This is a genomic window from Pseudomonas sp. Tun-23181, from assembly GCF_057415455.1.
The window spans coordinates 5,010,223-5,458,854 of the sequence record NZ_CM171630.1 but is presented as its reverse complement, the minus strand read 5'-3'; the positions used below and the strand labels follow the sequence as shown (position 1 = coordinate 5,458,854).

Here is a 448,632-nt window from a genome sequence, read left to right as displayed (position 1 = left end):
CGATCAAAGGCGTCGACGACATCCGTCAACTGGTCGAGGCCGGGGTGAACATCTTCCGCCTCAACTTCAGCCACGGCGAACACGCCGACCATGCCCTGCGCTACCAGTGGATCCGCGAGGTGGAGCAGCAGCTGAACTACCCGTTGGGCATCCTCATGGACCTGCAAGGGCCGAAACTGCGCGTGGGCCGTTTCGCCGACGGCAAGGTCCAGCTGCAGCGTGGCCAGGCCCTGCGCCTGGACCTGGACACCACCCCGGGCGACAGCCGTCGGGTCAACCTGCCCCACCCGGAGATCATCGCGGCCCTGGAGCCGGGCATGGACCTGCTGCTCGACGACGGCAAGCTGCGCCTGCGGGTGACCGCCAAGCACCCTGATGCCATCGACACCGAGGTGCTGGCCGGCGGCGAGCTGTCCGATCGCAAGGGCGTCAACGTGCCCCAGGCGGTGCTCGACCTCTCCCCGCTGACCGAGAAGGACCGCCGCGACCTGGCCTTCGGCCTGGAGCTGGGTGTGGATTGGGTGGCGCTGTCGTTCGTGCAGCGCCCCGAGGACATCTCCGAGGCGCGCCAGTTGATCGGCGACCGTGCCTATCTGATGGCCAAGATCGAGAAGCCTTCGGCGGTGGCCCAATTGCAAGCGATCGCCGAGCGCTCCGACGCGATCATGGTGGCCCGTGGCGACCTGGGCGTGGAAGTGCCGGCCGAAAGCGTGCCGCAGATCCAGAAGCAGATCATCGGCACCTGCCGCCAGCTCGGCCGGCCGGTGGTGGTGGCCACGCAGATGCTCGAGTCCATGCGTTTCTCGCCGGCGCCGACCCGCGCCGAGGTCACCGACGTGGCCAACGCCGTGGCCGAGGGTGCCGACGCGGTGATGCTGTCGGCCGAGACCGCCTCGGGTGACTACCCGCTGGAAGCCGTGCAGATGATGAGCAAGATCATCCGCCAGGTGGAGAACGGCCCGGACTACCAGGCCCAGCTCGACGTCGGCCGTCCCAAGGCCGAGGCCACGGTGTCGGATGCCATCAGCTGCGCGATCCGCCGTATCAGCAGCATCCTGCCAGTGGCGGTGCTGGTCAACTACAGCGAGTCGGGCGCCTCGACCCTGCGCGCCGCCCGCGAGCGACCACGGGCGCCGATCCTCAACCTGACACCGAACCTGACCACCGCCCGCCGCCTGAGCGTGACCTGGGGCGTGCACTCGGTGGTCAACGATCGCCTGCGCCAGGTCGACGAGATCTGCTCGACCGCGCTGGAGATCGCCCAGGCGCAAGGCATGGCCAGCCGTGGCGACACGCTGCTGATCACCGCCGGTGTGCCGTTCGGCAAGCCGGGGACGACCAATACCCTGCGGATCGAAACCTTGGTCTGAGCCGGTCAGTACGTTCATCTGGGGCCGCTTCGCGCCCCATCGCCGGCAAGCCCGCTCCCACACGGCCCTGCAAGCCACATCATGTGTGATCGACTCGGACCCTGGGAGCCGGCTTGCCGGCGATGGGCTGCCAAGCAGCCCCAATGCGAGGACCTGGCAGCAACCACGAACAATGCGCAAAACCCGAGGCCCGACAGAGGCCCACCGCTTCCCATCCACCTCATCGACTGCCCATGTACACCAAGAATTTCGTCAACCCGTGCCCCGACTGGGCCACGGCCCTGCTCAATGGCTTCAGCCAGGTGCTGTTGCTACGTAACCCGCTGTGCGGCCTGTGCTGCCTGTTGGCGCTGCTGCTGACCGCCCCCGCGCTGGTCGGCGGTGCCCTGCTCGGCGCCCTGGCCGGCCTGCTCACCGCCCAACGCCGCGGCTACGACCGCACCGACCGTCAGGCTGGCCTGTACTGCTACAACGGCGTGCTGATCGGCATCCTGATCAGCGCGGTGCTGCCCTGGTCGGCTATCCTGCCGCCACTGATCATCGCCGCCGGTGGCCTGTCCAGTATCCTCACCCACCAGTGGCGCAAGCGCGGAGGCAAGCTGCTGATCGCCTATACCGCCCCCTTCGTGCTGCTGGGCTGGGGCACCCTGCTGCTGGCCAGCCCCTTGCTCAGTACCTACGTCGAGGCCAATCCGCTGTATGCCCTGCTCCGTGGCCTGGGCCAGATCTTCCTGCTGGACAACCCACTGGCCGGCCTGCTGATCGCCATCGGCCTGTTCATCGCCAACCCCTATGCGGCCGTCTGGGCCCTGCTCGGCTCGGCCATCGGCGGTGGCGCGGCATTGCTGGCCGGCGAAGCGCAATCCGCCTGGCAGGGGTTGTTCGGCTTCAATGCCGCGCTGGCTGCGCTGGCCTTCGGACGGGAGCGCACACCTCCCTGGCGACCACTGATGGCAATCATGCTGGCGATTGCGCTGCAGTACATCATGGTGATGTGCTCCATCCCTGGCCTCACCGCACCGTTCGTACTCGCCTGCTGGTGTTTGCATGGCGCGCGACTGGATGCCCGTGCCAACGAAACCTTGCCCGATGGCGGATCCTGATCGCCTGTACTTCCACAAGGTACATGCGCTGCCCTTGTGAGTATGCTCCCTGCACGACAGCATGGCGCCAGGGCGGGCGTGGGTGTCATACGAACGACCGAAGATGCCTGACCTCGGGAGGGCATCATTCGTCATGACTGACGTATGTTGGAAACAAGAGAATGTGCGCTTTCAATGATTGCGTTCTTACCCATGCCAGCAACGTCCCACCAACCTAGCGTCACTTCTGCTCCGGTGAAACTGAGCTTCGTCGTTCTCGCCCTTATGTGCTCATAGGAAAGGTCAAACTTCAATCCACTGGACGACCTGCCAGTGGCTGAATCAACTCCCACGTTCATGGCGTCCCTGAGAGTGTGTCTCCAGACGACTCCATCTTTATTGATCGTCATCGTAGAGCTCTGGATATTCTCAAACCCCACGTTCAGCGGAATGCTCACCCCCTCGCTCGATCGTTCAGCATTGACCACCATTCTTCCAACATCTCTAGCCTTCAGTTTTACCTGGATGCCAGTGCGCGTCATGCGAATCGTTGATTGAGGCCTGCTGACGGCGATCGGGTTTGGAGCCACGGATACCCGATTGCCCACTCTGTCCCTGAACATTAACCAAAAGGCGCTTCTACCCGTTGGATCCGTTCGATTCAAAGGATCTCCCTGACAGTAGGCATAGGCATTTCTTCCCCCACTACCGAAGGGGCTCAGGCTGTCCGGGCTGACGAAACGCATCAAGGCAGGCTTGTACAGGCGATGACCATTGCCCAGCAGGTAACCTGCCGTCGGGCAGTCGAGCCACTGTCCGTTGAACCCCATATGGCTCGCCTCGAACCTGCCGCGATGGCCGTAAGGGGTGTAGCGGGTCCAGAGAAGTTGCGAGGATCGCCAAAGGCCCAGTAACGACCGAGATGCATCGATGGCCAGCAATACTCGGTCCGAGTCTTTCGACTCCAGCGCCAACAACGCCTCGCCTGCCCATACCACCCGTACTGTGCCCTGCTCCCCCCACTCAACGGCCCTACCGTCTTTTTCGTAGAAGTATCGTGTTGACTCAGGAAATGATCGATCAGGCTGCTGGCTCCGAAGATGCATGACTTCTCTCCCTATCGTCGCTTCCAGGATTCTCCTGCCCCTTTTCAACACCTACAACTGGCATTTTTATCAGCCGTGCCGGTCCTTCACCCTTGCATACGGCCAGGCCTGGCTTCTAGTCTTGTACCGTTCCCATCAGCCCCCATCGACCTCATGTCTACCCCGCAAGCCTCGCAACCCTTACGAGAACGCCTCTGCATCATCGTCTTCCAGACCGACACCGTCGCCGGCCGACGTTTCGACAAGATCCTTCTGTTGATCATCCTCGCCAGCCTGGTGACGGTGATCCTCGACAGTATCGACGAAGTCCACCGTGACTACGCAGGCCTGCTGGCCGGTATCGAATGGGCCTTCACCGGGATTTTCCTGATCGAGTACCTAACGCGCTTGCACTGCTCGCCCAAGCCCTTACGTTACGCCTTCAGCTTCTACGGCCTGGTCGATTTGCTGGCGATCGTCCCAGGGGTCATCGCACTTTATTACAGCGATGCCCAGTATCTGCTGATCGTTCGAGTCATCCGCATGCTGCGGATCTTCCGTGTGCTCAAGCTCAGCCCCTACCTGAAACAAGCTCACTATCTGCTGGCCGCGTTGCAGGGCAGCAAGCAGAAGATCATCGTGTTCTTGGTCAGCGTGTCGACCCTAGTGACTGTGTTCGGCACCCTGATGTATGTGATTGAAGGCCCTGAACACGGCTTCACCAGCATTCCCACGGGTATCTACTGGGCTATTGTCACCCTCACCACGGTAGGCTTCGGCGACATCGTGCCGAAGACACCATTGGGCCAGGTGCTGTCATCGCTGGTAATGATCACCGGTTACTCGATCATCGCCGTGCCGACTGGGATCTTCACTGCCGAGCTGGCCAACGCCCTGCGTGGCGAACATCTGCAGCACGACTGCCCTACTTGCACCAAGACGCACCATGAACATGGCGCCGCGTTCTGCTCGCGGTGCGGCAATGCGCTGTTCCCCAAACAATGACGGGCGAGGTGAACAGATCTAGGCCAGGAATGTATAAGCAAAGACCTTTTTAGTCTTTAAGCGCCAATCAACCACCCGCTATAGTCGCGGGCATATCGCCAACTCGTTGAACTAGAACAAGGAATGCCCTGTGAAAAAACTCTTCAGTGCCTCACTGCTCGCCGCAGGCCTGGCCCTCGGTAACCTGGCCCATGCCGCACCGACACTGCTCAACGTGTCCTATGACGTGATGCGCGACTTCTACAAGGACTACAACCCGGCGTTCCAGAAGCACTGGGAGGCCGAGCACAACGAGAAGGTCAACGTGCAGATGTCCTTCGGCGGCTCGAGCAAGCAGGCACGGGCGGTGATCGATGGCCTGCCAGCCGATGTCATCACCATGAACATGGCCACCGACATCAACGCCCTGGCCGACAACGGCAAACTGGTACCGGACGACTGGGTGACCCGCCTGCCGAACAACAGCGCGCCGTTCACCTCGGCCACCGTGTTCATCGTGCGCAAGGGCAACCCCAAGGCGCTGAAGGACTGGCCCGACCTGCTCAAGGACGGCGTGCAGGTGATCGTGCCCAACCCCAAGACCTCGGGCAATGGCCGCTACACCTACCTCTCGGCCTGGGGCTATGTGCTCAAGCAAGGCGGTGACGAGAACAAGGCCCGCGAGTTCGTCGGCAAGCTGTTCAAGCAGGCGCCGGTACTCGACACCGGCGGCCGCGCCGCCACCACCACCTTCATGACCAACCAGATCGGCGACGTGCTGGTGACCTTCGAGAACGAGGCCGAGATGATCGCCCGTGAGTTCGGCCGCGAACAGTTCGAGGTGGTCTACCCGAGCGTATCGGCCGAGGCCGAGCCGCCGGTGAGCGTGGTCGACAAGGTGGTGGAGCGCAAGAAGTCCCGCGCCGTGGCCGAGGAATACCTCAAGTACCTGTGGTCGCCGGCGGCCCAGGAAATCGCCGCGCAGAACTACCTGCGCCCACGCGATGCCACCGTGCTGGCCAAGTACACCGACCGTTTCCCGAAAGTCGACTTCCTGTCGGTGGAGAAGACCTTCGGCGACTGGCGCACCGTGCAGAAGACCCACTTCAATGATGGTGGGGTGTTCGACCAGATCTATACCAGCAACTAAGGCCTGGCAGGGGCGCTGTGCGCCCCGCTTCAGCCTTGCTGGCGGAACACCAGCGCCTTCAACCCGCCCGCTGGATCCGCATCTGGAAACTCCGGCGGATTCTCCAACCGTTCCACGAACACCAGCGCCGGTGCATGCTCGGCCATGCCCTGGATGAGAAACGCCGGCCCGATGCCAGGGTCGTTCACGCAGGCCAGTACCGTACCACCCTCCGTCAGCAGCTCTGGCAAGCGCCGCAGGATCTTCGCGTAGTCCTGGGTCAGCACGAAGCTGCCTTTCTGGAAGGTCGGTGGGTCGATGATGATCAGGTCGTACGGCCCGTACTTGCGTACCTTGCCCCAGGACTTGAACAGCTCATGGCCCAAGTAGGCGACCCGGGAAGCGTCATGGCCGTTGAGCCGATGGTTTTCACGCCCTCGAGCCAACGCCGCCTTGGCCATGTCCAGGTTGACCACCTGCTCGGCCCCACCGGCAATCGCCGCCACCGAAAAGCCACAGGTGTAGGCGAACAGGTTGAGTACCCGCTTGCCTGCTGCCTGCTCACGCACCCAGCGCCGGCCGTAGCGCATGTCGAGGAACAGGCCGTTGTTCTGCCGCACGCCCAGGTCGAGCAGGTACTTCAGGCCATCTTCGGCCACTTCGTGCTGCTGGCAAGGCTCGCCCAGCAGCCACTGGCCGGGGCTGTCTGGCAGGTAGCGGTGCTGGATGAGGATCGCCTGACCGCTCCACTGCGGGCGCTCGGCGAGGGCGCGCAGCATGTGCTCCAGTTCCGCCAGCTGGCCCTCGGCCGGCTCACGGAACAACGCCACCGACAGCACACCCTGCAGCCAGTCGACGGTGATCTGCTCCAGGCCAGGCCAGCAGCGCCCGCGGCCATGGAACAGACGGCGGGTTTCCTGTGGCGCGGGGTCGAGGGCGGCGAGCAGGTGTTGCTCGAGGGTGTGGATCGGCGAGGTCATGGCAGGGTCGCAAGCAAAGAAAAGCCGGCATTCTAACCGGTTTCACAGGTGCTGACCCTGGAGGGCGCTACGCAGCCTCACTGGCCCTTCACTGCAGCCACCCTTGGCCTGAACCACCACCCCTGCTGCATCCCCGCCGCCGCCAGCAGGATTGCCGCCACACCCAGCCACTGCAACGGCGTCAGACGGTGCCCGAAGGCGAACCAGTCCACCAGGATCGCCGCGACCGGGTAGATGAACGACAGCGCGCCGGTCAACGCCGTGGGCAGGCGCTGGATGGCGCTGTACAACAGCACGTACATCAGACCCGTGTGGACGATACCCAGTGTCACCAGGCTGGCCTGCGCCGGCAACTCGCCCGGCAAACCGCCCAGCCCGACCCAGGGCGCCAGCAGCAACACGCCGGTGATGACCTGGACCAAAGCGATGAGGTGCGGCGGCGTATCGCTCAAGCGCTTGACGATCAGCGCCGCCACGGCATAGAGGAACGCCGCGCCCAAGGCCAGGGCGATGCCCAGCAGGTAGCTGCCGGCCCCGGCCTGGCCACTGCCATGGGCACTGACGATGGCCAGCATGCCGAGAAAGGCCAGGCTCAACCAGGTGACCTTGGGCACGGTGATCTTCTCGCCGAGAAAGATCGCCGCCAGCCCCACCAACATGAATGGCTGGACGTTGTACACCGCCGTGCCGATGGCGATCGACGCCCTCGAATAGGAGGCGAACAGCAATACCCAGTTGCCGACGATCGCCACGCCGCTGGCCAGCGCCATCAGGAAAGTCGCACGGGTCAGGATGCCGGGTTTGAGAAAGCCCATGGCAGCGCAGATCAGCAGCAAGGTGCCGGCACCGAACAGGCAGCGCCAGAACACCACCTCCAGCACCGGTTGCCCCGATACCAGCACGAACCAGCCAATGGTCCCGGAGATCAGCATGGCGACGATCATTTCCAGCGAGCCGCGACGCAATGAATTGTCCATCTCACACCTCCCGTCGAAGATGGCCTTAGTATGCGCAAGGCAAAAGGCGACCTTCCAGCGGATAACGAAGGTGTTAGCGCTGCCTCACCTTTACTATCAAGGTACATTCAACGAATCACCTGACGAGGCACTCATGACCGACGCCATCGACCAACTGTTGATCCATGCCCTGATGGAAGACTCCCGACGTTCGCTCAAGGCGCTGGCACAGATCAGCGGCCTGTCCGCGCCCAGCGTCAGCGAACGCCTGCGCCGCCTGGAAGAACGCGGCGTGCTGCGCGGCTACACCGTGGACGTGGACCCACGCAGCTTCGGCTACCAGCTCCAGGCCATCGTGCGCATCCACCCGCTGCCCGGCCAGTTGCAGGAGGTCGAACGGCAGATCATCGCGATCCCGGAGTTCACCGAATGCGACAAGGTGACTGGCGAAGATTGCTTCATCGCGCGTATGCATGTGCGCTCCATGGAGCAACTCGACACCCTGCTCGACCGCCTCAACCTGCTGGCCGAGACCAATACCGCGATCGTCAAGAAGACACCGGTGAAACGGCGGCTGCCGCCGATGGATTGAGCACGGCGATAGCCTCAGCAGCCCCATTCAAAGGATGAAACGGTCGGCGATTTTTTGTACACAACATTGTCACCATAAGTGCCATTTTTGTGTGCACTTTCTACGGTAACGCCCTATTAAGTTACACACTTCCCGCCTAAAAATTTGACCAAATGATCAAGTAATCATCTACATCAAAAATAAAACCTGTTCATTTGGTCAATTTATATTCCCCTTAATTCATCTACTTATCTTTCAACAAGATAGATTCAAAATAATGGCCACCGGACTGTTTGTTGTTCGCCTGGCATGGAACTCGCTTTTGTGTGTTCATGTTTTGTATACAACTTAAACAAAACATAAATACACAAGAACCCGCAGCGCCTGCCCTCACACAGGCCGTTGCGCCCAGAACCCAGTGATGCCAACGCTGCACCGACGAGATGGCGAGCCCGTGCGCATGCCCGCTCATCGCAGTCCACGCGCATCAGGAGCCTGCCGGAATGAGTACCAGCCTCGACCTTGCCCCTGAACTATCCGTTGCCAGCACCCACCCCACCCCACTCGCCGAGCGACTGCCAGAAGTTGAACTAAGCCCTCGCCTGCACAACCACGACCTCGCCCCGACCCGCCTCGAAGGCCGGCGCTGGGGGCGCTACAGCATCTTCGCCCTGTGGACCAACGATGTGCACAACATCGCCAACTATTCCTTCGCCATGGGGTTGTTCGCCCTCGGCCTGGGGGGCTGGCAGATCCTCCTGTCGCTGGCGATCGGCGCGGCGCTGGTGTACTTCTTCATGAACCTGTCCGGCTACATGGGGCAGAAGACCGGCGTGCCCTTCCCGGTCATCAGCCGTATCGCCTTCGGCATCCACGGCGCGCAGATCCCGGCGCTGATCCGTGCAGTGATCGCCATCGCCTGGTTCGGCATCCAGACCTACCTGGCCTCGGTGGTGCTGCGGGTCCTGCTCACTGCGGTCTGGCCACAGGTGGCCGCCTATGACCAGGACAGCCTGCTGGGGCTGTCGACCCTGGGCTGGGTGTGCTTCGTGGCGATCTGGATGGTCCAGCTGGTGATCCTCGCCTACGGCATGGAAATGGTGCGCCGCTACGAAGCCTTCGCCGGCCCGGTGATCCTGCTGACCGTGGCCAGCCTGGCGGTGTGGATGTACTTCCAGGCCGACGCGCGCATCGCCTGGTCGGTGGCCGACCCCCTGACCGGCTACGAGATGTGGCGCAACATCTTCGCCGGTGGCGCCCTGTGGCTGGCGATCTACGGCACCCTGGTGCTGAACTTCTGCGACTTCGCCCGCTCCTCGCCATGCCGCAAGACCATCCGCGTCGGCAACTTCTGGGGCCTGCCGGTGAACATCCTGGTCTTCGCCACCATCACCGTGGTGCTGTGCGGTGCGCAGTTCCAGATCAACGGCCAGGTGATCGACAGCCCGACCCAGATCGTCGCCACCATTCCCAACACGCCGTTCCTGGTGCTCGGCTGCCTGGCCTTCCTGATCGTCACCGTGGCGGTGAACATCATGGCCAACTTCGTCGCCCCGGCCTTCGTGCTCAGCAACCTGGCGCCACGCCATCTCAACTTCCGCCGCGCCGGGCTCATCAGCGCGACCCTGGCGGTGCTGATCCTGCCGTGGAACCTGTACAACAGCCCGCTGGTGATCGTGTACTTCCTCTCCGGCCTGGGCGCCCTGCTCGGCCCGCTGTACGGGGTGATCATGGCCGACTACTGGCTGCTGCGCAAAGGCCGCATCAACGTGCCGGAGCTGTACAGCGAGAACCCGGCCGGGGCCTATTTCTACAGCCGTGGCATCAACCTGCGGGCAGTGGCCGCCTTCATTCCCACCGCGCTGCTGGCCATCGTCCTGGCCCTGGTGCCCAACTTCCAGAGCGTCGCGCCGTTCTCCTGGCTGATCGGCGCCGGCACCGCCGCCGCCCTCTACCTGCTGCTCGCCCCACGCAACCGCCAATACCACGACGTCAGCGGCGAATGCATCGCCGTCGACTCCAGCAGCCACTGATCAAGGAGGACTGTCCATGCGTATTCTGATCGCCAACGTCAACACCACCGAAGCCATCACCGCAGCCATCGCCGAGCAGGCACGCAGCGTCGCGGCGCCCGGCACCGAGATCGTCGGCCTGACCCCCTGGTTCGGCGCCGAGTCGGTGGAGGGCAATTTCGAGAGCTACCTGGCAGCCATCGCCGTGATGGACCGGGTGCTGGCCTACGAGGAACCGTTCGATGCGGTGATCCAGGCCGGCTATGGCGAGCATGGCCGCGAAGGCCTGCAGGAGCTGCTCGACGTACCAGTGGTGGACATCACCGACGCCGCCGCCAGCACGGCCATGTACCTGGGCCACGCCTACTCGGTGGTGACCACCCTGGACCGCACGGTGCCGCTGATCGAGGACCGCCTCAAGCTCTCCGGCCTGTACGAGCGCTGCGCCTCGGTGCGCGCCAGCGGCCTGGCCGTGCTCGAGCTGGAGGCCGACCCGCGGCGTGCGGTGGAGGCCATCGTCGACCAGGCCGAACGGGCGGTGCGTGACGACAAGGCCGAGGTGATCTGCCTCGGCTGCGGCGGCATGGCCGGGCTCGACGAACAGATCCGCCAGCGCACCGGGGTACCGGTGGTGGATGGGGTGAGCGCGGCGGTGACCATCGCCGAGTCGCTGGTGCGGATGGGCTTGAGCACTTCCAAGGTGCGTACCTATGCCACGCCACGGGCGAAGAAGGTGGTGGGCTGGCCGATGCGCTTCGGGCGGTAGATCACACTGGGAGCCACGCCCACAGGCACGACGCTGAACGTCGGCATTGCGCGGTGTCTGTGGGAGCGGCCTTGCCAGGGCGCCGGACCGGTCGGAAAGGGCTGCAAAGCAGCCCCAATCGGCTCGATCACCCCAACATCCTGGCCAACCGCTCCCCACTGCCACAGGCCAGGGTGAAGCCCAGGGCCCCATGCCCCAGGTTCAGCCACACATTGCGATACGGCGTACCACCGATGATCGGCACCCCCGTAGGCGTCGCCGGTCGCATCCCCGCCCACTCCACCGCCCGCTCATAGTCCGCCGCCCTCGGCAAGGTCTCGCCTGCCAGCCGGTGCATGCTGCGCAACCGCCGCGCGTCTACCGACTCGTCGAAACCGATGATGTCCACCATCGCCGCCACCCGCAGTTGCTGGTCCAGGCGCGCATAGACGATCTTGCGTTCGTAGTCGGTGATGCTCACCTGCGGCGCCAGATGCTCCGCCGTGATCGGCGCGGTCAGGCTGTAGCCCTTCAGCGGATAGATCGGCAGCTTCATCCCCGGCAACGCCAGGCCTGGGCTGCGATAGCCGGCACACAGCACCACCCGCTCCACGTCCAGTTGCTCGCTACCCAGCTCCAGCGCGAGCACTTCGTCATCACGCCGTACCCAGCCCGTCACCGGCCGCCCCAGAAGCAACCGGCACAGCCCCGAGGCCTGCAACCGCTCGGCCAATCGCTGGCAGAAGCGGTGGCAGTCGGCGACCTCCTCATCCGGCGTGAACACGCCTCCAATGAAAGGCGCATCGGCCAATGCCGGTTCCAGCGCCTGCAACTCGGCCGCACCGAGCACCTGCTGGCTGTCCGGTTCGAGCAGATGCTCCCGCCCATGGGCAAAGGCCCGCGCCGTGCGAAAGGCGACCAGCTTGCCGTTACGCCGCCAGGCGAAGCCCTGCAGGCCATCGTCCTCGCGCCAGCGCGCCAGGGTGGCCTGGCTGTGCAAGGCCAGCTCCAACAGCCAAGCGGCATTGCGGCGGTTGACCGTGTGCCGGCACGCCATCACGAAGGCCGCCAGCCAGCGCCACTGGGCTGGGTCCAGGCGCATGCGCAAGCGCAGGGGCGACTCGCCCTGGAGCAACCAGCCAAGCGCCTGCCATGGCACGCCGGCATCGGCCAACGGCGCCACGTAGCGATACGAAAGCTGCCCGCCATTGGCGAAGCTGGTGGCGCTGGCCAAACTGCCGCGCGCCTCGACCAGGTCGACCGCCAGCCCCTCGCGCACCAGCGCGTAGGCCGTCGCCAGCCCGATCACCCCGCCACCGATCACCGTCACCCGCCGATTCATGCGCGCCTCCTGCGTCAGGCCTTGCAGCCTAGCAGGAAACCGTACGGATCAGCTCGGGCAGGTATGCACCCCATCGTCCAGCCCCTGGCGTACGTTACGGCTGAGCAGGCTCGCCTTGCCGTCGCGCCAGGTCAGGGTCAGCACGTACAGGGTGTCGAAATCATCACCGCTCCAGTCTTCGGTGATCACCCGCTCCTCGCCCAAGGCCTTGCCAGCCACGGCGTTGATCAGGTCGGGCAGGTAGCCATGCGACCAGGCGGTATAGACGGTGGCGTTGCGGTACTTGTCACGCATCAGCTCCTCGGCCAGGTCATCGGTGTCATTGGCACCGAAGTCGATGTTCACCGGCAGGCCCAGGCGGATGGCGCTGGGCGAGATGGTCATCAGCGGGCGAATGTAGCTGTAGCTGCGGTCTTGGCTGCCTTCCTCGACATGCCGCGAGGGGTTGGCGGCAAACACGTAGTCGGCCTCGCCGAAACGCTCAGGCAGCAGCGTGGCCAGGTCCAAAGCACGGTTCAGGCCCTGGCAGTTCAGTTGCCCCAGGCCTTCGCCGGGCTTTTCGGCATGGCGCAGGAACACCAGCGTCTGGGTACCGTCGACCGGTTCGGCCCGGCCTTCGATCGCTTCCAGCGCCAGCGGCACTCCAATGGCGGTGAGCATCACGCCCAGCAACAGGTGACGGCGGCGTCGTAGAAAGAGGGGCAACTTCATCAAAAAGGCAGGCTCTCGTGGCAGAAAGAATGGGGGTTTACCCGCCACGTCGCCCTGCGGCCGAAGCCGCAGGGCATCCCTGTCATGACATCCTTCCGTGGATAGCGGGTGAGGGTCAGAGCGCCCTCGGCCCGTTTGGTTCCTCCCTGGATGCACGTGCCGTTCCGTCGACAAGGCCCAGGTTAAAGGCTGCATGTTGCCGAATCATGTCCACGGACGGCGAATCTCAGTCGTCGCGGGTCAGCACTTCCAGCAACTCGATCTCGAACGTCAGGTCCGAGTTGGGCGGGATCGAACCCATGCTGCGCTCGCCGTACCCCAAGTGCGCCGGCACCTGCAGCCGACGCTTGCCGCCGACACGCATGCCCGTCAGGCCCTGGTCCCACCCCTTGATGACCCGCCCGGTACCGATCACGCACTGGAATGGCTTGCCACGCGACCAGGACGAGTCGAACTCGCTGCCGTCGGCCAGCCAGCCGGTGTACTGGGTGGTGATCAGGGCGCCCTTGACCACGGCCTTGCCGTCGCCTTCCTGGATATCGATGACCTGCAGTTCGCTGCTCATGCCTGTTTCCTCGAAGCGGTTTGCGTGGCCGCCCTTTTCTCAGGAATGCACGGGTTTGGCAAGTTCGCGCGGCGCTTCGTGCTGGCGCATCGACCAGAGCACGCCACCGATCACCAGGACGATCGCCGCGGCCTCCAGCACGCTCGGCCCGGTCTGCCGCCAGAGGAAGGCGTAGAGCAGCGCGAACAAGGTCTCGAAGACGATCAACTGCCCACTCAGGGTCAGCGGCAGGCGCTTGGACGCCGCATTCCACAAGGCCATGGCCAACCACGAACCGAGCACCGCGCAGCCCAGGCTGCACGCCCAGAACAACCACCAGCGCGACATCGGCGCCTCTACCTGCAATGACTGCGGCTGCCACAACGCCAGCGCCGCGACCATCACCAGGCTGGCCAGCCCTGTCACCACCCCGCACAGCACCGACCACTGGTGGCTGTCGAAATGCCCGCACTGCTTGAGATAGCGGCTGTTCTGCGCGGCGTACCAGGTCCAGCAGGCCAGCGCGGCCAGGGCGTAGAACAGGCCCATGAGCTTGTCGCCCACGTCGCCCGGGGCGAAGGCGAATGTCTCCAGGTTGATGCACAGCATGCCGGCAAGGATCAGCGCCAGTGGGCCGACCAGCCGTGCCAGCGGCACCGCGCCGCTGTCGTTGCGCCCGTACAGGGTGATGGTCAGGGGCAGCACGCCGACGATCAGCGAGGCCGGTGCCACGCCCAGGCGCTGGATCGCCGCCACCAGGCAGATGAAGTACACCAGGTTGCCGATCACCGCCAGGCGCAACAGCATCCATGCATCGCCCAGGGTCAGCTGGCGCAGTTGCCGGGCCATGGGCAGCGCCAGCAACAGCGAGATCACGCCCACCATCAGGTAGCGCACACTGCTCAGCAGCATCGGGTTGAACTCCGGCAACAGCTCCGGAACCATCAGCACCATGCCCCACAACGCGCCGGCCATGCCGGCATACATCACACCGCGTCTCACCTGTCTGCTCCTGTTCGAAGATGCGCGCAGGCTACCTGCCAGGCCGGCACCGGGCAAAAGATCATTCCTCATGCAGCCATTCCCTGGAGGAATGGCTCGCGGCGCCCTATGCTGAGCGCACCCTTTCGCCACGCGACTCCGACATGAGCCGATACAGCCGTCACCTGCCCCCGCTGGATACCTTGATCGCCTTCGAGGCCGTGGCCCGCACCGGCAGCTTCACCCGTGCCGCCGGCGAGCTGTACCTGACCCAGAGCGCGGTGAGCAAGCAGATCCGCCTGCTGGAGGATCACCTCGCCACCCAGCTGTTCGAACGGCGTGCCCGCGGTATCAGCCTGACCAGCGCCGGCGAGCATTTCCATGGCTTCGTCGAGCCCATGCTCGACAAGCTGCTGGCCAACGTGCAGCGCCTCAAGAGCGGCCATGGCGACCGCCATGTCAGTGTCATCTGCACCCATGCCGTGGCGCAGTACTGGTTGTTTCCACGGCTGCTGCGCTTCAACGAGCAGCATCCGGGGCTGACGGTGAACATCCATGCCAGCAACGACATCAACGAGAGCCTGATCGCCGACTACGACTTCGGCATTCTCTATGGGCATGGCCGCTGGCGCTCGTTGCAGGCGAGCAAGCTGTTCGACGAGGTGATCTTCCCCATCGCCAGCACCCGCCAGGACCTGGGCAGCATCGACAGCCTCGCCGACCTGCAGGCGCTGCCACTGATCCAGCTCGACGCCTCGGCCTGGAACTGCCTGGACTGGCACGACTGGTTCGGCCATTTCGGCGTGCGCTACCAGGCACCGGCCGATGCCCTGACCTTCAACCAGGTCAACCTGGTGTTCGATGCGGTGATGCAGGGCATGGGCGTGGGGCTGGGCTGGGAGTCGATGGCTCGCGAGCGCATCAACGCCGGCCTGATCCGGCCGGTGTCGGACTTCGTGGTGCGCACGGGCCAGGCCGACTACCTGGTGCACGACCGCCAGACACTGCCCTCGCCCGCCGCCCAGGTGTTCGCCGAATGGCTGCTGCAGGCCTGAAGCAGAACGCCTAGCCGAGCTGGTCGAAGGCTTGCTGCCCGGTCAGCTCCTGGGTCTGGTTGGCGAAGCAGTACCAGGCGGGTTTCTCCTCGACGAAGATCTGCAGGTCGAAGTCCCAGGCTTGCTCGCCGTCCAGCAAGCCGACCGGGACGGCATAGAAGTCGTTGGCCTTGAGGCGGTAGTACAGGTGCGTGCCGCACTGGCCGCAGAAGCCGCGCTGGGCCCAGTCGGAGGAGTCGTAGACGCTCGGGGCACGGCCTTGGATCGTCGGCGGCTGGCTGCAGTGCACCACCAGCAGGGGGCCGCCGGTCCACTTGCGGCACATGCTACAGTGGCAGGCGCTGATGTGGGTGTTGTCCACGGTGACGCTCAGTTGGGTGGCGCCGCAAAGGCAGGTGCCTTGTTTTTCCAGAGGCATGGCGTGGGCTCCTGTGCGAGGGGTCAGGGATTGGCAAGTATAGCGGTGGCGGTGCCGCCCCCTTCGCGGCGGTCAGAGAAACACGGTCCCCCGCAGGTACAGCGCCCCACGCCCGCTGATGATCACCCGCCCATTGCCCGGCACCTCGCACTGCAACTGCCCCTTGCGTGCCCCGCCCTGCTCGCAGCTCAGGCTGCGCTTGCCCAGACGCTCGGCCCAGTAGGGCGCCAGCGAGGTGTGCGCCGATCCCGTCACTGGGTCTTCGTTCACGCCCACGCGCGGCCCGAACCAGCGGGTGACGAAGTCGAAGCCACGGCCCGGCGCGGTCACGGCGATGCCACGCACATCGAAGGCCGCCAGCGCGGCGAAGTCCGGCGCCAGGGTTTCGATCAACGCGGCGTCGTCGATCACCAGCACATAGTCGTCCGTACGGTACAGCGCGCGCGCCTCGCTCAGGCCCAGCGCCTCCAGCAGCTGGGCGGGGATGTCCACCGCCTGCGGTTGCTTGGCCGGGAAATCCATGGCCAGCAGGCCATCGGCACCACGGCTCACGCGCAGCTCGCCACTGCGGGTATTGAAGCGCAGCACCTGGGCCTGCTCGCCCAGTTGCTCGAACAGTACCCAGGCCGCAGCCAGGGTGGCGTGGCCGCACAGGTCCACCTCCACCGCCGGCGTGAACCAGCGCAGGTCGAAGGTTTCACCATTGCGCACGATGTAGGCGGTTTCGGAAAGGTTGTTCTCTTCGGCGATGCGCTGCAGGAGCGCGTCCGGCAGCCAGCTTTGCAGCGGGATCACAGCGGCCGGGTTGCCGCCGAAGGGATTGGCCGAGAAGGCATCGACCTGGAACATCTCGAGTTGCATGCAAAAGCTCCTGATGCTGAAAGAGGGCTCAGTGACGCACGGGGGTCAAAACCGACTCGCCGGCGAAGAACGCCTGCAGGTTGCGCAGAACCAAGGTCACGGTGTCGCGTGCCGCTTCTGGCGACTGGCCGGCCACATGCGGCGTGAGCACGGTGTTGCCGAGGGATTTCAACGCGTCGGGAACCGCAGGCTCGTCATCGAACACATCCAGCGCCGCCCCGGCGATCACCCCCTGGCGCAGCGCCTCGACCAAGGCCTGGGTATCGACCACGCTGGCCCGCGCGATATTGACCAGGTAGCCCTCGGCGCCCAGGGCCTCGAGCACCTGCCCATCGACCAGGTGGTGGGTGCCGGCACCGCCTGGCGTGGCCACCACCAGGATGTCCACGGCCTCGGCCAGGTGCAGCGCGGTGTCGTACCAGGTGTACGGGACATCCTGGCGCGGGGTGCGGCTGTGGTAGCTGACGTTCATGTCGAAGCCTTGGGCCGCCCGCTTGGCGATGGCCAGGCCGACCGCACCGAGACCGAGGATGCCCAGGCGCTTGCCGCTCACCGAGGGGCTGATGACCCGGTTCCACTCGCCCCGGCGGGTACTGGCATCGGCCCGCGGGATGTCGCGCAGCAGCGCCAGCAGGATGGCCATGGCGTGGTCGGCCACCGCCGGCGCGTTGGCACCGGCGCCGTTGGTCACCGTGATGCCACGGGCAGCGGCGGCAGCCAGGTCGACCTGCTCGTAGCCAGCACCGATCACGCAGATGATCTGCAACTTCGGCAAGGCCTCGATCTCGGCAGCGGTCAGGCCCAGCGGCCCACGGGTGAGCACGGCGTCGATCTCGCCGGCGTGGCGGACGATGGCGTCGGCGCGCAGTTGCGGTGAGGGTGCGCGGATCAGGCGATAACCGGCCTGCTCCAGCAGCGGTAGGTAGTCGTCGACGGTTTCCACCAGCACCAGGACGGTCTTGCTCATGCCACCTCCGGATCAATACGAAGGGGCATTATGCGCGGGCGCTGTGTTGGGGGCTAGTTGATCTGGGGCCGCTTCGCGGCCCCTGCGAAAGTGAAGCTGACGAGCCCTATTGCGCAAACGCTCGCCCAAGGCCGCCCGGCACGCCACTGCTGTCGGTCTCCTGCCAGGGCCCGTCCGGGCTCAGCGACCAGCTCCAGCCGTCGTTCCAGCGGTAGTAGGTACGCTGGCGGTAGAAGGTGTTGGGCTTCTTCTCCAGCACATAGACCCCCAGCCTTGGATCCCAGTGGCTGGCACCGCCCGGTGGCGGGGCGAAGCTGGCGGAGGTGCGCGGCATGGGCTTGGGAATGGCCGCCGGCTTGTCCGGCTGGGGCGCCGGTTGCCCGCCCGGCAGCGGCTTGACCACCGGCCCCTGGCGCGGCGGCACGGTCTCGATCGGGGGCGCCGGTCGCTCGACAGGCTCGCGCACCGTACACGCGGACAGCCCCAGGGCCAGGGTGATCAGGGTCAGGCGGACGGTGCTGTTCATGGATCGCTCTCTTACGAATCAGGGCTGTCGATGGTCAGGTGCTGGGCGGCCTGGGTACGGGTAGACAACGGCGCGCTCTGGCCGATCCACTCGCCCCGGGTCGGTTGGCCGGCGCGCGAGACGCGCGCCACCAGTTGGACTTCGGCGAAGTCCGACAGTTTCATCTGCGGCATCATCGCATCGGCATCGGAGAGTTCCACCTCGATCGGCAACTGGGCCACGGTCACCCGCTTGGCCGCCACCGGCATGGGCGGGCCGTTGCTGGCCCGCGCGAAGATGAACACCGTGTCGTCAGGCTTGACCTTGTCCTTGAGGGCCGCCGCCAGTTCCACCCGCACCTTCAGGCGTGCGACCACTGGCGCGGCGGAGGGCTTGCCAGCGGCGGCCTCGAGCCTCTCGGCGGCGCGGTCGATGCCCCCCTGCAGGGCGGCGCGCGAGGCATCGCCCTCGGGCAACTGGGCCAGCAGGCGCTGCCAGAAGTCGATCGCTTCCTGGTAGCGCTCCCCCTCGAAGGCAGCGATGCCGCGCAGGCCGAGGCTGGTGACCTCCTTGGGGTCGGCTGCGAGGGCTTCGTCGGTCAGCGCCTGCAACTGCGGGCTCCACTGCTTGCCGGCGGCGAAATACAGGGCCTGGGCCCACTGCCCGAGCAACTCGGGCTGGCGCCCGGCCAGGGCCACCGCACGCTCGAAGGCCTTGGCCGCGTCCGCCGGGCGCTGCTCGGACATATAGGCACGGCCTAGGAAGTACAGCCCCTCGGCCGAGTCCGGTTGGGCCTGGACGGCGCGCTCCAGGCGCGTGGTCATTTCTTCCATCGACTGCGGCGCCTGGGCGAACTCGCGGGTGAGCTCGACCTTGTCGGCGGCACCGAAGTGCAGGTACAGCCCCAGGGCCATGACTGGCACCAGCACCGCCGCCAGCAGCGGCAGGGTCTTGCCCAGGTGCCCCTGGCGCGGCGCCTCGGCACCCTCGGTATCGGCCAGCAGTTCGCGCGCCGCCTCGTCGCGGCCCTTGGCCAATTGCTCGGCATCCAGCACACCCGCTTCCTGCTGGGCGGTGAGCTCGGCGATGCGCTCCTGGTACAGAGCGACGTTGAGGGCGGTGCGGTCTTCTTCCTCCTGCTGGCGACGACGCCCGCGCAGGATAGGGATCAGCAAGAAACCGAGGGCAGCGAGCAGCAGCAGGCCCGCGCTAAGCCAGAAATCAATCATGGGTATTTTCTTTATCCAGCAATTTGGCGAGACGCTCGCGTTCTTCGGCAGACAGCTCCTCGGTGCCGCCCCCCCCCTGGGCGCGACGACGGCGCACGATCAGCGCCAGCACCACGAAACCACCGGCCAGCAGGATGCCCGGTCCGAACCACAGCAACCAGGTGCGCCCGCTGAGCGCCGGCTTGTAGCGCACGAAGTCACCGTAGCGGTCGACCATGAAATCGACGATCTGCTGGTTGCTCTTGCCTTCGCCGAGCATGCGGAAGATCTCCCGGCGCAGGTCGGCGGCGATCGGCGCGTTGGAGTCGGCGATGTCCTGGTTCTGGCACTTCGGGCAGCGCAGCTCCTTGGTCAGTTGCTGGTAGCGCTCGCGCTCGGCGTCGTCGCGGAACTGGTAGGTGTCGATGGCCGCCTGGGCCATGCCGGCCAGGCTCACGCCCAGCACGGCGGCTGCCAGCCAGCGCCTCATGGCCTGGCCTCGTCGACCAGCCCCTGGTACAGCGGCGCCAGTTGCTCGCGCCACACCGTGGCGTCGACGATACCCACGTGCTTGTAGCGGATGATGCCCTTGGCATCGATCAAGAAGGTCTCCGGCGCGCCGTACACGCCCAGGTCCACGCCCAGGGTGCCCTGCTCGTCGCGGATGTCCAACTGGTAGGGGTTGTGGAACTCGGCCAGCCATTTCAGCGCGGCGGCGTTGTCGTCCTTGTAGTTGACCCCATGGATCACCACGCCCTGCTCGGCCAACTGGTTCAGGTACGGGTGCTCGACCTTGCACGAAGGGCACCAGGTGCCCCAGACGTTGACCAGCGCCGGGCGGCCCAGCAGGTCGGCCTGGGTCAGGGTGCGGTCGCCCTGCACCGAAGCCAGGGAGAACGCCGGGAACGGCTTGCCGATCATCGCCGAGGGCAGCTCGTCGGGTTTGAGGAACAAGCCCTTGTAGAGAAACACCGCCACCAGCAGGAACAGCGCCAGCGGCAACACCATGATCCAACGCTTCATGCAGTCGCTCCAGACATGCCCAGGACATCACGTACCCGGGCCTTGACCTTGACGCGATAGCGCCGGTCGAAGGCCGCCAGGAAGCCGCCCAGCGCGGTCAGCAGACCGCCCAGCCAGATCCAGCGGACATAAGGCTTGATATGCACCCGTACCGCCCAGGCGCCGTTCTCCAGGGGCTCGCCCAGGGCGACGTAGAGGTCGCGGGTGAAACCGGCATCGATGCCGGCCTCGGTCATCATCGATTGCTGCACGGTGTACAGGCGCTTCTCCGGGTGCAACGTGGTCACCTCGCGCCCCTCGCGGGAGACGACGATGGTGCCTTTGTCGGAGATGAAGTTGGGGCCCTCGAAGTGCTTGGCGCCTTCGAACAGGAAGTGGTACCCGCCCAGCTCCACGCTCTCGCCCGGGGCCATGCGCAGGTCGCGCTCGGCACTGTTGTTGCTCGACAGCACCACGCCCAGGGCGCATACCGCCAGGCCCAGGTGCGCCAGGTGCATGCCCCAGTAGCTGCGCGACAGGCCACGCAAGCCCTTGGCCAGGCCCTTGTGGCGGGTCTTGTCGAGGATGTCGCGCAAGCCGCCGAACACCACCCAGGCGGCCAGGGCGAAGACCGTCAGGGCCGGCCAGTCGAAGTCGTCGACGATCAGCCCGGCGACTGGCGCCAGGATCGCGCTGCCGATCAGTACCGGGGTCAGCATGCCCAGCAGCCACTTGCCAGGGGTGTCCTTCCAGCGCACCAGCACGCCGATGCCCAGCACCACCATCAGCAGTGCCATCAGCGGCAGGAACAGGGCATCGAAGTAAGGCGGGCCGACCGACAGCTTGGCGCCGGTCAGGGCATCGAGCACCAGCGGGTAGAGGGTGCCCAGCAGGATCATCGAGGCGGCCACCACCAGCACCAGGTTGTTGGCCAGCAGCAGCGTCTCCCGCGACCACAGGGCGAAGCCCACCTGGCTCTTGACCACCGGTGCGCGCAGGGCGAACAGGGTCAGCGAACCGCCGACCACGAACAGCAGGAAGATCAGGATGAACACCCCGCGCGAGGGGTCGGAGGCAAAGGCATGCACCGAGGTCAGCACCCCGGAACGGACCAGGAAGGTGCCCAGCAGGCTCAGGGAGAACGCGGCGATGGCCAGCAGCACCGTCCAGCTCTTGAACACCCCACGCTTCTCGGTGACCGCCAGCGAGTGGATCAGCGCCGTGCCCACCAGCCAGGGCATGAACGAGGCGTTCTCCACCGGGTCCCAGAACCACCAGCCCCCCCAGCCCAGCTCGTAGTAGGCCCACCAGGAGCCCAGGGTGATGCCCACGCCGAGGAAGGCCCAGGCGACGATGGTCCAGGGCCGCGACCAGCGTGCCCAGGCCGCGTCCAAACGCCCGCCCAGCAGCGCGGCGATGGCGAAGGCGAAGGCCACCGAGAAGCCCACGTAGCCCATGTACAGCATGGGCGGGTGGACGATCAGGCCGAAGTCCTGCAGCAATGGGTTGAGGTCGCGCCCATCGGTGGGCACCTGGGGCAGCAAGCGCGCGAAGGGGTTGGAGGTGATGATCAGGAACGACAGGAAGCCCACGCTGATCATGCCCATCACCGCCAGCACGCGGGCCAGCATCACCTGCGGCAACTGGCGCGAGAACACCGAGACGGCCAGGGTCCAGCCGCCGAGGATCAATGCCCAGAGCAGCAACGAGCCCTCGTGGGCGCCCCATACGGCGCTGAACTTGTAGTACCAGGGCAAGGCACTGTTGGAGTTGCTGGCGACGTAGTCGACCGAGAAGTTGTCGGTCAGGAAGGCGTGGGTCAGGCAGGCGAAGGCAAAGGCGAGGAAGGTGAACTGCCCCCACGCCGCCGGCCGCGCCAGGCCCATCCACAGGCGGTCGCCGCGCCAGGCGCCGAGCAGCGGCACGGACGCCTGGACCACGGCGAAGCAGATCGCCAGGATCAGCGCCAGCTGACCCAGTTCGGGAATCACCAGGGCCGCGTTCATGGCTTGGCCTCCCCACCGGCAGCGGCCTGGCCGCTTTCCTTCAGCGCCTTGGTGACCTCCGGCGGCATGTACTTCTCATCGTGCTTGGCCAGGACCTCATCGGCCACCACCACGCCGTCGGCGTTGAGCTTGCCCAGGGCGACGATGCCCTGCCCTTCGCGGAACAGGTCCGGCAGGATGCCACGGTAGGTGATCGGCACCGACTTGTTGAAGTCGGTGACCACGAAACGCACGTCCAGCGAGTCGGCCGAGCGCTGCACCGAGCCCTGCTCGACCATGCCGCCGGCGCGGATGCGGGTGTCCAGCGGCGCCTCGCCGTTGGCGATCTGGGTCGGGGTGTAGAACAGGTTGATGTTCTGCTGCAGGGCGCTCAGGGCGAAACCGACGGCGACGGCGACACCGACCATCAGGCCGAGGATGAGCAACAGGCGTTTCTTGCGCTGCGGATTCACTGGTTGTTCTCCCGGCGCAGACGGCGCGCCTCTTCTTGCAGGTAGCGACGGCGGGCCAGCAGGGGCGCGGCGACATTGAGCGCCAGCACCGCCAGGCAGATGCCATAGGCCGACCAGACGTACAGGCCATGGTGGCCCATGGCGAGAAAATCCCCGAAGGACGCGAAACTCATTGCGCGGCCCTCCGCCCCAGGCTGTTCAACACTTCCTCCCTGACCCAACTGGCGCGCGCCTCGCGCTTGAGCACCTCGAGGCGCATGCGCAGCAGCAGCACGGCACCGAAGAAGCAGTAGAAACCCAAGACCGTCAGCAACAGCGGCAGCCACATCTCGGCGGGCATGGCCGGCTTCTCGGTGAGGGTGAAGGTGGCACCCTGGTGCAGGGTGTTCCACCACTCCACCGAGTACTTGATGATCGGGATGTTCACCACGCCGACGATCGCCAGCACCGCACAGGCCTTGGCCGCGCTGTCGCGGTTGCTGATCGCCTGGCCCAGGGCGATGATGCCGAAGTACAGGAACAACAGGATGAGCATGGAGGTCAGGCGGGCATCCCAGACCCACCAGCTGCCCCAGGTCGGCTTGCCCCAGATCGCCCCGGTGACCAGCGCCACCGCGGTCATCCAGGCGCCGATGGGCGCCGCGCATTGCAGGGCGACGTCGGCCAGTTTCATCTTCCACACCAGGCCGACGATGCCGGCCACCGCCAGCAGCACATAGCAGGATTGCGCCAGCATGGCCGCCGGCACATGGATGTAGATGATGCGGAAGCTGTTGCCCTGCTGGTAGTCCTGGGGCGCGAAGGCCAGCCCCCAGGCGATGCCGACCAGCAGCAGGACAATGGCGGAGACGGTCAGCCATGGCAGCATGCGGCCGCTGATGGCATAGAACCATTTGGGGGAACCCAGCTTGTGGAACCACGTCCAGCTTATTTTCATCAGGGTACATCCAGGGTATTTGCCGGGCTTGGAAGCCCGGGACTCGTTATTCGCCGACGCTGATCTTCAGGCCGGCCGCTATCGCAAAAGGTGCCAATGTCACCGCCAGGGCAGCCAGGCTGGCGAGCCAGAGCAGGTGGCCGGTGGCCGGCATATTCTGCAACGCCGCTTGCAAGGCGCCACTGCCCAGGATCAATACCGGGATATACAGCGGCAGGATCAGCAACGCCAGCAACAGGCCACCGCGCTTGAGGCCGACCGTCAGTGCCGCCCCTACCGCGCCCAACAGGCTCAGCACCGGCGTACCCAGCAGCAGCGAGCCCAGCAGCACGGGCAGGCAGTGGGCCGGCAGGCCGAGCATCAGCGCCAGCAGTGGTGCCAACAATACCAGCGCCAGCCCGGAAAAGATCCAGTGCGCCAGCACCTTGGCCAGCACCAGCAACGCCAGCGGGTGCGGCGACAGTACCCACTGCTCCAGCGAGCCGTCCTCGAAATCGCTGCGAAACAGGCCGTCCAGCGAGAGCAGCACGGCCAAGAGCGCCGCGACCCAGACCAGCCCCGGCGACAAGGTTTGCAACAATTGTGTCTCAGGACCGACCGCCAGTGGAAACAAGGCGACGACGATCGCGAAGAACACCAAGGGATTGGCCAGCTCCGCCGGCCGGCGACACAGCAGGCGCGCCTCGCGCCGCACCAACAAGACGAATACGCTCATGCCGCCCACTGCCCCAGGTTCAGTTCACGGTAACCCGATGGCTTGCACTCGAGGTGGTGATGGGTGGTCAGTACCACCGTCCCGCCCTGCTCGCAGTGAGCGGCCAGGTGCGCCTCGAGCTGGGCCACGCCTTGCTTGTCGAGGGCGGTGAAGGGTTCGTCGAGTATCCACAGCGGCGGGCTGTCCAGGTACAACCGGGCCAATGCCACGCGGCGCTGCTGCCCGGCGGACAGGGTATGGCACGGCACATCCTCGAAACCGCGCAAGCCCACGGCGGCGAGTGCCTGCCAGATGGCCTCGGCAGTCGCCGGCCGGTGCAAGGCGCACAGCCAGGCGAGGTTTTCCTCGGCGGTGAGCAAATCCTTGATGCCGGCGGCGTGGCCGATCCACAGGAGGATGCTGGCCAGGGCATGGCGCTGTTCGGCCAGGGGCTGGCCACCGAGCAGGATCTGCCCGGCGGTGGGCTGCATCAGACCGGCCAACAGACGCAGCAGGCTGGTCTTGCCGCTGCCGTTGGGGCCGCTGACCTGCAGCATGTCGCCGGGGCCCAGCTCGAAGTGCAGGTGCTCGAAGAGCAGGCGCCAGTCGCGCTCGCAGGCCAGGCCCGCGGCTTGGAGGTGAAGGGGCACGGTTTCGCCTTATTCAGTGTGGGGGCCATGATCGGTGTCGTCTGGCTTCGCGGACAAGCCCGCTCCCACAGGGTCTGCACTGTATCCTGTAGGAACGGGCTTGCCCGCCAAGCAGGCGGCACCGGCCGAAGCCTTTGTCTCAAGTCGCTTCTGGCCCTGCCGTTATAGTGGCAATGGCAGGCAGCGTGGCTGGCATTATTACATGCGATGTCCCGCTGCCAAGAGGGCCAGGCCCACAGGTTGTATACAATCATGACTGAAATCAATAGTCTCGGCGCACAAACAGCGGTAGGTCTGCAAGCAGGCAAAGCCGCCATGACCGGCGAACTGCTGCGCCTGCTGCAACCGCAGCCAGGCCTGCTGGCGCCAGGCGAGACCGCCAGGGCCGAGGTGATGGCCCTGCGCCAGGTGGGCCAGGACTTCCAACTGTTGCTGCGCCTGATCCAGGCCAATGGCAGCCAGGTGCAACTGCAAGCCACTGCCAGCCAGCCGCTGCCCCAGGGCAGCCTGGTGACCGTCAGCCAGACCGAGAGCAACCGCCTCGCCGTCATGGTGCAACAGGTCAATGCCAACAACGTCGCCACCCTCACCCGCCTGGATAACACCCAGGTCCCCGTCGGTACCCTGCTGCAAGGCAAGGTCCTGACCAGCCAGGCACTTGCGCAGCTCCCGGGCGAGGCCGCCAGCTTTCGCTCCCTGGTCACGTTGCTCAACAGCAGCCAGGCCGGCGCCACCCTGACCATCGACAGCCCACGCGCGTTGCCGGTGGGCAGCCTGCTTAGCGCCGTGGTACAGGGCGACCAGTCGCTGCGCTTCGTGCCTTTGAGCGGCCGCCAGGAGCAACTGAGCATCGCGCAGCAACTGATCAGCCAACAAGGCCGGCAAGCGTCGTTGCCGGGGCTGCTCAATGCCCTGCAACAGGTCGCCCTCGACCCAGGCGGCGTTGGAACGCTGCGCGCCACTGCCGAACAGCTGCTGGCCAGCCTGCCCGATGCGCGCCAACTCGGTGAAGCCAAGGCCGTTGCCCAGGCACTGAACAACAGTGGCGCCTTTCTCGAGGCCAAGCTGCTCGGCGGCCTCTCCACCGAACTGGCCACGGACCTGAAGGCGCAATTGCTCCGCTTGATGGCTCAAGCATCGGGGAATGGGCCCTTCCTCGCCTCGACGAGTGCCTCGACATTGACCCAAGTCATGCCCGCCATGGCCCGAGGCGCCCTGGGCATGCTCGAACGGGTCGGCCCAAGGCAGCAACCTGGGACGTTTCCGCTCCCTTCCCGGCTGTTGCAGGCCATGGAAAACGAAGGCGACCTGCAGCAGTTGCTGCGCCTGGCCGCCGCCGCTATCGCGCGCCTGCAGAGCCATGCCTTGAGCAGCCTGCAGCAAAGCGCAACCTTGGAAAACGGCAACCTGCAAACCACCTGGCAAACCGAAATCCCCATCCGCCATGGCCAGGAGTTCATCCCCTTGCAGGCCAAGTTGCAGCGCGAGGAAACGCCGCAACAACACGCCGACCGCCAGCGGGAGCCGCAGGATCCGCTGCAAGCGTTGTGGCGTATCGAACTGGCCTTCGACCTTGCCCTCTTGGGGCCCTTGCAGGTCCAGGCGCAACTGAGCCAAGGCCGGCTGTCTGGCCAGTTGTGGGCAGAACGCGAGCAGACCGCGAAGTTGATCGACAGCCAGCTCGGCGGACTGCGCGAACGCCTGCTGGCCCGCGGGCTGGATGTCGGCGACCTGGAATGCCACCCCGGCATCCCACCACAGGGGCCCCGTACACGGGTGGAACAACGCTGGGTGGACGAGACCGCATGAGCAGCACACAACCCCGTCAGGCCATCGCCCTGAGCTACGACGGCCAAGAAGCCCCGACCCTGAGCGCCAAGGGCGAGGACGAACTGGCCGAAGCCATCCTCGCCATCGCCCGCGAGCACGAAGTCCCCATCTACGAAAATGCCGAACTGGTACGCCTGCTGGCACGCCTGGAACTGGGCGAGCAGATCCCCGAGGCGCTGTACCTGACCATCGCCGAGATCATCGCCTTCGCCTGGCAGTTGCGGGGCAAGGTGCCGGACGGTTTCAGCGACCAGGCGCCCTCGCCCCGTGACGTGACGCCGCCAACGCTGACACTGCCAGTTGATTGAAGCTGCATCCGCAAGAACAACCTCGATCACAGGCACTGCCCGTCATCGATCGAACCGGGCGACATAGGTAATTACCGCCCCACCCTCCTGCTACCGGGACATGCTCGCGCCTCCTTGACCCACACAGGTGCTCCCCATGTCCCTACCTTACGTAAATGCCAGCGGCGTCCAGTTCGTGCGCAACCACCTGCAACACATCCCAAGGCCCGATCGGCACGCGGCCGAGGCGATCCGTGACTGGGCATCCCAACAGGGCTTCCCACTCGATCCGGACCAGACAGAGGTGGTAACCCTGCACTACCGTGGCCAGCAGGCCGTGATCATCGACCGTCAGCCCCTCACCCACGCGGTGCTCTCGAACTGGCAGGGCGAAACCAGCAAGGACCTGGTCGGGCAACTGTTGCCAGGGCACTGGGCAGGTACCTTGCCCCAAGGCCCATTGCAACTGGTCGATGAGTTACCCAAGCCTGGCCCGCTGGACAACAGTGCGCCCTACAGCGTGTTCAACGGCTTGTTTCGCGTGACCTCCCCCGCTCGCTATGACGCCACCACCCACCTGCCAGTCGACGTAGAGGCCATGCAGAAGTTCATCTGGTCGTTGGACTTCCATGCTCGCTACAAATCGATGCTGGACGATTACTGGACGCATGCCCTGAAGAGCCACCAGGTCGCGGCACGCATCAACTTCATCGCGGCCTGCAACAAACAGGTGCTGCAGGGCTCCTTGAGCGAAGCCGGGCGCAAGCTGGCCTGGCAGGCGGCCGACCTGATGCCACGCACGCCTGGGTTACGCGTCCGACCGCTGAATGTGTATGGCTACACCGCCACCGACATACTCTGCATCACCGACAGGGCCAGCCCTGAAGCCCTGCTGTACCTGCCAGGCAACGCCTTCCCGCTGCATGAATTCAGCACCCGGGCCGCCCTGCAAGACTGGTTCGGCCGACAATGCCAGAGCGACGAGAAACGCCAGATACTGCGCCAGCACTTCGCCCTGGCCGATACACCAGACGGGTTGGACTTCAGCGGCCTGGACACCGCATTGGCGGGCCTGGGAGCGTACCCCGCGCTTCATTGGCGCTCACCCAATCGTCCAGGCTTCACCACCGATGGCCCCTGGTCGCCTGGTGACTTCGTCAATTACCGAGCGACCAAATACAGCCCTCCGATCAAGGGCGACCTGTTCGAAGCGCTCACTGAACGCCAGCGCCAGCGCAGCTATGCCGATGCCGACTTCATCATCACCAGCGACAGCGAGGTGACCAAGGCCAAGTGGCGAGGCTACCTGACCACCTCGATCAATCTGCTGGCGCCCTTGGCGCTGGTGGTACCGGAACTGGCCCCCCTGTTCGCCTTGGGTGGGGTTGCCCAGTTCGGCCTGGGGCTCGACCAGGCCATCCATGGCAAATCGCTCGCGGACAAGGCCGATGGCGTGCAGAACATCGAGTTTGGCCTGATGAACGCAGCGCCGCTGGTTCTCACTGGCCTTTCCAAGGCCCAGCAGCTCTACCCACCCAAGGGCGACGGTTTTGTATTCCCCACGCGGGTCAACGGGCAACTGGGCTACCCCTTGAGCCCCATGATGCCGCCACACCTGCCCGAACCGTCCCTGCAATTCTTCGAACCGACGGTGGAGCCGCTGCCTGATGGCGATCCGGTCACTGCACGCTGGGTGGTCAGGCTCCCCTTGGCCGAGGACAGCCCGGCACAATTGCAAAGCATGCTCGGCAACTACAACACGAATGTGCTCTACAGCGCCGAGTACGATGCGTTCATTTCCGACATGGATGTCAATGAGGTGGACCCCACCTATTACCAGGTGTCCGATAGCCATCGCGGGTTGGTGCGGATCGACATCGGAGAACGGCCGGTAACCGACCAGATGCGCATGCGCAGCCTGCGGGCCATGGGCGTGGATCTGCAGTTACCGATCGCGCTGCCCCGAGTCGAGGCGCAGATGCTGCAGCCGATCCCGAAACAGATCCTCAGTATCTGGGTGGGCGACAAGGTGATCCCTTCCGATCTGCTCGCTACGCTGGCCAGCAACAGCCGCCGCCTGACATCCAGCCAGTACCAGTTGAAGCTGTTCCTGTCGAACGCAAGCCCGGCCGCCTTCGAGAAGAATCTGCAACTGCTGGGCGCACAGGCACCGAACATCCGTGTCCTGCCCCTGGAGGAGCAGCCGTTCTACCGCGCTTTCAGCGAAGGCCCGAATTTCGCTCAATACCAACACGCGCTCAACGGCAACGGCGCCAACTTCGCCTCGGCCTCGGATGTGTTGCGCTATCCGCTGCTCGAGCATGAAGGCGGCCTGTACCTGGACGTCGACGACCTTCTACTACCAGCACCTGATGCCCCTGAACAAGCCGCCCTCGACAACCTGACATTGGCCACGTCCCCCGACGGCGTGCTGCTCGGCGCACCGGTGAGCAACGAGGCACTGGGTATGCACTGCCAGTACAACACCAACATGCTCGGCAGCCATCCCAACAACCCGACACTGCGCGCCATTTCGCAGGAGATGCACGCACGCTACCAGGCCGATCGAACCTTCTACGACAGCAAGCCCCAGGCAGGCGACGCCGCCTTCGACCGCTATGCCCTGCGCCTGAGCAACCTGACCGGGCCTGGCCTGGTCAACCGCGTGCTCGACCAGCACCTGCCCCGGCTGCGCATGATCCGCCAGATCGCTAACTTGCGTACCCTGCCCCAGAGCGACCCGAACTACCTGCTGCTGAATGTCGATGCCGACCTTCGCCAGGCGATGATCAGCGACCTGCCACTGACCGGTGTCGCGCAGATCGGCAACTATCATTCCTGGAGCCGCCCCTGATACGCCGAGGGCGACTTTCGTCGCCCTCGATCCTCTCATTCGCCGCGATGCAACTTGCTCATCAGCTCCGCCTCGGCCTGGGTCAGGCCGCAGCTCTGGGTCAGCTCCTCGACGCTGGCCCCCATCCCCACCAGCTTGGCCGCCTGGGTGAAGGTCACGCTGCTGGGGTCGCGCTGCTCCAGTTGCTGGAGCCTGTCGGGCAAGGGCGCGACCACCGCGCGCAGCTCATGGATGGCCTCGCCCATGCGCACGCTGCCGTTCTGGTAGTCGTCCAGGCGCTTGGCCAGGTCCTTGATGCGCTGGTCGCGCAGCGCATCGCCCTGGGCCTGCTGGGCGGCCAGCTCGCGCTGGCGCTTGCTGTAGTTGAGGAAGAACCACAGGCTCAGCGCCCAGAGCAGCGCCAGGAAGATGACAGCAACCTCGAAGATCAACTCAGATGTTCTCCAGCTCGGACCACTCTTCCTCGGTCATCATCTTGTCGAGCTCGACCAGGATCAGCAGTTCGCCGTTCTTGTTGCACACGCCCTGGATGAACTTGGCCGATTCCTCGTTGCCAACGTTGGGCGCGGTCTCGATCTCCGACTGACGCAGGTAGACCACCTCGGCCACGCTGTCGACCAGGATGCCGACCACCTGCTTGTCTGCCTCGATGATCACGATGCGGGTGTTGTCGGTGACCTCGGTCGGCATCAGGCCGAAACGCTGGCGGGTGTCGATCACCGTGACCACGTTGCCACGCAGGTTGATGATGCCCAGCACGTAGCTCGGCGCGCCCGGCACCGGGGCGATCTCGGTGTAGCGCAGGACTTCCTGCACCTGCATGACGTTGATGCCATAGGACTCGTTGTCCAGGCGGAAGGTTACCCACTGCAGGATCGGATCTTCGGAACCTTGTGCAGACGACTTTTTCATTCCCCTACCCCTCAAAATCCGCCATCGGCGGTGTGCTCGGTATCGCCGCGGCAGTGGCGGCGTTCATTCATTGCGGTTTGGCATGCAACTGCTTGACGGCGCCGCTGGCGATCAGCTCGGCCAGTTCGGCGACGTCGAGCAAGGCGCACATGTGTTCGATCACCGTGCCGGCCAGCCACGGGCGCTGGCCACGCTGGCTGCGCCACTTGATCTCGGCCGGGTCCAGGCGCAGGGAGCGGCTGACCTGGTGCACGGCCAACCCCCATTCATAGCCCTGGACGGAAATCACGTACTGCAAGCCCTGACGGAAGTCTTCGCGATAGCGCTCGGGCATGACCCAGCGTGCGGTGTCCAGGACCTTGAGGTTGCCCGCCTGGCAACTGAGGATGCCGAGGAACCAGTCCGGCTGGCCGAACAACGGTGTCAGCTCCTGGCCGGCCAGGCTGTAGATCGAGCCCAGGCACACCAGCGGCACCGCCAGGGTCAGGCCGGCGACATCGAACAGCAGGCATTCGAACGGCTCCGCCGCCCAGGCTGGGCGGCCATCCACGGTGGCCGGCGGGCGTGGCGCGCCCGGCGCAGGCAGGTGCACATCGACCAGTGGCGCTACCGGCTCGGCAGCCGGGGCCTGGGGCACTATCGGAGGGCTGGCCGGGGCCATCGCCTCGGACATGACAACGCTGAGTACCGGCTGCGGGGCGGGCGCCGCCTGTTGTCGCTGGGCGTCACGGGCCTGTTCCTCGCGCACCGCCGCGGCGAACCCGTCGTCGGTGGCGGCCGGCTCGTCGACCGGTGCTGGTGCGGCCTCGACGGCCTCGAACGTTTCGGTGGCCTCCTGCAACAGGCCATCGAGATAGGACTGCAGGGCCAGTTGCGGCTTGCTGGTAATCGGCCGGGCTGGGTTCATCAGGCCACCTGCAACGCGGATGTGGAGGTCAGCAGGTGCTTGAGCAGCGCCCGGTAAGCAGTCACCCCACGGCTCTTGCCGTCGAACTGCGAGGGCGTGACGCCGGCCCGGCTGGCATCGCGCAGGCGCGTGTCGACTGGGATGTAACCCTGCCAGACCTGTTCGCCATAGCTGTCGCGCAGCACCTTGAGGGTGCCCAGGGAGGCCTGGGTGCGGCGGTCGAACAGGGTCGGCACGATCACGTACGGCAGCGCCTGGCGCCGCGAGCGGTTGACCATCGCCAGGGTCCCGACCATGCGCTCCAGGCCCTTGACCGCGAGGAACTCAGTCTGCACAGGGATCACCAGTTGCTGGCTGGCGGCCAGGGCATTGACCATCAGCACACCGAGCAGCGGTGGGCTGTCGATCAGGGCGAAGTCGAAATCCTGCCACAGCTGCGCCAGACTCTTGGCGATCACCAGGCCCAGCCCGCTCTGCCCTGGCGACTGGCGCTCCAGCACCGCCAAGGCAGTGCTCGAAGGCAGCAGGGAGATGCGTTGGTCGCTGGTGGGCAGCAGCAATTGCCCGGGCAGCCCCTCGGGTACCACGCCCTTGTGCAGGAACAGGTCGTAGCAGCTGTGCTCCAGGGCATCGGGATCGTGCCCGAAGTAGCTGGTCATCGAGCCGTGCGGGTCGAGGTCGACCACGACCACGCGCTTGCCCGCCTGGGCCAGCAGGCCGGCCAGGGCGATGGTGGTGGTGGTCTTGCCGACACCACCTTTTTGATTGGCTACTGCCCAGACTCTCATCGTGCGTCGCTTCCTCCCGGTGTGGCCGCCTGCCCTGCCGGGAACGGTGTGAAAAATCGGTGACGGGGAATTGACGGGATCATCCCCCCGCCGTCGCTGCAGGCGTTGTCGGTGCACTTTGTGTGCCAGCCCGCCGCAAGGCCGCGTCCGGCGTGGCATTGGCGCTGCCGGAGCCGGTCAGGCTGCGGCGTACTTCGAGGTTGCGGGAAATCACCAGCACCACCCGGCGGTTGCGCGCCCGGCCCTCGGCGCTGTCGTTGCTCGCCACCGGCTGGTACTCGCCATAGCCCACCGAGGCCATGCGCGCCGGGTCGACCCCGTTCATCGCCAGCAGGCGCACGATGCTCGCCGCCCGCGCCGACGACAGCTCCCAGTTGGTCGGGTACTGGGCGGTGCGGATCGGCAGGTTGTCGGTGAAGCCCTCCACGTGCACCGGGTTGGCGAACGGCTTGAGGATCTTCGCCACCTTCTCGACGATCTCGAAGGCGACATCGCTGGGCATGGCATCGCCGCTGCCGAACAGCAGCGCCGAGTTGAGCTCGATCTCCACCCACAGCTCGTTACCGCGCACGGTCATCTGGTCGGACTTGATCAGATCGCCAAAGGCATCGCGGACATCCTCGGAGATACTCTGCAACGGATCGACGCTGCTCTGCGCCAGGCCCGCGTCGGTTTGCTCGCTGTCCTTGACCAGCGGCTCGGCCGGCCTGACGCTAAGCGGGCGCTCCTCGCCGATAGGGATCGGCTTCATGCTCCGCTCGGGGTCGTTGAACACCCCGAGCAGGGCCTGGGAGATCACCTTGTACTTGCCCTCGTTGATCGAGGAGATCGAATACATGACCACGAAGAAGGCGAACAGCAGGGTGATGAAGTCGGCGTACGACACCAACCAACGTTCGTGGTTCTCGTGTTCCTCGGTATGGCGACGGCGCGGCATGGCTTACTCCATGAAGCCTTGCAGCTTCAGCTCGATCGAGCGTGGGTTCTCCCCTTCGGCGATCGACAGCAGGCCTTCCAGGAGCATCTCCCGGTAGCGCGACTGGCGCAGGACGATGGCCTTGAGCTTGTTGGCGACCGGCAGCAGGATCAGGTTGGCGCTGGCCACGCCGTAGATGGTGGCGACGAACGCCACGGCGATGCCGTTGCCCAGTTGCGAAGGGTCGGCCAGGTTGCCCATCACGTGGATCAGGCCCATCACCGCACCGATGATACCGATGGTCGGCGCATAGCCGCCCATGCTCTCGAACACCTTGGCGGCCTGGATGTCGCGGCTCTCCTGGGTCAGGAAGTCGACCTCGAGGATGCTGCGGATGGACTCGGGCTCAGCGCCGTCGACCAGCAGTTGCAGGCCCTTGCGCGCATACGGGTCCGGCTCGGCATCGGCCACCCCCTCCAGGCCCAGCAGGCCTTCCTTGCGCGCGGTCAGGCTCCAGTTGACCACCCGGTCGATACCGCTGGCCAGGTCCACCCGCGGCGGAAAGAAGATCCAGCGAATGATCTGCAGGGAGCGCTTGAACGCCGACAGCGGCGACTGCAACAGCGCTGCCGCCAGGGTGCCGCCCAGCACGATCAGGGCCGCCGGGCCATTGACCAGCGCCCCGACGTGGCCGCCCTCGAGCAGGTTGCCGCCGACGATGGCGACGAAGGCGAGGATCAGACCGATCAGGCTCAGGACATCCATCAGACGCAGGCCTCGACCAGGTGCTTGCCGATCTCGTCCAGGCTGTACACCGCATCGGCCAGGTTGGCCTTGACGATGGCCATGGGCATGCCATAGATCACGCAACTGGCTTCATCCTGGGCCCACACGGTGCTGCCGCCCTGCTTGAGCAGGCGCGCGCCCTCGCGCCCATCGGCGCCCATGCCGGTGAGCACCACCGAGAGCACCTTGTCGCCATAGGACTTGGCGGCCGAACCGAAGGTGATGTCCACGCACGGCTTGTAGTTCAGGCGCTCGTCCCCCGGCAGGATCTTCACCGTGCCACGGCCATCGATCATCATCTGCTTGCCACCAGGGGCCAGCAGGGCCAGGCCGGGGCGCAGCACGTCGCCATCCTCGGCTTCCTTGACGCTGATCCTGCACAGCTTGTCCAGGCGTTCGGCGAACGCCTTGGTGAAGGCTGCAGGCATGTGCTGGACCAGCACGATCGGCGCCGGGAAGCTGGCGGGCAGTTGGGTCAGCACCCGTTGCAGCGCCACCGGGCCGCCGGTGGAGGTGCCGATGGCCACCAGCTTGTAGGGCTTGCGCTTGGGCGCTGGCGCATGGGAAGCGGCTGCGGCGGCAGGACGGCTGGCCGGCGTCGGGGCAGCCGCGCGGGCCGGCGCAGGGCTTGCCGGGCTGCCGAGCGGCACATGGCTGGTCGGTGCCACGGCGGCTGCCGGCGTGGCAAAGCCGCCGAAACGACGGTTGCTGCGCGACAGGGTGTGGACCTTCTCGCACAGCAGTTGCTTGACCTTCTCCGGATTGCGCGAGATGTCCTCGAAGTTCTTCGGCAGGTAGTCCACCGCACCGGCATCCAGGGCGTCGAGGGTGACGCGGGCGCCTTCGTGGGTCAGCGAGGAGAACATCAGTACCGGCGTCGGGCAGCGCTGCATGATGTGCCGCACGGCGGTGATGCCATCCATCATGGGCATCTCGTAGTCCATGGTGATGACATCGGGCTTGAGCGCCAGCGCCTGGTCGATCGCTTCCTTGCCGTTGGTCGCGGTACCCACGACCTGGATCGTCGAGTCTGCCGAGAGAATTTCCGAGACACGGCGGCGGAAGAAACCGGAATCATCCACCACCAGGACCTTGACTGCCATAAACACTCCATTAGGCGGCGCAACCGCCAGGGCGCGCCGCCGAAATCAAATACGCCGGGCGGCGTAACGCTTGAGCATGCTCGGTACGTCGAGGATCAGCGCGATGCGACCGTCGCCGGTGATGGTGGCGCCGGACATGCCCGGGGTGCCCTGGAGCATCTTGCCCAGCGGCTTGATCACCACCTCCTCCTGGCCCACCAGCTGGTCGACCACGAAGCCGATGCGCTGGGTGCCGACCGAAAGAATCACCACATGCCCCTCGCGCTGCTCCTCGTGCACCTGGCCCTGGACCAGCCAGCGCTTGAGGTAGAACAGCGGCAGCGCCTTGTCGCGGACGATCACCACCTCCTGGCCGTCGACCACGTTGGTGCGCGACAGGTCCAGGTGGAAGATCTCGTTGACGTTGACCAGCGGGAAGGCGAACGCCTGGTTGCCCAGCATCACCATCAAAGTCGGCATGATCGCCAGGGTCAGCGGCACCTTGATGACGATCTTCGAGCCCTGGCCCTTGGCCGAGAAGATGTTGATCGAGCCGTTGAGCTGGGAAATCTTGGTCTTCACCACGTCCATGCCCACACCACGGCCGGAGACGTCGGAAATCTCGGTCTTGGTCGAGAAGCCCGGGGCGAAGATCAGGTTGTAGCAGTCCGACTCGCTCAGGCGCTCGGCGGCGTCCCTGTCCATCAAGCCCTTCTCCACGGCCTTGGCACGCAGGACGTTGGGGTCCATGCCCTTGCCGTCGTCGGAGATCGACAACAGGATGTGGTCGCCCTCCTGCTCGGCCGACAGCACCACCCGGCCGGTGCGCGCCTTGCCGGCGGCCTCGCGTTCGTCGGGCATCTCCACGCCATGGTCGACGGCGTTGCGCACCAGGTGCACCAGCGGGTCGGCCAGGGCTTCGACGAGGTTCTTGTCCAGGTCGGTCTCTTCGCCGACCAGCTCCAGGTTGATCTCCTTCTTGAGCTGGCGGGCCAGGTCGCGAACCAGGCGCGGGAAGCGGCCGAAGACCTTCTTGATCGGCTGCATGCGGGTCTTCATGACCGCGGTCTGCAGGTCGGCGGTGACCACGTCGAGGTTGGACACGGCCTTGGACATGGCCTCGTCACCGCTGTTCAGGCCCAAGCGGACCAGGCGGTTACGCACCAGCACCAGCTCGCCGACCATGTTCATGATCTCGTCCAGGCGGGCGGTATCGACCCGCACGGTGGTTTCCGCCTCGCTGACCGCGTGCTTGTCGGCAGCCGGCGCCGGGGCACGGGCCGGGGCCGCAGGCTTGTTGGCAGCAGGCGCGGCGGCGGCAGGCTTGACGGCCGGTGCCGACTTGGCAGCGGGCTTGCTTTCGGCCTTGGGCGCACTGGTCGCCGGCGCAGCCGCCACGGCGGCAGGTGCCTCGCCAGCCACTGCGTCGCTGGAGAACTTGCCCTTGCCATGCAACTGGTCGAGCAACGCTTCGAATTCGTGCTCGGAAATGTGCTCGCCGTCGCCCGCCGCCGGGGCAGCGCTGGCCACGGGCGCAGCGGCGCCAGGCAGCGCATCGGCGGCGAAGGTGCCCTTGCCGTGCAACTGGTCGAGCAGCGCCTCGAACTCGGCGTCGGTGATCTCGTCGCCCGCCGGTGCCGCGGCAGAGTCCTGCGGCGCAGTGGCGACGGCTTCCGGGGAGAACTGCCCCTTGCCGTGCAACTGGTCCAGCAGCGACTCGAACTCGGCATCGGTGATCTCGTCGCCTTCGCCGCCGACCGCCTCGCCCTGCCTCTGCTCGGCAGCCTCGGCCTGGGCCTTGACCGCGTCGAGGGAGTCGAGCAGTTGTTCGAATTCGCTATCGGTGATGTCCGCCTCGGCAGCCGGCGCTTCGGCGACCGCTGCCGGCGCCTGCTCAGGGGCCGGCGCCTCGGCCTCGGCTGCGGCAGGCTCTGCCAGGCGCGACAGGGCCGCCAGCAGCTCGGGCGTGGCCGGGGTGACGTCGCTGCGCTCACGCACCTGGCCGAACATGCCATTGACCGTGTCCAGCGCCTCGAGGACCACGTCCATCAGCTCTGCGTCGACCCGGCGCTCCCCTTTGCGCAAGACGTCGAACACGTTCTCGGCGATATGGCAGCACTCCACCAGCTCGTTGAGCTGGAGGAAGCCGGCGCCCCCTTTAACAGTGTGAAAACCGCGAAAGATCGCATTGAGCAGGTCCGCGTCGTCGGGCCGGCTTTCCAGCTCGACCAGTTGCTCGGACAGTTGCTCGAGAATTTCGCCGGCTTCTACCAGGAAATCCTGGAGGATTTCTTCATCGGCGCCGAAGCTCATTGAACGTGCTCCCTAAAAACCCAGGCTGGACAGCAGATCGTCGACATCGTCCTGACCGGACACGACGTCTTCACGCTTATCGGCATGAATCTGCGGACCTTCACCCCGGGCCGGATGTTTTTCTTGATCTTTTTCAGCGCGCAGCTGCTGGTGGTCATGTTCGATACCGGCAAAACGGTCGACCTGGCTTGCCATCAGCACGAGCTTGAGCAGATTGCTTTCGACTTCGGTGACCAACGCGGTCACGCGCTTGATCACCTGGCCGGTCAGGTCTTGATAGTCCTGGGCCAGGAGAATGTCGTTGAGATGGCCTGCGACCTTGCGGTTGCCCTCGACGCTGTGCGTCAGGAAACTGTCGACGCGCTTGACCAGCTCGCGAAACTCCGGCGCGGCGACCTCGCGGCGCATGAAGCGCTGCCAGTCGGCACTCAGGTTCTGGGCTTCGGCGGCCAGGTCGTTGAGCACCGGGGTGCCCGCTTCCACCAGGTCCATGGTGCGGTTGGCGGCGCCCTCGGTGAGCTTGACCACATAGGCCAGGCGCTCGGTGGCGTCGGTGATCTGCGACATTTCCTCGGCCTGCGGCATGCGCGGGTCGATCTGGAAACTGACGATCGCGCTGTGCAACTCGCGGGTGAGCTTGCCGACTTCCTGGTACAGGCCGCGGTCGCGGGTCTGGTTCAGTTGGTGGATCAACTGCACCGCCTCGCCGAACCGGCCGTGCTCGAGGCTCTCGACCAGTTCCTGGGCATGTTTCTTCAGGGTCGATTCGAACTCACCCAGCGACGTGTTTTTCTGCTCCATGGCGCCCCCTGACGTGACTCAACCGTTGACGCGTTCGAAGATCTTCTCGATCTTCTCCTTGAGCACCTGGGCGGTAAAAGGCTTGACCACATAGCCGTTGACCCCGGCCTGGGCCGCTTCGATGATCTGGTCGCGCTTGGCCTCGGCAGTCACCATCAGCACCGGCATGTGTTTGAGGCGGTCATGGGCGCGGACCTTGCGCAGCAGGTCGATGCCGGACATGCCGGGCATGTTCCAGTCGGTCACCAGGAAATCGTAATGGCCGTTTTCCAGCATCGGCAGCGCCGTGGTGCCGTCGTCGGCCTCGTCGGTGTTGGTGAAGCCCAGGTCACGCAACAGGTTCTTGATGATCCGCCGCATCGTCGAAAAGTCGTCAACGATGAGGATTTTCATGTCTTTGTTCAATTAGACCTCCAAGCAGTCCTAGACGCGCTCGGCCCCGAGCACGCATTCAATCAATTGGGCATCATTTACAACGACTGCGGCGAACCTGGCTTCAGCGTGCCCGCCATTCCCCCAGGCGGCTGCGCAGGCGCGCCGCGCACTGGCTGTGCAACTGGCTGACACGCGACTCGCTGACCCCCAGTACCTCACCGATCTCCTTGAGGTTCAGCTCTTCGTCGTAGTACAGCGCCAGCACCAGGCGCTCACGCTCCGGCAGGTTGGCGATCGCATCGGCCAGCGCGGCCTGGAAGCGCTCGTCCTCCAGGTCGCGCGAGGGCTCCAGCTGGCCACTGGCGCCATCCTCGTGGAGCCCTTCGTGCTCGCCGTCCTGCAACAGGTCGTCGAAGCTGAACAGGCGGCTGCCCAAGGTATCGTTCAGGATCCCGTAGTAATCATCGAGACTCAATTGGAGTTCGGCAGCAACTTCATGATCTTTAGCGTCACGGCCGGTACGCGCCTCGACGGCACGTATCGCGTCACTGACCATACGGGTGTTGCGGTGCACCGAGCGCGGCGCCCAGTCGCCCTTGCGGACCTCGTCGAGCATGGCGCCACGGATGCGGATACCAGCGTAGGTCTCGAAGCTGGCGCCCTTGCTGGCATCGTACTTGTTGGCCACTTCCAGCAGGCCGATCATGCCGGACTGGATCAGATCCTCGACCTGCACGCTGGCCGGCAGGCGCGCCAGCAGGTGATAGGCGATGCGCTTGACCAGCGGGGCGTAGCGTTCGACCAGTTCGTACTGGGCATCGCGCGACGCCTTGCTGTACATCTTGAAACCGCTCGCGTTCATAGCACCGGCCCTGCGCTGGTGGGCTGCACCAGGCGCTCGACGAAAAACTCCAGGTGCCCGCGCGGGTTGGCCGGCAACGGCCAGCTGTCGACCTTCTGTGCGATGGCCTTGAACGCCAGCGCACACTTGGACCGCGGGAAAGCCTCGTAGACCGCCCGCTGCTTCTGCACCGCCTTGCGCACGCATTCGTCGTAGGGCACGGCGCCGACATACTGCAGCGCGACATCGAGGAAACGATCGGTGACCTTGGTCAACTTGGCGAACAGGTTGCGGCCCTCCTGCGGGCTCTGCGCCATGTTGGCCAGCACGCGAAAACGGTTCATGCCGTAGTCGCGGTTGAGCAGCTTGATCAGGGCGTAGGCGTCGGTGATTGAGGTCGGCTCGTCGCACACCACCAGCAGCACTTCCTGGGCCGCGCGGACGAAGCTGACCACCGAGTCGCCGATGCCGGCGGCGGTGTCGATCACCAGCACGTCGAGGTTGTCGCCGATCTCGCTGAACGCCTGGATCAGGCCGGCATGCTGGGCAGGCGCCAGGTGCACCATGCTCTGGGTGCCAGAGGCGGCCGGGACGATGCGCACGCCACCGGGCCCCTGCAACAGCACGTCGCGCAGTTCGCAGCGGCCTTCGATGACATCGGCCAGGGTGTGCTTGGGCGTGAGGCCCAGCAGGACGTCGACGTTCGCCAGGCCTAGGTCGGCGTCCAGCAGCATGACCCGCCGGCCCAGTTCGGCCAGTGCCAGGGACAGGTTCACTGAAACGTTAGTCTTGCCGACGCCACCTTTGCCACCGGTTACGGCGATCACCTGTACGGGATGCATGCTACCCATGTTCGTTCTTTACCTTGTCTCGCTTGGACCCAGGCCACATGAGGGGCTGAACTCGACCCCCTGATGTAGGTACTTTGCGCTGCACATTCATCAACCCGCGCGCTTGCCAGGGTTGTGATAGAGATCAGCGAACATGTCGGCCATCGCCTCTTCGCTGGGCTCGTCCTGCATTTGCACACTGACCGCGCGGCTGACCAACTGGTGCTTGCGCGGCAGGTGCAGGTCGTCGGGAATGCGCGGCCCATCGGTAAGATAGGCCACCGGCAATTCATGACTGATGGCCAGGCTCAGCACTTCACCGAGGCTGGCCGTTTCATCGAGCTTGGTCAGGATACATCCGGCCAGGCCACAGCGCTTGTAGCTGTGGTAGGCGGCGGTCAGCACCTGCTTCTGGCTGGTGGTTGCCAGCACCAGGTAATTCTTGGCGGCAATGCCGCGCCCGGCAAGGGTTTCCAGTTGCATGCGCAGGGCCGGGTCGCTGGCTTGCAGGCCAGCGGTATCGATCAGCACCACGCGCTTGCGCAGCAACGGCTCCAGCGCCTGGGCCAAGGACTGGCCCGGATCGACGTAGGTCACCGGTACGTTGAGGATGCGCCCCAGTGTCTTGAGCTGCTCCTGGGCACCGATACGGAAGCTGTCCATGCTCACCAGCGCCAGGTTATGCGCGCCGTACTTGAGCACGTAGCGCGCCGCCAGCTTGGCCAGGGTGGTGGTCTTGCCCATGCCGGCCGGGCCGACCATGGCGATCACCCCGCCCTCCTCGATCGGCTCCACCTCTGGAACCTCGATCATCCGCGCCAGGTGCGCCAGGACCATGCGCCAGGCATGCCGTGGTTCGCCGATCTCGGCGGTCAGGTCGAGCAGTTCACGGGCGATCGGGCCGGACAGGCCGATGCGCTGCAGGCGGCGCCAGAGGTTGGCCTGCTGCGGCTTGCTGCCCTGCAACTGGCTCCAGGCCAGGGAGCCGAGCTGCACTTCGAGCAGCTCGCGCAGCCCCGACAGCTCCGAGCGCATGGCATCGAACAGGCGCGGGTCGACAGCAGCCGGAGCCTGCGCGGCGGCAGGCGGCGGCAGGTCGACATGGGGCTCGACCAACGGCTCCGAGGCGGTCAGCGGCAGGCCGGCGAACAATTGGCGGTTACCTTCGTCGGTGTCGTTGCGGCTGCCCAGCTCGGCCTGGGCGGTGGCGATGCGCGACTGGGTCTTGCGCAGTTCGTCCTCGAGCTCGGCATTGGGCACACGTGGGGCCAGGGCGGACAGCTTGTAGTCCAGCGCGGCCGTCAACTCGACACCGCCGGCGATGCGCCGGTTGCCGATGATGGCGGCATCGGCGCCCAGCTCATCGCGGACCAGCTTCATGGCCTGGCGCATATCGGCGGCGAAAAAACGCTTAACTTGCATAACCCACTACCTCAGCCATTGGGGCCCACGGTGGCAACGATGGTGACTTGCTTGTTGTCAGGTATTTCCTGATACGCCAGAACATGCAAATTCGGTACAGCCAGGCGGCCGAATCGCGACAGCATCGCGCGGATCGGGCCCGCAACCAGCAGGATAGCCGGATGGCCCTGCATTTCCTGGCGCTGGGCCGCCTCGATCAACGAACGCTGCAGCTTCTCGGCCATGCTCGGCTCCAGGAGAACACCGTCTTCCTGGCCTTGCCCGGCCCTTTGCAGACTATTGAGCAAAATCTGTTCCAACCTGGGCTCCAGGGTGATCACAGGCAGCTCGGACTCAGTGCCGACAATGCTTTGCACGATAGCGCGACACAATCCGACGCGCACCGCCGCTACCAGCGCGGCGGTATCTTGACTCTTGCCCGCATTGTTGGCGATCGCCTCGGCAATGCTGCGGATATCGCGCACCGGAACCTGCTCGGCGAGCAGGGCCTGCAAGACCTTGAGCAGCCCCGACAAGGAAATGACGCCCGGCACCAGCTCCTCGGCCAGTTTGGGCGATGCCTTGGACAGGACCTGCAGCAACTGCTGGACCTCTTCGTGGCCGATCAGTTCGTGGCAGTGCTTCTGCAGGATCTGGTTGAGGTGGGTGGCGACCACGGTGCTGGCGTCCACCACGGTGTAGCCCAGCGACTGGGCCTGGGCGCGCTGGCCGACATCGATCCACACCGCCTCCAGGCCAAAGGCCGGGTCGCGCGCGGCGATGCCGTTGAGCGTACCGAAGACCTGGCCGGGGTTGATCGCCAGCTCCCGGTCTGGGTAGATCTCCGCCTCGGCCAGGATCACCCCCATCAGGGTCAGGCGGTAGGCGCTGGGCTGCAGGTCGAGGTTGTCGCGGATGTGCACGGTAGGCATGAGAAAGCCCAGGTCCTGGGACAGCTTCTTGCGCACCCCCTTGATCCGCGCCAGCAACTGGCCACCCTGGTTGCGGTCGACCAGCGGGATCAGGCGGTAGCCGACCTCCAGGCCGATCATGTCGATCGGTGTCACGTCGTCCCAGCCCAGCTCCTTGGTTTCCAGGGCACGCTGGGGCGATGGCAGCAGGTCCTGCTGGCGCTGCGCCTCTTCCTGGGCCTTGACCTTGGCCTGTTGCTGCTTGCGCCAGACCAGGTAGGCTGCGCCCGCAGCCAGCCCGCCCAGGCCGAGGAAGGCAACGTGGGGCATGCCCGGGACCAGGCCGATGACGATCATCAGCGCAGCGGACACCGCCAGGGCCTTGGGCGAATCGAACATCTGCCGGTTGATCAGCTTGCCCATGTCCTCGGAGCTGGAGGCCCGGGTGACCATGATCGCCGCAGCGGTGGAGAGCAGCAGCGACGGCAACTGCGCCACCAATCCGTCACCGATGGTCAGCAGCGCGTAGACCTTGCCCGCCTCGCCGAACGGCATGCCGTGCTGCAGCATGCCGATCAGCATGCCGCCGATCAGGTTGATGAACAGGATCAGCAGGCCAGCGATGGCATCGCCCCGCACGAACTTGCTGGCACCGTCCATCGAGCCGTAGAACTCGGCCTCCTGGGCCACCTCGGCACGGCGCGCCTTGGCCTGGGCCTGGTCGATCAATCCCGCGTTGAGGTCGGCGTCGATGGCCATCTGCTTGCCGGGCATGGCGTCCAGGGTGAAACGCGCGCTCACCTCGGAGATACGCCCGGCCCCCTTGGTCACCACCACGAAGTTGATGATCATGAGGATGGCGAAGACCACCGCGCCGACCACGTAGTTGCCGCCGATCACCACTTCGCCGAAGGCCTGGATCACCTTGCCCGCGGCCTCGTGCCCCTCATGGCCGTGGAGCATCACCACACGGGTCGAGGCGACGTTCAGCGCCAGGCGCAGCAGCGTGGCCACCAGCAGGATGGTGGGAAAGGCGGCGAAGTCCAGCGGGCGCAAGGCATACACGCAGACCAGCAGGACCACGATCGACAGGGCGATGTTGAAGGTGAAGAACACATCGAGCAGGAACGGCGGGATCGGCAACATCATCATTGCCATCATCACCAGCAACAGCAGCGGCACGCCGAGGTTGCCCCGACCGAGGCCGGCCAGGTTGTGTCGGGCGCTGTTGATTAACTGAGTGCGATCCACCGCGAGTCCTCTTCAAGCAAAAACTTTGACGCCTGGAGGGCGCCTGGCGCTGCCTCTGCAAGAAGCTTTCCAACTTTGATAAGTCCCAGGAACGACTACATCAAAGCAGGCCAGATCGCGTAAAGACATAGCCCCGTAGCCAAGCGACAACGCTAAGGCGGGCAACGCCCCAAGACACCTTCAGAGACCAGAGACCAGAGACCAGAGACCAGAGACCAGATTTTACCTCTGCATCAAATGCTCAAAGCGTTCACACGCGAATTGCTAGCAGATAAGGAGTATTGCTCGCAAATATTTGGTGCTACGCGCTACAGATTCCGCGATTTACCCTCTCCGCGCATAGCAGCACACTCAAGACCAGCGAAAGCAGCAGAGTTTCGATTCTGGTAGCTCCCTAGACTCTGTGATACCTTCGCCACCGCTACGCCAGCCTCGCTTAATTCGGAGAACATTTTGGCCACCTCTCTCGATAGCTTTATAGTCCCTAACAAGCATCGCCATAAGACCGCAATGGCTTTTGTTCTGGAATCACTGCGCGAAGGCATACTTTCTGGCGCGATAGCTGAAGGCACGCCTCTGCGTCAAGACGAGCTTGCGTCAAAATTCGGCTTGAGCCGAATGCCTATACGAGATGCCATACGACAATTGGAAGCTGAAGGTCTAGTAATATATGAGCCACATAAAGGCGCATCTGTTGCTATCATGACCATTGACGATATTGTCGAAATCTATGACATGCGAATCATGGCAGAATGCACGGCTCTAGACTTTGGTTTCGACAACATAGCTGACAGCGACTTGATACAGATGCGCGGAATTCTATCCGCAATGGAAGATACCGAAGACCCACATCTACTCAGCGAGCTCAATGAGAGTTTCCACCGCCACCTCTACTCAAAAGCGAATCGTCCCCGCTTGCTTGCACTGATCAAGTCGCTACACGACTCAGTGGATCGCCACCTTCGATTTTTGCTGACCAATTTGGATTATCATAAAAAATCTCAACAAGATCATAAAAATATTCTGCATGCCTGCACTCAAGGCAATCGAGAGGCCGCTAAAGAATTTTTAGCCAACCATTTAGCGGACGGGCGAGACTCCATCGTTTCATTCCTGAACAGCCGACGCTAGGGAAATTCACAAGCAACTTCTCATTTCCGAAGTCATTGCAAAGTTAACAAGTTCAGAAACGAGCCTTGCCAGCGGATACCCAGAATACTCAAACATCTTAGGATACATGCTAGAATCCGTGAAACCTGGAAGGGTATTGACCTCATTGAGGATGATCGAACTGTCGTTCGCCAAGAAAAAATCTATCCTAGCATAGCCTTTTAAATCTAGACATCTAAAGACTTGCTTAGATAGAGACTGAATGCGCACGATTAATTCCAATGACAAAGAGCTTGGTATGCAAAGGCTTGCCCCGCCAATGCCATCATACTTTGCTTGATAGTCGTAATAATCATAGCCATCTCCAGGAATAACCTCTCCCAACTCAGAGACAACCAATCCCTCTTTAAGCTCCAACACACCACACTCTATCTCTCTTCCACACACTTCAGCCTCTACCAAGATTTTATGATCCATCTGCGCCGCTACTGCGAAGGCTTGCGCATATGCCTCAGCACTGCTGACTCTGGACACGCCGATGGAGGAACCTGACGATGCAGGCTTTACAAAAAGAGTGGTACTGCCTAGACGCTCGACCAGTTCTTCCCATGATTGCATGGTATTTAAAGTCACCCATGGCGCAACGATGATTCCAGATGACTGAATCAACCGTTTGGCTACATCCTTGTCCATAGAAACCGCCGAACCTAATACCCCCGCCCCCACACAAGGCAGATTGCACATCGCAGCCAACCCTTGAATCGTTCCATCCTCTCCCCAGCGACCGTGCAGTGCCGGAAATAGCAAGTCGAGCTTAACTTCGACCACAGAGTGATCGTCCGCCACAAACATGATCGTACGCTGGCCAGGTCGAATCGATACAACCGGTGCGTTAAGGTCCACCGCCGCCGGGAAATCCTTTGAGTCCCCGTGATATCGCCAATTACCTTCTTGGTCTATTCCCACGCAGTGCACATGATGGCCCAACGACATCAGCGCCGCATGAATCACAGAGGCAGAACGCACTGATACGGCGTGCTCTGCACTCCTCCCCCCGAAAACCAACGCAATCACAATTTGTTTCATTTCAGTCAGCCTCCAATTCAGGATGTCGGCTACTGTATCCAATATCCAACAAAAAAGACAACGGCAATGCTGCCGTCGGTGAAAAAGAGAAAGCCATGCCCTTGCGCCCTTCGGAAAATGCTCGCCTAGACAATGAAGTCACCCAGCGGATCCGCGCAATCGCTGTATCCGCACCGGACTGTATCAGCGGCTCAAAGGCTGATAGAGCCTTGAACAGCTGTGATCCCGTCAGCCTTTTCAACGCATGTAGGTGTGCTGCGAGCCTCGCTCAAAAAGGCACAGGAGCTTGGGCAAAAAGTAATTGGGGAGAGTCAGGTAGAAAGACGAGAGAGTACTTTCTGCTTATGTACTCACTGGATGACATGGATCGTTTCAAAGATTTGCTTATATCAGAGCAACCCAATGTCCTGCTCATTGGCGCAATGACACTGTGCATGCCTGGCGCCATCGAATGCGCGAAGGTCGCCAAAAAAATGCTAGGAAACAAGCTACTTGTTGTACTGGGAGGACGACATATCAATGAAACCATTTATCTTTCAAATGAAAAACACAGAGCAGCCTCACTAGTAAAACACCATCGAGCCTCTCCAGGGAGACTTATAAGGGAAAATAAAATTCCGCCTGTTTTCGATATCATCGTTTCTGGAGAAGCCGAAAAACTCATCGTCGAAATTGGTGAGATATTTGTACGCTCAACACATCTCGCTACGGCGTTTATCGCACGCCACTTGGCCACGAGCACTGCCGGACTTTGGATCGCAGATTTTCCTTGCATTCAAAAAACAGTTGTAAGCGATGGTATTCGATTAAAACACGATGATTTACCATCCGCAGTAGGAGTATTTGGAGTCACAGCCTCTTTCGGCGTCTTTGGCGGGCGAATGACTTCCCATGTATTCAGCTATACGGGGCCGGGATGCATTTATGATTGCTCATTCTGCAGCGAGCGTCGAAGTGTGACGGGGAGCATTCAGGAAATCAAAGGTGCCCCCCGGCGTATTTATAAACAATTCGAAGAAACCCTTTCCACAATAAGCCAAGCCTACCCCAATAGAGGCGCCAGCGCATTCGTAGAAGACTCAACATTTCTTAGTGGGAGCCCACTGGCAATCAGTCAGCTATGTCAATTAATGGAGGATCGGCCTCTAGATATCGTATTTGGCGGCCAATTCACCATAGATCAGATCCTGTCTAGGAAAGACATCATAAGACGACTCGCAAAAAATGGGCTTCGATATGTGTTTGTAGGACTTGAAACACTAAATCCGCAAGAAATCGGCGGAATGAGCAAAGACATTGATAGTAAAAAACAAAAATGGCAGGAGCGATTCTCCGAAGCTTTAAACTTCCTAATCGAAAACAAAATCTCCTGTGGCTGTGCACTTCTATTCGGGCTAGGTGAACAACACAGCAGCCGCCTAGATTTATTGAGACATTTAATAAATTTACGAGACCACGTAGGCCAACCCATAACTATAAGTACAAACTGGGCCGTTCAGCACCCTTTAAGGGGATACCCTGGAAGTGCTTCCGAAGACTACTTACGCTGGGGCACCCCAGAAGGGAAATTACTTGAGCAATTTCATAACTTTGGTGAAGCCTCTCTCGAATATCCCCTATGCGGTATAGCTCGCCCCTCACTCGCTGAGGTACAAGAAATCATTGATCTTCTAAACCAGTTCGAGACAATTAATGGATAAGCCAGAATTTACCCATCTCGCTCAAATAGGTCTTTTTTCTTTGGGAGATATTCAATCCGCACAAACGCCGCCAATGGAGAGCACGACCTACGTGGTTGAGAATTTTGACAACCTGCCCTCGATCAACAACAACAGTCTTACCCGACCAAGCAGCCGGATATTCGAGGGACTTTACTATGGGGGTGTCGACACTCCAACTACCCGGCAGCTCGCAGCACGCATGGCAGCGATTGAAAAAGGTAATTTTTCAGTATTGACGGCCTCTGGCCAAAATGCGTTTCACTTGCTCCTATCAGCCACAGCAAAACCTGGAGATCACATACTAGTTGGCGACACAATAATCTATACAACACAGTGGCTGCTAAGTCACTTTCAGAGCTATGGACTCGACATTGAGTATTTCACCCCAAAAGATGCTCTCTCGATAAGAAAAAAGCTAAAACCAAAAACAAAGGTTATTATCTGGGAAAACCCCGGCGCTTTCACATATGAAATAATCGACAGCAGAGCAATTATCGAATCATGCAAAAATCATCCGGCAATTACTGCTGTAGACAATACTTGGGCCGCCTCGACATTTTACCACCCACTTGAATTGGGAGCAGATGTCAGCCTAGTATCAATGAGCAAATCACACGCGGCCACTGAAGGCGTGTCACTGGGCGCCCTTATCACGAAACGCGACGACGTATTTTCAATACTTAAAACAACCTCTGCATTGATTGGCAATCATGTAAGTTCATATGCATGTGCTGCAGCGCTTCGCTCTATAAGCACGCTAGGCGCCCGCCTAACACTCCAAATGCATACGACACGACTAGTGATTGACCACTTTAAAGCGCTACCTCTTGCCAGAAGGGTACTACACCCTATCGTCCAAAACTCCAAATCCGATTTATACGAAAAAAACTATAGTGGTTTTAATAGCATCATAACTGTTCAATTTTCTTGCTCGCGAGACGAGTTGATAGCCCGTCTAAACCAATTAAAAATAATTAAAATTGGCTATGGATGGGGTGGAACGATAAGTCTTGCCAACCTCGTGGACACGACCGACATGCCCTCAGCAAATCGGCTCTCCCTGAATGGCAGCTGCGTAAGGTTCTATTTAGGGCTGGAAGACCCATACGATCTAATCAAAGACATTAAAAATTCATTTTCAATATAAACAAGCAATACCAATTCACATTCAGCACTACCACATAAGAGAAAAATAGATGCCCAATATTACATCAAATGAAATCTTCGTATTTAGCGAAGCAGAACTACTCACAAAAATCCACGACTTTGTAGAAAATGAAAAATTTCACGACCTCCATATTATGGCTGGCCATTTCATGCTCTTCTATGACAACCAGAAAAACAAGCTTGTCCCTGGTATATTTGAAGACATTAACAGCACACCCTTGAAAGAAAAAATTCGAAGTCGGATAGGGATATTTCCGTCTTATTCTTGGCATCTAGGCGTGCAGCTCGCAGAACACCATATCAGCAAAAATCAGAAATCTGCAAATCTACTTTTATTAATTAATGATTGGCAATACGTTCCAGACAAGGAATCGAATTACGATTACCGGGCCGAATTCTACTCCTCCTTCACGGAACTACCACCGACATATATATCCAGACTGCAATCCTCCAACATAGTCTCAACGAAAAACATCATAGCTAGCCGACGACATCCTATCTCTTTCCCTGAAACATGGCTAAAAAATCGCTTTCAAAATGAAGCAGTACGATTGGTAAAAAAAGGAAAGCTCCAGAAGAAATACATCTCAAGCCACCCAACAATGTCTGAAATTTCTTTCACCGACGCTTCCGGCGCCACTCTTCCATTGGTTAGCTGTGGCATGACTGGGTGCGCTGGAGAAATAACAGAAATGATCTCCGAAGCATATAAGTCAGGCGCCCGCCTCTTGGTCCTCCTCGCCCCCAATGAATGCCACGAGCCTATCCGAAAGGGTGTAGAAATTGCGTTGTCACTCTATAATTTTGAAGCGGTCAGTATTTTAGTCGCAGATTTGGGAGGAAGCGGCGAGCTGAATATTGAAGAAATATATAGCAAGGGCATTCATGTCGTCACATATGAAACATGAGGATTCCGTCATGCAACCCCACCCGCTAATCTATTTAGATGCCGCTGCCACTACACCATGTGCTGCAGATGTAGCAACAGCGATGCATGAGTTCAGTACTACGTTATTTGGAAACCCATCATCTACGCACATCATGGGGCGACTCGCAAAAAATGCTATTTTAGGAAGTACTGCTCAAATATCTAGCATGCTAGGTTGCGCGCCGAATGAAATAACGTTCACGTCAGGAGCAACCGAAAGCAACAACATTGTGATTCTTGGTGCTAACGCCGCCAAAAAAAACATTGTAATTTGCCCAATTGATCACAAATCAAGCATTTTAGCCGCAGAAGAGCTTGAAAGAAAAAATATCGAAGTTCGCAGAATGAAAATTGATAGATGCGGACGAATTGATCTTGAACACTTATCTACTCTTGTAGACCAAAATACCGCACTGCTTTCTCTATCATATGTAAATTCTGAAATAGGCACCTATCAAGATTTGTCGGAAATTCGAAAAATATTGAATAAGTCATCCGCCTTATTTCATATCGATGCCGCACAGGCAGTAGGGAAACTACCGATTAATGTCAAGAATCTTGGAGTAGACTGTGTCTCTATCTCAGCGCATAAGATTCAAGGCCCTAAAGGAATAGGTGCCCTTTACGCTTCACCCTCCACTGTTTCGCGCTTGCGTCCTCTTACATTCGGTGGTGAACAATCTAAACTCCGCAGCGGAACACTTCCAACTCAACTTATTGTCGGCTTTGGCATTGCCGCCCAACGTATTAACACCAATAGTCTCCATGCTTCGTGGAAATCAGCAACTCAACGACGAATCGCTATCCTCGAAACGTTAAACTCTCATAAAATATCATTCCAACTAAATTCTCCCGAAAAAAATTCCATACCTCATATTTTGAATATCTCGATTCCTGGCATAGGCGCAGAAACTATCATTAGCTGTCTAGATGGCGTATGTGTCTCATCAGGTTCGGCCTGCAACTCGAACAACCTGAAACCCTCTCACGTCATTACGGGCATCGGATATAGCCCCGATAGAGCAAACAGTGCAATTCGCCTCTCCTTCACTAGCGACATGGATATCAACGACATTAAAACTGGCGTGGAAATATTTGCAAAAACTGTACTAAAGCTAACTACACTAAATCAGTGAAAAATATGACAGAAAATATTGCAATAATAACTGGTGGAGACTCCTCGGAACGTGACGTTTCTCTCCAGACCGCTGAGGCTGTTTCACAATCATTACGCAGATCTCAGGTACGTCATGAAGTCTTTACTATACCCGAATACAAGAATCTGTTTGAACTAAAGCTAGAGGGCTTCACAAGGGTTTTTCTGGCTTTTCACGGTGGATTCGGTGAAAACGGAATGGCACAGGCGTATCTGGAAGGCCTGAACATGCCTTATAACGGACCTTCTCCTCAGGCAAGCGCAATATGCATGGACAAATTGCTAACAAAGCATATTGCCAGAGGGCTGGGCATCAACGTAGCGAATTATCTATATTTAAGAGATATCCGCAGCGCCTCCTTCGATGAGGCAAAACAACAACTTGGCGACACCTGTATTATCAAACCTAACAGTGAAGGCTGCAGTTTTGGTGTATCGCTAGTACACGACAACCCCAAAGATTTTTACGCAGCTATTGAAAGAGCGCTTCATTATAAGAGCGGCATACTTATTGAAGAGTTCATCGCCGGCCCAGAACTATCAGTCTGTTATTTATTCGGGCACGTACTACCAATTTTTGCCCTCGGATTCACAAGCGACTTCTTCTCATATGAGGCAAAATTTTTATCCACCAAGACAACTGCCAAACTAATTACTTTGCCCAGACACATCAACCAGAAACTAAAAAAAGACTGCAAATCCATTGCCGAAGCAATTGACCTTGATTATTTTAGAGCAGACATTATCATTCACGATGAAAAACCCTATCTTATAGAGCTCAATACCCTGCCCGGCTTAACAAGCCATAGCCTTTTCCCCAAAGCATGCCACGAGTGTGGAATTGAATTTGATGAACTAGTCCTTTTATTAAATAATTTACATCCAGTTTGCGATAGTTAAACAATAGCACAGGCCGTGTTTAATATCTATCTTTATAGGTGCGCAATGCGTTGTGCTCAACAATCAGTTTCCTTGATTGATTCAGGTACGGGATCAAGCGCCACCCGTAATGTGCAGCACTGGTAGCGCTTGAGTTCTCCCCTTACACAGAAAAAGCAAATACTTTCGGCATTCAATCAGCTATCCCGACGCAAATCCGGCGGAATCGGCAGGTCCGGCTTGAGCGGTTCTGGCGCCTTGCCCTTGCCCGCCCGGTACTGGCGGATCTGGAAGACGTAGGCCAGTACCTGGGCCACCGCCAGGTACAGCCCCGCCGGGATTTCCTGCTCGAGCTCCGTGGAGTAGTAGATCGCTCGCGCCAAGGCCGGCGATTCGAGGATCAGCACCTTGTGCTCCATGCCGATCTCGCGGATCTTCAGGGCGATGAAGTCAGTACCCTTGGCCAGCAGCAACGGCGCCGTACCGCCCTTCTCCGGGTCGTACTTGAGCGCCACAGCGTAATGGGTCGGGTTGGTGATGATCACGTCAGCCTCCGGCACCGCGGCCATCATGCGCCGCTGCGACACTTCGCGCTGCAACTGGCGGATGCGCTGCTTGACCTCCGGCTTGCCCTCGGTGTCCTTGTACTCGTCGCGCACTTCCTGCTTGGTCATCTTCAGCTTCTTGTGCGCCTGCCAGAGCTGGAACGGCACGTCCACCGCCGCGATCAACAGCAGCCCCGCAGCCATCCACAAGGCGCTCCAGCCCACCACCTGGACACTGTGGATGATCGCCTGCTCCAGCGGCTCGTTGGCGATCGCCAGCAGCGCCTGGCGGTCGTTGGCCAGCACCACCAGCGCCACCACGAGGATCACGAAGAACTTGGCGATGGCCTTGAGCAGCTCGGTCAAGGCGTTCAAGGAGAACATGCGCTTGATCCCCGACAACGGGTTCATGCGGCTGAACTTCGGTTGCAGCAGGCTCCCGGAGAACAGGAAACCACCCAGGGCGATGGGGGCGATGAAGGCGATCACGAACAGCAGGATCAGCACCGGCTGCACCGCCCACAACGCCATCTTGCCCGAGGCGAGCAAAAAGGCGCCCATGGCCCGCTCGTCCACCAGCACCTCACGCGGCAGGTTGAAGTTCAGGCGCATCAGTTCCATCAAGGTCTCGCCCAGGTAGCCACCGAACGCCAGCAGGCCGCCAGCGCCGGCCAGGGTCACCGCTACCGTGTTGAGCTCCTTGGAGCGGGCGATCTCGCCTTTCTCGCGCGCGTCGCGCTTGCGCTTGTCGGTGGGCTCTTCTGTCTTGTCCTGACCGCTTTCGCTCTCTGCCATGCTCAGCGCGCCCGTGCCAGTTCACGCAGCCATTGCAGCGCTTCGCTGGCCAATGCCTGGTAGTGGGAAAGGATGTCGGCCAGCCCGACCCAGAAGATGCCCATGCCCAGCACCAGGGTCAGCGGGAAGCCGATGGAGAAGATATTCAACTGCGGCGCGGCACGGGTCATCACGCCAAAGGCGATGTTGACCACCAGCAATGCGGCGATCGCCGGCAGGATCAACAGCAGCCCGGCGCCGAGCACCCAGCTCAGGCGCCCGGCCATTTCCCAGAAGTGGCCGACCACCAGGGCGTTGCCCACCGGCAAGGTGGTGAAACTTTCGGTCAGCACCTCGAACACCACCAGGTGGCCGTTCATCACCAGGAACAGGATGCTCACCAGCATGGTCATGAACTGGCTGACCACCGCCACGTTGACGCCGTTGGCCGGGTCGACCATGGAGGCGAAGGCCATGCCCATCTGCACGGCGATGATCTGCCCAGCCACCACGAAGGCCTGGAACAGCATCTGCAACGACAGGCCGAACAGCACGCCGACGATGATCTGCTCACCGCACAGCAGCACGCCGCGCAGGCTCAACGGGTCGATCTCAGGCAACGGTGGCAGGCCCGGCACGATCACCACGGTGATGGCCAGGGCGGCGTACAGCCGGATGCGCGCCGGCAGCATGCGCGTACCGAAGATCGGCATGGTCATCAGCAGCGCGGTCACCCTGAACAGCGGCAGGATGAAGGTGGCGACCCAGGTGCCGATCTGCGTGTCGGTCAGCTCCAGCATGGCCGTTTCAACCGATCAACTGGGGAATGCTGGTGTACAGGCCGATGAAATACTCCATGAACTTCTGCACCAGCCAGGGCCCGGCGAGGATCAGGGTCACCAGCATCACCAGCAGGCGCGGCAGGAAGCTCAGGGTCTGTTCGTTGATCTGCGTGGCGGCCTGGAACATGGCCACCACCAGCCCCACCAGCAGGCTCGGCACCACCAGGGTGGCGACCATCAGGGTGGTCAGCCACAAGGCATCGCGGAACAGGTCTACGGCGACTTCAGGTGTCATGCAAGGCTCTCCTTGATGGCGTCAGACGCCACCGAAACTGCCGGCCAGGGTACCCATGATCAGCGCCCAGCCATCGACCAGGACGAACAGCATGATCTTGAACGGCAGCGAGATGATCAGCGGCGACAGCATCATCATGCCCATGGCCATCAGCACGCTGGCGACCACCATGTCGATGATCAGGAACGGGATGAAGATCATGAAGCCGATCTGGAACGCGGTCTTGAGCTCCGAGGTGACGAAGGCCGGGACCAGGATGGTCAGCGGCGTCTGCTCGGCGCTGGCGATGTCGGTGCGCTTGGACAGGCGCACGAACAGGTCCAGGTCGTTCTGCCGGGTCTGCGCCAGCATGAAGTCTTTCAACGGCCCCTGGGCCTTGTCGATGGCCTGCTGGGCGGTCAGTTGCTCGTTCAGGTAGGGCTGGATGGCATCCTGGTTCACCCGGTCGAACACCGGCGCCATGATGAACAGGGTCAGGAACAGCGCCATGCCGGTGAGCACCTGGTTCGACGGCGTCTGCTGCAGGCCCAGGGCCTGGCGCAGGATGGAGAAGACAATGATGATGCGGGTGAAGCTGGTCATCAGGATGACGAACGCCGGGATGAAGCTCAGCGCCGTCATGATCAGCAGGATCTGCAGGCTGACCGAGTATTCCTGCTGCCCGTCCGGACCGCTGGACAGGGTGATGGCCGGCACCGACAACGGGTCGGCGGCCAGGACCGACGGCGCGGCCAGTAGCAGCGCGATTGGCAGCAAGGTGCTCAACAGGGTGCGCAGGGCGCCACTCATCACTTCTTGTCCTTCTGATCCTTGCCCATCAGCTCCAACAGCCGCTGGGCGAATTCCGGCGTGGCCGGGCGGGCGCCAGCCGGCACCTCCACGGGCTCGGCCAGCACGTGCAACGCCTCGATGCTGCCAGGGGTATGGCCGATGAGGATCTGCTCCTTGCCCACCTGCACCAGCAACAACCTGTCGCGCGGGCCGATGGCCCGGCTGCCGACGATCTCGATCACTTGCGCGCCACGCGGCGCGGCGCCCTGCAAGCGGCGCAGCAGCCAGGCCAGGAAGAAGATCAGGCCGACCACCAGCAGCAGGCCCAGGACCATCTGCGCCAGTTGCCCGCCCAGGCTGCCCGGGGTGGCAGGCGCCGGCGCTACCGGCTGGGCGGCGGCGATCACCGCCTCGCTGGCCAACAGCGCGCCAAGGGCCATCGCGGCCCGAATCCGGCCTTTCACTCAGCGCAGCTTCTTGATGCGTTCGCTGGGGCTGATCACGTCAGTCAGGCGGATGCCGAACTTCTCGTTGACCACCACCACCTCGCCATGGGCGATCAGGGTGCCGTTGACCAGTACGTCCAGTGGCTCGCCGGCCAGGCGGTCGAGCTCGATCACCGAGCCCTGGTTGAGCTGCAGCAGGTTGCGGATGCTGATCTCGGTGCTGCCCACTTCCATGGAGATGTTCACCGGGATGTCCAGGATCACGTCCAGGTTCGGGCCTTCGAGGCTGACGTTTTCGTTCGGCTTGGGCGAGCTGGGGAACTCTTCCATCGGCAGGCGGCCGGTGCCGGCGGACGGCTTGCCAGCATCGGCGGCCAGCAGCGCGTCGATATCGGCCTGGCCGGCATCGCCGGTTTCTTGCAGGGCTGCGGCCCACTCGTCGGCCAGGGCCTGATCCTCCGGGGAGGTGATTTCGTTTTCGTTAGCCATAGTGTCCTCGACTGGCATTCGATTCGGGATTGCGACCGGCACGCCGTCAGCGGCGTTCGATCGGGTCGATGATCTGCAGCGACAGGGTGCCCTTGTGCGAGCCCAGCCGCGCCTTGAACGACGGTACGCCGTTGGCGCGCAGCACCAGGTGCTCGGGCAGCTCCACCGGGATCACGTCGCCCGGCTGCATGTGCAGGATGTCGCGCAGCTTCAGCTGGCGGCGAGCCACGGTGGCCGAGAGCGGCACGCTGACATCCAGCACGTCCTCGCGCAGGGCCTTGACCCAGCGCTCGTCTTGGTCGTCCAGGTCGGACTGGAAACCGGCGTCGAGCATTTCCCGCACCGGCTCGATCATCGAGTACGGCATGGTCACGTGCAGATCGCCTCCACCACCGTCGAGTTCGATGTGGAAGGTCGACACCACCACCGCCTCGCTCGGCCCGACGATGTTGGCCATGGCCGGGTTGACCTCGGAATTGATGTACTCGAAGTTGACCGGCATGATCGCCTGCCAGGCTTCCTTGAGGTCGACGAAGGCCTGGTCCAGCACCATGCGCACCACGCGCAGCTCGGTGGGGGTGAACTCGCGGCCCTCGATCTTGGCGTGGCGGCCATCGCCGCCGAAGAAGTTGTCCACCAGCTTGAACACCAGCTTGGCGTCGAGGATGAACAACGAGGTACCGCGCAACGGCTTGATCTTGACCAGGTTCAGGCTGGTGGGCACGTACAACGAGTGCACGTACTCGCCGAACTTCATCACCTGCACGCCCCCGACCGCCACGTCGGCGGAGCGGCGCAACAGGTTGAACATGCTGATGCGGGTGTAGCGGGCGAAGCGCTCGTTGATCATCTCCAGGGTCGGCATGCGACCGCGCACGATCCGATCCTGGCTGGTCAGGTCGTAGCTCTTGACGCTGCCGGGCTCGACAACGCTTTCGGTCTGTACCAGCCCATCGTCGACCCCGTGCAACAGGGCATCGATCTCATCCTGGGACAGCAGGTCCTGCACGGCCATTTCGGGCTCCTACTGCAATACGAAATTGGTGAACAGCAGCTGGTCGACGACCGGCCTGCCGACTTCCTTCTGCGCTACTTCCTGGACCACCGCGGTGGCCTTCTGGCGCAGCATCTCCTGCCCCACCGCGCTGCTGGCCAGGGTGTCGAAGCCCTGGCCTGAGAACATCATGACCAGGTTGTTGCGGATGACCGGCATGTGCACCTTGAGCGCGTCCAGGTCGGCCTGGTTGCGCCCTTGCAGGGTGATGCTCACCTGCATGTAGCGCTGCCGGCCGTTCTGGTTGAAGTTGACCACGAAAGCGGGAGCCAGGGGCTCGTAGATCGCCGCTGGCTTGGCATTGGTCTGGGCCGGGTCGGCGGCGGGTGCCGACTCGCTTTTGTGCATGACGAACCAGGTGGCACCCACCGACAGGCCGACCGCCAGCAACAGGGCCAGCACCAGCAGCAGGATCAGTTTGAGTTTGCCTTTGGTGGCGGGGTCTTTGACTGCTTCGCTCTTGGCCATGCCAATAATCCGTCGTCCATTGGGGTTTCACAGGAGAATGACGTGGCTTGAGCAAGTGTTATGCCAGATTTATCGCAGGGGGTGTCGACCAACCGGGAGCTTGCCCGCAGACGGATCGCCGCAATCGATTCAAGCGTAGTAATCGACCGCACTGTCACCGACGACCACCTGCCGCTCCACCGGCCGCGTGGCATCGGCCAGCTCGCCGCCCTCCCCACCGGCCTCGGCGGCCCGGCGCGCGGCGACGCCGGACAGGCTCGAGCTCTCCTGCTGCCCCTGCTGTTGCTGCTGGCCACGGGACTGGTCGGCGACGTTGACGTCAGGCTGGGCCAGGCCCTGCTGGGCGAACAGCTCGCGCAGGCGGTGCACCTGGCTGTCGAGGGCATCGCGCACGCCGGCATGACCGCTGATGAAGGTCACCTGGGTGGACTGGTCCGTCGCCACGTTGACGCGGATATCGAGGCGCCCGAGTTCGGCGGGCTCGAGCTGGATGTCGGCCGACTTGAGGTTCTGGCTGGACAGGTACATGACCCGGTTGACCAACCCCTCGGCCCAGGCGTTCTGGTTCATCGGCAGCGGCTGGTGCAGGGGGTTGGCCGGCATGGCGTTGGTGGTCTTCGGCGTGGCGGCCTGGGTCAGGCTGGCCAGGCGGTTGGCGAAATCGTCGACGCGGGTGTCGCTGCTGGCGCTCTTGAGGTCCTTGAGGCCATCGTCGAGCAGGTTGTCGAATGCCTTGCCGCCCGGCTCCGACTCTCCAGCTTCATCGACCAGGTTCGCCAAGGTATTGACGGCTCCCCGGCCATCGTCGGCCTGGGCCTGGCGCTCGTCAGCCCGGCTGGCATGGGCGCAGGTGGTGCCCTTGGCCTGGGCATTCTGCTCCAGGGCCAGGCGCAGGGCTGGCAGGTCGGCCAAGGGGTCAGCCTGCGGGTCGAAATCTTCGGACGCCTGCTCGGTAGCCGTCGATGCGTCTGCTGGCTGGGCCGCCTGCAGGGCAGGCGCCACGGCCTCGGCCTGGGCCTGAATCAGCTGCGCGCCGGGTTGCGCATCGGTGACCTGGCCCGCCACCAGGCGAGCATCGAGCGAGCCCGGGCCATCGGCTTCAGCGGTTTCGCCAGCCTGGTCGGTGGCCGGCAAGTTCTTGCCGCCTTTGGCAACGGCTGCCCCCTTGCCATCATCCTGCTTGCCGCCCGACGCCGCCTCGGGCCTGTCCTTCGGCTTGGCCTGGACGGGCTTGTCGTCACGCCCCTGGCGGGCCATGACCTGGTCGAAGCCAGTGCCCTGCCCGCCCGCGCCCTGCTGCGGCTTGTCCACCACGCTGGCAGCCGAGCGCGACGGCTTGTCCATGACACTGGCTTGCAACAAAGGATTGGGTGCGACAGGCATTGAAAGGTCTCCGCGCCGGAAATCGTGAAATCGTCCGGGCAAAGACAGGCAAGACTCGCGCCAGGTTTCCCTCAGCTGGCGGAAATCCGTTCTCGCTCGTCGCGGTAGAAGCGCTGGACCTCCTGATATTCCTGGTCGATGCGGTTGACCAGGTCCTCGATGCCATACAGCGGCCGCTGCCGCGCCCGCTCCTCGAGCTGGCGGCACAGTTCGGCCAGGCCAACGGCGCCCATGTTGCTGCTGCTGCCCTTGAAGCTGTGCGCGGCAAGGCCCAGCTCATCGGCGTTCCTGGCTTCGTGCAACTGGCTCAGGCGCCGCTCGGAATCCTCGAGGAAGGTTTCCAGCAATTGCAGGTAGCCGTCTTCCATGACCTCCTGCAGGTCGGTGAGCACCTTGTGATCGATATGCATGTCCACGTACTTGTTCACTCCTTGATCAAGCTTGATTATGCCCCAGCCTGCGTGGCAGTTCGCCACCCATTCACCAGAAAAACATCACCCGTGCGCAACGGCCACCGTCGAGCCACTCGGCCCCCTGGCTAAGGCGCCGGACCATGTTCAGGCCGCGGCCGCTGAGCCTGTGCGCCGTCATCGAGCGCGCCAGTTCCCGCGCCACGTCGAAGCCGGCACCACTGTCGCCGACCTCGATCGTCAGACGCCCGCCACAGGGCTGTGGTTCCACCTTCATGACGATCTGCACGAACCCCTCGGCCAGTTGCGCCAGGCGCCGGTCGCGCTCGCGATAGTAATCGGCAAAACCCTGGGCGTCGCACTTGAGCCGCGAGTCCAGGCCCAGCACCCCGTGCTCCAAGGCATTGGCGTACAGTTCGCTGAGCACGCTGTGCAGCGCCCCACCATGCGATCGCAACCCCTGGACTTCCTGCAGCAGTTGCACAAGGTAGGGCACCGGGTTGAACCGTTTCAAGCTGTCGGCACGCAATTCGAAGCGCATCGACCACGCCAGCGGGCCGGAGTGCCCACCACCGCCAGGGGCCACGGCCAGCGGGGTCGGCGGTACTGGCTCGCTCATGCGGATATCGCACAGGCTGATATCGTCCCGGGGGCGCCCGCCGAACCGCTCCAGGGCCAGCATCACCTCGTCGAACAGCCGGGCCGGATCCCGGTTGTCGGCCAGCACCTGGCGCAGGCGCTGCACGCCGAACAGCCGCTCCTGCGCGTCAGCGGTATCGACGACACCGTCGGACAACAGGAACAAGCGTTCGCCCACCGCCAGCGGCAGCACTTCGGTACTGTCGTCGAAGCGCTCGGGGGCCAGGATCCCCAGCGGCAGATGGCGGGACACCAACGTCGAAAGCACCTCGCCAGCCGCGGACAAGCGGTAGCCGTCAGGCATGCCGCCGTTCCACACCTGCACCGTGCCGCGCTGGAAACTCAGTTCGAGCAACAGCGCGCAGCAGAACATGTCCACCGGCAGCGTGCGCTTGAGCCGGGCGTTCATCTCCCGCAGCATCTCGCCCAGGCCATAGCCTTTGGCTGTCATGCCATGGAACACCTCGGCCAGGGGCATGGCCCCGACCGCGGCAGGCAGGCCATGGCCGGTGAAATCGCCGAGCAGCACGTGCATGTCGCCACAAGGGGTGTAGGCCGCCAGCAGCAGGTCGCCGTTGAACAGGGCGTAGGGCGATTGCAGGTAGCGGATGTTCGGCGCCTGCAGGCAGCCGGAATGGGCCACCTTGTCGAACACGGCCTTGGCCACGCGCTGCTCGTTGAGCAGGTGGTGATGGTGGCGGGCGATCTGGTCCCGTTGCTCCAGCACCGTGGCCTGCAGCCGGCGCAAGCGGTCCATGGCACGGATCTTGGCGCCGAGGATCACCGCACTGTAGGGCTTGGCCATGAAATCGTCGCCGCCAGCCTCCAGGCAGCGCACCAGAGCCTGTTCTTCGTTCAGCGACGTAAGGAAGATGATCGGCACCAGCGCTTCGCCGGCCAGCGCCTTGATCTGCCGCGCAGCCTCGAAGCCGTCCATCACCGGCATCAGCGCGTCGAGCAGCACCAGTTGCGGGCGCCGCTCGGCGAACAGCGCCACGGCCTGCTCGCCGTTTTCCGCGGTGAACACCTCATGGCCCTGGCGCCGGACGATCTGCGCGAGCAGCATGCGGTCTGCCGCCCCGTCCTCGGCAACCAGCACGCTCAGCGCCCGTTCGGCCGGCATGTCGATACTCAACTGATGTCGAACAGCTTTTCGAAATTGGAAATGGCCAGGATCTTGCGCACGTCGGGGCTGGTGTTGATCACGCTGATGCAGGAGTCATCACCGCCTTCGTGGTCGCGCAGCAGCAGCAACATGCCCAGCGCCGAGCTGTCCAGGTAGGTGGCGTCCTTGAGGTCGACCACGACCGAGTTGGGCCGTACCGGTTGCCTTTCGTAGGCATTGCGAAATTCCTGGTGCCTACCGAAATCGAAGCGGCCCTTGACCTTGATCGTCAGCTTTTTATCGTCCTGGGAGAAATCGGATTCGACAGCCATGCCAGCGATTCCTTCGATGATGGCGAATACGACTTTTGAAGGTTTAGCAGGCATGGAGCGGGGTCGCAAGGCAGGGGCAGGACCGTTCGTGAGGTTCGTTGCCGGGCGGGTTTCAGAGAGGTCTCAGGGGCTTGCCGGCGATGGGGCGCGAAGCGGCCCCAGATGCTCACGGCTACAGATGCCCCTGGCGCGGCAGGCGCTGGGACAGCTCGTCGAGCAGCTTCTGCTCGCGCTTGTCCTCGGCACGCCGGGCCTCGTCCCTATAGCGCTGCACCAGCTTGCGCAGGCCTTCGACCCGGGCATAGGCCTGCTGCCAGGTGTCGCGGGCACCGTTGAGGTTGTTCTGGTGCCAGGTCAGGCTCTGCCGCTGCTGGGTCATGGCCGCCTCCAGTTGCCCCAGGAAGCGCTGGTAGTTGACCAGCCAGCTGCCGTTGACCCCCTGCCCGCCACGGTTGATCCATTGCTGCTGGTAGTCCTCGCGAAAACGCTCAAGCTCGGCCAGCTTGGCCTGGGCCTGCACCACCTGCTGCTGGAAATGCCCCAGGCGCTGGGCAGCCTTGCGCTCGGCCTCCTCGGCCATTTCCACCACCGGCGCCAGGCGCGCCGCTCTGCTGGGCAAGGCCATGGGCTATCAACCGCCCGCCGGCGCGGCGAAGATACCGCCCAGCTGTTCGCGGCTCTGGGCCATGCCGACATTCTCGTCCAGCCCCTGGCGCAAGAAGCCCACCAGCTTGGACTGCAAGGCGATGGCCTGGTCCGTCTCTGGATCGCCGCCAGCCACGTAGGCGCCGACGCTGATCAGGTCGCGGCTCTGCGACAGGCGCGACCACAGCTGCTTGAACTTCTGCGCCTGGCGCAGGTGATCGGCATCGACCACCTGGGGCATGACCCGGCTGATCGAAGCCTCGATATCGATGGCCGGATAGTGCCCTTCCTCGGCCAGGCGCCGGGACAGCACGAAGTGGCCATCCAGCACGCCGCGCGCCGAGTCGGCGATCGGGTCCTGCTGGTCGTCGCCTTCCGAGAGCACGGTATAGAACGCCGTGATCGAACCGCCTCCCGGCTCGCCATTGCCCGCCCGCTCCACCAGCTTGGGCAGCTTGGCGAAGACCGAGGGCGGATAGCCCCGGGTCGCCGGCGGTTCGCCGATGGCCAGGGCGATCTCGCGCTGGGCCTGGGCGAAACGGGTCAGCGAGTCCATCAGCAACAAGACGTTCTTGCCCTTGTCGCGGAAGTACTCGGCGATGCGCGTGCAATACATGGCCGCGCGCAAGCGCATCAGCGGCGCGTCGTCGGCTGGCGAGGCCACCACCACCGAGCGCTTTAGCCCCTCCTCGCCGAGGATGTGCTCGATGAACTCCTTGACCTCCCGGCCCCGTTCGCCGATCAGCCCGACCACGATGATCTCGGCCTCGGTGAAGCGGGTCATCATGCCCAGCAGCACCGACTTGCCCACGCCGGTACCGGCGAACAGGCCCAGGCGCTGGCCCCGGCCGACGGTGAGCAACCCATTGATGCTGCGGATGCCCACGTCGAGCGGCTGGCTGATGGGGTCGCGGTTGAGCGGGTTGATGACCGGCCCGTCCATCGGTACCCAGTCCTCGGCCTTCATCCCGCCCTTGCCGTCCAGCGCACGGCCGGCACCGTCGAGCACCCGGCCAAGCATGCTCATGCCCATGGGCAGGCGGCCGCTGTCGTCCAGCGGTACCACCCGCGCGCCCGGGGCGATGCCGGCGATGCTGCCGACCGGCATGAGGAACACCTTGCTACCGGAAAAGCCCATCACCTCGGCCTCCACCTGCACCGGGTGGTAGCTGTCGTCGTTGATCACCAGGCAGCGGCTGCCCACCGCCGCCCGTAGCCCCTCGGCTTCCAGGGTCAGGCCGACCATGCGCAGCAGGCGGCCCTCGACCAGCGGTTGCGCAGGCAACTTCACCGCCCCGGCATAGCTGCCCAGGCGCTTGCCGAAGCTGGTGCGGTCAAGGCGCATCGGGATTATCCAGTTCGATCGACAGGTCCGGCGCAGCCGGGTGCAGGGCCTGGTCGTGGAGCTGGTCGAACAGTTGCGCCACGGCCTTCTCGATTCGCGTTTCCATGGTCGCGTCGATGCGGCTGTGGGCGGTCTCGATACGGCAGCCCCCCGGCAGCAGCGATTCGTCTTCGAGCAGCTTCCAGCGTTCCTCGTGGCGTTCGCGCAGGGCCTTGGCCAGCTCGAAGTCCTGGGGATTGAGGTGGATACGGATATTGTCGGCGCCCATCGGCAGCAGCTTGAGCGCCTCGCGCAGCACGTGGGTGATCTGGCTGGAGTCGCTGCGCAGCTCGCGGCCGATCACCTGCCGGGTCACGTGGGCGACCAGGTGCACCAAGGACTTCTCGATCTGCGTGTCCTGTTCGGCGATGGGCTCGAGCAGGTGGCCCATCAACCGCTCCAGGCTGTCCAGCTTGGCCGCCAGGGCGACCTCGGCCTCCTGGCGCACCTTCAACTGGGTGCTGTGGAAACCTTCGCGCTCACCGGTGGCGAAGCCTTCGTTATAGGCCTCCTGGCGGATGGCCTCGAGCTCCTCGAGGGTCAGCGGCTGGACCTCGTCCAGCGGCACCTCCTCGACTTCGTCCTCGACGACCTCAGGCACAGGTTCCGGCTCAGGTTCGGGCTCCGGCTCCGGATCGAAGCTGGGCAGCGGCCAGACATCGACGCCTTCGAGGTCACGAGCGCGGATCAGGTCGCTGGGGTGTTCTTTGGTGGACATGCAAATGCCTGCTGGTGGAATCGGTTTTAGCGGCGCGCGTCAAGCTGCAAGCAAGAGCGGCAGCATGCGATCTGCTTTTTCTTGCCGCTTGAAGCGCGCTGCTTGGCTTAGATCATCTCCTCGGCACCCTTGCCGCCGAGCACGATCTCTCCGGCCTCGGCCATGCGCCGGGCGATGGTGAGGATTTCCTTCTGCGCCGCTTCCACGTCGCTGACCCGCACCGGGCCCTTGGCCTCCAGGTCGTCGCGCAGCAGCTCCGAGGCACGCTTGGACATGTTCTTGAAGATCTTGTCCTTGACCTTTTCGTCGGCGCCCTTGAGCGACACCACCAGCACGTCCGAGGACACCTCGCGCAGCAGCGCCTGGATGCCGCGGTCGTCGACGTCGGCCAGGTTGTTGAAGACGAACATCAGGTCTTCGATCTGCTCCGACAGGTCGTTGTCGATCTCGCGGATCGAGTCCATCAGTTGGCCTTCGACCGAGCTGTCGAGGAAGTTCATGATGTCGGCAGCACGCTTGATACCGCCCAGGGTGGTGCGCGCGGCATTGGAGTTGCCGGAGAACTGCTTCTCGAGGATCTGGTTCAGCTCCTTGAGCGCCGCAGGCTGTACGGTATTGAGCGACGACACGCGCAGGATGATGTCCAGGCGCACCTTGTGGTCGAAGTTGCTCAGCACCTCGCCGGCCTGGTCCGGATCGAGGTAGGCGACCACGATGGCCTGAATCTGCGGGTGCTCGTAGCGGATCACATCGGCCACGGCGCGTGGCTCCATCCACTTGAGGCTGTCCAGGCCGCTGGTGTTGCCACCGAGCAGGATGCGGTCGATCAGGCCGTTGGCCTTGTCCTCGCCGAGGGCCTGGTTGAGCATCTTGCGGATGTAGCCGTCGGAGCCCACGCCCAGGCTGGTCTGGTCGCCGACGATCTCGACGAACTCGCTCATCACCTGCTCGACCTGCTCGCGGTGGACGTTGCCCATCTGCGCCATGGCCACGCCGACCCGCTGCACTTCCTTGGGGCCCATGTGCCGCAACACCTGGGCGGCATCGGTCTCGCCCAGGGAGAGCAGCAGGATCGCCGCCTTGTCGACACGGCTCAGCTTGGCGGTAACGGCTCGGTTGTCACTCATCGGCGTTGATCCACTCTTTCACGACCTGGGCCACGCGGCCCGGATCCTCGGCCACCAGGCCCTTGATTGCGTTCAGCTGCGCCTCGTAGCCCTCGTTCGGGCTCGGCAACAGGATGCTTGTCGGGCCACCCAGGGTGACGCGGTCGTTGGCCAGCTCGCCATCCAGACCCATCATCCCGCCCAGTTCCATGTCGCTGTCGGCAGCGGCCTGCTTGCCACCGCCGGTGATGTTGTTGAGCACCGGCCGCAGCACGCCGAACACCAGCACCAGGATGAACAGCACGCCGAGCACCTGCTTGACGATGTCCCAGAACCACGGCTGCGAGTAGAACGGAATGTCGGCCAGCACCTCGCCCCGGTCGGCGGCGAACGGCACGTTGATCACGGTCACGCTGTCGCCACGGCTGGCGTCGAAGCCCACCGCATCCTGCACCAGGCGGGTGAAGCGTGCCAGGTCCTCGGCGCCCCAGGGCGCGCGGACGGCCTCGCCGGTGGCGGCGTCGAGCTTGACCTGGTCGTCCACCACCACCGCCACCGACAGGCGGGTCAGGCGCCCCTGCTGCTGGCGGGTGTGGCTGATGGAGCGGTCCAGCTCGAAGTTGCGAGTGGTCTGCAGGCGCTTGTCGGCCGGATACGGCGCGAGCATCGGCTGGCCGGTGGCCGGGTCCATGATCTGCTGGCCGTTGGCGTCCACCAGCGGCTGGCCAGGCTGCACGGCACCGGCTGCCGGCGCGGCAGCGGTAGCATTTTCCGGCGCGGCGGCGCCGGCCGGCGGCTGGTTGCTCAGGGCGCCTGGCACGCCTTGCGGCGGCTGGCTGCTGGCGCGCTGCTCATTGACCGACTGCTCGCTGCGCAGGGCCGGCTGGTCGGGATTGAACTGCTCGGAGGTGGACTCCACTGCGCTGAAATCGATGTCGGCGGACACCTCGGCCTTGTAGCGGTCATTGCCCAGCACCGGCTCGAGGATGTTGTGCACGCGCTGGGTGAGCATGCCTTCCATGCGGCGGCTGTAGTCGAACTGCTTGCCGGCCATGGTCAGGGCGGTGTCTTGCAACTGGTCGGAGAGCAGGTTGCCCTTCTGGTCGACCACGGTGACCTGGGACTTGTCCAGCTCCGGTACGCTGGTGGCCACCAGATTGACGATCGCCATCACCTGGCCGGCTTCCAGGGCGCGGCCGGGATACAGCTCGACCAGCACCGACGCGCTGGGCTTGCGCTCGTCACGCACGAATACCGAGCTCTTGGGGATCGCCAGGTGCACACGTGCGGCCTTGACGTTGTTCAGGCTGGCGACGGTGCGGGCCAGTTCACCCTCCAGGCCACGACGATAGCGGGTGGCTTCCATGAACTGGCTGGTGCCCAAGCCCTGGTCCTTGTCGAGGATCTCGAAACCGACATTGCCATCGCTCGGCGCCACGCCGGCGGCGGCCAGTTTCAGGCGCGCACGGGAAAGATCGTCGGCCTTGACCAGCAGCGCGCCGGAGTTGGGTTCGACGCGGTAGCCGATGTCAGCGGCCGACAAGGTCTCCATGACCTGCTTGGTGTCCATGCCCGCCAGGCTGCCGTACAGCGGCCGGTAGTCCGGCTGCTGCGACCAGAGCACCACGGCGAAGCCGATCGCCACGCTCGCCGCCAGGCCGACCAACAGGCCGACCTGCCGCAGCATGGGCATCTGCGAGATGTTTTCCAGGAACGCCATGCCGAACAGCGGCGGCTTGGCCGCTGGCGGGCCGCTCTTGGCGGGGGCGTTATCGACGACTGCTTCGGCCATGGTTCACTCTGCCCTCAAACCGGCATCTGCATGATGTCCTGGTACGCCTGGACCAGCTTGTTGCGCACCTGGGTCAGGGCCTGGAACGACACGGAAGCCTTCTGCGAAGCGATCATCACATCAGTCAGGTCGACACCGCTCTTGCCGATCTCGAAGGCGTTGGCCAGTTGGTTGGAGGCCTGCTGGGTGTCATGCACCTTGTTGATGGCCTGGCCGAGCATGTCGGCGAAGCTGCTCTGCCCTGGCGCCAGCTCGGGGGCGGCAGAGGCCTTGGGCAGGGACATGGCATCGGCCTGCATGGCGCGCATGTCCAACATCAGACGATTGAATTCAACACCTTGGTTCATGAACTTCTCTCTCCGGCGGCCGCATTTTTTTGACGCTCATGCGGCGAATGCCTGGGTAAAGCAACAAGAGTGCCAGCCTGGGCTGGATTCGAACGGCGAGCGGCAAGCAAGAGCGGGCGTGCGTCGGACTGCTGTTGCTTGTAGTTGATAGCTCGTTGCCGCTTCAGCCGAACAGGCTGGCGTCGACGTCCAAGCCAGCATCGCGCATCTGGGCCAGCTTGTAGCGCAGGGTGCGCGGGCTGATGCCCAGGCGTTCGGCGGCTTCCTTGCGGCGGCCGCGCTCGGCGCGCAGGGTGTCGATGATCATCTGGAATTCGTGGCGGCGCATGTCGTCGCCCAGGGCGCCGACTTGCTGCGCCTCGACCGCCTGTGGCGTGACGGCCATTGGCGCGGGGGCCGACAAGGCAACAGCACCGCCCAGACAGAAATCCGCCGCTTCGATCACCCCGCCCTGCTGCAGGATCAGCGCCCGTTGCAGGGCGTTGTCGAGCTCGCGCACGTTGCCCGGCCAGGCATGGCTTACCAGGCATGCGCGGGCGTCGGCAGACAGGCGCACTGGCGCGTGCTTCATCTTCGCCACATGGCGCGCCAGCAGGCGCTCGGCCAGCGGCAGGATATCGGCGCTGCGTTCGCGCAGCGGGCGCCAGGCCAGGGGGAAGACCGACAGGCGATAGTACAGGTCTTCGCGGAAACGCCCGGCCGCCACTTCGCCCGCCAGGTCGCGGTTGGTAGTGGCCAGCACGCGAATGTCCAGGGCGATCGGCTTGCGCCCGCCGACCCGCTCCACTTCCCGCTCCTGCAGCACGCGCAGGAGCTTGGCCTGCAGGCCAAGGGGCATCTCGGAGATCTCGTCGAGCAGCAGGGTGCCACCGTCGGCCTGCTCGAACTTGCCTTCCTGGGCGGCGATGGCGCCAGTGAAGGCGCCCTTCTCGTGGCCGAACAGCGTGGCTTCGAGCATGTTGTCGGGGATCGCCGCGCAGTTGATCGCCACGAAAGGCTGCGCTGCCCGTGGCGACTGCTGGTGGATGTAGCGCGCCAGGACTTCCTTGCCGGTGCCGGACTCACCGGAGATGAGCACGGTCGAGTCGCTGCGTGCCACCCGCGCCGCCAGCTCGAGCAATTGCCGGCTGGCCGGCTCGCAAGCCACCGGCCCTTCCTCATCGGCACCGCCCATGCGCCCAGCGGCATGCCGCTCCACCAGGCTGAGCAGGGCCTTGGGCTCGAACGGCTTGACCAAATAATCGACGGCGCCCTGGCGCATGGCCTCCACGGCACGTTCCACCGCCGCATGGGCGGTCATCAGCAGCACCGGCAACTGCGGGTGATGGCGGCGCAATTGGGCCAGCAACTGGTGGCCGTCCATCCCCGGCATGTTCACATCGCTGACCACCAGGCTGAAGGACTCGCCAGCCACCGCTTCGAGCGCCGCCTCGGCGCTGCCCACGGCGTGGTAGGAGAAACCACCGATCTCCAGGGTATCGGCCAGGGCCTGACGCAGGACGCGATCGTCTTCGACCAGCAACACCTTGATGGCCATCACACGCCCCCCGCCCGATCAGCGCCGATCAACGGCAGCTCCACCCGCACGCAGGTGCCACGACCCACCTTCGAGCGCACCTGCAGACTGCCCTGGTGCGCGCGCACCACAGCCTTGACCACCGCCAGCCCCAGGCCGGTGCCGGTGGCCTTGGTGGTCAGGAACGGCTCGCCCAGGCGCGCCAGCAATTCGGCGTCGATGCCGCAGCCGGCATCGCTGACGCACAGGTGCAGCGACTGCTCCCGGCGGTACAGGTGCACCTTGAGCCGCGCCGCCCCCTGGCTGGCCTGCAGGGCATTCTCGATCAGGTTGAGCAAGGCACCCACCAGGGTGTCGCGGTTGCACAGCAACTCGCCCAGGTGACTGTCGCACTGCCAACGCACCGCATGCCCCTGGACATGGGCCTGGGCCGCTTGCTGCAGGGCCTGGAACAATGCCTTCGGGCTCACCCGGTCGCCCAGCGGCAGCTCGCCACGGGCGAACACCAGCATGTCGCGGACCTGGTGCTCCAGCTCGTGCAGGCGCTCCTTGAGGTTGCCGGCGAACCGTTGGCGGGTTTCCTTCGGCAGGTCGTTTTCGCTATCGGCCAGGTGGCTGGCGTAGAGCATGGCCGCCGACAAGGGGGTACGGATCTGGTGGGCCAGGGAGGCGACCATGCGCCCCAGGGACGACAGGCGCTCGTGGCGCGCCAGCTGGTCTTGCAGGCGGCGGGTTTCGGTCAGGTCGTTGAGCAGCACCAGTTGCCCGGGCTCGGCGTCCAGCGAGCGCGTGGCGATGGACAGGCGTCGACCGTCGCGCAGGGACACTTCGTGGCCATCGTCCTTGCGCGGGGCGAAGCTGCGGGCGATCACCTGGCGCCACAGTTCGCCGACCAAGGGTTCGCCAAGCAGCTCGCACGCGGCGGGGTTGGCTTCGCGCACATAGCCTTGGCCATCGATCACGATCACGCCGCCTGGAAGCAGGTCCAGCAGGTTCTGCAGGCGGTTGGCCAGGCGTTCCTTCTCGCCCAGCTCGGCCATGCGCTGGGCGCTGACCACCGCCAGCTCGCCCTTGAGCTCGCTGACCCGCGCCTCGAGCATGCTGTAGGACGCGTTGAGCTGGCTGGACACCTGGTTGAACAGGGCGAACGCCTGCTCGAGGCCCTGTCGGCTTTCCTGCTCGACCAGGGTTCGGCCCTGCGGATCGGGGATTCGGGAAATGTGGGCGGCCTGGGGCATCGTGCTTTCTCGCGTGGCTGACCGTCATAAAACCGGTATGGTGCCAGCGGTGTAGCAATAGCCGTGCCGGGTGGGGGAGCGGGGGAACTTTCGGCTGACGGAGGAGCATGGATGTGCGGGCTGCTTTACCAATTACGCCCCTGACTGTCTCGGGGCAACACCGAACCCTGAGCGGGCTTGTCCGCGAATAGGCCACCTCATTTCACTGGCAGAGCTGTGCACTCCCTGGCACTACATTATTGGGATGGTGTGAATATCCATTCGCGGCGGCGATGCCACTGGCGCTTTTCGCCTTTACGGCGACCTACTTTTGCTCGCGGGACAGGTCCAGCAAAAACCGCCTGCTCCATCATACGGCCCCTACGCTGCGCTCCGGGGTTCCCTCGCGCCGGCATTGCTCCCGTGAGGACCGCGCTGACGGGCCGTCCTGGCCCGCAGCGCTTGACGGCCATCCATGGCCGTCACCTCACTACGCAATGCCTCTGCTCGGCCTCCTGAAGTCGCGATTGGCGGCGCCTGAGCTGGCGTGCGACAAGATCAAGAGCCGGGCAGGTCGCTGCGCGCCTGCTGGGGCAAGGCGGGGCAAGGCAATGGCCTTTTGGTTGGCTGTTCCGGCCTATTCGCGGGCAAGCCCGCTCCCACAAGGGGTCGAGTCGATCACAGATGATGGGGCTTGCAGAGCCCCTGTGGGAGCCGGTTTACCGGCGATGGGCTGCAAGGCAGCCCCAGGCCTCGAAGGCTCTCACTGCTTCTCGGGACAATACCGAACCTGTGCAGACATTGCTCTAATGTCAGTCAAGCCTTCGATAACCGTCTTTGGGGCCGCTTCGCAGCCCTTGCAAACCCGATGGTGCAGTCAGGCGGTGTAACGCAGCGATCTGCGTCAACCTTCCGCCTGCTCTTCCCCATCCCGCCGGCTCATGCCGTACTTGCGCATCTTCTCCACCAAGGTGGTGCGGCGAATGCGCAAACGCTCCGCGGCTCGCGCGACGATGCCATTGGCGTCGTCCAGGGCCTGCTGGATCAGCCCTTGCTCCAGGCTGCCCAGGTAGTCCTTCAGGTCCAGTCCTTCAGGCGGCAACATGGCGTGGCCTGCAAAGTTCGGGGTATTGCCGTTGATCGCCACGCGCTCTTCCAGGTCGCTGCGCAGGCTGTCGACCAATTGCTCGTCTTCATCGTCGATGTAGCGGAATTTCTTCGGCAGCTCGGAAACGCCGATCACCCCGTACGGATGCATGATCGCCATGCGCTCGACCAGGTTGGCCAACTCACGCACGTTACCCGGCCAGCCATGGCGGCACAGCGACATGATCGCGGCCGAATTGAAGCGGATCGAGCCCCGCTTCTCGTGCTCCATGCGCGAGATCAGCTCGTTCATCAACAGCGGGATATCCTCGACCCGCTCGCGCAATGGCGCCATCTCGATGGGGAAGACGTTCAGGCGGTAGTACAGGTCCTCGCGGAAAGCCCCCTCCTCGATCATCGTCTCGAGGTTCTTGTGGGTCGCGGCGATGATGCGTACGTCGATGCTCTGGGTCTTGTTGCTGCCGACCCGCTCGAAGGTACGCTCCTGCAGCACGCGCAGCAGCTTGACCTGCATCGGCAACGGCATGTCGCCGATCTCGTCGAGGAACAGGGTGCCGCCATTGGCCAACTCGAAACGCCCGGCCCGGCTGGTGATCGCCCCGGTGAAGGCACCCTTCTCGTGGCCGAACAGCTCGCTCTCGAGCAACTCGGCCGGGATCGCCCCGCAGTTGACCGGCACGAACGGCGCCTCGCGGCGTTTGGAATGGTAGTGCAGGTTGCGCGCCACCACTTCCTTGCCGGTCCCGGACTCACCCAGGATCAGCACGCTGGCGTCGGTGTCGGCCACCTGTTGCATCATCTGCCGCACATGCTGGATCGCCCGACTGGTACCGACCAGGCTGCGGAACAGGTTCGTCTCGCGCTGGCGGCCGCGCTCGCGAGCCTGGTCGTACATCTCGCGATAGACCTGGGCACGGTGCAGGGAGTCGAGCAACTGGCTGTAGCTCGGCGGCATCTCGAGGTTCGACAGCACCCGGCGTCGCAGGTCCTCGGGGAACTCCGCAGAAGAAATTTCACCTAAAAGCAGAACCGGAAGGAACTCATCCCACCCAGCCACTGTCTTAAGCAGCCCCAGGAGACTTGCCGGAGCATTCACAGTCCCGATCAGCACGCACAGCACTTCACGACTGGAAGACAACGACTCGACCACCTGCTGCCAATCCAGGCTGGAGCAGGAGAGGTTTTCCTCGCCGAGGAAATTCAGGACCACCGCCAGATCGCGGCGGCGTTCGCTGTCGTCATCGATCAAGAGGATCTTGGTTTCACGCCACATGCGTTAGGAACTTCCCTAGTCATTTCGACGCCCGAGGGCGTGCTCGACATCATTCCGACTGAATGATCCAGTGCTCGGACGTCTGAATTTGCGAAAACAGTCACTAGTTAAGTTAAAAAAACGCACACTGTCAAATTAATGGCGCGTTTTTCTATACCGTCCAGCGTCAGCTGAACAAATGGTATACCTTTGCGGCATTTTTCGCCTGACGAATCTGCGTCATCTCGTCGACTATCGATTGACGTTCACCACTTGCAATTTCAATGAGTTGCCGATAAACGCCGAGCAGCTGCTCTAGACTGCCCCTTACCGCTTCCTCATTGAGCGAGGCTTCGACCAGCACCTCATCGACACACAGCCGGCACTCGAGATCGAGCTCGCCAATCGTATCCCAATCCCGACTATCCAGTGCCGCCAGCAGCGCCTCACGGGTCTGCTCTATACGCTCGATCACCTCGCTCATGGCAATCTCCCAATCAGATGGATGGCGACGGGTCGCCAATCGCGTCCCAGCCTTCCTTGACCGTGATCAGCAGGCGCGCCACTTCATCGATGATCGCCGGATCGTTTTGCACGTTGGCCTCGACCAGGCGCCGGCTCATGTAGGTATATAGGCTGTCCAGGTCGGCCAGGCTGTCGGCATGGTTTTCCAGATCCAACCCTTCGCGCAGGCCGCCGATGATGTCGATGGCCTTGCCGATCAGGATGCCGCGCTGGGCGATATCGTTGCGCGCCATGGCGCCCTTGGCCTGGGCCAGGCGATCGAGGCCGCCTTGCATGAGCATCTGCACCAGACGGTGCGGGCTGGCCTCGGAGGTCTGCGCCACACCATTGACTTTCTGGTACTGCCGAAGGGCCAACATCGGGTTCATGGATCTACCTCGTTGCAGCGAAAAGGTTGCGTATACCTGTGTATCGTCGGCACGTCAAAAAACTTTAGCGGGGAAGCAAAAAGCCCGGCGCGTCGAACGTGACGCTGCCGGGCTTTTGGCACCAGGCGTCGATCAGGACTTCTTGGCTTGGGCGTTGATCGCTTCGAAGATCGAGGTGATCTGGTCGGCCTGGGCTTTCATCTTGCCCAGGGCGGCGTCCAGGGCCACGTATTTCCTGGTCAGCGACTCGGTTAGGGACTCGGTGCGACGATCCAAGGCTTCCTGCTGATCCAACAGGTTCTTGGCGGTCTTGTCCAGGTTGGACTTGCGCGTCGCCAGACTACCATCGGTCTTATTGTACGGATCAATGGCCTTATTCATCCGCTCGAAGACACCATTCGTGCCAGTAAAAAGCTCTTGGATCTCGGGACCGAGCTTCTTGTCATCCAGCGCAGCAGTAAACTTGACACTATTGAATTCGAGCGTGCCATCTTTCTGGGTATTGATACCCAACTGACTCAGAGAGGTGAGCTTGTCACCGGCGCCCACCTCGCTCAATACCTTGCGAATGTCGCCCAGCAAGGAGCGAGTGGTAGGATCGTTGGTAAGCGGACCAAGCAGTAGATTGTCATCATCGTCGCGAGTGCTGGTGGTCAGCGAGATAATCGCCTTTTGCAACGTGTTGTAGGCATCGACGAAACTCTGGACAGACTTTTTCAACCCCTCATTGTCCGCTGCGATGGTAAGCGCCGTCGGCGAACGGGTACCGTCAGCGGCCTTGGCGCTGACGCCCGTGAGTTCGAGTGTCATGCCACTGATAGCGTCGCTGACGGTATTGCTCGCGCTCTTGACCTTCAGACCATCGATCGTCAGCTCGGCATCTTGAGCCATGGCTGTGATATAGCCAGCCCCCGTACCACTCATCTGCGCGGTGCCATCGATTTCCAGCTCAAGGATCCCGCTCACGGAGATATCGCTACCAGCACCGGTGGTGGCAGAACTGAGCACGAGCCGCGCACCACCCTCCTCGTTGATGATGTTGGCAGAGATACCGCTGGCCCCCAGCTCCTTGTTGATCTGGTCCCGCACGCTCTGCAACGTCGCGCCGCTGGCTACGTCGACCTTGTAGGTCTTGCCACCTTGGCTGATGGTCATCTCACCCGCAGTGATCGCGGAAGTAGCGCCTCCCTCGAACTGCTGACTGGCGACCTTGGAACCGGTGGCCAACTGATTAACGACGATGTCGTAATTTCCAGCTACTGCGCTATTGCTGGACTTGACCTTGATCACAGCCTCGTTGGCCGACTTAGCCGCGTAGGCATTGAAGGACGGCGCATTCTTGTCGTTTAGCTTCTTCATGGCGTCCTGGAACGCCGTGAGGGCACTGCGCAGCGCACCGATACCCGAGATCATCGCACTGTTGTTGCTGGTCTGGCGCTTGATCTGCGCCTGTTTCGCCGCAGTGTCGGACTCGACCAAGGCCTTGACGATGCCCGAGATATCGAGACCGGAACCCAGGCCAGTGGAAGAAGTAATCGGGCTTGCCATGCTGTTGTCCCTCTCGTTAACGCGTCAGCCTCGCTGCTGCAAGACTGACATGAATCACGTCATTTCGCTCGCCGCCGGTCAGACCTTGGCGTCGAACAGAACACTCTTGACATCGCTCAGGCTGTGGGCGATCCGCAGGGCCTCCTCCGAGGGAATCTGGCGAATCAGCTCACCCGTGTCGCTGGCGATGACCTTGACCACGATCTTGCCGGAATCCTCGTCGGTGGAGAATTCCAGGTTGCGCCGGGTCTCTTTCAGGAACTTCTCGATCTCCGAGACGGCATCCTTGACCTTATCGGTATCCTGCACTTCGACAGGGCTTTTCTTTTCGCCATCGCCGGAAGCATCAACGACCAACCGGGCGGCCGGATTTTCGGCAACCTGCTCAGTTGAACGCGCAGCCGGGTAAGACAGGTTCAGCGTGACGCTCATGTCCATCTCCAGCACCTCACAATGAAAAAGCGGGGAAGCGCCGCGCGTGCACTTCCCCGCCGATAACCATCAGCGATTACTGAAGCAGCTTCAGAACAGCGGATGGCAGCTGGTTGGCCTGAGCCAGAACCGAGGTCGAAGCTTGCTGCAGGGTCTGCTGTTTGGTCAACTGAGCAGTTTCAGCGGCGAAGTCGGTGTCCTGTACACGGCCACGGGCAGCTTCGGCGTTCTCGTTAATGTTCTGCAGGTTGTTGATGGTGCTGGTCAGGCGGTTCTGAGAGGCACCCAGGTCAGCACGAGTAGTGTTGATTTCTTGCAGAGCCGTATCAATTGCCGCGATAGCAGCTTGGAAGTTGGTTTCAGCGGTAGCACTATCGGCACCCGTAATAATGGTGCCAGCCAAATCACTGAGCGCGCCACCACTACTCATATCTTTGGACAGGTCGATTGTGATCTGATCGTTAGCGGTCGCACCAGAACCAACTTGGAATGTCATCGAACCAGCAGTGCTATCCAGCAGGAACTTTCCATTCAACTGAGTACTGGCTGCAATCCGGTCAATCTCTTCGAGCATAGATTGGTATTCAGCATCCAGAGCTGCGCGATCGTCTTCACTGTTGGAGTCGTTTCGCGACTGAACAGCCAGTTCACGCATACGCTGCAGGATGTTGGTTTGCTCTTGCATCGCACCTTCAGCGGTCTGGGCGATGGAGATACCGTCGTTGGCGTTCTTGATCGCCATGGTCTGACCACGGATCTGCGAAGTCATGCGGGTAGCGATCTGCAGGCCAGCGGCGTCATCCTTGGCACTGTTGATTTTCAGGCCAGAGGACAGACGAGTCATCGAGGTGCTCAGTGCGTCGGAAGCACGGTTCAGGTTCTTCTGAACGCCCAGAGAGGTGGTATTGGTGTTTACAGTCAAAGCCATGACGAATTCCTCGTTGGATGGGTACTACGGCTTCCGGCCTTGGCAATTCGCCGGGGGTGGCACAGAGAACCTTCGTAATTGTTATCGTCGCCAGGGCGGGTTGCTTTAGGGATTTTTCAAAAAAAATTGCTGGCATCCTGCCAGCCCAGTGAAATCAAGGACTTGACGCCAAGATACCGACAACCACTGGCATGCTCATTCTCTTGATCGAACGGGCAGGAACAAAAACGCCGCCTGGAAAGCGGCGGCGTTCAGGCTGGCGAGCAGCAGATCAATCACGACGCTCGATGATCGCCGAACCCCAGGACAGGCCCACACCGAAGCCACTGAGGGCAACGCGCTTGAGCTGCGAGCCGAGCACATGCTTCTCCAGCAACAGCGGAATACTAGACGACACAGTGTTGCCGGTCTCGACCATATCCTTGACGAACCTTGCCCGCTGTGCGCCCTCATTGAAGCGCAGGGAAACAGCATCGACGATAGCCGCGCTACCCTGATGCAGGCAGTACAGATCGATGTCATCGGCCTTCAGCTCGCTGGCTTCGAGCAATTGCTGCAGGTGGGCGGGCACTTTCACCAGAGCGAAGTTATAGACCTGGCGGCCGTTCATGAAGAACGTGCCTTCGGTCGTACGCAGGTGCTCGGCGCCTGCGCCATCGCTGCCGAACAGCGACTGGCCCAATTGCCAGGTAGCATCGTCGGCCATCCAAGTCGCGGTAGCGGCGTCACCGAACAGCATGGTGGTATTGCGATCCTCGGGATCGACGATCTTCGAATAGGGGTCGGCGGTGATCAGCAGGCCGTTCTTCAGGCCCGCGGCTTCCATGAAGCCTTTCATGGCATACAGGCCATAAACGTAACCGGAGCACCCCAGGGAGATGTCGAAGGCGGCGACATGGGTCGACAGCCCCAGCTTGTGCTGGACGATGGCTGCGGTATGGGGCAGGCCTTCGGCGTCACCGTTCTGGGTGACGACGATCACGACATCTATGGATGCCGGGTCCAGCGATGGATTGGCAGCGAACAGGGTCCTGACGGCCTCGACGCAGAGGTCGGAGGTTTCCTGGCCGGCATCCTTGCGCGGCAAGAAGGTCGCACCAATCTTGCCGAAGATGAAATCCTGATCCTTGCCGAATTTCGCACCCTGGGCGTAGTTGTCCACCCCCTCGACAGGCACGTAACTGGCGATGCTTTTAATGCCAATCATATGGCTTCCCAATTCAGTAACAGCGAAATACCCGCTGCGTCTTCAAGGGCAAAACGCCAGACGGTACGGACGGGTTCCGGCCCCTGACGGCTTGTCCGGGCACGACGCAGCGGTTCCCGGTTTCGACAATATACAGTGAAGATGCGCGTTCTGACTCCCAGGTCACGCTCTTTTTGTCGATTTCAGCAAGGGAGGGTAAAGGCTTCCCAGCCATAGTAGAGGTAAGCCATACACGCCATCAAACGGCCATGCCTCCAGGCGCCGGAACAGGGAGAATCGACCAAATGATCAGCGACCGTCGAAACAGTGCCTGAGCAGGTTGCTGCAGCGGTCATTGTCGGTATGCAGCACGACGCCACATGATCGACGCTCGTACACCGAGACCGCAAACTGGATAGAACCCCATGCACCACAACCTGGAGTTGGACGCACGGGAGATAACACAGGAAGGACAGCAGATTTTAAAGATAATTAACCAACGACAACCCAGCAATCTTCGCAAACGACTGCATCGAAGCCTGCAGCATGTTCTTCTGCATCTCCAAGCGCAGCATCACTTCCGCCGGATCACTGTCACGAATCGAGCTCTGGGTCTTCAGGTTCTCGGTACTCAACGCCTCGTTGGTCTCGGCCTGCACATCCAGGGCCTGCCCTCGCCCACCAATGGAGGAGACCGACGAAGACACCTGGTCGATCGCACTGGCGACATTCCCGATCGCCGAATCCAGCGAAGCCAGGAAATTCTGCCGGGCCACTGGGTCGTTGTCCTGGGGCGTCATCAGCGCCGCGCGCAACTGTGCAATGGTGTCGAGCGGATTCTGCGTCTGGTGGGTATCGACCTTGACCCCAAACGAATCCCCGGCATTCGGCGCCCCCGACAGCTCGAAGCTGACCCCCGCCGCCGTGGCGGTGGTGCCGCTCAGGGTACCGGTGGAAACTGGCCGGCTGTCGGCAGTCACTGGCGATGCATAGAGCTCGAACTCCGTGGCACTGGTGAACTTGAGCACCGCGCCGCCACCGGGGAACGCTGCCTTGTAGAGCGCCGGGTCGGTGATGTTGGCGCCAGTGATCTGGGTCGACGAACTATTGCCCGGGCTACGGGTACCGGCGATCGAATCGGCCTTGGAGCTCAGGCTGAAGGTGTGGCCGGCAATGGCCGCGTCCGGATTGGCCTCGTCGCCAGCCTTGAACGAGATATTCAGGCGCAGGTCGACGCCACGGAAGCTGATGGTGGTGTTGTCGCCGTTCGGATCGAACTTGCCGCCCTGGCTGGCTTCGAGGGTCACATCGTTGCCATTGGCATCGAGGATCTTGTACTCGGTGCTACTGGTGAACTCGATGCTGTACGGCTCGCCGCTGCGGAAGCGATCGTTGTAGGTCGCGCTGCCGGAAACCTGACCATTGGACAGGCTGACACGGCCGTCATCGGTAGCCGGAGCAGTCAAGCGTGTCTCGCTGCGGCTGGTGTTCAGGGCCTGCTCGAAGGCGCTGTAGCCGGTCTCGTTGGCGGCCAGGCTGAGCATGTCGCCGACCTGCAGCATCAGGCTGCTCTGGTCGCCCTGGTAGGTGTAGGTGCCGTCGGCGTTGCGCACGTAAGGGGGAGTGTCGCCCTTGGAGCCAGAGAACAGGTACTTGCCGTTCTCATCCTTGCTGTTCATCAAGGTGAACAGTTGGTCCTCCAGGGAAGCCAGTTCGTCGGCATTGGCTTTGCGGTCGGAATCGGTAAAGGCGCCGTTACCCGAGCTGAGCGCCAGTTCGTTGACGCGCTGCAGAAGGGTGCCGATGGCATTGAGCGTACTCTCGGCAGTCCCCAGCGCGTTGCGCACGTTGACGATGTTGCCGCTGTACTGCTTGAGCATGTCCTGCTGCTGCTCGAGCTGCAGCAGGCGCGCGGCGCCCACCGGGTCGTCGGCGGCGGTGCGTACGCGCAGGAAGTCGCTGGCCTCCTGGGTCGTCTTGTTGACGTTGGAGAAGGTGCGCTGGTAGTTGGCGCTGCTGGTGTTGTAGAACTGCGAAGTGGAGATGCGCACGGTCTACGGCTCCTTAAAGACTGTTGATCAAGGTGGCGAAGGTTTCCTGGGCCGCCTTGATGATCTGCGACGACGCGGTGTAGTACTGCTGGAACTTGACCAGGTTGCCGACCTCTTCGTCGATCGATACGCCCGACACCGAGTTGCGGCTGTCGAGCGCCGAGCTGTGCAGTGCCTCGGTGGCGCTGCTGTCCATCTGCGCCTGGCCGGTCTTGCCACCGACATTGGAAACCAGCTTGGCGTAGGCGTCGGTGAAGCTGATGCCTTTGCCGTCGGCCCCTACGTCGACGGTGGACTTGGTCTGCAGGTCAATCACCGACTGGGCGTTGCGGTTGTCGGCCGAGCCTGCGCCGGTCAGCGACACGGTGAAGTTGTCGCCGTTCTTCGGCGCACCGGAGACGTTCATCTCGAAGGTGAAAGCCTTCTGCGTGCCGCTACCGTCAAGGATCGGGTTGCCGCTACCGTCGACCATCGGTACCGAGATCTGCAGCTTGTTTTCCTGGCCGGGAACGATGGTGCCGCTGCCGATGGCATTGCCCTTGGCGTCGTACACGGTGTAGGCCTGGGGCGAGCTGCTGTCGTCGCCGAACACCAGCTTGACCGGCGTGGAGTACTTGAGGCCCGTCTGCAGGTCGGCACGCTGCAGGGCATCGTAGATATCCAGCTCGGAAGTCAGGTTCGGCTGGGTAATCAGCCCGGTACCCTGGTTGCCCGAACCGCTGGTACCCGTCAGCGGCGAGGCCAGCGCCAGTCGCTTGGGATCGGTGAGCACCGACTCGATGTTGGCCGCGGCATTGCGGGTTGGGGTGATCTTGAAGCTGTCACCGGCGCTCAAGCCACCGCCATTGAGCGACAGGGTGAAGCCGTCGATCACCGGGGGTGGGTCGTCGTTGAGGTCGAAGCTACCCATTTCGGTGTTGTCGGGCAGCCGGCGCACGGTGTACTCGGTGGTGCTGGTGAAAGTCACCTGGTAGTCGTTGGTGGTCAGCTTGCCGGTGTCCTTGATGGTCACGTCGAGGTTGCCGGAACCTGCGCTGTTGCCCAGCTTGGGCACGCTGCGCTCGCTGATGGCCTTGGCGCTGTTGATGTCGCCGAACAGGATGGCGCCGAACTCGCCATTCTTGTCGATGCCTTGGGCCAACTGACTGTTGATCGCATCGGCCACCACCAGCGCCACGCGGCCCAGCTCGTTGAGCGCCGGGTCCAGGGTTTCCTTGCGGTAGCGAATCAGGCCACCGAGTTCGCCGCCGGTGACGCTGTTGGTGATGTCCATCTTGGTGGTGCCGCGGTTGAGCACCAGGCTCATGCGGGTCGGGTCGGTCGCGTTCGGCTCCACACCCAGGGTCTGGGTGGTCTTGCCCAGCACCAGGGCCTGGCCGTTCTTCAGGTAGATGTCATAGTTGCCGTCGCGCTCCACCACGTCGGCGCCGATCAGCGCGGTCAGCTCGCGCACAGCACCGTCACGCTGGTCGAGCAGGTCGTTGGGGCTGCCCTGCACCGCCGAGATCCGCGCGATCTGCTCGTTGTACTGGGCGATCGTCGCGGTGAGCTTGTTCACCTGGTCAGCGATCGAGGCCATGTTGGCGTTGATGTTGCTGTTCTGCTGGTTGAGCTGCGCCGACAAGGTATTGAAACGCTTGGCCAGGGTCTGGGCGCTGGTCAGCAAAAGCTGGCGCGAGGCGTCCTCGGTGGGCTTGGCCGAGGCATCCTGCATGGCACTGAAGAAGCTCTGCAGCGCGGCGGTGATGCCGGTGTCGCTGCTCGACAAGGCGGTATCCAGCGGCGAGATCTGGTTCAGGTAGGACGCGGCGTCGCTGGACAGCGACGTAGTGGTGCGCAGCTGGTTTTCCAGGAAGGCGTTGTACACCCGGCGCACGTCGGCCAGGGTCGTGCCGCTGCCGATGAACACCTGCCCGTACTGCTGCGAGCCCTTGGTCTTCTGGATGTTCTGCTGGCGAGAGTAACTGTCCACATCGGCGTTGGCGATGTTGTTACCCAGGGTGTACATCCCCGACTGCGCGGCGCCAAGCCCCGACATGCCAATATTGATCAAACTCGCCATGGTTTCCTGCCCTTAAAGTTTCGTGGTGGTACCGAGCATCGCGTAGCTCTCGTACGACTTCATCTGTCTTGCGATCTGCGAGATCTTGCTGGCGTAGTTCGGGTCGGTGGCGTACCCGGCCTTCTGCAGTTCCCGCACGAACTGTTCCGGTTTATCGGCGGCCTTCAGCGCATCTTGATAGCGCGAATTGTTCTGCAGCAGGCTCACCAGGTCGTGGAAGCTGTCCTGGTAGGAATCGTACGAACGGAACGCCGCCGTCTCCTTGACGAACTGCCCGCCACGGAACTCGCTGGTGATCGCCCTCGCCTGCCCGCCCTGCCAGTTGCCGCTGGCCTTGATGCCGAACAGGTTGTGGCTGCTGGTGCCGTCGGCATTGCGCATGACCGACTTGCCCCAGCCGGTTTCCAGGGCGGCCTGGGCCACCAGGTAGCGTGGGTCGATACCGATGCGCTTGGCGGCCTGCTCGGCCATCGGCAGCATGGTGGCGACGAACGCATCGCTGTCGGCGAAGGCTTTCTTCGGTGCCAGCGGCGGTTGGGCCACGGCGCGGCCGAGGATGCGCAGGCCGCTATCGGGTGCGGCGAAAGCCTGGGCGACGCCCGAGACCGGCTGGCCTTCACCGGCCGGTACAGCGGCGGTAGGGGCGCTCGCCGACGGCACGATCCCGGCCAGCAGGCGATCAGTGAGCTTGCCCGGCAACGCCAAGCGCCGGGAGTTGAGCGCGGCGACGTCGTTGCGGGTGGCGGTCGACTCAATGGCATGCACCGGCGCGGCCACCTTGCTGCCCCACAACGCCGGGGCATGGCCCTCGATACGCGGGAACGGGCTGGTGTTGACCGATGCGCTCTTGTTCTTCGAGAGCTGGCGCACCAGCACGTCCTGCAGGCCGATGCCGCCGCCCTCGCGGGACATGCTCACAGCCAGCTGCTGGTCGTACATGTCGCGGTACTGCTTGACCGTCTCGGTGTTCATCGGGTTGTCGGCGGCCAGCACGTCGCTGGCCTTGCGCGAGGCCTTGAGCATCTCGCTGATGAACAGCGACTCGAACTCCTGGGCCACCTTGCGTATGTTGGCGTCGCTGTCGCGATCGCCATGCTTGAGCGAGCTCAAGCGGTTGAGGTCGGTGTAGGCGCCGCTGTCGACGGGGCTGGAAACCAGGCTCTTGGGGTTCATGCGTGGCGTCCTCAGATCACGATCAGGTCGGCCTGCAAGGCGCCGGCCTGCTTCAGGGCTTCGAGGATCGCCATCAGGTCGCTGGGCGCCGCGCCCACCTGGTTCACCGCGCGGACGATCTCATCCAGCGTGGTGCCCGGGCCGAACTTGAACATCGGCTTGGCTTCCTGCTCGGCATTGACCCGCGAACGCGGCACCACGGCGGTCTGGCCATTGGAGAACGGCCCCGGCTGGCTGACGATCGGGTCTTCGGTGATGGTCACGGTCAGGCTGCCGTGGGTCACCGCCGCCGGCGAGACCTTGACGTTCTGGCCGATGACGATGGTGCCGGTACGCGAGTTGATGATGACCTTGGCCACGGCCTGGCCTGGGTCGATCTCCAGGTTCTCGAGGATCGACAGGTAGTCCACCCGCTGGCTCGGGTCCATGGGTGCGGTGACCCGCACCGAGCCGCCGTCCACGGCCTGGGCCACGCCCGGGCCGAGCAGCTCGTTGACCTTGTCGACGATACGCTTGGCGGTGGTGAAGTCCGGGCGGTTGAGGTTCAGGGTCAGGCTGTTGCCCTGATTGAAGCCGCTCGGCACCGCGCGCTCGACCGTGGCGCCGCCAGGGATGCGCCCGGCCGACGGGACATTGACCGTGATCCGCGAGCCGTCGCGCCCCTCGGCGTCGAAGCCGCCGACCACCAGGTTGCCCTGGGCGATGGCATAGACGTTGCCGTCGATCCCCTTGAGCGGGGTCATCAGCAGGCTGCCGCCGCGCAGGCTCTTGGAGTTGCCGATCGACGACACGGTGATGTCCACCACCTGGCCCGGCTTGGCGAAGGCCGGCAGATCGGCATGCACCGACACCGCGGCGACGTTCTTCAGCTGCACGTTGCCGGAGCCGGCCGGCACCTTGATGCCGAACTGCGAGAGCATGTTGTTGAAGGTCTGCAGGGTGAAGGGGGTCTGGGTGGTCTGGTCACCCGTGCCGTTCAACCCCACCACCAGGCCATAGCCGATCAGCTGGTTGGTGCGCACGCCAGAAATGCTGGCGATGTCCTTCAGGCGCTCGGCGTGGGCGCCGAACGCACAGGACAAGAGAAGGGTTGCGGCAATCAGCTGCCTTACGTTGAACATGGTCATCCGGACTCAGAAAGGCCAAAGCGGGCTGAGGAAGAAGCGGTCCAGCCAACCGGGCTGGCTGGCATCGGCGAACGAGCCGGTGCCCGAGTAGGTGATGCGCGCATCGGCCACGCGGGTCGAGGGCACGGTGTTGTCGGTGGCGATGTCGTCGGCACGGACCAGCCCGGCGATGCGCACCAGCTCCTCGCCGGTGTTCAGGGTCATCCATTTTTCCCCGCGCACGGCGATGATGCCGTTGGGCAGCACCTCGGCCACGGTGACGGTGATCGAGCCGGTCAGGGTGTTGCCCTGGGTGGCCTTGCTGTCGCCCTTGGTGGCGCGCTCGCCGCTGTAGCCGGCGTTGAGCGACAGGTCGCCACCGCCGAACGGGTTGTTGGTGTTCGGCGTGGCGCCGAACAGCGAGGTCAGGCCGATGTTGGCGTTGCTGTCCTTCTGGATCTGCGAGCCGGCGTTCTTGCTCGCCGAGGTGCGCTCGTTGAGAGTGATGGTGATGATGTCACCCACCCGGAACGCCTTGCGATCGGAGTACAGGTTCTGCTCGAAACCGGCCTGGTAGATCGAACCGTTGTTGGCCGCCGCCGGCAACGGGGTACGCGGCAGGACCGGCGCATAGTACGGGTCGTTGGGCTTGGGCGTCGGTGCGACGCAACCGGCCAGCAACACCGCGCCCCCCAGGGCGAAGACGGACAACAGACGATTCATGACGCTTACCTCACGGGTGTAACAGGCTTAGGGCTTACAGCTGCTGGGTGACGAACGAGAGCATCTGGTCGGCGGTGGAGATGACCTTGGAGTTCATCTCGTAGGCGCGCTGGGTGGTGATCATGTTCACCAGCTCTTCCACGGTGCTGACGTTGGAGTTCTCCAGGGTCTGCTGCTGGGTGGTGCCGAAGCCGTTCAGGCCCGGGGTGCCGATCTGCGGCGCGCCGCTGGCGGCGGTCTCGAGGAACAGGTTGTTGCCGATCGCCTGCAGGCCAGCCGGGTTGATGAAGTCAGCGGTCTGGATGTTGCCGATGATCTGCGCGGCCGGGTTGCCGGCGGTGGTGATCGACACGGTGCCGTCCTGGCCGACGGTGAAGGTCTGGGCATCCGGCGGCACGACGATCGCAGGCTCCAGGGCGAAACCGTTGGCGGTGACGATCTGGCCGTCGGAGTTCAGGTGGAAGGTGCCGTCACGGGTGTACGACACGGTGCCGTCCGGTTGCAGCACCTGGAAGAAGCCACGGCCGTTGACCGCCATGTCCAGCGGGTTCTCGGTGGTCTGCAGGCTGCCGGTCTGGAAGTTCTTCTGGGTGCCGACGATGCGCACGCCGGTACCGACCTGCAGGCCCGACGGCAGTTCGCTGTCCTGGGTGGACTGCGCGCCCGGCTGGCGCTTGACTTGGTACAACAGGTCCTGGAACTCGGCGCGATCGCGCTTGAAGCCGGTGGTCGAGACGTTGGCCAGGTTGTTGGAAATGACCGTCAGGTTGGTGTCCTGGGCGGACAGGCCGGTTTTAGCGACCCAAAGAGCCGGAAGCATTCAGTGTTCTCCTCGTGCGCCTGTTTTACGGCACCCGTTCAAATGTGATTAGCCGATTTGCAAAACCCGAGCCATGGCTTCGTCGCCTTCCTTGGCTGTGTTCATCATCTTGACGTGCAGCTCGAACTGGCGGGACAGCGCCAGCACCGAGGTCATTTCCTCGACGGCATTGACATTGCTCCCCTCGAGGAAGCCCGACACCACCTTGACGTTCACATCGGCGTCGGCCGGCTGGCCGCTCTTGGTGTGGATGAGCCCGTCCGGGCCTTTGACCAGGCCGCGGGTGTCGGGGTTGACCAGCTTGATCCGGTCGACCTCGGCCATCACCCGCGGGTCCTCGCCCATGGCGCGGATGCTGATGGTGCCGTCTTCGCCGACCTCCACCTTCTGCTCCGGCGCAATGGCGATGGGGCCGCCGTTGCCGATCACCGGCATGCCGTTGCCGGCACGCAGCACGCCCAGGGCGTCGATGTTCAGGCTGCCGGTGCGCACGTAGGCTTCGCTGCCGTCCGGTGCCTGCACGGCGATGAAACCGTCGCCGCTGACGGCCACGTCCAGCTCACGCCCGGTCTCGACCATGGGGCCGGCGCTGAAGTCGGTGGCCGGACGCTCGGTCATGGCGAAGGCCCGCGCCGGAAAGCTGTCGCCGAACACCGGCATCGAGCGCGCCTGCTCCAGGTCACGCTGGAAACCGTTGGTGGAAATGTTCGCCAGGTTGTTGGCGTGGGCCTTCTGCGCCAGCGCGTTCTGGCTGGCGCCGGTCATGGCCACGTAAAGCATCTTGTCCACAGTCATCCTCCGCTGCACTGGCGACCGGTTGCCGCTCGCCGCTGCTGTGCAGGCACTAAAGCAAGTTCCGAACCAACTTTACTGAAACGCGAAAAAGCCCGTGGATACGGGCTTTTTTCGAGTGCTTGGCAAGGGCTGCCGCCGGATATCCGGCGCCTCATTGCCGCAGGTGGCAACGAGGCGGCAGACCAGGGTATTGCCTTTGCGCAGGCTGTGCCGGCCTATTCGCGGGCAAGCCCGCTCCCACAGGGTCCGCGGCGCTCACAAATCCTGCGCCATGCAAAGCAGCCCCAGACACAGCATCAGCATCAGCGCTCACGGCAACCGGCGTTGTTGTAAGGCCCGGCAAAACGCTTCCAGCCCTCCCCCGGCGACCACTGGGAGCACACCAGGCGACCATCGGCCTGGCTTTCCCAGCGCCACCAGGGCGCCATGGCAGCCTGGGCCTGAAGCAGGCAGAACAGCGCGGCGAGCGCAACGATCAGTCTTTTCATGACACCCTCGAAAACGACGAACCCCTTCTCGGGAAAGGGGTTCGTGCAGGTTCGACCAACCAGCGACCGTCAGGTCATCTGGATAATGGTCTGCATGACGGTACTTTCAGTGGAAATGGTCTTGGCGTTGGCCTGGTAGTAGCTCTGTGCCTTGATCAGCTCGACCAGTTCCTGGGTCAGGTTGACGTTGGACGCCTCCAGCGAGTTGGACTCGACGCTCCCCAGGGTACCGGTCTTCGGCGCGTCGATGCCCGGGATGCCCGAAGCGAAGGTTTCCGTCCAACGGGTACCGCCGATCTGCTGCAAGCCCTGTTCGTTGGCGAAGCTGGCGACGGCAACCTGGCCGATGGCACGGGACTGCTGGTTGCTGAAGCTGGCGAACAGCACACCGGTGGAGTCGATCGACAAGCTCGACAAGATACCAGTGGCATAGCCGTCCTGGGACTGCGACATGCGTGCGGTCTCGGTGTTGTACGAGGTGGTGCTGTTCATCGACAGACGCATGCCGTCGGCATTGCCCTCGGCACCGTTGGAGATCCAGTTACCGGACGCATCCTGTACCGCCGGGATCCAGCCACTCATGGTGAAGGTGTTGTTGGCCACGGTGAAGGAGGAGCCTGGCGGCAGGCCGGTGCTGTCAGCCGTCATGCTCTTGACCGAACCGTCGCTGTTGAAGCTGATGGTGCCGGTCAGCGGTGCGGTGCTCGCAGGGTCGAAGGGGTTGCGCCCATCGACCAGGGTGTACATGGTCCACTCGTTGGTGCCGGTCTTGCGATAGAACTGCTCCATCGTGTGCTCGTTGCCCTGGCTGTCGTACACCTTGGTCGGGAACGACTTGGTGTAGGTGGTCTCGTCAGCCGGGTCGAACGGTTTGTTCGGGATCATGGTGCCGGTGCCGTCATCCACTTCCAGCGGGATGTCGGTGGCCGAGGAGTTCAGGTTGATCCCCTGGTCGATCAGGGTGGTGGCCTTGGGTGCCAGTGCCGAGGTATCGATCTTCAGGTCGGTCAGCACGCCCTTCTGGATCTTGCCGGTCGAGTCGGCGGCGTAGCCCTGCAGGCGCAGGCCGTCCGAGGTGACCACGTAGTTGTCCTTGCTGGTCTGGAAGGCACCGGCACGGGTGTAGACCAGCGAGCCGTTGTCGGACAGGACGAAGAAGCCCTGGCCCTGGATGCCCATGTCCAGCACGTTGCCGGTGTTGTTGATGTCACCCTGGCCGAACTGCTGGGAGACAGCCCCCAGGCGCACACCGTTGCCGACCTGGTTCTTGCCCACGCCCAGGCGGTTGGCGCCGGCGTAGACATCGGCGAACTCGGCACGGGACGACTTGAAACCAATGGTGTTGACGTTGGCGATGTTGTTGCCGGTGACGTCCAACTGCTTGTTGGCTGCGTACAGACCGCTAAGGCCGATATTGAAAGACATGAATTCGCTCCTTGTGCCGCGTTAAACCGGCCTTAGATACCGATGGTTTGCACACTGGACAGGGGAACCTTCCCGAGCCCTGCAAGGTTGAGCATCATCTCGCCGCTCGGGTTGATGCTGACGCTGGTGACCTTGGCCGGCAGCAGCGTGTACATCTCCACCGCCTTGCCATCCACGGTGGTGGTGGCGGAGAAGCTGTAGGTGCCCGGATCGACCTTTTCGCCCTTCTCGTTGGTGCCATCCCAGATGAAGTCGGCGTAGCCAGCCTTCTGCTCGCCCAGCTCGATGGTCTTGACCACGTTGCCGTCCTTGTCCTTGATGGTGATCTTCGCTTCGCCGATCGCTTGCGGAACGACGATCTGGCCGTTGAAGCTCTCGGCGGTATCGACCACCGCCTTGTCGTTCTGCACCACCACCGAACGCCCGACCAGCGATGACGCCTGCAGAGCCTGGGACGAGCCCAGGGCACCGGCGATCGAGTTGACCGTGTCGTTGAGCGTGGTGATGCCTTCCAGGCTGCTGAACTGCGCCAGCTGGGCGATGAACTCGCCGTTGTCCTGCGGGTCCAGCGGGTTCTGGTGCTGCATCTGGGTCACGAGCAACTGCAGGAACGCATCCTTGCCCAGCGCATTCTTGTCGGTGTTCTCGGGCGTGGTCTTCTTGGTGCCGGTGCTCACGCCCGACGCCGAGAGAACATCGTTGAGGTTCACACCTGTGCTATCGACTGCCATGGTCGGGATTCCTTATCACTGACCCAGGGTCAGCACTTTCTGCATCATGGTCTTGGCGGTGTTCATCAGCTCGGCGTTGGTCTGGAACGCGCGGCTGGCGGAGATCATGTCGGCCATCTCCTCGACCACGTTGACGTTCGGGTAGTAGACGTAGCCGTCCTTGTTCGCCGCCGGGTGATTGGGCTCGTAGCGTGCCTCGAGGTTGCTCTGGTCCTCGACGATACCCATCACCTGCACGCCCTGGCCGGCCTCGCCCTGGTCCTGGAACAGCGACTGGCCAGCGCCGTTCTGCGCTTGCTGGAAGGTGGTGGCGAACACCGGGTGGCGTGCGCGGTAGGTCTGGTCGATGCTCGAGGACACGGTCTCGGCGTTGGCGATGTTCGAGGCGACGGTGTTCAGGCGCGTGTTCTGCGCGCTCATGCCGCTACCGGCAATGTTGAAGACACTGGCAAGGGACATGGTCACTCTCCACGCAGGGCCGAAACCAGCCCTTTGAATTTACTGTTGAGCAGGGTGAAGCTGGCCTGGAAGCCGATGGCGTTTTCCGCGTAGTTCGACTGCTCGATCTGCGCGTCCACGGTGTTCTGGTCGATCGAAGGCTGCATCGGCGTGCGGTACTTGAGGGTATCGTCGCCCATGGCCAGGCCTTGGGCCTCGATGTGCCGGGTGTTGGTACGGTCCAGGGCGATGCGGCCGCCCTGCTGCTTCTCGGCCTCGGCGGCGAGCACCGAGGAGAAGTCCATGTCGCGCGCCTTGTAGTTGGGCGTGTCGGCGTTGGCGATGTTGTTGGCCAGGACTTCGGCGCGCTGGGCGCGAAAGCCCAGGGCCTTTTCATGGATGCCGAGCGCCTTGTCGAAACTGATGCTCATGTCGGGGAAACCTTCGAAGGTGACCGGAAGAATCGTGAGCAAGCTTGAGCAAGGTCTGTGCCAACATGCACGACCCAATGAATCCGGCACTCCGGGCCGTTTGCCGGGGGCGGCAATGCCAGAAAAGCGGCAATGCCTTACCGCTTGGCGTCAGCAAAGCGGCAATGGGGGATGAAATGAAGCCGGGGCCGCACAGCGACCCCGCCCTTTACTTGGCCTGGTAGATGATCCCCGGGCTGCACTGGACCATCTGGTAATGGTCCGGCAACCCGTTGAGCGCCTCGGACGCCCCCAGGAACAGGTAGCCCCCCGGCTTGAGCGTGCCGTGAATACGCATGAGGATGTCCTTCTTGACCTGGGCCGAGAAGTAGATCAGCACGTTGCGGCAGAACACGACGTCGAACTTGCCCAGGCTGGCATAGCTGTCGAGCAGGTTGAAGGAGCGGAACTCGACCCGGCTGCGGATCGCCGGCTTGACCGCCCAGCGCCCAGCCCCCCTGGGGTCGAAATAGCGCTGCAGGCGCTCCTGGGACAGGCCGCGGGCGATGGCCAGGCTGTCGTACTCGCCGGTCTTGCAGTTGTTCAGCATGGCCCCGGACAAGTCGGTGGCGACGATCTGCGCGCCCATCTTCAGTTGGCCGAGGTTGCTGCGCTCGAACTCGTCGATGGCCATCGACAGCGAGTACGGCTCCTGCCCCGACGAGCACGCCGCCGACCAGATACGCAGGCGCTGGCCCGGGTTGCCGCGCACGAACTCCGGGATGACCTTGCTCTTGAGCACCTCGAACGGGTAGGTATCGCGGAACCAGAGGGTCTCGTTGGTCGTCATGGCATCGACCACCTGCTCGCGCAGGCCGCCGCGCGGCTGGGTCTGGATGCGCTGCACCAGCTCGCCGAGCGTCTTGATGCCCTGCTGCTCCATCAGCTTGTTGAGACGGCTGGAGACCAGGTACTGCTTATTCTCGCCCAGCAGGATGCCACAGGCTTTCTCCAGGAAGACCCGGAACTGTTCGAAATCCAAATTACCCGTAGACACGGCTACCGCCTCTTTTCAATCGCTGAGGCCGGGGCACGCCCCGGCCGTTTCAATGCGTCGCCTTGATCCGGTCGACCACTCGCTGGGCCAGGTCGTCCGGCTTGAACTTGGCCAGGAAGTCATCGGCGCCGACCTTCTTGACCATGGCCTGGTTGAATACCCCCGACAGGGAAGTATGCAGGAGGATGTGCAGGTTTTGCATGCGCGGATCGCTGCGAATCTCCGCAGTGAGGGTATAGCCATCCATCTCGGGCATTTCGATGTCGGAGATCATCATCAGGAACTCTTCCTCCGGACGCTTGCCCTCGTCCACCAGCTTGCGCAGGTAGTCCAGCGCCTGGCGCCCGTCGTTGAGCGCCACCACCTCGACACCGACGGTCTGCAGGCAGCGGCTGACCTGCTTGCGCGCCACGGACGAGTCATCGACCGTGAGCACCCGCAGCAGCACCGCCTTGTCCTGCACCTCGGCGTCGATCACCCCGGCCGACACCGCCTCGGAGGAAGGCGCGACCTCGGCGAGGATCTTCTCCACGTCGATGATCTCCACCATACGCTCGTCCACCCGGGTGACGGCGGTCAGGTAGTGGTCGCGGCCAGTGCCCTTGGGTGGCGGGTGGATCTCCTCCCAGTTCATGTTGACGATGCGCTCCACCGAATGCACCAGAAAGCCCTGGGTCTTGGTGTTGTACTCGGTGATGATCACGAAGCTGTTGCGCGCCTCCTCCTGCAGGGCCGGCAGGCCGGTCGCCATCGACAAGTCGAGGATCGGGATGGTCGCCCCGCGAATGTTGGCCACGCCGCGCACCACCGGGTGGGACTTGGGCAGCAGCGTCAGCTCCGGGCACTGCAGCACCTCCCGGACCTTGAACACATTGATGCCGTAGAGCTGATCGCCATTGAGGCGGAACAGCAACAGCTCCAGGCGGTTCTGCCCCACCAGTTGCGTGCGCTGGTTGACCGAATCCATAACACCAGCCATGCCAGACTCCTTCATACGTATCAGCCTATGTACCAGATCGGCACGGGCTTTGCTTTTTTGAGCGTCATGTACACGAAAACGACATTTTCCCGACGATTGACGCACCTGCTGACCGGCTCGCTGGCCGCGCTGTGCCTGCTGGCACCCGGCGCCCGCACGCTGGCGGATGCGTTTACCTTGCCTGAACAACTTATCGGCGTCACCCAAGGGTTTCTTGAATTCGCCGTGGAGGACTACCTGGCCACCAGCCAGACACCAGGCCGCTACGAGATCCAGGTCAACTCGCTCGACCCGCGCCTGCGCATGCCGCTGTGCAGCCAGCAACTTGACGCTTCGCTGGAGAGCCCGGCGCAGCCGCTGGGCCGGGTCACGGTGCGGCTGCGCTGCAACGGCAGCGGGCCGTGGACGGTGTTCGTGCCGGCTCAGGTGCGGCTGTTTCGCGACGTGGTGGTGATGACCCGTCCGCTCAAGCGCGAAAGCGTCATCGGCGAGGGCGACGTGGCCCTGCGCGAACGCGACGTGGGTACGCTCAACCAGGGTTTCCTCAGCGACCTGGAGCAGGCCGTGGGCATGAAGCTGCTGCGCCCGGCCGTGCTCGACCAGGTGCTCACGCCGCAGCACCTGGAGCAGGCCGAGGTGGTGCGCAAGGGCGACCATGTCGTGATCGTCGCCCGCAGCGGCAGCCTGAGCGTGCGCATGCCGGGCGAAGCATTGGCCAAGGGCGGCCTGTCCGAACAGATCCGGGTGCGCAACCTGAACTCCAAGCGCGTGGTGAAGGCACGGGTGACCGGGCCGGGGCAGGTCGAGGTGGCCATGTAGCGGTTTCAACTGTCATTGGGGGGCGATGGGCTGCAAGGCAGCCCCGACCGCCGGGGATATAAGGCTGGCGGCGCGGAACCGCTTTTCCTAAACTGTGTCAGAAAACGGGTCGTGCGAGCTTGCCGACGGGCAGCGATGCATTCGCGGCTAAAGTTTCTTTCGGGTTGGCCGAAAACATGGCAAGCGTCCAAATCCCCAGAGGTTTCTGATCATGGTCATCGACTTCAGTCGTTTGAATAACTCTCCGTCCGTCACGGGCGGCGTTCGCGGCAACACCGCGGCCGGCAACGCCGAGAAAGCCGGCGAAACCAGCGAAGCGCCCAAGCGCTCCAGCGTCAGCGGAGAAGCGGTACACCTCAGCCAAGAGGCCCAGCAGTTGCAGAAGATCAGCGACAAGCTGCGCGACCAGCCCGAGGTCAACAGTGCCCGCGTGGCCCAGTTGAAACAGGCGATCGCAGACGGCAGCTACCAGGTCGATGCCGGCCGGGTCGCCAGCAAACTGCTTGAATTCGAAGCCCAGCGCTGACCTTCCGGCGCGCTGACTTCAAGGACGCCACACGCCAAGAGCCAGCCATGCACGACATCACCCTGCTGCAACTGATCGAAAACGACATCGCGCCAACCCAGCAACTGCTCGAACTGCTCCAGAACGAAGCGGTCGCCCTGCACGGCCGGGACATGGCGATGCTGGAGCACATCCTGGCACGCAAGCAGTCGTTGATCGCCTTGCTCGAACAGCAAGGGCAGCGGCGCAACCACCTGCTCACCAGCCTCGGCCTGAGCGCCGATCGTGCCGGCGTGCAGGCACTGGCCGCGCAATCGCCCAACGGCGCGGTGTTGCTGCAGCAGCTCGACGTGCTCAGCCAGTTGATGGATGCCTGCCAGAAGGTCAACGAGACCAACGGGCGGATCATCCAGGTGCAGCAGCACGCCACGGCCAACCAGATCAGGATCCTCATGGGCGGCGATTCTCCGTCGCTCTACGACAGCCGTGGCGCCACCTCGCCACTGGCCAAGCCCCGGGCGCTCAGCCAAGTGTGATTATTTCTATCAAGGCACGGAACATACTGGCAAAATGCCGTTACTTGCGTGTGTCGTTTTTGCCTGGAGATTGATAACCCGTGTTCAATGAGTCCGATGCTCCCCAGCCGCCAAAGGTGCTCACCACTCCTTTGGAGATCGCAGCCAACCTGCGCCAGCTGCTGGATAGCCACGATCCGCTGATCATCACCTTCCATGAACGTAGCCAACGCTTCCAGAGCTACGTGGTTCAGGTGGACCGTGACGGCAATACCCTGGCGCTGGACGAAATGATCCCGCGTGATGGCGAGAAATACATAGAGAACGGCGAACCGTTCCGCGTCGAAGGCTTCCATGAGGGTGTACGCATCGCCTGGGAATGCGACACCCCGCTGCGCATCGGCGAAATCGATGGCCACCGCTGCTACCGTGGCCCCCTGCCCACCGAGGTGACCTACCACCAGCGGCGCAACGCCTTCCGGGCCGCGCTCAAGCTGTCGCAATTGGTCGACGTGGTGCTCGACGGTGACAAGCTCAAGGGCAACGGCGCCCTGCGCGGCAAGCTGCTGGACATCTCCGCCACCGGCTGCAAGTTGCGTTTCGACGGTAACGTTGGCGAACGCCTGCAGTTGGGCCAGGTCTATGAGCGCTTCGGCGCCAGTGGCCCACTGGGCATGTCGCAGGTCATGGTGGAGCTGCGCCACCTGCATTTCGAGGAGCGTTTCAACACCACCTTCGCCGGGGTGCGCTTCCACAACCTCAACGGGCAGATGCAGCGCAAGGTCGAGAGCTTCGTGTACCAGTTGCAGCGCGAAGCGCGGCGGTTCGACAAGGACGATTATTGAGGCTTGTACGCTGAGCAAAACGCCACCTGCCCGGGTTAATGCTGTTCACTTAAGCAATTGGGGCCGCCTTGCGGCCCTTCGCGGGCAAGCCCGCTCCCACAAGTACGCTGCAAATGCACGATCCTGTGGGAGCGGGCTTGCCCGCGAAGGGCTGCAAAGCAGCCCCAATCGATGTCACATCAGACTTAAGTGAACAGCATTAACCTGCCCGGGTGGCGTTTTTGTTTGGGTGCGCTGTAGCTAAGGCCGCATCACGCCCCACCTCAAACCGTCCTGTTGACCTCCGTCTGCGCCATATCCTCCCCAGGCTCCTCCTCTTCCTCGGTGTCCTCCGCCGCCACCGGCGCCTGCATCACCTCCTGCACCGTCTGCTCATCGACCCGCGGGTCGAGCGCCGCCGACAATGGCGAACCCGCCGCCGGCATGGCCACGTGACCCAGCGGCGCATCCTGCACCTGGTGCAACCCGGTGACCGCCTTCGGCCGGATACGCCAGACCAGCACCAGGGCGAAGAACAGAAAAAAGGCATAGAGCATCTGCGCCCCCAGCAGCTTCATCAACACCCCCGCCGCCAGAGGGCCGATACAGGCGCCCACGCCATAGGTGACCAGCAGCATCGCCGTCAGGGAAACCCGCCGCTCGCCCTCGACGTGGTCGTTGGAAAACGCCACCGCCAGCGGATAAAGGCAGAACTGCAGCAACGAGATCAGGAAGCCCACGGCGAACAGCAGCTCCAGCGGCACACTGGGCAGCACCGCCAGCGGCAACGCGGCCAGCGCCAGGCCCACTGCCACGCTGCGGATCAGCACCGCGCGGTCGTAGCGGTCCGACAGCCAGCCCAGCGGCCACTGCACCACCAGACCAGCGAAGATGCAGCTACCCATGAACAGGCCGACCTGCTCGGTGGAGAGCCCCTGGTTGGCCGCGTACAGCGGCGCCAGGCCATAGAACGAGCCGACGATCAGGCCCGCGCCGAGCACCGTGGAAAGCGACTGGGGCACGCGCTTGATGAAAAACTTCGGTTCCATCGGCGCCGGGCGCAGCGGCGCCGGGTGGATCCGCCGGGTCATGGCCACCGGCACCAGGCACAGGGCGAAGCACATGGCGACCAGCATCAACAGCTCGGGGCCGAGCTGCGGGTGTACCACCAATATCAGTTGCCCGAGCACCAGCCCCAGGTAGGACGCGATCATGTAGCCGCCGAACACCGCGCCACGCTGCTTGGCATCGGCCTGCTCGTTGAGCCAGCTCTCGATGACCATGTACTGGCACATCATCCCCAGGCCGACGACCATCCGCAGGCCCACCCAGGCCGGCAGCCAGCTCGTCAGGCCATGGCCCAGCACGGCGGCGCCGACGATGCCGGCACAGGTGGCGTAGGCCCGGATATGCCCGACCCGGCCAATCAGGCGGTGGCCGATCTTGCCCCCCACCGCCAGACCGAAATAGTTGGCCGCCATCAAGGCACCGACCCAGAGGCTGTCCACGTTGTCGGCAGCCAGGCGCAAGGCCAGGTAGGTACTGAGCAGGCCCGAACCGATCAGCATCATCAGGGCGGCGAAATACAGCGAACGAAAAGACTTCCAGATCTGGCGCATGCGTCCCGGTGGGCTCCCTGGTCAGGTGGAGAAGACGGGTGGCCTGCATGGCCACTGCAGGGCAAGCATAAGGGGAAATCCAGGGTGGTGCAGGCCCCCGGCGCGGAAAAAAATCGCCGGGGGCGCGTCCAGTGCCGGTTGTGTCGCGATCAGGCCTGTGCCGCCAGCACGCGTCGCTCCCAGGGCGTGATCTCATCGAGGAAGTCGGTCAGCTCCAGGGACTTGGTGGCGACGTAGCCATCGATGAATTCCTCGCCGAACAGCTCCCGGGCCAGGGCGCTGCGCTTGAGGCGCTCCAGGGCCGCATGCAAGGTGCAGGGCAGGCTGAGGTGGTCAGGCACTGCGAACTCGCCCTGGATGGCCGGTTCCGGCTGCAAGCGCTGTTCGATGCCGTGCAGGCCGGCGGCAAGGCTGGCGGCAATGGCCAAGTAAGGATTGGCGTCGGCGCCTGGCAGGCGGTTCTCGACCCGTCGCGCCGCCGCCGAACTGGCCGGGATGCGCAAGCCCGCGGCACGGTTGTCGTGCGACCAGCAGGCATTGTTCGGCGAGGCGTACGGGTGGCACAGGCGCTGGTAGGCGTTGACGTTGGGCGCGAACAGCGCGGTGAAGTCGGCCATGCAGGCCTGCAGGCCGCCGATGAAGTGATGGAACGTCTCGGTCGGCTGGCCCTGCGCGTCGCTGAACACATTGCGCCCCGTGTCGAGCTGCACCAGGCTCTGGTGCAGGTGCATCGAACTGCCCGGCGTGTGGGCCAGCGGCTTGGCCATGCATACCACGGTCAGGCCATGCTTGAGCGCCACCTCCTTGAGCAGGTGCTTGAACAGGAACGTCTGGTCGGCCAGCAACAGCGGGTCGCCGTGCAGCAGGTTGATCTCGAACTGGCTGACGCCCATCTCGTGCATGAAGGTATCGCGCGGCAAACCAAGGGCCGCCATGCACCGGTACACCTCGTTGAAGAAGGGGCGCAGGCCGTTGTTGGAGCTGACGCTGAAGGCCGAGTGCCCCAGTTCGCGGCGGCCGTCCAGGCCCTGCGGCGGCAGGAAGGGCTGGGTGGGGTCCGGGTTGGGCGCGAAGACGAAGAACTCAAGCTCGGTGGCGACCACCGGCGCCAGCCCCTTGGCCGCGTAGCGGGCGATCACCGCCTTGAGCTGACCACGGCTGGACAGCCGCGATGGCGCGCCGTCCAACTCGACCGCGTCGCAGATGGCCAGCGCCCGCGGCTCGTCGCTCCAGGGTAGGCGGTGGACCTGCGCAGGATCGGCCACCAGGGCCAGGTCGCCGTCGTCGCTGCCATAGAACCTGGCCGGCGGGTAGCCGCCCATGATGCACTGCAGCAATACCCCTCGCGCCATCTGCAGGCGCCGGCCCTCGAGGAAACCCTCGGCGGTCATTACCTTGCCGCGAGGGATGCCATTGAGGTCGGGGGTTATGCACTCGATCTCGTCAATGCCCGTCAAGCGCTCGGCGAACGAGCGCTGGTCATTGGTCGTCATGACACTGTCCTTATTGTTTTCGTATGCCGTGAACGGCGACAGGCACAACCATAGGCGCTGGGCGTTGAAAATATCAAGCAGCCCGGAAGGTTTCCGTAGCAATTTATGAACAGCGGGGGATTGATCTCGCGAGAAACTTGTAGGAAGGGGCTGACACTGCCCCCGCTCACTCGCGCAAGGTCATGCCATTGGCCGGCAACGGCAAGGCGGTCTTGTAACGCACCTGCTTGAGGGCAAAGCTGGAGCGGATGTTGGCCACCCCAGGCAGGCGCGTCAGGTAGTCGAGAAAACGCTCCAGCGCCTGGATGCTGGGCAGCAACACGCGCAACAGGTAGTCCGGGTCACCGGTCATCAGGTAACACTCCATCACCTCCGGCCGCTCGGCAATCTCTTCCTCGAAGCGATGCAGCGACTGCTCCACCTGCTTCTCCAGGCTCACGTGGATGAACACGTTGACGTCCAGCCCCAGCACCTCGGGCGACAGCAGGGTCACCTGCTGGCGGATCACCCCCAGCTCCTCCATGGCCTTGACCCGGTTGAAACAGGGCGTGGGCGACAGGTTCACCGAACGGGCCAGCTCGGCGTTGGTGATCCGGGCGTTTTCCTGAAGGCTGTTGAGAATGCCGATATCCGTGCGATCCAGTTTGCGCATGAGACAAATTCACCTGTTTCTTGTGTTTGTACAGAATATTTATCTGCGTCTGGCGGCGAAGGCAATCAACTTGAGAGAAAAATTCTCCTGCCATGCCCCTATGATTGTATTTAACGCTGACCTACCGGTCACAAGCCGGTATCCAGCGGCGGCCGCTTCAAAGCTCACAAAAACAACATCCGAGCGAGCGTAAAAAGCATGAACGAGTACGCCCCCCTGCGTTTGCATGTGCCCGAGCCTACCGGCCGGCCAGGCTGCCAGACCGACTTCTCCTACCTGCGCCTGAACGACGCAGGGCAAGTCCGTAAACCGCCCATCGATGTCGAACCCGCCGACACCGCAGACCTCTCCTCCAGCCTGGTCCGCGTGCTCGACGAGCAGGGCAATGCCCTGGGCCCATGGGCCGAAGGCATCGACCCGCAAATCCTGCGCCAAGGCATGCGTGCCATGCTCAAGACGCGGATCTTCGACAACCGCATGGTCGTCGCCCAGCGCCAGAAGAAGATGTCCTTCTACATGCAGAGCCTGGGCGAGGAAGCCATCGGCAGCGCCCAGGCCCTGGCGTTGAACCGCACCGACATGTGCTTCCCCACCTACCGCCAGCAGAGCATCCTGATGGCCCGCGACGTGTCGCTGGTGGAGATGATCTGCCAGTTGCTGTCCAACGAGCGCGATCCGCTCAAGGGCCGCCAGCTGCCGATCATGTATTCGGTGCGCGAAGCCGGCTTCTTCACCATCAGCGGCAACCTGGCGACCCAGTTCGTCCAGGCGGTCGGCTGGGCCATGGCCTCGGCGATCAAGGGCGATACCAAGATCGCCTCGGCCTGGATCGGCGATGGCGCCACCGCCGAGTCCGACTTCCACACCGCCCTGACCTTCGCCCACGTCTACCGCGCCCCGGTGATCCTCAACGTGGTCAACAACCAGTGGGCCATCTCCACCTTCCAGGCCATCGCCGGTGGCGAAGCGACCACCTTCGCCGGCCGTGGCGTCGGCTGCGGCATCGCCTCGCTGCGGGTCGATGGCAACGACTTCCTCGCGGTGTACGCCGCCTCGCGCTGGGCTGCCGAGCGCGCCCGCCGCGGCCTGGGCCCGAGCCTGATCGAATGGGTGACCTACCGCGCCGGCCCGCACTCGACGTCGGACGACCCGTCCAAGTACCGCCCGGCCGACGACTGGAGCCACTTCCCGCTGGGCGACCCGATCGCTCGCCTGAAACAGCACCTGATCGCCATCGGCCACTGGTCCGAGCAAGAGCACCAGGCGGTCACCGCCGAGCTCGAGGCCGAGGTCCTCAAGGCCCAGAAGGAAGCCGAGCAGTACGGCACCCTGAGCAATGGCCATATCCCCAGTGCCGCCTCGATGTTCGAGGACGTGTACAAGGAGATGCCCGAACACCTGCGCCGCCAGCGCCAGGAACTGGGGGTCTGAGATGAACGACCACAACAACAGCATCCATCTGGAAACCGCCATGTCCACCACCACCATGACCATGATCCAGGCCCTGCGCTCGGCCATGGATGTCATGCTCGAGCGCGACGACAATGTGGTGATCTACGGCCAGGACGTCGGTTACTTCGGCGGCGTGTTCCGTTGCACCGAAGGCCTGCAAAACAAGTACGGCAAGTCGCGGGTGTTCGACGCGCCGATCTCCGAGAGCGGCATCGTCGGGACCGCCGTGGGCATGGGCGCCTACGGCCTGCGCCCGGTGGTGGAGATCCAGTTCGCCGACTACTTCTACCCGGCCTCCGACCAGATCGTCTCGGAGCTGGCGCGCCTGCGCTACCGGTCGGCCGGCGAGTTCATCGCCCCGCTGACCCTGCGCATGCCCTGCGGCGGCGGCATCTACGGCGGCCAGACCCACAGCCAGAGCCCGGAGGCGATGTTCACCCAGGTCTGCGGCCTGCGCACGGTGATGCCGTCCAACCCCTATGACGCCAAGGGCCTGCTGATCGCCTCGATCGAATGCGACGACCCGGTGATCTTCCTCGAGCCCAAGCGCCTGTACAACGGCCCCTTCGACGGCCACCACGAGCGCCCGGTGACGCCTTGGGCCAAGCACCCGCACAGCGCCGTGCCGGATGGCTACTACAGCGTGCCCCTGGACAAGGCAGCGATCGCCCGCCCGGGCAACGACGTCACCGTGCTGACCTACGGCACCACGGTCTACGTGGCCCAGGCGGCTGCCGAGGAGACCGGCGTCGACGCCGAGGTCATCGACCTGCGCAGCCTCTGGCCGCTGGACCTGGAGACCATCGTCGAGTCGGTGAAGAAGACCGGCCGCTGCGTGGTGGTCCACGAGGCCACCCGTACCTGCGGCTTCGGCGCCGAACTGGTGGCGCTGGTCCAGGAGCATTGCTTCCATCACCTCGAGGCGCCGATCGAGCGCGTCACCGGCTGGGACACCCCCTACCCCCACGCACAGGAATGGGCCTACTTCCCCGGCCCTTCGCGGGTAGGCGCGGCATTGAAACGGGTCATGGAGGTCTGAATGGGCACGCACGTCATCAAGATGCCGGACATTGGCGAAGGCATCGCGCAGGTCGAGTTGGTGGAGTGGTTCGTCAAGGTCGGCGACATGATCGCCGAGGACCAGGTGGTGGCCGATGTCATGACCGACAAGGCCACCGTGGAAATCCCCTCGCCAGTCAGCGGCAAGGTGCTGTCCCTGGGCGGCCAGCCGGGTGAAGTCATGGCGGTGGGCAGCGAGCTGATCCGCATCGAGGTCGAAGGCAGCGGCAACCATGTCGACGAGCCTCAGGCCAGGCCGCTGGCAGCCGAGGCCGCGCCGCCCCCGGCCGAGCCCGCGCCGCATGTCGAGGCCCAGGCGCCCGTCGCACACGCCAGCGCGCCCGCCGCGCCCATCGTGCCACGCCAGGCCCACGAGAAACCGCTGGCCTCCCCTGCCGTGCGCAAGCGCGCGCTGGATGCCGGTATCGAGCTGCGCTACGTGCATGGCAGCGGCCCCGCCGGGCGCATCCTGCACGAAGACCTCGATGCCTTCATGCGCAAGCCGCAGACCAGCGCCGGCCAGGCGCCGGGCGGCTACGCCAAGCGCAGCGACAGTGAACAGGTGCCGGTGATCGGCCTGCGCCGCAAGATCGCCCAGCGCATGCAGGATGCCAAGCGCCGTGTCGCTCATTTCAGCTATGTCGAGGAAATCGACGTCACCGCCCTCGAGGCCCTGCGCCAGCAGCTCAACCAGAAGCATGGCGACAGCCGTGGCAAGCTGACCCTGCTGCCGTTCCTGGTGCGTGCGATGGTCGTGGCACTGCGTGACTTCCCGCAGATCAACGCCACCTACGACGACGAGGCCCAGGTCATCACCCGCCATGGCGCGGTGCACGTGGGGATCGCCACCCAGGGCGACAACGGCCTGATGGTGCCGGTACTGCGCCATGCCGAGGCGGGCAGCCTGTGGAGCAATGCCAGCGAGATCGCCCGCCTGGCCCATGCCGCCCGTAGCAACAAGGCCAGCCGCGAGGAACTGTCCGGCTCGACCATCACCCTGACCAGCCTCGGGGCCCTTGGCGGTATCGCCAGCACGCCGGTGGTCAACACCCCGGAAGTGGCCATCGTCGGCGTCAACCGCATCGTCGAGCGGCCCATGGTGATCGACGGCCAGATCGTCGTGCGCAAGATGATGAACCTGTCCAGTTCCTTCGACCACCGCGTGGTCGATGGCATGGATGCAGCCCTGTTCATTCAGGCCGTGCGCGGCCTGCTGGAACAGCCCGCCTGCCTGTTCGTGGAGTGAGCATGCAACAGATCCTCGATACCACCCTGCTGATCATCGGCGGCGGCCCCGGCGGCTACGTGGCCGCCATCCGCGCCGGACAACTGGGCATCCCCACCGTGCTGGTCGAAGGCCAGGCCCTGGGCGGCACCTGCCTGAACATCGGCTGTATCCCGTCCAAGGCATTGATCCATGTCGCCGAGCAGTTCCACCAGGCCTGCCAGCACAATGAGCAGTCCGCCCTGGGCATCAGCGTGTCTTCGCCACGCCTGGACATCAGCCGCAGCGTCGAATGGAAGGACGGCATCGTCGACCGCCTGACCAGTGGCGTCGCCGCCCTGCTGAAGAAGCATGGGGTCAAGGTGATCCATGGTTGGGCGAAGATCATCGATGGCAAGCGCGTGGAAGTCGATGGCCAGCACATCCAGTGCGAGCACCTGCTGCTGGCCACAGGCTCCAATAGCGTGGAGCTGCCCATGCTGCCCCTGGGCGGCCCGGTGATCTCCTCGACCGAGGCGCTGGCGCCGAAGGCCCTGCCCCGGCACCTGGTGGTGGTCGGTGGCGGCTACATCGGCCTGGAGCTGGGCATCGCCTACCGCAAGCTGGGGGCCCAGGTCAGCGTGGTGGAGGCGCGCGAGCGCATCCTGCCGACCTATGACGCCGAACTCACCCAACCGGTGGCCGAGTCGCTGAAGAAGCTAGGCATCGCCCTGCACCTGGGGCACAGCGTCGAAGGCTACGAAGAGGGTTGCCTGCTGGCCAGCGATGGCCAGGGCGGGCAACTGCGCCTGGAGGCCGACCAGGTGCTGGTGGCGGTCGGCCGCCGGCCGCGTACCCAGGGCTTCAACCTGGAGTGCCTGGACCTGAAGATGAACGGCCCGGCCGTGGCCGTGGATGCGCGCTGCCAGACCAGCATGCGCAATGTCTGGGCCATCGGCGACCTGACCGGCGAACCGATGCTGGCCCACCGGGCCATGGCCCAGGGCGAGATGGTCGCCGAGCTGATCGCCGGCAAGGCGCGGCGCTTCGAACCCACCGCGATCGCTGCGGTGTGCTTCACCGACCCGGAGCTGGTAGTGGTCGGCAAGAGCCCGGAACAGGCGGGCCAGGAGGGGCTGGACTGCATCGTCGCGCAGTTCCCCTTCGCCGCCAACGGGCGGGCCATGACGCTGGAGTCCAAGAGTGGCTTCGTGCGGGTGGTGGCGCGCCGTGACAACCATTTGATCCTCGGCTGGCAGGCTGTGGGAGTGGGTGTCTCGGAGCTGGCCAGCGCCTTCGCCCAGTCCCTGGAGATGGGTGCGCGCCTGGAAGACGTCGCCGGCACCATCCATGCCCATCCCACCCTCGGTGAGACCGTCCAGGAAGCGGCCTTGCGCGCCCTGGGCCACGCCCTGCACATCTGATACTGAAGCGGCGACAGCCGACTTGACCCGCTGCGCCACAGGCGCCGCGGGTCTTTTTTCATGTGCGGGTGGCCGCCTCGGCTCCCCTACTCACCCACGGTATCCTTGCCAGCCGCCTTGGCCCGGTACAGGGCCTTGTCGGCACGGGCCAGCAGGCAGTACTGGTCTTCGTCCTCCCGCCACTGCACCACCCCGTAGCTCATGGTCAGGCGGTAATCCCCCACCGGCTCGACCGCCTCCATGGCCTGGCGAATCGCCCTCGCCACCTGCAGCGCCTCCTCCAGACCTGTCTGCGGCAGCACCACGACGAACTCATCCCCACCCCAGCGCGCCAGCAGGTCCTGGTCGCGCAGGCACTGGCGGATGCGCTCCACCACCTCGAGCAGCGCCGCATCGCCACGGGCATGGCCGTAGTGGTCGTTGATCGGCTTGAAGTCGTCCACGTCCATGACGATCAACGCCAGCGACTGGCGGAAGCGCCGGGCCCTTTCGCATTCCTGCTGCAGGGTCTTTTCCAGGCGATAGCGATTGGCCGTCCGGGTCAGCGCATCGCGCTCGGCCAGTTCGCGGTTCTCGTCCAGTTGCCGTTGCAACTGCTGGTTCACCCAGGACAGTTCGCGCGTCCGTTCGGCCACCTGGCTCTCCAGGGACTGGTTCTTCTGCTGGAGCTCGATCACCAGGCGCTTGCCCGCGTCGATGTTGCGGTGGGCGCCGAGCATGCGCGCCACCGAACCATCCTCGTTGCGAGCGATGATGTGGCCGCTGTCCTCGATCCAGATATAGCTGCCATCCTGGCAACGGCAGCGGTATTCGATACGGTAGCGTTCGTTGCGCTGGTTGATGTACGCCTCGAAGTGGGCCATCACCCGTGGATAGTCCTCCGGGTGGATCACGCTCTCCCAGGTGAGCACGTTGTTGGCCATGGAATGGCTCTCATAGCCGAGCATGGCGTACCAGCCGGGGTTGCGGTAGACATAACCGGTATTGGCGTTCCAGTCCCAGATGCCGTCGCTGATCAGGTCGAACAAGGTGTGCAGTTGCTGCTCGCTGAAGCCGGCGGGTACCGGCCTGGACTCCTCGCTCATGGACGCTCTCCCTCGTGTCCAGCAACGGCACCCTGTTCAAGGTGCTGCCGGCAGTTGTCGTATTTGCCGCAGGTGGCAAGCTCGTTCCTCTCGCTGGCAAGCATAGTCCGGGCTGCTGGCTTGTCAGAATAGCCTGCACGGCCTGTTTCGTGGCTTTGCGAACACAGCTACAGGCCTTGCCCCTGGTGACAGGCCGGGAGGGCGATGAGCAGAACGATGGGAGTGCAGGCGTATCGGCGTGGTGTTTCGCGGTGCTTGAGCGGGGGCTGCCTTGCAGCCCCCTGGCAGGTCAGGGCTCCTTCACCCCTGTCGTATCGCCGATCAGCGAGTCGACCGTCAGCGCAGGCCGTGGCCCTTTGCGCAAACCGGCCACCTGGCGCGCCGTCACGGTCGCGCCCTGGTTGCCCCAGCTGCCGCGGATGAAGTTGACCACATCGGCCACCTCCTGGTCCGTCATCCGCCAGGCGAAGCCCGGCATCGTGAAGGTAGAAGGCGCTGTCGCCGTAGCCGGCAGGGTCCCGCCTTCGAGCACGATATGGATCAGCGAGGTGGCATCCTCGCCCTGCAAGACCGGGTTGCCGGCCAGGGCCGGGAACACCCGCGCGTACCCCTTGCCATCCGTACGGTGGCAGGCGGCGCAGTTGTCCACGTAGAGCGCCGCGCCAGTCTTGCCGTCATCGCCCTTCCACAAGGCTTCGGCGACCTGGCGGTCCTCCTGGAACGGCGTGTCGTTCGGGTTCACCGGCGGCAACGACTTCAGGTAGCGGGCAATGGCGGTGAGGTCGGCATCGCTCATGTACTGCATGCTGTGCTCGACCACGTCGCTCATACCGCCGAACACCGCGGTGCGCTCGTTGCGCCCAGTCTTGAGGAAGTCGACGATCTGCGCCTCGCTCCAACTGCCCAGGCCGTCCTTGTGGTCTCCACGCAGGTTCTTGGCGATCCAGCCTTCCAGCGGAGCACTGCCAGACAGGTAAGCATCGCCCTCAGAGGCGTCCAGGGCTTTTTCCTGCATGGTCAGCGCCCGGGGCGTGTGGCAGGCACCACAATGCCCCAGGCCCTCGACCAGGTATGCGCCACGGGCCAGCACCGGGTCGCGGCCAGCGGCCTCGAACGGCTTGACCTCGGGGGCGAACAACCCGCGCCAGAACGCCAGCGGCCAGCGCATGCTCAACGGCCAGGGGATGTCGCTGTCCTGGTTGGCCTGTTCCACCGGCGGCACGCCGTGCATGAAGTAGGCGTAGAGGGCACGCATGTCGTCGTCGCTGACCCGGGCGTAGGAGGGATACGGCATGGCCGGGTACAGGGTACTGCCGTTCTTGCCGATGCCCTGGCGCACGGCGCGCTCGAAGTCCTCGTAGCGGTAGTCGCCGATGCCGGTCGGGTGGGGGGTGATGTTGGTCGAATACAGCGTACCGATGGGCGTCTCCATGGGCAGGCCACCGGCGAACGGCTTGCCGCCCTTGGCCGTGTGGCAGGCCACGCAGTCGCCGGCGCGAGCCAGGTACTCGCCCTGCTTCACCAGCGCTGGGTCGACGGCGTCTACCGCGTACGACAGGGTACTGACGCCCAGGCTCAGGGCGGCGATCAGAAATCGTTTCATGCTCGGCCTCCTATGCCTGCACCAGTGGACCTGGGTTCTTCAGGTACACCTGGCGAATGGCCCGTGCCGACCAGTAGGTCAGCGCCGCCACCAGCCCGGTGGGGTTGTAGCCCAGCCCTTGGGGGAAGGCCGAGGCGCCCGGTACGAACACGTTGTGCACGTCCCAGCTCTGCAAGTAGCGATTGATGGCGCTGGTCTTGGGATCGGTGCCCATGATCGCGCCGCCGTTGAGGTGGGTGGTCTGGTAGGTGGTGGCATCGAAATGCTCGCCGAAGTCCTTCATCGATGCGGTGAGCGCCTTGGGCCCCATGGCCTCGGCGATCTTGCGCATCTTCTCGACCATGAAGCGGTTCATCTTCACGTCGTTGTCCTTCCAGTCGAAGGTCATGCGCAGCAGCGGCAAGCCGTAGGCGTCCTTGTACACCGGGTCCAGGTCCAGGTAGTTGTCGCGGTAGGACTGGTGCGCACCGTGGGCGTCCATCGACAGCATGTGCCTGTAGCTGTCGGCCACCGCGGCCTTCCAGGCACTGCCCCACTTGGGCGTACCCGGCGGGGTCTTGGTACCGGCGATAGGCTTGGTGCCGGCCTGGTTGACCCAGAATGGCGAGCCGCCGACGAAGCCGTGAGGACCGTGGTCGAAGTTGTCGGCATTGAAGTCGTCCACCGCCACGCCATTGCCGCCGGCACCGATGAAGGGGTTGGTGTGGTGGCTGTCCTTATCGAAGAATGCCGTCACCGTGGAGAGGTTCTGGAAGGCGAAGTTGCGCCCCACCACCCCTTCGTTGCGGACCGGGTCGTAGGGTTTGCCGATACCCGAGAGCAGCATCAGGCGCACGTTGTTGAACTGGAACGCGCCGAGGATCACCAGGTCCGCCGGCTGCTCCACTTCGCGCCCCTGGGCATCGACGTAGGTCACGCCGGTGGCCAGGTTCTTCTCGACGTTGAGGTTCACCCGCAGCACATGGGCGTTGTTGCGCAGCTCGAAGTTCTCCGCCTGGCGCAGGGCCGGCAGGATATTCACGTTGGGCGAGGCCTTGGAATACATGTAGCAGGCATAGCCACTGCAGTAGCCACAGAAGTTGCACGGCCCCATCTGGGCCCCGTAGGGGTTGGTGTAAGGGCCGGAGGTGTTGGCCGAGGGCAGGTTGTAGGGGTGGTAGCCGACCTCGCGGGCGGCCTTTTCGAACAACTGGGCCGAAACGGTGTTCTTCTGCGCCGGCAGCGGGAAGTCATCGGAGCGGTCCGGGGAGAACGGGTTGCCGCCTGTGTCGCGACCGACCACCTGGCCCTTGATCGACCAGGCGGTGCCGGAGGTACCGAAGACCTTCTCGGCGAAATCGAAGTACGGCTCCAGTTCTTCATAGCTGACGCCAAAGTCCTGGATGGTCATGCCTTCGGGGATGAAGGCCTTGCCGTAGCGTTCCTCGTAATGGCTGCGCATGCGCAGCTCCATCGGGTCGACCCGAAAGTGCACGCCGGACCAGTGCAGCCCTGCCCCGCCGGTCCCCGTGCCGGGGAGGAAGGCGCCGAACTGGCGATAGGGTACGGCGATATCGTTCAGGCTGTGGCGCAAGGTCACGGTCTCGCGGGAGATGTCCATGAACAGCTTCTTGCGCGAGTTGTAGGTCAGCTCGTCCATGGTCTGCGGATAGACCCCGTCCGGGTAGGTGTCACGGGCAGGCCCGCGCTCCAGGGCCACCACCTGCAGGCCAGCCTCGGTCAGCTCCTTGGCCATGATGGCGCCGGTCCAGCCGAACCCGACGATGACCGCATCGACTTTTTTCATCACCTGGGCCATTGCTCAGCCTCGCTCGCCACTGATGGATACCGGCGGGAAGGGATAGCGCTCGTCGCGCTCCACCCAATCCATGAAATCGGCGCGGGCACCGGGGAACCCCACCAGTTGCCAGCCGGCCAGGCCTTGGTTGCCGCCGTGCAGAGGGTCGCTGAAGAAGCCTTCGCGGGTGTTGAGCCAGAGCATGGCGAAGAAGGTCGCGGCGGGCACCGACTGGAACTGCGCCTTGCCACTGTCCAGGGCTTCCAGGGCCTGCTCCTGTTGCGCAAGGGGCATCTCGGCGAAGGGCTTTTGCCACTGCGCCTTGCACCAGGCATCGGTCTCCTGGATACCCAGGCGATAGATTTCCTGGGGGCTGAGCTTGAGCTGGTAGCCCAGTTCGGCCGGGGCATCCGGGTGGAACGGCCCCTGCATGTACCACAGGCCACCGCTGCCATAGCGGGTATTGAGCTGGCGGTCGATGAACTCCGGCACACCGGCCTGCGCAGCACCAGGGCCCAGTGCATCGGCCGGAATCAGCACCGACACGGCAGCGACGATGAACGCCCATTCTTCAGCGCTGAAGAAAGTCGGCTGGTAGGCGCGGGCCTGAACCTGGGCTTTTTCTCGGGCCGCAGGGGATGCGGGTTTGGCAGTTTCGGCAAGCACGACCCCGCCCATGCCGGTACTGGCGAGGGTCGCCACCGGAATGAGGGTCAGTGATTTGCGCAGGAACTCGCGTCGCGCCGGTTGCGCGAAGGCAGGTTCGTCGTTAGGCATGGCTTGAGCCTCTCCTTTAACAAGTCAATCAGGTCATACAAGGCATACGCTCCGTTCGTGCGGGGCTGTTGTTGTTTTCGGGGGTAGCCTCGGCAAGCCTGCAACGAGCCACGCTGGGGCCTGTGCAGGCTCCGTCCGGTCAGCCTGCCCGGCGCTCCCAGGCCTGGGGGTTCACCAGGTTCGCCGGCCGCTCGCCGGCCAGCGCGGCGAGCAGGTTGTCCACCGCGCAACGGGCCATGGCTTCGCGGGTTTCCTGGGTGGCCGAGCCGATGTGCGGGGTCACCACCAAGTTGTCCAGTTGCAGCAGCGGCGAGTCCGCAGGCAACGGCTCGCGAACGAAGACGTCCAGGCCGGCGCCACGGATGCGCCGCTCGCGCAGGGCCTGCAGCAGCGCCGGCTCGTCCAGCACCCGGCCACGGGAGATGTTCACCAGGATCGCCGAGGGCTTCATCAGCGCCAGTTCCCGCTCGCCGATGAGGTTTTCCGTCTCTGGGCCAAGGGGCACGCACAGGCAGACGAAATCGGACCCTGCCAGCAAGGCGTCGAGGCTGCGGTGACGAGCCCCATGCCGCGCCTGCACCTCGGGGCGCGGCCGCCGGGTGTGATACAGCACCTGCATACCAAAGCCGGCCTGGGCCCGGCGCGCCAGGGCTTCGCCGATGCGCCCCATGCCGACGATGCCGAGGGTCTTGCCGTGCACGTCGCAGCCGAACTGCGCCGGGCCGATGCCAGCACGCCAGTGGCCATCGCGGATCCAGCCGTCCAGCTCGACCACCCGCCGGGCGCAGGCCAGCAGCAGGGCGAAGCCGGTGTCGGCGGTGGTCTCGGTGAGCACGTCAGGGGTGTTGGTCAGCAGCACGCCGCGGCGGTCCAGTTCGTCGATGTCGTAGTTGTCCACCCCCACCGACACACTGGAGACCACTTCAAGCTGCGGCGCCAGGCCCAGCAGCGCGCTGTCCAGGCGCAGGCTCGCGCCGAGCAGCCCATGGGCCCCAGGCAGTGCCGCACGCAGGCGGGCCAGGCCATCGGCAGACGGGGCCTCGACCAAGGTCACCTCGGCGTGAGCCTGCAGACGCTGCATGAGCTCATCGGACAGGCGTTTGTAGAGGACGATGCGTTTTTTCATGATCGGTACCTATTGGCTGGGCGCCAGGCGGGAGCGACGCGCCTGGTGCGACGGATTGAGGATGGCAGTCAGGGCCACGGCCAGCAGCAGCGAGCCGCACATGAACAGGTAGGAAGCCCCGGGGCCACCGGTGACACCGTTGAGGTAGCCGACCAGCCAGGAGCCGGAGAACGAGCCCAGCGCGCCCATGCTGTTGATCAGCGCCATGGCGCCGCCGGCGACGTTGCTCGGCAACACCTCGGGCACGATGGCGAAGAACGGGCCATAGGGGGCGTACATGCAGGCGCCGGCGATCACCAGCAGCGCGTAGGACCACCAGAAATGCTCGGTGCCCAGGCTGTAGGAGCCGTAAAAGGCCAAGGCGGCGATCAGCAGCGGTGGCCAGACGAAGCGCTTGCGCTTCTGCATCCGGTCGGACGCCCAGGACACGCCGAGCATCGCCAGCACCGCCACCAGGTACGGCACCGCCGACAGCCAGCCGGCGGTGACAATGTCCACGGAGGCCGCGTGCTTGAGGATCGACGGCAGCCAGAGGACGAAACCGTAGACCCCGATGCTCCAGCAGAAGTACTGCAGCGACAGCACGATCACCTTGGGCGAGCGGAAGGCCTCGCGGTAGTTCTTCACCGGCGCGATACCTTGTTGCTCGGCGTCCAGAGCCTCCTGCAGCGCTGTCTTCTCGCCTTCGCTGAGCCACTTGGCCTGGGCCGGGCGGTCATCCACCAGGCGCCACCAGATGAAGGCCCAGAACACCGCCGGCAGGCCCTCGATGATGAACATCCAGCGCCAGTCGAAGTGCTTGACCAGATAGCCGGAGACCACCGACATCCAGAGGATGGTCACGGGATTGCCGAGGATCAGGAAGGTATTGGCCCGCGAACGCTCGGCACGGGTGAACCAGTGGCACAGGTAGATGAGCATGGCTGGCATCACGGCAGCCTCCACCACGCCGAGCAAGAAGCGGATGCCGATCAGCAGGTACACGTCCTGGACCATGCCGGTGAGGGTCGCAAGGCCGCCCCAGAGGATCAGGCTGACGAAGATCAGTTTCTTCACGCTGCGCTTTTGCGCATAGATCGCGCCAGGCACCTGGAAGAAGAAATACCCCAGGAAGAACAGCGCCCCCAGCAACGAGGACAACGCCGGGGTGATGTGCAGGTCGTCGGCCATGCCGGAGGCTGCGGCGAAGCCGTAGTTGGCACGGTCAAGGTAGGCCAGGCTGTAGGTGATGAAGACGATGGGCATGATGTACCACCAACGGCGTGGCGCGAGTCGTTCGATCGGCATGATGTTTCTCCTGAGCTTTTTGTTTTTGTTGCAACAGGTACCGGCCGGGCCGGTGGTTCAGGGTTCAGCCACCACAGCGGCCTTCGTAATCGTCCAGTTCATGGCGCTGCGGCAGGCCTTCCATGTCGCCGCGCGACTGCACCGCGCGGCTGCCGCACCAGTTGCCTCGCGTCACGGCGCGGCGCAGGTCGTGGCCCTCGAGCAAGGCGCTGATCACGCCGACGGCGAAGGCATCGCCCGCCCCGACCGTGTCCACCACCTGGGCCACCGGTCGAGGGGCGACCACACCTTCGCCACCGCGGGCATCGCGAAAATACGCGCCCTCGGCACCCAGCTTGATGGCCACGCATTGCACGCCGTGCTCCAGGTAGAAGCCGGCGATGGCCTCCGGGGTCTGCCGGCCGGTGAGCAGGCGGCCCTCCTCCAGCCCCGGCAGTACCCAGTGGGCCTTGACCGCCAGGGCATTGATCTCGCGCACCATGGTCTGGCGGTCCGGCCATAGCGAGGGCCGCAGGTTGGGGTCGAAGGAAATACTGCGGCCGTTGGCGCGCATGGTATCCAGCAGCCGGTGGGACAGCTCGCGGCAGGTCGCCGACAAGGCCGGCGGGATGCCCGTGGCGTGCAGGTGGCGCGCCTGCAACAGTTCAGGACGCAGCGCTGCCGGCGACAGGCGACTGGCCGCCGAGCCACGGCGGAAATACTCCACCTGCGGGTCGCTGCCATCGTCGCAGCGCGCCTTGAGCTGAAAGCCAGTGGGATGCTCGGGGTCGACCTCGACAGCGTCGCAGCCCAGGCCTTCGCGGCGCAGGCTGGCCAGCACGAACGCCCCCAGGGAGTCGTCGCCGACACGGCTCAGCCAGTTCACCCGCAGGCCCAGACGTGCCAAGCCGATGGCCACGTTGCTGTCGGCACCGGCGATGCGCTTGCCGAAGCCTTGCACCTGGGCCAGGTCACCGCAGTGTTCGGCGACGAACATGGCCATGGTCTCGCCGAAGCACAACACATCATGTTCAGCCATGGCGCACCTGCGAACCCAACTGGGCCAGGTGCGCGACCTGCCGCCGGGTCAAGGCTGGCAGGTCGTCGCCAGCCAGGGGGTATTCGATGGCGCGCGGCACGCCGGGCGCGAAATGGCTCATCAGCTCGCACCACTGCGCAAGGTCGTCAGGTTGCGGCTCCACCGCCACCAGGCGCCCGTCGTCACGACGCACCACGGCCTTGCAATGTACGTAGCGCACCCAGCGCCCCAACAGTTGCGCCGCCTGCAAGGGCGATTCGTCCTGCCAGTGCCAGTTGCCGATGTCGAAGGTCATCCCGGGTGCCAGGCCTTGTTCTTCTGCGCGCTGGAAGAAGCGCAACAGGGGCTCGAGGCGACCACCCTGGACGGTCTGGTCGTTCTCCACGAACAGGGCCGCGCTGTGCCCCAGTAGGGGGCGCAAGGCCTCGAGGTCGCAATCGTCGCGGTAGTGGCCCAACGAGACTTTCAACGCCACGGCCCCGATCGCGCAGGCCAGGCGCAACCGCCCGGCCACCTCCGGCTCCAGGCTGCCGTCCTCGCGCCAGAGCTCCAGCGGCGTCGAATAGAGGCTTTCCAGGCCCTGCTCGGCACTGGCCGTGGCCAGCATGACGGCATCCGGCCACGCCTCGAACAGTTCTTCGCGCCACTCGACACGGCTGGCGCCGGACGCAGCCAAGAGCGGCAGGTAGGCGAGCTGGCCCTGGCGCTTCACGGCATCGGCACCGAAGCTCGACAGGCTGATGGAAACGGGGTGCGTGTGCATGGTCGTTTGTCCTTGTTTTTGTTGATATGAAACCGGTTTCATTTTCAGGCGAAGAGACGGCGCGGCAGCGGGCCGCGCCGGCTTCAGTCGCGTATCGGGGTGGAGTTTCGCACGATGAGTTCGGCCCGCAGGTCCATGCGCCGCGCGGGCAAGCGGCTGCCCTGCAGACGCTCCAACAGGCATTGGAAGGCTGCGGCGCCGATGCGTTCGGTGGGTTGCGCCAAGGCGGTGATGCCCCCCCCGACCAAGGGGTACCAGTCCAGTTCGTCGAGCGCTACCAGGCCCAGGTCACGGAACAGGTGCTCCCCCCGTTCGCGCAGGTTGCGCATGACTTCGAGCGTGGCCACGCCGTTGCAGGTGAACAGGGCCTGCGGGCCGTGGCCGGCGCTGGCGAGAAAGCCCGCCAGTCGCTCGTGCAGGTTGCCACCCACTTCTATCACCTGACCTCGTAGCCCACGCCGCCGGGCGATGGAAGCCTGGAAAGCCGACACCCGCTCTTGCCGTGAACTGGTACCGTCGAGGGGCTCGCTGATGGCCAGGATGTCGCGGTAACCACGCTGCTGCAGGTGATCGAGGGCTTGCTCGACCGCATCGGCGTTGTCCAGGCCCACCAGGTCGGCCTGCAACTCCGCCAGTTGGCGATCCACCAGCACCATGGGCAGTTCACGGGCAAGGCTGGACAACTCGCCGGCATGGTGGCCGAGGGTATTCACGATCAGGCCATCGACGTTGTACGACTGCAGGGCCTGCAGGTGCAGGCGCTCCTGCTCGTCGTCGCAATCGGTGTTGCACACCACCAGGCTATAGCCATGCTGGCGGCAGGCAGTCTCGACGCCGTGCATCACCGCGACGGAATAAGGATTGCGGATATCCGCCAGGAGCATGCCGACCAGCCGCGTGTGGCCACGCTTGAGGGCGCTGGCCATGCGGCTGGGGCGGTAGTCGAGCTGCTCGATCACCGCCTCGATGCGCTGCGCGGTGGCGTCGGCGAGCAGTTGCCGATCACCGCCGATATAACGCGACACCGTGGCCTTGGAAACACCGGCGGCCTTGGCTACGTCACTGATGGTGGCCCGCCCGCGAGCTGGCGAAAGTATCTTGTCCACCCTGTCACCTTTTTGTTTGCACTTGTGCTGGTAGGGTTGATGAAACCGGTTTCAATAAATCAGGGATGGGCGGCTTCGTCAAGCGCACAAGGCGTTCAGGGTTGTCGGGGTTTGAGTGGAAAGCGTAACGGCATCGCTACTGGAAGATGGCGTCCCCGGCAGGAATCGAACCTGCATCAAGGCCTTAGGAGGGCCCCGTTCTATCCATTAAACTACGAGGACGGATAGCTCGGCCCCCTTGGCCATACGGCATGCAGAAGGGAGCGACGGTCGTGCGGCCTTGCACGGGCCAGCCTGGCGCGCAAGAACGGCGAGCATGTTAACCAGCGATCCGCCGTTTGTCATGTCTCAATCGGGCTTTTTGCACGTAATCCTTTTCTGCCCTAGCTCGCCGGGGCATGCACCACCCTGTCGATCACGTCTTCCCGGGCCAGCAGGTCGAGCAAGACAGTGACCGTCGTGTCCAACGAAGCGGAATTGTCCAAAACATGCGTCGCAGGATCGTCATCGGCCTGCAGGCGAGCGCTGCGCGCCAAGCGTCGTTCGATCTCTAGGGCGCTCTCCCGCCCCCTGGCGAGCAAGCGCTGGCGCAGGACCTGCGGCGCCACTTCCAGGCGGATCGCCAACAGCCCGGGATAGCGTCGGCGCGCCTCGGCCAGGTAACCGCGCGAGCCATTGACCAGCACAGGGTAGCCCGCTGCCAGCCAGTCATCGATCTGCGCGGGAATGCCGTAGGCCAGGCCATTGGCCTGCCAATGCATCGCAAAAGCCCCCGCCGCCCGCATTTCTTCGAAGCGTTCGGGGCTGACCCCATGGGCATCCTCGCCCCTGGCTTCTGCCGAGCGAGTGATGACCCGCTTGGCGATCCGCACCCCATTGGCCATCAATTGCCCGCGAGCCGCCTCGATCAGGGAATCTTTTCCCGATCCGGAAGGTCCAAGCAAAAATACCAGGCGACCTGCTGGGGTGGTCGTGCCGCTTGCGTCATGCTGCATTGCCACTATGCTCAATTGAAAACCTGCACGTTTTTGATTTTTACCGGGCCTTTGCTGATTTTTACCAGATTTTGACGACAAAGGCCTGACGAGGCGACAAACCGGGAAAAGCAAAACTTTTCAAACCAGTACTCATTTCTGATAATTGGTACTGGCAAAAAGCCTTTATCCGGATCACTATTTGTCACAGAATTGACGCCAAGGAAACGGCGACCATAAGGCAAGATGAGCACCCGAATTGCATCACGGTTGAACATTTTGCCGTCGCCACGGTCGTACTTCCATCGTGCGGCCAATTTGAGAACCGCTTCCCCTTGAAACCTGAAAAACCGGTCAATTTAATATGCGCCCAATGAAACAGGCTATCTATTCGAGCCGCACCGCTGACAAGTTCGTCGTCCGCCTGCCAGACGGAATGCGTGAGCGCATTGCCGAGGTAGCGCGCAACCATCACCGCAGCATGAACTCCGAAATCATCGCGCGCCTGGAGCAGAGCCTCATCCAGGAAGGCGCGCTGGGCGACGAGCTGAGCATGCGCCTGGACAGCCCCGAGCTGACCCTGCACGAACGTGAGCTGCTGCAACGCTTCCGTCAACTTACCCACCGCCAGCAGAACGCCCTGGTCGCCCTGATCGCCCATGACGTGGAAATGGCTGCAGACGCTTCCTGACCGACGCCAACCCCAGCAAAAAAGCCAGCGTAAGCTGGCTTTTTTCGTTGTGGCTCAGTGATCGCCCTTCAGGGCCTCTTGCCCGCGATGGGCTGCACTGCAGCCCCAGGATGACAGCCCCTACGGCATGCTCAAAGCAGAAACAGCGTCGCCAACCCCAGGAAGATGAAGAAGCCGCCGCTATCGGTGACCGCGGTGATCATAACGCTCGAGCCCATCGCCGGGTCGCGTCCCAGGCGTGTCAGGGTCATGGGAATCAGCACACCCATGAGCGCCGCCAGCAACAGGTTCAAGGTCATTGCCGCGGTCATCACCAGCCCCAGCGACCAACTGCCGTAGAGCCAGAACGCCACCGCACCGATCACCCCGCCCCAGATCAGGCCGTTGAGCAGCGAAACCGCCAGCTCCTTGCGCATCAGGCGGCTGGTGTTGCCTGGCGAGACCTGGTCCAACGCCATGGCGCGAACGATCATGGTGATGGTCTGGTTGCCCGAGTTGCCGCCGATACCCGCCACGATCGGCATCAGGGCGGCCAACGCGACCAGCTTCTCGATCGAGCCCTCGAACAGGCCGATCACCCGCGAGGCCAGGAAGGCCGTGATCAGGTTGATGGCCAACCAGGCCCAGCGGTTGCGCAGCGAGCGCCAGACCGAGGCGAAGATATCTTCCTCTTCGCGCAGACCGGCCATGTTCAACACTTCGCTCTCGCTTTCCTCACGGATCAGGTCAACCATCTCGTCGATGGTCAGGCGGCCGATAAGGCGATCGCCCTTGTCCACCACCGGAGCGGAAATCAAGTCATAGCGCTCGAAGGCCTGGGCTGCGTCGTAGGCATCTTCCTCGGGGTGGAAGGTCACCGGGTCGGTGGCCATGACCTCCGCGACCTTTTTCTCCGGATCGTTGACCAGCAGACGCTTGATCGGCAGCACGCCCTTGAGCAGGCCGTCGTAGTCGACCACGAACACTTTGTCGGTATGACTGGGCAGCTCCTTGAGCCGGCGCAGGTAGCGCAGCACCACTTCCAGGCTGACATCCTCACGGATGGTCACCATCTCGAAGTCCATCAGCGCACCGACTTGCTCCTCGTCGTAGCTCAGGGCCGAGCGCACACGCTCGCGCTGCTGGGCATCGAGGCTTTCCATCAGCTCATGGACAACGTCGCGCGGCAGCTCCGGCGCCAGGTCGGCCAGTTCGTCGGCATCCATTTCCTTGGCAGCGGCGAGCAGCTCGTGATCGTCCATGTCGGCGATCAGGGTCTGGCGTACGGCGTCGGAGACTTCGAGCAGGATGTCGCCGTCGCGCTCGGAGCGGACCAATTGCCAGACCGTCAGGCGGTCGTCGAGCGGCAGGGCCTCGAGGATGTAGGCGATATCGGCGGGGTGCAGGTCGTCGAGCTTGCGCTGCAGCTCGACCAGGTTCTGGCGGTGGACGAGATTTTCCACCAGGTCGTGATGGTGACCTTCCTGACGGTGCGTCAGGTCCTCGACCACCCGTTGGCGCTGCAGCAGCTCGATCACCTGGGCAAGGCGATCCTGCAGGCTCTCTTGGGCTTTCTTTACTTCGACTTCGGTCATAGGCGAACTCCACTCCCAGCAGCGGAGCACGCCGGGAGAATCAATCGGTCGGATCTAGCTTGGTAAATCGTGTTATCGAGTAACTACTGGGTAAGTCCATGGTGGTATTCCACAAGCCCCGGCGGGGCTGACGGGCGCAATCATACACTGCATCAGCTGTCAGATCGCTTAAATTTTTGGCCAGAACAATCGTTTGCGCGATAAAGCTGTGACAACGCTGGAAGCCAACAGTGCGACGGCCGATCCAGACTAAAAAGCACATTCGAGTTCGAGCCCATGGAAGATCGCGCAGCTCGGCAGGCTGCACGGTCGTGCAAGGCACGGGTGACATACAGGCCGCCCGCCCCTATTCAGGAGTCTAGCCGGGCATCACTGACAAAACAGTGAAACAGAGAAAAACAAAAAGCCCGCTATAAGCGGGCTTCTTGATGTATGGCGGACTCAGGAGGATTCGAACCTCCGACCGCTCGGTTCGTAGCCGAGTACTCTATCCAGCTGAGCTATGAGTCCGTAGGTGGTATTTTTTAGACCAGATTACCACTGGTGGATGAAGCCGCCTTGATAACCAAAACCGCCTCATTGTGTGGCGGACTCAGGAGGATTCGAACCTCCGACCGCTCGGTTCGTAGCCGAGTACTCTATCCAGCTGAGCTATGAGTCCGTAGGTGGTATTTTTTAGACCAGGTTACCACTGGTGGATGAAGCTGCCTTGATGATCAAAACTGCCTCATTGTATGGCGGACTCAGGAGGATTCGAACCTCCGACCGCTCGGTTCGTAGCCGAGTACTCTATCCAGCTGAGCTATGAGTCCGTGTCTTGCCGCGCATTATAGTTCGCCAAACTGATTTGCCAAGCACTTTTTCGTTTATTTTCAACTACTTAAGCGATTCGGCCAGTTACGGCGCCCTACACGAAAAATGGCGGTGAAGGGGGGATTCGAACCCCCGATACCCTTTTGAGGTATACTCCCTTAGCAGGGGAGCGCCTTCGGCCACTCGGCCACCTCACCGCAACACGGGGCGTATAATAACCAGACCTTTCCCCGTTTGCAAACCCTTTTTTGAAAAAAAACCGAGAAAAATTAAAGGGTTGGTTCTTCGTCCTTCTCTTTCTTGATCCGCAGGTAGATTTCCTCGCGGTGCACGGCCACTTCCTTAGGGGCACTCACGCCGATACGCACCTGGTTGCCTTTGACACCCAGGACCGTAACGGTGATTTCACCGTCACCAATGATCAGGCTCTCGGCGCACCGACGAGTCAGAATCAACATAGCTTTCTCCTCAAGCAATTCATTCAGGGACAACAGTCTGTGGTAAGCAAGGGCCAGGGCCGGGGACGACGGCTCAAGCCCGGAAGGTCGCTGCGCAAGGCTGGACAGGCGCCTGCGCTGCGGCCAGAAACGCGAAAGGGCGCGGCAAGCCGCGCCCCTCCAGGCAGCGCCTTACTCGCCCTGTCGGGCGGGAGCGTCGAGTTCGAACGCAGTGTGCAACGCGCGTACGGCCAGCTCCAGGTACTTCTCCTCGATGACCACCGACACCTTGATCTCCGAGGTGGAGATCATCTGGATGTTGATGCTCTCCTTGGCCAGGGCCTCGAACATGCGGCTGGCGACACCCGCGTGGGAGCGCATGCCGACGCCGACGATGGACACCTTGGCGATGTTGGTATCGCCGATCACTTCACGCGCACCGATTTCACGGGCAGTGTTCTCGAGCACGCTGTGGGCCTTCTCGTACTCGTTGCGGTGCACGGTGAAGGTGAAGTCGGTGGTGTTATCGTGCGAGACGTTCTGCACGATCATGTCGACTTCGATGTTCGCGGCGCTGATCGGGCCGAGGATCTTGAAGGCAACGCCCGGGGTATCCGGCACGCCGCGAATGGTCAGCTTGGCTTCATCACGGTTGAAGGCGATACCGGAAATGATCGGCTGTTCCATGGATTCCTCTTCATCAATGGTAATGAGGGTACCCGGACCCTCCTTGAAGCTGTGCAGCACGCGCAGCGGAACGTTGTACTTGCCGGCGAACTCGACCGAACGGATCTGCAGCACCTTGGAGCCGAGGCTGGCCATCTCCAGCATCTCCTCGAAGGTGATCTTCTCCAGGCGCTGGGCCTGGGGCACCACGCGCGGATCGGTGGTGTAGACGCCATCGACATCGGTGTAGATCTGGCACTCGTCGGCCTTGAGCGCCGCCGCCAGGGCAACGCCGGTGGTGTCGGAGCCGCCACGACCGAGGGTGGTGATGTTGCCGTGCTCGTCGACACCCTGGAAACCTGCCACCACGACCACGCGGCCGGCCTTGAGGTCGGCGCGGATCTTCTGGTCGTCGATCTGCAGGATGCGCGCCTTGTTGTGCGCGCTGTCGGTGAGGATTCGCACCTGGTTGCCGGTGTAGGACACCGCCGGCACGCCGCGCTTGATCAAGGCCATGGTCAGCAAGGCGATAGTCACTTGCTCGCCGGTCGAGACGATCACGTCCAGTTCGCGGGGAACCGGGTGGTCGCTGATCTGCTTGGCCAGCTCGATCAGGCGATTGGTTTCTCCGCTCATGGCCGACAGCACAACCACCAGGTCAGTGCCTTGCTCGCGGAATTTCTTGACCTTGTCGGCAACCTGCTCGATCCGCTCGATGGAACCGACAGAGGTGCCGCCAAATTTCTGTACGATCAACGCCATTTCAAAGCTGCCTCAGCCCACGATGGGCACCCAATAACAATCCATCACGCCGGGGGCCACTACTAGACAGTGGCCCCCGGTCATCTCAAAGCCCCTGCTCGGCGAACGGCACGGCCAGGGCCAGGGCATCGTCCAGCGCGGCGACGTCGACGCCACCACCCTGGGCCATGTCCGGACGGCCACCGCCCTTGCCACCCACCTTCGCTGCGGCCTGCTTCATCAGGTCGCCGGCCTTGAGTTGGCCGGAGAGGTCCTTGGTCACGCCGGCCACCAGCACGACCTTGCCCTCGTACTCGCTGCCCAGCAGGATCACTGCGTGGCCGAGCTTGTTCTTCAGCTGATCGACCAGGGCCAGCAGGGCCTTGCCGTCCTGCCCATCCAGGCGTGCGGCAAGAACCTTGGCGCCCTTGACCTCAACGGCCGCGTTGGAGAGATCGTCCCCGGCGGCGCTGGCGGCCTTGGCCTGCAGCTGCTCGAGCTGCTTTTCCAGCTGACGGTTGCGCTCGAGCACAGCCGACAGCTTGTCGATCAGGTTGTCACGATTGCCCTTGACCAGCTGCGCAGCTTCCTTGACCTGCTCTTCGGCAGTGTTCAGGTAGGCCAGCGCGGCGGCGCCGGTGATCGCTTCGATACGGCGCACACCCGAGGCCACGCCACCTTCGCTGATGATCTTGAACAGGCTGATATCGCCGGTGCGCTTGGCGTGGATGCCACCGCACAGCTCCACCGAGAAGTCGCCGCCCATGCTCAGCACGCGCACGGTATCGCCGTACTTCTCGCCGAACAGGGCCATGGCGCCCTTGCGCTTGGCGGTTTCGATATCGGTCAGTTCGGTCTGCACCTCGGTGTTCCTGCGCACTTCGCGGTTGACGATCTCTTCCAGCGCCTTGATCTGCTCTGGCTTGACCGCCTCGAAGTGGCTGAAGTCGAAACGCAGGCGCTGGCTGTCGACCAGCGAGCCTTTCTGCTGCACATGCTCGCCCAGCACCTGGCGCAGCGCTTCGTGCAGCAGGTGGGTGGCGGAGTGGTTCAGCGAGGTGGCGTGCTGCACTTCGGCATCGACGCGCGCCTCGACCTGGGCGCCGACACGCAGTTCGCCACTGGCGACCACGCCGTGGTGCAGGAAGGCGCCACCGGTCTTGGTGGTGTCGCGCACGTCGAAGCGCACGCCGCCGGCCTGCAGGTAGCCGGTGTCACCGACCTGGCCGCCGGACTCGGCGTAGAACGGGGTACGGTCCAGGACCACGACGCCCTGCTCGCCTTCACCCAGTCGCTCGACGGCCTGGCCGTCCTTGTACAGGGCAACCACCTTGCCCTGGCCTTCGGTGGTCTCGTAGCCGAGGAAGTCGGTGGCCACGTCGACCTTGACCAGGCTGTTGTAGTCCATGCCGAAGGCGCTGGCGGAACGGGCACGCTCGCGCTGGACCTCCATTTCGCGCTCGAAACCGGCTTCGTCGATGGTCAGCTCGCGCTCGCGGGCGATGTCGGCGGTCAGGTCCATGGGGAAACCGTAGGTGTCGTACAGCTTGAACACCACGTCGCCCGGGACCACGTCGCCCTGGAGCTGGGCCAGGTCCTGCTCGAGGATGCGCAGGCCCTGCTCGAGGGTCTTGGCGAACTGTTCTTCCTCGGTCTTGAGCACGCGCTCGATGTGCGCCTGCTGGGCCTTGAGCTCGGGGAAGGCATCGCCCATCTCGGCCACCAGGGCCGCGACGATCTGGTAGAAGAAGCTGCCCTTGGCCCCGAGCTTGTTGCCGTGACGGCAGGCGCGGCGGATGATCCGGCGCAGCACGTAGCCACGGCCCTCGTTGGACGGCAGCACGCCGTCGGCGATCAGGAAGCCGCAGGAGCGGATGTGGTCGGCGACCACTTTCAGCGACGGCTGGCCGTCGTTGCTGCAGCCGATGGCCTTGGCCGCGGCCGCCAGCAGGTTGCGGAACAGGTCGATCTCGTAGTTCGAGTGCACGTGCTGCATGACCGCACTGATGCGCTCCAGGCCCATGCCGGTATCCACCGACGGTGCCGGCAGCGGATGCAGCACGCCGTCGGCGGTGCGGTTGAACTGCATGAAGACGTTGTTCCAGATCTCGATGTAGCGGTCACCGTCTTCTTCCGGCGAGCCGGGTGGGCCGCCCCAGATTTCCGGGCCGTGGTCGTAGAAGATCTCGGTGCACGGGCCACAAGGGCCGGTGTCGCCCATGGTCCAGAAGTTGTCGGAGGCGTAGGGCGCGCCCTTGTTGTCGCCGATGCGCACCATGCGCTCGGCCGGGACGCCGATTTCCTTGGTCCAGATGTCGTAGGCTTCGTCGTCGCTCTCGTAGACGGTGACCCACAGCTTGTCCTTGGGCAGGTTCAGCCACTTGTCCGAGGTCAGGAAGGTCCAGGCGAAGGTGATCGCGTCGCGCTTGAAGTAATCGCCGAAGCTGAAGTTGCCCAGCATCTCGAAGAACGTGTGATGACGCGCCGTGTAGCCGACGTTTTCCAGGTCGTTGTGCTTGCCGCCGGCGCGCACGCACTTCTGGCTGCTGACCGCACGGGTGTAGGCGCGCTTTTCCTGCCCGAGGAAGCAGTCCTTGAACTGGTTCATGCCGGCGTTGGTAAACAGCAAGGTCGGGTCATTGCCCGGGATCAGGGAGCTGGAGGCGACTCGAGTATGCCCCTGCTCCTCGAAGAAGCGAAGGAAGGCTTCACGGATTTCTGCGCTTTTCATAGGTTCTTCCACGGAAACGGCGGCCCTTTAAGGCAAACACGTCGAATCGACGAAACGACGGCAAAGGGCCGCATTATATCGGTCCTGCAGTCTCGGTGCAGTGTGTTTATGCGATGGAAACCGCCGTTTGGACGGATTTTCAGGTCGGCACGAACAAAATCATGAGTGGGATGCTATAGCCTGCCTTTCGCCACTGGCAAGCCAATTACGACCCAGGTAGGCGGAAAATGGAACAGCTGGTGAAACAAGGGACTTTCATCAGCGAAGGGATCCAAAAACAGCGGCGCCTGTGCTGCCATTTGGGGCCGCTTCGCGCCCCAGCTTGACGCGCCGCCTACCGATCAGCCCAGCCGCTGCCCGGAATCCGGCACGATCAGGATCCCGGCCCGCAGCCCATTGCGGACCCTGGGGTTGGGGAAGATGATCCGCGCCCCCTCCTCCTCGACGATCCAGCGGGTCTCGGCCAGGTCCTCGGCCAGCAGGTAACCCTTGCTGAGCTCGGAGAAGTTCTCGATGTCCGCCGGCAGGTGCAGGTGGAAGCTGTCGCTGTGCTTGATGATCTCGCGGGCGACGCTGAACAGTTGCAGGCCATCGAGACTCTCGTCGGTCTCCGGCTCGTTGCCCTCGATGATCTGTACCAGGCGGGCTTCCAGGCGGTCGAGGTTGACCTGCTGGTTGTGGCCGAACGGCCGTGCCTTGCCCAGTTCCAGGGTGAAGGCCTCGGCCTCCAGTTGTTCGTAGGTGAAGGCACTGAAGGTGATCGATGCCTTGTTCTGCAACAGCACCGCCTCCATGCCGGCCGCGTGCAGGCGCGCCAGCTCACGACGGGAGTGCTGGCGGCCTTCCTTGTACGGGTAGAGCGCGAACTGCTCGATCTTCGAACCACGGATCGCCGTGTGCAGGTCGTAGTGCAGGCGCGTGCGCTCCGGCTGGCTGAAGAACACCCGGGCGAACTGCTCCAGCTCCGCCGCGCGCAGGGCCTCGGCGCCACTGGACAACTCGTGGCGGCCATTGAACAGGCGGTTGATGTCTTGCTCGACGTAGCGCTCGCCCTTGCGAATCGCCTCAGGGTTGCCGAACAGGAACAACACCCGCGCCCGCGGCTTGATGTCGCCTCGGGCCACGCCATGCAGCAGCGCGTCGAGCAACTCGATGGGCGCGGTCTCGTTGCCATGGATACCCGCCGACAGCAGCAGGTCCAGGCCATTGTCCTTGCCCTGCGGCGGACGCACCTCGAGGGCGCCCTCCCCCAGCCAGCGCAAGCGCACACCCTCGACCGTCACTTGCGTCTTCTCGGCCGGTTCATGATCGGCCAGGGTCAGGTCAAGCAATTTGCCGAGGGCGAGCATAGGGCGTTTCCTTAGTGGTTATGACCGCAGTCCGGGCCGTGCACGTGGTCGTCGTCGCCAACCTCGGCCGGTTCCATCTCCAGTTGCAGGCTGACCAGGTTGGTGGCCATGGGGCGCAGCAACAGGTTGGCGTACTCGGTGTCGTCTTCCTCGACGTCGACGCCGATCAGCAGTTGGCCACGGCCGTCCTGCTGGATCCACACCTCCTTGCCTTGCCAGACCACGGCAAAGCGGGTGCAGGAGGTTTCCAGCTGGGTACCGTCGTCGTCTTCGAGGATCAGGCGCAGGGCGTCGGACATTGCAAATTCTCTCTTCAAGGTTGGCGTTGGAATGGATAGACCGGGCCCAGCTTGAGTATCTGGGTCAGCTCATCCAGGGCTGTACGGCACTCGTCCAGCAGTTGCGGGTCGGCCAGGTCCGCTTCGCCCAGGCGATCGCGGTAGTGCTTGTCGACCCACTGCACCAGGGTGTCGTACAGCGGCGCGGTCATGATAACGCCTGGATTGACCGCCGCCAGTTCGGTTTCCTTCAGGGCCACGCGCAAACGCAGGCAAGCCGGGCCACCGCCGTTCTGCATGCTCTGCTTGAGGTCGAACACCTTGACCTCCTTCACCGCGCCGCCCTGGCGGGTCAGCTGTCCCAGGTAGGCCCAGACCCGTTCGTTGTTGCGGCACTCCTCCGGCACCACCAGCAGCATGGAGCCGTCGTCGCGAGACAGCAGCTGGCTGTTGAACAGGTAGGAACGCACCGCGTCCTCCACCGTCACCGCCGAGCGCGGCACGCGAATCGCCTGGAACCGGCCGCCCTTGCTGGCCAGTTTAGCTTGCAGCTGGCCAAGCACCGTATCGGTCTCGAGGAAGGCATCCTCGTGGTAGAACAGCACCTCGCCGTTGCCCACCGAGATCACGTCGTTGTGGAACACGCCCTGGTCGATCACCGCCGGGTTCTGTTGAGCGTAGACCACACCGTCCTCGGCCAGGCCATGCAGCCTTGCCACGGCCTGGGAGGCTTCCAGGGTCTGGCGCGCCGGATACTTCTGCGGCGCGGGATAGCGGCTGTCGAAGGCGCTGCGGCCATAGACGAAGAACTCCACGCCCGGCTCGCCATAGGCCCGGCAGAAACGGGTATGGTTGGCTGCCCCCTCGTCGCCGAACTGGGCCACCGCCGGCAGCGCCGGATGGTGGGCGAAATGCTTGTCGTCGGCGAACATGGCCGCCAGCACGCGGCTGGTGGTGGGGTGCTCGATGCTGCGGTGGTACTTGCAGTTGAGGTTGGCGGCGGTGAAATGCACGCGGCCATCGGCAGTGTCGGCACTGGGGCTGACCGTGGCGGCGTTGGCCACCCACATGCTCGACGCCGAGCAACTGGCCACCAGCAGGGGCATGGCCTCCTGGGCGGCGCGACGGATCACCTCGGCATCGCTGCCCGAAAAGCCCAGGCGGCGCAGCGCGGCCACGTCCGGTCGCTCCTGCGGGGCGAGCACGCCCTGCTTGAAGCCCATGTCAGCCAGCGCCTTCATCTTCGCCAGGCCCTGGCGCGCCGCCTCACGCGGGTTGGAAACCTGCTGGCTGTTGCTCTGCGAAGCCACGTTGCCGTAGGACAGGCCGCCGTAGTTGTGGGTCGGCCCCACCAGGCCATCAAAATTCACTTCATAGGATTTCATCGGCTAGGCTCCGAGACCGGTTGTTATAGGGTGACGCCCGGCGTCAGGGTCGCCGGCAAGGCCAGGCTGGCGGTCTCCAGCGAAGCCACAGGGTAGGCACAGTAGTCGGCCGCGTAGTAGGCACTGGCGCGGTGGTTGCCGCTGGCGCCGACGCCACCGAACGGCGCGCTGCTGGCGGCGCCGGTCAACTGCTTGTTCCAGTTGACGATACCGGCGCGGCTGCGCAGCCAGAAATGCTGGTAGCGCGCCCGGGAGTCGGACAGCAGGCCGGCGGCCAGGCCGTACTGGGTGTTGTTGGCCTCGTCGATCGCGGCCTCGAAATCGGCGTAGCGGATCACCTGCAGCAGCGGGCCGAAGAACTCTTCGTCCGGGCGCTCGGCCACGCCGGTCACATCGAGGATGCCAGGGGTCAGCAGGGCGGCCTCGGCCTGTGGCTGGGTCATTTCCAGCAGCGCCACGGCCCCTTTGCCCAGCAGTTCGGCCTGGGCCGCGAGCAAGGCGCGCGCCGCCTGCAACGAGATCACCGAGCCCATGAACGGCGCCGGTTGCTGGTCGAAGGCACCGACGCTGATGCCACGGCTCACCTCGACCAGGCGCTCGACCAGCGAATCGCCCCAGGCGCCCTGCGGCACCAGCAGGCGCCGGGCACAGGTGCAGCGCTGGCCCGCCGAGATGAAGGCCGACTGGATGATGGTGTAGACCGCCGCATCCAGGTCCTTGACCTCGTCCACCAGCAGCGGGTTGTTGCCGCCCATCTCCAGGGCCAGGATCTTGTCCGGTCGCCCGGCGAACTGCTGGTGCAGCAGGTTGCCGGTGCGGCTGGAGCCGGTGAAGAACAGCCCGTCGATGCCCGGGTTCGCCGCCAGGGCCATGCCAGTCTCGCGCGCGCCCTGGACTAGGTTGAGCACGCCTGCCGGCAGGCCGGCGTCGATCCAGCAGCGGACGGTCAGCTCGGCGACCTTGGGGGTCAGCTCGCTGGGCTTGAACACCACGCAGTTGCCCGCCAGCAGGGCCGGAACGATATGGCCATTGGGCAGGTGGCCGGGGAAGTTGTACGGGCCGAACACAGCCACCACGCCATGGGGCTTGTGCCGCAGCACGGCGCTGGCGTCGCCCAGTGGGCCGCTCTTCTCGCCGGTGCGTTCGCGGTAGCTCTGCACCGAGATGGCCACCTTGTTGACCATGCTGGTGACTTCGGTGGCCGACTCCCACAGCGGCTTGCCGGTTTCCTCGCCGATGCAGCGGGCGAGCTCGTCGGCATGGGCCTTGAGCTGGTCGGCGAACGCCTCGAGCACGCCGATGCGCGCATCCAGGCTCAACTGCGCCCAACCAGGGAAGGCCTGGCGGGCCGCTTGCACGGCAGCCTCGACCTGGGCTGGGTCGGCACCCTGCCCTTCCCAGACCACCGCCTGGGTAACGGGGTTGAGCGATTGCAGGGCATCGCCCTGCCCGGCCTGCCAATGGCCGGCGATGTAATGCGTGGTCATGGGTTGGCCTCCCGGCTGGCGGACAGCGGCACGGCGCGCACATGGTCACCGGCGCCCAGGCGCAGGCGCTTGGCGGTCAACGGATCGACCACCAGGGTGCCGGCCGCCAGGCGCGCGGGCGCGGCGGTGATGCGGCAGTCCTCGCGCTTGCGGTTGTGGATCAGGTAAGGGGTGGCATCGTCGCCCGGCGTGCCCACGGCCAGCACCAGGGTCTGGCTGTCGCGCACGGCACGGATCTTCGAGGTCTCGCACTCGATGGCGGGGCCGGCGTCGAAGATGTCGACGTAGCCCTGGTAGCTGAAGCCTTCGCGCTTGAGCATGGCCAGGGCCGGCTCGGTGTCGCTGTGCACCCGGCCGATGACGTTGCGCGCGGCCTCCGACAGGAAGCAGGTGTACAGCGGGAACTTGGGCATCAGCTCGGCGATGAACGACTTGTTACCCACCCCGGTGAGGTAGTCGGCCTGGCTGAACTCCATCTTGAAGAAGTGCCGGCCCAGGCTTTCCCAGAACGGCGAGCGACCGCTTTCGTCGGACATGCCGCGCATCTCGGCGATGATCTTGTTGCCGAACAGCTCGGGGAACTCGGCGATGAACGACAGGCGCGCCTTGGACAGCAGACGGCCGTTGAGGCCGGTGCGATAGTCGCTGCGCAGGAACAACGAGCACAGCTCGGAGTTGCCGGTCAGGTCGTTGGCCAGGAACAGGGTGGGGATCTCGCGGTAGATCTTCAGCTCCTGGGAGGCGCTGACGGTCAGGCCGACCCGGTAGTTGTACCAGGGCTCGCGCAGGCCGACCGCCCCGGCGATGGCGCAGATGCCGACCACCAGGCCTTCGTCGTTCTCCAGCACGAACAGGTAGTCGGTATCGCCGCGCTCGGCTTCGCCGCGAAAGCTCTTCTCGGCCCAGCCGACACGCTGTTCGAGGCGCTCCTCGTTGGCCGGCAAGGTGGTCAGCCCGGTCGTGCCGGTGCTGCGTGCCAATTCGATCAGCGCGGGTAAATCGCTGCTGCGTACGGGACGAACGATCATGCTATCTCCTTGTGCGGTGGCCTGTGCCTGCCGCGAATCTCTCTGTTGCGGGTCCTGGCCTGGGCTATCCGTGCCCGGGCCTCAGACGGCCACCAGGCGAACGCTGCCGCCATCGCCGACGCCCAGCGCCTCGGCGGCCTCCAGGCCCAGGCTGAGCGGCTTGCCCGGCACCCAGTCCAGTTCCAGCAGCACGGCGCGGTAGTCCTGCAGTTGGCCGTTGCACACCAGGTACGGACGGCCGCCCTTGACCTGGCTGTCGTCGAGCCTGACCGGCACCACCCGGCTCTGGGCGATCGAGCGGATGCCCGAGACCCGGGCATGCAGGGTCGGGCCGCCGTCGAAGATGTCGATGTAGTGCTCGGTCTCGAAGCCTTCGCGCATGAGGATGTCGAAGGTGATCTGCGCCCGCGGGTGAACCTGGCCCATGGCTTCCTGGGCCGCGTCCGGCAGCAGCGGCACGTAGATCGGGTAATGAGGCATCAGTTCGGCGAGGAAGGTACGGCTCTTGAGCCCGCACAGCCGCTCGGCCTCGGCGTAGTTCAAGTCGAAGAAGTTGCGACCGATGGCATCCCAGAACGGCGACTCGCCTTGCTCGTCGCTGTAGCCGACGATCTCGGTGACCACCGAATCGGCGAAGCGCTCGGGATGCGAGGCCATGAACAGCAGGCGGCCACGGGAGTTGAGCTCGGCCCAGGCACTGTTCACCAGCTCCGGCAGCACGTAGAAGCTGGTCAGCAGGCTGTTGCCGGTCAGGTCGTGGCACAGCGACAGGACATGGATCTTGTTGTGGATCTTCAGCTCCCGCGAGGCATGCACGAAGGTCTCGTTGCGGAAGCTGTAGAACGGCTCGGAATAACCGGCCGAGGCGACGATGGCCGAGCAGCCGGCGAGCTTGCCGGTCTCGCTGTCTTCGAGCACGAAGAAGTAGCTCTCCTCGCCATTGAAGCTGACCTCGGCGGCGAAGGACGTCTCCGAGGCGGCGATCTTGTCACCCAGGCGACTGGCGTCGTCCGGCAGCGAGGTGACACCAATGGGGCTGTCTGCAGCCATGCGCTGCACTTCGTTCAGATCAGCCATTTGCGCGGGGCGCATCACCAGCATGGTGTCACTCCTTTCGGGAAAACGGGCCAACAGCGTCGGCACGGAAAAACGGCGTGCGCCTGCGGGCGCACGCACTGGAATTCAGGTATCGCCGGCCCGTGCCCGATGGCACAGGCCGGCGAAAGGACCGCAGGCCGGTATCAGCCCTGGGTCAGCGTGGCTACGGCGCGCTCGAAGCGCTCCAGGCCTTCGTCGATATCGGCGTCCTCGACCACCAGGCTCGGCGCGAAACGCACCACGTCCGGGCCGGCCTGCAGGACCATCACGCCTTGCTTCTCGGCGGCATTGAGCACGTCCTTGGCCTTGCCCTTCCAGGCGTCGCTGAGCACGCAGCCGATCAGCAGACCCACACCACGCACCTGGGTGAACAGGCCGAACTGCTGGCCGATCTTCTCCAGGCGGGCCTTGAAGCGCTCATGCTTGGCCTTGATACCGGCGAGCGTCTCGGGGGTATTGACCACGTCCAGCACGGCGCAGGCCACGGCACAGGCCAGCGGGTTGCCGCCATAGGTGGTGCCGTGGGTGCCGACGGCCAGGTGCTTGGCCAGGTCGGTAGTGGTCAGCATGGCCCCGATCGGGAAGCCGCCGCCCAGGCTCTTGGCGCTGGTCAGGATATCCGGGGTCACGCCGTAGTGCTGGTAGGCGTACAGCGAACCGGTGCGGCCGACGCCCGTCTGCACCTCGTCGAAGATCAGCAGGGCGTTGTGCTCGTCACACAGCTTGCGCGCGCCTTCCAGGTAGGCCTTGTCGGCCGGGACCACGCCGCTCTCGCCCTGGATCGGCTCGATCACCACGGCGCAGGTCTTGTCGGAGATCTGCGCCTTGAGCGCTTCCAGGTCGTTGTACGGGACATGGCTGATGCCGGTGATCTTCGGGCCGAAGCCGTCGGAATACTTGGGCTGGCCACCGACGCTGACGGTGAACAGGGTGCGACCGTGGAAACTGTTCACGGTGGCGATGATCTCGTGTTTCTCCGGGCCGAAGCGGTCGTGGGCGACGCGACGGGCCAGCTTGAACGCGGCCTCGTTGGCCTCGGCGCCGGAGTTGCAGAAGAAGGCGCGCTCGGCGAAGGTCGCGTCCACCAGCTTGTGGGCCAGGCGCAGGGCCGGCTCGTTGGTGAAGACGTTGGATACGTGCCAGAGCGTGTTGGCCTGCTCGGTCAGGGCCTTGACCAGTGCCGGGTGGCAGTGCCCCAGGGCGTTGACCGCGATGCCGCCGGCGAAGTCGATCAGCTCGCGACCCGACTGGTCCCATACTCGGGAGCCTGCGCCGCGCACAGGGATGAAGGCCGCCGGGGAATAGTTGGGGACCATGACCTGGTCGAAATCGGCACGTTGCACCGGGGCTTGCTCAACGGACATCTGAGTCTCCTGAAGAGGAACGCTGGCCTGGAAGTGGCGAGCGATGGGGGGATTGTAAGGACTGATCGGCGCCTGTCCTTGCTGCCAGGCGACAACTTGTTACAGCGCCAAACCCTGTTTTACCGAGGCTTTCGGCAATGCGACAAACATTGTCGCAATCGCGCAGTGTAGCGGGAGGCGGGGGTGACGGGGAGATGGGAAGGTAAATTGGGAGAACGGATGTTCACTGCGGCATCGGTGTTGTCGGCTTGCCTCGATGCCGGTCAGTTACAAACGGGGATTTGTAATCCTGGGGCCGCTTCCCCCCCCGTGCAAAGGACTATCAGCTGCGCTCGGCCGGCGCCGAACTCAACTCGAACGGGCTGCTGCTACGCCGCTGGTTGCGGTCTTCCCGCGGCGTGGCGCCGAAGAAGTTGCGGTAGGCGCTGGAGAAATGCGGCCCGGACGAAAAACCGCAGGACAGCCCGATCTGGATGATCGACTTGCTGGTCTGCATCAGCATCTGCCGCGCCTTGTTCAGGCGCAGCTCCAGGTAGTACTGGCTGGGCACGCGATTGAGGTACTGCTTGAAGATCCGCTCCAGTTGTCGCCGAGAGACGCACACATGTTGGGCGATCTCGTCGGTGGTCAACGGCTCCTCGATGTTGGCCTCCATCAGCAGCACGGCCTGGGTCAGCTTGGGATGGCTGGAGCCAAGGCGGTTCTGCAGCGGAATACGCTGGCGCTCGCCGCCCTCGCGGATGCGCTCGACCACCAGCTCCTCCGACACCGCCCCCGCCAGCTCCGCACCATGGTCGCGGGCCAGCACCGCCAGCAACAGGTCGGTCACGGCCATGCCGCCGCAGGCAGTCAGGCGGTCGCGGTCCCAGTCGAACAGATGGCTGGTGGCGATGACCTTGGGGAAGCGCTCGACGAAATCATCCTGCCAGCGCCAGTGCACCGCCGCCCGGTAGCCATCGAGCAAACCCAGGGCCGCCAACGGATAGACCCCGGCGGACAGCCCGCCGATCATGCAACCACTGCGCGCCACTTGCTTGAGCGCGGCCGACAAGGCCGCTCCCACGGCCAGCGGCGGCTCGTCCGCCAGCAAGAACAGCTTCTGGCAACCCTCCAAGCGGCCATTCCAGGGCTCGCCCGGCAGGCGCCAGGCGCCCTCCTCGGCCGCCTCGGCTTGGAGGAAGGCCAACTCGTAGACCACATCCGGGTGCACGTGCTGGGCAACCCGCAACACTTCCTCGGCCAGCGCCAGGGTCAGCGGCCTGGTGCCGGGCCAGATGAGAAATCCGATTCGCTGGGTGGTCATGGGTCGTGGTCCGAAACCTGGGTCGTTCGTGTCTGTGGCGCCGGGTCAGGCTGCGCTCGCTGCGCAGCATGCCCTATCCTGGTGCAAAGGTGCAGCTTTTTACTTCAGGCTGCCGGAGAGGAACTGCTTGAGACGCTCCGATTGCGGGTTGACCAGCACCTCGCGCGGGTTGCCGCTCTCCTCCACCAGGCCTTTGTGCAGGAACACCAACTGGTTGGAGACCTCGCGGGCGAAGCCCATCTCATGGGTCACCACCACCATGGTGCGGCCTTCCTGGGCCAGGGCCTGCATGACCTTGAGCACATCGCCCACCAGTTCGGGGTCGAGCGCCGAGGTCGGCTCGTCGAACAGCATCACCTCCGGTTCCATGGCCAGGGCCCGGGCGATCGCCACCCGCTGCTGCTCCCCCCCGGACATATGCCCCGGGAAGGCGTCCTTGCGATGGGCCACGCCGACCTTGGCCAGGTAGTGTTCGGCCTTCTCCAGCGCCTCCTTCTTGTTCACCCCCAGCACATGCACCGGCGCCTCGATGACGTTCTCCAGGGCGGTCATGTGCGACCACAGGTTGAAGTGCTGGAACACCATCGACAGGCGCGAACGCATACGCTGCAACTGCTTCGGGTCGACGGCCTTGAGCGCGCCATCCTTGCCGGCGACCATCTTCAGCTCTTCGTTGTTGAGCAGGATCCTGCCGGCATGGGGCTGCTCGAGCAGGTTGATGCAGCGCAGGAAGGTCGATTTGCCCGAGCCGCTGGAGCCGATGATGCTGATCACATCGCCTGCCTTGGCCGCGAGCGACACGCCCTTGAGCACTTCGTGGCTGCCATAGCGCTTGTGCAGGTCTTGGACTTGGAGTTTGTACATGCTGTCGGTTCTCACAGAGCGTTCAGTGCTTGCGCGGCGCCAGGTAGCCGAGCCAGCGGCGTTCGGCCATCTTGAACAGGCGCACGAGGATGAAGGTCAGGCACAGGTAGAACACGCCCGCCGTGATGTAGGCCTCGAAAGGCAGGTAGTACTGGGCATTGACGGTGCGCGCCGCGCCGGTGATGTCGATCAGGGTGACGATCGACGCCAGGCTGGTGGTCTGCAGCATCATGATCACTTCGTTGCTGTACTGCGGCAGCGCCCGGCGCAAGGCCGAAGGCAGCAGGATGCGCCGGTACATCTTCATGCGCGACATGCCCACCGCCTTGGCAGCCTCGATCTCGCCATGGGGCGTGGCCTTGAGGCTGCCGGCGATGATCTCGGCGGTGTAGGCGCTGGTATTGATGGCGAAGGCCAGGCAGGCGCAGAAGGTCGCGCTGGACAGCCACGGCCAGAGGAAACTCTCGCGCACCGCCTCGAACTGGGCCAGGCCATAGTAGATCAGGAACAGCTGCACCAGCATCGGCGTGCCGCGGATCACATAGGTGTACAGCCAGGCGGTCATGTTCACCAGCGGCTGCTTCGACACCCGCATCAGGCCCAGCGGAATGGCCGCCAGCAAGCCAAAGAACAACGACAGCGCCAGCAGCTTGATGGTGGTCAGCAGCCCGCCGAGGTACAGCGGCATCGCCTCCCAGATCACGTTGTAGTCGAAGATCATAGTTCAGCCGCCTTTACGCCCACCGAGTAGCGCTTCTCGAGATACTTCAGCGCCAGCAGCGAGACGCTGGTGAGCACCAGGTACAGGGCCGCTACCGCCAGGAAGAAGGTGAAAGGCTCGCGGGTGGCGTCGGCCGCCTGCTTGGCCTTGAACATCATGTCCTGCAGGCCGACCACCGAGATCAGCGCCGTGGCTTTGGTCAGCACCAGCCAGTTGTTGGTGAAGCCGGGGATCGCCAGGCGGATCATCTGCGGCACCATGATGCGGAAGAACACCTGCCGGCTGCTCATGCCATAGGCCACGCCCGCCTCGGCCTGGCCCTTGGGAATGCCGAGGAAGGCACCGCGGAAGGTTTCCGAGAGGTACGCGCCGAAGATGAAGCCCAGGGTACCGATACCGGCAGCCAACGGGTTCAGGTCGATGTAGTCGTCGTAGCCGAGCAACGGCGCGACCCGGTTGAGCACGTCCTGGCCGCCATAGAAGATCAGCAGGATCAGCACCAGGTCCGGGATGCCACGGATCACCGTGGCATACAGGTCGCCCAGCCAGGCCAGCCAGCGCACCGGCGACAAGCGCAACGACACGCCGATCAGGCCAAGCACGATGGCCAGGGCCATCGACGACAGGGCGAGCTGCAGCGTCAGCCACGCCCCGTCGAGGATGACTGCCCCGTAGCCTTTCAACATGATTGGGATTCCTCAGGGCTTGGGAATGAAAAATGGTGCAAACCTCAGAGCTTCTGCTGTTTGCACCATTGCACAGGTGAAACTCGACGTCTTACTGGGCGTCCGGCCCGTAGATGTCGAAGTTGAAGTACTTGTCCTGGATCTTTTTGTACTTGCCGTTGGCACGGATCGCATCGATCGCGGCGTTGATACGCTCGCGGTTGGCGTTGTCGCCCTTGCGCACGGCGATGCCGACGCCGTCGCCGAAGTACTTCACGTCGGTGAAGGACGGGCCGACGAAGGCGAAGCCCTTGCCGGCGTCGGTCTTGAGGAAACCGTCTTCGAGCAGGGTGGCATCGGCCACGGTGCCGTCCAGGCGGCCAGCGGCGACGTCCAGGTAGATTTCGTTCTGGGTGCCGTACGGCACGACGGTGGCGCCCTGCGGAGCCAGGACTTCCTTGGCGAAGCGGTCATGGATCGAGCCGCGCTGCACACCGATCTTCTTGCCCTTCAGCTCGACCAGGCTGTCGCTGACGGTGGTGCCTTCCTTCATGACCAGGCGTGCCGGGGTCAGGTAGTAGCGCTTGGTGAAGTCGACCGACTTCTTGCGGTCCTCGGTGATCGACATGGACGAGAGGATGGCGTCGATCTTGCGCACCTTCAGCGCCGGGATCAGGCCGTCGAACTCTTGCTCGACCCAGGTGCACTTGGCTTTCATCTCTTCGCACAGGGCGTTGCCGATGTCGTAGTCGAAACCGGCGATGCTGCCATCGGGCTGCTTGAAGGCGAAGGGTGGGTAGGCGGCCTCGATACCGATCTTCAACGGTTTTTCATCGGCCTGCGAACCCAGGGACAACACGGACAGCGCAAGGGCGCCAAGCAGTGCGAGCTTCTTCATCTGGTAACTCCATCGGTACGGGGCAATACAAGGCAGGTGTAACGGCTGCCCGATATGCGAATGGGTACAACGCGAGCCGCAGGGGGTATCGACCAAGGTCGCAGACCACGAGCGAGTGAGTGGCATTTTAACGACAGGCGGGTAGTCGATATTTCTTCAAAGCGACAACTAGTTACAGAAGCGCCAGGAACCACGGCGGACGATATTGACAGCCCTTGCATATTATGCAAGAGCAAAAGAAAAATAACCCATAAGCCAAGCAATAACCGGGCCTATTATTGGCAAACCCTTGTAGTCCGGCAAGCGCAGCGTGCCGTCGCGTACGAAATGCCTGCAGAATCGCCCTACAATGGCACACGAATGTTTCTACTCGCCCCGCTTCTGAGCGAAATTGGGTAGCCCAAGGGGTTACCGATGGATGTCGGGTAACAAAAGCAAACACCTCGCCAAAGACGTAAGTTCACTGAAGCCCCGCCGACCCGTACCGGGGCCGCCTTGCGCCCCATCGCGACACAAGGCCGCTCCCGCACCGTTCATGCAACGCCCATTGTCGGGCGCTACACGGACACCGCGGGAGCGGCCTTGTGTCGCGAATGGACTGCAAGGCAGCCCCGATTCACATCAGGCTGACGCGAGCCCCATTGCCTTGTGGGTATCGATCAGGTGCTGCACCACACCCGGGTCGGCCAGGGTCGAGATATCCCCCAGCGCGTCGTACTCGCCGGTCGCGATCTTGCGCAAAATACGGCGCATGATCTTGCCCGAACGGGTCTTCGGCAGCCCCGGCGCCCACTGGATCACATCCGGCGAGGCGATCGGGCCGATCTCCTTGCGCACCCAGTTCTTCAGCTCCAGACGCAGTTGCTCGCTCGGCTCCACGCCGGCGTTGAGGGTGACATAGACATAGATGCCCTGCCCCTTGATGTCGTGCGGCACACCGACCACCGCCGCCTCGGCGACCTTCGAGTGGGCGACCATCGCGCTCTCGATCTCGGCGGTGCCCATGCGGTGGCCGGAGACGTTGAGCACGTCGTCGACACGGCCGGTGATCCAGTAGTAGCCGTCCTCGTCGCGACGCGCACCGTCACCGGTGAAGTACATGCCACGGAAGGTCTTGAAGTAGGTGTCGACGAAGCGGTCGTGGTCGCCGTACAGCGAGCGCGACTGACCCGGCCAGGAGTCGAGGATGACCAGGTTGCCCTCGGCGGCGCCTTCGATCAGGTTGCCCAGGTTGTCCACCAGCGCCGGCACCACGCCGAAGAACGGACGGGTCGCCGAGCCTGGCTTCAGGCCAGTGGCGCCCGGCAGCGGGCTGATCAGGATGCCGCCAGTCTCGGTCTGCCACCAGGTGTCGACGATCGGGCAGCGCTCCTTGCCGACGGTCTGGTAGTACCAGTTCCAGGCCTCGGGGTTGATCGGCTCGCCCACCGAGCCCAGCAGGCGCAGGCTGGAGCCATCGGCGCCGGCGACCGCCGCCTCGCCCTCGGCCATCATCGCGCGGATGGCGGTCGGCGCGGTGTAGAGAATGTTGACCTTGTGCTTGTCGATGATCTTCGACACCCGAGTGATGTCCGGGTAGTTCGGCACGCCCTCGAACAGCAGCGTGGTGGCGCCGTTGGCCAGCGGGCCATAGACGATGTAGCTGTGGCCGGTGACCCAGCCCACGTCGGCGGTGCACCAGTAGACTTCGCCCGGGCGATAGTCGAAGACCCGCTCATGGGTCAGCGCGGCGTACACCAGATAGCCGCCGGTGGTGTGCAGCACGCCCTTGGGCTTGCCGGTGGAGCCGGAGGTATAAAGGATGAACAGCGGCTCCTCGGCGCCCATTTCCTTCGGCGCGCAATGGCTGGAGGCGACTTTCATCAGGTCTTCGTACCAGATGTCGCGGTGCTGGTGCCAGGCGATCTCGCCACCGGTGCGCTTGCACACGATGATCTTCTGCACGCTGCTGGTTTCAGGGTTGGTCAGGGCCAGGTCGACATTGGCCTTGAGCGGCGTATGGCGGCCACCGCGCACGCCTTCGTCGGCCGTGATCACCACCTTGGAGCGGCAGTCGATGATGCGGCCGGCCAGGGCCTCGGGCGAGAAGCCACCGAATACCACCGAGTGGATCGCGCCGATACGGGCACAGGCCAGCATGGCCACCACGGCTTCCGGGATCATCGGCATGTAGATGGTCACCACGTCGCCACGGTGCACGTCCTGGCCACGCAGGGCGTTGGCGAACTTGCAGACCTGCTCGTGCAACTCGCGGTAGGTGATGTTGCGGCTTTCGGAAGGGTCGTCGCCTTCCCAGATGATGGCGACCTGGTCACCACGCTCTTCCAGGTGGCGGTCCAGGCAGTTGTAGGAAACGTTCAGAGTGCCGTCAGCGAACCATTTGATGTCGACATGGTGATCGTCGAAGGAGGTCTGCTTGACCTTGGTGAAAGGCTTGATCCAGTCCAGGCGCTGGGCCTGCTCACGCCAGAAGCCGTCCGGGTTGATCACCGATTGCTGGTACATGGCCTTGTAGGTGGCCTCGTCGGTCAGGGTACTGGCCGCAACCTCGGGACGAACGGGATACAGTGGAGCCGCACTCATCTGTTTTACCTCGGTGTAATAGTTGTTTTTGTATGAAACCGTTTGTAACTGTACCAGAGCGGCAAAGGCCATTCGACGTTGGTAGTACCAAGGCCGGTATTTTTCCCTGTCGCGCGAGGCGAGCGCTCTAGTTGGCGCACTCCAGCCCAGCACACAGGGCGGGGGCAGATTTTTGCCGGGGATTGTTACAGATTCTGTCAAAAGACTTTATCAAAAGTCCCTCTGTTTCAGCCTCTGGCACCCCCATAGAATTCACCTCGCCAGCAATGGCAAGGCGATTAACTTCTTGTAACAGCCCCCACGAAGGCATGTTAATCCCCCGCTAATTTCGATAGTTGAAAACTGGATGTACTCGCGGCGCCACAAGCGCCGCGTGCCCCCTCACGACCTTAGACAGGTAAATTGAAAATGAAAGCTTTACTGGTATTGGTACTTGGTGGTCTTTGCAGCGCGGCGATGGCCGACGAAGTTGCAAAGGATGCCGAGCAGATTCCGGTTGAACAGTACAGTTATTCGCAGCACCTGGACATTGCCCGGGTCATCTCCATGAGCGAAGTACCCAATGTCTGCGAAGTGGTGCCTGCACGCATGACCTACGAAGATTCCAAGGGCCAGAAGCACATTCTCGAATACCGTGTGATGGGCAACGGCTGCTCCAACGGTTGAGGCGCCTTGCCTTCTTTGGGGCCGCGAAGCGGCCCCAAAATGACAACCGAGCGTCTTCGCAAAAGGGCTGCATGACAGCCCCGATATGAACCTGGTTCTACTCGGCTGTTTTATTGAGCGAATAATCACGCAACTTATTGGCAATCGTCGTATGGGAAACGCCCAACCGCTTGCCCAATGCCCGACTACTTGGAAACTCGCTCATCAAACTTTCCAGTACGGCTTTTTCAAAACGCCCGACAATTTCCGAAAGATCCCCCTCCAGTGAAAACTCACCCAAGGGTTGACGCGCACCATAATCCGGCAGGCGAATATGTTCGCCTTTCACCACACCGCCCTCGCACAACGACACAGCCTGAAACAGCACGTTCTCCAATTGCCGCACGTTACCCGGCCAGTGGTACTGGCCCAGCTTTTCCATCGCCGCTGGCGCCAGGTGCGGCATCGGGCAGCCGATCTGCCGGCTGGCCTGGTCGAGGAAGTGCTGCACCAGGCCCTCCAGGCCATCCATGCATTCGCGCAGCGGCGGGATGTGCAACGACAGTACGTTCAGGCGATGGTAGAGGTCCTGGCGAAACTCGCCACGGGCGCACAGTTCGGACAGGTCCACCTGGGTGGCGCAGATCACCCGCACGTCCAAGTACACCTCCTCGTCGCTGCCGACCCGCCGGAAGCAGCCATCCTGTAGGAAGCGCAGCAGCTTGACCTGCAGGCGCGGGCTCATTTCCCCCACCCCGTCGAGGAACAACGTGCCGCCCGCCGTCAGCTCCAGCAGCCCCAGCTTGCCCTCGGCGCGCGCGCCCTCGAACGCGCCCGGGCCGTAGCCGAACAGCTCGGTCTCGGCCATGGACTCCGGCAGGCCGGCGCAGTTGAGCGCCATCAGTGGCGCCTGGCCGCGCGGGCTGGCCAAGTGGCAGGCGCGGGCCAGCAGCTCCTTGCCGGTGCCGGTCTCGCCTTCGATCAGCAGCGGTGCATCCAACGGCGCCATGCGCCTCGCCTCGCGCACCACCGCCGCCATCACCCGCGAGCTCTGGAAGATGCTGTCGAAGCCGCGCAGCTCCTGCTTGCGCACGTTATAGATGCGCTCGCCGATACGGTCGGCCCGATGCAGGGTGAGCACCGCGCCGGCCAGTGCCTCGCTGTCGTCATGCTCCGACTGCAACGGGGCGATGTCGGCGAGGAACACATCGCCCTTGACCTTGATGCGCAGGCCGTTGATCCGCGACTTGTTGGCGCGCACCAGTTCCGGCAGGTCGAAGTCCTCGACGTAGCGTGCCAGGGGGATGCCCGGCACCTCGTCGACCCGCACCCCGAGCAATTGGGCAGCAGCGCGGTTGGCAGCGACGATGCTGCCGCCCATGTCGATCGACAGCACCGGGAACTCCAGGGCACCGAGCAACGCATTGAGCTCCATGTGCCGACGCTCGCTGGGCATCAGGCCCACACGCTTGACGCCGAACACCCCGGCGATCGACTCGAACTTCGGCCGCAGCGCCTGGAACTGCAGGTTGATCAGGTTCGGGCAATGCAGGTAGATGGCGTTGCCATGGTCGCCGCCGACCTCTCCCCGCAGCACGTTGATGCCGTATTCCACCAGCAGGTTGAGAATGTCGCGCAGGATGCCGATGCGGTTCTGGCAATGCACTTTGATACGCATGGAAAAGGCCCCGAGGCAGCCGGATTTTTCACCGGCGCATGGAAAAATCGTAAAGATAAGCTGACAAAATAATCCTGACGGCCAGCTCGATACCCGCGATTTTCCGGGACCAGGCTCATTTTGTAAAATTTACGTTACGAAAACAGGATGAAAGGTCCTCCATGCACCCCACCGCACCCCGTGCAAAGCTGGCCGCGAGGGGATATTCCTAGGGTATGTCGTGAACATAACAAGAAAGCCCTCACCAGGAGAGCCACATGAAACAGACGCAATACGTGGCACGCGAGCCCGATGCGCACGGTTTTATCGACTACCCGCAGCAGGAACACGCGGTATGGAACACCTTGATCACCCGGCAGCTGAAGGTGATCGAAGGCCGCGCATGCCAGGAATACCTGGACGGCATCGAGCAGCTCAAGCTGCCCCACGATCGTATTCCCCAACTGGGTGAAATCAACAAGGTCCTGGGTGCCACCACCGGCTGGCAGGTCGCCCGCGTACCGGCGCTGATCCCCTTCCAGACCTTTTTCGAACTGCTGGCCAGCAAGCGCTTCCCGGTCGCCACCTTCATCCGCACCCCGGAAGAACTGGACTACCTGCAAGAGCCGGACATCTTCCACGAGATCTTCGGCCACTGCCCGCTGCTGACCAACCCCTGGTTCGCCGAGTTCACCCACACCTACGGCAAGCTGGGCCTGGCGGCCACCAAGGAAGAACGTGTGTACCTGGCGCGCCTGTACTGGATGACCATCGAGTTCGGCCTGATGGACACGCCACAGGGCCGCAAGATCTATGGCGGCGGCATCCTGTCCTCGCCCAAGGAAACCGTCTACTGCCTGTCCGGCGAGCCGGAACACCAGGCCTTCGACGCCCTCGAAGCCATGCGCACGCCGTATCGCATCGATATCCTGCAGCCGCTGTACTTCGTCCTGCCGAACCTCAAGCGCCTGTTCGACCTGGCCCACGAAGACATCATGGCCCTGGTCCGCCAGGCCATGCAACTGGGCCTGCACGCACCGAAGTTTCCACCCAAGGCGGCCGCCTGAGCCGCCTTGCCGAATAACAACTCAAACCGGAAAAGACCCATGAATGCCTTGAACCAAGCCCATTGCGAAGCCTGCCGCGCCGACGCGCCGAAAGTCACCGACGAGGAACTGGCGGTACTGATCCGCGAGATTCCAGACTGGAACATCGAAGTCCGCGACGGCCACATGGAGCTGGAGCGCGTCTTCCTGTTCAAGAACTTCAAGCACGCCCTGGCTTTCACCAACGCCATCGGCGAGATCGCCGAGGCCGAGGGCCATCATCCAGGCCTACTGACCGAGTGGGGCAAGGTCACCGTCACCTGGTGGAGCCACTCGATCAAGGGCCTGCACCGCAACGACTTCATCATGGCCGCGCGCACCGACCAAGTCGCCGAAACTGCCGAAGGGCGCAAGTGATGCATTTCCAAGCCATTGGCCGGGTCCCTGGCGACCCGATCCTGGGGCTGATGGACGCCTACGCCCGCGACGCCAATCCGGCGAAGTTCGACCTGGGTGTGGGCGTGTTCAAGGACGCCCAGGGCCTGACGCCGATCCCCGCGGCAGTCAAGCAGGCCGAACAGCGCCTGGTGGCACAGCAAGCCACCAAAAGCTATGTCGGCGGCCACGGTGACCCAGCGTTCGGCCGCCTGGTCAGCGAACTGGTGCTGGGCAGCGCTTCGCCGCTGCTCGCCAGCCAGCGCGCCGGCGCGACCCAGACCCCGGGCGGCACCGGCGCCCTGCGCCTGGCGGCGGAGTTCATCGCCCACTGCCTGCCGGGCCGCGGCGTCTGGCTCAGCGACCCGACCTGGCCGATCCACGAGACCCTGTTTGCCAGCGCCAAGCTGAAGGTGTCGCACTACCCCTATGTCGGTGCGGACAACCGCCTGGATGTCGCTGGCATGCTGGCGGCCCTGGAGCAGGTGCCGGAAGGCGACGTGGTGCTGCTGCACGCCTGCTGCCACAACCCCACCGGCTTCGACCTGGGCCAGGACGACTGGCGTGCGGTGCTCGAGGTGGTGCGCAGGCGCAACCTGCTGCCGCTGATCGACTTCGCCTACCAGGGCTTCGGCGACGGCCTGGAAGAAGATGCCTGGGCGGTACGGCTGTTCGCCGCGGAGCTGCCGGAGCTGCTGGTCACCAGCTCCTGCTCGAAGAACTTCGGCCTGTACCGCGAGCGCACCGGCGCCCTGCTGGTGTGCAGCCACGATGCCGAGAAGCTGCAGGACGTGCGCAGCCAACTGGCACTGCTGGCCCGCAACCTGTGGTCGACACCGCCGGACCACGGCGCCGCGGTGGTCGCGCAGATCCTCGGCGACCCGGCCCTCAAGGCCTTGTGGGTCGAGGAAGTGAACGCCATGCGCCAGCGCATCGCCGAGCTGCGCCACGGCCTGGTCAAGGCGCTGGAGCCCCACGGGCTGGCGCAGCGCTTCGCTCATATCGCCGCGCAACGCGGGATGTTCTCCTACACCGGGCTGGATCCGGAGCAGGTTCGCCTGCTGCGGGAAAAGCACAGCGTGTACATGGTCGGTACCGGCCGGGCGAACATCGCCGGCGCCGATGCCCAGCGCCTGGAGCAACTGGCGGCGGCGATCGCCGACGTCTGTCGCTGAGCCTGGCCCGAGCCGCTCACCCATGATCTGGGGCTGCCTTGCAGCCCCAGATAGCGCTGCAAACCTGGACCGACCAGCCCCGCAACCGCCAACACCACCGTCGCAAAACCGACCAGCGACCCGGAAAAATTTCAAACTGTCACCCAGACTCCTGTATCCTGCCCCAGCTTTTCGAAGCCTCCACGCGCCTGGCGCAGTCTTTTCACTCACACTTGCGAGGAACGACGAGATGCATGAAATCCCGAATCTTCCCTTCCCAAGCCTGAACCCCGAAGAGCAAACCGTTGCCGCCCACACCGAACCGACGCCCGCCGTCGAGCAGGATGGCGACGATCAACCCTGCGCCGACCAGGAATAACCGCGCATCCCATCCGACAGTGTGAAAACGGCTGACTCGCGGGAACCTTGCCCGTCATCGCGTTTTCACACCGTCCAGAACCCCAGCCCACGAAAGCGCCCCATGCCCGACTCACCGCGCCCCCTTGCGGTCACCCTGCAAGTCGTCTCCATCGTCCTCTTCACCTTCATCGGCTACCTGAACATCGGCATTCCCCTGGCCGTGCTGCCCGGCTACGTGCACAACGACCTGGGGTTCAGCGCCGTGGTCGCGGGCCTGGTGATCAGCGTCCAGTACCTGGCCACCCTGCTCAGCCGCCCCACCGCCAGCCGCATCATCGACAACCTCGGCAGCAAGAAAGCGGTCATGTACGGCCTGCTCGGCTGCGGGCTGAGCGGGGTGTTCATGCTGGCCTGCAGCTTCCTCACCTCGCTGCCCTGGCTGAGCCTGGCCTGCTTGCTCATCGGCCGCCTGGTGCTGGGCAGCGCCGAAAGCCTGGTGGGCTCCGGCTCGATCGGCTGGGGCATCGGCCGGGTCGGCGCCGAGCACACCGCCAAGGTCATCTCCTGGAACGGCATCGCCAGCTATGGCGCATTGGCCATCGGCGCCCCGCTGGGCGTGCTGATGGTGAAGACCCTGGGGCTGTGGAGCATGGGCGCGAGCATCATCCTGCTGGCGGTGCTCGGCTTGCTGCTGGCCTGGCCGAAACATGCCGCCCCAGTGGTCGCCGGCGTGCGCCTGCCGTTCCTGCGGGTGCTGGGCAAAGTATTCCCCCATGGCTCTGGATTGGCCCTGGGCTCGATCGGCTTCGGCACCATCGCCACCTTCATCACCCTGTACTACGCCAGCCGTGACTGGCCCAACGCCGCACTGACCCTGAGCCTGTTCGGCGCCAGCTTCATCAGCGCACGGCTGCTGTTCGGCAACCTGATCAACCGCATCGGAGGTTTCCGTGTGGCGATCGTCTGCCTGGCGGTGGAAACCCTGGGCCTGCTGATGCTGTGGCTGGCGCCGAGTGCCGAACTGGCCCTGGCCGGCGCGGCCTTGAGCGGGTTCGGTTTCTCGCTGGTGTTCCCGGCACTGGGGGTGGAGGCGGTGAACCAGGTATCGGCGGCCAACCGCGGGGCGGCAGTGGGTGCCTATTCGCTGTTCATCGACCTGTCGCTGGGGATCACGGGACCACTGGTGGGGGCCGTGGCGTCGGGGTTCGGCTTTGCCTCGATCTTCCTGTTCGCGGCGGCGGCGTCTTGCTGTGGGCTGGTGTTGAGCCTGTACCTGTATCGCCAGGCGCGACTGGGGCGCTGAAAGGACGATCCTGGGGCCGCTCTGCAGCCCATCGTCGACAAGCCGGCTCCCCCAGGGTTGCGAGTCGCTCGCAAACGCTGTGGTTTGCAGGGCCCTGTGGGAGCGGGCTTGTCGGGGCGCGAGGCGCCCCTTCTTTCAGCGCTGCGCGTACTGCAACACCACCTCCAGCGGATGCCGCATCTGCCGCTCGGTCATGCGCTTGACCTGGCTGCGGCACGAATAGCCGGTCGCCAGCGCCTCCCCTTCCTTGTCCAGCTTGGTCGCCCAGGACTGCTCGAAGATGGTCCGCGAGGTCTCCTGGTTGCGCGCCTCATGGCCATAGGTGCCCGACATGCCGCAGCAGCCAGTGGCCTCGGTGACCAGCTTCAGGCCCAGACGGGCGAACACCTGCTCCCACTGCCGGGTGCTGGCCGGCACGTTGGTCTTCTCGGTGCAGTGGGCCATCAGGCGGAAGCTGCCACTATTGCCCTCGGCCTGCTCGGGCAGCACGTCCATCAGCCACTCCTGGGGCAGCAGCACCTTCGGGCAGCCATCCAGCCCCTCCACCTTCTGGTACTCCTGGCGGTAGACCAGGGTCATGGCCGGGTCCAGCCCCACCAGCGGCACACCACAGTCGGCCAGGGCCTTGAGCTGGGTGGCGTTGCGGATCGCCGCCTTGGCGAAGGCACCGAGGAAGCCCTGCACGTGCAACGGCTTGCCATTGGCGCTGTAGGGCGCCAGGAACACACGGTGGCCGAGGCGATGGGCCAGTTCGATGAATGCCGCCAGCAGCGGCGTCTCGAAGTAACGGGTGAAGGCGTCCTGGACCAGCACGATGCTGCGCTCGCGCTGGGCCGGGGTCAGTTCGCGCAGGGCTGGCACGCTGGCCACGGCGACACGGCAACGGGTCAGGGTCGACTGGAAGTTGAAGCGGCTGATCAACGGGCTGTCGACCATGCCGACCTTGTCCGCCAGCAGCCGGCTCACCCATTTCGACCCCATCACCGCGTTGTACAGCCCCGGCGCGTGGGCCAGGTAGGGAATGGTGAATTCCAGCGAACCGATCAGGTAGTCACGCAGCGGGCGCTGGTAGCGGCCGTGGTACAGCTCGAGGAAACGCGAGCGGAAGTCCGGCACGTTGACCTTGATCGGGCACTGCCCCGCGCAGGACTTGCACGCCAGGCAGCCGGCCATGGCGTCGTAGACCTCGTGGGAGAAGTCCTCCTGGCCCTGGCTGCGCGCCCGGTTGTTGCGCAGCCGCGCCGGCAGGCCCTTGAGCCAGGACACCTTGTTGCGCGCCGCCGCCAGCACGTCGATATCCGCCGCCCCCTGCAGGCGCAGCCATTCGCGGATCAGCGAGGCACGGCCCTTGGGCGAATGCTGGCGCTCGCGAGTGGCCTTCCACGACGGGCACATGGCATCGTTGGGGTCGTAGTTGTAGCAGGCGCCATTGCCGTTGCAGTGCACGGCGCTGCCGAAGCTCTGCCAGACCCGCTCGTCGATGGTCCGGTCGAGGTCGCCGCGCAGGGTCACGCCATCGACCCTGGTCAGGCCTTCGGCGTTGTCCGGCGGCGTGCAGATCTTGCCCGGGTTGAGCTGGTTATGTGGGTCGAAGGCCCCCTTCAAGCGTTGCAGCGCGGGGTACAGTTCACCGAAGTACTCCGGCACGTATTCCGAGCGCAGGCCCTTGCCGTGCTCGCCCCAGAGCAGGCCGCCATAACGCTGGGTCAGCGCCGCCACGGCATCGGAAATCGGCTTGACCAGCGCGGCCTGGGCCGGGTCCTTCATGTCCAGGGCCGGGCGCACGTGCAACACGCCAGCATCGACATGGCCGAACATGCCGTAGGCCAGGCCGTGGCCGTCGAGCAAGGCACGGAAGTCGGCGATGTAGTCGGCCAACTGCTCCGGTGGTACCGCGGTGTCCTCGACGAACGGCTGCGGCCGGACCTCGCCCTCGACGTTGCCCAGCAAACCCACCGAACGTTTGCGCATGGCATAGACACGGGTCACCGCCTCGGCGCCCTCGGCCAGGGTATGGCCCAGGCGCTCGACACTGGTGTCGGCCTTGAGGTGGGCGATGAAGGCCTCGACCCGGGCGTTGACCTCGGCCGGCTCGTCACCGCAGAACTCCACCAGGTTGATGCCCAGGGTCGGACGCTCCGGGTCGGCCGGGAAGTATTCGGCGACGCTGTGCCAGACGATGTCCTGCATGGCCAGCATCAGCACCTTGGAATCGACGGTCTCGATCGACAGCGGCTTGTGCGCCATCAACGCATTGGCGTCGCGCAGGGCATCCATGAAGCTGGTGTAGCGTACGTTCACCAGTACCGCGTATTTGGGGATCGGCAACACGTTGAGCTTGGCCTCGACCACGTAGCCCAGCGAGCCCTCGGCGCCGCACAACACGCTGTTGAGGTTGAAGCGGCCCTGCTCGTCGCGCAGGTGGGCCAGATCGTAGCCAGTCAGGCAGCGGTTGAGCTTGGGGAAGGTACTTTCGATCAATTCGCCCTGGGTCTGCTGGATCTCTCGGGCCATGCGGTACACCTCGCCGACCCGGCCAGGCGCGGCACAGGCCTGCTCCAGCGCCTGGTCGTCGATCGGCAGGCTGTGCAGGCGTTCGCCGCCGAGCAGCACGCTGTGCAGCTCGAGCACGTGGTCGCGGGTCTTGCCATAGGTGCAACTGCCTTGGCCGCTGGCATCGGTGTTGATCATGCCGCCCACGGTGGCGCGGTTGGAGGTGGACAGTTCTGGGGCGAAGAACAGCCCATGGGGCTTGAGCGCAGCATTGAGCTGGTCCTTGACCACGCCGGCCTGGACCCGCACCCAACGCTCCTCGACGTTGATCTGGAGGATCTTGTTCATGTGCCGCGACAGGTCGACGACGATACCGTCGGTCAACGACTGGCCGTTGGTCCCCGTGCCGCCGCCGCGCGGGGTCAGCTTGACCTGGCGAAAGCGCGGCTCGGCCATCAGCGCCGCCACCCGCGCCACATCGTCGGCATCCTGCGGGAACACCGCCGCCTGGGGCAGGCGCTGGTAGATGGAGTTGTCGGTGGCGAGCACCGTGCGGGTGCCGTAGTCGGCACTGATCTGGCCACGGAAGCCGCTGGCACGCAGGGCGTCGAGAAATTCAGGGTAGTTGGCGCTAGGGGCGCTGGTCGGCAACTGGGCGATCATCGATGGATGGCCTCTTGATATTGGCTAGGTCACGGGCATTCGGGTGCAGCTGCAGGGCGTTCCCCTGCAGTTCCGGTATGTATGTTTCAAGACCGGATGACGGATGTGCCAATGTTCCTGTACTTTCCAGCCAGGGGCAAACGGATATTCCTGCCGCTATCGATGAGCTTTATGAATGAATTACCGCCACCTGACACCCTCGATGTCGCTGTTGTTGGCCTTCGAGGCCGCCGCCCGGCACGAAAGCTATACCCGCGCCGCCGCCGAGCTGTCGCTGACCCAGAGCGCGGTCAGCCGGCAGGTGCAGGCCCTGGAGCAGCAGCTTGGGCTGACGCTGTTTCGCCGCGAGGGGCGCCAGGTCCAACTGACCGATGTCGGCCGCCTGTACCAGCGCGAACTGAGCGAAGCCCTGGGCCGCATCCGCAGCGCCACCTTGCAGGCGCTGGCCTATCAGTCCGGCGTCGGCACCCTGCGCCTGGCCACCCTGCCCACGTTCGGCTCGAAATGGCTGCTGCCGCGCCTGCATGCGTTCTACAGCGCCCACCCAGGGATGCTGGTACACATTCATTCGCGGATCGAAGCCATCAACTTCGACACCAGCGAGATCGACGCCGCCATCGGCGTGGCGACCCATGACCTGCCGGGGTTGATCTGCCATCGGCTGCATGCCGAGGAGCTGGTGGTGATCCTGCCACCGGAGGCTGCGGGCGACCCGCAAGGCTGGAGCCCGGCGCGCATCAGCGAGCAGGTGCTGCTGAATGTCGCCAACAACCCCCATGCCTGGGGCGAATGGTTCTCCCACCACGCCCTGGCGCACCGAGCCATGCGCCTGGGGCCGAGCTTCGAGCTGACCTCGCACCTGATCCAGGCGGTACGGGCCGGGATCGGCATCGGCCTGGTGCCGCGAATCTTGGTGGAGGAAGAGCTGGCCAGCGGGGAGCTGTTCAGCGCCGGGTTGCCGTTCGCCAGCCAGCGCAGCTATTACCTGATCTACCCACCGCGCAACGAGGCATTGCCATCGTTGCGGGCGTTTCGCAGCTGGTTGCTGGAGCAGATCTGAGCCTATTGGGTGGGCACTATTTTCACCGCCCTTTGGGGCGCGAAGCGGCCCCGAAATTACACTGCCCGACATTAGCCGACCCTGACAGCAAAAAACCCGATGCCAGTCACCTGGCATCGGGTTTCCCAAGCCTGCGCCTGAGCGCTTACTTGGCCACGCTACCCACCGCAGCGTGGCGCTGCTGGCCACGCTTGCTCTTGAGCAGGTAGCACACGTACATCACCACCAGCCACACCGGAATCGCATACACCGAGATCTGGATCCCCGGAATCTGCAGCATGATGCCCAGGATCAGCACCACGAAGGCCAGGCACAGGTAGTTGCCATAGGGGTACCACAGCGCCTTGAACAGCGGCTTCTGGCCGGTACGGTCCAGGTGCTGGCGGAACTTCAGGTGCGAGTAGCTGATCATCGCCCAGTTGATCACCAGTGCCGCGACCACCAGCGACATCAGCAGCTCCAGGGCGTGCTGCGGGATCAGGTAGTTGAGCAGCACCGCCACCAGGGTGACGCCCGCCGACGCCAGGATCGAGCGTACCGGTACGCCACGCTTGTCGATCTTCGCCAGGCCCGCCGGAGCATCGCCCTGCTCGGCCATGCCGTAGAGCATGCGCGCATTGCAGTAGGTGCCGCTGTTGTACACCGACAGTGCCGCGGTCAGGACCACGAAGTTCAGCAGGTGGGCGGCCACGTCGCTACCCAGCAGGGAGAAGACCTGGACGAATGGGCTGCTGCCGTAGCTGCCGCCAGAGGCATCGATGCTGGCCACCAGGCTGTCCCACGGGGTCAGCGAGAGCAGCACCACCAGGGCGCCGATGTAGAAGATCAGGATACGGTAGATGACCTGGTTGATCGCCTTGGGGATCACGGTACGGGGCTTGTCGGCCTCGGCTGCGGTGAAGCCGAGCATTTCCAGGCCGCCGAAGGAGAACATGATGATCGCCAGGGCCATGACCAGCCCGCTCACGCCATGGGGGAAGAAGCCGCCATGGGCCCAGAGGTTGGTGACCGAGGCTTCAGGGCCGCCGCTGCCACTGGTCAGCAGGTAGGCACCCAGGCCGATCATGCCGACGATGGCCAGGACCTTGATGATCGCGAACCAGAACTCGGCCTCGCCGAACACCTTGACGTTCATCAGGTTGATGGCGTTGATCAGCAGGAAGAAGGCAGCCGCCGTGACCCAGGTGGGGATCTCCGGCCACCAGTAGTGGACGTACTTGCCGACCGCCGACAGCTCCGACATGCCGACCAGGATGTACAGCACCCAGCAGTTCCAGCCGGACAGGAAGCCGGCGAAGCCACCCCAGTACTTGTGGGCGAAGTGGCTGAAGGAGCCGGCCACCGGTTCCTCGACGATCATCTCGCCCAGTTGGCGCATGATCATGAAGGCGATGAAGCCGCAGATGGCATAGCCGAGGATCATCGACGGACCGGCGGACTTCATCACGCCGGCCGAGCCCAGGAACAATCCGGTACCGATCGCGCCTCCCAGGGCGATCAGCTGGATATGGCGGTTTTTCAGGCCCCGCTTGAGCTCGCCTGACTGCATGTTGTGTCCACTCATGAACGAAGTCACCTGCTTGTTTTTATCTGTGACGGAATCGGACCCACCGCGCTCGTGGCGCAGCGGAATGGGCAAGGTGGTTACCTTGGGTTTCTCGGGACTCGGGCAAGAGCCCTGGGCGGATCAACCGGGAGTCGGCGAGAGTGCGTGGTACGCATAGGGGTCACAGGTAAAACGCGGCGCATTGTATACCCCTGCGCACGCGCAGGCGTCAACGCGTTGCGTCGTTTCCTGATGAAAAAACGCACCGGTCCTGGGGGGAAAGCCTGGAAAGGCGGAGTGATCGGCGTACATGGCGCCTCCATTTGTTGTTTTCGATGCCCGGCTCTGCGGCCCGGGCCTTGCACACGGCAATGGCGCTATATCAACGCGGGGCGAGGGTTTGGACAAGGGGGCGGGAGGGGCGGGAAAAGCGCTGGGACGGCGGATGCGGCAAGTTCTGTTTACAGGCGGGGGAAAGAGTAGGGAATTCACCCTGATTCGTAAAAAAATCCTTACAAGGCGGTGTGAAAAGTTTCCGCTGCTTGAAGAAATATCTGTGGGATCAGGTAGTTAGGGACTGCCCATTTGCGCCCCTATCGCGACACAAGGCCGCTCCCACAGGCACAGCGCTGTGCCTGTGGGAGCGGCCTTGTGTCGTAATAGGGGCGCGAAACGGCCCCAGGCAATCGCTGCTCAGCCGCGCGGCTTGCCGCGACCACGCCCCACGGGCTTGTCGCCGTCGGGCCGGGCCGGGCGCTTGCGCATCTCGCTCGGACGCTCCGCCACGGTGCTACCGCGACCACCCTTGCGCGGTGCGGCCTCTTCGCGAGCAGGGCGCGCCGGACGCTCGGCCTGGCCCTCATGGGCCGGACGCAAGGTACGCACACGCTCGCCACGCCCCAGCGGGCGGGTGGACTTGCGCTGCATGCGCTCGAGCTTGTCCTTGGCCTTGAGGTTCAATGCCGGCAGCGCCACCGGCTGCAGCCCGACCTCGGCGGCGAGGATGTCGATCTCGCCCTGGGTCATCTCGCGCCAGCGCCCCATGGGCAGGTCGGCATTGAGGAACACCGGACCGAAGCGTACCCGCTTGAGGCGGCTGACCACCACGCCCTGGGATTCCCACAGGCGGCGTACCTCACGGTTGCGGCCTTCCATCACCACGCAGTGGTACCAGTGGTTGAAGCCTTCACCGCCCGGAGCCTTCTGGATATCGGTGAACTTGGCCGGGCCGTCCTCGAGCATCACGCCGGCCTTGAGTCGCTCGATCATGTCGTCGTCGACCTCGCCGCGCACCCGTACCGCGTACTCGCGGTCCATCTCGTAGGACGGGTGCATCAGGCGGTTGGCCAGCTCGCCATCGGTCGTGAACAGCAACAGGCCGGTGGTGTTGATGTCCAGGCGGCCGATGTTGATCCAGCGGCCTTCCTTCGGCCGCGGCAGGCGGTCGAACACGGTCGGGCGGCCCTCGGGGTCGTCACGGGTGCAGATCTCGCCATCGGGCTTGTTGTACATGATCACCCGGCGGGTCGCCTCGGCGGCTTCCACGCGCTTGATCAGCTTGCCATCGACGGCGATGGCGTCGTGCAGGTCGACGCGCTGGCCGAGGGTGGCTTCGACGCCATTGACCTTGATCCGGCCCTGGCTGATCCAGGCCTCGACATCACGGCGCGAGCCGACGCCAATGCGCGCCAGCACCTTCTGCAGCTTTTCGCCGGACGGCGGGGTAGGTTGGGTTTCCTGCAGGTCTTTGTCACTCATCTGGGCACCTCCCGGTGTATGTAGTGAAATCGGTCTTGGCGACGGATGCGCCAAAGGGGCGCGCATCATACGCGGTTCGACGGGCGAACGCACTGGAGACTAGCGGGTTTTCTTGCGCGCGCCCCGGTTTTCCGCCCGAAGGTTTTCGGCAGGTCATGCCGGGCCGCCGCGAATGGGCCGGCACCGCCTACGACTTAGGTTCGTCCTCGACCTCGGCCTGCGGGGCCTCATCGCGCAAATCGTCGAAATCGGTCTTGAGCCCCTCTTCCATGGCATCGAGCTCCACCAGCAGGGTGCGGAAACTGGTTTCCTCGGCAGGCGGCGCAGCCTCGCCCTCCTCGCCCAGGCTGGCATCGGCCAGGGCCTGCAGGTGCGCAGGCACCGCGGCCTCGTCGGGGTCGAGCAACGGCCCCGGCTCCAGTTCGCGCAGCTCGGCCAAAGGCGGCAGCTCGTCGAGGCTCTTGAGATTGAAATGGTCGAGGAACGCCTTGGTGGTGGCGAACATGGCCGGCCTGCCAGGTACCTCGCGGTAACCGACGATACGGATCCACTCGCGCTCCATCAGGGTCTTGATGATGTTGCTGTTGACCGCTACGCCACGCACGTCCTCGATCTCGCCGCGGGTGATGGGCTGGCGGTAGGCGATCAACGCCATGGTCTCCAGCAGGGCACGGGAATAGCGCTGCGGACGCTCCTCCCACAGCCGCCCGACCCAGGGTGCGAAGTCCTCGCGGATCTGCAGGCGGTAGCCGGTCGCCACCTCCTTGAGCTCGAAGGCACGGCCGCTGCAGGACTTGCCCAGGACCTCCAGGGCCTTCCGGAAGACAGCAGGCGCCGGGCGCTCGGCTTCCTCGAACAGCTCGTACAAGCGCTCCAGGGATTGCGGCTTGCCGGATGCCAGGAGGAAGGCCTCGATCAGCGACGCCAGGTCGCGGGGTTCGTTCAGGTTCATCGTATGGGGGCTGGCTCGTTGTCACTCGGCCCGGGCACGGACATGGATCGGGGCGAAGGGCTCATTCTGCACCAGTTCGACGAGCGATTCCTTCACCAATTCGAGAATCGCCATGAAGGTGACCACCACGCCGAGCTTGCCCTCCTCTGCCGTGAACAACTCGACGAAGGGCACGAAGCCGCCCCCCTTCAGGCGCTCGAGCACTTCGCTCATGCGCTCGCGGGTAGACAGCGCCTCGCGGGTGACCTGGTGGCTTTCGAACAGGTCGTTGCGGCGCATCACCTCGGCCATGGACACCAGCAACTCTTCCAGGCTGACCTCGGGCAACAGCTTGCGCACCTTGGCCTGGGGCGCGTCGAGGCGCGGCACGACGATCTCGCGGCCGACCCGGGGCAACTCGTCGATGCCCTCGGCGGCGGCCTTGAAGCGTTCGTACTCCTGCAGGCGGCGGATCAGCTCGGCGCGCGGGTCGCCCTCCTCTTCCTCCACTTCGCTGGAGCGCGGCAACAGCATGCGCGACTTGATCTCCGCGAGCATGGCGGCCATCACCAGGTACTCGGCGGCCAGCTCCAGGCGTACGGACTTCATCAGTTCGACATAGGCCATGTACTGGCGGGTGATCTCCGCCACCGGGATGTCGAGGATGTCGATGTTCTGCTTGCGGATCAGGTACAGCAGCAGGTCCAGCGGGCCCTCGAAGGCCTCCAGGAAGACTTCCAGCGCATCCGGTGGAATGTACAGGTCCACCGGCAGCTCGGTCACCGCCTCGCCGTAGACCAGCGCCAACTGCAGTTGCTGGGGAGCCTCGGCGTCGCTGGGCGGCGCCTCGGGCGCATCCACCTGGCTCACGCGAGCGCCAGGAACGGCGCGGGGTCGCCGCAGCCGACGCGGATCACTTCCGGTTCGTCGCCGGCCAGGCTGATCACGGTCGAGGCCTTCAGGTCGCCGAAACCACCGTCGATGATCAGGTCGACGTGGTGCTCCAGGCGCTGGCGGATCTCGTAGGGGTCGGTCATCGGCTCTTCGTCCCCCGGCATGATCAGGCTCACGCTCATCAACGGCTCGCCCAGCTCTTCGAGCAAGGCCAGGACGATCGGGTTGGACGGCACCCGCAGGCCGATGGTCCGGCGTTTCTCGTGCAGCAACAGCCGTGGTACTTCGCGCGTGGCATTGAGGATGAAGGTGTACGGCCCGGGGATGTGCGCCTTGAGCAGGCGGAAGGTGGCCGTGTCGATCTTGGCGAACAGGCCCATCTGCGACAGGTCGCAGCACAGCAGGGTGAAATTGTGGTTCTTGTCCAGTTGGCGCAAGCGCCGGACCCGCTCCACGGCGGTCTTGTCACCGATCTGACAGCCCATCGCGTAGGCCGAGTCGGTGGGGTACACCACCACGCCACCCTTGCGGATGATCTCGACGGCCTGCTTGATCAGGCGTGCCTGCGGATTTTCCGCATGGATCTGGAAGAATTGGCTCACGTAGTCGTCCTGTTCATACCGCCATAGGCTGTTCATGGCTGAATCGGCGCCACAAAGGTGGCAGGTCCTCGGGCAGTGGCCGGTAGGCACCGATCTCGCCCCAGGTGCCGGGGCCGTGGAAATCACTGCCGGCGCTGGCCAGCAGACCGAACTCACGGGTGAGGATGGACATCGTGCCCACCTGCTCGGCCGGCATCATCCCGTTGACCACCTCAAGCGCCTGCCCGCCTGCCTGAATATAGTCGGCAATCAGCCGTCTGCGCTTGCTGCGTGTGAGTTCGTAGTGCATGGGATGGGCCAGGCTCACCCATGCGTTGGACTGGCGCAGGGTCGCGACGGTTTCCTCGAGCGTCGGCCAGTGCAGCTTGACGTCGCCCAGCTTGCCGGCGCCCAACCACTTGCGGAAGGCCTCGCCGCGGTCCTTGACGTGCCCGGCACGCACCAGGAACTCGGCGAAGTGCGGGCGTGCCGGGGCGTTGTCGCTGTCGCCCAGCGCCTGCTGCACGGCACGCGCGCCTTCGAGGCTGCCCGGCATGCCCTTGGCCGCCAGGCGCCGGTCGATTTCCTCGGCGCGCAGCCAGCGGCCACGGTGCAAGGCCTCGATGGCCTCGAGCAGCGGCGCTGCGTCGAGCGGGAAGTGATAGCCCAGCACATGGATGGTGGCGCCACCCCAGGTGCACGACAGCTCCACACCACTGACCCATTGCATGCCTCGCTCGCGGCAGGCCTGGCGCGCCTCGGGCAGGCCCTCGATGGTGTCGTGGTCGGTGAGCGCCAGTGTCCGCACGCCGTGCTCATGGGCCCGGGCGACCAGTGCCGAGGGCGACAGGGCGCCGTCGGAGGCCGTGCTGTGACAGTGCAGATCAACATTCATGGAGGAGCGCTTTCGCTGGAATCGATGTTTGATATTATGCCGTCACATCCCGCTTCTGGCTGCCACTGTGAAACAATTCATCGATTTCATCCCGCTGCTGCTGTTCTTCATCGTCTACAAGCTCGATCCGCGCCCCCTCGAAATCGCCGGCCATGGCTTCGAGTTGGGCGGCATCTACAGTGCCACGGCGGTGCTGATCATCAGCTCGCTGGTGGTCTACGGGGCGCTGTTCGTGCGCCAGGGCAAGCTGGAAAAAGGCCAGTTGCTGACCCTCGTGGCCTGCCTGGTGTTCGGCGGCCTGACCCTCGCCTTCCACAGCGAGACCTTCCTCAAGTGGAAGGCCCCGGTGGTCAACTGGCTGTTCGCCCTGGGCTTCGCCGCCAGCCACTTCATCGGCGACCGGGTGCTGATCAAGCGCATCATGGGCCATGCCGTGGCCCTGCCCGACGCCATCTGGACACGCCTGAACCTGGCCTGGATCGGCTTTTTCCTGGTCTGCGGCGCGGCCAACCTGTTCGTCGCCTTCACCTTCCAGGACATCTGGGTCGACTTCAAGGTGTTCGGCAGCCTGGGCATGACCGTGATCTTCCTGGTGGCCCAGGGCGTGTACCTCTCGCGCCACCTGCACGACAGCGATCCCTCCACCTCCAAACCCAAGGATTGACATGCTCTACGCCATCATTGCCAGCGACGTCGAAGGTTCCCTGGAAAAGCGCCTGGCCGCCCGCCCCGCGCACATCGAGCGCCTGCAGCAGCTCAAGGCCGAAGGCCGCGTGGTACTGGCCGGCCCGCACCCGGCGATCGACAGCAACGACCCGGGCGAAGCCGGCTTCAGCGGCAGCCTGATCGTCGCCGAGTTCGATTCCCTGGCCGCGGCCAAGGCCTGGGCCGATGCCGACCCGTACGTCGCCGCGGGCGTCTACGACAAGGTCGTGGTCAAGCCGTTCAAGCAGGTCCTGCCCTGAGCAGCGAGACGACCTCGGTGCCGGCCTGAGCCGTTTTTGGGGCCGCTTCGCGCCCCATCGCCGGCAAGCCGGCTCCCACACAGGCTGTGTGAAAACCTCCAATGCTTTTTCAGGATCGCGCTTCTACGCGAAATCTGGAAAAGCTTGGCTGCTCAACTCACCCAGAATACGCGTAGAAGCGCGATTTTTAGGTTATTTTTTGAACAGCCCGATTGCTCGGAGGGTTTTCACACAGCCTGCACAGGGATAGCGTTGAACGTGAGGCTTGCGCCATCCTGTGGGAGCTGGCTTGCCAGCGATGGGCTGCAAGGCAGCCCCAAGCTGCAGCCACCGCTGCCCTTCGGCTCATCTATTCCGACGAACGGCCGACAACCTCCTGAACCGATAGGAATCAGGAGTTCCAATGCGTCAAGGTCCGATGTCCCTGCTGCTTTGCCTGTTGTTGCTGTCCCCTTTCGCCACTGCCCAGCAACCCTTGTCGCTGGAAGCCGGTGCCCGCATCACCGAGCTGCAGCAGCGCCTGGAAGAGAGCGAGAGGCAACGCGCCACGCTCGCCCAGCAGTTGCAGAACGCCGACAGCGAGCGGCTGGATGCCCAGCTCACCCGCCTGCGCCAGGAGAACCAGCGCCTGAAGCTGGCGATCAAGGAACTGCAGGCCAGCCCTGCCCAGGCCCTGCTGACCGACCAGCAGCTGTGGTTCCTGATCGGTTCGGCCGTTGCACTGTTGTCGGCCGTCTGCGGTATCTTTGCCAGTGGCGGACACAGGAGACGCCGTCAATGGTTGAATTGAGTGAGTCATGAGCGAGCTGTTACTGATTGATGATGACCAGGAACTCTGCGAGCTGCTCGGCAGCTGGCTGGTCCAGGAAGGTTTTGCGGTACGCGCCTGCCACGACGGCCAGAGCGCGCGCCAGGCCTTGGCCGAGCACGCCCCTTCGGCGGTGGTGCTGGACGTGATGCTGCCCGATGGCAGCGGCTTGGAGCTGCTCAAGCAACTGCGCAGCGAGCATGCCGACCTGCCGGTGCTGATGCTCTCGGCGCGGGGCGAGCCGCTGGACCGCATCCTAGGCCTGGAGCTTGGGGCCGACGACTACCTGGCCAAGCCCTGCGACCCGCGCGAGCTCACCGCCCGCCTGCGCGCCGTGCTGCGCCGCAGCCACCCGGCGGCCAGCAGCAGCCAGGTCGAGGTCGGCGACCTGACCTTCAGCCCTGCACGGGGTGTGGTCAGCATCGACGAGCGCGAGATGACCCTGACCCTTTCCGAGAGCCGCATCCTCGAAGCCCTGCTGCGCCAACCGGGCGAGCCACTGGACAAGCAGGAGCTGGCGCAGGTCGGCCTGGGACGCAAGTTGACGCTGTACGACCGCAGCCTGGACATGCACGTCAGCAACCTGCGCAAGAAGATCGGCCCACACGCCGACGGCCGCCCCCGCATCGTCGCCCTGCGCAGCCGGGGCTACTACTACAGCCTCTAACCAAGCTGCAAGCTAGAAGCAGATCACGCGACCGACACCGATCCGCTCTTGTCTTGCAGCTTGAAGCTTGGAGCTGTCTTTACCCAGCCTTTACCGTCCGCTGACCGCCCTTGACCTTGATCTCCCTAGACTGGGCTCATCCGGTAATCACCGGCCCATGAAAGGAGAAACACCATGCGCAAGACCCTTATCGCCCTGATGTTCGCCGCCGCCCTGCCGACCGTAGCCATGGCCATGCCCGACGGCGGCCCGCGCCACAACGGCCCGCATCATCGCGGTGACGCGCCTTTCGCCCAGCTGGACCTGAGCCGCGAGCAACGCCAGCAGATCGGCAAGCTGATGGGTGAGCAGATGAAGCAGCGCCGCGACATCACCCAGCGCTACCTGGACAAACTGCCCGCGGCCGAGCAGAAAGCCCTGAAGGACGAGCTCAAGGCCAGCCACGACAAGACCCAGGCCGACATCCGCGGCCTGCTCAAGCCTGAGCAACAGAAGAAGTTCGACGAACTGCAGAAGAAACGTGCCGAACGCAAGGCCGAGTGGAAAGAGTTCCAGGCCTGGAAGGCTGAAAAAGCCGGCAAGGCCCAGTAAGCTGTCCCCCCCCTGCCCGGCCCGCTCCCATGCGGGCCGGGTTTTGTCCGTTCGTTGGAGGAGCCTGTCTTGCGTTCACTGTTCTGGCGCATCCTGGCCAGTTTCTGGCTGGCCATTACCCTGGTCGCCGGCCTGTCGATCCTGCTCGGCCACATGCTCAACCAGGACGCCTGGATCCTCAGTCGCCACCCTGGCCTGAACACCCTGGCCAGCCACTGGGCCCGGCATTACGAACAGGAAGGCAGGGAATCCGCCCAGCACTTCCTGGAACGGCGCAAACAGCGCTTCAAGATCGATGTCCAGGTGCTCGACGACAGCGGCGAGGCCGTGGTGCCTGGCACCTTCCCGCGCCGTGCCGCAGCCTTCGAGGCGCGCCAGCACAACGATCAGCGTCGCCTGCCCTGGCGTCGCCTGACCGAGGAATACACCAGCCCCTACAGCGGCGAGACTTACCTGCTGATCTACCGCATTCCCCACCCGGCGCTGGACGCCTGGCACCGCGAGAGCCTGCTCTGGCCGCTCAGTGCCCTGGGCATCGCCCTGGTGGTACTGACCCTGTTCAGCCTGCTGGTGACCCTGTCCATCACCCGCCCACTCAGCCGCCTGCGCGGCGCGGTGCACGACCTTGGCCAGACCAGCTACCAGCAGCACAGCCTGGCCCGTCTGGCCGCCCGGCGCGACGAGTTCGGCGTGTTGGCCAACGACTTCAACAAGATGGGGGCGCGCCTGCAGAGCCTGATCGGCAGCCAGCGCCAGCTGCTGCGCGATGTGTCCCACGAACTGCGCTCGCCCCTGGCGCGCCTGCGCATCGCCCTGGCCCTGGCCGAACGCGCCGGCCCCGAGCAGCGCCAGACGCTATGGCCACGCCTGACCCGCGAGTGCGACCGCCTGGAAGACCTGATCAGCGAGATCCTCGCCCTGGCCCGGGTCGATGCCGAGCAGGCCCACAGCGAGGCTGTCGACGTCAACGCCCTGCTCGGCAGCGTGCGCAAGGATGCCCAGCTCAGCGCCCCGGAGCAGGACGTGCGCCTGGAAGCCACGCCCGGCCTGACCTTGCAGGGCTGGCCAACGCTGATCGAACGTGCCGTGGACAACCTGCTGCGCAATGCCTTGCGCTTCAATCCGCCGGGGAAACCGATCGAGATCCGTGCCAGCCGTGAACAAGACCGCGTAGTACTGAGTGTGCGCGACCATGGCCCTGGGGTAGCCGAGGAGCACCTGGCGCAACTGGGCGAGCCTTTCTTCCGCGCACCGGGGCAGGAGGCGCCAGGGCACGGCCTGGGGCTGGCCATCGCCCGGCGAGCGGCGGAGCGCCATGGGGGCAGCCTGGTGCTGAGCAATCACCCGCAGGGGGGCTTCATCGCCAGGCTGGAGTTACCCCTGGCCGAGGCGATGGGCAGTTGAATCCCGGGGGCACGAAGCGGCCCCCAAAACCCTCATTCGCCCCAGGCACTGACGAACTGGGCAGTCTCCAGCACCGGCGCGGTCCGCGGCTCGCTCACCGGCGTGCCCAGGTACAGGTAGCCGATCAGTTCCTCGTTGTCCGCCAAGCCCAGCCCCCGATGCACATGGGCATCGAACGCCATGTCGCCCGTGCGCCACACCGCGCCGATACCCTGGGCATGGGCGGCGATGAGAATACCGTGTGCCGCACAGCCCGCGGCCAGGCGCTGCTCCGACTTGGGCACCTTGAAATGATCCTGCAGGCGTGCGATCACCACGACCAGCAGGGGCGCCCGCAGCGGCATGGCGCGCGCCTTGTCCAGCGCGGCCTGGCTGGCATCGCCCTTGTTCTGCACGGCTTCGGCGAACAGCTCACCGAGCTTTTCCCGGCCCGTCCCCTCGATGGTCAGGAAGCGCCAGGGGCGCAGTTGGCCATGGTCCGGGGCACGCAGCGCCGCCTGGAACAGCGCCTCGCGCTGGGCGGCATTGGGCGCCGGGTCGGTGAGGCGTGGCACGGAAACACGGTTGAGCAATGCGTCGAGAGCCTCCATAGGCTACCCTCCTGGCAAACGAAATGTGCGGCCATTCTCAAGCTGCGAGCGACAAGCTGCAAGCTTCAGGAAAAAGCCGGCCATGCACAGCCCGCTGTTTCTTGCAGCTCGCAGCTTGTCGCTTGCAGCTGCCTGACCCACAGGTAGAATGGCGCCCTTCCGTTTCGAGTCAGAGCAGATCACATGGCGTTGCCGACCTTAAGGATCATTGGTTTCATCATCGGCATCTTCCTGATCACCCTGGCGGTCAGCATGGTCGTGCCCATGGCGACCCTGGTGATCTTCGAGCGCACCGGCGACATGCCGTCGTTCCTCTGGTCGAGCCTGATCACCTTCGTCGCCGGCCTGGCCATGGTCATCCAGGGCCGCCCCGAACACGTGCGCCTGCGGCCTCGCGACATGTACCTGCTGACCGTCAGCAGTTGGGTGGTGGTGTGCGTGTTCGCCGCCCTGCCCCTGCTCCTGACCCAGCACATCAGCTATACCGACGCCTTCTTCGAAAGCATGTCCGGCATCACCGCCACCGGCGCCACGGTGCTCAGCGGGCTGGACAACATGTCGCCAGGGATCCTGATGTGGCGCTCGATGCTGCACTGGCTCGGCGGCATCGGCTTCATCGCCATGGCGGTGGCGATCCTGCCGCTGCTGCGCATCGGTGGCATGCGCCTGTTCCAGACCGAGTCCTCGGACCGCTCGGAGAAGGTCATGCCACGCTCGCACATGGTCGCCAAGTCGATCGTGCTGGTGTACATCGGCATCACCCTGCTCGGCAGCCTGGCTTTCTGGTGGGCCGGCATGACCCCGTTCGACGCCGTCAACCACGCCATGTCGGCGATCTCCACCGGCGGCTTCTCCACCTCGGATCAATCCCTGGCCAAGTGGGACATGCCGGCGGTGCACTGGGTCGCGGTGGTGGTGATGATCCTCGGCAGCATGCCGTTCACCCTGTACGTGGCCACCTTGCGCGGGCACCGCAAGGCACTGTTCAAGGACCAGCAGGTCCAGGGCCTGCTCGGCCTGCTGGTCGCGACCTGGGTCGTCCTTGGCACCTGGTACTGGGCCACCACCAGCCTGCCCTGGCTCGACGCCTTGCGCCACGTGGCACTGAACGTCACCTCGGTGGTCACCACCACCGGCTTCGCCCTGGGCGACTACAGCCTGTGGGGCAACTTCTCGCTGATGCTGTTCTTCTACCTGGGCTTCATCGGCGGCTGCTCGGGGTCGACCGCTGGCGGGATCAAGATCTTCCGCTTCCAGGTGGCCTACATCCTGCTCAAGGCCAACCTCAACCAACTGATCCACCCGCGCGCGGTGATCAAGCAAAAGTACAACGGCCACCGCCTCGACGAGGAGATCGTACGCTCGATCCTGACCTTCTCGTTCTTCTTCGCCATCACCATCTGCATCATCGCCCTGTTGCTGTCACTGCTGGGCGTGGACTGGATGACCGCCCTGACCGGCGCCGCCGGCACCGTCTCGGGCGTCGGCCCTGGCCTGGGCGAGGTGATCGGCCCGGCCGGCAACTATGCCAGCCTGCCGGACGCGGCCAAGTGGATCCTCGCCGGCGGCATGTTGCTCGGCCGCCTGGAGATCATCACGGTGCTGGTCTTGTGCATGCCGGCATTCTGGCGTCACTGACCCAGGATACGCCCCGCTAGTGGGGCGCGTGCCGCTGCAACGGGGGCGCGAACGAAGCCGCCCCGGCACCGAGGCGGGCACGGTACTCGCTGGGCGTGACGTCGAACCAGCGCCGGAACGCCCGGAAGAAATTGCTCGGATCGGCGAACCCCAGCAGGTAGGCGCTTTCCAGCAAAGTCATGCCGGGCTGGGCCAGGTACTGCTCGGCCAGCTCCCGACGGGTATCGTCGAGCAAGGCCTGGAAGCTCGTGCCCTCCTCCTGCAGGCGGCGCTGCAGGGTCCGCTGGGACAGGTGCAGGGCCTGGGCGACCGTCTCGCGCTTGGGCTCGCCCTGGGGCAGGATGCGGCACAGCACCTGGCGTACCCGGTGGGTCACCCGGCTTTCCGAGAAACGCGCCAGGTATTCCCCGGCAAAGCGATCGTGCAGGATGGCCATGGCCTCGTTGGCGGTGGGCAGCGGCGCCTCCATGTCGGCACGCTCCAGCACCAACGCATCATGGGGCGCACCGAACACCAGCGGCGCATGGAAGGCTACCTTGTACGGCTCGACGTTCTTCGGCTGCGGCCCCTGGATCAGCACCCGCCGCGGCTGGACCGCCCGCCCGCTGAGCCAGGTGCACAGCGACAACGCGCAGGCCAGCGACGCCTCGGCGCTGTGGCGGGTCGGGGGCAGATGGTCACCGTGCACGGTCAGCGTCAGGACATAGCCGTCCGGCTCCAGGCGGAAACTCAGGTCGGAACTCTCGGCGATGATCCGCTGGTAGCGCACCAGGCGCTCGAAGCCCTCGGCCAGGGTGCGGCTGGACATCAGCGCATAGCCCACCACGTGGAACGAGGCCGGACGCACCACCCGCGCCATGTTCAGGCCGATGGCCTCGTTGCCGGACAGCTCCACCGCCAATTGCCAAAGGCGGGTCATGTCGTCCTGGGGGAAACGTGCGTCCGGGTCGTCGAGGGCGGCGAAGTCCAGCCCGAGCTGCTTGAACATGGCCCGGCAATCGAGCCCTTCCAGCTCGAGCGCCTTGACGATCCCTGATGCCCAGCTGGCTGACGTGGTTCTTTCACTCATGACAGGCTTCTTGTGCTGACCGCTCCTGCGGTGAACCCAAAGGATACTCATTTGGCGCCTATTGTCACTGGCCGGCTCCGCCAATGACTCTAGACTCGAATCAGGCTCCACGCCGTGTATCCTGTCCAGAACGCGAATCCTCCGGGAGCACAGCCATGAACCGCAGAGCGCAGTTCCGCAGTTTTGCCGAGTTCTACCCTTATTACCTGGGGGAGCACAGCAACCCCACCTGCCGTCGCTTGCACTTCGTCGGCACCAGCCTGGTCATCGCCCTGCTGGCCTATACCTTTGCCAGTGGGAGCTGGTGGTTGCTGCTGGCGGTGCCCGTGGCAGGCTATGGCTTTGCCTGGGTTGGGCATTTCTTCTTCGAGAAGAACCGTCCGGCGACGTTCAGCCATCCGCTGTATAGCCTGATCGGCGACTTCGCCATGTTTCGCGATATTTTGCGGGGCAAGATCGGTCTCTAGAGAGGTGACTGGCTGGTCAGACTCTTGTCAGGAGCTTGCAGCTCGTCACTGCATCTCCCCACCAGTATTGAGATGGTGTGAATATCCATTCGCGGCGGTGATGCCACTGATGCTTTTCGCCTTTACGGCGACCTACTTTTGCTCGCGGGCAAAAGTAGGCATGGACCTGCCCCTTAACGAGACCTACACCGCTTCCTGCACCCCGACCTGCCGCTCGGCGGCTTCGCGCGCCTGGGCCTCGGCGAAGCGGTACAGCTCGATGCTGCCATCCCAGTGTTCGATCAGGGCGGTGCAGGATTCCACCCAGTCGCCGCAGTTGAGGTATTCCACCGCGCCAACCTGGCGGATCTCGGCATGGTGGATGTGCCCGCAGACAACGCCATGGAAGCCACGCCGGGTGCACTCGTGGGCGATGGCGTCCTCGAAATCGCTGATGAAGTTCACCGCGCCCTTGACCTTGTGCTTGAGGTACGCCGACAACGACCAGTAACCATAGCCATAACGGGCCCGCCAGTGGTTGAGCCAGCGGTTGAGCACCAGGGTGAACTCGTAGGCGCGGTCGCCGAGGAAGGCCAACCAGCGGTGGTAGCGGGTGATCACGTCGAACTGGTCGCCATGGATCACCAGCAGGCGCCGGCCATCGGCGGTCAGGTGTTCCGCCTCGTCCACCAGTTGGATGTTGCCCAGGACCAGCTTCGAGTAGCGGCGCAGGAATTCGTCATGGTTGCCAGTGACGTAGATCACCTCGGTACCGCGCTTGCTCATGGTCAACAGGCGGCGGATGACGTTGGTGTGTGCCTGGGGCCAGTAGATGCCGCCGCGCAGCTTCCAGCCATCGATGATATCGCCGACCAGGTAGAGGCGGTCGGCCTGGTAACGCTTGAGGAAATGCGACAGGTGCTCGGCCTGGCAATCCCGGGTGCCCAGGTGCACGTCGGAGATCCACAGGGTGCGCACGCGCTGCTTGCGTGACGGGCGGGCGAGTTCGACGTGGGTCATGGGGTGGCCTCCGGCGCTGTTTGCTGGAGACTGGCAGGTCCAGGTGACAGGCTGGTGGCAGTCGCGTGACGGCTGGTCGTGCGTTGGCAAAAGCGCTGTGGAAACCGGCTTGCCAATGATCAGGCCCCGCCCGCTGTGTACAATGGTGCCCTGCCCAGGAGGCCCCCCATGCACACAGGCCCGCTCCTTTCCCTGCGCCATTACCGCGATGACCTGATCGCCCACAGCCATGAGCACCCACAACTGGTGTTCGGCCTGCGCGGGCGCCTGGACTTCGAGGTGCAAGGCCGCGGCGCACGGATCGACCGCCAGGACCTGATGGTGGTGCCGGCCGGCACCCACCATACCTGTGGCAGTACGGCCGGCAGCCATTGCCTGGTGCTGGACATCCCGGGCGAACACTGGTTACGCGAACAACTGGGCGAGCACGCCGACACCAGCCGCCGCCTGCTCGATCGCCCCGGCACCCTGGGCCTGGACAGCCGCCAACAGCAGTTGGTGGACTGGCTCGCCGCCAGCCCCGTGGACGACCCGCTGATCGCCCGCCAGGGCGCGGCCCTGCTGCTGGCCAGCCTCAACGCCCATGCCGCGCCCGGCGTGCCGCAACGGCGCCTGCCCTACGCGGCGTTCGATACCCATATCGAGCAGCATGCCGCCTACCCCCTGCAAGTGGCCGATCTGGCCCGCCTGGCCGGCCTCTCCACGGCACGCCTGCATGCGCGCTTCACCGCCGAATGCGGCCTGACACCCATGGACTACATCCGCCAGCGCCGCCTGCTCAAGGCTCGTCGCCTGCTCAAGGAAACCCAGCTGCCGGTCGGCGAGATCGCCGCCCAGGTCGGTTATAGCTCGCAGAGCGCCTTCAGTGCCGCCATGCTCCGAGACTTCGGCCACTCACCCATGGCCTTGCGCCGCGAGCCTGACGACAACTGACGCGAGGATGGCGACAGACACCCGCTGGCCATGCTCGTAGACTGACACCCCACCGCGAGAGCCCCTCGAACCTGAAGATGGACATACAGGGTCAACGACCGTTGTCACAAAGGATGACCATGAACCACCGCACCGCCCTCGGCGCCCTGCACATCGGCGCGCTGTTCTTCGGCCTCACTGGCGTCTTCGGCAAACTGGCCGCCAGCGCCAGCCCCGCGATCATCGTCTTCGGCCGCGCCGCCTTCGCGGTGCTCGCCCTGGGCCTGTTCGCCAGCCTGGCGCGCCAGAGCTGGCAGCCACTCAAGCGTCACGACCTGCGCCGCCTGTTGCTTGGCGGCGTGCTGCTGGCCGGGCACTGGGTGAGCTTCTTCGTCGCCGTCAAGGTCGGCGGCGTGGCCATCGCCACCCTGGGCTTCGCCAGTTTCCCGGCCTTCACGGTGATCCTCGAGGGCCTGCTGTTCCGCGAGCGGATCCGCCGCAACGAAGCGCTGCTGGTGCTGCTGGTCAGCATCGGCCTGGTGCTGGTCACGCCCGAGTTCGACCTGGCCAGCGAGGCCACCGGCGGGCTGCTCTGGGCGCTGCTGTCCGGCCTGCTGTTCTCGCTGCTGTCGCTGGTCAACCGTGCAGGCTCCGGGCGCCTGCCGGCGGTACAGGCGGCGCTGTGGCAGAACCTCGTGGTGGCCCTGTGCCTGCTGCCGGTGGCCGCCCCCGGCCTGGGTGTCGTCACGCCGATGGACTGGCTGTGGATCGCCCTGCTCGGCATCTTCTGCACCGGCGTCGCCCACAGCCTGTTCGTCGCCAGCCTGGCGGTGATCAAGGCGCGTACCGCCGCGGTGGTGTTCGGCATGGAGCCGGTCTACGGTATCGCCATGGCCTGGGTGGTGTTCGCCGAAACGCCGACCCTGCGCATGCTCGCCGGCGGCGTGCTGATCATCGTCGCCATCGTGCTGTCCAGCCGCCTGGCCGCCGAGCAGCCGCCCCGGCAACGGCCCATGGCCGAAGGCGCCTGATCAACGATCGTTGTGGCCCAGGTCACGCTGCGGATCGATATGGTCGCGCAGCCGCTGCTTGAGCACCTTGGCTTCGGGGAAGCCGCCATCGGCCTTGCGCTCCCAGAGCTGCACACCATCGCAGGTGATGCGGAACACCCCGCCGGTGCCCGGCTCCAGGGCCACCCGGCCGAGGTCGTCGGCGAACGTGCTCAACAACTCCTGGGCCAGCCAGGCAGCGCGCAGCAGCCACTGGCACTGGGTGCAATACGTGATAACGATTTCTGGCTTGGTATTGGCCATGGGTGGACCTCTCCTGGTGGGTGGCCGCTTATACTAGCGGTCTTTGCCCACCGCTTTGAGACCCACGATGCGCCGCCTGCTGTTCTGCCTCCTGCTGACGCTCACCTCCTTCACCGCCCTGGCTGCGGAACCCGCCCGGCCCAAGGTCGGCCTGGTGCTGTCCGGCGGCGCTGCCCGCGGCCTGGCGCATATCGGTGTGCTCAAGGCCCTGGAGGAACAGGGGGTGCGCATCGATGCCATCGCCGGCACCAGCATGGGCGCGGTGATCGGCGGGCTGTACGCCTCCGGCTATAGCGTCGAGGAGCTGGAGAAACTGGCCAGGACCCTCGACTGGCAACAGGCCCTGTCCGACGCACCGCCGCGCAAGGACGTACCGTTCCGGCGCAAGCAGGACGACCGTGACTTCCTGGTCAAGCAGAAGCTGAGCTTTCGCGACGATGGCAGCCTCGGCCTGCCCCTGGGCGTGATCCAGGGCCAGAACCTGTCCCTGCTGCTGGAGAGCAAGCTGGCCCACACCGCCGACACCCGCGACTTCGACAAGCTGCCGATCCCCTTCCGCGCCGTGGCCACCGACATCGCCAGCGGCGAGAAGGTGGTGTTCAGCCGCGGCCACCTGCCCCAGGTGATCCGCGCCAGCATGTCGATCCCGGCAGTGTTCGCCCCGGTGGAGCTGGACGGCCGCCTGCTGGTGGACGGCGGCATGGTCGACAACATCCCGCTGGACGTGGCCCGCGACATGGGTGTCGACCTGGCCATCGTGGTCGATATCGGCACACCCCTGCGCGACCGCAAGCAACTGGCCACGGTGGTCGATGTGCTCAACCAGTCGATCACCCTGATGACCCGGCGTAACTCCGAGGAGCAATTGGCCAGCCTGCGCAGCGAAGACATCCTCATCGAACCGCCCCTGGCGGCGTTCGGCGTGACCGATTTCGGCCGTGCCCAGGACATGATCGACGCCGGCTACCGCGCCACCCGCGCGCTCGATGCACGCCTGGCCGCGCTGCGCCAGGAGGGCGACAGCGGCTTGGCGATCGCCCGTTCGCCGCGCCAACGCACCCCCGTCATCACCGCGATCAAGGTGGAGAACGACTCCAAGGTCAGCGACGACGTGATCCGCTACTACATCCGCCAGCCCCTGGGCGAGCCGCTGGAGCTCGACCGCCTGCAGACCGACATGGGCACGCTCTACGGCCTGGATTACTTCGACCGGGTGCAGTACCGGGTGGTGCACAAGGGTGACGACAACACGCTGGTGATCAACGCCCGAGGCAAGCGTGGCGGCACCGACTACCTGCGCCTGGGGCTGAACCTGTCGGACGACATGCGCGGCGACAGCGCCTTCAACCTGGGCGCCAGCTACCGGGTCAACGGCATCAACCGGCTGGGCGCGGAATGGTTGACCCGCGCCCAGATCGGCGACCAGCAGGAGCTCTACAGCGAGTTCTACCAGCCCCTGGACGTGGGCTCGCGTTACTTCATCGCGCCCTACCTGGACCTGGGTTCGCAGAACATCGAGGCGACCCTGGACAACGACCCGATCGCCGAGTACCGCCTGGAGCGCTACGGCTTCGGCCTGAACCTCGGTCGGCAGATCGGCACCTACGGCGAGGTGCGCTTGGGCGTGGGCAAGGCCTGGGGCGAGGCCGAGGTGCGCATCGGCGACCAGGACCTGCCCAAGGTCAGTTTCAACGAGGGCTTCTACGAGCTGAAGTACTCGTTCGACACCCTCGACAACCTGTACTTCCCCCACAGCGGCGAAGAGATCGGCCTGAGCCTGCGCAAGTACGACACCTCCCTGGATTCGGACGAGAACTACCGGCAATGGATCTTCAACCTGGACAAGGCCTTGAGCATCGGCCCGAACACCTGGGTACTGGGCGGGCAATACGGCCGTACCCTGGACAAGACGGAGGTGGTGACCTCGAGCTTCGTGTTTGGCGGCGCCCGGCAGTTGTCGGGCTTTCGCCAGGACTCGGTATCCGGCCAGAACATGAGCCTGGTGCGCATGGTCTACTACCGCCGCCTCACCCCTCGGGCCTACCTGCCGCTGGACTTCCCGCTGTACCTGGGCGGATCACTGGAACGCGGACGGGCGTGGAACAACGACAACGAATTCGACAGTGGCTACATCAATGCGGCGAGCATCTTCCTCGGCCTGGAGACACCGCTGGGCCCGCTGAACCTCAGCTACGGCGCCAACAGCGAGCACGAAAAGGCGGTATACCTCAACCTCGGGCACACGTTCTGAGCGGCAAGCTGCAAGAAAAAACGGATCGCGTGGGCAACATCGATCCGCTTGTTCTTGTGGCTTGCCGCTTGAAGCTTGTAGCTCGAAGCTCAGGACTTCTCGAGATTGGCGAGGATCTTGGCGTGCACCCGCATGCAGACCTCCAGGTCGGCCTCGTCGACCCCGGTGAACAGCTCCACCCGCAAGGCATTGGCGATGGTCTCGATCTGCTCGATCAACGGCTTGGCCGGCGGGCACAGCAGGATCTTCTTGGCCCGCCGATCCTCCATCACCGCCTGGCGACGCACCAGCCCCTGGCTCTCCAGGCTGTCGAGCAGGCGTGCCAGTGTCGGGCCTTCGACGCCCACGCTCTGGGCCAACTCGCGTTGGGTCGGCGCCTCCTCGAAACGGGCCAGGTGCAGGAGCACCAGCCAGCGGGCCTGGGACAGATTGAGCCCAGCCAGGCGGCGGTCCAGCTCGGCACGCCAGCCGCGAGACATCTGCGCCAGCTGCATGCCGAAGCGGTGTTGGTTGTCGGTCAGGGGCATAAGCAACTCTATGGATAGAACTAATTGTTAGTCAGCTAACCATGCCCCGGGCCAACAGGCAAGGCTCGCCAGCCCGGAAACGTCCGATAATCGTCAAAAAGGATGACAAAGGTCAGCGGATGGCCGAAATGCCGGCGATCAGAGTTCGAACTCCGCCGCCAGCGCCGCCCGTACGCAATGCAGTACCCCCTCCGGCACCCGCGACCCGAACTGCGGGATCACCGCAGACACCGGCGGCAACTCGCCTTCGCCATCGAGGAAGGTGTCCTGCACCTCCATCAACAGGTCCTCAGGCAGATCCAGGGCCTGCTCCAGGCTCAGTTCCTGGCGGCCGATGGCCTCGGCCAGCAAGTTGTAGACATTCTTCTCGGTGCAGTCGAGCTGGCCGGCGATCTGTGCCGGGGTCATGCCGGCGCGAGCCAGGCTGACCAGTTCGTGACGCAGGTCGAGCACCACCTTCGGCGCCGCTTCGCCGCTGCCGCCGTTGAGCACCTCGAGGAAGGCCTGGCCGTAGCGCTCCAGCTTGCGCGCACCGACCCCACTGACCTGGGCCATCTCGGCGAGGCTGGTCGGCTGGCTGCGCAGCATCTCCAGCAGCGTCGAGTCGGGGAAGATGACATACGGCGGCACGCTGTGTTCCTCGGCCAGCTTGCGCCGCAGGGCACGCAGGGCCTCCCACAGCTCGCGCTCCTCGCCACGCACCAATTGGCTGGCCGGGCTGCCGCCGGAGGCCTTGGCCACGGCCTGCGGCTTGAGATCGCGGCGCAGTTGCAGGTTCACTTCGCCACGCAGCAGCGGCCGGCAACTGTCGGACAGCCGCAGGCCGCCGTAGCCCTCCAGGTCGATGTCCACCAAGCCACGGGCCACCAGTTGACGGAACAGCGAACGCCATTCGACCTCCGCCATGGCCTTGCCGACACCGAACACCGAAAGCTTCTCATGGCCGAAGTTGCGCACCTTCTCGGTGTCCTTGCCCAGCAGCACGTCGACCAGGTGGCCGACGCCGTAGCGCTGGCCCGTGCGGTACACCGCCGACAATGCCTGGCGGGCCGGCTCGGTGGCGTCCCAGGTCTGGATCTGGTCGACGCAGTTGTCGCAATGGCCGCAAGGTTGCTCGAGGACCTCGTCGAAATACGCCAGCAGGGCCTGGCGGCGGCAGCGGGTTTCCTCGCAGAGGGCGAGCATGGCGTCGAGCTTGTGCTGCTCGATGCGCTTGTGGCGCTCGTCGCCGTCGGAGTTCTGCAGCATCTGCTTGAGCATCACCATGTCCTGCAGGCCGTAGGCCATCCAGGCGTCGGACGGCAGGCCATCACGGCCGGCACGGCCGGTTTCCTGGTAGTAGGCTTCCAGCGACTTGGGCAGGTCCAGGTGGGCGACGAAGCGCACGTTGGGCTTGTCGATGCCCATGCCGAAGGCGATGGTGGCGACCATGATCAGCCCTTCCTCGTTGAGGAAGCGGTGCTGGTTGGCCGAACGAGTCTCGGCGGCAAGGCCTGCATGGTAGGGCAAGGCCGGGAAGCCCTGCTCGCAGAGGAAGGCGGCGGTTTCGTCGACCTTCTTGCGTGACAGGCAGTAGACGATACCGGCGTTGCCCCGCCGCTCGCCGAGAAACGCCATCAACTGCTTGCGCGGCGACTCCTTGGGCACGATGCGGTAGAAGATGTTCGGCCGGTCGAAACTCGACAGGAAACGCTCGGCCCCCTGCAGGTGCAGGCGCTGGACGATCTCTTCGCGGGTGCGCATGTCGGCCGTGGCGGTCAGGGCGATGCGCGGCACATGGGGGAACAGCTCGGCCAATTGGCCCAACTGCAGGTACTCGGGACGGAAGTCGTGGCCCCATTGCGAGACACAGTGGGCCTCGTCGATGGCGAACAGGGCGATGTCCAGGGTGCGCAGGAACTCCAGCATGCGCGGCTGCACCAAGCGCTCCGGCGCCAGGTACAAAAGCTTCACCTCGCCGCGGCGCAGGCGCCCGGCCAGCTCGCGTTGCTGCTCGGGGCTCAGGGTCGAGTTCAGCGACGCAGCGGCTACGCCCAGCTCGTCGAGGGTAGCGACCTGGTCATCCATCAGCGCGATCAGCGGCGAGACCACGACCGCCAGGCCTGGGCGCAACAGCGCCGGCACCTGGAAGCACAGGGACTTGCCACCACCGGTGGGCATCAGCACCAGCGCATCGCCGCCACTGGCCACGCATTCGATGATCGCTGCCTGGCGCCCCCGGAAACTGTCGTAGCCGAAGATATCCTTGAGGACACGCTGAGCCTGTTCGAGCATTGCACACTCCAAAATCGCCATACCATCCTGGACACAGGCTGGACGAAAAACCCGCTGCCCACACTCGTGAATGCGTAAGCGGCTTTTGCCGGAGGACCGGGAAACGGCGCCCCTGGATGAAAAATCGCGGATTATACCCCACTGCCCGGCTGCACAGGGTGCCCCGGGATCTTCCCGCGACAGACGTTCCCTTTGCCCCGCATCCGCCGCAAGGTGCTAGAATTCACTATCGTTTATTCCCCCAAGGTAGCCCTGTAATGTCCTTCGCCGAGCAATTGACCCGCCTGCAAGCCTTCCTCGACGCCGACGATCTGCACGAGGAAGCGCTGGACTACGTCGCCGCCCATGGCTACCTGACCGCGCTGTCGATCTGCTCGGAAGACGTCCCCGAGCGCGAGTGGATCGACGCGCTGTTCGCCGAAGAGCCCCACTACGCCAGCGAAGCCCAGCGCACCGAGATCGAGGCCACGCTGGTGGCGCTCAAGGCGCATATCGGCCGCCAGCTGGCCAGCGACGACGAATTCGAGCTGCCTTGCGACCTGGACCTGACCGACGAGCCGGACGATTCCGACCTGCGCGGCTGGTGCATCGGCTTCATGGAAGGCGTTTTCCTGCGGGAGGAAGCCTGGTTCGAGAACGCCGAGGAGGAAGTCAGCGAGATGCTGCTGCCGATCATGGTCGGCTCGGGCCTGTTCGACGAACAACCCGAGTTCGCCGACATCGCCAGCAATGCCAGCCTGCAGGACGACATGATCGTGCAGATCCCCGAGGCACTGACCGCGCTGTTCCTGCTGCTGCACGCCCCTGACGAGAAACCGGCCCTGCTCAAGCCGCGCCATCACTGAGCCGGCTGTGCGCTACCTGCTGCTGGCCATTGGCTGGCTCAGCGTTGCGCTGGGGGTGCTGGGAATCTTCTTGCCGGTGTTGCCCACCACGCCCTTCCTGCTGCTCGCGGCGGCCTGTTTCGCCCGCAGCTCGCCGCGTTTCCACCATTGGCTGGTCCATCACCCCAAGCTGGGCCCGTGGATCCGCGACTACCTGAGCGGCGCCGGCATCCCGCTCAGGGGCAAGGTCTACGCCATCGGCCTGATGTGGGCCAGCATCAGCCTGTCGTGCTACCTGGTACCGCTGTTCTGGGCGCGCGCCTTCATGCTCGCCAGCGCGGTGCTGGTGAGCTTGTATATTCTCAAACAGAAGACCTTGCGCCGGCCTGGTTGAAAAAATTCCATGTGCCTCACAACGATCGTTTTTTCCCGCCACTCGGCAGCCTATTTCTTACTTCGCCTAGCATTTGAAACCACTTGTTTCTAATAACGCCTTACGAAGTTCAGATAGCGAAATATCCTACAAAGTTTTAGGAAGCTAAAAATCCCCCAAGAAGTGATTCCTCGCTAGTGTTCAGGCTCACCCTAAGCACCCTGGCTGCTCATGAGGATCACCCATGTTCGATAAAACCGATCTGCGTAATAAGAAAAGCAATACGGCAAGCCGTGCTTATGACGTCACTGAAAGCAGAGTACAGGTTTTGCTCGAAGAATCCGCATGGATCAATAATCCCTCGTCCCATGACACCTCCCCACCTAGGTCTCCATCGAAGCCCATAGGCTACCCAGCCGACCCCGAGTTCCGGTTGCGTGGTGGCTACGCCAACCCAATGGTTGATGCCGCAATGCCTCTGTTTGGACTGGCGATGCGCTTACGGACACTGGACGCGCTTCCCCATATCGTCGAAGTGCGCGAGAAAGTGCACAACCAGATTTCGGCCATCCTTGAGGAAATGGCCCAGAAAGGTTATGAGCCCGCCCAACTGCAGGCCTATTCATATGCACTGTGCCTGCACCTCGATGAAATCGTCATGTGCAGGCCGTGGGGCAAGAACTCTATCTGGAGCGAGCGGCCACTGCTGAGTGATTTCCACCAGGAAACCCAAGGTGGCGAGAAAATTTTCAAGATCCTGTCACAGATGATGCAGGAGCCGCAGCGTTTCAAGGACGTTCTGGAATTCACTTACTTGTGCTTGTGCCTTGGCCTGAAAGGCAAGTACGCCATCGAGCCCAGGGGCGACGAATTATTGCAAGCGCTGCTCAACGAAATATACGCAGTGATTCGAGAACTTCGTGGTCCGGTCCCGAAAGAACTGTGCGACCCATTGAGCAACGTCGCCCCTCGTAACTTTCGTATGAAACGACAGTTGCCATGGTGGGTTCCTCTGGTGATCTCCGCTGTGATCATGGCAGGTATATATAGCTATTACAGCTACCGTCTGAACCTGATTACTACGGAGGTATTACAGTCACTCGACGGCATTCTGCAGCAGTAACAGGCAACTGTTCGATAACCCCGCATCAAGTTGTTGCGGGATTGACCTCGTCAAACAAAGGCCATTGCCCTTCGAGAATTGCCATGCCTAGCCAATCCGATCTGCGTTACAGCTTCCAGCCCCTTGTTGGCAACGCCTTGTTCGAGGTGGTGTCGTTCAAGCTCCACGAAGCCCTCAGCACACCCTTCACGTTGCACCTGGAGCTGGTCAGCTTCGACGACGATGTCGCCTTCGGCGAACTGCTCGACAAACCCGTCCTGTTCACCCTCTGGCGCGGCGAACGCCCGTTGCGCTACGTGCACGGCCTGGTCAGCAGCTTCAGCCAGGGCGAGAGCGGTTTCCACCGCACCTACTACCACGCCCTCGTCGAACCCCAACTGGCCCGCGCCAGCCTGCGCTCGAACTGGCGCATCTTCCAGCAAAAGAGCGTCCCACAGATCCTCGAACTGATGCTCAAGCGCCAGGGCATCACCCAGTTCGAGCTGGGCACCAGCTTCGAGCACCAGGTTCGCGAGTTCTGCGTCCAGGCCGGCGAGACCGACCTCGAGTTCATCACCCGCCTGGCCGCCGAGGAAGGCTTCGTCTACCGCTTCGAGCACAGTGCCAAGCAGCACAAGCTGCTCATCACCGACCGGCTGCTGTCGCTGGGGCTGATCAGCCGAGGGGCCCGCGAGCACGACGACGAGGATGACGGCTTCTTCGAGGACGATGAACCCACCGCTCCCCACACCGTGCTGTACCTGGCCAACAGCGGCGGCGACCAACCCAGGCCCTGCCTGCGACGCCTGCGCTACAGCGAACAGGTGCGCAGCACACGCCAGGTGCAGCGCGACTACACCTTCACCAACCCTGGCTACCGCCAGGAACATGCCGCGAACGCCCCTGAGGTCGTTCACCCGGCGCTGGCGTATGAGCGCTTCGACTACCCCGGCCGCTACAAGCGCGATGCGGTCGGCAAGCCCTTCACCGAAACCCGCCTCACGGCCCTGCGCCATGACGCCCGTATCGCCGACGTCAAGGGCGACGACGCGCGCCTGCAACCGGGCCTGAGCTTCAACCTCGTCGGCCACCCGCGCGAAGACCTCAACGCGCACTGGCGGGTGATCCGCGTCACCCATGAGGGCAGCCAGCTCACCAGCCTCGAGGAAGAAGCGGCCGGTGCCCATCAGGGCACACGCTACGAGCAGACCGCCGTACTGGTCCCCGGCATGGCCGAGTGGCGCCCCGAGCCCCAGCCCAAGCCGCGCATCGACGGCCCGCACATGGCCACCGTGGTCGGCCCGCCCGGTGAAGAGATCTATTGCGATGAGTGGGGCCGGGTCAAGGTCAGCTTTCCCTGGGACCGGGAAAGCAAGGACAACGAGTTCAGTTCCTGCTGGGTGCGGGTATCGCAAGCCTGGGCCGGGGGTAGCTGGGGCTCGATGGCCATCCCGCGCATCGGCCAGGACGTGATCGTCCAATACGTCAATGCCGACCCCGACCAACCCATGATCACCGGGCGCACCTATTGCGGCAACCAGCTACCGCCCTACGAACTGCCCAAGCACAAGACGCGCATGACGATCAAGAGCCAGACCCACAAGGGCAAGGGGTTCAATGAACTGCGCTTCGAGGATGAGCTGGGGCAGGAGGAAGTGTTCATTCATGCGCAGAGGGACCAGAACAATGTGGTCAAGCATGATGAGACCACACAAGTCGGGAATGACCGCAGTGAGCGTGTCGAGCGCGACGAAACGATTTCGATTGGGCAGGACCGCAGCGAGGATGTAGCACGGGATGAGTCCGTCAGCATTGGGCAGAACCGACTGCATGAAATCAGCAACGACGACAGCCTGACCATCGGCCGCACCCACACCATTGTCACTGGCCAAGACCGAATCGAAACAGTAGGCAACCACCGGCAGGACATAACGAAAGCTAACCATTCGATAGAAATCGGCGGCCACCTCGAACAGGTGGTTGCCGGCCACAGCACACTGCAAACCGGAGATGCCATCCGGCATACGACCAAGGTTTATGACATCGAGGTCAGCGAAAGCCTAACTATAAAAAGCCCTGCGGGCTTACTACGGATCGATGGCTCCGGCGTCACGCTGGATGGCGTGGCGCTCACGTTCACAGGGCCGATCAACCAGCAATCGGAGGGTAGCCAACACACGACATCGATCTCCGGCGTGCCGGAGCCCGGTGAGCCCATTTGCCTCAGTTGCCTACTCAAGGCGATCTCGGACGGACGCAACATAATCCGCATGGAGGACGTAAGCTGATGCACAACCCATTCATCAACGCACTGGTCAAAGTGCTGGAAGAGTCTGATCGGTATCGACTGAGCGCCATTGTCGAAATGGCCAACCTCCTCCCCTCAACGCGCGAAAAGCTGACGCAATATTACTCAGAGCGAAGCTGGCCACTTCTGCAGCAAGCTCAATTCTCCAACTTGCGAACAATAGGTCCTTGGTTGATCGGCGCTCGACCTGGTGCTGGTGTATCGGCCCAGTACGACTTTCAATGGCAGCTCGCCCAAAGTGCAGTTGATGCTGTATGCGGTTGGATTGTCAGCGCGCTGCCACCCGCACAATTAGCGCAACATCTGAGCCAAGCCAATATTGTCACTGGAACTCACGGGCAGCTGTACCTTCTGCGTTACCACACTGCCGCCAGTCTGCAGGTATTGGATGCGCGACGTGACCTGCCGGGCGTCAGCGAGTGGCTGGCGCCAATCCATCGCTGGTGGGCTCCCGTGGCTAACCCGCACAAAAAACTGTGGCTGCAGATCTCTGGCGATAATCGCCCGCAAGCCACTCACGTTCCACCTATCACACTCGATGAGAAGTGCTGGAGAGCATTGGCGGGTGACCCCTTGTGCTATCAGCTTGCCGAACTGCTCAAGCACGAGCAGTCCGGCCCGACATTGGCCACTAACTGCCACGGTACGCGGCTTGGCCTGATACAGCACTACCTGACACAAGCCTGTCAACAAGGCCTGAGCCGTGAAGACGATCTCATCACTTATGTATTGATGATGTCCCGCAATGGCGAATTACTCAGCAAGATGCCGGCCTGGCAAGAAGCGCTTGCCGCCACCCGCGACCAGCAATCCTCTCTGATCGACAACATGCAGGCCTACCTGCGTTCTACAGTCTGAGGACTACTCATGAATTCACTCATCGAAACCCTCGAGCTGTGCAAACGAATCAATTCCGGCTACAAGCCGGCCCTGAGCAACAGCCCGGTCGCCTCCTGCACACGTCGCTTCGAACTACTGCCATTGCGCTACGCCGCCATCGGCGGTAAGCCAGCCCAACGCACCCGTTTGCCTAAGTTACCCAGCCATCTGGCCCCTTTCCAGGATGTCGGCGAACTCAACCAATCGAGCTACGCAATTCGCCCCCTGCGCGAGGGTTTTCTCTATCTGCTGATCAAGCGCCAACGGGTTGAGGAATATGAGTGGCACAGTCAGTATCGGGTGGCCTCGAACGGCTCGCTGCGATACATCAGTGCCGAGGCCCCTTGGGAGCCCGCTTCCAGTTCGTCCACACTCGATGAGATGATTCGCGGCTTCGGCTGGACCATCACCCTGTACGACCTGGATGATATCCAGGAGCTACGCCCACTCTTCAGCCCCTCCCCCCTGACACCGCGCATGCTCGACAATTACCGCCTGCTCGAAGATGAATACCGCAGCAGCTTGCCAACGATCGATATCGAGCGCTTCATCCAGCCCGCCGATGCACCGCCGCAAGCCCATGTGCTCAAATACGATCAACTGGACTGGGTGGCCGACTTCAAGGCACAGGACGACCCACAACTGAAAGCGCTGCTGGACATGCAGCCGTTCAATAGCGGCCAGATCGTGTCGCCGCAGGCCTCACGGCAGGCGCTGGCACCTGCCGTCAATCAAACCAAGCCACGTGGTGCTGCCATCGTGATCGAGGATGCCATTGGCATCACGCAGGAACTCAATGCGTGGCGCAATGCGGCCATTGATGACGTGCGGACACAATGGCTGCGGCGCAACGTGGAACCCGGCGTAGACAACGAACGCAAACTGCTGGTCGCACAGTCCTTCCTGGAAATAGAGAGACTCTACCCGCAGATGATGGCCGACCAGATCGTCAAACGCGAAGTCATGGCCGAGACCATTCGTAACCAACCGACCACACCAGTAGAGTTCTACGCGTTTTCCGAACGGGCCAGGAAGCAGGCCGACGAACACGATGCACGCATCAAGCCCCATCTGGATCAGTTCGAACGTGAGGTCCGTGCCAAAGTCCAGGCCCGCCAAGACGCCGGGGAGTTCAAGGCCAAGTTCGACAAGAAGTACGGATACCTGGTCGACCGCCAAGCGATGCACACTCAGCTCGAAAGTTTCGAGCAGGTTATGCAGCACGCCCAACAGGCCGCAGAAGACCGTGCCAAGGACCATGTGCGCTGGTTGATTAGCGAACGACTGCTGCAGGCGCTGGATCGCTACGACAACTCCGACCTGATCAATGGCCTGGCCTTTGCCGAGCAGAGCGGCCAATGCGTGATCGGCATGGAGTTCAGTGAGCTGGGTTCGAAACTGCTGGATCACTGGTGGCGCAGCGCGCCGGGTGAGCGGGCGAACCTGGCGATGCGGGGCGTCACCTACAACCAGGATGATATTCGCAAAGAACTCACAGCCCTGCGTGAAGCCGCCAAAGCCCTACCGCCATCACAATCGTCCCTGGAGTTGCCGGAATCGCTCGCCCGGCAGGCACACACCGCAGCCAATGCCTTTGCGCGTATCAACACCCTGTACGAAGAGCTACAAAGCCAGAGCAGCACCGCAAGCATCGGTTTATACGCCTGGTATGCCGCGCTTGGTCGGCAGGTGCTGAGCACCGCAGCGCCCAACAGCATGGACCGTGCACTACATTATGGCCTGCGCCTCACGCTGTTCGCTTCGGTTCATCAGACAGCTGTCGACGTTCGCCTGGGCGAAGCGGCTCGAGGTGGCCAGGTACTGAGCCCTCAGCGAAGCAGTGGCCAAGTTGCACGCTACCTGGATCAGGCGTGGGCGGAAGGGTTGATGCAGGCTAACAAGAGTGACTTCTACAAAGTCCGCGTCTCTGCCTTAGTGTGCCTGCTGGAAGGGATGCTGATGGCGTTCAAGGCGCAGGAGTTGCCTGACAGTGATGAGCGACTAAAAACAGAACTCATGGCTGCCGCCATGACCTCCGCGGCAGCAGGTTTCGAAATTGGCGCCAGCTATGTCGAGCAGGTAGTGACACGCTATGGGGCAAATAGCGTGACGGGGAAAGGTGCAGTGGTAACCTTGGGGCGATTGAAGCTCTGGGGGGCTGGACTGGCTGGGATGGGGGGAATGGTTCTGGCGTGGTGGGATTTTGCGGATGGGATTGAGCACTTTAAAAGAAGTTTAGGGGGACTTACTGTGCAGAGGCGGAAGGAGTCTAAGCTTCTAGCTACTGCTTACACTTCACGTGCGATGGCGACAATAACACTATCGCTGGCGGAATTAGGATCTGCCATTGCGATTGCAAAGCCATTTTTCGACTATCTAGCACAGAGCAGCAAAAGCAGAATCACAACTCTACTAGGCCGTTCTATGGGAATGCTTGCAGCGAAACTGGGAACACAAGCTGCTCGCCTACTGCTCTCACGGCTAATTCTTGGAGCTTTCTGGATCGGTCTAGCGTTGACGCTGATCATTTTCGTACTTGAAGACGACGCTCTAGAAAAGTGGTGTAAGCACAGCACTTACCGCATCGACAATCATTCGAAACCTTATGACGAACAAGAAGAGCTAGCGGCTTTACATGCTGCATTCAGCGAGGTCCTGTAATGTATCTTATTGAATGGGGACTTTGGCAAGCCTCCATCGAGCCAGAGCCCAGACGAAAAGCAACCGATGCAGAAGCAACAGCGAATGACACATATGCCATCAAAGATTTCTATGAGAGCGACCTAAAAGAGGAAATACATTTCAATTCAGTCAGCAACACCCCTCGCACGCGCGGCCCCGTATTTTCTTTCAATGACACTTATATGGATATGCGCTGCGGGGGAACAGAAGAGAAACGCGGACTCATTACACTTGCAACGTTAGGCGGAATAGCCCCAATGATATTTACAGCCACACTTTTGGCCCTCGGATTTATCTGGATAGACATCACCGACCCAGCAATGCGCTCCCCTATTTCAATGCTAACCACGTTGATCATGCTATCACTTGACGCAGCCATAATTTACCTCTACTCGAAATATGGATTTCACCTTACTCGTCTGGAAATAATCACCAGCCGCCACCTCCTCATTCGCTTCAATCGAAAAACCCAGCAGGTTCACCTACATCGCCCTAGCTATTGTGGTGGGATCGTTACATTTCCGTGGAAAACAACAGCAAGCACGGCAACTTACCCTGAGGATGACGCCTGCAGTTTAGGGGTGAGGCTCGGTTTGATATGGCACCCTAGCCGAACCGGTCTTCCCCATATGGAAGTGGCATTTCTTGGCAAGCAAGGCCAAGGTGGCAGTGAGCTGCGTGACGAATGGGAGTTCATCCGCCGATACATGGAAGAAGGCCCGGAGTCCGTCCCTCGCCCACGCCTGAGCACCCAACTACCTTCCCCTATCCGGGCATTCAGCGCTCAATTCGAAGGCCTCGGTCGATTCTTCCGCAAGAGCAGTTGGTTACTGAAAGCCATCCTGCTCATGGTTTGGCCAGCTTTCGTCATTATCGGCACTGCACACTGGGTGAGCCTGATGCTGTGCTGGAGGCCACATTGGCCGAAGGTCATTCGCGAAGCAGGAATGCCCGGCAAGCCAGTCCCACCACTGACAACCCTGAGTGACTACCCGTCAGAAATACAGAAGCGCCTACTCGCCAACGCTGACCGCTGGCGGCTCAAGCCTGGCAAACGCCCATAAAAGAAACTCCGCCCTTAGGACGCCAAAACACAAACGGAAGATAGCTGATTAAATACTTCCTTTGTGCAGTTGAAACTTACCCACGAGCCCACTCATCGTCTCTTCAAAACAGCGACGATCAAGTTTCACGCTATCTGGATCAGACTTGGCAGCCAGCGTTACCGAGGCAAGAACTCGCCCAAGATATCAAAAAAAACAACATCATGACTACCTCCCCGCCAATAAATTACTGGCCAGATCGCAATACCCCAGACGCTCATACCGAAATCACAATCCAGAAGGATAGCCAATGAACATCCCCGATCGCGCCCTAGGATGGAAATACGACCTTCCTGCTCCAGGCGTTCCTAGCCATCTAGAAAAAACAGCAACTCACGCAGTCCCCTCACCAAACCACATTGACGAAGCCTACATAGAGGTACCAAGGTCAACCTTTAGGATCAGAGGTTATTGGACTGTAGGAGGCAGCATACTGCTCCTTGCAGGATTTATTATGCTTATATTTTTTACTTACCTCGATTTGGCCTCGACCGCCAAAGTAGATTTAGAATCTACAGCCATCATCGCCTCATCTTTCGCTCTAGCTTTCGCGCTAACAATTCCCTACATCCGAATGGATATTGGGCACCCTCGCGATCAACCGATACGTTTCAACAGGCACCGCCGAAAGGTCTATTTCTACCAATATAGATTCGACCGACTTAATCCCTTTGGCCACAAGAATTGGGGCGTCAAGCCTGTCGCCTACGACTGGGATGACCTCACCGCCGAGGTCTACAGCATATACGCGCCCCTAGGATACGGGGGGCTGCTTGAAAATGTAATGATATCGGTCCGCAAACCTGGCACTGATGAGGTGATCGACCGCGTGTTTTTCACTAGCGACATAGAGCAAGGCAAACAGTACTGGGCAATTACCAGGCTTTTCATGCAACAAGGCGCCGAAGCACTTCCGGATTTCGTCTATCCGCCTACGGATTGGAACAGTGAAGATCTAGCCAACCCATTCGAGCGACTAGCACCCAAGGTGCAATGGCCAGCAGACATGGACCTGGAGTCCCGTACCGCACCGAGTGAAGGAGATCATCAATGAGGCCAGTAGTACTTGTAGGTCATCGTCACGACTGCCCGTTACACGGTGCTGGCACAGTAGTTACCGGCAGCGCCAACTACACCTTCAACGGCAAGGCGGTTGCCAGGGTTGGCGACCGCATCAGTTGTGGGGCTTTAATTATCAGCGGCTCGACGGGCTATTACATCGAGGGTAAGGCCGTCGCACGCCAAGGTGATCATACCGACCACGGCGGTGTGCTGATCGATGGGGATACTGACTGGCTACTTGAATGATGGGCCTTCATTATCCACGGCGCCTCCGTATTCGCAGTATTACCTGTACCGACCTATTCGCGGGCAAGCCCGCTCCCACAGAGCCCTCCGTCAGCAGTATGCTCTCTGCACGGCAGAGCAACCCAAAGGGCTAACGAATCCCTCACAGGTACACCGCAGCCTTGAAAACACGATGTACCTGCAGGAGCCGACTTGCCGGCGAAAGGGCCAGTAAACTCAGGCCAAATCACCTCACACCGTATCCACCTTCAACGAATGATCGTTGAGCATGCCATTGATGATGGTCGCCGTATCCTGCCCCGCCGCGATCATCCCTCCCGCACCCGCCGCGACGCCATAGTGCTGGGCAAGGTCGACCCCGGCCAGGTCGATGGTCTGGGTCGGCGCGGCGCCTGCCACGCTGCTGACCTCGATGGTCGAGACCACCTCGGTACCGGTGCCGTTGACCTTGAAGTGCAGGTAGTCGTCCAGCGACGCGGCGCTGGCGCTCTCCCCCTGGAGCAACTGCGACAGATCGAGACTGTCGCTGCCCGGCGTGAAGTCGGTGACCGTGTCATGGCCGGTGTCGCCCTTCTGCCAGACGAAGGTGTCGTTGCCGCTGCCACCGCTCAGGGTATCGTTGCCCGGCCCACCGATGAGAATATCGTTGCCCGCACCGCCCTTGAGCACGTCGTTGCCCAGCCCTGCGATGAGCAGGTTATCGGCGCCATTGCCGATCAAGGTGTCGTCATGGTCCGAGCCGATCAGGTTTTCGATGCCCACCAGGGTGTCGATACCGGCACCACCGGTGTCCTGCGGCCCGCCCGCGCTGAGGTCGACGACCACCCCAGCGTCGGCCGAGGCATAGCTGGCCGTGTCGATGCCAGCCCCACCGATCAGCAGGTCGTCGCCATCACCGCCCTGGAGGGTGTCGTTGCCCTCGCCACCCACCAGCACATCGTCGCCTGGCGTGCCGTCGAGGGTATGCTCGCCCGGGTAGACGATGCTCGCCGTGGCGGAGGCGCTGCCGCCTGGGTGGTCGTTGTGGGTATCGCTGCCGCTGAAGGCCCCGCGCTCGGCGTGGCTATAGTCGATCAGCATGTTGAGGTTGTATTTCTCTGCGGCCTTGTCGTTACCTGAAGCATCTGCCGCACGAGCCAGGTGGATGCTGTACACCCCGTCATGGCTGGCCGTGAAACTGTCGCCATTGGCAATGGCCTGGTAACCGCCGCTGGCCGCCTTCCATTCCATCATCAGGTTGCCCATGGGGTGGTCGTGGTCGAGCTTGAGGGTCTCGCCCTTGCGTAGGGTAACGTTGATCACATCCCCCTCGTTGGCGTTGCCATTGCTGATCGCCCCCAGGTAGCCCGCGATCACCAGGGCGGCGGTCATCGAGCCGAACGAGCCGGAGAAGGCGCTGCGGTGCAGGTCGAGAATCTTCTGGTAGGCGTTGGTGTCGCTGTCCCAGCAACTGACCATCTTGCTGTCGCGCACGTTGATGGTGATGGTCGTGGTGCTTTCATCGCCGTCTGCGTCGCGGATGGTGTAGACGAAGGTGTCGGTGGCGCCGGACGGCGGCACGCTGTTGGGTTTGGCGTGGTAGACCGCGTTGCCCTTCGCATCCAGCGTCAGGTAGCCGTACTGGCCCATCACCTGGGTATTGAGCTGGCCCGTCGCCGAGGATGAGGTGTCCGACCCGGCGCGCACGCCGACCACATACTTCCCGTCATTGACCACATCCGCGCCGACTATGTCGTTGTCCAGCACGTTGCCAGTCACCGTGCGGCCTTCGATCACCGAGGTTTCATCGCAATGTGCCCTGGGCACGTCGTCGACGATAGTGATGACGATGCTGTTGGTCGTCGTGTTGCCCAGGGAGTCCTTGACCTGGTAGGTGAAGGATTCGGTGACGGTATTGGGCCCATCGTTGCCAGGGGTCGGCGACTTTGGCGCCGAGGTCAGGGTATAAGTGTAGGTGCCGTTGCTGTTGAGGTGGATCTGCCCATACTGCCCCACGGCGTGGTCCATCAGGCTGTAGGTCAGCGCGCCCACGCCACCGATGACCGAGCCGGCCAGCGAGCCAGACGCCGTCTCGCCAGTCGAGTGCGGATCGCTGCCGGTCACGGTCCCGGCGGCCAGATCGTGGCCATCCTTGCACAGGTCCAGGGCCTTCTCGTAGACGGTGACGTCGCGGTCCTCGCAGGCGACCATCTTGCTGTCGCGCACGTTGATGGTGATGGTCGTGGTGCTTTCATCGCCGTCTGCGTCGCGGATGGTGTAGACGAAGGTGTCGGTGGCGCCGGACGGCGGCACGCTGTTGGGGTTGGCGTGGTAGATCGCGTTGCCCTTCGCATCCAGCGTCAGGTAGCCGTACTGGCCCATCACCTGGGTATTGAGCTGGCCCGTCGCCGAGGACGATGTGTCCGACCCGGCGCGTACACCGACCACGTACTTCCCATCACTGACCACGTCCGCGCCGACCACGTCGTTGTCGAGCACGTTGCCGGATACGGTCCCGCCCTCGATTACCGAGGTTTCATCGCAATGTGCCCTGGGCACGTCGTCGACGATGGTGATGACGATGCTGTTGGTCGTCGTGTTGCCCAGGGAGTCCTTGACCTGGTAGGTGAAGGATTCGGTGACGGTATTGGGCCCATCGTTGCCAGGGTTCGGCGACTGAGGCGCCGAGGTCAGCGTATAGGTGTAGGTGCCATCGCTGTTCAGTTGAATCTGGCCGTACTGGCCGGCAGCATTACCCACCAGGCTGTAGGTCAGTGCACCGACACCGCCGATGACCGAGCCGACCAGGGAGCCGGACGCCGTCTCGCCAGTCGAGTGCGGATCGCTGCCGATCACGGTCCCGGCGGCCAGGTCGTGGCCATCCTTGCACAGGTCCAGGGCCTTCTCGTAGACGGTGACGTCGCGGTCCTCGCAGGCGACCATCTTGCTGTCGCGCACGTTGATGGTGATGGTCGTGGTGCTTTCATCGCCGTCTGCGTCGCGGATGGTGTAGACGAAGGTGTCGGTGGCACCAGCCGGGGCCACGCTGTTGGGGTTGGCGTGGTAGACCGCATTGCCCTGGGCATCCAGGGTGAGGTAGCCGTACTGACCCATCACCTGGGTATTGAGCTGGCCCGTGGCGGAGGTCGAAGCATCGTTGCCAGCACGCACGCCGACCACGTATTTCCCGTCACTGACCACATCCGCACCGACTATGTCGTTGTCGAGCACGTTGCCGGATACGGTCCCGCCCTCGATCACCGAGGTTTCATCGCAATGTGCCCTGGGCACGTCATCGACGATGGTGATGACGATAGTGCTGGTAGTCGAATTGCCCTGTGAATCCTTGACCTGGTAAGTGAAGGATTCGGTGACGGTATTGGGCCCATCGTTGCCAGGGTTCGGCGACTGCGGCGCCGAGGTCAGCGTATAGGTGTAGGTGCCATCGCTGTTCAGCTGAATCTGGCCGTATTGACCGACGGCGTTACCCACCAAGCTGAATGTCAGTGTTCCCACACCACCGCTGACCGAACTCGCCAAAGACCCGGAAGCAGTCTCGCCCGTCGAATGCGGATCACTGCCCTCGACAGTACCCGCCGCCAGGTCGTTACCGTCCTTGAGCAAATCAAGCGATTTCTCGTAGACCGTCACACCAGTGTCGTCGCCCACTACCAACGAGCAATCATCAATCCTGATGGTGATGGTCGTAGTGCTCTCGTCACCGTCCGCATCGCGGATGGTGTAGACGAAGGTGTCGGTGGCACCAGCCGGGGCCACGCTGTTGGGGTTGGCGTGGTAGACCGCATTGCCCTGGGCATCCAGGGTCAGATAACCGTATTGGCCCATCACCTGGGTATTGAGCTGGCCCGTGGCGGAGGTCGAAGTGTCGTTGCCAGCACGCACGCCGACCACGTATTTCCCATCACTGACCACGTCCGCACCGACCACATCGTTATCCAGCACGTTACCGGCCACCGTACCGCCTTCGGTGACACTGGCGAAGTCGCTGTGAGCCGTCGGTACGTCATCGACGATGGTGATGACGATGGTGTTGGTGGTCGTGTTGCCCAACGAATCCTTGACCTGGTAGGTGAAGGATTCGGTGACGGTATTCGGACCGTCGTTGCCAGGGTTCGGCGACTGCGGCGCCGAGGTCAGCGTATAGGTGTAGGTGCCGTCGCTGTTGAGCTGAATCTGGCCGTACTGGCCAACGGCATTACCCACCAGACTGAACGTCAGCGCACCCACGCCGCCACTGACGGAACCGGCCAGGGACCCGGAAGCGGTTTCACCCGTCGAACTCGGATCGCTACCCTCGACAGTACCGGCCGCCAGGTCATTGCCGTCCTTGAGCAGATCAAGTGATTTCTCATGGACGGTCACTTCGCTGTCCGGCCCAGCGATCAGCGAGCAGTCATCAATCCTGATGGTGATGGTCGTAGTGCTCTCGTCACCGTCCGCATCGCGGATGGTGTAGACGAAGGTGTCGGTGGCACCAGCCGGGGCCACGCTGTTGGGGTTGGCGTGGTAGACCGCGTTGCCCTGGGCATCCAGGGTCAGGTAACCATACTGGCCCATCACCTGGGTATTGAGCTGGCCCGTGGCGGAGGTCGAAGTGTCGTTGCCAGCACGCACGCCGACCACGTATTTCCCATCACTGACCACGTCCGCACCGACCACATCGTTATCCAGCACGTTACCGGCCACCGTACCGCCTTCGGTGACACTGGCGAAGTCGCTGTGAGCCGTCGGTACGTCATCGACGATGGTGATGACGATGGTGTTGGTGGTCGTGTTGCCCAACGAATCCTTGACCTGGTAGGTGAAGGATTCGGTGACGGTATTCGGACCGTCGTTGCCAGGGTTCGGCGACTGCGGCGCCGAGGTCAGGGTATAGGTGTAGGTGCCGTCGCTGTTCAGCTGAATCTGGCCGTATTGGCCAACGGCATTACCCACCAGACTGAACGTCAGCGCACCCACGCCGCCACTGACCGAGCCAGCCAGGGACCCGGAAGCGGTTTCATCCGTCGAATTCGGATCGCTACCCTCGACAGTACCCGCCGCCAGGTCGTTACCGTCTTTGAGCAGATCAAGGGCTTTCTCATAAACGGTCACTTCGCTATCCGAAGCGGCGATCAGTGAACAGTCGTTCACGTTGATGGTGATGGTCGCGGTGCTCTCATCGCCATCCGTATCGCGAATGGTATAGACGAACACATCGCTGGCGCCGGGCGGGGCAACTGCGTTCGGGTTGGCCTGGTACACCGCGTTGCCCGCCGCATCGATGGTCAACGTGCCGTACTGGCCGACGATGGCAGTGTTCAGGTTGCCGATCGCCGACGTCGAGGTGTCGGCGCCGGCCCGTGCCCCCACCACCACATTGCCGGTGCCTGCCTGGTCGGCCCCCAACTGATCGTTGTGCAGGACATTGCCGCTGACGGTGCCGCCCTCGACCACGCTGGCGGTGTCGGCTTCGGCCGTAGGCACGTCATCGACGATGTTCACGTCCAGGCTGCCGGTGGCGGTACTGCCATCGGTATCCTTGGCTATGACGGTGAACTGCTCCTGCAGGCTGTTGTTGCCGCCGCCGTTGGGATGCCCCTCGTTGTCGAGCAGGGTATAGCTGTAGCTCACCACCCCGGTGGCGGGGTCGTAGCCGGTGATGGTCAGGGTATTGCCCAAGGGCGTGGTGATCGACTGCGGGAAGCCCGCCACGGTGCCGCCGCTGACCACGCTGATGCCGCCGACGTTCAGGCTCTGCAGGCCGTCCGGCGCACTCACGGTGAAGGTGCTGGCCTGGGTCAGGGCGCTCGGGTTCGGTGCGCTGCCATCGGCCAGGTGCTTCTCGTGCACGGTCAGTTCGCCACCTTTCACGTCCAGGCCGCCCAAGGTCACTGGGTCGTCCAGGTTGCTGACGTTCAGGGTCAGGGTCGCGGTGCTGGTATCGCCATCGGCATCGCGGAGGGTGTAGGTGAAGGTTTCCACCCCCTTGTCGCCACCGGGCAGGTTCTTGAAGTCTGGATCGTTGGTGTTGAGCGTGTAGGTGTAGGAGCCATCGGCAGCCAGCACCAGGGTGCCGTAGGTACCGGTGAAGGTACCGGCCACCACCGGGCCGCTCGGCACACGGTCGGCGCCCTGCAGGTCGTTGGCCAGGACATTGCCAGTCAGTTCGGTGTGCTGCTCGGTGGCGGTGACGGCGTTGGTGTCATCCCGTGCCTTGGGCACGTCGTCGCGGATGATCACATCCAGCGAACCAGTGGCGACATCGCCATCGCTGTCGCTGACCAGCACCGGGAAGTGCTCGCCCAGCGTGTTGCTCCCCGCCCCGTTCGGGTGCTGCTCGGCACCGCTGAGGGTGTAGCTGTAGCTCACCACGCCAGTGGCCGAGTCGTAGCCGGTGATGGTGAGCACATTGCCCAAGGGCGTGGTGATGGATTGGCCGACACCCGTCACCACCCCACCGGTGACCACACTGATACCACCGACACTGAGGTTGAACACACCATCGGGCGCCACCACCGTGAAACTGCCATGCTGGATCAGCGCCGACGGGGCGGCGGCCGAGCCGTCGGGCAGGTGGGCCTCGTCCAACAGCAACTCGCCAGGCTTGACGTCCAGCCCCTCCAGGCTCACCGGGTGATCCTCCGGCGGGTTCACCGGCGGTGGCTGCAGCGGTGCCCCCCGGTTGCCGTCGCCGTCCACGCTACGCTCGCCCAGGTAGCGGTTGGCAAGCTCCGGAATGCCATTGAAGCCCGCCGTGGGGAAGCCGATCTGCGGATCGACCCGCCCGGCGACCTCGGTCAGCATCACGAATGTGTGACCGCCGCCCAGGGCGCCTGGGGCACCATTGGCATTGTTGCCCGCGGCGGGGGCCTCGGCTTCTTCGGTCGGGTCGGCGCCCGCGGCGATGGCCTGTTGCAAGCGCTCGACATCGCTGAGCTGGGCCTGGCTGGGCGGCGTGTCGTGGGTCTGTACAGGAGGGGCGCGGTTGGCCAGCAGGTCCGTGGTCATCTCCAGGCTACTGTCGCGGCCCAAGGTGAGCTCGGCGCCGTTGTGCAAACGCACCGCCACGGCACCGGCGGCGCCGGTTACCAGCTGTTCGCCGGCGAACAGGCGGTCGCCCTCCACCAGCAGGCGACGGCCACCGTCGCTACCTACCGCCAATACCTGGCCGACTACCTTGCTGACCACACCGACTGACTTAGCCATGCGCATGCCTCCCCTGCCGATAGGCTTTTCGCAGCGACGGATAGGCCTGCCCAAGCGGCCAGCGGCCCGTCTCGTACACCTCGGGCCACTGTGGTCACGAGGACGACGAACGCCCCCTGCCGGGACGGATCCGACGATAGACTGATGGAAAATGGCCACTATTTAATGACAATTTTTTGTCGCCAAATTCCATCTTTGCCGTTGTCGCCTGTGTCCTTAGCTGCAAAAAATCTGGAACTTTTTCTGACGCCCGAAAAACGCCGAATGCAGTGGGTTTTACCGGTCCATGACTAGAACAATGTCCGGTATTTTCTGGACCGCATAAGTTTTTTTTCGCATAGCGTTTATGAAAAATTCTTCTTAGCTGGCCCGATAAATGTTCTTAGCTCTGTTGTTACAAACCTGAAACGGTTTCACCCTGCTTTTTTCGTCATTTTTTTGGCGATCGCAGGACCTCATTCGAGACCAGGGAGATGTACCCCATGCGCGTTCTGACCCCCATCACCAGTGCAATTCTGTTGGCCATGGCGTGTGCCAACGTTCAGGCGATGTCGATCACGGAGGCCGTCCAGAGCGCCGTGGACCAGCATCCGGAGATCAGTGCCAGCCGCAACAGCCGGCTTTCCGCCGACGAGGATGTGAAGTTCGCCCGCGGGGGTTACTACCCAAGCGTCGACCTGGTCGGCGGCTACGGCCGCCAGCGCTCGGACAACACCAATACCCGCGGCTTCAACCCAGACGGGACGCGCAACCACAACAAGGAAACCCTCAGCTACACCCAGTCGGAACTGCGCCTGCGGCAGATGCTGTTCGACGGCTTCAACACCGCCAACGAAGTGGGCCGCACCGAGGCGGTGGCCAACTCGCGTGCCTACTTCACCCAGGCCACGGCCGAGACCGTGGCCCTGCGCGCCGTCGAGGTCTACCTCGAAGTGCTCAAGCGCCGTGAACTGGTGACCCTGGCCAAGAACAACCTGCAGGCCCACCTGCGAGTCAACGACCAGATCGGCCTGCGCAGCGAACGGGGCGTGGGCAGCACCGCCGACCTCGACCAGTCCCGCGCCCGCCGGGCCCTGGCAGAGAACAACCTGGACACCGCCGAAGTCGACCTGGCCGACGCCGAAGCCAACTTCTACAGCGTGGTCGGGCGCCTGCCCGACGAGCTGGAAACGCCAGTGACCATCAAGGGCGAGGTGCCCACCTCCCTGGAGCAGGCGCGCCAGGGCATGCTGGAGAACAACCCCTACCTGAAATCGGCCCAGGCCGACGTGAACGCTGCCGAGCAGCAGTACGAAGTGGCCAAGTCGCCGTTCTACCCACGCCTGGACGCCGTGCTGGCCACCGGTGCCAACAACAACATCGCCGGCCAGCGCGGCCACGACAACAACGACTGGCAGGCTGGCGTCGAGCTCAGCTACAACCTGTTCCGTGGCGGCAGCGACAAGGCGCGCCTGCAATCGGACGCGCACAAGATCAACCAGGCCATGGACATTCGCAACAATGCCCTGCGCGAGCTCAACGAGAACCTGAGCCTGGCCTGGAACGCCATGAACAACGCCCGCAAGCAGACCCCGACCGCCCGCGAGTACGCCGAGACCACCCAACGGGTACGCGCGGCCTACCAGGACCAGTTCGGCCTCGGCCAGCGCACCTTGCTCGACCTGCTCGACAGCGAGAACGAGCTGTACAACGCCAACCGTCGCTACACCGAGGTGCGCTACACCGAGGAGTTCTCCATGTACCGGGTCCTGGCGACCATGGGCCAGTTGCTGGGCAAGCAGCGTATCTCGCTGCCACCGGAAGCCATCGCCAAGAGCGAAGTACGCAACCAGGCCAGGTTGCCCGAGATGCGTTGAGCCGGCACGAAACTGGATCGTTCGGATCGGGCCCCCACCGCGGCAGGAGTAGGCCATCGTGACCAGTATGCAAAGCGCGCAGCCGCGCCTAGATGTTGATGATCCGCTGCTCGATGGCCTGCTGATCCTGTGCCGGCTGCACGGCTGCACGGCCAGCCGCGCCAGCCTGTGCAGCGGGCTGCCCCTGGCCGAGCAACGGCTGGCCCAGGACCTGCTGCCCCGCGCCGCCGCCCGTGCCGGCCTGCAGGCCCGTCTGTTGCGCCGGGAGCTGGCCGCCATCTCGCCGCTCAACCTGCCGGTGCTGCTACTGCTCGACGAGGGCCGCAGCGCCGTGCTGCAGCGCTGGGGCGATGACGGCCGGGCGCTGATCCTGCCGTGCGAGGCCGAAGGCGGCGAGCAGTGGGTCGAGCGCCAGGCACTGGAACAGGCCTACGCTGGCCAAGCCCTGTTCGCCCGCCCCCGGCATACCCTGGAGAACCTGCGCAGCCCCCTGCTGCCGAGGGTCGAGGCCTGGTTCCGCGACACCTTGAAGCACTCCCGCTGGCTGTATGGCGACGCCCTGCTGGCCAGCCTGCTGATCAACCTGCTGGGCTTGATGGTGCCGCTGTTCGTCATGCAGACCTACGATCGGGTGGTCCCCAACCAGGCTCTGTCGACCCTCTGGGTACTGGTCGCTGGCCTGTTCATCGGCACCGCCTTCGAGCTGGTGTTGCGCACGGTGCGCGCCCACTTGCTGGACCAGGCCGGCAAGAAGACCGACCTGATCCTCTCCGCCACCCTTTTCGAACGCATCACCGGCATGGCGATGAAAGCCCGGCCCGCCACCATCGGGGGGTTCGCCCAAAGCATCCACGACTTCCAGGGCCTGCGCGAATTCCTCACTGCGGTGACCCTGACCAGCATCATCGACCTGCCCTTCGTGGCCTTGATGCTGCTGGTGATCGGCCTGCTCGGCGGCTGGCTGGTGCTGATCCCGCTGGTGGCCTTCCCCGTGGCCGTGGGCTTTGCTTTGTTCATCCAGGTGCGCCTGCGCGACACGGTGCAAAAGAGCCTGAGCCTGGGCGCGGTCCGCCAGGCCCTGCTGATCGAGACCCTGGGCGGGCTGGAAACCCTCAAGGCCTGCGGCGCCGAGAGCGAGCGCCAGTACCAGTGGGAGCACACCAACGGCGCCATGGCCCGGCTCGATGCCCATGCCCGCAACCTGTCGTCCCTGGCCAGCAATGGCACGCTGTTCATCCAGCAGTTCTGCGGCATGGCGACCATCGTCGCCGGGGTCTACAGCATCATTGCCGGCAACCTCAGCGTCGGCGCCCTGGTCGCCACCTACATGCTCGGCAGTCGGGTGCTGGCGCCGCTGGGCCAGATCGCCGGGCTGATCACCCGCTACCAGCAGGCCCAATTGACCATGCGCAGCACCGATGCGCTGATGGCCCTGCCCCAGGAACGTCAGCCCGAACAGCAGGCCCTGGCCCATACCACGCTCAAGGGCGGCCTGGCCCTGAGCCATGTCACCTTCCGCTACCCGGACCAGGCCGCCCCTGCCCTGCAGGACGTGAGGCTGAGCGTCCAACCTGGCGAGCGCATCGGCATCATCGGCCGCAGCGGCTCGGGCAAGAGCACCCTGGCCCGCCTGCTGATGGGCTTTCACCACCCGGACGAAGGCCAGGTCCTGCTGGACAACCTGGACCTGCGCCAGCTGGATGTCGCCGACCTGCGCGCCCAGTTGGGCTATGTCGCCCATGACCTGCCGCTGCTGGCTGGCAGCCTGCGCGACAACCTCACCCTCGGCGCCCGCCACGTCAGCGATGCACGCATGCTCGAGGTGGCCGAGCTGACCGGCGTCAGCGAACTGGCCCGCCAGCACCCGCAAGGTTTCGACCGACCAGTGGGTGAGCGCGGCCAGTTGCTTTCCGGCGGCCAGCGCCAGGCCGTGCTGCTGGCTCGGGCACTGCTGCTGGAGCCACCGATCCTGATCCTCGACGAACCCACCAGCCACATGGACAACAGCAGCGAGGAGCAACTGCGCCAGCGCCTGCAAGCCTGGGTACCGGGCAAGACGGTGTTGCTGGTCACCCACCGCACCTCGATGCTCAGCCTGGTGGACCGGCTGCTGGTGCTGGACAACGGCAAGATCGTCGCCGACGGGCCGAAGGACGCGGTCATCGACGCCCTGCGCAAGGGCCGCATCGGCACGGCCCTCTAGGAGGTATGTCCATGTCCCTCGGCCACAACGTACGCAGCGCCCTGCCGGGCTCGTCCAAGGCTGCCGAACGCGACTACATGCCGGAACTGGCCGGCGCCACCTTGCAGGATTCGCCGCGCCTGTCGCGCCTGACCGTGTGGCTGGCCGCCCTGCTGTTGCTGGTGGCCCTGGCCTGGGCCCACTTCGCCGTGCTCGACGAAGTGACCGTGGGCGAAGGCAAGGCCATCCCGTCGAGCAAGGTGCAGGTGGTGCAGAACCTCGAAGGCGGGATCGTCACCGAGATCTTCGCCCGCGAGGGGCAGATGGTCGACAAGGGCGCCACCCTGCTGCGCCTGGACGACACGCGCTTTTTGTCCAACAAGGGCGAGAGCGAGGCCGACCGCTATGCCCTGACCGCGCAGGTCGAGCGTCTGTCGGCCGAGTCCGAAGGGCGTCCACTCGAGCTCTCGGAAGAGGTTCGCAGCAAGGCCCCGCAGGTGGCCGAGGACGAGATGGCCTTGTACACGTCGCGCCAGCGCCGCCTGGCCAGCGAGAAGCAGACCCTCAACGAGCAACTGCGGCAGAAGACCCAGGAGCTGGCCGAGTTCCGCTCCAAGGTCGAGCAGTACCGCTCGGCACTGTCGTTGCTGCAGCAGGAGTTGAACATGTCGACGCCGCTGGTGGGGACCGGCGCCATCTCGCCGGTGGAGATCCTGCGCCTGAAGCAGCGCACGGTCGAGGCCCGCGGCCAGCTCAACGCCACCAACCTGGCGATCCCCCGGGCCGAAGCGGCGGTGGCGGAGATCAAGAGCAAGATCCAGGAGTCCGAGGCCACCTTCCGCTCCGAGGCGGCCAAGGAACTCAACGACAAACGCACGGAGCTGTCGAAGATCACCGCCTCCAGCATCGCCATCGACGACCGGGTCAAGCGCACCTCCGTGGTGTCGCCGGTGCGCGGCATCGTCAAGCTGCTCAAGGTCAACACCATCGGCGGCGTGGTGCAGCCGGGCAGCGACCTGGTGGAGATCGTGCCGATCGAGGACAACCTGCTGATCGAGGCCAAGGTCCGGCCACAGGACGTGGCCTTCCTGCATCCGGGGCAGACGGCGATGGTCAAGTTCAGCGCCTACGACTACACCATCTACGGCGGGTTGAAGGCCACGCTGGAGTTGATCGGTGCCGATACCGTCACCGATGACAAGGGCAATGCGTTCTACCTGATCCAGGTGCGGACCGAGAAGAACCACCTCGGCGGGGATGACAAGCCACTGCTGATCATTCCGGGGATGGTGGCCACGGTGGATATCATCACCGGGCGCAAGAGCGTGCTCGACTACCTGTTGAAGCCGGTGCTCAAGGCCCGGACCGAGGCGTTGCGTGAGCGGTGATCGCGGTTTGGAGCAGTGCGCCTATTGGGGCTGCTTCGCAGCCCCATGATTGCGCCCGAACGTCTCGTCGCCCATGGCCCTGATCTGCCCCTCGATCAACGCATCGAACGGCCGCAGCAACGCATCGAAGCGCCCCTCCCCCTCCAGCACGTTCAACGCCTGCACCAGCGCCTCGATGGTCGACAACGCCCCCGGCCCAGGCGCCTTGCGCAGCCGGTAGCGTGAAGGCTCGGCCTGCTCCAAGGTCACGCGCGGCAGGGCCTCCAGCAGCGGGTTCAGGTACAGCAGCTTGCGTGCCTTGCGCCAGGTGCCATCGGGTACGACCAGCAGCAACGGCCTGTCGTCGGCGTCGGTGCAGGCCGTCAGCCCCTGCGCCGATTCTCCGGGGAACAGCAATACCGGCCGATACCCCGAAGCGGCCAGCAGCGCGTCCAGGTCGTCGAACACCTCACCCACGCGCAACTCGGCATTGACCAGGCCAAGGGCAGCCAATCGGGCGGTATTCAAGGCATGCGAACGTTCACTCGGGTGCTGCAACAAAAGCACACGGGTGCGGCTGTCGAGGCGGGGAATCAGCGGGCAAAGGCAGTGGTCGAGCGGACGCAGGCAGCGTTCGCAGCGGGGTCTGGACATCGGCTTCTCCTTACCGAGCGCAGTGTGCCACAGCCCAGCGCAAAAGCCCCACTTCCCTGTGGGGGAGACGAAACCTCAACGGTTGAAACGTTCGGCCAGGCTGTGCAGGTACTCGGCCATGCGCTCGAGGTCCTGGCTGATCTCGGCCCCCTGCTTGGCCTGCCCCGCGCTCTCGTCGCACAGATGAGCGATCCGCACGATCTGCTGGTTGATGTCCTCGGCGACATGGCTCTGCTGTTCCGAAGCCGTGGCCATCTGCTGGCTCATGCCGGTGATGCGGCTGACCGCCTGGACGATACCGGCCAATGCCTGCTGCACCGCCTCGACGCTGTGCACGCTATCGCGGGAGATCTGCTCGCCACGGCTGGCCGTGGTCACCGCCCGCTCGGCACCGCTGCGCAGGGACGCGATGATCTGGTGGATTTCCTCGGTGGAGGCGCGGGTCCGCTGGGCCAGGGAACGCACCTCATCGGCCACCACGGCGAACCCCCGCCCCTGCTCGCCGGCACGCGCCGCCTCGATCGCGGCATTGAGCGCCAGCAGGTTGGTCTGCTCGGCGATGGAGGTGATCACGTCCACCACGCTGCCGATCGACTGGGTCTGCTCGGCCAGGGCATTGACCGCCTGGCCGATGTCGTTGACCGCATCGCTCATGCTGCCCATCGCCTGCAGGCTCTGCTGCGCCAGTTCGCTGCCCTGCTGGGCCAGCTGGTCGGCGTCGCTCGCGGCATGGGCGGTGTTCTGCACGTTGTGGGTGACCTCCTGGATCGTCGCCGCCATCTGTGCGATGGCGGTGGCCGACTGGTCGGTCTCGCTGCGCTGGCGATCGAGCATCTGCGCCTGCGCATCGGACAGATCGGCCGACTGCGCGGCCCGCGACTTGACCCCCACGCCCGCATCCACCAGACGGGTGAGCGCCGTCTGCAACCGGGCCTCCTCGCTGATGATGGCCAGGTCCAACTGCCCCTGCAGCCCCGGGTTATCGCTGTAGGTCAGGGCCACCAGCGGGCTGGTGAAGGCCTTGGGATGCTCGTCGAGGGTGCGCCGGATAGCCTGGTTCTGCCGATGCTCGACCCAGTACCAGGCGCCCAGCAAACTTGCCATCAGCAGCGCCAGCGCCGCGTACTGCGGCAGCCAGAGGTAGCCGGCGGCCGACACCAGTCCCGCGCCGATCAGCGGCAGGCCATGCCTCAACCCGTGTCCCAGGCGTGCGGCCCAGGGCACCGGCGAGCGCCCGGCCCGCAGGCGGGCATAGAGCGCCTCGGCCCGGCGAATCTGCTCGCGGGTCGGCACCGAGCGCACCGACTCGTAGCCACTGATGCGGCCATTCTCGTAGATCGCCGTGACATAGGCGCTGACCCAGTAGAAATCACCGTTCTTGGCGCGGTTCTTGATCACCCCCATCCACGGTTTGCCCTGCTTGATGGTCTCCCACATGTGACCAAATACCGCGGGCGGCATGTCGGGATGGCGCACCAGGTTGTGCGTCTGGCCGACCAGCTCGTCGTAGGTGAAGCCGCTGATCGCCACGAATGCATCATTGCAGTAGGTGATGCGGCTGTTCAGGTCGGTGGTGGAGATCAGCCGCTGGTCGGTGGGGAAGGTTCTTTCGTGCTCAGTGACGGGCAAGTTCATGCGCATCTGGGCGGTCCTTGCTTCATTGGAGGTGGGAAATTTTATCAGGACACCTAGATGTTTAGCAGAATGCCACTACCCCTGGGGCCGAGTTTGTAGGAAATTTTTACGGCATGACGAAGTGTCTTGAACACGACCTGCGTCAGTTGACGTTCAACTGCGACTTGAGCAGGTCGCGGAATGTCTGGATCAAGGGTTCCCGGCTGCGTCCACGGCGGATGATGAGGGAAAACGGTGCCTGGTAACCGAAGGTGGCCGGGGACAATACCCGCAAGTCGCCCTTGTCGACCCAGGCCTGGGCATAGTGCTCGGGCAGGTAGCCGATGTAGGCGCCGGACAGGATCAGGATCAACTGTGCCTCCATGCTCTCCACCGTCGCCGCGCTGTGCTTGAAGCCATGCCGGGCCAGCTCCGCCTGGCTCCAGTAGCCTCGGCCGACCATGCGCTGCTGGGTGATCACCTGCTCGGGGATGCGCCGCTCGCCGAACAACGGGTGGCGGCTGCTGCAATACAGCCAGTGCTGTTCACGGTAAAGGGGTTGGTAGACCAGCCCGCTCATGCGCGAAGAGAAGGCGCCGATGGCCAGGTCCAGGCGATTGTCCTGCACCCCCAGTTGCAGCTCGTAGGGGCTGGAGACCGACAGGTGCAAATGCACCGCCGGGTGCTCTTGGCTGTAGGCGCCGATGGCCTCGGCCAGGGGCAAGGCGCGGTCACCGACGGTGGAGTCGATGACCCCGAGATTGAGGGTGCCGCGCAGCTCGCCCTTGAGCGCTGCGGCGTACTGCTCGAAGCCGTCCAGCTCCGCCAGCAGGCGCAGGGTCTCCTGGTGGAACAGCTCGCCCTTGCTGGTCAGGCTGAAACCACCGCGGCCACGGTGACAGAGGACGATGCCCAGGGTGCTTTCCAGCTGGCTCATGTAAGTACTGATGGCCGAGGTGGACAGGTTCAGCTCGCGCTGGGCGTTGGCGAAGCCCTGATGGCGCACCACGCTGACGAAGATACGCAGCAGTTTCAGATCGGGCAGGGTCGAGGCCATGGTGCAACGGTTCCGCAGGGTGGAAATGGCCAGAGTCTAACCCGGCCCAGCGCCGTTAGTTCAGAAATTTCTGAAGTAAGTTTTTGCCTGTAGCGATTCTTCTCGCCCACTACCTTGCGCAGACTTGGCCGCAATGTCCCTGCCCGTCGGCCCCAAGCGCCAGCCAGGCGTGCCACGGCACAGGTTCGAACAAACAGAACAATCGACCGACTGATGAGGCCCATCGTGGAAAAGATTCTCCACCAACCACTGGGCGGCAACGAAATGCCGCGTTTCGGCGGCATCGCCACCATGCTCCGTCTTCCCCACCTGCAAAGCGCCGAAGGCCTGGACGCCGCGTTCATCGGCGTGCCGCTGGACATCGGCACCTCGCTGCGCTCGGGTACCCGTTTCGGTCCGCGGCAGATCCGCGCCGAGTCGGTGATGATCCGCCCGTACAACATGGCCACCGGTGCCGCACCGTTCGATTCGCTGTCGGTGGCCGACATCGGCGACGTGGCGATCAACACCTTCAACCTGCTCGATGCGGTGCGCATCATCGAGCAGGCCTACGATGAGATCCTCGAACACAACATCATCCCCCTGACCCTGGGTGGCGACCACACCATCACCCTGCCGATCCTGCGCGCCCTGCACAAGAAGCACGGCAAGATCGGCCTGGTGCACATCGACGCCCACGCCGACGTCAACGACCACATGTTCGGCGAGAAGATCGCCCACGGCACCACCTTCCGCCGCGCCGTGGAAGAAGGCCTGCTCGATTGCCAGCGCGTGGTGCAGATCGGCCTGCGTGCCCAGGGCTACACCGCCGACGACTTCAACTGGAGCCGCCGCCAGGGTTTCCGCGTGGTCCAGGCCGAAGAGTGCTGGCACAAATCGCTGGAGCCGCTGATGGCCGAGGTGCGCGAGAAAGTCGGCGGCGGCCCGGTGTACCTGTCGTTCGACATCGACGGCATCGACCCGGCCTGGGCGCCGGGCACCGGCACCCCGGAAATCGGCGGCTTGACCACCATCCAGGCGATGGAGATCATTCGCGGCTGCCACGGCCTGGACCTGATCGGCTGTGACCTGGTCGAAGTCTCCCCGCCCTACGACACCACCGGCAACACCTCGCTGCTGGGGGCCAACCTGCTGTTCGAGATGCTCTGCGTGCTGCCGGGCGTCGTACGTCGCTGATCCAGGCCGCCCCTGCACAAGGGCGCGATGCTGGCTTGCTGGACCCCGGCAGGAGCCATCCGGGAGGGCCATAGAGGCCCGCCAACACAAGACGAGACCTCCGGGCGCCGTGAACCCGCCCGGGTGGTCGATCTCGCCATAATAAAGATAATCGGGAGACCCCCAATGGCCTTGGACATCATCGTTGTACTGATCTATGCCGCCGGCATGCTTGGGCTTGGCTGGTACGGCATGCGGCGGGCGAAGACCCACGAAGACTACCTGGTGGCCGGGCGCAACCTCGGCCCGACCCTGTACATGGGCACCATGGCCACCACCGTGCTGGGCGGCGCCTCCACCGTCGGCACCGTGCGCCTGGGCTACGTCCACGGCATCTCCGGCTTCTGGCTGTGCGCCGCGCTGGGCCTGGGGATCATCGCCCTCAACCTGTTCCTGGCCAAGCCCTTGCTGCGCCTGCGCATCTTCACCGTGACCCAGGTCCTGGAGCGGCGCTACAACCCCATGGCACGCCAGGCCAGCGCCGCGATCATGCTGGCCTACGCGCTGATGATCGCCGTGACCTCGACCCTGGCCATGGGCACCGTGCTGCAAGTGCTGCTCGACGTACCGTTCTGGATGGCGCTGCTGTTCGGCGGTGGCGTGGTGGTGGTCTACTCGACCATCGGCGGCATGTGGTCGCTGACCTTGACCGACATCGTGCAATTCGTCATCAAGACCGTCGGCCTGATGTTCATCCTGCTGCCGGTGTGCCTGTACAAGGTCGGCGGCTGGGACCAACTGGTCGCGCAGTTGCCGGCGGCCAGCTTCAACTGGACCACCATCGGCTGGGACACCATCGTCACCTACTTCCTGATCTACTTCTTCGGCATTCTCATCGGCCAGGACATCTGGCAGCGGGTGTTCACCGCCCGTGACGAGAAGGTCTGCCAGCGCGCCGGCACCACCGCCGGCATCTATTGCGTGCTGTACGGCCTGGCCTGCGCCCTGATCGGCATGGCCGCCCACGTGTTGATGCCGGACCTGGCCAACCCCAACAACGCCTTCGCGGCGATGATCAAGACCACCCTGCCCGATGGTATCCGTGGCCTGCTGATGGCGGCGGCCCTGGCGGCCATGATGTCGACCGCCAGCGCCGGCCTGCTCGCCGCCTCGACCACGCTGACCGAGGACCTGCTGCCCCGCCTGCGCGGCGGCAAGCAGTCGAGCCTGGGCGTGAACCGCCTGTTCACCCTGATCACCGGCCTGGTGGTACTGGGTATCGCCCTGGCGGTGAACGACGTGATCAGCGCCCTGACCCTGGCCTACAACCTGCTGGTGGGCGGCATGCTGATCCCGCTGATCGGCGCGATCTTCTGGAAACGCGCGACCACCGCGGGGGCTATCGCCAGCATGTCGCTGGGTTTCACCACCGCGCTGTTCTTCATGTTCAAGGATGGGTTGGATGCCAACTCGCCGATCTACTACAGCCTGGCGATCGGCCTGGTGAGCTTCGTGCTGATCAGCCTGCTGTCGCGTCGCCCGGTGGCGACGGCGAACCTGGCGTAACCCCTCGCAGGAGCCGGTTCGCCGGCGATGGGCTGCAAAGCAGCCCCACTGCCGCTTGACCGACATGCGGGCTTGCCTCACACAGGCCCATGAAACCCAAAGGCCGCCGCATCGAAGGATGCGGCGGCCTTTTTATTTCAGCGGCGGCGCGGCTGGCGCTTGCGCTGTTCCTCATCAGTGGGGATCGGTACCGGCTGCAGCGGTGGTGGGAGCAAGCCCAGGGCGACTGCGAGGTCGTGGAGCCAGTTATACATTCGATTGTTCATAACGCCCCCTTCACGGGTCAGCCTCAGGTAAATCAATCCTGCGATGCTTCATACAGATCATAGCCCGATGTCCTGCATTACGCATGTCTCTAATCCCATAGATAGGGGTGAGTTTGACGCGGATCAAGCGGAAACGGCAGGCCTCGACGGTCGGTCAAGTGTTTCTCCTTATTGCAGGTGGATCCAGGCCTGCGCAATTGTGCTGACAGCACAGGCCCTTTAGCGGGCCAGCACTCCCCCTGCTACCCGACAAGCCTGCGCAACTGCTGCCGTACCCAGGGCTGCGCACTGACCAATATGACCCCAAGCAGCACCATCACCGCCCCCAGCACGAAGTTCATGCTCAACGGCTCGCCCAGCAACAGCACGCCAAAGGTCACCCCGAACAGCGGCGTGATGAACGAAAACACAGCCAGGTTCGAGGCCAGGTACTTGCGCAACAGCCAGAACCAGGTGAGGTAGCTGACGAACGACACCACCACCGCCTGGAACAGCACGCTACCCACGGCCACCGGGGTCAGCGCGACCATGCCGACCTGTCCGCTGACCAGGGCGATCAGCAGCAACCCGACGAACCCCACCAGCAACTGGTAGAACAGGGTCAGGTCGGCCGGTGCCTCCGACAACCGCGAGCCACGCACCACCACGGTGGTAGCGCCCCAGGCCAGGCCGGCCAGAACCCCCAGGGCATCGCCGAGCAGAACCTGGCCATCGAGCTCATCCAGCGAAAGCCCGCCGGCGAATGCCGTGGCGATCCCGGCGAAGGACAGCAGGATACCCAGCCACTGCAGCGACCGCAGGCGCTCGCTCGGCAACATGAAATGCAGGCCCAGGGCGGTGAATACCGGTGCGGTATAGAGGAACACCGACATGTGCGCCGCCGAGGTCAGCTTCAGCCCCTCGGCGATGAACAAAAACTCCAGGCCGAACAGCGCACCGGCCAGCAACCCGGCGCGCCAGGTGCTGCCCACCTGTCCCCAGCCGCCCCGCCAGCAGACCAGCAGGCCGACCAGCACCGCGGCGATCCCGGAACGAAAGGCCGCCTGCATCACCGGGGCGATGTCGCTGGCGGCCCACTTGATCATCACCTGCTGGCTGCCCCAGATCAGGCAAAGCCCCAGCATCACTTGCAGGGCGAAGGCGTCGGTGGTCTTGCGGGCCGCACTCATGGGCGGCCCCCGTGGCGGTTCGGTGACATGGCAAGGGCTCGGCAGTAGCGAAATGGATCCCGATTATCGGGGCTCCACCACGGCCCTTGCCAGTCTCAAAACGACCTCAAGCGATCTGCGCCTTCGCCGACACCTGCTCGAAGGTGATCTCGTCCAGCGGGTCGTCCTGCTCGTCGAGTACCTGGCGCGGGTGCTCGAAACCCGGGATGCTGCTGTCGATCAGGCTGAGCAGGCGCGATCCACGCTCGGTGAGCACGAAATTCTCGCCATTGCCCCCATCCTCCTCCGGCCGGCTCTCGATGAAACCACGCTCGAAGAGGATCTTCTCGTACTCGCAGGCACGGGTCTTCAACTGATCCAGGTCGCCCACCGGCTGGCCTTTGGCAGCCAGCGCCGCGGCGTGCTGCTCGGCATAGGGGCGAGGAGTGAAACTGTGACCGGCGCCGTTTTGCACCTCGTGCAGCAAGCGTTCGATCAGGTCCCAGTCGTAGGTGCTCATGGAGGTGGCCTCCTGGTGTGGACGGTGGCTATACAGCATGGGACCGGAAAGGCGCCGGGGGCGTTCCGCGGGATGCTCAGCGCTGGCGCTGAGCCAGCACGTCGGAATCGAGAGCAGTGCTCATGGCTTGCTTGGCAGGCACGCGCGGTCCGGCCTGAGGGAGGAACTCGTCGCCCAGTCCGGATCATTGCCCGTATCAACCGGCTGATGGAAGGCCTGCCTGGCGACGTTTCCCGGTTGGCCATGGTGTAAGTGAACTCAGAGTTCATTATGGCCCCGGTTACCGGGTGTATTTTCACCAAACCGGCGATACCTTGGTGATCCTGCTCTGCGGTGGTGACAAGAACAGCCAACGTCGCGACATCAAGGCAGCCCATCAAATCCTGCGTTGGTGGAGGATGCAAAATGACTGAAACGTTCTTTGAATTCGATGCGGCCGATTACCTGACGACACCGGAAGCCATTGCGCAATTCATGAGCGACGCGTTGGAAACCGGGGATGCCAGCTATGTTGCCAAGGCCGTTGGCGTTGTGGCGCGGGCGAAGGGGATGAGCGAACTGGCTAAAGAGACCGGCTTGTCTCGCGAACAGCTCTACCGCTCCTTCAGCGAACACGGCAATCCAACGCTGAAGTCGTTCCTGGCCGTGATGAAGGCATTGGGAATAGACATGACCGCCAAACCTCACCTTGGTCACTGAACAGGTCAACTGTTCTTGACCAGATAGTTGATGAACAACCTGAACAGCTCCGCATTACCGGCGATCCCCAGGCGCTGCCAGATGTGGCGCAGCTCATGTCGAAGTCGACCACGGCCCCGAGCGCCACATCGACAGCCGCGCCCGAAACAGCGCTCCGCTGGTCGCTGGGGCTGAACTTCCTCGTATCCACGCGCCTCCACCGGGCATAGCCAACGCCGGAGGTAAGAGGGATGAAACCACTGCTGCGCATCCTGTGTGCGACCACCCTGCTCTGCGCCCTGCCCGCCTGGGCCTGTACGCCGGAAGAGGCGACGGAAAAGCGCGAGGAGCTGGCCAAGCTCGTCACCCAACTGACCGAACAAGACCCGCAGAAAGCCAAGGACATCAACGACGAGTTGCAGGGCATGGACTTGGATACGCAGAGCAAGGACCTGCCAGGCAAGTGCCAACTGATCGACAGGCGGATCCAGGAACTGAAGGAAGCCGAGCAGAAGGCTGGCTGAAAGAACGTGGGAAGCCGCCTTGCCCGCGAATGGGCTGCCAGGCCCTAGGCTACGAAGCGCCGCTTAACCGACTGGCATTGGGGCTGCTTCGCAGCCCCGGGACGCTCAAGTGAACGGCATTACCTGCAAAAGCCGAGGCTTTTATTCAGCCGCTGGCTTGCGCTTCTTCAGCGGCGCCATGCCATCGGCGCTGGCCAGCGGTGCCTTGGCCTTCGGCTTCGCCGCAGGCTTGCGCTTGGCCGCGCCCTTCTTCTCGGCGGCTTTCTTCTCGACCTTTTTCTTCTTGCTGCCCGCGGCCTTGCCCGAGGCCTTGACCTTCTTCGGCCCGCTGTAGGTGCCCTTGACCTCCTTGATGACCCGCCGCTCGAACTGCTGCTTGAGGTAGCGCTCGATGCTCGACATCAGGTTCCAGTCGTTATGGCAGATCAGCGAGATCGCCAGCCCCTCGCCCCCTGCCCGGCCGGTACGGCCGACGCGGTGCACGTACTCATCGCCACTGCGCGGCATGTCGAAGTTGATCACCAGGTCCAGGCCGTCGATGTCCAGGCCGCGGGCCGCCACGTCGGTGGCCACCAGCACCTTGGAGCCGCCCTGCTTAAAGCGTTCCATGGCCAGCTTGCGGTCCTTCTGGTCCTTCTCGCCATGCAGCACGAACGCCTTGACGTCCTTGGCCACCAGGTGCCCATACAGGCGGTCGGCCCAGGCCCGGGTATTGGTGAAGACGATCGCCTTCTGGTAGCTCTCGTTCTCCAGCAGCCACTGGACGATCTGTTCCTTGTGCTGGTCGTGGTCGGCCGTGATGATCTGCTGGCGGGTGCCCTCGGCCAGTTGCGAGACGCTGTTGAGCATCAGGTGCTCAGGGTCCTTGAGGACCTTGCCGATGATGTCGCGCAGGGCCGCACCGCCGGTGGTGGCGGAGAACAGCAGGGTCTGCTCGCGATTGGCGCATTCCTGGCACAGGCGCTCCATGTCTTCGGCGAAGCCCATGTCGAGCATGCGGTCGGCCTCGTCCAGCACCAGCACCTGGACGTGGGACAGGTCGAGGTTGCCGGCATTGAGGTGCTCGAGCAGGCGGCCGGGGGTGCCGATCAGCACGTCCGGCACCTTGCGCAGCAACGCGGCCTGCTCCTTGAAGTCCTCGCCCCCGGTGACCAGGCCCGACTTGACGTAGGTGAACTGGGAGAAGCGCTGCACTTGCTTGAGGGTCTGCTGGGCCAACTCGCGGGTCGGCAGCAGGATCAGCGCACGGATCTCCACACGGCGCTCGCGCAGGTCGACCAGGCGATCGAGCACCGGCAGGACGAAGGCTGCGGTCTTGCCGCTGCCGGTCTGCGCGGTCACCCGCAGGTCACGCCCTTGCAGGGCCAGGGGAATGGCCGCCGCCTGCACCGGGGTCGGCTCGACAAAGTTCAGCTCGGCCACGGCTTTGAGCAGGCGTTCGTGCAGGGCGAATTGGGAAAACACGGGTGTACCTCGGGCAGATGCGGACAATTCGGTTGCATAGGGTAACGTTTTCCGCGGTCGGAGCCGAATTTCTTTTGGCACCTTTGCATCGGTCCGCGTTCTAATAATGCTTCGTTTCGCAACTATGGACTGTCTAGATCCTCATGGATATCCAACGACTCTGGCACGACACCCTGGATCTCTGGGGCACCCTCGACCAACACCCCATGCTGCATGCCGCCCTCGGCCTCGCGGTACTGCTGCTGATCTCCATACTGATCGGCCGCCTGGCACGTTTCCTGGTGTTGCACGCCAGCCGCCTGCTGGCCCGCCAGCCGGCCCTCAAGTGGCTCGACGACCTGCGCCATAACAAGGTGCTCCATCGCCTGGCCCAGACCACGCCATCGCTGGTGGTGCAGTTCGGCCTGAAGCTGGTGCCGGAACTCAACGACACTGCCCAGCACTTCCTCGGCAACCTCGCCCTGGCCTTCACCCTGCTGTTCCTGAGCCTGGCCCTGTCGTGCCTGCTCGATGCCCTGCTGGACATCTACGCGCGCACCGAACACGCCCGTACCCGCTCGATCAAGGGCTACGTGCAACTGGCCAAGCTCATGCTGTGGGTGTTCGCCTCCATCGTCATCGTCGCCACCCTGATCGACCGCTCGCCGCTGTTGCTGCTGTCCGGCCTTGGCGCCATGTCGGCGGTGCTGCTGTTGGTGTACAAGGACACCCTGCTGTCGTTCGTCGCCAGCGTGCAGTTGACCAGCAACGACATGCTCCATGTCGGCGACTGGATCGAGATGCCCCAGGTCGGCGCCGACGGCGACGTGGTGGACATCACCCTGCACACGGTCAAGGTGCAGAACTTCGACAAGACCATCGTCTCGATCCCCACCTGGCGCCTGATGTCCGAGTCGTTCCGGAATTACCGCGGCATGCAGCAGTCCGGCGGGCGCCGCATCAAGCGCAGCCTGTTCATCGACGCCGCGGGCGTGCGCTTCCTGACCGGCGAGGAAGAACAGCGCCTGACCCAGGTACGCCTGCTGGGCGACTACCTGGCCGGCAAGCGCGAGGAACTGCAGAGCTGGAACGAGGCCCTGGGGCCGGTGGCCGAGCTCGCCGCCAACCGCCGCAAGCTGACCAACATCGGCACCTTCCGCGCCTTTGCCCTGGCCTACCTGAAGAACCACCCCGACGTGCACCCGAACATGACCTGCATGGTCCGCCAGATGCAGGCCACCGCCGAAGGCGTGCCGCTGGAGATCTACTGCTTTACCAGGACCACGGTGTGGGCCGAGTACGAGCGTATCCAGGGGGATATCTTCGACTACCTGCTGGCGGTGTTGCCGGAATTCGGCTTGAGCCTGTACCAGCAGCCGAGCGGCAACGACATGCGCGTCGGATTGGCCGCCAGGCCGCAGGCGAGCGCGCAGGCGCAGCGGCTGGACGAGCTGGCCGAGGCCTAATGGCCTGTAGGGCTGATACTCATGCTCGTATTCGAGCGACCAGCCCCGCTCAACCGAAGGTCATCTCGAAGGGCTCCGCGCTCTTGCTGATGGCCTTGGCAATCAAAGGCGCCCGCTCCACCAGCTCCCGCCGGTGGAGCAACGTGCCCTCCAGCGCCTGCAAAATTTCGCGTATCCGCTCCCGCGGATCCTCGACACGGCAACGCCTGCCAAACTCGAGCAGGTACAGCCGCGATGCGAAAATCGACTTCTGGTTGCTCAAGGCAAGCGCCAACCCAATTCATCCAGCGTAGGCATTCGCCTTGGTACCACCTCGAGTTCACACCCCAAGGCACTCAGCGCTCGACAGTAGTAGGACATCGCCACGGTCAGCGACCCCCTTTCGATCTCGCTCAGTTTCTGCCGGGTGATACCAATACGCTGGGCAAGCTGGATTTTGGTCAGGCCGCGATGTTTTCGACCGGTACGTTGCTCCCGGCAAGGCCGCTCAAACCTTACCGCCCAACGGTAACGATACGCGGCTCCCCAACCGGCTCATCCACACCGACGCCAGGATCACCGCACCGCCAATGAACAACCGCCCCAGCGGTTCGTCCTGGTTCCAGATCAACAGGTTCAGCAGCAACCCCACCGGTACGTGCAGGTTGTTCATCACCGCCAGCGTCGCCCCGGAAACCAGGCAGGCGCCCTTGTTCCACCAGTACAGGCCCAGAGCGGTCGGGCACAGGCCGAGGAACAACAGCACCAGCCACTGCACGTCGGTACTCGGCAACTGCTGGGCGTTGCCGAACAGCAGGAAAGCCGGCAGCACGACGGCCAGCGCTCCCAGGTAGAAGTAACCGAAACGCTTGTAGTGCGGCAGGTCGCTGGGGTGACGGGCCACCAGATGCCGGTACAGCACCTGCCCGGCGGCATAGGTGAAGTTGGCCAGTTGCAGCAGCAGGAAGCCCATGAAGAAGTCGCCGCTGATGCTGTCCATGCGGATCACGCCCGCACCGGCCACGGCCACCAGGGCGGCGAGCAGTGCCCACGGGTTGAAACGGCGGTTCAGGGCGTCCTCGATCAGGGTCACGTGCAACGGTGTGAGGATGGTGAACAGCAATACCTCCGGCACCGTCAGCACACGGAAGCTCAGGTACAGGCAGACGTAGGTGATGCCGTACTGCAACGCGCCGATCAGCAGCATCCCGCGCATGAAACCTGGCTCGACCCGGCGCCAGCGGGTCAGCGGCAAGAACACCAGCCCAGCCAGCACCACCCGGGCCAGCACGGCGAAGTAGCTGTCCACATGCCCGGCCAGGTATTCGCCGATCAGGCTGAAGGAAAACGCTTGGATCAGCGCGACGATAATCAGGTAGCCCATGGTTGCCTCTTCCCCATCAAGGCGGCGACCTTAGCGGGTCGAGATACCTTACGGCAACACGGAGCCCTGGAATCGGCAGTATTCGCGCTGTCCCATTCGTGGACAAGCCCGCCAATGGGCCCGAACAGGCGACATGAGTTCCGCTCATAAAAAAGCCCGGCCATGTCATGGCCGGGCAGGCACACCCAAGGAGCAACGGGTGTCAGGGGGTTGGGAATTCGTCGCGGCTCAGGCCACCGCCGCCAGCCTGGCCTTGGCCTGGTTCAGGCCCTTCTCGTGGAAGTCGCCGCTCATGTTCAGGCCTTCGGCATGGATGAAGGTCACGTCGTGGATGCCGATGAAGGCCATGACCTGGCGCAGGTAGGGTTCCTGGTGATCGCTGGCGGCACCGGCATGCAGGCCGCCACGGGCGGTCAGGACGATGGCGCGCTTGCCGACCAGCAGCCCCTGCGGGCCGGTGGGGGTGTACTTGAAGGTGATGCCGGCGCGCAGCACATGGTCCAGCCAGGCCTTGAGGGTACTGGGGATGGTGAAGTTGTACATCGGCGCGGCCATCACCAGCACGTCGGCGGCCAGCAGCTCGTCGGTGAGCGCGTTGGAACGCGCCAGGGCCTCCAGTTCAGCAGCGCTGCGCTGCTCCTCGGGCTTCGTCCAGCCACCGAGCAGGTCGGCATCCAGGTGCGGCACCGGCGTCACCGCCAGGTCACGCACGGTGATCTCGTCGCCCGGGTGGGCCGCCTGCCACTGCTGGATGAAATCACGGGTCAGTTGACGGGAAACGGAATCCTGCTGGCGGGCGCTGCTTTCGATGATCAATACGCGGGACATGGAAGCCTCCATCGGCGAACAAAGGGTTGCGATTCGATGGAGGTGAGATTAAGGCTTGACCTATCGATAAAAAAGCGTAAAAAGTGGGTTCAATCTATCGACTAATCCGTTTATTCCGCTTTGCAGTTCACTGCGATCCGCAGCCTGATGATCTGCCGGTTGAACTTGGCGGTAACGTCCACGCTTTTGCCGGCGGGCACGTTCACCCGCCGCACCCGCGGCGCCTCTGGGCCGTTGCGCAAGATCACCCGGCATGCCGCAGGCACCTGACCATAGTTGTTCAGGGTGATCGCACCGATGTCGTAGGCGGTGTCGTAGGCCGTGTAGTCGAGCTTGACCCCGTCCAGTTGCTTCTCCACGTCGATGGGGTAAGCCATGGCCCCGAGGGGCAGGCACATCAGCAATGCCGCACAACATTTCTTCATGGGCGCTCTCCTTGAAAGAGCGCAGCTTAGGACAACAGGAGCCGAAGATGAAAGCGCCGCGCGTAACCCTGGATCAGTGGCGAACCCTGCAGGCAGTGGTCGATCACGGTGGGTTCGCCCAGGCCGCCGAGGCCCTGCACCGCTCGCAATCCTCGGTGAGCTACACCGTGGCGCGCATGCAGGAGCAACTGGGCGTGCCGTTGCTACGGATAGACGGGCGCAAGGCGGTACTGACCGAAGCCGGCAACGTGCTGCTGCGCCGCTCGCGCCATCTGGTCAAGCAAGCCAGCCAACTCGAGGACCTGGCCCACCACATGGAACAAGGCTGGGAGGCCGAAGTGCGCGTGGTGGTCGATGCCGCCTACCCCAGCACCCGCCTGGTGCGCGCCCTGAGCGCCTTCATGCCGCAGAGCCGCGGGTGCCGGGTACGCCTGCGCGAGGAGGTGTTGTCCGGGGTCGAGGAGGTGCTGCACGAAGGCATCGCCGACCTGGCCATCAGCAGCTACAACATCGGCGGCTACCTGGGCGCCGAGCTCAGTGCCGTGGAGTTCATCGCCGTCGCCCACCCCGAGCACAGCCTGCACCGCCTGGGCCGGGAAATCACCTTCCAGGACCTGGAAAGCCAGTTGCAGGTGGTGATCCGCGACTCCGGCCGTGCCCAGCCGCGCGACGTCGGCTGGCTCGGCGCCGAACAGCGCTGGACGGTCGGCAGCCTGGGCACCGCCGCCACCTTCGTCAGCAGCGGCCTGGGGTTCGCCTGGCTGCCTCGGCACATGATCGAGCGCGAGCTGCGCGACGGCGTGCTCAAGCCCTTGCCGCTGGACCAGGGTGGCAGCCGCCATCCGCTGTTCTACCTTTACTCGAACAAGGACAAGACCTTGGGTCCGGCCACGCAGATCCTCATCGAACTGCTGCGCAATTTCGACACCGCGCCACTGGACGTGCCCTTCGCAGCCCCCCCGCAAGCCTGAGAGGACCGCGCCCATGGCCTATTTCGAACACGAAGGATGCACGCTGCACTACGAGGAATATGGCCAGGGCGAACCCCTGGTACTGCTGCACGGCCTGGGTTCCAGCTGCCAGGACTGGGAACTGCAGGTCCCCGTGCTGAGCCAGCACTACCGCCTCATCCTCATGGACATCCGTGGCCACGGCCGCTCCGACAAGCCCCGCGACGGCTATGAGATCGCCACCTTCAGCGAAGACCTGCTGGCCCTGCTGGAACACCTGCAGACAGGCCCGGTGCATCTCGTCGGCCTGTCCATGGGGGGCATGGTGGGCTTCCAGTTCGCCGTCGACCACCCCGGCTGGCTACGCAGCCTGTGCATCGTCAACAGCGCCCCGGAGGTCAGACGACGCACCCGCGCCGACTGGATCTGGTGGGCCAAGCGCTGGGGCCTGGCACGCCTGCTGAGCGTCGAGACCATCGGCAAGGGCCTGGCCGAACGCCTGTTCCCCAAGCCCGAGCAGGGCGAACTGCGGCAGAAGATGGCGCAGCGCTGGGCGCGCAACGACAAGCGGGCCTACCTCAAGAGCTTCGATGCCATCGTCGACTGGGGCGTGGTGGAACGCATCGGCCAGATCCACTGTCCCACCCTGGTGATCAGCGCCGACCACGATTACACGCCGATACAACTGAAGGAGCGCTACGTCGCCTTGATGCCCCTGGCAAGGCTGGCGGTCATCGACGATTCCCGGCACGCTACGCCCCTGGACCAACCCGAGGTCTTCAACCAGACCCTGCTGCAATTCCTTGCAGCCGCTTCCACCTCTCAAGGATCTTTGAGCCCATGCTGAAAAAACTCCTGCTCGCCGCCTGCTCGGTTGCCTTCGCCACCAGCGTCATGGCTTCCGACAAGACCCCGCACGTAGTGCTGGACACCAGTTTCGGCCAGGTCGAAATCGAGCTGAACGCCGAAAAGGCCCCGATCAGCACGAAGAACTTCCTCGAATACGTCGACAGCGGCTTCTACAACAACACCATCTTCCACCGCGTGATCCCAGGCTTCATGGCCCAGGGTGGCGGCTTCACCGACGCCATGGTGCAAAAGCCCACCCGCGATCCGATCCGCAACGAGGCCAGCAACGGTCTGGAGAACACCCGCGGCACCATCGCCATGGCCCGCACCTCCGACCCGAACTCGGCCACCAGCCAGTTCTTCATCAACGTCGCCGACAACGCCTTCCTCAATCCGGGGCGCGACCGTGGCTACGCGGTGTTCGGCAAGGTGACCAAGGGCATGGAAGTGGTCGACCAGATCGTCAATTCGCCGACCACCATCAAGAAGGGCATGCGCGATGTACCGGCCGACCCGGTGTACATCAAGTCCGCCAAACGCATCGACTGACCGAGCGGTTCACAGGGACGTGACACCGCCTGACGGCCGAGGGAACAGGAGCCATTTCATCCATGCTGTACCGCCGCTTCGAGCAACTGATCGATATCTTCCGCGAAGCGCCAAGCGAAGCGCCGCCGAGCAAGGTGCTGCCGTTCTACCTGTACTACCTGCGCCAGGTCTGGCCGAGCTTCGTCGCCCTGCTGGTGGTCGGCCTGGTCGCCGCGTTGATCGAGGTGGCCATGTTCGGCTACCTGAGCCGGATCATCGACCTGGCCCAGGTCACCCCGGGCGCCGAGTTCTTCAGCCGGCACGGCGGCGAGCTGATCTGGATGCTGGTGGTGATCCTCGTGCTGCGCCCGCTGTTCTTCGGCCTGCACGACCTGCTGGTACACCAGACCATCAGCCCGGGCATGACCAGCCTGATCCGCTGGCAGAACCACACCTACGTGCTCAAGCAGAGCCTGAACTTCTTCCAGAGCGACTTCGCCGGGCGCATCGCCCAGCGCATCATGCAGACCGGCAACTCCCTGCGCGATTCGGCAGTGCAGGCGGTGGATGCCCTGTGGCACGTGCTGATCTACGCGATCAGCTCGCTGGTGCTGTTCGCCGAGGCCGACTGGCGCCTGATGCTGCCGCTGCTGGCCTGGATCGCCTGCTACATCGGTGCGCTCTGCTACTTCGTGCCACGGGTCAAGGAGCGCTCGGTGATCAGCTCCGACGCCCGCTCCAAGCTGATGGGGCGGATCGTCGACGGCTATACCAACATCGCCACCCTCAAGCTGTTCGCCCATACCGACTTCGAACAACAGTACGCCCGCGAGGCGATCAGCGAACAGACCGAGAAGACCCAGCTGGCCTCACGGGTCATCACCAGCATGGATGTGGTCATCACCAGCCTCAACGGCCTGCTGGTGGCCGGCACCACGGCACTGGCCCTGTGGTTGTGGAGCCAGTCGCTGATCACCGTCGGTGCCATCGCCCTGGCCACCGGCCTGGTGATCCGCATCGTCAACATGTCCGGCTGGATCATGTGGGTGGTCAACGGCATCTTCGAGAACATCGGCATGGTCCAGGACGGCCTGCAGACCATCGCCCAGCCGGTCAGCGTCACCGACAGGCCCGATGCCCCCGCGCTCAAGGTCAGCCGCGGCGCCGTGCGCTTCGACGACGTGGGCTTCCACTACGGCAAGGGCGGCAAGGTCATCGACGGGTTGAACCTGGATATCCGCCCGGGCGAGAAGATCGGCCTGATAGGCCCCTCCGGGGCCGGCAAGTCGACCCTGGTCAACTTGCTGCTGCGCCTGTACGACGTGGAAAGCGGGCGTATTCTCATCGACGGCCAGGACATCGCCGAGGTCAACCAGGCCAGCCTGCGCGCGCAGATCGGCATGATCACCCAGGACACCTCGCTGCTGCACCGCTCGATCCGCGACAACCTGCTGTACGGCCGGCCGGACGCCAGCGAGGCAGAGGTCTGGGAAGCGGTACGCCGGGCCCGGGCCGACGAGTTCATTCCACAGTTGTCCGACGCCCAGGGGCGCACGGGCTTCGATGCCCACGTGGGCGAGCGCGGGGTCAAGCTCTCGGGTGGCCAGCGCCAACGCATCGCCATTGCCCGGGTGCTGCTGAAGAATGCGCCGATCCTGATCATGGACGAGGCCACTTCGGCACTGGACTCGGAAGTCGAGGCGGCGATCCAGGAGAGCCTGGAAACCCTGATGCAGGGCAAGACGGTGATCGCCATCGCTCACCGCCTGTCCACCATCGCCCGCATGGACCGCCTGGTGGTACTGGACAAGGGGCACATCGTCGAAAGCGGCAGCCATGCCGAGCTGCTGGCCCAGCAGGGGCTCTATGCACGCCTATGGCACCACCAGACCGGCGGGTTCGTTGGCGTGGACTGACGGTGGCTGCAAGCTTGCAGCTCGAATCCCGTCATCCCCCACGGCGATAGGGCAACAGCCGCCGGGCCTCCTCGGCGTAGGCCTTCACCCCCACCCGCTCCTGGGCGAGGAAGTCCTCCACCGCCCGGCGCAACCCCGGGTGGCGCAGGTAATGCCATGACCGCGTGAGCACCGGCTCGAAACCACGGATCAGCTTGTGCTCCCCCTGGGCGCCAGCGTCGAAACGCTGCAGCCCCTCGCCAATGGCGAAATCCATGCCCTGGTAGAAGCAGGTCTCGAAGTGCAGCCGGTCGAATTCGTCCAGGCAGCCCCAATAGCGCCCATACAGGCTGTCGCCACCGACCAGGCTCAAGGCCATGGCCACGTCACGCCCGCCCTGGCGGGCCATCACCACGCGGACCGCCTCGGGCATGCGCTCGGCCAGCAGGCTGAAGAAGCTCCGGGTCAGGTACGGCGTGCGACGGCGCACCGCATAGGTGTTGGCGTAGCACAGGTAGACGAAGTCCCACTGCACCTGCGTCAACTCATCGCCACGGTACCCGTGGAAGTCGATGCCCTGCCCGGCCACCTGCTCGCGCTCCTTGCGCAACTGCTTGCGCTTGCGCGAGCTGAGGGTGTCGAGGAAATCCTGAAAGTCCCGGTAACCGCGATTGCGCCAGTGAAACTGGCAACCCAGGCGCTCCAGCCAGCCCGGCAGGCCAGCGAGCTGATCGTCCACGGCCTTGTCGGTGAAATTGATATGCGCGCCACTCAACTCGCCCTTGCCCAGGTACTCGGGTATCGCCTGCAGCAGAAGCAGGCCATCGGCCGCGTCGGCGGCCAGCAGGCGCGGCCCGCTCACCGGGCTGAACGGCACCGCGCCGAGCAGCTTCGGGTAGTAGGCGATCCCGGCCCGCTCGCAGGCATCGGCCCAGCCATGGTCGAACACGTACTCCCCGAACGAATGCCACTTGCGATAGGCCGGCAGTAACGCCCGCACCTGCCCCTCGCGCTCCAGCACCAGGTGTTCGGCCGCCCAACCGGTCGACGGCGCGACACTGGCGCTGTCTTCCAGCGCACTGAGGAATGCATGGCGCAGGAACGGCTGGCCAGCAGGCACCAGGGCATCCCAGGTCGCCGCCGGAAGATCGCGCAGATGGGCAAGGCTGTACAGGCTGGTCACGATTTCGACTCGCTGCGAAAGAGCCGCCAGTATCCCGGAAGAGTGCCATGACACTCAAATCATGACGTGCTCACTTAACCGCAGCGCCATCAAATAGACATCATTCTGTCACTCCCCCTCGCAATACTTGCGCCTGTTTTTCGAAGCCCCGGCAACCCGTCTAGCCAGGGCTTTTCCGAAGACATGCCAACTCGGGGCGGGCGCCAAGAGCCTCCCCACTTTTTTTTCAACAGGGAGAACCTTATGCGTCTTGTTTCTACACTTACCGGAGCAAGCCTCACCGGCATGATGCTGGCCCTGAGCGCTCCGGCCAGTGCTGCAGTTGACGCCAAGCTGCTCGAGATGCTCCGCGCCAATGGCTCGATCAACGAGGCGCAGTACAACGAACTGCAGGCCGATCTGGCTCAGGAAACCAAGGAAAAGGCAGACCAGAAGGCACAGGCCGATCGTCTGAGCTCCTTTGAGCAGAAAGTGGCCTGGGCCGCCAAGACCCAGATCAAGGGTGACGTGCGCCTGCGCTACGAAGACGTCAACGTCGACAACCCCAACAGCCGCAGCAACAACCAGGACCGTGAACGGGTCCGCGCCCGGGTCGGCTTCTACAGCGAGATCAACCCGCAGGTGGACGCCGGTGTGCGCGTGGCCACCGGCAGCAGTTCCGATGCCCGATCCACCAACCAGAGCCTGGACAACTACTTCGACAAGAAATCGCTGTGGGTCGACCTGGCCTACCTCGACTGGCACCCGACCGCCCTGCCGGGCCTGCACCTGATCGGCGGCAAGATGAACCAGCCCTGGGTGAGCATGGGCGACATCATCTGGGACAGCGACATCAACCCGGAAGGTATCGCCGTCACCTACAAGACCGACCTGGGCGGTGCCGAGCTGTTCGCCAGCGCCGGCCACTACAACCTGAAGGACAACGTCGACGGCGACGGCGTGCAGTTCAAGCACGACGCGCAGCTCTACCACGGCCAGTTGGGCACGCGCTTCGGTCTTGCCGACACCGTCAAGGTCACCGTGGGCGGCAGCATCTACGGCTATGACAACGACAAGAGCTCGACCGCCCTGCAGAACTTCGGCAACACCACCAACGAGTTCAACCTGGTGGAAGGTTTCGGGCAACTGGACTTCACCGGCTTCGCCATCCCGTTGTCGGCCTATGGCCAGTTCGTCAAGAACACAGACAGCACCGATGGTGCGGACAAGGCCTGGCTGGCGGGCCTGAAGACCAAGGTCGGTTCCTGGAGCCTCGACTACAACTACCGCGACGTACAGCGCAATGCCGTGGTCAGCCTGTTCACCGACTCCGACTTCGGTGCCGGCTTCACCGGTTCGCGTGGGCACAAGTTCAAGGTCGGCTACGAGATCGACAAGAACTTCTCCTTGGGCGCGGCCTACCTGATGGCCAAGACCGACCTGTCGCAATTGCCCAACAGCAATGCTGATGTCGACACCCTGCAGGTCGACCTGGAAGCCAAGTTCTAAGCGCGGGCTACCTGCGTCACCCAAGCGGGAAGTACCGACCCCATCCGGTACTTCCCGCTTTTTTGTCTAATGCCGAGGCCGCTTCGCGCCCAAAGCGACTGAGCGTTTCAATTGACCGGCAAGCCGGTACCGATCAGCGCTTGCGCAGAATCACGCTGCCAATCGAATACCCCGCGCCAAACGAACTCAGCACCCCCAGCGAACCTTTCGCCAAGTCATCCTGGTACAGGTGGAAGGCAATCACCGACCCCGCCGAGCTGGTATTGGCATAACGGTCGAGGATCACCGGCGCATCTTCCTCAGCCACGTCGCGGCCAACCAGTTTCTTGACGATCAGGTGGTTCATGCTCAGGTTCGCCTGGTGCAGCCAGAATCGCTTGACATCGCCAGGTTGCAGGTCGTTCTCCGCCAGGTGCTGGCCAATCAACTCGGCGACCATCGGGCAGACCTCGCGGAACACCTTGCGGCCTTCCTGGACGAACAACTTGTCCGGCGCGCCGATGCCCTCCTCCGCCGCGCGGTTGAGAAAGCCGAAGTTGTTGCGGATGTTGTTGGAGAACTGGGTCAGCAACTTGCTGCTGACGATCTCGAACTGGTGGGCCGAAGTGGCCCGGTCGGCACGCTCGATCAGCACCGCGGTGGCGGCATCGCCGAAGATGAAGTGGCTGTCGCGGTCACGGAAGTTCAGGTGGCCGGTGCAGATCTCCGGGTTGACCATCAGCACCGCGCGGGCCTGCCCCAACTGCACGCTGTTGGCGGCGGTCTGGATGCCGAAGGTAGCCGAGGAACAGGCCACGTTCATGTCGAAGGCGAACCCCTGGATGCCCAGCGCCTGCTGCACCTCGATGGCGATGGCCGGGTACGGGCGCTGCAGGTTGGAGCAGGCGACGATCACCCCATCGACGTCGGCGGCGCTGCGGCCGGCGCGCTCCAGGGCCTGGCGGGCGGCAGCGACGGCCATCTCGCAGAGGATCGACGGCTCGTCGTTGGAGCGCTCCGGCAGGCGTGGCTTCATGCGTTGCGGATCGAGGATGCCGGCCTTGTCCATGACGAAGCGGCTCTTGATCCCCGAGGCTTTCTCGATGAAGGCGGCGCTGGACTCGGCCAGGGCTTCGAGCTCGCCACGCTCGATGGCGGCGGCGTTGTCGTGGTTGTACTGGTGCACCCAGGTATTGAAGGAATCCACCAGCTCTTCGTTGGAAATGCTCTGGGCCGGGGTATACAGGCCGGTGCCGCTGATCACGACGTTATGCACGGTCGTTCCTCTGGTCAAAGGCCATCGCCATGTGGCGCTGGCTGGAATAATGGCACCTTAGTGCCAACTTTAAGACAAGCGCTTCGCGTTCGTTCGTCGGCAAGCCCGCCTCCACAGCGCGAGAGCGCATGACCTGTGGCAGCGGGCTTGCCCGCCAAGGGCCGCACCGCGGCCCCAAATTGCACCAATAGTGCCACAAGTGTGGAAGTTTATCCCTCCACCTGGCTCCACTGCTTGCCCAAACGTTTGTCGGAAACCGGCACCTTGGTACCCAGTTGCTGGGCGAACAACGACACCCGGTATTCCTCCAGCAACCAGCGGTACAGGGTCAGTTGCTCGTCACGCTTGCCTTCCTGGGCATGCTTGTCGGCGCGGGCCTTGTACTGGGCCCACAGGTTGCTCAGCTCGCCACTCCAGACCCGGTCCTTCTGCACCTGGGCGCCGAGCTTCTCCAGGCGCAGTTCCACCGCCTTGAGGTAACGCGGCAGCTCCTTGAACCAGGCCGCCGGCGTCTCGCGGACGAAGCCCGGGTAGACCAGGTTGGCAAGTTGCTGCTTGATGTCGTTGAGCGCCACCGCCTGGCTCAGGTCGATCTTGCCCTTGAAGCGCTTCTGCAGGCCGTGCCACAGCTTGAGCACCTCCAGCGTCTGGCGGGCCAGGCGTTCGGCGTGCTCGGCCCAACTGCCACGCTTGCGCTCGGCAAGCCCGGCCAGCGCCGCACCGTCCCGTGGCAGTTGCGCCTCGCCTTCGAGGATGCAACTGTCGAGGCTGGCCAGCAGGATGTCCTCCACCAACGCCTCGACCCGCCCCAGTTCGCGGTACAGCAGGCCCAGCTCGGTCAGCCCCGGCAGCTTGCCGCGCAGGAACTTGGCAGGCTCGGCCAGTTGCTGCAGCAACAGGCGCTGCAGGGCACGACGGTGCTGGAACTCGGCCTCGGCCTGGGTCGAGAAGCGCCCCTCGCGCACCGTGCCGTTTTCTTCCACCAGCGCCGGGTAGACCGTCAGCGACAGGCCGGCGATCTTCTGCTGGGCGGTCTGCGCCACCTCGGCGAAGGCCTTGGCTTGCACCGGCTGCTCGGCCTTCTCGTTGCGCGGCAGGGCCAGCGCGGCCTGGCTGGCGGCGGCGAAGCGCGCGGTCAGCTCGGCCAGGTCGCGGCCTTCGCCGAGGAACTTGCCCTGGCCGTCGACCACCTCGATGTTCATGCGCAGGTGCCCTTCCACCAGGCTTGCCGCTTCCGCCCAGGCCTCATCGGACACCCGTGCGCCCGTCATGCGCAGCAACTCCTGGCCCAGCGATTGCGCCAGGGCGCCCTGGCCGAAGGCCATGCGCGACAACGCAGCCTTGACGAAGTCCGGCACCGGCACGAAGTTCTTGCGCAGGGCCTTGGGCAGGTTGCGCACCAGGGCCACGCACTTGGCTTCCAGCAGGCCCGGCACCAACCACTCCAGGCGCTCGCCCGGCAGGTTCGGCAACAATGGCGCCGGTACCCGCACGGTCACGCCGTCACGCGGGTGGCCCGGCTCGAAGTGATAGGTCAGCGGCAGGCGCAGTTCGCCGATCTGCAGATGGTCTGGATACTGCGCCGCGGTGACTTCGCTGGCCTCGCGGGCCAGCACGTCTTCCTCGCGCATGATCAGAAGGTTCGGGGCCTTCTGACTGTTGATCCGGTACCAGCTGTCGAAAGTCGCGGTCTGGTGGATCTCCGCCGGCAGGCGTGCCTCGTAGAAGGCGTAGAGGGTTTCTTCATCGGCAAGGATGTCGCGACGACGGGCCTTGGCCTCCAGCTCGTCAAGTTGCTCGAGCAGGCGCTTGTTGGCCGACAGGCACTTGGCCCGCGACTGGATCTGGCCGCCGACCAACCCCTCGCGGATGAACAGCTCACGCGACACCACCGGGTCGATCGGGCCGAAGTGCACCGGCCGGCGCCCGACCAGGATCAACCCGTACAAGGTGATCTGCTCGTAGGCCACCACCTGCCCCCGCTTCTTCTCCCAGTGCGGCTCGAAGTGGTTCTTCTTCACCAGGTGGGTCGCCAGCGGCTCGATCCAGTCCGGCTCGATCCTGGCCACCATGCGCGCGTACAGCTTGGTCGTCTCCACCAGTTCGGCGGCCATCACCCACTGTGGGCGCTTGCGGCCCAGGCCCGAGGACGGGTGAACCCAGAAGCGACGCTGGCGGGCCCCCTGGTAGTCGCCCTCCTCGGTCTTGTGGCCGACCTGGCTGAGCAAGCCGCTGAGGATCGCCTTGTGCACCTTCTGGTAGTCGGACGGCTCCTTGTTCACCGCCAACTGCAGGTCACGGCAGATCAGCGCCAACTGGCGATGGGCATCCCGCCACTCGCGAAGGCGAAGGTAGTTGAGGAACTGCTTGCGGCACCAGTTGCGCAGCGGGTTGGCGGTCAGCGCCTGACGCTGCTCCTCGAAACCGCGCCACAGGTTGACCAGCGCGGCGAAGTCGGAGTCGACATCCTTCCACTGGGCATGCGCCTGGTCAGCGGCCTGCTGGCGCTCCGGCGGGCGTTCGCGTGGGTCCTGCACCGACAGGGCACTGGCGACGATCAGCACCTCCTGCAGGCTGCCCAGGCGCGCGCCTTCGAGCAGCATGCGGCCCAACCGAGGGTCGATCGGCAGGCGCGCCAGCTGGCGACCCAGTGGCGTCAGCTGATTCTCGCGGTTGACTGCCGACAGCTCCTGCAACAGGTTGAAGCCGTCGCTGATGGCCTTGCCATCCGGCGGTTCGATGAACGGGAAGGCATCGATCGCGCCGAGGCGCAGGTGCAGCATCTGCAGGATCACCGCCGCCAGGTTGGTGCGCAGGATCTCCGGGTCGGTGAAGGCCGGCCGGCTGTTGAAATCCTCTTCGCTGTACAGGCGCACGCAGATGCCCGGTTCGACCCGGCCGCAGCGGCCCTTGCGCTGGTTGGCGCTGGCCTGGGACACCGCCTCGATCGGCAGGCGCTGGACCTTGGCACGGTAGCTGTAGCGGCTGATGCGCGCGGTGCCGGTGTCGATCACGTAGCGAATGCCCGGCACGGTCAGCGAGGTCTCGGCGACGTTGGTGGCCAGCACCACGCGGCGCCCGGCATGGGGCTGGAAGATCCGCTGTTGCTCGGCCGGTGACAGGCGCGCATACAGCGGCAGGATCTCGGTGTGACGCAACTGGGCCTTGCGCAGGATCTCCGCGGCATCGCGGATCTCCCGCTCGCCCGGCAGGAACACCAGCACGTCGCCCGGCCCCTTGCCTTCGCTGCGCTCGTGCTGTGCCAGCTCATCCAGGGTGGCGAGGATCGCCTGGTCGACGGTGAGGTCGTCCTCGACCGGGTTGCCTTCTTCGTCCTGCTCGCTGGTCAGCGGGCGGTACCAGGTTTCGACCGGGTAGGTTCGCCCGGACACCTCGATGATCGGTGCACCATCGAAATGCTTGGAGAAACGCTCCAGGTCGATGGTCGCCGAGGTGATGATCAGCTTGAGCTCCGGACGGCGGTGCAGCAGGGTCTTGAGGTAGCCGAGCAGGAAGTCGATGTTCAGGCTGCGCTCGTGGGCCTCGTCGACGATGATCGTATCGTAGCGCTCGAGGAAGCGGTCGTGCTGGGTCTCGGCCAGCAGGATGCCGTCGGTCATCAGCTTGACCAAGGTATTGGCATCGCTCTGGTCCTCGAAACGCACCTGGTAGCCGACCAACCCACCCAACGGCGTGCCCAGCTCCTCGGCCACCCGCGCCGCCACGCTGCGCGCGGCGATCCGGCGCGGCTGGGTGTGGGCGATCAGGCCGTGGCGGCCACGGCCCATCTCCAGGCAGATCTTCGGCAACTGGGTGGTCTTGCCCGAGCCGGTCTCGCCGGCGATCACCAGCACCTGGTGCTCGGCCAGGGCCTTCTTGATCTCGTCGCGCTTGGCGGCGATCGGCAGGCTGTCGTCGTAGCGGATGTGTGGCACGCGCTGCTGGCGCGCGGTGACCTGGGCGCAGGACGCCTGGACCTTCTCCACCCACTGGGCCAGGCGCGCCTCGTCGGGACGCTTGCGCAGCTCGTGCAGTTGCCGCCGCAGGCGATGGCGGTCGGCGATCATGGCGTGGTCGAGGTTCTTCAGCAGTTGGTCGATGGCGTGGTGGTCTGTCATGGGGCTTTCTAATGAGGCAGGCGGCCCTGCTTTTTTCATGATCGGCTTTCGAAGAGGCGGGATTGTCGCAGATTTCCGGGCCGTCTGTACCGGCGCATTCCAGTTGCCATCGGGGCCGCTTCGCCGGCAAGCCGGCTCCCACGGGCTCCAATGGTGTTACCGAATCACGTGCCAGGCAGAGAAATCTACAGGCGCGAGCGTTGCCAGGGCGCCCACAATGTTTAGCCATCCCTGGACTGAAGGTTGCCATTCACTGCTTTAATCAACCTTACGCCTCGTGTGAGTATCGATCCATGACCCGCCTCCCGATCATCGCGCGCTCGCTGTCACGCCCTTCCCTGCCGAAGGCCCGGGCCCGCGCCGGCGAAAACCCGCTGGTACATGTCATCCTCGCCTTCTGGGCCCTCTGGCACTGCCGCCACGCTCGCCCACCGGATACGTCGCCCCGGCTTGCCTGACCCACCCCGGCCGCCCTTGGCCGGCGTCTTCAGCCCGACCGACCGTATGCATACGGTGGTCCCGTGCGCCTGCGGGCGCGAGCGACAGCATCATGCACTTTGACAACCCGGAACACGCCAGGCGCTTTCTGGCCGACAACCCCGATATCGACCTGTTCGAACTGTTCATCCTCGACGCCAACGGCGTACCGCGCGGCAAGCTGCTGCACCGCGAGGAACTGCTGGCGGTCTACGAGACCGGCCGGCCACTGCCCAGCACCATCCTCGGCCTGACCCTCAACGGCGACGACGTGGAGGACTCCGGCCTGGTCTGGGATGTAGGCGATATCGATTGCCGCGCCTACCCCGTGGACGGCAGCCTGGTGCGCCTGCCCTGGCGCCGTGTACCGACCGCCGCGCTGCAGGTCAGCATGCACCCCAGCGAAGGGCTGCCAGCCAGCGTGGCCGACCCACGCCATGTGCTGCTGCGCACCGTCGAGGCACTCGAGGCCGACGGCTATCACCCGGTGATGGCCTGCGAGCTGGAGTTCTACCTGCTCGACCAGCAGCGCGACGCCCAGGGGCGTCCGCAGCCGGCACTGGACCAGGACGGCGGCCGGCCGCGCACCACCCAGGTCTATGGCCTGCGCGAGTTGGAGCAGATCGAGCCGTTCCTCGCCGACCTCTATGCCGCGTGCAAGGCCCAAGGCATCCCGGCGCGCACGGCGATCTCCGAATACGCCCCCGGCCAGGTGGAAATCACCCTGGAGCATGGCGATGCGCTGGCCGCCATGGACCAGGCCGTGCGCTACAAGCGCCTGGTCAAGGGCGTGGCCAACGCCCATGGCATGCAGGCCTGCTTCATGGCCAAGCCGTTCGACCACCTGGCCGGCACCGGCATGCACATGCACCTGAGCCTGGCCGATGCCGAGGGTCGCAACCTGTTCGCCAGCGACGACCCGGCCGGCACCCCGCTGCTGCGCCAGGCGGTCGGCGGCATGCTGCGCCACCTGCATGAATCGCTGTTGCTGTTCTGCCCCAATGCCAACTCCTACCGGCGTTTCCAAGCCAACAGCTATGCACCGCTGGCGCCGACCTGGGGTGTCGACAACCGTACCGTCAGCCTGCGCGTGCCAGGCGGGCCGGCCAACAGCCGGCATGTGGAGCACCGTATCTGCGGTGCCGACGCCAATCCCTATCTGGCAGCGGCGGCAATCCTCGCCGCTGCCCACCAAGGCATCCGCGAGCAACTGGACCCCGGTGCCCCGGTACAGGGCAATGGCTACGCCCAGGCCACCGAATACCTGCCGACCGACTGGCTGACCGCCCTCGACGCCCTGGAGCGCTCGGGCTGGGCCAGGCAAGCCCTGGGCGAGGGCTTCCTCGGCGTCTACCTCAAGGTCAAGCGCGCCGAATACCGCCAGTTCATGGCCGAAGTCGGCGAACAGGACTGGCGCTGGTACCTGCACCAGGCCTGAGCCCTTACTCCATTCCCGTGAAGGAACGATCATGAATGCAGCAGTGAAGAACGGGACGGCCCAGCGCGCGCCGTCCTACTACAGCGCCACCCTCAACGACCTGACCCAGTACCCGACCCTGCAAGGTACCGAGCAGGTGGACGTGGCGATCATCGGCGGCGGTTTCACCGGCGTGGCCACGGCGGTGGAACTGGCCGAGCGCGGCCTGAAGGTGGCCATCGTCGAGACCAACCGCATCGGCTGGGGCGCCAGCGGCCGCAATGGCGGCCAGGTCACCGGCAGCCTGTCGGGCGACGAGGCCATGCGCACGCAGATGCGCCAGCGCCTGGGCAGCGAGGTCGACGACTTCATCTGGCACCTGCGCTGGCGTGGCCACCAGATCATCGAACAAAGGGTTGAGCGCTATGGCATCGCCTGCGACCTCAAGCGCGGCCACCTGCACGCGGCGATGAAACCCTCGCACATGGACGAGCTGCGCGCCTTCGAGGCCGAAGCCCAGCGCCGGGGCATGGGCGAGCAGGTGCAGTTGCTCGACCGCACCGCCGTGGCCGAACACCTGCAGAGCCCGCTGTACCTGGGCGCGTTGAAGAACCGCCGCAACCTGCACCTGCACCCGCTGAACCTGTGCATGGGCGAAGCCCGTGCCGCCCACGCGCTGGGCGCGCAGGTGTTCGAAAACTCCGAGGTGCTGGAGATCGTCCATGGCCCGCGCCCGGCGGTGGTCACCGCCCAGGGCCGCATCGAGGCGCGCCAGGTGCTGCTGGCCGGCGATGTCTACCACCGCCTGGAAAAACGCCAGCTCAAGGGCAAGATCTTCCCCGCCATGGGTGGCATCGTCACCACCGCGCCACTGGGCGAGCTGGCCGAGCAGATCAATCCCCAGGACCTGGCGGTCTACGACTGCCGCTTCGTCCTCGACTACTACCGCCTGACCGCCGACAAGCGCCTGCTGTTCGGCGGTGGCGCCAACTACTCGGGCAAGGATTCGCGGGACATCGAAGGCGAGCTGCGCCCGTGCATCGAACGCACCTTCCCGGCGCTCAAGGGCGTGCCGATCGAGTTCCAGTGGAGCTGCGCCATGGGCATCGTGGTCAACCGCATCCCGCAGTTGGGCAAGCTCTCGGACAACGTCTGGTACTGCCAGGGCTACTCCGGGCACGGCATCGCCACCAGCCACATCATGGGCGAAATCATGGCCGAGGCCCTGACCGGTACGCTGGAAAAGTTCGACACCTTCGCGGGGTGCAAGCACATCAAGGTGCCGATGGGGGATCTGTTGGGCAACCCGCTGCTGGCGGCGGGGATGTGGTACTACCAGATGCTGGAGAAGCTGCGCTGACCTGGAGTTTGGGGCCGCCTCACGGCCCCGATAGCCAATCAGGCGATCTTCTTCAGGCCCTGTTTCTTCAGCTCTTCGTCGCGCAGTTCGCGGCGCAGGATCTTGCCGACGTTGGTGGTCGGCAAGACATCGCGGAACTCGATATAGCGTGGCACCTTGTAGCCGGTGACGTTGGCACGCATGTGCTCCATCACCTGCTCCTTGGTCAGGGTCATGCCCGGCTTGACCACGATGAACACCTTGATCACCTCGCCGGACTTCTCGTCCGGCACGCCGATCGCCGCGCATTGCAGCACGCCCGGCAGGCCGGCGAGCACGTCTTCCAGCTCGTTCGGGTAGACGTTGAAACCCGACACCAGGATCATGTCCTTCTTGCGGTCGACGATGCGCATGTAGCCGTCCGGCTGGATCACGGCGATGTCGCCGGTCTTCAGCCAGCCGTCCTGGTCGAGGATCTCGGCGGTGGCTTCTTCGCGCTGCCAGTAGCCCTTCATCACCTGCGGGCCCTTGACGCACAGCTCGCCCACCTCGCCCAAGGCCAGCTCGCGGCCGCTGTCGTCGATGACCTTGCACAGCGTCGAAGGCACCGGGATGCCGATGGTACCGATCTGGTTGGCCTCTGCCGGGTTGACCGCCGCTACCGGGCTGGTCTCGGTCATGCCGTAGCCTTCGCAGATGGCGCAGCCAGTCACGGCCTTCCAGCGCTCGGCCACGCTCAGTTGCAGGGCCATGCCACCCGACAAGGTGATCTTCAGCGCCGAGAAGTCCAGGGCGCGGAAGGCGTCGTTGTTGCACAGGGCGACGAAGAGGGTATTGAGCCCGACGAAGCCGCTGAACCGCCACTTGCCCAGCTCCTTGACCATGGCCGGCAAGTCGCGCGGGTTGCTGATGAGCACGTTGTGGTTGCCGATCAGCATCATGGCCATGCAATGGAAGGTGAAGGCATAGATGTGGTACAGCGGCAGCGGGGTGATGAGGATCTCGCACCCTTCCTGCAGGTTCGACCCCATCAGCGCCCGGCACTGCAGCATGTTGGCCACCAGGTTGCGGTGGGTCAGCATGGCGCCCTTGGCAACGCCGGTGGTGCCACCGGTATACTGCAGCACGGCAACGTCGTTGAGCTGCGGATTGGCCTCGGTCACCGGCCCGCCCTTGCCCAGGGCCAGGGCATCGTTGAAGCGTATGGCGCCAGGCAGGCTGTAGGCCGGCACCATCTTCTTCACGTACTTGATCACACTGTTGATCAGCACGCGCTTGAGCGGGGGCAGCAGGTCAGCCACCTCGGTGACGATGACATGCTTGACCTGGGTCTTGGGCACGACCTTCTCGGCCAGGTGCGCCATGTTGGCCAGGCAGACCAGGGCCTTGGCACCCGAGTCGTTGAACTGGTGCTCCATCTCCCGCGCGGTGTACAGCGGGTTGGTGTTGACCACGATCAGGCCGGCGCGCATGGCGCCGAACACGGCCACTGGGTATTGCAGGACATTGGGCAGTTGCACGGCGATCCGGTCGCCGGGCTTGAGGTCGGTATGCTGTTGCAGCCAGGCGGCGAAGGCCCCCGACAGGGCATACAGCTCGCCGTAGGTGATGGTCTTGCCCAGGTTGCTAAAGGCCGGCTTGTCGGCAAAGCGTTGGCAGGACTGCCGAAGCACCGCCTGGATGTTGGGGAATTCGTCAGGATTGATTTGTGCCGTAATCCCGGCGGGGTACTTATCCTTCCAAAAATTTTCGATCATGGAAGCCCACTCCTTCAGCAACAGCGAATTCGTCACGCGTTGTGCGTTTATTATTGATATGGGATGACGGCTCATTGCAACCGGATCCTCTGGAAGCGCGCCGAGAGTAACAGCTTTGCCGGGGGTCGCCTAGAGGCCAAAATGGCCCGACTGGTCACAAAAATGACTCAAAGAATGATGCAGGTCATTTTTAGAGTATTAACTTGAAAGCTGCAAGCTATCAGCCTCAAGCTGCAAGAAAGAGCGACGCCGAACGCTCTATCTCGCGGCTCGAAGCTTGGAGTGTCGGGCGATGCGGAACGCTTTTTCTTGCAGCTCGAAGACAACTCAGGCGATATCGCGCAGCTCGCGGCGCAGGATCTTGCCCACCGGGGTCATGGGCAGGGATTCACGCAGGACGATATGCTTGGGCACCTTGTAGCCGGTGAAGTTGGCCTTGCAGAAGGCCTTGAGTTCCTCGATGCTCAGCCCCGCCTCGCGCGGCACCACGAACAGCTTGACCGCCTCGCCGGAGCGCTCGTCCGGCACGCCGATGGCCGCACAGTTGGCCACCTGCGGGTGGGCCATGACCACATCCTCGATCTCGTTGGGGTACACGTTGAAACCCGAGACGATGATCATGTCCTTCTTGCGGTCGACGATGCGGGTGAAGCCGTCCGGATCGATCACCGCGATGTCGCCGGTCTTCAGCCAGCCCTCGGCATCGAGGGTCTGTGCGGTGGCCTCGGGTTGGCCCCAGTAGCCCTTCATCACCTGCGGCCCCTTGATGCACAGCTCGCCGCGCTCGCCCAGGGGCAGTTCGTTGCCGTCGTCGTCGATGACCTTGAACGCCGTGCCCGGCACCGGGATGCCCACGGTGCCCAGGCGCGCCAGTTCACCATAGGGGTTGGTGCTGGCCACCGGCGAGGTCTCGGTCAGGCCGTAGCCTTCGACGATACGGCAGCCCGTCAGTTGCTCCCAGCGCTCGGCGGTGGCCTTGACCAGCGCAGTGCCGCCGGAGTTGGTGACCTTGAGCGCGGAAAAGTCCAGGGACTTGAAGCCGGGATGGTCCATCAGCGCGACGAACAACGTGTTCAGGCCCAGCAACGCCGAGAAACGCCACTTGCCCAGTTCCTTGATGAACCCAGGGATGTCGCGGGGATTGGTGATCAGCACGTTGTGGTTGCCGGTGACCATCATGCACATGCAGTTCCCCGTGAACGCATAGATGTGGTACAGCGGCAGCGGCGCGATCATGACCTCCTGGCCCTCCTTGATCAGCGGCTGCCCGTCCGGGCCGTGCTGGGAGAAACAAGCCAGCACCTGCAGCATGTTGGCCACCAGGTTGCCGTGGGTGAGCATGGCGCCCTTGGCCAAGCCCGTGGTGCCACCGGTGTACTGCAGCACGGCGATGTCGTCGAGGGTCAGCGCCACCGGCTTGTGGACTTGCGCCCGGCCCTGGCGTAGCACCTGCTTGAACGACACGGCCTGGGGCAAGTGGTAGGCCGGGACCATCTTCTTCAGCTTGTCGACCACGGTATTGACCAGCCATCCCTTGGCGGTCGGCAGCAGGTCGCCCATCTTCGCCTCGATCAGGTACTCGATGCCGGTATCGCCCAGCACTTCCTGCACACGCTTGCCGAACATGTTCAGGTAGACCAGGGCGCGGGCGCCGGAGTCCTTGAACTGGTGGCGCATCTCGCGCTCGGTGTAGAGCGGGTTGGTGTTGACCACGACCAGGCCGGCACGCATCGCGCCGAACACGGCGATGGGGTACTGCAGGACGTTGGGCATCTGCACCGCGATGCGATCGCCCGGGGCCAGGTCGGTGTGCTGTTGGAGCCAGGCGGCGAAGGCCGCGGAATGGCGCTCCAGTTCGGCGTAGGTGAGGGTCACGCCGAGGTTGCTGAACGCCGGACGGTCGGCGAAGCGCTTGCAGGAGCGTTCGAAGACCTCGACGACGGATGTGTAGGCGTTGATGTCAATGGTGGAAGGCACGCCCGCCGGGCGTTTGTCATTCCAGAAGTCGGCTTGCATTTATTGTTGTTCCTCTGCCTGGACCGTCCCTGACCTGATTGCCTGATGCAAAAAGGCGTTGAGCCGACGTTAGCAGGTAACCCGGAGGTGGCAAATACGCCAAGTGCTGCCATTAACATTGTGAATCTTATTTGTGCCCTTCCTGCAATCCTGCCCGTTGCGCATACACTGTCTCGAACCCAGGAGCAAAGGATCCGCCATGCCCCATGACGCCTTCTGGCTGCCGGCCAGCGAGCATTGCAGCCTGTATGTCCACCAGTGGCTGCCGAGCTCGCCGGTCAAGGCCGTGGTGCTGCTGGCCCATGGCATGGCCGAGCACGCCGGGCGCTACCAGCGCCTGGGCCATGCCCTGAGCGACGCCGGCTTCGCCCTGCTCGCCCCGGACCTGCGCGGCCACGGCCGCACCGCCGAGCTGGGCAGCCTGGGCCTGTTCGCCCGCCGGCACGGTTGGGAGGCCGTGGTCAACGACCTGGGCCTGCTCGCCCAGCACATCGGCCAGCAGTTTCCCGGCACCCCGCTGTTCCTGTTCGGCCACAGCATGGGCAGCTACATCGCCCAGGCCTACCTGTTGCACCACAGCGCCAGCCTGCAGGGGGCGATCCTCAGCGGCTCCAACTACCAACCGGCGGCGCTGTACCGCGCTGCTGGCCTGATCGCCCGGCTCGAAGCCTGGCGCCAGGGGCCGCAGGGCAAGAGCGCGCTGATCGAGTGGCTGTCGTTCGGCGCGTTCAACAAGGCCTTCAAGCCCAATCGCACCGCCTTCGACTGGCTCAGCCGCGACGCCGCCGAGGTCGACCGCTACCTCGCCGACCCGCTGTGCGGCTTTCGCTGCTGCAACCAGCTGTGGCTCGACCTGCTCCATGGCCTGGCGCAGATCAGCCAGCCGAAGAACCTGGCGCAGATCGACCCGAACCTGCCGATCCTGGTGCTCGGTGGCGACTGTGACCCGGTCAGCGCCGGCAAGCGCCTGAAGGGCCTGGCCGGCGCCCTGCGTGCCACCGGCAACCGGCATGTACAGCTGCGTCTCTACCCCCAGGCACGGCACGAACTGCTCAACGAGACCAATCGCGACGAGGTCACCGCCGATATCCTCGGCTGGCTGGAGCAGGCGCTGGCCCTGGGCCGACCTGCCCGCAGCGAATGATGTACACTCCCCCGTCCGCCCTCTCAAGGAAACCCCGCCCCGATGACCCAGGTCACCAATACGCCCTACGAAGCCCTCGAAATCGGTCAGAAAGCCAGCTACGAGAAGTCCGTCGAAGAACGCGATATCCAGCTGTTCGCCGCGATGTCCGGTGACCACAACCCGGTGCACCTGGATGCCGAGTTCGCCGCCAAGAGCATGTTCCGCGAGCGGATCGCCCACGGCATGTTCAGCGGTGCGCTGATCAGCGCCGCGGTCGCCTGCACCCTGCCCGGCCCCGGCACCATCTACCTGGGCCAGCAGATGAGTTTCCAGAAGCCGGTGAAGATCGGCGATACCCTCACCGTGCGCCTGGAAATCCTCGAGAAACTGCCCAAGTTCAAGGTGCGTATCGCCACCAACGTGTACAACCAGCACGACGAGCTGGTGGTCGAAGGCGTGGCCGAGATCCTCGCCCCGCGCAAGCAGCAGACCGTCGAGCTGGTCAGCCCGCCGAACTTCGTCGCCAGCTGATCCTGGGCACGGCCTCGCTCAAGAGGTACCCAACGTTTTCAGGCGGCGTTCGATATGCCGCCGCTCCGGCTCCTGGCGGGTAAGCGCCAGGGCTTGGCGCCAGGCATCCCGCGCCTGCTCGGCCTGGCCCAACTGGTGATGCAGCTCGGCCCGGGCGGCATGGGCCAGGTGATAGTCGAGCAGTTCGCCACGGGCCAGGATCGCCTCGACCGCCGCCAGCCCGGCCCGCGCCCCGTCCCGCCTGGCCAGCGCCGCCGCCCGGTTCAGCTCCACCACCGGCGACGGCCAATGGCGCTGCAGCACATCGTACAGCCCGACGATCTCGTCCCAATCCGTTTCCTCGGCACTGGCGGCCTCGGCATGCACCGCGGCGATCGCCGCCTGCAGGCTATAGGCGCCATACTCCCGGCTACGCAACGCCTGGCGTACCAGGCGGCAACCTTCGTCGATCCGCTCCCGGTCCCACAGGCTGCGATCCTGCTGGTCGAGCAGCACCAGTTCACCGTCGGCATCGCTGCGCGCGCGCAGCCGCGAGGCCTGCAACAGCATCAGCGCCAGCAGGCCGAGCACTTCCGCATCCGGCAGCAACTGGGCCAGCAGGCGGCCAAGGCGGATCGCCTCGTCGCACAGCTCACGCTGCACCAGGTCTTCACCCACAGACGCCGAATAGCCCTCGTTGAACACCAGGTAGATCACCCGCAACACGCTTTCCAGGCGCTCGGGCAGTTCGGCCAGCGCCGGTACCTGATAGGGGATGCGCGCGTCACGGATCTTGGCCTTGGCACGGACGATACGCTGGGCGATGGTCGCCGGGCTCTGCAGGAAGGCACGGGCGATCTGCTCGGTGGTCAGGTCGCAGACTTCGCGCAGGGTCAGCGGTACCTGGGCGTCGGCGGCCAGGGCCGGGTGACAGCAGGTGAAGATCAGTCTCAGGCGGTCGTCCACCAGCAATTCCTCGTCGCCAGGATCCTGCGCCTGCCCCTCCAGGAGCAGGATCAGCTCCGCCTGGGAACGGTCGAAACGGGCGCGCCTGCGCAGTGCGTCGATCGCCTTGAAACGGCCAGTGGACACCAGCCAGGCCCGAGGGTTGTCCGGAATGCCGTCGCGCTGCCAGCGCTCGACGGCAATGAAGAAGGCATCATGCATGGCCTCCTCGGCCAGGTCGAAGTCGCCCAGCAGGCGGATCAGGGTCGCCAGGACGCGCCGGGAATCGCGGCGGTAGACCGCCTCGACCTGGGCGCGCACCTGCTGCGCGTCGGCCATCAATCCGGCATCCGCTGGGTCACCACCTCGACCAGACGGTCCAGGCTCTCCCCCCAGCCCTCGTGGAAGCCCATTTCTTCATGGGCGCGGCAGTCAGCGGCATTCCAGTGCCAGGCGCGGGCGGTGTAGCGGGTCTTGCCCTGCTCCTCGTCGAAGGTCACCACCGCGGTCATGAACGCCTTGTCGGAGGGTACCCAACCCGGCCCGAAGGCATCCGTGAACACCAGCCGCTGCGGCGCGACGATCTCGAGGAACACCCCCTGGTTGGGATACTCGGTCCCATCGGGGGCGCGCATCAGGGTACGCAGCACCCCGCCGACCCACAGCTGCAGCTCGCATTCCGGGGTGGTCATGCCATGGGGGCCCCACCATTGCGTCAGCCACTGGGGGTCGGTCCAGGCGCGGAACACCTTGGCCGGCGGTGCATCGATCAAGCGGCTGATGGACAGTTCATGCTGCGCCTGTCCCAGGCCTGGTTGTGCAAGGCTCATGCGTGTCGTTCTCCGTTGTCAGGGTTGCAACTCGCGCACCGGCCGCACCTCGACGCTGCCGACCCGCGCCGCCGGAATCCCCTTGGCGATGTTCAGCGCCTCGTTGAGGTCGCGGGCATCGACCAGATAGAAACCGGCCAACTGTTCCTTGGTCTCGGCGAAGGGACCGTCGGTCAAGCTCATGCGTCCACCGCGCATGCGCACCGTGGTGGCGGTCTGCACCGACTTGAGCGCCTCGGCCGCGAGCATGCGCCCGCCATTTTGCAAGGACTCGGCATAGGCCATGCACTCGGCGTCTTCGGGGCTGTCGGGCAGGCTGTGCAGCAGCCCTTCGTCACAATAGACCAGGCACAGGTATTTCATGGTCGTCTCCAACGCTACGCAGGGGTGGGTTTGCCGATGAGCGGCCGCGATCAGGGCTTGAGGTCGAACATGGCTTTCTGGGTTTCCATGTCGAACGGTGCCGACCAGTGCTCGTGGATGACCTGCCACTGCCCGCCCCTACGACGATAGCCGACGGTGGCGCGCATGAAGCCGCACTGGCTTTCGTCGTCCGCCGGGCCGCAGCGGTTGAGCCAGTGGGCCAGGCCCAGGTCGCCGTCGGCATAGACGGTCAGTTGCGTCAGTTCGAAGACCATGGGGCCGGTGCAGTGGCTCATGCACATTTCCCAGTGGGCCTGGTAGTCGGCCTTGTTCTTGAACTGCAAGGCCTGGATGGCATCGAACGCCACGATGTCGTCGGCATAGGGCGCGGCGATCGCCTCCAGGTCGCGGTCGCGCACGGCCTGCATCCAGCGCTCGATCAGTTGGCGGATCTCGGTTTCGGCTGCGGTGTTCATCGGTGTTTCCTCCGATCGGTCATGAGCGGGTGACGCCGGGAACATCCGGCGCCTTCACTCCTGGTCGAACGGTGATCGGGGAAATCGACAGGACATGGAAAAAAATTTTCGCACCAGGCCGGGAAGGTGAGGCCGGGGCTTGGCGGCACTTTGTCATTTTAGGGCTGCCTTGCAGCCCAGATGGGCCCTGGCGGACCTGCTAGCCCCCCATGACCCGCTCAAGCGGAATCCAGACCTCCATCACCGCACCAGGGTCGGTAGGATCGAACCCCGCCGGATAGCGCTCGAACACCGCCGCATTGGCCGAACGCTCGCCCGAGGCCGGCAGCCACTGCTCGAAGATGGCATCGAAGGTATCCTTGATGCCTTGCAAGCTGCCACGATGCTCGAACACGGCATAGCGCTGAGGGGCGAGCGTCAACGTACTGAAGCCCTCGGGCAGGCCGCCGGCCTCGGTCACTTCGACGCCTGCCAGGTAGTCGAACCCGCCCAGCCCGTCCGGGTGGTAGCACACGCCATAGCTGTCCAGGCCATGCTGGCCCGGCACGCAGCCGATATGCGGGCCGAAACGCTGCAACAGGCGTGGCAGCCCACTGATGTCGCGCATGTCGAAGCGCTCGGCGAAGCCGGCGAGGAGCAGTGCCCTGCCATCTTCGTAACGGGAAGGGGTGATGGGTGTCGCGGTCATGTCCATTGCCTCTGTGAGCCCACACGAATGCGCCAGCGTAGCGCGGATACGCCCCGCCGGGCTATAGGGCCGGGCTGGCCAGGATGAACTCGCGATAGCCAGAAACGATCACGTAGACGGCGAAATAACAGAAAATCGCTGCCGATAGCAGGTAGGACCAGGTCAGCAAGCGGTCCCCCAGAAGGCGTCCACCATGACTGGCGATGCCACACAGGCCCAGGCACCAGACCAGCCCGGCGGCGAAGAAGCCGCCGAGGAACAACCCGGCCTCCAGCAGGCTGCCGCCACCGGAGCGAGAGATCAGCACCCCGCCCACGGCGGCGAACCAGAGGATCGCACTGGGCGAGGACATGGCCAGGAAGATCCCACGCAGGAACTCCCGCCAGCCCGACTCCAGCACCACCTGCCCACGGGCCTCCAGGTGGCCACCGCGCCAGGCCGCCAGCAACATCTTCACGGCGAACCAGGCCAACAGCACCGAGCCGCCCAGCCAGAGCCCCCAGCGCACCGCCTCGAACTGCAACAGCACGGTCATCCCCGCCAGCGCCGCGACGGCGTACAGCAGGTCACCGACGCAGGTTCCCAGGCCCAGCCAGAAGCCCTGGAGGAAACCCCGGCGCATGGCCAGGGTGATCATGGCGATATTGGCGACACCGATGTCCAGGCACAGGGACAGGCTGAGAAGAAAACCGTTGGAAAAAGGCATGCGGCACTCGTTTGCGGGACGAAGATCTGAGGCAGGCGCCATTGTGCCTGAGCGATGCAACTGGCGCTTACATTCGCCTTCCAGACGAGGTAAATCGCAAAAACACGCCCTCAGTCCCCAAGCAAGACCCGTGCATAGCGCTCCCGGTCCACATTCGCCCCGCTGAGCACTACCGCCACCCGCTTGCCAGCCTGGCGCTCGCGCTCCTGGATCAGCGCCGCCAGGGCTGCGGCGCCAGCGCCTTCGGCGGTGTTGTGGGTGGCTTCGTGGTAGAGGCGCATGGCCGCGGCGATCTCGCGGTCGTCGACGCGGACGATGCGCGCGGCATGCGCCTGGACCAGGGCGAAGGCATCAGGATGGGGCACGCGGCAGGCCATGCCATCGGCGAAGGTGTCGGCGGTGGCGGTGGTGACGATGCGGCCCTGCTCGATGCTCTGGGCGTAGGCGTCGGCGGCGCTGGAGACCACGCCAACGATCTGCGTGCGCAGCCCCAGCAGGTTGCGCGCCTGGATCAGCCCACAGATCCCCGAACCCATGCCGATCGGCACATAGACGCAGTCCAGCTCGCCAACCGCCTCGAACAGCTCCAGCGCGTAGGTAGCCACGCCGCGCACCAGTTCCGGGTGGAACGACGGCACCCTCTCGTAACCCAGCGTCTCGGCCAGCCTGGCGGCCTCCTCACGAGCCACGTCGAAGTCGACGCCATGCTCCACCAGCTCGGCACCCAGGGCGCGCATGGCGGCGTTCTTCTCCGGCGAATTGCCCTGCGGCACCACGATCACCAGTGGCAAGCCGGCCTGGCGCGCGGCCAGGGCCATGCTCTGGCCGTGGTTGCCGCGAGTGGCCGTGACCAGCCCACGTGGCGGCTTGCCGCTGGCCAGCCGCGAGCGCACGTAGACCAGCCCGCCGCGTACCTTGAAGGCACCGGTGGGCGCATGGTTCTCGTGCTTGACCCACACCTGGCAGCCCAACCGCTCGGCCAGCAACGGCCAGGCGTGCTGTGCAGTAGGGGGAACGTGCTGGCGAACGAAAGTGGCGGCTTCGCGCAGGGCGGGCAGGTCGAACATGGCGATCATCCTTCATCGGGCAAGAAAGACCCGATCCTAAGCCCGTCCCGGCTTAGGGGTAAAACTTTATATGCGCGGGGCACTGCCATGAAGCCGCCTGCCATAGGGGCCAGCGGTACTCACGAATCACGTGTCATACAGAGAATTGGGAGCCGGCTTGCCGGCGATGGGCTGCAAGGCGGCCCCAATGCCGCTTGACCGACTGGCATTGGGGCACGCCCGCGAATGGTCCACTGCCTCAACCCTGGCTGCAGCCCTCGCCCATGGCCCGGTACTGGAGGATATGGATCTGGCCCTGGTGATCCTCGTAGGTCATGGTAGCCGGTACCACTTCGCAAACATTGGGGATGGTCGACAGGCTGATCACCCGTTTGATGTCCAGGTGGGTGGAATAGTCGTACTGCTGGACCACAGGTTGGGTGGAGGTGGTCTGGGTCTGGGCCTCGTCTGCGAGGGCGAACGAGGACATACCGACCAATGCAAGAATCAGTAATGGTTTCATGGGCGTTGACCTTGAAAAGCAATCAAGCTGATCGATTGACTTCATATGCCGTCACGGCGCGGATGAAGTTGTCATCGACTGCGAAGATGACACGAAGTACCGATCCCGCTTCGTACTGCCTGGGGGGATGAGTGAAAGTTTACTCCCCGCCTGAAATACTTGAACCCCGTACTCGGACATTCACCCTTGCGGGATTTGCAACAATCTGCGACAAAATGCCCGGCACGCGCTCCCAGCAGCGACAGCATCGACCCAGCCCCCATATCGAACCGCCCATGCCTGCATTCCATTGCCGCCCCCTGATCGGCCCCGAACGCCGCCTGCTCGAGCACTTCTACCGCCAGCACGGCGCACGCATGCGCGCGGTCGCCGACGGCCAGCAGTGGGTGGCGCGGGAAGGTGGCATCATCGCGGGATTGAACCTCGGCGCGGTCGACGGCGGGCAATGGCTCACCGGCCTGTTCGTGGCGCCCCAGTGGCGCGGCCACGGGGTGGCCAGGCAGCTCATCGATACGGCGCTGGCAGAAACGGGCGGGCCCACCTGGCTGTTCTGCCACCCAGACCTGCAGCCCTTCTATCAGCGCCTGGGCTTCACAGCGGCCTACGACCTGCCCGAGGCCCTGGCCGCCCGGCTGGCGCGCTACCAGCGCAGCAAGCGCCTGGTGGCGCTGGTGCGCGATCAGTCGTCGCCGCCCTCCAGCCCGGGGAACAGCACCTCGGTGTAGCCGAACCGGCTGAAGTCCTGGATCCGCGAGGGGTACAGACGGCCGATCAGGTGGTCGCACTCGTGCTGCACCACCCGGGCATGGAAACCATCGGCAAAGCGATTGATCGGGTTGCCCTGGGGGTCGATGCCCTCGTAGCGGATGTGCTTGAAGCGCGGCACCACGCCCCGCAGGCCGGGCACCGACAGGCAGCCCTCCCACCCGTCCTCCACCTCGGGGGACTGTGGCTCGATCAGCGGGTTGAGCAGGATGGTCTGCGGCACAGGCTCGGCGTCCGGGTAGCGTTCGCTGCGCTCGAAGCCGAAGATCACCAGTTGCAGGTCGACACCGATCTGCGGTGCGGCCAGGCCCACGCCGCCGACATGGCGCATGGTCTCGAACATGTCGTCGATCAGTTGCTGCAGCTCGGCGCTGCCGATCATCTGCGCCGGCACCGGCGGGGCGATGCGCAGCAAGCGCTCGTCGCCCATCTTGAGGATGTCTCGGATCATCGGGGGTTCGACTCCGGGGTCTTGGGTTCGGAGGTCTTGGATTCGGCCGCCTGCGGATGCTCATGACCGAGCACGGTCAGGGTCTGCTTGGGTGTGCTGCCTTGGAAGTCCTTGTCGCCGGGGTTCTTGCCTTCGGCCGACATGTGCTCGATCACCGCGTTCATCTCGGCGCCGAGCAGCAGCACGGCGGCGGAAATGTAGAAATACAGCAACAGCACGATGATCGCACCGATGCTGCCATACATGGCGTTGTAGTCGGCGAAGGTCTTCACGTAATAGCCGAAGGCCAGCGAGGCGACGATCCACACCACCACCGCCAACACCGAGCCTGGAGTGATGAAGCGAAACTTCTGCTTCACATCGGGCATGACATAGTAGATCAACGCCACGGCCACCATCATCAGGATGATGATCGCCGGCCAGCGCAGGATGGTCCACACCGTGACGATCACCTCCTGCATGCCGATCTGCGCGGCGATCCACTCCATCACCTGGGGCCCCAGGACCATCAACGCCGCCGCCACCAGCAGCATGCCGGCGATGCCGATGGTGTAGATGATCGACAGCGGGACGCGCTTCCACACCGGACGCCCCTCCGGCACATCGTAAGCGGCGTTCATCGCGCTCATCATCAGGCGCACACCGGCCGAGGCGGTCCACAGGGCGATGACGATACCCACCGAGAGCAGCCCGCCCTTGGACTGCTGCAATTGGTCGATCACCGGGTTGACCTGCTCCAGGGCCTGGGGCGGCAGCACCAGTTCGGACTGCAGGCGCAGCCAGGAGAAGAAGTCCGGCAGGTGCAGGAAACCGATCAGGGCGATGAGGAACAGCAGGAACGGGAACAGCGAAAACAGCATCTGGTAGGCCAGCGCGGAAGCATAGGTGGACATCTCGTCATCGAGAAATTCGCTGACGGTGCGCACCAGCACGCGGTGCAGGGGCAGGCCGCGCAGGTCGGGAAAAATCATAGCGTCTCCTTTCGCCGCTCTATCGTCTTCAGGCCGCCGGCTGAGCTCGGCAGGCCTCCTTACAGTGCATGCAAGTCTAATAGACCACGCAAGTGCCGTTGCTGCTCATTGACCGGACAAAAAGAAAACGGCGCTTGCCCTGGTGACTGCACCGGACAGCCCATTCGCGGGCAAGCCCCTCCCACAAAGGCCGAGCCGTTCACACATGATGCGACTTGCAGGGCCATGTGGGAGCGGGCTTGCCCGCGAATGGAGCCAGCGCCGAACCTCCGGATCACGCCGTGCCCATAGCAGCCGCCTTGCCCCACCAACCGCTACCCAGCACAATGTCAGGCCTTTCACGCGTCAACCCGCAGGAACCTGCATGAAACTCGACAAACCCACCGCCATCGCCCGACGCAACCAGGCGCTGGCCCGGCCGGTGCTCAACCGCGACAACACCCTGCTCGCCATCCTCGACAAGAAACGCAACCTGTGGTGGTTCGACGTGCCGGTGGCGCTGCTGCGCAAGGGCCAGCCCGACTGGGTCAACCTGCTGCTGCACACCCCCGAGACCGACGAGCTGCAGCACCTGAAGGTGCCGACCAGCTACCTGCGCGCCCACCAGGAGCAAATGGAAGTCCGCCACCCCGGCAAGCGCCGCTCGACCATCAGCCTGGCGCTGAGCGCCGACCGCGACTCGCTGCTGCGCGATACCCGTCCGGGCGGCGAGCAACTGGATTTTCGTGCCTTCGTGCAGGCCTGACTCGATCAGGCCTTTTCGATGCGATCGTCATGGATGACGATGCGCCCCTGCTTGAACAATCCGCCAATGGCCTTCTTGAAGTTGCCCTTGCTGACGTTGAACAGCTTGCTGATCAGCGCCGGGTCGCTCTTGTCGCACACCCCCAGCACCCCGCCTTCGGCCTCCAGGCGCGCCATGATCTGCTCCTGCAGGCTGTCGGCCAGGGCAGCGCCAACCGGTTGCAGGCTCAGGGCGATCTTGCCGTCGTGGCGCACTTCCTTGATGAACCCTTTCTCGTGCATGCCCGAACGCAGGAACTTGAACACCTCGTTCTTGTGGATCAGGCCCCAGTGGCGGTTGTTGATGATGGCCTTGAAGCCCATGGGCGTCTGCCCGGCCACCAGCAGCTCCACCGGCTGCCCGACCTGATAGTCGGCCGGGGTCCGGTCCAGGTAGCGGTCCAGGCGCGCCGTGGCGGTGATACGCCGGGTGCGTTTGTCGAGGTAGGCGTGCACCACGCAATAGTCGCCGATCTTCAGCGGGCGCGATTCCTCCGAGTAGGGCATCAGCAGGTCCTTGGACAGGCCCCAGTCGAGGAAGATACCGGCATTGTTGATGTCCTTGACCTTGAGGCTGGCGAACTCGCCGACCTGGATCCTGGGTTGCTCGGTGGTGGCGATCAACTGGTCTTCGCTGTCGAGGTAGACGAACACGTTGAGCCAGTCATCCAACTCGGTGGGCGTGTCCTTGGGGATGTAGCGCCTGGGCAGGAGGATCTCGCCGTCGGCGCCGCCGTCCAGGTACAGGCCGAAGTCCACATGTTTCACGATTTGCAAACTGTTGTAACGCCCAAGCAAAGCCATTTCCGAAGATCCTCAAGACAAGACGGCTATTCTACACCTGAACCCGCCCGGCCGCCTGGCCGTAGGTACGCAGGCCTCGCCCTTGCGTCCAGCGCCCGGCCCGTTTCAGCAAGGATTCGCCCATGCCTGCACACCCGCCCCGCACGCTGCGCACCGCCCTGATCGTCCTGGTCTTGGCCCTGGCCGTGGTGGCCTGCAGCCGTATCGACCTGGCCTACCGCAACCTCGACGTGCTGGTGCCCTGGTCGCTGGGCGACTACCTGAACATGAACCGCCAGCAGAAGGCCTGGCTCGACCAACGCCTCGAGCAGCACTTGGCCTGGCACTGCCAGACCGAGTTGCCTGGCTACCTGGACTGGCTCGAGCAGATCCGCCGGATGATCGCCACCGACCAGGTCACCGACCAGGCCCTGCAACAGCGCATCGTCGAGGCGCGCCAGGCCATCGGCCGGGTTGCCGAGGCGATCACCCCTTCGGCGACCGAACTGCTGCGCGGCATGAGCGACGAGCAGGTCGGCGAGATGCGCCAGGCCTTTCGCGACGACATCCGCAAGCGCCAGACCCGCTACGTCGAGACGCCGCTGTCCCGGCAGATCGAGGCACGCGCCGAGCGCATGGAGAAGCGCCTCAAACCCTGGCTGGGCGAGCTCAATGCCACACAGCGCCTACGGGTATTGACCTGGGCCCAGGCCCTGGGCGACCAGAACCGCCAGTGGATCGCCAACCGCGCCCATTGGCAGCAGCAACTGCTGCTGGTGATGAACCAGCGTGACACCCCAAGCTTCGAGCCACGCCTGGCGCAGTTGCTGCAGCGCAAGGAAAGCCTGTGGACGCCGGAATACCGCATCGCCTTCCAGAACAGCGAACAGCAGACCCGCCACCTGCTGGTGGACCTGATGAAACAGAGCACCCCGGGCCAGCGCCAGTTCCTGCAGGAGCGGCTGGCCAAGGTGCGCAGCGATTTCAGCGGGCTCAAGTGCATGCAGGGGTGAAGCTGCCCCTGGCACCGACCTTCGCTCAACGCCCCTTGCGCCGGTATGGAAACACATCGATCACCTTCCCTTCGCGGATCGCCGCCTGCAACCCCTTCCAGTAGTCGGCGTCGTACAGCTCCCCATGCAAGCGGCTGAACAGCCGCCGCTGGCCGATATCGGCGAACAGGAACGGCGGGAACTCCTCGGGAAACACATCGTGGGGCCCGATCGAGTACCACGGCTCGCCAGACATCTCGTCCTCCGGATAGCGTGGCGGCGGGATGTGGCGGAAGTTCACCTCGGTCAGGAAACTGATCTCGTCGTAGTCGTAGAACACCACCCGGCCATGGCGGGTGACGCCGAAGTTCTTCAGCAGCATGTCGCCTGGGAAGATGTTCGCCGCCGCCAGTTGCTTGATGGCCAGGCCGTAGTCCTCCAGCGCCTCCAGTACCTGGGCCTCGCTGGCCTGCTCCAGGTAGAGGTTGAGCGGCGTCATGCGCCGTTCGGTCCAGCAGTGGCGAATCAGCACCGTGTCGCCCTCCTCGACCACGGTCGACGGCGCCACTTCCAGCAATTCGGCCAGGCACTGCGGTTCGAACTTGCTCCTGGGGAAGCGGAAATCGGCGAACTCCTGGGTATCGGCCATGCGCCCGACGCGATCGACGCTCTTCACCAGGCGGTACTTGTCGATCACCGTGGCCCGGTCGACGGTCTTGGATGGCGAGAAGCGGTCCTTGATGATCTTGAACACGGTGTTGAAGCCCGTCAGGGTGAACACGCTCATCACCATGCCCCGCACCCCGGGCGCCATGACGAAACGGTCGTCGGTCGCGGCCAGGTGGTTGATCAGCGCCCGGTAGAACTCCGACTTGCCGTGCTTGTAGAAACCGATCGAGGTGTACAGCTCGGCGATGTGCTTGCCCGGCAGGATGCGCTTGAGGAAATTGACGAACTCCGCCGGCACCGGCACGTCGACCATGAAGTACGAGCGGGTGAAGGAGAAGATGATCGACACCTCGGCTTCATCGGTGATCAACGCGTCGGCCTCGATGCCGTGCCCCTCGCGATGCAGCAGCGGGATCACCAGTGGCCACTGCTCGTCCGGGGTGTAGAGCCGCCCGACCAGGTAGGCGCCCTTGTTGCGGTAGAGCACCGGGCAAAACAGCTCCACGGCCAGCGCCGGGTCCTTGCACACCCAGTCCGGCAGGCACTCGCGCAGTTGCTCTTCCAGGCGTGCCACGTCGCCCTCCAGGTCGCCGTAGGGCACGCTGAACGGGTAATCGGCGAAGATCGCCCGCAACAGCCCCTTGAGGCTGCCGTCAGGCTGGTAGGTGCGGGTCTGGGCGGCGCGCTCGTGGCCGCGTATCGACGGGCGGGTGGTATGGATGAACATGCAGCCATCGTTGATCAGGTCATGGCTGAACAGGCTGCAGAAGATCGAGTTGTACCAGGTCTCGGAGAGTTCGTCGTCCAGGCGAGGGTCGATCAGGCGGATGTAGGCGCTCTTGACCAGCGGCCACTGCTCCACGTCCAGCAGCACGTCCTCGGCGAACCCCTGGCGCAGCCAGCCGTTGACCTCGCCGACCTTCTCTTCGTACAGGTTGATGCGCGCGGCCGCCGACCGCTGGATCTCCTGCCAGAGCGCCTGCTCGAAGCGCTCGCGGGCGCCGAGGGTGATACGGCGGAAATGCTCGCGGTAGTCGTCGAAGCCATCGAGGATCATCCGGGCGATCTCGGCCGCCGGCCATGACTGGGACATGCAGGGGACCTCTGTGCTGGGGTTCAAGGGGTGAGCTTAGGTCCTTTTGCAGTGTTCGAGGGGGCCTTTCGCGGCCCCAATAGATCGAGCGATCGAATCGCCTCTCCCGCAGGCCCCAGGCCGTCCGACAGGATTGCATAGCAAGAAAGGACAAGAAACGCCCCTCCACCGTGGCGTACACTCGCGCCCCTGCCTTGCCACCGGAGACCGCTGTGAGCCCCATCGCCCTCGCCCGCCTGCTGACCCTTGCCGCCGTCTGGGGCGCGAGCTTCCTGTTCATGCGCATCATCGCCCCGGAGCTCGGCACGTTGCCGACCGCATTCTTCCGGGTGTCGATCGCCTGCCTGGGGCTGATGGCCATCCTCGCCGCCGCGCGCCTTCCCTGGCACTTCGACGGTAAGCTCGGCGCCTGCCTGGTGCTGGGCATGATCAACTCGGGCATCCCCGCCACCTTCTATTCGGTGGCGGCCCAGGTGCTGCCGGCCGGCTACTCGGCGATCTTCAATGCCACCACGCCCCTGATGGGCGTGCTGATCGGCACGCTGTTCTTCCGCGAGCCGATGACCCTGGCCAAGCTCTGCGGCATCTTCCTCGGCCTGTTCGGCGTCGGCATCCTCAGCGGCGCCGGCCCGGTCGCCCTGGACCTGGCCTTGCTGCAAGGGGCCATGGCCTGCCTGGCAGCGACCACCTGCTACGGCTTCGCCGGGTACCTGGCCAGGCGCTGGGTCAGCGGCCTGGACAGCCGCCTGTCGGCCCTGGGCAGCATGCTCGGCGCCACCCTGCTGCTGACCCCGCTGTTCGCCTGGAGCGCCCTGAGCCAGCCGCCGACCAGTTGGGGCGGCTGGGAGGTGTGGTCGTCGCTGCTGGGCCTGGGGCTGCTGTGCACGGCGTTCGCCTACATTTTGTACTTCCGCTTGCTGGGCGAGATCGGGCCGGTCAAGGCCAGTACCGTGACCTTCCTGATCCCGGTGTTCGGCGTGCTGTGGGGGGCATGGCTGCTGGACGAGCCGCTGTCGATGGCGCACCTGTATGGTGGCGTGCTGATTGGCCTGGCGTTGTGGCTGGTGCTGAGGCCCTCGCGGGCTTGACGTCGGCTGCTGGCAGCGGGGCCGCTTCGCGGCCCATCGCTGGCAAGCCAGCTCCCACAGGCCTGCGCTGTTCTCAAGAGCAGCGCAGGCCTGTCCCAATGCCGGCCGCTCTCACGATCCTCTGCATGACACATGATGCGTGAACACCGCAGTCCCCTGTGGGAGCCGGCTTGCCGGCGATGGGCTGCAAAGCGGCCCCAAAGAGGCCACACCGCAGCGCCCCGGTTTCACCCCTGAAACAATTACGTAACGTTGTTTCCTACACCGTTACCAGAAACGCCCTTCTTCTTCGCACCTTCATTTTGCAGTGCCCTGCCGCTGTGCAATTTCGTGCCATATAAAAAACCACGTTTCATATATAAAACGCAGCGTTTTTTGCCAAATTCCTTCAAGCCATTAATAAACAAGCATTTTTTCAATTAAACAGGCGCATTCAGCCACCTGGCATTGTTCATGCACTAAACGGCGTACCACCTATAAAACAGACCAGAGAGCTCCCCAATGGCTGTGAAAGAGATGTACGCAATTGCCCAGCGCTGGGATACCCCATCCCCCCAGGACGCCCCGGCACCGACGGAAATCGAGTTTCACAACGTCGGCAAATGCTTCAAGGCCAAAGGCCAGCCCGAAGCGCCTTTCGCCATCCGTGGCGTGAACTTCAAGATCCGCCGTGGCGAAGTGGTGTCGATCATCGGCCCATCCGGCTGCGGCAAGAGCACCATCCTCAACATGGGCTCGGGCCTGTACCGCCCCAGCGAGGGCGAGGTGCGAGTCGGTGGCGAGGTGGTGAACGGCCCGGTGTCCAAGGTCGCCTTCATGCTGCAGAAAGACCTCTTGATGCCCTGGCGCAGCATCCGCCGCAATGTCGAACTGGGCCTGGAGATCCAGGGCATGCCCGCCGCCAAGCGCCAGCCGATCGCCGAGGATCTGCTCAAACGCTGCCACCTTCAAGGCTTTGCCGACCACTACCCGTTCCAGCTGTCGGGTGGCATGCGCCAGCGCGCCGCCCTGGCCCGCACCCTGGCCATCGACCCGCAGGTGCTGTTCCTCGACGAGCCGTTCTCGGCCCTCGACGCCCAGACCAAGATGATCCTGCAGCAGGACCTGGCACGGATGCTGTTCGAAGAGAAGAAGACCGCGCTGTTCATCACCCACGACCTGGTCGAGGCGATCGCCCTGTCCGACCGCCTGCTGGTCATGAGCGCGCGCCCCGGCACCATCATCGAAGAAATCGAAATCGACCTGCCGTTTCGCGAGAACCCGCTGGAGCGCCGCAAGCTGCCCGAGATCGGCCCCCTGGCCGGGCGCCTGATGGAGCTGCTGAAAGTCGGCGAAGACACCGAGCTGCATTGAGCAACGCACCCAACGGCCCATCCACCGACTCAGGAGTACGCATGTTCACGTCATTCTTCAAGCGCCTGGCACCAACCTCCCTGCTGGCCCTCGGCCTGGGCCTGGCCCTGCAGGCCAGCGCCGAGCCGACCAAGGTCACCTACCTGCTGCCGGCACCGCCCAGCTCGCCGGCCTTCGCCCCCTGGATCATCGCCAAGGAAAAGGGCTACTACAGCGACCGCGAGCTGGACGTCACCTTCATCGCCGCCAAGGGCGGCGTCGATGTGGCCAAGCAGATCGGCGCCGGCAATGCCATGGTCGGCGGTGCCATCGGCGATACCCCGATCATCGTGCGCGCCAATGGCATCCCGGTGCGCGCCGTGGCCGTGCTCGGGGGCGGTGGGGTCACCATGATCGCCACCAACGCCGACGAACACATCCGCTCGGTGAGCCAGCTCAAAGGCAAGACCCTGACCGTGATGTCCTATTCCGACACCACCTACTACGCCCTGCTCGCCTCGCTGCGCAAGGCCGGCCTGGGCAAGAACGATGTGGACATCCAGGCCGCCGGCCCGTCCGGTGTCTGGCAACTGTTCTCGGCGAACAAGTCCCAGGCCATGGCCGCCGTGCCGGACTGGGTGGTCAACGCCGAGGAGGCCGGGGTCAAGCTCGAACTGATCCCCCGCGAGCAGATCTTCGAGAGCATGGCCCAGGCCATCCTCGCCTCCGACGACGCCATCGCCGAGCACCCCGACGTGGTCCGTGGCGTGGTCCAGGCCACCCTGCAGGGCATGCGCGACATCATTCAGGACCCGAAGGCCGCCGCCGCCACCTTCGCCCGCGCCGTACCGGCCTACGCCGGCAAGGAAGCCTCGCTGGAGAAGACCCTGCGCCTCTATGTGCAGCACGTCTACGCCGATCAGCCGGTGCTCGGCCGTATCGACCCGGCACGCCTGGACACGGTGCGCAAGTTCTATGTCAGCGAAGGCATCGTGACCAAGGCGCCAGCGCTCGACGAGCTCTACAGCAACCAGTTCATCGAAACCAATACCGCGGCCAAGTGACGGCCAACGCAACCAAGGTAATCGCCCGATGAGAAACCTCAACACCTCCGTGCTCGGCAGCGTCGCCCTGCTGGTCCTCTTCCTCGTGGTCTGGCAGTGGGGTCCGGGGCTGCTCGGCATGCCCGAGTTCGTCATGCCGCAGCTCAGCCGCGTCGCCCAGGAAAGCCAGCTGATGTGGCAGACCGGCAACCTGCTGCAGCACACCCTGATCACCGCCTTCGAGATCATCGTCGGCTTCGCCCTGGGCGCCCTGCTGGGCGTGATGATCGGGGTGTCGCTGGGCCTCTCGCCCTCGGCCGAGGCCATGCTCTCGCCGTACATCCTGGCCCTGCAGATCGCCCCCAAGGTGGCCTTCGCCCCGCTGTTCGTGATGTGGCTGGGCTACACCATCTACCCGAAGATCCTGATCGCCATCCTGATCGTGTTCTTCCCGGTGATGATCAACGTGCTCTCGGCCATCCGCACGGTCGACCCGGACATGATCAACCTGGTGCGCACCATGAACGCCAGCCGCTGGCAGATCTTCCGCCTGGTGGAGTTCCCCTCGGCCATGGCCGCGCTGTTCTCCGGGCTGCGCATCGCCTCGACCCTGGCCGTGATCGGGGTGACCGTCGGCGAACTGGTCGGCGGCAACCAGGGCCTGGGCTTCCTGCTGGTGGACGCCGAAGGCCAGGGCAACACCGCCGGGGTGTTCGTCGCCATCGTCATGCTCACCCTGATCGGCGTGCTCGCCTACGGCGCGGTGGTCTGGGCCGAGAAGCGCGTCCTGCACTACCTCCCCAAAGCCATGCTGAGTAGCCAATGATGAGTACCTTCAACAACCTGCTCGCAGGCCGCCGGGTGCTGGTCACCGGTGGCGCCAGGGGCCTGGGCTACGCCTTCGCCCAGGCCATCGCCCAGGCCGGTGCCCGCGTGGTGATCGCCGATGTGCTCGCCGGGCGTGTGCAACAGGCCGCCTGCGACCTGTCGGCCCAGGGCCTGGACGTCAGCGGCGTGACCCTGGACCTGGCCAGCCCCGCATCCATCGACGCCTGCGTCGAGCGCACGGTCAAGCGCCTGGGTGGCCTCGACGGCCTGGTCAACAACGCCTCGATCACCAATTCCGGCGGCAAGAGCTGCGAGGAGCTGGACATCGAGACCTGGGACCAGGTCATGCAGGTCAACGTCCGCGGCACCTGGCTGATGACCCGTGCCTGCCTGCCGGCCCTGCGTGCCAGCGGTCGCGGGGCGGTGATCAACCTGGCCTCCGACACCCCGCTGTGGGGCGCGCCGAACCTGCTGGCCTACGTCGCCAGCAAGGGTGCAGTCATCGCCATGACCCGCAGCCTGGCCCGCGAGCTGGGCAACGACAACATCACCGTCAATGCCATCGCCCCCGGCCTGGTGCTGGTCGAGGCCACCGCCTACGTGCCCGAGGCCCGTCACCGCCTGTACACCGAACAACGGGCCATCCAGCGCCCGCAACTGCCCGACGACGTCAGTGGCGCCGTGCTGTTCGCCCTGTCCGACCTGTCGCGCTTCATCACTGGACAAACCCTGCCGGTCAACGGCGGGTTCGTCATGCCCTGAGCAAGGAGAAGACCATGACCGACCTTTCTGCCCAACACGACGCCCCCAAGTCCTGGGAACAACCCGCCGGGACCGACCTGGCCGGCTGGATGCAGACGCGCATCGCCCGCTACGAGACCCGCCGCTACGACTGGGATGCCCTGAAGTTCCAGGCCGATTACGACCCCAAGTTCCGCCGTGCGCAGATGCGCTACGTGGGCACCGGCGGCACCGGTGTCAGCAGCGACATGAACACCATCCCCTCCGAGCACTTCACCTTCTCCACCATGGTCATCCCGGCCGGCCATGAAGGCCCGCCCCACCTGCACACCGACGTCGAGGAAGTGTTCTTCGTGCTGCGCGGCAAGCTCAAGGTGATCATCGAGAAGGACGGCGAGCGCTTCGAGACCGTGCTCACCGACCGCGACCTGATCTCGGTACCGCCAGGGGTCTACCGCGAGGAGATCAACATCGGCGACGAAGACGCCCTGATGTGCGTGATGCTCGGTGCCAAGAAACCCGTGACCCCGACCTATCCGCCAGCCCACCCGCTGGCCTCGATCAAGCGCGGCTGAGCCATGGACCCGGTCATCGACAACCCCGTCGCGCCGTTGCTGCGGCAACTGCAGCACAGCTTCGCCGAGCGCGTGCTGGGCCTGGACGACGGCCCGCAGGCCGTGCGCGAGGCGGGCAGCGGCGCGGCCATCGTGCTGCTGCACGGCATCGGCTCGGGCGCCGCGTCGTGGCTGCAGGTGGCCCTGGCGCTGGGCCAGCGGGCGCGGGTCATCGCCTGGGACGCCCCCGGCTATGGCCAGTCCGCGCCCTTGCCGATGGCCGCACCGAAGGCTTGCGACTACGCCCGGCGCCTGGAGCAGTTGCTCGACGCCCTGGACATCGAGCGTTGCGTGCTGGTCGGGCACTCCCTGGGCGCACTGACCGCGGCGGCCTTCGCCCAAGCCCAGCCTGGCCGGGTCAGCCGCCTGGTGCTGCTCAGCCCGGCCCGTGGCTACGGCGCGCCTGAACTGGCCGAGCAAGGCCGGGCGGTACGCGCCAAGCGGCTGGACAACCTGCAGCGCCTGGGCATCGCCCGCATGGCCCAGGCACGCAGCGCACACATGCTCTCGGCGACGGCCAGCGCCACGGCCCTGGCCTGGGTGCAGTGGAACATGGCGCGCCTGCACGCGCACGGCTACCGCCAGGCGGTCGAGCTGCTGTGCGGCGACCATCTGCTGCGCTACAGCCGCCAGGCCGTGCCCTGCGAAGTGCACTGCGGCAGCGCCGACGGCATCACCCGACCCGAAGACTGCCAGGCCGTGGCCGACGCCTTCGACGCGCCCTTCACCCTGATTGCCGGTGCCGGCCATGCCTGCGCCATCGAACAACCCGATGCGGTGACCGGGCGCCTGGCCCTGGCACTGGACGCTTCCCCCACAGGTACTGTGCTATGAACGATACGGATTCGTTGAAAGACAACCAGGACAAGTACATCGTCCCTGGCCTCGAGCGCGGCTTGCTGCTGCTGTGCGAATTCAGCCGGCAGAACCGTACCCTGACCGCCCCGGAGCTGGCCCGGCGCCTGGCGCTGCCCCGCTCGACCATCTTCCGCCTGCTGACCACCCTGGAGACCATGGGCTTCGTCACCCGCAGCGGCAACGAGTACCGCCTGGGCATGTCGGTGCTGCGCCTGGGCTTCGAATACCTGGCGTCGCTGGAGCTGACCGAACTGGGCCAGCCGCTGCTGGCCCACCTGTGCGACCGCCTGAACTACCCGAGCAACCTGGTGGTGCGCGACGGTCGCTCGATCGTTTACGTGGCCAAGGTTTCGCCGCCCTCGGTGTTCTCCACCGCCGTCACCGTCGGCACCCGCCTGCCCGCCCATGCCACGGTGCTCGGGCGTATCCTCCTGGCCGACCTGAGTCTGGCCGAGCTGCGCGAGCTGTACCCGGAAGAACACCTGGAGCAGCACTCGCCGTGCACCCCGAAAACCGTGCTGGAGCTGTTCGACCTGGTGCAGGCCGATCGCCTGCGCGGCTATGTCAGCGGCGAAGGTTTCTTCGAGTCGACCATCTCCACCGTCGCCGCCCCCGTGCGCGACGCCAGTGGCCGAGTGGTCGCCGCCCTGGGGGTGACCATCCCCACCGTGCAGGTCAACCACATCAACTTCGACAACCTGCTCGGCCAGGTCCGTGGCAGCGCCGACGAGTTGTCCAGGCTGCTCAACTACACGCCCCACAGCGGCCAAGGCCGTGTCACCGCGTTGATGAGGGACTGAAATGAACCTCTACCAACTGCATGAGCGCACCGCCATCGTCACCGGCGGCTCTTCCGGCATCGGCCTTGCCTGCGTCGAGCTGCTGCTCGAGGCTGGCGCCCGGGTGGCCTTCTGCGGGCGCAACGCCGAGCGCCTGCGCAGCGCCGAGGCCAGCCTGCGCGAACGCTTCCCCGAAGCCCGCCTGCTGGCCCAGGTCTGCGATGTGCTCGACCCCGCCTCGGTGCAGGCCTTCGCCGCAGCCAGCCTGGCCGCGCTCGGCCCGGCCCAGGTGCTGATCAACAACGCCGGGCAAGGCCGGGTCTCGACCTTCGCCGACACCAGCGACGAGGCGTGGAACGACGAGCTGCACCTGAAGTTCTTCTCGGTGATCCATCCGGTACGTGCCTTCATGACCCAGCTGCAGGGCCAGGCCGGCGCCTCCATCGTCTGCGTCAACTCGCTGCTGGCCAGCCAGCCGGAGCCGCACATGGTCGCCACCTCCGCCGCCCGTGCGGGGCTGAAGAACCTGGTGCGCTCGATGGCCTTCGAATTCGCCGAACACGATATCCGTGTCAACGGCATCCTCATCGGCCTGGTCGAGTCGGGGCAATGGCGCCGACGCTTCGAGGCCCGCGAAGAACGCGAGCTGGACTGGGCCCAATGGACCGCCCGCCTGGCCCAACGCAAACACATTCCCCTGGGTCGCCTGGGCCTGCCCAAAGAGGCGGCCCAAGCCATCCTGTTCCTGGCTTCGCCCCTGTCGGCCTACACCACTGGCAGCCATATCGATGTATCCGGAGGCCTGTCCCGCCATGCGTAATGAAAACACTGTCACCGTCGGCGCCGTCATCACCGCCTTTCTCGAGCAATGCGAGGTCAAGGCCGCGTTCGGTGTGATCTCGATCCACAACATGCCGATCCTCGATGCCTTCGCCGTGCGCGGCAACATCCGCTTCGTCATGGCCCGCGGCGAAGCCGGCGCCACCAACATGGCCGATGCCTATGCCCGCACCACCGGCGGCCTGGGCGTGTGCCTGACCTCCACCGGCACGGCCGCCGGCAACGCTGCCGGGGCCATGGTCGAGGCGCTGACCGCCGGCACCCCGCTGCTGCACATCACCGGGCAGATCGAGACACCCTACCTGGACCAGGAGCTGGCCTACATCCACGAGGCCCGCGACCAGCTCACCATGCTCAAGGCCGTGTCCAAGGCCGCCTTCCGCGTGCGCAGCGTGGAGACCGCACTGAGCACCCTGAAGCTGGCGGTGCAGACCGCCCTGACCGCGCCCACCGGCCCGGTCAGCGTGGAAATCCCGATCGACATCCAGTCCACCCTCATCCCCATGCCCAGCGACCTGTCGCCGCTGCCGGTGCCGGTGGCGGTGCCCGCCGCCGAAGCCCTGGACCTGGTCGCCGAGCGCCTGGCCGGGGCCACTCGCCCGCTGCTCTGGCTCGGCGGCGGCGCCCGCCACGCCGGGCCACAGGTCAAGCGCCTGCTGGACATGGGCGTGGGCGTGATCACCTCGACCCAGGGCCGTGGCGTGGTCAACGAAGACGACGAGCGCTGCCTGGGCGCCTTCTCGCAGAACAAACTGGTCGAAGGCTTCATGCAGACCTGCGACGCCCTGGTGGTGGCCGGCTCACGCCTGCGCAGCAACGAGACCTTCAAGTACGCCCTGAAGCTGCCGCGCACCACCCTGCGCATCGACGCCAACCCAGCCATCGAAGGCCGCAGCTACCCCAGCGACCTGTTCATCTGCGGCGATTCGGCGCTGGCCCTCGACGGCCTGGCCGACCGCCTGCAAGGCCGTCTGCGCATCGACCCGAACTTCCTGCCCGAGCTCAAGGCGGTGCGCGAACAGGCGCGGGCGCAACTGGTCGCCGACCTCGGCCCCTACTCGGCCATGGTCGAACAGTTGCAGGGCCTGACCGGGCGCAACTTCTCCTGGGTGCGCGACGTGACCCTGTCCAACAGCATCTGGGGCAACCGCCTGCTCAACCTCTACCACCCGCTGGCCGGCGTGCATGCCTTGGGCGGCGGTATCGGCCAGGGGCTGGCGATGGGCATCGGCGCGGCGGTGGCGGCGGCGGAAACAGCGCCCGGGCGCAAGGTCTTCGCCCTGGCCGGCGACGGCGGCTTCATTCTCAACCTGGGCGAACTGGCGACCCTGGTGCAGGAAAACGCCAACGTGGTGATCCTGCTGATGAACGACCAACGCTACGGGGTGATCCGCAACATCCAGGACGCCATCTACGGTGCCCGCCATGCCTATGTCGAGCTGCACACCCCGGACTACGCCAAGCTCGCCGAGTCCATCGGCCTGCGCCATGGCCTGGTCCGCGACCTGAAGGACTTCGGCCCGGTGCTCGAAGGTGCCCTGGGCGAAAGCGGCCCCTTCCTGCTGGAAGTGGACATGCTCAGCGTCGGCAGCTTCGCCACCCAGTTCGCCGGCCCGCCCAACAGCGAAACCAAGGCCCAGAAGGCCACGGCCTGAGGAACCTGCCATGTTGCATATCACCATGATCGGCTGCGGCGCCATCGGCGTTGGCGTGCTCGAACTGCTGGAGCAGGACCCGCAACTGTGCGTCGATGCGGTCATCGCCTCGGCCGGTTCCGAAGACCTGGTACGCCAGCGCCTGGGCAGCTTCCGCCAGCCGCCCGAAGTGCTCACCGCCTTGCCGGCTGACGCCCGCCCCGACCTGCTGGTCGAGTGCGCCGGGCACCGGGCCATCGAGGAACACGTGCTGCCGGCCCTGGAGCGCGGCATCGCCTGCCTGATCGTCTCGGTCGGCGCACTGTCGCAGGTCGGCCTGGTCGAACGCCTGGAAGCGGCGGCGGCCCGTGGCAACACGCGGATCGAGCTGTTGCCCGGCGCCATCGGCGGCATCGACGCCCTGTCGGCGGCCAAGGTCGGCGGCCTGGACTCGGTCGACTACACCGGGCGCAAGCCGGCGCGGGCCTGGAAGAACACCCCGGCCGAGCAGGTCTGCGACCTGGACAGCCTGCGCGAGGCCACGGTGATCTTCGAAGGCAGCGCCCGCGAAGCGGCGCGCCTGTACCCGAAGAACGCCAACGTCGCCGCCACCCTGTCGCTGGCCGGCCTGGGCCTGGACCGTACCCGGGTGACGCTGGTCGCCGACCCGCACAGCGAGGACAACGTCCATCACTTCGAAGCCCGTGGCGCCTTCGGCGGCTTCGAGATGAGCCTGCGCGGCAAGCCGCTGCAGGCCAACCCGAAAACCTCGGCCCTGACCGTCTACAGCGTGGTCCGGGCCCTGGGCAACCATGCCCACGCCATTTCCATCTAGGGGACTGCCAATGACTCTGGAACAGACCTTACCCATCTGCGTCGCCGGTACCTGGCGCCTGGGCGGCGGCGAGCGCTACGCCACCTGCTACCCGGCCACCGGCGAGCCGGTGGCCTGGCTCAACGCCGCCAGCCTCGAGGATGTCGAGCTCGCCGTACAAGGCGCCCACCAGGCCTTTCTCAACAGTGGCTGGGCCCAGCGCAAGCCCCACGAACGCGCCGCCGTGCTCTACCGCATCGCCGAGGCGATCCGCCAGCGCAGCGAGGAACTGGCCCAGCTGCAACGCCAGGACAACGGCAAGCCGATCAATGAAACCCGTGCCTTGGTGGCCAGCGCCGCCGGCACCTTCCAGTTCTTCGCCGCCGCCTGCGAAACCCTGGAGGAAACCATCACCCCGTCGCGCGGCGACTTCGTCAGCATGAGCGTGTACGAACCGATGGGCGTGGTCGCGGCGATCACCCCGTGGAACTCGCCGATCGCCAGCGAAGCGCAGAAAGTCGCCCCGGCCCTGGCCGCCGGCAACGCCGTGGTGATCAAGCCGGCCGAGATCACCCCGCTGCTGGCCCTGCAACTGGCGCGCATCTGCGAGGACGCCGGCCTGCCCAAGGGCCTGGTCAGCGTGCTGCCAGGCAAGGGCTCGCTGCTCGGCGACGCGCTGACCCGGCATCCGCTGGTCAAGCGTGTATCGTTCACCGGCGGTACCCGCACCGGCAAGCACATCGCCCATATCGCCGCGGACAAGATGATGCCGGTGTCCCTGGAGCTGGGCGGCAAGTCACCGACCATCGTCCTCGACGACGCCGACCTGGACCACGCCGTGGCTGGTGTGCTGTACGGCATCTTCAGCTCCTCCGGCGAAGCCTGCATCGCCGGCTCGCGCTTGTTCGTCGCCCGTTCCCTGTACGAACCCTTCATGCAGCACCTGGTCGCCGCCGCTGCGCAACTGCGTCTGGGCGACCCGGCCGACGAAGGTACGCAGATGGGCCCGCTGATCAGTGCCGCGCACCGTGAATCCGTGGAGCGCTACGTCGCCCTCGGCCTGGCCGAAGGCGGCCGCCTGCGCCTGGGTGGCGAACGCCCCAGCGGCGGCCTCTTCGACCAGGGCTACTTCTACCCACCGACCATCCTCGAAGGCCTGGGTAACCACCAGCAGGTCTGCCAGGAGGAAATCTTCGGCCCGGTGCTGGTGGCCATGCCCTTCGACAGCGAGGCCGAACTGGTCGAGCAGGCCAACGACAGCCTGTACGCCCTCGCCGCCGGGATCTGGAGCCGCGACTACAAGCGCGCCTGGGCCCTGGGTCGCAAGCTGCAGGCCGGCACGGTGTGGATCAACACCTACAAGCAGTTCTCCATCTCGACCCCGTTCGGCGGCTGGCGCGACAGCGGCCTGGGCCGGGAAAAGGGCCGGCTCGGCATCCTGCAGTACATGGAACAGAAAAGCCTCTACTGGGGCATGAACCAACAACCACTGGCCTGGGCCGGTGTGGAGGCAAGGCCATGAGCGTACTGGGCATCGACGAAGTCACCTACGGTGTGGAAGACCTGGACACCTGCGTGCGCTTCTTCGCCGACTGGGGCCTGACCCAGGTCAGCGAGCAAGCCGACGAAGTGATCTTCGAAACCCTCAACGGCTGCCGGGTGGTGCTCGCCCACCTCGACAAGCCCGGCCTGCCGCCGGCCATCGAGCCGGGCTCGACCGTGCGCGAGGTGGTCTGGGGCGTGGAGAGCGAGGCAGACCTGGCGCTGTACAGCCAGCGCATCGCCAATGACCCGGGCTTCGTCGAGGGCGACGGCCGCATCGGCTGCACCGACCCCAACGGCCTGGCGATCCGCCTGCAGGTCACCCGCAAACGCCCGCTGGACATCGAGTGCAGCGGCCACAACACTTGGCAGGTCAAGGGCCGGATCAACAAGCCCGCGCCGGTCTACGAGCGTGCCACGCCCATCGAAGTCGGCCACGTGGTGTTCTTCGTCAAGGACGTCAATGCCTGCGAGGCCTTCTACCACGAGCGCTTCGGCTTCCAGGCCTCGGACCGCTACCCCAATCGCGGCGCCTTCCTGCGCACCGCCGAGCAAGGCGGCCACCACGACCTGTTCATGCTGCAGTTGCCGGCGCCACGCGCCGGGCTCAACCATGTGGCCTTCACCGTGCGCGACCTGCACGAGGTGTTCGGCGGCGGCATGCACATCTCCCGCTGCGGCTGGAGCACCGAGATCGGCCCTGGCCGCCACCCGGTGTCCTCGGCGTTCTTCTGGTACTTCAAGAACCCGGCCGGTGCGCTGGTCGAGTACTACGCCGACGAGGACCAACTGACCGGCGACTGGCAACCCCGGGAATTCGAGCCAGGGCCGACGGTGTTCGCCGAATGGGCGATCGCCGGCGGCATCGATGGTCATACCCGGCGCCAGCAGCATGTCGAGGCGCCGCAAGGCAAGTTCCTCACCGACAAGGCCAAGGAGCAGGGCAAGCCATGAGCGAATCGATGCTGCTGACGGTGGTGCTGCGGCACGACCAGTCGAAGAACCTGGAACAGATCCAGGGCCACATGAAGCAGGTGGGCTGGTGGGACAGCTTTCCGCCCGAGGGCGTGGAGGTGGTGTCTTGGACCGTGGCCATGGGCCTGGGCCAGATCGTCACCCTGCGCCTGCCACCGAGCCTGCTGAGCAAGGTCAATGTGGAACTGGAACGCGCCGCCTGGGGCGTGTTCCGCACCGAATGCTACCCGACGTACGACTTTGTCCCGGTCCGCGAAACGATCCGCGAACGGGTCCGCAATGGAGGCCAATGACATGAGCGATACCGAGCGTTACCTGCAACCCCATCAGGCCCGCAAACGGCCCAACACCCCATTCGAAGACCTGCTCGGCGATTCCATCGAGCGCGCCTACGGCAGTGGCGTGACCGAGCTGGGCGAGCTGCTGGCGCACCTGAACCTGGCCGGCCCGCCCTGCCCGCTGACCACCGGAGAGTGGACCGAGGACGCCTATAAAACCCTGATGGCTCGGCTGGGCGAATGACCCACCGGAGGTAGAACAAGATGAACATGCACGTAACCGTCGACCCTGTTGAGCAACACCTGGCCAATGGCCTGAAAGATCTCTGGTTCCCGGTCCTGCCGTCGGAACTGCTGGGCGAAAAGCCCGTCTCGATCCGCCGCTTGGGCTACAAGATCGCCCTGTGGCGCGACAACGACGGCAGTGTCCATGCCCTCGAGGACCACTGCCCCCACCGTGGCGCGCCGCTGTCCCAGGGGCCGGTGTTGGGCGACCGCCTGCAATGCCCGTATCACGGCGTCGAAGTGCGCTGCGACGGCACCGTCGTCAAGGTGCCTGGCAGCCCCGGCTGCAAGCTCGAAGGCAGCCGCCCGACGCGGATGTTCCATACCCGCGAGGCAGCGGGGGCGATCTTCCTGTTCAACGCCACCGACCCACACCTGGAAACACCGCCAGAGCTGGTGCTGCCCGAGCAACTGACCTCCCCCGAATGGAGCAGCTTCCTCTGCTACACCGAGTGGAAGGGCGACTACCGCTACGTGCTGGACAACGTCATGGACCCGATGCACGGGACCTACCTGCACAAGATGTCGCACTCCATGAGCGAAGGCGAAGCCACCGCCAAGTTCGTCACCCGCGACACCGAGCAGGGCTTCTTCTTCGAAAAGGAAGGCCAGCGCGGGGTCAACTTCGACTGGACCGAATTCCTCGACAACGGCTGCCACTGGCTGCGCCTGGAGATCCCCTACCCCAAGACCGGCGGCCCCGGCGGCAACTTCACCATCATCGGCAGCTACACCCCCAGCAGCCGCGCCCTGTCCGCCGTGTTCCACTGGCGCGCGCGGCCGCTGACCGGCTGGCAGCGCGACACCTGGCGCTTCCTCTACAAGAACCGCCTGGAAGCCCGCCACTGGGCGGTGCTGGAGCAGGACCGGGTGTTGCTGGAATTCATGGAGCCCGACGCCAACCAGCGCGAGAACCTCTACCAGCATGACCTGGGCGTGGTGCGCCTGCGCCGCTATCTCAAGGGCAAGGCCAAGGAGCAACTGGCCCTGATCGAAGCGAAACAGCTATGAACCAGGCCGTACAGCGAATCCAGGCCCCGGGCCTGGACGAGCTGGCCACGGCCAGCTGGTCCAACGCCCTGCTGATCGGCAACGAGCTGGTGATGTCCGGCATGACCGCCCACCCGGCGACGCGCCAGGCCGCCGAAGCCGGCGCGCCGCTGGATGCCTACGCCCAGACCCTGCAGGTGCTGGGCAAGGCCAAGGCGCTGGTGGAGGCCGCCGGCGGGCATGTCGGCAACCTGTACCGGTTGACGGTGTACGTCACCCGGATCGCCGACAAGGACGCCGTTGGCCGTGCCCGCCGCGACTTCTTCGAGGGGTTCGCCTGCTACCCCACCTCCACCCTCGTCGAAGTGAGTGCCCTGGTGTTTCCAGAACTGCTGGTGGAAATCGAAGCCAGCGCCCGGCTCGACATTGACTTGCGCACTGCGCCATCGAGGTGACCGATGTCCAACACCCCTACCCTCACCGCGCTGGTCCACACCCTGCGCCATGAAGCCGAAGGCATCCTCAGCGTCGAACTGCGTCCCTGGGGCGATACCGTGTTCCCACCGTTCGAAGCCGGCTCGCACATCGACCTGCACCTGCCCAATGGCCTGGTGCGCAGCTACTCGCTGCTCAACTCGCCGAGCGACAAGGGCCGCTATGTGGTCGGCATCCTGCGCGACCGCAACAGCCGCGGTGGCTCGAAGTTCGTCCACGAGCAACTGCGGGTCGGCACCCAGTTGAACATCTCGCCACCACGCAACAACTTCCCCCTCGATCCACAGGCCAGCCACAGCGTGCTGGTGGCCGGCGGTATCGGCATCACGCCGATCTACTGCATGTTCCGCCAGTTGCTGGCCCTGGGGAAATCCGCCGAGCTGATCTACTGCGCCCGCTCGCGCAAGGAAGCAGCGCTGCTGGAGGAACTCAGCGGCCTCGACGCCAAGGTGGTCTACCACTTCAACGACGAGAAGGACGCCGTGCCAAACCTGGCCAGCTACCTGGCCGGCCAGCCGAGCGACACGCATTTCTACTGCTGCGGCCCGACGCCGATGCTCGACGCCTTCGAAAGCACCTGCGAAAGCCTCGGCTACCCGCATGCCCACATCGAACGCTTCACCGCCGCCGAACTGCCGCCCTCGGAAGATGCCCAGGACAGCTACAGCGTCGAACTGAAGAAGTCTGGCAAGACCCTCGCCGTGGAACCTGGGCTGAACCTGCTCGATGTGCTGCTCGAGGCGGGGTGCGATGTCGAGTACAGCTGCCGCGAAGGCGTCTGCGGCTCCTGCGAGACCCGGGTGCTGGAAGGTGACATCGACCATCGCGACGGGGTGCTGACCAAGGCCGAACGGGCTGCGAACACCTCGATGATGGTGTGCGTGTCCGGCTGCAAGAGCCGACGGCTGGTGCTCGACCTTTAATCGATCGGGGTGCCGGAGTCTCAAGAAAACGCCAGCCTTTGAATAAGCTCAAAGCGCATCATTCGGCCGACCAGAAAGTGTCGGCCTTTTTTTGCCCATCCAATGACTTGAAGAGCCTGCTATTTATTCGCCGGCAAAACACCAAGTGCCCCATTAGCGTTCATTGTGCACTTTGGATGCACAACAACGGCACCGCCTTGTTACGTTCTTTCCAAGCGTTCCAAATACGGCACGAACCAGCACGTTCCAAATATAAATAACTGATTTATATTGGTTTTTCAGAAAACAGAACACACCACCCCACTGGCACGGTTTCTGCTATTTCTTTCCCGAATTCATAGTTCAAACAGCGTGTCATATATAAAACAATAAAAACCCAACCCTTCCAGTCCGCCGCCTGCCACGCCAACTTCCCATTGAATGCCTGATTCAAGGCAGGGATCGGTGTCGCCAGCGGAAACTGCTCAACCTTGTGGGGCATCGATATGAACAAGTATGTGATAAGCCTGGGCCTGATCATCGGCAGTTGCGCCACGTTCGCCTCCGAGCCTGGCCCCGCGGCGCCAGACCAACCACCTGCGGTGAAAAAGCCGTTCCCGCACATCGCCTGGCGCAGCGACGACGGCGAGAGCTCGTTGGATATCGGCGGCGCCCTGCGGGTGAACTACCGGGACGAACACTGGGACACCACCGAGAACAACGGGCGCTTTCTCTTCGACACCTTCCGCCTGGATGTCCAGGCCAGCCACAAGCGCCTGTTCAGCGATGTCGGCTACTGGTTCCAGGACGATGGCAAGCGCTCCATCGACCGTGGCTACATCGGCTATCGCTTCGATGCCCGTTCGAACCTGCAACTGGGCGCACCGTTCAAGCCGTTCGGCCTGGAACCCTACCCACAGTTCGGTTGGAGTTATCACATTCCGTTCTTCATGGGCTATGGCGTCAGTGCCGGTACGGGCCTGAAGTACAGCTACAAGGACAGCGACTGGGACCTGCAACTGGGCTACTTCCCACGCATGCTGCCGTCGGGCATCCGCTACTCGCCGGAAGTGGGCCGCTATGCCGACCTCGACGACAATGCCGTGCCCTTCATCCATTCACGCCAGGACAACGAGAAACGTAACCAGGTCAATGCCCGTGTAGCCAGGACCTTCACTGGCGAGGGCTGGAAAACCGAGATCGGCGCATCGCTGGCCGCCGCCGAACTCTACAACGCCACCACCCACGACGATGGCGACTACTGGGCCGGCGGCGTGCATGCGATCGTCAACGCCGGCCCCTGGACCGTGACCGGCCAGGCCATCCGCTACGAATACGATCCGAAAAACCCCGAGGGGGTCAGCGACGATGCGGTGCTGATGGGCGGCAACGGCCTGACCCCGGCCTACCTGATCGCCTCCAAGGCCACCCTCGGCTCGCTCAACGTCGGCTACGACATCTTCACCCCCAGGTTGGGCCAGTTGAAGAAAATCAAGGTGTATACCGACTACAGCCGGATGATGAAGGACAAGAGCGGCTGGGACGACTCGCAGATGATCACCGTCGGTGCGCAGTTCCTCGCCATGCCGATCATGGCCTGGGTCGACCTGACCTGGGCCAGGAACGCCAACCCCTTCGGCGGCGCGGAGAACGGCACCGGCTGGACCAGTACCGACTCCATCGGCAGCAACGACTGGTATTACCGGACCAACATCAACATTGGCTATTACTTCTGAGGCCGCCAATCGCACCCTCAGTGATCGCCTCGGCCCCTGTGGGAGCAGGTTTGCCCGCTCCCACAGGGCCTTGAGCTAGCTCGACGAGTTGCCCGCCAAGGGGCCTATCCCGCCTGCTCCACCTCGCCAAGCCGCTGCGCCGGCTTGCGGAACACGAACAGCAAGCCCACCACGATCAGCCCCATCCCCAGCAGGCTGAGCGGCGCCAGGCGGTTGCCGAAGATCAGGTAGTCCATCACCGCGGTCACCGCCGGCACCAGGTAGAACAGGCTGGTGACGTTGACCAGGTTGCCCCGCGCGATCAACCGGTACAGCAGCAGGGTCGCCAGCAGCGATACCACCAGCCCCATCCACAACAGCGCACCGACGAAGCTGGTGCTCCATTGCACGTGCAGCGCCTGGAACGGCGCGAACACTGCGCACAGGGCGAACCCGGCCAGGTATTGCAGCGGCAGGGTACCCATCGGGTTATCGGTGATGCGCTTCTGCAGGATCGAGCCAAAGGTCATGCAGGCCAGCGCCAGCAAAGCGAACAGCATCCCGGCCAGGGATACCCCGCCCAGGTTGATGCCCTGGTAGACCACCATCACCAGCCCGGCGAGCCCCAGCCCCAGGCCGAACAGCCGGCTCCAGGAACGCTGGCGCTCCATCAGCACCACGGTGAGGATCGGTTGCACGCCCATGACCGTGGCCATGACGCCAGGGGTGACGTGGGTGTCGAGCGCCAGCAGGTAGAAGATCTGGTAGGCGCCGAGCAGCACGCAGCCGGTGCCCAGGGCGCGCAGGATCGCGCCCCGACCACGCGGCCAACGCAGCCCGAGCAAGGGGCCGATCAGCAGCAGGCCGGCGAGCGCCAGGGCTGCGCGCAGCAGGAGGAAGGCGAAGGGGCTGGCCTGGGCCAGGCCGAGCTTGGAGACGATCGCCCCGCTGCTCCACAGCAGGACGAACAGGCTGGTGGTGGCCGCCGAGGCCACGGATGCTTTGGAAAAGACAGACATGTATTGCCACCTGTAGTCGGGCAAATGAGCCGAACGGCGGGCTGTCGCGTTAGCGAGGGAAGTAGCCGACCGTGTTCAGTAGGTTGCGCGTGCGCGGGCAGACGGCCAGAAGCCGCTCAGCCCAGCACCACTGCGCGAGGAGGCGGAGCTACGCCGCCTACGACGCCACTGACAGGTGGTGGGTAGTGACTGATCATGACCGGCTGCTGGCTGCCACGCACGACCATGCCCGCGACAGGCGCGAGGACGACGGCGGTGGTGGAAGGGATGGCTGGCATGAACAGGTCTTCGGAGAAGTGAATGGATCCAACTATAGCGATGGAATCATTGCCGGACAAGCAGGATCGCGGTGATTCGTCATTCTTGGGACCGCTTCGTGCTCCATCGCCGGCAAGCCGGCTCCCACACGATCCTGCGAACCACCTCATTTGTGATCGACTCGACCACCTTGTGGGAGCCGGCTTGCCGGCGATGGGGCGCGAAGCGGCCCCATATGACGATGACCTCAGAACAACCAGCGATACAGCAGGTACGCCACCACCACCGCCAACACCGGCCGCAGCACGCGATAGGCCTTGGGGTTGGCCCGCTTGAACTGCTTCACGCGGCCACTGATCTTGTTGCTGAAGCGCTTGCTCCAGGCGTACGCCTGGTTGATCCCGCCCACGCGCTCGTCATCGGTGTTCTGCGGCGCGGTGGCACGGCCGAGGAAGGCGCTGACCTTGCGGTTGATGCGGGTCATCAGCGGGCTGCTGAGCGGGCGCTCGACATCGCAGAACAGGATCACGCGGGTCACGTCGGTCTCGTTCTTGACCCAGTGCACGTAGGTCTCGTCGAACATCACGTCCTCACCGTCGCGCCAGGCGTAGGGCTGGCCATCGACGTAGATGCGGCAGTTGTCCGAGTTCGGCGTGGACAGCCCCAGGTGATAGCGCAGGGAGCCGGCGAACGGGTCGCGGTGCGGGTTCAGGTGGCTGCCGCCGGGCAGCAGGGCGAACATGGCGCCCTTGACGTTGGGGATGCGGCTGACCAGCTCGACGGTCCTGGGGCACAGGACTTCGGCCGAGGGCAGCGGCTTGTCGTACCACTTCAGGTAGAAGCGCTTCCAGCCTTTCTTGAAGAACGAGCCGAAGCCGGCGTCGTTATCCTTCTCGGCGGCACGGATGTAGCCCTCGTCGAACAGGCGCATGGCCTCCGCGCGGATCACTTCCCAGTTGTCCTTGAGCACGTCCAGCTCGGGGAAGCGCTGGCGGTCCAGGTAGGGCTTGGAGGGCACGCCGGAAAACAGGTACATCAGGCTGTTGTAGGGGGCGAACAGCGCCGAATGGTTGACGAACTGACGCAGCACGGGCAGTCGCGCCTTGCCGCGCAGGTGCACGAACAGGACGCTGCCGAAGAACACCAGCAGGACACCTGCCTTGGCGACAAAGGAAAAGGTCATGCAACACTCCTTGCAGGGGAAATCTGGCCATCCCCGGATAGCCGGACATCATAAACCCATCCGGCCCCGGTAAAAACAACCGAGGCCGGAGCGCAGTGTTGAGCATTTTGCAACAAACGAGGCTGCCGGGCATTGCGCCGGATCAGTGGCGGGGCTTTCAAGCGGCAAGCTACAAGAAAAAGCAGGCCCTGCGCCCAATGCCGGTCAGTTAAGACTTTCAGTTGTCATTTGGGGCCGCTTCGCGCCCCATCGCCGGCAAGCCGGCTCCCACATTGTCCGTGCAAACCGCATCATGTGGGGCCGCCGCGGTCCCTGTGGGAGCCGGCTTGCCGGCGATGGGCTGCAAGGTAGCCCCAAAAATGACAAAGCGCCGCTTAACCGACCGGCATTGGGCCCTGCGCCGAACCGCTCTTTCTTGCCGCTTGGAGCTTATTGCTGATTCTCCTGCTCGGTGAACAGGTCGGCGAACAGCATGCTCGACAGGTAACGCTCGCCGGAGTCCGGCAGGACCACGACGATGGTCTTGCCCTGCATCTCCGGCTTCTCGGCCAGGCGCACCGCCGCGGCCATCGCCGCGCCGCTGGAGATACCGCAGAGGATGCCCTCCTCCTGCATCAGGCGCAGGGCCATGGCCTTGGACGCCTCGTCACTGACGGTCTCGACCTGGTCGACCAGCGACAGGTCCAGGTTCTTCGGCACGAAACCGGCACCGATACCCTGGATCTTGTGCGGGCTGGGCTTGAGCTCCTCGCCGGCCAGGGTCTGGCTGATCAGTGGCGAGGCCACGGGCTCCACCGCCACCGACAGGATCGACTTGCCCTGGGTGTGCTTGATGTAGCGCGACACACCGGTGATGGTACCGCCGGTGCCCACCCCGGCCACCAGCACGTCCACCGCGCCGTCGGTATCGTTCCAGATCTCCGGGCCGGTGGTCTTCTCGTGGATCGCCGGGTTGGCCGGGTTGTCGAACTGGCCCGGCAGGAAGTACTGGCCCGGGTCGGCGGCGACGATCTCGTTGGCCTTCTCGATCGCCCCTTTCATACCCTTGGCCGGATCGGTCAGCACCAGCTCGGCGCCCAGGGCCTTGAGCACCTTGCGCCGCTCCAGGCTCATGGAGGCCGGCATGGTCAGGATCAACTTGTAGCCACGGGCCGCGGCGACGAACGCCAGGCCGATGCCGGTATTGCCCGAGGTCGGTTCGACGATGGTCATGCCGGCCTTGAGCTTGCCGCTGCTCTCGGCGTCCCAGATCATGCTCGCGCCGATCCGGCACTTGACCGAATAGCCCGGGTTGCGCCCTTCGATCTTGGCCAGGATGGTCACGCCGCGCGGGGCGATGCGGTTGATCTGCACCAGGGGCGTATTGCCGATGGAATGGGCGTTGTCTGCGTAGATACGGCTCATGGCAGGGGTCCTTGAACGTGAAGGAGCAGGGAAAGCCTCAAGGGTAAGCCTGCCCATGGGGGGCGTAAAGCCCGTTCGAACTCGGCGAAGCGCCCCGCGGTCAACCGGACAACCCGCAAAGGAGAGCCTGCCGATGAAAGGTCGCTACCGCTGGCCACTGGTCGGCCTGGCCAGCCTGCTCGTGCTGTTGGTGGCCCTGCACCTGGCCCTGCCCTACCTGGTGCGCGACTACCTCAACGACAAGCTGGCCGACATGGGCGACTACCACGGCCGAATCGTCGACGTGGACCTGGCCTGGTGGCGCGGCGCCTACCAGATCAATGGCCTGGAGATCGTCAAGACCACCGGCAAGGTGCCAGTACCGTTGCTCGATGCGCCCCTGATCGACCTGTCGGTAAGCTGGCACGCCCTGTGGTACGACCAGGCGGTGGTGGCCGAGGTGACCTTCGTGCGCCCCGTGCTGAACTTCGTCGACGGCGGCGGCAAGCAACACTCCCAGACCGGCCAGGGCACCGACTGGCGCCAACAGTTGGAAAAGCTCGTGCCGATCACCCTGAACGACGTGCGCATCGACGATGGCACCCTGACCTTTCGCAACTTCACCTCCAAGCCGCCGGTCGACCTCAAGGCGACCCGGCTCGATGCCAGCATCCGCAACCTGACCAACGTGCGCGACGAAAAAGGCCGGCGCGACGCCAGCTTCGACGCCAGCGCCGTGCTGCTGGGCGACGCCAAGGTCGAAAGCCGCGCCACCTTCGACCCGTTCAGCGATTTCGACGACTTCCAATTGCGCCTGCGCGCGACCGGCATCGAACTGCGTCGCCTCAACGATTTCGCCAGTGCCTATGGCAAGTTCGACTTCAATGCCGGGCATGGCGACCTGGTGATCGAGGCCCAGGCCGAGAACGGCCGGCTCGACGGCTACATCAAGCCGCTGCTGCGTGACGTCGACGTGTTCAACTGGCAGCAGGACGTGCAGGACAAGGACAAAGGCTTCTTCCGCTCGGTGTGGGAAGCGCTGGTCGGGGCCAGCGAGACAGTGCTCAAGAACCAGCCGAAGAACCAGTTCGCCACCCGCGTGGAGCTCAGCGGCAGCGTGCACCAGCAAAACATCAGCGCCTTCGAGGCATTCCTGCAGATCCTGCGCAATGGGTTCATCCGGGCGTTCAACGCACGCTACGAGCAGCCGCCGCCCGATGCCGACTGAGCGAGTGTGACGGAGCATTCAGCGACTGAATACCCGGTCTGCGTTTCCAGCTGCCCAGCCCCGCGTTATAGTCGGTGGCAAATCATGAACATGTGTTGCCTGTACCGGCTTGCCGGCGATAGGGCCGCTACAGACACCCCGCAGAGGACAGATCCATGAAGTTCGAAGGCACCCGCGACTACGTCGCCACAGACGACCTGAAACTGGCGGTAAACGCGGCCATCACCCTCGAACGCCCGCTGCTGGTCAAGGGCGAGCCGGGCACCGGCAAGACCATGCTCGCCGAGCAGCTCGCCGCCTCTTTCGGCGCCCGCCTGATCACCTGGCACATCAAGTCCACCACCAAGGCCCACCAGGGCCTCTACGAGTACGACGCGGTCAGCCGCCTGCGCGACTCGCAGTTGGGCGTGGACAAAGTCCACGACGTGCGCAACTACCTGAAGAAGGGCAAGTTGTGGGAAGCCTTCGAGGCCGACGAGCGGGTGATCCTGCTGATCGACGAGATCGACAAGGCCGACATCGAGTTCCCCAACGACCTGCTGCAGGAACTCGACAAGATGGAGTTCTACGTCTACGAGATCGACGAGACCATCAAGGCCAAGCAGCGCCCGATCATCATCATCACCTCCAACAACGAGAAGGAGCTGCCCGACGCCTTCCTGCGCCGCTGCTTCTTCCACTACATCGCCTTCCCCGACCGCGACACCCTGCAGCGCATCGTCGACGTGCACTTCCCCGACATCAAGCAGTCACTGGTCAGCGAAGCGCTCGACGTGTTCTTCGACGTGCGCAAGGTGCCGGGCCTGAAGAAAAAGCCCTCCACCTCCGAGCTGGTCGACTGGCTCAAGCTGCTGATGGCCGACAACATCGGCGAGGCGGTGCTGCGCGAGCGCGATCCGACCAAGGCCATTCCGCCGCTGGCCGGCGCCTTGGTGAAGAACGAGCAGGACGTGCAGTTGCTCGAACGCCTGGCCTTCATGAGCCGGCGCGGCAACCGCTGACAGGAGCCGGCCATGCTGCTCAACCTGTTCAACGAAATGCGCGCGGCCAAGGTGCCGGTGTCGGTGCGCGAACTGCTCGACCTGCTCAATGCCTTGCAGCAGCGCGTGGTGTTCGCCGACATGGACGAGTTCTACTACCTCGCCCGGGCCATCCTGGTGAAGGACGAACGGCATTTCGACAAGTTCGACCGGGCCTTTTCCGCCTACTTCAAGGGCCTGGAGAACCTCGACCGGCACCTGCAGGCGCTGATCCCCGAGGACTGGCTGCGCAAGGAGTTCGAACGTTCGCTGAGCGACGAGGAGCGCGCGCAGATCCAGTCCCTGGGCGGGCTGGACAAGCTGATCGAGGCATTCAAGAAACGCCTGGAGGAACAGAAGGAACGCCACGCCGGCGGCAACAAGTGGATCGGCACCGGCGGTACCAGCCCGTTCGGCAGTGGCGGCTACAACCCCGAGGGCATCCGCGTGGGCGATGCCGGCAAGCGCCAGGGCAAGGCGGTCAAGGTGTGGGACCTGCGCGAGTACAAGAACCTCGACGACCAGGTCGAGCTGGGCACGCGCAACATCAAGCTGGCCCTGCGCCGCCTGCGCAAGTTCGCCCGTGAAGGCGCAGCCGAAGAGCTGGACATCGACGGCACCATCGACCACACCGCGCGCGATGCGGGCCTGCTGAACATCCAGATGCGCCCGGAACGGCGCAACACCGTCAAGCTGTTGCTGCTGTTCGACATCGGCGGCTCCATGGATGCCCACGTCAAGGTCTGCGAGGAACTGTTCTCGGCCTGCAAGACCGAGTTCAAGCACCTGGAGTACTACTACTTCCACAACTTCATCTACGAGTCGGTGTGGAAGAACAACCTGCGCCGCACCTCCGAGCGCTTCTCGACCTTCGACCTGCTGCACAAGTACGGCGACGACTACAAGGTGGTGTTCGTCGGCGACGCGGCCATGGCGCCCTACGAGATCACCCAGCCGGGCGGCAGCGTCGAGCACTGGAACGAGGAAGCCGGGTACGTGTGGATGCAGCGCTTCATGGAGAAATTCCGCAAGATCATCTGGATCAACCCGTACCCGAAACAGACGTGGGACTACACGGCTTCGACGCACCTGGTGCGCGAGCTGGTCGAGGACAAGATGTATCCGCTGACCTTGCAAGGGTTGGAAGACGGGATGCGCTATCTGTCCAAGTAAGCTGGGGCTGCTTTGCGGCCCCAGCCTCAGCCCCAACGCCCCAGATACCCCTGCTGCTCCCGCCAGGCCTGCTCCTGCACCACCGCCCTGAACCGCACCACCGCCCCCGGCAGGCACTGCGCCAGTTGCGCCAGCGCCAGCGGCGTCAACGCGCCCAAGCGTGGATAACCACCAATCGTCTGCCGGTCATTGAGCAACACGATCGGCTGCCCATCCGGCGGCACCTGCACCGCTCCCAGCGGTATCCCTTCGGAAATCATCGGCGCCCCCTGGTAGACCAGTCGAGGCCCCAACAAGCGGATGCCCATGCGGTCGGCGCGGCTGTCCAGGGTCCAGTCGCTGTTGAATGCCTCGAACAGGCTGGTGCCACTGAACGCACCGATCTGCGCGCCCATCACCAGGTCCAGAACAGGCTTCGCCTCATGGGCCGGGCGCAACGCCTCGGGCACTTCGCGCAACGCCGGCGAAGCCTCGCCGAACACCAGCATCTGTCCCTTGACCAACGCCCCGCCCCGGCCATCGATCCCACCCAACGCCTCGCGCACGACCGTCGCGCAACTGCCCAGCACCGCCTCGCCCTGGAAGCCGCCCGGAGCCGCCAGGTAGGCACGCACGCCCTGGCGAGGCTGTTTCAGGGTCAGTTGCTGGCCCTTGCCCAGGGTGAAACTGCGCCACGGCGCCAATGGCCGATCATCGACCCGCGCCTCCAGATCCGCCCCGGCCAGGGCCAGCACGCAATCCTGCTCGGCCACCACGCTGAAGCCGCCGAGCGCCACCTCCACCACCGGCGCACCGAGGGCATTGCCCAGCAGCCAGTTGGCCCAGCTCATCGCCACCCAGTCCAGCGCCCCGCCCTGGGTCACGCCCAGGTGGCACACGCCGAACCGCCCGGCATCCTGCAACTGGCACAGCGCCGTGCTGGCCTCGATCCTCAACTGCCTCATGCCTGGGCCTCCAACGGGCTATCGTCACCGCCCAGCCTGACGAACTCGGCGCGATCCACCGCCACGAAGCGCACCCGGTCGCCAGGTTGCAGCAAGCTGTAGCCCTCGCGCCCACGGTCGAACAAACGCACCGGGGTACGCCCGATCAGGTTCCAGCCGCCCGGCGATACCGCCGGATACGCGGCGGTCTGCCGCTCGGCGATGCCGACGCTACCGGCTGCCACGCGCTTGCGCGGGGTAGCCAGGCGCGGCGTGGCCAGGCGTTCGTCCACCAGGCCCATGAACGCGAAACCGGGGGCGAAGCCCAGGGCGAACACCGGGTACTCGCGCTCGCTGTGCAAACGGATCACCCCCGCCTCGCCCAGCCCGCTGCGCGCGGCCAGCAGTGGCAGCTCGGGCCCGACGCTGGCGTCGTACCACACCGGTAGCTCGTGCCGGCGCCCGGCATTGCCCGTATCGGGCCGCAGCCCTTCCAGCGCCTGGTCGATCAGTGCCCTCGCCGCGCCCGGCGCCAGGTCGAACTGCACCATCAGCGTGGTGTAGGACGGCACCAGTTCGACCAGGCGCGCGCCGAACGCCGCGCGCAGGCGCTGGCTGGCGGCGAGGATCCAGGGCATGTTGGTCTCGTCGATGACGTCGAACAGGCGCACCATCAGGCTGTCGACGGCCACCACCTCGATACGTGGGTTCATGGCTGCTCCAGGGCGTCGAGGGCCTGGCGGATCTGCCGCACGGCAGCCACCGAGCTGTCGTTGTCGCCATGCACGCACAAGGTACTGGCGTGTAGCCGAACGGCGCTGCCATCGTCGGCCACCAGCGCCTCGCCCCGGGCCAGGCGCAGGGCCTGTTCGACCACCAATGCCGGGTCGTGGTGTACCGCGCCGGGTAGGCGCCGCGAAACCAGGTGGCCGCTGGCGGTGTAGGCACGGTCGGCGAAGGCCTCGAACCACAAGGGCACACCGACTTTCTCGCCCAGGGCACGGGCCGCACTGTCGTCGGCGGTCGCCATGAGCATCAGCGGCAGGCTGGCATCGTAGGCGGCCACGGCCTCCAGCACGGTGCGCAGCTTGAGCGGGTCGGCCATCATGTCGTTGTACAGCGCGCCATGGGGCTTGACGTAGGCCACGCGGCCACCGAGCACCCGGCAGATGCCATCCAGGGCACCGATCTGGTAGTGCAACAGGTCACGGATCTCCTCCGTGCTGCAGGCCATGGAGCGGCGGCCGAAGCCAACCAGGTCCGGGTAGGCCGGGTGGGCACCGACGGTCACGCCGTGCTCCAGGGCCAGCGCCACGGTGCGGCGCATGGTGCCCGGGTCGCCGGCGTGGTAGCCGCAGGCGATGTTGGCGCAGTCGATGTAGGGCATGACCTCGGCATCCAGGCCCATGCGCCAACTGCCGAAACTCTCACCCATGTCGCAATTGAGTAGCAGGCGTTTCACCTGGCGGGCTCCCCTGTCGATGTTCATATGCCTACCTTACCGCGCCTGGAGTTCTTTGCCGCGGGTTTCCGGCAGGCTCAACGCGGCGAGGATCACCACGCCATAGGACACCGCGGCGAACCCGCCGATGCCCAGGCCCAGCGGCACCTTCTGGCTGAGCAGGCCGATCAGCAGCGGGAAGAACGCCGCGATGGCACGGCCGACGTTGTAGCAGAAACCCTGCCCCGAGCCACGGATGCGGGTGGGGAACAGTTCGGTGAGGAAGGCACCCATGCCACTGAAGATGCCCGAGGCGAAGAAGCCCAGGGGGAACCCCAGCCACAGCATGACGCCATCGCTGACCGGGATCTGGGTATAGAGCAGGACGATGATGAACGACCCCACGGCGAACAGGATGAAGTTCTTCTTGCGGCCCAGCAGGTCGGTAAGGTAGGCGCTGATCACGTAGCCGACATAGGAACCGACGATCACCATCGCCAGGTAGCCGCCGGTGCCCAGCACGCTCAGGCCGCGCTCGTTCTTGAGGAAGGTCGGCAGCCAGGAGGTGATGGCGTAGTAGCCGCCCAAGGCGCCGGTGGTCAGCAGGGAGGCGCGCAGGGTGGTCCAGAGCATGCCGGGGGCGAAGATCTCGTAGAAGTGCGAAGGCGCTTCGGCTTTTTCCACGGCCTTGGCTGCCCGGTACACCTCCGGGTCCTTGACCAGGCGGCGGACGAAGATCACGAACACCGCCGGCACGATGCCCAGCAGGAACAGCGCCCGCCAGGCCTGCTCGGGCGGCAGGAAGGAGAACAGCAGCGCATAGAGGATCGCCGTCAGCCCCCAGCCGATGGCCCAGCCGGACTGCACCATGCCCACCGCCTTGCCACGGTCCTGGGCGCGGATCACCTCGCCGATCAGCACCGCGCCGGCGGTCCATTCGCCACCGAAGCCGAAGCCCATCAGGGTGCGGGCGACCAGCAATTGCTCGTAGCTCTGGGCGAAGCCGCAGAGGAAGGTGAAAAAGGCGAACCACAGTACCGTCAACTGCAGGGTCCGTACCCGACCGATGCGGTCGGAGAGAATGCCGGCGATCCAGCCGCCCAGGGCCGAGGCGATCAACGTGCTGGTGTGGATCAGCCCGGCCTCGGCGGTGGTGATGCCCCACAGGGCGATCAGGGTGGGGATGACGAAGCTCAGCATCTGAGTGTCCATGCCGTCCAGGCCATAGCCGATCTTGCAGCTCCAGAAGGTGCGCCGTTGCTGTCGGTCGATGTCGCGGTACCAGGCGAAGGGGCCGGTCGACACCGGGGAAGATGCCTGCTGCACGCCGGATGGGTTCATGATTGCCTCGGCTTGTTGGTATTGTTTTGCGAGCGACGGGTACCGTCGCGGCCTGGGCGCCATTGTTCAGAGGCCGTGGGGTGAGCGTCCAACGATAAAATCCGTCGGTCTGGGATAAGAAAACCTGATCACCCCTGCGAGCACACCATGAACCTCCGATTCCTCGAAACCTTCGTCTGGGTCGCCCGGCTCAAGAGCTTTCGCCTCACCGCCGAGAAGCTGTTCACCACCCAGGCCTCGGTGTCCAGCCGCATCGCCGCTCTCGAGGCGGACCTGGGCGTGAAGCTGCTGCTGCGCGACTCGCGCGGGGTCAGCCTGACCCCGGAGGGCAGCAAGGTGCTGGAGTATGCCGAGCGCATGCTCGACACCGCCAAGGCCATGAAGCGCTCGCTGGACAGCGACCGGGCCAAGGTCGGGCGGATCCGCATCGGCGTGATGGACACGGTGATCCACACCTGGATGAGCGCCCTGGTGGCCGAACTCAGCGAACGCTATCCGCAGGTGGAAATCGAGCTGGTGGCCGATACCGCGCTGAACCTGCGCGAGCAGTTGCAGAAGGGCTTTCTCGACGTGATCCTGCAGACCGACCTGCTGCGCCAGGAGTCGATCCGCAGCACCGACCTGGCCCGCTACCCCATGGGCTGGATCGTCGCCGCAGGCTCCCTCCATCATCGCGACTACGCCTCGTTGGCCGAGCTGGCCCGGGAGCGCATCGTCACCTTCTCGAAGAACTCACGCCCGCACCAGGAAGTGCTCAGCCTGCTGCAGGCCGCGGGTGCCGAGACACCACGGCTGAACTGCGTGAACTCGGTGGCGGCCATCACCCGCCTGCTGCGCGACGGCTTCGGCATCGGTGCCCTGCCCCCGGCGCTGGTCGATGCCGAACTGGCCCGGGGCGAGTTGGTGTTGCTGGAAGGCTTGCAGCCACCGCCGAGCCTGGAGCTGGTGGTGGCCTGGCAGACTGGGGTGGAACTGGTGGACGAGGTGGTGGCGCTGTGCAGGCAGGTGCTGGAGCGGTATGCGCGGGATGTGGGTGGGCAGCGGATCGTGCTGGTCTGAACCCGGTGGGGTGCCCGTTCCAGTCCAGCCCCAAGATTACCAAGGGTGCGCCCAGCCCCTAGCGCCAGCTCTCCTTCACCGCCTTGCGCCGCCCCCCGAGGATCGCCCAGCCAACCAGCAGCAACAGGCTCTCCACCACCAGCGCCAGGACGAACCCGGCCCCCAGCCCCCAGCCGATCGCCTCGGGCACCAGCAGGATCTGGTAGCTGTAGCCCTTGAGCGTCTCCTCGCGCAGCTGCGGGTCGGGCTGCACCAGCACATGCCAGGTACGGCTCACCCACGGCCCTTGCAATGCCTGCCATTCGCGCTCCAGCAAGCGATTGCGCAGCAGCAGGCTCTCGATGCTGTTGGCATCGCTGTTGAACACCGGGTCGTCGCTGCTGCGGTAGTGCCGCACCAGGGCCTGCAGGTCGCCATTGAAAAAGCGCTGCGCGGTCTCCTCGAACCCCGACAGGGCCTGGCGCGATTCGAACAGGTGCGCCTCGACCCGCTGGCTGTAGGCCTCGATCAGCCCCGGCACCTGGATGCCGGCCAGCAGGCCGAAGGTGAACAGCAGCAAGCGCAGGTAGCTTCTGAACATGGACGGGCTTCCTAGCTCTGCCCCTGGGCGACGCTTTCGCCATGCCGCCACAGGGCCCATTGACCCGGCTCGTAGCGCTGCCAGGTCTCGTTCTCGGTCAAGGCCTCGGTGGCGATCACCGTGACCACGTCGTTGGGGGTGGTTTCGGCCTGGAAGTCGACGTTCAGGTCGACATCCTTCAGCCGCGCCGGGCCGAACGGCGCGCGTCGGGTGATATGCACCAGCTTGGTCGAGCAGAAGCAGAACAGCCAGTCGCCATCGCTGAGCAGGCAGTTGAACACGCCCTTGCCGCGGTACCCCGCACAGGCTTCGACCAGCACCGGCAGCAGCTGTTCCACCGCCACCGGCTCCGGGAAGGCCGCGCGCACGCGGTTGAGCAGGTCGCAGAAGGCCGCCTCGCTGTCGGTGTCGCCCACCGGCCGGTAGAAGGTGGTCTCGCCACGGAAGTCGCCGAGCTGGCCGTTGTGCGCGAAGCACCAGTTGCGCCCCCACAGCTCGCGGACGAACGGATGGGTATTGGCCAGGCAGACCCTGCCGACATTGGCCTGGCGGATGTGGCCGATGACCACCTCGCTCTTGATCGGGTAGCGCTGCACCAGGTTGGCCACCTCCGACTCGCTGCTCGCCGCCGGGTCCTGGAACAGGCGCAGGCCGCGCCCTTCGTAGAAGCCGATGCCCCAGCCGTCGCGGTGCGGGCCGGTCCGTCCGCCGCGCTGCATCAGGCCGGTGAAGCTGAAGACGATGTCGGTGGGGACGTTGGCGCTCATGCCCAGCAGTTCGCACATGCTTGTGGCTCTCCGCTTACAGGCGTGGCTCGACACGGCCAGGGCCGGCCGGGGCCGGTGGCGGGTTGTCGCGGTAGCGATCGCGGCGATCGGCGGCCACTGGCGCTGCGGCCATCACCTCATCGTCCTCTTCGGCCTGGCGCCGGGTGGTGGCCTCGGCCTTCTCCCGGCGTTCGCGGGCGCGTTTTTCCAGCGGCCAGCGCAGCAGGACGAAGAGGATGTAGACGGCGAAGGCGATCATGCCGTACATGGCCAGGTCCGACGCCGCGCGCCAGGCGTTGTTGCCGACCTTGAACGCCAGGTCCAGGGTGGTGATGGCGATGGCCGGGGCGAAGCTTTCCTTGACCGGGTCGACGATGGTCGGGGTCAGCAGCAGCACCGCCAGGACCACCCGCAGCGGTTCGCGCAGCCAGCGCCACATCCAGCCGGTGAGTTTGAAGCCCACCAGCAGGCAGCCCAGGGCGGCAAAAGCGTACAGGCCCCAGGCGAGGGTGTAGTCGTTCTCGGTCATGGTGTTCGTGCAAGCCAGGCAAAGAGATGCCTATGATAAACACTTTTCCGGATGCCGGCGCGTCCACCGCCAACCGAGGGCTGCTGCAGCGGCCCCTTCGCGGGCAAGCCCGCTCCCACAAGGTCCTGCGAACCCTCTCATCGGTGATCGACTCGGGCCCTGTGGGGGCGGGCCCGCGCAAGGGGGCCACCTCGCCAGCACGAGCCCACAGCCAAGAGACTTTCCATGCCCGCCACCACCCGCACGCTCCAGCCGCCCATCGCCCGCCAGGCCCCGGGCGCCGATCCCTACGCCTGGCTGCAAGCCCGCGACACCCCCGAGGTCCTGGCCTACCTGGCCGAAGAGAACGCCTACCAGGAGGCCTGCCTGGCCGACCAGGCGCCCTTGCGCGAGCACTTGTTCGAGGAAATCAAAGGCCGCATCCTGGAAACCGATCTGTCGCTGCCCTCGCCCTGGGGCCCATACCTGTACTACACCCGCACCACCGCCGGCGACGAATACCCGCGCCACTACCGCTGCCCGCGCCCGGAGGACGACGCCAACACAGTCGATGAAAGCCGCGAGCAACTGCTGCTCGACCCCAACGCGCTGGCCGCTGGCGGCTTCCTGGCCCTCGGCACGTTCAACGTCAGCCCCGACCATCGCCTGCTGGCCTACAGCCTCGACACCAGCGGCGACGAGGTCTACACCCTGTACGTCAAGGACCTGGCCAGCGGCAGCGTCACCGCCCTGCCCTTCGAGGACTGCGACGGCAGCATGACCTGGGCCAACGACAGCCGCACGCTGTTCTTCGCCGAACTGGACGACACCCACCGCCCTTGGCGCCTGCGTCGCCATACCCTGGGCGAAGACAGCGCACCGACGGTGTTCGAAGAGCCCGACGGCCGCTTCTTCCTGCATTGCTACCGGGCCAGCTCCGAACGCCAGTTGGTCCTGTCGCTCAACAGCAAGACCACCAGCGAAGCCTGGGTGCTGGATGCCGAAACCCCGCTGGCGCCCTTCACCTGCCTGGCGCCCCGGGTCGAGGGCCACGAGTACTTCCCCGACCACGGCCAGCTCGACGGTCAGTGGCGCTGGTTCATCCGCAGCAACCAGGACGGCATCAACTTCGCCCTGTTCCACGCGCCGGCCGAGCAAGTCCCCAGCCGCGACCAGTGGCAGGCGCTGGTGCCGCACCGCGACGATGTCATGCTCGAAGGCCTGAGCCTGAATGCCGGCGCCCTGACCCTGAGCCTGCGCGAAGGCGGCCTGCCGATCATCGAGGTCCGCCCCCAGGGCCTTGCGCCCTACCGCGTCGAGCTGCCGGATGCGGCCTACAGCCTCTACGTGCAGGACAGCCTGGAATTCACCAGCACGCGCATTCGCCTGCGCTACGAGGCGCTCAACCGCCCGGCCCAGGTGCGCCAGCTGGTACTGGCCAGCGGTGAGCAGGCCGTGCTCAAGCAAACCCCGGTGCTCGGCGCCTTCGACCCCGACGCCTATGTCAGCGAGCGCCTCTGGGCCGTCGCCGGAGACGGCACTCGCGTACCGATCAGCCTGGTGCGCCGCCGCCAGGACCAGGGCCGCTGCGTACCGCTCTACCTCTACGGCTACGGCGCCTATGGCGAAAGCCTCGACCCTTGGTTCTCCCACGCTCGCCTGAGCCTGCTGGAACGTGGCGTGGCCTTCGCCATCGCCCATGTGCGCGGCGGTGGCGAGCTGGGCGAGGCCTGGTACCGGGCCGGCAAGCAAGCACACAAGCAGAACAGCTTCGACGACTTCATCGCCTGCGCCGAACACCTGGTCGCCGAGGGCGTGACCAGCCGCGAGCGCCTGGTCATCAGCGGCGGCAGCGCCGGCGGCCTGCTGATGGGCGCGGTGCTCAACCAGCGCCCCGAGCTGTTCCGCTGCGCCATCGCCGAGGTACCGTTCGTCGACGTGCTCAATACCATGCTCGACCCAGAGCTGCCGCTGACCGTCACCGAGTACGACGAATGGGGCAACCCCGAGGATCCGCAGGTGTACGCGCGTATCAAGGCCTACGCCCCCTACGAGAACGTCAAGGCCCAGGCCTACCCGGCCATGCTGGTGGTCGCCGGCTACAACGACAGCCGCGTGCAGTACTGGGAGGCGGCCAAGTGGGTGGCGCGCCTGCGCACCTGCAAGACCGACGACAACCTGTTGCTGCTCAAGACCGAGATGGGCGCCGGGCACGGCGGCATGAGCGGGCGCTATCAGGGCCTGCGCGACGTGGCGCTGGAGTATGCGTTCGTCCTCAACGAACTGGGCGTGGCGTAGTCACGGGGGGCCTCGGCGGGTCCTGCCGCAGGCCCGGCAAGGGTTGGTCCTTGGGTGGGCCGGGCACGGGCATCGGTGGCAGCAAGGGCGCACCGGGCTGGTGGTCGCCCGTCTTGGGCGGGGTGCTGGGCGTGATCTGCGGATAGGGTGTCGGCGTCGGGGTGCCCGGGGCACCCGGCACGGGCGTGACGATCCGTGGCTGCAGGCTGGCGGCATCAGCCACGGGCGCGCTGGCGAGGATCAGTACGGCGAGGATCGCATGGAACATCAGCAACCTCCTGCTAGAAATCTTCCTACAGGCTAAGCCGAATATGATCGTTTTGCCTGTCCGACACCCCGCCAGCCGCGCTAGACTCGCAGGCATAACCGTCATCCGCCTGATTACAAGAAAGGTAATACCCCATGAGTTCGGCCTCCACGTCCGCCGCCACCGCCCGCCTCGACCGCATCCTCGCCGATGCCAAGCGCGACAAGGAAATGGGCTATCGCGACAAGGCGCTGAAGATGTACCCGCACGTTTGCGGCCGCTGCGCCCGGGAGTTTTCCGGCAAGCGCCTGTCGGAGCTGACCGTGCACCATCGTGACCACAACCACGACAACAACCCCCAGGACGGTTCGAACTGGGAACTGCTGTGCCTGTATTGCCATGACAACGAGCATGCCCGCTACACCGACCAGCAGTACTTCAGCGAAGGCTCGCTGAGCACGCCGAAGATCGACAAGGCGACCCACAACCCGTTCGCCGGGTTGGCGCAGCTGCTCAAGAAATGAGGTGAGCGCGGGGCGCCGCCGCGAATAGGCCAGCACTGCCTGCATGACAGGCAGTGCCGGGATCGGTGCCGAACGCCGTCAGAACAGCACCGGTACTGCTCGGATCACGAAGCGTTGATCCAGATGGTCTTGAGCTCCGTGTACTGGTCATGGGCCCAGATGGACTTGTCACGCCCACCGAAGCCAGACTCCTTGTAGCCACCGAACGGCGTCGAGGCATCGCCCTCGCCGAAGCAGTTGACCGTCACCACGCCGGCGCGGATCTCCCGCGACAGGCGCAAGGCATTGCGCAGGCTGCCGGTATAGGCCGAGGCGGCCAGGCCATAGACGGTGTCGTTGGCCAGTTCGATGGCCTGGTCAATGGTCGAGAAGGTGGTCACGCTCAGCACCGGGCCGAAGATCTCCTCGATGAACAGCTTGCTGTCGCGGGCCACGCCATCGACGATGGTCGGCTGCACGAACACGCCCGACTCGGTCTGGCCACCCTGCACCACCGAGAGCTTCTGCTCGACGGCATACTCCAGGTAGGACTTGACCTTCTCGAAGTGCGACTTGCTGACCATCGCGCCCAAGCGATTCTCCGGGTCCAACGGGTCGCCCAGCTTCCAGTCGCCCAGGTGCTTGGCCACCAACTTCAGCAGTTCGTCCTTGACGTCCTCATGGACGATCAGGCGCGAGGACGCCGAGCAGTTCTCGCCCATGTTCCAGAACGCACCGGCGGTGACGAACTGGGCCACTTCGTCCAGGTCCTCGCAGTCGTTCATGACCACGGCCGGGTTCTTGCCCCCAAGCTCCAGCACCACGCGCTTGAGGTTGGACTCGGCGGCGTACTTGAGGAACAGGCGGCCGGTATCGGTCGAGCCGGTGAAGCTGACCATGGCGATGTCCATGTGGCGACCGATCGCCTCGCCCGCCTCGCGGCCACCGCCCGGGGTGATGTTGAACACGCCCGGTGGAATGCCCGCCTCATGGGCCAGCTCGACCACGCGCAGGGCGCTGAGGGTGGTTTCCTTGGCCGGCTTGACCACGATGGAGCAACCGGCGGCCAGCGACGGGGCGATCTTCCAGGCCAGCATCAGCAGCGGGAAGTTCCACGGCAGCACCAGGCCGACCACGCCGATGGCCTCGCGCACCACCATGGTCACGGCGGCATTGCCGGTCGGGGCGGTGTTGTCGTAGATCTTGTCGATCAGCTCGGCGTGCCAACGAAGGGTGTGGATGGTTTCCGGCACATCGACGTTCTGGCACTCGCTGACCGGCTTGCCGCTGTCCAGCGCTTCCAGCACGGCCAGCTCGTGGGCGTTGTCTTCCAGCAGTTGGGCGAACTTGAGCAGCACATGCTTGCGCTCGCCAGGTTGCAGCTTGGCCCAGCGGCCGTCTTCGAAGGCGCGCTTGGCAGCAGCGACGGCAAGGTCGACGTCCTGCACGTCGCAGGCGGCGACTTCGGCCAACGGCTGGCCAGTGGCCGGGTTGGTGGTGACGAAGGTCCGGCCCGAGAGCGCATCGCGGAACTCGCCATCGATGAACGCCTGGGTTCGTGGTTGCAGTTCGGCGGCGATGGCCGCGTACTGTTCCTTGCTCAGCAATTCAGCCATTTCAGGCACCTCCAGTGATGTGCGCGATAGTGCGCTTGAGTTCGGCCACGACGCCCTTGAGGGCCTCTTTCTCTTCGCCATCCAGGCCATGCAGCGGGGCGCGCACGCCGCCGGTGGCCAGGCCATTGAGCTCGCAGCCATACTTGATCGACTGGACGAACTTGCCCCCTTCCAGGACGTCCATCAGCGGCATCATGGCGGCCATGATGCGGCGGCCCTTGTCGAAGTCCTTCTCCAGCACGCAAGCCTCGTACAGGGCCACGTGCTCGCGCGGGATGAAGTTGGAGCCGGCGCAGACCCAGCTCTTGGCACCCCAGGCGAAGAACTCCAGGGCTTGGTCGTCCCAGCCGCAGGACAGCGAGATGCTCGGGCGCTGGGTGGCCAGGCGGTGCAGTTGGTTCATGTCGCCGGAGCTTTCCTTGATGGCGACGATGTTCTTCACGTCGGCGACCGCGTCGAAGAACGCCTCGCCCATGCTCATGCCCATGCGGCCCGGGTAGTTGTAGAGCATGATCGGCAGGTCGGCAGCGGCGTCCACGGCCTTCACGTGCAGGGCGATTTCCTGCTGGGTCGGCAAAGCGTAGGGCGGCGTACCGACCAGCAGGGCGTCGGCCTTGATTTCCTTGGCGTGCTTGGCGAAGGCCACGGAATCCTCGGTCCGGATCGCGCCGGTCCCGACGATCAGCGGCAGGCGGCCGTTGAGCACGTCCTTGGCCTGGGCCGCCAGGTCGAAGCGCTCCTGGGCGGTGTGGGCGTAGTACTCGCCGGTAGAGCCGCCGATGATGACGCCATGGACCTTGGCGGCGACCAGGTACTCCAGGACCTCGGCGAACGCGGCCTTGTCGATGGAGCCATCCGCGGCCAGGGGCGTGATTGCCGGGGTGTAGATGCCTTCGAATTTCACAGTGAGTCCTCCAGTGCAACGATCGGTGTTGTTCAGGTCGCCCCGGCGAACCGGTGCGACATCTTGCGCATCAGTTCAGGGAAGCGGCCTGCTGCAGGTTCAGCGAGCGGGTCTCGGGAGCCAGGGCCCAGGAGAAGACCAGGCCAACCAAGGTGACGATGGCGGCGGCGTACATGGTGAACGCGATGCCGTAGCTGTCCAGGGCCATGGGCACCAACCAGGTGCCGACCGCCGCGCCGATCCGCGACATCGAGGTGCCCACGCCCACGGCGCCGGCACGGATCTCGGTGGGGAACAGCTCGTTCGGGTACACCAGTTGCAGCACCTGGGCGCCGCCGATGAACAGGGCGTAGGCGCCGAACAGGCCGAGGATCACCATCTCGGAACCGGCGTGGAAGACGCCCAGCCCCAGCAGTGCGAGGCCCGACCAGCAAAAGCTGTGGATCAGCATGCTGCGCCGCCCCAGGGTGTTGATCAGGCGCGTGGCGATGATGCAGCCGACGACGAACAGCAAGGTGATGGCCACCGAGCCGACCGAGGCCCAGTCGCCCTTGAGGTTGAGCGCTGCGAGCACCTTCGGTGCGAAGGCATACACGGCGAACACCGGGATCACCGAGCAGGTCCAGAACATGGTGACGAACAGCATGCGCTTGCCATACCCCGAGTGCAGCAGGCTGAGGAACGAGAGCTTCTTCTGCTCAGGCTCTTCCGGCAGGTTGCGCAGGGAGAAACCGTTGCCATAGACCTGCCGGATCACCGCCTCGGCCTCGTCGGCGCGCCCCTTGCTCAATAGCCAGCGCGGCGACTCCGGGGTGCCGATGCGCACCAGCAGCAACAGCGCGCCGATCAGCGCCGGGCTGGCCAGCACCAGGCGCCAGGCCTCGTCGCCCCCCTGGCGCAGGATGACGTCGCCGAGGATGTAGGCGAAGGCAGCACCGGCGAACCAGAGGATGGTCAGGGTGGCCAGGCGCGGGCCACGGTTCTTCTTCGGCAGGAACTCCACCAGCAGCGAGGTGGCCACCGGGTATTCGATGCCCACGGCGATGCCGATGGAAAAACGCAGCAGGAACAGCGCCACGGCCGATTCCACCCAGAACTGGCTGAGCGAAGCCAGGATGAACAAGGTCGGGCCAACGAAGAACACGCGCTTGCGCCCGAGGCGATCGGTCAGCCAACCACCGAGGAAGCCGCCGAAGAAGATGCCGATCAGCGCCGAAGCGGCGATCATGCCCTGCCAGAAGCTGGAAAGGCCCAGGCCAGCGGACATCTGCACCATGGCCACGCCGATGATGCTCAGCACGTAGCCATCGACGAACGAGCCGCCGCCGGACCGCAGGGTCAGCAACTGGTGAAAACGGTTGATCGGTACATCTTCAACGGAAATATTCGGACTTGTCATTATTGTTCCTGTTACTTCTGTATTGCGCTTTGTTCAGGACGAGCGAATCCGCGAAACCGAAAACAGCATTCAGTCCCGTTTGATCGAACTGCACATCTCGACCGTGGATTTCGGGCAAGGGGCGCCCGTGCCGGGCACACTGCGCCCGGCGGATTACACGCGATTCGTTAACCTAGCGAGCCATCAGCTTTCTTTTCCGGCGCGGTACTGCCCCCACATCAGGTTCAGGTTCAGGCCCAGGGAAACCAAGGGCTGCGGTGGATTCGCACAAGGCCCAGGGGCGTTCAGGAGAAAATCGATCAACTCGTTTCGCTCGCCCGCCAGCCAGTCGGCCAGCAGTTTCCCGGTGACGGTGCCGCGCGTCACGCCCAGGCCGTTGCAGCACAATGCGCCGTATACATTCGGCGCCAACTTGCCGAAGAAGCCCATGTGATTGCGCGACAGGGCCAGGGCACCGCCCCAGGTGTATTCGAAGTCCACCCCGGGCAACATCGGGAAGCGCCGTTCGAACGAGGCACGGTGGCGGTGGACGAAGCGCTCCAGGTACTTGCGGTTGGCACGCCCGTCCGGGTTGTAGCTGAAGCTGTTGCGGATCAGCAGGCGGTTGTCGGGCGTGCGGCGCAAGGTGGTGCCGAACGGGTCCGCCGGAATCACGCCCCAGTATGGCTTGCCACCCAGGCGTGCCTGCTCTTGTTCGGTCAGCGGGCGGGTCAGGCTGCCATAGGTGAACACCGGCAGCATGCGGCCCTTGAGAAAGCCAAAGCTCATGCCGAAGGCATTGGTGGTCAGCACCAGGTTGTCGGCAGTGATCGAGCCGTTGGCGTGGCGCAGCACCACCTTGTCGCCATACTCCACGTCGGTGATCGGCGTGTGCTCGTAGAGCGAGACGTTGGCCGGCAGGCTGTCGGCCAGGCCCTTGACCAAGGCGGACGGCTGGATCAGCGCGGTGCCGGGAGTGAACAGGCCCTTGCGGTAGAAATGCGTGCCGATGTGCTCGGGCAGGTCGCGGCCGTCGATCATCTCGTAGGGCTGGCCCAGCTTGTCCAGGCCACGGCGGTAGGCGTCCAGCACGGCGATGCCACGGTCCTCGACGGCGGCCTGGTACTTGCCGCAGTGGGTGAACTGGCAATCGATGTCGTAGCGTTCGACCAGTTCCTTGAGAAACGACTGGCCCCCCAGGTTCAGCTTGAGGACGGTCTTGGCGATGTCGATGTCGCCGATGTAGTCCTCGGCGCCGATGTCATGGGGCAAGTCGATGGCGAAACCGGCGTTGCGCCCGGAGGTGCCGAAGCCCACTTCCTGGGCCTCGATCAGCACGACCTGGTCATCGGGGAAGTTCGTTGCCAGCTGGCGCGCCGCGGCCAGACCGGTGAAGCCGGCGCCGACCACGACCCAACGGGCCTTGCTGTTGCCACTGTGGGCCGGACGGGGCTGCCGGGGCTTGCTCAGGTGGTACCAGCCACAGGAGGCATCATCGGCAGGCAACGAAGTTATTCTTGTCATCTCATGAACCTGGGTATTGTTGTTGACTTGCGATCACCGCCATGGCGGTGACTGGACCTCACAGCGCCAAGGGCACGTCCATCCCCTGTGGCGCGGCGTATTCGGCCATGCGCCGGCGCGACAGCTCCATGTGTGCGCGAATCACCCGCCCGGCGGTCTCCGTGTCCCGCCGCTCGATCGCCTCGATGACCTGGTCGTGCTGGTCGCAGGCCAGCTCCAGGTCGCGTTGCATGTCGTCAGTGGTGGGGTGGCGGTAGAAGATCTTGCCCAGGCGCGTATGGTCGATGAGGATCCGACGCAGGCTCGGCAGCAGGTAGTCGTTGTGCGCCATCTTGCCGATCTCCAGGTGGAAGGCATCGTTGTAGAGCACGCGGTTTTCCACGTCCCGCTCCTCGATGGCCTTGCGGAACAGCGCCTGGATGCCCTTGAGTACCTCGACCTCGGCCGCGCTCGCATGGAGCGCGGCCAGCTGGGTGGTGGCCACGTAGATCAGCGGTGCGGCGAGGAAGAAGCTGTGCAGCGACTCGTGGTTCATCGCCGCCACCCGTGGTGCGCGGTTGGCTTCCAGCTCGATGTAGCCCTCGGCGGCGATCTGGCGCAGCAGTTCACGCACCGGCGGACGCGACAGGCCGAATTCGTCGCACAAGGCCAGTTCGTCCACCACCGCCCCGGGCGCGAGCTCCATGCTGAGGATCCGCCGCCGCAAGGCGTCGGCCAGGACGACCTTGCGGTCCTGGGGCGCTTCGGCACTGATCGGTTGGAGGTTGGCGGTGGCTTTCATGGTGGCCTTCTTTGTTGTCATGGCTCTGTGTCTACAGTTTGTATAACGAATATAGGGGAGCGTTAGACAATATGTCTACAGCTTTTTCGATGAACGGCTTATGCCCTGGAACCCGCATGAAACAAGGGCTTCAGTAGCATCTGGCTATTTGAGCACAGCGGCCCAGAGGCTGTCGCGAGATGCATGCCCAGATACGACAGGAAAGTCATCCAGACATGACGAATCGCCCTGAGATCGATCATTTTTCGTACACCCCAAGGCCCGTCCGGCACATGGAAGGAACGGGGGATCTTCACCAGGGTCAGCTGCATACCAACCCTTGGAGGAGGCCTTTCCATGCTCGATATCCATTCGCCAAGCCTGTCGCGCGACCACAATGTCCATGGTTGGGAACGCGCCAGCTCCCTGGCCGGCGGTGCCCTGATGATCAGCAAGGGGCTGCGTCATGGTGGCCTGCTTGGCTTGTTGCAGGTTGCAGTGGGTGGCATGGCCCTGGCCCGGGGCATCAGCGGGCACTGCTCGACCAAGGCCTGGTGGCAGCGGCAGCGGGCGGAATATCACCGCCTGCGCGACGACATCGAGCGCAGTGCAGCAGAGCTGAAGGCGATCGAGGCCCGGGCAGAGACGGCGGCGCAGACGGTGGCGAAGCCTTGAGCGCTGTTTTGCCTGGCCAGCCCCATTCGCGGGCAAGCCCGCCCCAGCGCTGACTTCAAGCACGGCGTGATTCTGGGAGATCACCCAGCCCTTCGGGCTACGCTGTCGCGCAGAGAACAGAGACCGAAAGAGCAACGGGGCCCCTGTGGGAGCGGGCTTGCCCGCGATCAAGGGCGTAGCCCTTGCCATATGTCGGTGGTGTCAGGGCTGGCCCAATCGCCGGCAAGCCGGCTCCCGCAGAGTGGTCGAGTCGATCACAAGTAATGTGGTTTGCAGGGGCCTGTGGGAGCGGGCTTGCCCGCGAACAAGGGCGTAGCCCTTGCCATATGTCGGTGGTGTCAGGGCTGGCCCAGTCGCCGGCAAGCCGGCTCCCACAGGGCGGTCGAGTCGATCACAAGTAATGTGGTTTGCAGGGGCCTGTGGGAGCGGGCTTGCCCGCGATCAAGGGCGTAGCCCTTGCCATATGTCGGTGGTGTCAGGGCTGGCCCAATCGCCGGCAAGCCGGCTCCCACAGGCTGGTCGAGTCGATCACAAGTAATGTGCTTTGCAGGGGCCCGTGGGAGCGGGCTTGCCCGCGATCAAGGGCGTAGCCCTTGCCATATGTCGGTGGTGTCAGGGCTGGCCCAATCGCCGGCAAGCCGGCTCCCACAGAGTGGTCGAGTCGATCACAAGTAATGTGGTTTGCAGGGGCCTGTGGGAGCGGGCTTGCCCGCGAACAAGGGCGTAGCCCTTGCCATGCACCGGTGATGTTGGGGCCAGCCTTTTCGCGCGCTAGCGCAACAGCTTGCTCTGCAACACCTCGGAGCGCCGCCCGAGCACGCTCTCGCTGATCTGCACGAACTCCTCGTTGCTGACGCTGGACAACCGCATCAGCGCCTGGGTGACGTCATCCAGCGAGCGCTTGTCATGGGTATGCAGGCGGATCTCGCGGTCCAGCGCCTGGAGCAACAGCACGCCGCGGGCCACCTGGGCGGCGTCGGCCTTGTCGCCACGCAGGCGGGTGACCTTGGCGCCCTGCTGGTGCAGGCGCGCCTGCAGGGCCTGGTAGCGGTCGTCGCCCATGCCGCCGGCACGACGCAACAGCTCGGTGGCGTAGTAGTCGGCCAGGCTTTCGCCCAGCCAGTCGCTGCCATCCCGGTCATTGACCTGGGCGAACAACTGCACCAGCTCGCGCAGCAAGGGGCTGGTGCCGCTCTCGCCGATCAACGGACGGCTGCTGTGCACGTACAGGGAGTTGTGCCCACCCAGGACCCCGCGCCACATCTCGTCACGCGCACCAACCAGCAGCAGCTTGGGCGGGTTGCGCGGAAACACCGCTTGCAACTGGGGCCAGACGAACGTCAGCAGGGTCAGGGTGTCCATGCGCCGCATGCCCTGCCCTTGCGGCGCGGCCACGGTCACCTCCGTCTCGCCCAGGCGGGCACGGCGGCTGCCGAGGTTGCCGGCCAGCATCCAGCCAGTGGGGCGGTCGAACAGGCGCGAGACATTGTCGACGCGAAACTTGTGCTTGCCGATACGCGGCCAGGCAGTCTCGACGCTCTTCCAGCCCTCGGGCAGCTCGAACGCCAGGCGCGCCACCAGCTCGGTGCCATCCTGCTGGTCGAGGCGCGCCGCTGGCACCAACTGGTCGCCGCGAAACAGCGCCCAGCGCGGGGTGATGCGGCTTTCATAGGTAACGCCCTGGGGCTTCTGGTCCAGTTGCACGCGGTAACTGAGGCTGGCCTTGCCCGGGGCCGGGTGCCAGATCCCCCGTTGCGCCTGCACCTGCCATTGGCCATCGGCCAGGAAGCCGCTGTAGACGCCGCCCTTGCCCAGGTCGAAATCCAGGCTGCGCACCGCGCTGCCATCGGCCAGGACCAGGCGCACCTCGGCCTGGCCGCTCTGGGGCAGCAGGCGCACCTGGTAATCCAGGTCGACCTTGCGCGCCCAGGCGGGGAAGCAGGCCGTCAGGCCCAGGACCAACAAGAGGTGGCGACGCATACAGAAACTCCTTTTTCCCAGACGCGACAGGCCCAGGCAGCTCAACCGGCGCGAAAGATCAGGTGGTCTTCCCAGTCGTCTTCGTCCACGTCGTTCTCGCTGAGCATACGCCCCGACTGGGAAATACGCTGCTCATGCACTTGTTTGCGATCACCGCAAACCAGATGATGCCAGGTCGGCAGGTCCTTGCCTTCGCTGACCAGGCGATAACCGCAGGTGGTCGGCAGCCACTTGAACTGGTCGGCCTTGCCGGGGGTGAGCTGGATGCAGTCCGGCACCTGGGCGAAACGGTTGGGGTAGTCGCTGCACTGGCAGGTGTCGAGGTCCAGCAGCTTGCAGGCAATGCGCGTGTAGTAGACGCTGTTGTCGTCCTCGTCCTCGAGCTTCTGCAGGCAGCACAGGCCGCAGCCGTCGCAGAGCGACTCCCATTCCCGGGGATCGAGTTGCTCGAGGGTCTTGCGCCGCCAGAAGGGCGCGTTGTCAGCGATCATCACAGGTTTCCTGCATAAGGCCAGCGACGAGCGTCAAGCAAGCGCGGGCGCGTAACGACTTCTCTGGTGGCGTGCAGCTCGATGCTTGCTGCTGGCATCTGCCACGGCGGCGCCAGTCTAGAGCCTGTCCCCGGTCAATGCCAGACCGCTTGTCAGCGGCGAGCGGACGCAGTAGCGTGCGCGCTTTCCCTTCCCTTGCAGGAGCGACCCATGAGCGCCAACCCGCGCATTGCCGACTACGCCATCAACGAGCAGTTCATCAACCGCTGGTCGCCACGGGCATTCACCGCCGAGCCGATCAGCCAGGAAACCCTGCTGGGCTTCCTGGAAGCCGCGCGCTGGGCACCTTCGGCCTACAACTCGCAACCCTGGCGCTTCCTCTATGCCCGCCGCGACACGCCGAACTGGGAGCGCTACCTGGGCATCCTCAACGAATTCAACCGCAGCTGGGCCCAGCACGCCTCGGCGCTGGTGCTGATCATGTCCAAGACGACCTTCACCGCCCCGGGCGCCAGCGAGCAAACCCCGGCGCTGTGGCACACCTTCGACACCGGCTCGGCCTGGGGCCACCTGGCCCTGCAGGCCAGCATCAGCGGCTGGCACACCCACGGCATGGCCGGCTTCGACCAGGCGCTGGCGCGTCAGGCACTGAAGATCCCCGAGGGCTACGCCCTGCATGCGATGGTGGCGATCGGCAAGCTGGGCGACAAGGCAACCCTCGCCGAAGGCCTGCAAGCCCGCGAAGTCCCCAGCCCTCGCCGCCCCCTGAGCGAACTGGCCGCCGAAGGCGATTTCAACCTTCTCTAAGCGGCAAACTGCAAGCCTCAAGCTGCAAGAAGATCGATGTCGCCTCTGGACCGGGGCATGATCCAAGATCGAAAGCTCGGCACGATCTCTCTTGCAGCTTGAAGCTTGCCGCTCAATACCCCCGCCCGAAATCCACCTCTCCTCGCAATGCCCGGCCCGCCTGGTACGCCCGCACGTTCTCGACGAACAACCGCACCATCGCCGTCGGCGAGGTGGGGGCCGAACTGTGGCCGGTCAGCAGCAGGCCCCAGGCGGTCCAGAACGGGTGGCTCCGGGGCAAGGGCTCCTGGCGGCAGACGTCGATTACCGCGCCGGCCAAGTGGCCCTGCTTCAAGGCTTCGACCAAGTCGTCATCGACCACCGCCACGCCGCGCCCGGCATTGATGAACAACGCGCTGGGCTTGAAGCGCCGGAACAGCGCCGCATCGTACAAATCATGGGTCTGCGGGGTGTCCGGCAGCAGGTTGAGCACGTAGTCGGCCTGCTCCACCAACCGCGGCAACGCGTCCAGGCCAGCTACCTCGACGAACGGCGCCTGCTGGCGGGTACTGCTGGCGATGCCATGCAGGGACACCCCGAACGGCGCGAGCAGTTCCGCGACCCGCTGGCCGATGTCGCCGGTACCCACGACCAGCACCCGCCGCCCTTCCAGGCTGCGCCCGGGGCGGTCGTCCCAGCGCCGCTCGGCCTGGCTGGCCAGCCGCGCCAGTACGTCGCGCTCGTGGCCGAGCATGTAGGTCAGCATGTACTCGGCCATGACCTGGCCGAAGATGCCCACGGCACGGGTCAGACGGTAGTCGCGGGGCAACCCCTCGGCCAGCAGCGGGGTAACCCCCGCCCAGGTCGATTGCACCCAGCGTGGCCTGTGGCCCTGGCGCAGGAGGCTGGCCAGCAGGTCAGGCTGGCCCAGCCATACCGTGCATTCGGCTGCCTGGCGTGCCAGTTCGGCGGCGTCGCCGCTGGTCAGTACCTCCAGGTCTGGTGCCGCCTCGCCCAGCAGGCGGGCATAGTGGGCATGATCCTGTTCAGCGATCAGAACGCGCATGTCGAAAACCTTGGCAGACAACAACGAAGGCGGCCCGGCAGACGGACCGCTTGGCAGGGTGAGGCGAACGGCCCGGAATCAGGCCGGGTCGTTGCGGCGCAGCAGTTCTTCGGGCAGGTGCTCGATGTAGTCGTCCTCGGGCGGCGGCATCTGCAGGTGGTAGCCCTGGTTGTCGAGGTTCTCCAAGACCTTGGCGATGTCCTCGCGGGCCAGCTTGCGCTCGGGGGTGAGCACCAGGTCGAAGGCGTGCACCGGGGTGCCGAAGAACGGCAGCAGGCCCTCCGGCACACGCTCCAGGCCATCGGCCTTGAGCACGTAGAGGTACATCTCGTTCTTGCGTGGGCTCTTGTAGATCGAACAGATACGTTTCATCAGGATTCTCCGGCACCTGCCAGGCTGTCCAGCAGGGCCTGGCCCATGCGCTCGCGACGCCAGCCGCGCAGCGAATCGGGCAGTTGATAGGGGCCGTTGGGGAAGCCACTCTTGAGCAAGGCCTCCAGGGTCTTCTTGCGCAGCATCAGCTCCGGGGCGATGCCCAGGCGCTCGCCTTCGGCCTGGCCAACCCCACGCAGGCGCTTGAGGATAGCGGCGGCCTCGATCGGCAGCGGCTCGGGCAACGCGGGCGGCCACTGCGCCTCGGGCAGGCTGGCGGCGCGCTTGATCAGCTCGAGGAGGAACTCGCCGTCCTGGCGGATGGTGCGCGGGTGCATGTCGTCGATCTTCGCCAGGGCCGACAGGCTGTCCGGCTGGTGCCTGGCCATGGGCCAGAGCGCGTGTTCGCGCAGGATGCGGTTGCGCGGCAGGTCGCGGCCACGGGCCTGGCGCTCACGCCAGGCGCACAGTTCGCGCAGCACCGCCAGCTGCTGGCGCGACAGCTTCCAGGCCAGCTTGACGTCGCGGTACAGGGCCTCGGGCTCGACCTCCCGGCGCAATTGGGCGACCAGCTCGGCGCCGTCCTCCAGCACCCAGGCGTACTTGTCGTCCGACAGCCGCGGGCGCAGGGCGGTGAACAGCTCGGCCAGGTGCACGGCGTCCTCGGCGGCATAGCTGACCTGGGTCTCGGACAACGGCCGCTGCAACCAGTCCGAGCGGGTCTCGCCCTTGGGCAGGTCGATCCCCAGGACCTCCTGCACCAGCCGCGAATAGCCCATGGAAAAACCGATGTTCAGGTAGCCGGCGGCCAGCTGGGTGTCGAACAACGGTTGCGGCAGCTTGCCGGTCAGGCGCAGGAGCACTTCCAGGTCCTCGCTGCAGGCATGCAGGACCTTGACCACGCCATTGTCCTCGAGCAGCCCGGCCAGCGGTTGCCAGTCGCCGATCAGCAAGGGGTCGATCAGGAAGGCCCGCTGACCGTCGCCGACCTGGATCAGGCCGGCCTTGGGATAGAAGGTGTCGACCCGCATGAATTCGGTGTCGAGCGCTACGAAAGGCAGTTCGCGCCAGGCCCGGCAGTGTTCGGCCAGGGTCTGGTCGTCACGGATCCAGTGTATTTCGATGGCCACGAGGCTCTCCCACAAACATTGGCGCGCAGTATATACGGCGCGGGGCCTGGGGGTGAAACCTGGCGGGCGATCGGCGCAGTCGCTCAGCCGGGCAGGTGCAGCTTGGCGTAGGGTTCGCGGTCGATGTCCAGCACTTCCACGCACAGCTGGATATCCAGCCCGGCCCTGGTCGGGATCGCCTCGCGCAGCACCTCCAGCAGGCTGCCGGACAGCTGCTTCTTCACCTGCGGTGAACGCCCGCTGAGGATCGCCAGGCGTACGTGGGCGAAGGCCCGCTCGCCCGGTGCGGTGCCTACCCGGTACTGGGCGAAAGCCTGGGCGCGGCTCTTGATGTCCAGCTCGTCGGCGAACTGGCCGCTGCCGACCAGGGCATGGTTCAGGCGCATGAGCAGCAGGTCGACGTTCAGGTCGCCCAGGTTGTCGCTGTATTCCAGGTTCAGATGAGGCATGGCGCGGGTTCCGGGTCACGGGAGGGAGTGCGACAGCCTACCCCAGTCCCTGACCTGCGCAAAGACGACTATCCTCAAGGTTCAGGACTTTTCGCCAACCCCTGACCCGAGGTGAAGAAATGCCAGTCCCGCATGATCTGCTCGCTGACCTGCACATTTGCGCTGAAGATTTCCAGGCGCTCATCGACAAGGACCAGACGCTGCATCAACTGCACAAGGAGTACAACGCCAAGGACAAGGAAGTGGTGGCCGCCGAAGGCAACGGTACTTCCGACGATGCGGTCAACCGCTTGCGCAAGGAGCGGTTGTTGATCAAGGACAAGATCGAACGGATCATCCATCCGCCCAAATCCTGACCCTTCCCACCGCCCCTTCGCGGGCCGGCCAGTCAAGTGGCATTGGGGCTGCGTTGCAGCCCATCGCCGGCAAGCCGGCTCCCACACAGTCCCTGCAAACCGCATCATCCAGGGTACGACTCGTACCTGTGGGAGCCGGCTTGCCGGCGATGGGGCGCGAAGCGGCCCCAGGCACCTATACCGCCGCCGAAGCCTTCAGCGCAGTGTCCAGGTCATCGATCAAGTCACGATGATCCTCGATCCCCACCGACAACCGCAGCAGGTTCTCGCCGATCCCCATCGCCTCCTTCTGCTCCGGGCTCAGGGAGTTGTGCGACATGCTCCAGGAGTGGTTGATCATGCTCTCCACGCCCCCCAGCGAGTCGGCCAGGACGAAGATCGACAGCGCCTCGACCAGCCGCTCGACCGCCGCCCGACCGCCCTTGACCTTCATCGCCACCACCGCCCCGCCGCTGCGCATCTGGCGCTTGCACAGCGCGTGCTGCGGATGGCTCTCCAGCTCCGGGTAGTAGACCTGCTCGACCTGCGCATGCCCTTCGAGAAAGCGCGCCACGCGCAGGGCGTTGGCGCACTGGCGCTCCATGCGCACGTCGAGGGTCTTGAGGCCGCGCAGGGCCAGGTAGCAGTCGAACGGCCCCTGGATCGCGCCAACGGCCATGCTGATCTGCGCAGCCGCGCCAGCAGCGCGTCGTTGCCCGCCACCACCACGCCACCGATGAGGTCGGAATGGCCACCGATGTACTTGCTCGCCGAGTGCATCACCAGGTCCACGCCGAGGGTGATCGGCCGCTGGTTCCAGGGCGAGCAGAAGGTGTTGTCGATGCAGGTGAGGATGCCGTGCTCGCGGGCCAGGGCGCAGATGGCCTGGATGTCCACCAGGTGCAGCAACGGGTTGGTCGGCGACTCGATCCAGATCAGCCGGGTCTCGGGGCGGATCGCCGCGGCCACGGCCTGCAGGTCGTTGAGGTCGACGTAGGTGGTGGTCAGGCCCGAGGTGTGGCTGCGGTAGTCTTCCAGCAGGCGGAAAGTACCGCCGTAGACGCCGTTCATCACCACCACGTGGGCATCCTTGGGCAGCAGCTCCAGCACGGTGGCCGTGGCGCCCACGCCCGAAGCGGTGGCCACCGCGCCGACACCCTCCTCCAGGGCCGCGACGCAGGTCTCGTAGGCATGCCGGGTCGGGTTGCCGACGCGGCTGTAGGCGTACTCGGGGTTGTCGTCCAGGCTGCGCTTGATGAACGAGCTGGCGGTGACGATGGCCGGGAAGATGGCATTGTCGGCGACGCCGAACTGCTCGCCGGCATGGAGGGTACGGGTGGCGAAATTGCGTGGCTTGTCGGACATGATCGGGTCCATTGACTGGGAACGAGGCAGGTTGAAAGGCGCCACTATCGCATATCCGCCCTCATCCTCGTTGCATGGGGAACGAACATGTCACTGGCGACACACAAGCGTTCTCTTGTTTCTGCAACTGGGCTAATCTGGAGAACCTTTTTCTCCATCGAGCCCTTCACCGACATGGACAGTTTCGACCAGCACATCCTCACCCTGCTCCAGCGCGATGCCTCGATGTCCCTCAAGGACCTGGCCGAAGCCGTCAACCTGTCCACAACCCCTTGCTGGAAGCGGGTCAAGCGCCTGGAAGACGAGGGCTATATTCGCCGCCGCGTCGCCCTGCTCGACCCCGAGCGCCTGGGCCTGGGCCTGACGGTGTTCGTCCAGCTCAAGACCCAGCGCCACGACAGTGCCTGGCTCGAGCAGTTCGCCACGACGGTGACCGGTTTCGAGGAGGTGATGGAGGTCTACCGCATGTCCGGGGACTGGGACTACATGCTGCGGGTAGTGGTGGGCGACATCGCCGCCTACGACCGCTTCTACAAGAAGCTGATCACCAGCACCGACGGGCTGTCGAACATCACGTCCAGCTTTGCCATGGAGCAGATGAAGTACACCACGGCGTATCCGGTGCATCGGTGACACGAGGGCCGCTTGGCAGCCCAGGCTTCAAAGCACCACTTGGCTGATCCGCCAGCCCACGCTCTCACTCCACGGCGATCGCCGCCTCGATCCGGTTCCCCGCCTGCGCCTTCTCCAGCTTGATCGCCACGAACTTGGAGGTCGGCGTGTAGGTCCCCTCGCCATAGCTCTCCAACGGCACCAGCGGGTTGGTCTCCGGGTAGTACGCCGCGGCCTGGCCCTCGGGCAGGTCGTAGGGCACCAGGCGGAAACCCGACACCCGCCGCTCGCGCCCGTCCTCCCACAGCGACACCATGTCCACGTGCTCGCCAGGCTCGAAGCCCAGGCGGCGGATGTCCGCCTCGTTGACGAACACCACCTCGCGCAGGCCGAACACGCCCCGGTAGCGGTCGTCCAGGCCATACAGGGTGGTGTTGTACTGGTCGTGGGAACGCAGGGTCTGCAGGATCAGGTCCGGCTTGTCGCCACGGGCCAGCACCTGGGCGTTGACCAGTTGCTCGGGCAACTGGCTGGCGGTGAAGCGGGCCTTGCCGCTGGCGGTGCGCCAGGTACGTTCGGCCGCGCTGTTGCCCAGGTGGAAACCGCCCGGATGCTGTAAGCGCGCGTTGAAATCGGCAAAGCCTGGAATGACATCGGCGATCAAGTCACGGATACGCGCATAGTCGCCGACGACATAGTCCCAGTCGATCGGATGGTTGCCCAGGGTGGCCTTGGCCATGCCGGCGATGATCGCCGGCTCCGAGCGCAGATGCGGCGAGCGCGGTTTCAACTGGCCATGGGAGATGTGCACCATGCTGAAGGTGTCTTCCACGGTGACGCCTTGCGGCCCCTCGGCCTGCAGGTCGATTTCCGTCCGGCCGAGGCACGGCAGGATCAGCGCGTCACGCCCGGTCACCAGGTGCGAGCGGTTGAGCTTGGTGGCGATGTGCACGGTCAGGTCGCAGTTGCGCATCGCCGCATGGGTGCGCGGGGTGTCCGGCGTCGCCTGGGCGAAGTTGCCACCCAGGCCGATGAACACCTTGGCGCGCTTCTCTTCCATGGCCTTGATCGCCAGCACGGCGTTGTGCCCATGTTCGCGGGGCACCTTGAAGTGAAAACGCTTTTCGAGGGCATCGAGCAGACGCACCGGGGGCTTTTCGTCGATGCCCATGGTGCGGTCGCCCTGCACGTTGCTGTGGCCTCGCACCGGCGACAGGCCGGCACCGGGCTTGCCGACGTTGCCGCGCAGCAGTTGCAGGTTGACGATCTCCTGCACGGTGGGCACCGAGTGACGGTGCTGGGTCACGCCCATCGCCCAGCACATGATCACCCGCTCGGCCTTGCGGTACATGCGCGCGGCCAACTCGATCTCGGCCTGGCTCAGGCCGGATTGCTCGACGATGTGCGCCCAGGGCGTGGCGTCCACCGCCGCCAGGTAGGCGTCGATACCGCTGGTGTGCTCGGCGATGAAGGCATGGTCGAACACCGCTGGCTCGCCCTTGGCCTGGGCCTCGCGCTCCCACTGCAGGAGGTACTTGGCGATACCGCGCATCACCGCCATGTCGCCGCCCAGGGCCGGACGGAAGTAGGCGGTGTTGGTCGGCTCGGCGCCGTTGCTGAGCATCTCGAACGGGTGCTGCGGGTGCTGGAAGCGCTCCAGGCCGCGCTCCTTGAGTGGGTTGAAGCACACCACCTGGGCACCTCGCTTGACCGCCTCGCGCAGCGGTTCGAGCATGCGTGGATGATTGGTGCCGGGGTTCTGGCCGATGACGAAGATCGCGTCAGCCAGTTCCAGGTCATGGAACACCACGGTGCCCTTGCCGACCCCGAGGGTGCTGTTCATGCCCACGCCACTGGCCTCGTGGCACATGTTCGAGCAGTCGGGGAAGTTATTGGTGCCGTAGGCACGGACGAACAGCTGGTAGAGGAACGCCGCCTCGTTGCTGGCCCGGCCCGAGGTGTAGAACTCGGCCTGGTCGGGCGACTCCAGGGCGTTCAGGTGCTGGGCGATAAGGGCGAAGGCCTCGTCCCAACTGGTTTGCACATAGTGGTCGGTGGCCGCGTCGTAACGCATCGGGTGGGTCAACCGGCCCTGGTACTCGAGCCAGTAGTCGGTCTGCGCGGCCAAAGCACTGACGCTGTACTTGGCGAAGAACGCCGGGTCCACCGAGCGCCCGGTGGCTTCCCAGTTCACCGCCTTGGCGCCGTTCTCGCAGAACTTGACCATGTCGCTTTCCGGCGACTCGCCCCAGGCGCAGCCGGGGCAGTCGAAGCCACCGTTCTGGTTGGTCTTGAGCATGGCCCGCAGGTTCTTGAAGGCATTCTCGCTGCCCAGCCAGGCCTTGGTCACGCTCTTGAGCGCGCCCCAGCCGGCAGCCGGGCCCTTGTAGTCCCTGATGTGTTCGTCTTGGCTCATGCGGTGGATCCTCACGCGGGCATAGAAGTCACCGGATCGCTCGCCCGGTATTTTCGCCAGCCTAAGAAGCCTGGTATGAGCGCGTCCAATCGATATCCCCTACGGCACGATAAACCGTATCGATGATGGCGCGCAGACCACGGGGGGCGCGGCATGCACGGGTGATAGACGGGGCTGATCGCATAAGAGGGGAAAGCGATTTGACGGGGGTGCCCGCAGGTTATAGCTTGAACCTTGTCCGCGGCGAGCTCGCCGCTCAATTCACCCCCTCATTCGAGCGTGAACGTGGAACAGAACCCCCAGGCACTGATCGACGGCTTCAACCGGAGAATCGACTACCTGCGGATGTCGGTCACCGACCGCTGCGACTTCCGCTGCGTCTACTGCATGGCCGAAGACATGCAGTTCCTGCCGCGCCAACAGATCCTCAGCCTCGAGGAGCTGTACCAGGTGGCCGAGCGCTTCGTCGCCCTGGGCACCCGCAAGATCCGCCTGACCGGCGGCGAGCCGCTGGTGCGCCAGGGCATCGTCGGGCTGTGCGAGCGCATCGCCGCCCTGCCAGGCCTGCGCGAACTGTGCCTGACCAGCAACGGCTCGCAACTGGTCCGCCTGGCCGGGCCGCTGTTCGATGCCGGCGTCTCGCGCCTGAACATCAGCCTCGACAGCCTGAACGCCGAACGCTTCCGCAGCCTGACCCGCACCGGCGACCTCGACCAAGTGATCGCCGGCATCGACGCCGCGCGCCACGCGGGCTTTCGCCGTACCAAGCTCAACTGCGTGGTGCTCAAGGGCCGCAACGACCACGAGATCGTCGACCTGGTGCGCTTCGCCATCGACCGTGAACTGGACATCTCCTTCATCGAGGAAATGCCCCTGGGCGTGATCAGCGAGCACGAACGCGGCGAATCCTACTGCTCCAGCGATGAAGTCCGCGAGCGCCTGGCCGAGCACTTCACCCTGGTCGAGTCGGCCGAGTCGTCCCAGGGCCCGGCGCGCTACTGGCGCCTGGCCGAAGCGGTGAATACCCGGGTCGGCTTCATCTCGCCGCACAGCCACAACTTCTGCGCCACCTGCAACCGCGTGCGCCTGACCGTCGAGGGACGCCTGCTGCTGTGCCTGGGCAACGAGCACTCGATGGACCTCAAGCAGGTCCTGCGCGCCCACCCCGGCGACAGCGCGCGCCTGGAAAAGGCCATCCGCGAGGCCATGCAGCTCAAGCCCTACCGCCACCACTTCGAGGTCGGCGGCGAGGTGCAGATCCTGCGCTTCATGAACATGACCGGCGGCTGAGCGGCCGCCTCTGGAACCTCATGATCGTCCACCCCCGCCCCGATGTGCTGCGCCTGCTGTTCACCCTCAAGGGATCGATCGTCAAGCGCATCGCCCTGCGCTGCCTGATGGTCACCCTGCTGGCCGCCTTGATCGTGCTGGCCGAGCGGCACTTCCCGGCCTTTGCCTATCCGGTCAGCGCGACGCCGTTCACCCTGCTCGGGCTGTCGTTGTCGATCTTCATGAGCTTTCGCAACAACGCCTGCTACGACCGTTGGTGGGAGGGACGCAAGGCCTGGGGCCGGCTGATCATCGAGGTCCGCTCGTTCGCCCGCGAAAGCCTGGCGATCGCCGACGAACGCCTGCGTACCGAGCTGCTGCGCAGCCTGTGCGGCTTCGCCCACGCCCTCAACGCACGCCTGCGCAGCGAAGACGAGCTGCATGCCGCCCGGCCCTGGCTGAGCGATATCGACGCCATCAGCCCGCACAACCTGTGCGACGGTATCCTGCGCCAGGTCGGCGAGCACTGCGCGCGCCTGGCCGAGCGCCAGCAGATCAGCGAGTGGCGCTATACCCTGCTGGAGCAGCGACTGGTCGGGCTGTCGGACGTCCAGGCCACCTGCGAGCGGATCAAAGGCACGCCGCTGCCCTTCCCCTACACCCTGCTGCTGCATCGCACCATCTATATCTTCTGCCTGCTGCTGCCGTTCGCCCTGGCCGGGCCACTGGGCTGGCTGGCGCCGCTGTTCACCACCATCATCAGCTATACCTTCTTTGGCCTGGACGCCATCGGCAACGAACTGGAAGACCCGTTCGGCCGCGACCAGAACGATTTGCCGACCGATGCCCTGGTGCGCACCCTCGAGCGCGACGTGCTGGCGGCACTGGGGCATGAGCCACTGCCACCGGCGCTGGAGCCGGTGGATCATGTGCTCAGTTGATTCCCCAGAGGGCCGCTTCGCGACACAAGGCCGCTCCCACACCCTGCACCGCTTACGATCATCGTTGCTCCGTCGCCGCTCGATACTGCCGGGGCGTGAAGCCGGTCAGTTGCTTGAACTGCCGGCTGAAGGCGCTGTGGTCGGTATAGCCGCACTGCAGGGCGACCTCGGTGATCGGCAGTTCGGTGTGCAGCAGGCGGTGCGCGTGCTCCAGCCGGGCCTTGTGGATCATCTGCCGTGGCGTCAGGTGGAACACCCGCTTGCAGTAGCGCTCTAGCTGGGCGACGGAGAGGCCGGCGATGCGGGTCAGCTCGCCGAGGCTGATCGGTTGGTTGAAATGCCGGCGGATATGCTCGTCCACCGCGGCCAGGCGCTGGTAGGCCGGGTGCGTATCGGTGGCGGCCTGCAGGTCCACGGAAATCCCCACCAGGCCGATGATCTGGCCGGCGGTGTCGTATAGCGGCCATTTGTGAGTCAGGCACCAGCCCGGTTCGCGGCTGCCATACAGGTGCAGTTCCAACTGGTCCTCGAGGATCGCCCCTTGCCTGAGCACCCGGCGATCCTGCTCGGTGTAGCCCGGCCCCAACTGCGCCGGAAAGACCTCGGCACTGGTCTTGCCCAACAGCGGCGCCAACGCCTTCAGCCCGCAGCGCTGCACCAGCGTGCGGTTGGCCAGCACATAGCGGGCCTGGTCATCCTTGATGAAGATCGCCGCGTCGGGGATGACATCCAACAGCGGCAACAGCGGTGCCACGCCAACCAACAGGGCTTCGATCGACTGCGGGCGATGTCGATCGAAGCCCTGGTAAAGCATCGACAGTGTCTCCTGCCTCATTCGCGTTCTCCGGCAACCTTGCGCCTGGCACCTTGCCGCAAGGGCCCGGCCGTGTCCACTGCGCCATGACGAAGCCGCGGACTGTGCCGATTTCGTCACCCACGCTGCAGAAAACCATCAAGAACCCACGCCCGGATCGGTCCACTCTATGGCCAACGCAAGCCGCCACAGACCTACAAGAACGCGGTGCACGAGCGCCCGCATCACGTGACATCAGACCTGCCTATCCAATAACCCACAAGAAGGCGACCCCATGTCAGGCAAGTTCAAGAAACAGCTGTCGTTGCTGGACCTCACATTCATCGGCCTCGGCGCCATCTTCGGCTCGGGCTGGCTGTTCGCCGCCAGCCACGTCTCCGCCATCGCCGGCCCGGCCGGCATCCTGTCCTGGTTCCTCGGCGGCTTCGCCGTGCTGTTGCTGGGCATCGTCTATTGCGAACTGGGCGCGGCCCTGCCCCGTGCTGGTGGCGTGGTGCGCTACCCGGTCTACTCCCACGGGCCACTGCTGGGCTACCTGATGGGGTTCATCACCCTGATCGCCTTCTCCAGCCTGGTGGCGATCGAAGTGGTCGCCTCGCGCCAGTACGCCGCCGCCTGGTTCCCCTCGCTGACCCAACCGGGCTCCAGCGATCCGACCGTTCTCGGCTGGCTGGTGCAGTTCGGCCTGCTATGCCTGTTCTTCCTGCTCAACTACCGCAGCGTGAAGACCTTCGCCAAGGCCAACAACCTGGTCAGCGTGTTCAAGTTCATCGTGCCGCTGCTGGTGATCGGCGTGCTGTTCACCTTCTTCAAGCCAGAGAACTTCGAGGCCCAGGGCTTCGCTCCGTTCGGCCTGTCCGGCGTGGAAATGGCGGTTTCCGCAGGCGGCATCATCTTCGCCTACCTGGGCCTGACCCCGATCATCTCGGTGGCCAGCGAAGTGAAGAACCCGCAACGCACCATTCCCATCGCACTGATCCTCTCGGTGCTGCTGTCGACCGCGATCTACGTGCTGCTGCAACTGGCGTTCCTTGGCAGCGTGCCGACCGAGATGCTGGCCAACGGCTGGGCCGGCGTGACCAAGGAACTGGCGCTGCCCTATCGCGACATCGCCCTGGCGCTGGGGGTGGGCTGGCTGGCCTACCTGGTGGTGGCCGACGCGGTGATCTCGCCGAGCGGCTGCGGCAACATCTACATGAACGCCACGCCGCGGGTGGTCTATGGCTGGGCGCAAACCGGCACCTTCTTCAAGGTCTTCACCCGCATCGACGAACAATCAGGCATTCCACGCCCCGCGTTGTGGCTGACCTTCGCCCTGTCGGTGTTCTGGACCCTGCCCTTCCCCTCCTGGGAAGCGCTGATCAACGTGGTCTCGGCAGCGCTGGTACTGAGCTACGCGGTGGCACCGGTGTCGGTCGCGGCCCTGCGTCGCAACGCCCCCGGCATGGCGCGTCCGTTCCGGGTCAAGGGCATGGCCGTGCTGGGCCCACTGTCGTTCATCATCGCCGCGCTGATCGTCTACTGGTCCGGCTGGAACACCGTGTCCTGGCTGCTCGCCCTGCAGATCGTGATGTTCGTGCTGTACCTGCTGTGCGGCCGTTTCGTGCCCATCCAGCACCTGTCCCTCGCCCAGCAAGTGCGCTCGTCGGCCTGGCTGATCGGCTTCTACGCGCTGACCATCCTGCTGTCGTGGCTCGGCAGTTTCGGCGGTCTGGGGCTGATCGGCCACCCGTTCGACACCCTGGTCGTGGCCGCCTGTGCCCTGGGCATCTACTACTGGGGCGCACGCACCGGCGTGCCCGCCCACCTGGTACGCCTGGATGGCGAGGACGAAAGCGAGGCCAACCCGCAGCCCCAGCCCGGCCAGCACCCCGCCGCGCTGGCGTCCTGAACATCGCCCACTGAAATGGACATGCCCATGAAACACATCCACGTCATCGACTCCCATACCGGCGGCGAACCTACCCGCCTGGTGATCAAAGGCTTTCCCCGGCTGACGGGCAGCACCCTGGCCGAGCGCCGCGACGAACTGCGCGAACAGCACGACCAATGGCGCCGCGCCTGCCTGCTGGAGCCACGCGGCAACGACGTGCTGGTCGGCGCGCTGTATTGCGAGCCGGTGTCGGCGGACGCCACCTGCGGGGTGATCTTCTTCAACAACGCCGGCTACCTGAACATGTGTGGCCACGGCACCATCGGCCTGGTCGCCTCGCTGCAGCACCTGGGCATGATCGGCCCCGGCGAGCACAAGATCGACACCCCGGTCGGCCAGGTCACGGCCACCTTGCACGAGGACGGCGCGGTGACGGTCGGCAACGTCCCGGCCTACCGCTACCGCCAGCAAGTGGCGGTCGAGGTCCCCGGGTACGGGGCGTTCCTGGGCGACATCGCCTGGGGCGGCAACTGGTTCTTCCTGGTCAGCGAGCACGGCCAGCGGCTGACGCTGGACAATGTCGAAGCCCTCACGGCATTCACCTGGGCGATGCTCAAGGCCCTGCAGGCCCAGGGCATCACGGGCGAGCACGGCGCGCCGATCGACCACGTCGAGCTGTTCGCCGACGATGCCAACGCCGACAGCCGCAATTTCGTCATGTGCCCCGGCAAGGCCTACGACCGCTCTCCCTGCGGTACCGGCACCAGCGCCAAGCTGGCCTGCCTGGCGGCCGACGGCAAGCTCGCCGCAGGCCAGGCCTGGGTGCAGGCGAGCATCACCGGCAGCCAGTTCGAAGGCCGCTTCCAATGGCAGGGCGAGCGCATTCGCCCGTTCATCACCGGCCGCGCCCACATGACCGCCGATAGCACCCTGCTGATCGACGAACAAGACCCTTTCGCGTGGGGCATCTTACCCGCCCCGCTCCCTTTACAAGCACCCCACCTGAACACCTGCGCCAAGGAGCACAGACAATGAGCGACAACATCTTCACCGGCTGCATGCCCGCCCTGATGACCCCCTGCACCGCCGAGCGCAAGCCGGACTACGACGCCCTGGTGCGCAAGGGCCGCGAACTGATCGAGGCCGGCATGAGCGCGGTGGTCTACTGCGGCTCGATGGGCGACTGGCCGCTGCTCAGCGAGGCCGAGCGCCAGGAAGGCGTGGCCCGGCTGGTGGCCGCCGGCATCCCGACCATCGTCGGCACCGGCGCGGTGAATACCCGCGAGGCGGTTTCCCACGCAGCCCACGCCGCCAAGGTCGGTGCCGCCGGCCTGATGGTGATCCCCCGCGTGCTCTCCCGTGGCGCCTCGCTGGCGGCGCAGAAGGCGCACTTCGCGGCGATCCTGCAAGCCGCCCCGGCACTGCCGGCGGTGATCTACAACAGCCCCTACTACGGCTTCGCCACCCGCGCCGACCTGTTCTTCGAACTGCGCCGCGAATACCCGAACCTGATCGGCTTCAAGGAATTCGGTGGCGGTGCCGACCTGCGCTACGCCGCCGAGCACATCACCTCCAAGGACGACCAGGTGACCCTGATGGTCGGTGTCGACACCCAGGTGGTCCACGGCTTCGTCAACTGCAATGCCACCGGCGCCATCACCGGCATCGGCAATGCCCTGCCCCGCGAGGTGCTGCAACTGGTGGCGCTGAGCAAGCAGGCAGCCAAGGGCGACGCCAAGGCCCGCCGCCTGGCCGGTGAGCTGGAGTCGGCGCTGGCGGTGCTGTCGTCGTTCGATGAAGGCTGCGACCTGGTGCTGTACTACAAGTACCTGATGGTGCTCAACGGCGACCAGGAATACACCCTGCACTTCAACGAAAGCGACGCGCTCACCGAGTCCCAGCGCAACTACGCGCACAACCAGTACACGCTGTTCCGCCAGTGGTACGCCAACTGGTCGGCGCAGCAGAACGTCGCCTGACACTCGCCTCCCCTCGCCCTGCGTCAGCTTCATGGCGCAGCGGCCTCTTCAGGATTCTTTCAGGACGCCAGCATGACTCTCACAGGCAACCTGCTGATCGGCCAGCAGGCCGTTACCGGCAACCGCGAAGCGATCCGGGCCATCGACCCGACCACCAACCATCCCCTGGAACCGGCCTACCCCGGTGGCACGCGCGAGCACGTGGACCGCGCCTGCGCGCTGGCCTGGTCGGCCTTCGACGCCTACCGCGAAACCTCGTTGGCGCAACGTGCGCTGTTCCTGGAAACCATCGCCGAGCAGATCGAAGCCCTGGGCGACGCGCTGATCGACCGCGCCGTCGCCGAAACCGGCCTGCCGCGTCCGCGCATCCTCGGTGAACGTGGGCGGACCTGCCAACAATTGCGCACCTTCGCCCGCACCGTGCGCGCCGGCGAATGGCTGGATGCGCGCGTCGACAGCGCGCAGCCGCAGCGCCAGCCGCTGGCCCGCCCGGACCTGCGCCAGCGCCAGGTGGCCCTGGGCCCGGTGGCGGTGTTCGGTGCCAGCAACTTCCCCCTGGCCTTTTCGGTAGCCGGCGGCGATACCGCCTCGGCCCTGGCCGCCGGTTGCCCGGTGGTGGTCAAGGCCCATGGCGCCCATCCCGGCACCAGCGAACTGATAGGCCAAGCGCTCGCCCGGGCGGTGGCGCAATGCGGCCTGCCCGAGGGCGTGTTCTCGCTGCTGCATGGCGCAGGGCGGGAGGTGGGCATCGCCCTGGTCAGCGACCCGCGTATCAAGGCGGTCGGTTTCACGGGCTCGCGCAGCGGCGGCATGGCCTTGAACCGCGCGGCACAGGCACGCCCTGAGCCGATCCCGGTGTACGCGGAAATGAGCTCGATCAACCCGGTATTCCTTTTCGACAACGCTCTGCAGGCCCGTGCAGAAGGGCTGGCGCAGGGCTTCGTCGCCTCGCTGACCCAGGGCGCCGGCCAGTTCTGCACCAACCCGGGCCTGGTGATCGCCCGCCAAGGGCCGACGCTGGAGCGTTTCGTCGCCGCGGCCGCCGAACACCTGGCTGGCATACCGGCACAGACGATGCTCACGCCGGGCATCTTCAGCGCCTACCAGGCAGGGGTCGCAGCACTGGGCGAGCACGCCCAGGCGCTCGCCAGTGGCCAGCCGGCCCTGGGGCCGAACCAGGGCCAGGCCCAGTTGTTCGTCGCCGACGCCTCGGCCTTTCTCGCCAATACCGCCCTGCAAGCCGAGGTGTTCGGCGCCTCGTCGCTGATCGTGGCGTGCCGCGACGCGCAACAGTTCGAGCAGGTTGCCGAACACCTGGAAGGCCAGCTGACCGCCACCCTGCACCTGGACGATGACGACCTGCCGGCCGCCCGCGCCTTGCTCCCGACCCTCGAACGCAAGGCCGGGCGCCTGCTGGTCAACGGCTGGCCGACCGGCGTCGAAGTCTGCGATGCCATGGTCCATGGCGGGCCGTTCCCGGCCACCCTCGATGCCCGCAGCACCTCGGTCGGCACCGCCGCCATCCTGCGTTTCCTGCGCCCGGTCTGCTACCAGGACTTCCCCGATGCCCTGTTGCCCACCGCCCTCAAGCACGACAACCCGCTGCACCTGCGGCGGCTGCTCGATGGCCAGAGGGAAGCCTAGGCAATGCCCAACGCCCTCCCCCTCGATCATGCCCACGCCGATGCCGACCTGGTGGTGGTCGGCGCCGGCATCGTCGGTGTCGCCTGTGCCCTCGAGCTGGCCCGCCAGGGCCGGCGGGTACAGGTCATCGACCAGCAGGCGCCCGGCCACGGCGCTTCGTTCGGCAACGCCGGCCACCTGGCCACCGAACAGGTGTTCCCGATCGCCGACCTGTCGATCCTCACGCGCCTCCCCGCCATGCTGCTCGACCCGATGGGCCCGCTGCGCCTGGACTGGCGACACCTGCCCCGCGCCTTGCCGTGGTTCGCCCGCCTGCTGCTGAACCTGCGCCCGGCCGCCTTCCAGCGCAGCGTGGCGGGCCTGCGTGTGCTCAACGAAGGCAGCCTGGCGGCGTGGCGGCAGTTGCTGGCCTCGATCGACCGTACCGCACTGCTCAAAGAGGACGGCTCGCTGCTGGTGTTCGAGCGCCCGGAGTCGCGCCAGGCGCTGGAGGCCCTGCAGTCGCGCCTGCGGCAACAGGCGGTGCCGGTCGAGCCGTGGTCCGCCCAGGCCGTGCAGGCGGCAGCGCCACAGTTGAGCGAAGGCATCCGGGGCGGCCTGTTCTTTCCCGCCACGGGGCATTTCCTCGACCCGTACCGTGTGGTCTGCGAACTGGTCGAGGCCGCCAAGGCCCAAGGCGTGCAGTTCCACCAGCAGCAGGTACGCGATGGCCGCCTGCAGGGGCAAGGCGTCACCCTGGTCACCGACCACGGCCCCGTGCGGGCGCGCCAGGTACTGATCGCCTGTGGCGCGCACTCGGCCCCACTGACCCAGGCGCTGACCGGCACCCGGGTGCCGCTGGACACCGAGCGCGGCTATCACCTGATGTTGCCCGGCGAACGGCAACGGCTGCCGTTCGCGGTCACCTCGCTGGAGCGCAAGTTCATCATGACGCCCATGGCCGGCGGCTTGCGCCTGGCCGGCACGGTGGAGTTCGCCGGCCTGCGCCGTCCGCCCCGCATGCAACGCGCCTGGCAGTTGCTGAACCTGAGCAAGGGCCTGCTGCGCCACGACCTCGACGCCACTGGCGCGACCCCGTGGATGGGCTTTCGCCCTTCCTTGCCCGACTCATTGCCGGTGATCGACCGGGTGTGCGACGGCAAGGTGCTGCTCGCCTTCGGCCACCAGCACCTGGGCCTGACCCAGGCCGCGCTGACCGCGCAGTGGCTCGGGCGCCTGGCGCAGGGGCCGGTGGCGGGGCTGGAAGCCTACCGCCTGGCACGGTTCTGACGAGCCGCGCCTCACCCCCGGGTTTCGCACGCCCCGATAGGCTTGAGGTGCGCCACGAAGTTGCAGGGCCGGTGCCGTGCATCCAACTGCTCGGCGAGGATCCCCTCCCAGGCCGTGCGGCAGGCCCCGGTCGAGCCTGGCAGGCAGCACACCAGGGTGCCGTTGGCCAGGCCCGCCAGTGCCCGGCTCTGTACCGTCGAGGTGCCGATATCGAGGATCGACAGGGCGCGGAACAGCTCGCCGAAACCGTCGATGCGCTTGTCCAGCAGGCACTCCACCGCCTCTGGCGTGCTGTCCCGCCCGGTGAAGCCGGTGCCGCCGGTGACCAGCACCACCTGCACCTGGTCGTCGGCGATCCAGGTGGCGACCTGGGCGCGGATCTTGTACAGGTCGTCCTTGAGCAACTCCCGCGCCACCAGTCGATGGCCGATCTGCACGCAGCGGCTGGCCAGCAGTTCGCCGGACGTGTCGTTGTCGAAGGTGCGGGTATCGCTGACCGTCAGCACGGCGATATTGAGCGGTACGAACACCGCGTCCGGTTTCACACTCACCTGGGCTTGCTCCTGAATAGGCATTGTCCCGTGCCACGCTAGAGAGAAGCCTGCCCAGCGTCCAATCGATATGGCGAACCGGGCCATCGAGTGGGTCTATCGTCGGCAAGCCGGTTCGATAGAACAGAACATAACGCTTTGATTTAGCAGAGCCCTGTGGGAGCCGGCGTGCCGGCGATTGGGCCGGCCCTGGCATCACCGACATATGGCAAGGGCTGCGCCCTTGATCGCGGGCAAGCCCGCTCCCACAGGGGCCCCTGCAAACCACATTACTTGTGATCGGCTCGCGCACTCTGTGGGCACCCGCCTCCCATACAATCGGCACTAAACATTGGCCAGCCACGGCCGACTTGGTTAAGGTCAACGCCATCGACTTCACCGCCCACCAGGCCACCCCATGGACATCAAGCAGCTCAAGTTCCTCATCGCCCTCGACAAGACCCGCCATTTCGGCCAGGCCGCAGCGCTGTGCCACATCACCCAGCCGACCCTGTCCATGCGCCTGCGCAACCTGGAGGACGAGCTGGACCTGGTACTGGTCAAGCGCGGCCAGCGCTTCGAGGGCTTCACCGAGGCCGGCGAACGCATCCTGGCCTGGGCCCGCACCCTGCTGGCCGCCCACGACGGCCTGCAGGCCGAGGCCGCCAGTTGCCGGGGCCAAGTGGTCGGCAGCCTGCGCCTGGGCACCGTGCCGCTGGCCAGCTTCAACCCCATGCACTTGCTGCTGCCACTGCGCGAGAAGTACCCCGAACTGCACTTCGAGCTCAGTTCGCTCAGCTCCGAGCAGATCACCGACGGCCTGAGCCGCAACCAGTTGGACCTGGGGCTCTGCTACCTGGATCAGGTCAACGCCAGCTTCTTCGAAGTGATCGAGCTGGGCACCACCACCATGGGCCTGCTGCACGACACCCGGCACTTCCAGTTCGAGCAGACCGAACTGTCCTGGGACAGCGTGGCCGACCTGCCCCTGGGCCTGTTGAGCAAAGGCATGCACTACCGCCAGGCGCTGGACCTGAGCCTGCGCAGCCGTGGCCTGGAACCGGCGGCGGTGCTGGAAAGCGACTCCACCTTCCAGCTGGTCCAGGCCATCAACAGCGGCGTGTGCTGCGCGGTGATGCCGCTGGAGTGCGGCCTGGAGGAGCTGTCCCAGCACATGCGCATCATCCCCATCGCCGACGCCAGCATCCACAGCCCGGTCGGCCTGCTGCTGCGCCGCAGCGAGCCCCGCTCGGCGATCGCCGAACAGTGCTTCGCCGAGGCCAAGGTGCTGTTCGCCAACGGCTGACGTTGTCAGGCTGGGATTAGCGCATCGCGGCTCGGCACCCCGTCGAGCAAGCGTACGATCCCCAGCGGGTTGCCGTCCTTGAGCGCATCCGGCAGCAGGGCATCGGGGTAGTTCTGGTAGCACACCGGGCGCAGGAAGCGGTCGATCGCCAGGCTACCGACAGAGGTGCCCCGCGCATCCGAGGTGGCTGGGTACGGCCCGCCATGGACCATCGCATCACAGACTTCGACACCGGTCGGGTAGCCATTGAGCAACAGGCGTCCGGCCTTGCGCTCGAGCACCGGCACCAGCGCCGCGAACTGGCGCAGGTCGTCCGGCTCGGCGATCAGGGTCGCCGTGAGCTGCCCGTGCAGGGCATTCAGGGCCTGGGCCAGCGCCTGCTCATCCGCCACCTCGACGAGCACGGTCGTCGGCCCGAAGACCTCCTCCTGCAGCAACGCATCACCGTCGATCAGCACCCGGGCCTCGGCCTGGAACAGCTGTGGCCGGGCCTGCCTGCCTTCCTGACGCTGGCCGGCCAGGTGGCGGATGCCCGGGTGGGCGTGCAGGGCCGCCAGTCCCTTCTCGTAGCTGGCCAGGGTACCGGCGTTGAGCATGGTCTGTGCCGGCTGGTCGGCCATGCGCGCGCTGAACTGCTCGACGAAGCGCGAGAAGGCCGGCGAGCGGATGCCGATGACCAGCCCGGGGTTGGTGCAGAACTGTCCGCAACCGAGCACCACCGAGGCGGCCAACTCGGTAGCCAGCGTCTCGCCCCGTACCTGCAGCGCCTCGGGCAGCAGTACCACCGGGTTGATGCTGCTCATCTCGGCGAACACCGGAATCGGCTGCGGCCGTGCAGCCGCCATGTCGCACAGGGCACGACCGCCCTTGAGCGAACCGGTGAAGCCGACCGCCTGGATCGCCGGGTGCTTGACCAACGGCTCGCCGACACCGGCGCCGTAAAGCATGTTGAACACACCGCTGGGCATGCCGGTGCGTTGCGCGGCGCGCAGGATGGCATCGGCCACCAGCTCGGCGGTGGCCATGTGGCCGCTGTGCGCCTTGAACACCACCGGGCATCCGGCGGCCAGGGCCGCGGCGGTATCGCCACCGGCAGTCGAGAATGCCAGTGGGAAGTTGCTCGCGCCGAACACCGCCACCGGCCCCACGCCGATGCGGCACTGGCGCAGGTCGACCCGTGGCAACGGCTTGCGCTCCGGCAGGGCGCGGTCGATCCGCGCGCCATGGAAATCCCCACGCCGCAGCACTTGGGCGAACAGGCGCATCTGACCGCTGGTACGGCCACGCTCGCCCTGAATGCGTGCCGCCGGCAATGCCGTTTCGCGGCAGACGATGGCGACGAACTCATCGCCGAGCAGGTCGATCTCCTCGGCGATGGCGTCGAGGAACGCCGCCCGGCGCGTGGCCGGCAGGTCGCGGTATGGCAAGAAGGCAGCGGCGGCCGCTTGCGCCGCGTCGTCCACCTCTTCCGGGGTCGCCTGGTGGAAGCTGTAGGGCAGCGCCTCGGCGGTGGTCGCGTCGATGCTCTGCAGCACGACCGAACCTGCCGCGCTACGGGCGCCAGCGATGTAGTTGTAACCGAGGATGGTTGGCATATCGACCTCATGATCGGGGGCCGCGCCACCGCCATCGGCAGGCGGCGCGACCCGGCAAAAGCGGATGGTGACGAGGATTCAGAGCGCCGCGACCTGTCCCGGCGCCATGGCCGGTTCGCCAGCGACGATGCCGTTGCGCAGCGGCGCACCGAAGTCAGGCACGGCGATCTCGAAGGTGTCGCCCGGCACGGCCTTGATGCCGTCGGCAAAGGACAGCGTCGCCGTGCCGAAGTAATGCACATGCACATCGCCCGGGCGCAGGAACTGGGCGTACTTGAAGTGATGGAACTCCAGGTTCTCGAAGCTGTGGCACATGTTGTCCTCGCCGGACAGGAACTCGCGCTCCCAGAGCACCTCGCCATTGCGCAGGATACGGCTGCGCCCTTGCAGGTGGCGCGGCAGCTCGCCCACGCGCAGCTCAGGGCCATAGGCGCAACTGCGCAGCTTGGAATGCGCCAGGTACAGGTAGTTGCGCCGCTCCATGACATGGTCGGAGAACTCGTTGCCCAGGGCATAGCCCAGCCGATACGGGCGGCCGTCGTCACCTATCACGTAGAGACCGACCAGCTCTGGTTCCTCGCCGGCATCCTCGGCGAAGGCCGGCAACGGCAGGTCCGCACCGGGGCGCACGACGATGCTGCCATCGCCCTTGTAGAACCATTCCGGCTGCGCCCCCGCTTCGCCGGCGGCGGGCTTGCCCCCCTCCAGGCCCCACTTGAAGATACGCATGGTGTCGGTGAGCGTGGTGTCGTCCTGCTCGCCGTGCTGGTGCATCTTGTCTCGCGTGGCGGCGCTGCCCAGGTGGGTCAGGCCGGTACCGCTGACCAGGCAGTGCGCCGGGTCTTCATGGTCCAACGGTGGCAGCACCCGCCCCGCCTCCAGCAGCCCGGCATAGGCCGGCCCGGCGTCGCAGCCACGGGCCAGTACTTCCTCCACCAGAGCGCGCCCACCACGGATCGCCGCCAACGCCAGCTCGCGGGTGCTGCGCACACCGCGCACCACCTGGACCTGCGTACCCTCGACCACTCCGACCTGGCGCTGGCCGGCCGGGTCTTCGAATTGAATCAACCGCATGTGTCTCTCCTCCCGTTCGACGGGCTGGGCGCCACCGAGCGGCAGCGCCCGGCGCGATCATTCGATGATGTTGAAGTCGCCGAGGTATTCCTCGGATATCTCCAGGCCCAGGCCCGGCTTGTCGTCGTCCAGCTGGATGTAGCCATCCACCGGCTGCGGTTCGCCCTTGAAGACGTAGTAGAACAGCTCGTTGCCGACCTCGACGTCGAACACCGGGAAGAACTCGGCCATCGGCGAAGCGGTGCTGGCCATGGTCAAGTGGTAGTTGTGCATCTGCCCGGCGTGGGGGATCACCGGCACCGACCAGGCTTCGGCCATGGCGTTGATCTTGCGCGCGGCGGTGATGCCGCCGACACGGTTGGTGTCGTACTGGATGACGTCCACCGCGCGGCGCTCCAACAGGTCCTTGAAGCCATGGCCGGTGAACTCGTGCTCGCCGCCGGAGATCGGCATGATGCCCATCTTCTTCAGCTCGATATAACCTTCGATGTCATCGGCGATCACCGGCTCTTCCAGCCAGCGCGGCTCGAACTCGGCGAGCTTGGGCAACATGCGCCGGGCGTACTCCAGGGTCCAGCCCATGTAGCACTCGAGCATGATGTCGACGTCGGGGCCGGCCAGTTCGCGCAGGGCGCGGACCTGCTCGATGTTACGGCGCATGCCGGCCGGACCGTCCTTGGGGCCGTAGCCGAAACGCATCTTCAGCGCGGTGAAGCCCTGGTTCAGGTAACCCTGGGCTTCCTCGAGGAACACGTCGAGGTTGTCGTTGGCGTACAGCTTGGAGGCGTAGGTCCAGATCTTTTCCTTGGTGCGCCCGCCGAGCAGCTTGAACACCGGCTTGTTCACCGCCTTGCCCATGATGTCCCAGATCGCCAGGTCGACCGCCGAGATGGCCGCCATGCCAATGCCCTTGCGGCCCCAGGCATGGGTGCGACGGTACATTTTTTGCCAGATGTACTCGTTGTCGAAGGGGTCCTCGCCGATGCAGATCGGTGCCAGGTACAGGTCGATGATCTCCTTGGCCACGCGCGGGGCCAGGGCGCAGTTGCCGATACCGACGATGCCGTTGTCGGTTTCGATCTCCACCACCAGCCAGCCGTGGAAGCGGAACGAACCCATGGCGTCGCCGCGCTCGAAGAGGATGTCGCTGGCATTGGTGCAGAAATGCGCCTGGGGTGGCACGACCTTGCCTTTCCATTCGAAGACACGGGTACGCACGGATTTGATTTTCATGGTCACAGCTCCTATCACATGGCGTTGATCAGCCGGCCCGCGCGGGTTCGATCGGGGCAGGCGATGGTCGGGAAGATTTGAGTCGGGACAACAGGCAGGCCCCCAGGACACCCACCACGGCCAGGGCGAACATGCCGGCACGTGGATCGGCGAACAGGGTTTCGGTCAAGGTCTTGAGGTTCGGCGCGACGAAGCCGCCCAGGTTGCCCAGGGAGTTGATCAGGGCGATGCCGCTGGCCGCGGCCGCACCGCTCAGGTAGCCGGTGGGCAGGGTCCAGAACAGCGGCTGCACGGAAACGAAACCGGCAGCGGCGAAGCAGAAGGCCAGCACCACCAGCGGCAGGCTGCCAGCCAGGGCCGATGCCGCGATACCGGCGGCGGCCATGGCCAGCATGGCCACCGCGAGCTGGCGGTGCAGGCCGCTACGGTCGGCATAACGGGTCACCAGGCGGGTGACCACCAGGGCACAGGCCCAGGGAATCGCGGTGTACAGGCCGACGCTCAGGCCCACCTGGCCGTCCAGGAAGCTGGCGATGCGGGTCGGCAGGTAGAACACCACGCCGTACACGCTCATCTGCACGGTGAAGTACACCAGGCAGAACTTCATGACCTGGCCATTGCGCAGCGCACCGAGGAAGCCGTGCGGGCCATGGGCCTGCTTCTGCGCGTCTTCCTCGGCCAGCGTGCCTTCCAGCGCCTGTTTCTGCACATCGCTGAGCCAGCGGGCATTGCGTGGGCGGTCGACCAGGTAGAAGTAGGCGGCGATACCGACCACCGAGGCCATCAGCCCCTCGACCACGAACAGCCATTGCCAGTTGGTCAGGCCGAATACCCCATGGAACTCCAGCAACCAGCCGGACAACGGCCCGCCCAGCACCAGCGCCAGCGGCAGGCCGAAGTAGAACAGGCCCAGGGCCTGGGCGCGGCTCTGGGACGGGAACCAGTAGGTGAGGTAGAGGATGATGCCGGGGAAGAAGCCGGCCTCGGCGACGCCGAGCAAGAAGCGCAGCACGTAGAAGGTCGTGGCGTTGTCGGCGAACATCATCGCCGCGCTGACCAGCCCCCAGGTGACCATGATCCGGCACAGCCAGACCCGTGCGCCGAGGCGGTGCAGCATCAGGTTGCTGGGCACTTCGAAACAGGCATAGCCGATGAAGAAGATGCTCGCGCCGAAGGCGAAGGCCGCATCGCCAAGGCCGGTGTCGGCTTGCAGGAAGGCCCGGGCATAACCGACGTTGGCCCGGTCGATGAAGGCCAGTACGTACATCAGGATCAGGAAAGGCAGTAGCCGCGCGCGGCTGATGGAAATGGCCGAGGCCAGGGCTCTGGCGTGGTCGCTCATGGGGACTTCCTCGTGCTTGCCGTGATCGTCCTGCGAAGCGTCAGGACGGGCTTCTTGTTGGTCTTGGCTGGCGCGCCAGTCAGTGGCGAGCCATGGGGCGACTGTAGAGGGGGCAGGCGGGGCTGGATAATCACTTATGCGTATCCATCGATAACCTGGGGATATACCAGGATGCCCATTGGTGGCTTCGGGGTTATCGGGGGAGGTATGCATCGTAAGCTGGGGCGCGAAGCGGCCCCAGAGGCCATGGGAGTGTCAGAGCAACTTCAGGGTATAGGTGAGGATCAGGCGGTTCTCATCCACATCGGCGGCATGGTTGGAACGCACCATGGCATTGCGCCAACGCACGCCCAGGTTCTTCAGGGGCCCCGCCTGGATGACATAGGTGATATCCAGGTCACGCTCCCAGGCCTTGCCATCGCTCCCGCCTGCCACCTCGGCATGGTCACCGCTCGCATAGCGGGCCATGAGCGACAGCCCGGGAATCCCCAGGGCGACGAAGTCGTAGTCATAGCGCACCTGCCAGGAGCGCTCGCCCGCCGTGGTGAAGTTGCGCACCTGGATATCGTTGACCAGCGGCGTGCTGGTCCCGGCGATGTAGACCATGCCGTCGTCGCCATACATGCGCTGATAGCCGGCGCCGAAGGTATGGCCGGCGTACCTCGCACTGACGAAGCTGGTCAGCGCCCGGTTGTCCAGATCCCCCAGGTCGGCACTCCCCTCCTCCTGGGTGGCGAAGAAGCCGACATTGGCCCCCAAGGTCCAGTCGCCGACCTTCTGCTTGTGGCTGACGTTGTAGAAGCGTTGCTGGTAGATGTCCTGCAGCCGTGCCTGCCACAGCCCGACTTGGGTGCGGTCGGCATTGAAGCGGTACTCGCCGCCGACATAGTCGAAACGGTCGGCGAATACCCCGCCGCGACCGTCCACGGACAAATCCTCATGGTCGGAAGAGTTGCGCTGGCTCAGCGAGCGCATCTGCCCGCCCTGCAAGGTCAGGCCATCGAACTCCCGCGAGGTGAGCATGCCGCCCTGGAACGTCTGTGGCAGCAAGCGGCCATCGTTGCGCAGCAGGATCGGCAACTCCGGCTGCAGTTCGCCTACCTTGAGCTCGGTCTTCGACAACCGCAGCTTGGGTGCCAGGCCCAGCCGCGAGTAATCGTCCACCGCCCGGCCATCGCTATGCCTGGGCAACAGTCCCGAGCCGCTGCGCTCTGGGCTGCTGTCGAGCTTGAAGCCCAGTTGGCCGATCAGGTCGATGCCCACCCCGAACAGGCCGGGCGTGTAGCCGGACTTGGCCTGCAGCAAGAACCCCTGGGCCCATTCCTCCTGCTTCGACTGCGCCGCAGCGGGCTGGCGAAAGTCACGGTTGAAGTAGAGGTTACGCATGCCCAAGGTCACACTGGCATCGTCGATGAAACCCTCGGCGATGGCGCTCAGCGGCAGGCCGGCGATCAGCACAGGCGCCATCGAGGTGGCTTTGAAGCGGTGAGAAAAAGCACGGGTCATTGTTGTTGTTTTCCTTTTTCCAGGGTGAGCCCCGCCGTGGAGCCCTCCGGGCTCCAGGCGATGTGGGTGATTGACTGACGGGAAGGTGAGGCTGGCGGTGCGCGGGATCAGCGGGCGTTGAGCCCCATCCGGCAGGCGATCTCGAAGGCCTGGCGGGTCGCGCCGACGTTGGCCTTGCCCTGCCCTGCGATGTCGAAGGCCGTGCCATGCGCGGGTGTGGTGATGGGCACCGGCAACCCGCCCTGGACGGTCACGCCACGGGAGAAGCCCATCAGCTTGATCGCGATCTGCCCCTGGTCGTGGTACATGGTGACCACGGCATCGAAGGCCTGGGCATCGCCCTGCACCTTGAGGAAGATGGTGTCGGCCGGATAAGGCCCGTCGGCTTCGATGCCCTGCGCACGCGCCGTCTGCACCGCTGGGCCGATGATGTCCAGCTCCTCGCGGCCAAAGCTGCCGTTGTCGCCGTTGTGCGGGTTGAGGCCGCACACACCGATGCGCGGCCGGGCCAGGCCACTGCGCTTGAGCGCGGTGTCGATCAGGCCGATGGCCTCGAGCACCCGCGCCTGGCTGAGCAGGCCCGGTACGTCGGCCAGCGCCACGTGGGACGTCACCCGTGAGGTCCAGAGCTCATCGAGCACGTTGAACTCGCAGAACGGGCCGGCGAAGCCCAGGCGCTCGGCGAACCAGTGCAGCTCGTCGCTATGGCCCATGCCGGCCATGTGCAGCGAGGTCTTGTTCAATGGCCCGAAGAGAATCGCGTCGGTCCTGCCGTCTTGGGTCAGCGCCAGGGCCACGGCCAGGGTATCCAGGCTGTAGCGCCCGCCGATCACGCTCGCCTCGCTGCGCGGGAACTCGCCCTCGGCTGCGCCGCGATAGGGGTACAGCAGCGGCGTGTCATCGGCGAAGTCCAGCGCTTGCAGGTCGTCGATGCGCCGGTAAGGGAACTCGCAGCCGGCGATACGCATGCCCCGACGCATTTCCGCTTCGTCGGCGATCAGCACCACGCGGGCCTTGCCGCGCACCTCGGGCTCGGCCAGCAGGCGGGCGATCAGCTCCGGGCCGATACCGGCGGGGTCGCCCAGGACCATGGCCAGGCGCGGGAGGGTGGGTTTGCTCATGCAGGGGTCCTCAGGTCGGTCGACACTGGCGCAGGGCGCAAGGTGTCGGGCACGGTGCGGTAGATGCGCCGGGCGTTATGGTAGAAAAGCTGGGCCTGCGCCTCGCCGGGCAGGTCGGCGACGATGCGCTTGAAGCCGCCATAGATGTCGTCGAACGAGCCGCACAGGCTGTCGACAGGGAAGTTGCTGGCGAACATCGCCCGCTGCGCGCCGAACATGGCGATGGTCTCGCGCACGATCCAGGCGTTGTCCTCGGCACGCCACGGCCTGCCGGCCTGGCCGATGCCAGAGATCTTCACCCTCGCGTTCGGGCACTCGGCGAACCGCGCCATGGCCGCATGCCAGGCCGCCAGGGCCGCTTCGCCGCGGTCCGACGGCAGGCCGGTGTGGTTGAGGATCAGCAGTGTCTGGGGGAAATCACGCGCCAGCCGCTCGGCCTCGGCCAGGTTCCACCACGGCGTCTGCAGGTCGAAGTGCAGCCCGTGGCGGGCCAGCTCGGCGTAGCCACGGCGCCAGCGCTCGTCGCTCATCAGGCTGCGGCACTGGCCGACCTCCTCCGGCCGGCTCGGGCCACCCGGTTTGTGGCGCACGCTGCGGACCCGCTCGAAGCCGGCCTGTGCGGCCAGCACCTCGGCCGCCTCGGGAGCATCCAGCCAGGCCTGCGCGACCACCGCGTTGGGCGCGCCATAGCGGGCGGCGACCTCATGGATGAAGCGGGTTTCGCCAATCGGGTCACGCGGGTCCCACTCGGTTTCCACGTAGACGGTCTCGACCACCCGGTGGGCCCCTGCATCGGCAAGGTAGTCCTCGGGGAAATAGCGCCGCTTGATCGCGCTGTAGTCACCGTAGCGGAAGGGGATGTTCTCGCTGCCCGACAACCACGGATGGTGGTTGCGTTGCGGGTCCCAGAAATGATGATGGGCATCGACGATCGGCCCGTCGTACAGCTCAGCCATGGGATACCTCGGTCTTGTCCAGAGCGATCAACAGGGTGCCGGCGATGAACAGCGCCGAGCACAAGGCGAAGAAACCGAGCACCGCCGAGTAGCCGCCCAGGTGCTGGAGCAGCAGGCCGACCAAGATCGGCACGACGATGCCGCCGAGGCTGCCGGCCAGGTTCATCACCCCGCCGATCAAACCGACCCGCGAGGGGGCGGCGAGCAGCGCCGGGAAGCTCCAGTACAGGCTGCCCCACATCAGGAAGAAGGCGGTCAGCGCCAGCAGCGCGACGGCGGCGAAGGCATCGTCCAGTTGTGGCAGCAGCAGGAAGGCGCCCAGCGCCACCAGCCCGGACACGCTCAACAGGCTCTTGGCCGCCACGCCACGGCGCACGCCTTTGCGGATCAACAGGTCGCAGAGGTAACCGCCAACCAGCGAGCCGACCGCGCCGCACAGGAAGATGATGAAAGTCGCGGCACCGATGCCCTTGATGTCGAAGCCCCGTGCCTGGGCCAGGTAGCTCGGCCCCCAGGTCAGCAGGCCGAAGAACACCATGGCCCAGCTGGCACGCCCGAGCAGGATGCCGGTCAGCGAACGGGCGGCGATGCCCAGGCCCTTGGTCGCCTGCAGGGCGGCCTCGGCCATCGGCACGGCGCGGCCCTGGTTGATCTTGTCGAGTTCGGCATCATTGACCGCCGGATGCTCGGCGGGGTTGTCGCGCAGGTAGTGCCAGGCCAGCCAGGCCATGGCCAGGGTGGCGATGCCGGCGATGAAGAAGGCGATGCGCCAGGAACCGAGCACGGCGATCAGGTAGGCGATGATCAAGCCGCCCAGGGCCACGCCCAGCGGCCCGCCGCAATCCATGAGCACGGCACCACGGCTGCGCTCGCTGGAACCCAGCCACAGCGAGTTGAGCTTGCCGCCGGAGGGGAACAATGGCGCCTCCGCGGCCCCCAGCGCCACGCGCGCGAACATCAGCGAAAGGCCGCCGGTGGCGAACGCCGCGAGCGTCTGGAACATGCCCCACAAGCCCGTGGACCAGCCGATCACCCGGCGCGGCCCGTAGCGGTCGATCAACCAGCCGCCGGGGATCTGCAGCAAGGCGTAGGCCCAGAAGAAGCTGCTGAGGATCAGCCCCTGCATGCTCGGCGTCAGCTCGAACTCGGCGGCGATGGTGGGCATGGCGATGGACAGGGAGACACGGTCGATCAGGTTGATCACCGTGAGTGCGAAGATGATGGCGAAGATGCGCCAGCGCACATTGCTGGCCTTCTGCGCGACGGTCTTGCCGCGCGCAGGGCTGGCGTGCAGCACGGCAGGGTGTGCCTGAGCCATGGGAAGTCCCTCTGATCGTTATTGTTGTGATCCGGTAAGGCCGGTGAAGCCCACTATGGGTGCGGCATCGATAACCGTCTAATCAAACCTGCTCATACAGCCATTTCCTGTGGTTATCGCTAGGCGAACCGGCCTGGCATAACCCAGGGCTATCGGTGTATGCCTTATTTTGAGTAGACGCTTATCGGTTCGCTTCGCACACTCCGGCTACCCATAACAAAGACAACAAGAGGTATCCCATGCGAACCGCATCCGCGCGTCACCTGTCGTCGTTCCTGGCCGCTTGCACGCTGCTCTGCGCCAGCACCCTGCCCGCCCTTGCCGAGGGTTGGAAGCCCGGGAAGAACGTTGAAATCGTCGTCGCCGGTGGCCCCGGGGGCGGCACCGACCAGCTGGCACGCCTGATCCAGTCGGCGATCAGCCAGCATCAGTTGCTGGACGTCAACACTGTGGTGCTGAACAAAGGCGGCGGCAATGGCGCCGAAGCCTTCCTCGACATGAAGCTGGCCCAGGGCGATGCGCACAAGCTGGTGATCGGCACCAACAATGTCTACCTGTTACCGCTGGTGGCCAAGCTGGGTTACCAATGGACCGACCTGACACCGGTGGCCGCGGTCGCCGAGGATGACTTCATCCTCTGGACCTACCAGGACGCGCCCTGGGCCGATGCCTCGGCGTTCAAGGCAGCCCTTGCAAGCAACGCCGGCAAGATGCGCTTCGGCGGCAGCCAGTCCAAGGACGTCGACCAGACCCTGGCGTTGCTGATCGGCCAGCAGGTCGGCAGCAAGCTCACCTACATCCCCTTCAAGAGCGGCAGCGAGGCCTCCATCCAGCTGGCCGGCAAGCACATCGCGGCCAACCTCAACAACCCTGCCGAAAGCCTCAGCCAGTGGCGCGGCGGCCAGGTCAAGCCGCTGTGCGTGTTCAGCCGCGAGCGCATGATCTACAGCGAAAAGGTCACCGCCGAGCAGTCCTGGGCAGACATCCCGACCTGCCACGAGCAGGGCCTGGGCATCGATCAGTACCGCTTCCCGCGCACTGTGTTCCTGCCTGGCGGCATCAGCGACGAGCAACGCGCCTTCTATGTCGAGCTGCTGCGCAAGGTCAGCCAGACCCCGGAATTCAAGACCTACATCGAACGTTCGGCGCTGGCACCGACCTTCCTCGAAGGCCAGGACCTGGTGGCCTACATCGAGAAGGACCGTGAGCGGGTCATCCCGCTGTTCCAGCAAGCCGGCTGGCTGCGCCAGTGAACCCTGCCATGGAGACGCCCATGTCCTCACCTTCAGACGCGCCATTGATCGCCACCCGCTGGGTGGAAACCGGCCTTGCGCTGTTCACTGCCGCACTGGGCGGCATCGTCATGCAGGGCAGCCTGGATATCGGTATCGGCTGGGGCGATGCCGGCCCAGAAGCCGGCTACTTCCCCTTCTACATCGGCCTGCTGCTGAGCGCCGCCAGTATCGGCAACCTGCTCCTGGCGCTGCTGCGCCGACAGGCGATGGCGGCGTTCGTCGGGCGCCAGGCATTCGCCCGGGTGCTGTCGGTGTTCCTGCCCATTGCCGTGTACGTGGCGGCCATGCCATTCACGGGCATCTACCTGGCCTCGGTGCTGTTCATCGCCTGGTTCATGTGGCGCAGCCGCCAGGATGGCCAGGGCCATGGCAAGTTGGCCATCGCCATGATCTCCTGCGGTGCGGCACTGGCCAGCTACCTGATCTTCGCGGTCTGGTTCAAGGTGCCGCTGGACGCCGGCGTGCTGGGCGACCTGGCCACCTTCCTGGGAGGGCTGCGGCCATGAGTGAATTCGACTCGCTGATGCAGGGCATGAGCCTGATCTTCACCGCCCACCACCTGGGCCTGATGGTGGTCGGCGTGCTGCTGGGCATCCTGGTCGGCGTGCTGCCAGGGCTGGGCGCGCCGAACGGCGTGGCCCTGCTGCTGCCGCTGACCTTCACCATGTCGCCGGTGTCGGCGATCATCCTGCTGTCGTGCATGTACTGGGGGGCGTTGTTCGGTGGCTCGATCACCTCGATCCTGTTCAACATCCCCGGCGAGCCGTCCTCGGTGGCCACGACCTTCGACGGCTACCCGATGGCCCGCAACGGCCAGGCCGGCGAAGCGCTGACCGCCGCGTTCACCTCGGCACTGCTCGGGGCTCTGGTCGGCGTGCTGCTGCTCACCTTCCTCTCCACCCACATCGCCCGCTTCGCCATGGCGTTCAGCTCGCCGGAGTTCTTCGCCGTCTACCTGCTGGCGTTCTGTACCTTCATCGGCCTGAGCAAGAACCCACCGCTGAAAACCGTGGTGGCGATGATGATCGGCTTCGCCATGGCCGCCGTGGGCATGGACACCGTGTCCGGCGAACTGCGCCTGACCTTCGACCAGCCATGGCTACTGTCGGGCCTGAGCTTCGAGGTGGCGGTGATCGGCCTGTTCGGCATCGGCGAGATCCTCTGCACCGTGGAGGAAGGCCTGGTGTTCCGGGGAGAGCGTGCCCGTATCACGCCGATGGTGATCCTGCGCACCTGGGCCAAGCTGCCGCGCTACTGGCTGACCTGGCTGCGCAGTGCCCTGGTCGGTTGCTGGATGGGGGTCACGCCTGGCGGCCCGACCGCCGCGTCGTTCATGAGCTACAGCCTGGCCCGGCGCTTCTCGAAGAACCGCGACAGGTTCGGCAAGGGCGAGGTGGAAGGCGTGATCGCACCGGAGACCGCCGACCACAGCGCGGGCACCAGCGCCCTGCTGCCGATGCTGACCCTCGGCATCCCCGGTTCGGCGACCGCCGCGGTGATGCTCGGCGGGCTGATGATCTGGGGCCTGCACCCAGGGCCGACGCTGTTCGTCGAACAGCACGACTTCGTCTGGGGGCTGATCGCCAGCATGTACCTGGGCAACGTCGTGAGCCTGATCGTGGTGCTGGCCACGGTGCCGCTGTTCGCCTCGATCCTGCGCATTCCGTTCTCGGTCATCGCGCCGATCATCATCATGGTCTGCGCCATTGGTGCCTACTCGGTGCACAACTCGATGACCGATGTCGGGCTGATGCTGCTGTTCGGCGCGCTGGGCTATGTGTTCAAGAAACTGGGCTACCCCATCGCCCCGCTGGTGCTGGCCGCGGTACTGGGGGACAAGGCCGAGGATGCGTTCCGCCAGTCGATGCTGTTCTCCGACGGGCAGTTGTCGATCTTCTGGTCCAACCCGCTGGTGGGCAGCCTGACCAGTGCGGCCCTGGTGATGCTGTGCTGGCCGCTGCTTGCCAGGTTGGCGACAGCGCTGCGTTCGGCGCTGGGGCAGAAACGGCAGCGGCGCACGGCTTGAACCTCCTGGGCAGGGGCTGCTTTGCAGCCCCCCTCGCGCAATCCGCTGGCGAGCGCTGCCATTTCTTGTCACTCTTGACCGCCCCTCGACCATGAGCCAGACCATGTCCCGCATCCCCGACGCCAGTATCATCCATAGCCGCCTGCGTCTGCGTCAGCTGCGCCTGATGCTGGCCCTGGAGGAGCTGGGCTCGCTGCGGCGTGCCGCCGAGGAGATCGGCATGACCCAGCCGGCGGCGACCAAGATGCTTCATGAAGCCGAGGACCTGCTCGGCGTCGAGCTGTTCGAGCGCCTGCCACGCGGCATGCGCGCCACGCCGTTCGGCGAGACGCTGATCTACTACGCGCGGATGATCTTCGCCGAGCTGTCGGGCATGCGCGAGGAAATGGTCGCCCTGGAGTCCGGCAACCTCGGCCGGGTCACGGTCGGCGCCATTCCTGCCCTGGCCTCTGGCCTGCTGACCCGTACCATCGCCACCCTCAAGCGAAGCCACCCGCGCCTGTCGATGAGCATCCAGGTGGATACCAGCGACGTGCTGGTGCAGGCCCTGCAACAAGACCAACTCGACGTAGTGCTGGGGCGCATCCCCAGCAACGCGCGTACCGACGACCTGCAGTTCGACAGCCTCGGCGAAGAGGACCTGTGCGTGATCACCGGCGCGCAGCACCCGCTGGCCAAGGCCAGGAAACTGGACTGGACCGAACTGCAGGAAATGACCTGGGTGCTGCAGCAACATCCCAGCCCCATGCGCGCCATCGTCAACCAGGCCTTCCACAATGCCCGCATCGACCTGCCCAGCAGCATCGTCGAGACCACCTCGATCATGACCTTGCTGTCGCTGCTGCAGCAGACCGACATGATCGGCATCACCCCGCGCTCGGTGGTCGAGGACTATCCGGGACGGCACCTGCTGGCGGTCCTGCCCATCCAACTGGAGCCCCAGTTGCCGCCCTACGGCCTGATCACCCGGCGCAACCGGGTACATTCCTCGGCGATGCAGACCTTCATGATGGCCGTGCGCGCCGAGCAAGCCAGGCAGGGCTCGAAATAGGCTCAGGGGTTCTCCACATCGTGCCCCAGCGACTGCAGGAACAACGAGAACAGCTCCGGCTGCGAGGAGATGTCGAGCTTGGCGTAGAGGTGCCGGCGATGAACCTTGACGGTTTCCGGTGAGATCGCCAGGCGCTCGGCCATGGCCTTGGAGGAATAGCCGCGCAGGATCAGCCGGGCGATCTCCAGCTCGCGCTCGGACAACACCCCCGCCCCGAAGTGGCTGAGCGCATCACGCACCTGGGCGGCCACCGGCTCGCCGGCCGGCAACAAGCGCTGGCTGCGCAATGGCCAGTGCTGCTGCATCAGCGCCAGCACCCAGGGACAGAGCATCGCCAGCAGGCCACACTGCCCGACGTCGAACGGCTGGCGCATGCCCAATGACAACGACAGCGCCCCCTGGCCGGGTAGCTGGAGGATGAACTGCACCTCGTCCTCCAGCACGTTGGCATGGAAGTAGTTGAGGTAGTACTCGCTCTGCTGGAACTGGTCCGGCGCCACTTCGTCGAGGCGGTACAGGCCGCTGGGCAGGCCGTCCTGGCAGGCCTGGTAGAAAGGATCGAGCTGGTACAGGCCGCTGAGGTACAAGGGCATGGCTGCCGGGCCATCCTGGGGGGCGGCGTCGTACTCCTCCAGCACCACGGGCGTCCCGCGGGCGGGGTAGAAGGCGGCCAGGGCATTGTCGAACGGCAGCCAGCAGCGCAGCAGCAGGACCAGCTGCTTCCAGAAGCGTGGCTGGCCGATCTGTTCGATGGTGCGGCCAAGGCTGGCGTGAACGCCGACTTCGTGAAACAGGCTGTGCATCCGTCGGTTCCCCTGAAAAGGTGATGGGATTTCCCTCCTTTCCCACCCTCGCGTCAAGGGGCGTACCCCCAAAGGGTGATTGGCCGCCTCCCCCGCCAAGCCTAGATTGCCGCCCATGCAGCGCTGCGCCGAGAGGGCGCCATCCGCTTCTTCGTCACTGCCTCAACCACCAATAACAATTCGAGGAGAACGACATGCACGACCGTGCGCTCAAACCCAGCCTGGGCATGCTCGATGTGGTCGCCATCACGGTATCGGCGGTCACACCGGCCAGTTCCGTGTTCGTCATCGCACCTTTCGCCATCGCCCAGGCCGGCAGCGGTGCCTTCCTGGCCTTCGTCCTGGCCGCCCTGCTGGCGCTGATGTTCGCCTGGTGCTACGCCGAGCTCGGCCGTGCGCACAGTTCGGCTGGCGGCGAATACGTCTATGCCAAGCGAGTGTTCGGCGGCATGGCCGGCTATGCCACCTTCCTCACCGTGCTGGTGTCCTTGCTGTTCATCCCGCCGGTGCTGGCCACAGGCGCGGCCACCTACCTCAACAGCGCCCTGGGCACGCAGTTCGACACCCCGTCCGTGGCCTTGGCCATCGTCGTCGCCAGCTACGGCCTGGGTATCCTCAACATCCGCGTCAACGCCTGGGTCACCGGGGTCTTCCTGCTCTGCGAGGTCGTCGCCCTGCTGGTGATCGTGGTGCTTGGCCTGGGCAACGTCAGCCAGCCGCTGAGCGTACTGGCCCAGCCCCTGCACCTGGACCACGGCCTGCTCGCGGCAGCGCCCTGGGCGCTGGTGTTCGCCGCGGTGGGCACCGCACTGTTCTCCTACAACGGCTTCGGCGGCGCCGTGCTGCTGGCCGAGGACATGAAGGACGGTGGGCAGGGCATCCACCGCGCCGTGCTCTGGTCGCTGGCGCTGGTGGTGGCGATCGAGCTGATACCGATCGGCGCGCTGTTGCTTGGCGCCCCGTCTTTGCAGGACATGCTGGCCAGCCCCGACCCGATCGGCTACCTGCTCACCGCCCATGGCAACGAAACCCTCTCGCGGCTGGTCAGTGCCGGGATCTTCCTCTCGGTGTTCAACGCCATCATCGCCATCGTCATCCAGTCTGGCCGGGTGATCTTCAGCAGCGGCCGCGACCAGTTGTGGACGCCAGCCCTGAACCGCCTGTTCACGCGCATCCACCCACGCTGGGAATCGCCGTGGCTGGCCACCTTGTTCCTCGCCGTGCCGTCGGCAGCCCTGAGCTTGAGCTCCAACCTGGAGGAACTGACCTCCTTCACCGTCCTGCTACTGGTCATGGTCTACCTGGCGGTGGCCCTGTGCGGCCTGTTCAGCCGGGTACTGCGCAGCGACCGCGAACACCCGTACCGCATGCCGCTGTGGCCACTGCCGGCGCTGCTGGCGACGCTCGGTTCCGGCTACCTGCTGCTCAATTGCCTGCTCGGGGCTTCGGTACGCGACACCCTGATCATCCTCGGCATACTGGCTGCCTCGGTGCTCCTCTATGGCACCTACGGCAAGCTCAGCCCAGCCTTCCAGAAACTCTGAAACGAAGGAGTCCCTATGCGCGCTCGTCAACTCGGCATCACCCTGGGCTTGGGTAGCCCCGGAGCATTCAACGCCATCACCGATGTCCCTGGGGTCCGCGTCGGCCACAGCACCCTGGTCGCCGACGGCGACGGCAAGCAGGTGCGCACCGGCGTGACGGTGATCCAGCCCCGCCCCGGCGCGGCCCGCCTGGCGCCGTGCTTCGCCGGTGTCCACGTGCTCAACGGCAATGGCGATGCCACGGGGCTGGAATGGATCCGCGAGGCAGGCCTTTTGACCACGCCCATCGCCATCACCAACACCCACAGCGTCGGCGTGGTGCGTGACGCCCTGATCGCCGCCGAGCGCGATGCCCTGGCCGATCCGTCGGTGTACTGGTGCATGCCGGTGGTGCTGGAGACCTTCGACGGCCTGCTCAACGATATCTGGGGCCAGCATGTCAGCCCGGCCCAGGTGAACGAAGCGCTGGCCCGCGCCGAGTCCGGCCCGGTCGCCGAAGGCGCTGTCGGTGGCGGAACCGGTATGATCTGCCACGAATTCAAGGGCGGTATCGGCACCGCTTCGCGCAAGCTGCCGCAAGACCAGGGCGGCTGGACCGTGGGCGCGCTGGTGCAGGCCAACCATGGCCAGCGCCGCGAGCTGCGCATCGACGGCTATCCGGTCGGCCGGGTATTGGACGGCATTCCCTCGCCCTTCGACGACCGTGGCGAGCCGGGCATGGGGTCGATCGTGGTGATCATCGCCACCGACGCACCGTTGCTGCCGCACCAGTGCCAGCGCCTGGCCCAACGGGCGTCCATCGGCATCGCCCGTACCGGCGGTGGTACCGAGGATGCCAGCGGTGACCTGTTCGTCGCCTTCTCCTGCGCCGACCAGCAACTGCCAGCGGCCGCCTACGGGCGCAAGGGCGTGCCCTTGAGCATGCCGGTGCAGATGCTCAACAACGACCACATCACACCGTTGTTCATGGCGGCGGCCGAGGCGGTGGAGGAAGCGATCGTCAATGCCCTGCTGACGGGGGGTGACATGCACACCGCCGACGGTGTGCTGGTGCCGGGGCTGGGTGGCGAGCGCTTGCTGGAGGCACTGCGGCAGGTAGGTTGGCAGGGGTAGATAGCGGGGGCCGCTGTGCGGCCCAATCGCGGGCAAGCCCGCTCCCACAGGGCCCTGCAAAGCCACATCATTGGCAAGTGCAGGAGCCCCAGCCAGCAGCTCGCCTCAGATCCTGAAACTCCCCACCAACTGCTTCAACCGCCCGGCCTGCTGGCTCAGGGCATCGCAGTGACGCAGGGTCTCGTTGAGGTTCTCCACCCCCTGCTGGTTGAGGGTGTTGATCTGGGTGATGTCCAGGTTCAGGCTCTCGACCACCGCGCTCTGCTCCTCGGTGGCGGTGGCCACCGACTGGTTCATGCCGTCGATCTCGCCGATGCGCTGGGTGACGCTGGACAGCCGTTCGCCGGCCTGGTTGGCCACCTGCACGGTCTGTTCGCTGGACACCTGGCTTTCGTTCATGGTGTGCACCGCCTCGCGTGAGCCGACCTGCAGGCCGGTGATCATGCGGTGGATCTCCTCGGCCGAGGCCTGGGTGCGGTGGGCCAGGTTGCGCACCTCGTCGGCGACCACCGCGAAGCCACGCCCGGCCTCGCCGGCGCGGGCGGCCTCGATGGCGGCGTTGAGCGCCAGCAGGTTGGTCTGCTGGGAGATGCCCTTGATCACGTCGAGGATCTTGCCGATCTCGTCGGTGCTGGCGTTGAGCGCCTCGATCTGCCCGCAGGACTCGCTGATCTTCAGCGACAGGGCGGTCATGGCGTCGATGGCTGCATCGACCACCTGGCGGCCGTCGTTGGCCTGCTCGCTGGCACCGCTGGCGTGCTGCGAGGCGTCGGCGGCGTTGCGGGCGATCTCCTGGGTGGCCGCGCCCAACTGGTTGATCGCCGCGGCGACGCTGTTGGTGCGCAGGCTCTGCTCCTCGGAGCCGATGATCGAGGCGTTGGAGGCGCTGACCACCTTCTCCGACAGGTCGTGCACCAGGCGTGTGGCCGAGGACACCTCGGTGATCGAGGCATGGATGCGCTCGACGAAGCGGTTGAACGAGCTGGCGAGCTCGCCGAACTCGTCCTGCTGCTGCACCGCCAGGCGGCGGGTCAGGTCGCCCTCGCCCTCGGCGATGTCGCGCATGGCGCGGCCCATGGTGGTCAGCGGGCGCATCAGCACGGGGATCAGCAGGCCCAGCAGGCCGGCGATGGCGGCCACGGCGATGAGCATGGCGATGATCGCCGAGGTACGGAACTGGCCGAGGGCGGCGTAGGCCTTGTCCTTGTCGATGGACAGGCCGATGTACCACTGCGCCGAGGGCAGGCCGGCGACCGGGGCGAAGGAGATGATCCGCGCCTGGCCGTCGAGGGTCACGTCCTGCATGCCCGGCTCGACGCGCAAGGTGCTACCGGGGTAGATGTCCTTGAGGTTCTTCATCACCTGGGCCTTGTCGGGGCTGACGATCACCTGGCCGTCGCGGTCGGCCAGGAAGGCATGGCCGATGCCGCCGAAGTCCACGGCGTTGATGATGTCCACCAGGGTGTCCAGGCTCAGGTCGCCGCCAGCCACGCCCAGCAGCTCGCCGCTGGCCTTGCTGCGCACCGGCGTCACGATGCTCATCATCAGGCCACCGACCGTGCCTTGGTAAGGTGGCGTCAGCACCGTGTGCCCCGCGCTCGCGGCGGCGCCGTACCAAGGGCGCTGGCGCGGGTCGAAGCCATCGGGCAGCTCGACGAACGGTCGCTGGGTGAACACCCCATCGGCCTGGCCGAGATAGGTGAACAGGAAGTTACGGGTATAGGAAGGCTGGTCGACCAACCCCGCCACATTGGCGTCGGTGCCCTGCAGGGCGATGTCCTGGGCCAGGTTCTCCAGCACCAGGATGCGCCCGCTCATCCAGTTCTCCACGCTGCTGGCGGTCAAGGCGCCAGCCTGTTGCACGGACGCCTCGATGTTCTGGCCGATGGTGTTGCGCTGCAGGTAGTCGTTGTAGAGGGTGAACAAGGCGAATGCCAGGACCACGACGGCGCAAGCGCTGAGCAGGATCTTGTGGCGGAATTTCAGGTTCATGTTTCAAGACCTTGGATTATTTTTTTGAATATCGCACGCGCATGATTCGATGGCGGCCTGTCACCCCTTGCTATCGGCCGTTGCCTGAACAATTTGATGGCGTTCGGTATTTTCCCAGGTCGTGAACGGAAACATCAGCGCGGTGAACAGCAGGCCGCGATCCTGTGACGACTCGTCACACCTGCTGTGAAATGCCATGGCCTAATCCACGCCTCGCCCAGCCCTTAAGGTAGTGCGCCAAGGCCGCCTCGCCGGTGGCCACTGACAACAATAAGCGTCCAACCGAGGTGCAAGCCGATGCGTGATGGTCAAGATAAGGTCAATGACAAGCTGGGGAACGGCTTGAAAGGCAGGCAGGTCACGATGATCTCGATTGGCGGCGTGATAGGCGCAGGCCTTTTCGTGGGGTCGAGCAACGCCATCGCGGCCGCCGGACCTGCGGTATTGGTGTCCTATGTGATCGCCGCGATGATCGTGGTGCTGGTGATGCAGATGCTCGGAGAGATGGCCACGGCCAGGCCGGACACCGGCTCGTTCTCCTCCTATGCCGACCAGGCCATCGGGCGCTGGGCCGGTTTTTCCATTGGCTGGCTGTACTGGTGGTTCTACGTGCTGGTCATCGCCATCGAAGCCATCGTGGCCGGCAACATCCTCGGCGACTGGCTGGGCCTTCCCCACTGGATCACGGCCTTTGCCATCACCTTCGTGCTGATCGTCTGCAACAGCCTCAGCGTGGGCTCGTTCGGCACGCTCGAGTACTGGTTGTCGCTGTTCAAGGTGGTGTCGATCGTCAGCTTCATCGTTCTGGGCGTACTGGCCATCTTCGACCTGGTGCCAGGTTCGTCCACCCATGGCATCGCCAACCTGTATGCCAACGGCGGCTTCGCCCCCAATGGCAACGTGGCGATAGTCGCTGCGCTGCTGACCGCCATGTTCAGCTTCCAGGGCAGCGAGGTGGTCACCATCGCCGCAGCCGAATCGAAGGACCCCAAGGCCAACATCAAGAAGGCGATTCGCGCAGTGGTGTGGCGCCTGGGCCTGTTCTACCTCGGCTCCATGTTCGTGGTCGTGTGCCTGGTCCCCTGGAATGCGCCAGGCCTGGCGCAGGGCTCCTACCAGGCGGTGCTCACTGCCATGAACATCCCCTGGGCACCTGCCATCATGAGCATCGTCGTCCTGGTGGCGGTGACCAGCTGCCTGAATTCGGCGATCTACACCGCCTCGCGCATGGCCTATTCGCTGGCCAAGCGGGGCGATGCGCCAAGGGCGGTGTCGCGTACCACGCCCAAGGGTGTGCCCCTGTTGGCGGTCGCGCTGACATCGCTGGCCGCGCTGGTCGCCCTGGCGGCCAACTACCTGTTGCCCAAGCAAGTGTTCCAGTTCCTGCTGGCCACCAGCGGAGCCCTGGCCCTGCTGATGTACCTGGTGATCGCCGTGACCCAGTTGTACATGCGTCGCAAGCTCGTGGCCCTGGGCAAGCGCCTGGAAGTGCGGATGTGGCTGTTCCCCTACCTGACCGTGCTGACCATCGCCTTCATCCTCGGGGTCTTCGCGATCATGGCAGCCTTCCCGGGGCAGCGCGCGGAGCTGTTTTCCACGCTCGGCCTGACCGCCGTGCTGGTGGGCATCGGCGCCTACCTGCAGAAGTCCCAGCCAGAGCTTTCGGCCCGGCGCAGTGCCATGGCACCGCTCGACGAGCACGCGCAGCGGCGGGCCCTGGCCTGAGTCTCCGCGCGGCGACTGCCAGCCCGCTGTGACCGAGCGTCATGGCGGGTGTGCCGACGAGGTCCTTTTTCCCCCTCTATCGCAACCTTAACCTGCATGAAGCCCCGGCCGACCGTATGGCCGGGGCCCCAGAGAACCAACCGTGGAAGCCTTCATGAACGTAGCCCGCAAACCCGACGAACTGGCGATTCCCTATCAACTGCCCCAGGTGCCTTTCATGTCGCCCGACATGGTGCACCCCGGCGTGCTTGGCAAATGGCTCGACGACGACCAACTGTGGGTCCCGGTGACCGCGTCGGTGTCCTTCAAGCCCCTGCTGCTGAGCGTCTCTGGCGGCTACTACATCAACCTGCTGCGCGTGCGCCAGAGCGGTGTTCTGTCCCGCCACCGCCATACCGGTGGGGTCCATGCGCTGGTGCTCAAGGGGCGCTGGTACTACCTGGAGCATGACTGGATCGCCGAGGAAGGCTCGTTCGCCTTCGAGCCGCCGGGAGAGACCCACACCCTCTTCGTGCCGGAAGATGTGGAGGAGATGATCACCTGGTTCCATGTGCAAGGGGGCTACACCTACGTCGATCCCCAAGGTGTGGCAGTGGGGTACGAGGACGTCTTCACCAAACTGGAAGCCGCTCGTGCACACTACACGTCGTTGGGCCTGCCCGACGACTACATCGAACAGTTCATCCGCTGAGCAGGCTGCTGCCGGGGCTGCCGTGCAGCCCCGACGACATCACGCCCAGCTCGACCACCACAGCACTGCCCGTCTGCTGATCGGCCACGGGAGACAGGAACATGGACAACTACTCACAATTGCTGGCATTCCTCTGGGCCACCGAGCACGGTAACTTCTCCGCGGCGGCACGGGCCCACGGGATGACCCCTTCGGCCATCAGCAAGCTGATCACCCGCCTGGAGAACCGCCTGCAGGTGCGCCTGTTCCAGCGTGGCACGCGCAGCCTGACGCTGACCGAGGAAGGCGCCGCCTACCTGGTCAGCGCCCGTGCGGTGAGCAATGCCATGGCCGAGGCGGACTCACTGGCCGAGGCGTTCCCGACCCGTGTCAGTGGCACGCTGCGCATCCATACCATGACCACCTTCGCCAAGCACCAGATCATCCCCTGGTTGCCGGAATTCCTCGCGGCCTACCCTGGCCTGGCCGTCGACATCCAGGTGGGTGCGCAGTTTCATGACCAGTTCGACCAAGGGCTGGACGTGGCCATCCACAGTGGCATCCTGCCCGATTCGACGCGCATCGCTCGAAAGATCGGCCAGAGCCGCTGGATCGTCTGCGCCTCGCCGGACTACCTGGCCCGCCATGGCGTACCCGAGCATCCACGGCAATTGCTCGATCACACCTGCTTCAACTTCGGCTTCGACAGCGTCTGGAACAACTGGAGTTTCCTCATCGATGGCGAGCCCACCACGGTGCCGGTGGTCCCCAAGGCCACGTTCGCCCAGGGCGACCTGCTGCGCGACCTGGCGCTCGGTGGCGCGGGCATCGTGCGCCTGGCGCAGTTCCATATCGGCCAGGACCTCCACGACGGGCGCCTGGTCCCGCTGCTGGAGCCCTACAGTAGCGACAGCAGCGAGCCGATCTACATGATCTACACCAACCGCAAGCACCTGAGCCCGAGGATCCGCGTGTTCCGCGACTTCCTCGAGCACAAGCTCGCCCACAACCCCTGGGACACACGCCGACAGTGAGCGTGGCCGAACCACACAGGCTTCGAGCCGATCCCGCCATCGGCTCTTCATCGAACGACAGAACAGAGGTCCCCATGCGTAACCTGGTTGGCGATGTTTCCAGCGCCGCTCGCATCCTGCCCGAACTCAACGGGCAAACCCTCTTCATCCGCAAGGGCAAGGGCGCCTACCTGTGGGATGACCAAGGCCGTCGCTACATCGACACCGCGCTCGGCTTCGGCGCCGTGTTGCTCGGGCATGCCAACGACCAGGTCACTGCCCAGGTCGCGGCGGCCCTGGCCGACTCGCCCTCGCCGTCGTGGGCGCATGTCCGCGAGCATGCCGCCGCCACTGCGCTCGCTGCGCACACCGGCGCGCTGAGCAAGGTCATCTTCACCAACTCCGGCAGCGAGGCGGTGCACCTGGCCTGCCGCGCCGCCCGCGCCTTCACCGGTCGCGGCAGGATCGCCAAGATGGCGGCCGGCTTCGATGGCTGGTTCGACGACGTCAGCTTCGGTAACGTCAGTTCGCGCGAAGCCGGCTTCGCCGACGGCCAGCGCCCCGCCACGTCACGTACCACGCTGCTGCGCTTCAACGACTTCGACGACGTGGAACGCCTGTTCGCCGAAGACCCCGACATCGCCGCGGTGATCCTCGAACCCATGCTCGCCAACGCCGGCTGCATCATGCCTGCCCCTGGCTACCTGGCGCACGTACAGGACGTGGCCCACCGCCACGGCGCCCTGGTCATCAGCGACGAAGTCCTGATGGGGTTTCGCCTGCACGCGGGGCTGGCGGCCTTGCACGCAGGCCTGGACCCGGACATCGCCAGTGTCGGCAAGGCCATCGGCAACGGCGTACCGGTCTCTGCCATCGTCGGCAAGCCACATATCCTGGCGGGCTTCGAGGAGGGGCGCGTGCTGCGTGGCGGCACCTTCAGCGGCAACCCGATGGCGTGCGCGGCGGTGATGAGCACACTGGCGCAACTGGACGATGCCGACTATCCGCGCCTGCTCGAGCGTGGCGAAGGGCTGCGCCTTGCCGTGGAAGAGATCTTCGCCGCCCAGGGCATGGCCGTGAGCACCAGTGGCTACGGCAACGTGTTCGGTATCTGGCCTTCGCGTCAGGCGCCGGCAACCTACGCGCAGGCACTGGAGGTCGGCGACGCCGGGTTCAGCAAGGCTTTGCACCTGGCCCTGCGGGAAGCGGGCCTGCTGATGATGCCGTCGCAATATGGGCGGATCTACCTGTCATTCGATCACAGCGACGAGGTGGTGGACGACATGAAGGCTTGCTTCGAGGCCGCCGCCGCCAGCCTTGCCCCACGCTTCGCCCACGCAGGGTGAGACTTTGAGCTGTCGTTTGGGGCGCTTCGCGCCCCTTTCCGACCGGTCCGGCGCCCCGGACAGTCATTGGGCCGCCACCCACGTCGCCATGACGCGCAACGACACAAGCAACGTCGCGATCTGACAAGTACATGTCGCAGGCGACCGTCTCGCCAAAGCCCCCTGATCGAATAATTCTCCCATCGGCTGAACCTTGCGCCAGAGGCCAGCCCCGCGACACCCGCGAGTATGCAGCCTCGCTTCACAATTCCAACGCTGCGGCGCCCCTTAGCACCGGACAACCGGTAGCACCCCATAACGATAAATTCTCCAAACCCGAAAACCCCGCGCGCATCGCCCTTGGGAAGTGCCTGCGTGCGCTTGTGAAGACCATTCGACTGCCATGATCGCAACCTCCGTTTCCACCGCCGGGACCTCGACCGGCCATCGCAACGCCCTGCTCGCCGCGCACATCGCCGCTGTGCTGTTCGGCCTGACCGGTATCCTCGGCGCACTGATCCAGGCCGATGCCAGCCTCATCACCTTCGGCCGGGCGACCTTCGCCTTCATCGCCCTGGGCTTCGTCGCCGGGCTCAAGGGCACGCGTCTGCTCGATGCGCTGAGCTGGCGCAACCTGCCGGTCATCGGCCTGACCGGCACCCTGCTCGCCGCCCACTGGGTGACTTTCTTCATCGCCATCAAGGTCGGCGGCGTGGCGGTGGCGACCCTGGGCTTCGCCAGCTTCCCGGCGTTCATCGCGCTGATCGACCTGCTGGTGTTCCGCGAGCGGACCGGCGCCACCGAGAGCCTGCTGCTGTTGCTGGTGACGGCGGGGCTGGTGCTGGTGGTGCCGTCCTTCGACCTGCTCGACCAAGGCACCATGGGCCTGCTCTGGGGGCTGGCCTCGGGCCTGGCGTTCGCCCTGCTGGCGGTCGCCAACCGCCGCCGCCCCAGCGGCATGGACGCGATGCAGGTGGCGTTCTGGCAGAACGTGGTGGTGGCGGCGCTGGTGGCACCGTTCGCCTTCAGCCACCTGGCCGGCACCAGCCTGCACGGCAACGACTGGGTCAATCTGGCGCTGCTGGGCGTGTTCTGCACCGGGCTGTCGCAGTTCCTCTTCGTCAAGAGCCTGGACGGCCTGCAGGCCCGCACCGCCGGCATGGTCATTGCGCTGGAGCCGGTGTATGCGATCGCCTGCGCCTGGTGGCTGTTCGGCGAACAGCCGTCGCTGCGGATGGCCGCCGGGGCGGCCCTGATCGTGCTGGCCACCCTCATGACGGCGTGGCGCAAGGCCGCAGCCCACTGAGGCGGCGACCACACTTGACAAAGATCAAGCGGCGCCCTGGGCAGGGCGCTAAAACAGCAGGGTGCATTCTCCTTTCCCGAACCTGCTGGAGGCTCCCATGGACCCTGCCCATCCCCATGCTGCACCCGCTGACCTGGCATTTCCCGAGACCGCTGGCGAACACTGGGTCCAAGCCCTGAACAACGGCAGCCATGTGCTCATCCGGCCGCTGCGCGCCGCGGATCGGGAGCGCGAGAAAGCGTTCATCCAGCGGCTGTCGCCGCAGTCGCGGCACTTTCGCTTCCTGTGCCAGATCAAGGAGCCCGGCGAGGCCATGCTTGACCAACTGATGAGCATCGACCACGACCGGCAGATGGCCTACGTGGCCTTGGCCCATGTCGACGGCGAGCTGCAGGAAGTGGGCATCAGCCGCTACGCGGCTGCGGCCGAGACCGGGCAGTGCGAATGCGCGGTAACGGTGCTCGATGCCTGGCAGAACCTTGGATTGGGATCGCTGCTGCTCGGCCACCTGATCGATGCCGCCCAGGCCCATGGCTTCACGCAGATGTACTCGATCGACGCGGCCGCGAACGTGGCGATGCGCGACCTGGCACAGGCCCATGGCTTCACCACCTCGCGGGACCCGGACGACCCCAGCCAGGTCGTTCACCGTCTGGCCTTGGTCTGAGCTGCCTGCAGGTGGGTCATCTGGGGCTGCGAAGCGGCCCCAGCATTTGCCAAGCCCAACGGTGTAATTAGTGCTCCTCCCCCTGCCCCACCGGCACCGTCTGCAAGTGCTCCGGCACACACACCGACCAACCGAGCTCGAGGCTGATGCGCCGGCGCAAGGTATCGGCGGCGTGGGGCTCGCCATGCACCACGTAGGTCTGCCGGGGCGCGGTACGCAAACCCCGCAGCCACTGGATGATTTCGTCGGCATCGGCATGGGCGGAAAGATTCTCCATGGCGAACACCTGTGCGTTGATGGGAACGTCCATGCCATGCATGCGCACGCTCCTCGCCCCGGCGACGATGTCCGCCCCACGCGTGCCACCGGCCTGGAAGCCTGAGAACAGCAGGCTGTTGCGAGGGTTGGGCGCCAACGCCTTGAGGTGGTGCAGCACCCGCCCACCGGTCGCCATGCCACTGGCGGCGATGATCACCGCAGGCCCGCGCAACTGGTCCAGTTGGCGGGACTCGTCGACCGAGCGAACGATGCGCGTGCTCCGGTACATCGCCGCACACTCCTCGGCCGACAAACGGTGCTCGCTGTGAAAGCGCAGGTACAGCGCCGTGGCGTCGGTGGCCATGGGGCTATTGAGATAGACCGGGATATCGGGGATCAGCCCGTCCTTCTTCAGCTTGTAGAGGTAGTACATCAACAACTGGGCGCGCCCGACGGCGAACGAAGGCACCAGGGTGATGCCCTGGCGCAGCGAGGTCTGGTTGATGACATCCGCGATGTACTGCTCGGTCGAGCCGGCGGGGTGCTGGCGATCGCCATAGGTGGACTCCACCAGCAGGATGTCGGCCGCCTCGATGGGCTCGGGCGCATACATGACCGGGTCTTCCGGCCGCCCCAGGTCGCCGGAGAACACCAGCGTCTGGCCATCGACACTGAGCTCCACGCTGGCAGCGCCCAGGATGTGCCCGGCCGAACGCAGGTAGACGTGCACGCCAGGGGCGATCTGCACCCGCTGGTGCAACTCCAGCGGCCGTAACAGTTTCAAGGCACGCTGGGCGTCCTCTTCGGTATAGAGGGCACGGGCGGGATGATGCTTGGAATAGCCCCGCCGGTTGGCATAGTCGGCTTCCTCCTCCTGCAGCCGTCCGCTGTCGAGCAGCAGTATCCTGGCCAGCTCGCAGGTGGCGGGGGTGGCGTAGACCGGCCCGCGATAGCCTTCCCGGGCTAGCACGGGCAGGTAGCCGCTGTGGTCCAGGTGGGCATGGGTCAGCAGCACCGCGTCGAGTGAATGCAGCGGCATCGGCAAGGGTTGCCAGTTGCGCAGCCGCAGCTGCTTGTAGCCCTGGAACAAGCCGCAGTCGACGAGGATACGGGTGGCACCGCGTTCGAGCAGGAACTTGCTGCCGGTCACCGTGCCGGTGGCACCGAGGAAGGTAAGCTGCATGGCATCGACCTCTGGGATCAGTCAGGCGTGGGTTGACCGCCAGGGCGCTACAGGCCATCGGACATGCCCGCCAAAGCGGCTCGTCCACGGATTATCGAAGCGCCGCCGCCTGCCGGCTTGATCCAGGTCAGAAAGGCTCGCGCCGCACCGGAAACTTGATGCAGGTCAGGTCGCCCGGGGCCAGGCGTTCTACAACAACCTTGTTGCCGGCTGGGATCGAGCGCTTGGGAGCAGGGTATGAACAGCAAGCATGACGATGACGACCTGGCCTGCCCACATTGGGTCGAGGCCCTGGATGACGGAACACCGGTGTTGATCCGCCCCCTGCGCGAGGAGGACCGGGAGCGGGGGCGGCGTTTCCTCGGGGCGATGGCCCACGACGTGCGCCACTTCCGCCGCCTGGCAGGGTTCGATGGCCGCGCGCCGTCGATGATCGACCGGCTGATGGACGTGGACCCTCACGGGTGCAGGGTGTTCGTCGCCCTGGTGCATGACACAGGCCAATTGTGCCAGATCGGCTTGAGCCGCTACGCGGCGATCCCCGGCAGCCAGGACTGCACCTGCGCGGTGGCGGTGAGCGAGCCCTGGCGGCGCAAGGGGCTGGGCAGGCTGCTGATGCGGCACCTGATCGATGCCGCCCGGAGCGATGGCTTGCACGGCATGGTGTCGCGCGACCTGGCGGGCAACTACGGGATGCACCGGCTTGCCAAGGCGCTTGGCTTTTCTGCCCGTTACCTGGACGGGGATGTCTCTGAGATCATCCATGAACTCGCACTGCGCGAGTGAGTGTCGATGCGGGACGGGCGTCAATGCCGGTCAGTCACGCGGCATGGGGCTGCCTTGCAGCCCATCGCCGGCAAGCCGGCTCCCACAAGGTACGAGTCGTACCCTAGATGATGCGGTTTGTAGGGACTCTGTGGGAGCCGGCTTGCCGGCGATGGGGCGCGAAGCGGCCCCTGTCGCTCACACCACCGCCTGCTCCGGCGTGATCACCAGCACGCTGGTCGGCAACTTGTACAGCATCCGTTCGACCGTGCTGCCGATATACCTGGCGACGCCGCGATGGTGGGTCCGCCCCATCACCACCACATCGATATCGTGATGCCCGACGAACAACGTCAGTACCTTGGCCGGGTCGCCCATGATCATGTGGCAGCGCTCGGGAGGAATGCCATTGCGTTCGGCCAACTGATTGAACTCGTCACCCTGCGCCGCGTGCAAGGTCTCGGCGGCGTTGGCGTCGAACAGGAACGAACGCCGGGCAAGGGTCTCGGCCTCCTGGTACATGGTGCCCAGATCGTAGACGTAGAGAAGCTCCATCTGCGCATTGCATTGCAAGGCCAGCTTCAAGGCTTCGCTGATGATGCGGTCATTGAACCCTTCGTACTGGTCTTGCGGCCGCGACAGGTCCACAGCCGCCAGCACCCTGCGCGGGAGGGCATGCCGGGTGGCACAGACGAAGTGCAGCGGCACCCGGCACTCGCGCAGCAGCCGGACATCGAGCGTGGTGAACAGCGCCCGCTGCAGGCGCGACGCCTGCTCGATATCCTTGATGAGCATGGCGAACGGATACTCGCGCAGGTGGGCGAGGATTTCATCGAGCACATCCTGCACCCAGACGACCTCGGTGGTCACCGTGAGCCCGTTGCGGCGCAGCGGCACGGCCTGGGTCTCGAGCCATTGGCGGTGTCGCTCCAGGTAGCCCTGGCGCATCGCCGCCAGGGCCTGCTCATCCACCAGCCCGGCCGTGGCCAGCCCTTCGAGGTAGTCGAACGCCACGATGTGCAGGGCCATGCCCTTGGCCTTGGCCAGGGCCGCGGCCCGTTCGTGGGCGGGGGTATGCTGCATCAGCGGGGAGGCGATGAGCAGCAGTCGTTGTTGGTCGGCCATGGCGCACCTCATGCTCGGGAGTCGTGCTTCGATGCTGCGCCTCCGCCCTGCTGCCCGCTTGACCTGTATCAAGATCGCATCGGCACCTAGCGGGCCGACATACGGTCGCGCGCGACCGGCCAATCCCGAGCGAAACATTGACACCGGTCAATGGATGCCCAGGGTTTTGGCGCACGCTAGGTGAACATTTCGAATGCCGATCACGGATCAGGAGGCGTTGCCATGGCTCGCATGAAAGCTGCGATCTTCGTCGACAAGAACAGAATCGTGCTGGACGAGAAACCCATTCCCGACGTGGGCCCCCTCGATGCGCTGGTGCGGATCACCACCACCACGATCTGCGGCACCGACGTGCATATCCTGCGTGGCGAGTACCCCGTGGCCAAGGGCTTGACCGTCGGCCACGAACCGGTCGGGGTCATCGAGAAACTGGGCGCCCAGGTCCAGGGCTTCAGCGAAGGCCAGCGGGTCATCGCCGGGGCGATCACCCCCAGCGGCCACAGCAACGCCTGCCTGTGCGGCTGCGCCTCCCAGGATGGGCCGGGCACCCGGCATGGCTTCAAGGCCACCGGGGGCTGGAAGTTCGGCAACATCATCGACGGTTGCCAGGCCGAGTACGTGCTGGTGCCCGACGCCATGGTCAACCTCTCGCCCATTCCCGACGGGCTTTCCGACGAGCAGGTGCTGATGTGTCCGGACATCATGTCCACAGGCTTTTCCGGCGCCGAACGCGGTGGCGTGAAGATCGGTGACGCGGTCGTCGTGTTCGCCCTCGGCCCCATCGGCCTGTGCGCGGTCGCCGGGGCACGCCTGATGGGCGCCACGACCATCATCGGCATCGACTCGATCGCGCCACGCATGGCCGTGGCACGCCAGCTCGGCGCGACCCATGTGGTCGACTTCAAGCAGGGCGACGTGGTGGAACAGATCATGGCCCTCACCGACGGCCGTGGGGTCGACGTGGCGATCGAGGCCCTGGGCACCCAGGCGACCTTCGAGTCGGCCCTGCGCGTACTACGTCCAGGGGGCACGCTGTCGAGCCTCGGGGTCTACGCCAGCGACCTGCGCATTCCGCTGGACGGTTTCGCCGCCGGGCTCGGCGACTACAGCATCGTCACCACCCTCTGCCCGGGCGGCAAGGAGCGCATGCGCCGCCTGATGCAAGTGGTCGCCAGCGGCCACGTCGACCTGTCGCCGCTGGTGACGCACCGCTTCAAACTCGACGATATCGAGGCGGCCTATGAACTGTTCGCCCATCAGCGCGATGGGGTCATGAAGGTGGCGATCACGCCCTGAATCCTCCTGCCACGCTGGGCATGGACGCTGTCACGCTTCATCGAATGTGCATGTACAGGTACGTCTGAACCTCACAGGCCTTGGCCTGGCGCAACCACGCGGAGGATGGCCGATGAACGTCTATATCGAGAAGCACCCACGACAGGGCCGTTGGTGGGTGCACATGGACCTGTGGCGCGTGGCCTTCAACAGCCACGAGGAGGCTCGCCAGTTCGTGGAACGCTTGAACAGCCGCCTCAACGCCCCGCATTCCCTGGCGATGATCGCTCCTTGCCCGGTCCCCCCGGATCACCTGCCCCGCCCAAGTGCCCGCGCGCACCCGACGGAGGCCTGACATGTACGAGCGGATCAACGCCAGGCTCATCGAACAACCGCCCCAGGATGCCGCGGCCCCGCCGATCCACCTGCACCCGCTCGCCTCTGTCTGCAAGGGCTGCAGGGTCGGCTCGCTGTGCCTGCCCACCGGCCTGCCCGAGCAGGACAATGGCCGCTTCAGCGCGCTGATCGGCCAGCGCATCAGGGTCAGGAAAGGTTGCGGCCTGTACCACGCCAACGACCCGTTGCAGTACCTCTACGCGATACGCTTCGGCAGCTTCAAGACCAGCCTCACCAATGCCGAGGGGCAGGGCCTGGTCATCAACTTCTGGATGCCGGGCGATGTGATGGGGCTGGATGCGATCAGCACCAACCGCCATGTCTGCGATGCCATCGCCCTGGAAGACAGCGAGGTCTGCCCCATCCCCTACCAGCGCCTGGAAGCGTTGGCCCGTGAGTTCCCCTTCCTGCAACAAAGCCTGAACCGCCTGCTCAGCCGGGAAATCGTCCGCGAGCACGAGCGCGTGCTGATGATCTGCAACCTCACGGCCGAGGAACGCCTGGCGAGCTTTTTGGTGGGGCTGTCCAGGCGCTTCGTCAACCGGGGCTATTCGGCCCACGGTTTCGTCCTGCGCATGTCGCGGGAAGACATCGCCTCCTACCTGGGGCTGCGCCTGGAAACCGTCTGCCGGGGCATCGCGCACCTGCGGCAACTGGAAATCGTGCGCCTGCGTGGGCGCGTCGTGGAGATCCTCGACCTGCCGGCGCTGATGGCGTTGGAACATGGCTACGGCAAGTCACGGTCACGCTCGGCGTGCGCCCGGCCCGCTGAGGACTGAGTGAAAAAAAGACGACAGGTTCGCCCCCATGCCAGTCAGTGACGCTTAACTGACTGGCATGGGGGCGAACGTTCAGTTTTGCCCGATCACCTGGGGCGAACGCTTCAGCACGCGCCGCTTGAAATCGGTCACCAGCATCAGGAACAACAGGCAGAAGCCGATATAGCCATTGAGCACGTACACCACGTTGATCAACGCATCGAAGGGTACGTTCAAGCCCACGGCGGTGCCGACCACGCAGAGCACGCACAGCAGCCCACGGTGCCGGGCACTGAACTCATCCGGCGCGAAACGCTTCACCGGCGCCCACAGCAGCGAAGCCGCTGTGGTGTAGATGGCCGCGAAGATGACCAGCGTCACCAGGCCAGACAGACTGGGGCTCAGCTTTTCAACCAGGATCAGCGAAGGAATTTGCGCACTGGCCACATCCTCCAGGTGCGCCGCCAGGCCGAGCATCATGGCCAGGACCGCCAGGGAGAACAGCACCATGCCCAGGACGGCGCCGCCACCGGCCTCGGCGCGATTGTTGCTGGTGCTGCCCAGGTTGGTCATGAAGGCCGCCAGCCACATCATGCAGAAGCCGACATAGGACAGGCACGCCGTGAACCAGCTGCTGCCGGCCTGCAGGACGGTCTTGTCCTCCACCAGGGGCTTGAGCGTGGCCGGGTACTGCTCCAGGCCTTCAGGTGCCATGAGCACACCCGCCACGCCGATGACGATCGCCAGCACCGAGAGCAGCGGGCCGATGGAGCCCACCACGCTGATCAGGCGGTTGAAGCCGAAGAACAGCGTCACCAGGGTCAGCCCGCCCATGAGGACGCCGCCATACCAGTTGGGCCAGCCGAACTGCTGGTTCAGGGCCGCCCCCGCGCCAGCGATCATGACCCAGAACGACATGTACAGGAACAACACCGAGAAGTAGTCGAAGAACGTCCCGATAGGCTTGCCGCAGTAATACCTGAAGATGTCTTTGGGTGCGGAAAACTGTTGCTCGTAACCCGCCATGACAAAACTCAGTGCCACGTAGGTGAATAGCAGGAACATGAGCGCGATACTGGCCAGGCCGGCATATTCGTAGGCCACGAAGTACTGCATGATTTCCTGGCCTGTGGCGAAGCCGGAGCCGATCAGCAGGGCGATACAGGCGCCACCGATGACGAACATTCGGGAAATGCGGGCGGGGGAATGTTGCTTATCCATTTTGACTACGTCCTCGTGCTTCTTTTTCTTATTGCTAGAAGTCGCTGTATTCCAGGCGCAGCAGGGCAGCGCGCAGCGCCCGAAGAACACTGGGTATGAAAGGCTTTTTTCGACAGTTGTAACGTGATCGAGCGGGTGGAAGGGCTGGGAGTGGTGGTTCTTCTCTTTGTTATCCAGCGTGGATTCGACAAGCAATGTACGTGCTGGTTTTGCCCACCGAACCTTCCGCTAACGCCGTTTGCGTGTCTGTTCGCGACACTTGGGAAGCGTGTACCAGAACAGGGGTGGCCAGTGGACGAGCAAGGTCGAGAATACCCTACCGTGCTCGGCCTACCGGCTCTGCCACGACAACCAAGTGCATACCCGCAATATCACACGCGTGCCGTTGATCTGCCCTCGGCGAACTGGTGGATACCGGTCACTGGGCCGCTGCGCGCCCCTTTCGCGCCACAAGGCCGCTCCCCCTTCTGTCATTCATCACTGTGCTTATGAGGGATCACCCTGCCCTTCGGACTGAGCTGTCGCGCAGAGAACATACGGTTGAGGCAGGCCCCTGTAGGAGCGAGCTTGCTCGCGAACAAGGGCGCAGCCCTTGCCGTACACCGGTGGAGTCAGGGCCGTCCTTCAGAACTGCCTGGCGATTGCCGCCACGATGATGCCTGCGGCAATCGCCGGCAGCGGTTTTCTCAGCGACAGCATGACGACCGCGGTCGCCAGCAAGGCCAGACGCGCGCCCATGTCGCCCGTCACCGCCAGCGGGGCGATGACCGCCACCAATACCGAACCCGACATGGCATTGATGAACTGCTGCACGCGGTAGTTGATCGGCACGAACGACATCACGAAAACGCCACCCCAGCGCGTGGCCAGGGTCACCACCGCCATGACCAGGATAATGACGAACGTGCCGAGGCCTGTGCTTTCGATACTCATTGCTTCTTCTCCATCCAGAGTGCTCCCAGCACACCACCGGCCAATGCCCCGACCACCACATGACTGTTTTCAGGCAGGTACGCGTACGCCAGGAGCGATGAGCACGCCGCAAGGCTCCAGATAACCAGCATGCGCAGGTTCTTTTGCCCACCGATCACCATTGCCAGCAGGAAGCATCCCATCACCATGTCGAGCCCCAGGCTGACCGGGTCCTGGATCGCGCTACCGAAGTACAGGCCCAGCCAACTGCCCAGCGCCCAGGCCGACCACAACGCGATGCCCCCACCCAACAAGAGCCCCAGGCCAGGCTTGCCGCGGTTGAAGGCCTGCATCGACATCGCCCAGTTGGCATCGGACACCACCAGCATCACCCCGTAGCGCCTGGCCCGGGGCAGGTCCTTCAACCAGGGATACAGGGTCGCGCCCATCAGCAGGTGCCGGGCGTTGATCGCGAACACCGTGATGACCAGCGGGACGATCGGTACATGCGTTCCCCACATATCGAGAACAGCGAACTGCGCCGCGCCGGCAAACACCAACGCACTCATCAGTAGTGTCGATACATCGTCCAGCCCAGTCTGGGCCGCAGCCAGGCCGAAGGCGACACCGAAGACAACGACGAACAGGGAAATGGGCAGAAGCTGCTTGAAGCCACCCCATACCTCGCCCGCGTCCAACCGCACGGGTCTATTTTCCACACTCAACGCAAACCTCTCCTCTTTTCTGTATGGGTGCTCAGGCATTGGGGCATATTTTGCTGGGCAGCCTTGATTCAGAAAAGCGAATAAGTGTTCGGCAGGCCAGGGGACACCCCCACTGGCCTGCTGTGATAGCGCTAATGCGCTATCGATCACCGCCCCTCGAACACCGGGCACGACGCCTTCTCGATGGCCGCTATCGCGTCGGCCTCAGTCATCACTCCCGACTCGGCCATGATCGCCAGCAGCGAGCGACCTTCGTTCACCGACTGGCGCGCCAGCTTGCTGACCTGGGCATAACCCAGGCGCGGCACCAGGGCAGTGGCCACGGCCATGGAGTCGGTGAGATGCGCCAGATTGCGTGCCTCATCCGCCTGGATACCAGCCACGCACTTGTCGCGGAAACGTTCGATGCCTTGAGTCAGCAAGGTGATGCTGTCGAACACCCGCGAGGCCACCACAGGCTCGAAGTGATTGATCTCAAGCTCGCCATACTGCACGGCCTGGGCCACGGCGACGTCGTTGCCGATCACTGCGAAACTCAGCTGGATCATCGCCATCGGCAGCACTGGGTTGACCTTGCCGGGCATGATCGACGAACCGGCCTGGGCTTCCGGCAGCTTCAGCTCGCCCAGGCCACCTACCGGGCCGGAAGACAATTTGGTCAGGTCAGCGGCGATCTTCGCCAGCGACGCCGAGCAGGTGCGCAACTCGCCGGAGACACGGGCGAACACGTCCATGTTCTGCATGGCATCGAACGGGTTGGCCGGGGCCAGGTACTCCACCTGGGTGATGCGTGCCAGGTGCTGGTACACCGCCGCACGGTAGTCGGCCGGGGCACCGAAGCCGGTACCGATGGCAGTGCCGCCCAGCGGCAGGGTACGCAGCTTGCCGCGCACGGCCACCAGCTCATCGGCCAGGCGGCGGGTCAGCGAGGCGTAGCCGGAGAACAGCTGGCCCAGGCGCATGGGCTGGGCATCCTGCAGGCAGGTGCGGCCCAGATGGAGGATGTCGGCGAACTGCACGGCCTTGGCCTCGAATACGGCCGCCAGCAATTTCACCTGCTCGATCAACCCACCGAGCATGGCATGGGTGGCGATCTTCAGTGCCGCCGGATACACATCGTTGGTCGACTGGGAGATGTTGACGTGGTCGTTGGGGTGCACCACGTCATAGCTGCCGGCGGCATGGCCGAGCAACTGCTGGGCGCGATTGGCGATGACCTCGTTGAAATTCATATTGGTCGAGGTTCCGCCCGAGCCCTCCATCAGGTCGACGATCAGCGAGTCGTCGCACTCACCAGCGATCAGCGACTGGCAGGCCTGCGCAATGGCCTCAGCCTGGGTGCCGCCGATCACACCGCAGTCGAGGTTAGCCAGGGCCGCGGCCCACTTGCACTGGGCGAAGGCATCGCGCAACGCCGGATAATGGGCGACGGTCAGCGGCGAGACGGTCAGGTTGTCGAACCCGCGTACGGAGTTCACGCCGTAGAGCTTGCTTGCCGGAATCTGCACATCGCCCACATAGTCCTGTTCGACGCGCACGTCGACACGGTCAAAAGTACTCACAGGTAGTTCCCTCATCGAATTTCACTAAAGCCTCGACCCCCTTGCCCAGCGCCTCGAGGCGCGGCAGGAAGGAGTCGAAGATGACGGTACGCGCCGACTCGCAGGCATCTGCGAAGAAGGCGCCGTATTCATTGCGTCTGGCCACCAGGTACAGCGAGCGCTCCAGGTTCAGCTCGGGTGCAAGGTGGGCGGTGACGTTATCCACCCAGGGCAAGGCCTGGAGAAAGCACATGGGGCTGGTCACCGCCCAACCGATACCCTCGGCGACCATGGCGGTCAGGGCGTCGGCGTTGTCCAGCTCCAGGCGGTTGGGTACGCGCACGTTGAGGCTGCGCAGGTGCCGCTCGATCTGCCGGCCCACCTGCGAGGTGCGGTTGAAACGCACCACCGGCAGCACATTGGCCAGCGCACGGACGTCCTCGATGCTGTGCAGCTGTTTGCCCAGGGTCTTGGGCGTGATCACGAAGTAGCGTTCGGTGAACAGGCGGTAGCGGATCACGTCGTTGGCATCCATCAGTGGGTCGCTGGTGACGATCAGGTCCAGGTCACGGCGCAGCAGCGATTCGCCCTGCTGCGGGCTCAAGCCCGTGCGCACCGACAACTGCGTCACCTGGCCGAGCATCTGCCGGGTGAACATCGAGCCGCAGGTGGCGGCGAAGGAGTCGACCAGGCCGATGCGCAGGTCGGGCTTTACCCCGCGCCCGGCATCCAGCACCTGGGCCTTGAGGTTGGACAGCTCCTCGCTGAGCAGCGCACCACGGTTGCGCAGGGCCAGGCCGAAGGGGGTCAGGGTCAATGGCCGCGTGGTGCGATCGACCAGCACGACCCCCAACTCGTCCTCCAACTGGCGGACCATTTGCGACACCCCGGACTGGGAGATCCCCATGCGGCTGGCCGCGCCCGACATGCTGCCCTCCTCGGCCACGGCGATGAACACCTGTACTGCGTGCATGTCGATCAGTCGATTGGCTGGCATGGGATCTTCCTTTTTAGCGTTAGCGGATCAGTGCGCGTTGGCCGGCCGCTCATCGGCCGTGGCCGCAGCCTGGGCCTCGGGACTGACCGCTGCAAGCTGCTCCTGGCTGGTCTCGGGGGCGAACAGGTGACAGAACACCCCGCCGAACACCAGCACACCGACGCACACTCCCAGCGCCGTATGCACCCCCAGGTGCTGCACGGCGATCGGCAGCAAGAAGGTGGCGAAAGCCGAACCGAAGCGACTGGCGGCCACCGCCATGCCGATACCCGAGGCCCGCAGGTGGGTGGGGAACAGCTCGCCGGGGTAGACGAACTCCAGGTTGACTGCTGCCGCCAGCACGCAGGCGAAGAAGCCGAAGGCGATGATGGTGCCCAGCGGCCCGAGGCCGGCCCAGGCCAGCGCGGCCAGGCCCACGGCACTGAGGTAGAAGGTGCCGACCAGGAATGCCCGGCGCGAGATGCGGTCGATGATCAGCAAACCGAGCAGCGCACCGATCATCAGCAGCACGTTGTACACCAGGCCGCCGACGAACTTGTCCTGTACGTTGAGCGCTTCCAGCACCCGGGGCGAGAACGTACCCAGGGCGAAGAACGGGATCACCTGGCAGGTGTAGAACACGCAGCCGACCAGGGTGTTCTTGCGCCAGCGCTTGCTCATCAGTTCGTTGAAACCGCCGCGCTTGCTTGGCGTGACGGGTGCTGTCGGCAGGCTCACGTTCGGGCCGAACTTGGCGCGCACGATGGCCAGCGCTTCCTCCCTACGGCCACGGGCCACCAGCCAGATCGGCGACTCTGGCACGCCCAGGCGCAGCGGCAGGATCAGCAACGCCGGCACACCGCTCAACGCCAGCATCACCCGCCAGGCGTCCGGGCCGATATCACGGATGGCGAAGCCCACCAGGTAGGCCGCCACGTACCCCGCCGCCCAGGCTGCCGCGAGCACGCTGAGCAGGCGACCACGGTAACGACGCGGGGCGAACTCGGTGACCAGCGACTTGCTCACCACATAGTCGAAGCCCAGCACCAGGCCCAGCAGCAGACGCAGCACCAGCAACTGCTCCGGTGAGGTGACGAAGAACTGCGAGGCCGAGATACCTGCGAACAACAGCATGTCCCAGGCAAAGATGGTGCGACGGCCGAACTTGTCGGCCAATGGCCCGGCAAACAGGCTGCCGAGGAACAGGCCCGCCAATGACGCCGCGCCGAGCAGCCCCATCCATAGCGCATTCAATTGCAACGGCCCCGCCGCCATGCTGACCGCGATGCCGATGATCCCTAGCACGAATCCGTCACTGAATTGACCGCCTGTGCCACTGAACACCGTCCGCAGGTGGAAGCGGCTCAGGGGGAGGTCTTCGAACGAAACTGGACTACTCATTCGTGTCTCCACTTGCTTCTTGTAGTAGTTGTGGGCCGGCCCGGGTGGCCGGTTGCGAATGAGTCTACGGCTGCACAATCAGCAAAACAGCAGGTGTGTTCGGAGTATCAGGATCCTTGATACTAGCGGCCACGAACACTGATGGAGGTGCCTTTTATCGGGCTCGCGGCGTTGCTCGGTAGCGTCAGGAGCTTCGTGGAGCGAGGCTATCTACACCTGGCCAGTGACAGGCGCAGGATGGCGTTCGCTCACGGAGAGGGGGCAAGCAGAAATGTTGTAAAGCACAACCTCGACAAACGCCGCTGCGCTGCCAGTTCGAACAGCGTGGCCAGGCAGGGCAGGTGGAAGTGCTCGGTCATGCGCTCGACCGAGTCCCAATGTCCGGTGATGATCCAGGCCTCGCTCGAGGACTCCCGGCGAGCCAAGGTATAAGCCACGCAGCCGGACGTGCGATTCAGCGCTTGCAGCAGTGTTTCCAGCCTCCCCCGAAGGTTCGCTGCCACCCCATTGGCCGAGTCGATTTCCACTGTGTTGATTGCAACCAGGCCCATGGCGCTATCGCTCCGCCGTTCATTTCGCCAGTAGTTGATCCGCGACCTTGAAGGCTTCTTCCTCGGTGTTCACTACCAACAGCGGATAGCCCCAGAAGGCTTCGAACGTGCTGGCGAACGACCTGGCGGCTTTCTGTTTTTCAGCATCGGGCTCGACGAGCACCTGCCCTCTGACGAAAGCGCGCAAGGCGGCCTTGTGACGCTTCATCCAGAGCGACAATCGCTTGCGTTCTTCGTGGGAATGCTCATGCGCCTGCCGGTCTGCGTTTTCCGCATCCAGTAACACGAAAGGCTCCTCGCGGGCCAACAGCGCTTCGAACGCGGCAAAGCCCTCGTCGCCGGTATCGATGCCGGCACCGCCGATCTTCATCCAGACCAACGGGAAATAGGTGGAATTCAAAAGCATCGGGCTCGTCCTCTGGGTTGGCTCCTGAAAAAACAAGGCGTCGACGACGCCGTTGCACAATAACGACGCTCCCCGTGGACGTCATTGCGTAATCTTGTCATTCTGTTTTTCATTTCGGCCAAAGGCATCCGCCTTCCACAGGAACAAGCATCGTGCAGCCGACTGCCACAGAGGACAGCCCGCATTCGTGGGACATCGATGGCATTGCCCGTCAGGTCATCGCCTTGAATGCCTCCTGGGTGGGCAGGGACTGGGAGCACGCACCTCACCGCCATCGCAAGGCGCAGTTGATCTACTCGGTGCGAGGCATCCTCAATTGCGAGGTAGAGACCGGGCTGTGGATCGTGCCACCGCAGTGCGCACTGTGGATCCCGGGCGACATGCTGCATTCGGTCCGGGGGTCGGGAGAAACCGAGTGCTATTGCCTGTTCGTCGAACCGCAGGCCATCGAAGGTTTACCTAGTGCCTGTTGCACCCTGGCCGTGTCGCCCTTGCTCCGCGAATTGCTGCTCAAGGCGACGGGGTTCGAAACGCTGTACGCCGAGCAGGGTCCGCAGGCGCGGTTGATCGCGACCTTGCTGGACGAGTTGTGCGAAGCTCCCGTCGAAGACCTGCATCTACCGACGCCGAGCGACCGCAGGCTGCGCCAGTTGACGCGAATGCTGCTGGCCGATCCGGCCAGCAAAACACCGAGTGGTGAATGGGCCAAGCGCATCGGCATGAGCGAACGCAGCATGAGCCGGCTGTTGCTGCAGCAAGTCGGCATGAGTTTCGGCCGCTGGCGGCGGCAGTTGCACGTGATCCTTTCGTTGCAACGCCTGGCCAGGGGCGAGAGCGTGCAGACGGTTGCGCTGGCGCTGGGCTATGAAAGCGCCAGTGGCTTCGTCACTATGTTCCGCAAGGCGATGGGCAAGCCGCCGGCACGCTATCTGCTCGAACGCGGCACCAGCGGTGAGGCAGGTGCTGCGCGCAGCATCGTGCTTGTGCCAGCGTATTCAACCACGCCCAGCACGCCCTGACCCACTACAGCCGTAGTAGATACGGATCCCCCCGTCTCAGCGATACTGCACGCAAACCCGCCCCCGGAGACTCATCAGCTGCCCAGGCGGTGTGATGACAAGGACTACAAAACTTCCCACCAATCACGTACGGTGCCCCCTGCCCCACGCCACTGAGGTCATCACTCATGGAGCACAAGTCTCTGCGCGACGCCTTCACCGGCTTGCCGATCTTTTTCGAAGTGGCCCGCGAGCGCAGCTTCACCAAGGCCGCAGCCCGCCTGGGCATGTCGCAGACTGCCGTCAGCCACGCGGTGCGCACCCTCGAAACGCGGCTCGGGGCCCGCCTGCTGGTGCGCAACTCACGGACCGTCACGCCCACCGAGGCTGGCGAACAACTGCTGCGCACGGTGGCGCCGGAGATGGCAATGATCGACGGCGAGCTCGAGGCCATGAACGACCTGCGCGACAGCCCCACCGGAACGATCCGCATCACCGCCTCGGACCATGCGGTGCGCACGGTACTGATGAGCAAGCTCAAGCAGTTCCTGCCCCAGTACCCCGGCATCAAGGTCGAGCTGTTCACCGACAACGGGTTCGTCGATATCGTCGCCGAGCGCTTCGATGCTGGCGTGCGCCTGGGTGAATCGTTGGCACAGGACATGATCGCGGTACGCATCGCCCCCGATGCACGATTCGCCGTGGTGGCCAGCAAGGCGTACCTGGCGCGCCATGGCGCACCGCAAGTGCCCGAGGACCTGCTGCAGCACAACTGCATCAATATCCGCCTGCCCACCCATGGCAACCTGTGGCCCTGGGAATTCAGCAAAGAAGGACGCTCGCTGAACCTCAAGGTCGAAGGCCAGCTGGTGTTCAACACCACCTTCGATATTCTCGACGCCGCCCTGGCCGGGTTGGGGGTCGCCTACCTGCCCGAGGAGCTGCTGGCCGCCCACCTGCAGGCCGGCGACCTGATCAGCCTGCTCGACGACTGGTGCCCGGTGTGGCCGGGCCTGCACCTGTACTACCCCAGCCGCCGACAGCCTTCCGGTGCCATGGCGTTGCTGATTGGCGCCTTGCGTCTCGACTGACTTATCAATCTGATACATAGCTACATGCGCTTTATGCGGGTTTTTATTGACCCCGCTGATACCTAGACTCTACCGCCTGTCGTATTTCCAGGCCGCGAAGCCAATGAACATCACCCAGCCCTCCCCCTGCGCTCCCCAGGGGCACCGACCGACGCCGCCAGCCCGCCCCTGAGGCAGGCCACGTCAGCGCCCATTACACTGGAACAGCCAACCCGAGGAGACCGGCCAATGGCCAAGGAGCCCTACAGCCAATTGCTGGCCCTGGTCGCCGTGGCGCGTGAACGCAGCTTCACCCGTGCCGCCGCGCAACTGGGCATGTCGCAGTCGATGCTCAGCCACACCATCCGCACCCTGGAGGCGCAGATGGGCGTGCGCCTGCTGACGCGCACCACCCGCAGCGTGTCGGTGACCGAGGCGGGCGAGCGTCTGCTCGCCTCGGTGGCGCCCAGGCTCGAAGCCATCGAAGCGCAATTGCACGCCGTGGCCGAGTTCGGCGACACGGTCAGCGGCACCTTGCGTATCACGGCCAGCGACCATGCCATCGACACACTGCTGTGGCCCAAGCTGGCACCAGTCCTGGCCCAGCATCCGCGGCTGCACCTGGAACTGCACGCCGACTATGCCTTCACCGATATCGTCCAGGGCCGCTTCGACTTTGGCGTACGGCTCGGCGACGGCTTGGCCAAGAACATCTGCGCGGTGCCCATCGGCCCGCCCTTCGGCATGGCCATCATCGGCACGCCCGCTTACTTCGCCACCCGCGAGCGCCCCCGAACCCCTGCCGACCTGATGACGCACGCGTGCATCAACCTACGCCTGCCCACCCACGGCAACCTCTATGCCTGGGAACTCAAGCACGGCGAGCAGGAGATGAACGTGCGCGTGCCGGGCCGCCTGGTGTTCAATGGCATCTACCAGGTGCTCAATGCGGCGCTCGATGGCCATGGCCTGGCCTATGTGCCCGAGGACCTGGCCCGACCGCACCTGGAGTCCGGGCGCGCCCTGCCGGTGCTGGAGCAGTGGTGGCGCAGCTTTCCGGGCTTTCACCTCTATTACGCCGCGCACCGGGAAACCTCGCGGGCCATGCAGGTGGTGATCGACGCCTTGCGGCTGGCGGATTGAAGCTGCGCAGGCGATTTATCAATCCCATCGCTAGGTCCTAGCGATGGCGGCTAGGCCTTGGCCCAGCGACGCTGTGCTAGCGTTTCGGGATTGGGCGTGCTTGGCCCTCCTCCCTACAAGAAAAATCGACACATCAACCGACTGATTACGGGTGAGCCATGGAGCTGAAAATCAACCAACGGACCTATCAGGTCGATGCCGAGGCCGACACGCCCTTGTTGTGGGTGATTCGCGACGACCTGGGGCTGACCGGCACCAAGTATGGCTGTGGCCTCGCCCAGTGCGGCGCCTGCTCGGTGCTGGTCGATGGCAACGTCGTGCGTGCCTGTGTCACCCCGGCGGCCGCTGTGGTCGGGCGTGAGGTGACCACCATCGAAGCGATCGAAGCCGACGAGGTGGGCAAACGGGTCGTGGCCGCGTGGGTCGAGCACCAGGTGGCCCAGTGCGGCTATTGCCAGTCTGGCCAGGTGATGGCGGCGACCGCGCTGCTCAAGCACACGCCAAGGCCCAGCGACGAGCAGATCGACGCCGCGATGGTCAACCTCTGCCGCTGCGGCACCTACAACGCCATTCATGCCGCCATGCATGACCTGGCCCAAGGGGGTAAGGCCTGATGAAGACGCGCATCGAAACCCCTGAAGACCTGCTGCACCTGCCCGTGGGCGAAACCGTCAACCTGTCCCGCCGACGCTTTCTCGCCGGCACCGCCGTGGGTGCGCTGGTACTGGGTTTCGGCCTGCCACTGGGGTCGGCCCGTGTGCAGGCCGCCGCCGCGACCACCGAGCGTGGCACCCAGGTGCCTGCCTTCCTGGAGATCCGCCCGGACAACACCGTGCGCCTGCTCAGCCCGTTCATGGAGGGCGGCCAGGGGACCTACACCTCGATGGCGCAGATCGTCGGCGAAGAACTGGATGCCGACCCGGCCACCTTCCTGGTCGAGAGTGCACCGCCCGGCGAGGCCTACGTGGTCATGGAGAACGGCATGCGCATCACCGGAGGCAGCATGTCAGTACGCATGAGCTACCCGACCATGCGCCGCCTCGGCGCCCTGGCCCGGAACATGTTGCTGCAGACCGGCGCCGAGCACTTCGGCGTGCCGCTGGGTGAGCTCTCCACCGAGCCCGGCAAGGTGGTCCATGCCGCCTCGGGCCGTACCATCAGCTATGGCGAACTGGCCGAGCGCGCCATGGACCTGCCCGTGCCGGACCCGGCCACCGTCAAGCTGCGCGACCCCAGCCAGTTCCGCTGGATCGGCAAGCCGGTCAAGCGCGTCGATGCCTACGACAAGTCCACCGGCAAGGCCCAGTACAGCATCGACATCAAGGTCGACGGCATGCTGCATGCCGCCGTGCAGCACGCACCGCGCCTGGGCATGACCGTCGGCGGCCTGCGCAACGCAGCGCAGGTCAAGGCCATGAAGGGCGTGCATTCGGTGCACCAGTTGCCAGGCGCGGTGGCGGTGGTCGCCGAACGCTGGTGGCATGCCAAACGCGCAGCAGAGGCGCTGCAGGTCGACTGGCAGGAGCCGGGCCCGGACTCGAAGGTGCGGCCGATGCCCAAGGACTTTTCCAGCGACGCCTGGCGCGAGCACCTGGCCGCCCAGCCCGGCCCAGGGCGCGACGACGAGAAGGAAGGCGATGTGGCTGCTGCCCTGGCCAGCGCCAAGACCACGGTCGAGGCCACCTACCATAACCAGTACCTCAACCATGCCCAGCTGGAGCCACCGTCAGCGACGGCACGCTTCAACCCTGACGGCTCGCTGGAGGTCTGGCTGCCCAACCAGGCGCCAGACATGTTCCGCGACGACATCGCCAAGCGCACCGGGCTCGAGCCTGCGCGGATCACCCTGCACTCGCCCTTGCTGGGGGGCTTCTTCGGCCGGCATTTTCTTTACGACTCGGCCAATCCCTACCCGCAGGCGATCACGCTGGCCAAGGCGGTCGGCCGCCCGGTCAAGGTGATCTGGAGCCGCGAGGAGGAGTTCTTGCGCGATGTCCTGCGCCCCATGGCCGTGGTCAAGTTCCGCGCCGGGCTGGATGACAAAGGCCTGCCGGTGGCCCTGGAAGCCGTGAGCGCCACCGAAGGCCCTACCGAAGCCATCGCCGGCAAGCAGGGCGAGAAACTCGACCCCAGTGCGCTCGAAGGGCTGGCGGGCAAGGCCTATGCCATCGCCAACAAGCGCATCGCCCAGGTCTACGTCAAAGGGCCTGCCATGCTCGGCTACTGGCGCTCCGTGGGTAACTCCTTGAACGACTTCTTCTACGAGGCCTTTCTCGACGAATTGGCCGACAAAGGCGGTCACGACCCCTTCGAGCTGCGCCTGCACCTACTGCGCGACAACCCGCGCCTGAGCGACCTGCTGCAGGCGGTCGGCGAGCTGTCCGGGGGCTGGAAACGCGGCCCGTTCACCGCCGAGGACGGCAGCAAGCGCGCCCGTGGCGTGGCCATGGCCTCGCCGTTCGGCTCGGAGGCGGCGGTGATCGCCGAGGTGTCGATCGACGACGGCCAGGTCAAGGTCCACGACATCTGGCAGGCGATCGATCCGGGCAGCATCGTCAACCCAGCGATCATCGAGGCCCAGGTCAACGGGGCCGTGGCCCTGGGCCTGTCGCAAGCGCTGCTGGAGGAAGCGGTGTGGCGCGATGGCATGCCGCGGGCACGCAACTACGACCAGTACCCGATCCTGCCGCCGTCGCGCATGGCCCGGGTGCATGTGCGTATCGTCGAGAGCGGCGCGAAGATGGGCGGCATCGGCGAACCGCCGCTGCCAGCGGTGGCGCCCGCCGTGGCCAATGCGGTGGCGCAACTGACCGGCCAGCGTATTCGCAGCATACCGCTGAGCCGCCATACGTTCGGCTGACGCGCTGGACGATCGCTGATGCGCAAGATCCGCTGGCAGGCCGCGCAAGCCAGCACAGACACCATAGAGGCTTCGCGACACCCATGGAAAGCATCGACCTGCTCGTACTGCGCACCACCCGCGACTGGCTCGCCGCTGGCGAGCGCGTCCTGCTGGCCACCGTTGCCCGCACCTGGGGCTCGTCGCCACGGCCTGTCGGCTCGATGATGGCGCTGCGCGGCGATGGGCGCGTGGTGGGCAGCGTGTCCGGTGGTTGCATCGAGGACGATCTCATCCACCGCCACACCACGGCCTATGGCGGGCCCGGCATGCACGGCGACCTGCCGCAGGTGGTCCGCTATGGTGTCAGCGCCGACGAGGCCCATCGCTTCGGCCTGCCCTGCGGCGGTACGCTGGAGCTGGTCCTGGAGTTCCAGCCGGCCGTGGACAGCCTGGACGAACTCCTCGCCAGCCTCGACACGGGCAACCTGGTACGCCGCGAACTGGACCTGGCCAATGGCGAAGTCAGCCTCACCCCGACCCCGGTTCCAGACCAGTTCAGCTTCGACGGGCAGCGCATGGTCAATACGCTCGGCCCAGGGTATCGCATGCTGCTGATCGGTGCCGGTGCGCTGGCCGAGTACCTGGCGACCATGGCCCTGTTCAACGGTTTCAACGTGTCGGTCTGCGATCCCCGCCCCGAACACCAGGCCGGCTGGCACCTGCCGGGCGTCGAGCAGATCGTCGGCATGCCAGATGACGTGGTCAGGGCCTTCGTCCCGGACCAGCGCACCTGCATCATCGCCCTCAGCCACGACCCCAAGCTCGACGACCTCGCCCTGCTCGAAGCCCTGCACAGCCCGGCGTTCTACATTGGCGCGATTGGCTCGCGGCGCAACAGCCAGCTGCGCCGCGAGCGCCTGATCGAGCATTTCGGCGAAACCGAGGCGTCGCTCAAGCGCCTGCATGGCCCTATCGGCATCTACATCGGCAGCAAGACACCGGCCGAGATCGCGGTCAGCGTCATGGCCGAAGTCCTTGCCAGCAAGAATGCCGTCGCCCTGCCCGGTGAAATCAGCGTGTCCAGGGCCAAGCGCGCCAGGGAGCGCCAGGTGCTGACGACCTAGCGAATGCCGGTCAGTTAACTTTCAGCCGGCATTTTTGGGGCCGCTTCGCGCCCCATCACCGGCAAGCCCCACAAGGTTCGGCGCCAGTCATGAGTTGAGCGCTGTCCCTGTGGAAGCGGCTTCGGCAAGTCCGCGTGCTTCCCGTTGCCATTGAGGTCGGCCATGTCGATGGCCAGCGGCAACATCGCGGCGAAGGCATGGGCCGCCTCGGTATCGGCCAAGGTAATGGCAAAGCGGCGTTCGCCGCCGGTCATCCACATGGGTGATTCCTTGGTAATCTCGGGCATTGCCCCCGCCAGCGGGGCTCAGGCGACCTTGGGCGCTGGCGCGCGCGAGGTCAGGAAGGTCAGCAAAGCCGCAAGCAGCAGCACGGCCGCACTCACGACGAAGGTGCTCTGGTAGCCGCTGGCATCGAACAATACGCCGCCCATGGTAGACCCCAGGGCAATGGCCAGCTGGATGACCGCGACCATCAGCCCGCCGCCAGCCTCGGCATTGTGGGGCATGGCCTTGGCGATCCAACTCCACCAGCCCACCGGCGCCGAGGTCGCTATCAGGCCCCACAGGCCCAGCAGCGCCACGACCGCCGCAGCCCAGCCACCGAGTGGAATCAGCGTCAATGCAATGGCCGCCATCACCACTGGAATGACCATCAGCGTCCCGTACAGGCCGCGCCGCAGGACGCTGCCGATCAACAGGGTCCCGATGAAACCGGCGACGCCGATCACCAACAGGATGAGCGACAAGGTGGACACGCCGACCTGCGTCACCTTCTCGAGGAACGGCCGCACATAGGTGAACAAGGCGAACTGGCCCATGAAAAAGGCACCGCAAGCAGCCATGCCCAATGCCACGGCCCGGTTCTTGAGCACCGTGAAGACATTGCTCGCAGCCGACGGGCGCTGCGGGACCTGCATGGCCGGTAGGCTCACCCATTGCCAGACCAGGGCAATCGCCGCCACCGGCACCAGGCAGAAGAACGCACCACGCCAGCCCATGATCGACCCCAAGTAGCTACCCAGCGGCGCCGCGATCACCGTGGCCAGCGCATTGCCGCCGTTGAAGATCGCCAGGGCACGCGGCACCTGGTGGGGCGACACCAGGCGCATGGCCGTTGCCGCCGACAGGGACCAGAAGCCACCGATGACCACACCGATGAGCGCACGGCCGACCATATAGACCAGGTAGTTCGGCGCCAGCGCGACGACGGCACCCGACAGGGCCATCACCCCGGTCAGCAGCAGCAACAACGTCTTGCGGTTCATGCCGCCGGCCAACGCGGAGATCGACAGGCTGGTCAACACGGCGAACACGCCGGAGATGGCGATACCTTGCCCGGCCATCCCCTCCGTGACCTGGAGATCGGCCGCGATTGGCGTCAGCAGGCTGACGGGCATGAACTCGGAGGCGATCAGCGCGAACACGCACAGCGACATCGCGAAGACACCGCTCCAATGGGCAATGGGTGCCTGCGTCTGGTCGTTTGAGGATAGGGTTCTCTCGATGTTTTCAGTCATCTGCTACAGCTGGAATAGTCAGGAAAAAGGAGCCCGGTGATGGCAGGCGTTGGAAATGGTGGAACATGCCGGGCCCCATTACTAGCTAATGAATGCTTAAAGGGGATATAAGACCTACTAATCAGTCAAGTGTGGGACGCAGCAGCCATGGTCAGACGAAACCTCAACGATCTGTTGTCATTCGTGACCGTTGCCCGGGAAGGCAGTTTCACCCGCGCCGCCTCGCTGCTGGGCGTGACCCAGTCCGCCCTGAGCCAGGCAATCAGCGGGCTGGAAGCGAGGCTGGACATCCGCCTGCTCACCCGCACCACGCGCAGCGTGTCGCCTACGGCAGCCGGCGAGCGCCTGTTGAAGGCGATTGGTCATCGCTTCGACGAAATCGAAGCAGAGCTCGACGAGTTGACCGAGATGCGAGACAAGCCTGCAGGTACCGTGCGGATCACCTGTGGCGAGCATATTCTGCGCACCTACCTGCTTCCCAAGCTCACGCCCCTCTTGCGCGAGTACCCCGACATCAAGATGGAGTTCGACATCAACTACGGCTTTCGCGATATCGTTGCCGACCGTTTCGACGCGGGCGTGCGCCTGGGCGATACCGTCGACAAGGACATGATCGCGGTTCCCATCGGCCCACCCTTGCGCATGGCCGCTGCAGCCTCCCCGGCGTACTTTGAAGGTCGCCCCGTTCCCAAGACCCCACGCGACCTGCTCAAGCACAGCTGCATCAACCAGCGCATGCAGTCGGCAGGTGGGCTGTACGTCTGGGAGTTCGAGCGGCGTGGCCAGCCGTTGAATGTGCGGGTGGACGGCCAGCTGGTATTCAACACCTCGCCCAGCATGGTGGATGCTGCATTGGCAGGCCTGGGCATCGCGTTTCTTCCCGAGGAGGAATTCGCCCCGCACCTGGAGGATGGCCGTCTGGTTCGCGTACTGGAAGACTGGTGCGCGCCGTTCCCGGGTTATCACTTGTATTACCCGAGTCGTCGGCAGCCATCCCATGCGTTTACCTTGGTCGTCAATGCTCTGCGTATGTGACAGGCCGCTTTTGAAGGCAGAGGATGCATACCGATGCAGCGGCCATTGGCGCTACAAGAAGTCATGCACACTCTGCAGGGCAGTGAAAAGAAAGCGATTGCAGCCACCAACGTGACTTAGGCGGTAGGGCGACTACCTACAACCCAGAAACGAAAAAGCCCCGCAGATCTTAATCTGTGGGGCTTCTCTATGTATGGCGGAGAGATAGGGATTTGAACCCTAGGTACCCGCGAAGGTACAACGGATTTCGAATCCGTCCCGTTCGACCACTCCGGCATCTCTCCAGTGGCGCGCATCATACCAGCGATTTCGCGAAAGGCAAACCCTTCTTTGAAAAAATTCGCGTGGTATCAGGCGCTTGCGTGCGCGTAGCGCTTAGAGCGGCACGCCCAGGCGCTGGGCCACTTCTTCGTAGGCTTCGATGACACCACCGAGGCCCTGGCGGAAGCGGTCCTTGTCCATCTTCTTGCGGGTTTCCTTGTCCCACAGGCGGCAGCCGTCGGGGCTGAACTCGTCGCCCAGGACGATCTGGCCGTGGAACAAGCCGAATTCCAGCTTGAAGTCGACCAGCAGCAGGCCGGCGTCGTCGAACAGCTTGCTCAGCACTTCGTTGACCTTCAGCGACAGCTGCTTCATGGTCGCCAGCTGCTCGGCGGTGCCCCAGCCGAAGGCGATCACGTGGGATTCGTTGATGAAGGGGTCGCCTTTCTCGTCGTTCTTGAGGAACAGTTCGAAGGTCGAAGGCTCGAGCTTGATGCCTTCCTCGACGCCCAGGCGCTTGACCAGGCTGCCAGCGGCATAGTTACGCACCACGCACTCGACCGGGATCATGTCCAGCTTCTTGACCAGGCTCTCGTTGTCGCCCAGCAGCTTGTCGAACTGGGTCGGGATGCCGGCTGCTTCGAGCTTCTGCATGATGAAGGCATTGAACTTGTTGTTCACCATGCCCTTGCGGTCGAGTTGTTCGATGCGCTTGCCGTCGAACGCCGAGGTGTCGTTACGGAACAGCAGGATCAAGCGGTCGGCGTCGTCGGTCTTGTAAACCGATTTGGCCTTGCCGCGGTAGAGTTCTTCGCGTTTTTCCATGATGGGCTCCGCTTGCTTGAGTGGGTGGGCTAGGCGATTTCACGCCAGTCGAGCCCGTGTTCCTGGTTCGCCACCTGGAGCCAGTCCGGGTCGCACCCCAGGGTGTCGACGAAGCACTGGCGGGCCAGTTGTGGCCGGTTGTTCTTGCTGCTGAGGTGGGCCAGCACCAGGTGCTGCAGGTGTTGCCAGCCCAACTCGGCCACCAGGCTGGCGGCCTGGTGGTTGTTCAGATGTCCCTGGCTGCCGCCGACCCGTTGCTTCAGGAAGTACGGGTAATGTCCGCGGGCCAGCATGTCACGGCAGTGGTTGGCTTCGATCAGCAGTGCATCCAGGCCTTGGTAGCGGTCCAGCAGGCGCCCGTCGTAGGAGCCCAGGTCGGTGAGCATGCCGAAGCGCCGACGCCCGTCGCTGAGCACATATTGCAGCGGCTCGAACGCATCGTGCTCGACCCGCGCCGCGCTGACCTGCAGGTCGCCGATGCACAGGTTGTCGCCACAACCGAGAAAACCGGCCACCTCCACCGGCTTGCGCATGCCGCGCAAGGTACCCTGGCTGAGGTAGACCGGTACATTGTAGCGCCGTGCCAGCAATCCGACGCCATGCACGTGGTCGGCATGTTCGTGGGTCACCAGCACGGCGCTCAGTTGCGTCGCCGATACGCCGAGCAGCGCCAGGCGCCGCTCGGTCTCGCGCAAGGAAAAACCGCAATCGACCAGGATGAAGGTATCACCACTGGCGATCAGCGTGCCGTTTCCCTGGCTGCCGCTTCCCAGTACCGCGAAGCGCACTTAGCCCAGGTGGTCCTGGATCATGCTCAGCACGCGGCGAGCCACATCGGCCGGGGCCACGGTGTTGATGTCCTTCTCGACAGTGACCTGGACGCTCTCGGCGACCTTGCTCAGGCGCACCTGGTAGCGTTCGGCGCGGGCTTCACGCTCTTCCTGGGTCGGCGCGCTGCCGAACAGGCGGCTGAAGAAGCCAGGCTCGTTCTGCTTGTCGTCGGGCTTCTCGGACAGGTTGATGTAGTAGAGGCCCAAGCTGCGGTTGATGTCCTCGACCCGCCATTCGCCCTGCTCCAGGGCACGGCCCACGCTGGACCAGGCGCGGTCCAGGTCGGCGCCCAGGTACAGCACCGGGTTGCCGCTGCCGTCCTCGCTCAGGCTGACACGGCTCGGCGCGTCGAAGTCGCGGGCGGCCAGCAGCGAGACCGAACCGCCCTTCTCGGCGCTGCGGTTCATGCTGGCCAGCATTTCGTCGACCAGCAACGCATCGGCACCGGTGTTGGTGGAGCTGGACGGGAAGTCGGGCTCGGCAGTGCTGCCAGCCGGACGCTCGACACTGACGATGTAGACCTCGGAGGTATTGCGCTGCACGCCAGGCTCCATGCGCACACGGACGCGCACTTCACTGTCACCGCTGCTGGCGGTGCTGGCCAGACGCTGGCCGAGGGAGGCGGACAGCTCGTCGAAACGCTGCCAGGTGGTATTGAATTCACCGGTCTGCGGACGCTCCTCGGCGATGCGGAAGCCGTTGTCCTCGAAGAACTGGTGGGCCACCGGCCAGACTTCGGCAGGCGAGCGCTGGGCCAGTACCCAGCGGCTGTTGCCGCTGCGCTGCAGGCTGAAGTCGCTGACCTCGGCGGCGGTCGACAGCGGCTGCGGCCGGGGTACCTCGAACTCGCCGGTGACGCGGTCGTCGGCGACGTTGCGCGGGATCGGCAGCAGCGGGTCGAGACGCTTGACGTTGCTGGCGTCCGGCGGCAGTTGCATCGGCGCGGTCGGGTGCGCCTGCAGGTAATCGCTGCCGCGGTCGCGGAAATAGCCATCCTCGCCCCACAGCCAGCCGCAACCGCTGGTGCTGGAGATGATCAGGGCGAGGGTGGAAAGGCCAACCAGTCGCTTCATGCGGTGTACTTCCTCGATTAAACCAGCACGCCGGACTGGCGCAGGGCCTGGCGGACAACGTCGTGGCAGGATTCGCTCAGCCAGGTCAGCGGCAGGCGGATGCCCGGTTGCATCAGGCCCATCTCGACGAGCGCCCACTTCACCGGGATCGGGTTGGCCTCGCAGAACAGGTGCTTGTGCAGTGGCATGAGTTTTTCGTTGATCGCGCGGGCCTTCTCGGCATTGCCCGCAAGGGCGGCCTCGCACAGGTCGGCCATTTCGCGCGGGGCGACGTTGGCGGTGACGGAGATGTTGCCCTTGCCGCCCAGCAGGATCAGCTCGACGGCGGTCGGGTCGTCGCCGGACATGACGATGAAGTCGTCGCTCACGCCCTCGAGGATCGCCTTGGCGCGGGCCAGGTCGCCGGTGGCTTCCTTGATGCCGATGATGTTCGGCACCTTCGACAGGCGGATCACGGTCTCGGCCTGCATGTCGCAGGAGGTGCGGCCGGGCACGTTGTAGAGGATCTGCGGGATGTCGACGGCTTCGGCGATGTGCTTGAAGTGCTGGTACAGGCCTTCCTGGGTCGGCTTGTTGTAGTACGGCACGACGAGCAGGCAAGCGTCGGCGCCAGCGTTCTTGGCGTTCTGGGTCAGGTGGACGGCTTCGGTGGTGGAGTTGGCGCCGGTGCCGGCGATGACCGGGATACGGCCATTGACGCGCTTGACCACGAATTCGATGACCGCGATGTGCTCCTCGACGTCGAGGGTGGCCGACTCGCCGGTGGTGCCGACGGCGACGATCGCATGGGTGCCTTTTTCCAGGTGGAAGTCTACAAGTTTGCCGAGGCTGTCCCAATCAAGACGCCCTTGTGCATCCATGGGTGTGACCAATGCCACCATACTGCCCGCAATCATGTAACTGCTCCTGCCGGAAAAAGAGAGCCGTAATGGTACTGGCGCCATCGGCCTTGCACAAGCGAAGCAGGCGGGCGGAGCATTCCCCTTCGCGCCGCTTTTCGCTACCCTTGATCCTTTGATCGGTGCAACGCGGCCCGCCGGGCCGTCGACGGTGCTCCCCGCCAGCGTCCACGACCGCCAAGCCGGCTCCTGGCCCTGGCGCAACCGGAGGCTTGTCCCCGTCCTGCGCCGACCGCTCATCGCTTTAGGAATGCTGCATGTCCACCCCCACCGTCCGCGAACAATTCCTCGTCATCAGCGCCCTGGGCCCCAACCCCATGGAGCTGGCCAATGTCCTGAGCCGTGCCGCCTTCGACAATCGTTGCGCGGTGGTCACCTCGCGCCTGACCCGCCACGGCGAGACCAGCGCCCTGGTGCTGCAGGTCGGCGGCAGCTGGGACGCCCTGGCGCGCCTGGAGACAGCCCTGCCGAGCCTGGGTAAAAAGCACGGCCTGACCCTCGACGTGGTACGCAGCGCCGACCAGGAGGTCCGCCCGCAGGCCCTGCCCTACGTGGCCTATGTCAGCGCGGCCTATCGCCCGGACATCGTCAGCGAGCTGTGCCAGTTCTTCCTCGACCACCGCGTCGAGCTGGAAAGCATGACCTGCGACACCTACCTGGCACCGCAGACCGGCAGCAGCATGCTCAATGCCCAGTTCACCGTGATCCTGCCGGCCGGCACGCAGATCAGCTGGCTGCGCGACCAGTTCCTCGACTTCGCCGACGCCCTGAACCTGGACGCGCTGATCGAACCCTGGCGCCCACAGAACCCCATGTAAGGAAGCTCCCATGGCCGTAGCACTCGACCAACCCGTTGCCGATTTTCAGGCCCAGGCTACCAGCGGCCAGGCCGTCAGCCTTTCTGCCCTCAAGGGCCAGCAGGTGGTGCTGTATTTCTACCCCAAGGACAGTACCCCCGGCTGCACCACCGAGGGCCAGGGTTTCCGCGACCATCACGAGGCTTTCAAGGCCGCCAACACCGTGGTGTTCGGTGTGTCCCGCGATGGCATCAAATCCCACGAGAACTTCAAGGCCAAGCAGGGCTTTACCTTCGAGCTGATCAGCGACAAGGACGAGGCGCTGTGCCAGCTGTTCGACGTGATCAAGCTCAAGAAGCTCTACGGCAAGGAATACATGGGCGTGGACCGCAGCACCTTCCTGATCGACAAGGACGGTGTGCTGCGCCAGGAATGGCGCGGCGTGAAGGTCCCCGGCCATGTCGAAGCCGTACTGGCGGCAGCCCAGGCCCTGAACCAGCGCTAGGGCCAAGCTGCAAGCTACAAGTAAAGCGGCGTCAACGCGATCTGCTTTTACTTGCAGCTTGCGGCTTGTAGCGTGCAGCTAGAGCATCGGCGCGACCGAGGGCTCCTGCCGCGGCCAGGCATCGAGCACGGCCTTGAACAGGGTCGCCAGCGGGATGGCGAAGAAGATCCCCCAGAAGCCCCACAATCCGCCGAACAGCAGCACCGCGCAAATGATCGCCACCGGGTGCAGGCTGACCGCCTCGGAGAACAGCAGCGGCACCAGCACGTTGCCATCCAGCGCCTGGATGATCGCGTACACCATCATCAGGTAGATGAACTCATCGCCCCAGCCCCACTGGAACAGCGCGATCAAGGTCACCGGCACGGTCACCACCACCGCGCCCACGTAGGGCACCACCACCGACAGCCCCACCAGCAGCGCCAGCAAGGCGGCATAGTTGAGGCCCAGGCTGATGAAGGCGATATAGGTGGCGATACCACAGATCAGTATCTCGATGCCCTTGCCGCGGATGTAGTTGGCGATCTGCCGGTTCATCTCGTCCCCCACCCGGTTCAGCAAGGTGCGCTCGCGGGGCAGGTAACCGCTGACCCAGCGGGCGATCAGCTCGCGGTCCTTGAGGAAGAAGAACACCAGGATCGGCACCAGCACCAGGTAGATCATCGCATTGACCAGCAAGGGCAGGCTCGACAGGGAGAACGTCAGGGCCCACTGGCCGAACTTGCCGATCTCGCCGCGCACCGACTCGATGGCGCGCAGCACCTGCTCGTCGGACACCAGGTGCGGGTAGCGCTCCGGTAGCAACAGCAGCAGCGACTGCCACTTGCCGAGCATGCCCGGCAGCTCGTTGAACAAGGTGATCAACTGGTGCCAGAGCAACGGCACCAGCACCAGCAGGAATACCGCCAACGCGCCCATGAACAGGGCGAACACCAGCCATACCGCCAGCCGGGTCGGCACCTTCAGGCGCTCCAAAGCATTGACCAGCCCCTGCATGAGGAACGCCAACACCATCCCGGCCAGGACCGGCGCGAGCATGCCACCCAGGGTCAGCACAGCAGTGAAGGCCAGGAACAGCAGGACCGCCAGCACCACTGCCTCCTCATCGGAGAAGTAGCGCTGCATCCAGTCACGAAGCACTTTGAACATTGACGATCCTTGGGAAAAGACTCAGGCCTTGCGCAGCCAGTAGGTGTAGACGCCCGCCTCGGCCGTTTCACGCAGCAGCGTATGACCGGCAAGCTGGGCAAAGGTGCGGAAGTCGCGCTGGGAGCCGGCATCGGTGGCGACCACCTTGAGCACCGCGCCGCTGGCCAGGCGGTTGAGCTCCATCTTCGCCTTGAGCAGCGGCAGGGGGCAATTCAGGCCGCTGGCGTCGAGTTCGGCGTCGCAGGTCGGGGTGTCGCTCATCGAGGGTTTCTCCAAGGGCATGGCGGGGCAATCCGCTAGGATAGCGCCACTGGTCGTCAACGTGCGAGCCGGCTACAGTAGAGCTCTTTGACCGACGCGAGCTTCGTGCATGAATCTACTGCGCCCTACCCTGTTGACGCTGGCCTGCCTGATGGCCCTTCCCGGCCATGCCGACGACCTGCCGTCACTGGGTGACGCCAGTTCCGCGATCGTTTCGCCACAGCAGGAGCATCAACTGGGCCGGGCCTGGCTGAGTCTGCTGCGCGGCCAGGTCAACCAGTTGAACGACCCCCAGCTCAAGGACTACGTCGAGACCAGCGTCTACAAGCTAGCCGAAACCAGCCAGCTGCAGGACCGACGCCTGGAATTCATCCTCATCGACAGCCGCGAGCTCAACGCCTTCGCCGCGCCCGGCGGCATCGTCGGGGTCAACGGCGGCCTGTTCCTCAACGCCCAGACCGAGGGCGAGTACGCCTCGGTGCTGGCCCACGAACTGGCGCACTTGTCCCAGCGCCACTTCGCCCGCGGCGTCGAGGCCCAGCAGCGCATGCAGTTGCCGATGATGGCAGCGCTGCTGGCCGGTATCGTGCTGGCGGCAGGGGGCGGGGGCGATGCCGGCATCGGCGTGATCGCCGGAACCCAGGCGGCGGCCATCCAGGAGCAGCGGCGCTTCTCCCGGCAGAACGAGCAGGAAGCCGACCGCATCGGCATCCAGAACCTGGAGCGTGCCGGGTATGACCCACGCAACATGCCGACCATGTTCGAGCGCCTGGCCCGCCAGTATCGCTACGACGCCAAGCCACCGGAATTCCTCCTTACCCACCCGGTCACCGAGTCGCGTATCGCCGACACCCGCAACCGTGCCGAGCAGGCGCCCAAGGGGGGCATCGAGGACAGCCAGCGCTACCAGTTGATCCGCGCCCGCGTGGCACTGATCTACGAAGGCACGCCGGGCCTGGCGGCCAAGCGCTTCCGCGCCCAGCTCGATGAGAATCCGAACATGGATGCGGCGCGCTATGGCCTGGCGATCGCCCAGATCAAAGGCGGCCGGCTCAACGAAGCGCGGGAGAACCTCAAGCCCCTGCTGGCCAAGGCGCCCAATGACCTCACCTACAACCTGGTGCAGATCGATCTGGAGATCACCAACAACCGCCTGGCTGATGCCCAACAACGTGTCGAGCGGCTGAGTGCGCTGTACCCGAGCAGCTACCCGCTGCAGCAGGTGCGCGCCGACCTGCTGGTCAAGCAGAACCGTCCGGCCGAGGCGGAGAAGGTGCTGGACAGCCTGGTCAAGAGCCGCCCCTATGACCCGGACGTGTGGTACGACATCGCTGAGGTGCGCGGTCTGTCTGGCAACACCATCGGCCTGCACCGGGCCCGGGCCGAGTACTTCACCCTGGTGGGCGACTTCGACCAGGCCATCCAGCAACTGGATTACGCCAAACGCCGCGCAGGCGGCAACTTCCCGCTGGCCTCGCAGATCGATGCGCGCCAGCGGGAGATCCTCGAGCAGCAGCGGATGGTCAAGGAGATGATGCGCTAAGGTGTAGCGCGTGTTCAGCCGCCATTTGGGGCCGCTTCGCGCCCCATCGCTGGCAAGCCAGCTCCCACATGGGGTCTGCGGCGTTCACCAATCATGTGCTCTGCAGAGACCCTGTGGGAGCTGGCTTGCCAGCGATGGGGCGCGAAGCGGCCCCTTGCCTCACGCGTTGCCGGATAGCTTCAGCCGCGCCGCCTGGGTGAAGTCGAGCATACGGTTGAGCGGCTTGATCGCCTTGGGGATGAGCGCCGGATCGACGAAGATCTCGTTGCTGCCCTTGCGCAGGCAATCCAAGGTGCGCTCCAAGGTGTTCATGGCCATCCACGGGCAATGGGCGCAACTGCGGCAGGCGGCGCCATTGCCGGCGGTGGGGGCCTCGACGAATTCCTTGTCCGGGCACAACTGCTGCATCTTGTAGAAGATGCCACGGTCGGTGGCGACGATGAAGGTCTTGTTCGGCAGGGTCTGGGCAGCCTTGATCAACTGGCTGGTGGAGCCCACCGCGTCGGCCAGTTCGATCACCGACTCAGGCGACTCGGGATGGACCAGGATCGCCGCGTCCGGGTACAGCGCCTTCATGTCCGCCAGCTGGCGCGACTTGAATTCTTCGTGGACGATGCAAGCGCCATCCCAGAGCAGCATGTCGGCACCGGTCTGCTTCTGGATGTAGCGGCCCAGGTGCTGGTCCGGGCCCCAGATGATGGTTTCGCCGTTGTCCATGAGGCTCTCGACGATCTCCAGCGCGCAACTGGAAGTCACCACCCAGTCGGCCCGCGCCTTCACCGCTGCCGAGGTGTTGGCATACACCACCACGGTACGCTCCGGATGCTGGTCACAGAAGGCCGAGAACTCTTCCACCGGGCACCCCAGGTCAAGGGAGCAGGTGGCGTCCAGGGTCGGCATCAGCACACGCTTTTCCGGGGTGAGGATCTTCGCCGTCTCGCCCATGAAGCGCACCCCCGCGACCACCACGGTGCTGGCCGAGTGGTTCTTGCCGAAACGGGCCATCTCCAGCGAGTCGGATACGCAGCCACCGGTCTCCTCGGCCAGTGCCTGGATCACCGGGTCGCAGTAGTAGTGGGCGACCAGAACGGCATTCTGGGCCTTGAGTTCGGCAGCGATGGCCGCACGGTATTCGGCCTCCTGCTCGGGCGTCAGCGGATTGGGCTGCTTGGCATCAAGATGGGCTTGAACCAACAGGCGTTCGGAAATCTGGGTCATGATCGCTGGACCTGCGGGCGCATGTGCGCGTCAATCGAGTGTAACACCCGGCCCTGGCAGATCGGCTAACAGGTGCCGGATGGCCAGGCGGGCCATCGCGGCCCATCTGCGGGCACGGATTATTATCGGACGCCGAAGGCTACAGACAATCGAGACAATTCAAAAGCGCTTTTTACCGGGCGAGTGGGTCAGGGCAATCTTCCTGGTCTATTCGTGGCGGTTCGGCGCCTCGACAGGCCTGCTCCCACAAACTGGCGCTGTTTTGTCATCAGCGCTGTGTGGGAGCGGCCTTGTGTCGCTAAAAGGGCGCAGAACACCACCGGGGGTATCAGCCCTGCGGCGCCAACGCAGCCAGGTGGGCATTGAGAAGCATGGCGAACTCCTCGACGGTCATCTTCCGGCCGTTGAAATCGACCATGCCATCGGCATAGTGCAGGCTCGATACCACATCGTCGCCCTCGACCGTGGCCATGCCGCTCTGCAGCGCCATCATGCCGACCATTTCGCCCGCCTGGCTGGACTGCCGGGCGATGAACTGGGCATCGGTCTGGCCCTCGAGCAGCGCCTGCAGGGTCGCCAGGTCGCCGATCATCGGCTTGGACAGTGTCAGCTTGCCCTGCAAGCGGGTGACCAATTGCTTGCCCAACTGCTCAGGCGGCAAGTCGAAGGACGTGGGGCTGGCCAAGTCGACCGCCAGGTTGAAACGGCTCTCGCCATTGGCTGTCTTGAACGACAGGTTCTCCAGGGCCAACTGTGGCTTGGCGGCGAGCATCTTCTGCAGATCGGCCTGGACCTTGGCCTGCTCCTGGGCAGTCATGTCGAGCGACGGCAGGGGCTCACCCTGGGCGGCAGCCTGCTGCACCTGCGGCATCTTGGTCTGGTACCAGGCGAGCAGCGCTTGCATGGCCGGGATATCCAGGGACTTCATGGTCCAGACCATCTCCCCGCTGCCCACGGCACGGCCGGCATAAGTGATATCGGCGACCTTGTATTCCAGGCGGCCGGACAGCTTGTCCTGGCCTTCGGCGTCGTAGCGGTTGTTCTGCTCCAGCCCCTTGAGCACCAGTACATCCTGCTGCGGCCCGAGGGTGACCTGGGTCTCGGCCAGGGCCAGGTCGAGGTTGCCCACGTAGATCATGTCGTGGCCGATCCCGGCCAGGTCACCATCGACCTTGAAGCCGTTGAGCAGGAACTTGATCGGCGGATGCTCGTCACCGGCCAGGTTCATCTCCAGCCTGTCGGCGTGACCGTCGATCTTCACCACCTTGCCGTCGCGATCGCCACGCAGCAGCAGTTGCATGCCAGAGAAGTCGAGGGTGCTGCCGTTCTCCTCGCTGAGCTTGAGTGGCGCCAGGCGGATGTCGCTCTCGATGCCGCCGCCATAGCCCAGGCTGACCTGGCCGGCCAATGGTGTCTTGTCGCCAGCGGCAGTGAACCAGGCTGCGGTGAAGTCGTCCTTCTCCAGCACGCTGTTGCTGGTGGCCATGACCGGCATCAGCTTCAGGGCCTTGATCCGCGACCAGGGAAACGGGCCGTGCTCGATCTGGTCAACGATACCGAGATCGAAGTTCAGCGGCTCGCCCTCGCCCAGCCAGACATCCTTGGCCTTGAGCCGGTAGTGCGCGGTACTGGTGAAAAAGCGCTGCTCGAGCGAGGCCAGTTCGAGGGTCATGCTGCCACCGGTGCCGGCCATGGTCTTTTGCAACTGCTCGTTGCCACGGGCGACGGAGCGCTCCAGTTCCGCGGGCAGGTGCGTGCCGGTGTACCAGGCGCCAGCAGTGGTTGCGACGGCGATGACAACGGCCAGGCCGGAAAGGATGCCTACTGATTTCTTCATGAATAGAACCGATTGCTGTCCATAAGGGCGGGATGCGCGGCACAGGGCGCGACGCGGTGCACCAAGATTACCATTGTCCGCAGCACGGGCGGCGGCCCTGCCTGGGAAATTGCACCTTGCGTCGCAATCGTTAATTTTTTTGAACGCAAAAATCTATATAAATCACCTTTTACATGCAAAAACCCCTAATTAAATCGTTAAACACACCGATAATTTTCTGTAAAAGTAATAATTTGTCGTATTACACTTGACACATAGACACCTTTCGTTTTTTATTTTTCCCACCCAGCTCCGCGCCCAACATAACGAAGAAGAACAGCGCTGCCATGACCCCCATCCGCCCCTGCCCTCACGCGCCACCTCCTACGTTGCCCCCCTGCCAGCCCTGATACAGGCAAACCCGCCGCGCCAGCTCCCGCTCCTACAAGAAAGGTGAACAACATGGAGCCCACCCGCTCGCCCTTGCCGCGCCCGTCACCCGCCGCAGAAGGTGATCCCCGGCGGCTGTTCGCCCGCCTGCACCCGCGCCACAAGACGCCGGCAGTGAATATCGTCGTGGTTGGCGTGCTATACCTGACCTGGCTGACAAAGGCCTTCCGGGTAGCGCCACCGAGCTATATCGCCGAATGAGACCCTGCCGACAACGCCCGCGCCAGAGCGCGGGCGTTGTCTTCGATCGAGAAGGAAAGCCCCATGCCCCTGCGCCGCCTCTCCATCCAATGGAAGATCACCCTCCTCGCCGGCCTGTGCCTGGTGGCCATCGTCGCCCTGCTGGTGGCCACGTCGCTGACCCAGGCCCGGCGTAGTGCGGTGCAGGTCTTCCAAGCCAACACCGAGCTACTCGACCATGGTGCCCGCCTGCGCCTGCAGGCCCACGCCGAGACCCAGGCCCTGCGCATCGAGCGCTACTTCATGGATGCCTATCAGTACGGCAACGGCTTCGCCCGCCTGGTGCAGGTACTCAAGGCGCATGGCAATACCGACCTGCGCAGCGAACTGGTCACCCAGGCGCGCGCCGCACTGGCCGCGAACCCGGAGCTGATCGGCCTGTACCTGGTATTCCAACCCGACGCCCTGGACCAGCAGGACACCCGCTTCATCGGCCAGGACGCACTGGGCAGCAACGACAGCGGCCGCTTCTCGCTGTACTGGTCGCAACCCCGCCCCGGCACCCTGGAGGCCGAGGCCATGCCCGAATCGATGCTCGCCGATACCAGCCCCGCCGCCAACGGCTCGCCCTACAACCGCTGGCTGACCTGCCCCCAGGAAACGGCCAGGGCCTGCGTGCTCGACCCGTATTTCGACGAGGTCAACGGCCACCAGGTACTGATGACCAGCATCGCCCTGCCCTTGCTGGAGGGTGGCAAGGTGATCGGCGTGGTCGGCCTGGACATCGGCCTGGACAACCTGCAGCAATTGAGCCTGGCCGGTCGCCAGGAACTGTTCGACGGCCGGGGAGAGGTCAGTATCGTCAGCCCCGCAGGCCTGCTGGCCGGGCACAGCCGCGACAATACGCAATTGAGCAAGCCGCTGGAGCAGGCCTTCGACGACCGCTCCCTGGCCGACACCCTGCGCACCGGCCAGGCGCTGGAGCGTCTGGATGACGGCCTGATGCACATCTCCCGGCCATTCGCGCCGATCCCCGACGCAGCGCCCTGGCAGGTGCTGCTGGAACTCCCGGAGCCCGTGCTGCAGGCGCCAGCCATCGCCCTCAACCAGCGCCTGGACGCGTACAACCAACAGGCCAACCTCACCAGCCTGCTGATCGGCCTGGCCGCCGCCGTGCTCGGGCTGTTGCTGGTCTGGCTGACCGCCCGGGGCGTGACCCGGCCGATTCTCGCCGTGGCCGAGCGCCTGCGCGACATCGCCAGCGGCGAAGGCGACCTGACCCGGCGCCTGGACTATGCCAGGGACGACGAACTGGGCCAGTTGAGCGCGTGGTTCAACCGCTTCCTCGACAAGCTCCAGCCGGTGATCGCCCAGGTCAAGGGCTCGCTGCAGGAAGCCCGCGGCACCGCCGACCAGTCTGCCGCCATCGCCAGCCAGACCAGCAGCGGCATGCAACAGCAGCAGCGGGAGATCGAGCAAGTAGCCACCGCCGCCAACGAGATGAGCGCCACCGCCCACGACGTCGCCCATAACGCGGCCCAGGCGGCCCAAGCCGCGCGCGGTGCCGACCAGGCCACGCGCGAGGGCCTGGAACTGGTCGCCGCCACCCGCCAGGCCATCGACCGGCTGGCGGACGACATGGACACGGCCATGGGCCAGGCCCGTTCGCTGGCAGGGCGTAGCGAGCAGATCGGCTCGGTGCTCGAGGTGATCCGGACCATCGCCGAGCAGACCAACCTGCTGGCGCTCAACGCCGCCATCGAGGCTGCCCGTGCAGGCGAAGCCGGCCGTGGCTTCGCCGTGGTCGCCGACGAAGTGCGCAGCCTGGCCCAACGTACCCAGGTCTCGGTGGAGGAGATCCGCCAGGTGATCGAAGGCCTGCAACAAGGTACCCATGACGTGGTCGGCGCCATGAACGAGAGCCAGCGCCAGGCTCAGGACAGCGCCACGCGAATGGAACAGGCCCTGCCCGCCCTGCAGCGTATCGGCGAGGCGGTGGCGGTGATCAGCGACATGAACCTGCAGATCGCTTCGGCCGCCGAGGAACAGAGCGCCGTGGCCGAGGAGGTCAACCGCAACGTGGCTGGCATCCGCGACGTGACCGAGTCGCTGTCTGGCCAGGCGGACGAGTCGGCACAGATCAGCCAGGCACTGAACCGCCTGGCCAACCAGCAACAGGCATTGATGGAACAGTTTCGCGTCTAGCCTGTAGCGGCCCATTCGCGGACAAGCCCGCTTCCACAGGCTCGGTACCGCTCTCAGGAACGGCGCGGTCTGCGTGGGAGCGGGCTTGCCCGCGAATGGACCAGTACAAGCACCCCGGCACCACCTGAATGAGCCCGATCATGGAAACACCGAGCAAAACCCCACTCTTCGACCTGAATAGCGAACAGGGCCTGCTACGCATGTCCATCGCCGTGACCCTGTTCATCGCCAGCATCGGCATCGCTTTCGGTCTGGCCTCGGGCTCGTTCTCAATCATTTTCGACGGCGTGTATTCGCTGGTCGACGCCAGCATGAGCGGCCTGTCCCTGGTGGTGGTCAGGTTGATCACCGCCCACGCCAGGGCCACGCAGCTCTCACGCAAGCTGCGCGAACGCTTCACCATGGGGTTCTGGCACCTGGAGCCGATGGTCCTGGCACTCAATGGCATCCTGCTCACTGGCGTGGCCATCTATGCCTTGATCAACGCCGTCAGCAGCCTGCTCGAAGGCGGCCGTGAACTGGAATTCGGCGTGGCGCTGGTCTATGCGCTGGTCACCGTCGCCGCCTGCGTGGCCATCGCCGTCGTCGAGGCCCGCGCCAACCGTGGGATCGGCTCTGACTTCGTGCGCATGGACGTCAAGGGCTGGGTGATGTCGGCCAGCATCACCGCCGCGCTACTGGTCGCCTTCTGTTTCGGCTATGCGGTGCAGGGCACGAAGTGGCAATGGCTCTCGCCGTACATCGACCCAGCCGTGCTGGCCCTGGTCTGCCTGGTCATCATCCCGCTGCCGATGTCGGTGGTGCGCCAGGCGCTGGCGGACATGTTCCTGGTGACCCCGAGCGACCTGAAGCAGCATGTCGACGAAGTCGCCCAGACCTTCGTCAGCCGGCACGGCCTGCAATCCTATCGTGCCTATGTCGCCAAGGTCGGACGCTCGCGGGAGATCGAACTGTACTTCATCGTACCGGCCACCCTGGCAGCCAGGACGATCGCCGAGTGGGACGCCCTGCGCGACGAGATCGGCGCGGCCATCGGCGGCGAAGGGCCGGATCGCTGGCTCACGGTGGTGTTCACCGGCGACCCGGAATGGGCCGAGTAGAACACCGGCAATCGCGAGCGGCTTGCAGGGAGCACGGGCATCACCGTGCAGGCCATCCGTTCTTCGACAGGGAAAATATTTCAGTTGCCATTTTGGGGGCCGCTTCGCGCCCCATCGCCGGCAAGCCGGCTCCCACAAGACCGGCGGCGCTCAAAAATCACGGGCCATGCAGAGCCCCTCTGTGGGAGCCGGCTTGCCGGCGATGGGCTGCAGCGCAGCCCCAATGCCACTTAACCGACTGGCATTGACCTCAACGCCTGGCCAAAAGCCAAAATATGAAAGCCACTTTCAAAGCACAAAAAATAAGTTTTGCAGGCTTTACGCCCAGGCGAAACCTCGCCATCAACTTGACGAACCCACCCTCGACAGGCGCCATCTTCCATAATCGGCCCAAGAAGAGCCCCAACGGAAAAGCCCACGCGCTTGGCGCGATAAAATCCTTGTACTTCTGGCCACAAAATGGGCAGATGGAGTACGAAGGCTCCCCATCCCTGAAGACGACCCTTGGCACCATTTGGTGACGGCAACTCTGGCACTCAGCCAATCGCTTGGAGGCATCCACTTCCCGCCACTCCATGATAGCTAGGTAGCATCAAGGTATACCCGATGCCATAACGGTAAGACAATCACTGAGCCCCCGAGAAAGATCAAATGGATCTGGAACCAGGGAACGCAATACAGCAGCCGTCACCCGCCGCATGAGCCCAAACCCTTGATTTTTCTGGAGCAGAAATGAAATAGCCCACCATGATAGGTGGGCTATTTCATATATATGGTGGGTCGTGAAGGACTCGAACCTTCGACCAATTGGTTAAAAGCCAACTGCTCTACCAACTGAGCTAACGACCCGTTGGATGGCGCGTATAATACTGATTTCTAACGGGAAATCAACACCCCATCGCAACTTTTTTCAAAAATAGTTCGTCGGATCCTCGACACCGGCCGCCTTGAAGCCTTCGGCGCGCAGGCGGCAGCTGTCGCATTTGCCGCAAGCGCGGCCCTGATCGTCGGCCTGGTAGCAGGAAACCGTAAGACTGTAGTCCACGCCACGGGCGATACCGGCCTGGATGATCTGCGCCTTGCTCAAGTTCTGCAGCGGTGCCTGGATACGGAAGCCCTGCCCCTCGACCCCGGCCTTGGTCGCCAGGTTGGCCATGCGCTCGAAAGCCTCGACGAATTCCGGGCGGCAGTCCGGGTAACCGGAGTAGTCCACGGCGTTGACACCGATGAAAATGTCACGGGCCTCCAGCACCTCTGCCCAGCCCAGGGCCAGGGACAGGAACACCGTGTTGCGGGCCGGCACGTAGGTCACCGGGATGCCGTCACCCGGCGCCTCGGGCACGTCGATGCTGCTGTCGGTCAGGGCCGAACCACCGATACCGTTGAGGTTCAGGCCGATCACCTTGTGCTCGACCACGCCCAGGTCACGGGCGACCCGGGCCGCGGCGTCGAGTTCGGCGCGATGGCGCTGACCGTAGTCGAAACTCATGGTGTAGCAGCTGTAGCCTTCGGCCTTGGCCATGGCCACCACAGTGGCCGAGTCCAGGCCACCGGAAAGCAGGATTACCGCGCGTTTTTCTGTCATGTCTTTTTCTCCTGTCAGCGGCCCGGCTCGTCATTCCACAGCAGCTTGTGCAACTGCAGCTGGAAGCGCACGGGCAGGTTGTCGGCGACGATCCAGTCGGCAAGCGCCGTGGCATCGACCTGGTGATGGCTGGGCGAGAACAGCACCTCGCCGGCCCGCTGGTCGAGGTTGTACTGGATCAGCTTCGATACCGCCCAGTCGTAGTCCTCGCGGGAACAGATGACGAACTTGACCTGGTCGTTGCGCGTCAGGTGCTCGATGTTCTCGTAGCGGTTGCGGTGCGCCTCCTCGGAGCCGGGCGTCTTGAGGTCGACCACACGGCTCACGCGGCTATCGACCCGGGAGATGTCCAGGGCACCGCTGGTTTCCAGCGATACCTCGTAGCCGGCATCGCACAGCCGCTCGAGCAAGGGCAGCGCGTTGGGCTGGGCCAGCGGTTCGCCGCCGGTGACGCAGACGTAGCGTGGCCGGAAACCGGCCACCTGCTCGAGAATGGAGTCGAGGGTGCGAATGCTGCCGCCACTGAAGGCATAGGCACTGTCGCAGTACTGGCAGCGCAGGGGACAGCCGGTCAGGCGCACGAAAACGGTGGGCAGCCCAGCCGTTCGCGTTTCACCCTGCAAAGAGTAAAAGACTTCGGTGATGCGTAATGTGTCTTGCATGGTCGCCACGGGCGTGACAGCTGAACAGGCCATCCGCCTCCGTCAGGCACTGTCGCGGACTCGACATGGCGTTATCCGCGGCAGCGTGTTTACGTAAAAGGGCCAAGATTCTAACGAAAAAACCCGCGACGAGCGCGGGTTTCTTTCGAACGGCGATGCTCAGAGCTTCTGCAGGTCGCGCTGGGCCAGTTGCGCGGCGGAGGTGCCGGGGTACTGGGTGATGACCTGCTGGAGGATGCCCTTGACCTTGTCGGTGTGGCCGAGGCGACGTTCGACATCGGCCAGCTTGTACAGCGAGTCAGGCACCTTGCTGTGCTTGGGGTACAGCTGGCTGACCTTGGCGAAGGCCTGGCCGGCGCCTTGCAGGTCGCCTTTGGCCAGGTTCACCTCGCCGAGCCAGTACTGGGCGTTGCCGGCGTACTGGCTGTTGGGGTACTTGCGCAGGAAGGCGTTGAAGGCCTGGCTGGCCTTGTCGAAGTCCTTCTGCTTGATCAGGTCGAAAGCCGCGTCGTAGTAGAGCTTCTCTTTCGCCGGATCACCTGGTTCGCTGCTGGCGGCCGGTTGTTGGGCGGCGGCGCCAGCGGCAGCACCGGCGGCGGCACCCGGTGCGCCGCCAGTGGAGGAATTCTCGGGAGTCGCGGCAGGTGCGACACCACTGTTGATGCGACGGTCCAGATCCTGGTAGCGCTCCAGGTTCTCCTGCTTCATGCGGGCCACATCGTTCTGCAGCTCTTCGATGATGCCCTGCTGGCGGGAAATCTGGTCCTGCATCTGCTGCAGCTGCATGAACAGCTGGCCCTGTGCAGAGGCGGGAGTCGAAGCCCCCACCCCGGCATAGGCGCCGCTCGTGCCATAACCCGCAGGCGGATAGCCGCCCGCGTTGTCATCTACTACGGGAACCGCAGCCCATGCCGAAAGCGGCAGGCTGAGTGCGAGGACGGTTACAGCACGACGGCACATACGCATGGCAAATTACTTGCGCAGCTCTACGCGACGGTTCTGAGCCCAGGACTGCTCGTCGTGGCCGGTGGCAACCGGACGCTCTTCACCGTAGGAAACCAGTTCCAGCTGGGCAGGGGAAACGCCCTGCAGGACCAGGTAGCGCTGAACGGCCTTGGCACGACGCTCACCCAGAGCCATGTTGTACTCGCGGGTGCCGCGCTCGTCGGTGTTGCCTTCCAGGACAACGCGGTTGCCGTTGGCTTTCAGGTCCTTGGCGTGAACGTCCAGGGCGCGCATGGCTTCCGGCTTCAGGTCCGAGCTGTCGTATTCGAAGTAGAAGGTGGTGATTGCGCGCAGGGCGGCTTCTTCGCTCAGGCTGCCATCGACAGCACCGGTGTTGGCGCCGTAGCCAGCGTTCGGGTCGACAGCACCTTCGCCAGAATCGTCACCGCCCTTGGAGGAGCAACCTACAGCCACGGCCATGGCCAGGGCCAGCGCAGCGAATTTACCAAACTTCAGCATTTCCATCGTGAAACTCCTAATGAAACCCCAGTGTGTTAAGCAAAAATGTTACGCCGCAATCAGTTCAGGTAAGGGGACCAGGACGGTTCTCTGACTTCGCCTTGAGCGGTGGGAAGTGGGAGCCTCACGCGTCCATTGAGCGAGACGAGCATCAAGACTCCCCGGCCCTGCTGGCGGGTGGCGTAGATTAGCATGGTGCCGTTTGGCGCAACAGTGGGGGACTCGTCGAGACTGGTCTCGGACAGAATCTTTACACTTCCGCGCTGCAGGTCCTGGGCCGCCACCTTGAAGTTGGTGAAACCCTGCTGGCGATGGATCATCACCAGGGTCTTCTCGTCCGCCGAAAGTTTCGGGTTGGCGTTGTAGTTACCCACGAAGGTCACGCGCTCGGCACCACCGCCACTGACCGACGTCTTGTAGATCTGCGGCTTGCCGCCACGGTCGGAGGTGAAGTACAGGGTGTTGCCATCCTTGCCCCAGAACGGCTCGGTGTTGATGCCCGGGCCGGCGGTGACGCGGCTGATCTGGCGCGAGGCCACGTTCATCACGTAGATGTCCGGGTTGCCGTCCTTGGACAGCACGAACGCCAGGCGCGAACCGTCAGGCGACCAGGCCGGGGCACCATTGAGGCCCTCGAAGTTGGTGACCTGCTCGCGGCGGCCGGTGTCGATGTGCTGGATGAAGATGCGCGGCCGGCGCTGCTCGAACGACACGTAGGCGATGCGCTTGCCATCCGGGGCGAAACGCGGCGACAGGATCGGCTCGCGGGACTGCAGCAGGGTCACTGCACGGGCACCGTCGTAGTCCGAGCGCTGCAGGGTGTAGCGGGTGTTGTTGGTGGAGAAGCGCTCGGCGGTCACATACAGCATGCGGGTGGAGAACGCCCCCTTGATGCCGGTGAGCTTCTCGAACGACTGGTCGGCGATGTAGTGGGCCATGTCGCGCAACTGGTCGACGCCGCCGGCGACGCTGCCGGTCAGCACTTGCTGCTCGGTGGCGACGTTGAACAGGGCGTACTGCACCTGCAGGCGGCCACCGGCCGGCACGATGTTGCCGACCATCACGTACTGGGCGCCCAGGGCCTTCCAGTCGCGGAAGATCACTTCGCTGGCCTGGGTCGGCTGGCTGATCATGTTCTGCCGTGGAATCGGCGCGTAGTAGCCAGAGTTGCGCAGGTCGTTGCCGATGATCTCGGCCATGTCTTCCGGCAGCACGCTACCGCCCTGCAGGCCGAACGGCACCACCGCGATAGGCGTTGCCCGGTCGCTGCCGCTGGTGACCAGGATGTTCTTTTCCTCTGCCACGGCCATGCCTGCCACGCAGCAGAGCATGACCAGCAGTCCTCGAAGGAGTTTAATCACAACGATAGATCCTCAGGTGTAAATGTCATCTTGAATGAACGATACGGATTGAACTCGTTCGGCTTCAAGCCCTGCATCTCGGTCAGTCGACCAATGTTCCTCACTGCCGCCACCGCCGAACTGTCGAACGGGCCGTCGCCGCTTGAGCGGGACACGCTGACGTTGGTGATGGTGCCATCCGGCAGCATGTTGATCTGCAGGACTACCGTCATGCCCCTGCGTGCGGATGGCGGACGCGCCCAACCTTCGGCCGCGCGCATGCGGATCAGGTCGTCGAAATCGCCGGCCACCTGGTCGCCCTGCTCGTCGGCCAGCGCCTGCTGCCGCTCGGTGGTGTCGGACAGAAGCTCGGCCAGGGCCTGTGCCTTCTTGTCCTCGGCCGCCTTGCGAGCCGCTTCCTGTGCCTTTTTCTTCTGGGCTTCTGCCGCGGCCTTCTTCTTGGCCTCTTCAGCTGCCTTTTTCTTCGCTTCCTCGGCCGCCGCTTTCTTCTTGGCGTCCTCGGCCGCTTTCTTCTTGGCTTCTTCGGCGGCCTTTTTCTTGGCCTCCTCGGCAGCCTTCTTCTTTTCTTCCTCGGCTTTCTTCTTGGCGATGTCGGCCTGCTGCTTCTCGGCGGCCTTCTTCGCCTCCTCGGCCTTCTTGGCTTCGGCGGCCTTCGCCGCTTCCTCGGCCTTCTTCGCCTCGGCGGCCTCACGGGCCTGCTCGGCCTTTTGAGCAGCCTCGGCTTTCTTTTGTTCCGCAGCCTTCACGGCCTCCTGCTCGACCTTCTTCTGCTCCAGCTGTTCGACTTCGGTCTGGCGCGAGGCGGTTTTCTTCGCCTCCCCGGCAATCTTCTGATTGGTCTGGGTGGTCGCCTGGCTCTTGGACTTGAGCTGGTAGAGCGTGGCCTGGACGATGGGCTTGGAGGGCGGCAGCTCAGGCGTCATGGCAAAGCTGACGAACAGCATGGCGAACACCAGCACATGCAGGCCGATGGCCCAGACACTGGGCCAGAAGTAGCTTTCCGAGGCGGATGGCTCTCGCTGTTGCATCAGGGCGCCTCGGTAATCAGGCCAACGTTTCCGACACCGGCCTTCTGCAACCCGCCCATGGCGCCCATGACAGCACCGTAGTCGACGGCCTTGTCGCCACGGATGAAGACCTGGGTCTGCTTGCCCTGGTCACGGCCGGCGGCAATGATCTTGGTCACGGCGTCGGTCATTTCCGGCAAGGTCATGGCCTTGTCCATCTGCTTGTCGGTATCGACTTCGCTGCCGAGGTTCCAGTAGTAGGTCTTGTCGGCCTTGATCGAAATGGTCAGGATCTGAACGTTGTTGTCCTGCGGCAAGGCTTCGCTGGAAACCTTGGGCAGGTCCACCTTCACGCCCTGGTTGAGCATGGGGGCGGTCACCATGAAGATGACCAGCAGCACCAGCATCACATCGATGTAGGGCACCACGTTCATCTCGGCGACCGGCTTGCGTTTGTGGCGAACTCGGGCCATGGGCTTCTACCTGATCACTCTTCGCTGGTGTGCACTTTGCGGTGCAGGATCGCCTGGAACTCGTCGGCGAACGTGTAGTAACGGCCGATCAGCACTTCACTGCGCGCGGAGAAGCGGTTGTAGGCGATGACCGCCGGGATCGCGGCGAACAGGCCGATCGCGGTGGCGATCAGGGCCTCGGCGATGCCCGGTGCGACGGTGGCGAGGGTGGCCTGTTGGGCACTGGCCAGGCCGCGGAAGGAGTTCATGATGCCCCAGACGGTACCGAACAGGCCGATGTACGGGCTGGTGGAGCCGACGGTGGCGAGGAACGGCAGGCTCTGCTCGAGCTTCTCTTCCTCACGGGAAATGGCCACGCGCATGGCACGGCCCACGCCTTCCATCACCGCATCCGGATCGACGCCAGGTTGCTGGCGCAGGCGCGAGAACTCCTTGAAGCCGGCCCGGAAGACCTGCTCGACGCCCGAATCCGGATCGGGGTTGCTGCCGGCCTGGCGGTACAGCTTGGACAGGTCGATACCCGACCAGAAGCGCTCCTCGAAGGTATCCAGCGCACGACGACCGGCGCGCAGCATGTTGCTGCGCTGGAAGATCATGATCCATGAGGTGACCGAGGCTGCCACCAGGGTCAGCATCACCAGCTGCACCACGATGCTGGCATTGCTGACCAGACTCCACATGGAGGTATGGTCGACGACGTTAGCTTCCACGCTTATTCTCCTGCGTTCGATTGAGTACCCGTGCCGTCCGCCAGGAAGGCGTCGCGCAGTTCTGGGGGTATGGCCCGGGGTTTGAAAGTGTCGGCGCGCACGGCGGCCACCAGGAACTGCCCTTCGCAGAGCAGCACTTCATCCTTTTCCCGCCAGACCTGCTGCACGAAGCGCAGGCTGGCGCGATTCAATTCAAGCACTTGCGCGGTCACCCGCAGCGTATCGTCCAGGCGTGCCGGCGCGTGGTAGCGCGCTTCGCTGGAATGGACCACGAACAACAGGTTCTGGCCGGCCAGTTCGGCCTGGGAGAAGCCCAGGTGGCGCAGCCGTTCGGTACGCGCTCGCTCCATGAATTTCAGGTAGTTGACGTAATACACCACGCCACCTGCGTCGGTGTCCTCGTAATAGACGCGACAGCGGTGTGCGAACGGTTCCAGGCCATTTTGCGCGCGCATACTCTAGTGCTTACTCCTCAGCTTGCCAATCCGCCCCGGCAACTGTTTTTTCATCGATAATGTCGTATTGCCAGCAGGCCGATGGCATGCCAGCGGTAGGACCACGAAAAACCCGATTCGATCTGTCATTCATCGCCCGGGTCGGAAAAATCTCCGCCCTCGGCCAGGCGTCCGGGAATGTTCAGGCCGAAGTGCAGGTAGGCGTGCCGGGTGACCACACGGCCACGGGGTGTGCGCATGATGTAGCCCTGCTGGATCAAGTACGGCTCGAGCACGTCCTCGATGGTATGGCGCTCCTCGCTGATGGCTGCGGCCAGGCTGTCGACCCCCACCGGGCCGCCATCGAACTTCTCGATCATGGTCAGCAGCAGGCGCCGGTCGGAATGGTCGAAGCCGCGCTCGTCCACGTCCAGCAGGTTCAACGCCATGTCGGCCACTGCCTTGGTGATCTGCCCCTTGCCACGCACCTCGGCGTAATCGCGTACACGGCGCAGCAGGCGGTTGGCGATCCGCGGGGTACCGCGGGCGCGGCGGGCGATCTCGAAGGCGCCCTGCTCTTCGATCGGCAGGCCGAGGATGTTGCCGGAACGGCTGACGATGGTGGCCAGGTCGGCGTTGTTGTAGAACTCCAGGCGCTGGACGATGCCGAAGCGGTCGCGCAGCGGGTTGGTCAGCATGCCCGCCCGGGTGGTGGCGCCGACCAGGGTGAAAGGCGGCAGGTCGAGCTTGATCGAACGCGCCGCCGGCCCCTCGCCGATCATGATGTCCAGCTGGAAGTCCTCCATGGCTGGGTACAGCACCTCCTCGACCACCGGCGACAGGCGATGGATCTCGTCGATGAACAGCACGTCATGGGGTTCGAGGTTGGTCAGCAGGGCTGCCAGGTCGCCAGGGCGCTCGAGGATCGGCCCCGATGTGCTCTTGATCGACACGCCCATCTCTTGGGCGATGATGTTGGCCAGGGTGGTCTTGCCCAGCCCGGGCGGGCCGAAGATCAGGGTGTGGTCGAGGGACTCGCCACGGGCGCGGGCGGCCTGGATGAACAGCGCCATCTGCTCGCGCACCACCGGTTGGCCGATGTACTCCTCCAGGCGCAGCGGACGGATCGCCCGATCCTGGACTTCCTCGCGGTCACGCCCGCTGGCGGCGATCAGTCGGTCGGCTTCGATCACTTGGCGATCATCCCTTTGAGGCTACGGCGGATCAGCTCTTCGCTGCTCAGGCTGGCCTTGCCTTCGATGGCCGAGACGGCCTTGCTCGCTTCCTGGGGCTTGTAGCCCAGGGAGATCAGCGCACTGACCGCATCGGCCTCGGCGTTGGAGAGACTGGACACCGGCAGCGGGCCGTCGGCGACCAGGGTGAACATGGCCGGCGAGGTTTCCCAGGCCTTGAAGCGGTCCTTGAGCTCGACCAGCAGACGCTCGGCGGTCTTCTTGCCGACACCAGGCACGCGCACCAGCGCCGAGGTGTCCTGGGCCTGGACGCAACGCACCAACTCATCGGCCTCCAGGCCCGACATCAGGGCCAGGGCCAGCTTGGGCCCCACGCCGTTGAGCCGGATCAGCTCACGGAACAGCTCGCGCTCGCGCTTTTCGAAGAAGCCATACAGCAGATGGGCATCCTCGCGCACCACCAGATGGGTATGCAGGGTCACCGTCTCGCCCACCTTGGGCAAGCGATACAGGGTCGTCATGGGGACTTCCAGCTCGTAGCCCAGGCCATTGACATCGACTATCAGGTGCGGCGGCTGCTTTTCCGCCAGGGTGCCGCGCAAACGTCCAATCACGTTCCGATCCTTCCTCTCGGGCGCCGGTCGGCGACCGGACAACCCTATCAGCAAATGCAACGGGTGAACGCTTCACCCAGACAAAATGTGTATCAGGGCATGAAGCCGCTACAGACGCAAGCGCCCGCCGCGTCGTCGCGCCGTGGCCAGGCCGTGGGGCACCAGGCTGGAACGGGTGTGGGCATGACACAGGGCGATGGCCAAGGCGTCGGAGGCATCGACCTGCGGCTTCTGGGTCAGCTTGAGCAAGTGCATGACCATCAGCATCACCTGCTCCTTGTTGGCACCGCCGGTGCCGGCCACCGCCTGCTTGACCTGGCTGGCGCTGTATTCGGCGATCTCCAGCCCCTCTTCCACCGCCGCGACGATGGCCGCGCCCCGGGCTTGACCGAGCTTGAGCGCCGAATCGGCGTTGCGCGCCATGAACACCCGCTCGATGCCCATGGTCACAGGGCCATGCAGGCGAATGATCTCACGCACGCCACGAAACACGATCTGCAGCCGCTCCTGCAGCTCGCCGCCACCGGTGCGGATGCAGCCCGACGCCACGTACTCGCAGCCATGCCCGACCTGGCGCACCACGCCGTAGCCGGTGATGCGCGAGCCGGGGTCGATACCAAGAATCAAAGTCATAAGGCCTGCAATGCCGGGGAAATAGGGAAGCCGGGGCTTCGGGAATGGCCAGGGCCCGTTGCTGTCAGTGCTGAGCCTGTACGGGCAGGTCAGGCGGTGTTGGGTCTTGGTGCTGACCGGGACGCCAGGCCGCCGCGAAGGGTCAGCAAGAACGCCTGGCATCCACGCGGCTGGCCCGTGCCTTCCCGACCACCTTAGCCGAGTTTTTCCATGATCTCGTCGGAAATCTCGGCATTGGAGTGGACGTTCTGCACGTCATCCAGGTCTTCGAGCATGTCGATCAGCCTGAGCACCTTCTCGGCGCCGTCCTGGTCCAGCTCGGCGGTGGTGCTCGGCTGCATCACGATCTCGGCGTCGGAGCTCTTGTAGCCGGCCTCTTCCAGTGCGCTGCGCACGGCGTAGAAGTCCTGGAACGAGGTGAAGACCTCGAACGAGCCGTCGTCATTGGCCACCACGTCCTCGGCGCCAGCCTCCAGGGCCGCCTCCATCAACGCGTCCTCCTCAAGGCCCAGTTCGGCGGCAAAGCTGATCTGCCCCTTGCGCTCGAACAGGTAGGCCACGGAGCCGTCGGTGCCCAGGTTGCCGCCACACTTGGTGAAGGCGTGGCGCACTGCCGCCGCGGTACGGTTGCGGTTGTCGGTCATGGCCTCGACCATGATCGCCACGCCGCCGGGGCCGTAACCTTCGTAGGTCAGTTCCTCGACATTGTCGTTCTCGGCGGTCCCGGCGCCGCGAGCGATGGCGCGATCGATGACGTCGCGGCTCATGTTGGCGCTCAGGGCCTTGTCCTGGGCCAGGCGCAGACGCGGGTTGGACGCCGGGTCAGGGCCGCCCTGCTTGGCGGCGACGGTCAGTTCGCGGATCCATTTGGTGAAGATCTTGCCTCTCTTGGCATCCTGGCGCCCCTTGCGGTGCTTGATGTTCGCCCATTTGGAATGACCAGCCATATCGACTCCGAATCCTTGAAACACAAACAGGTTCCGCCCCGGAGGGCGGAACACGAGAAATCCTGCGCAAAAGCGCAAGGGCACCCGTCGAGGGTGCCCGGGGTCCGCTTACTCGACCTTGGTCTGCTCGCGCAGGCGGATGTGCAGCTCGCGCAGGGCCTTGGCATCCACCATGCCAGGAGCCTGGGTCATGACGCAGGCAGCGCTCTGGGTTTTCGGGAAGGCGATCACTTCACGGATCGACTGGGCGCCGGTCATCAGCATGACCAGGCGGTCCAGGCCAAAGGCCAGGCCACCATGGGGCGGCGCACCGAATTTCAGGGCGTCGAGCAGGAAGCCGAACTTCTCCTGCTGCTCGTCGGCGTCGATGCCCAACAGACGGAAGACCGCCTGCTGCATTTCCTTGCGGTGGATACGGATAGAACCGCCACCCAGCTCGGTGCCGTTGAGCACCATGTCGTAGGCACGCGACAAGGCGGCGGCCGGGTTGGCCTCCAGCTCCTCGGGGGTGCACTTGGGCGCGGTGAACGGGTGGTGCAGGGCAGTGAAGCTGCCGTCGTCGTTCTCTTCGAACATCGGGAAGTCGACGACCCACAGCGGTGCCCATTCGCAGGTCAGCAGCTCGAAGTCGTGGCCCAGGCGGATACGCAGCGCACCCAGGGCCTCGCTGACGATCTTGGCCTTGTCGGCGCCGAAGAACACGATATCGCCATCGACCGCGCCGACGCGATCGAGGATCACGTTCAGGTTGGCCTCGGGGATGTTCTTGACGATCGGCGACTGCAGGCCCTCGACGCCCTTGGCGCGCTCGTTGACCTTGATGTAGGCCAGGCCCTTGGCACCGTAGATACCGACGAACTTGGTGTATTCGTCGATGCGGCTGCGCGGCATGCTGGCGCCGCCCGGCAGGCGCAGGGCGGTGACGCGGCACTTCGGATCGTTGGCCGGGCCGGCGAAGACCTTGAACTCGACGTCCTTGAGCTGGTCGGCGACGTCGACCAGTTCCAGCGGGATGCGCAGGTCAGGCTTGTCGGAGCCGTAGCGGCGCATGGCCTCCTCGAAGGTCATGTGCGGGAACTCGCCGAACTCCAGGTCCAGCACTTCCTTGAACAGCTTGCGGATCATGCCCTCGGTCAGGCCCATGATCTCGGCTTCGTCGAGGAAGCTGGTCTCGATGTCGATCTGGGTGAATTCCGGCTGGCGGTCGGCACGCAGGTCTTCGTCGCGGAAACACTTGGCGATCTGGTAGTAGCGGTCGAAGCCGGCGACCATCAGCAGCTGCTTGAACAGTTGCGGCGACTGCGGCAGGGCGAAGAAGCTGCCGGCGTGGGTACGGCTCGGCACCAGGTAGTCACGCGCGCCTTCCGGGGTGGCGCGGGTCAGGATCGGCGTCTCGACGTCGAGGAAGCCGTTGTCGTCCAGGTAGCGGCGGATGCTGCTGGTGATACGCGAACGCAGGCGCAGCTTGTCGGCCATTTCCGGGCGACGCAGGTCGATGAAGCGGTAGCGCAGGCGGGTTTCCTCGCCCACGTCGGAATATTCGTTGAGCGGGAAGGGAGGCGTCTCGGCCTCGTTGAGCACCTTCAGCTCGTAGCCCAGCACCTCGATGGCACCGGAGGCCATGTTCGGGTTGACCGCACCGGCCGGACGCAGGCGCACCTTGCCGGTGACCTGCACCACGTATTCGCTGCGCACGCGATCGGCAGCGGCGAAGGTCTCGGCGCGATCCGGGTCGAAGACGACCTGGGCCATGCCTTCGCGGTCACGGATATCGAGGAAGATCACCCCGCCGTGGTCGCGGCGACGATGGACCCAGCCGCAAAGGGTGACTTCCTGGCCGTCCAGGCGCTCGTTCAGTTGGCCGCAATAATGGCTGCGCATCATGATGGTGGTTTCGCTTCTCGTGATTCGTGTATTCGGTGGAGGTCTTGGCCGCCCAAGGGGCTAATACTGCAAGACCTGGTCACAGCAATTCAACTCAGTCGGCCTTGTCGCCGCCTGCCAGATTCTTTTTCGCCCCGGTCTTGAAGTCGGTCTCGTACCAGCCGGTGCCGCTCAGTCGAAAGCCTGGCACCGACAACAGTTTCTTCAGTGCCGGCGCCTGGCATGCCGGGCAATCGGTCAGCGGCGCGGCGCTGATCTTCTGCAACACCTCGAGCCGGTGATCGCAGGATGCACATTGATAGTCATACAGGGGCATGGGTGTCTCTCGTCAACCACAACAACGCTGGCTGCCGGGGCAGCAAAAAGCGGGATTATATATGGTTAACGAGAGCAGTGCAGCCCGCCCGCGATCAGCGCACACTGGGCGGATCGAGCAACCAGGCGACGCAGATGACGCGGACCAGCCCGCTGAAGTTCCTCGCCCCGCCGTGGCGCAGGTGGACCTCGCGATCCACGTACGACAACACGGCGCTGACCGTGCAGCGATTGGCCTCGGCGATACGCTCCAGGATCCGCCAGTAGACCGCCTCCAGGCGCAGGCAGGTGGCCAGGCCGTTGAGCCGTACGGAGCGAGAGACCGGCCGCACCTGCATCATGTCGAAATCAGCCCTGAATGGGTCCATACAGTGCTTGTCTGGCCATTTTCCTGGGCGAACGCTCCGCTTGCCGCTCTGTAACAGGTTCTCCACCGCATCACTCCATCGCCATGGGACATGGCCTTAATGAAGCGCCGGCAAGCCCTCGCAAAGCAGCGGCAAAACCTTCCCCGCGCACCATGAAAAAGCCCGGATCCAGCGACTGGATCCGGGCTTGCACAGCGTTCGGGGCCGGGAGGACGATCACTTGCCGTCGAGCAGCACCCGCAGCATCCATGCCGTTTTTTCATGCACCTGCATACGCTGGGTCAGCAGGTCGGCGGTCGGTTCGTCGCTGACCTTGTCCACCACCGGGAAGATACTGCGTGCCGTGCGCACCACTGCTTCCTGCCCCTGGACCAGCTGGCGGATCATCTCTTCTGCCGGCGGCACACCCTCCTCCTCTTCGATCGAGGAGTGGCGTGCGTAGAACGCATAGGAGCCCGGCGCCGGGAAACCCAACGCCCGGATGCGCTCGGCGATCGAGTCGACGGCCAGGGCCAGTTCGTTGTACTGCTCCTCGAACATCAGGTGCAGGGTACGAAACGAAGGGCCAGTGACGTTCCAATGGAAGTTATGGGTTTTCAGATACAGCACGTAGGTATCCGACAACAGGCGGGAAAGTCCTTCGACGATGGACTTGCGATCTTCTTCACTGATACCGATATCGATTGCCATGACGCTCCCCTTTCCATAAGGCTTGATCATCAAGCGGGCACGAAACACTGTATCAGACTCGTCCGATCCTGCATGTGACCCAAGGCAACACATCGCCCGGTAGTTTGAGAAGCCACTGTCTTTGCGGTTAAATAGCAGGGTGCCACCCGTGCGGACTGTCATTGCCGGGTGCATAGGCTGGCCAGCCGCGTGATCGCGCCCTATACCTCATGCGCACCGCGCGGCCAGCTCTTCCTGTGATCGGCCTTATCAACGTGAGCCAACCCAAATGTTCAAGATCGTCCACCTGGTGACGGGCGTTGCGGCTTTGCTGCTATCGCTCATACCCAGCCTGAAAACCGATGCGACACCCTTCCTGCAGCAACCCGAAGCCGTCTACCTGGCCTTGCTCGGCCTGCTCAACCTGCTCCTGGCGCCCGTGCTGCCGCTCTACTACAAAGGCGCTCGCCAGCAACTGCAATACGCGGCCTGCGCCCTGCTGGTAGTGGCGGTGATCCTGCAGACCGTCACGCTCCTGGCGCGCCCGGAACTGGGCGACATCCCCGCCCTGCTCTGCGCCACGCTGGCCGTGGCCCTGCACCTGGGCGCGGGCTTTGCCCGCAGCACCCGGAAGGCCCGCGCAAGCCAGGGCACCGTGCAAGAGGGCGGCCGGCGCGATACCGGCACCGTCAAGTGGTTCAACACCTCCAAGGGCTTCGGCTTCATCTCCCGTGACAGCGGCGACGATATCTTCGTGCACTTTCGCGCCATCCGCGGCGAAGGGCATCGCGTGCTCGTCGAAGGCCAGCGCGTGGAGTTCTCGGTGATGCACCGGGACAAGGGCCTGCAGGCCGAAGACGTGGTCGCGGTCTCCCGCCGCTGATCCCTCGCGGCCCTGGCGCAGCGGCCTCCCGCCGCACCAGGGCCGACGCCTCCTCAATAATGCGGCGGCGGTGGTTCCTCGCCGTCCTCACCGACCTGTCCGACCATCTCCTCGTAACGCTCGATCAGTTCGGTCATCTGCAATTGCAGGCGCTCGATCACCCGGCCCTGCTCGACCAGCACATCGTTGAGCGCCTGGATGGTGTCGTCCTGGAACGCCTGGCGGCTTTCCAGCTCGATGATTCGCGACTCCAGTGACATAGCCTCATACCTCCTTGAAGTCATCGCTCAAGACCGCCCGCAAACGCTGGCGTACCGCCTCGACCTGTTCATCGGTGTAGGCCACGGCCGGCTGCCGCCCCCAGACCGGAGCCGGCCAGGCAGCATCGTCGCGACGGCGCACGATCACATGCATGTGCAACTGGCTGACCACATTGCCCAGGGTCGCCACGTTCATCTTGTCGGCGGCGAAGCTGTCCTTGAGCGTCTCGGCCAGGTAGGTGGTTTCCTTCCAGAGCTGGCGCTGGTCGGCCTCGTCCAGCTGGAACAGCTCACTGACATCGGCACGCCGTGGCACCAGGATGAACCAGGGATAGTTGGCATCCTTGCTGAGCAGCAGGCGGCACAATGGAAAATCCCCCAATACCAGGGAATCCTGCTGCAGACGTGAATCCATGACGAACACGACGAACCTCCTCGAGACCAACAGCCCAGCGAATGCGGGCAACATGGCTAAAGGATACCCTGCTTCGCCCAGGCAAGCATGCAATCGCCTCACATGCCCAGGCGCGGTAACACAGCGCTACTTTTCGCACCAAAATGAGGCCTTGGCGTGAAACAAGCCACATTTCTCCCCACTTGGACCACTCAGGATGAACAGTCGCCGGTAACACATTGACTTTCATGGCAGCTCTTTCGCATCACACCTTGCTCGATCCTGGCACACCATCAGACAGCCATTCCCCCGTGTTTGCGGCGGTTTTCCGACCAATCGCCAGGCAAATGTGAAAATTTCATGAATCGGCGGCAATTTTGAGCACGCTTGTTGCATTCCTTTCCGACCAAGTCGGCACGCCACCTGCATCGGCAGATGGACGCGACAAATAACAACAGCGATATGGACACCCCAGGGAGTTTCACCAACCGACCGATGTTTACACATTTGTTACGGCTGCGAGAAACAGCGCTGGCGTTGTGCGTCCCAAGAAAAAAGGGACGTGATTTGCGACATGGAAAACACTAATTGCGACAGGGGAAAAAAGTTAGCGAAAGATTGTTTTCCCCATATCGCCAAGAACAGTCAGCGTGATATACATTTTCGCCGACATAACAAGAAAGAGCTGCCCCTATAACTAAAAAACCAGGGTGCAGCGGTACTCTTCCTAAAAACCAAAGGAGCAAATCACGATGCGCGTGATGAAGTGGAGCATGATCGCCCTGGCCGTTGCGGCAGGGACCTCGCAGTTGGCCGTGGCCTCTTCGCAGGATGAATCCAAGGGTTTCATTGAAGACAGCAAGCTGAACGTCAAGACCCGTATGCTGTATTTCAGCCGTGACTTCCGTAACAACCCCAGCGGCACCCAGAGCCGCGTGGAAGAAACCGGCCTTGGCTTCCTCGGCACCTTCGAGTCCGGCTTCACCCAAGGCACCATCGGCGTCGGTGTCGATGCCATCGGCATGCTCGGCCTGAAACTCGACAGCGGCAAGGGCCGCGCCGGTACCGGCCTGTTCCCGGAGGGCTCCGATGGACGCTCCCAGGATGACTACTCCGAAGGCGGTGCTGCGGTCAAGTTCCGTATCTCCGATACCGTCCTGAAAGTCGGCAACCAGTTCACCGAACTTCCGGTCTTTGCAACCGACGACAGCCGCTTGCTGCCAGAGGTTGCCGAAGGCGCATTGATCACCTCAAACGAGATCTCGGGCCTGACGCTGCATGCTGGCCGTTTCACTGGCATGAACGCCCAGGAGCAAACCCATCATGACAGCCTGCACCTGAAGGAGGCCAAGGTATTCGGTGGCACCTACGCCTTCAGCGACAACCTGAGCACCAGCCTGTACTACTCCAAGGTCGAGGACTACTGGCGCAAGTACTACGCCAACATCAACTGGGCATTGCCGATCGCCGACAACCAAGGCCTGACGTTCGACTTCAACATCTATGACACCAAGAGCGACGGCGCTGGCTTGCAGCGTGCCGCCAAGGATGACGAAACCAAACTCGACAACCGCGCGTTCAGCCTGTCCGGCGCCTACAACATCGGCGCTCATACCTTCACCCTGGCCTTCCAGCGCGTGACTGGTGACGGTGACTACGGCTACGGCGTCGACGGTGGCGGTACCGTGTTCCTGGCCAACTCCATCGCCCGCTCCGACTTCAACGCTGAAGACGAGAAGTCCTGGCAGGCCCGCTACGACCTGAACTTCGCCGAATACGGCATTCCAGGCCTGAGCTTCATGACCCGCTATGCCCGTGGTACCGGCGCCAACACCGCCACCACCAACAACGGCAAAGAGTGGGAGCGCGACATCGACATCAAGTACGTCCTGCAGGAAGGCCCGGCCAAAGACCTGAGCTTCCGTATCCGCCAGGCCACCTACCGCTCCAGCGATGGCGTCTACTACGGCTCCCCATCCCTGGACGAGCTGCGCCTGATCGTCGAGTACCCGCTGAGCATCCTGTAAGCCTGGCTTGCAGTGCCCTGCACTTGAAGAAGCCCGGCGATCGCGCCGGGCTTTTTCTTGGCTGACACCCTTCAAGGCCTGCTGCATTCTGTACGGAGATAAACCATCCCCGTACAATGCGGGGTCATTTCAACGTCTTAGGCAATCGACACGGCTCACCATGCGCACCAGTCAATATTTGCTCGCCACCCAGAAAGAAACCCCCGCCGACGCGGTGGTCATCAGCCATCAGCTCATGCTGCGTGCCGGCATGATCCGCAAGCTGGCCTCGGGCCTGTACACCTGGCTGCCGATGGGCCTGCGGGTGATGCGCAAGGTCGAGGCCGTGGTACGCGAAGAGATGAACGCCGCCGGCGCTCTGGAAGTGCTGATGCCGAGCATCCAGCCCGCCGAGCTATGGCAGGAATCCGGCCGCTGGGAACAGTACGGCCCGGAGCTGCTGCGCCTGAAGGACCGCCATGACCGCGACTTCTGCGTAGGCCCGACCCACGAAGAGGTGATCACCGACCTGGCGCGCAACGAGCTGTCCAGCTACAAGCAACTGCCGCTCAACCTGTACCAGATCCAGACCAAGTTCCGTGACGAGATCCGTCCGCGCTTCGGCCTGATGCGCGGCCGCGAGTTCATCATGAAGGACGCCTACTCCTTCCATGCCGACCAGGCTTCCCTGCAGGAAACCTACGACCGCATGCACCAGGCGTACACCAACATCTTCACCCGCCTGGGCCTGGACTTCCGCCCGGTGCAGGCCGACACCGGCTCCATCGGCGGCAGCTACTCCCACGAGTTCCATGTCCTGGCCGAGTCCGGCGAAGACGATGTGATCTTCAGCGACAGCTCCGACTACGCGGCCAACATCGAGAAGGCCGAGGCCATCCCGCGCGAAACCGTGCGCCCGGCCCCCACCGAGGAGCTGCGCCTGGTCGACACGCCGGACGCCAAGACCATCGCCCAACTGGTCGAGAACTACGGCCTGCCGATCGAGAAGACCGTCAAGACCCTGATCGTGCGCGGTGCCGAGGAAGGCAAGCTGGTCGCCCTGATCGTGCGCGGCGATCACGAACTGAACGAGATCAAGGCCGCCAAGCTCGAGCAGGTCGCCGACCCACTGGTGATGGCTACCGACGCCGAGCTGCGTGCCGCCATCGGTGCCGGCGCAGGCTCCCTGGGCCCGCTGAACCTGCCGCTGGAGTGCATCATCGACCGCTCGGTCGCCCTGATGAGCGACTTCGGCATCGGCGCCAACATCGACGACAAGCACTACTTCGGCGTCAACTGGGAACGCGACCTGCCGGTCCCGCAGGTCGCCGACCTGCGCAACGTGGTCGAAGGCGACCCGAGCCCGGACGGCCAGGGCACCCTGGTGATCAAGCGCGGCATCGAAGTCGGCCACATCTTCCAGCTCGGCACCAAGTACAGCGAAGCGCTCAAGTGCCAGGTACTGGGCGAGAGCGGCAAGCCGGTCACCCTGTCCATGGGCTGCTACGGTATCGGCGTATCCCGCGTGGTCGCCGCGGCCATCGAGCAAAGCCATGACGACAAGGGCATCATCTGGAACGACGCCCTGGCGCCCTTCCACATCGCCCTGGTACCGCTGCGCTACGAGACCGAAGCCGTGCGCGAGGCCACCGACAAGCTGTACGCCGAGCTGACCGCTGCCGGTTACGAGGTACTGCTGGACGACCGCGACAAGAAGACCAGCCCCGGCATCAAGTTCGCCGACATGGAACTGATCGGCATCCCGCACCGCATCGTGGTCAGCGACCGCGGCCTGGCCGACGGCAACCTGGAGTACAAGCATCGCACCGAGCAGGATGCCCAGCCCGTACCGCTCGCCGAGGTGCTGACCTTCCTGCAAGCCCGCGTCCGTCGCTGATAGCCAATGCCCGAGTGAACATGTCCAAGCGAAGTACCTTTACCCTGGGGGGCGCCGCACTCTGCGGCGCCCTGCTCGTCAGCGGCTGCGCCAACCAGATGTCCCAGCGCAGCGAACATGAGGAGCGCGTCGAGCGCAAGTTGCTCGAACACACGCTGCAGATCGACGTCGGCGAGCCGAAGGTGATGGCGCTTCCCCAGCGGCGCGTGCGGGTTCACGAGCAGAAGCGCTTCGAGGTCACCGAGTTCGAGGTCACCCGTCGCTACGACCGCTACACGCCCTACCAGCCCTGGCGGGAAATCTACGAGATCCCCCTGGGCGCGGTGGCCGTGGTCGCCGGGGTCGGTGCCAACGTGGTCAACGTGTTCGCCCTGGGCAACCTGCCACACAGCGTCACCCACGACTGGCTCGACTATGGCGTGGCCGGGCTCAACCCGTTCATGAACGTGCAGTCCAACGGCCGTGCCCAGCAGAACCTGGCCGGCATCAGCGAAGTGCAAAAAGGCAAGCGCGAGGAGTACACCAGCCTGCCGTGGAGCGAGCGACTGGTCGAGGTCAAGGCCGGCAAGCTGACCCATGAGCTGACCACTGACCGCAACGGCGTCTTGCGCCTGAATCTGCTCGACAGCCCGTTCTCCGAACAGAACCTCAGCCATATCGGCACCCTGCACCTGCAGGTCGTCGACGAGGACAACGGCGTGCGCGGCGATGCCAGCCTGCTGGTCAGCGGTAACCTGCGCAGCAAGCTGCTGGAAGCCCATGACCTGATCTTCGATGACCTGGAGGACGACGATGTCGGCCAATGGGTCCACCGGGTCAAGCGCCTGTCGGAGCTGGGCCTGGAAGAGGAAGCCAGCGAGCTGGAACAGAGCCTGATCGAGCTGACCCGCAACGATCCGGAGCTGCAGCAGGAATTTCTGCATACGCTGACCAAGGACACCGGGCGACTGGTGGCCGATCCAGGCGTGCATTAAATCTGCTGGGCCTTGTTGGGCTGCTTTGCAGCCCCAGGATCACAAAGCCAGAAGATGAGCGCACTACTACAGAAGCTGAGGCGGAAAAAGCTCCAACTGCTCATGGGTACCCCGCAAGTCGCGCAGCCGCACCCCCACCCCCAGCAACCGCACCGGTTTGCCGCCCCGGGCAAAGGCCTGGCTGAGCAACTGTCGGTAGCTCTCCAGGTCACGCCCTGCCCCTGCCTGCTCCAATGTGGTCTGGCTGAAGTCGTGGAACTTGACCTTGACGAAGGGCTTTTCCGGCTTGTAGCTGCTGTCCATGCGCGCGACCCGCTCGTTCAGGCTGTCCAGCAACCGGGGTAGTTTCTCCAGGCAACTCGACAGGTCCGGCAGATCCGTATCGTAGGTATTTTCCACACTGACCGACTGACGCCGGCTGTCGTTCTGCACGAGCCGCTCGTCGATGCCCCGTGCCAGGCCCCACAGACGCTCGCCGAAACTGCCGAACTCACGCACCAGGGTCAGGCGCGGCCATTCGCGCAGCGTCAGGCAGGTGTCGATGCCAAGGCGCGCCAGCTTGTCTGCCGTGACCTTGCCCACGCCATGCAGCCTGGCGACCGGCAAGGCGGCGACAAAATCCTCCACCTGCGCCGGCGTGATGACGAACAACCCATCGGGTTTGCGCCAGTCGCTGGCGATCTTGGCCAGGAACTTGTTCGGCGCCACGCCGGCCGAGACGGTGATGTGCAACTGCTGCGCGACGCGCCGGCGTATGTCTTGGGCGATCCGCGTGGCACTGCCGGCGAACCACTGGCTGTCGCTGACATCCAGGTAGGCCTCGTCCAGCGACAATGGCTCTATCAACTCGGTGTAGTCACGGAAGATCGCCTGGATTTCGCGGGACGCTTCGCGGTAGGCCTCGAAGCGCGGCTTGACGATCAACAAATCGGGGCACAGCTTGAGCGCATGCCGGGACGACATGGCCGATCGCACCCCATAGGCCCTCGCCTCATAGTTGCAAGTGGCAATCACCCCACGCTGCTCCGACGCCCCGCCGACCGCCATCGGGCGGCCAGCCAAACGCGGGTCGTCACGCATCTCGATGGCGGCATAGAAGCAATCGCAGTCGATATGGATGATCTTGCGCAAGGACATGGATGGCCGTCAGCACTGTAAATTCATACAGATATTACTCCACTGGATGGAGACGGGACAGCCCACGGACAGGGTCAACGGGAAAACCACCGACAAACGCCATACAAGCCCCGCCATTACTGAGCCGCAGCCCATATGGAAGCGCTAAGGGATTGAACGAAAAAGGATTTTTTCCATAAATCGCTTGACACAGGGAAGGATATCCGTAGAATTCATTTCAACAGGCGCGGGATGGAGCAGCCTGGTAGCTCGTCGGGCTCATAACCCGAAGGTCGTCGGTTCAAATCCGGCTCCCGCAACCAGATTCAGAAAAAGGCCACTGTCGATACAGTGGCCTTTTTCATTGCCTGCGGAAAATTCCAACGAAAAATCAACGATTAACGCTTGACAGCCGTTCGAAAAACCGTAGAATGCGCAACCACTGACGCGGGATGGAGCAGCCTGGTAGCTCGTCGGGCTCATAACCCGAAGGTCGTCGGTTCAAATCCGGCTCCCGCAACCATATTCGTCAGAACAAACCCCGCCTGTTTCCAACAGTGCGGGGTTTGTTGCTTTTACACCTCCAGCTATCCCCCCTGCCCGCCCTCTTCCACTACCCGGCCCGCTTGACTGGATGAACTATCTTTAACCATGCCGAGCGGCTGAAAGCGACTTCACCCGGAGTAACATTCGGATACGTTTTCCGAAGAGACTTTCACTTGGCCGCACCTCTCCCCTACCTCGCGCGGCACGCCCGAGGTTATCCATGACCGCCCCCCCTTCCGAGTCCCGGGCACCGCTAGACGAAGAGCCGCCCCGGGCGCAACCACTGCCCTGGCGGGAGCGACTGATGCGCTATCGCCAGCCCCTCGGCCTGGCCCTGACCCTGCTGCTGTTCGCCCTGGCCCTGGTCGCCTGCCGGCACTTGCTGAGCGAACTGGACCTCTACGCATTGCGCGATGCCGTGCTCAGCGTCCCGCCCCCCTCCTTGCTCGGCGCCCTGCTGGCCGCGATAGTCGGGTTCGTGATCCTGCTCGGCTACGAATGGTCGGCCAGCCGCTACGCCGGGGTACGACTGCCCGGTCGCACCCTGGCACTGGGCGGGTTCAGCGCCTTCGCCATCGGCAACGCCATTGGCCTGTCGATGCTCTCCGGCGGTTCGGTGCGCTATCGCCTGTATGCCCGCCATGGTCTCGGGGCTGTCGAAGTCGCCCGCATGACGGCGTTCGCCAGCCTGTCGCTCGGCTGTGCCCTGCCACCGTTGGCGGCACTGGCCAGCCTCGGCGACCTGCCGGCTGCGGCCAATGCCCTGCACATACCGCCTGTACTGCTGGCCAGCCTCTCCCTGGCGGTGCTGGCGCTCAGCGCCGCGCTGGTGATCGGCCTGTACCGTCGGCGCCTGGACGAACAGCCCCTGGCCGACACTCTGCGGGTACGACTCGGCCGGCGCACCCTCCGCCTGCCGGGCGTTCGGCTGGCGGCCCTGCAATTACTGATCACCGCCCTGGACGTCATCGCCGCCGCCACCGTGCTCTACCTGCTGCTGCCCGAAACGCCGCCCTTCGCGGTCTTCGTCCTGGTCTACCTGCTGGCGCTGGCGGCTGGGGTGCTCAGCCACGTGCCAGGCGGTGTGGGGGTGTTCGAGGCCATTCTCCTTGCTGCCTTCGCCAACCCGCTGGGCGCCGCGCCGCTGGCTGCAGCCCTGCTGCTGTACCGCCTGATCTACGTGGTCCTGCCATTGCTGCTGGCCTGCGTGCTGCTGCTGGCCAACGAGGCCCGGCGCCTGCGAGCCGCGCGCCAGGCGATCAGGGCGGCCTCGGGGCTGGCCGCGCCAGTGCTGGCGATCCTGGTGTTCCTTTCCGGGGTGGTCCTGCTGTTCTCGGGGGCCACCCCGGAAATCGACACCCGTCTGGAGCACATGGGCTTCCTGGTACCCCATCGGCTGATCGACGCCTCGCACTTCGGCGCCAGCCTGATCGGCGTGCTGTGCCTGCTGCTGGCCCAGGGGCTGCGGCGACGCCTGTCCGCCGCCTGGCTGCTGACCACGGTCTTGCTGCTGATGGGCGCGCTGTTGTCGCTGCTCAAGGGTTTCGATTGGGAAGAGGCCGGCATCCTGACGTTCACGGCGGCCCTGCTGGCGATGTTCCGTCGCGCCTTCTACCGCCCCAGCCGCCTGCTGGAGCTGCCATACTCGCCGGTGTACCTGATGGCCAGCACCTGCGTGGTCGGCGCCTCGGTCTGGCTGCTGCTGTTCGCCTACCAGGATGTGCCCTACCGTCACGAACTGTGGTGGCAATTCACCCTGGACGCCGACGCCCCTCGCGGCCTGCGCGCGGCCATGGGCAGTGCCGTGCTATTGGTGATCGTCGCCCTGACCTGGCTGCTGCGTACCGCAAGGCCGGTGATCCACCTGCCGGACGCAGCAGAGCTGCAGCGCGCCAAGCGCATCCTGCTGGCCTCGGATCAGCCCGACGGCGGCCTGGCACTCAGCGGCGACAAGGCGCTGCTGTTCCACCCCAGCGACAGCGCCTTCCTCATGTATGCCCGGCGCGGCCGCAGTCTGGTCGCCCTGTACGACCCGATCGGCCCCGCCCAAGAACGCGCCGAGATGATCTGGCAGTTCCGCGACCTGTGCGACCTGCACCATGCCCGCCCGGTGTTCTACCAGGTGCGCGCGCAGAACCTGCCGTTCTACATGGACATCGGCCTGACCGCCCTCAAGCTCGGCGAGGAGGCCCAGGTCGACCTGCGGCGCTTCGACCTGGAGGCCAAGGGCAAGGAGATGAAAGACCTGCGCTACACCTGGAACCGTGGCACTCGCGACGGCCTGGCCCTGGAGATCCACGCGCCCGGCCAGGTCCCGCTGGACGAGTTGCAGCAGATCTCGGACGCCTGGCTGGAGGGTAAGCACGTGCGCGAGAAAGGCTTCTCCCTGGGCCGTTTCAGCCCCGCGTACCTGCAGCATTTCCGCATCGCCCTGGTGCGTTTCCAGGGCCGCCCGGTGGCCTTCGCCAACCTGCTGGAAACCCACGGTAACGCACTGGCCAGCCTGGACCTGATGCGTGCCCACCCGCAAGCGCCCAAGCTGACCATGGAGTTCATGATGATCGGCCTGATCCTGCACTACAAACGCCACGGCCATGCCCGCTTCAGCCTGGGGATGGTCCCGCTTGCCGGGCTGCAGCCCCGGCGTGGCGCGCCCCTGACCCAGCGCCTGGGCTCGATGGTGTTCCAACGCGGCGAGCAGCTCTACAACTTCCAGGGCCTGCGACGCTTCAAGGACAAGTTCCAGCCCGACTGGGAACCCCGCTACATGGCCGTGCCGGCCGGGCTCGACCCGCTGGTGGCATTGGCCGACACCGCTGCCCTGATCGCAGGCGGCCTGACTGGACTGGTGAAACGCTGATGACCCGACGCTACTGGCTGTACGTATTGATTCCCCTGCTCCTGGCCCTGCTGGCGGGCACCATGGTCTTCTGGCTCTGGGCCCGACCGACGCCAGCGGCGCATCTGCAACACCTGGCCCTGGCCGACGGCAGCAGCCTGCTGCGCGCCACCCCAGGCGTACAGGCCAAGGCCCGGGTCGCCATCGGCGTGCCCCAGGGCCAGGCCCTGAGCGACAAGCAACTGCTGGACCTGAGCCAGGCCGGTGCAGCCCAGCTGGTCCAGGTGACCCTGCCGCCGGCCGACTGCACCAGACAACGACAGGCACTCGAGCAGGCCATCGCGCAGCTGTCGGGCAAGCCGACGCTGGTTGCCGGCATCGGGCCGGGCGCCGCCCAGGCCTGGCGCTGGCTGGCCGGCCAGGCCGACGACACGGCACGCGCCATCTCCGTGGATTTCAGCATGGACCAGCCCGGCTGCCAGGCGCTGCCGAAATCCGCCGCCCATGGCCACTGGCACGTGGCCTGGAACGACAACCCGGACGACGCCAGCGCCGCCTTCGTCCGCAGCCAGGCCAACGCCGAAACCAGCATCAGCGACTACGACATTCACCTGCCCGAGGTGCTCAGGGCCCAACTGGCCCAGGCCCTGGTCGGTCGTGACGGCAACGTCCCGAACCTGCCAGTGGTGGAGGTCCCGGCCGGCCAGGCCAGCGACACCGTCACCCTGTTCCTCTCCGGCGATGGCGGCTGGCGTGACCTGGACCGCGATGTGGCTGGCGAGATGGCCAAGCTCGGCTACCCGGTGGTCGGCATCGACACCCTACGCTACTACTGGCAGCACAAGACCCCGGAGCAGAGTGCCGCCGACCTGTCCGCGCTGATGCAGCACTACCGACAGAAATGGGGCACCAAACGCTTCGAGCTCACCGGCTATTCCTTCGGTGCCGACGTGCTGCCAGCGATCTACAACCGCCTCCCGGCGCAAGACCAGCAGCGCATCGACGCGGTGATCCTGCTGGCGTTCGCCCGCAGCGGCAGTTTCGAGATCGAGGTCGAGGGCTGGCTGGGCAAGGAGGGCCAGGAAGCGCCGACCGGGCCGGAGATGGCCAGGTTGCCGGCAGCGAAGGTGGTGTGCGTCTATGGCGTGGAAGAAGCCCACGAGAGCGGCTGCACCGACAAGACCGCCGTCGGTGAGCGCCTGGAGCTGCCCGGTGGCCATCACTTCGACGAGAACTACCCGGCGCTGGCCAAGCGCCTGATCGGCGCGATCGATGCGCGCCAGGGCAAGACCAGCATGGCCGCGCAGCCGTGAAGGCATGGGTGTATGCCCGTCAGGTAAGCGGCCCCAAGTGATCGGTTCGGCCCCGGCAGCGCTTGCCCCCGAAGGGGTAGCGAAGCACGACGCAGCGTTCGTCGCTTTTGTGCTGGTCAAGCGACCTTGCGCTCGCTAGAATTGCGCACTTTTTGATCAGAGGCGCCACAAGCGTCCATCAGGACCGCCCCCGTCACCGGCTGGGCGGCCTGCATTCAATACCGAGGTTAGCCATGTCCACCACTCCCGCCACTCCCAAGGTAGGATTCGTTTCCCTGGGCTGCCCTTAAGATCGCTAATCTAAACTACCTCTCCAGATATTGCGAACAAGCCTTCCGCCCCTCCTGACGCCCTACCGCGTCACTCCCACCGAAAAGGCAACGCCTCGTCGCCTAGGGCTAGCCGATTCCATCGTCCTAGATTACTGTATATAAAACCAGTATATCTGCAGGTGCCCCGTGGACATCGCCGACATCGACACAACCGGTTTCGAGCTTGGCATGCCGACACACGTCGACATGCTCAAGCACCAATGCCACATGCTCAGCAACGAGAACGACCAGTTCCGGCGAGACTTGGCCAAGGCCAGACGCAACATCCAGAAGCTGGTCGACATCAACCAGAACCTGCAGGCCCAGATCACAGTCGAGCACCGCCGGGCAAACGAGGCGTACGTCGAGTACATCCACCTGATGAACATGGCTCGCTGCAAATACGGCATAGACCTCACTCGCGATGGCTACGACCTTGATCCCATCGAGCAGGTCAAGCGGCGCGAAGCGTCATCGGACCAGGGCTGATTCAGGGCACAGCAATATAGGAGTGCACCGCAATGTCTGCAGACATCATTGACTTCCCACGTAGACCGCGTAGCGATATCACCTGGGATGACATCACAAGGTTACTAGAGAGCTTCCCGCTCGGTTTCCGAAGCGCCCACTGCGAACCAGCACGCTCATTGCTTGGCTGGAGCGTAGAAGCCCTGGCGTTCCGGTCAGGCGTATCTCCCGCCGCAATCAGAAAGATCGAGGCCGGGGCCGAGCTGCGCCGCGTAACGATGCAAGCCCTAGCTTATGCCCTAGAAGCTGAGGGCTTGATGTTCTTCCCAGGCTACCCGCCATCTCGAGGAGCGAACTGCCGGGGTGCAACCACCGACCCGAAAGGGAGAGATGACTATCACCTGATCGAGTGATCGCCCCGAGTATTCCCAGGGCCCTAGAACAGGCTGCCCAGAGAGCTTGGCGTCCAGTTCATGATCACCAACTCGCCGGTGATATCAGCCTTGCCCTGCCGCTGGTTTGTGTTGCTGTAGCGGATATCCAGGCACTCGAAGTGGAAGCCGTCGAATGCTCGCCGAATGTCCGGGTGGTCGTTGATGCTGACCATTACCCGGCCCTTGCAGCGCCGCATGAAGTCGGCCATGCGCTGGTACTCCTCGAACGGGAAGTCGAGCCCATAGCCGGCGGTCTGCCAGTAGGGCGGGTCCATGTAGAAGAACGTGTGCGCCCGGTCATACCGCTCGGCGCACTCGAGCCAGGAGAGGTTCTCCACGTACGTGCCGGCCAGGCGCTGCCACGCAGCAGAAAGGTTCTCCTCGATGCGCAACAGGTTGATGGCCGGCCCGGTGGTCGCGGTACCGAAGGTCTGCCCAGTCACCTTGCCACCGAAGGCGTGCTGCTGCAGGTAGAAGAACCGGGCAGCGCGCTGGATGTCAGTCAGCGTCTCCGGACGGGTCATCTTCTGCCACTCGAAGATCTGGCGGGAGCTGAGCGCCCACTTGAACTGGCGGACGAATTCCTCGAGGTGGTTCTGCACCACCCGGTAAAGCGTCACCAGGTCACCGTTGAGGTCGTTGAGCACCTCTACCGGTGCAGGTTGGGGTCGCATGAAGTACAACGCGGCGCCGCCGGCGAAGACTTCGACATAGCATTCATGAGGGGGAAAGAGAGGGATCAAGCGGTCGGCCAGGCGGCGTTTGCCACCCATCCAGGGGATGATTGGAGAGGTCATAAGGTTGCAAGTCTTTACTGTATGAATAAACAGGTGTTAGGCTCGCCGCGCTTTGTGCACAAGGCAGAGGCCACGGCTGGACTTGCAGGAAGGGTCTGCGGGTTCGGCGGGCCGGGCTGGATGTTGGCGCATCCACCCGGCTCGCCTCTTTAATTACTTGGTGACTTCGCGCACGTAGGCCTGGCAGGCCTGCAGTGCGATCAGCCCCCGGTCGCCTTCGTCGGTGATGGCGACAATTCGTTGAGCATGCGCTCGGTCAAGTTCGGCGCGTACGGCTCCATGAACCAGACTTCCGGCGCCGGCGGTTTCTCGCAGCCCACCGTCACAACCCTGGGCGGCAAGGGATCCGGCGTCGAGAAGGACTGACAGCCGCAGATCAGCAGTAGCAAGCCTGTCACGCAGGCGAGCCTGAGTTTGTTGAGCATCGTTCATCTCCTTCCAGTGTGCCTGGTTCTGTTCCTGCAGGCGGGCTTCCAGGGCGCGACGGGCGCCCTGCTGTTCTGCCAGCTGATCGAGCGCCGCCGCAGCGGCCTCCTCACGCTCACGGCTGTGATTGCGGTCCTTTGCCGCCAGCTGGCGGCCGTGGTCCGCTGCCTGGTCGGCGAGCTGCTTGCCGTAGGCGTTGGCCTGCCACACCCAGGCGCCACGCCCACCCAGGACCAAGCCCAGCAGCAGCGCCAGGCAGGCCAGACGCCAATCCAGCGCCCTCACTGCAGCACCTGGAGCGCTCGCTGGTAGAGCGCCTTGCGATCCTCCAGGCCGTTGGTACCGCCATTGATGCGCTTCGTGATGGCCATGAAGTCGGCCTTGTCGGCCAAGCTGTTGAGGCCGTTCTTGTGCCAGTACCAGCCAGCCGACATCGCGGCGTACACCGGGTGCTCGAGCAGCTCAGGCGTGCTGAGCAGGCGACTGTCACCGAACAGCGCTTCGCTGCAGGCTTCGTAGTTGGCCCGCCCAGTGACCTGGATCAGGCCGCGACCTCGATACTTCTGACCATCACCGTCGGCCTCGGGCGTGTTGCCCAGGCGCTGGGCCAGGCGGCCGGTGTCGTACTTCGACAGGTACTTGTCGTTGCCCAGCTCACGCACGTACAGGAGCTGGCCCGACTCATGGCCGACCTGGGCAATGAACGCTGCCATTCGCAAGCGAGTGACGATGCCGTACTTGCCCATCGCAGCGTTGAGGCCAGGAACAAAAACGCCGGCTTGGCGGCCGGCGTTGGGAAGGATCTGCTGCAGCTGTTGAATCGTGATAGACATGCTTGCTCCGATTAAAGAGCCCGCATCACAGGAAATGCGGGCACAAAAAAGCCGCTCTAGGCGGCCCGGGGTGGCACGTGACCGAGGATCACACGGCAATGTTGAGTCGAGCCATGCGCCGACGCATCAACGCCGCTACCTGAGCCAACTCGTCATCAGTCAGCGCAACTGAGTAGATCGCCACCGCCGAGATATCAACCTCACCCGCATAGCCGGTGGTGGCGCTACCAATACGAAACAGCGTGTCAGCAAGGACGCGTCCCCGATTGTTAGCGCCGTTGAATACAGAATTCTTGGTGAAGTTCAAATTCTGGTTGAACTCACCAGACTTCGCCCGAAGCGCACGAATAGCCCAGTTGGTCGCGAAATCACTAGTGTCCGTCACAGGTGATGAAGTTTGCCCGCCAGCGGCATTATCACGGGTGGCGGCAGCCACCATTCGCGAGCTGACGGCATACACGCTTGCACCGTAGGAGTTACCCGTATAACCCGGCGTTGCCGCGTTACCGATGTAGTTGCTGACCAACATCACACCATCGGCCGTATCGGTTGGCTCCACAACAGCACGCCCCACAGTAATAATGGTCAACTCATCGGAGTCAGGCACCTTGGTTTTGAGATAGTTAGTCAAGCCCTTGAAGCGACCATGGGTCGGGTACGCCACCGGAGCACCGACCATTTCGGCATCAGCTTTGCCGATGGCGCGGTTGAAGGTGAAGCGCGAAGCATCGGTGTCGAAGGTGAACCAGGCTTCGAGACCACGTGTCACCGGCGGAACAACCTTAGTGTTCCAGGGAGCGATAGCGTCATTTGCAATCAGTTTCAGGCCCATAACTGTATTCCTTGTTCAAATGAGGTTGAGTGCTGCCGCCGCCACATAAGGAGCGAAGGCTTTGTAGAGATTGATGCGCGCTGCACCGATGGGATGAATGGCGTCGCTCCAATTGATATCGCGGAAACCATCAAGACCCGTCTGGCCGGCCGGATAGGCATAGCCGCCTTCAGGATCGGTCATGGCCCAGAGTGGCGCGATGACCAACTTGCTATCGCCACGGTCAGCTGCGGACTGCTGGATGGCCCGCAACATGGGCAAGTACTTCCGAAGCCACTGCTCGTTGCGGAAGCTCTCGTAGGCAGTACCCGGGAACGTTCGAATGATCTTTGCGTTTGGCCAGGCCGAACGAATCTGGTTGTGCATTAACGTGTCGTTGGCGAGTACAACGTCATAAATCGAACCGGCTGCACGGTCGCGCACGTCATTGGTCCCCAACGCATTGATGACGATGTCAGGCGTCGGCAATGCAAAACGCGCCTGGTAGAAAGCAGGGTCGAACACATAGCCATTACGGACGATATCTGCAGAGTCTGACTCCACGGCCGCACGCAGGAATGGATTGCGTGGCCACTTATCAGGCTTCGACATGCTCTGGTAGGCGGCCTCTTCTCCAGGCTGAACCACAATGACTCGGTCAGTGATGGCATTGGTGAAGTCACCCGTTTCCCAGCCCTCCCGCGCCTCGCCCAGTTCACCGCTGGTGTCATTGGCAGTATTGGACTTCGCCGAGCCCGGCAGGGTACCAATAAAGGTGGGTGCGAAGCCGAGCAGCTCCAGGAACTGCCTCAAGAACTGTCCGCCCTGACGGTTTGCGATACTGTCACCAATGATCAAAATCTTGACCGGCACCACCGGGTTCTGGACCGGGACATTGACCAGCTTCAACGGCATGATCCTGGACGTGCTGTCGACGCTCCGCTCCCGCAGCTTGAGCACGGCTGCAGCCCCGAAACGGGCAGCGCTCAACTTGAGACACTCGCCGGACTCAATCGCATCGGTGGTCGTACTGGCCACATTGGCCAGCACCTCATCAGCACGCGTACGCTCAGGAATCATGTTTCGCACGTAAACGGGCGTATCGTAGATCTCAGCGGTTGCGATGGTTGGCGCAAACATCAACCCGCTGGCAAATGGTGACAAGGGCTGCTCCGAGGCCTCCCCGGCTTGCTCCAGAAGACTGGGCATCAGCAGCGCCCCTTCTCCATCCACCGAAAACAAGCCAGGAAGGTCAGTGGCTTGAATCTCAAGCGGGCCGACAATGGTTCGCCGATCATCCGAATACAGGGTTACCGCCCCTTCACCATCACCGATCACCGTGGCATTGCTGTCACCCCGAATATCGAACGCCGGAGTGCTAAACCGTTTGTCGGTTAACTCCACCATCCGCGCTTCTTGATCACCATCCGCGATGAACAACAACTCTTGCTCGACCGCAGTGGTGACCACTTGCGACAGCATCTTGCCGATAGCATCCAGGGCCTGAACAGACGGATAGGTCTTGATCAGCAAGGCTGTTCCGTTGCTGTTACGGTACAGGTTGATGTACTGGGTGCTTTGCTCGGATGGCACACTGAAGTAGCCGCCATTGACCGACGCGGCGAGCCCCTGGGCGATCGTTGCGTACACCATGGCACCAGCCATCTGGACAGCAACATCCTCGAGTGCAGCGGCTACCTTTTTCTGCGACAGCACCGCCTGCTTAGCCAGTGAGGGCACCAAGCCCGACTCAGTTAGCACATCGGTTTGCTCATCGCCGTGGGCAACCTGATGCTGGATAGCTGCAACAGCTGTGGCTTTCGCCGCCGCTTCCGACAACTGGCCAGCGTAGGCCTCCATCGATACAACGTCTGTCATTCATGCCTCCCAGGCACAAAAAACCCGCCGAAGCGGGTTGGTGTTGGAATAGGTCACGCGGTACGCCGCCACATGTGCACAGCTAGATAGGGCGGCATGTTGTTGTGCGCCTGGCTACCGCCGGTCGATCCTGATGGCGGGTTGGTCGCCACCTGGCTAGTCATGTCATCACCAGAGGTGTATTCACCCGACGGCCCGGCGGTGACGCCTTGCGGGACGGTATGGTCGTGCTCCGGCATTTCGGCAATGGTCAATACATGGCCGTACTCACCGCCGGTGCTGCCGAGGGCAAACGCCCTTTCCTCGCCTCGGGCATCAGTCCCGCTACCGGCACTAATCAGCATGCGACCAGTCCCCAAGGCCGCCCAGGTGCCGAATCCCAGCAGCGTGGCCGGGTTGGTGGCAACGCTCGCGTTCATGTAGATCGAACCCACGGGGTACACCACTGCCAGCATCGAGGGCTTGTTGCCAGTGTGGTATGGCGCATGAGCGCCATCGATGATCAGGCTGCCATCGCCTCTCAGGCGCAGCACCTCCGCACCATCGACCACCAGCACCAGGGCCGAGCCGTCTGCGTCGGTCCCACCGACGGCGTACAAGCCCGTATCACCGTCACCGGAAAAGCCATAGCCGACCTCGCTGGCATTGCCGGCTGCCGGCAACCCCTTGGCCGTTCGTACGCCTTTGGTGGCCCGGAGAAGGCCCGTCAAGGTACCGCCCGACAAGGGCAGGTATGCCCCGATCATCTTGACGATCGCCTGTTTGAGCTGGTCTTCCTGCTCGGCATCCAGCTCGATGCCCGCCGCCAGAACAACATGGGCAATCTCTTCCTGGACCATGTTCAGCCACTCGGCCTTGAGCGGTGTCGGCGGCACACCACCGACAACACTGCCGTAGCGAAAGCGGCCAAGCGCTGCGACTAGGTCCGTCCAGCTTGAAATACGCTGCATAACTAATCCCCGAGGCCGGCCACAGCGGCCGGCATCACGTAATGAACCGCATGGAAAAATTGATCGATGTTGGCGGCGATTCCCTCCAACTCGGCGCGCCCGAAGCCGATCTCAACGTCGGTGTATTCCGGTGCTTCCAGACGCAGGCGGCACTCCATGGCAGCCGCCTCGGGCGTGCCGTAGGCATCCAAGGGGGCCGACGCCAGCCATGCCCAAGACCACCCGGAACCATAGAGAAAATCGCCGGTGACGGTCGGCCCTACCCTTGCGGGACGGAACTCCTCGATCGTTACCGTCACGCCGGCCTGCGCGGCCAGCCGACGGTAATAGGCCACCTGCGGCGCGCCCGAGGCAGTCAGCTTGTCCAACACGGCCTGCCGGCGCTGGGCCAGGGTTTGCGAGCCCGGCACGGTGCAGGCATCTGGCAGGCCTAGATAGTCCTCCCAGTCAGTCAGCAGCGCGCTGACCGTCGCCGGGTTCATCTCCAGCTGCAGACCATCCAGGGCCTGGTCGACCCGGGCCAGTTCGGGCGCCAGGCTGGCCAGCAGCTGCGCCCAGTCCGCCTGCAGCTCAGGGTCGAATGCTGGACCTGGCGGCAGCAGATCGCGCAAGCCCTCGCGGTAATCGTCCTCGGTCATAGCCATGTGATTCCCCCCAGCACAGCCACCTGGTTGGCCGCCACCACCACATCCTCGGTCGGCGCATCCAGCCGATGGTCGGTCTCACCCGGCGCGTTGCTGATCGCCGCACGGATGTGACTCAACGGAATGACAGAATCAGAACCGCCTTCGTCGCTGATCAGGCCCGCCAGGGCTTTCCCCACGGCCTGGCGCACGGCCGTAGTGTCCGGGGTCAGTTTGATGCGCAGGTCCACAGCAAGGCGCTGCGCAGCGAACACATAGACCTCGCTGGTCACCGGCCGCTTGCGCTCCAGGTAGGCTTGCACCTCGGCCACCTTCGCCGCGCTCGGGAAGATGTCGGCGTCACCGTCACAGACGAAGGTCAGACCGAACGTGCCCGGCCCCATCCATCGCGGCAGCGCCCAGGCGCGGGTCACACCCGGCACCTCCAACGCCCACTCCACGAAATCAGCCGCGTTACCCACCTTGCTTGGGTTCTTGAAGGCTGCCCGCACCCTCGCACGCAGCGCCTCGATCTCCTCCTGATCGGTGCCGCCGACAATGCCGTCGGCGCCGATGGTGGCGGTGGGGTTCACCCCCAGGACGGGCTTGACCGCAGTCAGCTGCCCGCCTTCAATGTTGCCGCTCGGCCCCGCCGTTTCCGCCACCAACTGCAGCTGGGCAGCGCCATCAACCAGCGTGGCGCCCACCTTGACCACATAGCGGCGACCATCACCGGCTTGGTATACCGTCCCGGCATCTACCAGGAAGCCGCTGGACCCGGTGACCGTGGCCACACCAGCGGCAGCCACGGCGGGCTTGCGGCCGTCTTCCAGGCGCCAATCCGCCCAGCGCAACAGCTGCTCTTCATCGCAGGTGGCCGGGTGCGCCTGCTTGGCCACCCAGCTCTGATAACCGAACAGCTGGAACACAGCCCCGCTGAGTGCACGAGCGGCAACCTTGGCGTCCGAGCGACGCAACGCATCCGGGGCGTTGCGTTCGAAGTCGGCCTCGGTGCGCGTGATCAGCGCCGGTAACGTCGGGATTTCATATGGCATTGATCAAGCTCCACGTATCTTCAAACGCCAGCTGCAGGGTTTCGCCGTTGGCCTCAGTCAGCAGTACCTGCAGGTTGACCCGCTCGTTGCCTTGCCGCTCGACCGTTACCGTAACGGAGGTAACAATCTCGTCGTCGGTCAGCCAGCGCAGTGCCTCCTCTGCATATTCCCGGGCATCGCGCAGCGTGCTCGGGGTAATCGAGCGCCGCCGCAGTAACCACAGCCGGGAGCCGATCTGATCGCCGGCCACGGTCGGCGCACAATCCCCCCACCAACCCTGGCGGTCGGCATCATCGACCGGATCGTCAGCACCGGCCAGCCGCCAACTGAACAGGCTGATGGTCACAGCCCGGCGCAACAGGGCCTCACGACTCATCCAGCACCCCCCACCGGCTTGTTGCTGCTGGCCTCGCCACGCATCACGCCATCATGCACATGCTCGATCTGGCTGATGCCGGCGGCCACCTGATCGCCGACCGACTCGATGCGACCGTTGGTGCGGATCACCGGCGTGTTGAACTCCACAGCCGCTTCGGCTTTGACCTTGAACGTGGCCGTGTCGACCTCGATCACCCGGCCGCGCTTGAAGTGCAGCCGATCGCCTTCGTCGGTGTACAAGGCCACTTCGCCCGGCTTGAGGCTCTGCAGGCGAAAACGGCGGTCAGACACCATGATCACCACCCCGTGACTGCGATCGCCGATAAACCCGGCCAGGGCCTCGGCGCCATCTTTGGGGCAGGAGGTGAAGCCGTAGGGCTCCAGGTGCTCCACGTCGTCTTTCACCTCGCCAGCCGTGATACGCAACTGCAGGCTCTGCAGCTTGCGCGCCGAGTTGGCCAGCACCACCACACCACGGGCCAGCACGCCCGCTATTGGATTTCTCATGGTTTGTAGTCCGCTGGAATGAGGTATTCGAAGTTGTCTGTTTTCTTGCCTTTCTTGAGCTTGCGTCGCTCGTAAGCGTCGTTTGGCTCGGGCAGGAAGCCGTCAGGCGGGGCTACGGTCATCCGGGTCAAGGTGCCCTCCTCGCCCAGCTCGTAACTGATCTCGCTGATCAGCATGTCGCGATCCAGGCCGATCAGCGGATCCACCACGCGCACAATCATGTTGTGCCGCCACAGCTCGCCGCTGCTCTGCCGCCAGCCTTGCACCACGTAGTTGATTGCCAGGGCGCGACTGATGGCGTTGGCCCGCTCCCACTCCACGCGATCACGCGCCATCTTGGTGGTCATCTGGCCCGACTGGTGAATCACCTTGACTCGCCGGCGCGTCACCCGCTCATCCTTCACGCTGGCCTGCACTTCAGTCGCGGCCGTACCGAATGAGTCGTCGGTACCACTGCGCTGACCGCGGCTGATGTACTCGGAAAACACGTTGGAGAAGTCCAGGGCGGTATCCCCGTCGAGGATGTTCTTGCCCAGCTCCAGCTTGTCCACCGCACGCCCCGCCGTGCCCGGACTGGCGATGACCAGGCGACCGCTGCCGTCATCGGTACTGAACAGCCGCGAAAGGGTCAGCAACCGGTCGATACTCTCGAAAGCGGTTTCGCCCGGCTCGATGGTGTGATCGTCGAGCCCCAGGGTGATAGCGGCCTCATTGACGACCTTGATTCCGTACTCACCTGCCAGAGCCTCCACGATCTTCTGCACACTCTGGCCGCGCCATTGCCCCGGCGAGTTGATCGCCGCACAGTCCACCAGGTCAGCCGTTTTCGAACGACCGGCAATGCTCAAGGTGATCGACCTGGCGTCGTAGCGGATCGGCGTACTGAACACGTAACCGGTCAGCAACAGGTCGCGCCCTATCCACACCTCGACCAAGTCGCCCTGGCGGATCCGCACCGGCACATCACCGCCGCCCGGCCACTTCCAAGTGATCGACACACTGAAATCCCGCGCCTGCCGCTCGAGGCCCGCGCTGATACTGACGTCTTTCCAACCGGCGTAGTCGTGCCCGCCAGCGCTCAGGGTGACGGTGTTATCTGGCTCCATGGCTTAACTCTTGGCGACTTGCAGTTCAGTGGCGGGCACGAAGCCCGGGTGGCGAATCGCATTGCGCGAGACGATCTCGGCGCCGCGCAGTGCGTCGCCGTACAGCCGGTGCGCCAGAACCAGCGACGAGACCGTGGTCCGTGGCTGATAGGGACGCAGCCAGACACCGCTACGCGCCACCTCGGTCAGGTGTCGATCCAGGGCCAAGCGGGCATCACTGAGCACGCCGAAGTGCTCCGGCAGGCTATCCCCCGCAATGGCCCACATCGCTTCGCTGATGGCGTCACGGAGCGCCAGAATGTCATCAGCCACTGGCACTCCCGTATCCATGACGCTACCCGCCTCGACGGTTGAACCATCCTGCTCGAGCTGGACGCTCAGCGCAGCCGGCTGATCAACGCTTTGCACGCTGGCCACCGGGACTTCCACCATGTCCAGCAGCAAGTCCACCAGGGCTGCGTCCTGGACCAAGCCGATGACGGCCGCCTGGATCGCCGCGACTTCTGGATCATCAGCAACCGGCGGCTCGGCCGACAGCGCGGAAATGGCCCGTGCCCTGGAGCGTGACGACTGCAGCGAACCACTGGCCCCGTAGCCGCTGAACCAGCGCTCCACGCTGGCTATGTCACTCAGCAGGCTGGCTGCCAAGGCGCCTGGAGCGTTGATGACCGATTGCACCAGGGCGCCGAGGTCACCGGCCAGCGAGGTCAGCGGCTTGAGGAAGTTGATAGCGAAGGCATAGGCGCTGGAAAGGGCCCGGCGCACGGCATTGACCCGCTGCCGGGCCAGGTCCACCTTCGCCATTGCTGCATCAAAGCGCGCCTTGGCCGACTCCAGCAGCGTCGGTACATGGGCCGCCAGTTGCCGCCGGGTGTTCACCCGCTGCACTGGGAACATCAGCATGCCGTCGATGAACGTCAGGTTGAAACGCACCATCCCAAGCTCGTTTCGGGCATGCGCGATGTCGCAATCACCGGCGGTCACCGTCAGGCGACCGAACCAGGGGTGCACCAGCTCGCCCGGGCCGGGCTGGTCCAGCGCGGCCAGCAGGCGGTCGCGCTGGCTGATGAAGTCAGCGCCAATGATGAAGCCGACAAACTTGTACTCACGCGTGCGCCGGCCCATGTCTTCGACCAGAGGCTGGTCCCGCTTGGGGTATTCGTGCAACTGGGTACGCCGGCCAACCGGCACACTGTCGCTGTCCACCCAGAACGGCACGCCGCGAAACGATGCTTCGCGGCGCAGATCGCGCCATTCACTCATTGGTACCTCCCATTGTCCTGCGACCAACCTTCGGCGTCATCGTGACGCCGGGCTGGCTGCTCTTCGTCGACTCCACCCGCAGGCCCGGCGGCGGGTTGTCGAAGGTGAAACGCATCTCGCCCTCTAGCTGGGCCTTGCTGGCCACCGCCGACTGGCGCAGCAAGGCCCCCGGCTCCGGCAACTGCCCCGGCGCCTGCAACAGCGTGCCCGGGTTGATGCCGAACTGCCTCGCGTTGTGCTCTTGCCGGTTCCGCGCCGCCGTGCCGGCCCCGGCCAGCACCAGTTCACCGCTACCGCCACCGGCGCCGGCGTTACGCTGCCGCTGTTCCTCTGCCATGCGCTGCACGCGCCCGGTCAGGCCTTCGCCCTCCTCACCGCCGAACAGCTTGAGGATCGGTTGCAGGTAAGGGCTGACCCGCTCCCACAGGTTCTTGAACCAGCCGACGATGGGCTCCCAGTTCTTGACGATCTGCACCAACGGGTTCCAGGCGAACAGGCTCTTCATGAACTCCATGAAAGGCGTGCTATAGGCCTTGATCAGTTCCCACAGAGCACTGAAGAACGGCCCGACCTTCTCCCAGTTGGCGACGATAAGGCCGGCCGCAGCAGCGATGCCGACGGCGATCAGGCCCACCGGGGTTGCCGCGAAGGCCACACCCAGTACTCGGGTCGCCACCGTCGCGGCAAACACCGCTGCGCGCAGGGCGGTAAAGGCCGCCCCGGCGATGACGATGCCGCGTACTAGGTGCGGGTTGTCGCTGATCATCTGCGCCACGTGGGAGATCCAAGGACGCAGCTGATCGAGCACCGCGTTGATACCTGGCAGCAGGGCATTGCCGATGGCACGGCCCACGCTGTCGACCCCGTTACGCAATAGCTGCAGATTGTTGGCCGTGGTGGCCGCCCGAGCGGCGTATTCCTGTTCCATGGAGCCGGCAAACTTACGGCTATCACTGACCTTGTCCAGGTTGCTGCGCAACAGTTCCAGGTTGGTCAGCAGTGGAGTGATAGCCCCGATGGACTCGGTGCCGAACAGCTCGGCCAACAGCGCCGGCCGCTTCGCCGCATCGACCTGGGCGATACGCTTGAGCAGATCCAGGGTCGTGCCCTGGGCGTCTTTCTGCATGTTTTCGGCGACCGTCTTGGCATCCAGGCGCAGCGACTTGTAGGCCTGCGCCTGGGCCTTGGTGGCCGCTGTGCCCTTGGTCAGGGCCAGCATGAAGTTCTTGATGCCAGTGGCCGCCACATCCTGCTTGACGCCCACACCGGCCATGGTCGCGCCGATAGCCGCAATCTGCGCCGAAGACAGACCGGCGACCTCGCCCAAGGCACCGACCTCGGTCACGATGCCGGAAATCTGCTTGGTGTTGGCCGGGCCCGTGTTGCCCAGGTAGTTGATGCGGTCGGCCAGGCCGACCACTTCATCTTGGCTCATACGGAACGCCGTACGCCACTTGGCCATCATTTCGCCGCTTTCGTCGGCGGTCTGGTCAAAGGCAATACCCATTTTCACTGCAGCCTCGGCAAAGCCCAGCAGCTCATCCTTGGCAATACCCGACTGGCCACCGGCCGCAACGATCTTGGCGATATCCGTCGCCGCCATCGGCAGCCGTTCGGACAGGCGCCCGATGTCGTCGCCCATCTCCTTGAACTGCTGTGGCGTGTCGAAGTCCACCACCTTGCGCACGTCGGCCATCTGCGACTCGAAGTCGATGGCCGCCCGAGCACCGGCAATGAAGGGAGCCGCCATAGCCCCGCCGGTGACAATGTCGCTCCAGCCGATCTTGCCGAGGCCAGTGCTTTCCAGGCTCTTGCGGAAGGTCGCAATGTTCTTGCGTACCCCACGTAGCGTCGGTGACAGCTTATCGACACCGGTGATCAGCGCCTTGAGCTGAAACTTGTCAGCCATCCTCCCCCCTCAGCGTTTCCGCGATGCGCTGGCTGTGCATGGTGGCTTCCAGAATGACGTCCAAAGTCCGACCCATTACCTGCTCGGGATCGGACTTCCAGAACCACGCCAGCTCGTATGCGACTGCAATCAAGCCGTCAACGTCGCTGACGCCGGCGTCAAGAAAAAACCGGCGACAATCCAGGCCAGGTTGTTCAGGTCCGACAGGTCCAACTGATTAACCGAGGAGGACGGGATCGCTGCGCACACGGCGATGTACTTGGCCGCCACATCCATGTCGAGCGTCACCGCTTCGTCCTTGTCCATCTTGTAAGGCAGCGCCTTGATGTTGCGCACCTCCTGAACTGTCGGGCGTCGTACCTCCAGTTCAGCGACCTCTTCGCCGTGCGCCTGGATCGGTACCGACAGCTTGACGACTTCTTTCATTGCCATACCCCCTTGGTGCCTTCCCACTTGAGATCGATGGTGCCGTCGTCGCCCTTGGCGGCGGGCTCATCCACGACGTAACCACCGGACAGCACGTAGGTGCGACCATTGCCAAAGTCGACAGTCACGGTCGCATCAGTCGCGGCCATGATTTGTGCGATCGGCAAGTCGGGATCATCGACTACGGTCACTGCGACATAAGGCACCAGGTCTTCTTCCTTGAAATAGCCTGGCGCGACCGATTCGCGTTTTTTGTCACTGAGCGGCGCCTCGGCCCCGCCAGTCACGGTGAACTGGGTACCGTCTGCCTTGATATAGACGGTACCCGCGACTTTCTTGCCCATGGGCGTCTCCTACAAAAAAGCCCGCACTGGGCGGGCTCTGGTGGATCGATTGGTTACACCGGGTACTGCAGACGGAACTGGTACTGCAGCGCGAACACACGCAGCTGGTTCACCAGGTCCGGCGGGTACAGCACGTCCAGTCGGTTCGGATCAGTGCTCGAGCGCTCCACCACCAGGTACTGGGCGAAGGCATCGGCGTTCTCGACAATGCCCAGCAGCTCCAGCGCCTGATAGCCGGCAATCAGTTCGGCGCGGATGACCTTCGGCGTGACGATGGCCTGGCCGGCGCCGAATCGGGTACCGTCGTTGGCCAGCTTATGACGGCCGTATTTGCTGGTGACTCGCGTCTTAAGGTTGTTGATGACATACGCCGACTGGTGCAGCGTTTCGCTGTCCAGGAAGGAGTTGTCGGGCTGCCCCAAGGCGTTTTCTCGATAGGTCGTGATGCCCCGCTCGATGCGCTGAACGCCACCGGTGGAGTAGGCCGTGGCGATACCATGGCTCAACAACGACTGCCGCTCGGTCAGAATGAAGCGCTCGCCAGCCGGCGCCGGCGTGATACCAGTCAGCTCGCCGGTTTGCGTAGGCCGCGCCGGGTCCGCCGAAATGAACACAGCGGTGCGCGCCGCATAAGCAGCAGCTTGACGCCACACCGGATCCGGGCAGGCCCTCTCGAAGCCATACACCGTGACGTGCGGATCGTTGCGCGAATCGCCCAACGCCACCAGCTCACCCAGGGTGCCGCGCTTGGCCGAGTACACATGACCGTACAACTGCCGCGCCCAGCTCCAGCGACCGCTGCTGTCATCCATGAAGGCTTGCCAGGCATCCAGCGATGCGGCATCGGCCCAAGGCGCACAGATGAACTCGAACGGCTCATCGCCCAGCGCCGCCAGGGCTTGCGCCACGTCTGGCGTACCCACCCCACCGGCCATCGGCGTGACAGTCACCGTCAGCCCGGCCGGGGTGAATTCGCCACCATTGCGCCCCTGGCGGTTCAGCTCCAGCTGGATGTCGTTGCCGCTCAGGCCCGACCAGCGACAGGTCAGCGTGACCTCTCCAGCCTCTGTGATCGCCGCCACAGACAAGCCGGCGGCATTGACGGCCGCCGTCAGGGCGGTCGCCGCTTCGGCTGCCGTGGCGCCGCTGGCCACCGTGGCGCGCACGCGTTGGCCGGCCACGTACAGGTTGAGCTGCCCGCCTGCCGTCGCCGCGCCGGCGATGGTCAGCTTGCCGCTGGCCTGGGTCCCGGTAGCCTTGATCGGCAGACACCAGACCTCGCCCATCGGATCGCTGCGCCGCCAAGTGTCGTACATCTCGGCGAGCATCGAGCCCACGCCGCCGATGCTCTTAGCCAAGCTCAGGCTCGACACCAGGGTCAGCTTGCCGATTTCATCGGCCTCGGCATCATCGTTGACCTGGCCAACGATCAGGCGCTGCAAGCTGCCGGCGGCGCTGTTGGCCTGGCTGTTGTCGACCTCGGCATAGAACAGCGGCACCCTGATGTCGCTGGGGATGCTATTGAAACTGAAGGCCATTACTCAGCGCTCCCAGTGTCAGTGGTTTTCGTTTTCGCCTTGACCTTGCTTGGCTCGGCGGGTTTCCGGTCGGTCACGTCGCCGTCACGCAGGCGGCGCAACCAGTACGCGTCTCGGGGCACAGCACGCCCGTCGGGGCCCAGCGTGCCGCCTAGCTCCGGGTCGGGCACGGTGCGGCCCTCGACCGGGTAAACGGTGATTCGAGTCATGGGGGATCACTCTTGCGAAAGTTCGGTGGAAAAATGCACTTCTACCCGGCCATCCGGGCCAGGCGCTGTGTGGTTGGGGTCTTTCGGGTCCAGGCTGTCAAAGTTGAAGTCGATGCCCCGTAGCGGCGGCAGGCCGTCCAACTTGTACTCTTGCCAGGTTTCGGCGGGGTCACCCGCCCTGCTGCGGCCGATCTGGCTTTCCGCTTCGAAGCCATAGCGGTACACCACTTTCGCCCGGTCGATCACCATCAAGCTGCCGCCAACATAGGTGATCGGTTCGTGATCATCCGACTCCAGGCCGACCAGGGCCCGGAACAGCTCAGCACGCAGGTCATGCAGCACGTCCACCGCCTGCTGCCCACGTTCATCGCGGGTCTGCAGGACCAACACCACGTCGAACTGGTCGACAAGCGTCTGCCGCGCTTTGTTCTGAGCGAGGTTTTCACCCGCTTCGTCGCCGGTACAGATCACATAGCACGCCGGCGTGACCATCTTGGCCGATGCCATCACGGCATCCATGTCGATGCCGCCGGCAACCCGACCGCCCAGCGAAGGGCAGTGGCGTTTCAAGTGTTCAATCAAGGGGGACAATCGCATAGCTCAACCTCCCAGTGCCCGAGCGAAGGCCGCCTTCAGGATCCGCTGCACATCCGCCCGGCTGTCCTCGAGCGCATCGGCCATGTAGTTGGCTCGCGGCGTGATCCGCCACCCGCCAGAGGCACGCAGGGCAATCAGCTTTGCCCGGGCGCCGCGCCGGCGACGCTTCCCCGGACCAAGGCCGCGGACCCGGGCACCTCGCTTCACCCCGTAGTTCAGATAGGCGGGGTAGTACTCCTTCATTCCACTGGTCTTCTGCGGCGCGATACGCACCAAGAATCCCGACCGGGATAGCTTGACCCGAATGGAATGCACCAGTTCTCCCGTACGGTTTACCGGGTAGTCGCTCGCTCCCCGGGACAGCGCAATCGCTAACTGCGCACGGGCTGCCACCAGGCGGCCCGCCTTGCGCATACCCGCACGCACCTTGCGCTTGTCGAAGAAGTCCTTGGGCAGGTCATCGAAGCCATCAATATGCAGGTACGGCTGCACGCTCAAGCTAGTAGCCATAGATCCCTCCACCCTGCTCAGCGGCCAGGCCCAGTTCCTCGACCTCCAGCACCAGAAATCGGCGGTTACTCAGATCACTGGACCGGCGCACACGATAGACAATCTCGTTGCCCCGGTACTTCGCGACCACTTCGTGGGACTCGGTGATGCCCGGACGGAAACGCAGCGTTACACGGTGCGTGACCACTGCACCGGACTGCACAGAGCCACTGTAAACAGCACTGCCGACAGGCTGGATCTTGGCCCAGCAGTCGAATTCACCTTCGTATTCGGAATCGAGACCAACACCGTCGCCCTGGGGGAGGTCGCGCCGAAGCCGCAGCCGAACGCGGCGGTTTAGCTCCCCCGAGGCAGGCTCTTTAAGGATCATGGCTAGAACCTCGGCGGAACGGTGATGTCCGCCAGCAGATGATCGAGGTAGGTGCCAGGAAGCGGTGACAAGGACTGCCCCACCACCATGACACCCCGATGGGTGAAAGCCGTTTCAGCGGCCATCAGCAACCAGCTGAGTACACCCGGGTGCGCCTCCAGGTCCGTACCGGCGCGGTAACGGATCCGCAAACGCCCCTCGGGACGGCCTGCCGGGAACTCCAGGTAACTCTCCTTGCCCCCCAGGTGAAGCACCACTTGCCCTTCGTAGGGCGTCACCTGCCCGGCGTCTCCCAGCACCACCACGGACTCGACGGCAACCACCTGGCCAACGTCCAGCGAATGGCCCGACGGATACGCCGCCGGCCAGTCCTCCTCGTAGATCGCTTCACGAATCGCCGCCCCCGTCCTCGATTCGCCCTGGGCGGTCACCCCAGGGATGATGATCTGGTCGATCAGCTCAGGCTGCAGGTCTTCTGGTTCAGCCCGGCATTGAAAGGCCACCTGCTCCAACGTCAGCACGGGCGCCCCCGTGTAGGCGATGCGGCGAGCCATCAGGGTTTTTCTTCGTCGTCATTCGGATCGGTGTTGTTCGGACCCGAATCCGGTGGCGGCTCCGTCGATGGGCCGGACTGGGCGGGCCCTTTCGCCGCCGGGGCCGCCTTGCCCTTACCACCACCGGACTTGCCAGCTTTCTTGCCTTCGTACAGCTCAGCGCGACCACCATCGATCAACGACTGCGCCACGTCTTCCTCGAAACCCGCCACTTCGCCCTTGCCATAGCCACGCCAAGAGCCAGTGAACACAACAATTACCTTTGCCATAACGTCCATCCAGTTGAGCGGCCCCAGACCATCCGGGGCCGGGGATTACATGCCTGCGCCCCACTTCACGGCGACCGCTACCACGATGCTTTCGACGTGACGCGGGCCGAAGTCATGCTTCGCGATCACGCGCAGCAGGGTCTGGTCACGCTGGAAGGCACTGATCACCTCGCCCTGAGCATCCTTGTAGGAAGCCTCGTTGCTGAAGCTCAGGGTGAGGTCCATGTCTTCACCGACCATGCAGTCGGCGAAGTTGACGAAGTAGATCTCGGTTTCGTCGCCATCGACGCCGAGGTTCACCGGGATCTGGTTACTGAGGCCCACCGGGTAGCCCTTGAGCATGCCCTGATCGATTTCGGGGTACGCCTTATTGCCATTGCCATCACGCAGCGCCTGCAACCAACGCAACACACGTGGCGCCATCAGCCAGCCGCACGACTTCATCATCACGTTCGCCGTTTCCAGGCGCAGCATCATGCCGCCCAGGAACAGGTCGATCTTTTCCAGCGTCAGGCCATCGACCACAGGCGCCGTCAGGACGTTGAAAGGCAGCGCCCAGTGCCGCATACCTTTGGGCAGCGAGCCAGAGCCATCAGCCCGGATGAAGTGCAGATCTTCCGACAGGCCCATGCTCACAGTCAGGTCATTGAGCACCAGACCATCGACGCGTGGGTTCACCCCGCTCATGGCCAACAGGTCGTTGGAAATCGGCACGATGGCGGCAGCCTTTTTCGCCGACAGCTTGGTGTCAGCGAAGGTCATGCCGGTGATCGAGATATCGGTATCGCTACCGATGTACGTCACCACGGTGTTGCCAGTGATACGCGGCTGGGTCAGGCTGCCGTTGTTCAGCGGCAGGCTGGTGACGCCCATCTTGCGGACGATGGACACTGGGCGAAGCGACTCGATGACTTCGGTCGCGAAGTTTTGCGGCACCAGCACACCGCCTGCACCCGGGGTTACGACGCTCAACGCCATGTGGACATCAGCGGGGAAACCGCCGTCCTTCGCCATCTGAGCGGCCGTCTGCTGGTTCCCCTGGGCAGAAGCCAGCAACCGCGCCATCTGCGCCATGCCGGTACCAGGCTTGGCTTTTTCGCTGAACGGGCCGGAAATGCGGCCTTGTGGTGGGCTGGTCGCACCCTGAGCCGACTCGTTGACCGGTACCGCGCTGGCAGCAGCCAACTGCTCGGCCGATTCTGCTCGCTTGATCTTGGCCGTCAGGTCGTTGATCTGCGTTTCCAGGCTGGTGAACTGCTGCAGTTGCTCGACACTCAAGCTACCGCCTTCAGCCTCGATCTTGGCCAGGGCCTGTACCTGGGCGACCAGGCCGGCGCGCTCGTTACGCATTTGAAGTACAAGGGACATGCTGCCTCCTGGGCATAAAAAAACCCGCACTGGGCGGGTCGAGATTCAGTTGATGCGGCTGGGTCAGGCGAACGCCTGCATCGCTAACGCTGCTGCCCGCACGCTGATGCGGCTCGACTGGCGTGTTGCGCGGTTCTGCGCAACGGCCCGCGACAGCTCGTCAACGGTGTGTTGGGGGTTCTGCAGGCGGTCAGCCAGCCCTGCGTTGATTGCCATCTGACCGCGATACAGCGCGGCCTCGGTGGCGATTACTTTGGCGACCGGCAGTCCGCGATACTCGGCAACAGCATTGACGAACATCTGGTAGCTCTCCTGCACCAGTTCATTGAGGAAGGCCAACGACTGCTCGGTGATAGGCTCATGCGGCGAGAGGTCGTTCTTGTGCGCCCCGGCATACACCGTGGTCACCTTCACGCCCATCCCCTCCTCCATCTTCGAGCGGTCCATGTGGCTGGCAATCACGCCGATGGAGCCAACACCGCTAGTGCGACTCACCACCAGTTCGCTACACGCCGAACCGATCAGGTAGCCACCGCTGTACGCCATGAAGTTGACCAGGCCGGTGATGGGCTTCTGCGCGGTCATCGCCCGGATGTCCTCGGCCAGCTCGAAAGCCCCCACGGCAGAACCGCCTGGGCTGTCGATATCCAGCACGATGTGCTCGACCAGCGGATCAGCCACAGCGCGCTGCAGCTGGGAGCGCAGCCCTTCGTAACTGGTCATGGTCTCGCAGGCGTTGAGGTGACTCCCGCGACTGACCAACAAGCCACTGACCGGGACAACCTCGATCCCGGTCTGGGCAATCGCGTTGCGACGCTGCTCGTCCGCGAACGCCACGCGGTCGACGGGATCGTCATCCTTCCAGAGCTGGGCCGAGCTGCCGCCGAGGTTGATGATGTTGAGGCTCATGGTCTGGTTGGCCCAGCGCACGCCCAGGTCGAGCATGTCCGGTGTCACCAGCAGGGGTTGATTGAACAGCAGGCTGGATGCCCGCAGATGACGCTTACTCATTGGGCAAGGATCCTCCCGATCTCGGCGTGCTGCAGCTCCAACTGGGCGCGCACGGTGGGGTTGTTCAGGTCGGGCTGTCTGCCCGCGTCGACCATGTTGAGCGGCTGTAGGTAGATATCACCCCCCTGCACGGGCGGCATGTTCTCCAGGCGCCGGATGTCGTTCACGCTCAGCCAGCCCCACTGGCGACCGATGGCGTAGGCCTCATAGCGACTCTTCTGGTCGCCACGCAGCAGGCCGGACAGGTTGAACTCGATGAAGTAATCCCGCCGATCCTTCGCCAGCAGGAAGTCGCGCATCATCGCCTGCTCATGGCGCTTCACCCAGGGCAGCAAGGCGAACACCACAAACTGGATCATCAACTGCTCAAGGGTGTTGTAGTTCGACTTCTCAAGGTCGTTCACCATGGGCAGTGGGATCTTGTAGATCCGCGCAATGTCCAGGCCGGTCAGCTTCATGATGCCAACGATCTCAGCATCGACGTTGGTCATCGACACCGGCCTGAAGGTCATGCCCTCCTGCAGCAGGGCGACTTTCTTGGCATTGTCCATTCCGCCGAACTTCTGCCCCCATTGGTCGACGATCTTGTCGATGGCCCCCTGGTCCTTGATCGCCGGAGCCTCGCGGGGGCGCTCGATCACACCGGACACGGACACGCCGTTGGCGAAGCTCTTGCCGGTGTACTGGCGGACCGCCTGGGTCAGTCCAATCGCGTCGGCGTGCAACTCAATAGGCGACAGCCCAACGTAGGGATTGGTACCGAACCAGCGAACGTGGTGCACCATCCGCATCGGCACTGCCTCGGCGGTGCCGATTCTGTAGTACGGCAGCAGGTCAGCCCCCTTGAGTACCTGCACCTGGTCGTTTTTGAGAGACCAGAGGGCCGTAACATTGCCGTCTTCCCGACGCTCGATGAAGCTGAAGGAATTACCCCGCAGGCCCGCCGCGCCCTGGTGCCGTTCCATGTATTCGCAGGGCGTCTGGAACGGATTGGGCTGATAGCGCAGCACGTCGTACAACGGGTGATTGATCGCCGACTCCCGCTGCCCTTTCTCCTTGCGCTGATACAGCTCCAGCGGCAGTTGCGCTACCGTCTCGGCCAGCAAGGTCACGCAGTTCTGCAGGATGGGCAAGGCAAGCGCGGTTTCTGGCGTTACCGCTACGCCCGCAGAACTTCGACCGCGCCCCAGATGACCACGCCAGAAACCGCCGTCCGGGTTGGTCAATGTGCCCGCGCCCGAGGCGCGCAAGCTGGAAAAGAACATGGTCAGCCCCCTTCCCTAGCCACTTGGCGCTTCGCCAGACTCGTTGCTGCCAGATTCGCCGCCGCCTGATCGGCCAGCTTGGCCCAGACCAACAGCCCCACCCCCGCGACGATGAATGCGGCAGGTCGATGCACCATCCAGACACCCGCGACCAGCAGCGCGAAGCCCAGCAGGCCCGCCACCCAGGACGCAATTACCAACTTCATATACCTACCCCTTCGTCGTAAACCGACGTGCCTGATGCCTCGGAAATGTCACTGCTGATGCCCACCGCCATCACGGCGGCGACGATGCCGTCGATACGGCCCGTGGCCTTGGATTTGTCGACCTTCCGGTTGTTGGCGGGGTCGAACACGATCACCGCGTTGCCCGCGTTCCAGGTCATCACGGGGCTGTCATCGTGCAGCAGGGTCTCGACCACCTCGGTGGCCGTGTCGACTTCAGCCACGACCTCATAGTCGGCCGGGTCCAGCTCAATGACGTCGGCCGGCTCGACCTTGCGGCCCAGCAGGCGCCGCTCGAACTCATCCACAGCCGGCCCCATGTCCTTGAAGCCCTGGCCGAAGGGTTTGAGCTCGGGCAACGTGATGCCGTTGTCGTTCATCAACTGCAACAGATCCTCGATCCGCCAGCGGTCGTAGGCTATCCGTCGCACGTCGAAGTAATCACAGATGGTCTGCAGGCGCCGGAGCACATGCAGCTTGCTGATCGCCCGTCCTGGTGTGGTCTCCAGATGGCGCTCCTTGACCCATTGCAGGTACGGCACGCGGTCGCGCTTTTCCCGGCCCGACAGGTCATCGTCAGGGATCCAGAAGTACGACAGCGAGCGCCAGTGCGGGTCGGATGGTATCGGACTGAACATCAGCACGAACGCGGTCAGGTCCGTGGTACTGGAAAGGTCGAGTCCACCAACGCATGGTCGGTTGCGCAGAACGCGCATCGGTACCCGTTCGGCAGCACCGCGCCAGATCTCCCAGGACAACCAAGGCGATGTCGCCTGGGTCCACTCGCAGAAGTTCAGGCGCCTGACCACAGCCTCTTTCGCCGGCAGCCCTCTGGCCTCGGCCACCTGCTCCCGCAGGTATTTGCGGCCCGGGATGCCATCGGTCTGGCCCTCCAGGATGAAGTCCAGCGAGGGGTTCACCTTCGGCCAGCACGACTCATCCTTGAACGGGTCATCACCCTTGTCCAGCGAACAGATGAAGGCGAAGAACGCATCGTTCTCCTCCTTGCCCTCGCAGATCCGCACGCCCAGGTCGTGATACTGACCACACACCGAGCCCTTGTCGGAGCCGCTGTTGGTGATCATCACGATCAATGCACGGCGCCGGAACTTGGTACCAGCCCGCATCATGTTCACCGCGCTGGCCGTCTTGTGCTCGTGCAGCTCATCGATCAGCGCCACATGGGGCCGAGGGCCGGACTGGCCTTCGTCGGAGCTGATCGGACGGAAGAAGCTGTTGGTCTTGGGATAGAACAGGTTCCAGACCTTCTCATCGCGTCCCGACTGCACCAGGCGCGCAGCGAGATGTGGCGCCATGTTCACCATCGCGACCGCGTCACGGAACAAGATCTGTGCCTGGTCCTTCTTCGTGGCGGCGGCGTACACCTCCGCCCGCTGCTCGTCATCGGCGACAAGGCCATACAGGCCGATCCCAGCGACCAAAGGCGACTTACCCGAGCCCTTGGCGGTTTCGATATACGCCTGGCGAAACCGGCGATACCCATCATCGGTGTACCAGCCAAACAGGCTGCCGACGATGAACGCCTGCCACGGCGCAAGGCGGAACGGCAACCCCTCGAAGTCGCCGCCGTTCAAACGCAGCACATCCTCGAAAAAACCAATGGCACGCTGGGCCGCGTCGGCGTTCCAGATCAGCCCACGCTCATGCCCCTTTTCCAGATCCAGCAGATGGCGCCGCGCAGCGTTGCGAACAGCTGGCCCGGCGATGATTGAGCCGGCCAGCACCCTGTCAGCGAAGCCCTTTACCCGGCAGTCAGCTGAAATACTTTGCGGCAGCGTCTTGTCCTGCATTGGGGAACAACTCTCCTTGCCCAGCCGGGGCGGCGGCTCTCATGTTCCGGCGCGCCAGGGGAGACAACCCGAACTGTGCACCGGCAGCGTTGGCACGCTTCTCGGCGTCGTTGGCCAGCTGCCGCAGCACGTGGGTCTGCTGGGCGCCGGTCTTGAAGGTCTGAACCTCGCCGCCCAGGCCGTCCTGCGACCCAGCATTGCGCTCAGCGATCAACCGCTGGAAGCGCAGCCAGTCGCCGTAGGCCTGGCAGTATGTGGCGAGCGCCATCTGGTCGAGCCGCGAAACCCACCCCAGCGCCAACAGCGCCTCGGTGATCCGGGTCCACTCGGCGGCTGCGTCGCCGGTGAGGAAATCCGGCATGGGCGGTACACCCACCGGTACCGCAGGATCTTTGATTTCGTTCATCAGCTGCGCGGGCGAGAGCTTGCTGCGATTGCCGTTGAGCAGGTGCACCGATGCGGGCAGAGATGGTCGCCCGGAGTTACCGTTTCCAGCCATGGAAACCTCCTATTCGCATACCCCCCCCTCCCCATTTTTCCCGGTTTTGCACAGAGAGGGGGGCATGCGGTCAACGAGTGAGTCGGGAAAAAGTTTTTAACCCCCCCTACCCTTCGGGCAGCAGGTGCAGTGGCAGGCAGGGGCGGCCGGGTCGGGCTCAGGCCCGGCGGGCGGTACCCAGCCTTGGCGCTTGGCGATCCTGGGCGGAAGAAAAGCCAGCTTCCCGCCCTGCCAGCGATCCGGGTGAACCGCCAAGTACCCGCTTTGCAGCAACGGTTCAAGCAGCTTCATCGCCTGCCGAACCTCTTCCGTGTAGCCCTTTATGTCATCCGGGCCAAATGGCCGGCCGGGGGTAAGTGCAGGCCCGATGATTAGCATGGCGATCTCCTATTCCAGTGATGATTCGGATCGAGCGGCAGGCCGGAGGCATCGCAGCCCGCAATCCGCCCGCTGCGCTCCAGGCGCTGCTTCACCGAGTCGTGGCACAACTTGCACAGCGGCTGCCAGTTGTCCTGGTCCCAGAACAACTTCCAGGCAACACGCAGCTTCTCGGGATCGCCGCTTTCCTTCGACTCTTGCAGGCGGGGCGCAATCTTGTGGTCCACGACCGTGGATGCAACGGGACGGCGGTCGGTCGAGCACATGACGCAGAACGGGTTGTTCGCCAGGAAGACTTCGCGAGCCAGACGCCAGCGGTGACCATAGCCACGGGAAGCGCTGTTGCCCCGCCGGCCGTTAACCTTCACGGCTAGCAGGCGGCACGTCGCAAACACCCAGGCGCTTCGCGGCCCAGCGCTCATACAACCCGATGGCCACGTCGGCGCCGGCCATCGCGGTCAGGCAACCGAATGCCGCCGAGGCCCAGATCGAAGCGCCGGCGGAGTACAGCAGCATGATGGTTGCCATCCCGCAAACCACGCAGGCCCCCGAACGCAGGGCGATGCGCCGAACCAGCGCCCAGCCTCGAACACCCGCCTTGTCCGCCCGCCACATCTCACCGGATACCCCGCCGACCAGGGCGAGGGTGATCACCAGCCAGACTGGCATCTCGGCAAGCGCTTGTTGTTCGTTCGTCATCCCGTTCCCCAAATGCAAAAAACCCGGCGCGGCGGCCGGGTTTGCTGTGTGTGGCGGGCTGCTTTGTGCGCCCGCACGTCTCGAAGATGGGTACTTTGTACAGGTCGAGTTTCCTGGCAGCAAGCGAGTTTTAATGCCATCCACGAATAAGTGGGCAACGTCTGGCGAATGTCTGGCGAATGTCGGGGAATACCACCACCCCGGCTTAGCTTCACTGTGGCGCTGCCCCATAGGTCTCAAAGGGGGCGGTGATGGTGGGACTTACGGAGCCCTTTAAAATCAAGGGCTGTCCCACTGTCTAACTGTTTTTAACCTTTTCCCGTGTAAAGAGAGAGATTAAAAGCACGCTGCGCGCAACGCGCGCGTAACGCGCAGCATGCGCACTATGTGCGCGCCTTCGTGTGGGTGGCTGGACGGTGGGACAGCCCGCGAACTGCGCGGGCTGGAGCTGGGCTGCCCTGCAAAAAATGCGGCAGGACAACAGCGGGACGGTAGGACCAAAGGTGGCGGATCATGCAGCCTTCTTCCCTCTCAACAGCTCCTGAATAGCCACATGGGCCCGGTGCAGGCGCTCATAGTACGTCTTTCTGCTGCACCTGCAATAAGCCATTTTCTGCTCGAGCAGGCTGTCATGGTTGCAGTAGTGTTCATGGACAATGATGTACAACTGGGGCTCTAGGTGCTTGTTCACGATGATCTCGATATCGGCAGACTCATCGAGCAGTACTCGACTTCCTCTGGTGCCTCGGATCAGGTCGCCCTGACAGTCCATGAGGAGCCCGAGCATGCTACCACCACCTGAACCGCCGAAACGCTCGCATGAGGTGTGGAGCTCTTGCGCCCACAGTTTCAGCATCTCATCGATATGCTTGATCAAAAGCATTCCTCCTTCGGCGCTGGCGGTTGCTGCTCCAGGGCGCTGGCGCGGCCCCACCCCTCGGGTTTCTGGTACGCCCAGGGCCGCTTGCCGCTCTTCGGCAGCGCAGCCAGCCGTCGGCGGCGCCACCCCAGGCGGTGCATGATCGACCCCACACGCATCTGCTCGGGCTTGCCCCAGTGCCCAGGATCCAGATTCAGCGCCTGGCCCAGCACCTCACTCCCAGTAACCGTCTCACCAACCTGTGAATTCTCCAGCCAGTCAAGGATCGGCCCTTCCCATTCATCCACCACGAAGCGATCTTCCTGCTCGGTAGTGAACAGCTCCTCCTCCTCGCGAGTGGCCCACCAGATGTCACCGGCCTGGTAGCAGAACATGGCCTCGGCCCACAGCTGGTCACGGACCCGGCGCAATGCCTCCAGATCTACCTTGACGCAGGCGACCGGCCAATAACGCCGGTTACCGGTGGCGTCCTTGAGGTATTCATCCTGGTTGGTGGTGCCCGCGAAAACACACTGGCGTGGCACGTCGCTTGTTCTTCGCCCATAGCTTTCGCGGTAGGTGTCGATGGAGGCCGAGAAGAACTGCTTGGCCTTGGTGCTCTCGGCCTTGTTGAAGCTGTCCAGCTCGCCCAGCTCGACGATCCATTTGCCCCGGATCGCCTGGAACGCGTCCTTGTCGCCCAAGGTAAACGGCGTGTCCATGAACCATTCGCCCCCAAGGATGCCCAGGGCCGTGGACTTACCCTCGCCCTGCGCGCCTTCGAGGATCATCACCGCATCCGCCTTGCAGCCGGGCTTCATCACACGGGCCACCGCCGAGATCATCCAGCGCTTGCCAACCTTGGCGCTGTATTCGTTCCGAGGGACGCCGAAGATCTCATGCAGCCAGCGCTCCAGGCGCGGCACACGATCCCACTCGAGCTTGGCCAGGTAGCTGCGCACAGGATGGTAAGCGTTGTCATGAGCGACAATGCTCACCGCTTCGACGACGTGGGAGGCCTTCACGCGCAGGTTCTTCTGCTGGGCCAGCCACTTCATCACGCGCATGTCATCGATATCGCTCCACTCACCCGGTTCACCTCCATAGGGTGCAGCCCGCAGACGCATGATCTTCGAGCTGAAGGCGTTGTAGCCGATCACTCCGCTCCATCGCTCATCGTTGGCCAAGATCAGCTCGACGTTCTGCATGTGGGCGATCAGGGCACCGCTTTCGGTCCTGGCCAGCATGTCTTTCCACCCCCCAGTAGCCGGGGGCTTAATCACCGCCGTGACCTGCCGACGAACCGCCTCAAGGCCTTCGGCACAGTGCAGGTCGTTGAAGTCGGTCCACTTGGCCTCGCGGTCGCCCGAGAAAATCGGGCCTACTACTTGGCCACCGACCACCACCGCCGCGTTGTTGGCCTTTTCCTCACCAGGATTCCAGGGCTCGCCAGTTGGCCGCTTGGTCTTCCAGTCGTCATCGCGGCAGATGATGATGGACCGGCCAGGGAAGCGCTCGCGCATGTGCTTGGCGACAGCCATCAGGTTGCCCGCATCGAAGGCGATCGCCACTGCCTGGGAAGTCGCCATGTGCAGGCTAGCGCCGGTGGCGTAGCCTTCACACACCAGCACCGGCTCGCCAGGCTCGGGGTGGCCGCCGATCATGTGGAACGCACCCTCCTTCGCCATGCCATGCGGCCAGTAGGACTTGTCGCGCCCGGTATCCGCCTGGGCCTCCGGGTAAATCACCTGCAGGCCGACGATGGCATTCTGTGCATTCTGCATCGGGACCAACACCGCGCCCGACTTCGGTGCATAGCGAACGCCGAAGCCGACCACTTGCTTGCGATCAAGGTAAGCGCTACGCCCCTTTTCGGGCATGCGTCTGAACAACGCTTCCGCACGCTTGGCCGCACGGCGCGCCGCGCTGGCGGCGATCTCCGCAGCCCGGCGCTTGGCGTCGGCCTGCCGGGCACGCATCACCTCACGCTCTTCCGGGGTCAGGCCACGACCGTCGGTTTTCACCTTCTGCGTTTCACCGAGGCGCCAGTCACCGAAGCTGCCGAAGATCAGGGTTTGCCCCTTGGCCGTGAGGTGCTCATGCAGGACATACCAGCCGTTCTTCTCCTTGCCCTTGTCATCCTTGGTGCGGCAGCGGGTCAGTTTGCCGAAGATCAGAGGCTGGTCAGGCTGCAGGCCGTAGTCGTGTAGTTGGTCAAGTACCTTATCGAGCATGACGAGCCCCTTGCTTCTCGTTCAAGACCTGGCAATCCGTGCAACGCATGCAGCCTGGGGCAGCTAACCGGCGCGCTTGAGAGATTGGTTCATCACAATCCACGCACTCCTCAAGAGAAACTCGCACAGGGGCAGACTTACGGGCTGCCAATGCGAGATCCAAGTGCCACTGAGCGCGATCATTCGCCAAATCAGCAATATCAGCCACGACGCGCCCCCCGAGTGGTCTGGTTGACGTATTCGGCGCGGCGATACATGCCGAGCAAGCCCTGGATGCCTCGGAAGACTTGCTGCTGGATCTCAGCGAGCTCCCGGTCATCGACTTTGCCGTCGCCAATGCTGCGTGCCCAAGTTTCAGACAGGTTGGCGACCTGGCGGAAAAATTCCGCAAGCCCCATGGTCAGGGTTTCGGGAACGTCATGGCTGTAGGCGCCGGAGAGCTCTTGCCAGATGGTGTCGCCGACGAGAGCGTGCACTGAGTCGAGTATGCGCGGATCCTTGGTCAGCTCGAGGATCTCGCCGAACTCTTGAACGTTGACGATGTGGGTCGGGTGGGTGGGAGACAGCTTGTGCTGGAGGGTGGTGGCGTTGCGGCCGGTTGTGGCAGCGATGGCGGCAGCACCGCCTGGGTAGTCACGTACAGCATGGTACAGCGCGAGTTCGAGCGGCAGCACCTCGCGCTTGGCGCGCTCGATGCAGCTCATTGCAGTTCGGCTCATGGCATTGTCCTTTTCGGTAGCCAGTGCCTGCGGCGTGTTGTGGTGAGCAGCGCCGCATAGCGTGAGAGAGTAATTAGCCGGCCAGCGAAGGGCTGATACGGCCTCTGGCCGGGGCGTCACTCCATCGACTGCCCCAGGCGAAACAGTTGCCTCCCGTGGTGAAGGAGGCGGCACCCAGGCTCCCTGCCTGGGCGGTGCGATCCTAGTAAACGGACTTATGTGGTGTGCCCGTCTACCTTTCACGCAACCCGGCAGCATGTGGTGCTGCTGCCGAGTGATGGGGGCGATCACTCGCCTCCCATTCAGGCACCTGGCAGTACGCCCTAAAGGCTGCCAGTGCCTGCGACGAGCGGTGGTGTTACACTCGCCGCGTGGCTTGAGAGAGTCACTGCCGGAACAGTCCCATGGACCAGACCGGCTCCCGCCGCCCTATCTGTGGTGGAGAAGGCGGCACCCAGGCATTCGTGCCTGGAACTCCGTAGTCGAGGTAAGTGGTTGCAGTGGTGTGCCCACCTATCTCGAATGCGGCCCGGTAGCACTGTGGTGGTGCTACCGGGGGAAACGAGGCGACCTTTAGGTCGCCTTTTTTCTATGCGGCCTCGCTAAGAGGCTGTGTTTCAGGTGGCGGAAAAATGTCTGGCAGATCTTGTCGCAACTCATGGGGCTTCACCGCCCCTCCAGTTGCCCGAGAGACAGCAAGGACACGCTCTGTCGGAACTCTTCCTGCTTTTACCCACTTCCACACATGCGGCTGCTTTACGCCGCAGCGCCGAGCAAGCTCCGACTGGTTGTTCCCGCAAGCCTCAAGCGCCCGCAGGAGGGCCTTAAGTTGGGTCGAGTCCCCCTCGGCCGTTGCCGTACACAGATTTTTCATGATGAGTTCTCCTCTGAACGACCAACAAATTACAACCAAGGGTTTAACCTGTCAACAACCAAGGTTGTTGGACAATCTATAACCTCGGTTTTAGCATGCCCCTATGAACTATCTCGACATTACAGAACTGCCTGAGCTCGCCGACCGCCTTGGTTACGCCATGGAGCAACGAGGGATCGTGCAAGAGCGACTCGCCGAGGCAACTGGCTGCTCACAAGCCACGATTCAGAAATTGGCATCAGGAAAAAGCAAAAAAAGCCGTTTTATAGCCGCAATTGCCCGAGCTTTACAGGTCGATGTAGATTGGCTGGAATTAGGAATCATGCCTCAGACAGGTAAAGTTGATCGAACGCATAAGCTACCCGCTGATGGAACACCGATTAAACTTGGTGAACTTTCAACTTGGGACGACACAACCCCTCTCGAAGAGGATGAGGTTGCACTCCCCCTTTACAAAGAAGTAGAAATAGCTTCAGGAGCAGGGAGAACCACAGTACAAGTAGATGAGGGTCGAAAAGTAAGGTTCTCTCGATACACCCTAAGAAAGGCCGGCATAGATCCGAAAAGCGCCGCCTGCGCCACAAACAGCGGCAATTCAAACCATCCCCTCATACTCGACAAGGCTACCATCGGCATTGACAAAGGCATGACCCGCATCGTGGATGGCCAGCTTTATGCTCTAGACCACGACGGATTACTGCGCGTCAAGTTTCTTTATCGTCTACCAAGCGGATCCATCCGACTACGTAGCTTCAACCGCGATGAATATGCTGATGAAGACTACACGCTAGACCAGGTTATGGAGCAACGGATTCAGATCATCGGCAGAGTGTTTTGGTGGTCAACCATTAATCCAGTTAATGCAAAATTACTTTAAAAACATAACACGAAGGATAGGAGCATGGAAGTTAAACCCCTTAAGTCGTTAATAGCGGAATATGGTGTATCATTCGATGCAAACACCATCTTGAATGCTCTAATTAACTCAGGGCATGTCAAAAATGAGGAGTACCCAAGCACGACCGGCAGCGGAGTCATGAAATCCTTCAAACGACTAACCACGGCCGGAGAACAGTACGGTGTGAACAAATCCACTATGCACCCCTTCAAGACGGAGCCTCGCTTTTTCGATGAGACCTTCCCACAGCTCTTGAAGGTGGTAGTGGATCAGCTGCACGCTGAGGTGGCGCAGCTTCTCACAGATCCGCGATAGCCATACAAATTACACCCTAGGTTATTGCCAGGCACTAAAACCTAGGTTATTTTTGCCTCACTCTTCCACCACAGAGTGAGGCAACACCATGCACACCACAGCATCACTGCACGTCCATCCGGCCGCAGCCACAACCGATCTCATCTTTGAGGTCCGTCGTCTAGCGCAACAACATGGCTGCGCGTTTGTCGCCACCAAACGTGTCCCCTCCGCGCCCGCATTCCGCCCCGCCTCTCCGACCACCGGGGGGCACGCAGCATGAGCTATGCACTGAGCCAAAACGCTTTCGTCTGCCTCAAAGCACAGACCAATCTGACCGGGCAGTTCACCCATATTCTCCGCGACGAGTCGAACGGCGCCCGCGTCAAGGCGACGGTACAGACCGAGGTCTATCTCGACCAGGTGACGGCTGTCATTCGGATGGGCTCAACGGTGAACAGCTTGACCTTGCCAGCGAACAGCCTCGCCAGTGCGCGCAAGATTGCCGCACACCTCGAGGCGATCGCCAACGGGAAGCTGGACACTGCCGACATGCCTCCAGTCGAGCAACTGCTCGCAGACGCGGCATAGGAGGCGACCGTGGAGAGAACCCTCGCACAAACCGCTAAGCACTTCGGGATCAGCCGCAACGAACTGATTCGCCGCATGCGGGAGAACGAGCTGTTGACCGAACGCAACCTGCCCCGCTACCCCACCCGTGACCGTGAGTATCTGCGGATCAAAGAGGGGAAGTGGTTCCATCCAGACGTCGGCATGCAGTACAGCGAGTCGACCCGCGTGAAGCAGGCCGGAATCCCCTGGCTGGCAGAGCGCCTGGGGCTACACCTTCCGTCACCACCGGAAGATAAGCGCTATGCGGCCTAGGCAATACGCGGCCCAGATCCTCCAGCTCAAGACCCGTGCGGAGCGCAACGCTGCGCTCCAGCAGGTCCCGGAAGAATGGCGCGACCTGGTACGCAAGCACTGTGAAATCACCTGGAACCATCCGTCACGCCACAAGCTCAGGGAGAGCCCGAAGCCTGATGAGCAACAACAACCAAATCGCGCTGCGCCTGCCGCACGCACCTGATTCAACCACGGTAGAACTGCTGTACCGAACGTTTGGCGACGTGCTGATACCACTCGACAAGGTGCGAGTGCAGTACTTCCGCAACCTCAACGAACAGACCTTCGTCGAGCAGTTGAAGGACGGTCGGATCTGCTTGCCCATCACCACCCTGGGCAGCAGCCGAAAGGACCTGAAGTTCGCCCACATCCGCCATGTTGCAGCCCTGATCGATAGCAGGGCTCACCTGGCAGACGAGGAGCAGTCCCGTCTCAACACCGAACACGACAAGCAGTAACAAGACTCGCAAGGGCCGCCACCACCGGCCCGCACACCACAAGGAGTAAGACCATGACGACCCAACAGGTCATCGCCCTCGCCATAATCTGCCTATTCATCATCGGGCTGTTCGCCTATGCCTATTGGCTTGGGCGCACAGCAGGCCGAGCCAACCGCCAACACGGCTTGCTTTCCAACTCCCCGCCCTGCGCAGGATGCAGCCGCCCCATCGACCAGGAATCCCCGCAGATCTGGATCACGGAGGGAAGCGAGCACGAGTTGGCCCAGACTCTCGGCGATGTCCCACTCGCTTCGCTCCGCGACACTCGCAGCATCAGCGCGCAAGAAACAAAAAGCCTCTGCTGCGAAGCAGCAGGCATTATTCATCCCACCAGCAGCCCCGCAGAAGCGCAGATACCCCACAACAAGCTGCGCGAGGCAGCGCCCGTTGATGCAACGCTAATCGCTAAAAATCGCCCGCACGCGCAGCCTGCCGAGGGGTATACGCACCCTTCCGCCGTCAGCTGCATCGTCGCCGCCATGGACACGACACTGGCCGAGCAAGCCGGAACCTACGCCACCTCGGAGCGGATGGCACAGGCGATTGAAGCCGCCCTGCAGCAAGCCGGATTCCTGATTTCAACTGATCACTACCTGGCCTTGCGTAGCCGTCTGGACGAATTGCTGGACGACCGCGAGGCCATGCACCGCAAGCACCACTTCACCGTCGCCAACCTTAAGCGCACAATCGCCGAGCTCGAGGAACGGATCATGTCCTACACCGGCCTGGCGGTGACCAGGGCCGACTATGACTTGCTGATCAGCGCCGCCGAGTCCTTGAAGCTGGCCGAGAAGACCTGGAAAGCCCTTCCAGGTACCGAGCCAGGGCGCAAACGGGCAGCCCAGCAACAGCAAGACATCCTGGCGCTCGCAATGCGTGTGCACTCCCAACTACGCAACACCCCGGCCGGCGCGGTTAGTGCGGGGGAAGCAGCATGAACAGCATTCAAAGAATTACATTCACCCAAACGTCGCTGGAGCATGCACTCGATGCTGTCAGCGGGCTCCACGAAATGAGCACCGAGCTAATCGCCCGCGAAGTGTTTCGGCTGATGCAGGAACAGGCCAGGGGCGGCTCAATCATGCCTATCACAATCTGGTGCAGCCGATCCGGGCTTTACCCCACGAAGCTCGATGCAGCTAGAAATGGCGAACAACAAGTTGCCCCTGCCGTGCTCATCGGATCAGACAGCCAAGTGAGCCTCGCAAACACCACCTATTCGGACGATACCGCTGGGATCACTGATGCACTGCCGACGGTGGCAGTCGAAGGCGACCAACTAGTGATCCGCATCACCACCGAATGCTTGCTGCACGCTGTCACATGCTCCCCGGAGTGGCCGACAGACGAAGCCGGATCGCCAATCAGCATCACCGACGACCAGCTCCTGCTCCAGGAAATTATCCATGAGCTGCAGCGCGAGGATGAACAAGGTACCAACCCTATGCACCGCTTGTTCGACGAAGCCGCGCTTAACGCATTGAACAATGGCAGCCAGGCGGTGGATTACGACGAGGCGCATCCATGAACAACATCAACCAAATGGTCAGAGTGCCCTGCGAGCTTCTGGAGCAAGCCCTTGATGCAGCCTTAGCAACTGGTATGCAGGACGTAGCGGATGAACTGAACCGTATTCTGACCCCCTCAGCTAAGAAGGATAAGCAGGTCGAGCCGGTAGCGTATGCGCTGTTCACCGAAAACGGAAAAATCCGCATCTGGTCGCGCAACCGTGAGGATGTTGGCATTGAGAACCTGCGGAAGGAGGGGCAAGAAGTGGTGCCGCTCTATACCCGCCCAGACCACAGCACACTGAACCAAGCAGCCCTGGACATACTCGCGGAACGTCAGCGGCAGATTGTGACTGAAGGCTATACACCGCAGAGAGACGATCAATACACCTCGGGACAACTGGCAGATGCTGCCAGCACTTACTCTTTCTGGGCTCGCACTTGGAACCTACCGCATGCCCAATGCACGCACGCTCCGACGATGTGGCCATGGCCCCCTGAAATGTGGAAGCCCAAATCTCAACGGCAGATGCTCATTAAAGCCGGAGGATTAATCTTGGCCGAACTGGAGCGCCTTGATCGTCAAACAGCACGCGAGGCACACCATGACTGAGCGCATCCGACCGCCAATGGCCTCGCACAGCCTCGATCTACCCGCGATCTGCGATGTTTGCGGCAAAGGCAGATCGACCCGGCGGCACACCAAATGCAGCCGGATCCGCCAACGGCGCGAGAGCGCGAAGTGGGCAGCCTACATGGCCAACGTAGACGCAAAGAAGCGACTCAAAAGATCGAGCAACACACAAGAGGCAGCGCAATGATATTCGACGCAATAACCGACACGCTGCCCACAGCAATTATCAGCGGCGTATCACACGAAGGATTTACGTGCTCAACCCGCGACGGGAAAAGGCTGCGCATGGCCCTTGTCGATGATGATGGCAACATCGTCGATGCCGGCCAACATGTTGCTCAGGAAGCTTGGAATGTCTGCATCCAGGTGCAGCATAATTTTTGGATCGGCCAGGGCCACATGCGCGTTCTGAGCAAGCCGATCCCGCTCAAGCCTGACAAAGCCGCCTAAATCCCAAAACCCAGCTGCCAGTCCCCGGTCTTGCGATCAATCCGAAGTAGCCGGGGCTGCCCCCCTTTCCCGACCAACAATAAATCAATTACCTTCCCTTCACGCCCCGCAGCCTGCATACCATGGTGGTAAACGACGATCCGCTCGAACGTCTCCCGCACTAGTTGCCGAACTCTCATCCTTGCGTCGTAGTCAAGAGCCTCAACGCCGGAGGCCAACTGCGCCCATGCCTCGGCCAGCCCAGGCTGATCGCGGCTCGAGATAGTCACCAGCTCTCGCTCAGCCTGCGCCACCTCTTTCCGCTTAGCTGCGTGCTGCTCCTCGAGCTCCCGCGCCTTGCGTACAAAGATGAGAGGCGCCGCGCCTCCTTCGGAAGCCAACAGCGCCTCCCCAACGCGCTCCAGTTGCTGCTCAATCAGAGCAACCTCGGCTTTAGCACCTGCGAGGCGCGCCTGGATGGCCTGAGATTGGTCGCCGCCCTCAAGCAAACTACTCAGGTTCATCCGATCCGTGCAATAGCTCATCAGCGCCTTCTCGATTGGCACGACGCTACAACTACCACCTACAGGGCAACCTTCGTTATGTGAGTAACCGACGCAAATCAGCCGCCGATGGCCATCGGCCAAGCTACCGTCCGCCCTGGCCTTGAACATCATGTTCTGCCCAACCACTGCAGTTCCGCAGTAGCCGCAATAGGTGATCCCGAGCCCCGTGACGAGACCTGGAATTTCCCCCCGCCCCTTTCGCTTCACGCGACTATCAACAAGCACGCTGAGATCCGCGAACTCTTCTGCGGTAAGAATTGGTGGGTAGTACCCTTCGAGCCGGTAGCTTTCCCCCTCCAGCTCGAGCACTTTCACCCCCATCAGAGCTGGCAATCTGACCAGCCTATGGACCTGCAGTGCAGTAACGCCCTTATCTGTAAGGGACAAGCCCCGCTGGGCCATCTCGCGGATGATCCGGACTGAGCCATATCCCTTGCGGAACAGCTCAATTACCAGGCGCACCCCCTCCACCCTCTCAGGAATCAGGCGAAACTCTTGCCCATCCCAGCGTAACCATTGCGGATCTTTGCCGTTTCGGATTACGCCCCGATAGGTCCCCGCAATCCAACCTTCGCACTGACGGCGAATAGCGGCCTTTACGCGCTTCGACTTTGTGTCGGATTCCTCATGGGCTCGGATCATCACCAGCAACGAATACACTAGGTCCATCGGCTGAGCCTTCAGACCAGCCCGGTTGTATTCTCGGCCGTCACTGGCGGTGACCACAGTGATGCCGGCATTGATGATTTGTGCCAGCTGCGCCTGGGCCTGGATCGGCTCGGCGCGACTCAGCCGGTCCAGGCCCTCAACGACCAAAACCGAACCGTCGGCGATTCGACCGTCCTCGACTGCCCGGAGGAAGACCCCAAGCGCCCCCTGCTTGACGTGACGCTGGTGGTAGGCAGATAACCCCTCGTCCCTGAGAGACAAAGACTCATCCAAAACCAGCCCTCTTTCTGCCGCCCAGCGCTGGGCGTATTGGAGCTGACGGTCGGCACTACTCCCGGTCGCCTGGCGTGGATCAGAAAACCGTAAATAGCTGTATACTCTCGCGCCGTTTTTTTCCATTAGAAAAGATTTAGCCCTAAGCTCTGATGAGGATCTACCTATTATGATGACAGAGAAAGCCCCACGTGTAGGTATGATATCGTTAGGGTGTCCGAAGGCCCTGGTCGATTCCGAACGCATCCTGACCCAGCTGCGCATGGAAGGCTATGAAGTCGTGCCCACCTACGAGGATGCCGACGTGGTGGTGGTCAACACCTGCGGCTTCATCGACAGCGCCAAGGCCGAGTCTCTCGAAGTGATCGGCGAGGCGATCAAGGAAAACGGCAAGGTCATCGTCACCGGCTGCATGGGCGTCGAGGAAGGCAACATCCGCGAAGTGCACCCCAGCGTGCTGTCGGTGAGCGGCCCGCAGCAGTACGAACAGGTGGTCAGTGCCGTCCATGAAGTGGTACCTCCACGCCAGGACCACAACCCGCTGATCGACCTGGTACCGCCCCAGGGCGTCAAGCTGACCCCGCGTCACTACGCCTACCTGAAGATCTCCGAAGGCTGCAACCACAGCTGCAGCTTCTGCATCATTCCGTCCATGCGCGGCAAGCTGGTCAGCCGCCCGGTCGGCGAAGTGCTGAGCGAGGCCGAACGCCTGGTCAAGGCCGGGGTCAAGGAGATCCTGGTGATCTCCCAGGACACCAGCGCCTATGGCGTCGACGTCAAGTACAAGACCGATTTCTGGAACGGCCGCCCGGTCAAGACCCGCATGCTCGAGCTGTGCGAGGCCTTGAGCAGCCTCGGCGCCTGGGTGCGCCTGCACTACGTCTACCCGTACCCGAACGTCGATGACGTGATCCCGCTGATGGCCGCCGGCAAGATCCTGCCGTACCTGGACATCCCCTTCCAGCACGCCAGCCCCAAGGTGCTCAAGGCCATGAAACGCCCGGCCTTCGAGGACCGCACCCTGGCCCGCATCAAGAAATGGCGCGAGCAGTGCCCGGAACTGGTGATCCGCTCGACCTTCATCGTCGGCTTCCCCGGTGAGACCGAGGAAGACTTCCAGTACCTGCTCGACTGGCTGACCGAAGCCCAGCTCGACCGCGTCGGCTGCTTCCAGTACTCGCCGGTCGAAGGGGCCCCGGCCAATGACCTGGGCCTGGAGGAAGTGCCGGACGCCATCAAGCAGGAACGCTGGGATCGCTTCATGGCGCACCAGCAGGCCATCAGCGCCGCGCGCCTGCAACTGCGCATCGGCAAGGAAATCGAGGTGCTGATCGACGAGGTCGAAGAGCAGGGCTCGGTCGGGCGTAGCTTCTTCGATGCCCCGGAAATCGACGGCAGCGTGTTCATCGATGGCAACCACGGTTTCAAGCCGGGGGACAAGGTGCGTTGCCGGGTGGTCGATGCCGACGAGTACGACATGTGGGCAGAGCCGGTCTGAAGCCAGATGTCAGGGCTGCCTTGCAGCCCATCGCGCCCCGTCCACTGGCGGGGCATTTTTTTGCATCTATGTTGTGAGGGAGACGGCCCGTTCGCGGGTACCGGAACGTCCCCCATGGAGGATCACGACATGCCGCCGGCACTGACGCTGCGAACCCCACACCTGAGCGACTACCCGGAGCTGGTCCGGGTCTGGGAGGCGTCGGTGCGCGCTACCCACGACTTCCTTCCCGAGTCCTACATCCTGTTGCTGCGCGAGCACGTGCTGCGCCAGTACCTCGATGCGGTGATGCTGATCTGCTGCAAGGACGGCAACGGACATATCCTTGGTTTCGCCGGTGTGGCCAACGGCCGGGTGGACATGCTCTTCGTCGCTCCCGAGCACCGCGGGCAGGGAGTCGGCAAGCGTCTGCTGCGCTATGCCATCGACGAGTTGAATGCCGAGCGCCTGGACGTCAACGAGCAGAACCCCCAGGCACTGGGCTTCTACCTGCACGAAGGCTTCGAAGTGACCGGACGCTCGGCCACCGACGGCTTGGGCCAACCCTATCCCCTGCTTCACATGAGGCTTATTCGTACAAACTCCTAGGGCTTGTTCCGAAGAGACAGTGCGCTTTCTCCGAAATGGCGCAGATTCCCAGCCCCAAGGTCGCCCGGGCGGGTACAATGGCAGCCTTTCCCTGCCCTCTTGCGAATCGTCTCCATGTCCGAACCCGTGCGCCTGTCCAAACGCCTCATCGAGCAGCTCGGCTGCTCCCGCCGCGAGGCCGAGTTGTACATCGAAGGCGGCTGGGTCACGGTCGACGGCGTAGTGATCGAGCAGCCCCAGTTCAAGGTCCTGTCTCAGCGGGTCGAACTGCTACCGGGCGCCCGTGCCGAGCCCCTGGCCCCGGTCACCCTGCTGCTCAACCAGCCCGCCGGGCTGGATGCCGAAGCAGGTCGGGCCAGCCTGGGCATGGCCACCCTCAGCGCGTCCCATGGCCAGCCGGTGCGGCCGCTGCATGGCCATTTCACCCGGCTGTCCTGCGTCGCCCCCTTGCAGACCGGCGCCAGCGGCCTGCAGCTGTACACCCAGGACTGGCGGGTAACGCGCAAGATCGACGCCGACTTGCATCGGCTGGAACAGGAATACATCGTCCAGGTCGACGGCGAGGCCTCCACCGAGGCCTTGCAACGCCTGGCCCGCGGCATCACCCGGGGCGGCCGTGAGCTACCACGGGCCAAGGCCAGCTGGCAGAACGAAAACCACCTGCGCCTGGTCCTGAAGAACCCCTTGCCCGGGCAGGTCGACGCGCTCTGCACCAGCCTCGGCCTGACCGTGCTGGGCATGCGCCGCATCCGCCTCGGCGGAGTATCCATGGGCAAGCTGCCCCTGGGCCAGTGGCGCTACCTGGCCGTCAACGAACGTTTCTAACGGACCACAGGCAATACCGCCACGCCAGCTCCGGCGTGGCACCTGAACAGGATCACCCAGCATGAACCACAACGATGTCCTGCGCAGCCTGCGCTACATGCTCAAGGTCAGCGATGCCCAGATGGCCGAGATCATCGGGCTGACCGGCCTCGAAGTCTCCGCCGAGACGGTCGCCAGCTACCTGAAGAAAGAAGAGGAGCCCGGCTACGTGCGTTGCCCCGAGCGGGTCATGGCGCATTTTCTCGATGGCCTGGTGATCCACCGCCGCGGTCGTGACGACAGCCGCCCTCCTCAGCCGATCGAGGTGCCGGTGAGCAACAACACCATCCTCAAGAAGCTGCGGGTGGCCTTCGAGCTCAAGGAAGAAGACCTGCACGCAGTGCTCAAGGCGGCCAACTTCCCCGTGTCCAAGCCCGAGCTCAGCGCCCTGTTCCGCAAGGTCGGCCATGACAACTACCGCCCTTGCGGCGACCAGTTGCTGCGCAATTTCCTCAAGGGCCTGACCCTGCGCGTGCGTGGCTGAACGACCATGCAGCATACGGTTTCGCCGGTCGGTATCGTGCGCTCCTGCTTCAAGGAGAAGTTCGCCATCCCCCGCCAGCCTCGCCTGGCGCCAGCGGCACGCGGCGTACTGGAACTGTTGCCGCCGTTCGACCAGGGCGATGCGGTGGCGGGGCTGGAACAGGTGAGCCATATCTGGCTGCTGTTCCTGTTCCACCAGGCACTGGAAGACAAGCCCCGCCTGAAAGTGCGCCCGCCCCGCCTGGGTGGCAACAAGAGCATGGGGGTGTTCGCCACCCGCGCCACCCACAGGCCCAACGGCATCGGCCAGTCGGTAGTGCGCCTGGAGGGCGTCGAGCCCGGGCGCCTGCTGCTTTCGGGGATCGACCTGCTCGATGGCACGCCGGTGCTGGACATCAAGCCCTATGTACCCTATGCCGACAGCATCGCCGAGGCCAGCAACCAGATGGCCGACGACGCGCCAGAAGCGATCGGCGTGATCTGGAGCGACAGCGCCCTACCCCAGGCCAAGGCGCATGCCTTGCGCCTTGGCGAGCCGCTGGTGGAGTTGATCGAGCAATGCCTGAGCCAGGATCCGCGGCCGGCCTACCAGGTGCCGCCGGTGGAGCGGGTGTATGGGGTGAAGTTCTGGGATGTACAGGTGCGCTGGCACTACCCGCGGCCTGGGCAGATCCGTGTGCTGGAAGTGGTGCAGGATCGCTGAGTTTTTCGGCGCCAGCGGCGACCCAAAGGCAGAATAAAAAAACGCAGGCCAAAACCAAGGCCTGCGTTTTTTTGCATTCGCCTTACTTCTCGACGAAGGCACGCTCGATCAGGTAGTCACCCGGCTCGCGCATGCGCGGGGAGATCTTCAGGCCGAAGCTGTCGAGGACCTCGCTGGTCTCATCGAGCATGCTCGGGCTGCCGCAGATCATCGCACGGTCGTCCTGCGGATTGATCGGAGGCAGGCCGATGTCGCTGAACAGCTTGCCGCTGCGCATCAGGTCGGTCAGGCGGCCCTGGTTCTCGAACGGCTCACGGGTCACGGTCGGGTAGTAGATCAGCTTGTCGCGCACCGCGTCGCCGAAGAACTCGTTCTGCGGCAAGTGCTCGGTGATGAACTCACGGTAGGCCACCTCGTTGACGTAGCGCACGCCGTGGACCAGGATCACCTTTTCGAAACGCTCGTAGGTTTCCGGGTCCTGGATCACGCTCATGAACGGTGCCAGGCCGGTACCGGTGCTCAGCAGGTACAGGTGCTTGCCCGGGTTCAGGTCGTCGAGGACCAGGGTACCGGTGGGCTTCTTGCTGATGATGATCTCGTCGCCTTCCTTCAGGTGCTGCAGCTGGGAGGTCAGCGGGCCATCCGGCACCTTGATGCTGAAGAACTCCAGGTGCTCTTCCCAGTTCGGCGAAGCGATGGAATAGGCGCGCATGAGCGGACGGCCATTGGGCTGTTGCAGGCCGATCATCACGAACTGACCGTTCTCAAAGCGCAGGCCCGGATCGCGGGTGCACTTGAAGCTGAACAGGGTGTCGTTCCAGTGATGCACACTGAGGACACGTTCGTGGTTCATGTTGCTCATCTAAGGGGCTCCTGAAGAAAGACGCAGCGCGGACCAAGCGCGCAGTTGCGCGATAGTTTAGGGGCAGCGACAATATCTGTTAAATGAATTATCAAGATATGTCTTATCGGTTATATAGATATGCGATTCACCCTACGCCAGCTCCAGGTCTTCGTTGCCGTGGCCCAGCACCAGAGCGTGTCGCGAGCGGCCAGCGTGCTGGCGTTGTCGCAATCGGCCGCTAGCACCTCGATCACCGAACTGGAGCGCCAATCCAGTTGCCAGCTGTTCGATCGCGCCGGCAAGCGGCTGAGCCTCAACGCCCTGGGCCATCAATTGCTGCCCCAGGCCGTCGCCCTGCTCGACCAGGCCAAGGAAATCGAAGACCTGCTCAATGGCAAGTCAGGCTTCGGCTCGCTCTCGGTCGGCGCCACCCTGACCATCGGCAACTACCTGGCCACCCTGCTGATCGGCAGTTTCATGCAGGGCCACCCGGAGAGCCAGGTCAAGCTCCATGTGCAGAACACCGCACATATCGTGCAACAAGTCGCGCACTACGAAATTGACCTGGGTCTGATCGAGGGCGATTGCAACCACCCGGACCTTGAAGTGCAGCCCTGGGTAGAAGATGAGCTGGTGGTGTTCTGCGCGCCCCAGCATCCCCTGGCCAAGGTCGGCCGGGCAGACGTCGAGACGCTCTCCCATGAGGCGTGGATCCTCCGCGAACAGGGCTCCGGCACGCGCCTGACCTTCGACCAGGCCATGCGCCACCACCGCGCCAACCTCGACATCCGCCTGGAGCTGGAGCACACCGAGGCGATCAAGCGCGCCGTGGAGTCAGGCCTGGGCATCGGCTGCATCTCGCGCCTGGCGCTGCGCGACGCCTTCCGCCGCGGCAGCCTGGTGGCGGTGGAAACCCCCGAGCTGGACCTGGCGCGACAGTTCTACTTCATCTGGCACAAGCAGAAGTACCAGACCTCGGCCATGCGCGAATTCCTCGACCTGTGCCGCAGTTTCACGGCGGGGGTCAGGCGCAGCGACGAGATCGTCCTGCCGCCCATCGCCTGATCACAGCAGGATCACGCCCCAGACCAACGCCACCATGCCCAAGGCCACCAGTTGCGCGGCGCTGCCCATGTCTTTGGCATTCTTGGACAGCGGGTGGCGATCCAGGGAAATGCGGTCGATGGCGGCCTCGACCGCCGAATTGAGCAGCTCGACGATCAGCCCCAGCAAGCAGACGGCAATGAGGATCGCCCGCTCCGCGCGGCTGACCGGCAACCAGAAGGCCAGCGGGATCAACAGCACGTTGAGCAGCACCAGTTGCCGGAAGGCGGCCTCGCCCTTGAAGGCGGCACGCAGGCCGTCCAGCGAATAGCCGGCAGCGTTGAGGATACGTTTGAGGCCGGTCTGGCCCTTGAATGGCGACATGGAGAGTCACTTCACCGGTAAAAGGCCAGCAGACTAGTCCAGCCCAGGTCAAAAAAGCGTGAATACACGGGGACTTAGCCGCCTGAGACCGACTCGAGCTGCTGGAGCAGCAACGCTGCCTGGGTCCGGGTGCGTACACCCAGCTTGCGGAAGATAGCGGTCACGTGGGCCTTGATGGTTGCCTCCGAGACATTCAGTTCGTAGGCGATCTGCTTGTTCAGCAGCCCCTCGCAGACCATGGTCAGGACCCTGAACTGCTGCGGCGTCAGGCTCGCCAGGCCTTCACTGGCCGCCTTGGCCTCGGCCGACACGTCGACCTTGTCGAAAGCCTGCGGCGGCCACCAGACGTCGCCGTCGAGGACCTTCTTCACCGCGTCCTGGATCACCTCTAGGTTGCTCGACTTGGGAATGAAGCCACTGGCGCCGAACTCGCGGGACTTGACCACCACGGCCGCCTCTTCCTGGGCCGAGACCATCACCACCGGAATCTGCGGGTACTGCCCGCGCAGCAGGACCAGGCCGGAGAAGCCATAGGCGCCAGGCATGTTCAGGTCCAGCAGGACCAGGTCCCAATCGGCCTTCTCGTTCAGGCGGACTTCCAGCTCGGCGATGCTCGCCACCTCGACCAGGCGTACATCCGCCCCCAAGCCGAGGGTAACGGCCTGGCGCAGGGCGCTGCGAAACAGTGGGTGGTCATCGGCAATCAGGATTTCGTATGTGGCCATCGATCTATGGATCCTGTTCTGTGCCAGGCGCAGGAAGGGATAAAAAGCAGTGCCTGGCGGGCAACTCAAGGCGCGAACGGCAGGGCCGCCGGCCGTGACGGCGCGGCGAAGTCCTGGGTAACGGCATCTTCGTCATGCCCGAATCGGCGCCAAGGATGCCGAGCACGGTCCGGGCGGTCAAGCCAATTGCCCGGTCGCCCCCGCCCCCAGGCTGTCAGCCCCGACAGTATGAACCAATCCGCCCCGCCTGCCCCTTGGACTATAGGAAGGTATGCAAACGCTGGTGGATGTCGTCCTGCAGGTCGAGCGGCAGGTGCCGCTTGGCGCTGAGGTAGTGCAGGCTGAACACGTCCAGATAGGCATCCAGCGCCTGGGCGGCGTGCTGGTCGCCCGCCAGTTCCAGGCACATCGCCGCCACTTCGGCGGTGCAGAAATGGTCGTCGCGCTTGGAGCGGCGCAGGCGGTAGCGGGACATCTGCTCGGCCTGCAGGCTCAATACCGGGAAACGGTCCAGGTACGGACTCTTGCGAAACATCTTGCGCGCTTCGGTCCAAGTGGCGTCGAGCAGGATGAACAGCGGCCGCTTGCCCGGCTCGCACTGTACATCGCCCACTACCCGCTGCGGGGCGACGAACTCGCCCGGGAAGACAATATAGGGCTGCCACTGGGGCTGCTCGAGCAGCGCCAGCAAGCGTTGGTCGACCTCGGTGCGCTGCCAGCCGAACGCCGAGGTGTCCTCGACCAGGTCGGCGATCAGCCAGCCGGTATTGGTCGGCTTGAGCGGCTCGGTGTCGTGCATCAGCAGGCACACGCCCGAGTTGGCCTGCACCCTGGGCTTCAAGGCACACAGGCAGTGACTGGCGATGACCCGGCAATCCGGGCAGCGGACCGCACGCGAGCCGCGGGCGATGAAGGGTTTGTTGCTGCGGGCCAGGCGTTCGGCGCGCAAGCGCGCTACCGCATGGCTCATGCTTGCAAGCCTCTGGACAGGGAAGGAATGGACACTGCGACGACTCGGCGGGAAACAAAGCGCCAGTCTACCAGAGGCCGAGCCATTTGCCGTGCAGAGCGGCAATCCGGTCCCTTATAATCGCCACCTGGCACAGATGCGCCGTCATGGAACGCAGCCCGCCGGCGCAGGTCAAAGTGCCAGTTATCGAACCAGGAGAGATTCATGCCGCGCCTTATCATCCCGACACTGAGCCTGCTGCTCGCCCTGCCCTTGGCGGCCCAGGCGGCTTCCAAGCAGGAATACGAGCTGAACCAGATGCTGGAGAAGGTTGCCAAGGAAAGCAGTGTCGGCACACCGCGCGCGATCAACGAAGACATCCTCGACCAGGGTTACACCGTCGAGAAGGGCAAGGCGTTGATCAACCACCTGAGCGTGCGCGAAAGCCATGCTGCGCAGATGCGCGCCAATCCGGAGCAGGTGCGCAGCCAGCTGGGTGACAGCGTGTGCCGTAACACGGGGTTCCGCCAGTTGATGTCCAAGGGGGCGGTGATGGTCTACCGCTTCACCGTCTACAAGACCAACCAGCCGGTCATGGACCAGGCCTTCGATGCCGCCAGCTGCGTGGCCGGCAACAAGAGGAAGTAACTCAGGCGATCCGACCGTTGTCATTGGCGCGCCGCTGTTCTTCATCGGCGCGCAGCTCGGCCAGCAGGGCCTGGAGGTAGCGTGAATGTCGCTCTGCTCCTTCCAGCCTGCGCCGGCATTCGGCCTCCAGGCTCAGGTGATTGGCCCGGGCCGCATTCTCCAGCAGCTGGTACAGCCGCCCGTCCACCTCGATGACCAGCCGACGCATACTGCCACCTCCTGCATCGAGACCTTTTCGCACTCCCAGTTAACCAAAGCCCCACGGTAGTTGGATCCCTTCCGACCAGTGGTCAGGGCGACGCAGGTGCCGAAGGTAAGCGCCGTGGTGTCTTGCACACCTTCCCCGGCACGATCAGGTGCCAGGGTCTAGATTGATAGCGAATACCCGTACATTTTCCGGCGTGCGAGGAGACGTCGAGGACGCGGTATGCTGGTCCTGGGACAACGACAACATGATGGACTTCCTACCACTGCACCATGGCCTTGAAGGCCTACTGCAATGCTCGGGATGCACACTCGAGCCACAGCAGCCGGCGACACACGCAGTGTCGCGATCGGAGCACGCCATCGGCCCGGTCAAGAGGTGTTGCTGCAGAAGGAGACGTTGAATGCCTTACCAACCGAACGAACTCTTGTTCAACCATTTCAGGGACAACGGCATCGACCTGAGCAAGATCGAGGAGCAATTGCAACTGGTCGCGCCGAACAGCCCCAACCTGCCGCTTTACCGCGACATGATGCTGACCATCCTGCGCATGGCCCACGACGACAGCAATCGCTGGAACGCCAAGATCACCCTGCAAGCCCTGCGCGAACTGGACCATTCCTTCCGTACCCTGGAGCGCTACAAAGGCCGGCGCAAGGTCACCGTGTTCGGCTCGGCCCGTACGCCCCTGGAACATCCGATGTACGCCTTGGCACGGGAGCTGGGCGCAACCCTGGCACGTTCCGACCTGATGGTCATCACCGGTGCCGGCGGCGGCATCATGGCGGCGGCCCACGAAGGCGCGGGCACAGAACACAGCCTGGGCTTCAACATCACCCTGCCGTTCGAGCAGCATGCCAATGCCACTGTCGACGGTACCGACAAGCTGCTGCCCTTCCATTTCTTCTTCATCCGCAAGCTGTTCTTCGTCAAGGAAGCCGATGCCCTGGTGCTCTGCCCAGGCGGCTTCGGCACCCTGGACGAGGCGCTGGAGGTGCTGACCCTGATCCAGACCGGCAAGAGTCCTCTGGTACCGGTGGTACTGCTGGATTCGCCGGGCGGCACCTTCTGGCGCGATGCACTGGATTTCATCAGCCGCCAGTTGGAAGAGAACCGCTACATCCTGCCCAGCGACCTGAAGCTGCTGCGCCTGGTGCACAGCGCCGACGAAGCGGTGGAGGAAATCAACCAATTCTACAGCAACTACCACTCCAGCCGCTGGCTGAAGAACCAGTTCGTGATCCGCATGCACCATCCGCTCAGCGAGGCTGCACTCTACGATATCCAGGAAGGCTTCGCCGACCTGCGCCTGAGCGGCAAATACCACCAGCAGCCTGACAGTGGGATCGAACACGAGGTGGGTAATTTCAGCCACCTGACGCGGCTGACCTTCGCCTTCAATGGCCGCGACCAGGGGCGCCTGCGTGAGCTGGTGGACTTCATCAATGTTCCGGAAAACTGGGCCAAACCCCAGCCAATGCATACGACCCAGCGCGCCAGGGAGGCCTTGAAAGTCAGTTGAGCCAGCAGGCTAATCGTCGAAACCTCGGCCGCTGAGCAGGCGGCCGATCATCTCCATGGAAAAGCCACGGTAGGCGAGGAATCGGGTCTGCTGGGCCCGGCTGCGGGGATCATGGGGACGCTGCCCGGCGAACTTGCGCTGCCAGACATCCTGCAACCGGGCTGCCCAGTCCACCCCACTTTCACGCAGGGCCTGGTCGATATCGCCACGGTTCAGGCCACGCTGGCCAAGTTCCTCGCGAATACGCGCGGGGCCATAGCCGGCATTGGAACGATGGGAAATGAAGCTCTCGAGGTAGCGGGCTTCACTGAGCAGCCCTTCTTCGGCAAGCCGATCGAGCGCCTGCTCGATCAGCTCATCCGGTGCGCCACGCTGACGCAACTTGCGTGTCAGCTCGACGCGACCATGCTCGCGACGAGCGAGTAGGTCCATGGCGGTCCGCCGGACGGCGACGGGGGTGTCGAGTACGGCGGACATAGGGCCAATCAATAACCGGCGTCGGCGTCAGCCATGTCGTCGGCATCGGCTTCGGCAGCAGCGGCCTTGCCAGCAGCGGCGACGGCACCGGCGTTGAGCAGCTTCTCGCGGATCTGCTTCTCGATCTCGGCGGCGATGGCCGGATTCTCTTGCAGGTACTTGGCAGCGTTGGCCTTGCCCTGGCCGATCTTATTGCCCTGGTAGCTGTACCAGGCACCGGATTTTTCCACCAGGCCCTGGGACACGCCCAAGTCGATGATCTCGCCGTTGCGGTAGATGCCCTTGCCATAGAGGATCTGGAACTCGGCCTGACGGAACGGAGGCGAGACCTTGTTCTTGACGATCTTGACGCGGGTTTCGCTGCCCACCACTTCGTCGCCTTCCTTGACCGCACCGGTACGGCGGATGTCCAGGCGCACCGAGGCATAGAACTTCAGGGCGTTACCGCCGGTGGTGGTTTCCGGGCTACCGAACATCACGCCGATCTTCATGCGGATCTGGTTGATGAAGATGACCAGGCAGTTGGCGTTCTTGATGTTACCGGTGATCTTGCGCAGCGCCTGGGACATCAGGCGGGCCTGCAGGCCCACGTGCATGTCGCCCATCTCGCCTTCGATCTCGGCCTTGGGTACCAGGGCCGCCACGGAGTCGACGATGATCACGTCCACGGCGTTGGAACGCACCAGCATGTCGGTGATTTCCAGGGCCTGCTCGCCGGTGTCCGGCTGAGATACCAGCAGGTCGTCGACATTGACGCCCAGCTTGCCGGCGTACTCGGGGTCGAGGGCGTGTTCGGCGTCGACGAAGGCGCAAGTGGCGCCGTGCTTCTGGGCTTCGGCGATGACCGACAGGGTCAGGGTGGTTTTACCCGAGGATTCCGGACCGTAGATCTCGACGATACGGCCTTTCGGCAGACCGCCAATGCCCAGGGCGATGTCCAGGCCCAGGGAACCGGTGGAGATGGCCGGGATGGCCTGGCGCTCGTGGTCGCCCATGCGCATGACCGCGCCCTTGCCGAATTGGCGTTCGATCTGACCCAGGGCCGCAGCCAAGGCGCGCTTCTTGTTGTCGTCCATTGAAATCCTCACGTGATCGACTGGCCCTGATCGGCCGGAATAACTGTATAAGTAGCCAGTATTATTCCACAGCGGTGCGTTCGAGCAAACCCCCAGTCGACAATTACTCCGCGCCAAGCTGTAACAAGCCGTCTAACGCGGCGATCACCGTCTGTCGGCGTACCGCTTCGCGGTCGCCATCGAAGTGCCGGCGCTCGCTGGTCACGTGCTCACCATCGGCCCAGGCCAGCCACACGGTACCCACCGGCTTTGCCGGCGAGCCGCCGTCGGGCCCGGCCACACCACTGACCGCCACGGCGAAGCGCGCCCCACTGGCGGCCTGGGCGCCGCGGACCATGGCTTCGACCACTTCCTGGCTGACCGCCCCGACCTGGGCGAACAGCGCCTCGGGTACGCCCAGCTGGCGGGTCTTCTGGGCATTGGAATAGGTCACGTAGCCGGCCTCGAACCAGGCCGAACTGCCGGGAATACGGGTGATCGCCTCGGCGATGCCGCCGCCGGTGCAGGATTCGGCGGTGCTCACCTGGGCATTGAAGCGCCGCAGGTGTTCGCCCAGACGGGTGGAGAGAACGGTGATCGGGTCCATGGCGGGCTCCTTGAAGACTGCGCATTACCCTACCACCCTGGCCTCCCCAGGCAAGGGTTCGCCCCTCAGTGGGTAGCGGACGATCTCGCGCAAGCGTCACCTGCCGGCTCCATGGCCTTCCCTCTATGGTTCGTCAGCCTGGGACGCCTCACGCAACCCCAGCCGCCTGGCCACCCAGCGCTCGTAGAACCCAATGACTACATCGGCTCCCGACATGGCGGTCATGCAGCCGAAGGCGCAGGCGGTCCAGGTCGACACGCCGCTGGCGTAGAGCAACATCACCGCCGAAACCCCGCACACCATGCAAGCTCCAGAGCGCAACGCCAACCGCCGCACCAGCGACCAGCCGCGCGCACCGGCCTTGTCGGCTCGCCACATCTCGCCGCAAAGACCACCCACCAC

Annotated in this window: 435 protein-coding genes, 9 tRNA genes and 8 pseudogenes (2 of these 452 cut by a window edge); 168 read left to right on the top strand and 284 right to left on the bottom strand. The window is 64.3% G+C overall.

All coding sequences use genetic code 11. From position 1 onward, the window contains the following. Nucleotides 1-1,370: the 3' portion of a pyruvate kinase gene (gene pyk / locus ACDI39_RS25865; protein ID WP_225789247.1), read on the top strand. It extends 46 nt beyond the left edge of the window; the window shows 1,370 of its 1,416 coding nt (coding positions 47-1,416); its start codon lies beyond the left edge, outside the window; its stop codon occupies nt 1,368-1,370. A 233-nt stretch (nt 1,371-1,603) separates the two neighbouring features. Beyond that, a complete protein-coding gene (locus tag ACDI39_RS25860; protein WP_225789248.1) occupies nt 1,604-2,473 on the top strand; it encodes an urea transporter in 870 nt (289 codons plus the stop codon). Between the two features lie 131 nt (nt 2,474-2,604). Here ACDI39_RS25860 and ACDI39_RS25855 read toward each other — a convergent pair whose 3' ends face one another. Beyond that, complete coding sequence (locus ACDI39_RS25855; RefSeq protein WP_225789249.1) at nt 2,605-3,558, bottom strand: RHS repeat-associated core domain-containing protein; 954 nt, start codon at nt 3,556-3,558, stop codon at nt 2,605-2,607. Between the two features lie 153 nt (nt 3,559-3,711). On the opposite strand from ACDI39_RS25855, the gene ACDI39_RS25850 reads away from it, so the two are divergent. Further along, entirely contained in the window at nt 3,712-4,542 is an 831-nt protein-coding gene (locus ACDI39_RS25850) for an ion transporter (RefSeq protein ID WP_486537158.1), read from the top strand. 130 nt (nt 4,543-4,672) lie between these two features. Then, nucleotides 4,673-5,671 carry a sulfate ABC transporter substrate-binding protein gene (locus ACDI39_RS25845; protein WP_225789251.1) on the top strand — a complete coding sequence of 333 codons (999 nt, stop codon included), beginning with the start codon at nt 4,673-4,675 and terminating at the stop codon, nt 5,669-5,671. A gap of 29 nt (nt 5,672-5,700) precedes the next feature. Here ACDI39_RS25845 and ACDI39_RS25840 read toward each other — a convergent pair whose 3' ends face one another. Beyond that, nucleotides 5,701-6,630 (bottom strand): class I SAM-dependent methyltransferase, encoded by a 930-nt coding sequence (locus ACDI39_RS25840; protein ID WP_225789252.1) that lies wholly within the window; start codon nt 6,628-6,630, stop codon nt 5,701-5,703. A 77-nt stretch (nt 6,631-6,707) separates the two neighbouring features. Next, entirely contained in the window at nt 6,708-7,607 is a 900-nt protein-coding gene (locus ACDI39_RS25835; protein WP_225789253.1) for a DMT family transporter, read from the bottom strand. Between the two features lie 133 nt (nt 7,608-7,740). Here ACDI39_RS25835 and ACDI39_RS25830 point away from each other — a divergent pair, with 133 nt between their 5' ends. From ACDI39_RS25830 to ACDI39_RS25820, 3 genes are all read left to right on the top strand, one after another. Further along, nucleotides 7,741-8,178: an Lrp/AsnC family transcriptional regulator gene (locus ACDI39_RS25830; protein WP_225789254.1), complete on the top strand. Its 438-nt coding sequence runs from the start codon at nt 7,741-7,743 to the stop codon at nt 8,176-8,178. 482 nt (nt 8,179-8,660) lie between these two features. Beyond that, a complete protein-coding gene (locus ACDI39_RS25825) occupies nt 8,661-10,190 on the top strand; it encodes an NCS1 family nucleobase:cation symporter-1 (protein WP_225789255.1) in 1,530 nt (509 codons plus the stop codon). Between the two features lie 16 nt (nt 10,191-10,206). Next, a complete protein-coding gene (locus ACDI39_RS25820) occupies nt 10,207-10,935 on the top strand; it encodes an aspartate/glutamate racemase family protein (protein ID WP_225789256.1) in 729 nt (242 codons plus the stop codon). Nucleotides 10,936-11,062: 127 nt separating this feature from the next. On the opposite strand, the gene ACDI39_RS25815 is transcribed toward ACDI39_RS25820, so the two are convergent. The 4 genes from ACDI39_RS25815 to ACDI39_RS25800 all read right to left on the bottom strand — a co-directional run bounded on the left by ACDI39_RS25815 (nt 11,063) and on the right by ACDI39_RS25800 (nt 14,513). Beyond that, entirely contained in the window at nt 11,063-12,256 is a 1,194-nt protein-coding gene (locus tag ACDI39_RS25815; RefSeq protein ID WP_225789257.1) for a D-amino acid dehydrogenase, read from the bottom strand. A 48-nt stretch (nt 12,257-12,304) separates the two neighbouring features. Continuing rightward, the gene (locus ACDI39_RS25810; RefSeq protein WP_225789258.1) at nt 12,305-12,967 is read right to left on the bottom strand and encodes a histidine phosphatase family protein; all 663 of its coding nucleotides are present in this window, start codon (nt 12,965-12,967) and stop codon (nt 12,305-12,307) included. Nucleotides 12,968-13,193: 226 nt separating this feature from the next. Beyond that, nucleotides 13,194-13,532 (bottom strand): FKBP-type peptidyl-prolyl cis-trans isomerase, encoded by a 339-nt coding sequence (locus ACDI39_RS25805; RefSeq protein ID WP_225789259.1) that lies wholly within the window; start codon nt 13,530-13,532, stop codon nt 13,194-13,196. A gap of 39 nt (nt 13,533-13,571) precedes the next feature. Next, nucleotides 13,572-14,513, bottom strand: a complete 942-nt coding sequence (locus ACDI39_RS25800) for a DMT family transporter (protein WP_225789260.1) — start codon at nt 14,511-14,513, stop codon at nt 13,572-13,574. A 143-nt stretch (nt 14,514-14,656) separates the two neighbouring features. Here ACDI39_RS25800 and ACDI39_RS25795 point away from each other — a divergent pair, with 143 nt between their 5' ends. Continuing rightward, nucleotides 14,657-15,547 (top strand): LysR substrate-binding domain-containing protein, encoded by an 891-nt coding sequence (locus tag ACDI39_RS25795; RefSeq protein ID WP_225789261.1) that lies wholly within the window; start codon nt 14,657-14,659, stop codon nt 15,545-15,547. 10 nt (nt 15,548-15,557) lie between these two features. Here ACDI39_RS25795 and ACDI39_RS25790 read toward each other — a convergent pair whose 3' ends face one another. The 13 genes from ACDI39_RS25790 to ccmA form a co-directional block, all read right to left on the bottom strand. Continuing rightward, on the bottom strand, nt 15,558-15,965 hold the full coding sequence (locus tag ACDI39_RS25790) for a GFA family protein (RefSeq protein ID WP_253081454.1): 408 nt from the start codon (nt 15,963-15,965) through the stop codon (nt 15,558-15,560). Between the two features lie 72 nt (nt 15,966-16,037). Beyond that, entirely contained in the window at nt 16,038-16,826 is a 789-nt protein-coding gene (locus ACDI39_RS25785; RefSeq protein ID WP_225789263.1) for a PhzF family phenazine biosynthesis protein, read from the bottom strand. Between the two features lie 28 nt (nt 16,827-16,854). Further along, complete coding sequence (locus tag ACDI39_RS25780; RefSeq protein WP_225789264.1) at nt 16,855-17,793, bottom strand: 2-hydroxyacid dehydrogenase; 939 nt, start codon at nt 17,791-17,793, stop codon at nt 16,855-16,857. Nucleotides 17,794-17,899: 106 nt separating this feature from the next. Then, a complete protein-coding gene (locus ACDI39_RS25775; RefSeq protein WP_225789265.1) occupies nt 17,900-18,319 on the bottom strand; it encodes a hypothetical protein in 420 nt (139 codons plus the stop codon). Between the two features lie 11 nt (nt 18,320-18,330). Further along, nucleotides 18,331-19,527 (bottom strand): c-type cytochrome biogenesis protein CcmI, encoded by a 1,197-nt coding sequence (gene ccmI / locus ACDI39_RS25770; RefSeq protein WP_225789266.1) that lies wholly within the window; start codon nt 19,525-19,527, stop codon nt 18,331-18,333. Next, nucleotides 19,520-19,996 (bottom strand): cytochrome c-type biogenesis protein, encoded by a 477-nt coding sequence (locus tag ACDI39_RS25765; protein WP_225789267.1) that lies wholly within the window; start codon nt 19,994-19,996, stop codon nt 19,520-19,522. The genes ccmI and ACDI39_RS25765 overlap by 8 nt, the downstream gene beginning before the upstream one ends. Further along, nucleotides 19,993-20,529, bottom strand: a complete 537-nt coding sequence (locus ACDI39_RS25760) for a DsbE family thiol:disulfide interchange protein (protein WP_225789268.1) — start codon at nt 20,527-20,529, stop codon at nt 19,993-19,995. Before ACDI39_RS25760 ends, ACDI39_RS25765 begins: the two co-directional genes overlap by 4 nt. Beyond that, a complete protein-coding gene (locus tag ACDI39_RS25755) occupies nt 20,526-22,499 on the bottom strand; it encodes a heme lyase CcmF/NrfE family subunit (RefSeq protein WP_253081463.1) in 1,974 nt (657 codons plus the stop codon). The genes ACDI39_RS25760 and ACDI39_RS25755 overlap by 4 nt, the downstream gene beginning before the upstream one ends. Nucleotides 22,500-22,510: 11 nt before the next feature. Beyond that, entirely contained in the window at nt 22,511-22,966 is a 456-nt protein-coding gene (ccmE, locus tag ACDI39_RS25750) for a cytochrome c maturation protein CcmE (protein WP_225789269.1), read from the bottom strand. After that, nucleotides 22,963-23,139: a heme exporter protein CcmD gene (gene ccmD, locus ACDI39_RS25745; RefSeq protein ID WP_084858204.1), complete on the bottom strand. Its 177-nt coding sequence runs from the start codon at nt 23,137-23,139 to the stop codon at nt 22,963-22,965. The genes ccmE and ccmD overlap by 4 nt, the downstream gene beginning before the upstream one ends. Then, on the bottom strand, nt 23,136-23,903 hold the full coding sequence (locus tag ACDI39_RS25740; RefSeq protein WP_225789271.1) for a heme ABC transporter permease: 768 nt from the start codon (nt 23,901-23,903) through the stop codon (nt 23,136-23,138). The genes ccmD and ACDI39_RS25740 overlap by 4 nt, the downstream gene beginning before the upstream one ends. Before the next feature lie 46 nt (nt 23,904-23,949). Then, nucleotides 23,950-24,618 (bottom strand): heme exporter protein CcmB, encoded by a 669-nt coding sequence (gene ccmB / locus ACDI39_RS25735; protein ID WP_225789272.1) that lies wholly within the window; start codon nt 24,616-24,618, stop codon nt 23,950-23,952. Further along, complete coding sequence (ccmA, locus tag ACDI39_RS25730) at nt 24,615-25,247, bottom strand: cytochrome c biogenesis heme-transporting ATPase CcmA (RefSeq protein ID WP_225789273.1); 633 nt, start codon at nt 25,245-25,247, stop codon at nt 24,615-24,617. The genes ccmB and ccmA overlap by 4 nt, the downstream gene beginning before the upstream one ends. Nucleotides 25,248-25,499: 252 nt before the next feature. Between ccmA and fliK the strand changes: the two genes are divergently transcribed. The 3 genes from fliK to ACDI39_RS25715 all read left to right on the top strand — a co-directional run bounded on the left by fliK (nt 25,500) and on the right by ACDI39_RS25715 (nt 30,218). Continuing rightward, entirely contained in the window at nt 25,500-27,056 is a 1,557-nt protein-coding gene (gene fliK, locus ACDI39_RS25725) for a flagellar hook-length control protein FliK (RefSeq protein ID WP_225789274.1), read from the top strand. Further along, nucleotides 27,053-27,385 (top strand): EscU/YscU/HrcU family type III secretion system export apparatus switch protein, encoded by a 333-nt coding sequence (locus ACDI39_RS25720; RefSeq protein WP_225789275.1) that lies wholly within the window; start codon nt 27,053-27,055, stop codon nt 27,383-27,385. Before fliK ends, ACDI39_RS25720 begins: the two co-directional genes overlap by 4 nt. 136 nt (nt 27,386-27,521) lie before the next feature. Further along, the gene (locus tag ACDI39_RS25715; RefSeq protein ID WP_225789276.1) at nt 27,522-30,218 is read left to right on the top strand and encodes a dermonecrotic toxin domain-containing protein; all 2,697 of its coding nucleotides are present in this window, start codon (nt 27,522-27,524) and stop codon (nt 30,216-30,218) included. Between the two features lie 35 nt (nt 30,219-30,253). Here the strand turns inward: ACDI39_RS25715 and ACDI39_RS25710 are convergent, their stop codons facing one another. The 14 genes from ACDI39_RS25710 to flhA all read right to left on the bottom strand — a co-directional run bounded on the left by ACDI39_RS25710 (nt 30,254) and on the right by flhA (nt 44,332). After that, nucleotides 30,254-30,649: a DUF2802 domain-containing protein gene (locus ACDI39_RS25710; RefSeq protein WP_225789277.1), complete on the bottom strand. Its 396-nt coding sequence runs from the start codon at nt 30,647-30,649 to the stop codon at nt 30,254-30,256. A gap of 1 nt (nt 30,650) precedes the next feature. Then, entirely contained in the window at nt 30,651-31,130 is a 480-nt protein-coding gene (locus ACDI39_RS25705) for a chemotaxis protein CheW (protein ID WP_003254393.1), read from the bottom strand. Between the two features lie 67 nt (nt 31,131-31,197). After that, complete coding sequence (locus tag ACDI39_RS25700) at nt 31,198-32,037, bottom strand: CheW domain-containing protein (protein WP_225789278.1); 840 nt, start codon at nt 32,035-32,037, stop codon at nt 31,198-31,200. Then, nucleotides 32,037-32,825, bottom strand: a complete 789-nt coding sequence (locus ACDI39_RS25695; protein WP_225789279.1) for a ParA family protein — start codon at nt 32,823-32,825, stop codon at nt 32,037-32,039. The genes ACDI39_RS25700 and ACDI39_RS25695 overlap by 1 nt, the downstream gene beginning before the upstream one ends. A gap of 79 nt (nt 32,826-32,904) precedes the next feature. Further along, the gene (gene motD / locus ACDI39_RS25690) at nt 32,905-33,762 is read right to left on the bottom strand and encodes a flagellar motor protein MotD (protein WP_225789280.1); all 858 of its coding nucleotides are present in this window, start codon (nt 33,760-33,762) and stop codon (nt 32,905-32,907) included. Nucleotides 33,763-33,765: 3 nt separating this feature from the next. Next, a complete protein-coding gene (locus ACDI39_RS25685) occupies nt 33,766-34,506 on the bottom strand; it encodes a flagellar motor protein (RefSeq protein ID WP_225789281.1) in 741 nt (246 codons plus the stop codon). After that, complete coding sequence (locus ACDI39_RS25680; RefSeq protein ID WP_225789282.1) at nt 34,506-35,630, bottom strand: protein-glutamate methylesterase/protein-glutamine glutaminase; 1,125 nt, start codon at nt 35,628-35,630, stop codon at nt 34,506-34,508. The genes ACDI39_RS25685 and ACDI39_RS25680 overlap by 1 nt, the downstream gene beginning before the upstream one ends. Before the next feature lie 45 nt (nt 35,631-35,675). Continuing rightward, nucleotides 35,676-37,922 carry a chemotaxis protein CheA gene (locus ACDI39_RS25675; RefSeq protein WP_253091505.1) on the bottom strand — a complete coding sequence of 749 codons (2,247 nt, stop codon included), beginning with the start codon at nt 37,920-37,922 and terminating at the stop codon, nt 35,676-35,678. A gap of 12 nt (nt 37,923-37,934) precedes the next feature. Then, complete coding sequence (locus ACDI39_RS25670; protein WP_225789284.1) at nt 37,935-38,723, bottom strand: protein phosphatase CheZ; 789 nt, start codon at nt 38,721-38,723, stop codon at nt 37,935-37,937. An 18-nt stretch (nt 38,724-38,741) separates the two neighbouring features. After that, nucleotides 38,742-39,116 carry a chemotaxis response regulator CheY gene (locus ACDI39_RS25665; RefSeq protein WP_225789285.1) on the bottom strand — a complete coding sequence of 125 codons (375 nt, stop codon included), beginning with the start codon at nt 39,114-39,116 and terminating at the stop codon, nt 38,742-38,744. A gap of 103 nt (nt 39,117-39,219) precedes the next feature. Continuing rightward, nucleotides 39,220-39,960 carry an RNA polymerase sigma factor FliA gene (fliA, locus tag ACDI39_RS25660; RefSeq protein WP_225789286.1) on the bottom strand — a complete coding sequence of 247 codons (741 nt, stop codon included), beginning with the start codon at nt 39,958-39,960 and terminating at the stop codon, nt 39,220-39,222. Continuing rightward, entirely contained in the window at nt 39,957-40,790 is an 834-nt protein-coding gene (fleN, locus tag ACDI39_RS25655) for a flagellar synthesis regulator FleN (RefSeq protein ID WP_011534890.1), read from the bottom strand. Before fleN ends, fliA begins: the two co-directional genes overlap by 4 nt. A gap of 90 nt (nt 40,791-40,880) precedes the next feature. After that, nucleotides 40,881-42,191 (bottom strand): flagellar biosynthesis GTPase FlhF, encoded by a 1,311-nt coding sequence (gene flhF / locus ACDI39_RS25650; RefSeq protein ID WP_225789287.1) that lies wholly within the window; start codon nt 42,189-42,191, stop codon nt 40,881-40,883. Between the two features lie 11 nt (nt 42,192-42,202). Then, nucleotides 42,203-44,332 (bottom strand): flagellar biosynthesis protein FlhA, encoded by a 2,130-nt coding sequence (gene flhA, locus ACDI39_RS25645; RefSeq protein ID WP_225789288.1) that lies wholly within the window; start codon nt 44,330-44,332, stop codon nt 42,203-42,205. Between the two features lie 453 nt (nt 44,333-44,785). Between flhA and ACDI39_RS25640 the strand changes: the two genes are divergently transcribed. Continuing rightward, complete coding sequence (locus tag ACDI39_RS25640; RefSeq protein ID WP_253104451.1) at nt 44,786-45,463, top strand: FCD domain-containing protein; 678 nt, start codon at nt 44,786-44,788, stop codon at nt 45,461-45,463. Between the two features lie 6 nt (nt 45,464-45,469). Here the strand turns inward: ACDI39_RS25640 and ACDI39_RS25635 are convergent, their stop codons facing one another. Then, the gene (locus ACDI39_RS25635) at nt 45,470-46,528 is read right to left on the bottom strand and encodes a D-alanine--D-alanine ligase family protein (protein WP_253081052.1); all 1,059 of its coding nucleotides are present in this window, start codon (nt 46,526-46,528) and stop codon (nt 45,470-45,472) included. Between the two features lie 95 nt (nt 46,529-46,623). Here ACDI39_RS25635 and ACDI39_RS25630 point away from each other — a divergent pair, with 95 nt between their 5' ends. Genes ACDI39_RS25630 through ACDI39_RS25610 form a run of 5 tightly spaced genes read left to right on the top strand, consistent with a single transcriptional unit; the run spans nt 46,624 to nt 52,400 of the window. Beyond that, nucleotides 46,624-48,228, top strand: a complete 1,605-nt coding sequence (locus tag ACDI39_RS25630; RefSeq protein ID WP_253091597.1) for a B12-binding domain/radical SAM domain-containing protein — start codon at nt 46,624-46,626, stop codon at nt 48,226-48,228. After that, the gene (locus ACDI39_RS25625; RefSeq protein ID WP_253081050.1) at nt 48,221-49,396 is read left to right on the top strand and encodes a PLP-dependent transferase; all 1,176 of its coding nucleotides are present in this window, start codon (nt 48,221-48,223) and stop codon (nt 49,394-49,396) included. Before ACDI39_RS25630 ends, ACDI39_RS25625 begins: the two co-directional genes overlap by 8 nt. A gap of 49 nt (nt 49,397-49,445) precedes the next feature. Further along, nucleotides 49,446-50,324 (top strand): LPD16 domain-containing protein, encoded by an 879-nt coding sequence (locus ACDI39_RS25620; RefSeq protein ID WP_253081049.1) that lies wholly within the window; start codon nt 49,446-49,448, stop codon nt 50,322-50,324. A 10-nt stretch (nt 50,325-50,334) separates the two neighbouring features. Then, on the top strand, nt 50,335-51,480 hold the full coding sequence (locus tag ACDI39_RS25615; protein WP_253081048.1) for a cysteine desulfurase family protein: 1,146 nt from the start codon (nt 50,335-50,337) through the stop codon (nt 51,478-51,480). 5 nt (nt 51,481-51,485) lie between these two features. Beyond that, a complete protein-coding gene (locus ACDI39_RS25610) occupies nt 51,486-52,400 on the top strand; it encodes a D-alanine--D-alanine ligase family protein (RefSeq protein WP_253104448.1) in 915 nt (304 codons plus the stop codon). A 176-nt stretch (nt 52,401-52,576) separates the two neighbouring features. Here ACDI39_RS25610 and flhB read toward each other — a convergent pair whose 3' ends face one another. The 41 genes from flhB to ACDI39_RS25405 form a co-directional block, all read right to left on the bottom strand. Further along, nucleotides 52,577-53,719 carry a flagellar biosynthesis protein FlhB gene (gene flhB, locus ACDI39_RS25605; protein WP_486537157.1) on the bottom strand — a complete coding sequence of 381 codons (1,143 nt, stop codon included), beginning with the start codon at nt 53,717-53,719 and terminating at the stop codon, nt 52,577-52,579. A gap of 2 nt (nt 53,720-53,721) precedes the next feature. Then, entirely contained in the window at nt 53,722-54,498 is a 777-nt protein-coding gene (fliR, locus tag ACDI39_RS25600; protein ID WP_225789290.1) for a flagellar biosynthetic protein FliR, read from the bottom strand. A 7-nt stretch (nt 54,499-54,505) separates the two neighbouring features. Continuing rightward, on the bottom strand, nt 54,506-54,775 hold the full coding sequence (gene fliQ, locus ACDI39_RS25595; protein WP_225789291.1) for a flagellar biosynthesis protein FliQ: 270 nt from the start codon (nt 54,773-54,775) through the stop codon (nt 54,506-54,508). A gap of 21 nt (nt 54,776-54,796) precedes the next feature. Continuing rightward, nucleotides 54,797-55,564 (bottom strand): flagellar type III secretion system pore protein FliP, encoded by a 768-nt coding sequence (gene fliP, locus ACDI39_RS25590; RefSeq protein ID WP_225789292.1) that lies wholly within the window; start codon nt 55,562-55,564, stop codon nt 54,797-54,799. Continuing rightward, nucleotides 55,564-56,010 (bottom strand): flagellar biosynthetic protein FliO, encoded by a 447-nt coding sequence (fliO, locus tag ACDI39_RS25585; protein WP_225789293.1) that lies wholly within the window; start codon nt 56,008-56,010, stop codon nt 55,564-55,566. The genes fliP and fliO overlap by 1 nt, the downstream gene beginning before the upstream one ends. Further along, nucleotides 56,011-56,481, bottom strand: a complete 471-nt coding sequence (gene fliN, locus ACDI39_RS25580; RefSeq protein ID WP_225789294.1) for a flagellar motor switch protein FliN — start codon at nt 56,479-56,481, stop codon at nt 56,011-56,013. A gap of 46 nt (nt 56,482-56,527) precedes the next feature. Next, the gene (gene fliM, locus ACDI39_RS25575; protein ID WP_225789295.1) at nt 56,528-57,496 is read right to left on the bottom strand and encodes a flagellar motor switch protein FliM; all 969 of its coding nucleotides are present in this window, start codon (nt 57,494-57,496) and stop codon (nt 56,528-56,530) included. A gap of 9 nt (nt 57,497-57,505) precedes the next feature. Continuing rightward, nucleotides 57,506-58,003, bottom strand: a complete 498-nt coding sequence (gene fliL / locus ACDI39_RS25570) for a flagellar basal body-associated protein FliL (protein ID WP_225789296.1) — start codon at nt 58,001-58,003, stop codon at nt 57,506-57,508. Nucleotides 58,004-58,132: 129 nt separating this feature from the next. After that, nucleotides 58,133-59,386, bottom strand: coding sequence for a flagellar hook-length control protein FliK (locus ACDI39_RS25565; RefSeq protein ID WP_486537156.1), 1,254 nt, complete (start codon nt 59,384-59,386; stop codon nt 58,133-58,135). A gap of 71 nt (nt 59,387-59,457) precedes the next feature. After that, nucleotides 59,458-59,796, bottom strand: coding sequence for an Hpt domain-containing protein (locus ACDI39_RS25560; protein ID WP_253104454.1), 339 nt, complete (start codon nt 59,794-59,796; stop codon nt 59,458-59,460). A 70-nt stretch (nt 59,797-59,866) separates the two neighbouring features. Continuing rightward, nucleotides 59,867-61,558 (bottom strand): fused response regulator/phosphatase, encoded by a 1,692-nt coding sequence (locus ACDI39_RS25555; RefSeq protein ID WP_225789299.1) that lies wholly within the window; start codon nt 61,556-61,558, stop codon nt 59,867-59,869. An 8-nt stretch (nt 61,559-61,566) separates the two neighbouring features. After that, entirely contained in the window at nt 61,567-61,872 is a 306-nt protein-coding gene (locus tag ACDI39_RS25550) for an STAS domain-containing protein (protein WP_225789300.1), read from the bottom strand. Nucleotides 61,873-62,044: 172 nt separating this feature from the next. Beyond that, on the bottom strand, nt 62,045-62,497 hold the full coding sequence (fliJ, locus tag ACDI39_RS25545; protein ID WP_253081042.1) for a flagellar export protein FliJ: 453 nt from the start codon (nt 62,495-62,497) through the stop codon (nt 62,045-62,047). A 6-nt stretch (nt 62,498-62,503) separates the two neighbouring features. After that, nucleotides 62,504-63,862 carry a flagellar protein export ATPase FliI gene (gene fliI, locus ACDI39_RS25540; RefSeq protein ID WP_225789302.1) on the bottom strand — a complete coding sequence of 453 codons (1,359 nt, stop codon included), beginning with the start codon at nt 63,860-63,862 and terminating at the stop codon, nt 62,504-62,506. Continuing rightward, the gene (gene fliH, locus ACDI39_RS25535; protein ID WP_225789303.1) at nt 63,852-64,619 is read right to left on the bottom strand and encodes a flagellar assembly protein FliH; all 768 of its coding nucleotides are present in this window, start codon (nt 64,617-64,619) and stop codon (nt 63,852-63,854) included. The genes fliI and fliH overlap by 11 nt, the downstream gene beginning before the upstream one ends. Before the next feature lie 107 nt (nt 64,620-64,726). Then, a complete protein-coding gene (gene fliG / locus ACDI39_RS25530) occupies nt 64,727-65,746 on the bottom strand; it encodes a flagellar motor switch protein FliG (RefSeq protein WP_225789304.1) in 1,020 nt (339 codons plus the stop codon). Next, the gene (gene fliF, locus ACDI39_RS25525) at nt 65,739-67,517 is read right to left on the bottom strand and encodes a flagellar basal-body MS-ring/collar protein FliF (RefSeq protein ID WP_225789305.1); all 1,779 of its coding nucleotides are present in this window, start codon (nt 67,515-67,517) and stop codon (nt 65,739-65,741) included. Before fliF ends, fliG begins: the two co-directional genes overlap by 8 nt. 14 nt (nt 67,518-67,531) lie before the next feature. Continuing rightward, complete coding sequence (gene fliE / locus ACDI39_RS25520) at nt 67,532-67,864, bottom strand: flagellar hook-basal body complex protein FliE (protein WP_225789306.1); 333 nt, start codon at nt 67,862-67,864, stop codon at nt 67,532-67,534. 163 nt (nt 67,865-68,027) lie between these two features. Beyond that, on the bottom strand, nt 68,028-69,401 hold the full coding sequence (locus ACDI39_RS25515) for a sigma-54-dependent transcriptional regulator (RefSeq protein ID WP_225789307.1): 1,374 nt from the start codon (nt 69,399-69,401) through the stop codon (nt 68,028-68,030). Continuing rightward, complete coding sequence (locus ACDI39_RS25510) at nt 69,401-70,618, bottom strand: sensor histidine kinase (protein ID WP_253081038.1); 1,218 nt, start codon at nt 70,616-70,618, stop codon at nt 69,401-69,403. Before ACDI39_RS25510 ends, ACDI39_RS25515 begins: the two co-directional genes overlap by 1 nt. A gap of 883 nt (nt 70,619-71,501) precedes the next feature. Next, nucleotides 71,502-72,977: a transcriptional regulator FleQ gene (gene fleQ / locus ACDI39_RS25505; protein ID WP_225789309.1), complete on the bottom strand. Its 1,476-nt coding sequence runs from the start codon at nt 72,975-72,977 to the stop codon at nt 71,502-71,504. 166 nt (nt 72,978-73,143) lie between these two features. Beyond that, entirely contained in the window at nt 73,144-73,440 is a 297-nt protein-coding gene (locus tag ACDI39_RS25500) for a flagellar protein FliT (RefSeq protein WP_225789310.1), read from the bottom strand. A 13-nt stretch (nt 73,441-73,453) separates the two neighbouring features. Next, entirely contained in the window at nt 73,454-73,849 is a 396-nt protein-coding gene (fliS, locus tag ACDI39_RS25495) for a flagellar export chaperone FliS (RefSeq protein ID WP_225789311.1), read from the bottom strand. 132 nt (nt 73,850-73,981) lie between these two features. Then, a complete protein-coding gene (gene fliD, locus ACDI39_RS25490; protein WP_486537155.1) occupies nt 73,982-75,397 on the bottom strand; it encodes a flagellar filament capping protein FliD in 1,416 nt (471 codons plus the stop codon). 78 nt (nt 75,398-75,475) lie between these two features. After that, a complete protein-coding gene (locus ACDI39_RS25485) occupies nt 75,476-75,835 on the bottom strand; it encodes a flagellar protein FlaG (protein ID WP_253091254.1) in 360 nt (119 codons plus the stop codon). Nucleotides 75,836-75,905: 70 nt separating this feature from the next. Beyond that, complete coding sequence (locus tag ACDI39_RS25480; protein ID WP_253091255.1) at nt 75,906-76,757, bottom strand: flagellin domain-containing protein; 852 nt, start codon at nt 76,755-76,757, stop codon at nt 75,906-75,908. A 271-nt stretch (nt 76,758-77,028) separates the two neighbouring features. After that, a complete protein-coding gene (locus ACDI39_RS25475) occupies nt 77,029-77,964 on the bottom strand; it encodes a ketoacyl-ACP synthase III (protein WP_225789315.1) in 936 nt (311 codons plus the stop codon). Nucleotides 77,965-78,425: 461 nt separating this feature from the next. Further along, complete coding sequence (locus tag ACDI39_RS25470) at nt 78,426-79,994, bottom strand: flagellar hook-associated protein 3 (protein ID WP_253168427.1); 1,569 nt, start codon at nt 79,992-79,994, stop codon at nt 78,426-78,428. Nucleotides 79,995-80,007: 13 nt separating this feature from the next. After that, the gene (flgK, locus tag ACDI39_RS25465) at nt 80,008-82,056 is read right to left on the bottom strand and encodes a flagellar hook-associated protein FlgK (protein WP_253168428.1); all 2,049 of its coding nucleotides are present in this window, start codon (nt 82,054-82,056) and stop codon (nt 80,008-80,010) included. Between the two features lie 12 nt (nt 82,057-82,068). After that, complete coding sequence (gene flgJ / locus ACDI39_RS25460; protein ID WP_253081020.1) at nt 82,069-83,229, bottom strand: flagellar assembly peptidoglycan hydrolase FlgJ; 1,161 nt, start codon at nt 83,227-83,229, stop codon at nt 82,069-82,071. 11 nt (nt 83,230-83,240) lie between these two features. Next, nucleotides 83,241-84,350, bottom strand: coding sequence for a flagellar basal body P-ring protein FlgI (locus ACDI39_RS25455; protein ID WP_410896990.1), 1,110 nt, complete (start codon nt 84,348-84,350; stop codon nt 83,241-83,243). 12 nt (nt 84,351-84,362) lie between these two features. Continuing rightward, nucleotides 84,363-85,058 (bottom strand): flagellar basal body L-ring protein FlgH, encoded by a 696-nt coding sequence (gene flgH, locus ACDI39_RS25450; RefSeq protein ID WP_225789320.1) that lies wholly within the window; start codon nt 85,056-85,058, stop codon nt 84,363-84,365. Between the two features lie 34 nt (nt 85,059-85,092). Next, complete coding sequence (flgG, locus tag ACDI39_RS25445; protein ID WP_225789321.1) at nt 85,093-85,878, bottom strand: flagellar basal-body rod protein FlgG; 786 nt, start codon at nt 85,876-85,878, stop codon at nt 85,093-85,095. 48 nt (nt 85,879-85,926) lie between these two features. Next, the gene (locus ACDI39_RS25440; protein ID WP_253091257.1) at nt 85,927-86,667 is read right to left on the bottom strand and encodes a flagellar basal body rod protein FlgF; all 741 of its coding nucleotides are present in this window, start codon (nt 86,665-86,667) and stop codon (nt 85,927-85,929) included. A gap of 308 nt (nt 86,668-86,975) precedes the next feature. Next, nucleotides 86,976-87,161, bottom strand: a complete 186-nt coding sequence (locus tag ACDI39_RS25435) for a hypothetical protein (RefSeq protein WP_225789323.1) — start codon at nt 87,159-87,161, stop codon at nt 86,976-86,978. 69 nt (nt 87,162-87,230) lie between these two features. Beyond that, nucleotides 87,231-88,586, bottom strand: coding sequence for a flagellar hook protein FlgE (gene flgE, locus ACDI39_RS25430; RefSeq protein ID WP_225789324.1), 1,356 nt, complete (start codon nt 88,584-88,586; stop codon nt 87,231-87,233). A gap of 32 nt (nt 88,587-88,618) precedes the next feature. Next, nucleotides 88,619-89,317, bottom strand: a complete 699-nt coding sequence (flgD, locus tag ACDI39_RS25425) for a flagellar hook assembly protein FlgD (RefSeq protein WP_225789325.1) — start codon at nt 89,315-89,317, stop codon at nt 88,619-88,621. A gap of 15 nt (nt 89,318-89,332) precedes the next feature. Further along, nucleotides 89,333-89,776, bottom strand: coding sequence for a flagellar basal body rod protein FlgC (gene flgC, locus ACDI39_RS25420; RefSeq protein ID WP_043210925.1), 444 nt, complete (start codon nt 89,774-89,776; stop codon nt 89,333-89,335). A 2-nt stretch (nt 89,777-89,778) separates the two neighbouring features. After that, entirely contained in the window at nt 89,779-90,186 is a 408-nt protein-coding gene (gene flgB, locus ACDI39_RS25415) for a flagellar basal body rod protein FlgB (RefSeq protein ID WP_225789326.1), read from the bottom strand. A 208-nt stretch (nt 90,187-90,394) separates the two neighbouring features. Next, nucleotides 90,395-91,222: a protein-glutamate O-methyltransferase CheR gene (gene cheR / locus ACDI39_RS25410; protein ID WP_225789327.1), complete on the bottom strand. Its 828-nt coding sequence runs from the start codon at nt 91,220-91,222 to the stop codon at nt 90,395-90,397. A gap of 49 nt (nt 91,223-91,271) precedes the next feature. Continuing rightward, nucleotides 91,272-92,201 (bottom strand): chemotaxis protein CheV, encoded by a 930-nt coding sequence (locus tag ACDI39_RS25405; protein WP_225789328.1) that lies wholly within the window; start codon nt 92,199-92,201, stop codon nt 91,272-91,274. A gap of 66 nt (nt 92,202-92,267) precedes the next feature. Between ACDI39_RS25405 and flgA the strand changes: the two genes are divergently transcribed. The 4 genes from flgA to ACDI39_RS25385 all read left to right on the top strand — a co-directional run bounded on the left by flgA (nt 92,268) and on the right by ACDI39_RS25385 (nt 94,885). Further along, complete coding sequence (gene flgA / locus ACDI39_RS25400) at nt 92,268-93,020, top strand: flagellar basal body P-ring formation chaperone FlgA (protein ID WP_225789329.1); 753 nt, start codon at nt 92,268-92,270, stop codon at nt 93,018-93,020. A 211-nt stretch (nt 93,021-93,231) separates the two neighbouring features. Beyond that, a complete protein-coding gene (flgM, locus tag ACDI39_RS25395) occupies nt 93,232-93,546 on the top strand; it encodes a flagellar biosynthesis anti-sigma factor FlgM (protein ID WP_225789330.1) in 315 nt (104 codons plus the stop codon). Between the two features lie 47 nt (nt 93,547-93,593). Then, the gene (locus ACDI39_RS25390) at nt 93,594-94,061 is read left to right on the top strand and encodes a flagella synthesis protein FlgN (protein ID WP_225789331.1); all 468 of its coding nucleotides are present in this window, start codon (nt 93,594-93,596) and stop codon (nt 94,059-94,061) included. An 80-nt stretch (nt 94,062-94,141) separates the two neighbouring features. Next, nucleotides 94,142-94,885: a flagellar brake protein gene (locus ACDI39_RS25385; RefSeq protein ID WP_225789332.1), complete on the top strand. Its 744-nt coding sequence runs from the start codon at nt 94,142-94,144 to the stop codon at nt 94,883-94,885. Nucleotides 94,886-95,148: 263 nt separating this feature from the next. On the opposite strand, the gene ACDI39_RS25380 is transcribed toward ACDI39_RS25385, so the two are convergent. The 3 genes from ACDI39_RS25380 to bkdR all read right to left on the bottom strand — a co-directional run bounded on the left by ACDI39_RS25380 (nt 95,149) and on the right by bkdR (nt 98,628). Then, nucleotides 95,149-96,483: an MFS transporter gene (locus ACDI39_RS25380; RefSeq protein ID WP_225789333.1), complete on the bottom strand. Its 1,335-nt coding sequence runs from the start codon at nt 96,481-96,483 to the stop codon at nt 95,149-95,151. A gap of 149 nt (nt 96,484-96,632) precedes the next feature. Then, the gene (locus ACDI39_RS25375; RefSeq protein WP_225789374.1) at nt 96,633-97,874 is read right to left on the bottom strand and encodes a glutamine synthetase family protein; all 1,242 of its coding nucleotides are present in this window, start codon (nt 97,872-97,874) and stop codon (nt 96,633-96,635) included. 268 nt (nt 97,875-98,142) lie between these two features. After that, entirely contained in the window at nt 98,143-98,628 is a 486-nt protein-coding gene (gene bkdR, locus ACDI39_RS25370) for a Bkd operon transcriptional regulator BkdR (RefSeq protein ID WP_054891915.1), read from the bottom strand. Between the two features lie 198 nt (nt 98,629-98,826). On the opposite strand from bkdR, the gene ACDI39_RS25365 reads away from it, so the two are divergent. The 4 genes from ACDI39_RS25365 to lpdA are packed head-to-tail and all read left to right on the top strand — an operon-like array spanning nt 98,827 to nt 103,767. Further along, entirely contained in the window at nt 98,827-100,059 is a 1,233-nt protein-coding gene (locus ACDI39_RS25365; protein WP_225789334.1) for a 3-methyl-2-oxobutanoate dehydrogenase (2-methylpropanoyl-transferring) subunit alpha, read from the top strand. Between the two features lies 1 nt (nt 100,060). Beyond that, nucleotides 100,061-101,119 (top strand): alpha-ketoacid dehydrogenase subunit beta, encoded by a 1,059-nt coding sequence (locus ACDI39_RS25360; RefSeq protein WP_225789335.1) that lies wholly within the window; start codon nt 100,061-100,063, stop codon nt 101,117-101,119. Next, nucleotides 101,120-102,385 carry a dihydrolipoamide acetyltransferase family protein gene (locus tag ACDI39_RS25355; protein ID WP_486537154.1) on the top strand — a complete coding sequence of 422 codons (1,266 nt, stop codon included), beginning with the start codon at nt 101,120-101,122 and terminating at the stop codon, nt 102,383-102,385. A gap of 2 nt (nt 102,386-102,387) precedes the next feature. Then, nucleotides 102,388-103,767 (top strand): dihydrolipoyl dehydrogenase, encoded by a 1,380-nt coding sequence (lpdA, locus tag ACDI39_RS25350; RefSeq protein WP_486537153.1) that lies wholly within the window; start codon nt 102,388-102,390, stop codon nt 103,765-103,767. 86 nt (nt 103,768-103,853) lie between these two features. Here the strand turns inward: lpdA and ACDI39_RS25345 are convergent, their stop codons facing one another. The 12 genes from ACDI39_RS25345 to ACDI39_RS25290 all read right to left on the bottom strand — a co-directional run bounded on the left by ACDI39_RS25345 (nt 103,854) and on the right by ACDI39_RS25290 (nt 115,561). Beyond that, the gene (locus ACDI39_RS25345) at nt 103,854-104,852 is read right to left on the bottom strand and encodes a diguanylate cyclase domain-containing protein (protein ID WP_225789338.1); all 999 of its coding nucleotides are present in this window, start codon (nt 104,850-104,852) and stop codon (nt 103,854-103,856) included. A gap of 289 nt (nt 104,853-105,141) precedes the next feature. Beyond that, nucleotides 105,142-106,455 carry a c-type cytochrome gene (locus tag ACDI39_RS25340; protein WP_486537152.1) on the bottom strand — a complete coding sequence of 438 codons (1,314 nt, stop codon included), beginning with the start codon at nt 106,453-106,455 and terminating at the stop codon, nt 105,142-105,144. Nucleotides 106,456-106,465: 10 nt separating this feature from the next. Beyond that, nucleotides 106,466-108,253 (bottom strand): GMC family oxidoreductase, encoded by a 1,788-nt coding sequence (locus tag ACDI39_RS25335; RefSeq protein WP_225789340.1) that lies wholly within the window; start codon nt 108,251-108,253, stop codon nt 106,466-106,468. Nucleotides 108,254-108,256: 3 nt separating this feature from the next. Then, nucleotides 108,257-109,009 carry a gluconate 2-dehydrogenase subunit 3 family protein gene (locus ACDI39_RS25330; protein ID WP_225789341.1) on the bottom strand — a complete coding sequence of 251 codons (753 nt, stop codon included), beginning with the start codon at nt 109,007-109,009 and terminating at the stop codon, nt 108,257-108,259. Nucleotides 109,010-109,148: 139 nt separating this feature from the next. Next, nucleotides 109,149-110,135: a 2-hydroxyacid dehydrogenase gene (locus tag ACDI39_RS25325; RefSeq protein ID WP_486537151.1), complete on the bottom strand. Its 987-nt coding sequence runs from the start codon at nt 110,133-110,135 to the stop codon at nt 109,149-109,151. A gap of 9 nt (nt 110,136-110,144) precedes the next feature. Next, a complete protein-coding gene (locus ACDI39_RS25320) occupies nt 110,145-111,422 on the bottom strand; it encodes an MFS transporter (protein WP_225789343.1) in 1,278 nt (425 codons plus the stop codon). A gap of 64 nt (nt 111,423-111,486) precedes the next feature. Next, nucleotides 111,487-112,440 (bottom strand): sugar kinase, encoded by a 954-nt coding sequence (locus ACDI39_RS25315; RefSeq protein WP_225789344.1) that lies wholly within the window; start codon nt 112,438-112,440, stop codon nt 111,487-111,489. Beyond that, nucleotides 112,433-113,203 carry a sugar phosphate isomerase/epimerase family protein gene (locus ACDI39_RS25310; protein ID WP_368816033.1) on the bottom strand — a complete coding sequence of 257 codons (771 nt, stop codon included), beginning with the start codon at nt 113,201-113,203 and terminating at the stop codon, nt 112,433-112,435. The genes ACDI39_RS25315 and ACDI39_RS25310 overlap by 8 nt, the downstream gene beginning before the upstream one ends. 83 nt (nt 113,204-113,286) lie before the next feature. Further along, the gene (locus ACDI39_RS25305) at nt 113,287-114,309 is read right to left on the bottom strand and encodes a LacI family DNA-binding transcriptional regulator (RefSeq protein ID WP_225789346.1); all 1,023 of its coding nucleotides are present in this window, start codon (nt 114,307-114,309) and stop codon (nt 113,287-113,289) included. A gap of 147 nt (nt 114,310-114,456) precedes the next feature. Further along, nucleotides 114,457-114,531 (bottom strand) — tRNA-Arg (locus ACDI39_RS25300). A 161-nt stretch (nt 114,532-114,692) separates the two neighbouring features. Beyond that, nucleotides 114,693-115,304 carry a phosphonate metabolism protein/1,5-bisphosphokinase (PRPP-forming) PhnN gene (phnN, locus tag ACDI39_RS25295; protein WP_486537150.1) on the bottom strand — a complete coding sequence of 204 codons (612 nt, stop codon included), beginning with the start codon at nt 115,302-115,304 and terminating at the stop codon, nt 114,693-114,695. 11 nt (nt 115,305-115,315) lie between these two features. Next, entirely contained in the window at nt 115,316-115,561 is a 246-nt protein-coding gene (locus tag ACDI39_RS25290; RefSeq protein WP_225789376.1) for a hypothetical protein, read from the bottom strand. Between the two features lie 86 nt (nt 115,562-115,647). Between ACDI39_RS25290 and ACDI39_RS25285 the strand changes: the two genes are divergently transcribed. Next, nucleotides 115,648-115,974, top strand: coding sequence for an Arc family DNA-binding protein (locus ACDI39_RS25285; protein ID WP_225789347.1), 327 nt, complete (start codon nt 115,648-115,650; stop codon nt 115,972-115,974). 131 nt (nt 115,975-116,105) lie between these two features. On the opposite strand, the gene mgtE is transcribed toward ACDI39_RS25285, so the two are convergent. The 21 genes from mgtE to acs form a co-directional block, all read right to left on the bottom strand. Further along, nucleotides 116,106-117,548, bottom strand: a complete 1,443-nt coding sequence (gene mgtE / locus ACDI39_RS25280) for a magnesium transporter (RefSeq protein WP_225789348.1) — start codon at nt 117,546-117,548, stop codon at nt 116,106-116,108. 433 nt (nt 117,549-117,981) lie between these two features. After that, a tRNA-Arg gene (locus tag ACDI39_RS25275) sits at nt 117,982-118,058 on the bottom strand. 74 nt (nt 118,059-118,132) lie between these two features. Then, a tRNA-Arg gene (locus ACDI39_RS25270) sits at nt 118,133-118,209 on the bottom strand. A 74-nt stretch (nt 118,210-118,283) separates the two neighbouring features. Next, nucleotides 118,284-118,360, bottom strand: a tRNA-Arg gene (locus tag ACDI39_RS25265). Between the two features lie 107 nt (nt 118,361-118,467). After that, a tRNA-Ser gene (locus tag ACDI39_RS25260) sits at nt 118,468-118,558 on the bottom strand. A 72-nt stretch (nt 118,559-118,630) separates the two neighbouring features. Then, the gene (csrA, locus tag ACDI39_RS25255; RefSeq protein ID WP_043209419.1) at nt 118,631-118,819 is read right to left on the bottom strand and encodes a carbon storage regulator CsrA; all 189 of its coding nucleotides are present in this window, start codon (nt 118,817-118,819) and stop codon (nt 118,631-118,633) included. Between the two features lie 171 nt (nt 118,820-118,990). Continuing rightward, nucleotides 118,991-120,226 carry an aspartate kinase gene (locus ACDI39_RS25250; protein ID WP_225789349.1) on the bottom strand — a complete coding sequence of 412 codons (1,236 nt, stop codon included), beginning with the start codon at nt 120,224-120,226 and terminating at the stop codon, nt 118,991-118,993. An 85-nt stretch (nt 120,227-120,311) separates the two neighbouring features. Next, nucleotides 120,312-122,936 (bottom strand): alanine--tRNA ligase, encoded by a 2,625-nt coding sequence (alaS, locus tag ACDI39_RS25245; protein ID WP_486537149.1) that lies wholly within the window; start codon nt 122,934-122,936, stop codon nt 120,312-120,314. A 341-nt stretch (nt 122,937-123,277) separates the two neighbouring features. Further along, on the bottom strand, nt 123,278-124,285 hold the full coding sequence (gene astE, locus ACDI39_RS25240; protein WP_253091262.1) for a succinylglutamate desuccinylase: 1,008 nt from the start codon (nt 124,283-124,285) through the stop codon (nt 123,278-123,280). A gap of 11 nt (nt 124,286-124,296) precedes the next feature. Next, nucleotides 124,297-124,584 carry a topoisomerase II gene (locus ACDI39_RS25235; protein ID WP_225789352.1) on the bottom strand — a complete coding sequence of 96 codons (288 nt, stop codon included), beginning with the start codon at nt 124,582-124,584 and terminating at the stop codon, nt 124,297-124,299. A 14-nt stretch (nt 124,585-124,598) separates the two neighbouring features. Then, nucleotides 124,599-125,948 carry an N-succinylarginine dihydrolase gene (gene astB, locus ACDI39_RS25230; protein WP_253091263.1) on the bottom strand — a complete coding sequence of 450 codons (1,350 nt, stop codon included), beginning with the start codon at nt 125,946-125,948 and terminating at the stop codon, nt 124,599-124,601. 23 nt (nt 125,949-125,971) lie between these two features. Next, nucleotides 125,972-127,435, bottom strand: coding sequence for a succinylglutamate-semialdehyde dehydrogenase (gene astD, locus ACDI39_RS25225; protein WP_253091264.1), 1,464 nt, complete (start codon nt 127,433-127,435; stop codon nt 125,972-125,974). Further along, nucleotides 127,432-128,463 carry an arginine N-succinyltransferase gene (gene astA / locus ACDI39_RS25220; protein WP_225789355.1) on the bottom strand — a complete coding sequence of 344 codons (1,032 nt, stop codon included), beginning with the start codon at nt 128,461-128,463 and terminating at the stop codon, nt 127,432-127,434. Before astA ends, astD begins: the two co-directional genes overlap by 4 nt. An 81-nt stretch (nt 128,464-128,544) precedes the next feature. Then, nucleotides 128,545-129,564 (bottom strand): arginine/ornithine succinyltransferase subunit alpha, encoded by a 1,020-nt coding sequence (aruF, locus tag ACDI39_RS25215; protein ID WP_225789356.1) that lies wholly within the window; start codon nt 129,562-129,564, stop codon nt 128,545-128,547. A 140-nt stretch (nt 129,565-129,704) separates the two neighbouring features. Further along, nucleotides 129,705-130,925 (bottom strand): aspartate aminotransferase family protein, encoded by a 1,221-nt coding sequence (locus tag ACDI39_RS25210; RefSeq protein ID WP_225789357.1) that lies wholly within the window; start codon nt 130,923-130,925, stop codon nt 129,705-129,707. Between the two features lie 322 nt (nt 130,926-131,247). Next, a complete protein-coding gene (gene argR, locus ACDI39_RS25205) occupies nt 131,248-132,228 on the bottom strand; it encodes a transcriptional regulator ArgR (RefSeq protein ID WP_253091265.1) in 981 nt (326 codons plus the stop codon). Nucleotides 132,229-132,327: 99 nt separating this feature from the next. Continuing rightward, complete coding sequence (locus tag ACDI39_RS25200) at nt 132,328-133,092, bottom strand: ABC transporter ATP-binding protein (protein ID WP_225789359.1); 765 nt, start codon at nt 133,090-133,092, stop codon at nt 132,328-132,330. A gap of 22 nt (nt 133,093-133,114) precedes the next feature. Beyond that, nucleotides 133,115-133,813, bottom strand: a complete 699-nt coding sequence (locus ACDI39_RS25195) for an ABC transporter permease (protein ID WP_225789360.1) — start codon at nt 133,811-133,813, stop codon at nt 133,115-133,117. Beyond that, on the bottom strand, nt 133,810-134,499 hold the full coding sequence (locus ACDI39_RS25190) for an ABC transporter permease (protein WP_225789361.1): 690 nt from the start codon (nt 134,497-134,499) through the stop codon (nt 133,810-133,812). The genes ACDI39_RS25195 and ACDI39_RS25190 overlap by 4 nt, the downstream gene beginning before the upstream one ends. A gap of 91 nt (nt 134,500-134,590) precedes the next feature. Continuing rightward, nucleotides 134,591-135,376 carry an ABC transporter substrate-binding protein gene (locus ACDI39_RS25185; RefSeq protein ID WP_225789362.1) on the bottom strand — a complete coding sequence of 262 codons (786 nt, stop codon included), beginning with the start codon at nt 135,374-135,376 and terminating at the stop codon, nt 134,591-134,593. Between the two features lie 621 nt (nt 135,377-135,997). Continuing rightward, nucleotides 135,998-137,959, bottom strand: a complete 1,962-nt coding sequence (gene acs / locus ACDI39_RS25180; protein WP_225789363.1) for an acetate--CoA ligase — start codon at nt 137,957-137,959, stop codon at nt 135,998-136,000. A gap of 408 nt (nt 137,960-138,367) precedes the next feature. On the opposite strand from acs, the gene ACDI39_RS25175 reads away from it, so the two are divergent. Further along, a complete protein-coding gene (locus ACDI39_RS25175) occupies nt 138,368-138,625 on the top strand; it encodes a DUF2790 domain-containing protein (protein WP_225789364.1) in 258 nt (85 codons plus the stop codon). A 97-nt stretch (nt 138,626-138,722) separates the two neighbouring features. Here the strand turns inward: ACDI39_RS25175 and ACDI39_RS25170 are convergent, their stop codons facing one another. Beyond that, nucleotides 138,723-140,282: a sigma-54-dependent transcriptional regulator gene (locus ACDI39_RS25170; protein ID WP_225789365.1), complete on the bottom strand. Its 1,560-nt coding sequence runs from the start codon at nt 140,280-140,282 to the stop codon at nt 138,723-138,725. 257 nt (nt 140,283-140,539) lie between these two features. Between ACDI39_RS25170 and phhA the strand changes: the two genes are divergently transcribed. The 5 genes from phhA (at nt 140,540) to ACDI39_RS25145 (ending at nt 144,559) form a co-directional block, all read left to right on the top strand. Beyond that, nucleotides 140,540-141,328, top strand: coding sequence for a phenylalanine 4-monooxygenase (gene phhA, locus ACDI39_RS25165; protein ID WP_225789366.1), 789 nt, complete (start codon nt 140,540-140,542; stop codon nt 141,326-141,328). A gap of 39 nt (nt 141,329-141,367) precedes the next feature. Next, a complete protein-coding gene (locus ACDI39_RS25160; protein ID WP_225789367.1) occupies nt 141,368-141,724 on the top strand; it encodes a 4a-hydroxytetrahydrobiopterin dehydratase in 357 nt (118 codons plus the stop codon). Further along, nucleotides 141,724-142,917 carry an amino acid aminotransferase gene (locus ACDI39_RS25155; RefSeq protein WP_262924613.1) on the top strand — a complete coding sequence of 398 codons (1,194 nt, stop codon included), beginning with the start codon at nt 141,724-141,726 and terminating at the stop codon, nt 142,915-142,917. Before ACDI39_RS25160 ends, ACDI39_RS25155 begins: the two co-directional genes overlap by 1 nt. Nucleotides 142,918-143,146: 229 nt before the next feature. Next, nucleotides 143,147-143,275: a hypothetical protein gene (locus tag ACDI39_RS25150; protein WP_262923792.1), complete on the top strand. Its 129-nt coding sequence runs from the start codon at nt 143,147-143,149 to the stop codon at nt 143,273-143,275. Between the two features lie 102 nt (nt 143,276-143,377). Next, a complete protein-coding gene (locus ACDI39_RS25145) occupies nt 143,378-144,559 on the top strand; it encodes an MFS transporter (RefSeq protein ID WP_253091267.1) in 1,182 nt (393 codons plus the stop codon). A 135-nt stretch (nt 144,560-144,694) separates the two neighbouring features. On the opposite strand, the gene ydiJ is transcribed toward ACDI39_RS25145, so the two are convergent. Beyond that, nucleotides 144,695-147,715: a D-2-hydroxyglutarate dehydrogenase YdiJ gene (gene ydiJ / locus ACDI39_RS25140; protein WP_253081473.1), complete on the bottom strand. Its 3,021-nt coding sequence runs from the start codon at nt 147,713-147,715 to the stop codon at nt 144,695-144,697. Nucleotides 147,716-147,890: 175 nt separating this feature from the next. Here ydiJ and ACDI39_RS25135 point away from each other — a divergent pair, with 175 nt between their 5' ends. Next, a complete protein-coding gene (locus ACDI39_RS25135; RefSeq protein WP_253081472.1) occupies nt 147,891-148,775 on the top strand; it encodes a LysR substrate-binding domain-containing protein in 885 nt (294 codons plus the stop codon). A gap of 145 nt (nt 148,776-148,920) precedes the next feature. On the opposite strand, the gene ACDI39_RS25130 is transcribed toward ACDI39_RS25135, so the two are convergent. From ACDI39_RS25130 to ACDI39_RS25105, 6 genes are all read right to left on the bottom strand, one after another. After that, the gene (locus tag ACDI39_RS25130; RefSeq protein ID WP_225789372.1) at nt 148,921-150,339 is read right to left on the bottom strand and encodes an amino acid permease; all 1,419 of its coding nucleotides are present in this window, start codon (nt 150,337-150,339) and stop codon (nt 148,921-148,923) included. Nucleotides 150,340-151,014: 675 nt separating this feature from the next. Then, nucleotides 151,015-152,079, bottom strand: a complete 1,065-nt coding sequence (gene rluB, locus ACDI39_RS25125) for a 23S rRNA pseudouridine(2605) synthase RluB (RefSeq protein WP_225789737.1) — start codon at nt 152,077-152,079, stop codon at nt 151,015-151,017. A 187-nt stretch (nt 152,080-152,266) separates the two neighbouring features. Further along, entirely contained in the window at nt 152,267-153,031 is a 765-nt protein-coding gene (scpB, locus tag ACDI39_RS25120; RefSeq protein WP_225789738.1) for an SMC-Scp complex subunit ScpB, read from the bottom strand. A gap of 21 nt (nt 153,032-153,052) precedes the next feature. Then, on the bottom strand, nt 153,053-153,880 hold the full coding sequence (locus ACDI39_RS25115) for a segregation and condensation protein A (protein ID WP_486537148.1): 828 nt from the start codon (nt 153,878-153,880) through the stop codon (nt 153,053-153,055). Further along, nucleotides 153,877-154,506, bottom strand: coding sequence for an L-threonylcarbamoyladenylate synthase (locus ACDI39_RS25110; protein ID WP_225789739.1), 630 nt, complete (start codon nt 154,504-154,506; stop codon nt 153,877-153,879). The genes ACDI39_RS25115 and ACDI39_RS25110 overlap by 4 nt, the downstream gene beginning before the upstream one ends. A gap of 13 nt (nt 154,507-154,519) precedes the next feature. Next, entirely contained in the window at nt 154,520-155,380 is an 861-nt protein-coding gene (locus ACDI39_RS25105) for a PHP domain-containing protein (protein ID WP_225789740.1), read from the bottom strand. Nucleotides 155,381-155,447: 67 nt separating this feature from the next. Here ACDI39_RS25105 and ACDI39_RS25100 point away from each other — a divergent pair, with 67 nt between their 5' ends. The 6 genes from ACDI39_RS25100 to ACDI39_RS25075 all read left to right on the top strand — a co-directional run bounded on the left by ACDI39_RS25100 (nt 155,448) and on the right by ACDI39_RS25075 (nt 159,815). Further along, nucleotides 155,448-156,044 carry a septation protein A gene (locus tag ACDI39_RS25100; protein ID WP_225789741.1) on the top strand — a complete coding sequence of 199 codons (597 nt, stop codon included), beginning with the start codon at nt 155,448-155,450 and terminating at the stop codon, nt 156,042-156,044. A gap of 1 nt (nt 156,045) precedes the next feature. Continuing rightward, on the top strand, nt 156,046-156,345 hold the full coding sequence (locus tag ACDI39_RS25095) for a YciI family protein (RefSeq protein ID WP_225789742.1): 300 nt from the start codon (nt 156,046-156,048) through the stop codon (nt 156,343-156,345). Nucleotides 156,346-156,748: 403 nt separating this feature from the next. After that, nucleotides 156,749-157,135 carry an SH3 domain-containing protein gene (locus ACDI39_RS25090; protein ID WP_225789743.1) on the top strand — a complete coding sequence of 129 codons (387 nt, stop codon included), beginning with the start codon at nt 156,749-156,751 and terminating at the stop codon, nt 157,133-157,135. A 7-nt stretch (nt 157,136-157,142) separates the two neighbouring features. Then, the gene (locus tag ACDI39_RS25085) at nt 157,143-157,820 is read left to right on the top strand and encodes a response regulator transcription factor (RefSeq protein WP_225789744.1); all 678 of its coding nucleotides are present in this window, start codon (nt 157,143-157,145) and stop codon (nt 157,818-157,820) included. Nucleotides 157,821-157,994: 174 nt separating this feature from the next. Beyond that, nucleotides 157,995-158,411 carry a Spy/CpxP family protein refolding chaperone gene (locus ACDI39_RS25080; protein WP_225789745.1) on the top strand — a complete coding sequence of 139 codons (417 nt, stop codon included), beginning with the start codon at nt 157,995-157,997 and terminating at the stop codon, nt 158,409-158,411. A gap of 69 nt (nt 158,412-158,480) precedes the next feature. Then, nucleotides 158,481-159,815, top strand: a complete 1,335-nt coding sequence (locus ACDI39_RS25075) for a sensor histidine kinase (protein ID WP_225789746.1) — start codon at nt 158,481-158,483, stop codon at nt 159,813-159,815. A 32-nt stretch (nt 159,816-159,847) separates the two neighbouring features. Here ACDI39_RS25075 and ACDI39_RS25070 read toward each other — a convergent pair whose 3' ends face one another. Further along, on the bottom strand, nt 159,848-160,405 hold the full coding sequence (locus ACDI39_RS25070; RefSeq protein ID WP_225789747.1) for a nitroreductase family protein: 558 nt from the start codon (nt 160,403-160,405) through the stop codon (nt 159,848-159,850). A 183-nt stretch (nt 160,406-160,588) separates the two neighbouring features. On the opposite strand from ACDI39_RS25070, the gene ACDI39_RS25065 reads away from it, so the two are divergent. Continuing rightward, on the top strand, nt 160,589-162,043 hold the full coding sequence (locus tag ACDI39_RS25065; protein ID WP_225789748.1) for a TrkH family potassium uptake protein: 1,455 nt from the start codon (nt 160,589-160,591) through the stop codon (nt 162,041-162,043). Nucleotides 162,044-162,059: 16 nt separating this feature from the next. On the opposite strand, the gene ACDI39_RS25060 is transcribed toward ACDI39_RS25065, so the two are convergent. Further along, nucleotides 162,060-163,112 (bottom strand): AraC family transcriptional regulator, encoded by a 1,053-nt coding sequence (locus ACDI39_RS25060; protein ID WP_225789749.1) that lies wholly within the window; start codon nt 163,110-163,112, stop codon nt 162,060-162,062. Nucleotides 163,113-163,267: 155 nt separating this feature from the next. Between ACDI39_RS25060 and ACDI39_RS25055 the strand changes: the two genes are divergently transcribed. Continuing rightward, nucleotides 163,268-163,579 carry an Mpo1-like protein gene (locus ACDI39_RS25055; RefSeq protein WP_225789750.1) on the top strand — a complete coding sequence of 104 codons (312 nt, stop codon included), beginning with the start codon at nt 163,268-163,270 and terminating at the stop codon, nt 163,577-163,579. Nucleotides 163,580-163,762: 183 nt separating this feature from the next. On the opposite strand, the gene ACDI39_RS25050 is transcribed toward ACDI39_RS25055, so the two are convergent. Then, the gene (locus tag ACDI39_RS25050) at nt 163,763-164,578 is read right to left on the bottom strand and encodes a UDP-2,3-diacylglucosamine diphosphatase (RefSeq protein WP_225789751.1); all 816 of its coding nucleotides are present in this window, start codon (nt 164,576-164,578) and stop codon (nt 163,763-163,765) included. A 168-nt stretch (nt 164,579-164,746) separates the two neighbouring features. Between ACDI39_RS25050 and ACDI39_RS25045 the strand changes: the two genes are divergently transcribed. Both ACDI39_RS25045 and ACDI39_RS25040 read left to right on the top strand, forming a co-directional pair. Further along, nucleotides 164,747-165,511: a helix-turn-helix domain-containing protein gene (locus tag ACDI39_RS25045; protein WP_225789752.1), complete on the top strand. Its 765-nt coding sequence runs from the start codon at nt 164,747-164,749 to the stop codon at nt 165,509-165,511. Between the two features lie 119 nt (nt 165,512-165,630). Further along, the gene (locus tag ACDI39_RS25040; protein WP_225789753.1) at nt 165,631-166,521 is read left to right on the top strand and encodes a DMT family transporter; all 891 of its coding nucleotides are present in this window, start codon (nt 165,631-165,633) and stop codon (nt 166,519-166,521) included. Here ACDI39_RS25040 and ACDI39_RS25035 read toward each other — a convergent pair whose 3' ends face one another. After that, the gene (locus ACDI39_RS25035) at nt 166,522-166,803 is read right to left on the bottom strand and encodes an Rdx family protein (protein ID WP_225789754.1); all 282 of its coding nucleotides are present in this window, start codon (nt 166,801-166,803) and stop codon (nt 166,522-166,524) included. Nucleotides 166,804-166,870: 67 nt separating this feature from the next. Between ACDI39_RS25035 and ACDI39_RS25030 the strand changes: the two genes are divergently transcribed. Continuing rightward, a complete protein-coding gene (locus ACDI39_RS25030) occupies nt 166,871-169,054 on the top strand; it encodes a patatin-like phospholipase family protein (protein ID WP_225789755.1) in 2,184 nt (727 codons plus the stop codon). An 89-nt stretch (nt 169,055-169,143) separates the two neighbouring features. Here ACDI39_RS25030 and ACDI39_RS25025 read toward each other — a convergent pair whose 3' ends face one another. Beyond that, nucleotides 169,144-169,581 carry a MarR family transcriptional regulator gene (locus tag ACDI39_RS25025; protein ID WP_225789756.1) on the bottom strand — a complete coding sequence of 146 codons (438 nt, stop codon included), beginning with the start codon at nt 169,579-169,581 and terminating at the stop codon, nt 169,144-169,146. A 138-nt stretch (nt 169,582-169,719) separates the two neighbouring features. Continuing rightward, nucleotides 169,720-171,855, bottom strand: coding sequence for a DNA helicase RecQ (gene recQ, locus ACDI39_RS25020; protein WP_253081465.1), 2,136 nt, complete (start codon nt 171,853-171,855; stop codon nt 169,720-169,722). A 257-nt stretch (nt 171,856-172,112) separates the two neighbouring features. Here recQ and ACDI39_RS25015 point away from each other — a divergent pair, with 257 nt between their 5' ends. The 9 genes from ACDI39_RS25015 to ACDI39_RS24975 all read left to right on the top strand — a co-directional run bounded on the left by ACDI39_RS25015 (nt 172,113) and on the right by ACDI39_RS24975 (nt 182,434). Further along, nucleotides 172,113-172,700, top strand: coding sequence for a YecA/YgfB family protein (locus ACDI39_RS25015; protein WP_225789758.1), 588 nt, complete (start codon nt 172,113-172,115; stop codon nt 172,698-172,700). A gap of 7 nt (nt 172,701-172,707) precedes the next feature. Continuing rightward, nucleotides 172,708-173,073 carry a YbaN family protein gene (locus ACDI39_RS25010; protein ID WP_225789759.1) on the top strand — a complete coding sequence of 122 codons (366 nt, stop codon included), beginning with the start codon at nt 172,708-172,710 and terminating at the stop codon, nt 173,071-173,073. Nucleotides 173,074-173,296: 223 nt separating this feature from the next. Continuing rightward, on the top strand, nt 173,297-174,175 hold the full coding sequence (icmH, locus tag ACDI39_RS25005) for a type IVB secretion system protein IcmH/DotU (protein ID WP_253081464.1): 879 nt from the start codon (nt 173,297-173,299) through the stop codon (nt 174,173-174,175). A gap of 83 nt (nt 174,176-174,258) precedes the next feature. Continuing rightward, the gene (locus ACDI39_RS25000) at nt 174,259-176,442 is read left to right on the top strand and encodes a type VI secretion system Vgr family protein (RefSeq protein ID WP_486537147.1); all 2,184 of its coding nucleotides are present in this window, start codon (nt 174,259-174,261) and stop codon (nt 176,440-176,442) included. Continuing rightward, nucleotides 176,442-177,320: a DUF4123 domain-containing protein gene (locus ACDI39_RS24995; protein ID WP_253091592.1), complete on the top strand. Its 879-nt coding sequence runs from the start codon at nt 176,442-176,444 to the stop codon at nt 177,318-177,320. Before ACDI39_RS25000 ends, ACDI39_RS24995 begins: the two co-directional genes overlap by 1 nt. A gap of 9 nt (nt 177,321-177,329) precedes the next feature. Continuing rightward, entirely contained in the window at nt 177,330-180,002 is a 2,673-nt protein-coding gene (locus tag ACDI39_RS24990) for a T6SS effector BTH_I2691 family protein (protein ID WP_486537146.1), read from the top strand. Further along, complete coding sequence (locus ACDI39_RS24985; RefSeq protein ID WP_253081794.1) at nt 180,002-181,087, top strand: DUF6708 domain-containing protein; 1,086 nt, start codon at nt 180,002-180,004, stop codon at nt 181,085-181,087. Before ACDI39_RS24990 ends, ACDI39_RS24985 begins: the two co-directional genes overlap by 1 nt. A gap of 289 nt (nt 181,088-181,376) precedes the next feature. Beyond that, complete coding sequence (locus ACDI39_RS24980) at nt 181,377-182,180, top strand: DUF6708 domain-containing protein (protein WP_486537145.1); 804 nt, start codon at nt 181,377-181,379, stop codon at nt 182,178-182,180. Continuing rightward, complete coding sequence (locus tag ACDI39_RS24975) at nt 182,177-182,434, top strand: PAAR domain-containing protein (protein WP_253105383.1); 258 nt, start codon at nt 182,177-182,179, stop codon at nt 182,432-182,434. The genes ACDI39_RS24980 and ACDI39_RS24975 overlap by 4 nt, the downstream gene beginning before the upstream one ends. 231 nt (nt 182,435-182,665) lie before the next feature. Here ACDI39_RS24975 and ACDI39_RS24970 read toward each other — a convergent pair whose 3' ends face one another. Then, on the bottom strand, nt 182,666-189,622 hold the full coding sequence (locus tag ACDI39_RS24970; protein ID WP_486537144.1) for a retention module-containing protein: 6,957 nt from the start codon (nt 189,620-189,622) through the stop codon (nt 182,666-182,668). 482 nt (nt 189,623-190,104) lie between these two features. Here ACDI39_RS24970 and ACDI39_RS24965 point away from each other — a divergent pair, with 482 nt between their 5' ends. From ACDI39_RS24965 to ACDI39_RS24955, 3 genes are all read left to right on the top strand, one after another. Next, complete coding sequence (locus ACDI39_RS24965) at nt 190,105-191,478, top strand: TolC family outer membrane protein (protein WP_225789762.1); 1,374 nt, start codon at nt 190,105-190,107, stop codon at nt 191,476-191,478. A 67-nt stretch (nt 191,479-191,545) separates the two neighbouring features. Further along, nucleotides 191,546-193,681: a type I secretion system permease/ATPase gene (locus tag ACDI39_RS24960; protein ID WP_253080919.1), complete on the top strand. Its 2,136-nt coding sequence runs from the start codon at nt 191,546-191,548 to the stop codon at nt 193,679-193,681. An 11-nt stretch (nt 193,682-193,692) separates the two neighbouring features. After that, a complete protein-coding gene (locus ACDI39_RS24955) occupies nt 193,693-195,048 on the top strand; it encodes an HlyD family type I secretion periplasmic adaptor subunit (protein ID WP_486537143.1) in 1,356 nt (451 codons plus the stop codon). 21 nt (nt 195,049-195,069) lie between these two features. Here ACDI39_RS24955 and ACDI39_RS24950 read toward each other — a convergent pair whose 3' ends face one another. From ACDI39_RS24950 to ACDI39_RS24935, 4 genes and pseudogenes are all read right to left on the bottom strand, one after another. Beyond that, on the bottom strand, nt 195,070-195,681 hold the full coding sequence (locus ACDI39_RS24950) for a tRNA-uridine aminocarboxypropyltransferase (RefSeq protein WP_225789764.1): 612 nt from the start codon (nt 195,679-195,681) through the stop codon (nt 195,070-195,072). Nucleotides 195,682-195,756: 75 nt separating this feature from the next. Further along, a pseudogene (locus ACDI39_RS24945) lies at nt 195,757-196,737 on the bottom strand (methyl-accepting chemotaxis protein); the annotation flags it as partial. A gap of 282 nt (nt 196,738-197,019) precedes the next feature. Further along, nucleotides 197,020-197,316, bottom strand: a pseudogene (locus ACDI39_RS24940) (PAS domain-containing protein); the annotation flags it as partial. Nucleotides 197,317-197,458: 142 nt separating this feature from the next. Next, nucleotides 197,459-198,352, bottom strand: coding sequence for a LysR family transcriptional regulator (locus ACDI39_RS24935; RefSeq protein ID WP_225789766.1), 894 nt, complete (start codon nt 198,350-198,352; stop codon nt 197,459-197,461). A 225-nt stretch (nt 198,353-198,577) separates the two neighbouring features. On the opposite strand from ACDI39_RS24935, the gene speB reads away from it, so the two are divergent. Together speB and ACDI39_RS24925 are read left to right on the top strand one after the other, a co-directional pair. After that, complete coding sequence (gene speB, locus ACDI39_RS24930; protein WP_225789767.1) at nt 198,578-199,528, top strand: agmatinase; 951 nt, start codon at nt 198,578-198,580, stop codon at nt 199,526-199,528. A gap of 165 nt (nt 199,529-199,693) precedes the next feature. Then, nucleotides 199,694-201,073: a sodium:solute symporter family protein gene (locus tag ACDI39_RS24925; RefSeq protein WP_225789768.1), complete on the top strand. Its 1,380-nt coding sequence runs from the start codon at nt 199,694-199,696 to the stop codon at nt 201,071-201,073. A gap of 137 nt (nt 201,074-201,210) precedes the next feature. Here the strand turns inward: ACDI39_RS24925 and ACDI39_RS24920 are convergent, their stop codons facing one another. The 3 genes from ACDI39_RS24920 to ACDI39_RS24910 form a co-directional block, all read right to left on the bottom strand. Then, nucleotides 201,211-201,339 (bottom strand): PA1414 family protein, encoded by a 129-nt coding sequence (locus ACDI39_RS24920; protein WP_256543834.1) that lies wholly within the window; start codon nt 201,337-201,339, stop codon nt 201,211-201,213. Between the two features lie 242 nt (nt 201,340-201,581). Further along, nucleotides 201,582-202,508 (bottom strand): DMT family transporter, encoded by a 927-nt coding sequence (locus tag ACDI39_RS24915; protein WP_486537142.1) that lies wholly within the window; start codon nt 202,506-202,508, stop codon nt 201,582-201,584. Nucleotides 202,509-202,614: 106 nt separating this feature from the next. After that, complete coding sequence (locus tag ACDI39_RS24910; RefSeq protein ID WP_225789770.1) at nt 202,615-203,007, bottom strand: transcriptional regulator; 393 nt, start codon at nt 203,005-203,007, stop codon at nt 202,615-202,617. 72 nt (nt 203,008-203,079) lie between these two features. Here ACDI39_RS24910 and ACDI39_RS24905 point away from each other — a divergent pair. The 3 genes and pseudogenes from ACDI39_RS24905 (at nt 203,080) to ACDI39_RS24895 (ending at nt 204,209) form a co-directional block, all read left to right on the top strand. After that, nucleotides 203,080-203,420, top strand: a pseudogene (locus tag ACDI39_RS24905) (type II toxin-antitoxin system RelE/ParE family toxin). After that, nucleotides 203,413-203,706, top strand: coding sequence for an addiction module antidote protein (locus ACDI39_RS24900; protein WP_225789771.1), 294 nt, complete (start codon nt 203,413-203,415; stop codon nt 203,704-203,706). Before ACDI39_RS24905 ends, ACDI39_RS24900 begins: the two are co-directional and overlap by 8 nt. Before the next feature lie 230 nt (nt 203,707-203,936). Beyond that, on the top strand, nt 203,937-204,209 hold the full coding sequence (locus ACDI39_RS24895) for a hypothetical protein (RefSeq protein ID WP_225789772.1): 273 nt from the start codon (nt 203,937-203,939) through the stop codon (nt 204,207-204,209). 141 nt (nt 204,210-204,350) lie between these two features. Here ACDI39_RS24895 and ACDI39_RS24890 read toward each other — a convergent pair whose 3' ends face one another. Further along, nucleotides 204,351-205,673 carry a DEAD/DEAH box helicase gene (locus tag ACDI39_RS24890; protein ID WP_225789773.1) on the bottom strand — a complete coding sequence of 441 codons (1,323 nt, stop codon included), beginning with the start codon at nt 205,671-205,673 and terminating at the stop codon, nt 204,351-204,353. A gap of 143 nt (nt 205,674-205,816) precedes the next feature. On the opposite strand from ACDI39_RS24890, the gene ACDI39_RS24885 reads away from it, so the two are divergent. Beyond that, nucleotides 205,817-207,118 (top strand): mechanosensitive ion channel family protein, encoded by a 1,302-nt coding sequence (locus ACDI39_RS24885; protein ID WP_225789774.1) that lies wholly within the window; start codon nt 205,817-205,819, stop codon nt 207,116-207,118. A gap of 49 nt (nt 207,119-207,167) precedes the next feature. On the opposite strand, the gene ACDI39_RS24880 is transcribed toward ACDI39_RS24885, so the two are convergent. From ACDI39_RS24880 to ACDI39_RS24860, 5 genes are all read right to left on the bottom strand, one after another. Continuing rightward, on the bottom strand, nt 207,168-207,380 hold the full coding sequence (locus ACDI39_RS24880) for a hypothetical protein (protein ID WP_225789775.1): 213 nt from the start codon (nt 207,378-207,380) through the stop codon (nt 207,168-207,170). Next, on the bottom strand, nt 207,377-207,529 hold the full coding sequence (locus ACDI39_RS24875; protein ID WP_486539037.1) for a hypothetical protein: 153 nt from the start codon (nt 207,527-207,529) through the stop codon (nt 207,377-207,379). The genes ACDI39_RS24880 and ACDI39_RS24875 overlap by 4 nt, the downstream gene beginning before the upstream one ends. A gap of 76 nt (nt 207,530-207,605) precedes the next feature. Then, nucleotides 207,606-208,481 (bottom strand): carboxylate/amino acid/amine transporter, encoded by an 876-nt coding sequence (locus ACDI39_RS24870; RefSeq protein ID WP_225789776.1) that lies wholly within the window; start codon nt 208,479-208,481, stop codon nt 207,606-207,608. Between the two features lie 228 nt (nt 208,482-208,709). Next, nucleotides 208,710-209,309: an FMN-dependent NADH-azoreductase gene (locus ACDI39_RS24865; RefSeq protein ID WP_225789777.1), complete on the bottom strand. Its 600-nt coding sequence runs from the start codon at nt 209,307-209,309 to the stop codon at nt 208,710-208,712. A gap of 110 nt (nt 209,310-209,419) precedes the next feature. Then, the gene (locus tag ACDI39_RS24860) at nt 209,420-209,734 is read right to left on the bottom strand and encodes a 3-phosphoglycerate kinase (RefSeq protein ID WP_225789778.1); all 315 of its coding nucleotides are present in this window, start codon (nt 209,732-209,734) and stop codon (nt 209,420-209,422) included. Between the two features lie 47 nt (nt 209,735-209,781). On the opposite strand from ACDI39_RS24860, the gene ACDI39_RS24855 reads away from it, so the two are divergent. The 4 genes from ACDI39_RS24855 to ACDI39_RS24840 all read left to right on the top strand — a co-directional run bounded on the left by ACDI39_RS24855 (nt 209,782) and on the right by ACDI39_RS24840 (nt 213,977). After that, nucleotides 209,782-210,705 carry a LysR family transcriptional regulator gene (locus tag ACDI39_RS24855; protein WP_225789779.1) on the top strand — a complete coding sequence of 308 codons (924 nt, stop codon included), beginning with the start codon at nt 209,782-209,784 and terminating at the stop codon, nt 210,703-210,705. 13 nt (nt 210,706-210,718) lie between these two features. After that, the gene (locus ACDI39_RS24850) at nt 210,719-211,531 is read left to right on the top strand and encodes an alpha/beta fold hydrolase (RefSeq protein WP_225789780.1); all 813 of its coding nucleotides are present in this window, start codon (nt 210,719-210,721) and stop codon (nt 211,529-211,531) included. Then, on the top strand, nt 211,525-212,082 hold the full coding sequence (locus ACDI39_RS24845; protein ID WP_225789781.1) for a peptidylprolyl isomerase: 558 nt from the start codon (nt 211,525-211,527) through the stop codon (nt 212,080-212,082). The genes ACDI39_RS24850 and ACDI39_RS24845 overlap by 7 nt, the downstream gene beginning before the upstream one ends. 62 nt (nt 212,083-212,144) lie before the next feature. Beyond that, nucleotides 212,145-213,977 carry an ABC transporter ATP-binding protein gene (locus ACDI39_RS24840; RefSeq protein WP_253080911.1) on the top strand — a complete coding sequence of 611 codons (1,833 nt, stop codon included), beginning with the start codon at nt 212,145-212,147 and terminating at the stop codon, nt 213,975-213,977. Nucleotides 213,978-214,008: 31 nt separating this feature from the next. Here the strand turns inward: ACDI39_RS24840 and ACDI39_RS24835 are convergent, their stop codons facing one another. After that, nucleotides 214,009-215,139 (bottom strand): GNAT family N-acetyltransferase, encoded by a 1,131-nt coding sequence (locus ACDI39_RS24835; RefSeq protein WP_225789783.1) that lies wholly within the window; start codon nt 215,137-215,139, stop codon nt 214,009-214,011. Nucleotides 215,140-215,382: 243 nt separating this feature from the next. Here ACDI39_RS24835 and ACDI39_RS24830 point away from each other — a divergent pair, with 243 nt between their 5' ends. Next, nucleotides 215,383-216,627, top strand: a complete 1,245-nt coding sequence (locus ACDI39_RS24830) for a putative porin (protein WP_225789784.1) — start codon at nt 215,383-215,385, stop codon at nt 216,625-216,627. Between the two features lie 133 nt (nt 216,628-216,760). On the opposite strand, the gene ACDI39_RS24825 is transcribed toward ACDI39_RS24830, so the two are convergent. Together ACDI39_RS24825 and hrpA are read right to left on the bottom strand one after the other, a co-directional pair. Further along, nucleotides 216,761-217,882 (bottom strand): beta-ketoacyl-ACP synthase III, encoded by a 1,122-nt coding sequence (locus ACDI39_RS24825; protein ID WP_225789785.1) that lies wholly within the window; start codon nt 217,880-217,882, stop codon nt 216,761-216,763. Nucleotides 217,883-218,091: 209 nt separating this feature from the next. Next, entirely contained in the window at nt 218,092-222,000 is a 3,909-nt protein-coding gene (gene hrpA, locus ACDI39_RS24820) for an ATP-dependent RNA helicase HrpA (protein ID WP_486537141.1), read from the bottom strand. 550 nt (nt 222,001-222,550) lie between these two features. Here hrpA and ACDI39_RS24815 point away from each other — a divergent pair. Both ACDI39_RS24815 and ACDI39_RS24810 read left to right on the top strand, forming a co-directional pair. Then, on the top strand, nt 222,551-223,915 hold the full coding sequence (locus ACDI39_RS24815) for a glutamine synthetase family protein (RefSeq protein WP_410045367.1): 1,365 nt from the start codon (nt 222,551-222,553) through the stop codon (nt 223,913-223,915). Nucleotides 223,916-223,946: 31 nt separating this feature from the next. Continuing rightward, nucleotides 223,947-225,254 carry an NAD(P)/FAD-dependent oxidoreductase gene (locus ACDI39_RS24810; protein ID WP_225789788.1) on the top strand — a complete coding sequence of 436 codons (1,308 nt, stop codon included), beginning with the start codon at nt 223,947-223,949 and terminating at the stop codon, nt 225,252-225,254. Nucleotides 225,255-225,292: 38 nt separating this feature from the next. Here the strand turns inward: ACDI39_RS24810 and fadD1 are convergent, their stop codons facing one another. Beyond that, the gene (gene fadD1, locus ACDI39_RS24805; RefSeq protein ID WP_225789789.1) at nt 225,293-226,990 is read right to left on the bottom strand and encodes a long-chain-fatty-acid--CoA ligase FadD1; all 1,698 of its coding nucleotides are present in this window, start codon (nt 226,988-226,990) and stop codon (nt 225,293-225,295) included. A gap of 327 nt (nt 226,991-227,317) precedes the next feature. After that, nucleotides 227,318-229,006, bottom strand: coding sequence for a long-chain-fatty-acid--CoA ligase FadD2 (gene fadD2 / locus ACDI39_RS24800; RefSeq protein ID WP_225789790.1), 1,689 nt, complete (start codon nt 229,004-229,006; stop codon nt 227,318-227,320). 199 nt (nt 229,007-229,205) lie between these two features. Here fadD2 and ACDI39_RS24795 point away from each other — a divergent pair, with 199 nt between their 5' ends. Continuing rightward, nucleotides 229,206-230,150, top strand: a complete 945-nt coding sequence (locus ACDI39_RS24795; RefSeq protein WP_225789791.1) for an alpha/beta hydrolase — start codon at nt 229,206-229,208, stop codon at nt 230,148-230,150. A 42-nt stretch (nt 230,151-230,192) separates the two neighbouring features. After that, on the top strand, nt 230,193-230,663 hold the full coding sequence (locus tag ACDI39_RS24790) for a MaoC family dehydratase (RefSeq protein WP_225789792.1): 471 nt from the start codon (nt 230,193-230,195) through the stop codon (nt 230,661-230,663). 18 nt (nt 230,664-230,681) lie between these two features. Here the strand turns inward: ACDI39_RS24790 and ACDI39_RS24785 are convergent, their stop codons facing one another. The 8 genes from ACDI39_RS24785 to ACDI39_RS24750 form a co-directional block, all read right to left on the bottom strand. Continuing rightward, on the bottom strand, nt 230,682-231,926 hold the full coding sequence (locus ACDI39_RS24785; protein WP_486537140.1) for an RNA polymerase sigma factor: 1,245 nt from the start codon (nt 231,924-231,926) through the stop codon (nt 230,682-230,684). After that, nucleotides 231,926-232,417, bottom strand: a complete 492-nt coding sequence (locus ACDI39_RS24780; RefSeq protein ID WP_225789794.1) for an SRPBCC family protein — start codon at nt 232,415-232,417, stop codon at nt 231,926-231,928. The genes ACDI39_RS24785 and ACDI39_RS24780 overlap by 1 nt, the downstream gene beginning before the upstream one ends. An 18-nt stretch (nt 232,418-232,435) precedes the next feature. After that, on the bottom strand, nt 232,436-232,780 hold the full coding sequence (locus tag ACDI39_RS24775; RefSeq protein ID WP_225789795.1) for a YciI family protein: 345 nt from the start codon (nt 232,778-232,780) through the stop codon (nt 232,436-232,438). Between the two features lie 50 nt (nt 232,781-232,830). Further along, entirely contained in the window at nt 232,831-233,256 is a 426-nt protein-coding gene (locus ACDI39_RS24770) for a YybH family protein (protein ID WP_253080907.1), read from the bottom strand. Between the two features lie 199 nt (nt 233,257-233,455). After that, nucleotides 233,456-233,944, bottom strand: a complete 489-nt coding sequence (locus ACDI39_RS24765; RefSeq protein ID WP_486537139.1) for a GyrI-like domain-containing protein — start codon at nt 233,942-233,944, stop codon at nt 233,456-233,458. 61 nt (nt 233,945-234,005) lie between these two features. Further along, the gene (locus ACDI39_RS24760) at nt 234,006-234,650 is read right to left on the bottom strand and encodes a LysE family translocator (protein ID WP_253080905.1); all 645 of its coding nucleotides are present in this window, start codon (nt 234,648-234,650) and stop codon (nt 234,006-234,008) included. A gap of 110 nt (nt 234,651-234,760) precedes the next feature. Then, a complete protein-coding gene (locus ACDI39_RS24755; protein WP_225789799.1) occupies nt 234,761-235,717 on the bottom strand; it encodes a threonine dehydratase in 957 nt (318 codons plus the stop codon). Between the two features lie 238 nt (nt 235,718-235,955). Then, nucleotides 235,956-236,219 (bottom strand): DUF2790 domain-containing protein, encoded by a 264-nt coding sequence (locus ACDI39_RS24750; RefSeq protein WP_225789800.1) that lies wholly within the window; start codon nt 236,217-236,219, stop codon nt 235,956-235,958. A 275-nt stretch (nt 236,220-236,494) separates the two neighbouring features. Here ACDI39_RS24750 and ACDI39_RS24745 point away from each other — a divergent pair, with 275 nt between their 5' ends. Continuing rightward, nucleotides 236,495-236,944, top strand: coding sequence for a GNAT family N-acetyltransferase (locus tag ACDI39_RS24745; RefSeq protein WP_225789801.1), 450 nt, complete (start codon nt 236,495-236,497; stop codon nt 236,942-236,944). Here the strand turns inward: ACDI39_RS24745 and def are convergent. Together def and ACDI39_RS24735 are read right to left on the bottom strand one after the other, a co-directional pair. Beyond that, nucleotides 236,899-237,435, bottom strand: a complete 537-nt coding sequence (gene def / locus ACDI39_RS24740; protein ID WP_225789802.1) for a peptide deformylase — start codon at nt 237,433-237,435, stop codon at nt 236,899-236,901. The genes ACDI39_RS24745 and def overlap by 46 nt on opposite strands. After that, nucleotides 237,432-238,406, bottom strand: coding sequence for a YihY/virulence factor BrkB family protein (locus ACDI39_RS24735; protein ID WP_253080904.1), 975 nt, complete (start codon nt 238,404-238,406; stop codon nt 237,432-237,434). The genes def and ACDI39_RS24735 overlap by 4 nt, the downstream gene beginning before the upstream one ends. A 364-nt stretch (nt 238,407-238,770) precedes the next feature. On the opposite strand from ACDI39_RS24735, the gene ACDI39_RS24730 reads away from it, so the two are divergent. Continuing rightward, entirely contained in the window at nt 238,771-239,151 is a 381-nt protein-coding gene (locus tag ACDI39_RS24730) for a hypothetical protein (RefSeq protein ID WP_225789804.1), read from the top strand. Between the two features lie 5 nt (nt 239,152-239,156). On the opposite strand, the gene ACDI39_RS24725 is transcribed toward ACDI39_RS24730, so the two are convergent. Continuing rightward, entirely contained in the window at nt 239,157-239,993 is an 837-nt protein-coding gene (locus ACDI39_RS24725; protein ID WP_253080903.1) for a CvfB family protein, read from the bottom strand. A 122-nt stretch (nt 239,994-240,115) separates the two neighbouring features. Here ACDI39_RS24725 and ACDI39_RS24720 point away from each other — a divergent pair, with 122 nt between their 5' ends. Continuing rightward, nucleotides 240,116-240,985: a DUF6279 family lipoprotein gene (locus ACDI39_RS24720; RefSeq protein ID WP_225789806.1), complete on the top strand. Its 870-nt coding sequence runs from the start codon at nt 240,116-240,118 to the stop codon at nt 240,983-240,985. Between the two features lie 25 nt (nt 240,986-241,010). Here ACDI39_RS24720 and aceK read toward each other — a convergent pair whose 3' ends face one another. Next, nucleotides 241,011-242,726 (bottom strand): bifunctional isocitrate dehydrogenase kinase/phosphatase, encoded by a 1,716-nt coding sequence (gene aceK, locus ACDI39_RS24715; RefSeq protein WP_225789807.1) that lies wholly within the window; start codon nt 242,724-242,726, stop codon nt 241,011-241,013. Nucleotides 242,727-242,938: 212 nt separating this feature from the next. On the opposite strand from aceK, the gene ACDI39_RS24710 reads away from it, so the two are divergent. The 19 genes from ACDI39_RS24710 to ACDI39_RS24620 all read left to right on the top strand — a co-directional run bounded on the left by ACDI39_RS24710 (nt 242,939) and on the right by ACDI39_RS24620 (nt 260,500). Continuing rightward, a complete protein-coding gene (locus tag ACDI39_RS24710; RefSeq protein ID WP_225789808.1) occupies nt 242,939-243,814 on the top strand; it encodes a DMT family transporter in 876 nt (291 codons plus the stop codon). 516 nt (nt 243,815-244,330) lie between these two features. Further along, nucleotides 244,331-245,167 (top strand): ABC transporter ATP-binding protein, encoded by an 837-nt coding sequence (locus ACDI39_RS24705; protein WP_225789852.1) that lies wholly within the window; start codon nt 244,331-244,333, stop codon nt 245,165-245,167. A 41-nt stretch (nt 245,168-245,208) separates the two neighbouring features. Continuing rightward, nucleotides 245,209-246,210, top strand: a complete 1,002-nt coding sequence (locus ACDI39_RS24700; RefSeq protein WP_225789809.1) for an ABC transporter substrate-binding protein — start codon at nt 245,209-245,211, stop codon at nt 246,208-246,210. Nucleotides 246,211-246,238: 28 nt separating this feature from the next. Beyond that, complete coding sequence (locus ACDI39_RS24695) at nt 246,239-247,015, top strand: ABC transporter permease (RefSeq protein ID WP_225789810.1); 777 nt, start codon at nt 246,239-246,241, stop codon at nt 247,013-247,015. After that, the gene (locus tag ACDI39_RS24690) at nt 247,012-247,779 is read left to right on the top strand and encodes an SDR family oxidoreductase (protein ID WP_225789811.1); all 768 of its coding nucleotides are present in this window, start codon (nt 247,012-247,014) and stop codon (nt 247,777-247,779) included. The genes ACDI39_RS24695 and ACDI39_RS24690 overlap by 4 nt, the downstream gene beginning before the upstream one ends. Nucleotides 247,780-247,793: 14 nt before the next feature. Continuing rightward, nucleotides 247,794-248,333, top strand: a complete 540-nt coding sequence (locus tag ACDI39_RS24685; RefSeq protein ID WP_225789812.1) for a cupin domain-containing protein — start codon at nt 247,794-247,796, stop codon at nt 248,331-248,333. 3 nt (nt 248,334-248,336) lie between these two features. Continuing rightward, on the top strand, nt 248,337-249,206 hold the full coding sequence (locus ACDI39_RS24680) for an alpha/beta fold hydrolase (RefSeq protein ID WP_486537138.1): 870 nt from the start codon (nt 248,337-248,339) through the stop codon (nt 249,204-249,206). Continuing rightward, nucleotides 249,203-250,030, top strand: coding sequence for an IclR family transcriptional regulator (locus ACDI39_RS24675; RefSeq protein WP_225789814.1), 828 nt, complete (start codon nt 249,203-249,205; stop codon nt 250,028-250,030). Before ACDI39_RS24680 ends, ACDI39_RS24675 begins: the two co-directional genes overlap by 4 nt. Nucleotide 250,031: 1 nt before the next feature. Continuing rightward, the gene (locus ACDI39_RS24670) at nt 250,032-250,829 is read left to right on the top strand and encodes an SDR family oxidoreductase (protein WP_225789815.1); all 798 of its coding nucleotides are present in this window, start codon (nt 250,032-250,034) and stop codon (nt 250,827-250,829) included. Further along, nucleotides 250,822-252,504 carry a thiamine pyrophosphate-binding protein gene (locus tag ACDI39_RS24665; RefSeq protein WP_225789816.1) on the top strand — a complete coding sequence of 561 codons (1,683 nt, stop codon included), beginning with the start codon at nt 250,822-250,824 and terminating at the stop codon, nt 252,502-252,504. Before ACDI39_RS24670 ends, ACDI39_RS24665 begins: the two co-directional genes overlap by 8 nt. A 10-nt stretch (nt 252,505-252,514) precedes the next feature. After that, nucleotides 252,515-253,318 carry an aspartate dehydrogenase gene (locus tag ACDI39_RS24660; protein WP_225789817.1) on the top strand — a complete coding sequence of 268 codons (804 nt, stop codon included), beginning with the start codon at nt 252,515-252,517 and terminating at the stop codon, nt 253,316-253,318. A 10-nt stretch (nt 253,319-253,328) separates the two neighbouring features. Next, complete coding sequence (locus tag ACDI39_RS24655; RefSeq protein WP_486537137.1) at nt 253,329-254,819, top strand: aldehyde dehydrogenase; 1,491 nt, start codon at nt 253,329-253,331, stop codon at nt 254,817-254,819. After that, nucleotides 254,816-255,793 carry a VOC family protein gene (locus ACDI39_RS24650; protein ID WP_225789819.1) on the top strand — a complete coding sequence of 326 codons (978 nt, stop codon included), beginning with the start codon at nt 254,816-254,818 and terminating at the stop codon, nt 255,791-255,793. Before ACDI39_RS24655 ends, ACDI39_RS24650 begins: the two co-directional genes overlap by 4 nt. After that, nucleotides 255,790-256,107: a hypothetical protein gene (locus tag ACDI39_RS24645; RefSeq protein ID WP_225789820.1), complete on the top strand. Its 318-nt coding sequence runs from the start codon at nt 255,790-255,792 to the stop codon at nt 256,105-256,107. Before ACDI39_RS24650 ends, ACDI39_RS24645 begins: the two co-directional genes overlap by 4 nt. Before the next feature lies 1 nt (nt 256,108). Continuing rightward, on the top strand, nt 256,109-256,336 hold the full coding sequence (locus ACDI39_RS24640; protein ID WP_225789821.1) for a recombinase-like helix-turn-helix domain-containing protein: 228 nt from the start codon (nt 256,109-256,111) through the stop codon (nt 256,334-256,336). Nucleotides 256,337-256,356: 20 nt separating this feature from the next. Continuing rightward, the gene (locus ACDI39_RS24635; RefSeq protein ID WP_225789822.1) at nt 256,357-257,388 is read left to right on the top strand and encodes an aromatic ring-hydroxylating oxygenase subunit alpha; all 1,032 of its coding nucleotides are present in this window, start codon (nt 256,357-256,359) and stop codon (nt 257,386-257,388) included. Then, nucleotides 257,385-257,822 (top strand): Rid family hydrolase, encoded by a 438-nt coding sequence (locus ACDI39_RS24630; protein WP_225789823.1) that lies wholly within the window; start codon nt 257,385-257,387, stop codon nt 257,820-257,822. Before ACDI39_RS24635 ends, ACDI39_RS24630 begins: the two co-directional genes overlap by 4 nt. Before the next feature lie 3 nt (nt 257,823-257,825). Then, nucleotides 257,826-258,785: a PDR/VanB family oxidoreductase gene (locus tag ACDI39_RS24625; RefSeq protein WP_225789824.1), complete on the top strand. Its 960-nt coding sequence runs from the start codon at nt 257,826-257,828 to the stop codon at nt 258,783-258,785. 485 nt (nt 258,786-259,270) lie between these two features. Further along, complete coding sequence (locus tag ACDI39_RS24620) at nt 259,271-260,500, top strand: hypothetical protein (RefSeq protein WP_253080889.1); 1,230 nt, start codon at nt 259,271-259,273, stop codon at nt 260,498-260,500. Nucleotides 260,501-260,604: 104 nt separating this feature from the next. On the opposite strand, the gene ACDI39_RS24615 is transcribed toward ACDI39_RS24620, so the two are convergent. The 4 genes from ACDI39_RS24615 to cysK form a co-directional block, all read right to left on the bottom strand. Beyond that, nucleotides 260,605-261,498, bottom strand: coding sequence for a DMT family transporter (locus ACDI39_RS24615; RefSeq protein WP_225789826.1), 894 nt, complete (start codon nt 261,496-261,498; stop codon nt 260,605-260,607). Between the two features lie 116 nt (nt 261,499-261,614). Next, on the bottom strand, nt 261,615-261,776 hold the full coding sequence (locus ACDI39_RS24610; RefSeq protein WP_225789827.1) for a hypothetical protein: 162 nt from the start codon (nt 261,774-261,776) through the stop codon (nt 261,615-261,617). Between the two features lie 227 nt (nt 261,777-262,003). Continuing rightward, nucleotides 262,004-262,939 (bottom strand): aspartyl/asparaginyl beta-hydroxylase domain-containing protein, encoded by a 936-nt coding sequence (locus ACDI39_RS24605; protein ID WP_225789828.1) that lies wholly within the window; start codon nt 262,937-262,939, stop codon nt 262,004-262,006. 429 nt (nt 262,940-263,368) lie between these two features. Then, on the bottom strand, nt 263,369-264,343 hold the full coding sequence (gene cysK, locus ACDI39_RS24600; RefSeq protein WP_253081664.1) for a cysteine synthase A: 975 nt from the start codon (nt 264,341-264,343) through the stop codon (nt 263,369-263,371). Nucleotides 264,344-264,476: 133 nt separating this feature from the next. Between cysK and ACDI39_RS24595 the strand changes: the two genes are divergently transcribed. From ACDI39_RS24595 to ACDI39_RS24585, 3 genes are all read left to right on the top strand, one after another. Continuing rightward, nucleotides 264,477-265,550 carry an AsmA family protein gene (locus tag ACDI39_RS24595; RefSeq protein WP_486537136.1) on the top strand — a complete coding sequence of 358 codons (1,074 nt, stop codon included), beginning with the start codon at nt 264,477-264,479 and terminating at the stop codon, nt 265,548-265,550. A 155-nt stretch (nt 265,551-265,705) separates the two neighbouring features. Continuing rightward, nucleotides 265,706-266,551, top strand: a complete 846-nt coding sequence (locus ACDI39_RS24590) for an AAA family ATPase (RefSeq protein ID WP_224456502.1) — start codon at nt 265,706-265,708, stop codon at nt 266,549-266,551. Nucleotides 266,552-266,563: 12 nt separating this feature from the next. After that, nucleotides 266,564-267,742: a vWA domain-containing protein gene (locus ACDI39_RS24585; RefSeq protein WP_225789832.1), complete on the top strand. Its 1,179-nt coding sequence runs from the start codon at nt 266,564-266,566 to the stop codon at nt 267,740-267,742. Nucleotides 267,743-267,768: 26 nt separating this feature from the next. Here ACDI39_RS24585 and ACDI39_RS24580 read toward each other — a convergent pair whose 3' ends face one another. The 4 genes from ACDI39_RS24580 to ACDI39_RS24565 are packed head-to-tail and all read right to left on the bottom strand — an operon-like array spanning nt 267,769 to nt 271,447. Continuing rightward, complete coding sequence (locus ACDI39_RS24580; protein ID WP_253081666.1) at nt 267,769-268,686, bottom strand: 5-oxoprolinase subunit C family protein; 918 nt, start codon at nt 268,684-268,686, stop codon at nt 267,769-267,771. Continuing rightward, nucleotides 268,683-269,378, bottom strand: a complete 696-nt coding sequence (gene pxpB, locus ACDI39_RS24575) for a 5-oxoprolinase subunit PxpB (RefSeq protein WP_253081667.1) — start codon at nt 269,376-269,378, stop codon at nt 268,683-268,685. Before pxpB ends, ACDI39_RS24580 begins: the two co-directional genes overlap by 4 nt. After that, nucleotides 269,375-270,154 (bottom strand): 5-oxoprolinase subunit PxpA, encoded by a 780-nt coding sequence (locus ACDI39_RS24570; RefSeq protein WP_225789835.1) that lies wholly within the window; start codon nt 270,152-270,154, stop codon nt 269,375-269,377. The genes pxpB and ACDI39_RS24570 overlap by 4 nt, the downstream gene beginning before the upstream one ends. A gap of 9 nt (nt 270,155-270,163) precedes the next feature. Further along, nucleotides 270,164-271,447 carry an MFS transporter gene (locus tag ACDI39_RS24565; protein ID WP_253104824.1) on the bottom strand — a complete coding sequence of 428 codons (1,284 nt, stop codon included), beginning with the start codon at nt 271,445-271,447 and terminating at the stop codon, nt 270,164-270,166. A 147-nt stretch (nt 271,448-271,594) separates the two neighbouring features. Between ACDI39_RS24565 and ACDI39_RS24560 the strand changes: the two genes are divergently transcribed. Continuing rightward, the gene (locus ACDI39_RS24560; protein WP_225789836.1) at nt 271,595-272,506 is read left to right on the top strand and encodes a LysR family transcriptional regulator; all 912 of its coding nucleotides are present in this window, start codon (nt 271,595-271,597) and stop codon (nt 272,504-272,506) included. Between the two features lie 58 nt (nt 272,507-272,564). On the opposite strand, the gene ACDI39_RS24555 is transcribed toward ACDI39_RS24560, so the two are convergent. Genes ACDI39_RS24555 through ACDI39_RS24545 form a run of 3 tightly spaced genes read right to left on the bottom strand, consistent with a single transcriptional unit; the run spans nt 272,565 to nt 274,382 of the window. Then, a complete protein-coding gene (locus ACDI39_RS24555) occupies nt 272,565-273,086 on the bottom strand; it encodes a DUF2937 family protein (protein ID WP_225789837.1) in 522 nt (173 codons plus the stop codon). 11 nt (nt 273,087-273,097) lie between these two features. Next, on the bottom strand, nt 273,098-273,871 hold the full coding sequence (locus ACDI39_RS24550) for a class II glutamine amidotransferase (protein WP_253081668.1): 774 nt from the start codon (nt 273,869-273,871) through the stop codon (nt 273,098-273,100). A gap of 16 nt (nt 273,872-273,887) precedes the next feature. After that, nucleotides 273,888-274,382: an MFS transporter gene (locus ACDI39_RS24545; protein ID WP_253168055.1), complete on the bottom strand. Its 495-nt coding sequence runs from the start codon at nt 274,380-274,382 to the stop codon at nt 273,888-273,890. 225 nt (nt 274,383-274,607) lie between these two features. On the opposite strand from ACDI39_RS24545, the gene ACDI39_RS24540 reads away from it, so the two are divergent. Then, nucleotides 274,608-276,659, top strand: a complete 2,052-nt coding sequence (locus tag ACDI39_RS24540) for a S9 family peptidase (protein ID WP_486537135.1) — start codon at nt 274,608-274,610, stop codon at nt 276,657-276,659. On the opposite strand, the gene ACDI39_RS24535 is transcribed toward ACDI39_RS24540, so the two are convergent. Further along, a complete protein-coding gene (locus ACDI39_RS24535; RefSeq protein ID WP_225789841.1) occupies nt 276,637-276,927 on the bottom strand; it encodes a hypothetical protein in 291 nt (96 codons plus the stop codon). The two genes, ACDI39_RS24540 and ACDI39_RS24535, sit on opposite strands and share 23 nt — an antisense overlap. A 134-nt stretch (nt 276,928-277,061) precedes the next feature. Between ACDI39_RS24535 and ACDI39_RS24530 the strand changes: the two genes are divergently transcribed. Then, nucleotides 277,062-277,430, top strand: coding sequence for a YajD family HNH nuclease (locus tag ACDI39_RS24530; RefSeq protein ID WP_225789842.1), 369 nt, complete (start codon nt 277,062-277,064; stop codon nt 277,428-277,430). Between the two features lie 104 nt (nt 277,431-277,534). On the opposite strand, the gene ACDI39_RS24525 is transcribed toward ACDI39_RS24530, so the two are convergent. The 5 genes from ACDI39_RS24525 to ACDI39_RS24505 form a co-directional block, all read right to left on the bottom strand. Beyond that, a complete protein-coding gene (locus ACDI39_RS24525; protein ID WP_253081671.1) occupies nt 277,535-279,025 on the bottom strand; it encodes an aldehyde dehydrogenase in 1,491 nt (496 codons plus the stop codon). Between the two features lies 1 nt (nt 279,026). Further along, nucleotides 279,027-279,929 carry a dihydrodipicolinate synthase family protein gene (locus ACDI39_RS24520; RefSeq protein ID WP_253081672.1) on the bottom strand — a complete coding sequence of 301 codons (903 nt, stop codon included), beginning with the start codon at nt 279,927-279,929 and terminating at the stop codon, nt 279,027-279,029. A gap of 70 nt (nt 279,930-279,999) precedes the next feature. After that, nucleotides 280,000-281,328 (bottom strand): MFS transporter, encoded by a 1,329-nt coding sequence (locus tag ACDI39_RS24515; protein ID WP_225789845.1) that lies wholly within the window; start codon nt 281,326-281,328, stop codon nt 280,000-280,002. Between the two features lie 183 nt (nt 281,329-281,511). Further along, the gene (locus ACDI39_RS24510) at nt 281,512-282,831 is read right to left on the bottom strand and encodes an NAD(P)/FAD-dependent oxidoreductase (RefSeq protein WP_253081674.1); all 1,320 of its coding nucleotides are present in this window, start codon (nt 282,829-282,831) and stop codon (nt 281,512-281,514) included. A gap of 58 nt (nt 282,832-282,889) precedes the next feature. Further along, nucleotides 282,890-283,612, bottom strand: a complete 723-nt coding sequence (locus tag ACDI39_RS24505; RefSeq protein WP_253081675.1) for a GntR family transcriptional regulator — start codon at nt 283,610-283,612, stop codon at nt 282,890-282,892. Nucleotides 283,613-283,948: 336 nt separating this feature from the next. Here ACDI39_RS24505 and ACDI39_RS24500 point away from each other — a divergent pair, with 336 nt between their 5' ends. Then, entirely contained in the window at nt 283,949-284,266 is a 318-nt protein-coding gene (locus ACDI39_RS24500; protein ID WP_253081676.1) for a YgaP-like transmembrane domain, read from the top strand. Nucleotides 284,267-285,037: 771 nt separating this feature from the next. Here ACDI39_RS24500 and ACDI39_RS24495 read toward each other — a convergent pair. Together ACDI39_RS24495 and ACDI39_RS24490 are read right to left on the bottom strand one after the other, a co-directional pair. Further along, nucleotides 285,038-286,246 carry a hypothetical protein gene (locus tag ACDI39_RS24495; RefSeq protein ID WP_253081786.1) on the bottom strand — a complete coding sequence of 403 codons (1,209 nt, stop codon included), beginning with the start codon at nt 286,244-286,246 and terminating at the stop codon, nt 285,038-285,040. 41 nt (nt 286,247-286,287) lie between these two features. Beyond that, on the bottom strand, nt 286,288-286,737 hold the full coding sequence (locus ACDI39_RS24490; RefSeq protein WP_225790942.1) for a YcgN family cysteine cluster protein: 450 nt from the start codon (nt 286,735-286,737) through the stop codon (nt 286,288-286,290). Between the two features lie 210 nt (nt 286,738-286,947). On the opposite strand from ACDI39_RS24490, the gene ACDI39_RS24485 reads away from it, so the two are divergent. Then, a complete protein-coding gene (locus ACDI39_RS24485) occupies nt 286,948-287,544 on the top strand; it encodes a nitroreductase family protein (protein WP_225790941.1) in 597 nt (198 codons plus the stop codon). A 112-nt stretch (nt 287,545-287,656) separates the two neighbouring features. Here ACDI39_RS24485 and ACDI39_RS24480 read toward each other — a convergent pair whose 3' ends face one another. The 4 genes from ACDI39_RS24480 to ACDI39_RS24465 form a co-directional block, all read right to left on the bottom strand. Next, nucleotides 287,657-288,589 carry a D-2-hydroxyacid dehydrogenase gene (locus tag ACDI39_RS24480; RefSeq protein ID WP_225790940.1) on the bottom strand — a complete coding sequence of 311 codons (933 nt, stop codon included), beginning with the start codon at nt 288,587-288,589 and terminating at the stop codon, nt 287,657-287,659. 78 nt (nt 288,590-288,667) lie between these two features. Beyond that, nucleotides 288,668-288,961, bottom strand: a complete 294-nt coding sequence (locus tag ACDI39_RS24475) for a YcgL domain-containing protein (protein ID WP_015271354.1) — start codon at nt 288,959-288,961, stop codon at nt 288,668-288,670. Beyond that, on the bottom strand, nt 288,961-290,091 hold the full coding sequence (gene rnd, locus ACDI39_RS24470) for a ribonuclease D (protein ID WP_225790939.1): 1,131 nt from the start codon (nt 290,089-290,091) through the stop codon (nt 288,961-288,963). Before rnd ends, ACDI39_RS24475 begins: the two co-directional genes overlap by 1 nt. 83 nt (nt 290,092-290,174) lie before the next feature. Further along, nucleotides 290,175-290,540 (bottom strand): 5-carboxymethyl-2-hydroxymuconate Delta-isomerase, encoded by a 366-nt coding sequence (locus ACDI39_RS24465; RefSeq protein WP_225790938.1) that lies wholly within the window; start codon nt 290,538-290,540, stop codon nt 290,175-290,177. 119 nt (nt 290,541-290,659) lie between these two features. On the opposite strand from ACDI39_RS24465, the gene ACDI39_RS24460 reads away from it, so the two are divergent. Then, on the top strand, nt 290,660-290,896 hold the full coding sequence (locus ACDI39_RS24460; RefSeq protein ID WP_225790937.1) for an HP1242/YdcH family protein: 237 nt from the start codon (nt 290,660-290,662) through the stop codon (nt 290,894-290,896). A gap of 175 nt (nt 290,897-291,071) precedes the next feature. Here ACDI39_RS24460 and ACDI39_RS24455 read toward each other — a convergent pair. After that, nucleotides 291,072-292,252 (bottom strand): annotated as a pseudogene (locus ACDI39_RS24455) (trans-sulfuration enzyme family protein). Nucleotides 292,253-292,414: 162 nt separating this feature from the next. Between ACDI39_RS24455 and ACDI39_RS24450 the strand changes: the two are divergent. Continuing rightward, complete coding sequence (locus tag ACDI39_RS24450; RefSeq protein ID WP_225790935.1) at nt 292,415-292,873, top strand: Lrp/AsnC family transcriptional regulator; 459 nt, start codon at nt 292,415-292,417, stop codon at nt 292,871-292,873. Between the two features lie 64 nt (nt 292,874-292,937). Here the strand turns inward: ACDI39_RS24450 and ACDI39_RS24445 are convergent, their stop codons facing one another. Next, nucleotides 292,938-295,268, bottom strand: a complete 2,331-nt coding sequence (locus ACDI39_RS24445) for an FdhF/YdeP family oxidoreductase (RefSeq protein ID WP_486537134.1) — start codon at nt 295,266-295,268, stop codon at nt 292,938-292,940. A 285-nt stretch (nt 295,269-295,553) separates the two neighbouring features. Here ACDI39_RS24445 and moaA point away from each other — a divergent pair, with 285 nt between their 5' ends. Then, nucleotides 295,554-296,558, top strand: coding sequence for a GTP 3',8-cyclase MoaA (gene moaA / locus ACDI39_RS24440; protein ID WP_225790855.1), 1,005 nt, complete (start codon nt 295,554-295,556; stop codon nt 296,556-296,558). 20 nt (nt 296,559-296,578) lie between these two features. Next, entirely contained in the window at nt 296,579-297,478 is a 900-nt protein-coding gene (locus ACDI39_RS24435) for a bestrophin family protein (RefSeq protein WP_225790854.1), read from the top strand. A 58-nt stretch (nt 297,479-297,536) separates the two neighbouring features. On the opposite strand, the gene ACDI39_RS24430 is transcribed toward ACDI39_RS24435, so the two are convergent. Further along, nucleotides 297,537-298,313, bottom strand: a complete 777-nt coding sequence (locus ACDI39_RS24430) for an AraC family transcriptional regulator (protein WP_253081585.1) — start codon at nt 298,311-298,313, stop codon at nt 297,537-297,539. Nucleotides 298,314-298,566: 253 nt separating this feature from the next. Here ACDI39_RS24430 and ACDI39_RS24425 point away from each other — a divergent pair, with 253 nt between their 5' ends. From ACDI39_RS24425 to ACDI39_RS24405, 5 genes and pseudogenes are all read left to right on the top strand, one after another. After that, a complete protein-coding gene (locus tag ACDI39_RS24425) occupies nt 298,567-300,183 on the top strand; it encodes an APC family permease (RefSeq protein ID WP_253104177.1) in 1,617 nt (538 codons plus the stop codon). A 27-nt stretch (nt 300,184-300,210) separates the two neighbouring features. Next, nucleotides 300,211-301,134, top strand: a pseudogene (locus tag ACDI39_RS24420) (4-hydroxyproline epimerase); the annotation flags it as partial. A gap of 62 nt (nt 301,135-301,196) precedes the next feature. Beyond that, nucleotides 301,197-302,144 carry a dihydrodipicolinate synthase family protein gene (locus ACDI39_RS24415; protein ID WP_225790850.1) on the top strand — a complete coding sequence of 316 codons (948 nt, stop codon included), beginning with the start codon at nt 301,197-301,199 and terminating at the stop codon, nt 302,142-302,144. 72 nt (nt 302,145-302,216) lie between these two features. Beyond that, entirely contained in the window at nt 302,217-303,788 is a 1,572-nt protein-coding gene (locus ACDI39_RS24410; protein WP_225790849.1) for an aldehyde dehydrogenase (NADP(+)), read from the top strand. A 3-nt stretch (nt 303,789-303,791) separates the two neighbouring features. Further along, a complete protein-coding gene (locus ACDI39_RS24405; RefSeq protein ID WP_225790848.1) occupies nt 303,792-305,057 on the top strand; it encodes an NAD(P)/FAD-dependent oxidoreductase in 1,266 nt (421 codons plus the stop codon). A gap of 11 nt (nt 305,058-305,068) precedes the next feature. Here the strand turns inward: ACDI39_RS24405 and moaB are convergent, their stop codons facing one another. Then, nucleotides 305,069-305,608 carry a molybdenum cofactor biosynthesis protein B gene (gene moaB, locus ACDI39_RS24400; RefSeq protein ID WP_225790847.1) on the bottom strand — a complete coding sequence of 180 codons (540 nt, stop codon included), beginning with the start codon at nt 305,606-305,608 and terminating at the stop codon, nt 305,069-305,071. A gap of 397 nt (nt 305,609-306,005) precedes the next feature. On the opposite strand from moaB, the gene ACDI39_RS24395 reads away from it, so the two are divergent. Beyond that, nucleotides 306,006-306,893, top strand: coding sequence for a LysR family transcriptional regulator (locus tag ACDI39_RS24395; protein WP_225790846.1), 888 nt, complete (start codon nt 306,006-306,008; stop codon nt 306,891-306,893). A 5-nt stretch (nt 306,894-306,898) separates the two neighbouring features. Here the strand turns inward: ACDI39_RS24395 and ACDI39_RS24390 are convergent, their stop codons facing one another. The 9 genes and pseudogenes from ACDI39_RS24390 to ACDI39_RS24350 all read right to left on the bottom strand — a co-directional run bounded on the left by ACDI39_RS24390 (nt 306,899) and on the right by ACDI39_RS24350 (nt 317,038). Next, entirely contained in the window at nt 306,899-308,488 is a 1,590-nt protein-coding gene (locus tag ACDI39_RS24390; RefSeq protein WP_253081589.1) for an aldehyde dehydrogenase (NADP(+)), read from the bottom strand. Between the two features lie 78 nt (nt 308,489-308,566). Further along, nucleotides 308,567-309,562, bottom strand: coding sequence for an AraD1 family protein (gene araD1, locus ACDI39_RS24385; protein WP_253081590.1), 996 nt, complete (start codon nt 309,560-309,562; stop codon nt 308,567-308,569). Nucleotides 309,563-309,619: 57 nt separating this feature from the next. Next, the gene (locus ACDI39_RS24380; protein ID WP_253081591.1) at nt 309,620-310,795 is read right to left on the bottom strand and encodes an L-lyxonate dehydratase; all 1,176 of its coding nucleotides are present in this window, start codon (nt 310,793-310,795) and stop codon (nt 309,620-309,622) included. Nucleotides 310,796-310,823: 28 nt separating this feature from the next. After that, nucleotides 310,824-312,137, bottom strand: a complete 1,314-nt coding sequence (locus tag ACDI39_RS24375) for an MFS transporter (RefSeq protein WP_225790842.1) — start codon at nt 312,135-312,137, stop codon at nt 310,824-310,826. Between the two features lie 54 nt (nt 312,138-312,191). Then, nucleotides 312,192-312,308: pseudogene (locus tag ACDI39_RS24370) on the bottom strand (hypothetical protein); the annotation flags it as partial. Nucleotides 312,309-312,392: 84 nt separating this feature from the next. After that, a complete protein-coding gene (locus tag ACDI39_RS24365) occupies nt 312,393-313,643 on the bottom strand; it encodes an OprD family porin (RefSeq protein ID WP_225790841.1) in 1,251 nt (416 codons plus the stop codon). Nucleotides 313,644-313,750: 107 nt separating this feature from the next. Further along, entirely contained in the window at nt 313,751-314,764 is a 1,014-nt protein-coding gene (locus ACDI39_RS24360; RefSeq protein ID WP_225790840.1) for a 4-hydroxythreonine-4-phosphate dehydrogenase PdxA, read from the bottom strand. Further along, nucleotides 314,761-315,720 (bottom strand): amidohydrolase family protein, encoded by a 960-nt coding sequence (locus tag ACDI39_RS24355; protein ID WP_225790839.1) that lies wholly within the window; start codon nt 315,718-315,720, stop codon nt 314,761-314,763. Before ACDI39_RS24355 ends, ACDI39_RS24360 begins: the two co-directional genes overlap by 4 nt. Further along, the gene (locus ACDI39_RS24350) at nt 315,713-317,038 is read right to left on the bottom strand and encodes an MFS transporter (RefSeq protein ID WP_225790838.1); all 1,326 of its coding nucleotides are present in this window, start codon (nt 317,036-317,038) and stop codon (nt 315,713-315,715) included. The genes ACDI39_RS24355 and ACDI39_RS24350 overlap by 8 nt, the downstream gene beginning before the upstream one ends. A 239-nt stretch (nt 317,039-317,277) precedes the next feature. Here ACDI39_RS24350 and ACDI39_RS24345 point away from each other — a divergent pair, with 239 nt between their 5' ends. From ACDI39_RS24345 to ACDI39_RS24330, 4 genes are all read left to right on the top strand, one after another. Beyond that, complete coding sequence (locus ACDI39_RS24345; protein ID WP_317235063.1) at nt 317,278-318,291, top strand: Bug family tripartite tricarboxylate transporter substrate binding protein; 1,014 nt, start codon at nt 317,278-317,280, stop codon at nt 318,289-318,291. A 20-nt stretch (nt 318,292-318,311) separates the two neighbouring features. Next, complete coding sequence (locus tag ACDI39_RS24340; RefSeq protein WP_225790837.1) at nt 318,312-318,839, top strand: tripartite tricarboxylate transporter TctB family protein; 528 nt, start codon at nt 318,312-318,314, stop codon at nt 318,837-318,839. Beyond that, nucleotides 318,836-320,359, top strand: coding sequence for a tripartite tricarboxylate transporter permease (locus ACDI39_RS24335; RefSeq protein WP_225790836.1), 1,524 nt, complete (start codon nt 318,836-318,838; stop codon nt 320,357-320,359). The genes ACDI39_RS24340 and ACDI39_RS24335 overlap by 4 nt, the downstream gene beginning before the upstream one ends. Before the next feature lie 103 nt (nt 320,360-320,462). Beyond that, on the top strand, nt 320,463-321,410 hold the full coding sequence (locus ACDI39_RS24330; RefSeq protein WP_253081592.1) for a LysR family transcriptional regulator: 948 nt from the start codon (nt 320,463-320,465) through the stop codon (nt 321,408-321,410). A gap of 2 nt (nt 321,411-321,412) precedes the next feature. Here ACDI39_RS24330 and ACDI39_RS24325 read toward each other — a convergent pair whose 3' ends face one another. Next, nucleotides 321,413-322,213 carry a helix-turn-helix transcriptional regulator gene (locus tag ACDI39_RS24325; protein ID WP_253104189.1) on the bottom strand — a complete coding sequence of 267 codons (801 nt, stop codon included), beginning with the start codon at nt 322,211-322,213 and terminating at the stop codon, nt 321,413-321,415. A 194-nt stretch (nt 322,214-322,407) separates the two neighbouring features. Between ACDI39_RS24325 and ACDI39_RS24320 the strand changes: the two genes are divergently transcribed. Further along, a complete protein-coding gene (locus tag ACDI39_RS24320; RefSeq protein WP_225790833.1) occupies nt 322,408-323,757 on the top strand; it encodes an APC family permease in 1,350 nt (449 codons plus the stop codon). Nucleotides 323,758-323,772: 15 nt separating this feature from the next. Next, a complete protein-coding gene (locus ACDI39_RS24315) occupies nt 323,773-324,870 on the top strand; it encodes a DmpA family aminopeptidase (protein WP_253081595.1) in 1,098 nt (365 codons plus the stop codon). Nucleotides 324,871-324,975: 105 nt separating this feature from the next. Here ACDI39_RS24315 and ACDI39_RS24310 read toward each other — a convergent pair whose 3' ends face one another. The 3 genes and pseudogenes from ACDI39_RS24310 to ACDI39_RS24300 form a co-directional block, all read right to left on the bottom strand. Further along, complete coding sequence (locus ACDI39_RS24310; protein ID WP_486538971.1) at nt 324,976-325,764, bottom strand: methyl-accepting chemotaxis protein; 789 nt, start codon at nt 325,762-325,764, stop codon at nt 324,976-324,978. Nucleotides 325,765-325,878: 114 nt separating this feature from the next. Further along, nucleotides 325,879-326,862 (bottom strand): annotated as a pseudogene (locus tag ACDI39_RS24305) (cache domain-containing protein); the annotation flags it as partial. Nucleotides 326,863-326,922: 60 nt separating this feature from the next. Then, nucleotides 326,923-327,060 carry a hypothetical protein gene (locus ACDI39_RS24300; protein WP_225787454.1) on the bottom strand — a complete coding sequence of 46 codons (138 nt, stop codon included), beginning with the start codon at nt 327,058-327,060 and terminating at the stop codon, nt 326,923-326,925. 99 nt (nt 327,061-327,159) lie between these two features. Here ACDI39_RS24300 and ACDI39_RS24295 point away from each other — a divergent pair, with 99 nt between their 5' ends. The 6 genes from ACDI39_RS24295 to ACDI39_RS24270 all read left to right on the top strand — a co-directional run bounded on the left by ACDI39_RS24295 (nt 327,160) and on the right by ACDI39_RS24270 (nt 333,568). Continuing rightward, the gene (locus tag ACDI39_RS24295) at nt 327,160-328,587 is read left to right on the top strand and encodes an amino acid permease (RefSeq protein WP_253102839.1); all 1,428 of its coding nucleotides are present in this window, start codon (nt 327,160-327,162) and stop codon (nt 328,585-328,587) included. A 154-nt stretch (nt 328,588-328,741) separates the two neighbouring features. Continuing rightward, complete coding sequence (locus ACDI39_RS24290; protein ID WP_225787452.1) at nt 328,742-329,278, top strand: 2,4'-dihydroxyacetophenone dioxygenase family protein; 537 nt, start codon at nt 328,742-328,744, stop codon at nt 329,276-329,278. Nucleotides 329,279-329,379: 101 nt separating this feature from the next. After that, nucleotides 329,380-330,291, top strand: a complete 912-nt coding sequence (locus ACDI39_RS24285; RefSeq protein WP_225787451.1) for a LysR family transcriptional regulator — start codon at nt 329,380-329,382, stop codon at nt 330,289-330,291. Nucleotides 330,292-330,365: 74 nt separating this feature from the next. Next, the gene (locus tag ACDI39_RS24280) at nt 330,366-331,616 is read left to right on the top strand and encodes an aspartate aminotransferase family protein (protein WP_253102840.1); all 1,251 of its coding nucleotides are present in this window, start codon (nt 330,366-330,368) and stop codon (nt 331,614-331,616) included. 382 nt (nt 331,617-331,998) lie between these two features. Next, nucleotides 331,999-332,901: a DMT family transporter gene (locus ACDI39_RS24275; protein WP_225787449.1), complete on the top strand. Its 903-nt coding sequence runs from the start codon at nt 331,999-332,001 to the stop codon at nt 332,899-332,901. A 97-nt stretch (nt 332,902-332,998) separates the two neighbouring features. Beyond that, nucleotides 332,999-333,568, top strand: a complete 570-nt coding sequence (locus tag ACDI39_RS24270) for a GNAT family N-acetyltransferase (RefSeq protein ID WP_253080934.1) — start codon at nt 332,999-333,001, stop codon at nt 333,566-333,568. Nucleotides 333,569-333,635: 67 nt separating this feature from the next. Here the strand turns inward: ACDI39_RS24270 and ACDI39_RS24265 are convergent, their stop codons facing one another. Continuing rightward, nucleotides 333,636-335,009, bottom strand: a complete 1,374-nt coding sequence (locus ACDI39_RS24265; protein ID WP_225787447.1) for an MBL fold metallo-hydrolase RNA specificity domain-containing protein — start codon at nt 335,007-335,009, stop codon at nt 333,636-333,638. A 237-nt stretch (nt 335,010-335,246) separates the two neighbouring features. Between ACDI39_RS24265 and ACDI39_RS24260 the strand changes: the two genes are divergently transcribed. Then, nucleotides 335,247-335,795 carry a GNAT family N-acetyltransferase gene (locus ACDI39_RS24260; RefSeq protein ID WP_225787446.1) on the top strand — a complete coding sequence of 183 codons (549 nt, stop codon included), beginning with the start codon at nt 335,247-335,249 and terminating at the stop codon, nt 335,793-335,795. A gap of 177 nt (nt 335,796-335,972) precedes the next feature. On the opposite strand, the gene ACDI39_RS24255 is transcribed toward ACDI39_RS24260, so the two are convergent. Beyond that, the gene (locus ACDI39_RS24255; protein ID WP_253080935.1) at nt 335,973-336,899 is read right to left on the bottom strand and encodes a universal stress protein; all 927 of its coding nucleotides are present in this window, start codon (nt 336,897-336,899) and stop codon (nt 335,973-335,975) included. Nucleotides 336,900-337,121: 222 nt separating this feature from the next. Between ACDI39_RS24255 and ACDI39_RS24250 the strand changes: the two genes are divergently transcribed. From ACDI39_RS24250 to ACDI39_RS24240, 3 genes are all read left to right on the top strand, one after another. Further along, nucleotides 337,122-338,195 (top strand): NAD(P)-dependent alcohol dehydrogenase, encoded by a 1,074-nt coding sequence (locus ACDI39_RS24250; protein WP_225787444.1) that lies wholly within the window; start codon nt 337,122-337,124, stop codon nt 338,193-338,195. Between the two features lie 112 nt (nt 338,196-338,307). Further along, nucleotides 338,308-338,529, top strand: coding sequence for an RNA-binding protein (locus tag ACDI39_RS24245; protein ID WP_225787443.1), 222 nt, complete (start codon nt 338,308-338,310; stop codon nt 338,527-338,529). Between the two features lies 1 nt (nt 338,530). Next, complete coding sequence (locus ACDI39_RS24240; protein ID WP_225787442.1) at nt 338,531-339,349, top strand: helix-turn-helix domain-containing protein; 819 nt, start codon at nt 338,531-338,533, stop codon at nt 339,347-339,349. Nucleotides 339,350-339,421: 72 nt separating this feature from the next. Here the strand turns inward: ACDI39_RS24240 and ACDI39_RS24235 are convergent, their stop codons facing one another. The 8 genes from ACDI39_RS24235 to ACDI39_RS24200 form a co-directional block, all read right to left on the bottom strand. Then, on the bottom strand, nt 339,422-340,549 hold the full coding sequence (locus ACDI39_RS24235; protein WP_225787441.1) for a YkvI family membrane protein: 1,128 nt from the start codon (nt 340,547-340,549) through the stop codon (nt 339,422-339,424). A 624-nt stretch (nt 340,550-341,173) separates the two neighbouring features. Next, nucleotides 341,174-341,482, bottom strand: coding sequence for an AzlD family protein (locus tag ACDI39_RS24230; RefSeq protein WP_225787440.1), 309 nt, complete (start codon nt 341,480-341,482; stop codon nt 341,174-341,176). Further along, on the bottom strand, nt 341,479-342,186 hold the full coding sequence (locus ACDI39_RS24225) for an AzlC family ABC transporter permease (protein ID WP_368816502.1): 708 nt from the start codon (nt 342,184-342,186) through the stop codon (nt 341,479-341,481). The genes ACDI39_RS24230 and ACDI39_RS24225 overlap by 4 nt, the downstream gene beginning before the upstream one ends. Before the next feature lie 146 nt (nt 342,187-342,332). Then, nucleotides 342,333-343,748, bottom strand: a complete 1,416-nt coding sequence (locus ACDI39_RS24220; protein WP_486537133.1) for an aspartate ammonia-lyase — start codon at nt 343,746-343,748, stop codon at nt 342,333-342,335. After that, nucleotides 343,735-344,724, bottom strand: a complete 990-nt coding sequence (locus tag ACDI39_RS24215; protein ID WP_253090642.1) for a LysR family transcriptional regulator — start codon at nt 344,722-344,724, stop codon at nt 343,735-343,737. Before ACDI39_RS24215 ends, ACDI39_RS24220 begins: the two co-directional genes overlap by 14 nt. A gap of 27 nt (nt 344,725-344,751) precedes the next feature. Next, nucleotides 344,752-346,104, bottom strand: a complete 1,353-nt coding sequence (locus tag ACDI39_RS24210) for an MFS transporter (RefSeq protein ID WP_225787436.1) — start codon at nt 346,102-346,104, stop codon at nt 344,752-344,754. A gap of 248 nt (nt 346,105-346,352) precedes the next feature. Then, a complete protein-coding gene (locus ACDI39_RS24205) occupies nt 346,353-346,655 on the bottom strand; it encodes an antibiotic biosynthesis monooxygenase (RefSeq protein WP_486537132.1) in 303 nt (100 codons plus the stop codon). Between the two features lie 19 nt (nt 346,656-346,674). Then, nucleotides 346,675-347,061, bottom strand: coding sequence for a hypothetical protein (locus ACDI39_RS24200; protein WP_225787434.1), 387 nt, complete (start codon nt 347,059-347,061; stop codon nt 346,675-346,677). A gap of 152 nt (nt 347,062-347,213) precedes the next feature. Between ACDI39_RS24200 and ACDI39_RS24195 the strand changes: the two genes are divergently transcribed. The 6 genes from ACDI39_RS24195 to ACDI39_RS24170 all read left to right on the top strand — a co-directional run bounded on the left by ACDI39_RS24195 (nt 347,214) and on the right by ACDI39_RS24170 (nt 354,238). Continuing rightward, the gene (locus ACDI39_RS24195) at nt 347,214-348,080 is read left to right on the top strand and encodes an AraC family transcriptional regulator (RefSeq protein ID WP_486537131.1); all 867 of its coding nucleotides are present in this window, start codon (nt 347,214-347,216) and stop codon (nt 348,078-348,080) included. Nucleotides 348,081-348,247: 167 nt separating this feature from the next. Then, nucleotides 348,248-349,150, top strand: a complete 903-nt coding sequence (locus ACDI39_RS24190) for a LysR family transcriptional regulator (protein ID WP_225787424.1) — start codon at nt 348,248-348,250, stop codon at nt 349,148-349,150. A gap of 228 nt (nt 349,151-349,378) precedes the next feature. Then, complete coding sequence (locus ACDI39_RS24185) at nt 349,379-350,272, top strand: LysR family transcriptional regulator (RefSeq protein ID WP_225787423.1); 894 nt, start codon at nt 349,379-349,381, stop codon at nt 350,270-350,272. Nucleotides 350,273-350,430: 158 nt separating this feature from the next. After that, the gene (locus ACDI39_RS24180; protein ID WP_225787422.1) at nt 350,431-350,886 is read left to right on the top strand and encodes a (2Fe-2S)-binding protein; all 456 of its coding nucleotides are present in this window, start codon (nt 350,431-350,433) and stop codon (nt 350,884-350,886) included. Continuing rightward, on the top strand, nt 350,886-353,132 hold the full coding sequence (locus tag ACDI39_RS24175) for a xanthine dehydrogenase family protein molybdopterin-binding subunit (protein ID WP_225787421.1): 2,247 nt from the start codon (nt 350,886-350,888) through the stop codon (nt 353,130-353,132). The genes ACDI39_RS24180 and ACDI39_RS24175 overlap by 1 nt, the downstream gene beginning before the upstream one ends. A gap of 83 nt (nt 353,133-353,215) precedes the next feature. Continuing rightward, a complete protein-coding gene (locus ACDI39_RS24170; protein ID WP_253102854.1) occupies nt 353,216-354,238 on the top strand; it encodes an XdhC family protein in 1,023 nt (340 codons plus the stop codon). A gap of 14 nt (nt 354,239-354,252) precedes the next feature. Here the strand turns inward: ACDI39_RS24170 and ACDI39_RS24165 are convergent, their stop codons facing one another. After that, complete coding sequence (locus tag ACDI39_RS24165; protein WP_225787419.1) at nt 354,253-354,525, bottom strand: cyclophilin-like fold protein; 273 nt, start codon at nt 354,523-354,525, stop codon at nt 354,253-354,255. 18 nt (nt 354,526-354,543) lie between these two features. Then, nucleotides 354,544-355,755 (bottom strand): MFS transporter, encoded by a 1,212-nt coding sequence (locus tag ACDI39_RS24160; RefSeq protein ID WP_410045716.1) that lies wholly within the window; start codon nt 355,753-355,755, stop codon nt 354,544-354,546. A gap of 147 nt (nt 355,756-355,902) precedes the next feature. Here ACDI39_RS24160 and ACDI39_RS24155 point away from each other — a divergent pair, with 147 nt between their 5' ends. Further along, nucleotides 355,903-356,790, top strand: coding sequence for a LysR family transcriptional regulator (locus ACDI39_RS24155; RefSeq protein WP_253167800.1), 888 nt, complete (start codon nt 355,903-355,905; stop codon nt 356,788-356,790). A 194-nt stretch (nt 356,791-356,984) separates the two neighbouring features. On the opposite strand, the gene ACDI39_RS24150 is transcribed toward ACDI39_RS24155, so the two are convergent. The 5 genes from ACDI39_RS24150 to dapA all read right to left on the bottom strand — a co-directional run bounded on the left by ACDI39_RS24150 (nt 356,985) and on the right by dapA (nt 360,676). Then, nucleotides 356,985-357,074 (bottom strand) — tRNA-Ser (locus ACDI39_RS24150). Nucleotides 357,075-357,165: 91 nt separating this feature from the next. Then, nucleotides 357,166-357,876 (bottom strand): phosphoribosylaminoimidazolesuccinocarboxamide synthase, encoded by a 711-nt coding sequence (gene purC / locus ACDI39_RS24145; protein WP_225787416.1) that lies wholly within the window; start codon nt 357,874-357,876, stop codon nt 357,166-357,168. 29 nt (nt 357,877-357,905) lie between these two features. Beyond that, the gene (locus ACDI39_RS24140) at nt 357,906-358,664 is read right to left on the bottom strand and encodes an MBL fold metallo-hydrolase (protein WP_253080962.1); all 759 of its coding nucleotides are present in this window, start codon (nt 358,662-358,664) and stop codon (nt 357,906-357,908) included. Beyond that, a complete protein-coding gene (gene bamC, locus ACDI39_RS24135) occupies nt 358,665-359,780 on the bottom strand; it encodes an NlpB/DapX family lipoprotein (protein WP_225787414.1) in 1,116 nt (371 codons plus the stop codon). A gap of 17 nt (nt 359,781-359,797) precedes the next feature. Then, nucleotides 359,798-360,676 (bottom strand): 4-hydroxy-tetrahydrodipicolinate synthase, encoded by an 879-nt coding sequence (gene dapA, locus ACDI39_RS24130; protein WP_225787413.1) that lies wholly within the window; start codon nt 360,674-360,676, stop codon nt 359,798-359,800. A 260-nt stretch (nt 360,677-360,936) separates the two neighbouring features. On the opposite strand from dapA, the gene ACDI39_RS24125 reads away from it, so the two are divergent. Then, nucleotides 360,937-361,497, top strand: a complete 561-nt coding sequence (locus tag ACDI39_RS24125; protein ID WP_225787412.1) for a glycine cleavage system transcriptional repressor — start codon at nt 360,937-360,939, stop codon at nt 361,495-361,497. A 10-nt stretch (nt 361,498-361,507) separates the two neighbouring features. Next, a complete protein-coding gene (locus ACDI39_RS24120; protein ID WP_225787411.1) occupies nt 361,508-361,981 on the top strand; it encodes a peroxiredoxin in 474 nt (157 codons plus the stop codon). A 78-nt stretch (nt 361,982-362,059) separates the two neighbouring features. Here ACDI39_RS24120 and ACDI39_RS24115 read toward each other — a convergent pair whose 3' ends face one another. Together ACDI39_RS24115 and ACDI39_RS24110 are read right to left on the bottom strand one after the other, a co-directional pair. Then, a complete protein-coding gene (locus ACDI39_RS24115) occupies nt 362,060-363,130 on the bottom strand; it encodes an AI-2E family transporter (RefSeq protein WP_253080963.1) in 1,071 nt (356 codons plus the stop codon). A gap of 21 nt (nt 363,131-363,151) precedes the next feature. Continuing rightward, entirely contained in the window at nt 363,152-363,391 is a 240-nt protein-coding gene (locus tag ACDI39_RS24110) for a sulfurtransferase TusA family protein (RefSeq protein WP_225787409.1), read from the bottom strand. A 109-nt stretch (nt 363,392-363,500) separates the two neighbouring features. Between ACDI39_RS24110 and ACDI39_RS24105 the strand changes: the two genes are divergently transcribed. Then, nucleotides 363,501-364,934 (top strand): M48 family metalloprotease, encoded by a 1,434-nt coding sequence (locus ACDI39_RS24105; protein ID WP_486537130.1) that lies wholly within the window; start codon nt 363,501-363,503, stop codon nt 364,932-364,934. Nucleotides 364,935-365,093: 159 nt separating this feature from the next. On the opposite strand, the gene nadA is transcribed toward ACDI39_RS24105, so the two are convergent. Next, a complete protein-coding gene (nadA, locus tag ACDI39_RS24100; RefSeq protein WP_225787407.1) occupies nt 365,094-366,152 on the bottom strand; it encodes a quinolinate synthase NadA in 1,059 nt (352 codons plus the stop codon). A gap of 328 nt (nt 366,153-366,480) precedes the next feature. Then, nucleotides 366,481-367,989 carry a YdgA family protein gene (locus tag ACDI39_RS24095; protein ID WP_253079953.1) on the bottom strand — a complete coding sequence of 503 codons (1,509 nt, stop codon included), beginning with the start codon at nt 367,987-367,989 and terminating at the stop codon, nt 366,481-366,483. Nucleotides 367,990-368,430: 441 nt separating this feature from the next. On the opposite strand from ACDI39_RS24095, the gene ACDI39_RS24090 reads away from it, so the two are divergent. The 4 genes and pseudogenes from ACDI39_RS24090 to ACDI39_RS24075 all read left to right on the top strand — a co-directional run bounded on the left by ACDI39_RS24090 (nt 368,431) and on the right by ACDI39_RS24075 (nt 371,903). Then, nucleotides 368,431-368,619 (top strand): hypothetical protein, encoded by a 189-nt coding sequence (locus ACDI39_RS24090; protein ID WP_225787405.1) that lies wholly within the window; start codon nt 368,431-368,433, stop codon nt 368,617-368,619. 63 nt (nt 368,620-368,682) lie between these two features. After that, nucleotides 368,683-369,897 (top strand): annotated as a pseudogene (locus tag ACDI39_RS24085) (PDC sensor domain-containing protein); the annotation flags it as partial. 150 nt (nt 369,898-370,047) lie between these two features. Beyond that, on the top strand, nt 370,048-370,803 hold the full coding sequence (locus ACDI39_RS24080; protein ID WP_410896942.1) for a methyl-accepting chemotaxis protein: 756 nt from the start codon (nt 370,048-370,050) through the stop codon (nt 370,801-370,803). A gap of 140 nt (nt 370,804-370,943) precedes the next feature. After that, nucleotides 370,944-371,903 carry a cation diffusion facilitator family transporter gene (locus ACDI39_RS24075; protein ID WP_225787403.1) on the top strand — a complete coding sequence of 320 codons (960 nt, stop codon included), beginning with the start codon at nt 370,944-370,946 and terminating at the stop codon, nt 371,901-371,903. A 773-nt stretch (nt 371,904-372,676) separates the two neighbouring features. Here the strand turns inward: ACDI39_RS24075 and ACDI39_RS24070 are convergent. The 18 genes from ACDI39_RS24070 to ACDI39_RS23985 all read right to left on the bottom strand — a co-directional run bounded on the left by ACDI39_RS24070 (nt 372,677) and on the right by ACDI39_RS23985 (nt 386,243). Further along, nucleotides 372,677-372,752: transfer RNA gene (locus tag ACDI39_RS24070), tRNA-Lys, on the bottom strand. A 61-nt stretch (nt 372,753-372,813) separates the two neighbouring features. Continuing rightward, on the bottom strand, nt 372,814-373,488 hold the full coding sequence (queC, locus tag ACDI39_RS24065) for a 7-cyano-7-deazaguanine synthase QueC (RefSeq protein ID WP_253079951.1): 675 nt from the start codon (nt 373,486-373,488) through the stop codon (nt 372,814-372,816). A 14-nt stretch (nt 373,489-373,502) separates the two neighbouring features. Then, entirely contained in the window at nt 373,503-374,150 is a 648-nt protein-coding gene (gene queE / locus ACDI39_RS24060) for a 7-carboxy-7-deazaguanine synthase QueE (RefSeq protein ID WP_225787401.1), read from the bottom strand. Between the two features lie 159 nt (nt 374,151-374,309). Further along, entirely contained in the window at nt 374,310-375,116 is an 807-nt protein-coding gene (ybgF, locus tag ACDI39_RS24055) for a tol-pal system protein YbgF (RefSeq protein WP_225787400.1), read from the bottom strand. A gap of 6 nt (nt 375,117-375,122) precedes the next feature. Continuing rightward, nucleotides 375,123-375,620 carry a peptidoglycan-associated lipoprotein Pal gene (gene pal / locus ACDI39_RS24050; protein WP_225787399.1) on the bottom strand — a complete coding sequence of 166 codons (498 nt, stop codon included), beginning with the start codon at nt 375,618-375,620 and terminating at the stop codon, nt 375,123-375,125. A 53-nt stretch (nt 375,621-375,673) separates the two neighbouring features. Beyond that, the gene (gene tolB, locus ACDI39_RS24045; protein WP_225787470.1) at nt 375,674-376,945 is read right to left on the bottom strand and encodes a Tol-Pal system beta propeller repeat protein TolB; all 1,272 of its coding nucleotides are present in this window, start codon (nt 376,943-376,945) and stop codon (nt 375,674-375,676) included. A gap of 26 nt (nt 376,946-376,971) precedes the next feature. Continuing rightward, a complete protein-coding gene (gene tolA, locus ACDI39_RS24040) occupies nt 376,972-378,003 on the bottom strand; it encodes a cell envelope integrity protein TolA (protein WP_225787398.1) in 1,032 nt (343 codons plus the stop codon). Then, entirely contained in the window at nt 378,003-378,455 is a 453-nt protein-coding gene (tolR, locus tag ACDI39_RS24035) for a protein TolR (protein ID WP_084854486.1), read from the bottom strand. The genes tolA and tolR overlap by 1 nt, the downstream gene beginning before the upstream one ends. A gap of 14 nt (nt 378,456-378,469) precedes the next feature. Next, nucleotides 378,470-379,165: a protein TolQ gene (gene tolQ, locus ACDI39_RS24030; protein WP_225787397.1), complete on the bottom strand. Its 696-nt coding sequence runs from the start codon at nt 379,163-379,165 to the stop codon at nt 378,470-378,472. 2 nt (nt 379,166-379,167) lie between these two features. Then, nucleotides 379,168-379,620 carry a tol-pal system-associated acyl-CoA thioesterase gene (ybgC, locus tag ACDI39_RS24025; protein WP_225787396.1) on the bottom strand — a complete coding sequence of 151 codons (453 nt, stop codon included), beginning with the start codon at nt 379,618-379,620 and terminating at the stop codon, nt 379,168-379,170. A 125-nt stretch (nt 379,621-379,745) separates the two neighbouring features. After that, on the bottom strand, nt 379,746-380,792 hold the full coding sequence (gene ruvB, locus ACDI39_RS24020) for a Holliday junction branch migration DNA helicase RuvB (protein WP_225787395.1): 1,047 nt from the start codon (nt 380,790-380,792) through the stop codon (nt 379,746-379,748). After that, nucleotides 380,789-381,406: a Holliday junction branch migration protein RuvA gene (gene ruvA / locus ACDI39_RS24015; protein ID WP_225787394.1), complete on the bottom strand. Its 618-nt coding sequence runs from the start codon at nt 381,404-381,406 to the stop codon at nt 380,789-380,791. The genes ruvB and ruvA overlap by 4 nt, the downstream gene beginning before the upstream one ends. 108 nt (nt 381,407-381,514) lie before the next feature. Then, entirely contained in the window at nt 381,515-382,039 is a 525-nt protein-coding gene (gene ruvC / locus ACDI39_RS24010) for a crossover junction endodeoxyribonuclease RuvC (RefSeq protein WP_225787393.1), read from the bottom strand. A gap of 194 nt (nt 382,040-382,233) precedes the next feature. Then, the gene (locus ACDI39_RS24005; RefSeq protein ID WP_253090635.1) at nt 382,234-382,986 is read right to left on the bottom strand and encodes a YebC/PmpR family DNA-binding transcriptional regulator; all 753 of its coding nucleotides are present in this window, start codon (nt 382,984-382,986) and stop codon (nt 382,234-382,236) included. A 108-nt stretch (nt 382,987-383,094) separates the two neighbouring features. Next, nucleotides 383,095-384,870 (bottom strand): aspartate--tRNA ligase, encoded by a 1,776-nt coding sequence (gene aspS / locus ACDI39_RS24000; RefSeq protein WP_225787391.1) that lies wholly within the window; start codon nt 384,868-384,870, stop codon nt 383,095-383,097. Between the two features lie 94 nt (nt 384,871-384,964). Continuing rightward, on the bottom strand, nt 384,965-385,186 hold the full coding sequence (locus ACDI39_RS23995; RefSeq protein ID WP_225787390.1) for an FmdB family zinc ribbon protein: 222 nt from the start codon (nt 385,184-385,186) through the stop codon (nt 384,965-384,967). Nucleotides 385,187-385,280: 94 nt separating this feature from the next. Continuing rightward, nucleotides 385,281-385,553 carry a ribbon-helix-helix domain-containing protein gene (locus ACDI39_RS23990; RefSeq protein ID WP_225787389.1) on the bottom strand — a complete coding sequence of 91 codons (273 nt, stop codon included), beginning with the start codon at nt 385,551-385,553 and terminating at the stop codon, nt 385,281-385,283. A gap of 216 nt (nt 385,554-385,769) precedes the next feature. Continuing rightward, the gene (locus ACDI39_RS23985; protein ID WP_225787388.1) at nt 385,770-386,243 is read right to left on the bottom strand and encodes a Dps family protein; all 474 of its coding nucleotides are present in this window, start codon (nt 386,241-386,243) and stop codon (nt 385,770-385,772) included. A 268-nt stretch (nt 386,244-386,511) separates the two neighbouring features. Between ACDI39_RS23985 and ACDI39_RS23980 the strand changes: the two genes are divergently transcribed. Continuing rightward, nucleotides 386,512-387,105 carry a cold shock domain-containing protein gene (locus ACDI39_RS23980; RefSeq protein WP_317235040.1) on the top strand — a complete coding sequence of 198 codons (594 nt, stop codon included), beginning with the start codon at nt 386,512-386,514 and terminating at the stop codon, nt 387,103-387,105. A 53-nt stretch (nt 387,106-387,158) separates the two neighbouring features. Here the strand turns inward: ACDI39_RS23980 and ACDI39_RS23975 are convergent, their stop codons facing one another. Then, nucleotides 387,159-387,365 (bottom strand): SlyX family protein, encoded by a 207-nt coding sequence (locus ACDI39_RS23975; RefSeq protein WP_253079949.1) that lies wholly within the window; start codon nt 387,363-387,365, stop codon nt 387,159-387,161. A 4-nt stretch (nt 387,366-387,369) separates the two neighbouring features. Then, nucleotides 387,370-387,789 carry an HIT family protein gene (locus ACDI39_RS23970; protein WP_225787386.1) on the bottom strand — a complete coding sequence of 140 codons (420 nt, stop codon included), beginning with the start codon at nt 387,787-387,789 and terminating at the stop codon, nt 387,370-387,372. Nucleotides 387,790-388,511: 722 nt separating this feature from the next. Here ACDI39_RS23970 and ACDI39_RS23965 point away from each other — a divergent pair. From ACDI39_RS23965 to ACDI39_RS23955, 3 genes are all read left to right on the top strand, one after another. Next, nucleotides 388,512-389,786 carry an OprD family porin gene (locus ACDI39_RS23965; RefSeq protein ID WP_225787385.1) on the top strand — a complete coding sequence of 425 codons (1,275 nt, stop codon included), beginning with the start codon at nt 388,512-388,514 and terminating at the stop codon, nt 389,784-389,786. Nucleotides 389,787-389,946: 160 nt separating this feature from the next. Then, a complete protein-coding gene (locus tag ACDI39_RS23960; RefSeq protein ID WP_225787384.1) occupies nt 389,947-391,662 on the top strand; it encodes a proline--tRNA ligase in 1,716 nt (571 codons plus the stop codon). A 20-nt stretch (nt 391,663-391,682) separates the two neighbouring features. Continuing rightward, a complete protein-coding gene (locus tag ACDI39_RS23955) occupies nt 391,683-392,636 on the top strand; it encodes a hypothetical protein (protein ID WP_486537129.1) in 954 nt (317 codons plus the stop codon). Between the two features lie 66 nt (nt 392,637-392,702). On the opposite strand, the gene dinB is transcribed toward ACDI39_RS23955, so the two are convergent. Continuing rightward, nucleotides 392,703-393,767, bottom strand: coding sequence for a DNA polymerase IV (dinB, locus tag ACDI39_RS23950; RefSeq protein ID WP_486539034.1), 1,065 nt, complete (start codon nt 393,765-393,767; stop codon nt 392,703-392,705). A gap of 231 nt (nt 393,768-393,998) precedes the next feature. Here dinB and ACDI39_RS23945 point away from each other — a divergent pair. The 6 genes from ACDI39_RS23945 (at nt 393,999) to ACDI39_RS23920 (ending at nt 399,642) form a co-directional block, all read left to right on the top strand. Further along, nucleotides 393,999-394,075: transfer RNA gene (locus ACDI39_RS23945), tRNA-Met, on the top strand. Nucleotides 394,076-394,198: 123 nt separating this feature from the next. Then, nucleotides 394,199-394,275 (top strand) — tRNA-Met (locus ACDI39_RS23940). A gap of 243 nt (nt 394,276-394,518) precedes the next feature. Further along, nucleotides 394,519-397,158: a bifunctional lysylphosphatidylglycerol flippase/synthetase MprF gene (mprF, locus tag ACDI39_RS23935; RefSeq protein ID WP_410896923.1), complete on the top strand. Its 2,640-nt coding sequence runs from the start codon at nt 394,519-394,521 to the stop codon at nt 397,156-397,158. Then, nucleotides 397,158-398,450 (top strand): virulence factor family protein, encoded by a 1,293-nt coding sequence (locus ACDI39_RS23930; RefSeq protein WP_486537128.1) that lies wholly within the window; start codon nt 397,158-397,160, stop codon nt 398,448-398,450. The genes mprF and ACDI39_RS23930 overlap by 1 nt, the downstream gene beginning before the upstream one ends. A 500-nt stretch (nt 398,451-398,950) precedes the next feature. Then, nucleotides 398,951-399,250, top strand: a complete 300-nt coding sequence (locus tag ACDI39_RS23925) for a hypothetical protein (protein ID WP_486537127.1) — start codon at nt 398,951-398,953, stop codon at nt 399,248-399,250. A 32-nt stretch (nt 399,251-399,282) separates the two neighbouring features. Further along, nucleotides 399,283-399,642 carry a helix-turn-helix domain-containing protein gene (locus ACDI39_RS23920; protein ID WP_486537126.1) on the top strand — a complete coding sequence of 120 codons (360 nt, stop codon included), beginning with the start codon at nt 399,283-399,285 and terminating at the stop codon, nt 399,640-399,642. Between the two features lie 23 nt (nt 399,643-399,665). Here ACDI39_RS23920 and ACDI39_RS23915 read toward each other — a convergent pair whose 3' ends face one another. From ACDI39_RS23915 to ACDI39_RS23745, 35 genes are all read right to left on the bottom strand, one after another. After that, nucleotides 399,666-400,460, bottom strand: coding sequence for a DNA adenine methylase (locus ACDI39_RS23915; RefSeq protein ID WP_486537125.1), 795 nt, complete (start codon nt 400,458-400,460; stop codon nt 399,666-399,668). A 153-nt stretch (nt 400,461-400,613) separates the two neighbouring features. Then, on the bottom strand, nt 400,614-401,171 hold the full coding sequence (locus ACDI39_RS23910; RefSeq protein WP_486537124.1) for a lysis protein: 558 nt from the start codon (nt 401,169-401,171) through the stop codon (nt 400,614-400,616). Then, entirely contained in the window at nt 401,168-401,719 is a 552-nt protein-coding gene (locus ACDI39_RS23905; protein WP_486537123.1) for a glycoside hydrolase family 19 protein, read from the bottom strand. The genes ACDI39_RS23910 and ACDI39_RS23905 overlap by 4 nt, the downstream gene beginning before the upstream one ends. 88 nt (nt 401,720-401,807) lie before the next feature. Beyond that, nucleotides 401,808-402,551: a hypothetical protein gene (locus ACDI39_RS23900; protein WP_410045724.1), complete on the bottom strand. Its 744-nt coding sequence runs from the start codon at nt 402,549-402,551 to the stop codon at nt 401,808-401,810. A gap of 15 nt (nt 402,552-402,566) precedes the next feature. Next, on the bottom strand, nt 402,567-404,408 hold the full coding sequence (locus tag ACDI39_RS23895) for an SGNH/GDSL hydrolase family protein (RefSeq protein WP_410045725.1): 1,842 nt from the start codon (nt 404,406-404,408) through the stop codon (nt 402,567-402,569). A 53-nt stretch (nt 404,409-404,461) separates the two neighbouring features. Further along, entirely contained in the window at nt 404,462-405,358 is an 897-nt protein-coding gene (locus ACDI39_RS23890; protein WP_486537122.1) for a phage baseplate protein, read from the bottom strand. Between the two features lie 2 nt (nt 405,359-405,360). Next, entirely contained in the window at nt 405,361-405,996 is a 636-nt protein-coding gene (locus ACDI39_RS23885; RefSeq protein ID WP_253090938.1) for a YmfQ family protein, read from the bottom strand. Next, on the bottom strand, nt 405,993-407,036 hold the full coding sequence (locus ACDI39_RS23880; RefSeq protein WP_486537121.1) for a baseplate J/gp47 family protein: 1,044 nt from the start codon (nt 407,034-407,036) through the stop codon (nt 405,993-405,995). The genes ACDI39_RS23885 and ACDI39_RS23880 overlap by 4 nt, the downstream gene beginning before the upstream one ends. Further along, the gene (locus ACDI39_RS23875; RefSeq protein ID WP_486537120.1) at nt 407,026-407,412 is read right to left on the bottom strand and encodes a phage GP46 family protein; all 387 of its coding nucleotides are present in this window, start codon (nt 407,410-407,412) and stop codon (nt 407,026-407,028) included. The genes ACDI39_RS23880 and ACDI39_RS23875 overlap by 11 nt, the downstream gene beginning before the upstream one ends. Next, nucleotides 407,409-407,921, bottom strand: a complete 513-nt coding sequence (locus ACDI39_RS23870) for a phage baseplate assembly protein V (RefSeq protein ID WP_486537119.1) — start codon at nt 407,919-407,921, stop codon at nt 407,409-407,411. The genes ACDI39_RS23875 and ACDI39_RS23870 overlap by 4 nt, the downstream gene beginning before the upstream one ends. After that, nucleotides 407,918-409,027, bottom strand: a complete 1,110-nt coding sequence (locus ACDI39_RS23865; RefSeq protein WP_253090934.1) for a phage baseplate assembly protein — start codon at nt 409,025-409,027, stop codon at nt 407,918-407,920. Before ACDI39_RS23865 ends, ACDI39_RS23870 begins: the two co-directional genes overlap by 4 nt. A gap of 3 nt (nt 409,028-409,030) precedes the next feature. Further along, a complete protein-coding gene (locus ACDI39_RS23860) occupies nt 409,031-410,290 on the bottom strand; it encodes a DNA circularization protein (RefSeq protein ID WP_486537118.1) in 1,260 nt (419 codons plus the stop codon). Further along, nucleotides 410,283-412,199, bottom strand: a complete 1,917-nt coding sequence (locus tag ACDI39_RS23855; protein WP_486537117.1) for a phage tail tape measure protein — start codon at nt 412,197-412,199, stop codon at nt 410,283-410,285. The genes ACDI39_RS23860 and ACDI39_RS23855 overlap by 8 nt, the downstream gene beginning before the upstream one ends. A gap of 129 nt (nt 412,200-412,328) precedes the next feature. Continuing rightward, the gene (locus ACDI39_RS23850) at nt 412,329-412,625 is read right to left on the bottom strand and encodes a phage tail assembly protein (RefSeq protein WP_253090931.1); all 297 of its coding nucleotides are present in this window, start codon (nt 412,623-412,625) and stop codon (nt 412,329-412,331) included. After that, nucleotides 412,622-412,969 (bottom strand): phage tail tube protein, encoded by a 348-nt coding sequence (locus ACDI39_RS23845; RefSeq protein WP_253090930.1) that lies wholly within the window; start codon nt 412,967-412,969, stop codon nt 412,622-412,624. Before ACDI39_RS23845 ends, ACDI39_RS23850 begins: the two co-directional genes overlap by 4 nt. Nucleotides 412,970-413,022: 53 nt before the next feature. Next, a complete protein-coding gene (locus ACDI39_RS23840; protein ID WP_486537116.1) occupies nt 413,023-414,507 on the bottom strand; it encodes a phage tail sheath subtilisin-like domain-containing protein in 1,485 nt (494 codons plus the stop codon). Next, on the bottom strand, nt 414,507-414,716 hold the full coding sequence (locus tag ACDI39_RS23835; protein WP_410045734.1) for a DUF2635 domain-containing protein: 210 nt from the start codon (nt 414,714-414,716) through the stop codon (nt 414,507-414,509). The genes ACDI39_RS23840 and ACDI39_RS23835 overlap by 1 nt, the downstream gene beginning before the upstream one ends. 6 nt (nt 414,717-414,722) lie before the next feature. Further along, entirely contained in the window at nt 414,723-415,313 is a 591-nt protein-coding gene (locus ACDI39_RS23830) for a phage tail terminator protein (protein WP_410045735.1), read from the bottom strand. 3 nt (nt 415,314-415,316) lie between these two features. Continuing rightward, on the bottom strand, nt 415,317-415,823 hold the full coding sequence (locus tag ACDI39_RS23825; protein ID WP_253090926.1) for a hypothetical protein: 507 nt from the start codon (nt 415,821-415,823) through the stop codon (nt 415,317-415,319). Then, complete coding sequence (locus tag ACDI39_RS23820; protein ID WP_410045737.1) at nt 415,813-416,193, bottom strand: head-tail adaptor protein; 381 nt, start codon at nt 416,191-416,193, stop codon at nt 415,813-415,815. The genes ACDI39_RS23825 and ACDI39_RS23820 overlap by 11 nt, the downstream gene beginning before the upstream one ends. Before the next feature lie 2 nt (nt 416,194-416,195). Next, nucleotides 416,196-416,714: a hypothetical protein gene (locus ACDI39_RS23815; RefSeq protein ID WP_486537115.1), complete on the bottom strand. Its 519-nt coding sequence runs from the start codon at nt 416,712-416,714 to the stop codon at nt 416,196-416,198. Between the two features lie 32 nt (nt 416,715-416,746). Then, entirely contained in the window at nt 416,747-417,016 is a 270-nt protein-coding gene (locus ACDI39_RS23810) for a hypothetical protein (RefSeq protein WP_486537114.1), read from the bottom strand. Nucleotides 417,017-417,061: 45 nt separating this feature from the next. Further along, nucleotides 417,062-418,384, bottom strand: a complete 1,323-nt coding sequence (locus ACDI39_RS23805) for a phage major capsid protein (protein WP_486537113.1) — start codon at nt 418,382-418,384, stop codon at nt 417,062-417,064. 63 nt (nt 418,385-418,447) lie between these two features. Further along, on the bottom strand, nt 418,448-419,395 hold the full coding sequence (locus ACDI39_RS23800) for a S49 family peptidase (protein WP_253090921.1): 948 nt from the start codon (nt 419,393-419,395) through the stop codon (nt 418,448-418,450). Further along, the gene (locus ACDI39_RS23795) at nt 419,392-420,660 is read right to left on the bottom strand and encodes a phage portal protein (protein WP_486537112.1); all 1,269 of its coding nucleotides are present in this window, start codon (nt 420,658-420,660) and stop codon (nt 419,392-419,394) included. Before ACDI39_RS23795 ends, ACDI39_RS23800 begins: the two co-directional genes overlap by 4 nt. 2 nt (nt 420,661-420,662) lie before the next feature. After that, nucleotides 420,663-420,866 carry a hypothetical protein gene (locus ACDI39_RS23790; protein ID WP_486537111.1) on the bottom strand — a complete coding sequence of 68 codons (204 nt, stop codon included), beginning with the start codon at nt 420,864-420,866 and terminating at the stop codon, nt 420,663-420,665. Continuing rightward, the gene (locus ACDI39_RS23785; RefSeq protein WP_486537110.1) at nt 420,863-422,695 is read right to left on the bottom strand and encodes a terminase large subunit; all 1,833 of its coding nucleotides are present in this window, start codon (nt 422,693-422,695) and stop codon (nt 420,863-420,865) included. The genes ACDI39_RS23790 and ACDI39_RS23785 overlap by 4 nt, the downstream gene beginning before the upstream one ends. After that, complete coding sequence (locus tag ACDI39_RS23780; protein ID WP_410045745.1) at nt 422,658-423,194, bottom strand: phage terminase small subunit P27 family; 537 nt, start codon at nt 423,192-423,194, stop codon at nt 422,658-422,660. Before ACDI39_RS23780 ends, ACDI39_RS23785 begins: the two co-directional genes overlap by 38 nt. 371 nt (nt 423,195-423,565) lie before the next feature. Beyond that, a complete protein-coding gene (locus ACDI39_RS23775) occupies nt 423,566-423,940 on the bottom strand; it encodes an HNH endonuclease signature motif containing protein (RefSeq protein WP_486537109.1) in 375 nt (124 codons plus the stop codon). Then, complete coding sequence (locus ACDI39_RS23770) at nt 423,930-424,271, bottom strand: phage holin family protein (protein ID WP_486537108.1); 342 nt, start codon at nt 424,269-424,271, stop codon at nt 423,930-423,932. The genes ACDI39_RS23775 and ACDI39_RS23770 overlap by 11 nt, the downstream gene beginning before the upstream one ends. 511 nt (nt 424,272-424,782) lie before the next feature. Continuing rightward, nucleotides 424,783-425,148, bottom strand: a complete 366-nt coding sequence (locus ACDI39_RS23765; RefSeq protein ID WP_486537107.1) for a PA0613 family protein — start codon at nt 425,146-425,148, stop codon at nt 424,783-424,785. Continuing rightward, a complete protein-coding gene (locus tag ACDI39_RS23760) occupies nt 425,145-427,364 on the bottom strand; it encodes a virulence-associated E family protein (protein ID WP_486537106.1) in 2,220 nt (739 codons plus the stop codon). Before ACDI39_RS23760 ends, ACDI39_RS23765 begins: the two co-directional genes overlap by 4 nt. Further along, nucleotides 427,354-427,683: a TraR/DksA C4-type zinc finger protein gene (locus ACDI39_RS23755; RefSeq protein ID WP_486537105.1), complete on the bottom strand. Its 330-nt coding sequence runs from the start codon at nt 427,681-427,683 to the stop codon at nt 427,354-427,356. Before ACDI39_RS23755 ends, ACDI39_RS23760 begins: the two co-directional genes overlap by 11 nt. Then, nucleotides 427,565-428,083 carry a phage regulatory CII family protein gene (locus ACDI39_RS23750; protein ID WP_486537104.1) on the bottom strand — a complete coding sequence of 173 codons (519 nt, stop codon included), beginning with the start codon at nt 428,081-428,083 and terminating at the stop codon, nt 427,565-427,567. The genes ACDI39_RS23755 and ACDI39_RS23750 overlap by 119 nt, the downstream gene beginning before the upstream one ends. Nucleotides 428,084-428,672: 589 nt before the next feature. Continuing rightward, entirely contained in the window at nt 428,673-428,957 is a 285-nt protein-coding gene (locus ACDI39_RS23745) for a YdaS family helix-turn-helix protein (RefSeq protein ID WP_486537103.1), read from the bottom strand. 103 nt (nt 428,958-429,060) lie between these two features. On the opposite strand from ACDI39_RS23745, the gene ACDI39_RS23740 reads away from it, so the two are divergent. From ACDI39_RS23740 to ACDI39_RS23700, 9 genes are all read left to right on the top strand, one after another. Beyond that, nucleotides 429,061-429,834, top strand: a complete 774-nt coding sequence (locus ACDI39_RS23740) for an XRE family transcriptional regulator (RefSeq protein WP_486537102.1) — start codon at nt 429,061-429,063, stop codon at nt 429,832-429,834. 24 nt (nt 429,835-429,858) lie between these two features. Beyond that, nucleotides 429,859-430,170, top strand: a complete 312-nt coding sequence (locus tag ACDI39_RS23735; protein WP_486537101.1) for a hypothetical protein — start codon at nt 429,859-429,861, stop codon at nt 430,168-430,170. 258 nt (nt 430,171-430,428) lie between these two features. Beyond that, nucleotides 430,429-430,740 carry a hypothetical protein gene (locus tag ACDI39_RS23730; RefSeq protein ID WP_486537100.1) on the top strand — a complete coding sequence of 104 codons (312 nt, stop codon included), beginning with the start codon at nt 430,429-430,431 and terminating at the stop codon, nt 430,738-430,740. A gap of 9 nt (nt 430,741-430,749) precedes the next feature. Then, nucleotides 430,750-431,034, top strand: a complete 285-nt coding sequence (locus tag ACDI39_RS23725; RefSeq protein ID WP_486537099.1) for a phage antirepressor KilAC domain-containing protein — start codon at nt 430,750-430,752, stop codon at nt 431,032-431,034. A gap of 158 nt (nt 431,035-431,192) precedes the next feature. Continuing rightward, on the top strand, nt 431,193-431,513 hold the full coding sequence (locus ACDI39_RS23720) for a pyocin activator PrtN family protein (RefSeq protein WP_253090907.1): 321 nt from the start codon (nt 431,193-431,195) through the stop codon (nt 431,511-431,513). A gap of 53 nt (nt 431,514-431,566) precedes the next feature. Next, nucleotides 431,567-432,493, top strand: a complete 927-nt coding sequence (locus tag ACDI39_RS23715) for a hypothetical protein (protein WP_486537098.1) — start codon at nt 431,567-431,569, stop codon at nt 432,491-432,493. Next, nucleotides 432,490-433,083 (top strand): hypothetical protein, encoded by a 594-nt coding sequence (locus tag ACDI39_RS23710; RefSeq protein WP_486537097.1) that lies wholly within the window; start codon nt 432,490-432,492, stop codon nt 433,081-433,083. Before ACDI39_RS23715 ends, ACDI39_RS23710 begins: the two co-directional genes overlap by 4 nt. Further along, complete coding sequence (locus ACDI39_RS23705; RefSeq protein ID WP_486537096.1) at nt 433,080-433,676, top strand: hypothetical protein; 597 nt, start codon at nt 433,080-433,082, stop codon at nt 433,674-433,676. The genes ACDI39_RS23710 and ACDI39_RS23705 overlap by 4 nt, the downstream gene beginning before the upstream one ends. A gap of 204 nt (nt 433,677-433,880) precedes the next feature. Beyond that, the gene (locus tag ACDI39_RS23700) at nt 433,881-434,147 is read left to right on the top strand and encodes a hypothetical protein (protein WP_486537095.1); all 267 of its coding nucleotides are present in this window, start codon (nt 433,881-433,883) and stop codon (nt 434,145-434,147) included. Here ACDI39_RS23700 and ACDI39_RS23695 read toward each other — a convergent pair. Continuing rightward, a complete protein-coding gene (locus tag ACDI39_RS23695; protein ID WP_486537094.1) occupies nt 434,144-435,760 on the bottom strand; it encodes a recombinase family protein in 1,617 nt (538 codons plus the stop codon). The two genes, ACDI39_RS23700 and ACDI39_RS23695, sit on opposite strands and share 4 nt — an antisense overlap. A gap of 46 nt (nt 435,761-435,806) precedes the next feature. Between ACDI39_RS23695 and rimO the strand changes: the two genes are divergently transcribed. The 5 genes from rimO to tsaA all read left to right on the top strand — a co-directional run bounded on the left by rimO (nt 435,807) and on the right by tsaA (nt 439,770). Further along, nucleotides 435,807-437,132, top strand: coding sequence for a 30S ribosomal protein S12 methylthiotransferase RimO (gene rimO / locus ACDI39_RS23690; protein ID WP_486539032.1), 1,326 nt, complete (start codon nt 435,807-435,809; stop codon nt 437,130-437,132). Between the two features lie 129 nt (nt 437,133-437,261). Further along, on the top strand, nt 437,262-437,720 hold the full coding sequence (locus tag ACDI39_RS23685) for a GNAT family N-acetyltransferase (protein WP_225787466.1): 459 nt from the start codon (nt 437,262-437,264) through the stop codon (nt 437,718-437,720). 114 nt (nt 437,721-437,834) lie between these two features. Then, nucleotides 437,835-438,545, top strand: a complete 711-nt coding sequence (locus ACDI39_RS23680) for an rRNA pseudouridine synthase (protein WP_225787380.1) — start codon at nt 437,835-437,837, stop codon at nt 438,543-438,545. A gap of 61 nt (nt 438,546-438,606) precedes the next feature. Then, complete coding sequence (locus ACDI39_RS23675) at nt 438,607-439,068, top strand: YehS family protein (protein ID WP_225787379.1); 462 nt, start codon at nt 438,607-438,609, stop codon at nt 439,066-439,068. 6 nt (nt 439,069-439,074) lie between these two features. Further along, the gene (gene tsaA, locus ACDI39_RS23670) at nt 439,075-439,770 is read left to right on the top strand and encodes a tRNA (N6-threonylcarbamoyladenosine(37)-N6)-methyltransferase TrmO (RefSeq protein ID WP_225787378.1); all 696 of its coding nucleotides are present in this window, start codon (nt 439,075-439,077) and stop codon (nt 439,768-439,770) included. 82 nt (nt 439,771-439,852) lie between these two features. On the opposite strand, the gene fpr is transcribed toward tsaA, so the two are convergent. Then, nucleotides 439,853-440,632 (bottom strand): ferredoxin-NADP reductase, encoded by a 780-nt coding sequence (fpr, locus tag ACDI39_RS23665; RefSeq protein ID WP_225787377.1) that lies wholly within the window; start codon nt 440,630-440,632, stop codon nt 439,853-439,855. 120 nt (nt 440,633-440,752) lie between these two features. On the opposite strand from fpr, the gene finR reads away from it, so the two are divergent. Further along, the gene (finR, locus tag ACDI39_RS23660) at nt 440,753-441,679 is read left to right on the top strand and encodes a LysR family transcriptional regulator FinR (protein ID WP_225787376.1); all 927 of its coding nucleotides are present in this window, start codon (nt 440,753-440,755) and stop codon (nt 441,677-441,679) included. Here the strand turns inward: finR and ACDI39_RS23655 are convergent, their stop codons facing one another. The 3 genes from ACDI39_RS23655 to ACDI39_RS23645 all read right to left on the bottom strand — a co-directional run bounded on the left by ACDI39_RS23655 (nt 441,680) and on the right by ACDI39_RS23645 (nt 443,737). Next, entirely contained in the window at nt 441,680-442,042 is a 363-nt protein-coding gene (locus ACDI39_RS23655; protein ID WP_225787375.1) for a diacylglycerol kinase, read from the bottom strand. A gap of 74 nt (nt 442,043-442,116) precedes the next feature. Then, the gene (erdR, locus tag ACDI39_RS23650) at nt 442,117-442,767 is read right to left on the bottom strand and encodes a response regulator transcription factor ErdR (RefSeq protein WP_225787374.1); all 651 of its coding nucleotides are present in this window, start codon (nt 442,765-442,767) and stop codon (nt 442,117-442,119) included. A 259-nt stretch (nt 442,768-443,026) separates the two neighbouring features. Next, nucleotides 443,027-443,737, bottom strand: a complete 711-nt coding sequence (locus tag ACDI39_RS23645) for a tRNA-uridine aminocarboxypropyltransferase (protein ID WP_225787373.1) — start codon at nt 443,735-443,737, stop codon at nt 443,027-443,029. Between the two features lie 204 nt (nt 443,738-443,941). Here ACDI39_RS23645 and ACDI39_RS23640 point away from each other — a divergent pair, with 204 nt between their 5' ends. Further along, nucleotides 443,942-444,364: a quorum-sensing-regulated virulence factor family protein gene (locus ACDI39_RS23640; RefSeq protein WP_225787372.1), complete on the top strand. Its 423-nt coding sequence runs from the start codon at nt 443,942-443,944 to the stop codon at nt 444,362-444,364. 1 nt (nt 444,365) lies between these two features. Here ACDI39_RS23640 and ACDI39_RS23635 read toward each other — a convergent pair whose 3' ends face one another. After that, on the bottom strand, nt 444,366-444,572 hold the full coding sequence (locus ACDI39_RS23635) for a hypothetical protein (RefSeq protein ID WP_225787371.1): 207 nt from the start codon (nt 444,570-444,572) through the stop codon (nt 444,366-444,368). Nucleotides 444,573-444,972: 400 nt separating this feature from the next. On the opposite strand from ACDI39_RS23635, the gene ACDI39_RS23630 reads away from it, so the two are divergent. Beyond that, entirely contained in the window at nt 444,973-446,091 is a 1,119-nt protein-coding gene (locus tag ACDI39_RS23630; protein WP_225787370.1) for an LOG family protein, read from the top strand. A 9-nt stretch (nt 446,092-446,100) separates the two neighbouring features. Here the strand turns inward: ACDI39_RS23630 and recX are convergent, their stop codons facing one another. From recX to ACDI39_RS23610, 4 genes are all read right to left on the bottom strand, one after another. Then, complete coding sequence (recX, locus tag ACDI39_RS23625; RefSeq protein ID WP_225787369.1) at nt 446,101-446,568, bottom strand: recombination regulator RecX; 468 nt, start codon at nt 446,566-446,568, stop codon at nt 446,101-446,103. Between the two features lie 8 nt (nt 446,569-446,576). Next, nucleotides 446,577-447,644: a recombinase RecA gene (gene recA / locus ACDI39_RS23620; protein WP_225787368.1), complete on the bottom strand. Its 1,068-nt coding sequence runs from the start codon at nt 447,642-447,644 to the stop codon at nt 446,577-446,579. Nucleotides 447,645-447,747: 103 nt separating this feature from the next. Then, a complete protein-coding gene (locus ACDI39_RS23615; protein WP_225787367.1) occupies nt 447,748-448,230 on the bottom strand; it encodes a CinA family protein in 483 nt (160 codons plus the stop codon). A 123-nt stretch (nt 448,231-448,353) separates the two neighbouring features. Further along, on the bottom strand, nt 448,354-448,632 hold the 3' portion of the coding sequence (locus ACDI39_RS23610; protein WP_225787366.1) for a phage holin family protein. Its footprint extends 60 nt past the window's final position; 279 of the gene's 339 nt are visible here — the last part of the coding sequence; the start codon falls outside the window, past its right edge; its stop codon occupies nt 448,354-448,356.

Bases quoted from the DNA above. Each gene is read 5' to 3' on its own strand.
- ACDI39_RS24515 (WP_225789845.1), bottom strand. From the start codon at position 281,328: ATGACAAGTCCGAATATTTCCGTTGAAGATGTACCGATCAACCGTTTT.
- ACDI39_RS25065 (WP_225789748.1), top strand. From the start codon at position 160,589: ATGGCGTTGCCGACCTTAAGGATCATTGGTTTCATCATCGGCATCTTC.
- ACDI39_RS24960 (WP_253080919.1), top strand. From the start codon at position 191,546: ATGCAAAGCGCGCAGCCGCGCCTAGATGTTGATGATCCGCTGCTCGAT.
- ACDI39_RS24630 (WP_225789823.1), top strand. From the start codon at position 257,385: ATGAACCAGGCCGTACAGCGAATCCAGGCCCCGGGCCTGGACGAGCTG.
- recX (WP_225787369.1), bottom strand. From the start codon at position 446,568: ATGTCCGCCGTACTCGACACCCCCGTCGCCGTCCGGCGGACCGCCATG.
- scpB (WP_225789738.1), bottom strand. From the start codon at position 153,031: ATGAACCTGAACGAACCCCGCGACCTGGCGTCGCTGATCGAGGCCTTC.
- flgG (WP_225789321.1), bottom strand. From the start codon at position 85,878: ATGCTTCCGGCTCTTTGGGTCGCTAAAACCGGCCTGTCCGCCCAGGAC.
- ACDI39_RS24580 (WP_253081666.1), bottom strand. From the start codon at position 268,686: ATGAGGCAGTTGAGGATCGAGGCCAGCACGGCGCTGTGCCAGTTGCAG.
- ACDI39_RS24990 (WP_486537146.1), top strand. From the start codon at position 177,330: ATGAATTCACTCATCGAAACCCTCGAGCTGTGCAAACGAATCAATTCC.
- fleQ (WP_225789309.1), bottom strand. From the start codon at position 72,977: ATGTGGCGTGAAACCAAGATCCTCTTGATCGATGACGACAGCGAACGC.
- ACDI39_RS24735 (WP_253080904.1), bottom strand. From the start codon at position 238,406: ATGATTTTTCCCGACCTGCGCGGCCTGCCCCTGCACCGCGTGCTGGTG.
- ACDI39_RS25185 (WP_225789362.1), bottom strand. From the start codon at position 135,376: ATGAAGAAGCTCGCACTGCTTGGCGCCCTTGCGCTGTCCGTGTTGTCC.
- ACDI39_RS25620 (WP_253081049.1), top strand. From the start codon at position 49,446: ATGCCCAATATTACATCAAATGAAATCTTCGTATTTAGCGAAGCAGAA.
- ACDI39_RS24485 (WP_225790941.1), top strand. From the start codon at position 286,948: ATGAGCGCCAACCCGCGCATTGCCGACTACGCCATCAACGAGCAGTTC.
- purC (WP_225787416.1), bottom strand. From the start codon at position 357,876: ATGGAAAAACGCGAAGAACTCTACCGCGGCAAGGCCAAATCGGTTTAC.
- fliE (WP_225789306.1), bottom strand. From the start codon at position 67,864: ATGAACCAAGGTGTTGAATTCAATCGTCTGATGTTGGACATGCGCGCC.
- fliQ (WP_225789291.1), bottom strand. From the start codon at position 54,775: ATGACACCTGAAGTCGCCGTAGACCTGTTCCGCGATGCCTTGTGGCTG.
- ACDI39_RS24390 (WP_253081589.1), bottom strand. From the start codon at position 308,488: ATGCCAACCATCCTCGGTTACAACTACATCGCTGGCGCCCGTAGCGCG.
- ACDI39_RS25435 (WP_225789323.1), bottom strand. From the start codon at position 87,161: ATGAAAAGACTGATCGTTGCGCTCGCCGCGCTGTTCTGCCTGCTTCAG.
- ACDI39_RS24565 (WP_253104824.1), bottom strand. From the start codon at position 271,447: ATGAACCCATCCGGCGTGCAGCAGGCATCTTCCCCGGTGTCGACCGGC.
- ACDI39_RS25135 (WP_253081472.1), top strand. From the start codon at position 147,891: ATGAATTACCGCCACCTGACACCCTCGATGTCGCTGTTGTTGGCCTTC.
- ACDI39_RS24360 (WP_225790840.1), bottom strand. From the start codon at position 314,764: ATGAGCAAACCCACCCTCCCGCGCCTGGCCATGGTCCTGGGCGACCCC.
- ACDI39_RS24120 (WP_225787411.1), top strand. From the start codon at position 361,508: ATGGCCGTAGCACTCGACCAACCCGTTGCCGATTTTCAGGCCCAGGCT.
- ACDI39_RS25200 (WP_225789359.1), bottom strand. From the start codon at position 133,092: ATGTACAAACTCCAAGTCCAAGACCTGCACAAGCGCTATGGCAGCCAC.
- ACDI39_RS24745 (WP_225789801.1), top strand. From the start codon at position 236,495: ATGCCTGCATTCCATTGCCGCCCCCTGATCGGCCCCGAACGCCGCCTG.
- ACDI39_RS25050 (WP_225789751.1), bottom strand. From the start codon at position 164,578: ATGACCCACGTCGAACTCGCCCGCCCGTCACGCAAGCAGCGCGTGCGC.
- ACDI39_RS23920 (WP_486537126.1), top strand. From the start codon at position 399,283: ATGTCTGCAGACATCATTGACTTCCCACGTAGACCGCGTAGCGATATC.
- ACDI39_RS24775 (WP_225789795.1), bottom strand. From the start codon at position 232,780: ATGAAATACCTGTGCCTGGTCTATTGTGACGAAGGGCTGCTGCACAGC.
- ACDI39_RS24280 (WP_253102840.1), top strand. From the start codon at position 330,366: ATGCGTAACCTGGTTGGCGATGTTTCCAGCGCCGCTCGCATCCTGCCC.
- ACDI39_RS23675 (WP_225787379.1), top strand. From the start codon at position 438,607: ATGAACCACAACGATGTCCTGCGCAGCCTGCGCTACATGCTCAAGGTC.
- ACDI39_RS23975 (WP_253079949.1), bottom strand. From the start codon at position 387,365: ATGTCACTGGAGTCGCGAATCATCGAGCTGGAAAGCCGCCAGGCGTTC.
- ACDI39_RS24465 (WP_225790938.1), bottom strand. From the start codon at position 290,540: ATGCCTCATCTGAACCTGGAATACAGCGACAACCTGGGCGACCTGAAC.
- ACDI39_RS25150 (WP_262923792.1), top strand. From the start codon at position 143,147: ATGCATGAAATCCCGAATCTTCCCTTCCCAAGCCTGAACCCCGAAGAG.
- ACDI39_RS23800 (WP_253090921.1), bottom strand. From the start codon at position 419,395: ATGAGTAAGCGTCATCTGCGGGCATCCAGCCTGCTGTTCAATCAACCC.
- ACDI39_RS23830 (WP_410045735.1), bottom strand. From the start codon at position 415,313: ATGCGATTGTCCCCCTTGATTGAACACTTGAAACGCCACTGCCCTTCG.
- ACDI39_RS24815 (WP_410045367.1), top strand. From the start codon at position 222,551: ATGCACTTTGACAACCCGGAACACGCCAGGCGCTTTCTGGCCGACAAC.
- bkdR (WP_054891915.1), bottom strand. From the start codon at position 98,628: ATGCGCAAACTGGATCGCACGGATATCGGCATTCTCAACAGCCTTCAG.
- ACDI39_RS23740 (WP_486537102.1), top strand. From the start codon at position 429,061: ATGAACTATCTCGACATTACAGAACTGCCTGAGCTCGCCGACCGCCTT.
- ACDI39_RS24765 (WP_486537139.1), bottom strand. From the start codon at position 233,944: ATGACCGCGACACCCATCACCCCTTCCCGTTACGAAGATGGCAGGGCA.
- ACDI39_RS25325 (WP_486537151.1), bottom strand. From the start codon at position 110,135: ATGAAAAAACGCATCGTCCTCTACAAACGCCTGTCCGATGAGCTCATG.
- ACDI39_RS24535 (WP_225789841.1), bottom strand. From the start codon at position 276,927: ATGTTCCATGCGATCCTCGCCGTACTGATCCTCGCCAGCGCGCCCGTG.
- flgM (WP_225789330.1), top strand. From the start codon at position 93,232: ATGGTCATCGACTTCAGTCGTTTGAATAACTCTCCGTCCGTCACGGGC.
- ACDI39_RS24770 (WP_253080907.1), bottom strand. From the start codon at position 233,256: ATGAACACCGCAGCCGAAACCGAGATCCGCCAACTGATCGAGCGCTGG.
- ACDI39_RS25670 (WP_225789284.1), bottom strand. From the start codon at position 38,723: ATGGAGCAGAAAAACACGTCGCTGGGTGAGTTCGAATCGACCCTGAAG.
- ACDI39_RS24315 (WP_253081595.1), top strand. From the start codon at position 323,773: ATGCGCGCTCGTCAACTCGGCATCACCCTGGGCTTGGGTAGCCCCGGA.
- rluB (WP_225789737.1), bottom strand. From the start codon at position 152,079: ATGAGTGACAAAGACCTGCAGGAAACCCAACCTACCCCGCCGTCCGGC.
- icmH (WP_253081464.1), top strand. From the start codon at position 173,297: ATGTTCGATAAAACCGATCTGCGTAATAAGAAAAGCAATACGGCAAGC.
- ACDI39_RS24645 (WP_225789820.1), top strand. From the start codon at position 255,790: ATGAGCGAATCGATGCTGCTGACGGTGGTGCTGCGGCACGACCAGTCG.
- ACDI39_RS25790 (WP_253081454.1), bottom strand. From the start codon at position 15,965: ATGCCTCTGGAAAAACAAGGCACCTGCCTTTGCGGCGCCACCCAACTG.
- fliD (WP_486537155.1), bottom strand. From the start codon at position 75,397: ATGGCAAGCCCGATTACTTCTTCCACTGGCCTGGGTTCCGGTCTCGAT.
- ACDI39_RS24755 (WP_225789799.1), bottom strand. From the start codon at position 235,717: ATGTTCGACCTGCCCGCCCTGCGCGAAGCCGCCACTTTCGTTCGCCAG.
- ACDI39_RS24175 (WP_225787421.1), top strand. From the start codon at position 350,886: ATGAAGACGCGCATCGAAACCCCTGAAGACCTGCTGCACCTGCCCGTG.
- ACDI39_RS25380 (WP_225789333.1), bottom strand. From the start codon at position 96,483: ATGCGCCAGATCTGGAAGTCTTTTCGTTCGCTGTATTTCGCCGCCCTG.
- ACDI39_RS24075 (WP_225787403.1), top strand. From the start codon at position 370,944: ATGGAAACACCGAGCAAAACCCCACTCTTCGACCTGAATAGCGAACAG.
- ACDI39_RS23965 (WP_225787385.1), top strand. From the start codon at position 388,512: ATGCGCGTGATGAAGTGGAGCATGATCGCCCTGGCCGTTGCGGCAGGG.
- ccmI (WP_225789266.1), bottom strand. From the start codon at position 19,527: ATGATTGATTTCTGGCTTAGCGCGGGCCTGCTGCTGCTCGCTGCCCTC.
- ACDI39_RS25085 (WP_225789744.1), top strand. From the start codon at position 157,143: ATGAGCGAGCTGTTACTGATTGATGATGACCAGGAACTCTGCGAGCTG.
- ACDI39_RS24215 (WP_253090642.1), bottom strand. From the start codon at position 344,724: ATGCCAGCCAATCGACTGATCGACATGCACGCAGTACAGGTGTTCATC.
- mprF (WP_410896923.1), top strand. From the start codon at position 394,519: ATGACCGCCCCCCCTTCCGAGTCCCGGGCACCGCTAGACGAAGAGCCG.
- ACDI39_RS24430 (WP_253081585.1), bottom strand. From the start codon at position 298,313: ATGAGGCAGGAGACACTGTCGATGCTTTACCAGGGCTTCGATCGACAT.
- ACDI39_RS24265 (WP_225787447.1), bottom strand. From the start codon at position 335,009: ATGCAGCTTACCTTCCTCGGTGCCACCGGCACGGTGACCGGCAGCAAG.
- ACDI39_RS24790 (WP_225789792.1), top strand. From the start codon at position 230,193: ATGACCCAGGTCACCAATACGCCCTACGAAGCCCTCGAAATCGGTCAG.
- ACDI39_RS25090 (WP_225789743.1), top strand. From the start codon at position 156,749: ATGCGTCAAGGTCCGATGTCCCTGCTGCTTTGCCTGTTGTTGCTGTCC.
- ACDI39_RS24480 (WP_225790940.1), bottom strand. From the start codon at position 288,589: ATGCGCGTTCTGATCGCTGAACAGGATCATGCCCACTATGCCCGCCTG.
- dapA (WP_225787413.1), bottom strand. From the start codon at position 360,676: ATGATTGCGGGCAGTATGGTGGCATTGGTCACACCCATGGATGCACAA.
- flgJ (WP_253081020.1), bottom strand. From the start codon at position 83,229: ATGAACCCCAAGAGCCTGGTTTCCAGCCCCGTCGACAGCGGCGCCTAC.
- ACDI39_RS25685 (WP_225789281.1), bottom strand. From the start codon at position 34,506: ATGGATGTCCTGAGCCTGATCGGTCTGATCCTCGCCTTCGTCGCCATC.
- ACDI39_RS24260 (WP_225787446.1), top strand. From the start codon at position 335,247: ATGAACAGCAAGCATGACGATGACGACCTGGCCTGCCCACATTGGGTC.
- ACDI39_RS25045 (WP_225789752.1), top strand. From the start codon at position 164,747: ATGCACACAGGCCCGCTCCTTTCCCTGCGCCATTACCGCGATGACCTG.
- ACDI39_RS23820 (WP_410045737.1), bottom strand. From the start codon at position 416,193: ATGATCCTTAAAGAGCCTGCCTCGGGGGAGCTAAACCGCCGCGTTCGG.
- araD1 (WP_253081590.1), bottom strand. From the start codon at position 309,562: ATGCGGTTGATTCAATTCGAAGACCCGGCCGGCCAGCGCCAGGTCGGA.
- fliJ (WP_253081042.1), bottom strand. From the start codon at position 62,497: ATGGCCTTGCCCAGCAGAGCGGCGCGCCTGGCGCCGGTGGTGGAAATG.
- ACDI39_RS24395 (WP_225790846.1), top strand. From the start codon at position 306,006: ATGGACATCAAGCAGCTCAAGTTCCTCATCGCCCTCGACAAGACCCGC.
- ACDI39_RS23980 (WP_317235040.1), top strand. From the start codon at position 386,512: ATGTTCAAGATCGTCCACCTGGTGACGGGCGTTGCGGCTTTGCTGCTA.
- ACDI39_RS25455 (WP_410896990.1), bottom strand. From the start codon at position 84,350: ATGTTCAACGTAAGGCAGCTGATTGCCGCAACCCTTCTCTTGTCCTGT.
- ybgC (WP_225787396.1), bottom strand. From the start codon at position 379,620: ATGCGCGCGCAAAATGGCCTGGAACCGTTCGCACACCGCTGTCGCGTC.
- ACDI39_RS24105 (WP_486537130.1), top strand. From the start codon at position 363,501: ATGAATCTACTGCGCCCTACCCTGTTGACGCTGGCCTGCCTGATGGCC.
- ACDI39_RS23755 (WP_486537105.1), bottom strand. From the start codon at position 427,683: ATGACCGGGAGCTCGCTGAGATCCAGCAGCAAGTCTTCCGAGGCATCC.
- ACDI39_RS23615 (WP_225787367.1), bottom strand. From the start codon at position 448,230: ATGGACCCGATCACCGTTCTCTCCACCCGTCTGGGCGAACACCTGCGG.
- cysK (WP_253081664.1), bottom strand. From the start codon at position 264,343: ATGAGCCGTATCTACGCAGACAACGCCCATTCCATCGGCAATACGCCC.
- ACDI39_RS24505 (WP_253081675.1), bottom strand. From the start codon at position 283,612: ATGAAAGCCACCGCCAACCTCCAACCGATCAGTGCCGAAGCGCCCCAG.
- ACDI39_RS23640 (WP_225787372.1), top strand. From the start codon at position 443,942: ATGCCGCGCCTTATCATCCCGACACTGAGCCTGCTGCTCGCCCTGCCC.
- flgA (WP_225789329.1), top strand. From the start codon at position 92,268: ATGTACACGAAAACGACATTTTCCCGACGATTGACGCACCTGCTGACC.
- ACDI39_RS24165 (WP_225787419.1), bottom strand. From the start codon at position 354,525: ATGCCCGAGATTACCAAGGAATCACCCATGTGGATGACCGGCGGCGAA.
- flhB (WP_486537157.1), bottom strand. From the start codon at position 53,719: ATGGCAGAGAGCGAAAGCGGTCAGGACAAGACAGAAGAGCCCACCGAC.
- ACDI39_RS23895 (WP_410045725.1), bottom strand. From the start codon at position 404,408: ATGACAGACGTTGTATCGATGGAGGCCTACGCTGGCCAGTTGTCGGAA.
- ACDI39_RS23795 (WP_486537112.1), bottom strand. From the start codon at position 420,660: ATGTTCTTTTCCAGCTTGCGCGCCTCGGGCGCGGGCACATTGACCAAC.
- ACDI39_RS25355 (WP_486537154.1), top strand. From the start codon at position 101,120: ATGGGCACGCACGTCATCAAGATGCCGGACATTGGCGAAGGCATCGCG.
- astD (WP_253091264.1), bottom strand. From the start codon at position 127,435: ATGACCACGCATTACATCGCCGGCCATTGGCAGGCCGGGCAGGGCGAT.
- ACDI39_RS25105 (WP_225789740.1), bottom strand. From the start codon at position 155,380: ATGAATGTTGATCTGCACTGTCACAGCACGGCCTCCGACGGCGCCCTG.
- ACDI39_RS24290 (WP_225787452.1), top strand. From the start codon at position 328,742: ATGAACGTAGCCCGCAAACCCGACGAACTGGCGATTCCCTATCAACTG.
- ACDI39_RS24510 (WP_253081674.1), bottom strand. From the start codon at position 282,831: ATGACAAGAATAACTTCGTTGCCTGCCGATGATGCCTCCTGTGGCTGG.
- recQ (WP_253081465.1), bottom strand. From the start codon at position 171,855: ATGCTCGAACAGGCTCAGCGTGTCCTCAAGGATATCTTCGGCTACGAC.
- ACDI39_RS24530 (WP_225789842.1), top strand. From the start codon at position 277,062: ATGAGTTCGGCCTCCACGTCCGCCGCCACCGCCCGCCTCGACCGCATC.
- ACDI39_RS24865 (WP_225789777.1), bottom strand. From the start codon at position 209,309: ATGTCCCGCGTATTGATCATCGAAAGCAGCGCCCGCCAGCAGGATTCC.
- ACDI39_RS24245 (WP_225787443.1), top strand. From the start codon at position 338,308: ATGAACGTCTATATCGAGAAGCACCCACGACAGGGCCGTTGGTGGGTG.
- ACDI39_RS24855 (WP_225789779.1), top strand. From the start codon at position 209,782: ATGAAAGCGCCGCGCGTAACCCTGGATCAGTGGCGAACCCTGCAGGCA.
- fadD1 (WP_225789789.1), bottom strand. From the start codon at position 226,990: ATGATCGAAAATTTTTGGAAGGATAAGTACCCCGCCGGGATTACGGCA.
- ACDI39_RS23885 (WP_253090938.1), bottom strand. From the start codon at position 405,996: ATGACCGAGGACGATTACCGCGAGGGCTTGCGCGATCTGCTGCCGCCA.
- ACDI39_RS25390 (WP_225789331.1), top strand. From the start codon at position 93,594: ATGCACGACATCACCCTGCTGCAACTGATCGAAAACGACATCGCGCCA.
- ccmD (WP_084858204.1), bottom strand. From the start codon at position 23,139: ATGAGTTTCGCGTCCTTCGGGGATTTTCTCGCCATGGGCCACCATGGC.
- ACDI39_RS25290 (WP_225789376.1), bottom strand. From the start codon at position 115,561: ATGTTCAACCGTGATGCAATTCGGGTGCTCATCTTGCCTTATGGTCGC.
- ACDI39_RS25480 (WP_253091255.1), bottom strand. From the start codon at position 76,757: ATGGCTTTGACTGTAAACACCAATACCACCTCTCTGGGCGTTCAGAAG.
- ACDI39_RS25485 (WP_253091254.1), bottom strand. From the start codon at position 75,835: ATGGACATGAGCGTCACGCTGAACCTGTCTTACCCGGCTGCGCGTTCA.
- ACDI39_RS24850 (WP_225789780.1), top strand. From the start codon at position 210,719: ATGGCCTATTTCGAACACGAAGGATGCACGCTGCACTACGAGGAATAT.
- ACDI39_RS24610 (WP_225789827.1), bottom strand. From the start codon at position 261,776: ATGCCAGCCATCCCTTCCACCACCGCCGTCGTCCTCGCGCCTGTCGCG.
- ACDI39_RS24155 (WP_253167800.1), top strand. From the start codon at position 355,903: ATGGTCAGACGAAACCTCAACGATCTGTTGTCATTCGTGACCGTTGCC.
- ACDI39_RS24705 (WP_225789852.1), top strand. From the start codon at position 244,331: ATGTACGCAATTGCCCAGCGCTGGGATACCCCATCCCCCCAGGACGCC.
- ACDI39_RS24920 (WP_256543834.1), bottom strand. From the start codon at position 201,339: ATGAACAATCGAATGTATAACTGGCTCCACGACCTCGCAGTCGCCCTG.
- fpr (WP_225787377.1), bottom strand. From the start codon at position 440,632: ATGAGCAACATGAACCACGAACGTGTCCTCAGTGTGCATCACTGGAAC.
- ACDI39_RS23840 (WP_486537116.1), bottom strand. From the start codon at position 414,507: ATGGCCTTCAGTTTCAATAGCATCCCCAGCGACATCAGGGTGCCGCTG.
- ACDI39_RS24235 (WP_225787441.1), bottom strand. From the start codon at position 340,549: ATGGATAAGCAACATTCCCCCGCCCGCATTTCCCGAATGTTCGTCATC.
- ACDI39_RS25675 (WP_253091505.1), bottom strand. From the start codon at position 37,922: ATGAGCTTCGGCGCCGATGAAGAAATCCTCCAGGATTTCCTGGTAGAA.
- ACDI39_RS24590 (WP_224456502.1), top strand. From the start codon at position 265,706: ATGAAGTTCGAAGGCACCCGCGACTACGTCGCCACAGACGACCTGAAA.
- hrpA (WP_486537141.1), bottom strand. From the start codon at position 222,000: ATGACAGACCACCACGCCATCGACCAACTGCTGAAGAACCTCGACCAC.
- ACDI39_RS24615 (WP_225789826.1), bottom strand. From the start codon at position 261,498: ATGTCTGTCTTTTCCAAAGCATCCGTGGCCTCGGCGGCCACCACCAGC.
- ACDI39_RS25855 (WP_225789249.1), bottom strand. From the start codon at position 3,558: ATGCATCTTCGGAGCCAGCAGCCTGATCGATCATTTCCTGAGTCAACA.
- ACDI39_RS23835 (WP_410045734.1), bottom strand. From the start codon at position 414,716: ATGACTCGAATCACCGTTTACCCGGTCGAGGGCCGCACCGTGCCCGAC.
- ACDI39_RS23695 (WP_486537094.1), bottom strand. From the start codon at position 435,760: ATGGAAAAAAACGGCGCGAGAGTATACAGCTATTTACGGTTTTCTGAT.
- ACDI39_RS24255 (WP_253080935.1), bottom strand. From the start codon at position 336,899: ATGGCCGACCAACAACGACTGCTGCTCATCGCCTCCCCGCTGATGCAG.
- ACDI39_RS25625 (WP_253081050.1), top strand. From the start codon at position 48,221: ATGGATAAGCCAGAATTTACCCATCTCGCTCAAATAGGTCTTTTTTCT.
- ACDI39_RS25720 (WP_225789275.1), top strand. From the start codon at position 27,053: ATGAGCAGCACACAACCCCGTCAGGCCATCGCCCTGAGCTACGACGGC.
- ACDI39_RS24685 (WP_225789812.1), top strand. From the start codon at position 247,794: ATGACCGACCTTTCTGCCCAACACGACGCCCCCAAGTCCTGGGAACAA.
- ACDI39_RS25715 (WP_225789276.1), top strand. From the start codon at position 27,522: ATGTCCCTACCTTACGTAAATGCCAGCGGCGTCCAGTTCGTGCGCAAC.
- rimO (WP_486539032.1), top strand. From the start codon at position 435,807: ATGACAGAGAAAGCCCCACGTGTAGGTATGATATCGTTAGGGTGTCCG.
- ACDI39_RS24720 (WP_225789806.1), top strand. From the start codon at position 240,116: ATGCCTGCACACCCGCCCCGCACGCTGCGCACCGCCCTGATCGTCCTG.
- phnN (WP_486537150.1), bottom strand. From the start codon at position 115,304: ATGCAGCATGACGCAAGCGGCACGACCACCCCAGCAGGTCGCCTGGTA.
- ACDI39_RS23710 (WP_486537097.1), top strand. From the start codon at position 432,490: ATGAACAGCATTCAAAGAATTACATTCACCCAAACGTCGCTGGAGCAT.
- astE (WP_253091262.1), bottom strand. From the start codon at position 124,285: ATGCTCGCCCTCGGCAAATTGCTTGACCTGACCCTGGCCGATCATGAA.
- ACDI39_RS24830 (WP_225789784.1), top strand. From the start codon at position 215,383: ATGCGTCTTGTTTCTACACTTACCGGAGCAAGCCTCACCGGCATGATG.
- fleN (WP_011534890.1), bottom strand. From the start codon at position 40,790: ATGGGTAGCATGCATCCCGTACAGGTGATCGCCGTAACCGGTGGCAAA.
- ACDI39_RS25630 (WP_253091597.1), top strand. From the start codon at position 46,624: ATGCCCTTGCGCCCTTCGGAAAATGCTCGCCTAGACAATGAAGTCACC.
- ACDI39_RS25055 (WP_225789750.1), top strand. From the start codon at position 163,268: ATGAACCGCAGAGCGCAGTTCCGCAGTTTTGCCGAGTTCTACCCTTAT.
- astA (WP_225789355.1), bottom strand. From the start codon at position 128,463: ATGATCGTTCGTCCCGTACGCAGCAGCGATTTACCCGCGCTGATCGAA.
- ACDI39_RS24110 (WP_225787409.1), bottom strand. From the start codon at position 363,391: ATGAGCGACACCCCGACCTGCGACGCCGAACTCGACGCCAGCGGCCTG.
- ACDI39_RS24445 (WP_486537134.1), bottom strand. From the start codon at position 295,268: ATGAGCCAAGACGAACACATCAGGGACTACAAGGGCCCGGCTGCCGGC.
- finR (WP_225787376.1), top strand. From the start codon at position 440,753: ATGCGATTCACCCTACGCCAGCTCCAGGTCTTCGTTGCCGTGGCCCAG.
- ACDI39_RS23630 (WP_225787370.1), top strand. From the start codon at position 444,973: ATGCCTTACCAACCGAACGAACTCTTGTTCAACCATTTCAGGGACAAC.
- queE (WP_225787401.1), bottom strand. From the start codon at position 374,150: ATGCAAGACACATTACGCATCACCGAAGTCTTTTACTCTTTGCAGGGT.
- ACDI39_RS23900 (WP_410045724.1), bottom strand. From the start codon at position 402,551: ATGGGCCTGAAACTGATTGCAAATGACGCTATCGCTCCCTGGAACACT.
- ACDI39_RS24795 (WP_225789791.1), top strand. From the start codon at position 229,206: ATGCCCCATGACGCCTTCTGGCTGCCGGCCAGCGAGCATTGCAGCCTG.
- ACDI39_RS24870 (WP_225789776.1), bottom strand. From the start codon at position 208,481: ATGGGCTACCTGATTATCGTCGCGCTGATCCAAGCGTTTTCCTTCAGC.
- ACDI39_RS25060 (WP_225789749.1), bottom strand. From the start codon at position 163,112: ATGAGTGAAAGAACCACGTCAGCCAGCTGGGCATCAGGGATCGTCAAG.
- ACDI39_RS24410 (WP_225790849.1), top strand. From the start codon at position 302,217: ATGACTCTCACAGGCAACCTGCTGATCGGCCAGCAGGCCGTTACCGGC.
- fliF (WP_225789305.1), bottom strand. From the start codon at position 67,517: ATGGCCGAAGCAGTCGTCGATAACGCCCCCGCCAAGAGCGGCCCGCCA.
- ACDI39_RS23735 (WP_486537101.1), top strand. From the start codon at position 429,859: ATGGAAGTTAAACCCCTTAAGTCGTTAATAGCGGAATATGGTGTATCA.
- ACDI39_RS25160 (WP_225789367.1), top strand. From the start codon at position 141,368: ATGAATGCCTTGAACCAAGCCCATTGCGAAGCCTGCCGCGCCGACGCG.
- ACDI39_RS24955 (WP_486537143.1), top strand. From the start codon at position 193,693: ATGTCCCTCGGCCACAACGTACGCAGCGCCCTGCCGGGCTCGTCCAAG.
- ACDI39_RS23990 (WP_225787389.1), bottom strand. From the start codon at position 385,553: ATGGACCCATTCAGGGCTGATTTCGACATGATGCAGGTGCGGCCGGTC.
- ACDI39_RS24980 (WP_486537145.1), top strand. From the start codon at position 181,377: ATGAACATCCCCGATCGCGCCCTAGGATGGAAATACGACCTTCCTGCT.
- ACDI39_RS24475 (WP_015271354.1), bottom strand. From the start codon at position 288,961: ATGAAACGTATCTGTTCGATCTACAAGAGCCCACGCAAGAACGAGATG.
- ACDI39_RS23870 (WP_486537119.1), bottom strand. From the start codon at position 407,921: ATGAGAAATCCAATAGCGGGCGTGCTGGCCCGTGGTGTGGTGGTGCTG.
- ACDI39_RS25405 (WP_225789328.1), bottom strand. From the start codon at position 92,201: ATGGCTGGTGTTATGGATTCGGTCAACCAGCGCACGCAACTGGTGGGG.
- ACDI39_RS24885 (WP_225789774.1), top strand. From the start codon at position 205,817: ATGGATATCCAACGACTCTGGCACGACACCCTGGATCTCTGGGGCACC.
- erdR (WP_225787374.1), bottom strand. From the start codon at position 442,767: ATGGCCACATACGAAATCCTGATTGCCGATGACCACCCACTGTTTCGC.
- ACDI39_RS24595 (WP_486537136.1), top strand. From the start codon at position 264,477: ATGAAAGGTCGCTACCGCTGGCCACTGGTCGGCCTGGCCAGCCTGCTC.
- ACDI39_RS24545 (WP_253168055.1), bottom strand. From the start codon at position 274,382: ATGACCGAGAACGACTACACCCTCGCCTGGGGCCTGTACGCTTTTGCC.
- fliI (WP_225789302.1), bottom strand. From the start codon at position 63,862: ATGCGCCTTGACCGCACCAGCTTCGGCAAGCGCCTGGGCAGCTATGCC.
- ACDI39_RS23700 (WP_486537095.1), top strand. From the start codon at position 433,881: ATGATATTCGACGCAATAACCGACACGCTGCCCACAGCAATTATCAGC.
- ACDI39_RS25080 (WP_225789745.1), top strand. From the start codon at position 157,995: ATGCGCAAGACCCTTATCGCCCTGATGTTCGCCGCCGCCCTGCCGACC.
- ACDI39_RS25000 (WP_486537147.1), top strand. From the start codon at position 174,259: ATGCCTAGCCAATCCGATCTGCGTTACAGCTTCCAGCCCCTTGTTGGC.
- ydiJ (WP_253081473.1), bottom strand. From the start codon at position 147,715: ATGATCGCCCAGTTGCCGACCAGCGCCCCTAGCGCCAACTACCCTGAA.
- ACDI39_RS23730 (WP_486537100.1), top strand. From the start codon at position 430,429: ATGAGCTATGCACTGAGCCAAAACGCTTTCGTCTGCCTCAAAGCACAG.
- ACDI39_RS24550 (WP_253081668.1), bottom strand. From the start codon at position 273,871: ATGTGCGAACTGCTGGGCATGAGCGCCAACGTCCCCACCGACATCGTC.
- ACDI39_RS23905 (WP_486537123.1), bottom strand. From the start codon at position 401,719: ATGTCTATCACGATTCAACAGCTGCAGCAGATCCTTCCCAACGCCGGC.
- ACDI39_RS24095 (WP_253079953.1), bottom strand. From the start codon at position 367,989: ATGAAGAAATCAGTAGGCATCCTTTCCGGCCTGGCCGTTGTCATCGCC.
- ACDI39_RS25250 (WP_225789349.1), bottom strand. From the start codon at position 120,226: ATGGCGTTGATCGTACAGAAATTTGGCGGCACCTCTGTCGGTTCCATC.
- ACDI39_RS24695 (WP_225789810.1), top strand. From the start codon at position 246,239: ATGAGAAACCTCAACACCTCCGTGCTCGGCAGCGTCGCCCTGCTGGTC.
- ACDI39_RS24915 (WP_486537142.1), bottom strand. From the start codon at position 202,508: ATGAGTGCGGCCCGCAAGACCACCGACGCCTTCGCCCTGCAAGTGATG.
- fliP (WP_225789292.1), bottom strand. From the start codon at position 55,564: ATGAGTGGCGCCCTGCGCACCCTGTTGAGCACCTTGCTGCCAATCGCG.
- ACDI39_RS23925 (WP_486537127.1), top strand. From the start codon at position 398,951: ATGCCGACACACGTCGACATGCTCAAGCACCAATGCCACATGCTCAGC.
- ACDI39_RS24650 (WP_225789819.1), top strand. From the start codon at position 254,816: ATGAGCGTACTGGGCATCGACGAAGTCACCTACGGTGTGGAAGACCTG.
- ACDI39_RS25515 (WP_225789307.1), bottom strand. From the start codon at position 69,401: ATGGCCATCAAGGTGTTGCTGGTCGAAGACGATCGCGTCCTGCGTCAG.
- ACDI39_RS24635 (WP_225789822.1), top strand. From the start codon at position 256,357: ATGAACATGCACGTAACCGTCGACCCTGTTGAGCAACACCTGGCCAAT.
- ACDI39_RS24690 (WP_225789811.1), top strand. From the start codon at position 247,012: ATGATGAGTACCTTCAACAACCTGCTCGCAGGCCGCCGGGTGCTGGTC.
- ACDI39_RS24925 (WP_225789768.1), top strand. From the start codon at position 199,694: ATGGCCTTGGACATCATCGTTGTACTGATCTATGCCGCCGGCATGCTT.
- ACDI39_RS23680 (WP_225787380.1), top strand. From the start codon at position 437,835: ATGTCCGAACCCGTGCGCCTGTCCAAACGCCTCATCGAGCAGCTCGGC.
- ACDI39_RS25030 (WP_225789755.1), top strand. From the start codon at position 166,871: ATGCGCCGCCTGCTGTTCTGCCTCCTGCTGACGCTCACCTCCTTCACC.
- aruF (WP_225789356.1), bottom strand. From the start codon at position 129,564: ATGCTGGTGATGCGCCCCGCGCAAATGGCTGATCTGAACGAAGTGCAG.
- ACDI39_RS23995 (WP_225787390.1), bottom strand. From the start codon at position 385,186: ATGCCCCTGTATGACTATCAATGTGCATCCTGCGATCACCGGCTCGAG.
- ACDI39_RS24680 (WP_486537138.1), top strand. From the start codon at position 248,337: ATGGACCCGGTCATCGACAACCCCGTCGCGCCGTTGCTGCGGCAACTG.
- ACDI39_RS25315 (WP_225789344.1), bottom strand. From the start codon at position 112,440: ATGGCTGAACATGATGTGTTGTGCTTCGGCGAGACCATGGCCATGTTC.
- ACDI39_RS25560 (WP_253104454.1), bottom strand. From the start codon at position 59,796: ATGCATATCGATCACAAGGTGCTCACCGACCTGCAGGAGGTCATGGAA.
- ACDI39_RS25330 (WP_225789341.1), bottom strand. From the start codon at position 109,009: ATGCCTAACGACGAACCTGCCTTCGCGCAACCGGCGCGACGCGAGTTC.
- pxpB (WP_253081667.1), bottom strand. From the start codon at position 269,378: ATGAACCCACGTATCGAGGTGGTGGCCGTCGACAGCCTGATGGTGCGC.
- ACDI39_RS24665 (WP_225789816.1), top strand. From the start codon at position 250,822: ATGCGTAATGAAAACACTGTCACCGTCGGCGCCGTCATCACCGCCTTT.
- ACDI39_RS23985 (WP_225787388.1), bottom strand. From the start codon at position 386,243: ATGGCAATCGATATCGGTATCAGTGAAGAAGATCGCAAGTCCATCGTC.
- ACDI39_RS24495 (WP_253081786.1), bottom strand. From the start codon at position 286,246: ATGCGTCGCCACCTCTTGTTGGTCCTGGGCCTGACGGCCTGCTTCCCC.
- ACDI39_RS24365 (WP_225790841.1), bottom strand. From the start codon at position 313,643: ATGACCCGTGCTTTTTCTCACCGCTTCAAAGCCACCTCGATGGCGCCT.
- ACDI39_RS23720 (WP_253090907.1), top strand. From the start codon at position 431,193: ATGAGCAACAACAACCAAATCGCGCTGCGCCTGCCGCACGCACCTGAT.
- ACDI39_RS25550 (WP_225789300.1), bottom strand. From the start codon at position 61,872: ATGGCTGTCGAATCCGATTTCTCCCAGGACGATAAAAAGCTGACGATC.
- ACDI39_RS24320 (WP_225790833.1), top strand. From the start codon at position 322,408: ATGCACGACCGTGCGCTCAAACCCAGCCTGGGCATGCTCGATGTGGTC.
- ACDI39_RS23685 (WP_225787466.1), top strand. From the start codon at position 437,262: ATGCCGCCGGCACTGACGCTGCGAACCCCACACCTGAGCGACTACCCG.
- ACDI39_RS24240 (WP_225787442.1), top strand. From the start codon at position 338,531: ATGTACGAGCGGATCAACGCCAGGCTCATCGAACAACCGCCCCAGGAT.
- ACDI39_RS25070 (WP_225789747.1), bottom strand. From the start codon at position 160,405: ATGGAGGCTCTCGACGCATTGCTCAACCGTGTTTCCGTGCCACGCCTC.
- fliS (WP_225789311.1), bottom strand. From the start codon at position 73,849: ATGAACCCGATGTTGGCCCTTCGGCAGTACCAGAAAGTCAATGGTGTG.
- tsaA (WP_225787378.1), top strand. From the start codon at position 439,075: ATGCAGCATACGGTTTCGCCGGTCGGTATCGTGCGCTCCTGCTTCAAG.
- ACDI39_RS23915 (WP_486537125.1), bottom strand. From the start codon at position 400,460: ATGACCTCTCCAATCATCCCCTGGATGGGTGGCAAACGCCGCCTGGCC.
- ACDI39_RS25335 (WP_225789340.1), bottom strand. From the start codon at position 108,253: ATGGCCCAGGTGATGAAAAAAGTCGATGCGGTCATCGTCGGGTTCGGC.
- flgC (WP_043210925.1), bottom strand. From the start codon at position 89,776: ATGTCCCTTGCCAGTGTCTTCAACATTGCCGGTAGCGGCATGAGCGCG.
- ACDI39_RS24490 (WP_225790942.1), bottom strand. From the start codon at position 286,737: ATGATCGCTGACAACGCGCCCTTCTGGCGGCGCAAGACCCTCGAGCAA.
- ACDI39_RS24965 (WP_225789762.1), top strand. From the start codon at position 190,105: ATGCGCGTTCTGACCCCCATCACCAGTGCAATTCTGTTGGCCATGGCG.
- ACDI39_RS24090 (WP_225787405.1), top strand. From the start codon at position 368,431: ATGGAGCCCACCCGCTCGCCCTTGCCGCGCCCGTCACCCGCCGCAGAA.
- ACDI39_RS24230 (WP_225787440.1), bottom strand. From the start codon at position 341,482: ATGAGTATCGAAAGCACAGGCCTCGGCACGTTCGTCATTATCCTGGTC.
- ACDI39_RS24405 (WP_225790848.1), top strand. From the start codon at position 303,792: ATGCCCAACGCCCTCCCCCTCGATCATGCCCACGCCGATGCCGACCTG.
- ACDI39_RS25555 (WP_225789299.1), bottom strand. From the start codon at position 61,558: ATGCCGGCCGAACGGGCGCTGAGCGTGCTGGTTGCCGAGGACGGGGCG.
- ACDI39_RS23955 (WP_486537129.1), top strand. From the start codon at position 391,683: ATGTCCAAGCGAAGTACCTTTACCCTGGGGGGCGCCGCACTCTGCGGC.
- acs (WP_225789363.1), bottom strand. From the start codon at position 137,959: ATGAGTGCGGCTCCACTGTATCCCGTTCGTCCCGAGGTTGCGGCCAGT.
- ACDI39_RS25840 (WP_225789252.1), bottom strand. From the start codon at position 6,630: ATGACCTCGCCGATCCACACCCTCGAGCAACACCTGCTCGCCGCCCTC.
- fliH (WP_225789303.1), bottom strand. From the start codon at position 64,619: ATGTCCACCAAAGAACACCCCAGCGACCTGATCCGCGCTCGTGACCTC.
- recA (WP_225787368.1), bottom strand. From the start codon at position 447,644: ATGGACGACAACAAGAAGCGCGCCTTGGCTGCGGCCCTGGGTCAGATC.
- ACDI39_RS24340 (WP_225790837.1), top strand. From the start codon at position 318,312: ATGTCCTCACCTTCAGACGCGCCATTGATCGCCACCCGCTGGGTGGAA.
- ACDI39_RS25095 (WP_225789742.1), top strand. From the start codon at position 156,046: ATGCTCTACGCCATCATTGCCAGCGACGTCGAAGGTTCCCTGGAAAAG.
- ACDI39_RS24935 (WP_225789766.1), bottom strand. From the start codon at position 198,352: ATGGCCTCGACCCTGCCCGATCTGAAACTGCTGCGTATCTTCGTCAGC.
- fadD2 (WP_225789790.1), bottom strand. From the start codon at position 229,006: ATGCAAGCCGACTTCTGGAATGACAAACGCCCGGCGGGCGTGCCTTCC.
- ACDI39_RS24585 (WP_225789832.1), top strand. From the start codon at position 266,564: ATGCTGCTCAACCTGTTCAACGAAATGCGCGCGGCCAAGGTGCCGGTG.
- csrA (WP_043209419.1), bottom strand. From the start codon at position 118,819: ATGTTGATTCTGACTCGTCGGTGCGCCGAGAGCCTGATCATTGGTGAC.
- ACDI39_RS25170 (WP_225789365.1), bottom strand. From the start codon at position 140,282: ATGCGTATCAAAGTGCATTGCCAGAACCGCATCGGCATCCTGCGCGAC.
- ACDI39_RS23810 (WP_486537114.1), bottom strand. From the start codon at position 417,016: ATGGCAAAGGTAATTGTTGTGTTCACTGGCTCTTGGCGTGGCTATGGC.
- ybgF (WP_225787400.1), bottom strand. From the start codon at position 375,116: ATGCGTATGTGCCGTCGTGCTGTAACCGTCCTCGCACTCAGCCTGCCG.
- ACDI39_RS25740 (WP_225789271.1), bottom strand. From the start codon at position 23,903: ATGAAAATAAGCTGGACGTGGTTCCACAAGCTGGGTTCCCCCAAATGG.
- ACDI39_RS24660 (WP_225789817.1), top strand. From the start codon at position 252,515: ATGTTGCATATCACCATGATCGGCTGCGGCGCCATCGGCGTTGGCGTG.
- ACDI39_RS25665 (WP_225789285.1), bottom strand. From the start codon at position 39,116: ATGAAAATCCTCATCGTTGACGACTTTTCGACGATGCGGCGGATCATC.
- ACDI39_RS25285 (WP_225789347.1), top strand. From the start codon at position 115,648: ATGCGCCCAATGAAACAGGCTATCTATTCGAGCCGCACCGCTGACAAG.
- flgD (WP_225789325.1), bottom strand. From the start codon at position 89,317: ATGGCAGTCGATAGCACAGGTGTGAACCTCAACGATGTTCTCTCGGCG.
- ACDI39_RS24970 (WP_486537144.1), bottom strand. From the start codon at position 189,622: ATGGCTAAGTCAGTCGGTGTGGTCAGCAAGGTAGTCGGCCAGGTATTG.
- ACDI39_RS24985 (WP_253081794.1), top strand. From the start codon at position 180,002: ATGTATCTTATTGAATGGGGACTTTGGCAAGCCTCCATCGAGCCAGAG.
- ACDI39_RS23750 (WP_486537104.1), bottom strand. From the start codon at position 428,083: ATGAGCCGAACTGCAATGAGCTGCATCGAGCGCGCCAAGCGCGAGGTG.
- ACDI39_RS24845 (WP_225789781.1), top strand. From the start codon at position 211,525: ATGCTGAAAAAACTCCTGCTCGCCGCCTGCTCGGTTGCCTTCGCCACC.
- ACDI39_RS24375 (WP_225790842.1), bottom strand. From the start codon at position 312,137: ATGAGCGACCACGCCAGAGCCCTGGCCTCGGCCATTTCCATCAGCCGC.
- aceK (WP_225789807.1), bottom strand. From the start codon at position 242,726: ATGTCCCAGTCATGGCCGGCGGCCGAGATCGCCCGGATGATCCTCGAT.
- ACDI39_RS23825 (WP_253090926.1), bottom strand. From the start codon at position 415,823: ATGGCTACTAGCTTGAGCGTGCAGCCGTACCTGCATATTGATGGCTTC.
- ACDI39_RS23715 (WP_486537098.1), top strand. From the start codon at position 431,567: ATGACGACCCAACAGGTCATCGCCCTCGCCATAATCTGCCTATTCATC.
- ACDI39_RS25175 (WP_225789364.1), top strand. From the start codon at position 138,368: ATGAAAGCTTTACTGGTATTGGTACTTGGTGGTCTTTGCAGCGCGGCG.
- fliG (WP_225789304.1), bottom strand. From the start codon at position 65,746: ATGAGTGACAACCGAGCCGTTACCGCCAAGCTGAGCCGTGTCGACAAG.
- ACDI39_RS25040 (WP_225789753.1), top strand. From the start codon at position 165,631: ATGAACCACCGCACCGCCCTCGGCGCCCTGCACATCGGCGCGCTGTTC.
- ACDI39_RS24270 (WP_253080934.1), top strand. From the start codon at position 332,999: ATGGACCCTGCCCATCCCCATGCTGCACCCGCTGACCTGGCATTTCCC.
- ACDI39_RS24345 (WP_317235063.1), top strand. From the start codon at position 317,278: ATGCGAACCGCATCCGCGCGTCACCTGTCGTCGTTCCTGGCCGCTTGC.
- ACDI39_RS24325 (WP_253104189.1), bottom strand. From the start codon at position 322,213: ATGCACAGCCTGTTTCACGAAGTCGGCGTTCACGCCAGCCTTGGCCGC.
- ACDI39_RS24500 (WP_253081676.1), top strand. From the start codon at position 283,949: ATGCTCGATATCCATTCGCCAAGCCTGTCGCGCGACCACAATGTCCAT.
- nadA (WP_225787407.1), bottom strand. From the start codon at position 366,152: ATGACCCAGATTTCCGAACGCCTGTTGGTTCAAGCCCATCTTGATGCC.
- ACDI39_RS24125 (WP_225787412.1), top strand. From the start codon at position 360,937: ATGTCCACCCCCACCGTCCGCGAACAATTCCTCGTCATCAGCGCCCTG.
- ACDI39_RS24460 (WP_225790937.1), top strand. From the start codon at position 290,660: ATGCCAGTCCCGCATGATCTGCTCGCTGACCTGCACATTTGCGCTGAA.
- bamC (WP_225787414.1), bottom strand. From the start codon at position 359,780: ATGAAGCGACTGGTTGGCCTTTCCACCCTCGCCCTGATCATCTCCAGC.
- alaS (WP_486537149.1), bottom strand. From the start codon at position 122,936: ATGAAAAGCGCAGAAATCCGTGAAGCCTTCCTTCGCTTCTTCGAGGAG.
- ACDI39_RS24450 (WP_225790935.1), top strand. From the start codon at position 292,415: ATGGACAGTTTCGACCAGCACATCCTCACCCTGCTCCAGCGCGATGCC.
- ACDI39_RS25210 (WP_225789357.1), bottom strand. From the start codon at position 130,925: ATGTCCGTTGAGCAAGCCCCGGTGCAACGTGCCGATTTCGACCAGGTC.
- ACDI39_RS25235 (WP_225789352.1), bottom strand. From the start codon at position 124,584: ATGTCCGACGCCCTGCGCCTGATCCTCGAAGACGACGACGGTACCCAG.
- ACDI39_RS24540 (WP_486537135.1), top strand. From the start codon at position 274,608: ATGCCCGCCACCACCCGCACGCTCCAGCCGCCCATCGCCCGCCAGGCC.
- ACDI39_RS24275 (WP_225787449.1), top strand. From the start codon at position 331,999: ATGATCGCAACCTCCGTTTCCACCGCCGGGACCTCGACCGGCCATCGC.
- flhF (WP_225789287.1), bottom strand. From the start codon at position 42,191: ATGCAAGTTAAGCGTTTTTTCGCCGCCGATATGCGCCAGGCCATGAAG.
- ACDI39_RS23865 (WP_253090934.1), bottom strand. From the start codon at position 409,027: ATGGAGCCAGATAACACCGTCACCCTGAGCGCTGGCGGGCACGACTAC.
- ACDI39_RS23790 (WP_486537111.1), bottom strand. From the start codon at position 420,866: ATGAAGTTGGTAATTGCGTCCTGGGTGGCGGGCCTGCTGGGCTTCGCG.
- ACDI39_RS25190 (WP_225789361.1), bottom strand. From the start codon at position 134,499: ATGTTGAAAGGCTACGGGGCAGTCATCCTCGACGGGGCGTGGCTGACG.
- ACDI39_RS25510 (WP_253081038.1), bottom strand. From the start codon at position 70,618: ATGCCCCAGGCCGCCCACATTTCCCGAATCCCCGATCCGCAGGGCCGA.
- ACDI39_RS24200 (WP_225787434.1), bottom strand. From the start codon at position 347,061: ATGCTTTTGAATTCCACCTATTTCCCGTTGGTCTGGATGAAGATCGGC.
- tolR (WP_084854486.1), bottom strand. From the start codon at position 378,455: ATGGCCCGAGTTCGCCACAAACGCAAGCCGGTCGCCGAGATGAACGTG.
- ACDI39_RS24910 (WP_225789770.1), bottom strand. From the start codon at position 203,007: ATGAGCACCTACGACTGGGACCTGATCGAACGCTTGCTGCACGAGGTG.
- ACDI39_RS25565 (WP_486537156.1), bottom strand. From the start codon at position 59,386: ATGCCTGTCGCACCCAATCCTTTGTTGCAAGCCAGTGTCATGGACAAG.
- ACDI39_RS25850 (WP_486537158.1), top strand. From the start codon at position 3,712: ATGTCTACCCCGCAAGCCTCGCAACCCTTACGAGAACGCCTCTGCATC.
- flgK (WP_253168428.1), bottom strand. From the start codon at position 82,056: ATGGCGAGTTTGATCAATATTGGCATGTCGGGGCTTGGCGCCGCGCAG.
- ACDI39_RS24560 (WP_225789836.1), top strand. From the start codon at position 271,595: ATGAACCTCCGATTCCTCGAAACCTTCGTCTGGGTCGCCCGGCTCAAG.
- ACDI39_RS24295 (WP_253102839.1), top strand. From the start codon at position 327,160: ATGCGTGATGGTCAAGATAAGGTCAATGACAAGCTGGGGAACGGCTTG.
- ACDI39_RS23855 (WP_486537117.1), bottom strand. From the start codon at position 412,199: ATGGCTGACAAGTTTCAGCTCAAGGCGCTGATCACCGGTGTCGATAAG.
- ACDI39_RS24555 (WP_225789837.1), bottom strand. From the start codon at position 273,086: ATGTTCAGAAGCTACCTGCGCTTGCTGCTGTTCACCTTCGGCCTGCTG.
- ACDI39_RS25705 (WP_003254393.1), bottom strand. From the start codon at position 31,130: ATGAAAAAGTCGTCTGCACAAGGTTCCGAAGATCCGATCCTGCAGTGG.
- flgB (WP_225789326.1), bottom strand. From the start codon at position 90,186: ATGAGCATCAGTTTCGACAAGGCGCTCGGCATCCATGAAAAGGCCCTG.
- ACDI39_RS23745 (WP_486537103.1), bottom strand. From the start codon at position 428,957: ATGAAAAATCTGTGTACGGCAACGGCCGAGGGGGACTCGACCCAACTT.
- argR (WP_253091265.1), bottom strand. From the start codon at position 132,228: ATGACCACCCAGCGAATCGGATTTCTCATCTGGCCCGGCACCAGGCCG.
- ACDI39_RS23960 (WP_225787384.1), top strand. From the start codon at position 389,947: ATGCGCACCAGTCAATATTTGCTCGCCACCCAGAAAGAAACCCCCGCC.
- ACDI39_RS24760 (WP_253080905.1), bottom strand. From the start codon at position 234,650: ATGCCTTTTTCCAACGGTTTTCTTCTCAGCCTGTCCCTGTGCCTGGAC.
- ACDI39_RS25815 (WP_225789257.1), bottom strand. From the start codon at position 12,256: ATGAATCGGCGGGTGACGGTGATCGGTGGCGGGGTGATCGGGCTGGCG.
- ACDI39_RS24895 (WP_225789772.1), top strand. From the start codon at position 203,937: ATGAAACCACTGCTGCGCATCCTGTGTGCGACCACCCTGCTCTGCGCC.
- ACDI39_RS24250 (WP_225787444.1), top strand. From the start codon at position 337,122: ATGGCTCGCATGAAAGCTGCGATCTTCGTCGACAAGAACAGAATCGTG.
- ACDI39_RS25340 (WP_486537152.1), bottom strand. From the start codon at position 106,455: ATGAAACGATTTCTGATCGCCGCCCTGAGCCTGGGCGTCAGTACCCTG.
- ACDI39_RS25805 (WP_225789259.1), bottom strand. From the start codon at position 13,532: ATGAGCAGCGAACTGCAGGTCATCGATATCCAGGAAGGCGACGGCAAG.
- ACDI39_RS25610 (WP_253104448.1), top strand. From the start codon at position 51,486: ATGACAGAAAATATTGCAATAATAACTGGTGGAGACTCCTCGGAACGT.
- ACDI39_RS24860 (WP_225789778.1), bottom strand. From the start codon at position 209,734: ATGAAGAAATGTTGTGCGGCATTGCTGATGTGCCTGCCCCTCGGGGCC.
- ACDI39_RS25615 (WP_253081048.1), top strand. From the start codon at position 50,335: ATGCAACCCCACCCGCTAATCTATTTAGATGCCGCTGCCACTACACCA.
- ACDI39_RS24380 (WP_253081591.1), bottom strand. From the start codon at position 310,795: ATGAAAATCAAATCCGTGCGTACCCGTGTCTTCGAATGGAAAGGCAAG.
- ACDI39_RS25860 (WP_225789248.1), top strand. From the start codon at position 1,604: ATGTACACCAAGAATTTCGTCAACCCGTGCCCCGACTGGGCCACGGCC.
- ccmB (WP_225789272.1), bottom strand. From the start codon at position 24,618: ATGAGCGTATTCGTCTTGTTGGTGCGGCGCGAGGCGCGCCTGCTGTGT.
- ACDI39_RS24435 (WP_225790854.1), top strand. From the start codon at position 296,579: ATGATCGTCCACCCCCGCCCCGATGTGCTGCGCCTGCTGTTCACCCTC.
- ACDI39_RS24625 (WP_225789824.1), top strand. From the start codon at position 257,826: ATGTCCAACACCCCTACCCTCACCGCGCTGGTCCACACCCTGCGCCAT.
- lpdA (WP_486537153.1), top strand. From the start codon at position 102,388: ATGCAACAGATCCTCGATACCACCCTGCTGATCATCGGCGGCGGCCCC.
- ACDI39_RS23805 (WP_486537113.1), bottom strand. From the start codon at position 418,384: ATGTCCCTTGTACTTCAAATGCGTAACGAGCGCGCCGGCCTGGTCGCC.
- ACDI39_RS23645 (WP_225787373.1), bottom strand. From the start codon at position 443,737: ATGAGCCATGCGGTAGCGCGCTTGCGCGCCGAACGCCTGGCCCGCAGC.
- ACDI39_RS24005 (WP_253090635.1), bottom strand. From the start codon at position 382,986: ATGGCTGGTCATTCCAAATGGGCGAACATCAAGCACCGCAAGGGGCGC.
- ACDI39_RS25365 (WP_225789334.1), top strand. From the start codon at position 98,827: ATGAACGAGTACGCCCCCCTGCGTTTGCATGTGCCCGAGCCTACCGGC.
- ACDI39_RS24570 (WP_225789835.1), bottom strand. From the start codon at position 270,154: ATGAACATCGACAGGGGAGCCCGCCAGGTGAAACGCCTGCTACTCAAT.
- ACDI39_RS23930 (WP_486537128.1), top strand. From the start codon at position 397,158: ATGACCCGACGCTACTGGCTGTACGTATTGATTCCCCTGCTCCTGGCC.
- fliN (WP_225789294.1), bottom strand. From the start codon at position 56,481: ATGGCTAACGAAAACGAAATCACCTCCCCGGAGGATCAGGCCCTGGCC.
- ACDI39_RS24160 (WP_410045716.1), bottom strand. From the start codon at position 355,755: ATGACTGAAAACATCGAGAGAACCCTATCCTCAAACGACCAGACGCAG.
- ACDI39_RS24730 (WP_225789804.1), top strand. From the start codon at position 238,771: ATGAAACTCGACAAACCCACCGCCATCGCCCGACGCAACCAGGCGCTG.
- ACDI39_RS25775 (WP_225789265.1), bottom strand. From the start codon at position 18,319: ATGAACAGCACCGTCCGCCTGACCCTGATCACCCTGGCCCTGGGGCTG.
- ACDI39_RS24190 (WP_225787424.1), top strand. From the start codon at position 348,248: ATGGAGCACAAGTCTCTGCGCGACGCCTTCACCGGCTTGCCGATCTTT.
- ACDI39_RS24330 (WP_253081592.1), top strand. From the start codon at position 320,463: ATGTCCCGCATCCCCGACGCCAGTATCATCCATAGCCGCCTGCGTCTG.
- ACDI39_RS25310 (WP_368816033.1), bottom strand. From the start codon at position 113,203: ATGCACACGCACCCCGTTTCCATCAGCCTGTCGAGCTTCGGTGCCGAT.
- ACDI39_RS25810 (WP_225789258.1), bottom strand. From the start codon at position 12,967: ATGAAGTTGCCCCTCTTTCTACGACGCCGCCGTCACCTGTTGCTGGGC.
- ACDI39_RS25820 (WP_225789256.1), top strand. From the start codon at position 10,207: ATGCGTATTCTGATCGCCAACGTCAACACCACCGAAGCCATCACCGCA.
- ACDI39_RS23875 (WP_486537120.1), bottom strand. From the start codon at position 407,412: ATGAGTCGTGAGGCCCTGTTGCGCCGGGCTGTGACCATCAGCCTGTTC.
- ACDI39_RS23770 (WP_486537108.1), bottom strand. From the start codon at position 424,271: ATGACGAACGAACAACAAGCGCTTGCCGAGATGCCAGTCTGGCTGGTG.
- ACDI39_RS24170 (WP_253102854.1), top strand. From the start codon at position 353,216: ATGGAAAGCATCGACCTGCTCGTACTGCGCACCACCCGCGACTGGCTC.
- ACDI39_RS25680 (WP_225789282.1), bottom strand. From the start codon at position 35,630: ATGGCAGTCAAGGTCCTGGTGGTGGATGATTCCGGTTTCTTCCGCCGC.
- fliL (WP_225789296.1), bottom strand. From the start codon at position 58,003: ATGGCCAAGAGCGAAGCAGTCAAAGACCCCGCCACCAAAGGCAAACTC.
- flgH (WP_225789320.1), bottom strand. From the start codon at position 85,058: ATGAATCGTCTGTTGTCCGTCTTCGCCCTGGGGGGCGCGGTGTTGCTG.
- ACDI39_RS25345 (WP_225789338.1), bottom strand. From the start codon at position 104,852: ATGAGCGAGGAGTCCAGGCCGGTACCCGCCGGCTTCAGCGAGCAGCAA.
- motD (WP_225789280.1), bottom strand. From the start codon at position 33,762: ATGCCGCGCCGTCGCCATACCGAGGAACACGAGAACCACGAACGTTGG.
- mgtE (WP_225789348.1), bottom strand. From the start codon at position 117,548: ATGACCGAAGTCGAAGTAAAGAAAGCCCAAGAGAGCCTGCAGGATCGC.
- ACDI39_RS24700 (WP_225789809.1), top strand. From the start codon at position 245,209: ATGTTCACGTCATTCTTCAAGCGCCTGGCACCAACCTCCCTGCTGGCC.
- ACDI39_RS24115 (WP_253080963.1), bottom strand. From the start codon at position 363,130: ATGTTCAAAGTGCTTCGTGACTGGATGCAGCGCTACTTCTCCGATGAG.
- ACDI39_RS23655 (WP_225787375.1), bottom strand. From the start codon at position 442,042: ATGTCGCCATTCAAGGGCCAGACCGGCCTCAAACGTATCCTCAACGCT.
- ACDI39_RS25835 (WP_225789253.1), bottom strand. From the start codon at position 7,607: ATGGACAATTCATTGCGTCGCGGCTCGCTGGAAATGATCGTCGCCATG.
- ACDI39_RS24995 (WP_253091592.1), top strand. From the start codon at position 176,442: ATGCACAACCCATTCATCAACGCACTGGTCAAAGTGCTGGAAGAGTCT.
- ACDI39_RS24840 (WP_253080911.1), top strand. From the start codon at position 212,145: ATGCTGTACCGCCGCTTCGAGCAACTGATCGATATCTTCCGCGAAGCG.
- aspS (WP_225787391.1), bottom strand. From the start codon at position 384,870: ATGATGCGCAGCCATTATTGCGGCCAACTGAACGAGCGCCTGGACGGC.
- ACDI39_RS24355 (WP_225790839.1), bottom strand. From the start codon at position 315,720: ATGGCTGAGCTGTACGACGGGCCGATCGTCGATGCCCATCATCATTTC.
- ACDI39_RS25795 (WP_225789261.1), top strand. From the start codon at position 14,657: ATGAGCCGATACAGCCGTCACCTGCCCCCGCTGGATACCTTGATCGCC.
- ACDI39_RS24350 (WP_225790838.1), bottom strand. From the start codon at position 317,038: ATGGCTCAGGCACACCCTGCCGTGCTGCACGCCAGCCCTGCGCGCGGC.
- phhA (WP_225789366.1), top strand. From the start codon at position 140,540: ATGAAACAGACGCAATACGTGGCACGCGAGCCCGATGCGCACGGTTTT.
- ACDI39_RS24810 (WP_225789788.1), top strand. From the start codon at position 223,947: ATGAATGCAGCAGTGAAGAACGGGACGGCCCAGCGCGCGCCGTCCTAC.
- ACDI39_RS23705 (WP_486537096.1), top strand. From the start codon at position 433,080: ATGAACAACATCAACCAAATGGTCAGAGTGCCCTGCGAGCTTCTGGAG.
- def (WP_225789802.1), bottom strand. From the start codon at position 237,435: ATGATCCGAGACATCCTCAAGATGGGCGACGAGCGCTTGCTGCGCATC.
- ACDI39_RS25695 (WP_225789279.1), bottom strand. From the start codon at position 32,825: ATGAGAGTCTGGGCAGTAGCCAATCAAAAAGGTGGTGTCGGCAAGACC.
- ACDI39_RS25025 (WP_225789756.1), bottom strand. From the start codon at position 169,581: ATGCCCCTGACCGACAACCAACACCGCTTCGGCATGCAGCTGGCGCAG.
- ACDI39_RS25830 (WP_225789254.1), top strand. From the start codon at position 7,741: ATGACCGACGCCATCGACCAACTGTTGATCCATGCCCTGATGGAAGAC.
- ACDI39_RS24335 (WP_225790836.1), top strand. From the start codon at position 318,836: ATGAGTGAATTCGACTCGCTGATGCAGGGCATGAGCCTGATCTTCACC.
- ACDI39_RS24675 (WP_225789814.1), top strand. From the start codon at position 249,203: ATGAACGATACGGATTCGTTGAAAGACAACCAGGACAAGTACATCGTC.
- ACDI39_RS24525 (WP_253081671.1), bottom strand. From the start codon at position 279,025: ATGGCTGAATTGCTGAGCAAGGAACAGTACGCGGCCATCGCCGCCGAA.
- ACDI39_RS25825 (WP_225789255.1), top strand. From the start codon at position 8,661: ATGAGTACCAGCCTCGACCTTGCCCCTGAACTATCCGTTGCCAGCACC.
- ACDI39_RS25035 (WP_225789754.1), bottom strand. From the start codon at position 166,803: ATGGCCAATACCAAGCCAGAAATCGTTATCACGTATTGCACCCAGTGC.
- ACDI39_RS23635 (WP_225787371.1), bottom strand. From the start codon at position 444,572: ATGCGTCGGCTGGTCATCGAGGTGGACGGGCGGCTGTACCAGCTGCTG.
- ACDI39_RS25015 (WP_225789758.1), top strand. From the start codon at position 172,113: ATGTCCTTCGCCGAGCAATTGACCCGCCTGCAAGCCTTCCTCGACGCC.
- ACDI39_RS24655 (WP_486537137.1), top strand. From the start codon at position 253,329: ATGACTCTGGAACAGACCTTACCCATCTGCGTCGCCGGTACCTGGCGC.
- ACDI39_RS25155 (WP_262924613.1), top strand. From the start codon at position 141,724: ATGCATTTCCAAGCCATTGGCCGGGTCCCTGGCGACCCGATCCTGGGG.
- ACDI39_RS25375 (WP_225789374.1), bottom strand. From the start codon at position 97,874: ATGACCGCCGAGGGTTTCCTCGAGGGCCGGCGCCTGCAGATGGCGCGA.
- ACDI39_RS25145 (WP_253091267.1), top strand. From the start codon at position 143,378: ATGCCCGACTCACCGCGCCCCCTTGCGGTCACCCTGCAAGTCGTCTCC.
- ACDI39_RS23880 (WP_486537121.1), bottom strand. From the start codon at position 407,036: ATGCCATATGAAATCCCGACGTTACCGGCGCTGATCACGCGCACCGAG.
- ACDI39_RS24640 (WP_225789821.1), top strand. From the start codon at position 256,109: ATGAGCGATACCGAGCGTTACCTGCAACCCCATCAGGCCCGCAAACGG.
- fliK (WP_225789274.1), top strand. From the start codon at position 25,500: ATGACTGAAATCAATAGTCTCGGCGCACAAACAGCGGTAGGTCTGCAA.
- tolA (WP_225787398.1), bottom strand. From the start codon at position 378,003: ATGCAACAGCGAGAGCCATCCGCCTCGGAAAGCTACTTCTGGCCCAGT.
- ACDI39_RS23860 (WP_486537118.1), bottom strand. From the start codon at position 410,290: ATGAGTGAATGGCGCGATCTGCGCCGCGAAGCATCGTTTCGCGGCGTG.
- ACDI39_RS24080 (WP_410896942.1), top strand. From the start codon at position 370,048: ATGCAACAGCAGCAGCGGGAGATCGAGCAAGTAGCCACCGCCGCCAAC.
- ACDI39_RS25785 (WP_225789263.1), bottom strand. From the start codon at position 16,826: ATGCAACTCGAGATGTTCCAGGTCGATGCCTTCTCGGCCAATCCCTTC.
- flgE (WP_225789324.1), bottom strand. From the start codon at position 88,586: ATGTCTTTCAATATCGGCCTTAGCGGTCTGTACGCAGCCAACAAGCAG.
- ACDI39_RS24205 (WP_486537132.1), bottom strand. From the start codon at position 346,655: ATGGGCCTGGTTGCAATCAACACAGTGGAAATCGACTCGGCCAATGGG.
- ACDI39_RS23850 (WP_253090931.1), bottom strand. From the start codon at position 412,625: ATGAAAGAAGTCGTCAAGCTGTCGGTACCGATCCAGGCGCACGGCGAA.
- tolB (WP_225787470.1), bottom strand. From the start codon at position 376,945: ATGCTCTGCTGCGTGGCAGGCATGGCCGTGGCAGAGGAAAAGAACATC.
- ACDI39_RS24950 (WP_225789764.1), bottom strand. From the start codon at position 195,681: ATGTCCAGACCCCGCTGCGAACGCTGCCTGCGTCCGCTCGACCACTGC.
- pal (WP_225787399.1), bottom strand. From the start codon at position 375,620: ATGGAAATGCTGAAGTTTGGTAAATTCGCTGCGCTGGCCCTGGCCATG.
- ACDI39_RS24210 (WP_225787436.1), bottom strand. From the start codon at position 346,104: ATGAGTAGTCCAGTTTCGTTCGAAGACCTCCCCCTGAGCCGCTTCCAC.
- ACDI39_RS25700 (WP_225789278.1), bottom strand. From the start codon at position 32,037: ATGAACCCAGCCCGGCCGATTACCAGCAAGCCGCAACTGGCCCTGCAG.
- ACDI39_RS25760 (WP_225789268.1), bottom strand. From the start codon at position 20,529: ATGAAGCGTTGGATCATGGTGTTGCCGCTGGCGCTGTTCCTGCTGGTG.
- ACDI39_RS24785 (WP_486537140.1), bottom strand. From the start codon at position 231,926: ATGGCCGACGCGCAGCAGGTGCGCGCCCAGGTCGAGGCGGTCTACCGC.
- ACDI39_RS23785 (WP_486537110.1), bottom strand. From the start codon at position 422,695: ATGCAGGACAAGACGCTGCCGCAAAGTATTTCAGCTGACTGCCGGGTA.
- queC (WP_253079951.1), bottom strand. From the start codon at position 373,488: ATGACAGAAAAACGCGCGGTAATCCTGCTTTCCGGTGGCCTGGACTCG.
- ACDI39_RS24415 (WP_225790850.1), top strand. From the start codon at position 301,197: ATGAGCGACAACATCTTCACCGGCTGCATGCCCGCCCTGATGACCCCC.
- ACDI39_RS24670 (WP_225789815.1), top strand. From the start codon at position 250,032: ATGAACCTCTACCAACTGCATGAGCGCACCGCCATCGTCACCGGCGGC.
- fliR (WP_225789290.1), bottom strand. From the start codon at position 54,498: ATGCTGGAGCTGACCGACACGCAGATCGGCACCTGGGTCGCCACCTTC.
- ACDI39_RS24620 (WP_253080889.1), top strand. From the start codon at position 259,271: ATGAACAAGTATGTGATAAGCCTGGGCCTGATCATCGGCAGTTGCGCC.
- ACDI39_RS24725 (WP_253080903.1), bottom strand. From the start codon at position 239,993: ATGGCTTTGCTTGGGCGTTACAACAGTTTGCAAATCGTGAAACATGTG.
- ACDI39_RS23780 (WP_410045745.1), bottom strand. From the start codon at position 423,194: ATGGCTGGAAACGGTAACTCCGGGCGACCATCTCTGCCCGCATCGGTG.
- ACDI39_RS25130 (WP_225789372.1), bottom strand. From the start codon at position 150,339: ATGAGTGGACACAACATGCAGTCAGGCGAGCTCAAGCGGGGCCTGAAA.
- ACDI39_RS25360 (WP_225789335.1), top strand. From the start codon at position 100,061: ATGAACGACCACAACAACAGCATCCATCTGGAAACCGCCATGTCCACC.
- ACDI39_RS23890 (WP_486537122.1), bottom strand. From the start codon at position 405,358: ATGCAGCGTATTTCAAGCTGGACGGACCTAGTCGCAGCGCTTGGCCGC.
- ACDI39_RS25320 (WP_225789343.1), bottom strand. From the start codon at position 111,422: ATGCCGATCGAACGACTCGCGCCACGCCGTTGGTGGTACATCATGCCC.
- ACDI39_RS25765 (WP_225789267.1), bottom strand. From the start codon at position 19,996: ATGAGGCGCTGGCTGGCAGCCGCCGTGCTGGGCGTGAGCCTGGCCGGC.
- ACDI39_RS24975 (WP_253105383.1), top strand. From the start codon at position 182,177: ATGAGGCCAGTAGTACTTGTAGGTCATCGTCACGACTGCCCGTTACAC.
- ACDI39_RS24780 (WP_225789794.1), bottom strand. From the start codon at position 232,417: ATGAGCCTTGCACAACCAGGCCTGGGACAGGCGCAGCATGAACTGTCC.
- ACDI39_RS25500 (WP_225789310.1), bottom strand. From the start codon at position 73,440: ATGAGCGAGGTGATCGAGCGTATAGAGCAGACCCGTGAGGCGCTGCTG.
- fliA (WP_225789286.1), bottom strand. From the start codon at position 39,960: ATGAACGCGAGCGGTTTCAAGATGTACAGCAAGGCGTCGCGCGATGCC.
- ACDI39_RS24750 (WP_225789800.1), bottom strand. From the start codon at position 236,219: ATGAAACCATTACTGATTCTTGCATTGGTCGGTATGTCCTCGTTCGCC.
- fliM (WP_225789295.1), bottom strand. From the start codon at position 57,496: ATGGCCGTGCAGGACCTGCTGTCCCAGGATGAGATCGATGCCCTGTTG.
- ACDI39_RS24180 (WP_225787422.1), top strand. From the start codon at position 350,431: ATGGAGCTGAAAATCAACCAACGGACCTATCAGGTCGATGCCGAGGCC.
- ACDI39_RS24185 (WP_225787423.1), top strand. From the start codon at position 349,379: ATGGCCAAGGAGCCCTACAGCCAATTGCTGGCCCTGGTCGCCGTGGCG.
- ACDI39_RS23845 (WP_253090930.1), bottom strand. From the start codon at position 412,969: ATGGGCAAGAAAGTCGCGGGTACCGTCTATATCAAGGCAGACGGTACC.
- ACDI39_RS25635 (WP_253081052.1), bottom strand. From the start codon at position 46,528: ATGAAACAAATTGTGATTGCGTTGGTTTTCGGGGGGAGGAGTGCAGAG.
- ACDI39_RS24605 (WP_225789828.1), bottom strand. From the start codon at position 262,939: ATGACCTTTTCCTTTGTCGCCAAGGCAGGTGTCCTGCTGGTGTTCTTC.
- ACDI39_RS24425 (WP_253104177.1), top strand. From the start codon at position 298,567: ATGTCAGGCAAGTTCAAGAAACAGCTGTCGTTGCTGGACCTCACATTC.
- ACDI39_RS24285 (WP_225787451.1), top strand. From the start codon at position 329,380: ATGGACAACTACTCACAATTGCTGGCATTCCTCTGGGCCACCGAGCAC.
- ACDI39_RS24300 (WP_225787454.1), bottom strand. From the start codon at position 327,060: ATGGCATTTCACAGCAGGTGTGACGAGTCGTCACAGGATCGCGGCCTG.
- ACDI39_RS25780 (WP_225789264.1), bottom strand. From the start codon at position 17,793: ATGAGCAAGACCGTCCTGGTGCTGGTGGAAACCGTCGACGACTACCTA.
- ruvC (WP_225787393.1), bottom strand. From the start codon at position 382,039: ATGACTTTGATTCTTGGTATCGACCCCGGCTCGCGCATCACCGGCTAC.
- ACDI39_RS25475 (WP_225789315.1), bottom strand. From the start codon at position 77,964: ATGATTGGCATTAAAAGCATCGCCAGTTACGTGCCTGTCGAGGGGGTG.
- ACDI39_RS24900 (WP_225789771.1), top strand. From the start codon at position 203,413: ATGACTGAAACGTTCTTTGAATTCGATGCGGCCGATTACCTGACGACA.
- astB (WP_253091263.1), bottom strand. From the start codon at position 125,948: ATGAAATCCTATGAAGTGAATTTTGATGGCCTGGTGGGGCCGACCCAC.
- ACDI39_RS23760 (WP_486537106.1), bottom strand. From the start codon at position 427,364: ATGCTCGATAAGGTACTTGACCAACTACACGACTACGGCCTGCAGCCT.
- ACDI39_RS25195 (WP_225789360.1), bottom strand. From the start codon at position 133,813: ATGATCTTCGACTACAACGTGATCTGGGAGGCGATGCCGCTGTACCTC.